The sequence below is a fragment of the Oceanobacillus aidingensis genome (genome assembly GCF_042654105.1).
Classification (GTDB): domain Bacteria; phylum Bacillota; class Bacilli; order Bacillales; family Amphibacillaceae; genus Oceanobacillus; species Oceanobacillus oncorhynchi.
Genome location: NZ_JBHSFT010000001.1, coordinates 173,015 through 516,107, shown reverse-complemented (window position 1 = coordinate 516,107; position 343,093 = coordinate 173,015). Strand labels below are relative to the sequence as shown.

General features: G+C 39.3%; 340 protein-coding genes, 12 tRNA genes, 1 rRNA gene, 1 other RNA gene, 7 pseudogenes, 1 riboswitch and 6 other annotated features. Of the genes and pseudogenes, 114 read left to right on the top strand and 247 right to left on the bottom strand.

Annotation, left to right across the window (positions count from 1 at the left end):
• The first annotated feature begins 706 nt into the window (after positions 1–706).
• Entirely contained in the window at positions 707–1,462 is a 756-nt protein-coding gene (gene pdaB / locus ACFO3P_RS02580) for a polysaccharide deacetylase family sporulation protein PdaB (protein WP_256705517.1), read from the top strand.
• 254 nt (positions 1,463–1,716) lie between these two features.
• On the opposite strand, the gene ACFO3P_RS02575 is transcribed toward pdaB, so the two are convergent.
• Positions 1,717–2,370, bottom strand: a complete 654-nt coding sequence (locus tag ACFO3P_RS02575) for a KinB-signaling pathway activation protein (protein ID WP_193064229.1) — start codon at positions 2,368–2,370, stop codon at positions 1,717–1,719.
• A gap of 272 nt (positions 2,371–2,642) precedes the next feature.
• On the opposite strand from ACFO3P_RS02575, the gene gerD reads away from it, so the two are divergent.
• The gene (gerD, locus tag ACFO3P_RS02570) at positions 2,643–3,275 is read left to right on the top strand and encodes a spore germination lipoprotein GerD (protein WP_042531002.1); all 633 of its coding nucleotides are present in this window, start codon (positions 2,643–2,645) and stop codon (positions 3,273–3,275) included.
• 75 nt (positions 3,276–3,350) lie between these two features.
• On the opposite strand, the gene ACFO3P_RS02565 is transcribed toward gerD, so the two are convergent.
• Both ACFO3P_RS02565 and cwlD read right to left on the bottom strand, forming a co-directional pair.
• Positions 3,351–4,409 (bottom strand): Mrp/NBP35 family ATP-binding protein, encoded by a 1,059-nt coding sequence (locus ACFO3P_RS02565; RefSeq protein ID WP_042531000.1) that lies wholly within the window; start codon positions 4,407–4,409, stop codon positions 3,351–3,353.
• A gap of 281 nt (positions 4,410–4,690) precedes the next feature.
• Positions 4,691–5,419 carry an N-acetylmuramoyl-L-alanine amidase CwlD gene (gene cwlD / locus ACFO3P_RS02560; RefSeq protein ID WP_042530998.1) on the bottom strand — a complete coding sequence of 243 codons (729 nt, stop codon included), beginning with the start codon at positions 5,417–5,419 and terminating at the stop codon, positions 4,691–4,693.
• 356 nt (positions 5,420–5,775) lie between these two features.
• On the opposite strand from cwlD, the gene ACFO3P_RS02555 reads away from it, so the two are divergent.
• On the top strand, positions 5,776–6,207 hold the full coding sequence (locus ACFO3P_RS02555; protein ID WP_042530996.1) for a DUF948 domain-containing protein: 432 nt from the start codon (positions 5,776–5,778) through the stop codon (positions 6,205–6,207).
• A 43-nt stretch (positions 6,208–6,250) separates the two neighbouring features.
• Here the strand turns inward: ACFO3P_RS02555 and ACFO3P_RS02550 are convergent, their stop codons facing one another.
• The 3 genes from ACFO3P_RS02550 to ACFO3P_RS02540 are packed head-to-tail and all read right to left on the bottom strand — an operon-like array spanning position 6,251 to position 7,369.
• Positions 6,251–6,484 carry a hypothetical protein gene (locus tag ACFO3P_RS02550; RefSeq protein WP_042530993.1) on the bottom strand — a complete coding sequence of 78 codons (234 nt, stop codon included), beginning with the start codon at positions 6,482–6,484 and terminating at the stop codon, positions 6,251–6,253.
• Complete coding sequence (locus tag ACFO3P_RS02545) at positions 6,474–6,926, bottom strand: DUF948 domain-containing protein (RefSeq protein WP_042530991.1); 453 nt, start codon at positions 6,924–6,926, stop codon at positions 6,474–6,476. Before ACFO3P_RS02545 ends, ACFO3P_RS02550 begins: the two co-directional genes overlap by 11 nt.
• A complete protein-coding gene (locus ACFO3P_RS02540; RefSeq protein WP_193064228.1) occupies positions 6,923–7,369 on the bottom strand; it encodes a DUF948 domain-containing protein in 447 nt (148 codons plus the stop codon). The genes ACFO3P_RS02545 and ACFO3P_RS02540 overlap by 4 nt, the downstream gene beginning before the upstream one ends.
• Before the next feature lie 571 nt (positions 7,370–7,940).
• Between ACFO3P_RS02540 and ACFO3P_RS02535 the strand changes: the two genes are divergently transcribed.
• Positions 7,941–8,801: a YihY/virulence factor BrkB family protein gene (locus ACFO3P_RS02535; RefSeq protein WP_193064227.1), complete on the top strand. Its 861-nt coding sequence runs from the start codon at positions 7,941–7,943 to the stop codon at positions 8,799–8,801.
• A gap of 60 nt (positions 8,802–8,861) precedes the next feature.
• On the opposite strand, the gene ACFO3P_RS02530 is transcribed toward ACFO3P_RS02535, so the two are convergent.
• The 5 genes and pseudogenes from ACFO3P_RS02530 to ACFO3P_RS02510 all read right to left on the bottom strand — a co-directional run bounded on the left by ACFO3P_RS02530 (position 8,862) and on the right by ACFO3P_RS02510 (position 13,634).
• Entirely contained in the window at positions 8,862–10,037 is a 1,176-nt protein-coding gene (locus tag ACFO3P_RS02530; RefSeq protein ID WP_193064226.1) for a GNAT family N-acetyltransferase, read from the bottom strand.
• Positions 10,038–10,115: 78 nt separating this feature from the next.
• Positions 10,116–10,766 carry a YdeI/OmpD-associated family protein gene (locus tag ACFO3P_RS02525; RefSeq protein WP_042530983.1) on the bottom strand — a complete coding sequence of 217 codons (651 nt, stop codon included), beginning with the start codon at positions 10,764–10,766 and terminating at the stop codon, positions 10,116–10,118.
• A gap of 95 nt (positions 10,767–10,861) precedes the next feature.
• Positions 10,862–11,474: pseudogene (locus tag ACFO3P_RS02520) on the bottom strand (hypothetical protein).
• A 134-nt stretch (positions 11,475–11,608) separates the two neighbouring features.
• Complete coding sequence (gene gndA, locus ACFO3P_RS02515; RefSeq protein ID WP_042530979.1) at positions 11,609–13,015, bottom strand: NADP-dependent phosphogluconate dehydrogenase; 1,407 nt, start codon at positions 13,013–13,015, stop codon at positions 11,609–11,611.
• A 202-nt stretch (positions 13,016–13,217) separates the two neighbouring features.
• Entirely contained in the window at positions 13,218–13,634 is a 417-nt protein-coding gene (locus ACFO3P_RS02510; protein WP_379542134.1) for a CotD family spore coat protein, read from the bottom strand.
• A gap of 268 nt (positions 13,635–13,902) precedes the next feature.
• Here ACFO3P_RS02510 and ACFO3P_RS02505 point away from each other — a divergent pair, with 268 nt between their 5' ends.
• Positions 13,903–14,169 carry a hypothetical protein gene (locus tag ACFO3P_RS02505; protein ID WP_042530976.1) on the top strand — a complete coding sequence of 89 codons (267 nt, stop codon included), beginning with the start codon at positions 13,903–13,905 and terminating at the stop codon, positions 14,167–14,169.
• A gap of 143 nt (positions 14,170–14,312) precedes the next feature.
• On the opposite strand, the gene lhgO is transcribed toward ACFO3P_RS02505, so the two are convergent.
• From lhgO to ACFO3P_RS02470, 7 genes are all read right to left on the bottom strand, one after another.
• Entirely contained in the window at positions 14,313–15,518 is a 1,206-nt protein-coding gene (lhgO, locus tag ACFO3P_RS02500) for an L-2-hydroxyglutarate oxidase (RefSeq protein WP_193064225.1), read from the bottom strand.
• A gap of 20 nt (positions 15,519–15,538) precedes the next feature.
• Positions 15,539–16,819, bottom strand: coding sequence for a (Fe-S)-binding protein (locus tag ACFO3P_RS02495; RefSeq protein WP_256705514.1), 1,281 nt, complete (start codon positions 16,817–16,819; stop codon positions 15,539–15,541).
• The gene (locus tag ACFO3P_RS02490) at positions 16,812–18,218 is read right to left on the bottom strand and encodes an FAD-binding oxidoreductase (protein ID WP_042530970.1); all 1,407 of its coding nucleotides are present in this window, start codon (positions 18,216–18,218) and stop codon (positions 16,812–16,814) included. The genes ACFO3P_RS02495 and ACFO3P_RS02490 overlap by 8 nt, the downstream gene beginning before the upstream one ends.
• A 12-nt stretch (positions 18,219–18,230) precedes the next feature.
• Positions 18,231–18,932 carry a FadR/GntR family transcriptional regulator gene (locus ACFO3P_RS02485; RefSeq protein WP_193064223.1) on the bottom strand — a complete coding sequence of 234 codons (702 nt, stop codon included), beginning with the start codon at positions 18,930–18,932 and terminating at the stop codon, positions 18,231–18,233.
• A 4-nt stretch (positions 18,933–18,936) separates the two neighbouring features.
• Positions 18,937–20,877, bottom strand: coding sequence for a TRAP transporter permease (locus tag ACFO3P_RS02480; protein ID WP_193064222.1), 1,941 nt, complete (start codon positions 20,875–20,877; stop codon positions 18,937–18,939).
• Positions 20,877–21,884: a TAXI family TRAP transporter solute-binding subunit gene (locus ACFO3P_RS02475; RefSeq protein WP_042530966.1), complete on the bottom strand. Its 1,008-nt coding sequence runs from the start codon at positions 21,882–21,884 to the stop codon at positions 20,877–20,879. Before ACFO3P_RS02475 ends, ACFO3P_RS02480 begins: the two co-directional genes overlap by 1 nt.
• A gap of 324 nt (positions 21,885–22,208) precedes the next feature.
• On the bottom strand, positions 22,209–23,021 hold the full coding sequence (locus ACFO3P_RS02470; protein WP_042530964.1) for a hypothetical protein: 813 nt from the start codon (positions 23,019–23,021) through the stop codon (positions 22,209–22,211).
• 371 nt (positions 23,022–23,392) lie between these two features.
• Here ACFO3P_RS02470 and ACFO3P_RS02465 point away from each other — a divergent pair, with 371 nt between their 5' ends.
• Entirely contained in the window at positions 23,393–23,647 is a 255-nt protein-coding gene (locus ACFO3P_RS02465; protein WP_042530962.1) for a DUF4282 domain-containing protein, read from the top strand.
• 82 nt (positions 23,648–23,729) lie between these two features.
• On the opposite strand, the gene ACFO3P_RS02460 is transcribed toward ACFO3P_RS02465, so the two are convergent.
• The 3 genes from ACFO3P_RS02460 to ACFO3P_RS02450 all read right to left on the bottom strand — a co-directional run bounded on the left by ACFO3P_RS02460 (position 23,730) and on the right by ACFO3P_RS02450 (position 27,032).
• On the bottom strand, positions 23,730–24,977 hold the full coding sequence (locus tag ACFO3P_RS02460; RefSeq protein ID WP_042530961.1) for a cytochrome P450: 1,248 nt from the start codon (positions 24,975–24,977) through the stop codon (positions 23,730–23,732).
• 131 nt (positions 24,978–25,108) lie between these two features.
• Complete coding sequence (locus ACFO3P_RS02455) at positions 25,109–26,329, bottom strand: Zn-dependent hydrolase (protein WP_193064221.1); 1,221 nt, start codon at positions 26,327–26,329, stop codon at positions 25,109–25,111.
• Between the two features lie 4 nt (positions 26,330–26,333).
• Complete coding sequence (locus tag ACFO3P_RS02450; RefSeq protein ID WP_042530957.1) at positions 26,334–27,032, bottom strand: L-2-amino-thiazoline-4-carboxylic acid hydrolase; 699 nt, start codon at positions 27,030–27,032, stop codon at positions 26,334–26,336.
• 142 nt (positions 27,033–27,174) lie between these two features.
• Between ACFO3P_RS02450 and ACFO3P_RS02445 the strand changes: the two genes are divergently transcribed.
• On the top strand, positions 27,175–28,062 hold the full coding sequence (locus ACFO3P_RS02445) for a LysR family transcriptional regulator (RefSeq protein WP_193064220.1): 888 nt from the start codon (positions 27,175–27,177) through the stop codon (positions 28,060–28,062).
• Between the two features lie 80 nt (positions 28,063–28,142).
• Positions 28,143–29,585 (top strand): sodium/proline symporter, encoded by a 1,443-nt coding sequence (locus ACFO3P_RS02440; RefSeq protein ID WP_379542130.1) that lies wholly within the window; start codon positions 28,143–28,145, stop codon positions 29,583–29,585.
• A gap of 114 nt (positions 29,586–29,699) precedes the next feature.
• Here the strand turns inward: ACFO3P_RS02440 and ACFO3P_RS02435 are convergent, their stop codons facing one another.
• The 5 genes from ACFO3P_RS02435 to ACFO3P_RS02415 form a co-directional block, all read right to left on the bottom strand.
• The gene (locus tag ACFO3P_RS02435) at positions 29,700–30,692 is read right to left on the bottom strand and encodes an aliphatic sulfonate ABC transporter substrate-binding protein (RefSeq protein ID WP_379542129.1); all 993 of its coding nucleotides are present in this window, start codon (positions 30,690–30,692) and stop codon (positions 29,700–29,702) included.
• Between the two features lie 3 nt (positions 30,693–30,695).
• A complete protein-coding gene (locus ACFO3P_RS02430; RefSeq protein WP_379542128.1) occupies positions 30,696–31,391 on the bottom strand; it encodes an ABC transporter ATP-binding protein in 696 nt (231 codons plus the stop codon).
• Positions 31,392–31,418: 27 nt separating this feature from the next.
• Positions 31,419–32,195: an ABC transporter permease subunit gene (locus tag ACFO3P_RS02425; protein ID WP_246529012.1), complete on the bottom strand. Its 777-nt coding sequence runs from the start codon at positions 32,193–32,195 to the stop codon at positions 31,419–31,421.
• A 540-nt stretch (positions 32,196–32,735) separates the two neighbouring features.
• The gene (locus tag ACFO3P_RS02420) at positions 32,736–33,542 is read right to left on the bottom strand and encodes a VOC family protein (RefSeq protein ID WP_212928885.1); all 807 of its coding nucleotides are present in this window, start codon (positions 33,540–33,542) and stop codon (positions 32,736–32,738) included.
• A gap of 113 nt (positions 33,543–33,655) precedes the next feature.
• Positions 33,656–34,096, bottom strand: a complete 441-nt coding sequence (locus ACFO3P_RS02415; RefSeq protein WP_379542140.1) for a carboxymuconolactone decarboxylase family protein — start codon at positions 34,094–34,096, stop codon at positions 33,656–33,658.
• Between the two features lie 235 nt (positions 34,097–34,331).
• Here ACFO3P_RS02415 and ACFO3P_RS02410 point away from each other — a divergent pair, with 235 nt between their 5' ends.
• Both ACFO3P_RS02410 and ACFO3P_RS02405 read left to right on the top strand, forming a co-directional pair.
• Positions 34,332–34,913: a TetR/AcrR family transcriptional regulator gene (locus ACFO3P_RS02410; protein WP_052484941.1), complete on the top strand. Its 582-nt coding sequence runs from the start codon at positions 34,332–34,334 to the stop codon at positions 34,911–34,913.
• Positions 34,914–34,994: 81 nt separating this feature from the next.
• On the top strand, positions 34,995–35,261 hold the full coding sequence (locus ACFO3P_RS02405) for a YjgN family protein (RefSeq protein WP_042530920.1): 267 nt from the start codon (positions 34,995–34,997) through the stop codon (positions 35,259–35,261).
• Between the two features lie 120 nt (positions 35,262–35,381).
• On the opposite strand, the gene ACFO3P_RS02400 is transcribed toward ACFO3P_RS02405, so the two are convergent.
• Together ACFO3P_RS02400 and ACFO3P_RS02395 are read right to left on the bottom strand one after the other, a co-directional pair.
• Positions 35,382–36,017, bottom strand: coding sequence for a PspA/IM30 family protein (locus tag ACFO3P_RS02400; protein WP_193064215.1), 636 nt, complete (start codon positions 36,015–36,017; stop codon positions 35,382–35,384).
• A gap of 24 nt (positions 36,018–36,041) precedes the next feature.
• Positions 36,042–36,395: a lmo0954 family membrane protein gene (locus ACFO3P_RS02395; RefSeq protein ID WP_368901874.1), complete on the bottom strand. Its 354-nt coding sequence runs from the start codon at positions 36,393–36,395 to the stop codon at positions 36,042–36,044.
• 447 nt (positions 36,396–36,842) lie between these two features.
• Between ACFO3P_RS02395 and ACFO3P_RS02390 the strand changes: the two genes are divergently transcribed.
• Together ACFO3P_RS02390 and ACFO3P_RS02385 are read left to right on the top strand one after the other, a co-directional pair.
• Positions 36,843–37,181 carry a PadR family transcriptional regulator gene (locus tag ACFO3P_RS02390; RefSeq protein WP_042530912.1) on the top strand — a complete coding sequence of 113 codons (339 nt, stop codon included), beginning with the start codon at positions 36,843–36,845 and terminating at the stop codon, positions 37,179–37,181.
• Positions 37,171–37,944, top strand: coding sequence for a hypothetical protein (locus tag ACFO3P_RS02385; protein ID WP_379542127.1), 774 nt, complete (start codon positions 37,171–37,173; stop codon positions 37,942–37,944). The genes ACFO3P_RS02390 and ACFO3P_RS02385 overlap by 11 nt, the downstream gene beginning before the upstream one ends.
• 63 nt (positions 37,945–38,007) lie before the next feature.
• On the opposite strand, the gene ACFO3P_RS02380 is transcribed toward ACFO3P_RS02385, so the two are convergent.
• The 5 genes and pseudogenes from ACFO3P_RS02380 to ACFO3P_RS02360 form a co-directional block, all read right to left on the bottom strand.
• A complete protein-coding gene (locus ACFO3P_RS02380) occupies positions 38,008–38,625 on the bottom strand; it encodes an FMN-binding negative transcriptional regulator (protein ID WP_193064213.1) in 618 nt (205 codons plus the stop codon).
• Positions 38,626–38,637: 12 nt separating this feature from the next.
• On the bottom strand, positions 38,638–39,165 hold the full coding sequence (paiA, locus tag ACFO3P_RS02375) for a spermidine/spermine N(1)-acetyltransferase (protein WP_193064212.1): 528 nt from the start codon (positions 39,163–39,165) through the stop codon (positions 38,638–38,640).
• Positions 39,166–39,189: 24 nt separating this feature from the next.
• Positions 39,190–39,642 carry a MarR family winged helix-turn-helix transcriptional regulator gene (locus ACFO3P_RS02370; RefSeq protein WP_193064211.1) on the bottom strand — a complete coding sequence of 151 codons (453 nt, stop codon included), beginning with the start codon at positions 39,640–39,642 and terminating at the stop codon, positions 39,190–39,192.
• Positions 39,643–39,916: 274 nt separating this feature from the next.
• Complete coding sequence (locus ACFO3P_RS02365) at positions 39,917–40,222, bottom strand: monooxygenase (RefSeq protein WP_193064210.1); 306 nt, start codon at positions 40,220–40,222, stop codon at positions 39,917–39,919.
• 15 nt (positions 40,223–40,237) lie between these two features.
• Positions 40,238–41,171: pseudogene (locus ACFO3P_RS02360) on the bottom strand (DsbA family protein).
• A 173-nt stretch (positions 41,172–41,344) separates the two neighbouring features.
• On the opposite strand from ACFO3P_RS02360, the gene ACFO3P_RS02355 reads away from it, so the two are divergent.
• Together ACFO3P_RS02355 and ACFO3P_RS02350 are read left to right on the top strand one after the other, a co-directional pair.
• Positions 41,345–41,893, top strand: a complete 549-nt coding sequence (locus tag ACFO3P_RS02355) for a TetR/AcrR family transcriptional regulator (RefSeq protein ID WP_193064209.1) — start codon at positions 41,345–41,347, stop codon at positions 41,891–41,893.
• Positions 41,894–41,946: 53 nt separating this feature from the next.
• Complete coding sequence (locus ACFO3P_RS02350; protein ID WP_193064208.1) at positions 41,947–42,372, top strand: hypothetical protein; 426 nt, start codon at positions 41,947–41,949, stop codon at positions 42,370–42,372.
• 201 nt (positions 42,373–42,573) lie between these two features.
• Here the strand turns inward: ACFO3P_RS02350 and ACFO3P_RS02345 are convergent, their stop codons facing one another.
• The 4 genes from ACFO3P_RS02345 to ACFO3P_RS02330 form a co-directional block, all read right to left on the bottom strand.
• On the bottom strand, positions 42,574–43,731 hold the full coding sequence (locus ACFO3P_RS02345) for a pyridoxal-phosphate-dependent aminotransferase family protein (RefSeq protein WP_193064207.1): 1,158 nt from the start codon (positions 43,729–43,731) through the stop codon (positions 42,574–42,576).
• Positions 43,732–44,061: 330 nt separating this feature from the next.
• Positions 44,062–44,625 (bottom strand): cysteine hydrolase family protein, encoded by a 564-nt coding sequence (locus ACFO3P_RS02340; protein WP_193064206.1) that lies wholly within the window; start codon positions 44,623–44,625, stop codon positions 44,062–44,064.
• Between the two features lie 75 nt (positions 44,626–44,700).
• Positions 44,701–45,207, bottom strand: coding sequence for an NUDIX domain-containing protein (locus tag ACFO3P_RS02335; RefSeq protein WP_193064205.1), 507 nt, complete (start codon positions 45,205–45,207; stop codon positions 44,701–44,703).
• Positions 45,208–45,226: 19 nt separating this feature from the next.
• A complete protein-coding gene (locus tag ACFO3P_RS02330; protein WP_193064204.1) occupies positions 45,227–45,835 on the bottom strand; it encodes a pyroglutamyl-peptidase I in 609 nt (202 codons plus the stop codon).
• 259 nt (positions 45,836–46,094) lie between these two features.
• Here ACFO3P_RS02330 and ACFO3P_RS02325 point away from each other — a divergent pair, with 259 nt between their 5' ends.
• A complete protein-coding gene (locus ACFO3P_RS02325) occupies positions 46,095–46,769 on the top strand; it encodes a PadR family transcriptional regulator (protein WP_193064203.1) in 675 nt (224 codons plus the stop codon).
• 143 nt (positions 46,770–46,912) lie between these two features.
• Here the strand turns inward: ACFO3P_RS02325 and ACFO3P_RS02320 are convergent, their stop codons facing one another.
• The 6 genes from ACFO3P_RS02320 to ACFO3P_RS02295 form a co-directional block, all read right to left on the bottom strand.
• Positions 46,913–47,599, bottom strand: coding sequence for a response regulator transcription factor (locus ACFO3P_RS02320; RefSeq protein ID WP_042530893.1), 687 nt, complete (start codon positions 47,597–47,599; stop codon positions 46,913–46,915).
• A complete protein-coding gene (locus tag ACFO3P_RS02315) occupies positions 47,600–48,694 on the bottom strand; it encodes a sensor histidine kinase (RefSeq protein ID WP_379542125.1) in 1,095 nt (364 codons plus the stop codon). It lies immediately after the preceding gene.
• A gap of 147 nt (positions 48,695–48,841) precedes the next feature.
• Positions 48,842–49,240, bottom strand: coding sequence for a hypothetical protein (locus ACFO3P_RS02310; RefSeq protein ID WP_042530887.1), 399 nt, complete (start codon positions 49,238–49,240; stop codon positions 48,842–48,844).
• Positions 49,241–49,493: 253 nt separating this feature from the next.
• Positions 49,494–49,814, bottom strand: a complete 321-nt coding sequence (locus tag ACFO3P_RS02305; RefSeq protein WP_193064233.1) for an antibiotic biosynthesis monooxygenase — start codon at positions 49,812–49,814, stop codon at positions 49,494–49,496.
• A gap of 40 nt (positions 49,815–49,854) precedes the next feature.
• The gene (locus ACFO3P_RS02300; protein WP_264299295.1) at positions 49,855–49,980 is read right to left on the bottom strand and encodes a hypothetical protein; all 126 of its coding nucleotides are present in this window, start codon (positions 49,978–49,980) and stop codon (positions 49,855–49,857) included.
• Between the two features lie 92 nt (positions 49,981–50,072).
• Positions 50,073–50,642, bottom strand: a complete 570-nt coding sequence (locus ACFO3P_RS02295) for a helix-turn-helix domain-containing protein (protein WP_042530882.1) — start codon at positions 50,640–50,642, stop codon at positions 50,073–50,075.
• Between the two features lie 512 nt (positions 50,643–51,154).
• Here ACFO3P_RS02295 and ACFO3P_RS02290 point away from each other — a divergent pair.
• The 5 genes from ACFO3P_RS02290 (at position 51,155) to ACFO3P_RS02270 (ending at position 55,813) form a co-directional block, all read left to right on the top strand.
• A complete protein-coding gene (locus ACFO3P_RS02290) occupies positions 51,155–51,382 on the top strand; it encodes a hypothetical protein (RefSeq protein ID WP_042530880.1) in 228 nt (75 codons plus the stop codon).
• A gap of 61 nt (positions 51,383–51,443) precedes the next feature.
• Positions 51,444–54,041, top strand: coding sequence for a bifunctional acetaldehyde-CoA/alcohol dehydrogenase (gene adhE / locus ACFO3P_RS02285; protein ID WP_193064202.1), 2,598 nt, complete (start codon positions 51,444–51,446; stop codon positions 54,039–54,041).
• Positions 54,042–54,186: 145 nt separating this feature from the next.
• Positions 54,187–54,741, top strand: coding sequence for a helix-turn-helix domain-containing protein (locus tag ACFO3P_RS02280; RefSeq protein WP_193064201.1), 555 nt, complete (start codon positions 54,187–54,189; stop codon positions 54,739–54,741).
• Positions 54,742–54,776: 35 nt separating this feature from the next.
• Complete coding sequence (locus ACFO3P_RS02275; RefSeq protein WP_193064200.1) at positions 54,777–55,487, top strand: AzlC family ABC transporter permease; 711 nt, start codon at positions 54,777–54,779, stop codon at positions 55,485–55,487.
• Positions 55,487–55,813 carry a branched-chain amino acid transporter permease gene (locus ACFO3P_RS02270; protein ID WP_193064232.1) on the top strand — a complete coding sequence of 109 codons (327 nt, stop codon included), beginning with the start codon at positions 55,487–55,489 and terminating at the stop codon, positions 55,811–55,813. Before ACFO3P_RS02275 ends, ACFO3P_RS02270 begins: the two co-directional genes overlap by 1 nt.
• Positions 55,814–55,949: 136 nt before the next feature.
• Here ACFO3P_RS02270 and hxlB read toward each other — a convergent pair whose 3' ends face one another.
• Complete coding sequence (hxlB, locus tag ACFO3P_RS02265) at positions 55,950–56,507, bottom strand: 6-phospho-3-hexuloisomerase (RefSeq protein ID WP_193064199.1); 558 nt, start codon at positions 56,505–56,507, stop codon at positions 55,950–55,952.
• A gap of 7 nt (positions 56,508–56,514) precedes the next feature.
• Complete coding sequence (gene hxlA / locus ACFO3P_RS02260) at positions 56,515–57,147, bottom strand: 3-hexulose-6-phosphate synthase (RefSeq protein ID WP_193064198.1); 633 nt, start codon at positions 57,145–57,147, stop codon at positions 56,515–56,517.
• Positions 57,148–57,350: 203 nt separating this feature from the next.
• On the opposite strand from hxlA, the gene ACFO3P_RS02255 reads away from it, so the two are divergent.
• The 4 genes from ACFO3P_RS02255 to ACFO3P_RS02240 all read left to right on the top strand — a co-directional run bounded on the left by ACFO3P_RS02255 (position 57,351) and on the right by ACFO3P_RS02240 (position 60,428).
• Positions 57,351–57,710, top strand: coding sequence for a winged helix-turn-helix transcriptional regulator (locus ACFO3P_RS02255; protein ID WP_193064197.1), 360 nt, complete (start codon positions 57,351–57,353; stop codon positions 57,708–57,710).
• 277 nt (positions 57,711–57,987) lie between these two features.
• On the top strand, positions 57,988–59,340 hold the full coding sequence (locus ACFO3P_RS02250) for an MFS transporter (RefSeq protein ID WP_193064196.1): 1,353 nt from the start codon (positions 57,988–57,990) through the stop codon (positions 59,338–59,340).
• A gap of 263 nt (positions 59,341–59,603) precedes the next feature.
• Positions 59,604–59,700, top strand: a riboswitch (guanidine-I (ykkC/yxkD leader).
• 72 nt (positions 59,701–59,772) lie between these two features.
• Positions 59,773–60,114, top strand: a complete 342-nt coding sequence (locus tag ACFO3P_RS02245) for a DMT family transporter (RefSeq protein WP_289585307.1) — start codon at positions 59,773–59,775, stop codon at positions 60,112–60,114.
• On the top strand, positions 60,114–60,428 hold the full coding sequence (locus tag ACFO3P_RS02240) for a DMT family transporter (RefSeq protein ID WP_193064195.1): 315 nt from the start codon (positions 60,114–60,116) through the stop codon (positions 60,426–60,428). The genes ACFO3P_RS02245 and ACFO3P_RS02240 overlap by 1 nt, the downstream gene beginning before the upstream one ends.
• A gap of 150 nt (positions 60,429–60,578) precedes the next feature.
• On the opposite strand, the gene ACFO3P_RS02235 is transcribed toward ACFO3P_RS02240, so the two are convergent.
• Positions 60,579–61,787: an MFS transporter gene (locus ACFO3P_RS02235; protein WP_289585308.1), complete on the bottom strand. Its 1,209-nt coding sequence runs from the start codon at positions 61,785–61,787 to the stop codon at positions 60,579–60,581.
• Between the two features lie 856 nt (positions 61,788–62,643).
• Here ACFO3P_RS02235 and ACFO3P_RS02230 point away from each other — a divergent pair.
• Positions 62,644–63,213, top strand: a complete 570-nt coding sequence (locus ACFO3P_RS02230) for a biotin transporter BioY (protein ID WP_374705740.1) — start codon at positions 62,644–62,646, stop codon at positions 63,211–63,213.
• Positions 63,214–63,472: 259 nt separating this feature from the next.
• On the opposite strand, the gene ACFO3P_RS02225 is transcribed toward ACFO3P_RS02230, so the two are convergent.
• The 5 genes and pseudogenes from ACFO3P_RS02225 to ACFO3P_RS02205 all read right to left on the bottom strand — a co-directional run.
• Complete coding sequence (locus ACFO3P_RS02225; RefSeq protein WP_193064193.1) at positions 63,473–63,739, bottom strand: alpha/beta fold hydrolase; 267 nt, start codon at positions 63,737–63,739, stop codon at positions 63,473–63,475.
• 40 nt (positions 63,740–63,779) lie between these two features.
• Positions 63,780–64,088: an alpha/beta hydrolase gene (locus tag ACFO3P_RS02220; RefSeq protein ID WP_193064236.1), complete on the bottom strand. Its 309-nt coding sequence runs from the start codon at positions 64,086–64,088 to the stop codon at positions 63,780–63,782.
• Positions 64,024–64,164 carry a hypothetical protein gene (locus ACFO3P_RS02215; RefSeq protein WP_354005234.1) on the bottom strand — a complete coding sequence of 47 codons (141 nt, stop codon included), beginning with the start codon at positions 64,162–64,164 and terminating at the stop codon, positions 64,024–64,026. The genes ACFO3P_RS02220 and ACFO3P_RS02215 overlap by 65 nt, the downstream gene beginning before the upstream one ends.
• Positions 64,165–64,397: 233 nt before the next feature.
• Complete coding sequence (locus ACFO3P_RS02210) at positions 64,398–64,934, bottom strand: ATP-binding protein (RefSeq protein ID WP_193064191.1); 537 nt, start codon at positions 64,932–64,934, stop codon at positions 64,398–64,400.
• Positions 64,935–65,096: 162 nt separating this feature from the next.
• A pseudogene (locus ACFO3P_RS02205) lies at positions 65,097–65,527 on the bottom strand (tyrosine-type recombinase/integrase); the annotation flags it as partial.
• A gap of 270 nt (positions 65,528–65,797) precedes the next feature.
• On the opposite strand from ACFO3P_RS02205, the gene ACFO3P_RS02200 reads away from it, so the two are divergent.
• Genes ACFO3P_RS02200 through ACFO3P_RS02180 form a run of 5 tightly spaced genes read left to right on the top strand, consistent with a single transcriptional unit; the run spans position 65,798 to position 68,156 of the window.
• The gene (locus tag ACFO3P_RS02200) at positions 65,798–66,064 is read left to right on the top strand and encodes a spore gernimation protein GerQ (RefSeq protein ID WP_193064190.1); all 267 of its coding nucleotides are present in this window, start codon (positions 65,798–65,800) and stop codon (positions 66,062–66,064) included.
• Complete coding sequence (locus ACFO3P_RS02195; RefSeq protein WP_193064189.1) at positions 66,061–66,429, top strand: spore coat protein; 369 nt, start codon at positions 66,061–66,063, stop codon at positions 66,427–66,429. Before ACFO3P_RS02200 ends, ACFO3P_RS02195 begins: the two co-directional genes overlap by 4 nt.
• Before the next feature lie 18 nt (positions 66,430–66,447).
• On the top strand, positions 66,448–67,584 hold the full coding sequence (locus ACFO3P_RS02190; RefSeq protein ID WP_042530848.1) for a zinc-dependent alcohol dehydrogenase: 1,137 nt from the start codon (positions 66,448–66,450) through the stop codon (positions 67,582–67,584).
• A gap of 60 nt (positions 67,585–67,644) precedes the next feature.
• Positions 67,645–67,839: a hypothetical protein gene (locus tag ACFO3P_RS02185; RefSeq protein WP_042530846.1), complete on the top strand. Its 195-nt coding sequence runs from the start codon at positions 67,645–67,647 to the stop codon at positions 67,837–67,839.
• A gap of 17 nt (positions 67,840–67,856) precedes the next feature.
• Positions 67,857–68,156: a spore coat protein gene (locus ACFO3P_RS02180; RefSeq protein ID WP_042530844.1), complete on the top strand. Its 300-nt coding sequence runs from the start codon at positions 67,857–67,859 to the stop codon at positions 68,154–68,156.
• A gap of 389 nt (positions 68,157–68,545) precedes the next feature.
• Here ACFO3P_RS02180 and ACFO3P_RS02175 read toward each other — a convergent pair whose 3' ends face one another.
• Together ACFO3P_RS02175 and ACFO3P_RS02170 are read right to left on the bottom strand one after the other, a co-directional pair.
• Positions 68,546–69,643, bottom strand: coding sequence for an L-dopachrome tautomerase-related protein (locus ACFO3P_RS02175; protein ID WP_289585309.1), 1,098 nt, complete (start codon positions 69,641–69,643; stop codon positions 68,546–68,548).
• A gap of 433 nt (positions 69,644–70,076) precedes the next feature.
• On the bottom strand, positions 70,077–71,192 hold the full coding sequence (locus tag ACFO3P_RS02170) for an IS4 family transposase (RefSeq protein WP_193064187.1): 1,116 nt from the start codon (positions 71,190–71,192) through the stop codon (positions 70,077–70,079).
• Between the two features lie 213 nt (positions 71,193–71,405).
• Here ACFO3P_RS02170 and ACFO3P_RS02165 point away from each other — a divergent pair.
• Both ACFO3P_RS02165 and ACFO3P_RS02160 read left to right on the top strand, forming a co-directional pair.
• A pseudogene (locus tag ACFO3P_RS02165) lies at positions 71,406–71,975 on the top strand (SDR family NAD(P)-dependent oxidoreductase); the annotation flags it as partial.
• A pseudogene (locus ACFO3P_RS02160) lies at positions 71,974–72,126 on the top strand (tyrosine-type recombinase/integrase); the annotation flags it as partial. The pseudogenes ACFO3P_RS02165 and ACFO3P_RS02160, both read left to right, overlap by 2 nt.
• Positions 72,127–72,294: 168 nt before the next feature.
• Here ACFO3P_RS02160 and ACFO3P_RS02155 read toward each other — a convergent pair.
• The 9 genes from ACFO3P_RS02155 to ACFO3P_RS02115 all read right to left on the bottom strand — a co-directional run bounded on the left by ACFO3P_RS02155 (position 72,295) and on the right by ACFO3P_RS02115 (position 81,139).
• Positions 72,295–73,146: an AraC family transcriptional regulator gene (locus tag ACFO3P_RS02155; protein WP_066189353.1), complete on the bottom strand. Its 852-nt coding sequence runs from the start codon at positions 73,144–73,146 to the stop codon at positions 72,295–72,297.
• Positions 73,147–73,606: 460 nt separating this feature from the next.
• Complete coding sequence (locus ACFO3P_RS02150; RefSeq protein ID WP_066189330.1) at positions 73,607–74,197, bottom strand: DUF1989 domain-containing protein; 591 nt, start codon at positions 74,195–74,197, stop codon at positions 73,607–73,609.
• Between the two features lie 481 nt (positions 74,198–74,678).
• Positions 74,679–75,386: a Crp/Fnr family transcriptional regulator gene (locus tag ACFO3P_RS02145; RefSeq protein ID WP_066189347.1), complete on the bottom strand. Its 708-nt coding sequence runs from the start codon at positions 75,384–75,386 to the stop codon at positions 74,679–74,681.
• Between the two features lie 64 nt (positions 75,387–75,450).
• Positions 75,451–75,684 carry a heavy-metal-associated domain-containing protein gene (locus tag ACFO3P_RS02140; RefSeq protein WP_066189344.1) on the bottom strand — a complete coding sequence of 78 codons (234 nt, stop codon included), beginning with the start codon at positions 75,682–75,684 and terminating at the stop codon, positions 75,451–75,453.
• A 66-nt stretch (positions 75,685–75,750) separates the two neighbouring features.
• Positions 75,751–76,050, bottom strand: coding sequence for an iron-sulfur cluster repair di-iron protein, ric (locus ACFO3P_RS02135; protein ID WP_066189342.1), 300 nt, complete (start codon positions 76,048–76,050; stop codon positions 75,751–75,753).
• A gap of 47 nt (positions 76,051–76,097) precedes the next feature.
• Positions 76,098–76,331, bottom strand: a complete 234-nt coding sequence (locus ACFO3P_RS02130) for a heavy-metal-associated domain-containing protein (protein ID WP_066189340.1) — start codon at positions 76,329–76,331, stop codon at positions 76,098–76,100.
• A gap of 193 nt (positions 76,332–76,524) precedes the next feature.
• The gene (locus tag ACFO3P_RS02125) at positions 76,525–78,378 is read right to left on the bottom strand and encodes a heavy metal translocating P-type ATPase (RefSeq protein ID WP_066189335.1); all 1,854 of its coding nucleotides are present in this window, start codon (positions 78,376–78,378) and stop codon (positions 76,525–76,527) included.
• A gap of 333 nt (positions 78,379–78,711) precedes the next feature.
• Positions 78,712–79,974, bottom strand: coding sequence for a group II intron reverse transcriptase/maturase (gene ltrA, locus ACFO3P_RS02120; protein ID WP_094887488.1), 1,263 nt, complete (start codon positions 79,972–79,974; stop codon positions 78,712–78,714).
• A 679-nt stretch (positions 79,975–80,653) separates the two neighbouring features.
• Positions 80,654–81,139, bottom strand: a complete 486-nt coding sequence (locus ACFO3P_RS02115; RefSeq protein ID WP_193064230.1) for a tetratricopeptide repeat protein — start codon at positions 81,137–81,139, stop codon at positions 80,654–80,656.
• Between the two features lie 278 nt (positions 81,140–81,417).
• Here ACFO3P_RS02115 and ACFO3P_RS02110 point away from each other — a divergent pair, with 278 nt between their 5' ends.
• Positions 81,418–81,621, top strand: a complete 204-nt coding sequence (locus ACFO3P_RS02110) for a hypothetical protein (protein WP_193064235.1) — start codon at positions 81,418–81,420, stop codon at positions 81,619–81,621.
• A 249-nt stretch (positions 81,622–81,870) separates the two neighbouring features.
• Here the strand turns inward: ACFO3P_RS02110 and ACFO3P_RS02105 are convergent, their stop codons facing one another.
• The 10 genes from ACFO3P_RS02105 to ACFO3P_RS02060 all read right to left on the bottom strand — a co-directional run bounded on the left by ACFO3P_RS02105 (position 81,871) and on the right by ACFO3P_RS02060 (position 85,738).
• Positions 81,871–82,098: a hypothetical protein gene (locus tag ACFO3P_RS02105; protein WP_066189322.1), complete on the bottom strand. Its 228-nt coding sequence runs from the start codon at positions 82,096–82,098 to the stop codon at positions 81,871–81,873.
• Positions 82,098–82,577: an ArpU family phage packaging/lysis transcriptional regulator gene (locus ACFO3P_RS02100; protein WP_066189319.1), complete on the bottom strand. Its 480-nt coding sequence runs from the start codon at positions 82,575–82,577 to the stop codon at positions 82,098–82,100. Before ACFO3P_RS02100 ends, ACFO3P_RS02105 begins: the two co-directional genes overlap by 1 nt.
• 30 nt (positions 82,578–82,607) lie before the next feature.
• Complete coding sequence (locus ACFO3P_RS02095; RefSeq protein WP_193064185.1) at positions 82,608–82,811, bottom strand: hypothetical protein; 204 nt, start codon at positions 82,809–82,811, stop codon at positions 82,608–82,610.
• A gap of 4 nt (positions 82,812–82,815) precedes the next feature.
• Entirely contained in the window at positions 82,816–83,067 is a 252-nt protein-coding gene (locus ACFO3P_RS02090) for a hypothetical protein (protein ID WP_066189316.1), read from the bottom strand.
• 39 nt (positions 83,068–83,106) lie between these two features.
• Positions 83,107–83,313: a hypothetical protein gene (locus tag ACFO3P_RS02085; protein WP_193064184.1), complete on the bottom strand. Its 207-nt coding sequence runs from the start codon at positions 83,311–83,313 to the stop codon at positions 83,107–83,109.
• Positions 83,314–83,413: 100 nt separating this feature from the next.
• Complete coding sequence (locus ACFO3P_RS02080) at positions 83,414–83,596, bottom strand: hypothetical protein (RefSeq protein WP_066189310.1); 183 nt, start codon at positions 83,594–83,596, stop codon at positions 83,414–83,416.
• The gene (locus ACFO3P_RS02075; protein ID WP_066189308.1) at positions 83,597–84,391 is read right to left on the bottom strand and encodes an ATP-binding protein; all 795 of its coding nucleotides are present in this window, start codon (positions 84,389–84,391) and stop codon (positions 83,597–83,599) included.
• A gap of 12 nt (positions 84,392–84,403) precedes the next feature.
• Entirely contained in the window at positions 84,404–85,213 is an 810-nt protein-coding gene (locus ACFO3P_RS02070; RefSeq protein ID WP_193064183.1) for a phage replisome organizer N-terminal domain-containing protein, read from the bottom strand.
• 44 nt (positions 85,214–85,257) lie between these two features.
• On the bottom strand, positions 85,258–85,467 hold the full coding sequence (locus tag ACFO3P_RS02065; protein WP_205601847.1) for a hypothetical protein: 210 nt from the start codon (positions 85,465–85,467) through the stop codon (positions 85,258–85,260).
• A 31-nt stretch (positions 85,468–85,498) separates the two neighbouring features.
• Positions 85,499–85,738, bottom strand: coding sequence for a helix-turn-helix transcriptional regulator (locus tag ACFO3P_RS02060; RefSeq protein ID WP_193064182.1), 240 nt, complete (start codon positions 85,736–85,738; stop codon positions 85,499–85,501).
• 166 nt (positions 85,739–85,904) lie between these two features.
• Between ACFO3P_RS02060 and ACFO3P_RS02055 the strand changes: the two genes are divergently transcribed.
• The 3 genes from ACFO3P_RS02055 to ACFO3P_RS02045 all read left to right on the top strand — a co-directional run bounded on the left by ACFO3P_RS02055 (position 85,905) and on the right by ACFO3P_RS02045 (position 87,944).
• Positions 85,905–86,372, top strand: coding sequence for a helix-turn-helix domain-containing protein (locus ACFO3P_RS02055; protein ID WP_193064181.1), 468 nt, complete (start codon positions 85,905–85,907; stop codon positions 86,370–86,372).
• Between the two features lie 8 nt (positions 86,373–86,380).
• Positions 86,381–86,830 (top strand): ImmA/IrrE family metallo-endopeptidase, encoded by a 450-nt coding sequence (locus tag ACFO3P_RS02050; RefSeq protein WP_193064180.1) that lies wholly within the window; start codon positions 86,381–86,383, stop codon positions 86,828–86,830.
• 91 nt (positions 86,831–86,921) lie between these two features.
• Positions 86,922–87,944 carry a tyrosine-type recombinase/integrase gene (locus ACFO3P_RS02045; RefSeq protein WP_193064179.1) on the top strand — a complete coding sequence of 341 codons (1,023 nt, stop codon included), beginning with the start codon at positions 86,922–86,924 and terminating at the stop codon, positions 87,942–87,944.
• Between the two features lie 106 nt (positions 87,945–88,050).
• Here ACFO3P_RS02045 and ACFO3P_RS02040 read toward each other — a convergent pair whose 3' ends face one another.
• The 44 genes and pseudogenes from ACFO3P_RS02040 to ACFO3P_RS01825 form a co-directional block, all read right to left on the bottom strand.
• A complete protein-coding gene (locus ACFO3P_RS02040; protein WP_193064178.1) occupies positions 88,051–88,683 on the bottom strand; it encodes a type 1 glutamine amidotransferase family protein in 633 nt (210 codons plus the stop codon).
• A gap of 75 nt (positions 88,684–88,758) precedes the next feature.
• Positions 88,759–89,720 (bottom strand): annotated as a pseudogene (locus ACFO3P_RS02035) (helix-turn-helix transcriptional regulator).
• 408 nt (positions 89,721–90,128) lie between these two features.
• The gene (gene rpsI, locus ACFO3P_RS02030) at positions 90,129–90,521 is read right to left on the bottom strand and encodes a 30S ribosomal protein S9 (RefSeq protein WP_042530842.1); all 393 of its coding nucleotides are present in this window, start codon (positions 90,519–90,521) and stop codon (positions 90,129–90,131) included.
• Between the two features lie 19 nt (positions 90,522–90,540).
• Complete coding sequence (rplM, locus tag ACFO3P_RS02025; RefSeq protein WP_042530840.1) at positions 90,541–90,978, bottom strand: 50S ribosomal protein L13; 438 nt, start codon at positions 90,976–90,978, stop codon at positions 90,541–90,543.
• Between the two features lie 194 nt (positions 90,979–91,172).
• On the bottom strand, positions 91,173–91,946 hold the full coding sequence (gene truA, locus ACFO3P_RS02020) for a tRNA pseudouridine(38-40) synthase TruA (protein ID WP_193064177.1): 774 nt from the start codon (positions 91,944–91,946) through the stop codon (positions 91,173–91,175).
• Positions 91,947–91,968: 22 nt separating this feature from the next.
• On the bottom strand, positions 91,969–92,766 hold the full coding sequence (locus ACFO3P_RS02015; RefSeq protein WP_193064176.1) for an energy-coupling factor transporter transmembrane component T family protein: 798 nt from the start codon (positions 92,764–92,766) through the stop codon (positions 91,969–91,971).
• On the bottom strand, positions 92,759–93,628 hold the full coding sequence (locus tag ACFO3P_RS02010) for an energy-coupling factor ABC transporter ATP-binding protein (RefSeq protein ID WP_042530834.1): 870 nt from the start codon (positions 93,626–93,628) through the stop codon (positions 92,759–92,761). Before ACFO3P_RS02010 ends, ACFO3P_RS02015 begins: the two co-directional genes overlap by 8 nt.
• On the bottom strand, positions 93,604–94,446 hold the full coding sequence (locus tag ACFO3P_RS02005; RefSeq protein ID WP_193064175.1) for an energy-coupling factor ABC transporter ATP-binding protein: 843 nt from the start codon (positions 94,444–94,446) through the stop codon (positions 93,604–93,606). Before ACFO3P_RS02005 ends, ACFO3P_RS02010 begins: the two co-directional genes overlap by 25 nt.
• Before the next feature lie 486 nt (positions 94,447–94,932).
• Entirely contained in the window at positions 94,933–95,286 is a 354-nt protein-coding gene (gene rplQ, locus ACFO3P_RS02000) for a 50S ribosomal protein L17 (RefSeq protein WP_042530831.1), read from the bottom strand.
• Positions 95,287–95,330: 44 nt separating this feature from the next.
• Positions 95,331–96,275, bottom strand: a complete 945-nt coding sequence (locus ACFO3P_RS01995; protein WP_042530829.1) for a DNA-directed RNA polymerase subunit alpha — start codon at positions 96,273–96,275, stop codon at positions 95,331–95,333.
• Between the two features lie 204 nt (positions 96,276–96,479).
• The gene (gene rpsK / locus ACFO3P_RS01990; protein ID WP_042530827.1) at positions 96,480–96,869 is read right to left on the bottom strand and encodes a 30S ribosomal protein S11; all 390 of its coding nucleotides are present in this window, start codon (positions 96,867–96,869) and stop codon (positions 96,480–96,482) included.
• Between the two features lie 21 nt (positions 96,870–96,890).
• Positions 96,891–97,256: a 30S ribosomal protein S13 gene (rpsM, locus tag ACFO3P_RS01985; protein ID WP_042530825.1), complete on the bottom strand. Its 366-nt coding sequence runs from the start codon at positions 97,254–97,256 to the stop codon at positions 96,891–96,893.
• Positions 97,257–97,279: 23 nt separating this feature from the next.
• Complete coding sequence (rpmJ, locus tag ACFO3P_RS01980) at positions 97,280–97,393, bottom strand: 50S ribosomal protein L36 (protein ID WP_010095733.1); 114 nt, start codon at positions 97,391–97,393, stop codon at positions 97,280–97,282.
• A 31-nt stretch (positions 97,394–97,424) separates the two neighbouring features.
• Positions 97,425–97,643, bottom strand: a complete 219-nt coding sequence (gene infA, locus ACFO3P_RS01975; RefSeq protein WP_040985051.1) for a translation initiation factor IF-1 — start codon at positions 97,641–97,643, stop codon at positions 97,425–97,427.
• Positions 97,644–98,108: 465 nt separating this feature from the next.
• A complete protein-coding gene (locus ACFO3P_RS01970) occupies positions 98,109–98,753 on the bottom strand; it encodes an adenylate kinase (protein ID WP_042530822.1) in 645 nt (214 codons plus the stop codon).
• Between the two features lie 30 nt (positions 98,754–98,783).
• Positions 98,784–100,079 (bottom strand): preprotein translocase subunit SecY, encoded by a 1,296-nt coding sequence (gene secY, locus ACFO3P_RS01965; protein ID WP_042530819.1) that lies wholly within the window; start codon positions 100,077–100,079, stop codon positions 98,784–98,786.
• A gap of 1 nt (position 100,080) precedes the next feature.
• Positions 100,081–100,521, bottom strand: coding sequence for a 50S ribosomal protein L15 (gene rplO, locus ACFO3P_RS01960; RefSeq protein ID WP_042530817.1), 441 nt, complete (start codon positions 100,519–100,521; stop codon positions 100,081–100,083).
• A gap of 29 nt (positions 100,522–100,550) precedes the next feature.
• On the bottom strand, positions 100,551–100,733 hold the full coding sequence (rpmD, locus tag ACFO3P_RS01955) for a 50S ribosomal protein L30 (protein ID WP_042530815.1): 183 nt from the start codon (positions 100,731–100,733) through the stop codon (positions 100,551–100,553).
• 13 nt (positions 100,734–100,746) lie between these two features.
• A complete protein-coding gene (rpsE, locus tag ACFO3P_RS01950) occupies positions 100,747–101,247 on the bottom strand; it encodes a 30S ribosomal protein S5 (protein WP_139089182.1) in 501 nt (166 codons plus the stop codon).
• A 28-nt stretch (positions 101,248–101,275) separates the two neighbouring features.
• Positions 101,276–101,635 (bottom strand): 50S ribosomal protein L18, encoded by a 360-nt coding sequence (rplR, locus tag ACFO3P_RS01945; protein ID WP_042530812.1) that lies wholly within the window; start codon positions 101,633–101,635, stop codon positions 101,276–101,278.
• A gap of 30 nt (positions 101,636–101,665) precedes the next feature.
• The gene (gene rplF / locus ACFO3P_RS01940; protein ID WP_193064174.1) at positions 101,666–102,202 is read right to left on the bottom strand and encodes a 50S ribosomal protein L6; all 537 of its coding nucleotides are present in this window, start codon (positions 102,200–102,202) and stop codon (positions 101,666–101,668) included.
• A gap of 31 nt (positions 102,203–102,233) precedes the next feature.
• Positions 102,234–102,632 (bottom strand): 30S ribosomal protein S8, encoded by a 399-nt coding sequence (rpsH, locus tag ACFO3P_RS01935; protein WP_042530808.1) that lies wholly within the window; start codon positions 102,630–102,632, stop codon positions 102,234–102,236.
• Positions 102,633–102,661: 29 nt separating this feature from the next.
• Positions 102,662–102,847 (bottom strand): type Z 30S ribosomal protein S14, encoded by a 186-nt coding sequence (locus tag ACFO3P_RS01930; protein ID WP_379542119.1) that lies wholly within the window; start codon positions 102,845–102,847, stop codon positions 102,662–102,664.
• Between the two features lie 28 nt (positions 102,848–102,875).
• A complete protein-coding gene (gene rplE / locus ACFO3P_RS01925) occupies positions 102,876–103,415 on the bottom strand; it encodes a 50S ribosomal protein L5 (RefSeq protein ID WP_042530805.1) in 540 nt (179 codons plus the stop codon).
• 27 nt (positions 103,416–103,442) lie between these two features.
• Positions 103,443–103,754 carry a 50S ribosomal protein L24 gene (gene rplX / locus ACFO3P_RS01920; protein ID WP_042530803.1) on the bottom strand — a complete coding sequence of 104 codons (312 nt, stop codon included), beginning with the start codon at positions 103,752–103,754 and terminating at the stop codon, positions 103,443–103,445.
• 34 nt (positions 103,755–103,788) lie between these two features.
• Positions 103,789–104,157: a 50S ribosomal protein L14 gene (gene rplN / locus ACFO3P_RS01915; RefSeq protein ID WP_040985075.1), complete on the bottom strand. Its 369-nt coding sequence runs from the start codon at positions 104,155–104,157 to the stop codon at positions 103,789–103,791.
• A gap of 42 nt (positions 104,158–104,199) precedes the next feature.
• Complete coding sequence (gene rpsQ, locus ACFO3P_RS01910) at positions 104,200–104,463, bottom strand: 30S ribosomal protein S17 (protein WP_042530801.1); 264 nt, start codon at positions 104,461–104,463, stop codon at positions 104,200–104,202.
• 26 nt (positions 104,464–104,489) lie between these two features.
• Positions 104,490–104,690 (bottom strand): 50S ribosomal protein L29, encoded by a 201-nt coding sequence (gene rpmC, locus ACFO3P_RS01905; RefSeq protein ID WP_042530799.1) that lies wholly within the window; start codon positions 104,688–104,690, stop codon positions 104,490–104,492.
• Entirely contained in the window at positions 104,680–105,114 is a 435-nt protein-coding gene (rplP, locus tag ACFO3P_RS01900) for a 50S ribosomal protein L16 (protein ID WP_042530797.1), read from the bottom strand. The genes rpmC and rplP overlap by 11 nt, the downstream gene beginning before the upstream one ends.
• Positions 105,115–105,132: 18 nt before the next feature.
• The gene (gene rpsC, locus ACFO3P_RS01895) at positions 105,133–105,774 is read right to left on the bottom strand and encodes a 30S ribosomal protein S3 (protein ID WP_042530795.1); all 642 of its coding nucleotides are present in this window, start codon (positions 105,772–105,774) and stop codon (positions 105,133–105,135) included.
• A gap of 3 nt (positions 105,775–105,777) precedes the next feature.
• Positions 105,778–106,119 carry a 50S ribosomal protein L22 gene (gene rplV / locus ACFO3P_RS01890; protein ID WP_042530793.1) on the bottom strand — a complete coding sequence of 114 codons (342 nt, stop codon included), beginning with the start codon at positions 106,117–106,119 and terminating at the stop codon, positions 105,778–105,780.
• A 19-nt stretch (positions 106,120–106,138) separates the two neighbouring features.
• Positions 106,139–106,417, bottom strand: coding sequence for a 30S ribosomal protein S19 (gene rpsS, locus ACFO3P_RS01885; RefSeq protein ID WP_042530791.1), 279 nt, complete (start codon positions 106,415–106,417; stop codon positions 106,139–106,141).
• Positions 106,418–106,474: 57 nt separating this feature from the next.
• Positions 106,475–107,305, bottom strand: a complete 831-nt coding sequence (rplB, locus tag ACFO3P_RS01880; protein ID WP_042530789.1) for a 50S ribosomal protein L2 — start codon at positions 107,303–107,305, stop codon at positions 106,475–106,477.
• A gap of 42 nt (positions 107,306–107,347) precedes the next feature.
• Positions 107,348–107,635 carry a 50S ribosomal protein L23 gene (gene rplW / locus ACFO3P_RS01875; RefSeq protein WP_042530787.1) on the bottom strand — a complete coding sequence of 96 codons (288 nt, stop codon included), beginning with the start codon at positions 107,633–107,635 and terminating at the stop codon, positions 107,348–107,350.
• Complete coding sequence (rplD, locus tag ACFO3P_RS01870; RefSeq protein WP_042530785.1) at positions 107,635–108,258, bottom strand: 50S ribosomal protein L4; 624 nt, start codon at positions 108,256–108,258, stop codon at positions 107,635–107,637. Before rplD ends, rplW begins: the two co-directional genes overlap by 1 nt.
• Before the next feature lie 26 nt (positions 108,259–108,284).
• Positions 108,285–108,914 carry a 50S ribosomal protein L3 gene (gene rplC, locus ACFO3P_RS01865; RefSeq protein WP_042530784.1) on the bottom strand — a complete coding sequence of 210 codons (630 nt, stop codon included), beginning with the start codon at positions 108,912–108,914 and terminating at the stop codon, positions 108,285–108,287.
• Between the two features lie 28 nt (positions 108,915–108,942).
• Positions 108,943–109,251, bottom strand: coding sequence for a 30S ribosomal protein S10 (gene rpsJ, locus ACFO3P_RS01860; RefSeq protein ID WP_042530782.1), 309 nt, complete (start codon positions 109,249–109,251; stop codon positions 108,943–108,945).
• A 369-nt stretch (positions 109,252–109,620) separates the two neighbouring features.
• Positions 109,621–110,946, bottom strand: a complete 1,326-nt coding sequence (locus ACFO3P_RS01855; RefSeq protein WP_193064173.1) for a short-chain fatty acid transporter — start codon at positions 110,944–110,946, stop codon at positions 109,621–109,623.
• A 223-nt stretch (positions 110,947–111,169) separates the two neighbouring features.
• Positions 111,170–112,453, bottom strand: coding sequence for a GntP family permease (locus ACFO3P_RS01850; protein ID WP_042530778.1), 1,284 nt, complete (start codon positions 112,451–112,453; stop codon positions 111,170–111,172).
• Positions 112,454–112,576: 123 nt separating this feature from the next.
• Positions 112,577–113,755: a thiolase family protein gene (locus ACFO3P_RS01845; protein WP_042530776.1), complete on the bottom strand. Its 1,179-nt coding sequence runs from the start codon at positions 113,753–113,755 to the stop codon at positions 112,577–112,579.
• Positions 113,756–113,779: 24 nt separating this feature from the next.
• Positions 113,780–114,556, bottom strand: a complete 777-nt coding sequence (locus ACFO3P_RS01840; protein ID WP_042530774.1) for a 3-hydroxybutyrate dehydrogenase — start codon at positions 114,554–114,556, stop codon at positions 113,780–113,782.
• 78 nt (positions 114,557–114,634) lie between these two features.
• Positions 114,635–115,309 carry a 3-oxoacid CoA-transferase subunit B gene (locus ACFO3P_RS01835; RefSeq protein WP_042530773.1) on the bottom strand — a complete coding sequence of 225 codons (675 nt, stop codon included), beginning with the start codon at positions 115,307–115,309 and terminating at the stop codon, positions 114,635–114,637.
• Positions 115,310–115,333: 24 nt separating this feature from the next.
• The gene (locus tag ACFO3P_RS01830; protein ID WP_193064172.1) at positions 115,334–116,029 is read right to left on the bottom strand and encodes a CoA transferase subunit A; all 696 of its coding nucleotides are present in this window, start codon (positions 116,027–116,029) and stop codon (positions 115,334–115,336) included.
• Positions 116,030–116,250: 221 nt separating this feature from the next.
• The gene (locus ACFO3P_RS01825; RefSeq protein WP_193064171.1) at positions 116,251–117,612 is read right to left on the bottom strand and encodes a sigma-54 interaction domain-containing protein; all 1,362 of its coding nucleotides are present in this window, start codon (positions 117,610–117,612) and stop codon (positions 116,251–116,253) included.
• Positions 117,613–117,983: 371 nt separating this feature from the next.
• Between ACFO3P_RS01825 and glpX the strand changes: the two genes are divergently transcribed.
• Complete coding sequence (gene glpX, locus ACFO3P_RS01820; protein ID WP_193064170.1) at positions 117,984–118,931, top strand: class II fructose-bisphosphatase; 948 nt, start codon at positions 117,984–117,986, stop codon at positions 118,929–118,931.
• Between the two features lie 108 nt (positions 118,932–119,039).
• Here the strand turns inward: glpX and tuf are convergent, their stop codons facing one another.
• The 51 genes from tuf to spoIIE all read right to left on the bottom strand — a co-directional run bounded on the left by tuf (position 119,040) and on the right by spoIIE (position 170,232).
• Positions 119,040–120,230: an elongation factor Tu gene (gene tuf / locus ACFO3P_RS01815; protein ID WP_042530767.1), complete on the bottom strand. Its 1,191-nt coding sequence runs from the start codon at positions 120,228–120,230 to the stop codon at positions 119,040–119,042.
• Positions 120,231–120,337: 107 nt separating this feature from the next.
• Entirely contained in the window at positions 120,338–122,416 is a 2,079-nt protein-coding gene (gene fusA / locus ACFO3P_RS01810; RefSeq protein WP_193064169.1) for an elongation factor G, read from the bottom strand.
• A gap of 42 nt (positions 122,417–122,458) precedes the next feature.
• Positions 122,459–122,929 (bottom strand): 30S ribosomal protein S7, encoded by a 471-nt coding sequence (rpsG, locus tag ACFO3P_RS01805; protein WP_040985105.1) that lies wholly within the window; start codon positions 122,927–122,929, stop codon positions 122,459–122,461.
• 36 nt (positions 122,930–122,965) lie between these two features.
• Positions 122,966–123,385 carry a 30S ribosomal protein S12 gene (rpsL, locus tag ACFO3P_RS01800; RefSeq protein WP_042530761.1) on the bottom strand — a complete coding sequence of 140 codons (420 nt, stop codon included), beginning with the start codon at positions 123,383–123,385 and terminating at the stop codon, positions 122,966–122,968.
• Between the two features lie 349 nt (positions 123,386–123,734).
• Positions 123,735–127,349 carry a DNA-directed RNA polymerase subunit beta' gene (rpoC, locus tag ACFO3P_RS01795; RefSeq protein WP_042530759.1) on the bottom strand — a complete coding sequence of 1,205 codons (3,615 nt, stop codon included), beginning with the start codon at positions 127,347–127,349 and terminating at the stop codon, positions 123,735–123,737.
• A 215-nt stretch (positions 127,350–127,564) separates the two neighbouring features.
• Complete coding sequence (gene rpoB / locus ACFO3P_RS01790) at positions 127,565–131,110, bottom strand: DNA-directed RNA polymerase subunit beta (protein ID WP_193064168.1); 3,546 nt, start codon at positions 131,108–131,110, stop codon at positions 127,565–127,567.
• A gap of 412 nt (positions 131,111–131,522) precedes the next feature.
• On the bottom strand, positions 131,523–132,128 hold the full coding sequence (locus ACFO3P_RS01785; RefSeq protein WP_193064167.1) for a class I SAM-dependent methyltransferase: 606 nt from the start codon (positions 132,126–132,128) through the stop codon (positions 131,523–131,525).
• Between the two features lie 277 nt (positions 132,129–132,405).
• Entirely contained in the window at positions 132,406–132,771 is a 366-nt protein-coding gene (rplL, locus tag ACFO3P_RS01780; protein WP_289585305.1) for a 50S ribosomal protein L7/L12, read from the bottom strand.
• Between the two features lie 54 nt (positions 132,772–132,825).
• Positions 132,826–133,323: a 50S ribosomal protein L10 gene (gene rplJ / locus ACFO3P_RS01775; RefSeq protein ID WP_193064166.1), complete on the bottom strand. Its 498-nt coding sequence runs from the start codon at positions 133,321–133,323 to the stop codon at positions 132,826–132,828.
• A gap of 49 nt (positions 133,324–133,372) precedes the next feature.
• Positions 133,373–133,517 (bottom strand) — a sequence feature (ribosomal protein L10 leader region).
• A gap of 49 nt (positions 133,518–133,566) precedes the next feature.
• Complete coding sequence (gene rplA, locus ACFO3P_RS01770; protein ID WP_193064165.1) at positions 133,567–134,259, bottom strand: 50S ribosomal protein L1; 693 nt, start codon at positions 134,257–134,259, stop codon at positions 133,567–133,569.
• Positions 134,260–134,434: 175 nt separating this feature from the next.
• Positions 134,435–134,860: a 50S ribosomal protein L11 gene (gene rplK / locus ACFO3P_RS01765; protein WP_042530747.1), complete on the bottom strand. Its 426-nt coding sequence runs from the start codon at positions 134,858–134,860 to the stop codon at positions 134,435–134,437.
• A gap of 213 nt (positions 134,861–135,073) precedes the next feature.
• Positions 135,074–135,610 (bottom strand): transcription termination/antitermination protein NusG, encoded by a 537-nt coding sequence (gene nusG, locus ACFO3P_RS01760; RefSeq protein WP_042530745.1) that lies wholly within the window; start codon positions 135,608–135,610, stop codon positions 135,074–135,076.
• Between the two features lie 329 nt (positions 135,611–135,939).
• Positions 135,940–136,113 (bottom strand): preprotein translocase subunit SecE, encoded by a 174-nt coding sequence (gene secE, locus ACFO3P_RS01755; RefSeq protein ID WP_042530743.1) that lies wholly within the window; start codon positions 136,111–136,113, stop codon positions 135,940–135,942.
• Between the two features lie 49 nt (positions 136,114–136,162).
• On the bottom strand, positions 136,163–136,327 hold the full coding sequence (rpmG, locus tag ACFO3P_RS01750) for a 50S ribosomal protein L33 (RefSeq protein WP_256705463.1): 165 nt from the start codon (positions 136,325–136,327) through the stop codon (positions 136,163–136,165).
• A gap of 266 nt (positions 136,328–136,593) precedes the next feature.
• Complete coding sequence (gene sigH, locus ACFO3P_RS01745) at positions 136,594–137,247, bottom strand: RNA polymerase sporulation sigma factor SigH (RefSeq protein WP_042530741.1); 654 nt, start codon at positions 137,245–137,247, stop codon at positions 136,594–136,596.
• A gap of 327 nt (positions 137,248–137,574) precedes the next feature.
• A complete protein-coding gene (locus ACFO3P_RS01740) occupies positions 137,575–138,081 on the bottom strand; it encodes an NYN domain-containing protein (protein WP_042530739.1) in 507 nt (168 codons plus the stop codon).
• Positions 138,082–138,834, bottom strand: a complete 753-nt coding sequence (rlmB, locus tag ACFO3P_RS01735; protein WP_193064164.1) for a 23S rRNA (guanosine(2251)-2'-O)-methyltransferase RlmB — start codon at positions 138,832–138,834, stop codon at positions 138,082–138,084.
• A gap of 1 nt (position 138,835) precedes the next feature.
• Positions 138,836–139,240 carry a Mini-ribonuclease 3 gene (locus ACFO3P_RS01730; RefSeq protein ID WP_042530735.1) on the bottom strand — a complete coding sequence of 135 codons (405 nt, stop codon included), beginning with the start codon at positions 139,238–139,240 and terminating at the stop codon, positions 138,836–138,838.
• Positions 139,240–140,646 (bottom strand): cysteine--tRNA ligase, encoded by a 1,407-nt coding sequence (gene cysS / locus ACFO3P_RS01725; protein WP_042530733.1) that lies wholly within the window; start codon positions 140,644–140,646, stop codon positions 139,240–139,242. The genes ACFO3P_RS01730 and cysS overlap by 1 nt, the downstream gene beginning before the upstream one ends.
• Positions 140,627–141,283, bottom strand: coding sequence for a serine O-acetyltransferase (cysE, locus tag ACFO3P_RS01720; protein ID WP_042535862.1), 657 nt, complete (start codon positions 141,281–141,283; stop codon positions 140,627–140,629). The genes cysS and cysE overlap by 20 nt, the downstream gene beginning before the upstream one ends.
• Before the next feature lie 134 nt (positions 141,284–141,417).
• Positions 141,418–141,635, bottom strand: a binding site (T-box leader).
• A gap of 81 nt (positions 141,636–141,716) precedes the next feature.
• The gene (gene gltX / locus ACFO3P_RS01715) at positions 141,717–143,186 is read right to left on the bottom strand and encodes a glutamate--tRNA ligase (protein WP_042530731.1); all 1,470 of its coding nucleotides are present in this window, start codon (positions 143,184–143,186) and stop codon (positions 141,717–141,719) included.
• Positions 143,187–143,379: 193 nt separating this feature from the next.
• Entirely contained in the window at positions 143,380–144,477 is a 1,098-nt protein-coding gene (locus ACFO3P_RS01710) for a PIN/TRAM domain-containing protein (protein WP_042530729.1), read from the bottom strand.
• Between the two features lie 100 nt (positions 144,478–144,577).
• A complete protein-coding gene (gene radA / locus ACFO3P_RS01705) occupies positions 144,578–145,951 on the bottom strand; it encodes a DNA repair protein RadA (protein ID WP_193064163.1) in 1,374 nt (457 codons plus the stop codon).
• 212 nt (positions 145,952–146,163) lie between these two features.
• On the bottom strand, positions 146,164–148,596 hold the full coding sequence (clpC, locus tag ACFO3P_RS01700; protein ID WP_042530725.1) for an ATP-dependent protease ATP-binding subunit ClpC: 2,433 nt from the start codon (positions 148,594–148,596) through the stop codon (positions 146,164–146,166).
• 13 nt (positions 148,597–148,609) lie between these two features.
• Entirely contained in the window at positions 148,610–149,674 is a 1,065-nt protein-coding gene (locus tag ACFO3P_RS01695; protein WP_193064162.1) for a protein arginine kinase, read from the bottom strand.
• The gene (locus tag ACFO3P_RS01690; protein WP_042530721.1) at positions 149,671–150,231 is read right to left on the bottom strand and encodes a UvrB/UvrC motif-containing protein; all 561 of its coding nucleotides are present in this window, start codon (positions 150,229–150,231) and stop codon (positions 149,671–149,673) included. The genes ACFO3P_RS01695 and ACFO3P_RS01690 overlap by 4 nt, the downstream gene beginning before the upstream one ends.
• Positions 150,232–150,255: 24 nt before the next feature.
• The gene (locus tag ACFO3P_RS01685) at positions 150,256–150,723 is read right to left on the bottom strand and encodes a CtsR family transcriptional regulator (RefSeq protein WP_193064161.1); all 468 of its coding nucleotides are present in this window, start codon (positions 150,721–150,723) and stop codon (positions 150,256–150,258) included.
• 182 nt (positions 150,724–150,905) lie between these two features.
• Positions 150,906–151,598 (bottom strand): MgtC/SapB family protein, encoded by a 693-nt coding sequence (locus ACFO3P_RS01680; RefSeq protein WP_042530717.1) that lies wholly within the window; start codon positions 151,596–151,598, stop codon positions 150,906–150,908.
• Between the two features lie 568 nt (positions 151,599–152,166).
• Positions 152,167–152,449, bottom strand: a sequence feature (16S ribosomal RNA rRNA prediction is too short).
• 68 nt (positions 152,450–152,517) lie between these two features.
• Positions 152,518–153,413, bottom strand: a sequence feature (16S ribosomal RNA rRNA prediction is too short).
• Positions 153,414–153,617: 204 nt separating this feature from the next.
• Positions 153,618–153,690 (bottom strand) — tRNA-Ala (locus tag ACFO3P_RS01675).
• A 27-nt stretch (positions 153,691–153,717) separates the two neighbouring features.
• Positions 153,718–153,794, bottom strand: a tRNA-Pro gene (locus ACFO3P_RS01670).
• A 1-nt stretch (position 153,795) separates the two neighbouring features.
• Positions 153,796–153,872: transfer RNA gene (locus ACFO3P_RS01665), tRNA-Arg, on the bottom strand.
• 3 nt (positions 153,873–153,875) lie between these two features.
• A tRNA-Leu gene (locus ACFO3P_RS01660) sits at positions 153,876–153,964 on the bottom strand.
• A gap of 7 nt (positions 153,965–153,971) precedes the next feature.
• A tRNA-Gly gene (locus tag ACFO3P_RS01655) sits at positions 153,972–154,046 on the bottom strand.
• 25 nt (positions 154,047–154,071) lie between these two features.
• Positions 154,072–154,156 (bottom strand) — tRNA-Leu (locus ACFO3P_RS01650).
• Between the two features lie 3 nt (positions 154,157–154,159).
• Positions 154,160–154,235, bottom strand: a tRNA-Lys gene (locus ACFO3P_RS01645).
• Positions 154,236–154,250: 15 nt separating this feature from the next.
• Positions 154,251–154,326 (bottom strand) — tRNA-Thr (locus tag ACFO3P_RS01640).
• Between the two features lie 4 nt (positions 154,327–154,330).
• A tRNA-Val gene (locus ACFO3P_RS01635) sits at positions 154,331–154,406 on the bottom strand.
• 11 nt (positions 154,407–154,417) lie between these two features.
• Positions 154,418–154,533, bottom strand: a 5S ribosomal RNA gene (gene rrf / locus ACFO3P_RS01630).
• A gap of 595 nt (positions 154,534–155,128) precedes the next feature.
• A complete protein-coding gene (gene lysS / locus ACFO3P_RS01625; protein ID WP_193065220.1) occupies positions 155,129–156,610 on the bottom strand; it encodes a lysine--tRNA ligase in 1,482 nt (493 codons plus the stop codon).
• Positions 156,611–156,727: 117 nt separating this feature from the next.
• Positions 156,728–157,228, bottom strand: a complete 501-nt coding sequence (folK, locus tag ACFO3P_RS01620; protein WP_193065219.1) for a 2-amino-4-hydroxy-6-hydroxymethyldihydropteridine diphosphokinase — start codon at positions 157,226–157,228, stop codon at positions 156,728–156,730.
• A complete protein-coding gene (folB, locus tag ACFO3P_RS01615) occupies positions 157,225–157,590 on the bottom strand; it encodes a dihydroneopterin aldolase (protein WP_193065218.1) in 366 nt (121 codons plus the stop codon). Before folB ends, folK begins: the two co-directional genes overlap by 4 nt.
• A gap of 48 nt (positions 157,591–157,638) precedes the next feature.
• Positions 157,639–158,451, bottom strand: a complete 813-nt coding sequence (gene folP, locus ACFO3P_RS01610; RefSeq protein WP_289585125.1) for a dihydropteroate synthase — start codon at positions 158,449–158,451, stop codon at positions 157,639–157,641.
• Positions 158,452–158,607: 156 nt separating this feature from the next.
• Entirely contained in the window at positions 158,608–159,537 is a 930-nt protein-coding gene (gene cysK, locus ACFO3P_RS01605; RefSeq protein ID WP_193065217.1) for a cysteine synthase A, read from the bottom strand.
• Between the two features lie 190 nt (positions 159,538–159,727).
• Entirely contained in the window at positions 159,728–160,600 is an 873-nt protein-coding gene (gene hslO, locus ACFO3P_RS01600; RefSeq protein ID WP_042535596.1) for an Hsp33 family molecular chaperone HslO, read from the bottom strand.
• A gap of 17 nt (positions 160,601–160,617) precedes the next feature.
• Complete coding sequence (locus ACFO3P_RS01595) at positions 160,618–161,388, bottom strand: type III pantothenate kinase (RefSeq protein WP_289585121.1); 771 nt, start codon at positions 161,386–161,388, stop codon at positions 160,618–160,620.
• A 147-nt stretch (positions 161,389–161,535) separates the two neighbouring features.
• A complete protein-coding gene (gene ftsH / locus ACFO3P_RS01590; protein ID WP_289585120.1) occupies positions 161,536–163,590 on the bottom strand; it encodes an ATP-dependent zinc metalloprotease FtsH in 2,055 nt (684 codons plus the stop codon).
• Positions 163,591–163,899: 309 nt separating this feature from the next.
• Complete coding sequence (gene hpt / locus ACFO3P_RS01585) at positions 163,900–164,454, bottom strand: hypoxanthine phosphoribosyltransferase (RefSeq protein WP_379542118.1); 555 nt, start codon at positions 164,452–164,454, stop codon at positions 163,900–163,902.
• 21 nt (positions 164,455–164,475) lie between these two features.
• Positions 164,476–165,858: a tRNA lysidine(34) synthetase TilS gene (tilS, locus tag ACFO3P_RS01580; protein WP_289585119.1), complete on the bottom strand. Its 1,383-nt coding sequence runs from the start codon at positions 165,856–165,858 to the stop codon at positions 164,476–164,478.
• A 159-nt stretch (positions 165,859–166,017) separates the two neighbouring features.
• On the bottom strand, positions 166,018–166,959 hold the full coding sequence (locus ACFO3P_RS01575; protein ID WP_289585118.1) for a serine/threonine protein kinase: 942 nt from the start codon (positions 166,957–166,959) through the stop codon (positions 166,018–166,020).
• Positions 166,922–167,659, bottom strand: a complete 738-nt coding sequence (locus tag ACFO3P_RS01570; protein ID WP_042528560.1) for a VWA domain-containing protein — start codon at positions 167,657–167,659, stop codon at positions 166,922–166,924. The genes ACFO3P_RS01575 and ACFO3P_RS01570 overlap by 38 nt, the downstream gene beginning before the upstream one ends.
• Positions 167,660–167,769: 110 nt before the next feature.
• Positions 167,770–170,232: a stage II sporulation protein E gene (spoIIE, locus tag ACFO3P_RS01565; protein WP_379542117.1), complete on the bottom strand. Its 2,463-nt coding sequence runs from the start codon at positions 170,230–170,232 to the stop codon at positions 167,770–167,772.
• Positions 170,233–170,686: 454 nt separating this feature from the next.
• On the opposite strand from spoIIE, the gene ACFO3P_RS01560 reads away from it, so the two are divergent.
• A tRNA-Met gene (locus tag ACFO3P_RS01560) sits at positions 170,687–170,760 on the top strand.
• A gap of 178 nt (positions 170,761–170,938) precedes the next feature.
• Here ACFO3P_RS01560 and ACFO3P_RS01555 read toward each other — a convergent pair.
• From ACFO3P_RS01555 to metG, 24 genes are all read right to left on the bottom strand, one after another.
• Entirely contained in the window at positions 170,939–171,337 is a 399-nt protein-coding gene (locus ACFO3P_RS01555) for a S1 domain-containing RNA-binding protein (RefSeq protein WP_042528562.1), read from the bottom strand.
• Between the two features lie 70 nt (positions 171,338–171,407).
• Positions 171,408–171,788 (bottom strand): FtsB family cell division protein, encoded by a 381-nt coding sequence (locus ACFO3P_RS01550; protein ID WP_042528563.1) that lies wholly within the window; start codon positions 171,786–171,788, stop codon positions 171,408–171,410.
• 55 nt (positions 171,789–171,843) lie between these two features.
• Positions 171,844–172,434 carry a spore cortex biosynthesis protein YabQ gene (yabQ, locus tag ACFO3P_RS01545; RefSeq protein ID WP_042528564.1) on the bottom strand — a complete coding sequence of 197 codons (591 nt, stop codon included), beginning with the start codon at positions 172,432–172,434 and terminating at the stop codon, positions 171,844–171,846.
• Positions 172,431–172,733 carry a sporulation protein YabP gene (yabP, locus tag ACFO3P_RS01540; RefSeq protein ID WP_042528565.1) on the bottom strand — a complete coding sequence of 101 codons (303 nt, stop codon included), beginning with the start codon at positions 172,731–172,733 and terminating at the stop codon, positions 172,431–172,433. Before yabP ends, yabQ begins: the two co-directional genes overlap by 4 nt.
• 61 nt (positions 172,734–172,794) lie before the next feature.
• Complete coding sequence (locus ACFO3P_RS01535; protein WP_042528566.1) at positions 172,795–173,055, bottom strand: RNA-binding S4 domain-containing protein; 261 nt, start codon at positions 173,053–173,055, stop codon at positions 172,795–172,797.
• Complete coding sequence (gene yabN / locus ACFO3P_RS01530; protein WP_289585116.1) at positions 173,052–174,524, bottom strand: bifunctional methyltransferase/pyrophosphohydrolase YabN; 1,473 nt, start codon at positions 174,522–174,524, stop codon at positions 173,052–173,054. Before yabN ends, ACFO3P_RS01535 begins: the two co-directional genes overlap by 4 nt.
• Positions 174,521–176,134, bottom strand: coding sequence for a putative polysaccharide biosynthesis protein (locus ACFO3P_RS01525; RefSeq protein WP_193065210.1), 1,614 nt, complete (start codon positions 176,132–176,134; stop codon positions 174,521–174,523). Before ACFO3P_RS01525 ends, yabN begins: the two co-directional genes overlap by 4 nt.
• 159 nt (positions 176,135–176,293) lie before the next feature.
• Positions 176,294–176,827 carry a stage V sporulation protein T gene (gene spoVT / locus ACFO3P_RS01520; RefSeq protein ID WP_042528568.1) on the bottom strand — a complete coding sequence of 178 codons (534 nt, stop codon included), beginning with the start codon at positions 176,825–176,827 and terminating at the stop codon, positions 176,294–176,296.
• Positions 176,828–177,067: 240 nt separating this feature from the next.
• On the bottom strand, positions 177,068–180,586 hold the full coding sequence (gene mfd, locus ACFO3P_RS01515; protein WP_193065209.1) for a transcription-repair coupling factor: 3,519 nt from the start codon (positions 180,584–180,586) through the stop codon (positions 177,068–177,070).
• A gap of 149 nt (positions 180,587–180,735) precedes the next feature.
• The gene (locus ACFO3P_RS01510) at positions 180,736–180,966 is read right to left on the bottom strand and encodes an anti-sigma-F factor Fin (RefSeq protein WP_042535602.1); all 231 of its coding nucleotides are present in this window, start codon (positions 180,964–180,966) and stop codon (positions 180,736–180,738) included.
• A 175-nt stretch (positions 180,967–181,141) separates the two neighbouring features.
• Positions 181,142–181,705 carry an aminoacyl-tRNA hydrolase gene (gene pth / locus ACFO3P_RS01505; protein ID WP_042528570.1) on the bottom strand — a complete coding sequence of 188 codons (564 nt, stop codon included), beginning with the start codon at positions 181,703–181,705 and terminating at the stop codon, positions 181,142–181,144.
• Between the two features lie 121 nt (positions 181,706–181,826).
• On the bottom strand, positions 181,827–182,465 hold the full coding sequence (locus ACFO3P_RS01500; protein ID WP_042528571.1) for a 50S ribosomal protein L25/general stress protein Ctc: 639 nt from the start codon (positions 182,463–182,465) through the stop codon (positions 181,827–181,829).
• A gap of 131 nt (positions 182,466–182,596) precedes the next feature.
• The gene (locus tag ACFO3P_RS01495) at positions 182,597–183,550 is read right to left on the bottom strand and encodes a ribose-phosphate diphosphokinase (protein WP_042528572.1); all 954 of its coding nucleotides are present in this window, start codon (positions 183,548–183,550) and stop codon (positions 182,597–182,599) included.
• Positions 183,551–183,580: 30 nt separating this feature from the next.
• Positions 183,581–184,948 carry a bifunctional UDP-N-acetylglucosamine diphosphorylase/glucosamine-1-phosphate N-acetyltransferase GlmU gene (gene glmU, locus ACFO3P_RS01490; RefSeq protein WP_042528573.1) on the bottom strand — a complete coding sequence of 456 codons (1,368 nt, stop codon included), beginning with the start codon at positions 184,946–184,948 and terminating at the stop codon, positions 183,581–183,583.
• Positions 184,949–185,390: 442 nt separating this feature from the next.
• Positions 185,391–185,690 (bottom strand): septation regulator SpoVG, encoded by a 300-nt coding sequence (spoVG, locus tag ACFO3P_RS01485; protein ID WP_042528574.1) that lies wholly within the window; start codon positions 185,688–185,690, stop codon positions 185,391–185,393.
• A 303-nt stretch (positions 185,691–185,993) separates the two neighbouring features.
• Positions 185,994–186,809 carry a pur operon repressor gene (gene purR, locus ACFO3P_RS01480; RefSeq protein ID WP_193065205.1) on the bottom strand — a complete coding sequence of 272 codons (816 nt, stop codon included), beginning with the start codon at positions 186,807–186,809 and terminating at the stop codon, positions 185,994–185,996.
• Positions 186,810–186,874: 65 nt separating this feature from the next.
• The gene (gene ispE / locus ACFO3P_RS01475; RefSeq protein ID WP_042528576.1) at positions 186,875–187,726 is read right to left on the bottom strand and encodes a 4-(cytidine 5'-diphospho)-2-C-methyl-D-erythritol kinase; all 852 of its coding nucleotides are present in this window, start codon (positions 187,724–187,726) and stop codon (positions 186,875–186,877) included.
• Between the two features lie 217 nt (positions 187,727–187,943).
• On the bottom strand, positions 187,944–188,120 hold the full coding sequence (locus ACFO3P_RS01470) for a small, acid-soluble spore protein, alpha/beta type (RefSeq protein ID WP_040977646.1): 177 nt from the start codon (positions 188,118–188,120) through the stop codon (positions 187,944–187,946).
• 153 nt (positions 188,121–188,273) lie between these two features.
• The gene (gene veg, locus ACFO3P_RS01465; RefSeq protein ID WP_212929459.1) at positions 188,274–188,537 is read right to left on the bottom strand and encodes a biofilm formation stimulator Veg; all 264 of its coding nucleotides are present in this window, start codon (positions 188,535–188,537) and stop codon (positions 188,274–188,276) included.
• 313 nt (positions 188,538–188,850) lie between these two features.
• A complete protein-coding gene (yabG, locus tag ACFO3P_RS01460; protein ID WP_193065203.1) occupies positions 188,851–189,723 on the bottom strand; it encodes a sporulation peptidase YabG in 873 nt (290 codons plus the stop codon).
• Positions 189,724–190,317: 594 nt separating this feature from the next.
• Positions 190,318–191,202, bottom strand: a complete 885-nt coding sequence (rsmA, locus tag ACFO3P_RS01455) for a 16S rRNA (adenine(1518)-N(6)/adenine(1519)-N(6))-dimethyltransferase RsmA (RefSeq protein WP_193063804.1) — start codon at positions 191,200–191,202, stop codon at positions 190,318–190,320.
• Complete coding sequence (gene rnmV / locus ACFO3P_RS01450) at positions 191,195–191,761, bottom strand: ribonuclease M5 (RefSeq protein WP_193063803.1); 567 nt, start codon at positions 191,759–191,761, stop codon at positions 191,195–191,197. Before rnmV ends, rsmA begins: the two co-directional genes overlap by 8 nt.
• 36 nt (positions 191,762–191,797) lie before the next feature.
• Entirely contained in the window at positions 191,798–192,565 is a 768-nt protein-coding gene (locus ACFO3P_RS01445; RefSeq protein ID WP_193063802.1) for a TatD family hydrolase, read from the bottom strand.
• Positions 192,566–192,648: 83 nt separating this feature from the next.
• On the bottom strand, positions 192,649–194,658 hold the full coding sequence (metG, locus tag ACFO3P_RS01440; RefSeq protein WP_193063801.1) for a methionine--tRNA ligase: 2,010 nt from the start codon (positions 194,656–194,658) through the stop codon (positions 192,649–192,651).
• A gap of 542 nt (positions 194,659–195,200) precedes the next feature.
• Between metG and ACFO3P_RS01435 the strand changes: the two genes are divergently transcribed.
• Positions 195,201–195,476 (top strand): AbrB/MazE/SpoVT family DNA-binding domain-containing protein, encoded by a 276-nt coding sequence (locus tag ACFO3P_RS01435; protein ID WP_040977653.1) that lies wholly within the window; start codon positions 195,201–195,203, stop codon positions 195,474–195,476.
• Positions 195,477–195,562: 86 nt separating this feature from the next.
• Here the strand turns inward: ACFO3P_RS01435 and rsmI are convergent, their stop codons facing one another.
• From rsmI to dnaX, 17 genes are all read right to left on the bottom strand, one after another.
• Positions 195,563–196,444 carry a 16S rRNA (cytidine(1402)-2'-O)-methyltransferase gene (rsmI, locus tag ACFO3P_RS01430; RefSeq protein ID WP_193063800.1) on the bottom strand — a complete coding sequence of 294 codons (882 nt, stop codon included), beginning with the start codon at positions 196,442–196,444 and terminating at the stop codon, positions 195,563–195,565.
• On the bottom strand, positions 196,441–196,716 hold the full coding sequence (locus tag ACFO3P_RS01425) for a GIY-YIG nuclease family protein (protein ID WP_042528584.1): 276 nt from the start codon (positions 196,714–196,716) through the stop codon (positions 196,441–196,443). The genes rsmI and ACFO3P_RS01425 overlap by 4 nt, the downstream gene beginning before the upstream one ends.
• Positions 196,709–197,449, bottom strand: coding sequence for a tRNA1(Val) (adenine(37)-N6)-methyltransferase (locus tag ACFO3P_RS01420; protein WP_193063799.1), 741 nt, complete (start codon positions 197,447–197,449; stop codon positions 196,709–196,711). The genes ACFO3P_RS01425 and ACFO3P_RS01420 overlap by 8 nt, the downstream gene beginning before the upstream one ends.
• 247 nt (positions 197,450–197,696) lie before the next feature.
• Positions 197,697–198,059: a DNA replication initiation control protein YabA gene (gene yabA, locus ACFO3P_RS01415; RefSeq protein ID WP_193063798.1), complete on the bottom strand. Its 363-nt coding sequence runs from the start codon at positions 198,057–198,059 to the stop codon at positions 197,697–197,699.
• Between the two features lie 16 nt (positions 198,060–198,075).
• Entirely contained in the window at positions 198,076–198,900 is an 825-nt protein-coding gene (locus tag ACFO3P_RS01410; RefSeq protein WP_042528587.1) for a PSP1 domain-containing protein, read from the bottom strand.
• Positions 198,901–198,904: 4 nt separating this feature from the next.
• The gene (gene holB, locus ACFO3P_RS01405; protein ID WP_193063808.1) at positions 198,905–199,894 is read right to left on the bottom strand and encodes a DNA polymerase III subunit delta'; all 990 of its coding nucleotides are present in this window, start codon (positions 199,892–199,894) and stop codon (positions 198,905–198,907) included.
• A gap of 80 nt (positions 199,895–199,974) precedes the next feature.
• Positions 199,975–200,406 (bottom strand): YaaR family protein, encoded by a 432-nt coding sequence (locus ACFO3P_RS01400; RefSeq protein WP_193063797.1) that lies wholly within the window; start codon positions 200,404–200,406, stop codon positions 199,975–199,977.
• Positions 200,407–200,460: 54 nt separating this feature from the next.
• A complete protein-coding gene (locus ACFO3P_RS01395; protein ID WP_040977662.1) occupies positions 200,461–200,790 on the bottom strand; it encodes a cyclic-di-AMP receptor in 330 nt (109 codons plus the stop codon).
• A gap of 25 nt (positions 200,791–200,815) precedes the next feature.
• Positions 200,816–201,448 carry a dTMP kinase gene (gene tmk / locus ACFO3P_RS01390; RefSeq protein ID WP_289585115.1) on the bottom strand — a complete coding sequence of 211 codons (633 nt, stop codon included), beginning with the start codon at positions 201,446–201,448 and terminating at the stop codon, positions 200,816–200,818.
• Positions 201,448–202,869 carry an aminotransferase class I/II-fold pyridoxal phosphate-dependent enzyme gene (locus ACFO3P_RS01385; RefSeq protein WP_289585114.1) on the bottom strand — a complete coding sequence of 474 codons (1,422 nt, stop codon included), beginning with the start codon at positions 202,867–202,869 and terminating at the stop codon, positions 201,448–201,450. The genes tmk and ACFO3P_RS01385 overlap by 1 nt, the downstream gene beginning before the upstream one ends.
• Before the next feature lie 1,167 nt (positions 202,870–204,036).
• Complete coding sequence (locus ACFO3P_RS01380; protein WP_042528592.1) at positions 204,037–204,234, bottom strand: sigma factor G inhibitor Gin; 198 nt, start codon at positions 204,232–204,234, stop codon at positions 204,037–204,039.
• Between the two features lie 102 nt (positions 204,235–204,336).
• A complete protein-coding gene (locus tag ACFO3P_RS01375) occupies positions 204,337–204,600 on the bottom strand; it encodes a pro-sigmaK processing inhibitor BofA family protein (RefSeq protein ID WP_193063794.1) in 264 nt (87 codons plus the stop codon).
• Positions 204,601–204,699: 99 nt separating this feature from the next.
• On the bottom strand, positions 204,700–205,218 hold the full coding sequence (locus ACFO3P_RS01370; RefSeq protein ID WP_289585113.1) for a DUF1648 domain-containing protein: 519 nt from the start codon (positions 205,216–205,218) through the stop codon (positions 204,700–204,702).
• A gap of 94 nt (positions 205,219–205,312) precedes the next feature.
• Positions 205,313–205,525: a YaaL family protein gene (locus ACFO3P_RS01365; RefSeq protein WP_042528597.1), complete on the bottom strand. Its 213-nt coding sequence runs from the start codon at positions 205,523–205,525 to the stop codon at positions 205,313–205,315.
• An 81-nt stretch (positions 205,526–205,606) separates the two neighbouring features.
• Positions 205,607–206,203, bottom strand: coding sequence for a recombination mediator RecR (gene recR, locus ACFO3P_RS01360; protein WP_289585112.1), 597 nt, complete (start codon positions 206,201–206,203; stop codon positions 205,607–205,609).
• Between the two features lie 107 nt (positions 206,204–206,310).
• Complete coding sequence (locus ACFO3P_RS01355; RefSeq protein ID WP_042528599.1) at positions 206,311–206,625, bottom strand: YbaB/EbfC family nucleoid-associated protein; 315 nt, start codon at positions 206,623–206,625, stop codon at positions 206,311–206,313.
• Between the two features lie 27 nt (positions 206,626–206,652).
• Positions 206,653–208,362, bottom strand: coding sequence for a DNA polymerase III subunit gamma/tau (dnaX, locus tag ACFO3P_RS01350; protein WP_042528600.1), 1,710 nt, complete (start codon positions 208,360–208,362; stop codon positions 206,653–206,655).
• Positions 208,363–208,619: 257 nt separating this feature from the next.
• On the opposite strand from dnaX, the gene ACFO3P_RS01345 reads away from it, so the two are divergent.
• Complete coding sequence (locus tag ACFO3P_RS01345; RefSeq protein ID WP_226894862.1) at positions 208,620–208,709, top strand: putative holin-like toxin; 90 nt, start codon at positions 208,620–208,622, stop codon at positions 208,707–208,709.
• Between the two features lie 243 nt (positions 208,710–208,952).
• Here the strand turns inward: ACFO3P_RS01345 and ACFO3P_RS01340 are convergent, their stop codons facing one another.
• From ACFO3P_RS01340 to tadA, 3 genes are all read right to left on the bottom strand, one after another.
• Positions 208,953–209,978 carry an NADH:flavin oxidoreductase/NADH oxidase gene (locus tag ACFO3P_RS01340; protein WP_289585111.1) on the bottom strand — a complete coding sequence of 342 codons (1,026 nt, stop codon included), beginning with the start codon at positions 209,976–209,978 and terminating at the stop codon, positions 208,953–208,955.
• Between the two features lie 136 nt (positions 209,979–210,114).
• Positions 210,115–210,380, bottom strand: an RNA gene (ffs, locus tag ACFO3P_RS01335) — signal recognition particle sRNA large type.
• 65 nt (positions 210,381–210,445) lie between these two features.
• The gene (gene tadA, locus ACFO3P_RS01330) at positions 210,446–210,949 is read right to left on the bottom strand and encodes a tRNA adenosine(34) deaminase TadA (RefSeq protein ID WP_193063790.1); all 504 of its coding nucleotides are present in this window, start codon (positions 210,947–210,949) and stop codon (positions 210,446–210,448) included.
• A 91-nt stretch (positions 210,950–211,040) separates the two neighbouring features.
• On the opposite strand from tadA, the gene ACFO3P_RS01325 reads away from it, so the two are divergent.
• Positions 211,041–211,568 carry a cysteine hydrolase family protein gene (locus tag ACFO3P_RS01325; protein WP_289585123.1) on the top strand — a complete coding sequence of 176 codons (528 nt, stop codon included), beginning with the start codon at positions 211,041–211,043 and terminating at the stop codon, positions 211,566–211,568.
• Between the two features lie 60 nt (positions 211,569–211,628).
• Entirely contained in the window at positions 211,629–212,921 is a 1,293-nt protein-coding gene (locus ACFO3P_RS01320) for a glycoside hydrolase family 18 protein (protein WP_193063788.1), read from the top strand.
• A gap of 80 nt (positions 212,922–213,001) precedes the next feature.
• On the opposite strand, the gene ACFO3P_RS01315 is transcribed toward ACFO3P_RS01320, so the two are convergent.
• From ACFO3P_RS01315 to ACFO3P_RS01300, 4 genes are all read right to left on the bottom strand, one after another.
• Positions 213,002–213,517, bottom strand: coding sequence for a type 1 glutamine amidotransferase domain-containing protein (locus tag ACFO3P_RS01315; protein ID WP_042528605.1), 516 nt, complete (start codon positions 213,515–213,517; stop codon positions 213,002–213,004).
• A gap of 257 nt (positions 213,518–213,774) precedes the next feature.
• Positions 213,775–215,490, bottom strand: coding sequence for an acetate--CoA ligase (gene acsA / locus ACFO3P_RS01310; protein WP_193063787.1), 1,716 nt, complete (start codon positions 215,488–215,490; stop codon positions 213,775–213,777).
• 357 nt (positions 215,491–215,847) lie between these two features.
• Positions 215,848–217,086: a dicarboxylate/amino acid:cation symporter gene (locus ACFO3P_RS01305; protein ID WP_042528609.1), complete on the bottom strand. Its 1,239-nt coding sequence runs from the start codon at positions 217,084–217,086 to the stop codon at positions 215,848–215,850.
• Between the two features lie 542 nt (positions 217,087–217,628).
• Positions 217,629–217,862, bottom strand: a complete 234-nt coding sequence (locus ACFO3P_RS01300) for a helix-turn-helix domain-containing protein (RefSeq protein WP_042528610.1) — start codon at positions 217,860–217,862, stop codon at positions 217,629–217,631.
• Between the two features lie 155 nt (positions 217,863–218,017).
• Here ACFO3P_RS01300 and ACFO3P_RS01295 point away from each other — a divergent pair, with 155 nt between their 5' ends.
• Both ACFO3P_RS01295 and ACFO3P_RS01290 read left to right on the top strand, forming a co-directional pair.
• Positions 218,018–218,392, top strand: a complete 375-nt coding sequence (locus ACFO3P_RS01295) for a helix-turn-helix domain-containing protein (protein WP_193063786.1) — start codon at positions 218,018–218,020, stop codon at positions 218,390–218,392.
• A 106-nt stretch (positions 218,393–218,498) separates the two neighbouring features.
• Positions 218,499–218,966, top strand: coding sequence for an ImmA/IrrE family metallo-endopeptidase (locus tag ACFO3P_RS01290; protein ID WP_193063785.1), 468 nt, complete (start codon positions 218,499–218,501; stop codon positions 218,964–218,966).
• A gap of 101 nt (positions 218,967–219,067) precedes the next feature.
• On the opposite strand, the gene ACFO3P_RS01285 is transcribed toward ACFO3P_RS01290, so the two are convergent.
• A complete protein-coding gene (locus ACFO3P_RS01285) occupies positions 219,068–219,985 on the bottom strand; it encodes a DMT family transporter (protein WP_193063784.1) in 918 nt (305 codons plus the stop codon).
• 647 nt (positions 219,986–220,632) lie between these two features.
• On the opposite strand from ACFO3P_RS01285, the gene pflB reads away from it, so the two are divergent.
• The gene (pflB, locus tag ACFO3P_RS01280) at positions 220,633–222,888 is read left to right on the top strand and encodes a formate C-acetyltransferase (protein ID WP_193063783.1); all 2,256 of its coding nucleotides are present in this window, start codon (positions 220,633–220,635) and stop codon (positions 222,886–222,888) included.
• A 98-nt stretch (positions 222,889–222,986) separates the two neighbouring features.
• On the top strand, positions 222,987–223,727 hold the full coding sequence (gene pflA / locus ACFO3P_RS01275; RefSeq protein WP_193063782.1) for a pyruvate formate-lyase-activating protein: 741 nt from the start codon (positions 222,987–222,989) through the stop codon (positions 223,725–223,727).
• A 312-nt stretch (positions 223,728–224,039) separates the two neighbouring features.
• On the opposite strand, the gene ACFO3P_RS01270 is transcribed toward pflA, so the two are convergent.
• From ACFO3P_RS01270 to proC, 3 genes are all read right to left on the bottom strand, one after another.
• Positions 224,040–224,112: transfer RNA gene (locus ACFO3P_RS01270), tRNA-Arg, on the bottom strand.
• Between the two features lie 121 nt (positions 224,113–224,233).
• Entirely contained in the window at positions 224,234–224,524 is a 291-nt protein-coding gene (locus ACFO3P_RS01265) for a TIGR04104 family putative zinc finger protein (protein ID WP_193063781.1), read from the bottom strand.
• 40 nt (positions 224,525–224,564) lie between these two features.
• A complete protein-coding gene (gene proC / locus ACFO3P_RS01260) occupies positions 224,565–225,383 on the bottom strand; it encodes a pyrroline-5-carboxylate reductase (RefSeq protein WP_193063780.1) in 819 nt (272 codons plus the stop codon).
• Between the two features lie 89 nt (positions 225,384–225,472).
• Positions 225,473–225,679, bottom strand: a binding site (T-box leader).
• Between the two features lie 148 nt (positions 225,680–225,827).
• On the opposite strand from proC, the gene ACFO3P_RS01255 reads away from it, so the two are divergent.
• On the top strand, positions 225,828–226,574 hold the full coding sequence (locus ACFO3P_RS01255; protein ID WP_193063779.1) for a GTP pyrophosphokinase: 747 nt from the start codon (positions 225,828–225,830) through the stop codon (positions 226,572–226,574).
• A 76-nt stretch (positions 226,575–226,650) separates the two neighbouring features.
• Here ACFO3P_RS01255 and ACFO3P_RS01250 read toward each other — a convergent pair.
• The 4 genes from ACFO3P_RS01250 to guaB all read right to left on the bottom strand — a co-directional run bounded on the left by ACFO3P_RS01250 (position 226,651) and on the right by guaB (position 231,515).
• Positions 226,651–226,743, bottom strand: a tRNA-Ser gene (locus ACFO3P_RS01250).
• 129 nt (positions 226,744–226,872) lie between these two features.
• A complete protein-coding gene (gene serS / locus ACFO3P_RS01245) occupies positions 226,873–228,150 on the bottom strand; it encodes a serine--tRNA ligase (RefSeq protein ID WP_193063778.1) in 1,278 nt (425 codons plus the stop codon).
• A 63-nt stretch (positions 228,151–228,213) separates the two neighbouring features.
• Positions 228,214–228,449, bottom strand: a binding site (T-box leader).
• Positions 228,450–228,517: 68 nt separating this feature from the next.
• Positions 228,518–229,858, bottom strand: coding sequence for a D-alanyl-D-alanine carboxypeptidase family protein (locus ACFO3P_RS01240; RefSeq protein ID WP_289585109.1), 1,341 nt, complete (start codon positions 229,856–229,858; stop codon positions 228,518–228,520).
• A gap of 184 nt (positions 229,859–230,042) precedes the next feature.
• On the bottom strand, positions 230,043–231,515 hold the full coding sequence (gene guaB / locus ACFO3P_RS01235; protein ID WP_042528636.1) for an IMP dehydrogenase: 1,473 nt from the start codon (positions 231,513–231,515) through the stop codon (positions 230,043–230,045).
• Between the two features lie 250 nt (positions 231,516–231,765).
• On the opposite strand from guaB, the gene ACFO3P_RS01230 reads away from it, so the two are divergent.
• Entirely contained in the window at positions 231,766–232,710 is a 945-nt protein-coding gene (locus ACFO3P_RS01230) for a YaaC family protein (RefSeq protein WP_289585108.1), read from the top strand.
• Between the two features lie 94 nt (positions 232,711–232,804).
• Here the strand turns inward: ACFO3P_RS01230 and gyrA are convergent, their stop codons facing one another.
• From gyrA to dnaA, 7 genes are all read right to left on the bottom strand, one after another.
• Positions 232,805–235,318: a DNA gyrase subunit A gene (gene gyrA / locus ACFO3P_RS01225; protein ID WP_256705450.1), complete on the bottom strand. Its 2,514-nt coding sequence runs from the start codon at positions 235,316–235,318 to the stop codon at positions 232,805–232,807.
• 372 nt (positions 235,319–235,690) lie between these two features.
• Positions 235,691–237,616 carry a DNA topoisomerase (ATP-hydrolyzing) subunit B gene (gene gyrB, locus ACFO3P_RS01220; RefSeq protein ID WP_193063774.1) on the bottom strand — a complete coding sequence of 642 codons (1,926 nt, stop codon included), beginning with the start codon at positions 237,614–237,616 and terminating at the stop codon, positions 235,691–235,693.
• A 110-nt stretch (positions 237,617–237,726) separates the two neighbouring features.
• The gene (gene remB, locus ACFO3P_RS01215; protein ID WP_212929179.1) at positions 237,727–237,999 is read right to left on the bottom strand and encodes an extracellular matrix regulator RemB; all 273 of its coding nucleotides are present in this window, start codon (positions 237,997–237,999) and stop codon (positions 237,727–237,729) included.
• Positions 238,000–238,141: 142 nt separating this feature from the next.
• A complete protein-coding gene (gene recF, locus ACFO3P_RS01210; RefSeq protein WP_379542116.1) occupies positions 238,142–239,266 on the bottom strand; it encodes a DNA replication/repair protein RecF in 1,125 nt (374 codons plus the stop codon).
• A gap of 3 nt (positions 239,267–239,269) precedes the next feature.
• Positions 239,270–239,491 carry a S4 domain-containing protein YaaA gene (gene yaaA, locus ACFO3P_RS01205; RefSeq protein ID WP_042535606.1) on the bottom strand — a complete coding sequence of 74 codons (222 nt, stop codon included), beginning with the start codon at positions 239,489–239,491 and terminating at the stop codon, positions 239,270–239,272.
• Between the two features lie 386 nt (positions 239,492–239,877).
• On the bottom strand, positions 239,878–241,014 hold the full coding sequence (dnaN, locus tag ACFO3P_RS01200) for a DNA polymerase III subunit beta (RefSeq protein ID WP_193063772.1): 1,137 nt from the start codon (positions 241,012–241,014) through the stop codon (positions 239,878–239,880).
• 371 nt (positions 241,015–241,385) lie between these two features.
• Positions 241,386–242,729, bottom strand: a complete 1,344-nt coding sequence (gene dnaA / locus ACFO3P_RS01195) for a chromosomal replication initiator protein DnaA (protein ID WP_042528650.1) — start codon at positions 242,727–242,729, stop codon at positions 241,386–241,388.
• Positions 242,730–243,771: 1,042 nt separating this feature from the next.
• On the opposite strand from dnaA, the gene rpmH reads away from it, so the two are divergent.
• The 15 genes from rpmH to ACFO3P_RS01120 all read left to right on the top strand — a co-directional run bounded on the left by rpmH (position 243,772) and on the right by ACFO3P_RS01120 (position 259,340).
• Positions 243,772–243,906, top strand: a complete 135-nt coding sequence (rpmH, locus tag ACFO3P_RS01190; protein WP_042528652.1) for a 50S ribosomal protein L34 — start codon at positions 243,772–243,774, stop codon at positions 243,904–243,906.
• A gap of 154 nt (positions 243,907–244,060) precedes the next feature.
• Complete coding sequence (gene rnpA / locus ACFO3P_RS01185) at positions 244,061–244,408, top strand: ribonuclease P protein component (protein WP_379542115.1); 348 nt, start codon at positions 244,061–244,063, stop codon at positions 244,406–244,408.
• Positions 244,409–244,490: 82 nt separating this feature from the next.
• Entirely contained in the window at positions 244,491–245,249 is a 759-nt protein-coding gene (yidC, locus tag ACFO3P_RS01180) for a membrane protein insertase YidC (RefSeq protein ID WP_042528655.1), read from the top strand.
• 217 nt (positions 245,250–245,466) lie between these two features.
• Complete coding sequence (gene jag, locus ACFO3P_RS01175) at positions 245,467–246,078, top strand: RNA-binding cell elongation regulator Jag/EloR (RefSeq protein WP_193063769.1); 612 nt, start codon at positions 245,467–245,469, stop codon at positions 246,076–246,078.
• A 285-nt stretch (positions 246,079–246,363) separates the two neighbouring features.
• The gene (mnmE, locus tag ACFO3P_RS01170; RefSeq protein ID WP_379542114.1) at positions 246,364–247,740 is read left to right on the top strand and encodes a tRNA uridine-5-carboxymethylaminomethyl(34) synthesis GTPase MnmE; all 1,377 of its coding nucleotides are present in this window, start codon (positions 246,364–246,366) and stop codon (positions 247,738–247,740) included.
• A 34-nt stretch (positions 247,741–247,774) separates the two neighbouring features.
• The gene (mnmG, locus tag ACFO3P_RS01165) at positions 247,775–249,661 is read left to right on the top strand and encodes a tRNA uridine-5-carboxymethylaminomethyl(34) synthesis enzyme MnmG (RefSeq protein ID WP_193063767.1); all 1,887 of its coding nucleotides are present in this window, start codon (positions 247,775–247,777) and stop codon (positions 249,659–249,661) included.
• Positions 249,662–249,929: 268 nt separating this feature from the next.
• Positions 249,930–250,646: a 16S rRNA (guanine(527)-N(7))-methyltransferase RsmG gene (rsmG, locus tag ACFO3P_RS01160; RefSeq protein WP_193063766.1), complete on the top strand. Its 717-nt coding sequence runs from the start codon at positions 249,930–249,932 to the stop codon at positions 250,644–250,646.
• A gap of 527 nt (positions 250,647–251,173) precedes the next feature.
• The gene (noc, locus tag ACFO3P_RS01155; RefSeq protein ID WP_193063765.1) at positions 251,174–252,031 is read left to right on the top strand and encodes a nucleoid occlusion protein; all 858 of its coding nucleotides are present in this window, start codon (positions 251,174–251,176) and stop codon (positions 252,029–252,031) included.
• Between the two features lie 274 nt (positions 252,032–252,305).
• A complete protein-coding gene (locus tag ACFO3P_RS01150; RefSeq protein ID WP_042528667.1) occupies positions 252,306–253,079 on the top strand; it encodes a ParA family protein in 774 nt (257 codons plus the stop codon).
• Positions 253,060–253,899: a ParB/RepB/Spo0J family partition protein gene (locus tag ACFO3P_RS01145; protein WP_042528669.1), complete on the top strand. Its 840-nt coding sequence runs from the start codon at positions 253,060–253,062 to the stop codon at positions 253,897–253,899. The genes ACFO3P_RS01150 and ACFO3P_RS01145 overlap by 20 nt, the downstream gene beginning before the upstream one ends.
• 729 nt (positions 253,900–254,628) lie before the next feature.
• Positions 254,629–255,591 carry a metal ABC transporter solute-binding protein, Zn/Mn family gene (locus ACFO3P_RS01140; RefSeq protein ID WP_379542113.1) on the top strand — a complete coding sequence of 321 codons (963 nt, stop codon included), beginning with the start codon at positions 254,629–254,631 and terminating at the stop codon, positions 255,589–255,591.
• 1 nt (position 255,592) lies between these two features.
• On the top strand, positions 255,593–256,357 hold the full coding sequence (locus ACFO3P_RS01135) for a metal ABC transporter ATP-binding protein (RefSeq protein ID WP_379542112.1): 765 nt from the start codon (positions 255,593–255,595) through the stop codon (positions 256,355–256,357).
• Positions 256,332–257,252 carry a metal ABC transporter permease gene (locus tag ACFO3P_RS01130; RefSeq protein ID WP_379542111.1) on the top strand — a complete coding sequence of 307 codons (921 nt, stop codon included), beginning with the start codon at positions 256,332–256,334 and terminating at the stop codon, positions 257,250–257,252. Before ACFO3P_RS01135 ends, ACFO3P_RS01130 begins: the two co-directional genes overlap by 26 nt.
• Positions 257,249–258,130, top strand: coding sequence for a metal ABC transporter permease (locus ACFO3P_RS01125; protein ID WP_379542110.1), 882 nt, complete (start codon positions 257,249–257,251; stop codon positions 258,128–258,130). Before ACFO3P_RS01130 ends, ACFO3P_RS01125 begins: the two co-directional genes overlap by 4 nt.
• A gap of 505 nt (positions 258,131–258,635) precedes the next feature.
• Entirely contained in the window at positions 258,636–259,340 is a 705-nt protein-coding gene (locus ACFO3P_RS01120) for a DUF554 domain-containing protein (protein WP_042528678.1), read from the top strand.
• Between the two features lie 40 nt (positions 259,341–259,380).
• On the opposite strand, the gene yyaC is transcribed toward ACFO3P_RS01120, so the two are convergent.
• A complete protein-coding gene (gene yyaC / locus ACFO3P_RS01115) occupies positions 259,381–259,980 on the bottom strand; it encodes a spore protease YyaC (RefSeq protein ID WP_042528680.1) in 600 nt (199 codons plus the stop codon).
• Positions 259,981–260,058: 78 nt separating this feature from the next.
• Here yyaC and ACFO3P_RS01110 point away from each other — a divergent pair, with 78 nt between their 5' ends.
• The 7 genes from ACFO3P_RS01110 (at position 260,059) to rpsR (ending at position 265,118) form a co-directional block, all read left to right on the top strand.
• Positions 260,059–261,078: a YkvI family membrane protein gene (locus ACFO3P_RS01110; RefSeq protein WP_379542109.1), complete on the top strand. Its 1,020-nt coding sequence runs from the start codon at positions 260,059–260,061 to the stop codon at positions 261,076–261,078.
• Positions 261,079–261,314: 236 nt separating this feature from the next.
• Positions 261,315–262,229, top strand: a complete 915-nt coding sequence (locus tag ACFO3P_RS01105; RefSeq protein WP_193063760.1) for a mechanosensitive ion channel family protein — start codon at positions 261,315–261,317, stop codon at positions 262,227–262,229.
• A gap of 104 nt (positions 262,230–262,333) precedes the next feature.
• Positions 262,334–262,528: a DUF951 domain-containing protein gene (locus ACFO3P_RS01100; RefSeq protein WP_193063759.1), complete on the top strand. Its 195-nt coding sequence runs from the start codon at positions 262,334–262,336 to the stop codon at positions 262,526–262,528.
• A gap of 193 nt (positions 262,529–262,721) precedes the next feature.
• The gene (gene ychF / locus ACFO3P_RS01095; protein ID WP_042528690.1) at positions 262,722–263,822 is read left to right on the top strand and encodes a redox-regulated ATPase YchF; all 1,101 of its coding nucleotides are present in this window, start codon (positions 262,722–262,724) and stop codon (positions 263,820–263,822) included.
• A gap of 204 nt (positions 263,823–264,026) precedes the next feature.
• Entirely contained in the window at positions 264,027–264,314 is a 288-nt protein-coding gene (rpsF, locus tag ACFO3P_RS01090) for a 30S ribosomal protein S6 (protein WP_042528692.1), read from the top strand.
• Between the two features lie 15 nt (positions 264,315–264,329).
• Positions 264,330–264,848: a single-stranded DNA-binding protein gene (gene ssb / locus ACFO3P_RS01085; RefSeq protein WP_042528694.1), complete on the top strand. Its 519-nt coding sequence runs from the start codon at positions 264,330–264,332 to the stop codon at positions 264,846–264,848.
• A gap of 39 nt (positions 264,849–264,887) precedes the next feature.
• Positions 264,888–265,118 carry a 30S ribosomal protein S18 gene (gene rpsR, locus ACFO3P_RS01080; protein ID WP_042528696.1) on the top strand — a complete coding sequence of 77 codons (231 nt, stop codon included), beginning with the start codon at positions 264,888–264,890 and terminating at the stop codon, positions 265,116–265,118.
• Positions 265,119–265,422: 304 nt separating this feature from the next.
• Here rpsR and ACFO3P_RS01075 read toward each other — a convergent pair whose 3' ends face one another.
• Together ACFO3P_RS01075 and ACFO3P_RS01070 are read right to left on the bottom strand one after the other, a co-directional pair.
• Positions 265,423–266,793 carry a CitMHS family transporter gene (locus ACFO3P_RS01075; protein ID WP_193063758.1) on the bottom strand — a complete coding sequence of 457 codons (1,371 nt, stop codon included), beginning with the start codon at positions 266,791–266,793 and terminating at the stop codon, positions 265,423–265,425.
• Between the two features lie 121 nt (positions 266,794–266,914).
• On the bottom strand, positions 266,915–267,400 hold the full coding sequence (locus ACFO3P_RS01070) for a DUF1189 family protein (RefSeq protein WP_193063757.1): 486 nt from the start codon (positions 267,398–267,400) through the stop codon (positions 266,915–266,917).
• 539 nt (positions 267,401–267,939) lie between these two features.
• Between ACFO3P_RS01070 and ACFO3P_RS01065 the strand changes: the two genes are divergently transcribed.
• The 5 genes from ACFO3P_RS01065 (at position 267,940) to ACFO3P_RS01045 (ending at position 274,980) form a co-directional block, all read left to right on the top strand.
• On the top strand, positions 267,940–268,872 hold the full coding sequence (locus tag ACFO3P_RS01065; protein WP_379542108.1) for a YybS family protein: 933 nt from the start codon (positions 267,940–267,942) through the stop codon (positions 268,870–268,872).
• A 126-nt stretch (positions 268,873–268,998) separates the two neighbouring features.
• The gene (locus tag ACFO3P_RS01060) at positions 268,999–270,984 is read left to right on the top strand and encodes a DHH family phosphoesterase (RefSeq protein ID WP_193063756.1); all 1,986 of its coding nucleotides are present in this window, start codon (positions 268,999–269,001) and stop codon (positions 270,982–270,984) included.
• Positions 270,981–271,427, top strand: a complete 447-nt coding sequence (rplI, locus tag ACFO3P_RS01055) for a 50S ribosomal protein L9 (protein WP_042528708.1) — start codon at positions 270,981–270,983, stop codon at positions 271,425–271,427. The genes ACFO3P_RS01060 and rplI overlap by 4 nt, the downstream gene beginning before the upstream one ends.
• Before the next feature lie 99 nt (positions 271,428–271,526).
• Entirely contained in the window at positions 271,527–272,891 is a 1,365-nt protein-coding gene (gene dnaB, locus ACFO3P_RS01050) for a replicative DNA helicase (RefSeq protein ID WP_042528710.1), read from the top strand.
• A gap of 472 nt (positions 272,892–273,363) precedes the next feature.
• Positions 273,364–274,980 carry a glutathione ABC transporter substrate-binding protein gene (locus ACFO3P_RS01045; protein ID WP_193063755.1) on the top strand — a complete coding sequence of 539 codons (1,617 nt, stop codon included), beginning with the start codon at positions 273,364–273,366 and terminating at the stop codon, positions 274,978–274,980.
• Between the two features lie 191 nt (positions 274,981–275,171).
• Here ACFO3P_RS01045 and ACFO3P_RS22860 read toward each other — a convergent pair whose 3' ends face one another.
• From ACFO3P_RS22860 to ACFO3P_RS01020, 5 genes are all read right to left on the bottom strand, one after another.
• Positions 275,172–275,414, bottom strand: a complete 243-nt coding sequence (locus ACFO3P_RS22860; RefSeq protein ID WP_465263089.1) for a transposase — start codon at positions 275,412–275,414, stop codon at positions 275,172–275,174.
• A 177-nt stretch (positions 275,415–275,591) separates the two neighbouring features.
• Complete coding sequence (locus tag ACFO3P_RS01035) at positions 275,592–276,614, bottom strand: ABC transporter ATP-binding protein (protein ID WP_042528714.1); 1,023 nt, start codon at positions 276,612–276,614, stop codon at positions 275,592–275,594.
• The gene (locus ACFO3P_RS01030; protein WP_379542107.1) at positions 276,589–277,635 is read right to left on the bottom strand and encodes an ABC transporter ATP-binding protein; all 1,047 of its coding nucleotides are present in this window, start codon (positions 277,633–277,635) and stop codon (positions 276,589–276,591) included. Before ACFO3P_RS01030 ends, ACFO3P_RS01035 begins: the two co-directional genes overlap by 26 nt.
• Positions 277,636–277,674: 39 nt before the next feature.
• On the bottom strand, positions 277,675–278,631 hold the full coding sequence (locus ACFO3P_RS01025; RefSeq protein ID WP_042528717.1) for an ABC transporter permease: 957 nt from the start codon (positions 278,629–278,631) through the stop codon (positions 277,675–277,677).
• Between the two features lie 16 nt (positions 278,632–278,647).
• Positions 278,648–279,553: an ABC transporter permease gene (locus ACFO3P_RS01020; RefSeq protein ID WP_042528720.1), complete on the bottom strand. Its 906-nt coding sequence runs from the start codon at positions 279,551–279,553 to the stop codon at positions 278,648–278,650.
• 358 nt (positions 279,554–279,911) lie between these two features.
• Between ACFO3P_RS01020 and ACFO3P_RS01015 the strand changes: the two genes are divergently transcribed.
• From ACFO3P_RS01015 to ACFO3P_RS00965, 11 genes are all read left to right on the top strand, one after another.
• On the top strand, positions 279,912–280,439 hold the full coding sequence (locus ACFO3P_RS01015) for a DUF2812 domain-containing protein (RefSeq protein WP_379542106.1): 528 nt from the start codon (positions 279,912–279,914) through the stop codon (positions 280,437–280,439).
• 372 nt (positions 280,440–280,811) lie between these two features.
• Positions 280,812–282,011 (top strand): quaternary amine ABC transporter ATP-binding protein, encoded by a 1,200-nt coding sequence (locus ACFO3P_RS01010; protein ID WP_256705433.1) that lies wholly within the window; start codon positions 280,812–280,814, stop codon positions 282,009–282,011.
• Complete coding sequence (locus ACFO3P_RS01005; protein ID WP_042528727.1) at positions 282,004–282,849, top strand: ABC transporter permease; 846 nt, start codon at positions 282,004–282,006, stop codon at positions 282,847–282,849. The genes ACFO3P_RS01010 and ACFO3P_RS01005 overlap by 8 nt, the downstream gene beginning before the upstream one ends.
• Positions 282,850–282,943: 94 nt before the next feature.
• Positions 282,944–283,840 carry a glycine betaine ABC transporter substrate-binding protein gene (locus ACFO3P_RS01000; protein ID WP_368901821.1) on the top strand — a complete coding sequence of 299 codons (897 nt, stop codon included), beginning with the start codon at positions 282,944–282,946 and terminating at the stop codon, positions 283,838–283,840.
• 333 nt (positions 283,841–284,173) lie between these two features.
• Positions 284,174–285,463 carry an adenylosuccinate synthase gene (locus tag ACFO3P_RS00995; RefSeq protein ID WP_256705432.1) on the top strand — a complete coding sequence of 430 codons (1,290 nt, stop codon included), beginning with the start codon at positions 284,174–284,176 and terminating at the stop codon, positions 285,461–285,463.
• Between the two features lie 430 nt (positions 285,464–285,893).
• A complete protein-coding gene (gene yycF, locus ACFO3P_RS00990; RefSeq protein ID WP_042528733.1) occupies positions 285,894–286,598 on the top strand; it encodes a response regulator YycF in 705 nt (234 codons plus the stop codon).
• 6 nt (positions 286,599–286,604) lie between these two features.
• A complete protein-coding gene (walK, locus tag ACFO3P_RS00985; protein ID WP_256705430.1) occupies positions 286,605–288,431 on the top strand; it encodes a cell wall metabolism sensor histidine kinase WalK in 1,827 nt (608 codons plus the stop codon).
• Positions 288,428–289,732 carry a YycH family regulatory protein gene (locus ACFO3P_RS00980; RefSeq protein WP_042528737.1) on the top strand — a complete coding sequence of 435 codons (1,305 nt, stop codon included), beginning with the start codon at positions 288,428–288,430 and terminating at the stop codon, positions 289,730–289,732. Before walK ends, ACFO3P_RS00980 begins: the two co-directional genes overlap by 4 nt.
• Positions 289,733–289,734: 2 nt before the next feature.
• Positions 289,735–290,682 carry a two-component system regulatory protein YycI gene (locus tag ACFO3P_RS00975; protein ID WP_379542105.1) on the top strand — a complete coding sequence of 316 codons (948 nt, stop codon included), beginning with the start codon at positions 289,735–289,737 and terminating at the stop codon, positions 290,680–290,682.
• Entirely contained in the window at positions 290,679–291,482 is an 804-nt protein-coding gene (locus ACFO3P_RS00970) for an MBL fold metallo-hydrolase (RefSeq protein WP_193063747.1), read from the top strand. The genes ACFO3P_RS00975 and ACFO3P_RS00970 overlap by 4 nt, the downstream gene beginning before the upstream one ends.
• A 295-nt stretch (positions 291,483–291,777) precedes the next feature.
• Positions 291,778–292,995 (top strand): S1C family serine protease, encoded by a 1,218-nt coding sequence (locus ACFO3P_RS00965; protein ID WP_212929185.1) that lies wholly within the window; start codon positions 291,778–291,780, stop codon positions 292,993–292,995.
• A 257-nt stretch (positions 292,996–293,252) separates the two neighbouring features.
• Here the strand turns inward: ACFO3P_RS00965 and ACFO3P_RS00960 are convergent, their stop codons facing one another.
• Positions 293,253–293,624, bottom strand: a complete 372-nt coding sequence (locus ACFO3P_RS00960) for a DoxX family protein (RefSeq protein WP_042528745.1) — start codon at positions 293,622–293,624, stop codon at positions 293,253–293,255.
• Between the two features lie 154 nt (positions 293,625–293,778).
• Between ACFO3P_RS00960 and ACFO3P_RS00955 the strand changes: the two genes are divergently transcribed.
• Positions 293,779–295,494, top strand: a complete 1,716-nt coding sequence (locus tag ACFO3P_RS00955) for an ABC transporter ATP-binding protein (RefSeq protein WP_379542104.1) — start codon at positions 293,779–293,781, stop codon at positions 295,492–295,494.
• 135 nt (positions 295,495–295,629) lie between these two features.
• Positions 295,630–295,950 (top strand): DUF3889 domain-containing protein, encoded by a 321-nt coding sequence (locus ACFO3P_RS00950; protein WP_042528749.1) that lies wholly within the window; start codon positions 295,630–295,632, stop codon positions 295,948–295,950.
• 22 nt (positions 295,951–295,972) lie between these two features.
• Here the strand turns inward: ACFO3P_RS00950 and ACFO3P_RS00945 are convergent, their stop codons facing one another.
• On the bottom strand, positions 295,973–296,515 hold the full coding sequence (locus ACFO3P_RS00945; protein WP_379542103.1) for a GNAT family N-acetyltransferase: 543 nt from the start codon (positions 296,513–296,515) through the stop codon (positions 295,973–295,975).
• 167 nt (positions 296,516–296,682) lie between these two features.
• Here ACFO3P_RS00945 and ACFO3P_RS00940 point away from each other — a divergent pair, with 167 nt between their 5' ends.
• The 4 genes from ACFO3P_RS00940 (at position 296,683) to ACFO3P_RS00925 (ending at position 301,436) form a co-directional block, all read left to right on the top strand.
• Positions 296,683–297,855 (top strand): TraB/GumN family protein, encoded by a 1,173-nt coding sequence (locus tag ACFO3P_RS00940; protein ID WP_042528753.1) that lies wholly within the window; start codon positions 296,683–296,685, stop codon positions 297,853–297,855.
• Between the two features lie 130 nt (positions 297,856–297,985).
• Positions 297,986–299,206 (top strand): hemolysin family protein, encoded by a 1,221-nt coding sequence (locus ACFO3P_RS00935; RefSeq protein WP_379542102.1) that lies wholly within the window; start codon positions 297,986–297,988, stop codon positions 299,204–299,206.
• Between the two features lie 173 nt (positions 299,207–299,379).
• Positions 299,380–300,300 (top strand): HPr(Ser) kinase/phosphatase, encoded by a 921-nt coding sequence (hprK, locus tag ACFO3P_RS00930; protein ID WP_379542101.1) that lies wholly within the window; start codon positions 299,380–299,382, stop codon positions 300,298–300,300.
• Positions 300,301–300,488: 188 nt separating this feature from the next.
• Complete coding sequence (locus tag ACFO3P_RS00925) at positions 300,489–301,436, top strand: ATP-grasp domain-containing protein (RefSeq protein ID WP_379542100.1); 948 nt, start codon at positions 300,489–300,491, stop codon at positions 301,434–301,436.
• A 100-nt stretch (positions 301,437–301,536) separates the two neighbouring features.
• Here ACFO3P_RS00925 and ACFO3P_RS00920 read toward each other — a convergent pair whose 3' ends face one another.
• Positions 301,537–303,258 carry a pyruvate oxidase gene (locus ACFO3P_RS00920; RefSeq protein ID WP_379542099.1) on the bottom strand — a complete coding sequence of 574 codons (1,722 nt, stop codon included), beginning with the start codon at positions 303,256–303,258 and terminating at the stop codon, positions 301,537–301,539.
• A 259-nt stretch (positions 303,259–303,517) separates the two neighbouring features.
• Between ACFO3P_RS00920 and ACFO3P_RS00915 the strand changes: the two genes are divergently transcribed.
• The 3 genes from ACFO3P_RS00915 to ACFO3P_RS00905 all read left to right on the top strand — a co-directional run bounded on the left by ACFO3P_RS00915 (position 303,518) and on the right by ACFO3P_RS00905 (position 307,258).
• Entirely contained in the window at positions 303,518–304,294 is a 777-nt protein-coding gene (locus ACFO3P_RS00915) for a Cof-type HAD-IIB family hydrolase (RefSeq protein ID WP_379542098.1), read from the top strand.
• A gap of 206 nt (positions 304,295–304,500) precedes the next feature.
• Positions 304,501–304,980 carry a 23S rRNA (pseudouridine(1915)-N(3))-methyltransferase RlmH gene (gene rlmH, locus ACFO3P_RS00910; RefSeq protein ID WP_379542097.1) on the top strand — a complete coding sequence of 160 codons (480 nt, stop codon included), beginning with the start codon at positions 304,501–304,503 and terminating at the stop codon, positions 304,978–304,980.
• A 241-nt stretch (positions 304,981–305,221) separates the two neighbouring features.
• Positions 305,222–307,258 carry a hypothetical protein gene (locus tag ACFO3P_RS00905; RefSeq protein ID WP_379542096.1) on the top strand — a complete coding sequence of 679 codons (2,037 nt, stop codon included), beginning with the start codon at positions 305,222–305,224 and terminating at the stop codon, positions 307,256–307,258.
• A gap of 264 nt (positions 307,259–307,522) precedes the next feature.
• Here the strand turns inward: ACFO3P_RS00905 and ACFO3P_RS00900 are convergent, their stop codons facing one another.
• Entirely contained in the window at positions 307,523–308,713 is a 1,191-nt protein-coding gene (locus tag ACFO3P_RS00900; protein WP_379542095.1) for a coenzyme F420-0:L-glutamate ligase, read from the bottom strand.
• Positions 308,714–308,882: 169 nt separating this feature from the next.
• On the opposite strand from ACFO3P_RS00900, the gene ACFO3P_RS00895 reads away from it, so the two are divergent.
• Both ACFO3P_RS00895 and ACFO3P_RS00890 read left to right on the top strand, forming a co-directional pair.
• Positions 308,883–309,776 (top strand): LysR family transcriptional regulator, encoded by an 894-nt coding sequence (locus ACFO3P_RS00895; protein WP_379542094.1) that lies wholly within the window; start codon positions 308,883–308,885, stop codon positions 309,774–309,776.
• A gap of 117 nt (positions 309,777–309,893) precedes the next feature.
• Complete coding sequence (locus ACFO3P_RS00890) at positions 309,894–310,421, top strand: STM3941 family protein (RefSeq protein WP_379542093.1); 528 nt, start codon at positions 309,894–309,896, stop codon at positions 310,419–310,421.
• 126 nt (positions 310,422–310,547) lie between these two features.
• Here ACFO3P_RS00890 and ACFO3P_RS00885 read toward each other — a convergent pair whose 3' ends face one another.
• Complete coding sequence (locus tag ACFO3P_RS00885; protein WP_379542092.1) at positions 310,548–311,780, bottom strand: dicarboxylate/amino acid:cation symporter; 1,233 nt, start codon at positions 311,778–311,780, stop codon at positions 310,548–310,550.
• Positions 311,758–312,270: pseudogene (locus ACFO3P_RS00880) on the bottom strand (prephenate dehydratase); the annotation flags it as partial. The gene ACFO3P_RS00885 and the pseudogene ACFO3P_RS00880, both read right to left, overlap by 23 nt.
• Before the next feature lie 591 nt (positions 312,271–312,861).
• Here ACFO3P_RS00880 and ACFO3P_RS00875 point away from each other — a divergent pair.
• The 11 genes from ACFO3P_RS00875 to ACFO3P_RS00825 all read left to right on the top strand — a co-directional run bounded on the left by ACFO3P_RS00875 (position 312,862) and on the right by ACFO3P_RS00825 (position 329,398).
• Entirely contained in the window at positions 312,862–313,224 is a 363-nt protein-coding gene (locus ACFO3P_RS00875; protein WP_379542091.1) for a hypothetical protein, read from the top strand.
• Positions 313,225–313,388: 164 nt separating this feature from the next.
• Entirely contained in the window at positions 313,389–314,408 is a 1,020-nt protein-coding gene (locus ACFO3P_RS00870) for a LacI family DNA-binding transcriptional regulator (RefSeq protein WP_379542090.1), read from the top strand.
• Between the two features lie 319 nt (positions 314,409–314,727).
• The gene (locus tag ACFO3P_RS00865) at positions 314,728–315,963 is read left to right on the top strand and encodes an MFS transporter (protein WP_379542089.1); all 1,236 of its coding nucleotides are present in this window, start codon (positions 314,728–314,730) and stop codon (positions 315,961–315,963) included.
• A 12-nt stretch (positions 315,964–315,975) separates the two neighbouring features.
• Complete coding sequence (locus ACFO3P_RS00860; protein WP_379542088.1) at positions 315,976–317,163, top strand: MFS transporter; 1,188 nt, start codon at positions 315,976–315,978, stop codon at positions 317,161–317,163.
• 36 nt (positions 317,164–317,199) lie between these two features.
• Positions 317,200–318,102, top strand: a complete 903-nt coding sequence (locus tag ACFO3P_RS00855) for a quinate/shikimate dehydrogenase (RefSeq protein WP_379542138.1) — start codon at positions 317,200–317,202, stop codon at positions 318,100–318,102.
• A 201-nt stretch (positions 318,103–318,303) separates the two neighbouring features.
• Entirely contained in the window at positions 318,304–319,371 is a 1,068-nt protein-coding gene (locus ACFO3P_RS00850) for an ArgE/DapE family deacylase (RefSeq protein WP_379542087.1), read from the top strand.
• 386 nt (positions 319,372–319,757) lie between these two features.
• Positions 319,758–320,198 (top strand): BREX-3 system P-loop-containing protein BrxF, encoded by a 441-nt coding sequence (gene brxF / locus ACFO3P_RS00845; protein ID WP_379542086.1) that lies wholly within the window; start codon positions 319,758–319,760, stop codon positions 320,196–320,198.
• Between the two features lie 19 nt (positions 320,199–320,217).
• Complete coding sequence (locus ACFO3P_RS00840) at positions 320,218–323,919, top strand: DUF6079 family protein (RefSeq protein WP_379542085.1); 3,702 nt, start codon at positions 320,218–320,220, stop codon at positions 323,917–323,919.
• Between the two features lie 12 nt (positions 323,920–323,931).
• Positions 323,932–326,718 (top strand): DNA methyltransferase, encoded by a 2,787-nt coding sequence (locus ACFO3P_RS00835; protein ID WP_379542084.1) that lies wholly within the window; start codon positions 323,932–323,934, stop codon positions 326,716–326,718.
• A gap of 12 nt (positions 326,719–326,730) precedes the next feature.
• Positions 326,731–328,689, top strand: coding sequence for a BREX-3 system phosphatase PglZ (pglZ, locus tag ACFO3P_RS00830; protein ID WP_379542083.1), 1,959 nt, complete (start codon positions 326,731–326,733; stop codon positions 328,687–328,689).
• Positions 328,682–329,398 carry a hypothetical protein gene (locus tag ACFO3P_RS00825; protein ID WP_379542082.1) on the top strand — a complete coding sequence of 239 codons (717 nt, stop codon included), beginning with the start codon at positions 328,682–328,684 and terminating at the stop codon, positions 329,396–329,398. Before pglZ ends, ACFO3P_RS00825 begins: the two co-directional genes overlap by 8 nt.
• A gap of 1,122 nt (positions 329,399–330,520) precedes the next feature.
• Here the strand turns inward: ACFO3P_RS00825 and ACFO3P_RS00820 are convergent.
• Together ACFO3P_RS00820 and ACFO3P_RS00815 are read right to left on the bottom strand one after the other, a co-directional pair.
• Positions 330,521–333,418 carry a DEAD/DEAH box helicase gene (locus ACFO3P_RS00820; RefSeq protein WP_379542081.1) on the bottom strand — a complete coding sequence of 966 codons (2,898 nt, stop codon included), beginning with the start codon at positions 333,416–333,418 and terminating at the stop codon, positions 330,521–330,523.
• Positions 333,419–333,446: 28 nt separating this feature from the next.
• Positions 333,447–333,839 carry a (deoxy)nucleoside triphosphate pyrophosphohydrolase gene (locus ACFO3P_RS00815; protein ID WP_379542080.1) on the bottom strand — a complete coding sequence of 131 codons (393 nt, stop codon included), beginning with the start codon at positions 333,837–333,839 and terminating at the stop codon, positions 333,447–333,449.
• A 534-nt stretch (positions 333,840–334,373) separates the two neighbouring features.
• Here ACFO3P_RS00815 and ACFO3P_RS00810 point away from each other — a divergent pair.
• Genes ACFO3P_RS00810 through ACFO3P_RS00790 form a run of 5 tightly spaced genes read left to right on the top strand, consistent with a single transcriptional unit; the run spans position 334,374 to position 340,829 of the window.
• On the top strand, positions 334,374–336,302 hold the full coding sequence (locus ACFO3P_RS00810) for a BglG family transcription antiterminator (RefSeq protein WP_379542079.1): 1,929 nt from the start codon (positions 334,374–334,376) through the stop codon (positions 336,300–336,302).
• The gene (locus ACFO3P_RS00805; RefSeq protein WP_379542078.1) at positions 336,302–336,748 is read left to right on the top strand and encodes a PTS sugar transporter subunit IIA; all 447 of its coding nucleotides are present in this window, start codon (positions 336,302–336,304) and stop codon (positions 336,746–336,748) included. Before ACFO3P_RS00810 ends, ACFO3P_RS00805 begins: the two co-directional genes overlap by 1 nt.
• Before the next feature lie 15 nt (positions 336,749–336,763).
• Entirely contained in the window at positions 336,764–337,084 is a 321-nt protein-coding gene (locus ACFO3P_RS00800) for a PTS fructose transporter subunit IIB (RefSeq protein ID WP_379542077.1), read from the top strand.
• A 17-nt stretch (positions 337,085–337,101) separates the two neighbouring features.
• The gene (locus ACFO3P_RS00795) at positions 337,102–338,217 is read left to right on the top strand and encodes a PTS fructose transporter subunit IIC (RefSeq protein WP_042528815.1); all 1,116 of its coding nucleotides are present in this window, start codon (positions 337,102–337,104) and stop codon (positions 338,215–338,217) included.
• Positions 338,217–340,829: a glycoside hydrolase family 38 N-terminal domain-containing protein gene (locus ACFO3P_RS00790; RefSeq protein ID WP_379542076.1), complete on the top strand. Its 2,613-nt coding sequence runs from the start codon at positions 338,217–338,219 to the stop codon at positions 340,827–340,829. Before ACFO3P_RS00795 ends, ACFO3P_RS00790 begins: the two co-directional genes overlap by 1 nt.
• A 139-nt stretch (positions 340,830–340,968) precedes the next feature.
• Here the strand turns inward: ACFO3P_RS00790 and ACFO3P_RS00785 are convergent, their stop codons facing one another.
• Positions 340,969–341,577, bottom strand: a complete 609-nt coding sequence (locus ACFO3P_RS00785; protein ID WP_379542075.1) for a helix-turn-helix domain-containing protein — start codon at positions 341,575–341,577, stop codon at positions 340,969–340,971.
• A 508-nt stretch (positions 341,578–342,085) separates the two neighbouring features.
• Here ACFO3P_RS00785 and ACFO3P_RS00780 point away from each other — a divergent pair.
• Positions 342,086–343,042, top strand: a complete 957-nt coding sequence (locus ACFO3P_RS00780) for a sugar-binding transcriptional regulator (RefSeq protein WP_379542074.1) — start codon at positions 342,086–342,088, stop codon at positions 343,040–343,042.
• Positions 343,043–343,093 lie beyond the last annotated feature (51 nt).

Sequence of the window (343,093 nt, the reverse complement as noted above, 5' to 3'; positions counted from 1 at the left end):
TTAGCTTTCAGAAGTCAACTTCTGACTTATTTTTTAAGAAAAACGAGGTTGTCTTTCTTCTTTCGTACTGGTTGTTTTGTTCAGTTTTCAAAGAGCAATTTGTTTCTGTCGTTTTTAGCGACAAGATATAATTTATCATGTTTCGTTTTTGTTGTCAACACTTTTTTTAAAGTATTTTGTCGAAATAATTTCGCTTTATTTCGTTTGCTTCCGACAACAAAAATTAATATACCATAGAAAATAGAGAAGGGCAATACCTTTTTATAAAAAAATGACTAAACAAATCACTTTTTCTATTTTCTATGTAAAAATGATTGTAAAACCGCAGACTGAGCATCGTCATTTTAATCAGGATGAACAGTTCCAGTCACAATCAGTAAATGTGATACATAATTACAACGCTTTTAGCCGGAATGTTTCATCAGTAATAGTTTTGGTGAAACAAGTAACCACAAAAAGCTCCTTCTGTCTCCTCTCAATTTTAACATTATCTCTGCAAAATATACCTATACCATATATAACTTGCCGTTTCTTTCCTTCGCCAACACATCCGCTGCTCCTCTGGATACCAATTGTCTTTAAAAGAATATTGCAAGCTTGTACATATCTCTATAAACAGAACATATACATAAACTAGAACGAATTATTTCGCACTACTACAAATGCTTGTCATGGGTTGTACTACATTAAAAAAGGAGGAACAAAAGTGAATCACTTCTACACAATTCGTTTGAACCGGAAGAAAATTATATTAAGCACCGTGATTGTTTTAGCAGCAGCCATTCTTATTTGGACGCAAACTCCTTCTATTATGGCTATGTTCACGAAGGATGAGCCTGCTGCTCTTTCAAAAGGGAATGAAGATTTAGAAGATGTTGCCGTCACCTTCAATATCAGTTGGGGAGAGGAAAAAGTAGAAAGCATTCTTGAAGTACTGGAGAAAGAAGAAGTACAAGCTACCTTTTTCGTCAGCGGAGAATGGGCGGAACGTCATCCGGATTTATTAGAAGCAATTTCTGAAGGCACACATGAAATTGGGCTGCTCGGCTATCGTTATAAAAGTTATTTAGATCAGGAACCAGAACAAATAAGACAAGATTTAATAAAAGCACAAGAGGTTATGGATAAATTGGGGTATGAAGATATTCGCCTTCTCCGCACACCTCATGGCCATCTGAATGAAGAAATCATCGAATTGGCAGAAAGTATGCAATTTCAGGTTATTCATTGGAATGTCAACCCGGATGATTGGGAGAATCCCGGAGTAGAATCAATTATTGATGAAGTCATGGAGCAAACAGAAAATGGTGATATCATCCTGCTACACGCTTCTGATAGCGCCAAACAGACTGCCGAAGCTTTAGAGACAGTTCTTCCCGGCTTGAAAAACAAAGGGTATGGTTTAATTACTATATCGGAAATGGTCAACCAGGCAAAAGCAGATACGGAACTTATTGATTAATCCTTGTTTCCATTTCTCAATTCTTCCTCTTTCATAAGGAATTTCATTCACAAATTTAGACTTAGGCGATGAGCCGGTCTTTTAAATATAAATTATCAACACAGACGTAAACGTGAAAGGCAGCTCCCCTCATTATCTGAAGAGGAGCTGTCTTTTTATCATATAGAAGAAACAGCTTCGGCATACTTTTACATAAATCAGATAAAGCAAGCTGACAGAGCTCTTCCATGGTAAGGAAGGAAGGGCTCTGAGACTTACGCTTTCTTCGTTTGCCCTTTTTTTGGATTTGATGCCGATTTTTGCTCCTTTTTCGGTTCTTTTTCCACAAAAGGCAAGCGATGCAGCGTTAACATCTGGTAGGTGTTGCATACTAATAGCGGAACAACCATTAACCAGGCATAATCTGTACCATCTACCATTAAGCCGGGAACCCATTCGACAGTTGTAAAAACAACCATGAAAAAAAGTGCTGGAATAAAAGCTGTCGAATTCGTCCCTTTTGCTTTTATCTTTGCTACAATCCAGCCAATCAAAAGCATCGCAGCAGCAATCAATATAAACCAATAAATTGCTACCTCTCCATCTGTGGCGCGATATGGAAAATAGACCAGATCAAATAAAATAAAAATAATCAAACCAACCTGCACAGTAGGCCAGTATCCTTTAAAAACATTCAGCCCCATCCGATTCACAAATAAATATGCAAAGAAACCTGTCATACTTACCGCCGCAAAAGTCAGGCCAAGCCCTAAAAAGAAAACAAATACCCCAAATAACTCCATTGCATCAAACGGAGACATATATGTAAGATATTCCTCCGGCCGTATAAAAAAGCTCGCAATTAATCCAGCAAGCCCGCCAAGCCAGAATGCTTTCCAAAAGAAATTAACCAATATTCTTGTGTTCAATTCTTCACCCCCTAAAGAAGTAACCACTGGTATTTTATCATGAAGTGACCTATTTTTCTTCATTGCTTGTGTATATTTTGTTAAATTATCAAACATATTAAGAGTGTAGATTATATTCTTATCACTGAAGAAGTATCAACGACTGAAACACATGATTATTGCGGAAAATGTTGATTTTTGGCACCTGAGGCCAAGCTAATGTAATCCCAACCTGAAAATAAATTCATGAAAAAGGTATACTTTCTGATTCCATGAAGAAAGGAGCGTAAATTATGAAACGTCACCTGTCCATTCTATTTCTACTCCTATTGTTTTGCTTTATCTCTGCTTGTGGAAATAATGATGAATCCCGTGAAGCAGAATACGAAACCACGAAACGAATGGTTGTCGATATCCTGCAGACTGAGGAAGGCAAAAAAGCGTTAAAGGATATACTAAACGATGACGAACTGCAGGAAAGCGTGGTTATTGAATCGGATGAAGTAAAAGAGGCAGTTACAAAAGCTTTATCATCTGAAGACAGCAAGGAAAACTGGAAAAAAATGTTCCAAGACCCTGAATTCATACAAACTTATGCGAAATCCATCTCCGCAGAACAAAAGAACCTGATGAAGGACCTGATGCATGATAGTCAGTTTCAAGAGCAAATGATTGAGATATTAAATAACCCTAAGGTGGATGAGCAAATGCTTTCTATCATGACGAGCCAAGCATTCCGTGCTCATTTGGAGAAAACAATTCAAGAAGCGTTTCAATCTCCATTATTTCAGGAAAAGATAGATCAGGCATTAAAAGAAGCTGCCAAGCAAAACGCTTCCGGCGGTGGTGGAGAAAATAGCGGAAATTCCGAAGAGAATAAAGAAGAAAAGAAAAACGAAAACGAAGGCGCAAATTCATCCGGTTAAGGAATTACTGCATGCATTTCTCTAAAACAAATAGGGTGCTGTTTATCTAAACAGACACCCCGTTTGTTTGCACCCCTATTCCTCTAATTTCGCAATGATTTTGGCAGCTACCTTATGATACTCTTTGCCATTTGGATGGTCCTCCTGGTAAACAGACGGCGCGAATTCATCCTCTTCTTCATACGGCTGTTGTAGTGACAATTGACCAAGAACCTTTGTTTTCAAAACATCGGCAAGCTTCTTACCTCCGCCTTTTCCGAAAACATATTCCTTCTCACCGGTTTTCTTGCTTTCAAAATATGCCATATTCTCCACAACACCAAGGATTTCATGATCTGTTTTCAGAGCCATTTGTCCCGCACGAGCCGCTACAAAAGCTGCGGTCGGATGAGGTGTTGTTACAATAACCTCTTTACAAGATGGTAAGAGTTCATGGACATCCATTGCGATATCGCCTGTTCCAGGTGGTAAATCAAGCAATAGATAATCTAATTCTCCCCACTCTACTTCTGTGAAAAAGCTGTTTAACATTTTCCCGAGCATCGGTCCGCGCCAGATAATTGGCGAATTATCTTCCACAAAGAATCCCATGGAGACGACTTTGACACCAAAGCGCTCAACAGGAATAATCTTTTCTCCGCGAACGACTGGTCTTTCCTCGATGCCCATCATATCCGGTACACTAAAGCCATAAATATCTGCATCAATTATTCCTACTTTTTTGCCTAGACGCATCAAGGAAACAGCTAAGTTAACGGTTACAGTTGATTTACCAACACCGCCTTTTCCACTTGCCACGGCGATAAATTGTGTATTAGTGGCGCCGCTGATCAGCGTTTCTTCTTTTTCTTTTTCTGCTTCAGACTGATATTTCTTCACTGTTTCATCAGGAAGCTGTTCAAATCGGAGACCAACTGTATTGGCACCATTCCGTTTTAAAACACCAACAATTTCTTGCTGCATCTGCATCTGCTCGCCAGTATTCATCTTGGAAATTCCAACCTTGACACTGACATGCTTCTTCTCTTCCTTAATGGTAACAGAAGTAATCGCGTTCAATTCCTTCAAGTTTCTATGTAAAAAAGGATCCTTTATAGAGCTGAGTAACTCAATAACCTCTTCTTGTGTTAACATATTTTCACCATCCCTTATGAATCTGTCCAAGTGCAAGTATAACATAAAACGAAACTTCATTCAGTTGGTTTGCTCTTTAACCAACTGAATGTTAGCTTGAGTTAATCAGGAAATGCAGCGTCCGTTTTTCTCCATCTATTATTTACATTTCTTTTCTGTCCCTCGTTGGAGAAATTACGGACGCTCATGCTGCGATAGTATTTATCCATAAAAAAGACCTGACATCTGCCAAAGCCTCTTCACGGGTCAAAGTTAAAAAGCCATCGTCATCCTGGCACTGTTTACTCACTTTCCTCTGCCTGCGGTTCTTCCGTAACGTAACGCAAGATTCCTTCATAAATACTAGCCGCCATTTGTCTCTGATACGTATCATCTTTTAATAGCTCCCGTTCTACCTCATTCGATAAAAAACCAATCTCTACTAACGCACCAGGAACCTCTGCATGCTTTAATAAATACATTTGGTCAATCGCAAGGGGCTGTCTATCCGTATTTTCTAAATTACGGATAATTTCCTCCTGAATCATTGTCGCCAGATGTTCTCCCTCCTCAAACCTTGGGTAATAAAAGGTCTGAGCCCCATGCCACTGGGAATCAGGTAATGCATTTAAATGGATGGAAATAAAAAACTCAGCTTCTTTCTCCTGAATAAACGCTAATCGATTTCGTATATCCTCTGATTTACGATTAGCCAGACCGCTTGTCCCCTCCGCTGCCAGATCCACATCCTCTTCACGCGTCAAATGAACAATCGCACCATGCTGCATCAAATAAGACTGCACAATTTTAGCTACAGACAGTGCAATATCTTTTTCAACGGTGCCGTCTGATCCTACCGCGCCGCCATCTGGTCCGCCGTGCCCCGGATCAATAACAATCACTTTTCCGTTTAACGGCATCGACCACGTAGAATTAGAAGAATTAATTGCTTGTTTGGTGGGATACTGTAATAAGAAAATAAGTAATAATAAACCAAGAAACCAGAAGGCCTGCTTTTTCTTTTTAGACATATTGTCTCGTTCCTTTCGTTCCCATCTTCAGGGATGTATTTTGGCACTATCCAGAAATAGTCGATATAAGGATGGCAATAATACATGTTAGTAACCTTTTACCGGGACGAGCAGCCGCTGTCTCAAGCTAATCTGAGAAAAACGGATTCTTCACACGTTCTGCTATTACAAAGCTGTTTCCTACAGCATGTACAAACGTTAAGGAATATAAACTGCCAAAGCCTTTATTAAAATTTATGGGCGCATCCTTAGGTTTATGACTTATCTTTTGTAGTATGCTAAAATAAAAATAAATGTTTGAAACTGTTCCTCATGTGATATTGTATATTTAGGAATAATGATTCGGAGGTATGATTATGGCTGATTGGATATTAATTGTATTAGGTATTGGAGCTGTTCTGATTGGACTTGGTTTATTGGCGGTAGCTGCTTTTCTTTTTCTAAAATTAGGAGGGGCGGGCAAACTCATCGCAAGTGCTCAAAAAACAACGGATCAACTGCCGGAGCAAGTAGAAGGCATCACCTCGCAAATAACAGATGTCCTTAAAACAGGAAATGAAACCTTGCAGCAAGTGAATCAACAAATCAAGGAATTATCTCCTTTATTCTACTTAGTTGGTGATGCAGGACGAGCTACACACAACCTGTCGTCGTCTGTACTTAAAACAGCAAATCAATTACAGGAAACTACAGAAGAAGCAAATATGACGATAGCCAATAAAAATTTGCAAGGCATTTATGGCTTAGCTACTATTGGATATTTTCTTGTAAAACAGAACAGAAAGTAGCTCCATTCAAAAACGCTTGGAACAAAGGTTCCAAGCGTTTTTTTTACTTTTCTTCTGCAATTCTATTTTCTACTTCCTGCCGTATCTCCTGAAGCTCTGTCGATTTTTGAAAACCATCATGATACAGACGCTGTTCAAAATCACGCAGACGAGTTAATAATGACGGATTTTCTTCTAAATTTCGTTTCTTATCTACATAAGAACTTGCTGCCCAGCCTAATACAGCACCAACAGCTGAACTGACAACGATACCCGTTTTAGATCCTTTATTGCTCATGGGTATATGCCCGTTTCTCGCGTTTTAAATCCCGCTTTTTCTTTAACCAATAATAACCAAGGGCAACTCCGCCATACACGCCGCCTAAGTTGTTTTTACCGGAAACTTCCTGACCAACTTCTGTTTTTGTTTTTACAGAATCCGTTACATCCACTAAGGAAGAAGATAGCTTCCGTGTTGCATTCCCAACATCACCAACGATATAAAACAGCGGGCTCAGCTGCTCCATCTTGTTATTAATATCAGCTAAAGCCTGGTTACTTTCATGCATAATACTTGTTGTCTCTTTTAAAATACCATCCATTTGCTCCGGTAATTGCTGTACTGTCTTATCGACGCCGCTTAATACACTTGCTAAGTTATTTAATAAATGAGCAATAAAAATAGCTAAAATAACACTTGCGACTCCAATAATAATGACGCCGACTCCGATTAATGTCATTTTACTTCCTCCCTCGTCTGGTTGACTTTATTTGTTTTACCTGCCTGGTAACTTTTATAAATCTGCATCGCAGCTTCACTCCACGTGATACCTTTCATTGCCAGATTTAATTTTTCTTCCAATTTCGCATCATCCAATGCTTGTCGTTTCACTTTATAAGCTTCATTTAAGCTCTGGACAGAGGTGCCTACATCTTCTAAAGACCCAAAGACACTGTCTGTTGCCTGCAGCTTCTCGTGCGTATCATCAATTAAATGGTTCACTTCTTGTAAGGATGTCGAAATTTCAGGTGTGATGTGATTCATTTCTTCTTCCATTTTTACGACTGATTTGCCGAGCGAACGAATATTATACGTAAGCCGATTTAACATAAAGGCTATATAACAACACACGACCGCAAACGCGATAGCAACAAGTAAAATCCCTACGGAAATAATAGGCATATGTAAAAAACCCCTCCTTCTTCAAAATATAAGCGCGTATAAGTTTGGGCTTGAATATTTCTTATCTAAGAACAGCTGCACCCGGCTCCTGCTTGTTCAAAAGGACCAAATGGCCTTGCCGATTCTCTTCGATTGCCGCCCATATTTCTCAATTTTTTCAATCAGACTTTTTGAATAGCCTCTTTAAACAATATTATACCACCTGCCAAAATAAATAAAACGTTTCTTCTTTATAATATCAGAAAACCCGGCATTCGTTAAAGGGAGTCATACAAGTACATGGTATTTTCTTCAAATTCTTTGCCCACTGACGCACAACTCTTCAGGCAAACAAACGCCTCCCCAGACAATCTTCCTGCGGTGATGAAAATCATCAAGGCTGGTGTTCGTCTTCTGTCATACGTACAGAAAGTTATCTTATTTCCCATTTACCAAGATTACATCTCTTCATTTTTGGGTATAGAATTTACATACCTTCATCTTTCCCTAATCGTTATGGATATATTTATTCCATTTTTCAGGGACTCCCTCTAAAATGGAAAGGTATGAAAAAATTTTATTGGAGGCGACTATGGATATTAAACAATTCGGCAAAGATTTTATGAAACGTTTCACCGAAAATAATACGACATTACTTGCAGCTGCGCTTGCTTATTATTTTCTATTAGCCGTCTTCCCGCTTCTTATCGTTGGCTTTGCAATTATCCCTTATTTTAACATAAGCCCGGAAGATGCTGTCGAGTTCCTCGGCTCCATCTTACCGCAAGAGCTTGCAGCAACCTTTGAAGAAAATATTATCAGCTTGGTAGAGACCCCCCGCGGCGGATTATTGACTGTCGGGATTTTAGGTACAATCTGGTCTGCATCCAACGGAATCAATGCTTTCATTAAGGTATCCAATCAAGCATTTGAAGTGGAAGAAACCAGATCATTTATTAAAGCCCGCGGAATAGCTATCCTGCTGACTATCGGCGTACTGTTAGCGGCCATTTCATCTATCATTTTGCTTGTATTCGGAGATGCTATTATCAATTTCTTGATTTCCTTTATCGGCATCAGCGAAGGCACCGGGTTTATTCTGCAAATCTCACGTTTAGTGATGGTCATTGTAATTGTTACCATTATTTTACTCGGCTTATATCGTTTTGCGCCCAATAAACGGCTTCCTTTCCGCCATATTTTACCTGGAACATTAACAGCAAGTATTTTATGGCTGGTGAGTTCTTTTGCTTTTTCCATTTATGTATCTAACTTCGGCAATTACTCTGCAACGTATGGAAGTCTTGGAGGAATTATCATTCTGATGATCTGGTTCTTCTTAACAGGTATTATTCTTCTGGTAGGCGCGTTATTAAATAGTATGTATCACCAGAAAAAAATAGATGATGCTACAGAAGCCAAAAAAGAAACGGCAAGCAGTAAGGAAGTCTAATGGAAAAAACCAAAGTCTGTCTTCTTGATATAGAGGATCGACTTTGGTTTTTATTGTAGTTTAGAAAAAATCTGCAAGATACGGATGTTTTTTCTTAGGGAGATACGTATCCAGCTTTATCATATTTTCTAATTCACCTGAGATAAACGCCTGCTGGTAAAGCTGCTCCAAGGTTTGTTTCCCTAACAAAATCATCGTTAATTGTTGAATTGTCACCGATGCTGTCACATTCTCTCCTGCCGTCTCCTCTGTTTTTTCTGCATAATGTGATCCGTTTTGAAAATAAATCTGATAAACGCCACTGTTTTCTTCCAAAACGCCATCTTCCACTTTCAATCTAAAGCTTTCTTCCTTTTCTGCCGGCGTCAAAAATGGATATACCTTTAGAAAGGCTTCTACATCAACAATTCTTGTCATAAAATATGGCTTTTGTTCTTGCTTTGCTCTCGGCTCTTCCAGAAAAAGCGGAAATAAATCATCATCCGGCAGTGTCATCTGTACTTCCTTTGCCATTGAATCATGATTAGCAATAAACTGAAGCAGCCGCTTTTTACTTTCCGGGGTAACCGCAGCCCATTCATCGATGTCCAGCTTACTATTCTTTACCTGATAACGGACATATCCGTCTGCCTTGCCCGCATCATCATAACTAATCGCTGTAATTAATTCTTCTTTACTGAAAATCTTGTGCTCCCACCAATGATTATCGCGTACCAGCATCCCTGTATACTGTTCGGTATAAGCATGATAAACCTCTTTTAAAATCGCTTCTTCACCCTTTTTCATCCGACGCACACAGCCTGTTATATCCTTGTATTTAGGCACATGTTCCATTGGAATTGTAAACTGCATTTCATTGATGGTCATTTCCCAGCCAAACTTCCGGTAAAACGGGACACTGAATGGCGCCAAATAAGAAACAAGATAACCTGCTTTTTTCATTTCACCTAGAGCGTGGATAAGCAGCTGCCGAACAGCTCCTTTCCTCCGATACTCCGGCCAAGTTGCCACAGAGGCAATGCCCCCTGTTTTGATAACCTTGCCATGGATACGTGTTTCCAATGGAATCAGATGGACCTTTGCAGCAAGATTTTCTCCTTCCACCCAGCCCCAAACTGTTTCATTCTTTTTTGCTTCTTTTTTCTTTTCTATTTCTCCTGGTGCGGGTGTAACTTGAAAGGCAAAAGCGGACAGATCATAAATTTCATCATTGGTTACTGGAATTTGTTTAATCATAACAGTCCTCCTCTTTGACGGATAAAATGAAACTTCATTCAGTGAAAATGATACGGGCGATTCCTCTTTTAAAGCCAATTATTTCTTCTGCTGGCGGTACAAATCAATCGATTTATACCCTTGAGACAAAATATCAAGCATTTGCTGTTTACGCTTGTCACGTGTTTTTTGCTGTTTCGCGGAAAAAAGATAGCGCGCCCAGTCTTTTTGATAGCCAGGTGTCAGACTCTGATAAAATGAAAGCACCTCAGGAAATGCTGCCAATAACGCTTCAATATCTTTCACATTCTCGGCATAATCTGCTACGCGCTGGCTCGACGAGGCGGATTTCTTCTCTTTTTGCTTCTCGCGTTTTAAGCCAATTACGGTAAACACGTCATCCATACTTACCATACGGGCAAATTTCAGATCACTTCCTGACACATACCCTTCTTCGTCCACCTTCATAGCGGGGAAAATCTCATCTCTATGGATAGAGGTTGTATACCGCTTATTTCCCTTTTTAGGGTAGGCAAAAAATAAATATCCTTTGGGAAGCAGTAATTGCTGCTCTAAAATTTGATTTGTATATGTAATCATCTCATCCAACGTTTCTACAAAAATAAATATCGCATCATGCTCTTGTTGCAATGCTTGATTTGATTCCGTGAATACACCATAGTCATTCGGCTGATTAATAACAGCCATACTGTTGTATTTATGAAGCTTTAATTTATCTATAATTGACATAATATTCACTCCCTGCCTTATGTAAATATATCATTTTTACCAAGAATCAAGAAAGCATATTGATGGGCAAATACGGTGTTCTCGTTCTTTTCTATTCAGTAAAGCACATTATCATTTTTCTCTAATTTCAAATGTTCAACCATAAAGGATACGAGTGTATCTAACGGGTTAATAATCGGCTTCGATGAATTACCCTCCACCTGCCGGGATGCCTCAACCATAGATAATTGCGCAACAGAAATAATTTTATTATTATCCTTTGTCATTTGATTTAAGAACTCGGAAATTTTTTGATTATATTCTTTTTTCATCCCCTGCATGATCAAGTCAAAAGTATCATAGATAATTTTAACTTCTATATCTAACGGTTGCTGATGACAATCTGCATGCTGCTTCAGACGTTCCATCGTCCCTTTAACAGTTGCAGGGTTTGAAAAAAGAATAACCTGAGGCTGATCTATCTGGCAAATGGAATCAAAAAAAGGTTCATCGATTTTTATAATCGGCACAGCTATAGAGAGCTGGTCTTTCTTTAAAAGGCCTATATAATTTGTACAAGTAATAAGGATGGCATCGACATCACATTGAGCCATCCACGCTATTTGTTCATTGACTTTCTTTCAATTCGATATTAAATTCGGAAAGTACATCATCCAAATATTTTATATTGGAGTAATGAGCGTGTAAACATCCCATTCTTTTTCTCATCGTTATCCCGCCCCATCTTATTTTTTCATGCTGCTTACTTTACACGGAGTGATATTAAAAAGTCCCGGAATCAACCAATTGACTCCGGGACATCATAGCATTATTAAAAATCAAACATCTTTCTCACAAATTCATTAAAACCATTGTGAATGGAATACACCATCTTTATCCTTACGCTCATACGTATGCGCACCGAAATAATCGCGCTGCGCCTGGATTAAGTTAGCTGGCAGGTCCTCTGAACGATAGCTGTCATAGTAAGCAATCGCACTCGCGAACGTCGGTACAGCAACACCATGCTGCACAGCTAAAGAAACAACCTTACGAAGAGACGCTTGATATCCTTCAACAATCTCTTTGAAGTATGGATCGAGCATCAGGTTTGGCAGATCTCCATCGCGATCATATGCTTCTTTGATTTTTTGCAGGAAGTTTGCACGGATAATACATCCGCCGCGCCAAATCATTGCGATATCGCCATATTTCAAGTCCCAATTGTTTTCTTCAGACGCTGCACGCATTTGCGCAAAGCCCTGTGCGTAAGAAACAATTTTACTCATGTAAAGCGCCTGACGAATTGCTTCCACAAGCTCTTCTTTGCTCTCAGATACTTCCGTTTTAGCAGGACCGGAGAACACTTTGCTTGCTTTTACGCGCTCGTCTTTTAAGGAAGAAATAAAACGTGCAAATACAGACTCTGTAATTAATGGAAGCGGCACACCTAAGTCCAGGGCATTTTTGCTTGTCCATTTTCCAGTACCTTTTTGGCCCGCTTTATCAAGGATCACTTCCACTAACGGTTTGCCCGTTTCCTCATCCACTTTTGTGAAAATATCTGCTGTAATTTCAATTAGAAAGCTGTCTAGCTCTCCTTTATTCCACTCTTTAAACACTTCATGCAATTCTTTTGCATCTAAGCCGACCACATTCTTCATTAAATCATATGCTTCAGCGATTAACTGCATATCTCCATATTCAATTCCATTATGAACCATTTTCACAAAATGTCCTGCACCATTTGGTCCGATATACGTTACACATGGTTCGCCATCTACTTTAGCAGAAATTGCTTCAAAGATTGGAGCAACTAAATCATATGCTTCTTTTTGTCCGCCAGGCATCATAGAAGGTCCTTTTAATGCGCCTTCTTCCCCGCCGGATACACCAGTTCCAATGAAATGGATACCGGTTTTATCTAATTCCTCATTACGGCGCATCGTATTTTCATAAAGTGTATTTCCTCCATCAATCAACACGTCGCCGTCTTCTAAGTATGGCTGCAGGGATGCGATAGTTGCATCTGTCGCTGGTCCAGCTTTCACCATAAGCATTATTCTGCGGGGCTTCTCTAAAGATTGAACAAAATCTTCAATCGTTTCGGCACCATAGAAGTTCTTCCCTTTTGCTTCGTTTGCCATAAATTCTTCTGTTTTCTGGTAGGTACGGTTGAAAACAGATACAGCGAAGCCACGGCTTTCTATATTTAACGCAATATTTTTACCCATAACAGCTAAGCCAATAACACCAATCTCTTGCTTCATATATACTCGATCCTCTCTGCCTAAAAATTTAAAATGAACCTTTTCCTATTATAACGGATTTCTTCTAAAGAAACCAAGTCCCACGCTATTTTTTCTCAATACTATGATAACTTGGCCGATTTTTTGACAGAGAAAAATCACCAATCCGCAGCATCACATCAAACTGCGAATCGATGATTTTTCTAGTTACACACAAAGCTCCTTAGCATCCGCAAGGGCCTTGCGGCGGACAAGGATGATGCGGCTTTCCGCACATAACATGCTGTTCTTTAATATCATTTACAACAGATTCTGTATGAGGGAAATAGTGTTTGTGTGTTGTCATATGCTTATTAACATTTGTAGTGTGACTAGGATGGACATGCTTTACCTCAGTATTAGAAACGTTTGTTTTAACGTATTGCTTTGTTGGAGATACTTGTGTTGGGCCTTGTTGTGTAGGTGATACTTGTGGTGCACAGTATTCTGGCTGCATTTGTTGCTGCGGCATTTGCTGCATTGGCATTTGCTGTGGCATTCCATTGCAATTCCCATTCATAGAAGCTCCTTGTACCTGTTGATTTTGGTTCCCCCAGCCTTGATTAAATTGTCCTTGATGATGTTTGTTACTACCTCTCACCGTAAAGGACCTCCTTTCCATTTCTTTAATCTTTCTCTATAGACTATGTGTCCCCCCCGTACTCGGTTTGATATAATAACCTATTTTTCAGGAATTTCTCTTGGATTCTTATTTAAGTGGCGATTCTAAAAAGGAACAGAGAGCTTTATTCTCCTGTTCTTTGTATGAGAGAGGGATTAGGATAAAAGTGTCAGATTAATTACATCCAAAATCGGGAAACTTTATACAATAGAAGCGTCATATTTAGTTCAGTTACTGGAGTGATATAATGGAATTTTTAACAGGATACTTACCAATCATGCTTGGCGTTGCCGCTATTCTCATATTAATAAGTATATTTGTGAAAGAGAAACGGATTGTTCCACCGATGGTTGTCAGTTCAATCAGCCTTATTTCTATCTTTATCAGTTATTTCTTTGAGGGGGAAGATGCCGCTCTTATCGGCAATATCAGTCTGGCTGCCTTTATCAGTTCCGTCATTGTTCTGATTATAATGACAGCTATTTCCTGGTCTCGTACACGTCCAAAAGCATAAGATTGGCTGCCTATTACAGCAAGTCCGGCTGTGAAAATATTGCTTAAACAAAAATCCCAGAATGTCTTCCGTTCAAATAATAGAAGACATCCTGGGGTTTGTTTGTTTCCAAATCAAAAGTGTAAACTATCGAAAGATACCTTTCAGGTTACCGCCGGCATTTTTTGGTTAAAACGCTTTGCAATTTCCTTTCCTATTTCAATCGAGCACGTTGCAGCAGGTGATGGCGCATTCAACACATGTAAACTTGACGCATTTTCTTCAAAATAGAAATCATCTAGCATGGTCCCATCCGGTTTCATCGCTTGCGCACGTACTCCCGCTTCCATCGGCTTGATATCCGCTGCTGTTAATGAAGGAATTAATTTTTGTGCTTCTTTGACAAATGCTTTTTTACTAAATGACCGATAATATTCACCGATAGCTTCCTTCATGTTTTTTATGCCCATTCGATACAGCCCCGGAAAGGTTATGATTTGCGTTGTTTCTTTCAGGTTAAAACCAATTTTTTGATATGCTTCTTTTTTAAATCCCAACACGGCATTAGGCCCTACATCGACTCCGCCGCCAATCATATTTGTAAAATGGACACCCAGGAATGGCAAATCCGGATTAGGGACTGGATAAATCAACGTTTTTACATAATGTTCAATACGCTCATCTAATTCAAAATACTCGCCGCGAAATGGAATAATTTGAACATCTGTCTCGATACGCGCCATACGAGCCAGTTTATCACTATATAACCCGGCACAATTAATCAAATAATCCGCTTCATATGTCGTTTCATTCGTTACTACGGTTATTTTTTCTGTTTCCATTTGGATATCTTTCACTTCATTATGTAACCGCAGCATGCCGCCATTTTCTATAAACAGCTCGGCGTATTTCTCTGTAACCTTTTTAAAATCCACAATGCCGGTATTTTTAACGTGGATCCCGCCGACTGTATTTACAAATGGTTCAATCTCTTTTACTTCATCACGGCTTAAACGTTCGACATCTAATCCATTTTCGATTCCCCGCTCATATAGTTTATTCATATTCGCAAGCTGGGACTCACTTGTTGCTACAATTACTTTGCCACATTGGTTATACTCAATTTGATGCTTTTCACAGAACTCCACCATAGATTTCGATCCATTACGGGCAAATCTCGCTTTGTAGGAGCCCGGTTTATAATAAATTCCTGAATGAATCACACCGCTATTATGTCCTGTCTGATGCTTCGCTACCTCTGCTTCTTTATCTACGACTGCAATGTCTTTATCTGGATGCTTTTTCGATAGCTGGTAAGCGGTGCTCAAGCCAATAATCCCTGCTCCAACAATCACTATGTCTACTTTCACTGTGCTTCCCCTGCCTCTGCTTAAGTTGTTTGAATACCGCAAGCTTCCGCGACTACTTCCACAATATGCTTCACTGAAATCACATCCGATAAGCCTTCTCTTTCTACTCCCAGCTGCATTTGGATATGACAGCCCGGATTGGAAGTGATGATTAATTCCGGTCTTGCTGTTTTAACGTTTTTCATCTTCATATCTAAAATTTGCATGGATTCCTCAAAATGCAGGATATTATAAATACCTGCTGAGCCACAGCAGAGCGCTTTATCTTTTAACTCCATGTAGTTCAGGCCGGGAATACGTTTAATGATTTTTAACGGGTCCTCAAACACCTGCTGTACATTCTCCAAATGACATGACGGCTGAAATACAGCATTCTTCGGAATTTCATATTGAAAATCCAAATCAGCCATTGCCATCAGTTCAGAAATATCCCTAACCTTTGCCGTAAACTTTAATGCCCGCTCATGCCATTCCGTTCCTTCCTGAAATAACTTAGGGTATTCTTTTAACGTCGCTCCACAGCCGCCGACGGTATTAACAATATAGTCAAAGTCATATCCCTCATAGGCTGCGATATTTTTCTTGGCTAGCTCTACCGTCTGATTGTGCTCTCCTGCATGATGCTGCAGGGCACCACAGCATGTTTGTGACGGAATATTCGTCACTTCCATTCCATGTCCGTTTAAAATGTTAACAGCTAGATCATTAATCCGGCTGAAAAATACGTCCATAATACAGCCTTGAAAGAAACCAACCTGAATTGCTGATTTTCTAAAAGGATTCGGCGGATTTTTCAGCCGCTTACTTAGTTGGACTTCCGGCATGGCTTTATTCAAGTCTCGGTATTTCTCCATCGGTTTTAGAAGATTACGCCGATTAACCACACGCTTCACTCCGGTCACCTGATAAGCATATAAACTCCTGTTCACCAGTCTCAGAATCTGTTTGTTTTTCAAAACCACTTTAAAAGCAGCTGTTCTGACTCCCTTCTCGAACAGTCCCATTTTTTTATTATCTTTCAGCACCTCGACGGCCGACATCAGAATATCGCCGTAACGGACATTGGTGGGGCATACTGTCTCACATGCCCGGCAACCCAGACATAAATCAATCCCTTCCCGCATGTCTTCTATATCTATCTTTCCTTCCGCTGCCATCTGCACTAAATTAATACGCCCTCTCGGTGAATGCTTTTCTTTTTTAAAAGCCAGATAGGTGGGGCAAGCAGGCAAGCAGTACCCGCATTGCACACAATCAAAGGTTGCCTGATAATCCAATTTTTCAATTAATTGCTCAGTCATTTTTTAACACTAACCTTTTCTCTCCCGCTTCCGGGAATATTTTTCCTGGATTCAAGATATTCTTCGGATCAAGCGCTTGTTTAATCGCTTTCTGGAATACCATGCCGGCTTCTCCTACTTCTTTTGGGAAAAACGGTTTTTTCATCGTTCCGATTCCATGTTCACCTGATAAGGTCCCGCCTAATTCAATGGCGTAATGAAAGATTTCTTCGACCGCATCCTCCACTCTGGTAACTTCATCCGCATCCCGCATATTGGTATTAATCGTTGGGTGCAGGTTGCCATCACCAGCGTGGCCAAATACAACAATATTCAGATTATACTTTTTCTTCATTTCATCTATCTTCCGAAACATGTCTGGAATCTTACTCAACGGGACGGTCGCATCTTCTGATATTTTGGTGTAGCCGCTTTGGACAATTGCAGGTGAAACTAATTTTCTCACCTGCCAGAGCCTTGCTTCTTCCTCTTTGGTTTTCGCAATTTGCACATTCTCTACACCAATTTCTAAAAGAGCCTGCTGAATAACATGCAGTTCCTTCATCAATACATCTGTATCCCCATCCACTTCAACAAGCAGAATAGCCGCGGCCGTTCTGGGTAAATCCAGTCCGGCATAATCCTCCACTTTGTTTATCGCATTCTGATCAAGAATCTCCATTTTAGAAGGTCTTACTCCCGATGTTAATATTTTGGAAATAGACTTTCCTGCAGTATACAAATCCTCGAATATAATCATTGCTGTCTTCGTATCCATCGGCTTTGGAATCAGCCTTAAAGTTGCCTCTGTAATAATTCCAAGGGTCCCCTCTGATCCGATTAAAAGCTTCGTTAAATCATAGCCGGTCACATTTTTAACGGTATTTCCACCCGTACGGATAACTTCTCCTTCCGCGGTAACCACCTCCAGCCCCAATACATAATCCTTTGTCACACCATACTTTACTCCTCGGGGACCGCCGGCGTTTTCTGCTAAATTCCCGCCAATAGTGCAGATCGAGGAAGAAGAAGGGTCGGGCGCATACATTAAGTTATACTTTTCTGCCAATTGATGAATATCTCCTGTTTTCACACCTGGACTTGCCTTGATTAACAAATCATCCGGAAAAATTTCCAGATACTGATTCCACTGGGAAAAATCCATTACAATACCTGCGTGTACAGGTAGAGGACCTCCAGAAAGGCTTGTGCTCGCTCCTCTTGGATAAATGGGAATTTCATAAGCATTCGCCAGCTGTACAATTTTCTGTACCTCTTCCGTTGACATCACTTGAACAACATAATCCGGCATATACTGCCCAAAGGACGCATCATAGCCGTATGAGACACGGTCATCCACATCTATTAACAAACGCTCTCCTACTATTTCAGTCAATTTTTCTATTATTTTTTCTTTCATTATTTAACCCACCTATATTCTGTCGTCCCCCAACTTTCTGCGCATGTTTGTCAGATGTAAGTACATCGCTTCCTTGGCTTCTGCTGCATTTTGGGATTTGATTGCCAAATAAATACGTTCGTGCTCGCTATAAACCTCTTCTCTTTTTCTAGGTTTTCCTACATTCAGTTTCAATGAATATTCCAAAGCATTTCTGTGTACACGCTCTAAATTTTGAAAGGTTTGAATCATATAATTATTCTCTGTGGATTGGATAATCGCTTGATGAAAATTATAATCCGCTTTTAAACCAATCGAATATTCATTGCTCGTGATTTCTTCAAAGTCCTTCAGCGCCTGCTCAATTTTCGAAAGTGCTTCTTGTGTATGCCTTACTGCACTGTAGCCTGCTGCTTCCACTTCCAATAGCGCTCGCATTTCTAACAGATCAAATAACTCTTTTTTTGTAAATTCGCCGTAAGTATATTCTTTAAATTCATCCCCAGCATCCAGGCGCTTGACATAACTTCCCTTCCCCTGCATCGACTCTACATAGCCTACTGAGACTAATTTACTGATTGCTTCCCGAATAGGAACTCTGCTGACATCAAAATATTTTGCGAGCTCATTCTCTGAAGGAAGCTTTTGTCCTTCAGCGTATTCGCCAGTTTTAATCATATTTTCTAACTGGGAAAAAATAATATCAGATAACTTTTCTTTTTTGAACGGTTTCATTTTATTATCCTGCCTCCAGGAGCCGCCTGCTTCTTATAAAATGGAAAGCAAGTACAATTACAAACAATGCCAGGCCGATGACGTCTAATAATTGACTCGTAGAAATCAAGAAGAAGGCCACTCCGATTAATATGATTCTTTCTACTATATTTAATTTTACTCGAATATAGTTTCCGAATCCAACAGAGAGGGCATAAACTCCTATAATCGCAGAAATAAATGCTTGTACTAATAGGAAATAATTAATTGGCCCTTCGTCCGTTTGCAGCAGCAAGATTGGATCATAAACAATAATGATCGGGATAATAAACCCTGGAAATGCTAACCGTAAAGCTGTCCAAGCTGTTTGCATCGGATTCGCTTTCGCAATTCCTGCCCCGGTATAGGCAGCTAACGCTACAGGCGGCGTTACGTTAGACATGGCACCATAATAAAATACAAAAAAGTGAGCTGCTAAAGGATTAACGCCTACTTGGACAAGCGCCGGCGCAGCTGTTACAGCTACCACAATATATAATGCTGTTGATGGAAGCCCCAGACTGAGCACAATACAAGTAATCATAATCAGTATTAATATAATAAACAGATTTCCGCCTGCAAGATCCGCGACATTATAGGCGAGCATCGATCCGACACCGCTCATAGAAACAACGGCAATAATAATCCCTACAGATGCACAGGCAATAGCAACCTGAACGGAGTTTCTGGCTCCATCAATAAGTGCCTCAAAGAGCTTAGAGAAGGTAATCCGATTCGTTTTATCTTTGGTTAAGTAGGAAGTGATAATCGTAGCAATGATTCCGGCAAAGCCGGCAAAAATTGCCGTTTTTCCTAATAGAAGCACCCCCATCACAACAATAATCGGCAAAAGCAAGGCGCCTCTTTCCAATAGTACCTTTTTGATATCTGGAATATTCTCCTTACTAATTCCTTTCAGTCCAAGCTTCTTTGCTTCTGTATCAATCGCAAATACCAAAGCAATAAAATATAACAAGGAAGGCAGAATGCTGGCTAAAACAATCGCCGTATAAGGAATTCCTAAAAAACCTGCCATAATAAATGCTGCAGCTCCCATAATCGGCGGCATCAGCATGCCTCCCGTAGAAGCTGCAGCCTCTACCCCGCCTGCAAACTTCGGCTTTAATCCGATACTTTTCATCAGTGGAATCGTAAAGGCACCCGTTGTCGCCACATTCGCTACAGCGCTTCCGTTCAATGACCCTGTCAGTGCACTTGTAATAACTGCAACCTGGGCAGGTCCTCCCCGGCGCTGTCCTGCAATCGCCAGAGCTAAATCATTAAACAAATTACTTGCACCGCTCACAGTAAGGAATGAACCAAATAAGATAAACAACACAATATAAGTAGAAGCAATGGATAGCGTGCTGCCGAAAACTCCATCAGACGTCATGTAAATACGATACAGCATTCTTTCAAATGTAAAGCCGGAGTGAGCAAAATCAATAGGGAAGTACGCACCATAAATACCATAAAGCAAAGCAATAACACTCAAAATAGGAATAAACCAGCCGATAGCCCGGCGTGTTATCTCAAACAATACTAAAATACATAAGACAGCAAATATATAATCGACTGTATTCGCCTGGGATAACCGATCCACATGCAAATTTGTATACGTTACCGTAATATAGCCAATGGAAATAATCGACAGGAACAGCATAACGATATCTATTGATGATATTTTCCCTGTCTTCTTTTTGTTTGACGGATGAAGCAAAAATCCCATTACAAAGATTAAGATTAAAAAAATCGTATTTCTATAAAACTCCTGAATGTTTAGATAACTGGAAGTGAGTAAAACAAAGACCGATAGGATAATACCGACAACAGCGATAATTTTATTACGCAACGATTTAGGATCTGCAACTGGATTATCATTTGGATTTTTCTCGATATCTACCTTTTTTGCCTGTGCATTCGCCATTAATTTTCCTCCTCTCTTAACTCTTCTGGTTTCAGATGCTCTTCAATCTCTATACCTTGCTCTTCAAAATAGCGGTAAGCTCCAGCATGAAGCGGTGTATTCAAGCCTTCTAAAGCTGTCTCCACCTGCATTTCCCGGGCGGAATTATGAATCCCAATCATATATTCACGATTTTCAAATAGTATCTTGGTTAAGTTATAAACCATTTCTTCATCCATATCCGAAGTGGTAACTAAAATATTCGGCTGGGCAATCGTATCAATATCTTTTTCCTGCCTCGGGTAAGAACCAGCCTCAATGGTGTAGCGATACCATGTATGAACAATATCGTTAATATCCTCCATTTGTTCATCGGTCACCTCTAAAATAGCGGCATTCAACCCGCTTGCATACATATCTGTAATAGCAGATACGGGTACCCCTGCAGGAAGAGATCCGCCATTTAGCCGGCCATCCCTCATTGCCGAAATCGTATCATCATATCCAAGGTATTCTGTTCTGATATCACTTTTCCCTAACTCAATCCCTTCCATCATTGTTACGGTAGATTGTTCTGTTCCACTTGCCTGAGGGCCTACAGAAAACGATCTGCCCGCAATATCAGAGATATCTCCAGACGCAACAAAATCTTCCATTAATACAAAATGCTCTACGTTTGGCCAAATCATCCCCACAGACCGAAGCTCTTCGTATTGGTCTCCTTCATAAATACCGCTTCCCTCTGCTGCCTGTGTCGAAATCAACCCTTGGAGTATGGCAAAATCAGCTTCTCCATTTTTGAGTAAATCAATGTTCTCAACAGAACCTGCGGAGGCCTGTCCATTAAATTTGATATTCTGATCCCGGTAATGCTCTGTCCAAAGCTGCCCCATTCCGACCCCGATCGGATAATATGTACCTCCGGTGGTTGCTGTTGCGATGTTGTAAATTTCTTTCTTCTCAAAATTACATCCAGATAAAACAAAGGTAAAAATAAGTACTGTAAATAAAAATAGCTTACCTTTCATTCAAACACCCCTTTGTATGCGCTTTCAGTTGAACTTGTAATACAATGTTACAACATTGAACATTTTGTGACAATACCTAAATATAAAATTCTGATAAATGATTTAAAATTTATTTTAAATTTCCCATTTTTTAAGGTTTATTCAATCCGCGTTCCGTATAGGCCCAAGCCTTGTTTTAGTAAGCATTAAAAAACAGGAAGAGATATCTACCCTTGTACAGAAATAGTTAAAAAGACATAACAGCAGGGAATCTGACACTTTTATTGGGCAAATCAAAAAACCAGAGTAATCCGAAGATCGCTCTGGTTTTTTGATTAAAATAAATTAAATTCCTCCAAAGTCCACGCCAACCAGGAAATACGATGCAACAATAAGCACCAGCTGATATACCGTTAATGTCCAAAAGACATCAAACCGGGATTTTTCCATAAGCGCTAAAAATAAATAAACATGTATAAAGCCGAAAAGTAATAATGAAAATACATATGTTACAATAAATAAATCAATGAATAATAAGCCAAAAAATAATGTCACGAGACAAAACACAAGGACAAACGGAATATTGACCACCACGTATTTTGTCAATAATTCCTTATGCTCCATTGTTTTATTCCCGAACTGTTTCAGCAGAATATAGAGCGAGAAGTAACCTATCGCAAAAGTAATAAGCCAAGAGACAAAGGTTTGTAAAACAAAAGTGAAATTAATGTCTCCCAAAAAGTAGAACAGCCCATCAAAACCATATCTATAAAATAAATAATGGCAAATACTTACAAGCACAGCTAATAAAGCGAAAATAATGAGACTGGTTTCCACTTTTATCGACCGGCCGGAATGAATAAGTGTATTTGGCCTTAATGTTGCGTCTAATGCAATTCCTTTGATTTCATTAAAGCTTTCTTGAAAATCAAATTGCGATCCCTTTGTTTTCTCCTTCTGCCCTGCTTCATTGGATTCGCCGGCAGCCTGCTCTAGATGTGTTTTTGCTTCGTTCGGCTCTTGCTCAAGCTGATTAGAAGGTTCCTGCTGCTGTGTCCCATGCTCCATACGCTGCTCTTCCGCTTTCTCTCCACCAGGTATCGATGCAGCATATCCCTCCTCTACACTTTCTTCTTGCTGTTTATCCTCTTTCTCCATCCTACCACTCCTTATTTTTTGAGTTATACTTCATCAAACGAATTACCCTAAGCGTTCATTACGCACAGAATGAAAATGTTTGATATTTTAGTATATACTTAACATTAGCACAAATTAATTATTTTCAAACTCAAAAGCTGCAGAATTAGGGTATTTAACAGAAAAACAGGAAGGAAGTTTCACGTTCTATATATAAAAGTCTATATTCCCGATTATTAAAACCTAATTTAAAACTAAATACCCATACCCAAATCATCATATTAGACATCTATGTTTTATCAATGAATATTACACGTAAGACACCTGAAATTGTTTGTAAAACCAGATGTCTTTAACGTATACTGTTAAAAAAGAACAAAGGAGGAAACTTTATGAACAAATTTTTCAGTTTTGAAGAGATGATTACACCTATTATCATCAAAGTATTATTTTGGGTTGGTCTTGCTGCATCCGTTATATTCGGCCTTATTACTATTTTTACAGGTATTATTGAAGAAGAATTTTTACTTATTTTCTCAGGTCTTCTCACGATTGTTATTGGAAGCCTCTTAGTGCGAGTTTATTGTGAGTTATTGATTATTATGTTCAAAATCTATGAAACATTAAAACAAATAAGGGATAAATAATTTATCAGAGTTAAAAAAAGAAAGGGAATGGTGTATCACATAAAGCGATACACCATTCCCTTTCAAGCTTCAAACAAAAATCTTATTTCGATTGTACTCCTTCAATAATTACCCCGCTCTCTGGAACAGGCGGAATTTCATTCATCTCATAATCCAAATCCTGTTCAATAAATGTAAACGAAAGATGGTTTACGAAAAAGTCGAGTGTCGTTTTTAAAACATCCATTGTCATCCATTCGCCGGCACAGCGGTGACCGATGTCAAATTCTCCGCCGCCCTGCGGAATAAAATTAAATGGAGATTCCTTCCATCCTTGAAATCTTTCCGGCTGAAACCGATCTGGTTCTTCCCAAATAGCCGGGTCATGGTTTGTACCATATAAATCCAATAGGGTTAACGTTCCTTCTTTAAAAGTATATTCACCCCAGGTAAAATCCGCTTTGACTCGTGCAGGAGCAACTGGGAAAAACGGATAGAATCGTCTTACTTCCTGAATAAACCGATGCAAATCTTCTTCTGTCTCCAATTTCACTGCTTCTTCTGGATAATCGTGTACAGCCAGCAGGACAAAGTCTATATAAACAGCAATTGCGACGATTGGACGCAACAAGTTCAGTAATTCAACGGCAACAACAGAAGCATCCAGTAATTCTTCGTTCACGTCCCGATGCATTGCAAAATGGTATACGGCACTATCCTTACGAACCTCTTCCGCCGTATTTTCGCGAACTCTCTCCACCAAGCCTGTTATTCGTTCTTCCGCTTTCGATCTGGATTGTCTGGCCTGCCAATGGCTCCATCCAACTGCACCGGCATCTTCAAACATGTCACTTAGCTGGTCTGCCCATTCGGGGATGTCTTCTTGTTCATAAGGAACCCCCGTCCATCGTAAGGCCGATTTCGTCAATACATATTTGGCTGTTTGATAAACCTGTATTTCTTCCTTAGAATTACGCTTCATTTCCTGCTCCCATTCTTCCCGGATGATAGCAGATATCTCGTTCAGCCTTTCTTCTGTCATCAGAGACATAAACATTGCTTTCCGATGATGGTGATCCGCTCCGTCTAATCCCTGAACGCCTCCCTCACCAAACAGCGTTTTCTGAATTCGCCCGGGAGAAGCATCCTTTCGAGAAAATTTGGCATTATCATAAAAAAGTTCTGCTTCCTTCTCACCTACCATACAAATGGTTTTCTCCCCTAACAGCCTTGTTTCAAATACACGAGATTCAAACTTATCCGAACGATTGGTTACAAATCGGTACCCTTCGTCCAAGAGCTTCAGCGTATGATCCAAACCTTTGTCTTTTGGCATGTGTGTCTCTGTCATTTCGTTTCACCCTCCATAAATAATGTACTTTATTATATCGTTCCTTTTTTATTTCCTATTTAAACAAAAAATAGTGATTCTCCACCCTTCGGTGAAAAACCACTACCTGTTATCCAGCGTATATTTCTGTCCTAATCTTTTTTCCCGCTTATCTCTAAAACCGTATCATAAAGTACATTGGCGGCAATCACAATGTCTTCATCTGAACTGTATTCTAATGGGTTATGACTAATCCCATCCTTCGACCTGACAAATAACATAGCAACCGGAGCGGCCGCAGCGATATTCATGGCATCATGACCAGCGCCGCTGACTAAAGCATAAGGACGGATGCCCTGCTTTTCAATACTAGCGGCAAATTGCTGCTGCAGGGATTCGTCAGCTTTTGCAGGCTTCGCACGCTGCAGCTCTACTATCGCTGCGGTGACATGACGGCGCGCTGCTATGTCATTAATTTGCTGCTTCACTTCTTGTTCTATTTCACGGATAGTATGCTCATCAATATCACGAATATCAATGGTAAAGGTTACTTTTCCCGGAATAACATTGACCCCGTTTGGCTCTACCTGCAATTTCCCAACAGTGCCCACAGAATCATCTTTTTTCTGGAAGCATTGCTCCACTGCCAAAATCATTTCACTGGCTGCGGTTAATGCATCGTGTCTGATATGCATTGGCGTTGCTCCAGCATGCTCACTGATTCCATTCACCGTTACCTCTAACCACAATGGAGCGGCAATTCCAGTGACTACCCCTACCGGCAAGTCTTCTTTTTCCAGTACTTTCCCCTGTTCAATATGCAGCTCCAAATAGGCTTTGATATCCTCCCGCTTTAATTTTTCTAAAGGAAAAGGGGATAATCCAAATTGCCGTGCTGCTTCTTCGATGGCGATATTCGCAGCATCGGTTTTCTGTAATTGTTCTGGCTTTAACAGTCCTGCCATCGCGCGGCTTCCAATCAGTCCGAAACCGAATCGCGTTCCTTCTTCATCTTTAAATGCAGTTACTTCCACCTTTTTATGAAGCGGAACCTGCTGTTCATGAAGGGTTTGCACGACTTCAATGGCCGCCAGCACCCCTAAAGCACCATCGAATTTCCCGCCGTCCGGAACGGTATCGATATGCGAGCCCAGCATAACTGTTTCTTGCGCATCTCCATAAGAGCCAACAATATTTCCAATTCCATCCACATTTACCTGCATACCCGCTTCTTTCATATATTCTGTTACAAGGTCAATTGCCTGTTGTTCTTCCTTTGTAAAAGAGAAGCGGTTTATGCCGCCTGTTTCGTGGTTCCGGCCAATCTGGCTTAACTCATCCAGCCGCTGCAACAATCTTTTGGCATTTATCATGGACTTACTCCTTCATCTGAAACTGGAAGTGACATTGACCTTCACGCAATACATACTGGTCATGCACCACTTCAAAATTTTTATTATATCCTTTCGCCACAGAAGGATCGATTACCTGGCAGTAAAGAATGCCGTATTTGCCCATATCATCATCTGCCCACTGCTGACCAAACGGACAATACGTAAAGGTTTGTTCTACTTCATTTTCTTTATGCACGGTATCTACTTCAAATAGTTCACTGCGGGCCATATCATAGTTTTTCAAGTAATTATCCGAGTTATTTTCTAACCCATTGGCACGCGCACGCTGGGCAATCCCTTCTCCGCGCTTTCTTCCGTACCTTTCTACAGCACGCCGAATAACATCCTCTCCTTCTTCTTCATATTTGTCTACGACCTGCTTTGAAATTTGAGCGAACATTTTGGAAAAACGTGCAAAGGTTGTTAATTCTGCATATTTTTCTTCTTCCTCCACAACCTGTGGTAAATATTCATAAAAGGCATGATTTTGTCCTTCTGCTGTTGCTTTTTGTGCCATGGTTTCTGCATCTTTTAACCCGAATGCTTCCAAACCTTGCTGTACAAGCTTTCGTCCTTCTTTTTCACCATATGCTTCTATAATCGAAAGATGAAGTTCCGTAAACATTTTCGCTGTAATAATATCCATGGACAAAGCTTTCATCATCAGCTTTTCTTCACTCATCTTATCTATCTCCTTAAATTCTTATTATTTTACTTGGGTTTAAATCTATTATAAAATAAAATCAACTATAAATCGAATGAATATTTTAATATAGAACTATGAAATAAATTCATAGAAATACATTGAAAAGGGAGTTTATAATATGCCTACATTAGCGCAATATATTGCTCTTCATACGTTGATTGAAACCGGCAACTTTACAGAAACCGGTCAGAAGCTCAATCTGACACAATCATCTATCACCCATGCAATGAATAATTTAGAAAAAGAGCTGAACCTATCCTTAATCATACGGAATAGGAATAATATTATTTTAACAAGCAATGGAAAAATGGTCTATGAACACGTTTCGAAAATTCTGCAAGAGCAGCAAAGGCTTGAAAATACCGTTGCCAACTTAAAAAAATTGATTGGCGGAACGATTACTGTCGGCGTCCTTCCCAGTATTTCGCTTGTATTGCTGCCAAAGGTTTTATCCTACTTCGAGGAGCATCATCCAGACGTCACTATTCAGCTGATGGAAGGGGATTATGATCAAATTGAAAATTGGCTGCAGCACGGTGTCGTGGATATTGGATTTCTTGCGAAGCCTGTATCTGAAAATCTAGTATTTGATTTTATCTTTGAGGATGAGCTTCTGTGCATTATGGCAAAAGATCACCCGCTTGCTGCTGAAGATTACCTGACACTGAATCAGTTAAAGGACGAGCGCTGGATTATGCCAAAACAAAACATTGACCGCGATGTATTACGCATTTTATCCAAGCATAACATCACCCCAAATATCGTATATGAATTATCGGTCGATCAAGCCATTTTAACAATGGTAACGGAAAATTTAGGTGTTTCCATTGTTCCTAAATCTATTTTACACCATGCGCCTGCGAGTCTTGTTCAAAAGAACTTTTCTGAACACCACGCACGCACCGTTGGCATTGCTCATAAACGAAACACGTACCCATCACCGGCAGCAATGAAATTTGTAGAAATATGTAAAATATTAGCGGAGGATTTTCCAAATAAGGATTGACAAATCTTTAAAAACAGCATAATATCTGATAAAACTAATAGGTATTATCTTATTTTAATTGTAGATGGAGGAAAAAGCCTGTGCAAACGGTAATTTACGTAGAAATTATTCTCTATTTGCTCGCCATGCTTGCAATAGGAATTTATTTTAGCAAAAAAGATTTAACACATAATGATTATTTTCTGGGAGGCAACAAAGTCCCGGGCTGGGTACTCGCTTTTTCAGAACGGGCTACCGGGGAATCTGCTTATATGTTTCTTGGAGCAATTGGATTTATTTATGTCGCCGGTTTATCCGGTATCTGGGTATTATCAGGAATGTTCTTTGGCGTGCTTGCTTCCTGGTTATTCCTGTCCAAACGATTTATGATGGAACAGCAAAAATACAAGGTAAATAGTTTAACAGATTATATTGCAGTTAAATTTCCGGAGCATGCGGATATCATCCGCTGGTTAGCATCAATTGTCATGGTATTTTTCTTTGTCTGTTATTTAGCAGCCCAGTTTTCTGGAATGGGAAAAACCATTTATTCTATTTCCGGATTCAGCATTACCTGGGGAACGATTATTATCGCAATGATTATTATCGCCTATTCCTGTTTGGGCGGCTTTATGTCCGTTGTCTGGACAGATGCTGTACAAAGCTTTTTAATGCTGTTTTCTTTTATTATCATACCTATTGTTGCCTTTATGGAGATTAAAAACCAAGGCTTGAGTGTCTCTGCAGAACTCTCCTTAAGAGGCGGAGGTGCTGACAGCTGGACTGGCGGGCTGAACGGTCTCGCCTTAGGAGCAATGCTCTTTACCAATTTCTCTTGGTTTTTTGGCTGGCTCGGCGGACAGCCGCAGCTAAGCTCCCGATTTATGGCAATTACAACCGAAAAGGAACGGGTTACCGGACGAAACATGGCTATTATCTGGACGATGATTGTCTATGTAGGAGCCTTTCTATCAGCTATTTTTGCCTCTGCTTTATATTCACAAGGCACACTGGCTGACCCGGAAATGATTCTGCCGCATATGATATTTGAAATTTTACCACCATGGGTTGCCGGAATTATCATAGCAGGGATTCTGGCTGCGATTATGTCGACAGCATCTTCGCAGTTATTGGTTATCACCACTTCCATCAGCGAGGATATCATCCATAAAACGCTCAGGTGGAATATTACCAGTAAAAAACTCGTACATTTATCCCGTTTCGTGGCATTGATCAGCGGGATTATCGGCATTATTATTTCACTGAAATCAGAATCGGTTATTTACAGCCTTGTTTCTTTTGCATGGGCAGGGATTGGTAACACGTTTTCCGTCGTTGTGCTGCTCATCTTCTTTTGGAAACGCGTCTCAGGAATCGGGGTCATCGCAACCATTATTGTCGGCGCAGTCAGTGCTGTCGCCTGGTCTCTTTCACCGCTCGAAGCAATTGTATCTGCCAAAGCTGCAACCTTCTTTATCTGTTTGTTTGTCGGGATTGCATTTTCTTTACTTTATCCGGATAAAGAACCAAAAGCTGCAGCTTAAAATAGGAAATAGATGTAAAAAGAGCTCATTCTTCAGGTTGAATGAGCTCTTTTTTGTCCTTATATTACTGTTTACCCGCATGTGCCGTTATTCGGGAACAGGCAATTTTTTATCTTATTCAATATTATCCGGAAAAACAGATTCATCTAAATCATACGCATCTATCGCTTCTTGCACACTGATTTCTGTATCTATCAGCTCTGCTTCATAGAAGGTATCAGCTAATTGCTGCTGGTTTGCAATCACTTCTTCTGTCATTCTTTGCACGCCAAACTGCCGTCGCTCATTTGCAACCTCCAGCGGTTCCGGACCTAATCCTAACTCATCTGCCAGTATTTCAGCAGCTTCTCTTTTCTCTTCATTTGCCCACTGATCCATATTTTCCAATTCCTCTAAAATAATGGTGAGCGCTTCTGGCTGTTCTTCTGCAAAGCCATCTCTCGCTAAATAAAACGTACGGTTTTCAATGAGATCTGTTCCGTCAAGAATCGTATGTGTTTCATTTTGGTCCTGAACAATCGCATAGAATGGATCCCATGTTCCAAACACGTCAAATTCATCGTTGGAAAAAGCCATCAAGCCTTCGGAGGCATCCTTATAAAACTTCATATCTACCTCACCCCAATCGATACCTGCTTCCTTTAGCGATTCTAATAGAAGATAGTGCTGGTTCCCGCCATTGGTCACACCGACTACTTTCCCTTTCAAATCTTCTAATGTTTCAATGCCTGAACCATCTCTTGCCAGTAACGCAACACCTTCTGGGTAAGGGGACTCCGACGCTACATAATTGACGTTATGCCCTCCCGACTGCATCAGAACACTATGTACATCTGAGGAATGACCAAAGTCAATATTATCCGTATTTAACGCTTCGATTAATGGAGCGCCCATAGAAAATTCTTTCCATTCTACGTTATAGCCTGCTTCATGTAACGCTTCATCTAACGTACCGTGTGCTTTTAATAGATTCATGGTATTCCCTTTTTGGTAGCCTAAGCGAATCGTTTCGCCATCCTCAGACGCATCAGAATCCGAATTCGCTCCACAAGCTGCCAGCACAGCTATGAAACTAAAAGTAATCAGTGCAAAGAGTAAATTCTTCATCATTTATCCTCCTACTATCTGGTCCAGTATTTTCTTTTCGTAACTTGTAAACTTGTCATCTCGTTCCCGAGGCCGCCCTAAATCAATCTCCTGATCCAATTTCACGCCTCCTTCATCCAGAACAATAACACGATCTGCTAAATAAACTGCTTCAGATACATCATGTGTTACTAAAATAGAAGTAAAATGCTGTTCTTGCCACAGCCCTTCCATTAAATGCTGCATGTCCATCCGGGTTAAAGCATCCAATGCTCCCAATGGCTCATCAAATAATAAAACATCCGGGCTGCTCGCCAAGGCTCTCGCTAGTGCTACACGCTGTTTTTGCCCGCCAGACAATTCATCTGGCCAATCCCCTTTTTTATCACGCAGCCCTACCTTTTCTAATGCTATTTCCGCGTCCACCTTGTTTACTCCACCAATAGCAATATTCTTTAAAATATTTTTCCATGGAAGCAGGCGATCATCCTGGAACATAATGCGTATATTCGATTTTTTTGCTTCTACACCTGTATAAGCTAAAGATCCGCTGGTCACCTCTTCCAGTCCAGCAATCACTCTTAACAGCGTACTTTTCCCACACCCGCTTTTTCCAACGATCGCTGTAAAGCTGCCTTTCGGTATGGATAAATCAATATCTCGTAGAACCTCATTTGTCCCAAAACGTTTCCCTGCATTCTTTAACTCAATACCAAACATGTAACCCCTCCTGACTGACCTTGGCAGTTAATTCTTCCGGTATGCCGGGTTCCATTTTAACAAGCGCTGTTCACAAACTTTTGCAATGAAGTCGGACAGCTTTCCTAAAATCGCATAAAGTACAATCGTTAACACCACAATATCCATTTGCATAAACTCACGGGCTGTGGTTGCCAAATAGCCAATCCCTGCATCAGCACCTATCGTCTCCGCAACAATTAACGAAATCCATGTCACCCCAAGCGCATAGCGGATTCCGACCAAAATATTTGGCATCGCACCAGGTAAAATAATATTCGTGAACAGCTGCCATTTCGACATGCCGTACACTTTGCCCATCTCAATTAATTTATAATCCACATTCTTAATACCGTTAAACGTATTGATATAAATTGGAAACATTACGCCAACCGCAACAAGAAATATTTTGGCACTCTCTCCAATTCCAAACCATAAAATAACGAGCGGAATAAGTGCTAAATGTGGAATCGTCCGTATCATTTGTATCGATGTATCAATTAATTTTTCTAAAAATAGAACGGTTCCATTAAAGAGCCCAAGCAGAAAACCAATGGTACCGCCAATAAAGAATCCAATAATAGCCCGCTCCGTACTTATATACACATGCTTCTGCAGCTCCCCCGTCTGGAATAAATTTTTCCCGGCCTCGACAACTTCAAGCGGAGTCGGCAGCATAGTAGACTTAATCAAACCACGGTCGCCAAGCACCTGCCATAAAAGCACCACAACAATTGGTAATAACCACGGAAATAGCTGGTTATTATACCACTTATTCTTTTTCACTCGTTCTGCCCCTTTCGTATGTATGAATTTTTTGATAATTTTTTGTATCTCATCCCCGCATTCTGTTTCAATCAGATTAACGAAAATATGTAAACAGATTGACTGCATTTGGTAAAAGCCAAAAAGAAGACTCGTAACTTCATGATGATATATATCTATTTCAAAGCTTTAAATACCCTTAATTCATTGAATAACGCTTTAATTATAACCTTTCTTCTAGGAATTGTAAACATTCAATTTTATGTCATTTCAGCTTGTATAACTGTATCATATTATAAATGAATTAACATGCTAAATTTATATAACAGGGTTTTTGCAATGAATAAAGGGAGTGTGTTCTGTTCATTTTGAAGCAAAATAAATGGTACGTTTTCTATATATTTAGCTAGTAAAAGTACACACTTCTAATTTATTGAGGAAGATTTCTCTAAAATTTACTTCATAAAAAATAACCTCTGACTACCAGAGGTTAAAGTATTTCGTTAAATAGAATAGTAGAAAGATTATTTATCCAGCAGCTTTCCTTCACTGATTAACGTGTTAAGCAAACCTGTAAATCGCATTCTTTACTTTAATTTGCTCCTGCCGATTTCCTCCCGAAATGGTAACGATAAAAGGTTTCTCACCTCTTTTTTTCAACGTATCAGAAACTATCCCTTCACCTTCAGGCTCATAAAACAAAATGTCTCCGCCTGGCAGCTTTAAACGATGTCCTGTTGCAGATAACCCTTCATCAAAGAACGATTCTCCCTGCTCCAATCCCAAATAAGTCTCCCACTTTTCGATAACAGTTTTTGCATCCTTTACAGCAAAGCCAACAGATTCTAAGGAAAGATTTCCTTTTTGATGAGCAGCAATCGTTCCTTGCTTTTTCAGGGTTTCCCTGCGCTCTTCATCGGTTTCTTCCCATTCAATAAAGAATGGCAAGGATAGCTTTTCTTCCGGATTTCCCGCAAATAACAACTTCCAATGTATCATGCTGCCGTCTGGTCTTTTTCTTCCTAAAGGAACTGGACCAATAACCTCCAGTCCAAGTGATTTAAAACGCTTTGCTTCCTCCTCCAGATTACGAGACCTTAATGCAATTCTGGATAAACCTGAAGCATAATCGTCTTTTTGAAAGGTATCTCTCAGACTATATTTTTCAGCAGGCTGGTCAGCTAACTGCTTATCAAACACGCCAATCAGTTCGATATAACTTAAATCAAAATGGCTAAGCGCATTATAAGTACCGCCATTATCATGCTTTCCTCCATCTACAGCATGGAGACCAAGCTTCTTTAACGCTTCTTTTGCTTCTTCCGGACTGTCAACAAAATGAACGAGATGGTCAAACTGAAAATGCATTTGTGTTCTCTCCTTTTTACATTTCATTTTATAGGAAATAACTAATGAATTAAATTATTATTCAGAAAAAAATTGAGGTTCTTCGTTCTTTACAATTTCACTTGCTTGATTTACTATACTTCAGCGTGATTCCCCATCGCAATAAACAATCTATTCCATGTATTAATTTGAATAATTACCATTACAAGCTCCACATATTCCTTTTCATCAAAATATTCCCTTACCTTCTCATACAACGCATCACTGACTCCATTTTCTGAAACTAGCGTCATATTCTCTGCCAGTTCAAATGCAGCCCGATCCATCTCCGTAAATAGTTCTTCCGTTTTCCAATGCTTCAGTGCATCTATCTGTTTGTCGGATACGTTTAGCTTTTTCGCTGCTTTGGTATGCATATTCAGACAATAAGAGCACCCATTAATCTGTGAAACTCTAATCTTAATAAGCTCTTTCAGCTTCCTGTCAATCGAAGTTTTCCGTACATATTTTTCAGATTCCATAATGGGTGTCATTGCATTTGGAGCAACTTTAAAATAGTTTATTCGATTATCCATTTTCATCATTCCTGCCGCTTTCACAATCCCTTTGTTGACCAGCTTTGCCATATCCATTCTCCTTTTTGTAAATGTTATAAAATCCACGTACCTTCTTATTTCCCATCAAATAAGTGCAACATTTGTTGCAATGTTAAGGGTATCGTATACTAGCAGTAATAAAGAATCAATACAATTTAAGTAAGTCCTACAAAACCCCATTATATGTAGGGTGTACAGAGAGGAGTGGAACAAGATGTCTGATACAAGCAATAATCCTTCTGCCATCAGGTCTCAAGAATGGCTTACAGACGCGCTTTTATCTCTTTTGGAAGAAAAATCCTTCTATAAAATCACCATTAAAGAGATTGCTGAACAAGCCGTTTTAGACCGAAGTACCTTCTACCGGCATTTTGATTCGAAAAATGCTGTTCTGGAACGATACCTCCATCAGCTGGCACAAGAATACCTGCGAAGGCTGGATGCAGGAGAAATTATGGACATGGGGAAAGTGGCAAGCATTTTCATTACTTTTTGGATGGAAAATATAGACTTTATTCGTATCATTCGAAAAAATGATTTAGATAGTTTACTATTAAAGACTTTTAATAAACACCTGCCTTCTATCCATAGGCTCACTGAAAACAAATTTAGCTATATCATCAGTGAAGAAAATATGGAATTTGCTTTAGCTTTCAACGCAGGCGGAATGTGGAATATCCTGATGAAGTGGGTTGATAGTGATTTTCAACATACGTATGACGATTTGATAAAAGCTTTTGAGGAAATAACCCGGTTTAACTATGCTAGGCAGGATATGGAAACAAAAGAAAAGTGAGCCGAACTTTTTAGGAGGGCTCACTTTTTTACTACAGTATAAGGAAGAACCAGCTTCTTTGATGGTGGATTACTTCAATTTATTGGCTGGGTTATTCTTGGGACATTAATGACTGTCTTCACACTAGGAATTTGTTATCTTTGGTCAATTACAATGATTTATGGGTGGAGAATAAATCATACAGTTGTTGATGGCAAACGAATGCATTTTTCAGGTTCAGCTGTCGGTCTTTTTGGCAACTGGATCAAATGGTGGGTTTTAACGATTATCACATTAGGTATCTATGGATTCTGGGTGTTTATTAAACTGGAAGATTGGAAAGCACGTCATACTCATTTTATTAATTGATTTTTATACTGCAAACATGTTGGTTTTTTTAAATAGAAACTCCTCTCATTACAAATTTGTAATGTAGAGGAGTTTTGTTGAAGCAGTAAAGAATACTTTTTTCGCTTTTACCTTCAAGCTCTAGTTTACTTCCTTTTCATCTAATTTCTTTTCAATGGCAGCAATTTTACTGTCAAAAGTACTTTTATAGTAAGCATTGTTTACTTTGTACTCCAGGTTTTCGATATATTGCTCCATCTCTCCAAACTTGGAGAAAGGTTTTTCTGATGATTCATCCACGACCCGATTGATTTGGCGGTTCGCTTTGGCTATATTTTCGCGGCCCATCAATTCCATACGGCGCAGGTGCATATCCTTCAGACGATGCTTCATTTCTTCGTATTTCTGCTCCAGGTTTTCCAGCTGCGTGATTGCCTCTTCTCTGGACGCTTTCATGCGATCAGCACGATTTTGATATTCTTCATGTTCTTTTAAAGCAAATTCATGCATTTCCTCTTCTTGCGCACGATCGGCAATTTGTGCTTGTTTTAAGCGCTTATCTGCAAGTTCTTGTGCTTTTATATACTCACGTGCAAACTCTTCTTTCAATTTATACTGACGGTCAATCAGCTTTCTTACTTTTTCTTTTTCCTGCTCACTTTGGCGTAAATAATGGTTTAGTGCTGCAATCGGATTTTTTTGTTCCTTTTTGTCCATCATCGTGTGTAAATCTGCTGAAATAGAATCCTTCATTCGCGTAAAAATATTTGTTGACATAGTCAATCTCTCCTTTAAATTTTTTTATTTATTTAACTCTGCCCACTGTTTTTCAAAATTCGTAAATGGATCATCATCTTCTTTTATTTCGTGGACAACAGAGCCTTCCGGTGTGTTCCAGTTTTTATAGATAAGGTAAAGTGCATAAGCCGCTGCAACGCCTAAAACAGCATAAATGTTAGAGAATGTGATGCTTAATACGATTAACCCTAAAATCACCCATCCTATTTTTGCGGCAACTGAATCTGTTTTAATAAATTTTTTAAAGCATACATAAAGTAAGCCTACACTTAACACCAGCAATACCATCGGTCCTAAATTTGCAAGAAGGACAAGCACTGCAATGAGTCCTCCGATAAACAACATGAATTTTTTCATTTTGTTTTTCCCCTTTCGTTATCTTATCTTTATCTTATCGGTTCTAACGAGTTTTCGTAATGAGCCTGAGAAATATCTTTATCTACGCCTTAAGGTCTATTTGCATCTAATCCATGGTTAAGGGAGTATTCAAAAGAGACAATAATGAAGGTGGTCAGCAGCTTACAGTATCCTCGAACTGGGAAGATTTATGTGTCGTAAAGATAAAATTGGACAGACAGTGACTTTAAATAAGCTTATAGCAGTGTTGTTAAAAACTTTTTTTGGAAGTGATGTTCAAATTAAAGTTTATGGAAACAACGTACTTTTTCTTTTATACGCGCTTTTACTTCTACACTCCCCTCATAAAAAAACAACTAACACATCAACTACCTTTTTATATAAGATAGTTGACAATTATCTTTCATTCAACTATAGTGTATTATAAGATAGTTAAGGAGGTACGACATGTCAGTATCTGATCAGATGATGAAGGGATTATTAGACGGTGCAATACTAGGACTGATTTCACAAGGAGAAACGTATGGATATGAAATCCTTGAGAAATTAAAAGAACGAGATTTTCCGGAAATCAGTGACGGAAGTATCTATCCTGTCCTTCTTCGCTTAAGCAAAAAAGGGTATGTTCAAACCGAACTTAAAAAATCCGATACGGGCGGACCGAAACGAAAATACTACACCATTACAGATAAAGGATTAGAAGAATTAGCTGTATTTCGTAATAAATGGTCTTATTTGAATAAGGGGATGAATAATTTGATGAGGAGTGTGGAGGATGCTAAGTAAAGAAGCGGAGAAATTCTTATTGAATTTGCGTCTGGAATTAATGAGCCGGGGAAAAAAGGATAAAGATATTCAAGAAATAGAAGAAGAATTGCGAGATCATTTAAAAGAAGCAGAAGCACATGGACAAAGTGTCGAAAGCATTACCGGAGGATCTGTCAAAGATTATATCCGTTCCATTTCCGAAGAACTGCCGCGGGATAAAGGCTTTATAAAATACAGTATTTTATTGCTTATCTATTTGCTGGGGGTATTTATCTTTCCCGATTTAATTAGCGGGGATTTCGAGTTAAATACCAGTGTCATCCTTTATAACCTTGCAGTGCTGGCTATCGGAACAGTTGGTACAATTATTATTGTAAAAAAAATCGTTCGAAAATACGGGGATAGTAAAAAAACCTATATTAGCTATGGAATTTTCTTTTCCCTTTTCACAGCATCTATGGTCGGCGCACAGTTTATTATCCGAAACTACCCGGGATTCGTTATCGCAGAAAGTAATCAAACTGTAAACCTTATTATCGGGGCTATTCTCTTAAGCATATTCATTATCGTTCCGCTTATTATGAAACAAGGCTTTTTGGCTCTGTTTATATTCTTAATCTGCTTGCCCGAGATCATTGCTAAAATAGCGACCGGCGGCAGCAGCCCAGAGAGCGAATCTTATGTATGGATCTCTGCCATTGTATTTTTTGTTATCGCTATTACTGCGATAGGAATTTTAATATACACATCGAAAAAAGAGGATAAAAAGACCTCTAATTAATAATTTTATAACGAAGCAGCCCGTATAATACAGAAAACGTGCTGCTTTTTACGTTTATTTTTTTCATTTCTCCAATCGTTTCTCCATCTGCTCCCCAATTTCCTCAGAATCAGAATCCCCTTCCTTCTTCAAATGATCAATAATACGCTGATAATCTGTTTCGTTCCGATTCTGACTTAATTTATACGCAGCCTGCACCTCTGTCACTTTTATCTCAAAACCCACAATGGCTTTCAACTGCGCATCCAATAGCTTCGGCGTGTAACCCTCCACTGAAAAAGAAGGATCCCGATGGTTTTCATATGTATCCGATAACGTTTTTAACGACTCTCGAAGTTCATCTTCTTCCATTATCCGCGGCGTTCCATACATATGGACAGCCTGATAATTCCATGTCGGAACATTCTCATGGGAATACCATGTCGATGAAACATAAGCGTGAGGCCCTTGAAATATTACTAATGCATTATCAACGCTTTCAAATGTTTTCCATTGCGGGTTGGCATATGCCAGGTGTCCAATAATTCGATAATCACCATTCGCCCTGCTTACAGTTACTGGCAGATGTGTTGCAACCGGTATATTATTTTCTGTTGTCACCAGTGTTGCAAAAGAATGCTGTTTGACAAATTCCCATATTTCTTTCGTATCTGTTACTTTAAAACGCTTCGGTACATACATTGTCTGCCTCCTTTAAGCGTATACTTTCAGTGTTTTCGTCATGATATAATCCGTCTGTTCATCGCTTCCCATAAAAAAGGAATGTGACCCCGTCTGTACAAAGCCATTCTTTTCATAAAAAAGAAGTGCCTGTTTATTATATTCCCAAACTCCCAGCCATACTTTTTTCTTCTTTTTGTCCTTCGCTATTTCAATTGCTTTATCCATCAAATAGTTGCCTAATCCCTTTCGCTGGAACCCGCTTCGAATATAAATCCGTTCTATCTCCAGGGTACCCTCTCCAACCTCTTCTGATTGCGCATCATCGGTATTCACTTTCATGTATCCAGCAAGCTGGTCATTATAAAAGATGAAAAAGAATGTTGAATTACTCTGTGACATTTCCTTTTGAAGCTTCTCCAATGTATATGCATTTTCTAAATACGCTTGCATATTCTCCGGTGTATTCTGTTCTTGAAAGGTTTCCGTAAATGTTTCGATACTGATTTCTTGGAGCGCCTGCAAATCATCCTGACTGCAAACTTTTATTTTGATAGTCATCTTTCTATCTTCCCTTCGTCCCATTTAATACGCACGCTTATTCCCCTTCTTCACAAATTCCCAGTCTACTTCCATGTTTTTTCGAACCTTTTCGAGTAAATAAACAAGGTTTGCTGCTTCTTCCTCTGTCAGCCCTTCTAAGGCAACTTGATTAGAGTAATCATTTTCTTTTTTGATCATTGGATAAATACTTTCTCCCTTTTCTGTAGGGAACAGTTTTTTTATCTTTCTGTTATTCGCATCCGGCTTCTTGTGAATAAAACCATTTGTCTCCAATTTTTTGATGGCGCGGGCTGCTGTTGTCCGGTCCACTTTAATCATTTCAGCGAGCTTTTCTTGAATAATACCCGGATTTTCACAAATACGGACCAGATATAAATATTGACCTTTGGTAAGATTATATTCTTTAAACTCAATGTTGCTGATAGAATCGAGCGCTCTCGCAATCATTCCAATTTCACGCAGGATTTCAGCCATGCTTTCACCCCCGGCGATTTCTGTTATACACAAATTTTAATTTATTTTTGTTGTATATACAACAAAAAACAGCGAGATTAAAGTTGTTCGCTGAGTCCGGATACTTATTACTCCATATTCCCTTCCCTGCCCACTCCTACAGTTAAAGCTACAGACTTTTTCTTTCAGAAAATCGATAATAGAATTGGCAAGTATTTCTAGAGGGGGAGGGTTTTGTTTAAAAAACAGGTGATGACTGTCAGCTTCTCACAGTCATCACCTGTTTTTTAAATTTCTATTTCACTGGACCATCTGTTACTTTAGTCAGTGTCTCATTGATTCCGAACACTTTTGCCCGTACATTCTCCAGCCCAAATTGTGCCAATCGTTTTGTATGCATATCTAAATATTTCTCAGCAGCTTCTTTTGTTTCAAAAACATAAACGCCGCCAGCTTCTTTTGCATCCGGATTTTCTGTCCATATTTTCCATTGGAAGCCTTCCTCTTCGCGAATGCTCATTGCTAAATCATGGAATGCAGTTGCCATCTCTTCACCAAAAGATCCTTCCATCGTAAAATCGATTTGTAAAATATATGACATTCTTACGCACCTCTCTTATTTTTTAAGGGTATAATAATTTTCTCCAAGAAGATTATGAACCTGATAATCTTCCGCTTCCAGTTCTTTCTCAGCAAAGCTGCGGACTTGGCTGTGCTCCAGGTCATATAGTACTTCCACTTCTTTAGAGAATAAAAGGTTCTCCTGTTTTAATAACTTTGCAAATGCAGGAGTCTGTTTCGGCTGCAGTCTGTCTTCTGGAAGCACCTGCTGCAGACCTCTGACATAGTCATCAAATGCACGGGCACCGACTATTTTAATTCCTTGTCCTTCCTGATTCACCATAATAATCGTCGGGAATCCTCTGACACCAAGATTGTCTTTCAGGTTGAAGTCTTCCTCCAGCAATTGATGGTCCCAGAGCGGAATTAGCCTGCTGAACAATTTTTTCTCCATCCAGACCCAATCCTTCTATCAGTTCAACAAGTATTTTAGAATCGGAGATGTTCTGGTTAAAAGCAAATAATGCTTCTCTTGCATGTCTCAAAAACGTATACGCCAGATTGTCATTGTATTCTTTTTGAATTACTTTAAAAACGCGGGACGGCGGATAAGATGAGGTAATATAGTCATCCGCCATTAATGACCCATCAATCGGCATTCTTGAATGCTGCCCAACCTCTTTCCAATGCGCTACGACGTCAGCTGGCCCTGATATGCCATTAGCCGGGTCAACTGGCGTATCACTCCATTTTTCCAAAAGTCCGCCCATCACAGTATGAAACTTAAAATACGATCCAAATTGCAGCTGAAAACGCCGTAATACCGGCTCGAGCGCCCAGCAATGAGAACAAATCGGATCTGTCACATAATAGATATCAATCTCTTTCTTGGGCTGGTTGAATTGAACTGCCTCCATTTCTTCCCCGTCAGCTTCTCCACACAGACCTGTTTCCACATCACATACCATATTTTTTGACTCATTCTTCAATCTCCTTATTCTAAATTACTTTAAATAGCAGCTATTCCATACTAATTTCTTTTGTTTAGATGATTCTTATTCTATTATAGGATACAAGCAATAACATAAAAACCAATAAACTTCTCGATTTATCGTATATACAACATATTTTGAAAACTGTTGAAAAACAGGAGGGGATACAAGTGGCTGAAGAAAAAACAGATTTAAGAATATTACGGACGCGAAGACTCATTATGGATGCATTTATTGCCCTTTCCGAGAAGAAAGAGTTCAATGATATCCGCATCACCGATATTACTGAAGCAGCGATGGTCAATCGCGCTACTTTCTACTATCACTATGAAGATAAATATGATTTATTAGAAAAAGTGTTATCTGAAGTCCTGCTTTTTAATGTAGACACGAAAGCAATCCATCAAATGACATGGGGGGACCATGCTGCTACCCAGTTATTTATTGCGGTGGCAAACTTTCAAACCACTTTATCATCTCGCTGTCACCAAGGGTATGAGGAAACAATTGCGCGTATTATTAGAGAACATTTGGCAGTTATCATCTATCCGCTGCTGCAAAAAGAGAATCCCGCTAAAAAAGAAGACATCCTTCGTAAAATGGCAGCCATCCTAAGCTGGACCATTTACGGAGCTTCTGTGGAATGGAAAAAAAGTACCTTGTCTCCTGAAGCATTCATTCAACCGCTGCTTCCTTTTATTCTGCATAAACTGGAATGAGGACACAGGTGAAATGAGGTAAAATGAAGAGAATTAGGAAGGAATGAACTAAAATGCATAAACAAAAAATGATTTCTGGTTTACTTATTTCATTAGGCGGCCTCATATCCGCTATCCAGTTCTTTTTTATCTATTCCAGTTTAGACAGTTATGCGTTTTCCGGTATAGATACGATTTTTCCATTCTTCCCAATCATTGAATTGACTTTCGGATTCCTTGATCTCGTAAGCGGTATCTTCCATACAGGGTATATGATATATACATTCATTATTATGTGTGCAGCTATTATTGTCTTTTTCCTCGGGATTATCATGTCAGTCAAACCGCATATATCCGTAGCTGTCATTGCCATGATTTTTTCTCTGTTTCTTGGAAGCATTATCCCTTTATTGCTTACTTTATCTGGGGGATGCTTAGGATTATATGCCATTTTAAATGAAACGCAACAAGTCTCGAAGGACGATGAATCTAGAGCATAAATAACACCTGTTAACCGTCATTGAACCTGCCCATATGAAGTGAAGAGAGTAGATATAAAAGAAGAACCAATTTATAAAGGTTCTTCTTTTATAAAGCGTCTGCAAACAAGAGATACATATAACACTATCCTTTGTTGTTATCTTTTTAATAAAACATACTTGGTTTATATAAAATTCACGCTGTCATTTGCAAACAATAAGTTATTTTTTTAAAGAAGACAAGAAAACATCTTGCGCCGCCTTCACCCCGGCGCCGCTCTCGAATGAATACGAGAAGTCCTGCAAGCCCGCTTCAATCAAGGACACTGCTTGTAATATATCGCTTGGGAAGCAATACCCCATATGTCCAAATCGAAAAACTTTACCCTGAAGATGGCCAAGACCGCCTGCAAAATCAAGATGATACTTTTTCTTTAAATGTACTAAAAAGTCGGAAAGTTCCACTCCTTTTGGAGCGCAGATCGTTGTTAATGTTGGGGATGCATGCTCATCACTTGTTAACAAGTCAATAGAGAGAGCTCTCATGGCTTCCCGAACCATATTCTTCATGAGTTCATGACGTTCTACAGTTTTTGAAAATCCGCCCTCTTCCTCTATTAAATCGCAAACAGCAGATAATCCCATAATCAATGAAATCGCAGGTGTATTTGGGGTCATTGATTTTTCTGCCCAATCACGATAGCTTAATAAATCTAAATAATAAACTGTCGTACCATTTGCCTCTATGACCTTCCATGCCCTTTCACTTACAGCCACAAAAGCAAGTCCCGGCGGAAGCATGATTGCTTTTTGCGAGCCTGTCACTAAAATGTCGATTCCCCATTGGTCCATTTCTGCCGGAGCGCCTCCAATACAGCTTACCCCATCCACAATAAATAGCGCATCTGAGTGCTCGTGTACTGCTTCTGCTAATTGCTTGACCGGGTTTAAAATCCCTGTAGACGTTTCATTATAAGTAACAATAACCGCCTTGATTCCGGATAAGGGTTTTAAAAAGTTTGCGAGCTCTTCTTTCGTACACGCTTCGCCCCAGTTTTTTTCAAGCTTATGAACATGCAGACCATGCTTCTCGCAAATTGAAACAAAATAATCCCCAAAAGCTCCTATCGTGACAACAACTACTTCATCACCAGCGGAAGCAGTATTGGCCACAGCCGCTTCTAAAGCTGCCGTACCGCCTGAAGGAAGCAGCATAATATCCTGTTTCGTTCCGAATAAGGTTTTCACACGTTCCGTTGTTTCCCGATATAGCCTGGTAAACTCCTCGGAACGATGGCTGATCATATTTTGTCCCATTGCCATTTCCACTTTTTTAGGTATTGGTGTAGGCCCGGGATGTCTAAGAATATTGGAATACATAACTTTTCTCCTCTCTACTCTTTCATTCTAATTTCGCATATTTAAGTAAATTATCAATTATCTGAATCTATATTAGAAATAGTATCATTGTTCCTTTATAAAGTATAGTTTACGCTTTCCATTTAATAATAAAAACTTTCCAGTTTAACTTTCATATCTTTTCCATTTTGAGAAGCAGCGGAAGGTTTACAATCATTTTGGTATAGAAAAGAATCATTATCTAAAATAATTATTTACTCCAAGAAAATGATGTATGTAGATAATTGTCCATATTAAAACGCAGAGAGACATTGACAACAAAAATACTCTCTGTGTTTTAATATGGACTTTTTATTTAACCTCTGTTTTCTTCACTACAGCTCCCAGCGAGCATTCAAAATGTCCCAGCGCCCAATCATGCCCTGCCTGGTTAAAGGAAGCAACCGCATCTTTATACACAATAATGCGAAAACCCTTATTATAAGCATCTACTGCGGTATGCAGCACACAAATATCGGTACATACACCAACCAGATGTACTTCTTCAATATTTCTTTCCCGTAATTTTATTTCTAAATCTGTGCCGGCAAAGGCAGAATATCTTGTTTTATCCAGATAATATACGTTTTCTTTATCCCGATTTGCTTCATATGTTTCCTGCAGCTGTCCATATAGGTCCCTTCCGCTTGTCCCACGGATATTATGGGGCGGAAACAGCTTCTGTTCTGGATGATAAGCATCGTCTTTATCATGCACATCTACTGCAAAAACGGTATAATCGCCTTCCTTGATAAATCGCTCCGTTATAGCAACCATCCTATTTTCCAAATCCTGACCGGGTTTCCCGCATGTTAATGCGCCGTCATCTGCCACAAAATCTACCGTATAATCAATATTTATCAATGCTTTTTTCATGAATTATTCCTCATTTCTTAAATGTTATGAAGCTGGTAATGATAATTAATGAATGCTATTTTATCTCTCCATCAGTTACTTTTCCCAATCCTCCAGTACACCCCAAGCAATATCCGGTTCTCCATTCAACGATTTCATCGTGCCTACATATACTTTATTTGTTGATTTGCCAATTTCCATATAGTGTTTCATCATTTCTTTCGTAGTGGCAGTGACTGCCTGATGAGCAATATCCTGCGCATTCACCCAAGATAACTCTCCTTCATCACTTTCAAGTAGATTAGAATGGACTGATACGCTTCCAAAATAGACATATTGGATTCTAATTTCACTGTTATTTCTCATTCTGTGTACAACATAGCGAAGTCTCAGATTGTTTAACTGCTTCTCTGTTAATCCTGTTTCTTCTTTAATCTCTCTTATACATGCATGATATGGTGTATTTATTTCCCCCGTTTCCATATGTCCGCCAATCGGAACTTTCCTCCCGGGGAGAAAGGGGCTATTTGATTTTTTCTGAATAAACAAAACTTCCTGCTTATCATTAAAAAGAAAAGCGACCGCCATTTGCCGAAGCTTCATTATATTTCCTCCCGCCATTTTAATTTGATAAAGCTTCTATACAAATAATAACCGCCCTTTTTAAATCATCATGGCTCCAGCTGGGGATTTTTCCATGCTCGATTGCAAGCTCATGGGAGGCAGGAAGATGAATAAAACCAGCAGCTAGATGGCGGTTATTTGTCTTCACATAATGCAAAGCTTGATACATTACATGATTACAAAGATAGGTTCCCGCTGTGTTCGAGATTTCAGCAGGAAGACCTTGAGCTTGTAATTGTTCAACCATCCTGCTTATCGGCAATGTAGAGAAAAGTCCGTCTGCTCCATCCTCTTGTATCACTTCATTTTCCGGCTTGTAACCTTGATTATCCCTGGGTCCGTCATTCACATTAATGGCAATGCGTTCTGGATTAACCTTGAACCTGCCGCCGGCAAGCCCAAGCAAAATAATAGCATCAGGTTTCGTCTCCTCTATTAATTGGAGGAGCTGCTTCCCAGCCTTACGAAAATCTACAGATAACACATGGGAGATAACCGTGTAATCACCCATCACTGCCCCGTTTAATTCTCCTGCAATTTTCTTCGTTGGATTCACAGAAAAATCGAGAAAGGGTTCAAACCCAGTTAACAACAGCTTTTTTGTCATCTACTGCACCTGCCTTGTTTAAAAATATATATTTGATTTCAGTATAGCATACGATATGTGATTTCTAATTGAATGTAATCACTAAACCCACCTCATCATAACCGTCCCGATATACAGACGCTGCCTCTTCCAACAATGCAGTAAACCATGATTTCAACTGCGATTCATCCACCTGTTGAAACCATAAAATGCTTTATCTTAACAGTTAACGATATATCGTTAACTTTAAAGTAAAAAATAATAACAGGAGGAATATATTATGTTTCAACGAGACGAACATCCCTTTTTCCAAAAGCAGGCTCATTTTAATCATCATCCTTTTGCTGGAGACAACACATTTCATAAGGATTTCTTAAAACGGAATAAATTGGGAATGGGGAATGAACACTTTGAAACACGAGGTGGGCCTCATTTCTTTGCAGGACATGACGCTAGAGGCGGAGGCCGTGGCGGCGAACGTTTTTTCAAACGCGGAGATATTAAAATTGTTTTGCTGAAGATATTACAAAAACAGCCAAGACATGGCTATGACATTATCAAGGTGCTGGAAGAAAAATTTAAGGGATTTTATTCACCCAGCCCCGGCTCGGTTTACCCGACCCTGCAAATGCTGGAGGATCAGGATTTTGTAGAAGCCGTTAAAGAGGGCAGGAAAAAGGTATATCATATTACCGAGGAAGGCAATGCCTATTTAGACCAACATCAGAAGGAGGACCCGTTTGTTTCACGGATGAATCAATTTGAAAATGTAGATATTGAGGAAATGCAGCACTTACGATCTGACATGCAACAGCTATTCCATGATTTCTTTAAGACAGGTCGCCAGGTTATGGACAATCCCGAAAAGAAAAAGCAGCTGCAGGAGCTGCTTGAAAAAACACGGGAAGAGCTTTTAGAGATTGCTGGTAATGAGAAAACAACGGATGATGAATAATCTAAAACTTCATTCCATGGGTGCAAAAAAACATGGAATGAAGTTTTACTTTATCATTTATTTAATCTATCTGCTGCAACAGCCAAGCTGAATACCTGTATAGATACAAAGATATTAGCTGCCATTGCTAGAATATACATACATCATTTCCGAAACCGATACCCCACGCCCCAAATCGTTTCAATAAACTGCGGCAAGGACGGATTCTCCTCTATCTTCTCCCGGATTTTCCGGATATGAACCGTCACGGTCGTATTATCTCCGACAGCATCATATCCCCAAATTTGTTCAAATAAATGCTCTTTCGTGAAAACGATATTCGGATGAGATGCTAGAAAATACAATAAGTCATACTCTTTTGCAGTAAATATTTTCTCTTCATTATCCAGAAAAACCCGTCGTGAATCAGAATCCATCATCAAGTTCCTAATATGAATTTCATTTAATTTCTTATCACGTTTGGTTAAGCGGTCGTATCTTGCCATATGTGCTTTCACTCTTGCGATCAGTTCATTCGGATTAAACGGTTTTACAATATAATCATCCGCTCCTCTGCCAAACCCGCGGATTTTATCAATATCTTCTTTTCTGGCCGTCACCATCAATATGGGCACATCCAATGTCGCCCGCAGCTTTTCACATAAATCAAAACCATCGATACCCGGCAGCATGAGATCTAATAAAATAAGGCTGTAGGAATTCGCCGCTGCAAGTTTCAATCCCTCTTCTCCCGTTGCAGCAATATCACTCTCAATTCCATTTATCTCCAAGTAGTCTCTTTCTAATTCTGCAATATCCTTCTCATCTTCAATAATCAATACACGTTGCATTTACATCATCCTTTTCAATGTAAAATAGATACTCGTTCCTTGCCCGCGCCGGCTCTCTGCCCAAATCTCTCCCCCATGCGCTTGAATGATTTTCGCAGCAATCGATAACCCCAGACCGCTTCCGCCGGTTGCAGAGTTCCTCGACGCATCTGTCCGGTAAAAGCTTTCGAAAATATAAGGAATATCCTCCTCCCTTATACCACTGCCATTATCTCTCATTTCTACAACGATTCTATCTGTATCAGATGTCAAATTCACTTGAATTTCCTTCTGCTTTTTATCGATATATTTTAAGCTGTTTTGAATAATATTCATCACAACTCTTCGTAATTTTTCCCGGTCTGCTTCTACCATATAGTCTTTCTTAGGATCAGCTGCTAAAATCGCTTTCCCTTGTTCCTTTTCTAAATTAAAGGCCAGTTCCTCCATAAAATCCGCATAGAAGGCATATAAATCTACTTTTTCAAATTGAAATGCTTCCTTCTTTAAATCAAGTTTGGAGTATAGAAATAATTCATCAATCAGTCCGTCCATATCATTGGCTGTTCTATAAATCGTATCCATATACCTGTCCAGCTTCTCCGGCGTGTTCGCTACCCCATCTTGAATCCCTTTCACATAGCCTTTGATGGAGGTCAGCGGTGTTTTAAAATCATGAGAGATACTGGCAATCAGCTCCTGCCGGTTCGCTTCATACCGCTTTTGCTCTCTATCCGCTTCTTTCAATTTAAGGCGCATGGTCTCAAATGTATTCGCAAGCTCGCCTAACTCATCTTTTTTATCCGACTGGACGCTGTATTCCAAATCGCCTTCACTGATTTTTTTAGCTGCAGTTGATAATTTAGAAATAGGGTTGATAATACTCCTGGACATAAAATAGGTCAATAAACCATTGGTCAGGATTAAAATAAGAGCAATCGCGATAAATCGAAATTGAACAAAAACCTTTAAATCATCCCCTTGCGGATTGCCGTTAAAAACAACAAATAGGAGATAGCCGAGAACAATTTCTGCTATCAACAATAAAGCACCCGGGATAAGAATCATCGCTATATTAGATAAAATCAGCCGTTTTCTGATAGACAATGGAAACACCTTCTTTCCCTTCTATTATAATAAAATCCAGGCTGCCATGCTGTAAAAAGAAGAGACAGCTGTCCCTTCTTTTATCCTTGACGAAATGTCTCGAATCTATAAAAGGGCGCTTTTCCTTCGTTCGGAAAAACGCGTTTTCCAAAACAACTATCCCTTTTTATATGGTATTGCTGCAGCAATGACACCCAGTACAAATCCCCAAACAATATTAGTAATAAAAACACTGACCAATGCAATTGGATTTGTCAATGGCCCCTGTAATCCGCCGTCAAGAACAGGCGACAGGATACCGCTTAGGATAATTGCAAAAGCTGCGTAGCTGACGCCTGCTAAAACAAGCACTGGAATTGGATTAGATACTCTTTTCTTGATAACAATCAGAATCCAGGCTATGGAGATTAGGATTATCATCGCAATACTTCCTATCGCTTCACTGCCAAAGATATGGATCAATCCGGTTATTTTCATCAATGGTCTGATAAGTGCTAACACACCTAATCCTAAAATAAGTGTTCTAGTTTGCTGCTTTGCTTGGTTAGTTGTCATTTACAGTCATTCCCTTTCCAAATATATTTTCGGCTTGCTTTCACGCTCCCCGTTTAGTTGTCTTCTGCATCATTCGATAGAATAGATATTACAGCCCGTCTATTATTAATTTCTAAAGCATTTATTAAATTTTTCTTAAACTGCAGGGAAACGTCTAGTTAATGAAAGAAAAGAAAGTCGATAACCGCAAAAATCCCGCTTTCCAATAAAGGAAAGCGGGATTTTCATGTATTATGAAGCAATGCTAATGAAATTATGCTGGGTGGTGCTGGACAAATATTTCAAATGTAGATATTTCCGAACCAAGAATTAGATTGTTCTCTTTTTCTTGTTTGTCCTGTGATTCATGGGCTTTTCTAGTTTCTCTGCTTTCTCTCCAAACTTCAAAAGAAGCGTGATCTTCCCATGTTGTGCAGACCTGCAGCTCATCATATTCCTCTGTGTTCTCTTTTATCAGTACCTCCATGAATACAAATCCATTAAAGGTATGCACCGATTTCGCCTTGCTGAATAACGCTGCGACCTCATTTACTTTTCCTTTTTTGACGCGTAATGTATTTACAACTTTAATCATCGTTCACAGCCTCCTTTGATTTGGATAATCATCCTTGTATCTATTCTAATACCGCCCCTGCTTGTTTTCCACCCATTTCCGCATGCTGAATGAGCGAGATGCCATGCGGAACTCTTGCATGAAGCGCACTTTGCTGACTTTCAACAATATCATGAACAAATGTCATTTGTATACCGTTCATTCTGGCTATACATTAAACTGATGAAAAAACTTAGCAGCTCTGAAACAGCTGCTACTTGATTTATCACGGAAATATTTTCATAAAAATAACTTAACAGATAGATAAAGCAGCAAGAAATAGGCAATGCAAAATATAGATATCGATATACTATGTTTAGGGCGATGATACTTATATTCCGCATCCATGTTTTCTCCGTCACTTTCAATATAATTTAGAATTTGCTCATATGTTTTTAAGTTATGGTTATGAATGATACTTTTTTTATACTTTTCTGTTCGATAACCTGCATAAAGGCCAGCTCCTGCAAAAGGAAGCAGCACAAGAAAACCATACATATCGAAATAACGGAAACTGGGGATGATCAACAAAGCCAGCGCACCAAAAGAAATGAGCATTATTGTACTCCATTGATTAAACCGCATTAAATGAATCTCATTTTTCATTTCTTTGACATCTCCTTTCACCAAATGATCAATTGTTACATCAAAAAGAATACTCATTCGCAACAGCATTTCAATATCCGGGTAATTATTCCCCCTTTCCCAATTTGACACCGAATTACGACTTACGTAGACTTTTTCAGCTAAATCTTCTTGAGTTAACCCATCTCGCTTCCTGTAGTATTGAATTTGTTTGCCTATTTCCATGAAACGGTACCTCCTGTATGTAAATTAACAAGTCTCCTTGGTTCTCACCGCCAAAACAATGGTGCATTCAACACAAATCGTGAAATTTCCCATGCCAAAATCGTTGTGCATGGGTTTTATTTATATCATTATGCAGTAAAAATCACATCTAAGAATATTTCCGGGGAAATAATGTCGAAAAAAGTCACATGTATTAGTTTAACGGATGGTAAGACTCCATATGCAAATGGATATACCGCATCATTCTACCATATTCAAAATAAAAAGAAATATATCATTTCCCAAAGCACAATAGAACAAAGTATGGCGATTTATGGAAGTAACAGCTGCGAGATGATATAAAACCCCCTCCTTTAAAACAGAAATCCTAACATAAAACACCTCTCATCACGCAACCTGACAAGGTTAAAGTGAGTTTGTGAAAAATTACACAAATATGTAACAGGTTTTTTTATCACAAATACGCCGAAAAATGCTATGCTTAAATCAGAAAAAACAAAGGGGTGATAAAAATGATTCTAAATGAATGGAAAGAGTTTAACACGGATGCTGAATCGTACTCACAAGAAATCTTTGAACAGCATATCGGCGACACTTTTGAAGCGATGTGTCTGGAAGAAGGTCATGACATACCAAATTATATTTGGACGAAGCATTATACCGTCGTTATCAAACCGAATACATGTCTCATTAAAGATATAGCTTTTGTCAAAGTCCCCCGTCACCCGTCAACAATGTAGTTTTATTTTTTTGGAATATCATGCTCAATGTTTCACAAACTAATATAAAGGAGCTTTTAACATGATTACAAAAGAGCAGATGAAACAGGAAGTAACCGTTGAGGAAAGTATTGATAAGCTGGTCCAGAACGCTCAGACAGCATTAACCGAAATGCGGCAGTTAAATCAGGAGCAAATCGATAACATTGTAAAGGAAATGGCGCTTGCAGGATTAGATCAGCACATGGAGCTCGCAAAATTAGCTGTCGAGGAAACCGGCCGCGGCGTCTATGAGGATAAGATCATCAAAAATATCTTCGCCACCGAATATGTCTATCATAATATCAAGTATGATAAAACGATTGGTGTCATCAGCAAAGATGAGCAGGAGGGCATGATTGAAATAGCTGAACCAATTGGTGTGATAGCCGGTGTAACGCCTGTAACGAACCCGACTTCTACCACCTTATTTAAATCTATTATATCTATTAAAACAGGAAACCCGATCATCTTTGCCTTTCATCCATCTGCCCAAAAATGCAGCTCGGAAGCGGCAAGAGTTGTCCATGAAGCAGCTGTTAAAGCCGGGGCGCCAAGAAATTGTATTCAGTGGATTGAAAAGCCGTCTATTAAAGCAACGCAGGCACTCATGAAGCATAACGGCGTCGCAACCATTCTGGCAACTGGAGGACCGGGAATGGTGAAATCGGCATACAGCTCCGGAAAACCGGCATTAGGCGTAGGAGCCGGCAATGTTCCCTGCTATATCGAAAAGTCAGTCAATGTGAAACGTGCAGTTAATGATGTCATTCTATCTAAATCCTTTGATAACGGCATGATTTGTGCCTCTGAACAAGCAATCATCGTCGATAAAGAAATCTATGAGCAGGTAAAACAGGAAATGATAGATAACAACGTATATTTCTTAAACAAAGAGGAAAAAGCAAAGGTAGAAAAGCTGGTCATTAATGCGGACACCTGTGCCGTGAACTCTGTTATTGTTGGTATGAAAGCATCGAAAATTGCTGAGATGGCTGGTATTCAAGTTCCTCAGGATACGAAAATACTTGTTGCTGAATTAACCGGTGTGGGAGCCGAGCATCCGCTTTCCCGCGAGAAGCTGAGCCCCGTCTTAGCTGCTTATAAAGTAAACGGCACCGAAGAAGGGCTGCAGCGCGCGGAGGAAATGCTGGAATTTGGAGGTTTGGGACATTCTGCCGTACTTCATTCAGATAATCAAGAGATACAGGATGCTTTCGGTAAAAGGATGAAAGCAGGACGAATCATCTTAAATGCCCCATCTTCTCACGGAGCGATTGGCGATATCTATAATGCTTATATGCCATCACTGACACTTGGCTGCGGCTCATACGGCGGCAACTCTGTTTCCTCCAATGTAGGGGCAATGCATTTAATGAACATTAAAAAAATGGCGAGAAGGAATGTAAATATGCAATGGTTCAAGGTACCTCCTAAAATCTATTTCGAAAAAAATGCGGTTCAATATCTGGCGAAAATGCCAAATATATCTAAAGCTTTTATCGTTACCGATCCGATGATGGTGGAATTAGGCTATGTTGACAAGGTGCTCTATTATCTGCGCAGACGCCCGGATTATGTTCACTGTGAAATCTTCTCTGATGTAGAAGCAGACCCATCAAAGGATACCGTCATGCGCGGCGCAGCAGCAATCGATGCCTTTCACCCAGATGTCATTATTGCACTTGGAGGCGGGTCAGCAATGGATGCAGCTAAAGGAATGTGGCTGTTCCATGAACATCCAGACACAGAATTTAATGGGTTAAAGCAAAAGTTTATGGATATTCGTAAACGCGTCTATCAATATCCGAAGCTGGGTCAGCAGGCACAGTTTGTCGCGATTCCGACTACATCCGGAACAGGCTCTGAGGTGACTTCCTTCTCAGTAATTACCGATAAAGAGACCAATACAAAATATCCATTAGCAGATTATGAATTAACACCGGATGTAGCGATTATTGACCCGCAATTTGTCATGACGGTGCCAAAAACGGTTACAGCAGATACCGGAATGGACGTATTGACCCATGCGATTGAAGCTTATGTTTCAAATATGGCTAATGACTATACGGACGGACTGGCAATCAAAGCGATTCAGCTGGTGTTTGAATACCTGCCTCAAGCGTACCATGATGGCAGTAACGCTTTAGCAAGAGAAAAAATGCATAATGCTTCTACGATAGCCGGTATGGCATTCGCCAATGCGTTCTTAGGAATCAACCACAGCCTGGCCCATAAATTAGGAGCCCAATTCCATATTGCACATGGCCGCGCCAATGCTATTCTCTTGCCGCACGTGATTCGATATAATGCCAAGAAACCGACAAAATTCGTTTCATTCCCTAAATATGAGCATTTTATCGCTGACAAACGCTATGCAGAGATTGCACGTGTATTAGGGCTGCCAGCAGCAACAACAAAACAGGGAGTAGAAAGTCTTGTGCAGGCCATCTACCAATTAGCAGAAGAATTAAATATTCCGATGAGCATCGCGGAAAATGGTGTCGATGCCAAAGAATTTGAAGCGCAGGCAGATGACCTTGCCGACCGTGCCTTCGAGGATCAATGTACCACAGCGAATCCTAAATTGCCGCTTGTAACGGAATTGGCTGAGGTTTACCGCCAGGCGTATAAGGGATAGTTCATAGCAATAGATAAAGCATAAGAACGGTATAGCGAATAGAGCTATGCCGTTTTTTTCGTGTGTTATAACATCTAAAAGTATGTTATATTATTAGATAATGATTTTCTAAATAAAACAGAAGAATTTATGAAGGAGGAAGGCGATGAAGGAAATCACAGCGTATATCAGTAAAAACCTGCAAACCATCCGCAAAGAACGGGGCTTAAGTTTAGATAAAACGGCGAAACTCACTGAAGTAAGTAAAGCCATGCTTGCACAAATCGAGCGCGGAGACTCTGTCCCAACAGTAACCACACTCTGGAAAATTGCCAATGGTCTGAAAGTATCCTTTTCATCTCTGATCAGTCAACAGACAAATCCGATTAGAGTGATTAAAAAACAAGACAGATATTTGGTTACCGAAGCAGAAAACCATTATAGAGTCCATGCAGCTGTACCATTTTCCCCGGAAAAGCAATTTGAAGTTTTTATGGTTGAGCTGGACCCTGAAAATGAACATAAATCATCTCCTCACAATCCAGGTGTGGAAGAGCACGTATTTGTACAAGAGGGTCAATTAGAAATGGATATTGACGGTACTGTCGAAAAAATTGAAGAAGGAGAAGCAATTATTTTTAACGGGAATCAAACCCATATCTACAGAAATATCGGTGACAAGATACTTCACCTTCTTGTTTTAATCTATTATGCAAAATAAATAGTTTCCATTGTTTGAAAGCGAGTGAATGAAATATGTCTTTAAATGAACATCTATCTACGTTGAAATATGCCTTCCCAAAAACGTTGCCGATACTGGCAGGGTTTACTTTTTTAGGCATTGCTTATGGCGTTTACATGCATTCTTTAGGGTTTCCGCCAATCTATGCCATCCTCATGAGTGTTCTTATTTTCGCCGGTTCCATGGAATTTGTAGCCGGAAGTCTGCTATTAGGGGCATTTAACCCATTCAGTGCATTTCTATTAACGCTAATGATTAATGCCAGACACCTTTTCTATGGTATCTCTATGTTAGATAAGTTCAAAGGAACCGGCAAGAAAAAAATGTATCTCATCTATGGGATGTGTGACGAATCCTTTGTTATTAACAATACCGCCCGCACACCTTCGGATATAAATAGCGGATGGTTTATGTTCTATGTCACCTTATTAAATCAAATCTATTGGGTCAGCGGCGCCACTGTCGGCAGTTTATTCAGTTCGCTGATTACCTTTAATACGGATGGTCTGGAATTCGTGATGACGGCCTTGTTCGTGGTTATCTTTTTAGACCAGTGGATGAAAGAGCGCAATCATATCAGCTCCCTCATCGGGATAGCCGCTTCCGTTTTATGTTTAATTCTATTTGGCACAGAAAACTTTATAATTCCTGCCATGCTTATCATCTTGATTTTTCTGAGCATCATTAAAAAGTTCATTACAAAAAATGAGGTGATTTCATCATGATGTCAATCACCCAGCAAATCATTATGATTGCTTGTGTAGTTGCAGGCACCTTGTTAACGAGATTCCTGCCGTTTATAATTTTTAAAGCAGATAAGCCTACGCCAAAATATATTAAATACTTAGGATACGTCTTACCGCCAGCTGTATTTGGATTATTGGTTGTTTATTCCTTAAAAGATGTGCAGGTTACATCATTAGAAGGCTTCCTGCCAGAGCTTCTGGCAATTGGGTTAATTATTGGCCTGCACTATTGGAAGCGGAGCATGCTGCTGTCTATTGCGGGCGGGACCATATTTTATATGGTTTTGGTACAGGTTGTTTTTTGATGTGAGAAAACGAGGGTTAAGTAAACATACCTTCTGCTTGATTATATTCGCATTTTAATTACTTATAGAGGATAGGCAGTAAGCACACATCACAAATAGCGTTTCACTGCATATCCTCTATTATTTTTGTTCTGCTTTATTCAAGGTTAGCATGCTTACCATACATCTTATGTGAATCCAACCCTTTTTTCTCCATACAGCGCAGAATCAAGGCATCATAAAATAATAAGGATGTTTGTTCAAAAAGAGAGCCCATCGGCTGAATCGTCTTATAATCGCCTTCAGACTGATCTTTCGTTACCCCTGGTAATTCAATCGTAATATCAGCTAACTCACCAATAGTGGATTGAGGAGAAATGGTTACAGCCGCAACAATTCCTCCAAGGCTTTTTGCTTTCTCAGCAATAGCTCCTAATGTTTTCGTTTCCCCTGAGCCTGATCCGATGATTAATAAATCATCCTTCTCTAAATTAGCCGTTACCGTCTCCCCTACTGCATATGCTTCCAGACCCATATGCATCATTCGCATGACAAGGGATTTCGCCATGAATCCGGATCTTCCTGCACCAGCCACAAAAACCTTCTCGGATGCTAATATCTGATTTACTAATTTCTCCGTTTCTAAATCAGAAATAAGTTCTGCTGTTTGACTAAGTTCTTGAACAATGTTGGTTAAATATTGGGTTGTTTTCATCTTTACATTACCCTTGCAACATTAATTCTTTCATTTCGCTTGCAGCAGCTTTTTTATCTTCTTTACTTGTGATTCCTCCGCCTACGATAACTAAATCTGGCTGATGCTTCACGACTTCAGCAAGTGTTTCTAATTTGATTCCGCCTGCAATCGCTGTTTTTGCATTCTTGACAACGCTCTTGATGGTGTGCAGATCTTCAAAGGAATTTTGCCCTACAGCTTGCAGATCATATCCTGTATGAACGCAAATATAATCCGCACCGAGTTCATCCAGCTCTTTTGCACGCGTTTCGATATCTTTTACAGCAATCATATCCACCAGGATTTGTTTGCCCTGCTTTTTCGCTTCTTCTACAGCGCCTTTAATGGACTCATCCTCTGCAGCACCAAGAATGGTGATAATATCCGCACCGGCAGCAGAAGCTTGGCTTACCTCGTATCCAGCCGCATCCATAATTTTTAAGTCTGCTAATACTGTTAAGTCAGGAAAAGCAGCCTTTACTTCCTTCACCGCTTTTAGTCCTTCATTAATCACGACAGGTGTTCCAATCTCTACCACATCGACATGCTCTTCTACCTCTTTTATTAAATCAATTGCTCCTGGAATATCGACAAGATCTAGCGCTAATTGTAATTTCATTATTTTCGCTCCCTCATTTTCTAAATTTATTGTGCTAAATGGTTTTTAGAAGGAAAGCTCACGTATTACCGCTTCAAACCCTATTTACGCATCAGCATGTCATCAAGTATACTGAGTATATCTAGAAATGAGAAGTACGCACTTTTACCGCATATAGTGCTAAAAAGTATACTATTGATTGAAATAAAGCGGAGGTGAAGGAAATGCCGAATTTAGGAGAGAGAACTTTTAATTGTGAAAAGGAATTAACACTTGCGGTCATTGGCGGGAAGTGGAAAATGCTGATTTTATGGCATCTGGGCAAGGAAGGGACAAAACGTTTTGGTGAATTAAAGGCGCTGATGCCCGGGATTACCCAAAGAATGCTTGTTAATCAATTACGCGAGCTGGAAGACCATTTAATCGTTCACCGTGAAGTATATCCCGTTGTTCCGCCCAAAGTAGAGTATTCTCTTACAGAGCACGGCGAAAAGCTGTTGCCGATTTTAGATGCGATGTATGAATGGGGCAAGGATTATATTGAGAATGTGTTAGAAAAAGAGGATCAGACTTCTATGAAATAGATACATTCTTGTTAACATGCTATGTGGTAATTATTTTTTATCACGCTTCATTTACAGCAAATGTATGCCCAAGCCTTGAACAGCGATAATCGTTCAAGGCTTTTTATGCGCTTCATTATTTTAGCCCTTTTGCAATAAACTCGAAAAAGGACTAAAATAATCAAATAGACACTTAACCAATCCATGACAATACACATTGGTTCGACAAATTTGTTTAACTGCCCTTTTTTCGGCAGAAAATACGACTGTAATTTACATACATAAGGTGATGCATACAATGACAGAAACGATTCGTAAACCATGGTTGTTCATTTTAACGATTGGGCTTGGAACACTGCTCAATCCATTAAACTCATCGATGATTTCAGTGGCATTAACACGATTACAGAATGAATTTACATTAACCTTCGCGGATGCTTCCTGGCTGATTTCTATCTTTTACCTCGCAAGCGCAGCGGGGCAGCCTGTCATGGGCAAATTGAGTGATATGTTTGGTCCGAAAAAGCTGTTTATGGCCGGGCTCATTATCGTAGCAGCCGCATCGATATTAGCTTCCTTTTCACCAAACTACCCGTTTCTATTGGGTTGCCGTGCCTTGCAGGCGATTGGGAGTTCGACTTTATTCCCCAGCGGCATGAGTATGGTTCGGACACATATTACAAAAGGACAAGGAAAAGCATTGGCTGTATTATCAATCTTTGCTTCCACATCTGCTGCTTTTGGTCCTTCTATTGGCGGTTTTTTAGTAGCTTCTTGGGATTGGCATTCCATTTTCCTGATTAATTTTCCGTTTATTATTTTATCCTTTTTACTGGCTCTTTTTATTTTGCCGAATACAGGACAAGGAGAATTTGAAGCAAAACGGATTGATTTCAGCGGCATCCTTCTATTTATTATCGCGATTGTAGGATTGATTCTGTTCTTGCTTTCGCTGGATCAGAACATTCGCTGGTGGGCGTTATTGCTCTTCCTGTCTGCTGCGGTCGGCTTTTACTTTTTCGAGCTTAAGCAGGAAGAACCCTTTATTGATGTCAAAGGGTTAACGAAAAATCGCTATGTTTCTTTTATTTACTTACAATTCATGAGTATTAACCTGATACATTATTGTTTCTTTTTTGGGTTTCCAACTTATCTGCAGCAGGTTCGTGAATACAGCGAGCAGCATACGGGCGTAATTATGTTGTCCCTGGCAGGGTTCGGTGTCATTGTTTCGCCCTTAGCCGGCCGTCTGATTGATAAATACGGTTCTAAACTGCCGATGGTCATCGGTGCTTTCTTGCTTTTAGGCGGTACCGGTCTGCTATTAACATATAATGATGGCTCTCCTTTGATCTGGCTGATTATTATTATGGCTGTCCTTGGCATGAGTAACGGATTTAATAATATCTCTGCACAAACAGCACTTTATGAACATGTGGACCCAGAGGATACAGGATCCGCTTCCGGTTTATTTCAAACCAGCCGCTATTTGGGGTCGATTTTATCCTCCAGCCTGCTTGGCTTAACATTTAATCGTCATTTAGATACAGAGCACCTGCATCTCGTTGCAATGGTTTGTTTTGTCTTTTGTATAGTTGTTGTGGCTCTGGCGTTTAAGCTTCCAGGGAAATTGCGGGGTAAAGACGCATAGGAAAAACAGCAGTCCTCTATTTTAAAATAATGGAGGATCGCTGTTTTTAACCTTATCTGCTTCATTCACAGCGAATGTCCAGGCTTCTTTCTTTAATCATTCTGCTTAGGAAGTAATTGATAAAAATAGTAATATGCCAATTTTAAATGCACTTCCTCTGATATCTTTTGATTTCTTTTCCTTGTTTTTTGGTGACACTACGAACGTTACGAGACTTGAATAAACCTGCACTTTGTGTATAATGGAAATTAACTTCATTATATGAGAATGTTTTCTAGGGTTCCGCAATGCAAATTGGTCTGGTCCGAGAGAAAACTCACAGCTTGAGCTGTGCCACGGAAGGATAAAAGCCTGGGAGAGACTGTTTATACAGTTGTCTCCCAGGTTTTTTTGTTTTTTATTGGAAAGAATAAACGCGGAGGTGTTATCTACATGAATATGGTGTGGTTACAAGTAATTATAGCAGCAGTTATTGAAGTTTTTTGGGTGATTGGATTAAAGCATGCCTATGATTTTTGGACTTGGACAGGGACAATTATCGCAATCATTCTCAGCTTCTATTTAATGATCATGGCTGGGAAAAAGCTTCCTGTTGGAACGGTTTATGCTGTTTTTGTCGGGCTGGGAACAGCAGGAACAACGTTTGCAGATATTGCTTTCTTCGGGGAGCCGTTTCAATTTATAAAGATTCTTTTGATCGCCATTTTATTAGCTGGTGTCATTGGTTTGAAGTTAGTAACGAAAGACAAAGAGACAGAAGGAGCTGAATCATAATGGCCTGGACTTCATTAATTATCGCTGGATTGTTCGAAGTCGTCGGGGTAACGATGATAAACAAACTGCATAAAGATCGTAATTGGCAGGCATTGGTCTTGCTGATTCTCGGTTTTGGAGCCAGCTTCTTTTTCCTTTCGTACGCTATGGAAACCCTGCCTATGGGTACTGCTTATGCGGTATGGACTGGTATCGGCGCCTCTGGCGGTGCAATAGCAGGAATGCTTTTTTATAATGAACCAAAGGATTGGAAGCGAATGGTATGTATCGCCATGGTATTAGGCGCGGCAGTTGGTTTAAAATTATTTTCGTAATGCATCTCTAAAAAATTATTATCACTGCTTATATCGATTTATTGGTTAATAAGTCTATATTCAAACTAAAATAATACAGCCTCACTGCTTGCTTAAATGTCAAAGAAGGAAGTAGTGAGGCTTTCGTTTTATCAACAAATTTAAAACCAATTAAATTTGTTGATACACCTCCCTTTTTTGATTAACTTCTTTCTCCCTTTTTTCCTGTCTTCTAAAGTGAATAAAAGAAATTGAACAAGCCAGAAAGCATGTCCCCGCTAAAAAAATAAATGCATGCTTCATGGATAAATGCTCATAAATACTCCCGCTAATTATTGGAAAAATTGTCATTCCCAGCGCATAGACAGCTTGAAAGAAGCCCATTGCAGTAGAACGCTTTTGGTCAGGAATCGACTGCATAGCACTGGAGGTCAGGAGCGAGAACAAAATTCCAGTACCTAATCCCGGTATCAGTTGTAAAAGGCAAACAAGCAAGATAGAATTTGTCTGGGGAACCAGTACACAGTAAATGCCGAGGAAGAGAAAGCTGAAACAAATCCATAACTTCATAGACATCATTGCCAGGAATTTAGTCGAAGCCAATCTGGCAAAAACGACTGCTGACAGCATATAAATAATAGACGACATACCAATAACTAGATTGGAGCCGCCCAGCTCCTGAACAATCTGGTTTGTAAAGGACATGGTGGTAGACATTTGCACACCCTGCTGCACTAATGCCAAGAAGGAAAAAAGAACTAAGCTTTTATTTGCAGTCACCTTTATTAATTCCCTGATGGAAACGTTATTTGTGTGATGAGATGGTTTGGTTGATTGAAGAAAGAAAGCGAGTGCAAAACCAATCAGTCCTGCAGCTAAACTGAAGGCACAAATCATCATCATGCCGACTTTATCATAGAGAAGCGTACTGGTTACAAAACCAAGCAGCATGCCGGCATTGTTAGCCATAATAATTCTGCTGGTGGCGCGTATCTGATCCTTTTGGTTAAAAAAGCTCATATAAAGAATCATAAAAGAAATCCAGGTGGCGCTTGCAGTTCCTGATAAAATATTCCCAAGGAAAAAGCCAATATCAGCCGGCAGTAAAATCCTGCTTAGCGAGGCGCCGCCCGCAAATAAAGATCCAAGTATGATAAACAGCTTGTGATTGCTGCTAAGATCAGCCAAAATACCTACTGGCAGCCGGAGCATAAGCTGTGAAATGCCATATGCACCAATAATCATACCTACCAGATTACTAGAAATATTTACCATAATTAAGTAGGTCGTTTGATAGGGAATGTAAACATATTGCGCGAACCAGAAACAGACAACAACCCATAAAATTAACGATGCCTGCTTTTTTTGTGCATTATTCATCTTTTCATTACTCCTTCTATTTTCCAGTGAAATGTTGGGGAATTAGGTTTACGCAGCATATAATCAGGCCTTTTTTCTCCTGTTTTTTAGCGGTTTCCCGATTCGTTTCCCCTGCTTTTCTAACTGCTTTAAAACAAAGATTTCTCAGTACAATCTCTATTTTCAAAGTTCTAATGCAGTATCATATCCTAAGATTAAAATTTGCACAAGCATCATTTATTTCTTCTTTTTTTCCAGAAAAAAAGATTTAAAAATCGCTTGCATCGAAAATGAAAGCGTGTTAGTATATTTGCAAAGCTTCATACTGGAATACATTTGACGTGTTACTGATAATGCAGGCAAGATCAAGTGTACACTTTAATAATCATGGGAAAGCTGTGTTTTCCCCTTGAGATTATTTGTGTGCGTTTGGTCTTTTTTTGTGTCAATATGTGTTCTTCATTTTATAGGGGAAATGATATTGTACATATACAATATGTACCACTCTTTTACTATTGGTTTATAAAATATTTGATTATTTTCTGCCTGTGTTGCTCAACAATCGCGCCCGATTGCTGCATAAATCAAATAAAGGTTCCTAAGCTGGCGCGACCATTAATTGAATTATAATAACATACCAAGAAAGAAACAGTTGAATAACTTTGATGAAGTATCATATCAAGGTGGTGGAACTTCAACTTCTGTATTTTTTTCATTATCACGAACAATGCATATTGAAACTTAAATTTGAAATAAGTGCTACTTCTTTTTAATGATCGATATGTAGAACGTAATATTGTAAACCGTTTAATTATATAGGTTGACAATAATCCCCCTTTCGATTAAAATAATTTTTAATCGAAAGGGGACGTTTACATTGAATCGACAAGGTAATAAACTGAGAATTATGCTTAAGATCGCTATATTTGCCGCTATAACTGCAATACTTGCACAGGTGGAAATTCCGCTTCCGCTTATTCCAATCAGTGGCCAGACACTGGCAGTAGGGATTGCAGCAACTATCCTTGGAAGCCGTCAGGGATCATTGGCAATGGTGCTCTATATGGCGATTGGAGCGGTCGGCCTTCCGGTATTCGCTGGATTCAGCGGGGGACCACAGGTGCTTGTAGGCCCTTCAGGTGGATATATTTTTGGGTTTATAGCCGCAGCGTACGTTACTGGTCTCATTTTGGAAAAAACAAGGTTTACAATCCCAATGGCTGTCATCGCAAATATTATGGGAATGTTTGTAACACTGGTTTTTGGTACTATTCAATTGAAACTTGTACTGGATCTTGGATGGAGTGCTTCCTTGGCTGCCGGAGTATACCCGTTTCTTGCTGTAGGATTCATTAAGGCATTTCTAGCCAGCTGGATTGGCATTGTTGTCAGAAGACGTCTGATACAAGCAAAACTGCTTGGAGATATGCCAAAAGAAGTTGCATAAGTTATAACACTAATTGAATAAAATAGAAGCACCATAAAAGTGTCACTTTGACCGATAATTTGCACTTATTTAAAGCGTTATTTGCATAATCCGGTTATAAAGCTCAGCTACCTTTACATAAAAAGTTTAGCTGGGCTTCTTCCATAAAAGGTTTCACTATACTGTCGTAAAAAAAGGTCATGTTCTTCAACAATCTAGCCCTATTGCGGCACATATTTACTCGGTTATAGCGCCGTTTAATTAAATAATTAAAACTATACTAACTAGCGTTAAACCTTATTGCATCATTAGGAATCTTTTCTTTTTTAATCCAATCTTCTATTAATTCATTGAAATATGTGGGATTATATAGGGGTACATGTCCTACACCAGATATTACAACTCCCAAGCAATTTTCATTTCTTTCTAATATATCTGCCATTGATTTCTTAATAATTGAATTTTCCTTTTTCCCTATTAGAACTAAAATTCTACTGCGAGCTGTTTCAAATCCTTCTGGTATTGAAAACGACATATTTTCAAACATTACCCTAAAAAAATGTTTCTTTTGTAATCGCCAATGTTTCTTAGTAATAATCGTTAAAGTACCGATCATTCAAGTACATATATTTTGCTTGCATTCGCGAAAACATTTTATTTCTAGCTAACGGAAGGCTCCATGTTGCTACTCTTGCAGTGATTCTAGGAAGCGCAAGTGGCTTTGTTGAAGCACTTATAATGATAGCTTTGTCAATAAGATTACTGTTTTCACTTAACATTAAAATTAAAACTTGAGCACCTAATGAAAAGCCTATTACAGTTACCTGTTGATCAGCCTTCAATAATTGTTGAAATTTTGCCAGCAATATCTTTAATAGAGAAATTGTAACCACCACTACTCTTTCCATGTCCCGGAAGATTGGGCACCAAGCATTTATAATCATTAAAATATTTTACTTGCTTAAGCCACATCCAGCCACTTACACCGCCACCATGTAAAAAAACAAGTAAAGGTTTATCCGCATCTCCATACAAATCAAAATGTATTGTCTCTCTTCTATCCCTCCTCTAACTAATTATTATATATTATCTTGATCTTCAGTTATATGGCACTATTATGGCACATATTTATTCGGTTACCGCGCCCGTTTGTTTAAGGACATCATTATTGTACTAAAAGATACTTCCCTTTAACTTTAAAAGTTTTAGTTAGAATTTAAATAATTCAAGACAATATTCACTTGTTCCTCAACTGAATAATCCCCTTCAATCCTTAATATTGGACAAGATAAGTCTGCCATCCAGTGTTCTTGTAATGTTTTACTTCTAACTTCCATACCCGCATTATCGTATAAGGAAGCCCACTCTAAAAAAACTTTTGATTGGTCGTATTTACTGCCACCAGCTAATATTTCATTTCCATACCTCTGAAATTCCCTTTGTTGTAATCTCTGAAGCCTTATATTTTGAGGGATCCACAAGAATATAACCAGGTCAAAATAGGGTTTAAATTCGTCACCCCAGCCACATACTGCTCCAGACAAAATCCATTTTTCATATAATGATAAATCTTTTTTAAGCACTTTTATTCTTTCAGTCACTTGTCTTTGTTCGGTAAATTTCGATATCCAAAAATAGTCATCTGTATCAAGATGTTTATGAGGTAAGACTTTTGATAATGAATCTCCAAGTGTCGAAGTTCCTGACCCAGCAGCTCCCAATATATGAATTTTTCCGCTCAATTTTTCCCCTCCATTTGATTTATAATCAATTAAAATCCAACTTTTTCATAAAATTATATTTCAGCAAAAACAATCCTTTCAATTATGGGTCTGATCTTCCACAAAATGGCCCGATACAAGAACAAAGAGCCTCACACCCAATTGGGATGAAACTCTTTACCATTAAAAATATTTGCAATAGAAGTCCTGGCGCAGCTTCCCACTAAGTTGAGCATATATCTTGGTTGGTTATCTCACTTTTCTCATGCCCAAAAGGATTTGGATCACTTCTTGAGGCGAGCCGTTATTAATTAGATGAGTAGCATAGCTATGTCTCAATTGATGAGGGTGAATGCTCTTCTTTATGCCGGCTGTTTAGAAACCCTCTTTAAATGTATCGCATCATATCAATACTCATTCGGTGTTTGGGTTTTCGTTCAGTTATGAATAGACAATATTCTTGATCGTTCCGTTCATCCAAGTACCGTTTCAACCAAAGCGAGCAGCGAGTATTAAAATACACTTCCCTCTCTTTGTCACCTTTTCCATGAGCAATAACAAGAGTTAGCTAAGAAGTTTATGTCTTCCCGGTTAAGCTTTACAATTTCCCGAACAAATATAATTCTAAACATGGGGTATCTTGTCCCGTTTTTCGTTACCGGGATAACCAACCGGTTCATCATCCCTCACCAGAATTCCTTATTTACACAAAATGTATACTATCCTTCTTAAGGAGAATATTAAAGGGTATCTTCAGGTATCTTAAACAAGTGGCCGCCTTCTGCAGGACACATTATTTTATAAAAAGATGCCTCTGAAGACCAGGTTTCCGAAAATCCCTAAGACAAACTCTCTAAAAACTAAGAAAAAGGAGGTCAGTTTCATTGGATAAGTACCAATTGGCACCACACGAGTCATTAGACCTGCATGAAGCGATTAATTTAAAGACATTATGCGTTGCAAAGTCGAAATTGATGCAGGGTCTTATTTTTGACCAGGACCTGAGAGAATTGATGGAAAAAGATGTACAGCAATCCATGTTGGATCTTGCTGAATTACAGCAGATCTATAAACACGCACCATTTGAAACCCCGGTCCCTCAGAGCCGCCCCACACCAATTATCGATGATAAGGAGGGTAACGTACATTGAACCAAGATTATTTAGATCCCATTAATGCACTGAATATGCCGGAACTCGCTGACATGACATTTGCATTGGATTTTCTCGTTCGTGCAAAAGAGGGTGTTAGAAATACGGCTGTTGCTTTAACAGAAACCACCACTCCCGAATTAAGAGAAGCTTTGAGGAAACAGCTTTTACAGGGCATCGCCATGCACCAGGAAATCACAGAGCTGATGGTCCAGAAAAAATGGTTCCATCCTCATGACCTGAGTGAACAGTATCAATTAGATCAGCTCTCTGCGAAGAATACAAACATGATTGCAAATATGAACCTGTTCCCTGTTGACTCTAACAGAAAAGGAATGTTTGACCGGACACCGGATGACCAATAACACTGGAGGTGAATCAGTATGAAAGCAGTAACCTATCAAGGCGTCAAGAATGTCGAAGTGAAAGAAGTTCCAGATCCAAAGATTGAAAAGCCGGATGACATGATAGTCAAAATCACAAGTACCGCCATCTGCGGATCTGACCTCCACTTGATCCATGGAATGATCCCGAACATGCAGGAAGACTATATCATTGGACATGAACCAATGGGTATTGTTGAAGAAGTAGGTCCTGAAGTGAGAAATCTCAAAAAAGGCGACCGCGTCATCATCCCGTTCAATATTGCATGCGGGGAATGTATTTATTGTAAAAATCAACTGGAAAGCCAATGCGATAATTCCAATGACAATGGTGATATGGGAGCCTATTTCGGTTATTCAGGTACTACCGGCGGTTTTGCTGGCGGGCAGGCTGAGTATCTAAGAGTTCCTTATGCCAATTTCACCCACTTTAAAATTCCTGAATCATGCGAGGAACCGGATGAGAAATTAAGCTGTATTGCTGATGCGATGTCCACCGGCTTTTGGAGCGTTGACAATGCAGGAGTTAAAAACGGAGATACGGTCATTGTCCTTGGCTGCGGCCCGGTTGGATTATTCGCCCAGAAATTTGCCTGGATGAAGGGTGCTAAACGGGTAATAGCAGTAGATTATGTCAAGTACCGTTTGGATCATGCCAAACGCACAAACAAAGTGGAAATCGTCAATTTTGAAGACCATGAAAACGTTGGCAGCTACCTTAAGGAAATTACCAAAGGAGGCGCTGATATTGTCATTGATGCGGTTGGGATGGATGGAAAAATGACGGATATGGAATTTTTGGCTAGCGGCCTTAAGCTACAAGGTGGAGCCATGAGTGCCCTGGTCATAGCATCCCAGGCTGTACGAAAAGCAGGAACGATTCAGATCACAGGTGTATACGGCGGCCGATATAACGGCTTCCCGCTAGGAGATATCATGCAGCGAAACGTCAATATCCGGTCGGGACAAGCCCCAATGATTCACCTTATGCCACATATGTATGATTTGGCTACATCCGGCAATATTGACCTTGGTGATGTCGTTACCCATGTTCTGCCACTGAGCGAAGCCAAGCGTGGTTATGAAATTTTTGATACTAAGACAGATAATTGCATTAAAGTCGTACTGAAACCATAATCAAAGCTTTCTGGCGGGAGTTTAGAATGAACTCCCGTCAAATCAAAGGAGGTTGAAGAAATGGATTATGTATTACATGAAGTTTTGGAAGTCCAGGAAATGGCTGCCTTTAAGTCAAACTGTTTGACTAAGTCCAAAACCATGAAAGCCCTTGTTGCAGATGAGAAACTCAAGAGAATCATGGAGAATGATGTGCAAATATCTACACGTCAACTCAAGGAATTCTCTGCTATTCTTTCCAAAGCAAAACAATAATGAGGAGTTGAAAAAGGATGAACTTTATTGCTGAAAATTTAACAGGCATGAAGGCACTTACAGATCAGGTAGTTGCAACAGACCTTCTGATTGCAGCCAAAAGCGGCGTTCGAAATTATGCGATGGCCATAACTGAAACAGGTTCCCCTGAAATCAAAGAAGTTCTGACAAAGCATCTTGAAGAAGCCCTTGACCTGCACGAACAAATCTCTAGTTTTATGGTGGAACGGGGCTGGTATCATGCCTTTGATACGAACGAACAGCTTGATCTCAACTTGCAGAATATCGACACTGCTTTAAAACTGCCGACACTTTAAAAAACCAAGGAGCAGATATGATCTACGATCAACTGTTCCTTGATTTTTTTAATCTTTACATTACCCAAAACTAGCTTGTCATAAAAAGTGAAACTATTGGCTGTTTGTAGAAAAATCGGGCTGGTTCCTAGTGGTTGTCCTTTACTACTCCATATTGAACTTGTTGTTTGGCTGAATATATAAATAAAAATTTTTACACCTGTAGACTTTAAATCTTAACGAAAGCAAGTGACCTCCCTCACTTTTTAAAGTGAGGGAGGTCACTTGCTTTTTCTTTTTATTTATTTGCTTTTGTTGAAAGGGGAGTACGAATGGGAGGTGTAAAAGCAAGGGGCGGGCTTCCTGCCACTAACGTATTAACGTATCAGGGGTCAGGCCCCGTATATTTATTACGAAAAGGTAGGAGCAGGGAATTCATCAATTTTCATACGAAGTAAACTATATGGTTTCTGTCGCAGGTCTTTTCCATAATGAAACCTTACCTGCCGATGCAATTGGTTCACAACTACATATAAGTATTGATCCGGCCCAATTGAAAAAGTATCCGGCCATAAAATTCTCGGATCATGAGCGATGGTTTCCATTATGCCATTCGGCAATATTTTTCGAATACTGTTGTTTTCATAGTCTCCGGCATAAATGGTACCCTTTGCACCAGTGATCATTCCATCAGACGCACCTTTTTCTCCCCAGTACTCCACCCGATATGGTAAATCGGTGCCCGGTATCGTTCGGTCTCTTAGAGCTTCTGTTGAGATTGAATACAAATGCCGGCTGGAAAGTGGACAATAAAATAAAACTTTTCCATCGGGAGAAATCGCTATACCATCAGACGCCAATCTAAATGGAGATGTTGAACCATCTTTGTTTCGGTTCATCAAAATTTCTCCTTCTACTTTCGGTAAAAAATAAGGGTCCGGTGAAGTTGAATTTGCTCCATTTAACCGTCTGAACGCATTTCCACTTCCTAAATCCAAAACGATAATAGCTCCTGGTCCTTTGGAAGATGAATCTGTTATATAAGCATAACCTGCTTTTCCGACGCGAAAATCAAATCGGACATCATTCAGGTAAGTTGTTGGCAGGACGACATCTTCTGTAAAGGTATATACTCTTCTTATTGTATTGGTTTTTAAATCAACAGCGACTAATTTTGCCCCTCCTATAATTGGTTCGGAAAAATTCGGTGCAGCTGTATCTAATACCCAAAGTGTTCCCCTTCCATCCGCAACTACACTTTGAACACTGATGAAAGACATTGTGATATTACCTTGATTACTCACATTGGCTTTAAAACTGGGATAAGGCTGCAAAGTATCCCCAACAATTTCCGCCACTGTAAATTTAACGTCGTCTCCCCATTTCGGAAAGCAAATGAAAATACGACCGGTTTCTGATACACTAACGCCTGTCGGCATAGCCCCATAAAATTCATGGACCAGTTCTAACTTACCGAAATACTTTTCCATAGGTAACATAGGTTTCATGATATCCTCCTCAAAAATTACGCACGAGATATCAACTATATATGATTTAAATTTATTTTAGTGCATTGTTCTTAATGGACTAAAAATACAACTAAATTACTTTATGGAAGTCCACATGAATTTAAAAACTCTCTTGTCAGTAAGGAAAACAAAAAAGAATTACCGATTGCATTTCTTGAAGAGGAATACACTTCTGTGTTGAAAGCAAACAACTTTTTAACACTTTTTATTACTTTTTATTACTTTATTTATAGTGAATAACATATATATTGTCTAGCACTAACGTTGTATAAATATAGTAAGAATATTCCGTAAGAAGGTTCTCAGTAATTTTCGCCAAAAAATCAACAACCTAATAAAGGTGCTTCTGTCCATTTGGTAAATATATACATTTGTGCCAATATTCCTGTGGTTTCCTATTCTCATTTCTTTATCAAGGGACCGTTTTCTTTTCAAAACGACGCAGCCAGAGATAAGCTGGTTTCCATAAAGCTGCCTTTAGCCAGCGAACAATACGGAGTAATTTCTTCTCGCTCTGTGTTTCTAATTGAATGAGTACATGTAAACAATAGGTGATAAGCGCCAGATAGATTTGATTGTGTATAGCTGTTTCACTCATCCCATAAAAATGCTTGATTTTGACGTGCTGTTTCAACCATTTGAAAAATAATTCTATCTGCCAGCGTGATCGATAAATGTTGCTTATTTCCTCCGGGTCTAAATCAAACCGATTGGTAATTAATCGTAATGGATTTCCTTTCGTATCCATTACTTCGAGGAGGCGAAACACATTTTCACAACGTTTTTGCGTGGACCCGATATAAACCATCTGGTCGGACAGCACGTTGGAGTCAGAAGGAACAGAAAAAGCGTATACTTTCCGGGTGACAGAATTTTTCTTGAGTCTGGATACGAAAAAGTAACCATCGTCTGTCATTCGGTCAAAGCGCTCGTAATCCATATAGCCACGATCAAAGACATACATGGCTTGCTTATCATCCACTAGTACTTCCAATTGATTGCGGTCATGTTCCTTCGCTGGTGTTATCGCAGCTTTTTCCGGATAAACCGTAACCTTGTTCATAAAAACCAATCGCAAATGTAACTTAACCCCTGCTTTGGTTTTTCGAAACTTAGCCCACTTATAACGGGTAAGGTTAAGGGGCAGCGTACTGGAATCAATAATCTTTAAAGGAAGTCCTTTCATGGCTTTGTTTTCATAGCTTTTGATCTGGTAAACCAAATCTAAAAATAGCGTCGCTAAGATAGAAGGATTGATTTCATTATTTTTACGGGAAAGCTGGGAAGCACTAATGCTTTCTATTCCACTCGCTTTCTGAAAATCAGCATCCAAAAGCGCATCGCTTAGAGCTTGTAGTCCTTCTGTTTCATGAACCTGCGCATAAAGCATGACCTTCAAATAGGCTTCTGTCGTCAGTTTTTTTGTATAGGTATCTTGTTGATGAATCGTTACTTGTTCGAAAAGTTTTTTGAAATTTATTGGTGCAATCCATTTACCAAATGCATTTTTTCGTGTATTCTTGTCCATAAGCGTTTCCTTTATATTGGATTTGGACAGAAATTCACCTGACCAATTCATTATAAAGGATTTTTTTATGGCTTAAAACAGTAAAAACCGAAAATTAGAATTATTTTGTATTATTCGACATAATTAATGCAATGCTAGTGATTGTCTAGAAGAAAATCATTTCTATAGGAGGTTTCTATGGATCAAAGTCGTCAATTAGACCAAATAAAGCAAATGCAAGAAATGTTTAAAGCGAACATGAAAACTCAACCTTATCCCATGTATCCTAACTATGGGAAAATCACACGTTACGAAGAAATACCGATGAATTTACCTGAACAGCGCCAGCTCCGCCAACCCGGAGTGGAAAAATTAATGGTACCCCTTCCAATTATCGAAAACCCAAACTATATAGGGAGTGGAAAATTAACAGGAAAAGTAGCACTTATTACAGGGGGTGACAGTGGTATTGGTGCAGCAACGGCAATTGCGTTTGCTAAAGAAGGCGCCGATGTTGCTATTTCATACTTAGATGAACATGAGGATGCAAATAGAACGAAAACGAGGAGTGAACAACTCGGAAAACGTTGTTTGCTAATGCCTGGTGACTTGCGGGACAAACAACAGTGCATCTCCATTGTAGAACAAACTGTAAATACGTTTGGACGTCTCGATATTCTTTGTAACCACGTTGGTATCCAATTCCAGCAACTAAGTCTGCAATTCGATGATACCTTCAAAGTGAATATCTACTCTCATTTTTACACAACAAGAGCAGCGCTTCCTTATTTAAAACCAGGCAGTAAGGCACAGTTACGCAACTCATCTATTGAACAATGGAGCCCCACTTGAAGTTATACAAAGTTTGCTGGGACACGAGAAAAGCGAAACAACACGAATCTATGCTCAATTAACTGGGAGGCTGCGACAAGAGTTTTATAGAAAATACTTTTAGAGGTTAAAGAGCAACAAGATATTGCGTTGCTCTTTTCAATTTTTGCACCAATATAGTTGAAAATGAAAAAGAGACTTTCATTTCAGAATCGCGCCCGATCGTATTGCGGATTAAAATAATTTCTTGAAGCAGTGGATTCATGATGAAATCCACTGCTTATATAGGTTCCTATTTTACAGGGATCCAGATTTCTGAATATAAATCAGGACTGGATGGATTTTCATCTGAATATACCTCTAGTTCTGGTGCACCTGCATGTTTGTAACCACTTGAAGGAAACCATTCTGAAAAAATTTGTTTCCACGCTTTTTGCATAGCATCCGGCATCGGCCCGTGAACCTCAAATACGGCCCATTTGGATTCGGGGATTTCCAAAGTTGATAATCCATTAGGAGCACTGCCCTCGTGTGCTGTACCTATCCAATAATCAATGGACCCGGAATCTATTTCAACACATACACCCACTACACCTTCAACTGGACCATTGTTCAATTTAAACAATCGCTCGTCTGTGCCCTCTCCGTTTATCTTATCCCACATTTTGGGGATACCCACTAGGTTCTCCTCATTAACCAGTGAAAATTCCTGTTTAAACCCCACAATCTGAAATCCCTCACGTTCAACAATTTTGACCTGCATTGGTTCTGCTCCCTTCAGACTCACCTGTACTACCAGGCGGTTATAAGATTTTAGCTTTCCCGTGTACTTTCGTGCTTCACTTGGTGTTACACCATGTTGCCGCCTGAAGGCCTTCGAGAAAGCTTCAGGAGTGTCGTAACCATATTCGTAGGCGATATCAATAATCTTTGTGTTTGATCTTGTTAACTCATAGGCAGCTAATGTTAGGCGACGACGTCTAAGATATTCACCAACAGATATATCAGTTAATATCGCAAATGTACGCTGAAAGTGAAAAACCGAAAAGTTAGCCTGTTGGGCAATGTTTTCTATCGGAAGGTCATCAAGTAAATGATCTTCCATATAGTCTATTGCTGCCTGTAATGATTCAACCCACGTCATGTCACTCACTCCTTATTTAAAATCCTAACAGAGCATCATCAATTAATCCTGTCTTTCCGTGCTTTGGTCGGACAGTATTTTTGAGTTAGTTAAGCTAACTGGCCCGTTTTTTGAAAAGATTATCAGACCACACTCTTAAACTAAACTACCAAATGGCACAATAAAAGGCGACTGCGCTTATTGTGTTATCGCACCAGTTCGTTTAAGTACATCATTTCACAAAGTTTATTTTCCGATAAACGAAACTGTAAAAATTAAACCTTTCATTACGAAGATTGCCAATGGAAATAACGAAGTAAATAAGGATATAATTATTTTCGCTTTTTCACGCAAAAAATTAGCTTTGAACAAAGGGAAAGCTGAAAGAAGCCCTAAAATAAATGTGGATAATGTACCCAACAATAAAAAATTATGGCTGTTTCATTATAAATCCATAAAAACAGAGGTGCGAGGTTATAAATTAATCTATAAATTGAACCAGTACAGGCTTACATCTCCCCGCATTACAAGCCCCTTCTGTAATACTGCAAGCAGAAATCCCTACGATTAAATTCATTTCTGCATTAAATGTGATTTTGCTTCCTGCTTTAGATACAGGTGGCTCAATAATAATTTTTTTGTCCTGTGTGATTGTAGTATTCATAAATATATTCAATGGTTGAATCGAATGAAAGTGAGAAATGCCATATGTCTTTAAACTATCATTAAGATTATCAAAACAATTGCTATGATGGTGGTTCACATTATAGAAATGCTGATAGGTTTCCAGTCGACATGATGGTATCATCATATCATGAACACCAACGTCATCTTCTATGATTGTGAGCATCGGTAAATATTTGTTACTGTATAAAATGTCCCCTGTTGAAAAAAATAACGATTCTTTACAATCTATGGTAACAGGTGCAGAAAAAAATTCATTGAATGCAGAAGCATTTACAGCAAAAAGATCTGCAACCTGCTGTCCTTCAATATCGATAACGGAGAATTTTTCTCCCCTATTTATTTTAAAGGCTTGTCCTGTTTGTTTATCTATCATTAACTCTCGCATTTTGTTTTCCCTTCTAGTTATAATTAGTGTCATACAATTATGTTGCTTAGATGTAAGGCCAAATCATTTTTCAATGGACATAAACACTCTTCAATTAGCCCCATTACTTAATATATTCGATAAAAAAGTGTTAACTCTTGTTAAATTAACGCACCATTTACTTTAAGTACACTAATTCACAATCCAAATTATAATTTTAACATAAATTTCCAATTCCTTAGCTATTTATCAGAGGAATTCGCTAAGTTATTAGGGAGTTGTTCTGCTAAATAATGAAGTTGACACAAAATTATGTCATCTTGGTAAAATAAGTGCCAAATAAGGAGCCATTTTTCTTTCTTTTTTGTAGATAGACATTGTTAAACCAACAAAAATTAGCAATCCATTTTATATGCTAATTGGATTGCTAAAAGGTTTGTTATTTTATGTTTTGTACTATTAAACTTAACCCGTTAGATGATGGCACGCTACTCTCTTATATTTATTCAGTATGAAGTAACAATTGATCTAAATCCATTATTTTAATTTTCTTTTTCGGTAACTGTTTAATCAATCCAAGTTCTTCTAGAGTAGTAAATTTACGGCTGATTGTTTCTGGTGTGGTACCAAGATACGAGGCTAAATCCTTTTTGGACATTGGTAAGATAATCGTTGGACTATTGCCACTTCCCTTTTCAACATTCTCAGCTAAAAAGGATATAATGCGGGTTTCTACATTTTCAATCGCTACTTGTGTGGTTTGTTTTTCAGAATCCTTCAAACGCATCGTTACTTCTGACAGTATTTTTAATGAGATCTGCGGATATTCCACCAAATACTCTTGTAAATCCTCTCGTTTAATTAAACAAATGGATGTATTTTGTAGTGCTTCCGCATAGTTCTCATGAATACTTCCAGGTTGGAAAATGGCGACTTCACCTGTAAAATCACCGGGATTTAAAATGCGAACAAGTTGTTCTTTTCCAGAATCCGATAAGCGGTAAATCCGAGCCTTACCTGAATTGATAATATATAAGGTATCATCTTTCTCACCTGCACGGAATAACATTTCCCCTTTTTGTAGATGAAGTGTCTTGGCAGATTCCGCAATCAAATCCATTTGTGAGTCTTCCAGATGGTTGAAAATGGGAACAATACGAATACATTCTGCATGTCCATGTTGGTGATGACAACATTGGTTTTGTTCCAAAATAACCTCTCCTTTTTATAAAAAGCCTAAGAGGGCATCTTAGGCTTCCTTTCTATTCACTCGATTAAGCAGGTTTTACCTTTGATTTGACAACAGGATATCCTAAGTCTTCAATTGCCTCTTCGATATCGTTAATAACGACTGCTTCTGAATCAAAATCTACTTTTACTTTACTAGCATTGAACATTACCTTCAAGCTATCTTGATTCACACCGTTTATTCCTTTCACCGCATTTTCAATCTTTTGGAGACAAGATGGGCAAGATAAGGTTTCTAATTGAATCGTTGCTTTTTGCATAAATCATTTCTCCCTTCATTTTTTAACGACCGTAAACCAATTTATTCTTTTGTTTTTGGGTTACTTTTAAGCCTGATATGCTTTGTCTACTTCTGATAACATTTCGTAGGTGCCTGCATATGTTTCACATACATCTCCAGGAATGGCGTAGTTGTCTGTGATTTTTCGTAACTGAGCAAATTCAACATCCAAGTCTGGTTTGTTTGCACCAGCATCTTTTACCTTTTTACTGAGTTTTTCAAATAGTTCACGTACTTCAAAGGCTTCTGGATGGTTCTTACCATGGGCCCGTGTAATCGCAGTAGTGTATAAATCCAGTTTTTCAAAATGGTTTGTTATTACTTCGTTAAATGTTTGTTCAGACATTATTATTTCCCTCTTTCTATATATAATTTTTGTTATGTGTGTTTGTCTTAGGCAGATTTTACTTTTGATTTAACAACGGGATATCCTAAGTCTTCAATTGCCTTTTTGATATCGTTAACGGTGATCGTTTCTGAATCAAAATCTACTTTTACTTTACTGGCATTGAATAATACTTTTAAGCTATCTTGATTAACCCCATTTAATCCTTTCACCGCATTTTCAATCTTTTGCATACAAGATGGACAAGATAATGTTTCTAATTGAATAACTGCTTTTTGCATGAATTATTTCTCCTTTCATCTTATCTTTGACTTTTTTGTTTTCCCTCTTCTTCTTTACAATTTAAGTATAGCTGAGGTTCAACGAAATGAAATTGACGCAAATCAAGTTTTAAGAAAAAAGTAGGGGAGTATTTTGTTCTTCCTACCTGAATACTTCCCCTTTATCATTCGTCAAGACCGCTTTCTATTAAATTTATCCTCTCAAACGGTATCGAAGCAATCTCATACCATTCAAGATGACTACTAAGATACTTGCTTCGTGAACCAACATCCCGATTGACATATTCATCCATTCACTAAATAGTAGGCTAGCAAGTAAGACTAATACCACACCAACTGCTATGGTGATGTTCTGTTTCATGTTTCTTGAAGTTAATTTTGTTAAGCCTAATGCGTGTGGTAAACGACTAAAGTCAGAATTCATTAAAACGACATCCGATGTTTCAATTGCAACATCTGTTCCACTTCCCATTGCGATTCCGATATCTGCTAAGGCTAATGAAGGACTATCATTCACTCCGTCACCGACAAAGGCAATGAGTTGGCCTTTTGCTTGCATTTTTTCAATATATGCGGATTTTCCTTCTGGAAGCATATGACCGTGTGCTTCTGTTAATCCAAGTTCTCGAGCAACTAAATCTACGGTTCCTTGGTTGTCCCCTGAAAGAACGACTAGGTTTTTGACTCCAAGTTTTTTTAGGTTTTGAAGATCTTTTTTAACACCTGGACGGATTTGATCCCGAATACCCATCAGAACTTTTAATTCTCCGTCAACCGCAGTTAACACAAGAGAATTCCCATTTTTCTCAAAGCGTTCGACGTCTTTTTTAGCTTTTTCGCTTAATTTCACATTTTCTTTTTCCATTAAAGCTACGTTACCAACGGCTATACGATGAACACCTATTTTTGCTACAATTCCGCCACCTTTAACGACTTCGGTTTCTTCAACAGTATAGAAAGTTGTCTCGCCAATATCCTGTAAGACAGCTTTTGCTAGTGGGTGGTCCGATTCGCGCTCCACACTTGCTAAGTATCCTAGAATTTCTTCAGTGTTGTTGCCGTAAAATTCTTTTTCGGCAACTTCAGGGTTTCCTACTGTCAATGTTCCCGTTTTATCAAAAACGATAGTATCTACTCTGCTAAAGTCATTGATAACTTCACTACCTTTTAGGAGGACACCATTACGTGCACCGTTTCCGATACCGGCAACGTTGGATACAGGAACCCCGATAACTAATGCACCTGGACATCCTAAAACAAGAATCGTGATAGCTAGTTCAATATCTTTTGAGAATAGCCAAACAATAAAACCAAGGACTAAAACAGCTGGTGTATAATATTTAGAGAATCGATCAATAAACCGCTCTGCTTCTGATTTGGAATCCTGTGCTTCTTCCACTAATTCGATAATTCTACCAAATGTTGTATCTTCCCCTACACGGTCAGATCGAATTTGAATCGTTCCATTTTCTAAGATTGTTCCCGCAAATACTTCAGAATCGACCCTTTTGCTTACTGGAACAGACTCTCCGGTAATACTTGCTTCATTGATGTGACCTTCACCTGTTAACACGGTTCCATCTACGGGGACTTTTGCACCCGTTTTGACTAATAAAATGTCACCTTCATCTACATCATCGACATCAACTTCTTCAAATTCTCCATTTTCCATTTGCTTTAAAGCACTTTCTGGTGCCAGCTCTGTTAATTCTTTAATGGCAGAACGTGTTTTGTTCAAGGTACGTTGCTCCAAGTAAGAACCAAATAAGAATAAGAAAGTAACGATGGCTGATTCCTCATAATTTTGAATCAATACTGCCCCAATTACTGCAATGGTAACTAAAACATCAATACTGACAACTTTTACTTTTAATGCCTGAAAGGCTTGAATCGCAATTGGTGCTACACCAAGAATAGATGCAATGATGAGCGACCAATTGAAAATGGCCATGTTGTCTAAGGAAAATCGTCCGAAGAATGCAAGTGCAATCAAAATTGCACTGATCAGTGTAATGGAATTCTTTTTACTTAATATATATCTTTGCATGTTGATTCCCTCCAATTTCATTTTCATTTGTATTCCTTGTTGATGACTCTAGTATAGGATGTTTCTATGAAATAAAAATTGATTAGGATCAAGTTCTATTGTAAAAGTGAAAAATTATAAAAGAACAGCAAAACAAATCCAACTGTTTTACTGAATAACTGAATAACTCTTATATATTATCGAACATACAATCAAAAAAAATCATTATATTGTACATTCTTTATTCAGCAGGCTTTAGAAAAGCATTATAAACTGCAAATCGAGTAGGAGGGGGTGACTAACCCCCGACCTCTCACACCACCGTACGTACGGTTCCGTATACGGCGGTTTCATTTAGGTCCAACGCATGGTCTGATATCGCTTGGATAGACTCTTCAACCCTTGCTCTAACCAATATTGGTTGCCAAGGGCTCTAGACAAGATGGGGCTCTTGGCTATACGCCAATATGCCTTCCTTGAATTTGCCCATTCCCACGCTTTTCCTTTCTTAATTCCAAGTTTCATGAGATTCTTGTATTTTGTTTTGACTTTCTTCCATTCCTTCCAGCGTATCATTCGAAGTCTTCTTCTTATCCAGCCATCTAGAGCTTCAAATATGGTAGGTGTTTCTGCTAGCTGATAATAACCAAGCCAGCCTACTAAATATCGATTTAGCTTTTCGATTCTATCCCTCATATTCATAGATCTCTTTCTGGAGGTTAGTTCTCTGACACGGTGTTTAAACCGTTTGATACTCTCTTTAGAGACCCGAATCTTTGGGTTCACCTTATGGAAAGTGAAAGAAAATCCAAGGAATTTACGTTTCCATGGGCGGTCTACTGCACTTTTCTGTTCATTTACTTTTAACTTTAGTTTTCCTTCGATAAATTCAGTAATACTTTTCATCACTCGTAAACCAGCTCTCCTGGAACGGACATAGATATTACAGTCATCCGCATAACGGACGAAGCGAAGTCCTCTTTTCTCTAATTCCTTGTCTAGTTCATCTAAAACAATATTAGAAAGTAGTGGACTTAATGGTCCACCTTGAGGTGCTCCTTCCATGTTCGGCTGTACAATCCCACCGTCCATAATACCAGCTTGGAGATATCTGCGAATCAGTTTAAGCACTCTCGCGTCTTTGACTCGTTGGCTCAACGTTCGCATTAATCTGTCGTGATGTACTTTATCAAAGAATTTCTCTAAATCCATATCGATAACCCACCGATAGCCATCTTTGATATAGCTTCTTGCTTCTCTTACTGCGTCGTGGCCTCGTCTATTTGGACGAAAACCATAACTGTGCTCTGAGAAGGTTGGGTCATAAATGGTTGTAAGAACCTGTGCGATTGCTTGTTGGATGAATCGGTCTAACACGGTAGGAATTCCTAGCTTCCTCATTCCGCCGTTTGGTTTCGGGATTTCGACACGACGAACGGGTTGAGGATAGTAGGTACCTTCTTCGAGTTGTCCTCGAATGGAAGTCCAGTGTTCCATGATATGCGCTCGTAGGTTTTGTACAGGCATCTCATCCACACCATGACTTCCTTTATTTCGCTCAACACGTTTAAGTGCGAGTATTAGGTTTTCCCGTGATAGAATTCTTTCCAACATGATATCTTACTCCTACGTGAATTGTTCCTTCTTCTTGTGTGGCAATAACTTTCAGCCCTTCTAATGTCCCCCGCGGGATTCACCGTTTCCTCCACTAGGAAGGTTTACATGTTTCTGCTTCATCAAGTTTTGCGTACGCAAAGCGACAATTCTTCTTAAATGATTCAGCCCTTCCTAGATATCCTAGAAATATCTAGTACTACGGCTTCGGCTGACTTCTGATAGTTCAGCGAACACTTACATGTTCGGTTACGGCGTGTGCACCGCATTTCTATCAGACCTCCCAGGGTAAGCACACATTCTTCCTCTCCATGTCCCCACTTCATTTACTTTGTATACCCTTTGGCAGTAAGGGTTTTAGTTTGTAATGCAACCTCACCCAAGTATACCTAGCCTGATGAAGTTCGTGTTCCTAAGGGCGGAGATTTGCCGCCGACTTCCTTCAGATTCTGGGTCGCCCCAGACACCCTTGTCTTAAGCTAACCACTACTACTGCCTTCGTGGCTCGGGACTTCAACCCTAAAGAATGTGTGCATGCCTGGCACACACTAAAACGCTCAGAAAATATTCTGAGCGTTTTTATCTTAATATTTAATTTTTCTTCTTCAACTAAACTGCCACTTACCTCAATGTCGCTTCTTTCGCTAATGCACCCGTTTGTTTAAGTACATCTTTTCACAAACTACTCCCAAATTTCATCTAATTTATTCGAGTAGAAATCAATCGCTTTTTTATAACCTAAAATTTCATCGTCTGTTGTTGTATCTGTTAAGCATTTTAATAATAACTCCATCGCTTTACTATGTTCGTTCAAATTATATAAGGTCATCGAATAGAATGTTTGAATAGCCCTGTTGTTTGGAAATGATTCAATCCCCTTTAGAAATATACTTTTTGACTTTTCATACTCGCCTAATGTTCTATACGTACTCCCTAATCCTAATAAAGCCCCTTCCAATTCCTTTGAAGACAACCCTAATTTGATTGCGTTTTCATAAAAGGGTACTGCTTTCGATTCTTCTCCTAATAAATCAAAACTCCAAGCACACTGATAGTTAATTGATGCATTATTAGGGAACTCCTGCACCAGTTTCGTGAGTAATTGATTTGATTCTTTATGATTTCCACTCTTCCGCAAATCAACAGCCTTTTCTAATTCTATTCCCATCATTTTCATCTCCAATGCTTTGTCTCTTGTACCACTAAACTGCCCCGTTAGCTAAATAACACCTATCTAAATACTAACATAATATTCCAATGATAAAACTCGAATTTTATAAAGCAAGGTGACCCCATAAGGATCACCTTGCTTAACTCTTGCACCCATTAGTTTAAGTACATTTGTTCACAAGTTTAAAGTTTTTAGAACCTGCCTGTTATTTTTTGAGTATAAGTTTAAATGCCGTTACAAATAATACCCCTATAACAAATGAGGGGGTTAATAAAATGGAAGAAGCACCTACAAGTAATAATGGAATGAACACAAGCAATAATGGAATGAGTACATCTAATAAGATAAACCTTACAGGTCTTGGTGTTGGAGCAATTGTACTAACCACTGTTTATACGGCGGTTTTGGCTTCACAGTTAATGGCTACCAAGCATAAAGTCGATTACCTTTATTACAAAGAATTAACACAAAATAAATAGCTAATTATAGACGGTGCGTTTTCACCGTCTTTTATTTATATAAAACAGAATTTGAACTAACCTGCCCCGTTAGTTTAAGTGAAACAATTCACAAACTCCACCTATTGTTACGTAAATATCTAATTATATCCGGAAATATCTTCCCAAACTGACAATGGTAAATAATAACAATTATTTCACCAAAAAAATTCCCTTTAGACAAATTATAACTAAAGGGGTATGACGATACAACGTTAAATTAAATTTACTTTAAGCAATTTTTGCACAAAACACAAGAAAGATAATAATAAACGGAATTCCTAACACCCATATCCAAAACTCAACAGAGCCAACCATGCTCAAATAAAATTCAGTATGCATAAACCACTGGAAAACAGCCAAAAATATTATCCCACAAATGGTAGAAAAAGTGATAAACAGTACTAGCAAAAACATAACTAATACTGTTTTCTTCACCGCCCGAATCATAGCAACCATTACGAAAAACCTCTTTCACTAAATAAACCATATAGTTTTCTTCCCAGCATTTCTAAAGCTTCCTTTTTCAGCTCATAGTATCTTGTCTTTCCGATAAACAACTGAGGATAAATAACTTCATCACAGTATCTGGAACCATCATTACGCTTCTTCATGTACTTTAATTCAATTAATTTTTGTTCAGCTGGAGCAAGAGATTCCACTGCATATAATAATGTGTCTAACCATTCACTCGCTTGAACAGATTTTAGAGCAAATTGTTCTGTTTTACTATTGTTAAGATTTGATCCACCTGGTGTATCCGATATGACGGAAGTAATACTAGGTACGTGTGTTTTTTGCGACATTGCCTTTATTTTAAAATAACGGTCTAACCAGTTTTCCTCTGCATATTCAATATAAAATTGCTGTTCATCTTTTAAAAATGATTCAATTTCTTCTTTCGTAAAAACTCCTTCAATTTCAGCAGCAAAATTCATTTATCATCATCCTTTCTTATAAATAGAAATTTATATATTGTTCATTTCAACTTCTTGTTCCTTTTCAATAGATGGATGATACTTTGATAAAGAATGAAGTACCCAAGCTATTCGTTTAAAGCATTCAGAAGCACATTGTAAATCACCCTTTTCAACTGACTCTAATGCTTGACCTAAATTAGTATCGTAAAGATCCCACTCTTTCTGCTCAAAGTTTTTCATACTTAGTGTCATTTCATCACCTCCTATGTGAAATGGCATTCAGTAAAGCGCTAATACGATCATATAGTGATTGTGGAGACGAATAACATTCATGCCGTTCATCAGATACTATCTCGTACATTCCATATCTATTTTTCGTTACTTTTAGTTTTGTTTCAGGAATTAATAAAGAATGATTTACCTTTACACGCAATATATCTTCATAAATAGGATCATTTTCTTTCCCAAGATATTCATAAACATGCGTTTGTTCAATCGCATCATTCATTTTGTTCCTCCTTCCACTTCTCATATCACTTTTTTAAAACTATCTTACATGCTTCTCTTTTCTGACTGCTGGATTTTGAATTGCATACAACAGTTCACCGATATATTTTGCTTCCTCGCTATTATTTCCGTAAAGTTGCTGCATAAATAGTTGATAGGATGAAAGTGCTTCACCAATAAAATGTGCCTCTGAATAACTTGCGTGTATATTAATTTCCTTTTTATTAGTGCTATTTACAGCTTGCAAAACGATACCTCCTCAAATTCATTTAACCGCATATCACGTTTAACTATCCTTCAATGAATGCTATAATATCTATGAGTAAGTCGGGAACGTTGCAAAGATACTAGGCATATCTTTTATTGTGACGTTCCTGTTCTATTAATCTTTTTTTAGTTTCTTCTGCCGTTGGTACATATTTGTCGCTAACAGCACTTTTATGCCTGTTCCACTCCATCCATTTACGTTCAGTTTCTTCTTGACTGTCCTTAGGGTCAAATACCATTACACTTTTCATTCCTTGCCACATTTAAAACCGCTCCTTTCGTCTATAACTTTCTCCTTCAAGTCGGATTGCTTTTGCTAAATCCATCATCCGATCAATAATACGATTGCCATGATTCCCATATTTTTCAGTAAGCATTTTCTCAGAATAATTCGTAGAACAAATGACTGATTTATTGAGTCGCATATCGAATATCTTATACAACACATCAGATGCCCAACTTTCATGTCCATATTCGTTTGCTTTCACATATTCAGAGCCAATATCATCAAGTACCAACAAATCCAATTCACCTATCATTTGGAAAATCTGCATTTCGCTTATGCTAGAATCCGGACTGTATGTGTTCTTGATAAAATCGAATAAATCAGTGACCTTGATATAGAGCGTTTTATAACCTTGTTGCCGCAGCGTTTTCGTGATTGCAAAAGATAAATGGCTTTTCCCCAGACCACAATCTCCACTAAATAGAAGTGAATGAACACCATCAAAGGTTTTCACATATTTTATTGCTGCTTTTTTTGCTTCGGATTGCGACGTTTCTTTCGGTATATAGGAATCAATCGTTGCTTGTTTCAAATCATGTGTAACTCGCTCAAAGGTTGCAATAAATCGTTTTTCTTTTAGTCTTTCTCTTTCTTCCTTTGTTGGTACGTTTAGCTCTTCTAATAACTGTTGTTCCATACAAGGTTTACATGCGCCAAGAACGCCTTTGGGAGTTTCATATAATTTGTATAGATTTCCGCATTGCTCACATTCCTTTTCACGACATTCTTTAAAAGGTAAAGATTTTTTAAGCAGCGTTCCTATAGTTTCCATCGATGACACCTCCTAAAATCTATCTCTATTCGGATCGTAATCTATTTGGCTTACAGCTTGCTTATTTCGGTTTTTGTGATTCTTATCGATTTCTTCAACGGTTAGTAAGGATTCGTTTTGCCAGTTTCTTAAGATGCCTTCCGTATATTTAAGTCGTCTAGCATCATTTTCACAAGCAATATTTAATGCCTTTAAAATGACTTCACTGGGATCCTTAAATGATGAATCATCCAACCACAACAACAACTGTTTTTTTGCATGAATGTTATTTACACCAAATCCGTTTTTATCCCAGAACTGAATAATCTGCGCTACGTCTTTATCTTGTTCTTGTTCTATTTCTATATCTTGTTCTTTATCTCTTTCTAGTTCTTCTTCTGTACCATCACGTGACGTCACGCTAACGTCATCTGTTTTATTTTCTAGTAATTGCTGCTTCTTTCTTTCGCGATACCTTTTGTTACGCTCTGCATTCAACTTCCTTACACGGTCCATTCCTTCAACATTTTGATGCTTTTCCCAGTTCGAAATTCGAATAAATGAATCATCATCAATAAAGATCATCCCGAACTCCCTTAGTGTTTTTAAAGCGAGCCTTACTGTATTGAGTGACCTATCAAATATCGTTGCAAGCATTTCCTCTGTATACGGGACATTTTCGTTCAAATAAATATAACCGTTGGCATTTGTTCTCCCGGCCTGTGAAAGTAGTTTAATCCAAATGATTAGAATGGTATCAGCCTCTGGAAGCTTCTCTATAAGTTTTATTTTTTCATCATCAAACATGGCAGTACTTAACTTAATCCATTTAATGTTGCCCATTTTTTACCTCCAGAATTAAACAGGTTTAAATAATTTCAGGCAATTTAGATGCTTAATTCCCCTCCTACATACTCTTTTAGTAACTTTGGTGAGATATGGTATGTCCATTTACTAGACATTTGAATTGCAATACCAATTGGTAAAATATCTCGTTGTAATCCAATTCGAACAAATTGTTCAGATTTACCTAAAATCTTTGCTGCCTCAGAAACTTTAATATTCATGATTTCTTTCTCATCAACACTTGTTTCCAAATTAATCCCTCCAAACGAATTGTTTTGCCTTTTATTCAGTTGATAATGCTGTGTCATAATAAAATACTTCATCGAAACTTAAATCGTTAAAGCTCCGCAGAACACCTGCAATAAACTTACCTCCCGGATTTCTCTTGCCATTCATAATTCGGTTAACAGTAGTTTGCGTAACTCCTACCTTATCCGCAAATTGACTTTGAGAAATATCCTTGTCTTTCAAATACACCTTCAAAAAGTCTAAATTAATTAAAATGACATTTACATCTTTCAAATGAACCCTCCTTTTACCTTTTGGTAATTACCTTATGGTAATACCTTAACATTAAAAATTACCATTTGGCAACACTTTTTTATATTTTTCTTAAATAAATTTCCTTTTGGTAATTTTTTTTAGTAATATAAGTGTAGAAGGGTATCAGTGTTTAGGAGAGAAAACTATGACCAATCAATTTGGAGAGTATCTAAAAGCAAAAAGGGATGAAAAAGGTTACACCATCAATCAACTTTCTTTGTATTCAGGTATTAGTGCTGCTCAATTGTCCAGAATCGAAAATGGAAAAAGAGGCATTCCCAAAGCCGAGAATATCCAAAAACTTGCGGAAGCACTATCCATTCCTTATGATGAAATTATGAGGGTGGCTGGTTATTACAAACAAAACAACCCCAAGCAAGAGGAAGATCTTCCTGAGCTGTCAGATAAGGAAGAACGTGATATAGCTAAGGATCTAGAAAAGATGATAAATAACTTATCTAATGATGATGCATACTCACAATTCGATGGAAGGGCGATAGATGAAATGGATAAGGAAGATAGAGAACTACTAATTGCTTCATTGGAAAATTCACTTCGCATGGCTAAACGAATGGCAAAGCAAAAGTTTACCCCCAACAAATATAAAAAATAAGGTATTCTATGGCGCATTTAATGCCTAGGAATACAGCAATAATACTTATTGATAAATATGGAACAAATTGCCCTTTTGAAATAGCAGAGCGTAAAGGTATCATAATTATTTTTGAATCTCTGGGGGGATCTTTGGGATACTACACGTGCTACAAAAGGATTCAATCTATCCATATTAATGATAATATAGATGAGACATTGCAAAGGTTTGTCTGCGCTCATGAATTAGGCCATTCGTTATTGCATAAAAGTGAAAATGCACCTTTTTTGAAAAATAACACCTTTTTCTCTACTAATAAAAATGAGGTAGAGGCTAATACATTTGCAGTTGAATTGCTTATTCCAGATAAATGTATTTATGAATTTAAAGATACAAGCGTTACCATAAATGAAGTAGCTCAAACGTATGGCGTTCCAGAAGAAATGTGCAATCTGAAAAAAATTAATCATATAAAGTAGGTATGCAAATATTGCATTCTTTTTTTTAACACATATATAGAACATATATTCCCATATGTCTATCCTGCTGATATGAAAGGTGGTAAGGAAATTGAAAAATCCAAATGGATACGGCTCCGTATGCAAATTATCCGGTAAACGAAGAAAACCATTCGCGGTCATAGTCACTACTGGATGGAATGACGAAGGAAAACAAAGACGGGAGTATCTAGGATATTATAAAAGTAGAAAAGAGGCAATGGTAGCATTAGCTGATTACAATAATAACCCATATGATTTATCAGCTGGCAAGCTCACATTTAAAGAAGTATATGAACGCTTAAAAAAAGAACGTTTCCCTAAAATTTCAAAGTCAAATCAACTTGGCTATGAAATGGCTTTTAAAAGATCAGAACCTTTACACGATATAAAATTTAATGAAGTCAGGAAAGCTCACCTGCAATCTGTGATTGATAACTGTGATAAATCATGGGGTACAAAGAAAAAAATAAAAGTATTATTTAATCAAATGTATAAACATGCTTTAGAAAACGATTTAACACATAAAGATTATGCTAGATTTATCGAGCTTCCAAAAAATGATACAAAGAATTCCAGAAAACCATTTACTTTGGATGAGATTAATATTCTTTGGGAAAACATCGACCGCTTCGATGACATTGATTCTGTTTTAATTATGATTTACACTGGTTTGCGCCCTGGGGAACTTGTGGAAGTAAAAAATAAAAGTATTCAATTAGATGAAAGGTATTTTCGGGGTGGCTTCAAAACGGAAGCTGGGACGAATAGGGTCATACCAATTCATAAAAAAATCCATAAATTAATTGAAAATCGTATGGATCCTAATAATGAATATCTGATTACAAACTTCGAGGGAAGTAAGTTGAGTTATTATGTTTATTATCACGAAAAGTTTAAGAAGATTATGCAGCAACTAGAATTAAATCATAGACCACACGATTGCAGACATACCTTCGCAACCCTTATGGATAATGCTGATGCAAATAAACTATCAATCAAACGGATCATGGGTCACGCAGCTAAAGATATCACTGATAAAGTTTATACGCATAAAGATATCAAGCAGCTTCTTATGGCAATTGACAGGCTATAAGAAAGTTGCTTACTTCTTTGCAAAACAAATTAGAAAAAATGAGCTTTTCGATTACTTTATTATTTTTATTTGAACTAATATAAAACTGCTAAGTTGATTTTTTAGATCAGCTATTTACTGAACTCATTAACTGGAAGAAGTATTCTGGTTTATGAGTCTTGTTTAGGTTATACCATGAATGTAATGTATCTGGTGCAAATACATCTATTTTTTTCAGTACCTTCATCGCAAATTCTAGAGGAGCTATTCCTGATGCAGTAACTAAATTCACATCAGATACCGCAGATTCCAACTCATAGAACCTTTCTCCTTTATAGTTAGGACATACCATTTTAGTATATTCTAAGTTATTGCTTGTGTGCTTTCTAGCATCCAAGTATCCCATATTCGCAAGGGCATCAGTTGCACCACAAATTGCAGCAACAATAGTGCCTAGCTTTAAAGCCTGACCAACTCTTTCCAAGATAGGTTGATGAATATCTTCACTCCAAGTAGTTCCACCCGGTAAAATTAAAAGATCTTTACTATCAAGAACACATTCATCAAGGGAAATATCTGGTTTTATACTCAGTCCACCCATAGTAGTAATCATTTCTTTATTAGCTCCTACTGTAATTACTTTTAAAGGTACTAAATCCTTTTTGAAATATCTTCCTGAGTTTAGTTCAGCAATTAAATATCCATATTCCCAGTCTGACATTGTATTAAATACATATAAAAAAACTTTTTTTGTTTGCATCCAATAACACTCCAATCACATTTGATATAACCAACTATAGCATCACTTCCCTGACACCTAACGTCAGTTAAGTTATCAAATTTGATGGAATTCTATTAATTCCGACAGAACCTCAATAAGTCTTTTCTTAAGACTTATTGGTTCAATAACCTGAATAGATTTATTGTACGGTAAAAGCAAATAAGGTACATACGTATGTATCACATCTTTTTCAAGAAAAAAACTGCCTGATTTGAAGTCCGCTCTTGTAAATAATGTCCTAAAAACCAATGTTGGCAAATATCGGCCAATACATTTTTATCCCCACTAAGAACCACAGAAATAATCCCTTCCTTATCTTCTATAGTTGGAAGAAGATTATTTATAAAAAAGTCACGTGCTGAAAAGTTTTCTGGCCGGCTAAACTTATTTTCGGTTAGCATTAGGCTTTCAATACGATCTACTCTAAAACTACGGATATCATTCCTAAGCTGGCAAAATCCAATCACATACCACTTATTATTCCAATAAATAATCCTGTACGGATCGACTAATCTATAGTTTAACTGCTTTTCACCATTTTTATGATAATTAATTTTGATTGAGCAACCGTTAGTTACTGCCTGTTCCAGCTCCTTCAATAAAGGTTCCATAGCGAGGGTACTGAATTGACTTATTACTTCAAGGCTAGATAAGTGTTGATTTATCTTTATTTCCTGCTCTTGATTTGAAAAATTTCTTAGCTTTGAAATAGCCCTATTTAGTGCTTTACCTCCATAATATCCCGCCTCTTCAGCAAAAATAGCAGCGTGAAATAATGAGGTTTGCTCCTCAGAATCAAAAAAAAGAGGGGCTTCAATAAAATTGTTCAATAAAGTGTATCCACCATTATGTCCTGCATCCGAAATGATAGGTACACCACTTATTGAAAGCGTATCAATATAACGATAAACAGTCCTTATATTCATCTCTAACCTTTCTGAAATTTGTTTCGCAGTAATTTTTTCACCAGAACTGAGCATCCATAGAATTGCTAGTAAATTATCAGTTTTAGCCATTGAAATCCGCCTCTATTTGAAATTAATTATCTACTATATATTTTTTAGTTATAAGTGGATTTTTTGTAGTTAACATTTTAATTTAACCCATTTCCTTGAATTAGACTATTATGTCTTGTTAAGTATATTTCTCTGCAGTGTGTTGGCAATATTTAGTGAAGTATAATCAACTGCATTGTCACAATTCAGCTAATCAATGCAATAGTATCAAACTTTATTATAAATGATCCATCTTTATTATAAATTCCAAAATTTATTTCAAATCTACACTTTTTCTTTAAATTATTTGTCTACTACTTGTATGTTACGTGTATGCTACGTGTGAATTTTCCCCTGTTTTTAGAGCCCCGCATATACAGTAAAATCCCCCAACCATAGGTGGTTGAGGGATTTGCAAGTGTTGATTTATTAACGTTTTGAGAACTGAGGAGCACGACGGGCTTTTTTAAGACCGTATTTCTTACGCTCTTTCGCTCTAGGATCACGTGTAAGAAATCCTTCTGTTTTTAATGAAGCACGGTATTCTGGATCTGCTTGCAGTAAAGCACGTGCGATTCCGTGACGGATTGCACCTGCTTGACCAGTAAATCCTCCGCCATGTACATTTACAAGAACATCATATGTTCCTTGAGTTTCTGTAGTAGCAAGCGGCTGGTTCAAGATTAAAAGTTGTGTTTCATATGGAAAATAGTCTCTAGCATCGCGACCATTGATTGTAACGTTTCCTGTACCTGGTACTAGACGTACGCGGGCAGTTGACTTTTTACGGCGACCTGTGCCATAGTATTGTACTTGTGCCAATTCATTTACCTCCCTTTAATTATCCGCGAAGTTCGTAAACTTCTGGTTTTTGAGCTTGATGGCTATGCTCAGCGCCTCTGTATACGTGCAATTTCTTCTTCATTTTACGTCCTAAAGGTCCTTTTGGAAGCATTCCTTTGATTGCAACTTCAAGCATTTCTTCAGGGTATTTTGTACGCATTTCGTATGCGTTACGTGCTCTTAATCCACCTGGATGATGGGAATGATTGTAGTACATTTTGTCATTCATTTTGTTTCCAGATAGTTCAATTTTGTCTGCATTGATGATAATTACATAATCACCAGTGTCTGCATGTGGTGTGTACGTAGGTTTATGTTTACCACGTAAGATAGCAGCTACTTCGCTTGCTAAACGTCCTAAACGTTGTCCTTCCGCATCCACAACCAACCATTTGCGTTCGATGTTCGCTTCATTTGCCATGAAAGTTGTGCGCATGATTTTTTCCCTCCATATATCGTTCATTCTTTATTCTTCGTAATCATATTTTTATTCTTAACATAATTAGATTCCGGGGCTAATCATGGTTTAGAAATAAAATGCCATATATCATCTTATACTTTTCCAAACCAAAAGTCAAGCCTCGTATGAAAGTAATTGAAAAAATTCTTCTCTTTTTTGTGTCTATTCTTTCAATCTCCGGAATGCTTCTCTTTTTCCTGCTCATGATAGCTTACTTCCCATAGATACAGTCCATTTGGAGAAATTGTTTTCCCCAGCTGACCTCTCTCTTTCGCAGCTAAGAGGGCTGGTATTTCCTCTGGACGCCGCTTGCCAATTCCCACGTCTAAAAGTGCACTGACCATTATCCGCACCATATTGTACAAAAAGCCGCTTCCACGGAAAACAAATTCAATATCGTCTTCTTTCTTCCTGCAGGATGCATGGAACAATGTACGTATTTTAGAGCCTTTTACAGACGACTTTGCGGAAGAAAAGGTGGTAAAGTCATGTGTCCCCTCTAAATGCTTACAGGCAGCTTGTATGGCTTCTATATCAAGACATTTAGGGAAGTGCAATACATAATCCCGGCGGAATACATCTGGATCCTCCCGGTTCAAGACGATATAATGATATTCTTTCTGCTTTACACTGTAGCGGGCATGAAAGTCAGCATCCACTTTCTCTACGTACACTACCCGGACATCATCCGGCAAAAGGGTGTTGACAGCTTGTTTCCAGTTTCGTTCAGGTATCGTTAAAGGGGTATCAAAATGAATAACCTGTCCGACTGCATGGACACCTGTATCCGTTCGCCCCGATGCCTGGATACGTATCGTTTCCCCTTTATGGATTTTAGCTAAGGCTTTTTCCAGTGAGTCCTGAACGGTACGGTGATCAGGCTGTACCTGAAAACCCGCAAAGCCTGAACCGTCATAAGTAATCGTGCATTTTATCCGTTCCATTTACACAGTCCCTTTCCTTTCCTTACTGTCTTAACACAAACAAGGCTGCCAACATTAGTACAAAAGCAATCAATACAAGAATATCTTTTGTACCTACGTGCAATTCACGGAGTTTGCTTCTCCCTTCCCCGCCTTGATAACCGCGCGCTTCCATCGCCATTGCTAGGTCCTCGGCACGTTTAAACGCACTCACAAACAAAGGAACCAGTAATGGAATAACTGCCATAATCCGATCCTTCACCGGGCCTGTACGAAAATCAACACCGCGTGCCGCCTGCGCCCGGGATATTTTATCTGTTTCCTGCATCAATGTCGGAATAAACCGCAGAGAAATAGACATCATCAACGCCAGCTCATGAACAGGGAACTTAATTTTTTTCAATGGGTGAAGCATTTCCTCCATGGCATCCGTTATTTCAATCGGTGTGGTCGTCAACGTTAATAAAGAAGTCGTCAGGATGAGCAGGAAAAAGCGTAAGGAAATCGCAAAACCTTGGATAATCCCGCCGCTGTAAATCTTAAAAAATCCCCAATCGACTACGACATTTCCTTCATTTGTGATAATCAGATGCAGAATAAATGTAAAAATAATTAAAAACCAGACGGGCAGCAATCCTTTTAATATAAACTGTAACGGTACTTTGGAATTCAGTACACAAAGCAAGGAGAAAGCAGTTAATAAGCTGTACGTCGGTACATTGTTTGCAAAAAAGACAACAATCACAAAGAAAAAGACAACTGTGATTTTGGTTCTTGGGTCTAACCGGTGGATAAAGGAGTTTCCAGGAACATATTGACCAATGATTAATGCATTATTCATCCGATTCCACCTCCAGCTGTCCCTTTATCTCATTTGCTAACTCCTGCAAGGTTTGGTGCTGATAGTTTAAAGAAGTACCGAATCGTTCATTATACTGATTCAGAAAATGAATAACTTCCGGCGTGTCCAATTGGACCTCCTGCAGCTTGTCTGTTTGTTTAAATACTTCCAGCGGCGGGCCTTCCATATATTTTTTACCGCCATTTAGAATAATCACTTTATCCGCATAAGCGAGCGCATCCTCCATGCTATGCGTTACCAATACCGTCGTCAGTTGACGCTCCTGATGCAGCTGATAAAACATATCCATGATTTCACGCTGTCCGCGCGGATCCAGCCCGGCAGTCGGCTCGTCCAATACAAGCACTTCTGGAGCCATCGCCAATACGCCTGCAATAGCTACACGACGCTTCTGTCCGCCGCTTAAATCAAACGGAGAACGCTCTAATATTTCTGCTGGCAGTCCAACGGCAGGGAGAAGTCGCTCTATTCTGCGGTCAATTTCCTCCTGCTCCACATCAAAATTTTTCGGACCAAAAGCAATATCCTTCGCAACGGTTTCTTCAAATAGCTGATGCTCCGGATATTGAAACACCACACCAACTTTTCTTCTTAAATCACGGATATTCTTAGGCTTTCCTTCTGAACTCAGCAGGAAATCACCAATCGTTATCTCTCCCCTGCTCGGCAGGCTTAAACCATTTAAATGCTGGATGAGTGTTGATTTCCCAGAGCCTGTATGACCAATCACAGCAACAAACGAACCAGCTTCCACCGTGAAAGAAATGTCTTCAAGGGCTTTGTGGGCAAAGGGGCTATTCTCTTGATAAATATAACTTACATCTTTGAATTGAATTTCCATAATTCCTCCAACAACTCTTCGTGGTTTAATGCTGCTTCTTTTAATTCGACGCCCTGCTTCATCAGCTCATCAGTTAATTGTGCAACAAAGGGCACGTCCAAGCCAATTTCACGCAAGTTTTCCCGCTGCAGGAATAACTCTCTTGGTGTGGTTTCTTCCCAAATTTCTCCCTTATTCATCACAATCACACGATCTGCTTGAACAATTTCCTGCAAGTCATGTGTGATGGTAATCAGAGAAAGTCCTTCTGATTCCTGGATATCATTTACGGTATGCATAATTTCTTTTCTGCCAGTCGGATCGAGCATTGCTGTTGCCTCATCTAAAATCAATACTTTTGGAGCAATCGCTAAGACGCTGGCAATCGCCACTCGCTGTTTTTGCCCGCCAGACAGCCGGTGGGGTTCAGTGATTAAATAATCCTGCATACGAACGGCAGATAAGGTGCGCTGGATTCTCTCTCTCATCTCTTCTCTGGGGATTCCTCTGTTTTCCATTCCAAATGCCACATCATCTTGAACGGTTGCCCCAACAAATTGATTATCTGGATTTTGAAAGACCATCCCTACGTCTTTACGTATATCCCAGACGGTATCATCATCTACTTTTTGACCATCGACAACGATTTCCCCATCTTTTGGCATTAATAATCCATTAAGCAGCTTGGCGATGGTTGATTTTCCAGAGCCATTGTGTCCAATAATCGCAACCCATTCGCCTTCATAAATCTCAAAGGAAACCTGATTTAACACAAGCGCTCCCTCTTCCTCATATTGAAAGGAAACATTCTTAAACTCTACTAGCTTTTTTCTGTCCATCCAGACACCCCCTTCTCCTGTTTTTTTATTATGTAATTTGTTTTTTCTATTATGGTTATTATTTTACCCATAGCGGCGGATGAACGAAAGTATTTACTTAAACAAAAGCTGATAATGTTTAATAGTAATTCTGGCCAACGCTACGGAAATACACTACGCTTTCCACGGGCTTGCGCTCAGCCTCCTCGAAAAAGAAGACCACTTTTTCCCTGCGGAGGCATACAGGATGTATGTCAGTTCGGTGTTGCGACAGGACGTCGCGAACTTAACCGAACTTCCTTTTACGCTTTCCCGTAGGAGTCTCCGTATATTTCCTCCGCTGGGTGTTGAGTATAAAATTCGTTTTTCTCTATAAACAAAAAGACTATGGTAATATTAATCAAGATTTTTATATCAAAACTGGTGAATAATCATTTTCCAATACAAAAAAAGGGCTTGGATAACCTCTGAGAGAGATTGAGTCCTGCCCCTTGCCGTTTGTAGTAATTAAACCAACTCAATGATTGCCATTTTAGCGCCATCGCCTTGGCGTTCACCAAGTTTAAGAACGCGTGTATATCCACCTTGTCTATCTTCATAGCGCGCAGCAACATCATCAAATAGTTTTTGAATTACATTATTTTCTTCATCCGCTTCTTTGTTGTATAAAAATGCTGCAGCTTGACGGCGTGCATGTAAATCCCCACGCTTACCAAGAGTAATCATTTTATCTACAATCGATCTTAACTCTTTCGCTTTTGCTTCTGTTGTTTCAATGCGTTCATGAATGATTACATCAGCTGCAAGGTTGCGAAGAAGAGCCATACGACTATCTGTTGAACGTCCTAATTTTCTAGCCACGGACTATCCCTCCCTTTTTTGAAACTAGTCAGGTGACTGTTATATCAGTCATCATCTCGAAGACCTAATCCTAGATCCTCTAATTTTACTTTTACTTCTTCTAATGATTTACGTCCTAAATTACGAACCTTCATCATATCTTCTTCAGATTTATTTGCAAGCTCTTGTACAGTGTTGATGCCAGCACGTTTCAAACAGTTGTAAGAACGAACAGAAAGATCAAGCTCTTCAATGGTCATTTCCATTACTTTTTCTTTTTGATCTTCTTCTTTTTCAACCATAATTTCTACGTTCTGTGCTTCATCTGTCAAGCCGACAAAAATATTCAAATGCTCCGTAATGATTTTTGCACCTAGAGAAACTGCTTCTTCTGGGCGAATACTACCGTCAGTCGAAACATCCAATGTCAGTTTATCATAATTAGCGATTTGACCTACACGTGTGTTCTCTACTTGATACGTAACACGTGATACTGGTGTAAAAATGGAATCAATTGGAATGACACCAATTGGCTGATCATCAAAATTGTTTTCATCTGCCGGGCGATATCCGCGGCCTCTTTCAGCAGTTAACTTCATATGAAGGTTAGCTTTACTGTTTAATGTCGCAATATGAAGATCTGGGTTCATCACTTCCACATCACTATCATATGTCAAGTCTGCAGCAGTTACTGCTCCTTCTCCCTGAACATCAATTTCTAATGTCTTCGGTTCATCAGAGTAGATTTTTAGTGCAAGCTTTTTCAAATTAAGAATGATAGTAGTAACGTCCTCCACAACCCCATCAATCGTTGAAAATTCATGCAGTGCTCCATCGATATGAACAGTTGTTACAGCAGCACCTGGTAGTGAGGATAGTAAGATACGACGCAAGGAGTTTCCAAGTGTGGCACCATATCCACGTTCTAGCGGTTCAACTACAAATTTACCAAACATAGCATCATCGCTAATTTCAATCGTTTCAATTTTTGGCTTTTCTATCTCGATCATTTAACAAACCCTCCTTTAAAACGTCGAAACCCCGGCTAGACAACAAAGTCTAACCGAAATTCCTCAAATAGGCAGTTGGCGTTTCTGCTCTACCTAATAATCTTTTGTACAAACTGTCTTTGGAATCTGTTTATCTACACATGTAGATAACCGTATGTTTTATCAACCAGTATGACCAAGTTGATAAAATTCTATACGGTTAAATTAAACACGACGACGTTTTGGCGGGCGGCAACCATTATGAGGAACTGGAGTTACGTCAACAATTGCAGTAACTTCTAATCCAGCAGCCTGTAAAGAACGGATTGCAGCTTCACGACCAGCGCCAGGTCCTTTAACAGTAACTTCTAATGTTTTCATGCCGTTTTCGGTTGCAGACTTCGCAGCTGTTTCAGCAGCCATTTGTGCAGCAAACGGAGTTGATTTTTTAGATCCTTTAAAACCTAGAGCACCAGCAGAGCTCCAGCCGATAGCATTACCTTGTGTATCCGTGATAGTAACAATTGTATTGTTAAAAGTAGAACGGATATGAGCAATACCAGATTCTATATTCTTTTTCACACGACGTTTACGCGTATTTGTTTTACGTGCCATTTGTAAGCTTACCTCCTTACATTACTTTTTCTTGTTAGCCATTGTCTTACGTGGGCCTTTACGTGTACGAGAGTTATTCTTTGTCTTTTGTCCGCGAACTGGTAATCCGCGACGATGACGAATACCTCTGTAAGCACCGATTTCGATCAAACGTTTGATGTTCAAGGATACTTCACGACGAAGATCCCCTTCTGTAGTGTAGCTATCAATCGCTTGACGGATTCTTGTTAATTCGTCTTCCGTTAAATCACGGACACGAGTATCTTCAGAAACGCCTGCTTCTTTAAGGACTTCCTGTGCAGTAGTTTTTCCAATACCATAAACATATGTTAAGGAAATTACTACTCTTTTATCACGTGGAATATCAATACCTGCAATACGTGCCATAGAATGCTAGCACCTCCTATTTATTAGCCTTGTTTTTGTTTGTGTTTTGGATTTTCACAAATTACCATTACTTTACCTTTGCGTTTGATGACTTTGCATTTCTCGCAAATTGGTTTTACAGATGCTCTTACCTTCATCATCATTACCTCCTTTTAGATCGGAGCTCGTTTATTTATAACGGTACGTAATTCGTCCTTTGGTTAAATCATACGGAGAAAGCTCAACCGTAACTTTATCGCCCGGTAAAATGCGGATAAAGTGCATACGGATTTTACCAGATACATGCGCCAATACGGTATGGCCGTTTTCAAGCTCCACTTTAAACATCGCATTCGGCAATGTATCTGTCACTGTACCTTCTACTTCAATAACATCGTCTTTCGCCATTGTGTGTGATCTCCCTTCTTCAAATCAGTTACAACCTTATCTAAATCTAGGATAAAGCTTTCGTTTCCTTTTGTGACAAGCCAGTCTTGATATGCTGCTCGCTTATCTTCCGGGAAACATTGAACGTACATCTGGCGCTCTATCATCAGAAGATGATTTATAAACGCACTGCTTGCTTCTTCCATTGGCCAGCGTAGGACAACCGGCCGTTCACAACCGAGATATCAATTGTACTGACCTGAATCACTATCCTGCATCATACGTACAAATTGACCCTTGCTTTTAGAAAATCAATTTGTTAACGTATATCAGCTCTCACCATCACCTAGGCAATTGTTTGTTTTATATCAAAAGGTTGATGAACCAATTTTTTATCGTGTTTGATAAAAGCATTACACATTATCTCACCTATTATAACTCGCAGACCTAAGTTTTGCACTTATTCTGTCTGCTAAAAGGGGTGACTTATTTATCCAAAATGGATTCAATATCGGAGAACACATCGTTAATATCACGATCACCGTCCACCTTCAAAAGATATCCTTTTTCTTGATAAAAATCAAGTAATGGCTGTGTTTGCTCTACGTTAACGGCTAACCGTTTTTTCACCGTTTCAGGTTGATCATCATCTCGCTGAATTAACTGGGAGCCATCTTTATCACAAATACCTTCTGTTTTAGGAGGGTTATAAACAACGTGATAAGTTGTTCCGCAAGTCGGACAAATTCTCCGTCCAGTTAAACGCTCTACCAATTTTTCTTCTGGTACATCCACATGTATACAATAGTCGATGGTTCTATTCAAATCAGCTGTCAATTCTTCAAGTGCTTCCGCTTGAGCAATTGTGCGCGGGAATCCATCTAATAGGAAACCTTCTTTACAATCGTCCTTTGCTAAGCGCTCTTTGACTATACCGATAGTTACTTCATCTGGAACAAGATTTCCTTGGTCCATATATTCCTTTGCTTTCTTGCCAAGATCCGTACCTTCTTTAATCGCCAGTCGGAACATATCCCCCGTTGAAATGTGAGGGATGTTATATTTTTCTTCGATTTTCTCGGCCTGGGTACCTTTCCCAGCACCAGGTAGCCCCATTAAGATTAAATTCATTCTTTCCCCTCGCTTTTGTAGGCAGGAAATTTACTTAATAAACCCTTTATAATGTCGCTTTACAAGCTGACCTTCTAATTGCTTCATGGTTGTTAATGCAACACCGACAACAATGATCAAGCTCGTGCCGCCGATTTGAACTGTCTGCGGAAGATTTGCAAGACCGCCCAAGATAATTGGGAACACAGAAACAGCTGCTAAGAATAATGCACCAACAAAGGTCAATCTGCGAATCACCCTTGTTAAATATTCTTCTGTATTGTGCCCCGGACGAATTCCAGGAATGTAGCCGCCCTGTCTTTGCAAGTTCTCGGACATTTGTTCTGGATTGACCTGAACAAATGTATAGAAATAGGAGAAAGCAATGATCAGTGCAACATAGATTATCATACCTACAGGTTGTGTGTAATCAAAAACGTACGTTACGATATTTGCTACTTGATTTCCTTCAAAAAATCCAGCAATGGTCGTAGGTGCAATCATAAAGGCAATCGCAAAAATAACTGGAATTACCCCTGCTGCATTTACCTTGATTGGCAGATGCGTTGACTGTCCGCCTACTGGTGTACGATTAACTAACTTTTTCGCATACTGCACTGGAATTTTACGCAATGCTTCGTTTACGAAAATAATTCCAACCGTCACAGCAATAACCACTAACACAATTAACGTTACAATAACGATATTGATAAACAATTCACTTCCCGGGTTCGAGAAATATTGATTGTATATTTGGCCAGCGCCGTTCGGAATAGCAGCAACGATACCGGCAAAGATAATGATAGAAATACCATTACCTACACCGTGAGCAGTAATCTGTTCACCTAACCACATTAGAAAAGCTGTTCCGCCTGTTAATACGATAGCAATCGTTAAGAATTTGATGACGCCAGGATCCTGAATCAGTAATCCCCCTGCCATGGCATTAAAACCGATGGACATAGCAATTGCCTGAACAAATGCTATACCGACAGCCGCATAACGTGTGACCTGAGCGATTTTCTTTCGACCCATTTCTCCTTGCTTCTTCCATTCAGCAAACTTCGGAACAACATCCATTTGCAACAACTGCATGATAATTGATGCGGTGATGTAAGGCATGATCCCCATCGCAAAAATAGAGAAGTTTTCTAACGCCCCACCGCCAAACGTATTTATGAAGCCAAACATATTTTGCTGGCTCATCATAAATTGAATTGCTGATTGATCTGTAAAGGGCACGGTAATAAACGTACCAATACGGAATATAATAAGCATTAGCAGTGTAAATATAATTTTATTTCTTATATCTTTCACACGTAAAAAATTGGAGAGTGTCTGAAACAAATTAGATCACCTCAGATTGACCGCCCGCTGCCTCAATTGCTTCTTTCGCAGATGCAGAGAACTTATGAGCTTTTACAGTCAGTTTCTTTTCTAATTGACCTTTTCCAAGAACCTTAATTCCAGCATTCAATTTGCTTACGACACCAGTTTCTAATAATAGCTCTGGAGTAACTTCAGTTCCTTCTTCAAAGCGATTAAGTGTATCCAGGTTCACAATTGCATATTCTTTACGGTTGATATTTGTAAAACCGCGCTTCGGCAAACGTTGGAATAAGGGCATTTGACCACCTTCAAAACCAAGTCTTACACCGCCGCCAGAACGTGCTTTTTGACCTTTATGTCCACGACCAGAAGTTTTTCCGTTACCTGAAGAAGTTCCGCGACCTACACGGTTTCTTTCTTTACGAGTTCCTTCTGCTGCTTTTAATTCATGAAGTTTCATGCGAGCACCTCCTCTTCACAATAAATTTATTAAACTTCTTTAACTGTCAATAAGTGGGACACTCTGTTAACCATACCGCGAACGGCTGGAGTATCTTCACGTACAACCGATTGACGAATTTTCTTTAACCCTAACGCTTCAACAGTTTTACGTTGAACGTCACTGCCTCCGATAACACTGCGAGTGAGGGTTATTTCTAATTTTTTAGACATAGTGATTCCCTCCTTATCCTAACAGTTCTTCAACAGACTTTCCACGTAATTTCGCTACGTCCTCAGCTGTTTTTAAATTAGTTAAACCGTTCAATGTAGCACGGATAACGTTAATTGGTGTGTTGGATCCTAATGATTTTGTCAGGATATCACCTACACCAGCAAGCTCTAAAATCGCACGTACTGGACCACCGGAGATAACTCCAGTACCTTCAGAAGCAGGCTTCATCAATACGTTACCAGAACCAAACTGACCATGGATTTGGTGTGGAATGGTTGTGCCTACGATTGGTACAGTAATTAAGTTTTTCTTCGCATCATCTACTGCTTTTTTAATAGCTTCAGGTACTTCTTGTGCTTTACCAGTACCGAAACCTACATGACCGTTCTTGTCACCTACAACTACTAATGCTGCAAAGCGGAAACGACGTCCACCTTTTACAACCTTTGCAACACGGTTGACCGTAACAACACGTTCTTCAAGATCTAATTTGCTCGGATCAATATTCGTAATCATTATAGATGGTTACCTCCTTTTACTTTTAAAATTCAAGGCCTTCCTCGCGAGCTGCCTCTGCTAAAGCTTTGATTCGTCCATGATATAAATAACCACCACGATCAAATACAATAGATTTATATCCTTTGTCAATTGCACGTTTTGCAACAGCTGCCCCAACTGCTTTCGCAGCGTCGACATTGCTTCCGTTGATTTCAAGCTCTTTATCAACTGTAGAAGCACTTGCCAGGGTTACACCATTGACATCATCAATCAATTGAGCATAAATGTTTTTGTTGGAACGATACACATTCAAACGTGGACGTTCTGCAGTTCCTGATAATGTTCTGCGTACACGGTTGTGACGCTTTTTACGGATAACATTTTTGTCAGGCTTTGTGATCATCTGGGTCACTCCTTTCTCGGGCTAAAAAACTTACTTAGCAGTTTTACCTTCTTTACGACGTACATATTCATCCGCATATTTGATTCCTTTACCTTTATAAGGCTCTGGCGGGCGGATTGCTCGGATATTAGCAGCAACTGCTCCTACTAACTCTTTATCGATACCTTTAACAACGATTTGTGTGTTTTTAGGTACTTCGATTTCAATACCGTCAATTGGGTCAAGTTCAACAGGATGTGAATAACCAGCGTTAACAACTGTTTTGTTTCCCTGCTTTTGAGCACGGTAACCAACACCGTTGATTTCCAATGATTTTTCAAAACCTTTACTTACTCCAACTACCATGTTATTGATTAAGCTGCGAGTAGTACCATGCAGTGCTCGGTGTTCTTTATGATCACTCGGGCGCTCCAAAGTTACGATATTACCCTCAACGTTAACTTTAATATCTGGATGAAAATCTCTTGTTAATTCACCCTTTGGTCCTTTAACTGTCAGTGTAGTTCCGTTGAATTTCAACTCTACACCTTCTGGAATTTCAATAGCCTTAAGTCCGACACGAGACATTCTCTGCACCTCCTCTGATAAATTATAGTTCTTACCAAACGTACGCTAGTACTTCTCCGCCAACTGCCTGAGAACGAGCTTCTTTGTCAGAAAGCATTCCGTTAGAAGTTGATACGATAGCAATGCCAAGTCCGTTCAATACACGTGGTACTTCATTTGCTTTAGCATATACGCGTAAACCTGGTTTACTGATACGTTTGATTCCTGTGATAACTCTATCTTCGTTTGCACTATATTTTAAGAAGATACGTAATATACCTTGTTTGTTATCTTCAACTAACTCATAATCCTTCACATAGCCTTCACGTTTCAGGATATCAGCGATCTCTTTTTTAATTTTAGAAGCAGGAAGCTCTAATTGTTCATGTTTAACCATGTTCGCATTACGAATGCGAGTAAGCATATCTGCAATTGGATCTGTCATAACCATTACTAATTACCTCCTTCCCGAATCGGGGATTACCAACTTGCTTTTTTGACACCAGGAATTTGACCTTTATAGGCAAGTTCACGGAAACAAATACGGCAAAGTTTAAATTTACGAATTATTGAATGCGGGCGACCACAGCGTTCGCAACGAGTGTACTCTTGTACTTTATATTTTTGCGGGCGCTTTTGTTTCGCTATCATAGATTTTTTAGCCAAAATTTTCCCTCCTTGTATTAGCTCACGACTACTTTTGGAAAGGCATGCCCAGCCCAGCTAAAAGTTCACGAGCTTCTTCGTCAGTGTTAGAAGTTGTTACAATAACAATATCCATACCACGAACTTTATTGACTTTATCGTAATTAATTTCTGGGAAAATCAACTGTTCTTTCACACCTAAAGTGTAGTTTCCACGACCATCAAATGCTTTTTTAGAAATACCGCGGAAGTCACGTACACGTGGAAGAGATACAGCAATCAGTTTTTGCAAGAAGTCATACATGCGTTCTCCACGCAAAGTAACTTTTGCACCAATTGGCATTCCTTCACGAAGACGGAAACCTGCGATGGATTTCTTAGCACGAGTAATCAATGGTTTTTGACCAGAAATTAAAGCTAATTCTTCAACAGCACTATCCAATGCCTTAGAGTTTTGTACTGCGTCACCAACACCCATGTTGATTACGATTTTCTCTATTTTAGGTACTTCCATTACGGAATCATAATTGAATTTATTCATTAAAGATGAAGTGATTTCATCGTTATACTTTTGTTTTAATTCGTTCATGTGTTAGCCCTCCTTTCACAGAAAAACTTATTTATCTAATGCTTCACCGGATTTTTTTGCAATACGGATTTTTTTACCATCTTTTATTTCATAGCCAACACGAGTTGGTTCTCCGGACTTCGGATCGATTGGCAATACATTAGAAACATGAATTGGAGCTTCGATATTCAAGATTCCGCCTTGCGGATTATCTTGAGATGGCTTCGCATGTTTTTGGATCATGTTCACACCTTCTACTAATACGCGCTCTTTTTTCGGAAATGCTTCTAATACAGTGCCTTCTTTACCGCGGTCTTTGCCGGATAACACTTTGACTTTATCACCTTTTTTTACATGCATGCTTTACGCACCTCCTTGATGAGGAAATTTCTTCTTATAAAACTTCTGGAGCTAGAGATACGATTTTCATGAATTGAGCCTCACGTAATTCACGTGCAACAGGTCCGAAGATACGAGTTCCTCTTGGACTTTTATCATCACGGATAATTACGGCAGCATTTTCATCAAAACGGATGTAAGAACCATCTTTACGACGAGCACCAGATTTAGAACGTACAATCACTGCCTTTACAACGTCGCCTTTCTTGACAACGCCCCCTGGTGTTGCTTGTTTGACCGTGCAAACAATTACATCACCAATGTTGGCAGTTTTGCGACCGGAACCGCCTAATACTTTAATGGTTAATACTTCACGAGCACCAGAGTTATCTGCAACCTTCAAACGAGTTTCTTGTTGAATCATAACACTGTGACCTCCCTTCGGATACCTTCCGAGCGAACTTTATTAAATAATTACCGCTTCTTCTACTACTTCTACTAAACGGAAACGTTTTGTAGCTGATAGCGGGCGAGTTTCCATGATTTTTACAACATCACCAGTTTTTGCAACATTGTTTTCATCATGTGTTTTAAATTTCTTAGAATACTTAACACGTTTTCCATAAAGCTTATGGAATTTGTAAGTTTCAACTAAAACTGTAATAGTTTTATCCATTTTGTCGGATACAACACGACCAGTATAAACTTTACGATCATTACGTTCAGACATTGAGGTTAACCTCCCCTCTGGAATCTTTAGTTATTTGCACTTAGTTCGCGCTCGCGAACAACGGTTTTAAGACGAGCAATTGATTTGCGCACTTCACGGATACGTGCAGTGTTTTCCAATTGACCAGTAGCTAATTGGAAACGTAAATTAAATAACTCTTCTTTCAACGTTTTAACATTTTTTTCAATTTCGGCAGTGGTTAAATCTCTGATTTCTTTAGCCTTCATTGCTTTCACCACCAATTTCTTCACGTTTTACGAATTTCGTTTTAATAGGTAATTTATGTGCTGCAAGTCGAAGTGCTTCACGAGCTACCTCTTCAGATACACCTGCAATTTCAAACATAATTTTACCAGGCTTTACTACTGCTACCCATCCTTCTGGAGCACCTTTACCGGAACCCATACGAACCTCTAAAGGCTTTGCAGTGTAAGGTTTGTCTGGAAAGATTTTGATCCAAACTTTACCGCCACGTTTCATGTAACGAGTCATTGCAATACGCGCTGCCTCGATTTGGCGGCTTGTAATCCAAGAAGCGTCAAGTGCTTGTAAACCATATTCTCCGAAAGAAACAGTTGTACCGCCTTTTGCTTGGCCTCTCATTTTACCACGATGTTGTCTACGATATTTAACACGTTTAGGCATTAACATAGTAATGAGCCCCCTCCCTTATTTATCGGTTTTTGTTGGAAGGACTTCTCCACGATAAATCCATACTTTAACACCTAATTTACCATACGTAGTATCAGCTTCTGCTGTACCATAGTCAATGTCAGCACGTAAAGTATGAAGTGGTACTGTTCCTTCACTGTAATGTTCTGCACGAGCGATGTCCGCACCGCCTAGACGTCCAGATACTTGTGTTTTGATTCCTTTAGCTCCAGCACGCATCGCACGTTGGATAGCTTGCTTTTGAGCACGACGGAATGAAATACGATTTTCTAATTGACGAGCAATATTATCAGCAACAAGTGCTGCATCAATATCTACTTTTTTGATTTCAACGATATTGATATGAACTCGTTTGCCAGTTAAGTTGTTTAAAGATTTACGTAAAGCTTCAACTTCGGATCCGCCTTTACCAATGACCATACCTGGTTTGCCAGTATGGATAGTAATGTTTACACGGTTTGCTGCACGTTCAATTTCAATAGAAGAAACAGCAGCCGTTTTAAGACGTCCTTCAAGATATTCTCTGATTTTAATATCTTCATGCAGTAAGTCTGCATAGTCTTTCCCAGCGTACCATTTAGACTCCCAGTCCTTAATGACACCTACGCGAAGACCTGTTGGATTAACTTTTTGACCCACTGACTATCCCTCCTTCTTTTCGTTTACCACAACTGTGATGTGGCTGGTACGTTTATTGATTCTGCTTGCACGTCCTTGTGCACGTGGACGGAAACGTTTCAAAGTAGCTCCTTCGTTCACATATGCTTCAGATACTACTAAATTGTCTGCATCCATTTCATAGTTGTGCTCTGCGTTCGCAACAGCAGAATTTAATACTTTTTCTACGACTGGAGAAGCTCCGCGCTGTGTATGTTTTAAAATAGCGATTGCTTCGCCAACCTCTTTTCCTCGAATTAGATCTACAACTAAACGAACCTTACGAGGAGCAATACGAACTGATTTCGCAACGGCTTTAGCTTGCATGCCTGGTACCTCCTCTCATTTAACGTCTTGTTTTTTTATCGTCACCAGCGTGTCCTCTGTACGTACGAGTTGGTGCGAATTCACCTAATTTATGACCGACCATATCTTCCGTGATATATACTGGCACATGCTTACGTCCATCATATACTGCAACGGTATGACCAACGAATTGCGGGAAAATTGTTGAGCGACGAGACCAAGTTTTTATTACTTGCTTCTTGTCTTCTGTGTTCAATACTTCAATTTTCTTCATTAGATGGTCATCTGCAAAAGGTCCTTTTTTCAAACTGCGACCCATGGATAAGCCTCCTTCCAGGGATTAGAGACGGGTGCTTTAGCCCGCCCGTTTTTCCGTTTATTTTTTACGTCTACGAACGATATACTTATCAGATGGTTTATTACGTTTACGTGTTTTGTAACCAAGTGTTGGTTTGCCCCAAGGTGACATTGGTGATTTACGTCCGATTGGCGCGCGTCCTTCACCACCACCATGCGGGTGATCATTAGGGTTCATAACAGAACCGCGAACAGTTGGACGGATACCTTTCCAACGGGAACGACCAGCTTTACCTACACGGATGAGTTCATGTTCAATGTTACCGACTTGACCAATTGTAGCACGGCAAGTTGTTAATACTAAACGAACTTCTCCAGAAGCAAGGCGTACAAGTGTATATTTTTCTTCGCGTCCCAAGATTTGAGCTTCTGCACCAGCAGAACGAGCAATTTGGCCTCCGCGTCCCGGTTTTAATTCGATATTATGGATAACAGTACCTACTGGAATGCTTCCAAGCGGTAATGCGTTACCTACTTTAATATCTGCATTTTCACCAGATTCAATTACTTGCCCTACTTTAACATTTTTCGGAGCAAGGATATAACGTTTCTCCCCATCAGCATAATGGATTAATGCAATGTTTGCTGAACGGTTAGGATCGTATTCGATTGTAGCAACGCGTCCTGGCACACCATCTTTATCGCGTTTGAAGTCGATAATACGATATTGGCGCTTATGACCGCCGCCGTGATGACGAACCGTTAATTTCCCTTGATTGTTACGTCCACCACGTTTAGATAATGGAGCTAAAAGGGATTTCTCAGGGGTATTCGTAGTAATCTCTGCAAAGTCTGATCCAGACATATTACGTCTACCATTTGAGGTTGGTTTATACTTTTTAATCGCCATCGTTGTCCCTCCTTTTAGTTTGGAATATATTCATTCGTATGATTAAGCCTCAAAGAAATCTAAATCTTCGCTATCTGCCGATAACTGAACGATAGCTTTTTTACGGTCTGGACGATATCCACCGTAGCGGCCCATTCGCTTAAATTTACCTTTAAGGTTCATTGTGTTTACTTTTTCTACTTTCACACCAAAGATGGTTTCTACAGCATCTTTGATTTCTGTTTTGTTCGCTTTTACAGCTACTTCAAACGTGTATTTTTTCTCTGCCATTAAGTCAGCAGAATTCTCTGTAATGACAGGGCGTTTAATTACATCGCGCAAATCTTTCATTATGCGAGCACCTCCCCTGCTTTTTCAGCTGCATCTTTTGTGATGATCAGCTTGTCATGCGTAAGCAAGTCAAGTACATTTAATTCTTCTACAGTTAATACCTTTACGTTTTGTAAGTTGTTCGCAGAGCGGGCAACTGTTTCGTCTTTCTCAGAAAGAACAACAAGTGCTTTCTCTTCAACTTTAAGTCCGTTTAAGATATTTACAATTTCTTTTGTTTTTGGAGCATCAATTGTGATTGCTTCTAAAACAAACAAGCTTTCTTCTTTTACTTTAGAAGATAATGCTGACTTTAACGCTAAGCGACGAACTTTCTTTGGTAATTTATAGCTATAGCTGCGTGGAGTAGGTCCGAAAACAGTTCCACCGCCAACCCATTGTGGTGAACGGATAGATCCTTGACGTGCACGGCCAGTTCCTTTTTGGCGCCATGGTTTGCGGCCTCCGCCACGAACTTCTGAACGATTTTTAACAGCATGTGTACCTTGACGTAAAGATGCACGTTGCATAACAACCGCTTCATGAAGTACATGTGTGTTTGGCTCGATACCAAAAACAGCGTCATTTAATTCGATTTCTCCAACATTACTTCCATCCTGTTTTAAAAGTGCTACTTTAGGCATGACATATCCTCCCTTCGTTTATGTGATTAGTTACCTTTTACTGCACTCGTAATTTTTACGTAAGATTTTTTTGCACCAGGGATATTTCCTTTAATCAGAAGTAAATTCTTTTCAGTATCTACACTGACAACTTCAAGGTTTTGAATTGTTTTTTGTTCAGAACCCATATGACCTGGTAATTTTTTACCTTTGAAAACACGCATTGCATCAATTGCAGCCATCGCACCTGGAGCTCTATGAAAATGAGAACCGTGTGTTTTTGGTCCGCGTTGTTGATTGTGACGTTTGATAGCACCTTGGAATCCTTTCCCTTTAGATGTTCCTGTCACATCGATTTTTTCACCGGCTTCAAAGATATCAACGTTGATTTCTTGACCAACTTCATAGTTGTCAACCTCTGCGCCACGGATTTCACGAACGTAGCGCTTAGGGGCAGTGCCTGCTTTCTCAGCATGACCTTTCTCCGCTTTGTTTGTACGTGATTCCTTTTTATCAGCAAAACCGATTTGCAACGCTTCGTAACCATCATTTTCTAATGTTTTCTTTTGCAACACAACATTTGCCTCAGCTTGAACAACTGTTACTGGTACAAGTTCTCCATTTTCAGAGAAAAGCTGAGTCATGCCGATTTTACGACCTAAGATTCCTTTCGTCATCCGTTACACCTCCTGTATTTAAAACGAATTATAATTTAATTTCAATATCTACACCAGATGGAAGATCTAAACGCATCAGCGCATCAACCGTTTTTGGTGTAGGCTCAAGAATATCGATCAGACGCTTGTGCGTACGCATTTCGAACTGTTCACGAGCATCTTTGTACTTATGAACCGCACGCAACACTGTATAAACAGCTCTTTCAGTCGGCAATGGAATCGGACCAGACACTTTTGCTCCGGAACGTTTTGCAGTTTCCACAATTTTCACAGCAGACTGATCTAAGATGCGGTGATCGTATGCTTTTAAACGAATTCTGATTTTCTCTTTTGCCATCATTTTCCCTCCTTCTCGCCTATATTATTATAGACATTCTCCGCGAAAATTCCTTAACACACCGCCATGGCAAAGGGGCCGGGTGTGCCAACAACCTTCCGCATCATCGCATTAATTGGTCAACTACATTAGTATAACAAATATCTTTGACCTTAGCAAGCTTATACATAGCTATCTACAAGTTTGCACATTTTTATATTATACATAGCATCCAGTATGATTGCAAGCTTATTTTAAAAGTTTTTTTATTTCCTTATATAATATCAGAAATTCTGCTTGTTCTTGCGCTAAATACTTTTAAATAAAACAATGAATAAGCGGAATCGGCTGTTTTACCGTTCCGCTTCACAATCTTATATAAACTTTCCGTTATAATAGTAGAAACCCGATCGCAATCGGAATAAAGGTAAACAGCAGAATCATGACACAAAAGCCCATAATATCCCGAATCTTCAACCCGGCAATGGCGAGTACAGGCAGGGCCCAAAATGGCTGTATCATATTTGTCCAGGCATCTCCCCAGGCAACTGCCATGGCTGTTTTTGCTGTATCGGCTCCAATTTCAAGCGCTGCTTGTATCATGATAGGGCCTTGGACAGCCCATTGTCCGCCGCCGGAAGGTACTAACGCATTAACCAAACCTGCGCTGAGAAAAGTGAAAATAGGCAGTGTATATTCGGTTGCGAAACTGACAAACCATAATGAAATCTTATCTGATAATCCAGATGCCACCATCATCCCCATTATTCCAGCGTAGAATGGAAACTGTATAATAATTCCGCCGGCGTTCTTCACACCTCTCCCTACCGTATCCAGAAACCGTCTTGGTGTTCTGTGAAGAAGGATTCCCAAGAAAAGAAAAATAAAATTGACGATATTGATATTTAGGTCAAATCCATTGGCAACGAAATGATACCCAATAAAAAGGAGTCCCATCATGCCAATCAGAAAAGACAAGGCCTGACTGTTCTCCAGCCTTTCTGCGGGTGTTACCGACTGAGGAACTTCCGCTTCCGTTTCCTCTCCGGATTCTTCCTTCCATAATGAAGGATCGATTTTACCTATAGGATCTGCTCCCTTTAATAAGTACCGATTAAAAAGCGGAAGTGTAATTAATAAGGTAATGACAATAAACAGATTAAATGAACTGAACAATGTCTCTGTTACAGGAATTATTCCAATAGCATCTTCTAAAAAATGCCCTGGTGTGGCAATGAGCAGCGGTACCGACCCGGAAAAACCGCCATGCCAGATGACCATACCGCTGTAGGCGCTGGCAATCAATATCCGGTAGTCCACTGCAGGAACCCGCTTTGCCACATGAACAGCAAATAATGCTCCGACAACAAGTCCAAAGCCATAGTTTATTAAACAAGCAAGCAAAGCAACGAATGTTACCAGCATCACCGCTTGCCCCGGTGTTTTTGCCGCTCTGCTGAGTTTCGCTAAAAAACCTTTCACAACAGGTGTACTTGCTAAAATATACCCTGTCACAACCACCAGTGACATTTGCATTCCAAATTCAAGCAGGTCCCAAAAACCCTCTCCCCAATACGTTATCATTTCCACCGGGCCGCTACTTGTTATAGTGACACCCAGTAAGTAAACCAAAATCGTTAAAATAACAGCAAATAAAAATGCATCTGGTAAATATCTCTGTACCACCCTGTCAAAGAATCTTGTTAAAACTTTCAATCGAGCTCCCCCCTTGTATGCTGCTATATTATCAATCGAAACGCTCTTCCAACAGCATCACCGTTTCGGTTCTTTCTATAATATATTATGACATACCGTTTCTTTAGCACGACTTCTTATGAATAAAACTTCCAGCAGCCAAGTTTTCATTCTGCTCCTTTCACAGAATTCAAAATGTATACGATCACAACCCGGCTGTTGGATTTGTGTTTTATCTATCCCTCTAGTAGATGCCCAAAGACGCTAAAATGATTGCGGCCGCTGTTGCTAAAACTGGAATAGCTACCGCTACTACAAAAATATCCTTATAGCTGTCTTTATGTGTCATCCCTGTAATGGTAAGCAACGTTAGCACTGCACCATTATGCGGCATCGCATCCAGTCCTCCCGAGGAAAGAGACGCAATTCGGTGGAATGCTTCCGGAGCAATACCTGTACTGAGTGCCAGCTCATAATATCTCTCCCCTAAAGCTTCCAAGGCGATACCCATCCCGCCTGAAGCAGAGCCTGTGGAGCCGGCTAAAACATTTACTGCAATGGCTTCAGAAATTAAGGGGTTTCCTTTCACCCCCATTAACAGCGCCGTCAACCGATCAAAGCCCGGCACCGCCTGAACAACCGTACCAAACCCAACAGCAGCGCTGGTATTTACAATGGCTGTAACAGAGCCTACTGCGCCACTATTAATTGCTTTCACAAACCCTCTGAATTTCGTAATATTTAATAGAAGCAGCAGAATAATTCCGGACAATAAAGCAATCACAATATCCCATTGAAAAATATTCAACGTTACCACAACGGTGACTAACGGTAAGATAGATAATATAAAATGAGGCGCGTTCCCTTCTACCTGTACGATTTTATTATCTTTTGGCTCGGTATAGCCCTCCCCTTTTGCAGTCAGCTGCTTTTCTCTCCATCGCATGTAACCATAACCGCCAACAGCCATAATAACAGCTGCTGTTATCCCCATAACCGGAGCTGCCATCGCATTCGTATTAAAATACGGAACCGGAATTAAGTTTTGAATTTGAGGAGTCCCGGGAATAGCTGTCATCGTAAATGTAAAAGCCCCTAATGCGACAGTACCCGGAATCAGACGTCTGCTGATATTCGCCTCCCGGAATAATGTCAACGCTAATGGATAAACAGCAAACACGACAACGAATAAACTGACCCCTCCATAGGTTAAAACCGCACAGGAAACAAGCACCCCCAGTATAGCCCGTTTCGTGCCAATTACCTTTGTTAATGCAATAGCAACGGACTTCGCCATCCCTGTGTCTTCCATCAACTTGCCAAAAACTGCCCCCAGCATAAACACAGGAAACCATTGCTTAGCAAAATTAACAAACCCGCTCATATATGTGTCTGTATATGCCTCTAAAAGATCCAGACCTCCAGCGAGTGCCACTACTCCTGCTGCAATGGGCGCTACCCAAATAATAGACCACCCTAAATAAGCAAGAACCATCAGCACAACTAAGCCTAATATAATTCCAAACATGCATACCCCTCCATTTCTCTCTTTTTTGTCGCTATGCTAATTAGAAAGAACAAATCATTTTACCGCAAATTAAATTGCCCTCTCACAGCAGAGAAGAATCTATTCTTGATGTATCATTTCAGGTTAAACAGCCTCCAAAATCATCGCAATCCCCTGCCCTCCACCAATACATAAGGAGGCAATGCCATATTTCTTCCTGCTTCGTTTCAGCTCCTTCGTTAATGTGTAGAGCACCCTTGTTCCGCTGGCTCCAATCGGATGTCCCAAAGCGATAGCGCCCCCATTGACATTGACCTTTTCCCGATCCAAGCCAAGCACTTTTTCAACAGCTAAATACTGGGCAGCAAATGCCTCATTTACTTCTATTACATCTATATCATCCAAGGTAAGATCGGCTTTTTTTAAGGCCTGTTTTATCGCAGGCACCGGCCCAATCCCCATATATTCCGGTTCCACGCCCGCAACTCCCCATGACACGATTCTTGCCAGAGGCTTTACCTGATGCCGCTCTACGTAGTGCTCATCGGCTACAATAACTGCTCCAGCACCATCATTAATCCCGCTGGCATTCCCTCCTGTCACCGTTCCATCCTTCTTAAAAGCACCCTTGAGCCCCGCAAGCTTCTCCACCGTCGTACTCTCACGGATATGCTCATCCGTATTTACAACTGTTGTTCCTTTTCTGGACATTATCTCCACTGGAATGATTTCCTCCTCCAGCTTTCCTGCTTTCTGTGCTTTTGCAGCCCGCTGGTGACTCAAACAAGCATATACATCCTGTTCTTCACGGGAAATATGATATTTCTCAGCTAAATTCTCTGCAGTAACTCCCATCCCCGAACCAATATATTCATCGGTTAAAGCTGCCCAAAGCATGTCATCCACATGAGGTGTTTTTAATTTTGTCCCGAACCTGCTTCCCCTTAATGCATAGGGAGACTGACTCATATTTTCGACTCCTCCAGCCAGTGCCACACTCGCCTCGCCGAGTAAAATGGATTGCGCGGCCGAGACGACAGACTGCAGGCCGGAGCCGCATAAACGGTTGACCGTCAAAGCAGGACTCGCTAACGGTATGCCCGCCTGCAGCGCGACATGTCTGGAAAGATAGGGCGCATTCTTTTCGGAATGAATAACATTGCCCAAAACGCTCAGATCAATAACTTCGGCCGGTATTCCGCTGCGGCGAATTGCTTCCTTACTAACTGCTATACCTAATTCAGCAGGTCCGACATCCTTCAAACTTCCGCCGAAGGTGCCAAATGGTGTTCTTGCTCCTTCAATCAAATATACATTTGTCATTTTTATTCTCACCTCTTCTTTTTATTATTGAGCTGTATAGCCGCCATCTAATGCAATTGCCTGCCCTGTAATTCCCTTTGCTTTATCACTGGCTAAGAACATGACATAATCCGCAACCTCCTGAACATCTAAAAGCCGTTTCTGAGGCACTAATGGGTATAATACTTCTTCCAGTACTTTTTCAATTGGCACACCACGATTTTTTGCCAAATCCTCAAACTGTCCGCGCACCAGCGGCGTGTCGACATACCCAGGGCAAATCGCATTCACCGTAATCCCATCTGCAGCTCCTTCTAAAGCAGACACCTTGGTCAAACCGATCACCCCGTGCTTAGCACTGTTATAGGCTGCCTTACCTGCAAAACCAATCAGCCCATTAATCGAAGCCATATTAATAATCCGTCCAAATCCTTGCTTTTTCATCAGCGGGAAAATAAGCTTGGTTGCCATAAATGGAGCAACCAGCATAACCTTAGTCATAAACTCAAATTTTTCAGTTGGAAAATCTTCAATAGCAGATACATGCTGTAACCCTGCATTGTTAATTAAAACGTCGATTCTTCCATACTTTTCTTCTGTGTAATCCAAAGCCTGTTTAAGCTCTTCTTCACTGGTAACATCGCATTTCAGTCCGATACAGTCATGGCCCTTCTTCTTTAAATTCTCCGAAGCCTCCACCACTTTCTCTTCATTCACATCTGACAAAGCTACCTTTGCACCGTTTTTTGCAAACGCACGGCCAATTTCATACCCGATACCGCTTGCTGCACCTGTTATAAAAACTACTTTATTTTCTATCATATATAATCCCCCTCGCAATACTAACCCTTAATAAAGTTTCATTTTATATCCAATCATACCAGCTTTCCGGCAAAGAGATTAATAAGCTCCCGGTTGCAAATGCTCACTAATTCGAAGCTCAGCTTCTGTTGACGCGATAATCTCTTCTGCCGTCCAGCCTTCTGCTACTTCGACAAGCATAAGACCATCTTCCTCCACATCAATCACCGCTCGATCGGTAATAATTCGATTGACGACCTGTTTGCCGGTTAAAGGCAAGCTGCATTTTTTTAAGATCTTTGGCTCATTATGCTTATTAACATGGTCCATAATAACAACGATTTTTTTTGCTCCATGGACAATATCCATTGCTCCCCCCATACCTTTGATCATTTTTCCCGGAATCATCCAGTTTGCCAAATCCCCGGTTTCAGAAACTTCCATCCCTCCCAGGATAGCAAGATTTAAATGTTCCCCCCGTATCATTGCAAATGACTCTGCATTACTAAAATAGGATGCACCGATTTGAGCTGTAACCGTCTCCTTCCCGGCATTAATCAAATCCGGATCAACCTCCGTTTTTAAAGGAGACTTTCCTATCCCGAGCAGCCCATTTTCTGATTGAAGGACAACCTGTTTCCCTTCCTGAATGTAGTTAGCAACCATGGTAGGCATTCCAATCCCTAAGTTAACGTAGTAACCGCTTTCAATTTCTTTTTCAGCCCTCCTGGCAATTCTTTCTCTGACAGAAGCTTTATCTAATTGTTTTACCATAACCTTCATCCTCCTTGATCTCGATTACATTTCCTGCCGTAATGTCAGACGTTCAATTCTTTTCTCCTGTTTCCCTTCAATCATTCCCTGAACATAGATTCCCGGCGTATGGACATGATCTGGATCGATAGAACCTGTTTCAACCAGCTGCTCTACCTCTGCAATGGTTACTTTTCCTGCAGCAGCCATCATCGGATTAAAATTTCTCGCTGTCTTGTTGTAAACTAAATTTCCGGCATCATCTCCGACAGCAGCTCTGATTAAGCTGAAATCTGCCTTTAATGCAGTCTGCAGCAAATACTCTTTTCGATCAAAAACACGCACTTCTCCATTTTCTGCAACAGGGGTTCCGACTCCAGCCGGTGTATAAAACGCAGGAATACCTGCCCCCCCTGCCCGAATCCGCTCTGCCAGCGTGCCCTGAGGTGTTAATTCTACCTCTAATTCTCCCGCCAGCACCTGCCGCTCAAACTCTTTATTTTCTCCAACATAGGAACCAATCATTTTATCTATTTGCTTATTTTTTAAAAGTAATCCCAGTCCCCAATCATCTACTCCGCAATTATTCGATATAACTGTAAGGTGTTTAACTCCTGAGTCCACCAATGCCAAAATAAGATTCTCGGGAATACCGACCAGCCCAAACCCTCCTACCATAATCGTGGAACCATCCTGAATATTTTTTACAGCGTCTTCAAAAGATGTATAAATTGTTTTCATTTGCATCTCCCCCCTCCACAGTACAGTAGCAAAAAACATGCCAAAAATGATTAAACTGAAGAATAAAGGATAGACAACAAAGTAAGCCGATAAACAGAAGGCCCGTATTCCAGATTTATGGAATACAGGCCTTCCGCTAACATTTATGTATTTGTAAGCACTTACACAGAAAGAGTTTTAAATTTTCCGGATTCACGGAATTTATTCCACGTTTCTGGAATCTATAAGTCATATTTTTTTATTTTCTCATAAAAACTCGACTTGCCGATTCCAAGTAAATCAGCAGCTTTTATCTTATCTCCATTTGATTTGTGGATAGCATGTAGCAAAGCTTGTTTTTCTGCTCTGCTCAAAATTTCTTTCAACCCCATCCCGTCTTCCGTTATATAGAGGCTTTGCTGCATATGATCAGGCAGGTCTTCCAATTCAATCATTTCTGTATTGGTCAGATGTACTGCAGATTCAATCACATTTTCCAGTTCGCGGACATTCCCCGGCCAATCATAGTGCATAAAGAAATGCATTACCGCATCACTGAAGCTGACCACTCGTTTGCCTGTACGCTGTGTGATTTTCCTCAGCAAAAACTTTGCCGTTACCCGAATATCTTCCGCTCTTTCCTTTAAAGGAGGAATTTTAATGGAAATTACATTAATCCGGTAATAAAGATCCTCCCGAAAACGATTCTCCTTTATCAGCTCTTCAATTGACTGATTTGTTGCAGAAATAATTCGGACATCAATTTTCTGTGTTTTTTCCGTTCCAACTGCTTCAATCTCTCCTTCTTGCAGCGCACGAAGAATTTTAACCTGTGCCGTTAATGGCATATCTCCAATCTCATCCAAAAACAGTGTCCCGCCATCAGCCAGTTGAAATTTACCCTTTTTTCCTTCTTTTTTAGCTCCGGTAAATGCGCCGCCTTCATAACCAAATAATTCGGACTCCAGTAAATCTACTGGAATGGCTGCACAGTTCACTTTTATAAATGGCTTAGCACTGCGTTCACTTAAATGATGAATACTATGGGCAAATAGCTCCTTTCCCGTGCCGCTGCCTCCCTCTAATAATATCGAGGCATCTCCTGATGAAACCTTTTTAATCTTTTCTTTAATGTCATTTATCTGGATAGAGCTGCCGACAATATCATTTAATGAATAGGTGGCCCCTTTTGGATTACGTAATTTTTTCTGATAGTTTTCAATTTCTAATAACAACGCTTTCACATGGGAGTTCATTTTCTTCCATTCTTCGGTGTCTTTGTATAGCACGGTTCCGACAGCTCCAACTAGCTCCCCTTCAGCAAACAGCGGGATGCGATTTGCAATCATATGGTTCCCTTTTATATATTGCAGATCTGCAATTTCTTCTGTTCCCGTCTCTGCGACAATATGCATCCTGGTATTTTCAATAACATCGGTGACATGCTTACCCAGCACATCGTCTAATGTCACCTCAATGAAATCACAGTAATTTTTATTTAAATAAGTAATCAATCCCTCTCGATTGACTACAACAAAACAAAAATTAGTTTTTTCAAATACAGCTTCAATAATCTCTTCTCTGTACTTATTATTAAAAAGCATCTTCTCTCTCCCATCACAAAAATCCTGATTGCATATCCAATTCACTAACACGTATTTTCATTTACTGCTCTTTTATCATAACAAATTCATATCTATTGGAGGAGTTGTTTTTTTCTAACTTTTTATACCATATGGCAGTTACACCACAGTCTTATTCCTTCATTACATATCGCTATCTTAACAAGTACCACGAAATAAAAACTAAAAATAATAATCAATAATAAATGAAATATATTGATATAAAATAAAAACTGTATTACTATTAATTTAATACTCATTTTGTTATATTACTTTAAAAGCACCTTCTGAATGATGTATTTCATAATCGTTATTTCGTTTTACAAATAAAAATTCTAAAGGAGTTGGCAGTTATGAATCAGTTCATTCAAGAATTTCTGCATGTTACCGAGTCCGCAGCACTTGCAACATATCCTTGGATTGGCACGGGAAATAAAATAGAAGCTGATCAGGCAGCTACAGATTCGATGCGTACCCAGCTAAATAAAATCCATATGGACGGGGAAATCGTTATCGGGGAAGGAGAAATCGATGAAGCGCCTATGCTGTTTATCGGTGAAAAGGTGGGCACCGGACACGGAAAAGGCATTGACTTGGCTGTTGATCCAATTGATGGGACTACTTCTACTTCTAAAGGAAAAAATAATGCGATTGCCGTCATTGCCATTGCAAAGAAAGGTACACTGCTTCATGCGCCTGATATGTATATGGAGAAGATTGTAACTGGTCCGGAAGCAGCCGGCAAAATTAATATTGATTTTCCTCTGGAGAAAAACTTGCGTATCATTGCAGAGGCCAAAGGAAAGAAGCTGGAAGAATTAAAAATAATTACACAGGATAGAGAAAGGCACAATCACTGGGTAGAAGAAGCACGTGCTTTAGGTGTTCGAACAGAATTGTTTGAAGAGGGCGATATTATCCCTGCCATTTCAACATGTATACATCGCCAAGGCAACGCTGACTTATTTATTGGTATCGGCGGTGCACCAGAAGGAGTTCTGGCAGCTGTCGGAGTAAAAAGCTTAGGCGGAGAGATGCAGGCAAGGTTGCTGCCTAATACAGATGAGCAATGGAATCGTTGCGTATCTATGGGACTTGCCCGCCCAAATGAAGCACTTTCTCACCATGAGCTGGTCAACACAGATGAATGCGCTTTTATAGCTACAAGTATAACCAGTAATATGCTCTCACAAGGAATTGAGAATAATCAAGATGTCTTTATAACACATTCTATCGTTTTAAATGGATTAGATAAATGCTTTCGCCATATTGCAACGGAACACCCTAAAGTTACTGTATAATATAAAAAAGAACCTTCGATAATCAGCTGATAATTTATCGAAGGTTCTTTTTTATTAGGAATAGAAAGACAACGTCGTCACGCTGCCTTCCTATATGAAAAGCATTTATTATTTTTCGATAGTAGATACAACGCCAGATCCAACTGTACGTCCACCTTCACGGATAGAGAAACGAGTTCCGTCTTCAATCGCGATTGGTGCAATAAGTTCTACTGACATTTCGATGTTATCTCCAGGCATTACCATTTCAGTTCCTTCTGGAAGCGTGATTACTCCAGTTACATCCGTTGTACGGAAGTAGAACTGTGGACGGTAGTTAGAGAAAAATGGCGTATGACGTCCACCTTCATCTTTTGATAATACATAAACTTCTGCTTTGAAGTTTGTATGTGGAGTGATTGAACCAGGCTTAGCTAGTACTTGTCCACGGTTGATATCTTCACGGGAAACACCACGAAGTAGTGCACCAATGTTATCACCAGCTTCAGCATAGTCAAGAAGCTTACGGAACATTTCTACTCCAGTTACAGTAGTTTTAGAAGATTCTTCGTTGATACCGATGATTTCTACTTCGTCTCCAACGCGAACTTCTCCACGCTCAACACGGCCTGTAGCAACAGTACCACGACCAGTGATAGAGAATACGTCCTCAACTGGCATCATGAATGGTTTATCTGTATCACGTTCTGGAGTTGGAACATATTCGTCCACTGCAGCCATTAATTCAACGATTTTTTCTTCATACTCTTCATCGCCTTCAAGTGCTTTAAGAGCAGAACCTGCGATAACTGGTACATCATCACCAGGGAAATCATATTCAGATAATAAATCACGAACTTCCATTTCTACTAATTCAAGTAGCTCTTCATCGTCTACCATATCTGTTTTGTTAAGGAATACTACGATAGAAGGTACCCCAACGTTACGAGATAATAGGATATGCTCACGAGTTTGTGGCATTGGGCCATCTGCAGCAGATACTACAAGGATAGCTCCGTCCATTTGTGCAGCACCAGTGATCATGTTTTTAACATAGTCAGCGTGACCTGGGCAGTCAACGTGTGCATAGTGACGAGTTTCTGTTTCATACTCTACGTGAGAAGTTGCGATTGTAATTCCGCGTTCTTTCTCTTCTGGAGCACCATCAATTTGGTCATAAGCCATTGCAGTGCCATCACCATTTCTTTTTGCCATTACTGTAGTGATTGCAGCAGTTAAAGTTGTTTTACCATGGTCAACGTGACCAATTGTTCCAATGTTTACGTGACTTTTCGAGCGGTCGAATTTTTCTTTAGCCATTTATAGTTCCTCCTTTAAATATATAGCAATTTTTTATATGCCAGGAAATCCATAAAAATTTCCCAGCCTTTATTAAATGTTATACGTCAGATTGAAGAAAAAATCAATTATTGACCTGCATTTTTCTTGATAATTTCTTCTGTAATACTTTTAGGTGTTTCTTCATAGTGGTCAAAGTGCATTGTGTACACTCCGCGTCCTTGCGTGTTTGAACGTAATGCAGTTGCATAACCAAACATTTCAGCAAGCGGTACGAAAGCTTTAATTACCTGAGCATTTCCGCGTGCTTCCATACCTTCTACACGTCCACGACGCGATGTTACATCACCCATGATGTCTCCCATGTATTCTTCTGGGACAACAATTTCTACTCTCTCTATTGGTTCAAGAAGTACTGGATTACATTTGTTTTTAGCAGCTTTTAATGCCATAGAAGCAGCTACTTTAAACGCCATTTCGTTGGAATCGACATCATGATAACTTCCATCAAATAATGTAGCTTTTACGTCGATTAATGGATATCCGGCAAGGACACCATTTTCCATGGATTCTTCGATACCTTGTTGAACAGCCGGGATGTATTCACGAGGAACAACACCACCAACGATATTGTTAACAAACTCGAATCCAGCGCCTTCTTCGTTTGGCTCAAATTTAACCCAAACGTGACCGAATTGTCCGCGTCCACCAGACTGACGTACGAATTTACCTTCTACTTCAGCAGCAACACGGAATGTTTCTCTGTAAGAAACTTGCGGAGCGCCAACTTGTGCACCAACTTTAAATTCACGTTTTAAACGATCAACGATGATATCTAAGTGAAGCTCACCCATACCAGAGATGATTGTTTGACCAGTTTCTACGTTTGTTTCTGTACGGAAAGTTGGATCCTCTTCTGCAAGTTTAGCAAGAGCAATGGCCATTTTATCCTGGTCTGCTTTTGTTTCTGGTTCAATCGCAACCGAGATAACCGGCTCAGGGAATTCCATGGACTCAAGAATAACAAGATCCTTTTCATCGCATAGAGTATCACCTGTTGAAGTATCCTTCAAGCCTACCGCAGCAGCGATTTCGCCAGCATATGCAATCGAAATTTCTTCACGGGAGTTTGCGTGCATTTGCAGGATACGTCCAATACGCTCACGCTTATCTTTTACAGAGTTCTTCACGTAAGAACCTGATTTAAGTGTACCAGAGTACACACGGAAGAATGTTAATCTACCAACATAAGGGTCAGTCATTACTTTAAATGCCAATGCAGAGAATGGACCTTCATCAGATGATGGACGAGTTACTTTTTCTTCTGTTCCAGGAACAATACCTTCGATTGGAGGTACATCTGTTGGAGCAGGAAGATAATCGATAACCGCATCCAGCATTAACTGAACACCTTTGTTTTTAAATGCAGAACCGCAAAGTACCGGATAGAAATCAACATTCAACGTAGCTTGACGAATTGCATTTCCAAGCTCCTCTTCAGAGATTTCTTCTCCTTCAAGATACTTCATCATAAGCTCTTCATCCGTTTCGGCTACGCCTTCAATCAAGTTAGCACGCAGCTCTTCCGCTTGGTCTTTTAATTCATCAGGAATTTCAGTTGTTTCCGATTTTTGCCCTAAATCATCTAAATAGATGTGAGCTTCCATCTTGATCAAGTCGATAATTCCGTTAAATTCATCTTCAGCACCAATTGGCATTTGAATTGGATGTGCGTTTGCACCAAGGCGTTCTTTTAATGTATTCGTTGAATACAAGAAGTCAGCACCTGTTTTATCCATTTTGTTAATAAACACAATACGAGGAACACCGTATGTTGTCGCTTGACGCCATACTGTCTCCGTTTGTGGCTCTACACCTGATTGTGCATCAAGTACAGTTACCGCACCATCAAGTACACGAAGGGAACGCTCAACTTCAACAGTGAAGTCCACGTGTCCAGGTGTATCGATAATGTTTATACGATGGTCATTCCAAGCAGCAGTTGTTGCAGCGGAAGTAATCGTGATTCCACGCTCCTGCTCTTGTTCCATCCAGTCCATTTGTGAAGCACCCTCGTGGGTTTCACCAATTTTATGAATACGTCCTGTATAGAAAAGAATACGCTCAGTAGTTGTTGTCTTTCCCGCATCAATGTGCGCCATAATACCGATATTACGTGTCTTTTCCAAGGAGAACTCTCTAGCCATGTATTCTTCTCCTTCCTATAAAAAGCTTTTGTTAGATTTATATTACCAACGGTAGTGAGCGAATGCTTTGTTCGCTTCTGCCATTTTATGCATATCTTCTCTTCTCTTAACAGCAGCTCCTGTGTTATTAGAAGCATCAAGAATTTCATTAGCAAGACGTTCTTCCATTGTTTTTTCTCCGCGCAGACGGGAGTAGTTAACAATATAACGTAATCCTAACGCTTGACGACGTTCTGGACGAACCTCCACTGGCACTTGATAGTTTGAACCACCAACACGGCGGGCACGTACTTCAAGTACTGGCATAACATTTTTCATTGCCTGCTCAAAAACTTCCATTGCGTTTTGGCCGCTTCTTTCAGCAACTAATTCAAACGCATTATAAAGGATTTTTTGTGCTTTACCACGCTTACCATCAATCATAATTTGATTAATGAGACGTGTAACTAATTTTGAGTTATAAAGCGGATCTGGTAATACATCACGCTTTGGTACTGGACCTTTACGAGGCATTGTACATCCTCCTTTCCTTCATATGAGTAATTTTATTTATTTTTTCTGTTTCGGTTTTTTCGTTCCGTATTTTGAACGACCTTGCATACGGCCTTCTACTCCAGCAGTATCAAGTGCACCACGTACGATGTGATAACGTACCCCAGGTAAGTCTTTTACACGACCGCCGCGGATAAGAACAACACTATGCTCCTGCAGATTGTGACCAATTCCAGGAATGTATGCAGTTACCTCCATGTTGTTAGACAAACGTACACGCGCATATTTACGAAGTGCAGAGTTTGGTTTCTTAGGAGTCAGTGTACCTACACGAGTACATACACCACGCTTTTGCGGAGCGTTCTCATCAGTCATTTTCTTTTTAAAGCTGTTATAACCTTTATTAAGTGCTGGTGAGTCAGATTTCTTTGACTTTGACACACGGCCTTTACGCACTAACTGATTAATTGTTGGCATTGCATTTTCCTCCTCTCAATTTCAATTTAGTAATCAAACAACAACCTTTTGTAATACCACACATCCAGGTGGTTCATTTTTAGTGATAAAAAAATCTCTCACAAATCAATGCGAAAAATGATTTACCTTATACTCAGATTGCTTTTTGTTATTATTATTTAGCATAAACCGAAGTTCCGATTAGGCTCTGCTCTGATAATTACTTTTGCAAGCATAATCAGAAGCACCTTGAATATAGTACCACCCTCAATATTGTTTGTCAATATATTCATGATATTTTTTTAGACTGCTTTCAAAAATAGCGCACTTATTTATTATCAGGAGGGAGAGGCTCCCTCCTGATTACATATTATACTCTTTGTGTGCTTTCTTCGTCTGCGACTTCTTCATCTGATTCCGGCGCATCAAGCTCTGCTTCTAACGTACGGTATTGAGGCATCCCTGTACCAGCTGGAACAAGTTTACCAATGATAACATTCTCTTTTAAGCCGAGAAGTTCATCGCGTTTTCCTTTAATCGCAGCATCTGTCAAGACACGAGTCGTTTCTTGGAAGGATGCAGCTGATAAGAAGGAATCTGTTTCAAGCGATGCTTTGGTAATACCAAGTAATACCGGGCGGCCTGTTGCAGGCTCTGTACCTTCTTTAAATACCTTATGATTTGCATCTCGGAATTGGTGCAGTTCAAGCAGGGAACCTGGCAATACTTCTGTATCTCCAGAAGATACAACACGGATTTTACGAAGCATCTGGCGAACCATTACCTCAACGTGTTTGTCTCCAATTTCTACCCCTTGCATACGATATACACGCTGTACTTCTTTCAGCAAGTAGTCTTGAACACCTTCTACACCTTTCACTCGAAGAAGTTCTTTTGGATCAACGGAACCTTCTGTAAGCTCTTGCCCGGCTTCCACTTGATCTCCTTCTTGAACTTTCATACGGGCGTTGTAAGGAACGGCATAGCTGCGCTGTTCTACATTCCCTTGGATAACAATTTCTTGTTTATCCTTCACTTCCTTCATTTCCAGAACGGTACCGGCAACTTCTGTAATGACTGCCTGCCCTTTTGGATTACGGGCTTCAAACAGCTCTTGGATACGCGGTAAACCTTGCGTAATATCGTCTCCGGCAACCCCGCCTGTATGGAAGGTACGCATTGTCAGCTGTGTACCTGGCTCACCGATAGATTGAGCTGCGATAATTCCAACCGCTTCGCCAACCTCTACATCGGAACCTGTAGCTAGGTTACGGCCATAACATTTCTGACATACGCCATGTTTTGTGTTACAAGTGAAGGCAGTACGGATAATGACTTCCTCGATACCGGCTTCCACAATAGCTTTTGCCTGGTCTTCGTGAATAAGTTCATTTTTCTCGACAATGACTTCTCCTGTTTCCGGATGTGCCACATTTTCGAATGCTGTTCTGCCAATCAAACGATCTAGAAGCGGTTCAATCACTTCTGAGCCGTCTACGAGTGCAGCAACTTTCAAGCCGCGATCCGTTCCACAATCTTCCTCACGAATAATAACATCCTGTGCCACATCTACAAGGCGGCGGGTCAAGTAACCTGAATCGGCCGTTTTCAGTGCTGTATCGGCAAGACCTTTACGAGCCCCGTGTGTGGAAATAAAGTATTCCATTACTGTTAGTCCTTCACGGAAACTTGATTTGATTGGGATCTCAATGATTTTACCAGATGGGTCGGCCATCAATCCACGCATACCAGCAAGCTGGGTGAAGTTTGATGCATTACCACGGGCACCGGAATCACTCATCATATAAATCGGATTTCGGTTGCTCAATGAGCCCATCAAGCGATCCTGAATAACATCTTTCGCTTCTGACCAGATGGCAATGACACGGTCATACCGCTCTTCTTCTGTAATCAGACCACGACGGAATTGTTTTAACACTTTATCTACTTTCGATTGTGCTTCATCTAAGATACCCTGTTTTTCAGCAAGTACAACGATATCTGAGATACCAACTGTCATACCGGCTTTGGTAGAGTAGCTGAAGCCTAAATCTTTCATACGGTCAAGCATTTTAGAGGTTTCTGTGATTTTGAATCGTTTGAATACCTCCGCAATAATATCACCTAAGAAGCCTTTCTTAAATGGCTTAACCTCTTCACGGTTTTTAATTTCCTCTTTAATGTCTGTACCAGGATCAATAAAATAATTTTCTGGTGTTTTTTCTTCTAAATTCCCTTTTGTAGGTTCGTTCATGTAAGGGAAAGAATCCGGAAGAATTTCATTAAAGATCAGCTTACCAACTGTAGTTAACAATAGCTGGCTATTTTGTTTCTCTGTAAATGTTTTATTATTTAAGCTGGATGCTTGCACTGCAATACGTGTATGCAGATGAGCATACCCAGTTTGATAAGCAATTAATGCTTCGTTCGTATCTTTGAAGTAAGAACCTTCTCCAACAGCACCTTCACGCTCTAAGGTAAGGTAGTAGTTTCCAAGTACCATATCCTGTGATGGTGTAACAACTGGTTTCCCGTCTTTCGGGTTAAGAATGTTTTGTGCTGCCAGCATTAAGATTCTTGCTTCTGCCTGTGCTTCTGCTCCAAGCGGAACGTGCACAGCCATTTGGTCTCCGTCAAAGTCAGCGTTATATGCGGTACATACAAGCGGATGCAAACGGATGGCACGGCCATCGACCAATGTAGGTTCGAATGCCTGAATACCTAATCTGTGAAGCGTTGGTGCACGGTTAAGCAGTACCGGGTGTTCTTTAATAACATCCTCCAGAACATCCCATACATCAGGGTGCACTCTTTCAATTTTTCGCTTCGCTGATTTAATGTTGTGAGCAAGGCCTCTGGATACGAGTTCTTTCATAATGAATGGTTTGAATAGCTCTAATGCCATCTCTCTTGGCAGACCACACTGGTACATTTTCAAATGCGGTCCAACAACGATAACGGAACGTCCGGAATAGTCAACACGTTTACCTAACAGGTTTTGACGGAAACGCCCCTGCTTCCCTTTCAGCATATGAGAAAGAGATTTTAACGGACGGTTACCTGGTCCTGTTACCGGACGGCCGCGACGGCCATTATCGATCAAGGCATCGACAGCTTCCTGAAGCATCCGTTTTTCGTTCTGAACGATAATGCTTGGAGCACCTAAATCGAGCAGACGTTTTAAACGGTTGTTACGGTTGATAACACGACGGTAAAGGTCATTTAAATCTGAAGTAGCGAAACGTCCGCCGTCTAATTGAACCATTGGACGAATTTCTGGAGGGATAACCGGAAGAACATCTAAAATCATCCAGCTTGCTTCGTTTCCAGAATTACGGAATGCTTCCATTACTTCCAAGCGTTTGATTGCACGAGTACGACGCTGACCATGAGCTGATTTCAACTCTTCACGCAGTGCATCCACTTCTTTTTCTAAATCAAGGTCTTGCAATAATTTGCGGATAGCTTCTGCTCCCATTTGAGCTTTGAAGTTATTGCCATATTTATCATAATAAGAGCGAAACTCTTTTTCAGAAAGCAATTGCTTTTTCTCAAGCGGCGTGCTTCCCGGGTCTGTTACGATATATGCAGCAAAATAGATAACTTCCTCTAATGCACGGGGAGACATATCCAATACTAATCCCATACGGCTTGGGATACCTTTGAAGTACCAAATGTGTGATACCGGTGCAGCAAGTTCAATATGTCCCATACGTTCACGGCGCACTTTCGCTTTGGTCACTTCTACGCCACAGCGGTCACAGACAACACCTTTGTAACGAACGCGTTTATATTTACCACAGTGACATTCCCAATCCTTCTGCGGGCCAAAGATACGCTCACAGAATAAACCGTCTTTTTCTGGTTTTAACGTACGATAGTTAATTGTTTCTGGTTTTTTCACTTCACCGTAAGACCAAGAACGAATCTTTTCTGGTGAAGCAAGCCCTATTTTCATGTACTCAAAATTATTTACATCCAACAAGGGGCAATCCTCCCTTTTACAAGTTAAGAAAGTTTGAGAAAACCTGGCTTATCGTCATGTCTCGGCGAAAGTCGGGGATTTTCTTAAATCAGGTTTCGTTTTTATAGAAAGCGCAGAATGGTTCTAAGGAAAAGGAAATTCTACGTAACCCGCGTCTGCGGGCAACGTAGAAGTCACCCTAACACATGAAAAGTGAACCATTACTGCACAAATTTTTATTGATTAAGCGGTTCTTCCACTTCAATGTTAAGCTTCGTGGATGTTTGACCTTCCTCATCTTCCAGTTCACGCATATCAATCTCATCTTCGTTACTAGAAAGCATCTTCACGTCCATACCAAGACTTTGAAGCTCTTTGATGAGTACTTTAAATGACTCAGGAACACCCGGTTCTGGCGCATTATCCCCTTTTACGATTGCTTCATATGTCTTCACGCGTCCAACGGTATCATCTGATTTAACCGTTAAGATTTCTTGAAGTGTGTATGCAGCACCGTAAGCTTCTAATGCCCAAACCTCCATCTCACCAAAACGCTGTCCGCCGAATTGTGCTTTACCGCCAAGCGGCTGCTGCGTTACGAGAGAGTAAGGACCAGTTGAACGAGCGTGCAGCTTATCATCAACCATGTGTGCAAGTTTAATCATATACATGACACCTACAGATATACGGTTGTCAAAAGCTTCTCCTGTACGTCCATCATAAAGAACGGTTTTTGCGTCCCTCGGCATACCGGCTTCTTCAAGTGTTTCCCAAACATCCTCTTCTGTCGCTCCGTCGAATACCGGACTTGCTACATGCAGTCCGAGCTGTCTTGCAGCCATTCCTAAATGAAGCTCAAACACCTGTCCGATATTCATACGTGATGGTACCCCTAATGGGTTCAACATAATGTCGATTGGTGTACCGTCCGGCAAGAATGGCATATCCTCTTCCGGTAAGATTTTGGAGATAACCCCTTTGTTACCGTGACGTCCTGCCATTTTATCGCCTTCATGAATTTTACGTTTTTGAACAATATATACACGAACCAGCTGATTCACACCTGGTGGTAACTCATCGCCATCTTCACGATTAAAGATTTTTACATCTAAGACGATGCCGTCACCGCCATGAGGAACACGCAGGGAAGTATCTCTTACTTCACGCGCCTTCTCACCGAAAATCGCATGTAATAAGCGTTCTTCTGCGGAAAGCTCTGTCATTCCTTTCGGTGTTACTTTCCCTACAAGAATATCACTGTCTGTTACTTCTGCACCGACACGGATAATTCCTTGTTCATCAAGGTTTTTAAGGGCATCTTCCCCAACGTTAGGAATATCTCTTGTGATTTCTTCAGGTCCCAGCTTCGTATCGCGGGATTCTGATTCAAATTCTTCAATGTGAATAGAAGTATATACATCATCTTTTACAAGACGTTCGCTCATAATGATAGCATCCTCGTAGTTATAACCTTCCCAAGTCATAAAACCTACAAGAACGTTTTGACCTAATGCTAATTCGCCGTCTTCCATAGAAGGACCATCTGCAAGAACTTCTCCTTTTGTCACACGTTCTCCTTCTGCAACAATCGGACGCTGGTTATAGCAAGTTCCCTGGTTAGAACGTTTGTATTTCTGTAAACCATAACGATCTAAGTCACCTTCTACTTCTTTGCCATCTACTTCTGAAATGCGGCGCACCATAACGGTTTTTGCTTCCACACGCTCGACAATTCCATCATGACGGCAGATAACAGCAGCACCAGAGTCTTTCCCGTTGACGTATTCCATACCAGTTCCAACAATCGGCGCCTTTGGATTCATCAAAGGAACAGCCTGACGTTGCATGTTTGCTCCCATTAGTGCACGGTTGGAGTCATCATTTTCCAAGAATGGAATACATGCAGTCGCTGCAGATACAACCTGTTTTGGTGATACGTCCATATAATCAATTCGATCGCGTGACACAATAATGTTATCTTCACGGAAACGAGCGATAACTTCATCATTCACAAAGAAGTTATCATCATCTAATTGGGAGTTAGCCTGTGCAACAATATAATTATCTTGTTCATCCGCTGTCAGATAATCAATCGTATCTGTTACTTTTCCAGTCTCCGGGTCAACACGGCGATATGGTGATTCAATAAAACCAAACTTATTCACTCGCGCATAGCTGGACAGCGAGTTAATAAGACCGATGTTCGGCCCCTCCGGCGTCTCAATCGGACACATACGGCCATAGTGAGAATAGTGAACGTCTCGTACTTCGAATCCGGCACGTTCACGTGTCAAACCACCTGGTCCAAGAGCTGACAGACGACGCTTATGCGTTAACTCGCCCAACGGATTGGTCTGGTCCATAAACTGTGATAGCTGTGAGCTTCCAAAGAATTCTTTAATGGATGCAATAACCGGACGAATATTGATCAATTGCTGTGGTGTTACGCTGGAAGTGTCCTGGATAGACATTCTTTCACGCACAACACGCTCCATACGGGATAATCCGATACGGAATTGATTTTGAAGTAATTCGCCGACCGAACGCAGACGGCGGTTCCCCAAGTGATCAATATCATCTGTGTTCCCTACTTGATGAAGCAGATTAAAGAAATAACTGATAGAAGCTAAAATATCAGCTGGTGTGATATTTTTAATTTCTTTTGTTACTTCCCCATTTCCGATAACAGTTAGTTCACGTTCTCCGTTCGGATCAGTTGGATCAAGAATTTTCACAGATTGTACTGTGATTTCTTCTTCCAGCACACCATCATGCGGAGTGATCGCTTTGTCTCCGAAACGATCTTCTTTTCGCTCAAGATATGGAAGAATCTTATCTAATAATTTTCTTTCCAAACGGTCGCCTTTATTCGCAATGACTTCTCCAGTTTCAGAATCAACAACAGGCTCTGCAAGCACTTGGTTGAACAAGCGATTCTTGATATGGAGTTTTTTATTCATTTTATAACGTCCCACATGCGCTAAATCATAGCGTTTCGGGTCAAAGAAGCGAGATACTAATAGACTCTTCGCATTATCTACTGTCGGCGGTTCGCCAGGACGAAGACGTTCGTAGATTTCTAAAAGAGCTTTCTCTGCATTCTCTGTGTTATCTTTTTCTAGCGTATTTCGTAAATATTCATTTTCGCCTAACAAATCAACAATCTCTTGATCTGTACCAAATCCTAAAGCTCTTAACAGAACGGTAATTGGTAATTTACGAGTACGATCGATACGGACATAAGCAACATCTTTTGCATCTGTTTCAAACTCTAACCATGCTCCACGGTTTGGAATGACCGTTGTTGCAATGCCGCGTTTCCCATTCTTGTCGATTTTTTCGTTGTAATAAACACTCGGCGAACGCACAAGCTGTGATACAATAACACGCTCTGCACCATTGATAATAAATGTTCCTGTGTCTGTCATTAATGGGAAATCACCCATAAATACTTCCTGTTCCTTTACTTCTCCGGTTTCATTATTGATTAAACGAACCTTCACGCGAAGGGGAGCATTGTATGTCACGTCTCTTTCTTTTGCTTCATCTACAGGATATTTCGGATCACCCAAACTATAATCCACAAACTCAAGTGATAGATTTCCTGTAAAGTCTTCAATCGGAGAGATATCCTGGAACATCTCCCTTAAACCTTCTTCTAAGAACCATTCATAAGAAGCGGTTTGAATTTCGATTAGGTTAGGTAATTCTAACACTTCATTAATACGTGCATAGCTCCTGCGTTGGCGGTGCCGTCCATACTGAACTAGTTGACCTGTCAACTGCTTCACCCCTTAAATCATCCATTTTAGTAGTTGTTTCTACAAAATGTAACTCATATTTAAAAGAACGTCTGAATAAATCATCTGTTCTTTAAAAAATAAAACTATAAACTCATTATCCTATCATTTGCATCCTTTATCACTTTCCCTCTCTACGGCTTATTTTTCTTAAAGATAAAACTTTCTTTTCGCTCATTGAAAAATATAGCCTTTCCAAGGATGTTGTGATTTTAGATTGTGCAGATGAAAGAATTTTGATAAACTATAGAAAAGCGATTTGTCGAACCTTTGTTTTTCCCGATTCTACAAGCCTTTCCCATTTATAAAGATTTTATACGTCCAGCCTGGAAAAATGCGCTAGGCAAACGTACCCTAATCTTAGCATCTTCCAATCTTAGCATATCCCCATTTATTAGTCAAACTTTTTCGCTCGTAATATAAAATAACCTTTTTTCTTTGCAACTACTTCTACATTGCCAAAAATCTCTTCCAGTTTATCTTTCGCAGATGGAGCTCCCTGCTTTTTCTGAATAACCGCCCATAAATCTCCATGATTGGATAAATGACCCCAGGCTTCTTCAAAAATAGCATGCACCACTTTTTTACCGGCGCGTATCGGCGGGTTTGTTACAATGGAAGCAAATGTTTTTTCATTTAATTGCTGATATAAATCACTTTGAAGAATGGTTGTATTGGAGATTTTATTGATTTCTGCATTTTTTTGGGCCAATTCCACAGCACGTTCATTCACATCAACCATAAAAATGTGTCTGTCTGAAAAGTCGGAGGCTAAAGATAATCCGATTGGACCGTACCCGCATCCCACATCTAATATTGGTCCATCAACCTCGGGCTCCTGAAAAGATTCAATAAGCACCCTTGATCCAAAATCCACTTCACTTTTTGAAAAGACACCAACATCACTCGTAAATTGAAACGTCTTCCCCCGCAGGTCAAAAGACCAGCTTTGCGGCAGCGATTTTGCTTGTGGCTGTTTAGAATAATAATGCTCTGTCATATGGATCCGCACCCACTTTATATGAATTAAGAAAAATACCTGGGCCGCAATCGTACACTTCCTTATGATAGGACGATGTTTGAGCCAGCAACACCAACTTACATCTAATAGAAACAACCCAAATATTTTCTTTTTTAAAAAAAGGTCACCTGTTCAACTAAAAAACATTCTCGTATATAAACTTGAACTTTTTCTAGTGACAAAAGTGACCTTTATGGTTTCGTGATAAAAGAGCCCGCCTAAAATACGACGAGCTCTTTTTCTTATATTTGCTAAATTATTTAACTTCTACAGAAGCACCAGCTTCTTCAAGTTTACCTTTAATTTCTTCAGCTTCTTCTTTAGATGCTCCTTCTTTAATTGCTTTAGGAGCGTTATCTACTAAGTCTTTCGCATCTTTCAAGCCAAGTCCAGTGATTTCACGAACTGCTTTAACAACTTTGATCTTAGATGCACCAGCATCGTTAAGAACAACGTCAAATTCTGTTTTTTCTTCTTCAGCAGCACCGCCGCCAGCAGCACCTGCTGCAGCAACTGGAGCAGCAGCTGTTACGCCGAACTCTTCTTCGATAGCTTTTACTAAATCGTTTAATTCAAGTACAGTCATTTCTTTAATTGTACTGATCATTTCTTCGTTTGTCATGATTAAAATCCTCCTAATAATAAGTTTGTTTTTATAATTAAACCGTTTGGTGTATTATGCACCTTGTTCTTCTTTTTGCTCTGCAACAGCTTTTGTAGCATAAGCAAAGTTGCGGATTGGAGCTTGAAGTACGCTAAGCAGCATAGATACCATACCTTCGTAGTTTGGCAGGTCTGCAAGCTCTTTGATTTGTTCAAGTGAAGCAACGCTTCCTTCAATAACACCGCCTTTAATTTCTAAGGCTTCGTGGTCTTTACTGAAGTTGTTTAAGATTCTAGCTGGAGCTACTACATCTTCACTGAATGCAATGGCGTTTGGTCCAGTTAAGACTTCACTAAGTTCACTCAGCTCTACAGCGTCTACAGCACGGCGAACCATTGAATTTTTATATACTTTAAATTCAACGCCTGCTTCGCGGAGCTCTTTACGCAATGCAGTAACCTCTGCAACGTCAAGTCCACGATAGTCTACTACTACTGCAGATTGGCTATTACGAAACTTTTCTGCGATTTCCTCTACTAATTGTTTCTTCTGTTCAATAATCCCTGACATCTTTCCACCTCCTAATAACAGTCCCTATTATTACACCGTTCGAACGTGCTTTTCTATTAAAAAAGCTCTCATGCAGACATGAGAGCTTACTCTAGATTGGCAAAGTCGGTTTGCCCTTCTATAAATAAACACCTCGGCTGGATGATTAAGCTCTGATGAGCCCCTGCTGTCTACGGTATAACATTCGATTTTATGAAACCGAAAATTAGTATATCGAACATTGGCTTAAAAGTCAACTACTAATTAACGGAAGCTTGAAACGTCAACTTTGATTCCTGGCCCCATTGTAGATGCAATAGAAGCATTTTTAAGGTAGGTTCCTTTAGAAGCCTGAGGTTTCACTTTTACAAGTTGATCAGCAAGAGCAGTAAAGTTTTCTACTAATTTCTCTTCATCGAAAGAAATTTTCCCGATTGGAACATGAATGTTAGCAGATTTATCAACACGATATTCTACTTTACCGGCTTTAATGTCTTGAACAGCCTTTTCTACTTCGAAAGTTACTGTTCCTGTTTTAGGGTTTGGCATTAAACCTTTTGGTCCTAAAACACGACCTAATTTACCTACTTGAGCCATCATATCCGGAGTAGCAACAATCACATCAAAATCGAACCAGCCTTGGTTGATTTTATTAATATAATCTTCTTCTCCAACATAATCTGCACCAGCAGCTTCTGCTTCTTTCGCTTTCTCACCTTTAGCAAATACAAGAACGCGTTGTGTTTTACCAGTACCATGCGGTAAAACCATTGCCCCGCGGATTTGTTGATCTGCTTTTTTAGGGTCTACACCAAGACGAAAAGCAGCTTCTACTGATTCATCAAAGTTTGCTTTTGCAGTCTTTTTTGCAAGCTCTACAGCTTCTTTTATTTCATATGCTTTTGTACGATCAATCTGCTTTAAAGCTTCTTGATGTTTTTTACCATATTTAGCCATATTAATTATATCCTCCTCTTTTGTGGTTATAACGGTTGTACCTCCCACGAGACAAGAGAATCACTCTTGTCCAGCATGTGAATCATCTATCGATTTATTCTTCTCCCGAATAAGGCTGCGGATGAAAACAGCCGCAACCTTTTAACTACAAAACGTTTGTCTACGGAATACCGAATTAGTCTTCGATGGTGATTCCCATACTGCGCGCAGTACCTTCAACCATGCGCATTGCCGCATCAACATCAGCTGCATTTAAATCCGGCATTTTTGTTTCAGCGATTTCTTTTACCTGGTCGCGTTTTACAGTAGCGACTTTTGTTTTGTTAGGTTCACCTGAACCAGACTCGATTCCAGCTGCTTTTTTAAGTAGCACTGCTGCCGGCGGAGTCTTTGTAACAAATGTAAATGAACGATCCTCGAATACAGTGATTTCTACAGGGATAATTAAACCTGCTTGTTCTTGTGTTCGAGCGTTAAATTCTTTACAGAATCCCATAATGTTAACACCTGCTTGACCTAGAGCCGGCCCAACTGGTGGTGCTGGATTTGCTTTTCCCGCAGGAATTTGCAATTTTACTAATTTGATTACTTTTTTAGCCACGAGACACACCTCCTTAAAGTCCGTGATGTGGTAATAGGGTCTCTTATTTTATTTACCCTCCCACTCATTTCCTGTTCCCCTTTTAATTGAGAACAAGAATAACAAAAGAATCTTAGCATGAATTTGTGAAAAAAGCAAGCCTTGATTCTTGAAAATACCTTACTCCGCAGAACTTGTCTATACTGCTGTCACATTCTTGCTGGTCTGAAAGACTTATGAAAGCTTGTCTACTTGGGAGAAATCCAGTTCAACTGGTGTCTCTCTTCCAAACATATTCACATGTACTTTCAGTTTTTGTTTATCTGTATCAATTTGTTCAATCGTTCCTGTGAAATCTGCAAATGGACCATCTGTGACACGAACGCTTTCTTTGATCTCAAAGTCAACTTGAACAGTTGGTTCGCTGACACCCATTCTTTTCAGCACAACGTCTACTTCATCCGGCAATATCGGTGTCGGCTTTGCGCCGTGTCCGCTGGAGCCTACAAATCCGGTAACGCCAGGAGTGTTTCGTACCACGTACCACGAGTCGTCTGTCATCACCATTTCTGTTAAAACATAGCCTGGGAAAGATTTTTTCTTCACCATTTTTTTCTTGCCGTCTTTAATCTCTGCTTCTTCATCTTCCGGAACAATTACACGGAATATTTTATCTTCCATGCCCATGGACTCTACTCTTTTTTCAAGGTTCATTTTCACTTTGTTCTCATAGCCGGAATACGTGTGAACCACATACCAATTCTTTTCCATTTATATCGGACAATAACTGTCCTGTCCCCTCCTCTTCATGAATAAACGATAGCTTTTTTATCTAGCTCCGAGCGCCAAACTTTAGAGATTTCACGTCGCGCTTATGCCCTGCGGGTGAAAGTCAACATCGGTTCGTTACCTCACCGTGTTTCCTTTATCTCTTTAAGCAAAGGAAGTTCGACTAAGGTCGAACCACCCCAAAGTTCGGGGCGCAATCTCTACGTTTTTAGCAGGCGCTCTCCGCTTTTCTTATCCAATTTAAAAAACCCGCATAAATCGGGTTTTCACTGACTTTTTCTTCTTTTCATTATACCTGCATTATAAAGGAATTATTCAAAAAATGCATCTAAAAATTCTGATATGCCTAAATCAACAACGAAAAAGAATATTGCCATAAAGATAACTGTAGAAATTACCACAAAGGTATAGTTTCTTAGTTCTTTCCCTTTTGGCCAGCTTACTTTCTTCATTTCATTGGAAACATTCTTTAAGAACTTAAACATTTTATCTCTTTCCCCCCGAACTTACGCGAATCTATCCATCAATCTATATCTACTTGGTCTCACGGTGCAGCGTATGTGTTTGGCAATGTTTACAGAACTTGTTCACTTCTAATCTCTGCGATTGATTGGCTGCGTTTTTGTTCGTTGAATAGTTCCTGCTAGAACATACTGCACATGATAAGACAATCTTTTTGCTCATAATTTCCACCCCCATACATAGGGACATAGACTATATTAACATAGCACTTCGCTATCATTATGTCAATGTTATCACTCTTTTCAAAAGCACGACATTCTCTCCCGTTTCTATACAGGATAAGATAAAATGTTTGTTTAAAAGCATTTATTCCGTTACTGGCGCTGCGCTTTATTAAAAAATAAATATTTTATTTTGTTAGATGTAAAAGGAGGAAGTCCGGTAATTCCACATATATACTTCTTTGATTTCCTCTCTAAAATCTACAGGCAGATAACAGCGTTTTAAATGGTAACCCCATTCTCTTCAAGCAGGATTTCTAATTTTCGTTTCACCCGTACTAAAGCGTTATCAATTGATTTTACATGGCGATTTAATTGTTCAGCAATTTCTTGATAGGTACAGCCGTCCAAATATAGCTGCAGCACCTGTTTTTCCAATCCGCTCAACAATTCTGATAATTTAAATTCCATTGCTCCGTACGCTTCCCGATTAATAAGCGTTTCCTCCGGGTCGCTGTCCTCTGGACTGGAGATGACATCCATCAATGTCCGGTCAGATTCTTCCTCATAGATTGGCTTATCTAAAGAGACATACGAATTTAAGGGGAGATGTTTTTGCCTCGTTGCTGTTTTAATCGCCGTAATAATTTGTCTGGTCACGCATAATTCTGCAAATGCTTTAAAAGAAGTTGGCTGCTCCAGATCAAAGTCACGGATAGCCTTATATAATCCAATCATTCCCTCTTGAATAATATCTTCTTTGTCTGCGCCGACCAAAAAGTAGGTTCTTGCTTTTAACCGTACAAAATTTAAATACCGATGTATCAGGAGGTCCAATGCATAACTGTCACCTTGATCGATTAATTCCAGCAAATTAATATCTTCTAGCTTGTCCAGTTTCTTGCTGCGTGTATTGATTTGCCCACCATTCACCAACAATCCCCTCCTAAATCGATATCTCCAAATATATCCACGATAGGCACTATTATACTAGACGAGCCGAAATATCGTCAACGACCCTTTTATGACAGAAGCAGTCGTAATTTGTCGTTTTCGTGAAAATCACTAAGACTTTTCACCTAATGAATGAGTGTCTAAAAAAACGTGAACTGCTTACCTGCCATGCTCTCAAGCTGTATTTTTATTTCCTATCTAAAAATATTTTTCGTCAAAGCCATGTTTGTTCGGAGCGACATGGACAGGAACACTTCTCATGAACTGGCTGAGAGGCATTCCAGTCTATTATACTTTCCATGTATTATTCTATTTCCCGCGGCGCATCTCTTCAAACCGTTTTCGTAACTCTTGGTTTATCGGAATTTTAACAGCAGGCTTTTCTTTTTGATGCACCTCAAGATTTATACGGATTTCCTGGTTCATATCATCCATCTCAATCTGCAGCTCTCTTGCAGACTTACGCAGCGCACCCTGTCCGAAAATAGTACGCTGCTCTGCATAATCGGACGTTGCAACATACACCTGCGTTTGGATATTTTTTACGGTCTTCACGAGCTTTTCGATACATTCATCTGCAGTTTCTTTTTCCTTTGTGTAGATTACTTCCACTTTATGTTTTTCTTCTTTCGATTCAATTCCACGAACATAGTAAGCATCAAAGACGACAATCACGCGGTCTCCGGTAAATGCCTGATACTCTGCAAGGAGTTCAATAAGCCGGTCTCTTGCCTGTCCAATATCTTTTTCCTTCAGCTGCTCAAGCTCCGGCCACGCACCGATGATATTATAGCCATCTACAATTAATACAACCATTTAAGCACTCCCCAGCGGCAGACGCTTTCTGAGCACTTCATAAAGAAGTAAACTGCATGCAACAGAGGCATTTAGGGAGGATACTTGTCCAACCATCGGCAGGCTCACCGTCCAGTCACATTTCTTTCGCACGAGGCGGCTCATTCCTTTTCCTTCATTTCCAATAACTAATCCGAGAGGCAGCGTTCCATCCAGCTGCCGGTAATCTTCATCTGCTTCCGCTTCCGTGCCAATAATCCATACATTTCTTTCCTTAAGTTCATCAATGGTATTCGCTATATTGGTCACTCTGGCAACAGGAATATGCTCTAACGCTCCCGCTGCTGTTTTCGCTACCGTTGCGGTTAAACCCACGGAACGATGCTTCGGGATAATTACTCCATGTGCCCCTGTTGCATCCGCCGTACGTAAAATAGATCCCAGATTATGCGGGTCCTCTAATTCATCCAGCAAAATAAAGAAAGGAGCCTCCTCTCTTTCCTCCGCTTTGGCAAAAAGGTCTTCCAGCGAGGCATAGGGATAAGAAGCAACGGAAGCAATCACTCCCTGATGATTCCCCTCCTGCATCTTATCCAGCTTCGACCTCGGAGCCTTCTGAACCACTGCTCCTGCTTCACGGGCAAGCTGCTGTATTTTATGCGCAGCCGCTCCCTGCAATTGTTCGGATATCCAAACCTTATTAACAGAACGGCCAGATTTCAATGCTTCGATTACGGGATTCTTGCCCATAATCCATTCCTTTTCCTGCGTCATTTTAAGCACTCCCTTCTTCTAGAAAATCCATTGCTTGCGTCATCAATTCCTGCAGTCTCTGTTCATTTTTTAATAAATAGTGATAGCCAATCAACGCTTCAAACGCTGTACTATAACGATACGTCTGTACATTAATATTTTTAGGAATACTGCCTGATTTTGCATTTCTCCCCCGGATGACCACTCTGCTCTCTTCTTCTGTTAAAAAGGCATCCTGTTCCAGCCAATGGAGGATAACCTTTGCCTGTGACTTACCGGATACATAACGAATCGCTGCCTGATGTAGTTGATTCGGTTTAATGGTTCCCCGCTCTAATAATTGTTCGCGCACATACACCTCATAAATCGCATCGCCGATATAGGCTAAAGCGAGACTTTTCATTTGCCTGACATCACTGGCTTTCATTATTTACCTCTTTTCCATCTTACTCCTTGTGGCGTATCCTCTAAGATAATCTGTTCCTGTTTCAATTGATCGCGTATTTCATCCGCACGGGCAAAATCACGATTTTTCCGGGCTTCATTCCGCTCTGCAATCAATGCTTCAATCGTTTCATCCAGTAATTCTTCCTGTTCATTTTCAATGTCAATTCCCAATACTCCAAGCATCGAAGCAAGGGCTTCACGGAAAGCATCAATGACTTCTTTAGCCGTTTGCTCCTCTTGGACATAGACATTCGCCTCTTTAGATAAATCAAACAGAATAGAAATTGCATTAGCTGTATTAAAGTCATCGTCCATCTCTGCTTCAAACCGTTTTGTACGCTCTTCAATACGGTCTATCCATTCCTTGTTATCTCCTCTTAAATCCATGCTTGTTTGGCGTCGATGCCCTAAATTATGATAAGCTGTTTCAATGCGTTCCAAACTTGTTTTTGCGCTTTGTAATAGCTCTTCTGTAAAGTTAATCGGATTGCGGTAGTGAACAGAAAGCATAAAGAAACGCAGCACTTTCGGGTCATGCATATTTATTAAATCACGTGCCAGCACAAAATTACCAAGTGACTTCGACATTTTTTCATTATCGATATTAATATAGCCGTTATGCATCCAGTAGTTCGCAAAGGTGGTATCATTATGTGCTTCCGATTGTGCAATCTCATTCTCATGATGCGGAAAAGTTAAGTCCTGTCCCCCGGCATGGATATCAATGGTATCTCCTAAATGTTTCTTAGCCATTGCTGAGCATTCAATATGCCAGCCTGGACGTCCTTTGCCCCATGGCGCTTCCCACGCAATTTCTCCCTCTTTTGCTTCTTTCCATAAAGCAAAATCCAGCGGATCCTCTTTTTTCTCCCCTACTTGGATTCGTGCACCAGAACGTAATTCGTCAATAGACTGATGAGAAAGCTTTCCATACCCTTTAAAGGAACGCGGTTTGAAATAAACATCTCCTTCTGCTTCATAAGCATAGCCCTTGTCTATCAATTCTTTGATAAACGCTATAATTTCCTGCATCGAATCCATGACACGCGGATTTTTCGTTGCTTTTTTGACGCCTAATGCGCCCACGTCTTCTAAATACGCATCGATAAACCGGTCAGCCAATGCACCGACTTCCTCTTCTGCTTCCTTGGCTGCTTTAATAATTTTATCGTCTACATCAGTAAAGTTGAGGACATAGTTGACCTCATATCCCCGATATTCAAAATACCTGCGAACCGTGTCGAATACAATTGCCGGACGTGCATTTCCGATATGGATATAGTTATATACCGTCGGACCGCATACGTACATAGACACTTTCTCAGGCTCAATGGGTTTGAAATCTTCCTTCTGTCTCGTTAGCGTATTATATATTTGAATCGTCATGGTTGTTCATTCTCCCTTTCTTTAAATGCTCCATTTCTGCTTTCAGTTCCTCGATTTGCTCTTGCAGGCTTTTGCATTTTTCTGCAACTGGATCTGGAATATTTTGATGATCCAGGTCTCTGTTCAGGCGTATTCCATCTTGAACAACAACCTGCCCAGGAACACCGACGACTGTAGCGTTAGCAGGAACATTCTTTAATACCACTGAGCCGCCCCCGATTTTCGAGTTTTCTCCAATCGTAATGGCTCCAAGCACCTTTGCCCCTGTTGAAACCATCGCATTGTCTTCAATGGTAGGATGCCGTTTCCCTTGTTCTTTTCCCGTTCCGCCGAGTGTTACTCCTTGGAAAATAGTGACGTTATCACCTATTTCACAGGTTTCCCCGATAACCACGCCCATGCCATGGTCAATAAACAATCTTCTTCCTATTTTGGCTCCAGGATGAATTTCAATACCAGTTATAAAACGAGAGAATTGCGAAATAAAACGAGCCAAGAATTTCAGATTTTTGTTATACAGCCAATGTGCGATACGATGCGCCCAAATCGCATGTACACCAGAGTAAGTTAACATAACTTCAAAATACGTGCGGGCGGCTGGATCCTGTTCAAAAACAACATCCATATCCTCCTTCATTTTCCGAAAGACCACTATATACAGCCCCTTCTGTTTAAATTAGTTAGCAAAATCGATTACTGCCTAATGAAGTAAAAATGAATTCATCTTTTCTTTGATTAGATATAAAAAAAGCGTCTCTGTGTTATTGAAAACACAGAGACGCTTTTTAGCGCGGTTCCACTCTGTTTAGAGAAAAAAATATCTTTCTCCCCTTTGCTCTGTTAACGGCAGAGAACCGCTACCATGTACTTTATGTTCCACAATAGACTCTGAGGCGCACTTCAAAAAGAAATCTTAAAGTCACTCGCAGCAACTGTGACTCTCTCTGTGTAAGAAATTCATTTTTACTTTACCTCTTCAACGATTTAAATTTATTTGATTTTCATAGCTATCATAACATAGGCGAAACTTATAAAGATAATATATTATATTACACAAGAAATGTGAACTATTAAGCTCCCATTTCCTTTAATAATTTATCAAGACGCTTCACGATAACATCTTTCCCCAGCAATTCGATAGCAAACGGAAGCTCTGGACCGTGCATTTGTCCTGTTGTTGCAACCCGTATCGGCATAAAGAGTTTTTTACCGCGATGTCCTGTTTCTTTTTGGGTTGCTTTAAACTGCGCTTTAATCGAATCTTTATCAAACGACTCTAAATGAATTAATTTATCTGTGAACACTTGCAATACTTCAGGCACCTGCTCTTCTCCTAAAACTTCCCGTTCTGCTTCACCATAGGTAATATCCTCCTGGAAGAACAGCTCTGTCAATTCAACGATTTCTGCCCCGTAGCGCAATTGTTCACGATATAGACTAATTACATTTTCCGCCCATACACGCGTCTTCTCATCCATATTCTCTGGAAGCTTGCCCGCGTTGATTAAATGCGGTAACGCTAGATCGATGACACGGCTTAAATCTGCTTTTTTAATATATTCATTGTTCATCCATTTCAATTTATGCTGGTCAAAAATAGCGGCAGACGTAGATAAACGCTCTGGATCAAATATAGTAATCAGTTCATCCTGTGTAAACATCTCTTCTTCGCCAACTGGAGACCATCCAAGCAAGCTGATGAAGTTAAACATCGCTTCCGGCAAATAGCCTAAATTACGATATTGCTCAATAAACTGCAGAATGTGCTCATCACGTTTACTCAGCTTTTTACGCTCTTCATTCAGAATTAACGTCATATGCCCGTAACGCGGTGCTGTCCATCCAAACGCATCATATATCATCATTTGCTTTGGTGTATTGGAAATATGCTCTTCCCCGCGCAATACATCGGTGATTTCCATCAAATGATCATCGATAGCCACAGCGAAATTATAGGTAGGAATTCCGTTTTTCTTTACAATGACCCAGTCGCCAAAATCACTGGACTCAAACGTGATTTCACCGCGGACAATGTCTTGGAACGTGTATGTTTTATTTTCAGGAACACGAATACGGATACTTGGCGTTCTGCCTTCTGCTTCAAAGCCCTGAATTTCTTCCTCTGTTAAGTTGCTATGTTTCCCGGCGTATTTAGGGACTTGTCCATTTGCACGCTGTGCTTCCCGTTCTGCCTCTAACTCGTCCTCTGTCATATAGCATTTATAAGCTAAATCACGCTCAAGCAGTTCATCTACAAACTTCTGATAGATATCTAAGCGCTCTGTCTGGCGATAAGGACCATAATTACCGCCGATATCGGCACCTTCATCCCATTCTAAGCCGAGCCATTTTAAATATTTTAATTGACTCTCTTCGCCGCCCTCTACGTTTCTTTTATCATCTGTGTCTTCTGTGCGGATAATGAATTTTCCATCAAAATGTTTTGCATATAAATAATTAAATAAAGCTGTACGAGCGTTACCAATGTGTAAATGACCCGTTGGACTAGGTGCATAACGTACGCGAACTTCCTTACTCATTTAAAATGCCTCCTTCATTGTTTATATATCATCGCTGCCTGCCTTGTACCTGTTCAAAAGATCTGATAGAAATCTTTTGAAACATCTTTTATAAAAGGAATTCCTCCCCTTATCTTCCTAAACAAGCTCTATACGAAAAGTGATAACATATATATGTTATCACTTTTTTTATCCTTTATCAGTTATACCCTTTTTACAACGCTTTTTCAAGTAATTTTGGTTTTGCAAAGATCATCCGTCCCGCAGAGGTTTGTAAAACACTCGTAATAACAACCTCAATATTTTTGCCGATATAATCTCTGCCTTCTTCCACTACAATCATCGTCCCGTCATCTAAATAGGCAACACCTTGATTATGCTCTTTCCCGTCTTTGATAACCTGCACATGCAGTTCTTCCCCTGGAAGAACGACCGGCTTCACTGCATTGGCCAGGTCATTAATATTTAAAACAGGCACTCCCTGGAAGTCACATACTTTATTTAAATTGAAATCGTTCGTAACTACAATGCCATCAATGACTTTTGCCAATTTGATCAATTTGCTGTCTACTTCTGGAATATCCTCAAAATCGCCTTCATAAATTTCTACTTTTACAGCGAGCTCTTTCTGAATTCTGTTCAAAATATCTAAACCGCGTCTGCCGCGGTTTCGCTTCAGCGCGTCCGATGAATCTGCAATATGCTGTAATTCACCAAGAACAAACTGCGGAATCACAATGGTTCCTTCTAAAAAGTTAGTCTGACAAATATCAGCAATTCGCCCATCAATAATCACACTTGTATCCAAAATTTTGGGGCTTAAGCTTTGCGTACCCGCATCTGTGTCCTCTTCCTCGCCGCTGCGGCGCTTGTCCTTTTTCGCCGGTTTGAGTATATTCATAAATTCCTCACGACGGCGAAAGCCAACCTGGAATCCTAAATAACCAAGTATAATCATAATGAACAGCGGCAAGACCTGTGAGAAAATACGAATACTCATATCTTGAAACGGCATATTAACAAAGTAAGCTATAACTAGACCGACAATTAACCCGATACTGCCAAAAAATAAATCCATGGCTGGTAATTTGACCAGTGCATCTTCCACCCAACGAAAGAAATTTACAATATAGTTTACTAGTAAATAAGACAAGATAAAAAATATAATAGCTCCAACAATCATTCCCAAGATAGATGAAGTTAGCCAGCTTGATTCTGCAACATTTAACAGCTGGACGATTTCTGGAATATAAAGATATCCCATGGTACCTCCTAAAATAATAAAAAATAAGTGTACTACTTTTTTCATCAATTCCTTTCACCTCCTGACTCGTATTAGTAGTATTACCAAATGACATATAATATATGCTTATCTGCTCGGAATTCTTCTAAATTTTCATCCTCAAAAAAATCTATTGATGTAATCCGATTTCTAAAGCTTCCTGTACATTGGAAACACCAATTACTTCGATACCAGCCGGATAATTCCAGCCGTCTAAATTATTTTTCGGGCAGATTACCCGTTTAAACCCCAGTTTCGCAGCCTCCTGCACCCGTTGTTCGATTCGGGATACTCTGCGAATTTCTCCTGTTAACCCAACCTCACCGATAAAAATATCCTCTGGTTTGGTTGGGTGATCGCGGAAACTCGATGCAATACTGACCGCCAGCGCTAAGTCAATCGCCGGTTCATCCAGCTTGACCCCGCCCGCTACTTTGATATAAGCATCCTGGTTTTGCAGCATCAGTCCAACGCGTTTTTCCAGCACAGCCATTAAAAGCGGCACGCGATTATGGTCTACTCCCGTGGCTGTTCTGCGCGGGTTCCCGAAGCTTGTTGGAGAAATCAGCGCTTGAATCTCTACTAAAACAGGGCGTGTACCTTCCATTGATGCTACAACGGTCGAGCCGGCAGCTCCTTGGGATCTCTCTTCTAAAAAGATTTCAGACGGATTCATTACTTCACGTAATCCTTCCTCCTTCATCTCAAAAATCCCCATTTCATTCGTACTTCCAAAGCGATTTTTTACACCTCTTAAAATACGATAGGTGTGATGACGTTCTCCTTCAAAATACAATACCGCATCCACCATATGCTCCAGTAAACGCGGACCCGCAATCGAACCTTCTTTGGTCACGTGCCCGACAATAAAAACAGGAATGCCTTTGGTCTTCGCAATTTTCATAAGCTCCATTGTACATTCTCTGACCTGTGACACGCTCCCCGGCGCGCTGGTTATCTCTTCTTTAAAAATGGTTTGAATGGAATCGACGACGACAAAGGAAGGATTGATTTCTTCTATCTGCCTGCTGATATCCATTAAATTCGTTTCTGATAATACATATAGTTCATCCGTTTTTATATCTAAACGATCTGCACGCAATTTGGTTTGCCTTGTGGATTCTTCACCAGATACGTAGAGAACCGGTAAAGCCTTCTCTGCCAGCTGTGCAGATATTTGCAACAGGAGTGTTGATTTTCCAATACCCGGATCTCCGCCAATTAAAACCAGTGACCCTAATACCACTCCCCCGCCTAATACACGGTTAAATTCCCGCATCTTCGTCGTAATGCGGGGTTCCTTCTTTGATTCGATGGAGGTAATCTTTTCGGGTTTTTGTGAGGAGGCTGTACCAGACGTGTATCCTGTCCTGCCTTTTACAGAAGCAGCTTCAATTTCTTCAACCATCGTATTCCATTGATGGCAAGCTGGACATTTCCCCATCCACTTAGCCGATTCATATCCACATTCCTGACAGACAAATTTTGTTTTCCTTTTTGCCAACGTTTCTAACCCCCTTCAAGTGAGATTCAAGCCTAGCGTCTTCTCTTGAACCACCCTTATTTATTATTATAGACTATTTCTGGTTTTCATAGGTTACAGAAAAGCATCAAATTCACAAAGAATCTTCCATACTTATGCCACAAGCATTTTTTGAGAAATGGAGAAAGCTAGAAGAACCGTGTTCTTCTAGCTTTCTGTACCTTACATCCTGTTTAAGAAAGGACAATAAATTCCCCTTTGCTGTTCAACCCTATTTTCACCTTTTGTTCCTTTTGAATGGTTCCCTTTAACAACTCTTCTGATAATAAATTCTCGATATTACTTTGAATAGAGCGTCTCAGCGGACGGGCACCATATTCTGGATCAAAGCCTTCATTAGCAATTTTTTCAATTGCCTTATCTGTAAGGGAAAGGGTCAGCTCTTGCTCTTCCAGGCGTTTTTGCAGCTGTTTAAGCATTAATGATGCAATATCTTTCATGTGTTTTCTCTCCAGGGAGTGGAACACAATGGTCTCATCAATACGATTTAGGAATTCAGGACGGAATGCTTTTTTCAATTCGTCCATCACCTTCGACTTCATATCTTCATGCTCTCTCTTCTCATCATTGTCTAGTGTAAAGCCGACATATTTATTACGTCTTAATTCACTTGCTCCGACATTAGAGGTCATGATAATAACCGTATTGCGGAAATCAACTACTCTTCCCTTTGAATCTGTTAACCGGCCATCTTCAAGGACCTGCAAGAGGATATTAAAGACTTCTGGATGTGCTTTTTCTACTTCATCCAACAGCACAACAGAATATGGTTTACGGCGAACACGTTCGGTTAATTGACCGCCCTCTTCATAGCCAACATAGCCTGGAGGCGAACCAACTAAACGGGACGTCGCATGCCTTTCCATATACTCTGACATATCGATTCGGATCATCGCATCCTCGTCCGCAAACATGACTTCAGCAAGGGCGCGGGCAAGCTCTGTTTTTCCGATACCTGTCGGCCCCAGGAATATAAAGGAACCAATTGGACGTTTAGGATCTTTTAACCCGGCACGGGCACGGCGGATTGCTTTAGCTACAGCATTCACTGCTTCCGATTGACCAATAACGCGATCATGAAGAATCTCTTCCATGTTCAGCAGGCGGTCACTTTCATCTTTCGTCAGTTTTGCAACAGGAACCCCTGTCCAGATAGATACCACTGCAGCGATATCTTCCATCGTTACTTCCGAATCGGTCTGTCCTTGTTTTTCCTTCCATTCATCCTTTGTTTTCTCAAGCTTTTCACGGTAACGCTGTTCAGAGTCCCGCAAGGATGCTGCTTTTTCAAATTCCTGACTTTGGACAGCAGCGTCTTTTTCTTTCCTTACTTCTTCCAGCTTTTGTTCTAATTCTTTTAAATTTGGCGGAACCGTGTAAGAATTTAAACGTACTTTAGAGCCAGCCTCATCGATTAAATCAATTGCCTTATCCGGCAGAAAACGATCTGTGATATATCGATCCGACAGAGATGCTGCTGCTTCAATCGCTTCATCTGTAATAGTCACACGGTGATGCGCTTCGTAGCGGTCTCTTAAACCTTTCAAGATTTGAATGGTTTCATCCAAGGTCGGCTCATCTACCTGAATTGGCTGGAAACGACGCTCTAACGCAGCATCCTTTTCAATATATTTCCGGTATTCATCTAATGTCGTTGCGCCGATACATTGCAGTTCACCGCGGGCAAGCGACGGTTTTAGAATGTTTGATGCATCGATTGCACCTTCTGCTCCCCCGGCTCCGATCAGCGTATGGAGTTCATCGATAAATAAAATAACATTGCCGGATTGACGGATTTCTTCCATTACTTTTTTCAAACGGTCCTCAAACTCACCGCGATATTTTGTACCTGCAACCACAGTACCCATATCTAACGTCATCACACGTTTGTCACGTAGTGTTTCCGGTACTTCATTATCAATGATTTGCTGTGCCAGTCCTTCTGCAACAGCTGTCTTTCCGACACCAGGCTCCCCAATCAACACAGGGTTGTTTTTGGTGCGGCGGCTCAATACTTGGATTACACGTTCAATTTCCTTAGAGCGTCCTATAACAGGATCAATTTTTCCTTCTTTCGCACTGACTGTTAAATCGCGGGCTAAAGAATCTAACGTAGGGGTGCTTGCGTTTGTTTGCTGTCCTGCACGTCCCTGACGGCCTGTCTGAGACTCATTGCTACCTAACAGTTGAAGAACTTGCTGACGGGCCTTATTTAAGCTCACACCAAGATTATTTAAAACACGGGCAGCAACACCTTCTCCTTCACGGATTAAACCTAAAAGAATATGCTCTGTTCCCACATAGGAGTGGCCCAGTTTTCTTGCTTCGTCCTGAGATAATTCAACAACCTTTTTTGCTCTGGGCGTATAATGAATCGATTGAGAAGGCTGCTTGCCGACACCAATGAGCTTTTCCACTTCTTCTTGAATTTTAGCTACTTCCAACCCAAGAGATTGCAATGCCTTGGCAGCTATGCCTTCTCCTTCACGTACTAAACCAAGAAGAATATGTTCTGTTCCAATATTATTATGGCCTAATCGTACGGCCTCATCTTGAGATAATGCCAATACCTTTTGTGCCCTCTCTGTAAAGCGACCAAACATCATATGTTTTTTCCTCCTATTTTTTCAAATTTAATCTTTCACGAATAATTGAAGCCCTGCGGATATCACGTTCATCTGAACGAAGTGCTTTATTCGCATAGTGCTGCAAGAATCCAGGCTGTGTTAAAACCATCAGTTCATTTAATATATTCTCGGAAATGTTTTCTATTATGCCTAAATCAATTCCCAAACGCAAATTAGAAATACAGGTAGCAGCCTCCTTCGAATCAATGATTCTGCTATTTTTTAACGTGCCATAGGAACGGAAGACACGATCCTCCAAGCTAATCTCAGATTGCTCGTAAATATACTGCCGCGCCATCCGTTCGTGCTCCACAAGCTGATTAACAATACTCTCCAGGTCTTCCACAATATCCTCTTCGGACTTGCCCAGTGTAATCTGATTCGATATTTGAAAAATATTCCCTCTTGCCTCACTGCCTTCACCATATATCCCTCTGACAACCAGTCCCAATTGATTAATTGCAGGAATAAGCCGGTTGATTTGCTTTGTCAGTACAAGCGCAGGCAAATGCATCATAATCGAAGCCCGCATGCCTGTTCCAATATTGGTAGGGCAGCTGGTCAGATAACCTTTTGTTTCATCAAATGCATAGTCGGCTTCTTCCTCCAGCCAATCATCTAAGTAGTACGCTTCCTCTAAAGCTTTTTTCAGCTGAAGTCCAGGATAATACACCTGAATACGCAAATGATCCTCTTCATTTACCATAATGGAGGTCTGCTCCTGTTCGGATAATAACACTGCAGCATAATCACTATGTTTGATTAAATGTGGACTTATTAAGTGTTTTTCCACCAGAACAAGTTTTTCAATCATATTTAATTGCTTCATTGGTATAAAAGTTAGTGAATCCTGCTCCGTATCCTCTTCCTTTATATAATTTTTCTTTATAAATTGCAGTACCTCTTCCAACGCTTCCTTATTACCGGATGTCGGGTACAATTTATCCGCAAAGTTGCGGGCCAGACGGACACGGCTGCTCATTACAATGTCTTTATCCGGACCGTCCTCCAGCATCCACGGGCTAATCGCTTCATTGATAAATGATTCTAATGTCACGTGTTATCACCCGCTTCCTTATCTTGATGATTCGCTTTTTCCAGCTCTCTGATTTTATCGCGCAGAACTGCTGCTTTTTCAAATTCTTCATCTTCAATCAGCTGTTTTAATTCCTCTTTGTGGGAGGATATTAATTGCTTTTGCTGAATATACTTCCCGGCACGCTTTGGAATCCTGCCAGTATGTTTGGTATTCCCAGCATGCACACGCCGTAAAATAGGCTCTACCTTGGAGTCAAAGGACGCATAACAATTTGCACATCCAAATTTCCCTGCTTTTTTAAATTCACTAAAAGTTCTCCCGCAAGAAGAACATTTCAGCTCCTGCGGCTGTTTAGGCTGATTGGAATTTGCTGTCCCTGCAGCGTTCAAAGGTATTCCATCTTTTTGAAAAAGCCCAGATAAAAGGTCATTTAATGAGAATCCTTCCTCCGGATAGGTCAAATAACCTTTTTTCTTTGCACATACTTCACAAAGGCTCACTTTCGTCTCCTGACCGTTTATAATGTGCTTAAAATGCAGGGTAGCCTTTCTTTCATGGCATTCTTGGCATTCCATACGATTCCTCCCCCCTTCAGGTAATTAATCGTTCAGATACTTGAGTGCAGTTAATGCAGATTTAAGAATACGTGCACGCAATTCATCTCTTAGCGGCAATTGAAAAGCTAACGTTGTTCGATCAATACTTGCCAATATCAGCTTTGCTTCACGTGCTGTAATCAGCTCCTCCTCTAAAAGCCGATCTAAAATATCTATAGCAGCACGCTGCGGAATCGAATCACCGATTAAATAAATAATCTCATCAATCAATTCCGATTTATCCTGATGCCGTATGCGCATAATACGAATATAGCCGCCACCGCCGCGTTTACTTTCTACGATATACCCTTTCTCAATGGTAAAACGCGTATTAATAACATAATTTATTTGAGAAGGTACACATTGAAACTGATCTGCAATTTCACTCCTTTTAATCTCAATCGCTTGTTGTTCTTCTGACTGTAATACTTTTTTCAAATATTGTTCAATGATATCTGAAATGTTACTCATCCTTCGCACCTCAAATCAAATAATTTATTTGATAAATTATTCCTTTTGACTTTGACTAACTTTGACTATGGTTTTATTATAATAAGAAATTGCCACAGTTGCAAATGGATGATATTTCTATTTTGGACAAACAGGCCAAAAAACAAAACATAATTATAAAAATCTATGAAAATATTTATGTTTTAATTTCGCTTTGTTATATTAACCACTCCCGGAAGCTTCGATATTTCATCAAATAAATAAATTAACTTATTATCCTTTTTCATATTTGTCCATATATGAATTCTGCGCCTGTTACCTTCTAACAGCTTTATCTCAACCTGCTTTATCGTAAAACCGTTCTTTTCCACTGATTTTACAGCTTCATGTATTTCAAATTCCTCTGAAGCAATCAATTCAATAAAATTACTGGTTGTAAACCGAGGGAAAAAATGCTCCATCCGGTTAAAAAATATTAAACTGATAAGGATAATAAGTGTCGTTACAATAGCAACACTATACATGCCGGCTCCAATCACTAATCCTATTCCTGCTACAGCCCATATAGAAGCAGCTGTTGTTAATCCTTTGATGGTTCCTCCATATACAATAATGGTACCAGCCCCAAGAAAACCGATACCGCTAATTACATAAGAAGGGATACGAGCAGGGTCAAATTGAATGTTATCGTATTGATTCATAAATGTAATAAAACCAAAAATCGATAAAATCATCATCAAACAAGAGCCTACTCCTACCAGTATATGCGTACGAAACCCGGCTGAATGATTATTAATTTCTCTCTCAAAACCAATTAAACCGGATAACAGCAAAGCAATAAACAAACGTAACACGATAACTCCGAAATCATCACCGATAAATTGTTCTAACTCCATTCCCTGCACCCCCTTATTGTTTTATATATTTTACAGTTTATTTATATGTATAGGCTATCATTTCATTTTATAAAATAAAACTTTATTCAGCGGGGGTCTTTCCATACCAACTATCATGAAAATTAATTTTAAACTATTTAAATAGAAGTATTCATTGCAATAAGTGTATTTTTACTTTAGCAGTAAATTGATTTATCTTCCAGAAATAAATACCAAAGAAAGGATATTTGAAGATAAACAAGCAAAAACCCATTAGACGAGCCGTATCAGCAATGAAACATTTTTTGACTCTATACTAAGTGTGGCACATCCTCTTGTTTTCAATCATAGATAGAGTGAAGACAAAAAAATACACTTCATTTGCCACGGTGTTATTTAGGAATAAAAGGTGTCTATGTGAAGCGAAAACGCAGGGAATCAGAGAAGAAAGTCATTTCGTTGCGGGGTTATTCACAAAACGGCGTATGTAGAAATATCTATTTTGTCGAGGAAAAACCAAACCCATGGATGGCTATCACTGGCAAAGCATTCATTCAAGGATCCGCCTTTACGACAATAAATCCTATTTTATGGTGGAAAAAACGTAACATTTGTATATTTTGTCATCGTACCTACTATGAACAGATTCAGATGACATAAAACGGCATTTCTCCTAAAAATATGCANGAATGCTGGCAACTAAGATTAAGGGTTGCGCTCGTTGCGGGACTTAACCCAACATCTCACGACACGAGCTGACGACAACCATGCACCACCTGTCACTTTGTCCCCGAAGGGAAAACTCTATCTCTAGAGCGGTCAAAGGATGTCAAGACCTGGTAAGGTTCTTCGCGTTGCTTCGAATTAAACCACATGCTCCACCGCTTGTGCGGGTCCCCGTCAATTCTTTTGAGTTTCAGCCTTGCGGCCGTACTCCCCAGGCGGAGTGCTTAATGCGTTAACTTCAGCACTAAGGGGCGGAAACCCCCTAACACCTAGCACTCATCGTTTACGGCGTGGACTACCAGGGTATCTAATCCTGTTCGCTCCCCACGCTTTCGCTCCTCAGCGTCAGTTACAGACCAGAGAGTCGCCTTCGCCACTGGTGTTCCTCCACATCTCTACGCATTTCACCGCTACACGTGGAATTCCACTCTCCTCTTCTGCACTCAAGTCCTCCAGTTTCCAATGCACGTTTGCGGTTGAGCCGCAAGATTTCACATCAGACTTAAAGAACCGCCTGCGAGCGCTTTACGCCCAATAATTCCGGACAACGCTTGCCACCTACGTATTACCGCGGCTGCTGGCACGTAGTTAGCCGTGGCTTTCTGGTCAGGTACCGTCAAGGTACGATCAGTTACTATCGTACTTGTTCTTCCCTGACAACAGAGTTTTACGATCCGAAAACCTTCATCACTCACGCGGCGTTGCTCCGTCAGACTTTCGTCCATTGCGGAAGATTCCCTACTGCTGCCTCCCGTAGGAGTCTGGGCCGTGTCTCAGTCCCAGTGTGGCCGATCACCCTCTCAGGTCGGCTACGCATCGTCGCCTTGGTGAGCCGTTACCTCACCAACTAGCTAATGCGCCGCAGGCCCATCTGTAAGTGACAGCAAAAGCCGCCTTTCAACTTTCCATCAGGTGATAGAAAGTGTTATCCGGTATTAGCTCGCGTTTCCGCGAGTTATCCCAGTCTTACAGGCAGGTTGCCTACGTGTTACTCACCCGTCCGCCGCTCGTTCCACGAACTTCCCTCCGAAGAGTTCCGTTCGCTTCCCGCGCTCGACTTGCATGTATTAGGCACGCCGCCAGCGTTCGTCCTGAGCCAAGATCAAACTCTCCATAAAAGTGTTTGAAACTATAGCTTTCAGAAGTCAACTTCTGACTTAATTCTTTAAGAAAAACGAGGTTGTCTTTCTTCTTTCGTACTGGTTGTTTTGTTCAGTTTTCAAAGAGCAATTTGTTTCTGTCGTTTTTAGCGACAAGATATAACTTATCATGTTTGTAAGACATTGTCAACAACTTTTTAAATAAATTGTTGAGTGGAGCCTAGCGGGATCGAACCGCTGACCTCCTGCGTGCAAGGCAGGCGCTCTCCCAGCTGAGCTAAGGCCCCGTAGATAAATCAGTTATATTTATTTAATGGTCGGGAAGACAGGATTCGAACCTGCGACCCCTTGGTCCCAAACCAAGTGCTCTACCAAGCTGAGCTACTTCCCGATGGCGCGCCTGAGAGGAGTCGAACCCCTAACCTCTTGATCCGTAGTCAAACGCTCTATCCAATTGAGCTACAGGCGCTTATGGTGCCGAGGACCGGAATCGAACCGGTACGGTAATCACTTACCGCAGGATTTTAAGTCCTGTGCGTCTGCCAGTTCCGCCACCCCGGCAATATTTTGGAGCGGAAGACGGGATTCGAACCCGCGACCCCCACCTTGGCAAGGTGGTGTTCTACCACTGAACTACTTCCGCATATTGCTTTTTAAATTAAAAATAGTGGTGCGGGTGGAGGGACTTGAACCCCCACGCCCGAAGGCACTAGATCCTAAGTCTAGCGCGTCTGCCAATTCCGCCACACCCGCAAATGGTGAGCCATGAAGGATTCGAACCTTCGACCCTCTGATTAAAAGTCAGATGCTCTACCGACTGAGCTAATGGCTCCTGCAAAAAGGAAAATGGTGCCGGCCAGAGGACTTGAACCCCCAACCTACTGATTACAAGTCAGTTGCTCTACCAGTTGAGCTAGGCCGGCGTAATGGTGGAGGATGCAGGGCTCGAACCTGCGACCCCCTGCTTGTAAGGCAGGTGCTCTCCCAGCTGAGCTAATCCTCCGGATTGATAATGCCTGGCAACGTCCTACTCTCGCAGGGGGAAGCCCCCAACTACCATTGGCGCTGAAGAACTTAACTTCTGTGTTCGGCATGGGAACAGGTGTGACCTCTTCGCTCTCGCCACCAGACAATAAAATATGTAACTTGAAGATGTTTCCTGAAAAACAAGGACAAGTTATATTATATGCATTTTAGAATAAAAATGCAACACTTTTTTTCAAGAATTTGCACCCTGAAAACTAAATAAGAGTAACCTGACATANATAGCTTTCAGAAGTCAACTTCTGACTTAATTCTTTAAGAAAAACGAGGTTGTCTTTCTTCTTTCGTACTGGTTGTTTTGTTCAGTTTTCAAAGAGCAATTTGTTTGTCGCTGTTTCAAATTGGCGACTTTATTAATTTATCACATCTGCAATTCGTTGTCAACAACTTTTTAAAATTTATTTTGTTGTTAATCTGTTGAATCGTTTGTGTGATGCGCATTGCGTTACGCAACGATAATTAATTTATCATGATTCCAAACCGAAAGCAAGTCTTTTTTAAAATAAAATAGTACAAGTTAAATATTTCTATAATTCATTTTATTGAAGCAGTTTTAAAACCCCTTAATAAATCACTATTCTCAAAGGTTTTCCTCTCTTTCACTCCCTTACGTATACATACAAAAGCACCGACAGAAGAGTAACCTTCCAGCGGTGCTTTCAACAATAATATAATGGTTAATTAACGATTTTTCATTTGCGGGAATAACAGTACGTCCCGAATAGAAGGCGAATTTGTTAACAGCATCACCAAACGATCTACTCCAATTCCTAAACCGCCAGTTGGTGGCATACCATATTCTAATGCTTCTAAAAAGTCTTCATCCATATAATGTGCTTCATCATTTCCTTGGTCTCTTTCTTTCACTTGCGCTTCAAAACGTTGGCGCTGGTCAATCGGGTCATTCAGCTCACTAAAGGCATTAGCATGCTCTCTTCCTACAATAAATAACTCGAAACGATCTGTAAAACGCTCATCCTCTTTGTTCTTTTTAGCGAGAGGAGAAATTTCTACAGGATGTCCAAAAATAAATGTAGGTTGAATGAGTGTTTCCTCTACCTTTTGCTCAAAGAATTCATTTACAATATGTCCGAAAGTCATCGCATCTGTAATTTCTACGTTATATTCCTTTGCTAAAGCACGTGCTTCATCATTCGATAAGTGCTGCCAGAAGTCTACACCTGTCTCTTTTTTTATCGCATCTACCATATGCAGTCTTGTCCATTTAGGCTCAAGGTTTACTTCCTCATCGCCATATTGAATCGTCGTTTTTCCATATACTTCTTTTGCAATATGTGCAATTAAGTTTTCCGTAAGATCCATAATATCATGATAATCCGCATATGCTTCATATAGTTCAATCATTGTAAATTCAGGGTTATGTCTTGTGGAAACCCCTTCGTTACGGAATACACGGCCTATCTCATATACTTTTTCTAACCCGCCGACAATAAGGCGTTTTAAATGTAGTTCGATTGCAATACGCATATATAATTCAGCATCCAGTGCATTATGATGCGTAATAAATGGACGCGCAGATGCTCCGCCCGGAATACTGTGCATCATCGGTGTTTCTACTTCTAAATAACCTTGAGCATTTAAATATTCACGCATGGATTGAATAATCTTACTGCGGGCTACGAACGTATCTCTGCTGTCCGGATTAGTGATTAAATCAAGATAACGCTGACGATAGCGCTGTTCAATATCTTTTAAGCCATGATATTTTTCTGGCAGCGGGCGCAGTGATTTGGTTAATAGATGAAATTCTTTCGCTTTAACAGATAATTCTCCAACATTTGTTTTAAACATAACCCCTGTCACACCGACAATATCACCTAAGTCCACTGATTTAAATACATCATATGCCTCTTCGCCAATTGCATCTTTTCGAACATATAATTGAATTTGTCCGCTTAAATCCTGAAGATGCGCGAATCCCGCTTTCCCTTTTCCGCGCTTTGTCATTAAACGTCCTGCAATCGTTACTTCATCTGGAATTTCCTCCAGCTCTTCTTTAGAATATTGATCATATTTTTCAACTAGATCGTTTGTTAAATGCGTACGTTCAAATTTTTCACCGAATGGATTCAATCCTTTTTCCATGTATTCTGTGAGTTTGTCACGTCTTACCTGCATATGTTCATTCAATTCTTCTGACACTTCTACCACTCCACTTCTTAATTAATTATGATATCTTCTAACCTTGTCATTAAAACAGTTATTGCTTTATCATCACGGAGAATCACCCGCGAAACTTCCACGGAATGAAGCTTCGTTTTATATTTCTGTCTTCCACAGTCTGACGTCCGCCTTATCCTTCTCTGGAAGTTCTTCTAAATAGGCTTCTACAGTCTTCTTTTGTACAGGTACAACAAAACCCGGAGCGATTTCTGCTAATGGGATTAATACAAAAGCCCGCTCATGCATGCGGGGATGCGGTATAATCAATCTTTCTACTGTACTATTTTCATAATTAAATGTCAAAATGTCAAGGTCAATCGTCCGCGGACCGAATCGGATATCACGTTTTCTGCCGAGTTCTTTTTCAATCTGCTGACAAGCCTCAAGCAGATCCATGGATGATAAATTTGTTTGAAGCGCTAATACCATATTTAAAAAATCTGCCTGGTCCTGGTATCCAACCGGCGCAGTTTCATATATAGAAGATTTTTTTTGGATAGAGATATATTCATTTGTCTCTAATAAGTCTAATGCTTGCGTCAGATGTTCTTCTCTCGGTTCAATATTTGTTCCGAGAGCAATAAATGCTTGATTCATTTCGTTCTCTCCCTATAAATTTCTACAGCTACCGATTCATAGTAGCCCGGAATCGGCGGATCCGGCTTTGTTAGACGGATGGAACATGCCTCCAATTGTTCAAAAGAAGTAAAGAGCTCATCTGCAATTGCTTCTGCCACCGCTTCAATCAAATGAAACCTTTCCCCCTCTACGACATGCTTTATTTTTTCATATGCTTCCCCATAGTGAACGGAGTCCTCCATTGCATCAGACTGTCCCGCCTTCTTTAAAGATAGGTACAGGTCAGCATCCACATAAAAACGCTGCCCCAACGTATTTTCTTCAGGTAACAGCCCGTGATATCCATAAAACTGCATTCGTTTTAGAATAATTTTGTCCATCCTTGTCCATCCTTTCTTTAAACATGCTCTCTCCTCTATTCCTATCCCTTATAGATTCGTATAATAAATCGCATCTGCTACTTTTGCCGCTTCCAGGTTCGCCTTTACATCATGTACACGAACAATACGGGCGCCTTTAGCAATTCCAATTACTGTCGTTGCTGCCGTCCCGATATCTCTTTGATTTGCAGGAACATCTAAAATATCACCAATAAATCTTTTACGGGATGCTGCCAAAAGCAGCGGATAACCAAATATATTCAGCTCTTGCAGTTCTTTAATCATATATTGATTCTGCTCCATTGTTTTTGCAAAGCCGATACCTGGGTCAAGAATAATCTGTTTATCCTCTACACCGGCTTGTTTAGCAATAGAAACACTTGCTTGTAAGTCTGCTTTCACATCCGAAATAAAGTCCCCATAGTCCATATCCGTTCGATTATGCATAAGAATAATGGGCACCTGATAACGGGCAGCAACCGCAGCAATTTCCGGTTCTTTTTTTGCTCCCCAAATATCATTTATCATAGAAGCGCCGGCTTTTACTGCTTGCTCTGCTACAGATGCTTTAAATGTATCCACGGATATAGGTATCTGCAAATCATTTTTTAACGCTTCAATAACCGGGATAATACGCTCTGCTTCTTCTTCCGCACTGACAGGAGTATGGCCCGGCCTGGTGGATTCTCCGCCGATATCAATGATATCCGCTCCTTCTTTCTCCATTTTCTTCGCCGCGGCTGCCGCCTTTTCAATATCTGTATATCGTCCCCCGTCCGAGAAGGAATCCGGCGTCACATTTAATATCCCCATAATATGCGTCCGTTTATTTAAATCTAATTGAAACTCTTTTGCCTGCATCACTTGTATTATCCGCCCCTTCTCTGTTAAAAATATATCTATTCTACATCCTACCCTAAGAAGGTAAAGAACAAAAGTGGAAAGCGCTGGTTAAGAAAGATTAACGTAAAAAAGGAACCAGCTTCAATACGGCTGATTCCTTTTACATTCCGATATTTATTTTTCGTCTTCAAATTGATACAGCGCTGTAGATAGGTAACGCTCTCCGTTATCAGGAAGGACGGCAAGAACCTTCTTCCCTTTCCCTAGGTCTTTCGCTACTTTTAATGCTGCAGCAACCGCTGCTCCAGAAGAAATTCCTCCCAGAATTCCATTTGTAGTAGCAACTTTACGTGCTGTTTCAAAGGATTCTTCATTTCCAATCGGAAGTACCTCATCATAAATCGATGTATCAAGCACTTCTGGTTTGAAGCCTGCGCCAATTCCCTGAATTTTATGAGGACCAGGATTTCCTCCAGAAAGCACCGGGGAATCCTTTGGCTCAACAGCATAAATTTTAATACCGTCAAAATGCTCTCTCAGCACTTTTCCAGCACCAGTAATTGTTCCGCCGGTACCAATACCGGAAATGAAAGCATCTAATCCATCTGACATCTGCTCTACAATTTCTTTACCAGTTGTTTTTGCATGAATTTCCGGATTAGCTGGATTATTAAATTGCTGTGGCATAAAATAGCCATTTTCTTCTTGTAATTCCTTCGCTTTGGCAATAGCGCCCTTCATTCCTTCGGCTCCTGGAGTTAAAACCAGCTTCGCTCCATACGCCTTCAATAAATTACGACGTTCCTGACTCATTGTATCCGGCATAACCAGAATTGCCTGATATCCTTTAGCAGTAGCAACCATTGCCAAACCAATCCCCGTATTTCCACTGGTTGGTTCAATGATGGTATCACCTGGTTTTAATTCACCTGCATTCTCTGCAGCTTCTACCATCGCAGCTGCAATGCGGTCTTTCACCGAGCTTCCCGGATTCATAAATTCTAATTTAACATATACATCTGCACTATTCTCATCCGCTACATTATGAAGCTTTACAATGGGTGTTCCTCCAATTAAACCTGCAATATTATTAACGACTGTCATATAACTCCTCCTAATACCAAGTATTTTTATATGATTTATATATAATGTATTGCTTTATTAAGAAAATGTCAATCCTAAATGCGAAAAAAACGCCTATTTTTCTAATCTAAAAGCAATATACGAATTTGTCGTCCGATTTTAGCTGCATCCAAAGCAGCTCGTCATGTTTCCATTTTTATCATTGTACCACCTATGATTGCTTAAGCTCTTCTAATTCTTCTTCTGTAAAATGGTAGTGTTCATTACAAAAATGGCAGGTTGCTTCTGCCCCATGATCTTCATCGATCATTAGCTGGATTTCTTCATTGCCTAACCCAATGATAGCATTAGCAAGTCTCTCTTTCGAACATTTGCATTGAAATTCGATTGGCATTTTCTCCAATATATTTACATTTTCTTCGTCAAACAAGGTATATAGAATTTCTTCAGGTGTTTTCCCTTCCCGGATCAGCGTAGAAATAGCAGGGAAAGATTGAATACGGTCTTCCAGCCGTTCAATCACCGCTTCATCTGCTCCTGGCATTACTTGTACGATAAAACCGCCTGCCGCTAAAATACTCAAGTCCGGGTTAACCAGAACCCCTGCGCCTACCGCGGATGGGACCTGCTCAGAGGTTGCAAAATAATACGTGAAATCTTCGCTTATTTCTCCAGAAACAATCGGTGTTTCTCCTGTGAAATAGTCTTTCATCCCTAAATCCTTGATAACGCTAAGATTCCCCTCTGTCCCGACTGCTCTAGCCACATCCAGTTTTCCTTTATCATTTAAATCAAAATCGACATGCGGATTTGTAACATAGCCACGGACATGACCTTTGCCATCTCCATCAGCAACAATAGCTCCAGTTGGTCCGTTTCCCATTACTTTTACGGTAACGGAGTCGTCCCCTTTTAACATTGCTCCCATCATTGCTGTTACCGTTATAGTACGGCCGAGTGCTGCAGAAGCTGTTGCCCATGTATCCTGTCTCCGGCGAGCTTCTTCCACTGTTTCTGTTGACGTAATAGCATATGCGCGGATCATGCCGTCATAGGTTGTCGCTTTAATTAAATAATCCTTCACCATCATCATTCCTCCGTTTATTGATAATACTTTTTATAAATAAGATACAGCCCATTCAACGTGAGATAGGGCTCGACAGCATCTATGGTTTCTGATTCATGTGCAATAAGTTTAGACAAACCACCTGTTGCGATAACCGTTGAGTTTGTCCCTTTTTCTTGTTGTATTCGTTTGACCAGCCCATCAATTTGACCAATGTACCCGTAAAATACACCAGATGTCATTGCCTCCACAGTAGAAGAACCAATCACACGCTGCGGTTTCTGAATCTCAATTTTCGGCAGCTTCGAAGCTCTTGTATTCAGCGCCTCCATCGAAATATTTACACCCGGGGTAATAATCCCGCCAGCATACCTTGCTTCTTCATCCACATAGCAGTAGGTTGTCGCTGTCCCAAAATCAATGATGATTAGCGGCGCTCCGTATTTTTCAATACCTGCTATAGCATTAACAATCCGGTCCGCCCCAACTTCAGACGGGTTTGGATAATTCATCTTAATTAGCTTATCATAAGAAGTTTTCCCGATAACCACAGGTTCTATATCAAAATAATCGCGGCTCATTTTTTCTAAAGCAAACATAATAGGCGGTACAACAGAAGAAATAATCACTCCAGTGATTTCCTTAAAATGAATCCCTTTATATTCAAATAAAGAATGGATAAGCATGCCAAATTCATCTTCTGTCTTATACCGATCGGTTTTTATCCGCCAGTGATGAATTAATTTATCGTTATCAAAAACACCGAGAACTGTATTGGTATTCCCTACATCAAGAACAAATAACATCTGTCACCATACCTTCCTTTGTTTCTCTAAAATTTAATATAACATACTTCTTTTCAGGAAAAACCAAAAAAGCATCCGTCCAAAGAACAAAAAGAAGCAGCCTTTCTATTCCTTTGGCTGCTTCCTTTCTATATCTTTTCCAATCCTTTAGTTTTTACGATCGGAATCGGAGTCATCTTCCTTATTATCATCCGTGTGATCTGTTTCTTTTTCTTCAGAATTACCGCCCATAATCGGGTCGTTAATATAAGAGTCGGATTTCTTTTCCGCTTTTTCTTTTGCTTCTTCAAAAGAAAGACCTTTTTTATCCTCATCCTCTTTTTCTTCCTTCGAATGGATGCTTACCTTCACATCATCTGAATCCTCTTCCGGTTCAGGAAGCGTTCCATTTTCAAAAAGAGACTTGATTTGTTTCGCATCGAGTGTTTCTACTTCCAATAATGTTTTTGCAAGCAGTTCTAATTGCTCTCTATGCTCTGTAAGAATACGTTTTGCACGGTCATAACAGTAATTAATGAAATTCTGCATTTCCTTATCGATATCCTGAGCAATGGCATCCGAATAAGTCTGTTCATTTTGAATGTCTCGGCCAAGGAATACATTCCCGCCGCCGCCGCTGCTAAATTGAAGCGGACCAATCTTATCACTCATACCAAATTCGGTAATCATCTTATGCGCAATACCTGTTGCACGCTGGAAGTCATTCGAAGCACCTGTACTCACTTCGCCAAAAATGATTTCTTCCGCAACACGTCCGCCCAGTAAACCGGTGATTTTATCAAACAGCTCAGGTTTTGTCATGAAGTAACGGTCTTCCCTTGGAAGCATTACTGCATAACCGCCGGCTTGACCACGAGGGACGATGGTCACTTTGTGAACGACATCCGCGTCATCCAGAACCATCCCGATCACGGTATGACCGCTCTCATGATAGGCAACGATATTTCTTTCTTTTTCGGAAATAACTCTGCTTTTCTTCGCAGGACCTGCAATGACACGGTCGATAGCCTCATCGATATCTAACTGACCGATTTTCTTACGGTCGGCTCTTGCTGCAATCAAGGCTGCTTCATTGAGCAAGTTCTCTAAATCCGCACCTGAGAATCCTGGCGTACGCATAGCGATTGTTTTTAAATCAACGGTATCTTCTAACGGTTTATTTCTAGCGTGAACACCTAGAACCGCTTCACGGCCTTTAACATCTGGGCGGTCTACCATGATTTGTCTGTCAAAACGTCCTGGACGTAACAGCGCCGGGTCAAGAATATCGGCACGGTTTGTTGCAGCAATCATAATAATACCTTCGTTTGCTCCAAATCCGTCCATCTCAACCAATAGCTGGTTCAATGTTTGCTCACGTTCATCATGTCCGCCTCCAAGACCAGCTCCACGCTGACGGCCGACGGCATCAATCTCATCAATAAAGATGATACATGGTGCATTTTTCTTCGCGTTTTCAAATAAGTCACGAACACGGGATGCACCGACACCAACGAACATCTCTACGAAGTCTGAACCACTGATAGAGAAGAATGGCGTTCCGGCTTCACCGGCAACTGCTTTCGCTAATAATGTTTTACCTGTACCTGGAGGCCCGACAAGAAGTACACCTTTTGGAATACGTGCACCTACTTGTGAGAATTTGCGCGGATCTTTTAAGAATTCCACAACCTCGACAAGCTCTTGTTTCTCTTCATCGGCACCAGCGACATCTTTAAAGCGGACTTTTTTCTTATCTTCAGAGTACATTTTTGCCTTACTCTTACCGAAGTTCATTACACGGCCGCCGCCACCGCCGCCTTGCGCCTGGCTAAGGATGAACAGTAAGAATAGACCAATCAATAAGAATGGAATGATTCCAGTTAAGAATGTGAGCCAAGGACTAGGCTGCTCTTCCTCTTCGACCGTTAATTCACTTTGTTCGCTTGCACTATTTGTAATTTGTGTAACAAGTTCTTCATTATCCGGTACTTGAGCAACAAATTCCGTCTCATCGTCCATTAATGTACCCGTCAAACGGATGATACCATGTGACGGTTGAAAGGTCAGTTCCTTAATCTCACCATTATTTAAAGCATTCATAAATTGCTGTACATCATACTGCTCCTGATCTTCACTTGGATTATTAAATACTCCGATTACACCAATAATGATTATAAATAAGAGCATCCATACGAAGACCTTACGAAATATCTGATTCATTGCTTACCTCCTCCCAAATGGGGAAAAACTATAGTAAATCGTATCATAGTAAAATCGCTTTATACAAATAATTTAACCATTTTTGACGAATTATTTTTTTGGAATGTTCAAGAAGTCCGATAAATGTAAGTATACCCTTTGAACATCCGCATGTATGAAAGAAATTATTGCAAAAACCCGGATGATATCGTCCAAGATGATTTTTCAAATACATGCATTGCCGGCAAAGAAAAAAATCTATTTTTATGGGGGCTTTCTTTTACAGCATGTCCCTTCCCAAGCGCGGCTTCTTCCTTTTCACTTTCTCCATCAGCCGCCATAAATTTCCGGCTTGAGGACACCGATATATGAAAGGTTTCGATATTTTTCTGCATAATCTAAACCGTAGCCAACAACAAATTCATCCGGAACTTCAAAACCAATTAAATCTGCTGTAATATCTGCTGTTCTTCCAGCCGGTTTATCAAGAAGTGTCACAATCTTGATGGAATTTGCTTTACGATATTTAAACAGGTCTACTAAGTAGTTCAATGTCAGTCCGCTGTCAATAATGTCCTCAACAATAATTAAATCGCGGCCCTCTACTTTTGTATTCAAGTCCTTCAGGATTTTTACTTCTCCTGTGGAGGATGTGCCGCCGTCATAGCTGGATACATCCATAAAATCCATTTCTAAATGGATTTCTGTATGCCGAAGAATATCTGACATAAACGGCAATGCACCTTTTAACACGCCAATAGCCAAGGGAAATTTGCCCTCGTATTCTTCTGTTAATATTGCACCGAGCTCCTTGCATTTTTTTTGAATTTCTTCCTCGCTTACTAAGATTTTTTCAATCTCATTATGAATTGTTTCTTGCGCCATTTTTTCTCCTCCTAATCAGCGTCATGAGCTAATCTTCAGTTTTATATTCATTCCTTTACCATTTTGTGCAGTCTCCGCTTTTTTTAGACCGACGACCCACAGGATCTTTCCCTTATCATCCACTATTATCGGCCAATTATCCCGCATATTTTGGGGTATCTTCGCATCTATAAAAATATCCTTCAGCTTTTTTGAACCATTGAGTCCTCTTACAGACATACGATCTCCCGCTTTTCTTACTCGGATATGTAGTGGTAATGAAATCGAATCTAGCGGAAAAACAAAAGTTGCTTCATCCTCTGCCGGGGCTTCTTTGATGATGGCAGCCTCGATCTTTGTGTCATCAGACAGCACCGTTTCACCTGGAACTGGCAATAAAGAGGGTTGAGCTGACTTTACGGATGGTTGTTGACCAAATTGCAGATAAATCTTCCCATATATATTTGTCACACGGAGCCTTAACGGAAAATCAATACTTGCGCTTCCATTTTGGCGTCTCAACAGGTCAAAAAAGTTTACTTCGTGGATATAAGATAGGTCTTTAGGCAAGGTTCCATATAGATAGTTTAATATTAGATGAAAGGCCCGTCTTTGTAAAGCCTGAGGAAGCTCTGAAAACGCTTCTGCCGCAAAACAAATTTCCCTTGTATCTTCCCGAAATTCCGCCACTTTTTCTACCATTTCCTTCGCCTGCTCCTGCAAGTATTGTTCGTCCTGGGCTAACGTTTCGCTGAGCGTCTGAATGGTGTCTGCGATACGCGGATTTTTCTCCTTCAGCAGCGGGACGACGTTTTTCCGGTAATAATTTCTCGTATACGTATCATCCGCGTTCGTTTTATCGACCTGATAGCTCAATTGATACTTTTCCAAATAAGCAAGGATGTTATTCTTTGTCACCCCTAATAAAGGACGGATAATTTCACCGCCGGCAAAATCACGCCGCACGGGAATCCCTTTTAAAGCGTTCGAGGTCGCCATTCTTACCATTCGCATAACCATCGTTTCAATTTGATCATCGGCGTGATGTCCAAGAGCAAGCAGATCAGCTTTTTTCTCATGCATCAGATCCAAGTAAACACCATAGCGTAATTCACGTGCAGCAACCTCTTCACTGACACCCTTTTCCTTTTGATATTGTCTGACGTCCACCATTCTTTCCACGCAGGGTATTCCCCATTCCTGACAAGTATCTTTCACAAATTGACAATCGTCGGCAGAATCTCCGTTACGCAGCTGATGATCTATGGTCACTGCTGTAAGGCTTAATTCCCATTTGGATGAAATGTTGTTCAAGAAATGTAATAGCGCAATCGAATCCGGTCCTCCTGAAACGCCGACAAGAACCGTTGCATGCTTTTGAATTAGGCGGTGCCTTCTGATAAATGCACACACTTCCTGCTCCATCTCATTCCTCCTCCATCCATCGGTTCTGGCTCCCTATACGGTTAGGATAAAATTAGAAAAAAACCGTATTTTAACTATACTTCTATCATACTCCTTTTTGAGGAACGGTTCAAAAGAGAGGATGCGAAAAAGTATATTTTCAGTCTATCTTTTTTCAGTTTAAGGCAATAACAAAGAAATAATCCAAAAAACAGAGGCTGCCAGAGAAATACTAAAGGATTCTTTCACAGGATATACTTTTTTTTGCTGCATTTTTTTTCGATATTGGCTGCGCTTGTGCTGTACCTGTTTTATCTTGCCCATTACATCTTTTTTCATTTCTGCTGCGGTAGAATACTTTCCTTTTAGTGCTTTCTTTAAAAATGGATGCAGGAGCTGCAGATCGCTGGCCCGATACAATTTTTTCTCAAGCAGCTTCTCAGAGGATTCCCCCGCTATCCGGTCAAAGCGTCTCGGATAATAGATATGGAGAAACACCATCGCAACCGCAAATAAATCATAGCTTGGCTCTGCCTTACGCGTTCCAAGCCCCCAATAACCGCGATCAAAAAACTCTGTATATTCTTTAATAGAACGCCCCATCCTTGTTGTGCCGCCCACATCAACCAGTCTAATTCTTGGCGGATTCGATTCCACAAGAATATTATCTGTTTTTAAATCGCCAAAGGTCCAGCCCGCCTGATGAAGCTGGTCTAAATCTTCTAACAGCTGAACCATCAATACGCCCAGCCACTTCTTGCCTCTCGCCTGAATAAACGCACCTAATGTCTGACCCTCCATGTACTCCATCACATAAAAGGAATACACCCTGCCGCCTGGTGCTCTCCAATCATCGACATCCAATAAAGAAGGTCCAAGGCGATATCCTTGAACCTTTTTCAATGCTTTGAGCACATTGACTTCTACCGTTACAGCTGTATCCTGTTCGCTTATTTTCAAAGCAACAGGCCGTCCATGATGCATGCAGAGATACACAGCTCCAATTGCGCCCTCGCCAATTTTTCTCACAACGGTATAGGATTTTTGATGCCACTTCCCTGTTATCTTTTGCTGAGAGTGTAACCTAATAGCCGGTTTCTTCCATGTCGAATGGTTCTTCATCCGAATTCCTCCGTAGCTGCTTCTTGCTAAATTGGTACATTGCTGCCCGTAATGCCGGCCCAGTCGGGGTGATTCCTCCGCTTGTTAACTTTGGAAAAACCTTGGAAATCCCATCCAGCCTCGGCGACCAATCAAGCACAAGCTCAATATCGTTCCGTCTGCCCGGAAACCGGTAAATACAAAAGCGGTTTTTTCCAACTCGTGCATTCAAGCTCATAGATAAGTCAAACAACGCCTCCTTGACTGTTTCTAATTTATCACGCATGCTCGCACTGCTGTCGACTAGCACCACCACCTCTAAATCACTGGTTTCTCCTAAGTCCTCTACCACTTCCATGATTTCACCGCGTTTTTCCGGATCCAGCTCTTCCATTGACTGATCTTTTCCTAAAATGCTGCGCAACTCTTTATTGACAAATCCCTGTAATGTTTGTGTCATTGCCTGCCTCGTTACCATTTGCACCGTTTGAGATAAACGTTCACTATAAACAATTTGACTGACGCCGCCGCCAGATACAGCGATATCCTCCACTTCCTGAAGGCCCTCTGGCTGTTCCGTCTGATCATCGTCTAATATACCAATGACATTCACAGTGATTCCCTGTTGGTTTGCTAAACCGGCTACTGTTGCAGGGCTTTCGCCTTTATTGGAGCAGCCATCGGTTAATAGCAAAATTTGTTTTAATGTTCCTGCGTTCATTTCATGTATACCTCCTCATCTTCCATTACCATCATCACCAAATAATGCATTCTGTATACGTATATTTGGCAGATTGGCTTACGAGAAAGAAGCATACAGCTGAGCGTGCTCTACATCGAGAGCAGCTTCTCATGCCGGACTGGAACATTGGCCCATTTCGGTGTATTTTTCTTTACTTTGGCAACCAATACGGTCATGTCATCATGAATATCCCCCGATCTGGTTCGAATCACCTCTTCTAATAATAAATCAGCAATTTCCTGCGGATCCTCCGTATCCATCTCTTTGATTTTCCGTTTAATCCAAATATCAATATTTTCCACGTCTTTCGGCCCGTCAAAAATGCCGTCACTCATCATGATTAATAAATCATTCGGCTTTAGCTGCTCACTGACAATATCTACATCAAATTCCTGAATAATCCCCATCGGCAAATTACTGGCCTCTATTTTTATCATGGAATTCCCTCTGCGGACAAAGCTTGGAGTCGAACCAATCTTTAAAAATTCGGCAGATGCATTATGCAAATCCACCACTGCTAAATCAAGCGTTGCAAACATCTCATCCGTGGTACGCAAAGCAAGAATCGAATTAATTGTTTTGATTGCTACCTTTTCTCGTATTCCAGTCTGCAAAATTTGCTGCAGTAAACGTAATGTCTCTGTACTTTCTTCCTTTGCACGCTTCCCGTTCCCCATCCCATCGCTGATAGCCATCGCAAACTTCCCTGCGCCCAGCTCAATGGTTGTAAAGCTGTCACCAGATACAAGCCCCCCTCCTTTTGCTGCATTGGCCGCCCCCGTCTCTACCTCAAAATCCCTTGCTGATCCAAAGACGAAGTGGCTGTAACCATAAGGGAAAGAAGAAATGTCTTCATTCCTTACCACAATCATCTCATCGAGCAGCTCCGAAAGAACCGGAGCAATTAATTTTTCCCCTTCCCCATGATATTCGTAGAAACTTGTCGTTAGCTCAATATCTACATTTCCCTTCTCTAAGTGATAAATATCTAAGCGGACTAATTCGATTCCCATCTGTTTCAAAGCTTGAATAATTTGCGATTCCTGCAGCTCATGATGCTGCCGTTCCTTTAATATTTCTTTAGCAAAATCATTCATCACATCAGAAACACCCTGGAGCTGGTCAGAAACTAAGCGCTTACTTTCTGTCACCTGCTGTCTCAGCTGTTGGTTTGCCTCATAGAAGCTCATTTCTGACTGCATTGCCTCCTTGACTTGGCGCGATCGCACACAATGATTCTCAAATTCCTTCACGACATTTCGGTGGGGCTCCTGCCCGGCGGTAATATTCTGCTTCATCGTCTCCATCAGCGAATAGGTTTTATCAAATTCCTTCTGCCAGCATTTATTCTTTAAAAAGCAGTCCTGACATGTTTTTTCCGTTACCTGGCTTAAAAAGTAATCGGTATCCCGCTTCTCGTCTCTTTTTTCATCACTTAATGTCCTGTCTGTCACGGCAAAGCTTTTGGATAACGCCTGAAAGACATCGGAAAATTGTTCTACGCGTTTGGCAGTAACATTTCGGACCTTTTGCGAATACTGCTCCTGTTCATTTGTATATGCTTCTGTTCCCGGAATATAACGGGCGATTTGCTCCAGCCAGGATGCCGGTGTCATCAAAAATAGCAGCACAGACATAAGTGATTCCGTTAACGACGGCAATAAAGCAACACTCTCCCCATAAACACCGATGAGTCCTGTCCCAATCAAAAGCCCCACCGCTGTTCCCGGTTTCTTTCCTTCCTTCAGCAATCCCCCGAGCACACCTGAAAATGCTAGCAGGCTCATTTGATAGAGGTTGACCACATTGGCTAATGACAAGATCATTCCTGCCACCACCCCGACCGTTGAACCAATAGCAGCACCTCCAATAAAGGCAAACACCAAAACAAAATACCTTGAAAAAACATGCTCTAATGATGCGCCGTACACCTCCCAGCCGATAAACCCTGTTAATACCGAGGCAATCAGAATAATCAAGCATACAATTTCTTCACTTTTTAAGGTGGGTTTATATCGTTTTGGTGATAATAACGGAATACTTTGCATAAATATAAGTACAAGGATTGCCCCAAGGACTCCCTCAACGGCCAGCATCATCCATTCAAAGGATGATATGGTGCCCTGGAGCGAATATAAAAACATCCGCGGCAGACTGGTTGCAAAAAAGACAGTAATGGGCAGCATCCACTGTTGATGCTTTAAAGATTTTGTTGCTGCCGAGATGAAGATAAATAAAATAAAAGCAATAAAAATATAAGCTACATGCTGCATCGAGTAAGTCAGCGCCCCTAATATAACAGCTATCATCGAACGGAAGGATTTTTCCCGATGGACAAGCCACATGCTCGCAATGAAAGCCACAGCAAACGGAGATACTGTCTGCAGGATGACAGCTCGTCCTAATAAAAAGCCTGTAATATAGAATAACCAGCCCTGTGCGATTAATATATGGTTGACCTTCGCAGTAATCTGTTCTCTCCATTTTCTCTTTTTACTTGCTTTCTCGATTGTAATGCTTCCCGATTCCACCCTTGGAATTGAACCTATCATTTTATCCACTCCCATCTTTCCAACTAGTAAAACATAGGTTGCTTTCTTTTTTTGTCAAAAAAACATGGCAGTTTCTAAAAATCGTTCGACGTAATCTTGGGAAGTTACCATCGTTTTACAAAAAGGGTGTACCTTAGGATATTCATCCAGTTTCATTAAAAAAGCAGAGGATACGTTGCTTTGCAAATCATATACGGGATTTTACTTCATTTTAAACCTCCGCATTTTTTTAAACATCGCTACATCATTTGTAGAAAAAGTGAGTGGAAATGCGGTTCTTTTTTATAACCTCGACAAGATAACCGAACTTTTCGAAATTAAGGAAGTAAACGCGGATTTTCTAGTTCGCGGGAATCATATCCGGAAGAATTTTAAAATAAGCTTCAAAAATTTATAGAGAAACTATTGACAGTTTATGCTGTCTGTTGTATGATTTTTCTTGTTGATTTCACTTGGCGGCGTAGCTCAGCTGGCGAGAGCGTACGGTTCATACCCGTGAGGTCGTGGGTTCGATCCCCTCCGCCGCTATCCTAAATAATTAAAAAACTCATCTCTTTAAAAAAGAGATGAGTTTTTTTGTGTAAACGAAATAAATTGATTTCATCATTCCAGGAGGAGAAATCCTCGCTACATGTTAAAAAAAAGCAGGAACCAGCGTCCCTGCTTTTTTATTTATCCATAGAGCATTATTAATAGACAGCAACTACTATCCTCTTCTCGCACCCCGTCCTCCGCGCTTGGATTCTGTGTGCTTCTTCAAAGAGGCTAAACGATCCTCGGAATCCTTCAGGAAACGATTCATTTTGGACTCGAAGTTCTCTGTGCGTTCTTTTTGACTCTTTTGACTTTTTGGACGTGCTTGTTGCGGGCGATCTTTCGCCTTTCTGATGGACAGGCCGATTTTGCCATCCTTTTCGACATTAATGACTTTAACTGTTACTTCGTCTCCAACTGTTAAATGCTCATTAATATCTTTAACATAGTTGTCAGCAACCTCACTAATATGAACGAGACCTGTTTTACCCTCTTCTAACTCCACAAAAGCTCCAAAATTAGTGATTCCGGTTACCTTTCCTTGCAGCTTGCTGCCTACTTCAATTGACATAAAAGAAATGCTCCTCCTTAAAAGATTAAATGTTCTTCAATATATAGTATATTAATCAAAATAAAAAGTGTCAATATGACGGGTCTTCATCCGGTAATTTAAATATAAGTTCTCCTTCATTTGAGAAGAAATAATTAGTTCTGGCAATCTCAAGAACATATTCTTCATCCTGCAGGAGTTCGATTTCATGATTTAAATCTGATTCTTGCTGCTCTAAATCTGCAAGCTGCTGTTCTAACTGTTCGTATTCTTCCATTTTGTCTGCCTTTGTTGCCCGCTGATTAAAATGATAGATGGACATACTTCCTACGATAACCGCTACAACTAATGCATACAGTACCAACCGTCTGGTAAGACGCTGTTTTTTTCTATTCTGCCGCTCTATGTACGCATCGTACTGGTGCACGGATTTAGATTGAAGCTTTGTTACTTTCTTCTTTCTTTCCTCCACAGCTTTACCTCCTTCGATAAGACTGAATCCATTTTGGGATGCTTAAAAAATCCACTTAATCATATTTTTTAAACACGTATTTATAAACTATATTCTTCATTTTACTATAAAATCCTGCTATTTGCAGAAAGAAATTTTGAATAGATTGTGGACAAAGGCGAAAAAGCCCTTTCCCTATCCACCGGAAAGGAGTAAATAAAAATAGACACAGCCATGTTATTATTTTGAAAACTCCCATCAGAATTGCCTTTATCATACGATAGAACGTCAAGAATATCCACTGCAAAGGAGAAATAAGCAAGAAATTTATTATTTTTTCTATACCCCGATAAATTGCTTTAAAAACACGAATCATATGCTCTAATAATTTTTTATACAGCTGCTTCGCCAAGGCCTGGTAAATAGAAAAACCAAAGAGACACGCTAACACAATATAAATCCTGAGCTCTCCTTGGTTGACACGATATAATATATAAAATAAAATGCCGGCCTGGGTCATCCAAAATAATATTTCTAAAAAATAAGTTAAAAATAATCGTCCCTTCCAATAAATCGTGAAGCGCCGGAAGGTTTCCTGGACAACACCTAGATAAAACCCACTTATAATCATCGTGATAAGTGTTAAAAATTGCGTAGATAACGTCATCGGAATATCTTGCTAAAGAACCCTTTAGCTTTCTCCTGCTGCTGATCATCTACATAGGAAAGCTCGTATATTTTTCCTTTAATGGTGACAATACCTTCTGTCACATCTAAATTCTTCAATTGCAGATTCTGTCCGCGGATAATCAAGTATCCCATCACCGTTTCTAAAAGGAATGCTTCATTATCAAAGCTGTCCACTTCTTTGACGCCCGTAATTTCAAGGTTTTTTCGTTTGTCTATTTTTACGGTATGCTCTAGTTCAACATGATTTCTTACATCTTTATTCTCATAATAATTCATATAAAAACCCTCCCTATCGTTAATAATTTATGATGGGAGGGACAAGTATAGAACTATATTTTTACTGCTCTATTTTTTCTTCTTTCACAATGGTGTAAAGGGTATCTGCTTCATCTTTACGGACATTTTCCCGCAGTGAATTTACTTTTACCGTAACCAATTTCTGGCCAAATCGAATAACAAGCTCATCCCCTTCAGAAAGGACGGAAGAAGCCTTCGCTGCGTTTCCATTTACAGTGATTCTTCCTTGGTCTGCTACTTCTTTAGCTAATGTACGGCGTTTAATGATTCGGGATATTTTTAAAAATTTATCTAATCTCATCTTTCTTCTCCTCTCACCGCTTGATTTTTCTTCGCTTCTTCCCAATAAGCATCCATTTCCTGCAGAGAAGCTGTTTCAGGACTCTGCCTCTTTTCTTCAAGCTTGTTTTCTATATATTGAAATCGGCTGATAAATTTCCGGTTGGCACGCTCCAGCGCAACCTCAGGATTGACTTTATAGTATCTGGAAATATTCGCTAAGACAAATAATACATCTCCCAGCTCCTCTTCCACATCCGTCAAATCTTTATCCTGAACAGCTTCGATAACTTCATCGATCTCTTCCTTCAATTTCTCCCATACTTCGTCTACATGACGCCATTCAAAGCCGACTTTCCCTGCTTTGGACACAAGCTTATATGCTTTAGCTAAAGCAGGAAGATGTACGGGAATACCGTCCAGCACGGATTCCCTCTCTTTTCCTTTTTCCTGTTTTTTGAGCTCTTCCCAGTTCTCTAACACTGTTTCCTCAGTATCTGCTGTTGCTCCCCCAAAAACATGCGGATGGCGGTAAATCATTTTATCCGAAATCGACTGAATTACATCATCTATCGTAAAATAACCATTGTCCTCGCCAATTTGACTATGCAATAAAATATGCATCAACAAATCACCAAGCTCCTCGACAATATGGTCATCATCTTCTTCATCAATCGCTTCAATCAGCTCATAGACCTCTTCAATCGTATGATGACGCAAGGATTCATGCGTCTGCTTCTTATCCCACGGGCAGCCATCAGGTCCGCGCAAAATCGCCATCACTTCACGTAAGAACGGGAAGGTATGGTGCAGATATCCTTTTGGAACCGGAGGGATATATAGCGTAGTCAAATTGCTGATTTCCATCCGGTGATCCAATTCCTCTAAACGAACTTTTTCAATTTTTTCCGCCCTGCTGCCAGCCGCTTCCACAATATAAACCTCATAAGCAGGCGGCAAATCCTCCAATAAAGTCAGCTTGACCTCGGAGGCAATGAACATGTCATATACCTGACAAACAAATAAATGATTACCGAAATGAAGCTGATCACGTCTGAAATCTGTTCCGTCTACAAATTGAAATCCTTCAATAGGATCAATTTGCATGGCAGTAAATAAGTCATCTAAATAGCTTTGCCCGCCTGCAATCAATACCTCGACCTCGTTCTGCTCCAATAGAAGCTGAACGGTTTTCTCTGCCAGCATAGGATGGCCGGGAACAGCGTAGATAACGGTGTCCTCACTTGTTTTAGCAGCTTCTACAAGCTGTGCTGTAATACGGGCATATACCGTATCAAACTGCTCTTCTTCTTCATAAAGCGTATCAAAAGAAGTAAAAGAGACTCTCTCTGCTTCCAGCACTTTGATAACGGGATGATCATTAGTTCTTGCATAAATCGTTTGCTGTGCTTGCGTTAATTTTCTATATATACCGAGCGGGAGCTGCTCTATATCTCCTGCGCCCAATCCAATAACCTCTATTTGCTTCAAGGTTTTTTCCTCCCTTTATGATAAATACGTAACAGGTACGCTGATTTTGGTAAAATACGAATTTGTGCTTCGGTTAATCCGCCTGTTTTTAGCAATACAAAGAGGAATAAACCTGCGCCTGATACCGAAATAAAAAGAACATATATCAGCAGCAGCAGCCTTATATCTATCACAAGTGCAGAAAACATTCTCTGCATCACCAAAAGGTATATAACCATCGATAAGCTCGCTGCAGCCAAGCTTTTCCATGACATTGAACGATATAATGACACGCTTGGCAATTTTCGATATAACTCGATTCCTACAAGCAATAATAACACACTGAGACTTAAAATCGTTGCTATACTCGCGCCATATACCTCAAAATGCGGAATAAGAATCAGGTTACTGCCTACCTTCACTACAAAGGAAATACCGATAAATACAGCTGTTCGCACAATCATCCCCAAGCTTTGCAAAATCGATGCGCCGATAATCGAAATGGTAGACATGCCGATAGCTATAATCAATAATCTTAATTCGCTCGTACCCTGCATATTTTTATAAAGCAGCTGGTTGACCTCCGGGAAAATAATAAATAGCCCTAAAACAGCACCTATGGCGATAAAAATACCAACATGCATGGCTGTTTGAATATAATTCATTACTTGCTCCCGTTGTTTTTTTAATTTCTGATAATTAATCGCCGGTATAATCGCTAAAGCAATGGACGAACCAATGATGGTCACCACCTGAATCAGCGGCTGCCCCCGGTCAAACACGCCTTTCATTTCTTTAGCAGCTATCTCTGCTGCTCCGCTTGCCACCAATCTCGGCACAAATGTAAAAGCATCTGCTAACTGCATGAATAAAAGTGTCATATGATTCATCGCCGCAGCTACCCCAAATAAAAGCAAGGTTTTCACATATTTTTTCCATGGGACAGCTTCCTCCAAAGAAAATGCTTTAACGCTTGCAGGGGAATGCTTTCGATTTTTATAATAAAAGCACACCAGCACAACAAGCGCACTGACTCCTCCCAGCAAGGATGCAAGCACGGCCGTCGTTCCAATGGCATCAATTTGAAAAATACCTTGGCTGACCAGCAGCGCTCCGGCAATAATGGTCCCTACACGAATAAATTGTTCTCCGATTTGCGAAAATGCAGTAGGAGCCATCTCATACTTTCCCTGCTGTATCCCCCGGAATAAAGCCAGGACAGGAACAATCAGGAACACGGCAGCTGTAACTTGATATAAACCGACAAAACGCTCATCCCCAGCTAATCGGGCTAATAATGGAGCTGTAAAATACACGATTGCAATAAGCAGGAGATGAAAGCTCCCAAGAATAAAAAGAATTGGCCGATAGAATCCTCTCCAGGACAGCGCTCTTCCTTTTTCCAGCTCCGTTGCTGTTAGCGAGGAAATAGCAGAAGGGAATCCGTACAATGCAAGCATCGTAGCAATTCCCAATAATGGATAGAGCTGCTGATACATATAAAAGCCGATATCCCCTGTTAAGTTTTGCAATACAATACGATAAACAGCACTAAGCACTTTACTTATCAAACCGGCGATACTCAGTACCACCGCACCTTTAACCAGCCGGCTTGTTTCATTATCTGACATGATAAATTTTTCCTTTTCCAAATGAATTTCTCTCAGTATATCATATCAGGGAGAGAAGCACGTTGCTAAGAAAAACCAAGAAAAAAAGAAGCCTGTCTTCTAGATTGGAGGTAACCTAGAGAAAGCTTCTTCTAGCAAAAATAATAGTAAAAGTATGGTCTATTCCATTTGTTTCGCCAGGAAAACAGATGCCGTCTCTGCTGCCTTCTGCTCTACCTTGCTCAGTTTATCTTCTTTCGAAAAAATCATTACACAGCCGATGGGGTCGCCATTGGCAATAATCGGATGAATCGAATAAGAGTGCAGCTCCTGTTCATTTCCATCTACAATTTCCATCTGGGACTTATCCCCTTCATAAACAGGCGATCGTCCTTCAATAATATCAGTAATCTTACCGCTCAGCGATTTATTCAAATACTCTTTTTTAGATTCTCCCGCTACAGCAATAATTTCGTCCCGGTCAGTAATAATAACCGGTGCTTGCAAGGATTGAAACAATGCCTCCGCATATTCTTTCGCAAAATGACCCAGTTCACTGATTGGGGAATATTTCTTTAAAATAACCTCTCCTTCCCGGTCAACGAAAATTTCGAGGGGATCTCCTTCACGAATACGCAAGGTTCTCCGAATTTCTTTTGGCACCACTACTCTTCCTAAATCATCGATACGTCGTACGATTCCTGTTGCTTTCATCTAAGTATCCTCCCTTTCTGAATGACGATTCTGACCTGGATGGAAGGACTTCCTTCCATGATTCATCACCGGTTGTTGTTATAGTATTAAACAACAAGAGATAACTATACATTCCAATTGAAATTTTTGTTATTTTATTTGGAATGTATAGGAAAATCCTCTGCTCCGGCCATGTTCTTCACATAAAAAAAGCTGCTCTCTTTTCGTAAGAAAGCAGCTTTTCACTGGTTTATCGTATCTTTAACGATTCACTTCGCTTAATTTTTTAATGAATTCAATAACGGTATCGTGCCGTTTATAAGCCTTGTCTTTGCTCCATTTGATACCTGCTTTTAAATTTTGATTTTCGGTGCCCAGACTGACTTGACGATCAAATTGATTCGCCGCTTCAAATAATTTAGAGCCGTCAATTTCCTGACTTCTTTCTTCATCGAGAAGCATCGTGATTTTTTGCGGCGCTTCTGTAATGGATTGTACACGCTGTTTCTTCGCATGCATTCTCATAATGCTTACCGTGAATAAATTCTCGACTTCTGCAGGATAATCTCCGAAGCGGTCAATTAATTCGTCTCTTAAATCCTGGACTGCTTCCGGGCTATCCACGTTTTGGAATTGCTTATACATTTCAATTTTCTGTTTCTCATCATTCAAGTATTCATCCGGAATATATGCATCGATTTTTAATGAAATCTCCGGTTCAAACGGCTTAATATCTTCTACTTCTTTTCCTTCTTTGCGGGCATCGATTGCATCCTTCAGCATTTGAGAGTACATATCAAACCCAACTGAATCAATAAATCCGTGCTGCTGTGCGCCGAGTAAATTTCCAGCACCGCGAATAGACAAATCGCGCATCGCAATCTTAAATCCAGATCCGAGCTCTGTAAATTCTTTAATGGCCTGCAATCGTTTTTCAGCTACCTCTGTTAATACCTTATCACGCTGATACGTGAAATAAGCATAAGCTACACGATTAGAACGTCCGACACGGCCTCTTAATTGGTAAAGCTGGCTCAGCCCCATACGATCGGCATGATTGACAATCAAGGTATTCACATTCGGGATGTCCACCCCTGTTTCAATAATGGTCGTACTGACTAAAATATCAAATTCCCCTTCTATGAAACCAAAAATAACATTCTCCAGTTCGGATTCATTCATTTGTCCATGCGCAATGGCTACCTTGGCATTTGGTACAAGCATGCCAATATCGCGGGCTGTTTTCTCAATATTTTCTACTCTGTTATGCAGGAAGAAAACCTGCCCCCCTCTGGACATTTCCCGATCAACAGCTTCCCGGATAAAGGATGGATTATATTCCATCACATAGGTTTGAATCGGAAATCTGTTTTCAGGCGGGGTTTCAATAACAGATAGATCCCTTACTCCCAGCATGGACATATGCAGTGTTCTTGGAATAGGTGTTGCTGTCAGCGTTAAAACATCGACATTGGTCTTCAGCTGTTTGATTTTTTCTTTGTGCTTCACACCAAACCGCTGTTCCTCATCGACAACAAGCAAGCCTAAATCCTTGTATTTTACATCCTTTGATAACAGACGATGTGTCCCTACCACAATATCCATATTTCCATCTTCCAGCCCTTTTACCGTTTCATTGGATTGCTTACGTGTGCGGAAACGGCTTAATAAACCAATGTTTACCGGGTAATCCTGGAATCTTTCGCGAATCGTCTCATAATGCTGCTGTGCCAGAATCGTTGTCGGCACCAGAATAGCAACCTGCTTTCCATCTGCCACGGCTTTGAAAGCGGCACGGATAGCAACCTCTGTTTTCCCGTAACCAACGTCCCCACAGAGCAAGCGGTCCATTGGTTTTACTTTTTCCATATCCTCTTTGATTTCTGTGATACACCGCAGTTGATCCTCTGTCTCCTGGTAGGCAAAAGACGCTTCGAATTCACGCTGTAATTCAGAATCTGGTGAGAAAGCGTAGCCTTGCCGGGATTCACGCTCCGAATATAACTTGATTAAATCATCAGCAATGTCTTCCACAGATCGCTGAACTTTGCGTTTTACCTTTGTCCATTCCGTACCGCCTAATTTATATAGCTTCGGTTCCTTTCCTTCAGAACCGACAAATTTCTGAACTAAATCAATTTGATCAATCGGCACGAACAGCTTATCGTCTCCAGAGTAACGGATCAGCATATAATCCTTATGCAGTTTGTTAACTTCTAACGTTTCAATCCCGAGATATTTCCCGACACCATGATTTGCATGAACTACATAATCGCCGACCTTGAGCTCTTGATAATTCTTAATGCGCTCTGCATTCGTAATCTTCGGTTGTTTTCTAGAGCGTTTCGTGCGCTGCTTGAACAATTCATTTTCGGTGATAATCGCCAGCTTATGCATCGGGAATTCAATCCCCGAATGCAGCTGCCCCACGATAACTGTCGGCTTTTGTATCGGCAGTTTTAATTCTTTTTCCACCTGTGTTTCAATATCATAATCTTCTAAAATAGAATGTACTTTTTCTGCGCGCTGTTCATTTGGTGTCAGAATAACAACCGAGTAATCTCCCTTTTCCCAGCGCTTCAATTCATTTTTAAATAAAGGCATCTGCCCATGAAATTCCTGCATCGTTCGTGTCGATAGATTAATAATATTTTGCGGGTTCGTATTTGGAATATGCCGCATAAACACGGACATATATACACGAGAATGGGAAATACCGTCTATCAGTGTATTCCAGCCAAAAGAAAATTGACTGCCCTGGACCATTTTATTTCCTTCCAGCAGCCCCGTATACCATTCCAGCTCTTCATGATCTAAATTGGTCGCTGTTTCCTGAATACGGCTCATTTCATCAAAAAAGACAACCCCATTCCTCGGCAAATAGTCTAACAAACTAGCTGGTTCATCATATAAATAGCCAATGTATTTATACATCCCCTGGAAACGGTTTAATTGTTTAAATTGTTCAATATCTTGTTCAATAACCTCCATAAGCTCTTCTTGATCAGAAGGTTTTTTGACTTTTTTCAATGTATCTGAAAGGGCATCCTCTAGCCGTTCTGCTACTTTCACCATTTCTTGTTTATCTATCAATAATTCTGTAGCAGGATGGATTGTTACCTCTTCTACTTTGTCTAAAGAACGCTGTGACTCCGCATCAAAATAGCGGATAGAATCTACCTCTTCATCAAATAGTTCAATCCGGATCGGATGCTCCTCCGTAATCGGATAAATATCAATAATTCCTCCCCGCTGGCTGAACTCACCAGGGGCGGTAACCATTGAGGCTCCTTCATAGCCCATTTCCACCAAGGAACGCAGATAGGCCTCTACCTCAATGTCTTTTCCTGTTTGAAATAGAAGCTGATATTTATTCCAATATACTTTTGGCGGCAGCATCCTTTTTAATGCTGCAACAGGAGCGATTAGTATCCCTTTATCTTTCTGTGTCCAAGCAGTTAATGCTTCAATCCGCTGAGCGCGCAATTCAGGGCTTGCTACAGCCATTTCGGAGGCTATTAACTCGTTGACAGGATAAAGATATACCCCCTCCTCATTTGTCAGCTCTGCTAAATCATCATACAGCTGCTGTGCCTGGGCAAGCTGGTGGGTAACAATTAATAAAGGACGATTCATGGATTGATGTATGGTGGATAAGAGCAGGCTTCTGGCAGAGCCGCTTAAGCCGGCAACCATCTGCTCCTTCATGCCTGCCAGCAATCCATCCATAATCGACTGAATATCTTCCTGTGATTTTAAATAATTATGAATTGCTTTCATTCGTATTTCCCCTCTAAATTGTTAAAGTATTTTAAAAACGCGCTTTGTGCGTGAAAATAGTCGATAAAATATATTTTATTTTTAAGAAAATGGTATATACGGTCATAGGTCTATCCAGAAAATAATCATCAGACCGGAATCCATTCAGGCTATTGTAAAAAATGGTCCAATTCATGATAATCAGGATGCATATCAAGAGCCTGCTGACAGTATTCACAAATGACTTCTAAGCGGAAATAGCCATCTTTTTCAGAGACTATCATTTCTGCTAAATCCTTTTCCTCCAGAAGTTCAAGGAATCGTAAGGTTATATCCATTTCTGTATGCTGCAGCACACCCAGCTCTTTTCCGCAATGTCGACAACCATAGTAGATAACCATCTCATTCACCTCGATTAAAATACAAAAATTTAGAGCGCAGCCTATTCCTTGCTCAGAAAGGATATCTGCACTTTTCATTTAGTTTTAACCGAGAGGAATAAGAATATACCCTGCTTCCATTTCCCACTCAAAAAGGTGGATGAATGGAACTTCCCCTTCAAACCAAAGGTATGCTTTATTGATTAAAATCATTCATCACTTCTACAAAAGGTTTGCCTTCTATCCACGCTTCAATAGCATCAGCTGCATCTTGAACACTTTGTTCAACCGCTTCTTTTTCATCTTTGGGAAACTTCCCTAATACATAATCTACGACAGGAGTTGCATTTACCGGTCTTCCTACCCCTAAACGTATTCGTTTAAATTCTTTTGTTCCTAAATGTTCAATTGTGGAACGAACTCCATTATGACCGCCATGGCCGCCCTTTTGCCGTAACCTGATTTTCCCTGTCGGCAAATCAAGATCATCATAAATAACGATCACGTCTTCTGTCTCTATATCATAATAATCCATCAGCGGCCGAATGGACTCGCCTGACAAATTCATATAGGTTTGCGGCTGTAATAATACAATCTTTTCTCCATTGAAATGTTCAATGGCATAATCCCCGTGAAATTTCGAGTTATTCAGCTTCCATCCATGACGATCTAACAGCGCATCAATCGTACGGAAGCCAATATTATGACGCGTCTTCTTATATTTCCTTCCAGGGTTTCCTAGCCCAACAATTAACTTCATCACCATACCCTCACTTTTCCCTGTCCACAATTTCTGTTAAACGCAATAACCCTTCTTTACGCATACCAGTATTGTATGCGTAAAGAAGGGAGGTATTACTTCTATATTGTTAACTTAAAAATTACTCTTCCTCTGAGTCAGATTTTTCTTTAATGACTTCCGGTTCTGCATTTTCATCTGCTTCTGTGTCTGTTTCTAAATCTTCTTCTGTAGTTGGAGGAACAACGGAAGCGATTGTCGTATCTGGATCATCTAAAAACTCATAGTTTCCAGTTACTTTCAAATCAGAAATAGATAAGCTTTCGTTCACATCCAGGTCAGAGACATCTACCACGATTTCCTCAGGAATATCTTTTGGTTTTGCACGGACTTGAATTTCATAAAACGGCTGCTGTAGTACGCCGCCTTCTTTTTCACCTTTTGATTCACCATCAAGGCGAACAGAAACATCAACGTCCATTTCTTCAGACATATTTACGATATAGAAATCGGCGTGAAGCAAATCATCTTTTATCGGATCTATTTGATAATCATGCAGCATCACATCTACCGTGTCGCCGCCTTCGACTTGAAGTGAAATGATTGCATTTCGTCCTTCATCCCGAACGGTTTTCACTAAATCAACGCTATCTACAGAAATTGTCTTCGCGTCTTTGTCCTTTCCATAGACGACCGCTGGAATTCTACCGCTTTTTCTAATTTCGCTTGTTACTGATTTTGCAAGATCTTCTCTTTTTTTTGCGTTTAATTTTACTGCCATTCGTATCACCCTCCAAGTTGATTAAAAAAATAATATGAAACATTGTTACTGCATATGTTGCATTATTTCTTTTTCTCAATAAAATAAACGGTCAATATAATACATACCCTAAAATGGAACAAGTTAAACCTTTAATCAAAAAGAATACTTACAGATTGCATTTCGTGAACACGGATAATCGCTTCGCCCAGCAGAGAAGCAACCGATAATTCGGTAATTTTATCAATACATTTTTCTTCCGGCAAAGGAATCGTATCTGTGACAACGAGCTCTTTGATTTTTGAATTGTCAATGCGCTCGATAGCTGGTCCAGAAAGTACCGGGTGGGTACAACAAGCATATACTTCTTTTGCGCCACTTTCAATTAATGCGTTCGCAGCTAAGGTAATTGTACCAGCTGTATCAATTAAATCATCAATTAAAATAGCTGTCTTCCCTTCAATGTTACCAATAATATTCATCACTTCAGCAACATTGGGCTTTGGACGTCGTTTATCAATAATACCAATTGGGGCTTTTAAGCGGTCTGCCATTTTTCTGGCACGCACTACACCGCCATGATCAGGAGAAACAACAATCACATCTTCCAGATTCTTCTGTTCGAAATAAGTAGCTAAAATAGGGACACCCTGTAAGTGGTCAATTGGAATATCAAAGAAGCCTTGAATTTGCGGTGCATGCAGATCAAGTGTAATCATTCGATTTGCTCCTGCTTTTTCAATTATATCTGCCATTAATTTTGCCGTAATCGGCTCACGGGCTCTGGCTTTACGGTCCTGCCGAGCATAACCGTAGTAAGGCATAACAATATTGATTGATTTGGCAGAAGCGCGCTTCAATGCGTCGATCATAATCAGCAGCTCCATAATATTCTGGTTTACCGGTGCTGATGTAGACTGGATAACATATACGTCAGAACCACGCACACTCTCATCTATATTAATTTGAATTTCACCGTCACTAAATTGCGTTACGGTACATTTTCCTAATTTCGTTCCGATTTGAGCTGCAATACTTTCTGCTAATGCTGGATTCGAATTTAACGAAAATACTTTCAACGAAGCGTCCTTATAGTTGGATGACATTCCTCTAACCTCCATGACTTTGTTTGTAGTCTATTTTTTAAACTTCTTTGCATATCCTTCTTTATTTGATTGCTTCGATCTTGCAATGGATAATGCCTCGTCCGGCACATCATTTGTAATTGTCGATCCGGCTGCCACATATGCACCTTTACCAACTGTAACCGGCGCTATTAAATTGGAGTTACATCCAATAAACGAATCATCTTCTATTGTTGTCAGGAATTTATTTTTTCCATCATAATTTACTGTTATTGTACCACAACCGACATTTACACGCTCTCCCACATTAGCATCCCCTACATAACTAAGATGAGAAACCTTGCTGTTGTTGCCCAGAGTCGTTTTCTTCAGCTCTACAAAATTGCCAATTTTTGTGTCGTTTCCAACATTTGAGGCTGGACGGATATGTGCGTAGGGACCAATATTCACTCGATTCCCAATGCGGCTGTCTGCAGCGACACTGAATCGGATCGTTGTAGCTTCCCCAACTTCACAATCTTTTATTTCTGTATGCGGACCAATCTCTGAACCAGCCGCAATGGAGGTATCCCCTTTTAAGACCGTTCCTGGATGAAGATACACATCTGCAGCAATTTTCACATCCGGACCGATATATGTATTATCAGGATCCACGATGGTCACACCATTACGCATGTGCGTCTCATTAATACGCCGTTTCATAATTTTTTCCGCTTCACTTAATGCAACACGATCATTAATCCCTATCGTTTCATTAAATTCAGCTGCTACATAAGCGCTGATACGCTCTCCCTGGTCACCTAAAATTTTAATGACATCAGGTAAATAATACTCTCCTTGTGCATTGTCATTAGACACCGATTTTAAAGCTTCAAATAATGCTTTATTGTCAAAACAATAGGTTCCTGTATTAATCTCATTTATCGTTAATTCCTCTTCCGAAGCATCTTTATGTTCGACAATTTTCTCAACTTCCCCTGCATCATTTCGAACCACCCGGCCATATCCGGCAGGGTTATCTGCAAGTGCCGTCAATATACTTGCTTTAGAACCCGTCTGCTCATGATGTTCAAACAATTTTTGGAATGTTTCTGCACGAATCAAAGGGGTATCCCCGCAAGCTACAATGGTTACACCTTCTTTATTCTGTAACAGTTGTTCCGCCTGCATCACAGCATGTCCTGTGCCGAGTTGTTCTTCCTGTACGACAAAGTCACTGGACGCTCCAAGCTGCTCTCTTACTTGCTCTGCTCCAAATCCGACAATGGTAACTAATTTATCTAACCCAGTTTGTTGTAATTGATCCGCAACATGCTGTACCATTGGTTTGCCAACTACAGGATGAAGCACTTTATATAACTTTGATTTCATCCTTGTTCCTTGCCCAGCTGCTAAAATAACAGCAAATCGATTCGTCATTAGGAAACCTCCATCATCTCTAAATATCCATTTAAAAATATATCGTAAAAAAACCTTTATTTCAATAAAATAAAAGGTTTTATTTCTATATCTTATGTTATCATATTTTTATTTTTTTCGTGACATCGCTTAACTAAAATACGAAAAAAACTTTCATTGCTGCATTCATTGGTTTATTACAGACAAAACGGCAGCCGGCAGCTCAAATTAATCCCATAAAATACCAGGTTTGTTATTATTAAAAAGCCTTTGAGGACGCAGCAAATATATTTTTTCTACAAACGATTGCTGCGGAAATATACTACATCAGCCAGTTGCCTTGATCACATTTAATTTGATTTTTCGGCCATATGGTGCTGCTCCAATAAAAAAGAACAAAAAAAAGAAGGCAAATCTTCATTCAGATTTCTACCTTCTCGCCCAATCGCCCTCCAGCGTATGTTCAGGAAACACCGGCTTCTTCTTTATAGCCTAGTCCCTCTTCATTCTCACGTTCACGTTGATACTCCCCTAAAACAGCTTCTTGAATTTTTGAGCGTGTTCCAGAATTAATCGGATGAGCAATATCCCTAAACTCTCCGTCTGGCGTCCGCTTTGACGGCATTGCAACAAATAATCCACTATTCCCGTCGATGACACGGATATCATGGACAACAAACTCGTTGTCTAATGTGATTGAGGCAATGGCCTGCATTCTTCCATCTGTTTTTACGCGGCGCAATCTTACGTCAGTTACTTCCATGATGTTTCACCACCTTTTTCCTAATTCAAAAATCATCCTTTATACTTATACTATTTCAACATAAATTACAAAAATCCTTCTTATAAATACCAATAAAATAAAATATTTTAAATTTATTCTCCCCTATACCTAAGAATTGATTTGTTTTCGACTTTCTTAGTCATTATTATCCACCTTTTTCTTCCAAGTAAAATGATTGTCTAAAAACAATGAAATTTCATCTTTTTAATCAATCAAATGTATAAAAAAAGACCTTAATCTGTAAATAGATTAAGATCTGTATCGTATGCTTTTGGATACGGTTTATTCCATTTGATAATTCCCCGGCAGTACAGACACATGATGATTCTGTATGTCGACAGGAGATATTTTCAAGAGGGACGTATAATCGGTAATCACTCTTTCATCTTCCTCATCATCTGCTTCTGCCAGTACTCCAACAGCCTGTACCGTTGCAGAGAATTCCTCCAAGAGGCTTTTTATCCCTGTAATCGTTCCCCCTGCTTTCATAAAATCATCGATGATACATACGTTTGAGCCATCAGGCAGACTGCGCTTTGGCAGCACCATCGTTTGAATTTTCCGGGACGATCCAGAAACATAATTGATACTTACAGAGGATCCTTCTGTTACTTTGGGGTCTCTGCGCGCAATAACAACCGGCACATTTAAAAAGGATGCTGTTGCATACGCCAAAGGAATCCCCTTTGTTGCAACAGTGACAATTGCATCAATCTCTAAATGGGCAAAGCAAGAAGCAAAGACACGGCCAATTTCCCGGACCATGGAAGGGTCACCAAGGATATCGCTCATATACAGATACCCTCCTGGAAGAATACGGGCAGGATCTTCTAACTTTTTCTGAAGCGTGGAAATAAACTCTCTGCTTGATTCTGCCGAGCTGGTAGCAATATATTTCACACCGCCGCCAGCTCCGGTCGTTCTCTCCAGATACCCCAATCCTTTTATTTGAAAAACTTCATGTATAATATCTAAATCCTCACTTATCGATGACTTCGTTGTATCACAAAGCTCGACAAAGTAAGGCAATTGAATATGTTTCCTCGGGTTTTCTAAAAAGTACTCTGTTAACACAACCAATCGATTACTTCTTTTCAAACTCACACCTCAAATCCGAATGTTCTTAATATAATATAGCATTTTCATATGCATTTTAGCAATGCCTATCCTAACATTCGGATTAATTGAACGTCCTTGCAAAAGCCCCGCATACTGTTATAAATCCGCAGTGCCTTCCGGTGATGCTTCATTAAGCCAAACACGGTCGGCCCGCTCCCGCTCATCATCACACCTTCTGCTCCTGCCAGCTGCATCGCTTCCTTCAGCCGTGCAACTTCCGGATGCATGGAAAAAGTAATTGGCTCCAATGCATTTCCCAGATGATTGCACAGCTTTGAAAAGTCTCTTTCCTCCAAAGCTGCCAGTACCTGCTTAGTATTTGGGTGCTGTAACTCCGGAATTTTAATTTGATCAAATACAGTATAGGAGGATACACCAATATCCGGTCTGGCAAGAACAACCCAGCAAGTAGGCGGTGCAGGCAACAGTTCAATGCACTCGCCGTAACCTTTTGCTATCGCTGTTTTACTGTGAACGCAAAAAGCAATATCCGCCCCTAATTGCGATCCTAAATCAGCTAATTCAGCTAACGGGATATTCAGTCCCCATAATCGGTTCAATCCCCGTAAAACTGCTGCAGCATCAGCACTTCCGCCCGCCAATCCAGCAGAAACAGGAATCGATTTATCAATTTGGATGTGAACACCTTTTTTGATATTGTATGTTTTTTTAAATAAAATTGCTGCTTGATATGCTAAATTCCGTTCATCGCTGGGAACATAACGGCTTTCCAAAGATAATTGAATTTTATCTGCAGGTAATTCCCGTAATTCTAAACGATCTGCTAAGTCTATTGTTGTCATGACCATTTCAACATCATGATAGCCATCCTCCCGCTTATTTAGCACATCTAATGATAAATTTATCTTAGCAGGCGCCTTCTCCATGACAAGCATCTTCAATCACATCCTCAAAGCGTTGGAAATTCGTTCACCTATTTGAAACTATAGCTACGTCCATAAAAATATGTTTTATTGTATCATAATCAAAACACGTAGGCTAATTTAGTTTAAGAAAGGGTTTCAAGGGCAGCCGAAAAAAGATCTTGATTAAGCTTTTCAGTCTCCTGAAGCCAGGAACAGAATTGCGTTAAAACAAAAAAAGCAAGCCCGGTCAGGACTCGCTCTTTTTCATACTTTCTTCTGCCATTTCTATCGCCCGTTTCACCATATTACCGGCATCGCGAGCTTTTATTCCTCCCCAGCCTTCCTGCTGTACCGTATCGTAAAATCCTAATTCTTTCGCTATTTCTTCTTTCATCTGTGTGGACATAATCCCTCGTCTACCCATATAAAAGCTCCCCTTTACGAATGAAGTTTTATTTTATCGACAGGCAATTATAGCTTATGTACTTTTCCTCCATTCAATCACAAAAGAATTAACCAAGAAAACCATTTTCTGTTCTTTTTACCCAATATAAAAAACAGCAGACAATATGCTTGTCTACTGTTTAAAAAATACCGCTGAACTTCCTTCCACAAAATTCAGCTCCACCGTTTCTGTCAATATGTCTGTATAGCTGTATGAAACCCGTTCGAATGCATTCTCGTCCTGGTCAAGCTCAACAATGAAAACAGAGGGATATGTCTCCGCTAGAACACCGCATCTTTCAACGGTTTTCCGTCTTCCGCCATTCGCTCTGAGCTTTAACCGTTTACCTACCTGACCATCTAGACCTTGCTTGATTTCGATCAACGTTTTGCCCACTACACTCCACCTCACATACATTTATTTTAGCATATATGCCGATGAAATGTCAAGCAAAACAAACAATTATATCAGCATATGTTTTAGGTTGTCAACTATTTATTTTGTCTATTTCTGATATTATTTGTCATGATGCTATTTTTATACATAAATTGTCACAAAAAAATGCATAATAGGCTGATTTTATAAAAATTACAAAAAAATAACTAATCTGAATGGTCTAATTACAGGTTCCAATTCATTGGAAAGAAGGAGGAACAAAAGCATACCTCATATTCCCATAACTGTCTTTTCTAAGCAGCTTTTGATATTATCATTCACCTTCGTCCTCATTCGCTAAGTAAGGCATGCCTGTTCGTAATAAACCCCTTGTCTGTATTCCTCCTAACCCTTTTTCTCCCGTTAACGTATTACGGAGTGCTTCCCACACCGATACACTTTCCATAAATGACGTGTACGCTACCTTCGCGACAATATAGACTGGATCCAGGGCATGAATATTGACTCTGGATGGCGAGCTGGCAAAATTGGATCCCGCACGAATCAATGACTCAAAATGCGATTGGCATGCTCCTGCAAAAATAACGAGCTGATCCAGATTCGGATAAACGCTCCTTGCTTCCCGCACAGCCTCTACAAAATATTTAGAATGTCGGTAGGCACTTAAATCATGCTTCATCCCCTTATTATGTGAATAAGCATCGTGACCCGTAATAACCATAATATCCGGCTGGATTTTCTCAAGCAGATCTTTTATTTGAAAAGGCATCTCTGTCTCCGTTAAGTGAACACCATGCACTTGCAGCCCAATACGCTGATATAATTGGATACACTTTCTTAAATAGGACGGATCTCCATCAATATGAAGGACTTTTGCCGGTAACTGAAAATAATTTGCAGCATCCGTATAGCCTTCTGTTGCCTCATAATTTCTTTTTTCTTTCATCATTTGATAGTCCTGACGAAATAACCGATAGGAGGATTCTTGTTTTTCTCTGTCTACTGCTTTTCTTTTTTTATGCTCCCTTTGGTTTACTAGTGTTAAATCAGATAAAGCTGCATCTGCCTTTAACCTCAATTCTTCCCCGTGAAGGATAGCAACTCCCTTTTTTATTTCTGCCACACGGAATAATAAATCATGATCATATGATTTCCTTGTAACTAACGCACCCTTCTGTATATCCATCGCTGCACCTCTCACCTTTTACTCTTTCTCATTGTATGAATAAAAGCACAGCTCTGTTCCAATCATAAGAAAAAACAAGAACACCGCTTGAGCTTTAAAACTTCGGTGTTCTTGCCAAAGAGATGTCCGCTACGGGAAGTCGCTTTCCGCGGGCAACGTTCAGCCGCACGGTAAGAAAACCGCTTCCTGCTCAGGTCTACCTGTTGCTTTTCCCGCAGGAGTCGACAACATCCGCTCCCATCTAAGTGGAATTATGTTTTATTTGCTTTTTCACAAGGAAATAACGCAAATTCTAGCGACGGTTTTGATGGGGCGAGTAATCGCAGTTCCAGGGGGAAGACCCCGCAGGAAAAAAGGGTTCTTCTTTTTTTCTACCCGCGGGGCATAAGTGCGACTATGCTTCTGTCTGCGCCTGACGGCTTGCCAATCAGCAAGTCTTCTTTAAAGGAGATGAGCTCGGGGCCCACGGAAAGCGGAGTGTATTTCTGGGGTTGCGGTTACTCACCCCATGAAACCCGTTGGAGCGGCTATATTCAGCATTTTTTATCCTTTCTTATTCTTAAAAAAAACTGATCAAAAGATTATATCTTCTGATCAGCTTTTTGGAAGCTCTTTATGGATTACATTTGCCAAGGATGCAAATTCCTCCATGGTTAAAGTTTCACCGCGTCTTCCTCCATCTATTGCTGCGTTTTCAAGGAAGGTTTCTATTTGCTGTTTTGCAAATTTATCCTGCAAAAACCGGTTTAAGTTATTACGGAGGGTTTTTCTTCTTTGAGCAAAGCTTGCTTGAATCAATTCAAAAAAGAAATCTACATTATCTACTTGAACAGGCGGTTCTTTGCGCATCACAAGCTTTAACACACTGGAATCGACATTAGGCTGCGGCATAAACACCTGCTTCGGCACATTTAAAACGACACTGGCTTCCGTATAGTATTGTACGGCAATGCTAAGCGAGCCATAGCTTTTGGTATTTGGGACAGCAGCCATTCTATCCGCTACTTCTTTTTGGATCATCACAGTCAGGCTGGTAACCGGAAGCTGATCACGTACAAGCTTCATCAAAATTGGTGTCGTAATATAGTAAGGAAGATTAGCAACGACATGAATATCCTGACCTTCCTCGAAATGTGTCTGAATCACTTCCTCTACATTCGCCTTTAAAATATCATGATGAATAATTTCTACATTATCGTAATCGGCTAACGTTTCTTCTAAAATCGGGAGCAGGCGCTGGTCAATCTCAAATGCAACAACCTTGTCTGCATGAATAGCTAATTGCTCCGTTAAAGCACCCATTCCAGGTCCAATTTCAATAGCTCCTGTTTCCTTTGTTATCCCCGCTTGATGGATAATATTTTCCAATACATTTACATCAATCAGGAAGTTTTGTCCTAAGCTTTTTTTAAATGCAAAACTATATTTGTTCAACAGTTCTTTTGTTCTCGATGGTGTTGCAATATATTTTTTAGACATCCTGCTCCTCCTGCTCTATAACTTCCATCGCTTCTTCCAATTGTTTCTTGGGAATTTGGAATTGGGTAAGGCGTTTTAACAGCTGCTTTCCATTGGTATGTCCAATATGCAAAAGCTCTCCCAGACGTTTTCTCCGTCCGGCCGCCTTCTTACCTCCAATTAATCCATAATCAATCAGGTCTGCTTTGTTAATATCGCTATCCGAAAAATCCGCTAGTTCATAAACATCCGCAAGTGCTTTTTGAATATCCTCCACAGAGGCATGTTCAATACCTAAGCTTTTATTCATGGAATGCTTTGCCTTTGCCTGATCTCTTCGTAAAAAAGCGTGCTTGCAGCCGGGGATTGCCTGATTAATTAAGTGCCTGATCCGCTCGCCCGGATAATCCGGATCTGTAAACACAATCACTCCGCGCTTTTCTTTTGCATGACGAATTTTATCGAGCGTTGCTTTGTTCACTGCAGAACCATTTGTTTCAATCGTATCTGCATCCACAGCAAGTCTGATTCGTGTTGTGTCGTCCCGTCCTTCTACTACAATCATTTCTTTTATCTTCAATCGATTTCCTCCACTTTATTCCATAATACGACAGATTTAATCAATTTTAAAAAATCGTTTCGCATTTTCAGTTGTAATATTTCCAATTTCCGCTGTATCCATGTCACGTAATGCCGCAATATCTTCCGCTACACGTACTACATATGCCGGCTCATTTCTTTTTCCACGGTATGGATGCGGTGCTAGAAATGGGGCATCTGTTTCAATCAGCAGACGGTCTAAAGGGACCTGCTTTGCTACTTCCTTCGGCAACGGAGCATTCTTGAAGGTTACCGGACCGCCTAAGGAAATATAAAAATTCATATCCAGACATGTCTGGACATATTGGACAGAATCATTGTAACAATGCATGATGCCGCCAACCTCTGCAGCGTTTTCTTCCTGCAGGATAGCAATAATATCTTCTGTCGCTTCCCGGTTATGAATAATAATTGGCATTTTTACTTTTTTGGCAAGTGCGATTTGCTGACGAAAGACCTTCTTCTGTACATCTTTCGGCGATTTATCCCAATGATAATCCAAGCCCATCTCGCCAATCGCGACCACTTTAGGATGTTCTGTTAATTCTTCAATCCATTCCAATTCTTTCTCTGTCATATCAATTGCATCAACAGGATGCCAGCCGACTGCCGCATATATATTCTCATGTGCTTCCGCGATTTCAATAGCCAGGGGAATTGTTTCATGATCAAAACCAACCACGACCATATATTCCACACCTGCATCCTTTGCGCGCTGAATTGTCTCTTCTCTATCTTCAGCAAACTGCCTTGCGTTTAAATGAACATGTGTGTCAAATAACATTCTAATCATCCTTTTTTGTTCTTCTATCGAAAAGGAAGGAGCTGACATGAACACGATGACAGCTCCCTTCCATCTATTATTAATTAAGAAATCGGCGATCCGTTTGGTGCGCTTTCCGGTGCTGGAACGATTTCTAATTTCCCGTCCTTCTCGGCAGAAAGAATCATTCCCTGACTGATTTCTCCACGCATTTTACGCGGTTTAAGGTTCGCTACGATAACAACTTTTTTTCCAATCAATTTTTCCGGTTCCGGGTAATATTCGGCGATTCCCGACAAAATTTGTCTGTCAGCTTCATCACCAGCGTCCAGGCGGAATTTCAATAGTTTATCTGCACCTTCGACCTTACTGCAGTCTTTCACTTCCGCAACTTTCAGCTCTACTTTATCAAATACATCATATTTGATTTGTTTTTCTTTGGTAGAAACAAGCTCTGTTTCATTCGGATCCCAAGTTTCTTCTTCTTCAACTGCAGCAGTTCCTCCCATTTGGGAACGGATATATTCTACTTCTTCTTCCACATCTAAACGAGGGAAGATAGGCTGCCCTTTTTTCACAACGGTAGTGCCTTCCGGGAAGTTTCCAAACGTAACATTCTCCCAGGCTAATCCGCTGGCTTCGTCTAAACCAAGCTGCTCGATGATTTTTTTCGGTGCATGCGTCAGACAAGGCTGAAGCAGCGTTGCAACAACACGTAATGTTTCTGCCAGATGTGCCATAACACTGGCCAATTCAGGACGCTTTTCCTCATCCTTCGCAAGAATCCACGGCTGTGTTTCATCAATATATTTATTCGCACGGGAAATTAACGTCCATACTTTTTTCAATGCATTACTGAATTCCATCTGCTCCATCGATTCTTGATAATCCTGGATAACAGATGCTGCCAGCTCCTGCAGATCAGCATCTTCTTTATTAATAACGCCGTTTACTGTAGGGACTTTTCCGTCAAAATATTTATTAATCATCGCTACAGTACGGTTCAATAAGTTCCCTAAATCATTTGCTAAATCATAGTTTACTCTGGAAACAAAATCTTCCGGTGCAAAGACGCCATCACTGCCAAAAGCAACTTCTCTCATTAAATAGTAACGTAAAGCATCGAGACCATAACGCTCTACAAGCATTTCCGGATAAACCACATTTCCTTTTGATTTCGACATTTTTCCGTCTTTCATCAACAACCAGCCGTGGCCAAATACTTTCTTCGGAAGCGGCAAGTCTAAAGCCATCAGCATAATCGGCCAATAAATGGTATGGAAACGAACAATTTCTTTCCCTACCATATGCACGTCTGCCGGCCAAAATTTTTGGAAGTTTTCATCATCATTTGTACCATAGCCTAATGCTGTGATATAGTTTGCCAATGCATCGATCCATACATAAATCACATGCTTTGGATTACTTGGTACCTTGACTCCCCAGCTGAAGGTAGTACGGGATACTGCTAAATCCTCTAAACCTGGTTTAATGAAGTTATTAATCATTTCATTTTTACGCGACTCCGGCTGAATAAAATCTGGATGCCCCTCGTAATATTTTAATAAGCGATCTGCATATTTACTCATCCGGAAGAAATAGGACTCCTCTTTAATCAGCTCAACAGGGTGACCACTGTCCGGTGACTTCCCGCTGATAACATTACCATCCTCGTCCCTTTCAACATCTTCCAGCTGTGTTTCCGTATAAAACGTTTCATCCGGCACAGAATACCAGCCCTCATATTCATCCAGGTAGATATCTCCTTGTTTTAAGAAACGCTCAAAAATATCAGCTACAACCTTCTGATGCTGTTCATCGGTTGTGCGAATAAATTTATCATTGCTGATTTCAAGTTTCTTCCATAAATCCTGCATTCCAGCAGCCATGCCATCTACATATTCTTGCGGAGAGATATTTTGTTCAGCAGCCTTCTGCTCAATTTTTTGTCCATGCTCATCACTGCCTGTTAAATAAAACACATCAAACCCTAATAAGCGCTTATATCGCGCCATCGTATCGCAAGCTATCGTTGTGTATGCACTGCCAATATGTAATTTTCCGCTCGGATAATATATTGGCGTTGTAATGTAAAAAGTATTTTTGCTTCCCATCCGTTTTATTCCTCCTAGATTTGTTCCTATTTAAAAAATCTTGTCCTGAGATGTACAAGCGGCAGAAAGATTTCCCATTTATCTATAAAAAGATACATGCTATGAAACAAGCATTGCCATCTCATCCGAAAAAGATTCAAAATCAACTTTTGGAATTTCAGCTTTCGCCCTATTTTTTTATGGTATCACATGACGCATATAAAATATCAACATCTATTGTAGCTATTATAACGTAATTTGCCAAATTGTGTACCTATTCACTCATTCTTTATCCAACTTCTTAGAAATTAATTTTACAAAAAAGAGATACTTTCTTCCTCTTAAATAAATAAAAACGGATAAAAACCTGAATATTTATGAAAAAGGAATAAAACTTTTCCTTTTACAGTAAAATTGTATTGACAATACCAAATATTGTTGCTATTCTAATGTTATCAGTACCGACTAGTAACGACATTTTTTGCAATTTATCTCATTATTTGAAATTGTAATACTTATTTATTCAGAAAATTTTATTAAATCTAACATTGGAGGAATGAAGAATGAAATCTACTGGTATCGTACGTAAGGTTGATGAGCTTGGTCGCGTAGTCATTCCTATTGAATTACGCCGCACCCTTGATATTAAAGAGAAAGATACAATGGAAATATATGTAGACAATGATCGTATTGTCTTGAAAAAATACCGCCCAAATATGACCTGTCAAATCACTGGAGAGCTGACAGATGATAATCAGACCCTGGCTGACGGCAACCTCATCCTTAGCCCAGAGGGTGCAAAAATTTTACTGGAAGAAATTCAAAACCGTTTTAAATAAATTTAAAAGGCAAAAAAAGGATGACCTACGTACATAGAGGAGGTCATCCTTTTTTTGCCTTTATTATCTAGCGAACTGGAACAAAGCTAATCAATATGGTAGCTCTGATAAACTTCCCTTTTCGGCACTTTCCGTTCGATGGCTGCCTGCTTAATGGCTTCTTTACTGGATAGATGCTCTTTATCCATCAACGCTTCTACATGTTCTTTCACAGATAACGCTTCCCACCAGCTTGATTCCTGCTCAAATGAAGCTGATTCTGCTTCCGTTGGACCTTCTACCACAATAACAAACTCGCCTCGCATGTCATTTTTCTTACTCCATGAAAAAAGTTCTTGTATGGTACCTCTAACAAATTCTTCAAATTTCTTAGAGATTTCTCTTCCTATGGCCGCTTTCCTGTCATTTAGGATACCTTCCATTTCCTGCAGGGTATCTTTGATGCGGTAAGGAGATTCATAAAAAATTAAAGTTGTATTAAAATTTTTTAATTTTTCCAGTGTTTCTTTTTTATCTTTTTTCTTTCTGGGAAGAAAACCGTAAAATGTAAAAGGCTGTGCTGTTAGGCCAGACCCGACCAGTGCTACGAGTGCCGCATTGGCTCCTGGTAACACGATGACATCCAGCCCTTCTTGAATAGCTGCTTGGACCAGCTCTGAACCAGGATCAGAAATCGCAGGCATCCCCGCGTCGCTTACAACAGCAACCGATTCTCCCTGACGAATCGTATCTAAAAGCTGTTTTTCTCTTTCCTGATGATTATGCTCATGATAGCTGATGAGAGGGGTGTGAATCTCAAAATAATGAAGCAGCTTTTTTGTATTCCTCGTATCCTCCGCAGCAATCAAATTGCATTCCTTTAATACCCGAATCGCCCGAAAAGTCATATCCTCCAAATTTCCAATAGGTGTCGGGACAACGTATAATGCAGCATGCTCCTCCGGCTGATAACTATTTTGGATATTCATTCATGGCACATTCCTTTCTCATAAGCTTGAATCATTTCCAGCTTTTCCTGGCGGGTTAATTTTTTTATTCGATATTCCTCGCGCAAGGCATCTGACTTATTTTCAAATGCGCATGTATAGATGATTTCAAAAGGCCCTCTTCCTCTAGTATATTTTGCCCCTTTTCCCTCTTCATGCATACGAATCCGATGCGCTAAATCATTTGTATATCCCGTATACAGCGTTCCGTCCTGACAATGTAACATATAAACCAAATGCTCTCCGTCAGCCATAGATAACTTCCTCTGCCTGCTTCGTATAGGAACCATCCTGTTCATAAATATAGAATGGCGGCAGGATTTTCACATCTGCTTTCCCGTCACGAATCCCTTCTATCAAGAGCATATTTGCTTCCTTTCCTTGTTTCGGATAAACAAATTGCACACGTTTGGGCTCGATACGGTACTTTCTAAATTGCTCTATAATATCTACCAGGCGTCCGGGACGATGCACCATGGCAACTTTTCCCCCGGGCCGGACATATCTTTTACAAGCTTTGACGACATCCTCTAATGTACAATACACTTCATGCCTGGCAATCGTAAGGTACGCATTATGATTATGCTCTGTTGCAGAGGGTGTTTTAAAATAGGGCGGATTACAGGTAACCATATCAAAAGCACTTTGATCCAGGGTCGACTGCATTTCCTTTAAATCCCCATGAATCATTCGTAATCGAGGTTGCAAATCATTTAAAGCGACATTTCTCTCCGCCATCTGAAAAATACGTTTTTGAATCTCCACCCCAATAATTTCCGCATTTGTCTTTTTAGACAGCAATAACGGAATGACCCCATTTCCTGTACACAAATCAAGAATTTTTCCTCGTTTTTTAGGGATAGAACTAAAATGAGCTAACAACACCGCATCCAACGAAAAAGCAAACGCTGTCGGGCTTTGGATAATTTTCATCGTTTCATCTGCTAATAAATAATCTAATCGTTCATCATCATATAGCTCCACCATTGGTTCACCACATCCTTATGTTCTCATTGGACAGCTTATCAGAAAAATAGCTGCCTTCACAGGAAGACAGCCATCCAATACGATACTTACCGTACTCTATTTCATTTTATCACAGCATGAGTGTCCGTCATTTTCCCCTTTAGGTTATAGAAGAAATATTTAAATCTCCCTGGGGAAAAAACGGTCACTTCATCTCCTGATTAACTCAAGCTAATAATCATGGAGAGAAGAACACCACTCCCCATGGTTAAAGTTTCGTTTTATCAAAGAAGTCCAAGCAAAAAATACAATCTTCGTTTCGTCTCGGACTGCCAAACTCTAAACTGCAAATATGGAAACCTTCTTCATAAAGACGTGCTAAATTATCATAGCCTTCCCCCGGAAATATTCCTTTTTGTTGTTTAGAATCGCTTTTTTCCTGCTGTTTTTCCACAGATTCTTCTGTAAAACTGTCTAGGTGATTACGCAAATGATGATTTTCATGGGCCAACCGGTGATTTTCTTCAAGCAACTCACTAAGTTTACCTTTTAAATCACCTAACTGCTCATATAATTCACCAATTTGCTTCTCCATATCGGAAACTTGATCGAATATCTCTCTGTTTCCCAAGATTGATCACCTGCCTCTATTCTGTGACTTGTGCTACAATTCCTTCTTCGATTAATTCATCTAATGTATACTCCACAACACGTTCTTTATCTAAAAGCTCAATTTGAACCATTTTTTCTAATATATTTAACCCGACAACCTTTCCTTTTCCGTGCGGTGTCGGCATCGTTTCACCAATATCCGGGAGCTCTCTTTTTGCTGTTTCATATTCATCATTCTCATATTTCAAACAGCACATTAGCCTTCCGCATAAACCGGATATTTTTGCCGGGTTTAAAGAAAGATTTTGATCCTTTGCCATTTTAATAGACACCGGCTCAAAGTCTCCTAAGAAAGTGGAACAGCAGAGCATACGGCCGCATGGACCAATTCCGCCCAGCATTTTCGCTTCATCTCTGACTCCAATTTGCCTTAATTCAATACGTGTCTTGAACATCGACGCAAGATCTTTTACAAGATTTCTGAAGTCCACTCTTCCGTCAGCTGTAAAATAGAATATGATTTTATTGCGGTCAAATGTATATTCTACATCAACCAGATTCATATCCAGCTTATGCTGCGTAATTTTATCTGTACATATGTCAAAGGCTTTTTTCGCCTGATCCTGATTCTCTATAACCGTTCGCTTATCCTTCTCGTTTGCGATTCGGATTACTTTCTTTAATGGTAAAACTACATCTTCTTCATCGACTTGCTTTTCCGTAATGACTACTTTTCCAAATTCTATCCCTCTCACTGTCTCCACGATGACATAGCTATCTGGAGTGACCGGGTAAGAATCTGGATCGAAATAGTAGATTTTACCGGCTTTCTTAAAACGTACGCCAATAACTTCTAACATTTTTTCACCTCTGTATTTGAAGCGCTAGTTGTTCAATCACCAATGTTGGCTGAACATTTGCCTTTAATTTTCTTTTCGCCATTAAAATCTGATTTAAAATAGTCAATAATTGAGCTTGGGAAAACGTGATGACTATTTTTTCTAACTTAGATGAATCATTGGATAGCAGTATCGTATTGGCGTCTGTATATATATGCTGATGTAAAATATCTTTAAATCCTAGTATTAATAAGTCCAGACCTCGTTCTTGACCTTCTCTATCTTTAAAATGAGGTATCCAATTTTGATGAATGTATGTGTAGATATCCTCAGGCTGTGCAGTATACATTTCTACCCATTGTATCACTATTTTTCGCGCCTCTGCAAACCAATCATCTTGGGCAAGTTCGAGGGCTTCTGTCAGACTGTTTGTCAATGCACTTAAAAGTTTAGCATCGGTCTCATTCACACCCTCTTGCTGTAATCTTTCCTGCAAAATCCCCGGCGGAAGCGACTGCAAATCAATAATCTGACAGCGTGATCGAATAGTTGACAGCATGGAGTGACCATTCTCTGTAAGCATCATAGCCGTTGTTTCCACACTTGGCTCTTCTAAAAATTTCAACAATCGATTGGCAGCATTTACGGTTAATGTATCTGCATCCTTAATGATATACACCTTCTGGTTGGACTCCATTCCCGAATACGTAAATTCCTTCTGCAGATTACGCACCTGTTCTATTTTAATAGAGGCGCCATCCGGCTCAATCCAGTGCATATCCGGATGGTTTCCAGAATCAATCCGCTGGCAATTGATACAGTGATTACATGGATTCTCTCCTTGGCGATTCATACAAAATAAATACTTTGCCAACAGAAGCGCCATTTCTTTTTTGCCAGTCCCTCGATCTCCTTGGAATAAATAAGCATGGGAAATACGATTCTTCTTGATACTATTCATTATCGTCCGGGTTGCTACAGGCTGTATTTGTTCTATCTCTTCCCATGTCTTCATCATTATTTCCACCTTTAAACAGGAGCTGACTCTATTTATTTTTATGAAAGGCTAAAGTCCTCTCGATATAAAAGCTTTGCTCAAGTATAAATATTAACTAATAACCCCTTGATTTCCCCAATTAATCCGAGAATATCAATGGTTTTCTTTTCTTCATCCATTAAATCTTCTGCTAACTGGGCAATCTTTTCATCAATTATCTTCACTGTAGACAATTGCCTGCTTCCTTGCATGCTGAAGCTTTGCTTTTTTTCTAAAAGATACCCTTCCGAGGTCGCTTTTTCAAGAAAGCCCTTTACCATTCGTTTAAACTTGACCAGCTCACGAAAGGAACGATATCGGCTCAGTTTATCTCCCTGCTCCGTAATCTGCTTCACCATTTGAGTAAATTCCTGGGTCTTCAGCTGTTCCGATTGGGATTGAACAAGGTTTTGGAAAGAGGCATTATTTGTCTGCGCCGGACGCTTCAAATTGCCATCTCTCGGTGTTACGATATCACTGGAAATTTTCATTGTTCTCCCCCTCCCGTTTGATTACATAGCATGTTTTTGAAGCAGAATTCCTGTTTAGAATTGGTAAAAGGACTCGATAGGCAAGATGAATACTGTAGCACCGCCAACTTCTACCTTCACTGGTTTTGGAATATACGAATCGGCATTTCCTCCCATTGGAGAAATGGGCGCCACCATCTGTTCCCGATGCGAGCAATTATCACGGATGATTTCGAGCGCATCATTCACATATTCATCCTCACAACCAATCATTAACGTGGTATTACCTTCCTTTAAAAATCCGCCTGTTGTAGCTAATTTAGTTGTCTGAAATTTATTTTCACCTAATGCGTTTACTAAACGATTGGAATCTTTATCTTGAATGACCGTTATAATTAATTTCATGATTGACCAGCCCCTTTTGGCATATTTATTTATTAAATAAAGCTGTAATTCTTTCTAACACATCTTGATAGACCGCTTCAAGCGAACGATCAGCATCCACAGTTTGAAAACGCTCTGGAAAACGAGACCGGATCAGCTGATAGCCTTCATAGACTTTCTCATGAAATTCGATGGTTTCTAAATCCAAGCGATTTTTCTCTCTGTCTGCATTTGCTGAAATACGCTCCAGTCCTTTTTTTGGAGAAATATCAAAGTAGAGCGTTGCATCCGGCATACAATCCTCAATCACAAATTGATTGATCGCATATACTTCATCTACACCAATGCCTCTTGCATAGCCTTGATAAACCAGACTGCTGTCTACAAAACGATCGCATAATACAATTTTCCCTTGTTCTAACGCAGGAAAAACCTTCTCTACAAGATGCTGTCTTCTTGCTGCTGCATATAATAACGCTTCTGTTCTTTCTTCCATTTCCAGATGGAGAGGGTCATGGATAATTTCTCGAATCTTCTCGGAGATACGGATACCTCCTGGCTCTCTTGTCTTGATAACCTCTATCCCCCGGGATGTAAGCTCTTCATAAACCTGATTTAGGATAGTGGTTTTGCCAGCTCCTTCGCCACCTTCAAATGTTATAAACAAACCAGTTGTCATCATCTTTCCCCTTTGTTCCTATATATGCGTATTCCTTCGTCCCTATGCTGTATTCGAACACCCTGCTCCACTAATTTTTCCAAATGTGCGATATGCATCTCTTGGATTCGTTCTCCTTTTAAGAGAAGCGGAATACCAGGCGGATAGGGAATCACTGCCTCAGCAGCTATCTCTCCTATGCTTTCCCTCATCGAGACCAGATACGTTGGATAATTATTCATTTCTTGATAAGACAAATCTAATTCTTGGACCTTTTCGGGAAAAAGATTTGTCCTCTCTATTGTAGCACGATTTGCTGATTTTTTTAATGGATGCCCTATGGTTTTCAACCTTTTTTCCAGTGTATCTATTTCTTCCATCGGAGCAAGCCCGTGGACAAATAAAATTTGCTCATCCGTCGCAAGCTCCGGAAAAATTCCTGCTTTTTCGAGTAAGTTTACAACGGACTTTGTCGAAAAAGAATGTTTCACGTGGAACGTTAGCTTTAATGAATCGTCGGAAGGCATGAATTCCCAAAATGAAAAAGCGGAAAACAACTGCTTTACCTGTTCCACACTTTTTATCGTTTTGATTCGATCTTCTTTTAAAAAGTGTGCTAAAAAATGCCTTGCTATATCTAAAGAAGCCATAAGTATATAAGATGGACTGCTCGATTGGACAATTTGTAAATAATGCGCAATTTGAGACGGATTGATACGGGAAGTCCCCAGATGTAAATACGAAGCCATCGTCATTGCGGGAGCCATTTTATGCGCAGAATGCACCACAGCATCTGCCCCCAGCTCTATCGCTGAAGCTGGAAAAGGGTCTCCTAAAGCAAAATGAACACCATGCGCTTCGTCTACTAGTACAGGGATATTGTATTGGTGCGCCTTATCAATCATTGCTTTCAATTGATAGGTTTGACCAAAATAATCCGGGTAGGTAAGAACGATTGCTTTGGCATCAGGATGCTGTTCTATGGCGGATGCTATGGTTTCATAGCTTGGACTCGTAAATCGGCTGACCTGCTCCTCCCATTCCGGAGCTAAAAAAACAGGCTGTGCTCCTGCTAACTCTACGCCATTCATCACCGACTTATGACAATTACGCTGAATAAGAATCTTATCTTCCTGCTTACACGCCGCAAGAATCATCGCCAGATTGCCAGCTGTCGACCCCCCAACCAGAAAAAATGTATGCTGGGTCTGAAAAAAAGCTGCTGCTAAGCTTTCCGCATCTGCAATAATTCCTGCAGGCGCATGCAAATCATCCATTCCGGTAATTTCGGTCACATCCCAGCGGAGCATCTGCTGAAAATTGTTATGATATGCAGGTGTAAAAACTTCTCCGTGCTTATGACCCGGTACATGGAAAGAGATTGGATTCCTTTTTGCAAATGCTTGTAAATGCTCTGCTAATGGCATACGCTGCTGCTCCATTTGTCTGCCTCATTTCTTTATATATGTAAATAAACAAACCAATTCATTAAAATTGATTTGTTTATTATGGTGTACTTCTTATTATACCAAGCAAGTGAAAGGGATGAAAAACATGGATACTAAAATGTACTATTATTCCGCTTTTTATAGAGCTGCATAAGTCGAAATTATTTAATCTATTTTTCCCGCTGTTTTCCCTTAACAGAAAAAAGCAATTTTCTATAATGAAACACTCAACTTTCGCACCTAAGAATAAGCATATATATCTTGCTATTTCAGGGTGAACATGTTCCCCCTTATCATGCTTGCATTTTGGTGGAATATCCGGCCTTGTTGGAATTGGTGATGGTGCATAGCTCCGCTCCGGCCAACCACTCCGCTTTCCATGGGGACGGCTTCAGCTAACTTGAAAAGAAAACCGCTTTTCAAGTGGATCTTCAGCTCGCCCTGTTCCCATAGGAGTCTGCGTGGTTGGCCTGCGCTCTGATAGGATTCTCCAGCGAATGAAAGAAATAACATTTTAATAAGCTGAAGGAAATAGCAGCTTTCGCCTGAATAACCAATCATGACAGCATGGATATGAAATACAGGGAATCGCTTCGATGCACAGAAAGGAATCTTAGCGGAACATGTTACCATGCAGCATGAAAAAGATGTTCTATCTGATTAAACATCTATTTGGCAAGTTTTTTTCACGTATAGAATATCCTACTAGCGGAGGCGGACCGTTTTGACTCCTGAGGGATCAGCACCATCTGAAGATCCACTTTTGCCAAGTGTTCTTCTTGGCAAAAGTTAGCTGAAGAGCGTGCCCCTAGGCAGACTAAGACCGCAACGTCCTGGGGTTGCGATTACTCGTCCCATCGAAAACATTTGTACGTCGGAAAGCAAAATGGTCCGCCGCAGCGGCGCTTTACACTTCACCTTTTATTCTTTGTCAAGGGTGTTATAGAAGGAACGATCAACTCCTGTTTCTATAGAAGCGAAATTACTTTTTAATGTGCGAAAGTTGAGTGAAACACTTTAACGAGCGTAGTGTATTTCCGTAGCCGGTCGCTAGGAGATAGAATCTTTCATTTAACTTATATAGTACGTACCTTTCTTCCATATCTATGCTAACAAAACAAAAAAGCCTTTGCATGCAAAGACTTGTAAAAGGGGATTATATTAAGAATGTAATGTTGATTGGTTGATATTTTTTAACTTTGAGAGATAGTATTGGTATTTTTCTTCCCGCGGCTCCGTATGAATCATATTATGCTCACATTCCGAACATAAAAACATGGAATACAAATGAATCCCGTTTTCCTTTGGTTCCTCACAAATTCCGCAATACTCATACTCTTGAACTTTTTGCTGCTTCATTTCTCCACCTCCGTTAAAACTAGTATCTCCTAATCTAACGGATGCTATACATAGATATTATTTTTTAGATTTTTATTCCACCTTGAAAGAATAAACAGCGTCTCAAAGAATAAATAAATGGATTGCTGCAAGGGAACCGACTCCGAATATACCAAGAAATCCAGATACTAATACCGTAAATAGATTAATTGGAATATGCAGACCTACCGCCCCTCCAAATACATTTAAGAAAAAAAGCAGCAATGCGCCTATCCCCAGCTTCATCGTTGCTTTCCCAATATGTTTCATTGGCTTTACCGGCGCACCTACAATAAATAAAAGAATAATTAATCCGACAATCGTTCCAATAAATAGTGTTGAATTCATTCCTCTCCCCACTTTCCTTCCATCACTTTAACTTATTTCTATGATTTACCGGAAGCGATTAGAACAGGTTTTAAAAGCAGCAGGATAATTGACAACTTTCTAAGATTCATTAGCAGCTTCCTTCTTTAGACGAGAAGAAAGGACAATAAAGAAAGCAATCGTCCCTGCAAATAGAAGAATAATGAATACCAAAGACCACGTATTTATATAAGATGGAAGCCCTCTCGCAACACGAATATCATTCCATATAATAAAAGGAAAGAGAATAGCTATCTCATTTTTTAAAACGTTCACCAGCATTCTGGAATTGATATATTGCCCTTTCACATTTGCTTCTGTTAGATTCCGATAATTATATACATGTGGAAATCGTTCCATAACAGTCATCCCAAACCATAAAAGTAACCCGATGCCTAAGAGGATGAACAGTTCTTCCCTTCCTCCCCATCTTGTTACTTCCCCTGCTTCATTATAGTGTCCGGGAATCTGATTTGGAATAGCATCCCATGTAAAAATAATATACACAATAACACCAGAGAAACTCAGTATTCCCAGAACATTCAACAGCTTTTCAATTGCAGTCATTTTTAAGTTTAGATTCGGCGGATTGGTTTCCATAATAAGTGTCCCCTCTTTTTTTCTTAGAAAAATAAAAAAGAATCAGGCAGCTTGAAACATACTTGATTCTTTTGGAAAAATATATTCTTTAATTTTAAAATCGTGTCGCTTTAACCTTGCGAATACGAGCTTCTTTCAACAGCATCAAATATTTGGATCTCGCTAATAGCTCCTCTTTCATCCCATTACGTGACGGGTCAATACTTTTTCGCACAAAATCCTGAAGCTGCCTCCACTCGCCCTCTACTTGATATAAAGCATTCAGAAGCTCCTGGTCCATATCTTTTTTCTTTAATTTCTTTGCCATATTTCCCACCAAACCTCGTTATAAAATGAAATTTCATCCCATGGAAGCTTTATTCTCCTCATGAATGATCAGCGATACAATTTAGACATCTCTTCGTCCCTCTAATGCTTTTGATAATGTAACCTCATCCGCATATTCCAAATCACCGCCGACAGGCAATCCATGTGCAATACGTGTGGTACGAATACCAGAAGGCTTTACCAACCGGGAAATATACATTGCCGTGGCTTCCCCTTCAATATTCGGATTGGTTGCTAAAATAAGCTCTTCTACTTCTTCGTCTTTCAATCGATTAATCAAATCCGGCACATTAATATCCTCTGGACCAATTCCGTCCATCGGTGAAATGGCTCCATGGAGAACATGGTATTTGCCGCGAAATTCTTTCATTTTTTCCATCGCAATCACGTCTTTCGGATCTTGGACAACACAAATAGTCGATCCATCCCGGCTGGTATCCTGACAAATAGCACACGGGTCTTGGTCTGTAATATGTCCGCAAACAGAACAATGGGTAAGCTCCCGTTTCGCATTCACTAATGCATTAGCAAAATTCATCACATCGTCATCCTTCATATTTAAAACAAAGAAGGCCAGACGTGCTGCTGTCTTTGGACCAATTCCCGGTAATTTGGAGAAGCTATCCATCAGCTTGGTTATCGGCTCTGGATAATACATACTTTCTTACCCCCTTATCAAAAAAAGTCAATTAAAAACTCTATCTTTTGCGAAAATAAGACGCCTTGGCAGTGAAGCCAGACGTCTTATCTTTAATTAGAAAGGAATTAGAACATTCCTGGCATATTCATTCCTTTTGTAAATTGTCCCATGGTATCATTTGTTTTGTCATCGATTTGTGTTAACACGTCATTAGTCGCTGCTAAAATAAGATCCTGCAGCATTTCAATATCATCCGGGTCAACAACCTCTTCTTTGATTTCTACATCTGTAATTTCTTTTTTGCCATTCGCCCGGACAGTTACCATGCCGCCGCCAGCTGAAGCTTCAAAGGACATTTCATGTAATTCATCCTGTGCCTTCATCATTTTCTTCTGCATTTTCTGCATTTGCTTCATCATGTTATTCATATTTCCCTTCATGGAAAATACCTCCTTTAAATGTATATGTTAATCATGAATTTCTAAAAGATCATCACCAAAAAGCTTTCGCGCTTCATCTACGAGCGGGTCTCCTTCTGGTTTCTTGGGTTCATCCGGCTTTTCCTGCTTTTGAATATACTCACTGCGCAGGTCATTCCACTCTTTCTCCGGAATAGGAATAATCGTGCGGTGTTTATCCAAATTCCCTAATATCGATTCTACCATTTCCCGATGATCCAGGAATAAAGAACAGTGAATTTCATATTTAAACGCAACAATCAGGGTATCAGCTGATGCCGCAGCAGGCTTGCTGTCCTGAATCGTCGCATGAGCCGGGGCATTTGTTGTTTTCAACTGATTTAAGAAGTTTGCCCAATGTGCATGAACATCTTTCAGTTCTTTTTTCTCTGCCTTTCCTAGTGTATCACGAATTCGATCAAATGGAATCTTATAAGTGTTTCGTGAATTTCTCGAGCTGGGACGGCGTCTTTCCTGTGCAGGGGCGGTACCGCCAGCATCTTGCTGCTGGGGCGGGGCTTCTTTTAATTTTGCAATATCACGCTCCATCGCCTGCAGTTTCTGCTGAAGCTGCCCGACAACAGCTGATTGCTCCACAGCTTCCGGCTGAAGCTGTCCGGATCCTTGCGTCTTTCCAAATTGATCTGTAATGGACAACAGTGCAACTTCAATAAAGATTTTCGGACTGTTGGACCATTTCATTTCCTGCTGGCATTGATTCAGTTCAATAATTGCATGCTGAATCCAGCTGTTCTCCACTTGCTCCGATAATGCTTCAAAAGCTTCATTGGCTACTGCCCGTTCTAATAAATCAGCTAAACCTGACGAGCTTTTATATAAAAGTAAATCACGCATAAAGTAGATTAAATCCTGTACAAACTTTCCCGGATCTTTTCCGGTCTGAATCATCTGGTCCAATCCTTGAAGCACCGTCTGCACATCCTGCTGAATCATTGCACGGACGATATTGGTGAGCACCTCCTGAGATACTCCGCCAGTTACAGCAAGCACATCTTCTAACTCTACCTGCTCCTCACTATAGGAAATTGCCTGGTCCAGGATACTCAGTGCATCACGCATTCCGCCTTCTGCTGCTAATGCCACAGACTCTAAGGCTTCCTCTGTAACAGAAATAGTTTCTGCCTGCATGATTTTTTGCATTCTTTCCACAATTGCCTGATTAGAGATCGGTTTGAAATCAAAGCGCTGGCAACGGGATATAATCGTTAATGGTATTTTATGCGGTTCGGTAGTTGCCAGAATAAATACAACATGTTTTGGCGGCTCTTCCAGCGTTTTCAAAAGCGCGTTAAATGCATTGACAGATATCATATGCACTTCATCAATAATATACACTTTATAAGGCACAGCACTCGGTGCATACTTTACTTTATCACGAATATCACGAATATCATCGACGCTAGTATTTGATGCCGCATCAATTTCAATGACATCCGAAATAGAGCCATCTTGAATCCCTTTACATGCCGCACATTCATTACATGGTTCTTTGACAGGCGCATGCTCACAATTAATCGTTTGTGCAAAAATCTTTGCAGCACTCGTTTTCCCTGTCCCTCTTGGGCCAGAGAATAAATAAGCATGTGAGAATTTATCCTGGGTAATAGCATTTTGTAATGTTCTCGTGATATGCTGCTGTCCTACGACATCTTCAAATGTTCTTGGTCGCCAGACGCGGTATAAAGCTTGATAACTCATGATTTCGATTCCCCTTATTTGTCTCCTTCTTATTATACCCGATTAAAGGCTTGGATGAAAACCTTAGAAATGATTATCTGGAAGTAATTTATGTTTGCAAAAATTAGCTTAGAATTTAATTTTTTTATGTTGAATAAAAAGGTTCGTCTAAATTTATAGAACTAATGTTCCTATTATGGTATAATACACTAAGATACTCACAGTAAGAAGTTAAACGGTGGAAGGTACCATCTCCTATATGAAAGGAGGTGATGCCTATGGCTACTTTTGATGCCTTATCTTTAATGATCAGCTTTGGCTTGCTTATTATAGCCATTCTTTCATTTCATGATAAAGACCAAAAGTAAAAAAACCACCCTTCGCTTGCCGGCAAACAGGGTGGCTTCATTGTCACTTAAAACAGCCTTCCCTCTCTGATGGAGAGAAATCACTGTGTGTATTTTCCGGGCAGCATGTGGTTGCATGCTGCCCTTTTTTATATCGTATGCTTTGCTATAGAAATTATATCATATCCCTGGTTTCTAGTACAATTTTACCTGTAAAAAGAAACTCGTACGGGGAATCATCCTTCTATTCGTCTGCATTCATCACTACTTCTTCGGATAAGCACGCTTATATTGTCTTGCCGGTTCCATCGTATCTCCCAACTGTTCGCTTGCCCGAATGGCCCAATAAGGATCTTTCAGCATACCGCGGCCAATCGCAACCAGGTCCGCATCGCCATTTCCGATAACAGACTCTGCCAGCTCCGGGTCTTCTAAAAGGCCGACAGCAATCACCGGCATATCCAGCTCTTCTTTAAATCTGCGTGCAAATGGAAGCTGATAGCCTGGATTGGTGGCTGGTTTTTGCTTTCCTGGAGGTGCTTCTCCGCCGCTGGAAATATGGAACATATCCACACCAGCCGCTTTATATTTTTTGGCAATTTCTAATGCATGGTCTATATCATAGCCGCCATCCATGTATTCTACAGCTGAAATTCGCATCAGAAGCGGCATATCTGCAGGAATCACATCTTTCACAGCACGGATAATTTGTACCCCAAAAAAGGACAGCTCCTGATACTCATCCTCTCTCTGATTAATTAACGGAGAATGAAACTGATGAATCAAATAACCGTGTGCTCCATGCAATTCAATTGTATCAAAACCAGCTTCGACTGCCCGTTTTGCTGCATCCTGAAATTGTTGAATCGTTTCCCGGACCTCATCTGTCGTTAAAGCACGAGGCATTTTATCATCCTCTGTAACAGGAATTGCCGATGGAGCAACGGGTGGGTTCGCATCCTCAGCCTTTCTTCCGGCATGCGCAATCTGAATACCGATTTTAGCACCCTGCTTATGAACGGCATCAACTATTTTTTTATAAGCCGGAATTTGTTCGTCTGACCAGAGACCAAGATCGTTATCTGTAATACGGCCATCCGGATCGACATCTGTCATTTCAACTAAGATTAATCCGGCACCGCCCACTGCACGGGAGGTATAATGAACAAAATGCCAATCGTTTGGAATCCCGTCCTTAGCATCTACTGAATACTGACACATTGGAGCCATGACAACTTTATTTTTCAAGGTTAAATTTTTTAATGTAAAAGGTTGTGTTAATTGAGCCATTTTTACACCTCGCTTGTAAATTTTAAGTAATTCATAGCATATGCTTTCTTATGATTCAGTGCAAATAATCTGTTTATCCCGCTATATTTTTGCATAAAAAAAGAACTGCATTCACAGTTCTTTTCTTTCATATGTAACGTGCACCTGCTTTCGATGGAGTGACCATATGCGCTACGTAAGTTCATGGCTCAGCCCAGGTTTCCCTGCGGCACACAAGAATGACCACTTACTGCTGCTTCCTTCCGGACCTGACAGGGTTCATGGGTTCCTGTTGCGCAGGACCCGGACGTCAACACCAATTCCTTACGTCTGACCATACAGTCATCCCACCTCGAGCAGGAATTCGGCCTCGCTATAGCGGATTGCGAGTACAGGGCACCGCTACCTCCCCGCTTAGCACGTATTTATTATTATAGCTTCCTCGTCCTAAAAATGCAATGAAAAAAGTATCTTTTCCAGTGTTGGCTCTATTCTCCGGACTCAGCACCCTTTTCATTCTTCTTTTGACGCAGCTCTTTAAAAAAATTCTTTAAAACCGTACTGCATTGTGGTTCAAGCACACCAGATTTCACCTCGACCTGATGGTTAAACCGCGGTTCCTCCAATAAATTCATTAAGGTTCCCGCACAGCCTGCTTTCGGGTCACTTGCTCCATAGACTACACGCTTTACTCGTGATTGAACAATTGCTCCGGCGCACATAGGACATGGCTCTAATGTAACGTATAAGGTGCAATCCTCTAATCTCCAGCTGCCGACTTTTTGATTGGCATCCTGAATAGCAAGAAGCTCTGCATGAGTTAGGGTAGTTTGCATGGATTCACGCAAATTAAAGCCTCTGCCGATAATTTCTCCATCCTTCACGACCACTGCGCCAATGGGGACTTCGTTTAACATCCAAGCTCTGCGTGCCTCCTGCAGAGCAGCTGCCATATACTTTTCGTCCTGGCTTACAGATATTTCTTCTGTCATTTTTATCACATCACTTTATTCTCGTTTTAATAATTGTTTAGCGGGAATACTATATTAACTGATTTCTTTAAAAAAGGAGAAGCTCATGAATATAACACCAGAGAACACAGCACTTGTTTTTGTCGACTTAATCAATGATTTTAAATTTGACGGCGGTGACAACCTTCTTGCAAATACAGAAGAGATTCTCCCAAATTTAATTAATTTGCGTCACTTCGCCAAAGAAAAGTCGATACCTATTATCTACGTTAACGATCATTATGGATTATGGCAAGCAGATTTCCGGGAGATTATCAAATATTGTAAAAATGAAAAGAGTGAGAACATCATTGAAAAAATCAAACCGGATGATGACGATTATTTCCTAATTAAACCACAACACTCCGCCTTTTTTCAAGCACCCTTACACGCTCTTTTAACTGATTTAAAACGAACACATCTTATTTTAGCAGGAATTGCCGGCGATATTTGTATTCTGTTTACGGCAAAGGATGCCTATATGTATAAATTCAGTCTTTCCATTCCTAAAAACTGCCTTGCTTCCGAGGGAGTGGATAATAATAACTATGCGCTTTATTTAATGGAATCGGTCATGGATGCAGATATTACAGCAATTTAGCATATTACTTTCTCCCCCTTCATATAGTGAGTAAGAAGCACTCTGAAGGGGGTTATTAGTTTGCAAATATACGTCGTTGAACAAGGAAATACGCTGGAGCAAATTGCAGATACATACGGTTCCTCCGTTCAAGATATTGTCAATGCGAATGAACTAAATGCACCTGACCAATTAGTTATCGGGCAAGCACTTGTCATTCCCATTGTCGGAGAGTTTTACTTTGTGCAGTCTGGTGATACACTTTCTTCCATTGCGGGTCAATTTAACATCCCTGTGGAGGAATTAGCAACAGTTAACGGGTTAAATGCAAATCAGATTATTTATCCCGGACTTCGCCTATACATCCCGCCTGCTCCAAAAGAACCGATTACTTCCAATGCCTATGTCGAACCAATGGGAGAGGAGGTTTCCCAGACATTAGAAACAGCAGCAAGCACGTATTCGCCTTTTTTAACGTATCTCACTTTATTTAGCTACCGCGCTAATCGGGATGGTACACTGACAGCTCCGCCAACAGGGAATCTTATCACCTCCGCACGAGCAAACGGCGCCTCCATTGCGATGGCCATTACCAATTTAGAAGAAGGAGCCTTCAGCTCGGAGGTCGGGCATATTATTTTAACGGTGCAGGCTGTCCAAAATCGGTTATTAGATGAGATTATTAATATCGCAACAGAACAAGGCTTTCGTGATGTACATTTTGATTTTGAATTTCTTCCATCAGATGATAGGGAGGCTTATAATACCTTTTTGCGTACCGCAAAGGACCGCCTTTCCCAAGCTGGGCTGCTGATTTCAACAGCGCTTGCTCCAAAAACGAGCGCAGAGCAGACAGGGCAATGGTATGAAGCACATGATTACCGCGCCCACGGAGAGATTGTTGATTTTGTTGTGTTGATGACTTATGAATGGGGCTACAGCTACGGTCCACCGATGGCTATTTCACCTCTCAACTCCGTCCGCGACGTGGTGGAATATGCTGTTTCTGAAATTCCATCAGAGAAAATTTTACTCGGTCAGAATTTATATGGATATGATTGGACACTTCCTTTTGTAGAAGGAGGGGAAGCGGCACGGGCTATCAGTCCGCAGCAGGCCGTTCAAATCGCCTGGGAGAATAATGTTGCGATTCAATATGATACCACAGCCCAAGCGCCCTATTTTATGTATGCAGATGCCTCCGGACAGGAGCACGAGGTTTGGTTTGAGGATGCCCGTTCAATCCAGGCTAAATTTGATTTAATCCGCGAATTTCAACTTTTAGGCATTTCTTATTGGAAATTAGGGCTGTCCTTCCCGCAGAACTGGCTGCTTTTAAATAATGAATTTGATATTCAAAAATTAGAGGAATAAGCAGAATATGTACATGAAAAAGAGTGCTTTGAAAATATGGTTTCAAAGCACTCTTCTTTATTTCTAATTATACTTTTTAATTAACCAAGCACTTTCACAGACTCACGATTAAACGCTGGAATATCATCTGGTGTACGGCTTGTTACTAATTGATTTTGACAAACGACAACTTCTTTATCCTGGAATTTCGCACCTGCATTTTCTAAATCAACCTGGATTGATTTAAAGCCTGTTGCTCCACGTCCATTCAGTGTTTTTGCAGTGATAAGAAGCTGCGGTCCATGACAAATGGCCATCACTGGTTTCTTCTCATCCATAAAATGTTTTGCAAATGCAACGAAGCGGTCATCTGCACGAAGCATGTCTGGAGAGAAACCGCCAGGAATAAATAATGCATCAAAGTCTTCTGGTTTTACGTCATCAATACCTTTATCGATAGTTACTTTTGTATCTTCTGATTTGCCTGTTACGGTATTGCCTTGTTCTTTTTCAATCGTAACCAGCTCATGACCAGCTTCTTCCAATGCTTTTTTAGGATCTGTATATTCTACGTCTTCAAATAAGTCTGTGATAACTGTTGCAATTTTTTTACCCATGAATTATTCACTCCTTTAATATTGGTTACATCCTATATCTTCCCAAATAGAATTTATTTAAAACATACGAATTGATATTTTTTGTAAAGGGCGTTATCGAAGGAACGATTAACTCCTGTTTCTGTGAAAAAAAAGTTATTTTTTAATGTACGAAAGTTTGAGTACGTAAAAATAGTGGCTTCTCATTTTTATCGTTAAATGAGAAGCCACTATGTTCATTTTATAAAGTATTTCCTGCTTTTTTTACAATAGACGGATTACTCCTCTAACGTCGAAGTATCTCCTGTCGGCAGCCCTAATTCCCATGATTTTAATAAACGGCGCATGATTTTACCGCTCCGTGTTTTAGGAATAGAGTCTTTTACTTCAATTTCTCTTGGTGCAGCGTGTGCACTTAATTCTTTTTTAATAAATTGACGGATTTCTTCCAGCAGCTCATCACTTTTTTCATGGCCCGGGTTCAAGGTAATAAATGCTTTAATAATTTCTCCGCGCTCTGGATCCGGCTTACCGATAACTCCCGCCTCTGCAACAGCCGGATGTTCAATCAGCTTGCTCTCGACCTCAAATGGTCCGACCCGTTCTCCAGATGTATTGATAACATCATCCAAACGCCCCTGGAACCAGAAATATCCATCTTCATCACGATATGCACTATCTCCGGAGACATACCATCCATTAATAAAATAACTCTCATATTTTCCTTTATTGTTCCAAACCTCGCGCATCATGGCCGGCCATCCCGCTTTGATTGCTAAATTACCCATTTGATTTGGAGGGATTTCATTTCCTTCATTATCGACAATGGACGCCTCTACTCCAGGGATTGGTTTCCCCATGGAACCAGGTCTGATTTCCAGTGACGGGATGTTTACAATCACCTGTGCACCTGTCTCTGTCATCCACCACGTATCATGAATACGTAAATCAAATGCTTTTAATCCCCATGTAATTACTTCCGGGTTTAATGGTTCTCCTACACTCAAAATATGACGCAGCGCAGACAGGTCATATTCTCTGACCTTCTCTTCGCCATGACTTACAAGCATCCGTAAAGCTGTTGGTGCAGTATACCATACGGTAACATGATTATCCTGCAACGTTTTATACCAATCATCTGGAGAAAAACGTCCGCCGCGAATCACATTTGTCACTCCATGCAGCCAAGGCGCAAAAATACCATAGCTTGTTCCTGTAACCCAGCCCGGGTCTGCTGTACACCAGTAGATATCATCCTCTTCTAAATCTAATACCCATTCTCCTGTAGCGTAATGCTGAATCATAGCATTATGCACATGCAGAATGCCTTTTGGTTTCCCAGTGGAACCAGATGTATAATGTAGCAGCATGCCATCTTCTCTATCCACCCAAACAATATCAAAATCTGTGGATGCCTCATTCATTTCGGAATCGAAGTCAATATACTGGTTTCCTTCTTCCTCATGCGCACCCACTAACACGATTTTTTCTAAATTTGGCAGTCTATCCTGCGGGATACGATAGAGTAAATCAGGAGTTGTTACTAATACACGTGCCTCACTATTCTCTAAGCGGTCACCGACCGCCTGCTCCATAAATGCCTCAAACAGCGGCCCTGCAATTGCTCCGATTTTTAAAATACCGAAAAATGCTTGATAGAACTCCGGACTTCTCGGCATAAAAAGAAAAACACGATCTCCCTTTTGCACATCGTATTTTTTCAATACATTTGCGAATTGGTTACTTTGGAGACGAAGTTGCTCAAAGCTGACTTTTTCTTCTCGATTGGGATCTGAATATAGTAATGCGATTTTATCCTTCTTATCCGGATTATCAGCATGTCTATCAATTGCTTCATAGGCCATATTCACTTTTCCTGTTTCATGCCAGGAAAAGTTCTTCTCCACACTTTCCCAAGAAAATGTTTTTCGAAAATCCTCGTAGTTTTTTAAATTATGATTGCCTTCACGTGCCGGAATTGCTTGCATATCCATCTAATCACCTCATTCATCTTAATTGGAAACGATTACAAATAGAATTAAAAAAAGGATTAAAATATTTTGTTAACTATTTCTATTTTAGAACATTTTGTGACATTTTTAAAGAGTTTGTTTCTAATTTTACAAAATAAAGGAGATATTACTGGGATGAATACCCGTTAACCCATGATTTACAGCAGTTTATCAGGAACAAATAAATTAAGCAGAAAGCGTGCTGCAGGTTATCTCTTAATCAACTTCCAGCTAAATAGAATAAAAACAACGTACGAAACAAAGAAATCCGGACCCATTTTGAACATTCTCTCGTTAGAATGCAAATGCGTTCGGATTTCATTGAATTAAATATTGATTTTATGCATTTTGTGTCTTTTTCTCATTCCGTTTTCCCCGTTCAGATATAATATATGCACAAGTAGCATCGCCGGCAATATTTAGAGATGTCCTTAACATATCGAGAAGACGGTCAATACCAATTATTAAAGCAATACCTTCTACCGGCAGCCCAACTTGGCCAAGTACCATTGCCAGCATCACCAGTCCGACGCCAGGGACGCCTGCTGTACCAACACTTGCCAACGTAGCGATAAGAACGACCATTAATAAATCCATAAAAGTCAGCGGGATATCATACACTTGGGAAATAAATACGGTTGCTACAGCCTGCATAATTGCTGTCCCGTCCATATTAATGGTTGCACCGAGCGGCTGAACAAAGCTGCTGACAGCTTTTTTTACACCCAGTTTTTCTTGAGCTGTCTTCATCGCCACAGGAAGTGCAGCATTAGAGCTGGAAGTACTAAAGCCAACCACCATTGCCGGGAAAAATACTTTAAAAAATGTAATTGGGTTCCCGCGTCCGATTAGCCAAATAGCAAGCGAATAGATAATGAGTGCGTGCAGCAGCAAACCTGCAATCACCGTTAACATATAGCTCAACATGGAACCGAGTGCATTCAGTCCAGCATCACCAATTGCTGAGGCAATCAAAGCAAATGCCCCATACGGAGCAAATCGCATAATCACTGTAATTAACCAATTCAAAATTTCGTTTGCCTGTTCAAATAGATTATATATTCCTTTTGTTTTATCACTTAAAAATGCCAATGCAACCCCAATAAAGATAGCAAATGCAATAATCTGAAGCATTTCTCCAGATGCCAATGCTTCTATAGGATTCTCAGGAACAATATTAATCAACGTCTCCATAATTGGCGGTGCTTCATCTGCGCTGTATTCTGCATTTGACGTATCAAAAATCCCTGTCGACCCCGGCTGGATCAAATAACCCAAACCTAGACCTAAACTGATTGCAATTGCCGTTGTTGTTAAGAAAAAGGCAACCGCGGAAACACCAATCTTTCCTAATTTTTTCGGGTCTCCCAGGCCTGCTGTTCCTAATACAATGGATACAAATACAAGCGGAACTACTAACATCATTATAAGATTAATAAATATTTGACCAATGGGGTCTAATACATATTTATCGAGAGGTTCAAAAAAACTTTCCGGGGCAAATGTCAGTGCTATACCAGCAGCTGCACCAGCAACCAGAGCAATTAATATTCTTCTCGTTAATTTTTTAGAATCCATATACCTTCTTCCTTTCACTATGTTTTCGGGTACAAAAATATCCAACTGAAACAAAGTTTTTTTATTTACTGCTAGTTACCTTCTCTTTAATCAGTCATTCTTCACTCTTGATAAACACTTTATTTTCATTGGATATAAAACATAGATTTATTGGATTTTTCATTGTAGTTGAGGCGACTACATTTTACAGGGTTTATTCTAATTGTAGAGTAAGATAAATTCTACCATAAATGTAAGGTACTTGAATAGTATGTTTTTAAATATTACATTATATTCCATATTACATAAATATGTTTAAAATCTTTACCCAGTTTTTTATTGAGTAAAACACAAGCTTCATTTATCCAATAAAAAACTACCTCCCTATGAACGAGGAGATAGAACCCGAATTACGTATTATAACAGGATAAAATATATTGTGGTTGAGAGATTTTTCTTTGAGGGGATAGCTATGTGGCGCTTAATGATAGTTATATCATTCCAGCTCTTCGAGGTATCGTTTTGATCTAGGGTGTATAAAATCTCTTCCTTTTTATTTTCGTTTATAAAAGCTCTTTGCATTTATTTAATGCATCATTCAACTCCTTATCAAATAACATTTTCACATCAATTTCTAATGCATCTGCTATTCTTTCCAGGGTATCTACATCTATCTTTGTTTTTCCCTTGGAAATATTGGTGTACCAGGCAGGAGTTTTAGAGCATTTTTTTGCAATTTGTGTCTTCGTTATCTGCTTTTGCTGTCTGATAAATTCGATTTTCTCATGTATTTCCACTAAATCACCCCATCCATCTTTTGGTTTTTATACTTTAAATTATAATTAAGCGCTTTGCGTAAGTCAATATACGAAAACAATAAAATTTGCATTTCGCTCAAAAATATTATTGTTTTTATTAAAAATGGTATTATCTCTATATTGAGGTGGATACTATGAAAATTCTTTCCCAAAGATTAAGAGAAGCACGAGAAAAAGCTGGATTAAAACAAATTGAAGCTTCGAAACTTTTAGGTATTTCAAATGGTACTTTATCTGGTTATGAAAGAGAATATCGTGATCCGGACACAGACACGTTACATAAAATGGCTAATTTATATGGTGTTTCCGTAGATTGGCTTTTAGGTAAATCTATGTCTCCCTCAACAAAGGATACTTCCCGGCCGGAGCCGATGTCGGAGCAAGATACATTGATGTTCCATAATTGGAAACGAATGACAGAAGATGAGAAAGAAGAAGCTTTAAATGTGATACAATATATTTTATACAGAAAGAAAACAAATAACGATAACGCCAATCAAAATGACTAATGCTAATTTATACTTCCATAAGCAATATAAAAACAGGTGTACTTGCTGCACCTTATTTTTAGCACTTCAAACCGAACATATATTCTTATTGAAGGTGGGAAATCAAATGTACTATTCAGATGTAGAAAAGTTTGTCGAAGCATTATACAAGCAGTTGAATATCCAGACTCCGGCAGAGCTCTCCATTTCTTCTATTGCACAAGCTTTAAATATTGAAATTATTTATGCAGCATCTGTCAGTATGCGGATAGATAACTATATCGTACTTCCAAATACTTCCCGGCAAAATATATGGCAATGCTTTGGGCATGAATTATGCCATTATTTTTTCCATGAAGGAGATCAGCGTTTTATGCATTCCCTTTTTGTCGACCTGCAAGAAAATCAAGCCAACCATTTTGCATATCATTTTTGTATCCCGACATTTATGCTGGACCAGATTCATATCGAAAATGTTTATGATATTCTGCAGCATTTTCCGGTGGAATTTTCCTTTGCGCTGCACAGGCTGGAGATGTACCATAATAACCATTTTTCTCTGTATGAAAAAACCGCTTCCTATCTCACAGGGTAAAAATTAGACCTTGTTTCCTTTCCAACAGGCAAGAAACAAGGTCTGCGAACTTAAAATACATGTACAAAAAGGACAGTGAAAAAGAATTTTTAAATATCCTCTTAAAAGATATTGAGTACGATTATCCCACTGATAATCATAATAACAGCGATAACCCTTCTTTGATCAATTAAATACTTCGGAAGGTTAAACAGCCCAAAATGATCAATTAACAGTCCCATGATAATCTGCCCTAAAATAGCAGCCATCATCGTTAATGTAACACCCAGATAAGGCATTAAACTGATATTTGATGCGATATATGCTGCGCCGAGTGCACCACCGGCAAAATGCCAGGGCTTTAATTTAAAATCTCCAGAAATACGTGTTAACTTTACTCCTTTATTCACTATCATCGACAGAATAAATAACACAGCGGTTCCTACAATAAATGAAATAAAAGCAGCATAAATAAAGGAGTCTACTTCATAACGCAAGGCACTATTGATTGCTGTCTGCAGCGGCGGCATCATTCCTGTACATATCCCGAACAATACCCACAGCCGGAAACGACTCTGCGAAACGCCGGGATTTTTTTTCGCATTCATATAGACAATTCCGGCAATTAAAAGAAGAACACCAACGATATGCATAAAATGCAACGGTTTTACCTCTGCACCAAACCAGCCAAAGGTATCAATCAAAATACCAATCACCATCTGTCCTGTTACGGTAACAATAACCGTTAATGCTGCACCAATTTTGGGCAGTAAAATAATATTCCCTGTAAGAAAAATTACTCCAAGCACACCACCAGTAAACCAGACATAGGAAAAGGATTGATCTGCAAAGAATGATACTGTAAATTTATCAGGATCTATCATAAGATTAATGAAAAATAAAATAATACTTCCAGATAAAAAGGAATAAAAGGATGTCGGCAACACCGCTTTCGTAAACACAGTTAGCCGATTATTTACTGCTGTCTGCAGCGGAATCATCATTCCTGCAATGATCCCCAGAACAATTATTACATACAATAAAGAAACCTTCCTTCTAAAAACCGTAATGTATTTATTTTAAGCAAATATATAGCAGAAAACAATACACTTGCTCCGTTCCCCTATCCAAAACCCGGTATTTATTAAGAGAAACCAAGAAAATCACTTGGTCTTTAAAATACTAATATTCTTGCCGAGCAGATGTCCGCTTCGGGAAGTCGCTTTCCGCGGGCAACGGTTTTGACGGGGCGAGTAACCGCAGCAGTCTTAGTGGGAAGACTCCGCAGGAAAAAAGTGTTCTTCTATTTTCTACCATAGGCATAAGCGCGACTATGCTTCTGTCTGCGCCTGTCGGCTTGCCAATCAGCAAGTCTTCTTTAAAGGAGATGAGCTCGGGGCCCATGGAAAGCGTAGTGTATTTCTGGGGCCTAAGATTACTCCCCCCCATGAAACCCGTTGGAGCGGCTATCCTCAACATTTTATACTTTCTTACTCTTTAAAAAAGGCTTGGAACGAATGTTACTATTTTATAAAATCCTCTTATTTCTCAAGCTTTAAATTTGAACATTTTAAGAACTTTCTTTATTTGTGAAGTATTTCACTTGTTTTATTTTCCGAAACCTTTATAATAAAAATAGAGGTTATTGTGAATTTATTCACAATTAATTAAGAGGAGGGTTTTTGTTATGAAAGTAACAGATGAAATGGTAAAAAGAGTCCCTTGGGATGGTTTCGTTGAAGGCAACTGGCAGCAAGAAATTGATGTTCGTGATTTTATTTTACAGAATTATCATTTATATGAAGGAAATGAATCCTTCTTAACTGATGCAACCCAAGCCACCAAAGACCTGTGGGAGCAAATCATGCAATTAACCAGAGAAGAACGGGAAAATGGCGGTGTATATGATTTAGATACAAAAATCGTATCTACTATTACCTCTCACGGTGCTGGTTATTTAAATAAGCCCTTGGAAAAAATCGTCGGCGTGCAAACAGATGCGCCTTTCAAACGTGCTCTAATGCCTTTTGGAGGTATCCGTATGGCTGTAGCTGCCGCAGAATCCTATGGCTACAAAGTTAATGATGACGTTGTCCATACCTTTACAGAACACCGGAAAACGCATAACCAAGGCGTCTTTGATGCCTATACACCCGAAATCTTAAAAGCAAGAAAAGCAGGAATCATCACCGGGCTTCCAGATGCATATGGCCGCGGACGTATTATCGGAGATTACCGCCGTGTTGCCCTGTATGGAGTAGACCGTTTAATTGAAGAAAAGAAAAAAGACCTGCAGCTGATTGGTAACGGAACAATGACGGACGATGTGATTCGCGACCGGGAAGAAACCTCGGAGCAGATTCGTTCCTTAATCGATTTGAAAAAGCTCGGAGAAAAATATGAATTTGACCTTTCCAAGCCTGCTACAACTGCACAGGAAGCATTCCAATGGCTCTATTTAGCCTATTTAGCTGCCATTAAAGAGCAAAACGGGGCTGCCATGAGTCTTGGCCGTGTTTCTACATTCTTAGATATTTATATAGAGAGAGATATTGAAAATGGGGTTATGACAGAGCAAGAAGCGCAAGAACTTGTCGATCATTTTGTGATGAAGCTGCGTCTCGTAAAATTCGCAAGAACACCAGATTATAACGAATTATTTAGCGGAGACCCGACTTGGGTAACAGAATCATTGGCAGGAATAGCAGAAGATGGACGCCCACTTGTAACAAAGAGCTCATATCGTTTTCTGCACACATTAGATAACTTAGGACCGGCGCCAGAGCCAAACTTAACCGTACTTTGGTCTGCTAAACTGCCGGAAAACTATAAAAAATATTGTGCAAAAATGTCTATTAAATCAAGCTCGATTCAATATGAAAACGATGATATCATGCGCCCGATCTATGGAGATGACTATGGAATTGCCTGCTGTGTATCTGCAATGCGCATCGGGAAACAAATGCAGTTCTTCGGTGCACGGGCAAACTTGGCAAAAGCACTTCTGTATGCGATCAATGGCGGTGTAGATGAAAATCTAAAAATGCAGGTAGCTCCAAACTATGCACCAATCACATCAGAGTATCTTGATTACGACGAAGTAACGGAGAAATATGATAACCTCCTAGATTGGTTATCTGGTTTATATGTCAACGCATTAAACATTATCCATTATATGCATGATAAATACAGCTATGAGCGTCTGGAAATGGCGCTGCATGACCGGGAAGTATTACGGACCATGGCTTGCGGTGTAGCAGGACTATCCGTGATTGTCGATTCCTTAAGCGCCATTAAATATGCGAAGGTAAAAACGATTCGTGATGAAGACGGACTTGTCGTTGATTATGAAATAGAAGGCGACTATCCGAAATACGGCAATAACGATGATCGCGCAGATGAAATCGCTGTGAATCTCGTAAAAGACTTTATGAATAAAATTAAGAAACATCATATGTATCGCAATGCTACACCAACACAGTCTATCCTGACGATTACTTCCAATGTGGTTTACGGGAAGAAAACAGGAAATACACCAGATGGACGAAAAGCTGGAGAACCTTTTGCACCAGGAGCAAACCCATTACACGGACGCGATAAAAATGGCTCATTAGCTTCTTTAAGCTCCGTTGCTAAATTGCCATATAAATACGCACTGGATGGTATCTCTAACACCTTCTCCATCGTACCAAAAGCGTTAGGAAAAGATGAAGAAACAAGAAAAACAAACTTAGCCGGTATCCTCGATGGCTACGCAGCAAAAAAAGGACATCACCTAAACATCAATGTCTTTGACCGGGAAACCTTATTAGATGCAATGGAGCATCCGGAAGAATACCCGCAGCTGACCATCCGCGTCTCTGGATACGCAGTAAACTTTATTAAGCTGACAAGAGAACAGCAAATCGATGTCATTAACCGGACCTTCCATGAAAGCTTGTAAGGCCATTCTGTAAGAAGTGAATATCAAGCGCTCATTAAATAACTTGAGCGCTTGATGCTGAATTATTTTCAGCATATGAAGTGAGGGGGAAAAGTATCATGAAAGAAGGAAGAATTCATTCAATTGAAACGTGTGGAACTGTAGACGGACCTGGATTACGCTATGTTATCTTTACCCAAGGCTGTTTATTACGCTGTCAATTTTGTCATAATCCGGATACGTGGAACATGGGGGCAGGAAAGAAAATGTCTGTACAAGAGCTGGTGAAGGATATTAAGGGCTATCTCCCATTCTTCCAATCTACCAATGGAGGAGTGACTGTCAGCGGCGGGGAGCCTTTACTTCAGGTTGAATTTTTACTGGAATTGTTCACCGAACTGAAAAAATTAGGAGTACACACAACCATTGATACTTCTGCCGGATGCTTTAACCGCTCTCCTCACTTTATAAAAAATTTAGATAAAGTACTGGAATTAACTGATTTGGTTTTACTTGATTTAAAGCATATCAACGCTGCAGCGCATAAAGAGCTCACCGGTCTGTCCAATGAACATATTCTCGACATGGCCCGCTATTTAGACGAGAAGAAAGTGCCTGTCTGGGTCCGTCATGTACTTGTTCCCGGCGGCAGCGATAACGATGCACATTTACAGCAGCTCTCCAATTTTATTGCAACGTTAAATAATGTCGAAAAAATAGAAGTGCTGCCGTATCATAAATTAGGTGTCTATAAATGGGAAAATCTTGGTTTGGACTATCCGCTGGAAGGTGTAGAACCACCGACAGAGGAACGGGTGAAAAACGCCGAAGATATTTTGAATCGGGTGAAAGTGATATAGCGATAAGGAATCCATTGCTGTATCCTGCCCTTTATATAGATGAGATGGATGGAGCCGCTTCTTTTTAGGAGCGGCTCCATCCATTATTATCGTCTAAAAAAAATCAATAGTATCTCTCATTTTTGTTTCTTTACAAAAAATAAGCAAAACAATAATTGTCTTCTTTATAAAAAAACGACACCCTTCGGAAATCTTGTCATAAAACAAACAAGAAATCGAAAAATGACGTCTGCCAGTTTATATAATTTTCAAAGAGAAACCATGCCCAGTAATGTAACTGGAAAACATCAACCTCTGTATAACAAAACATTACGCCCCCGGCAGGATTCGAACCTGCGGCACATGGTTTAGGAAACCAATGCTCTATCCCCTGAGCTACGGGGGCTTTAGACATAATCAAGCAATGAAAATCGCCGAATTATGCTTCATTATCCGCTCATCCAAAAATAAACGAACAATCGTATTATACTAAACCTTATCTATTTTGGGAAGCATCGTGTTTCACTTTATTTTTTCCCTGCCTTCTGCAATCTCGTCCGATAAGGAATCGACAGGACGTGAAGAATCATCAGCAAACAGCCCATGAGAATAATTTCTACAGAAGACAGCCTTAGCAGAAAGGCCAGCCCTAACAGAATAGGAATGGCTAATAAAGGGAGCCAGCCGCCTTTTTTACTTGCATTATAATAATTTTCTTTGCCGCAGTGCGGACAAATCATTTTAATCTTAAATACCTGCTTAAAGGTCTGTCCATAACTCCATCTTTTCCCGCAATAACTGCAGTCCGGTGTATGCATCTGCTTTCCCTCTTCTCTTTTTTAAAGTGCGTGTAAATAATTAGTTCTGAGCATTCGTAATCTCGATAGACCGGTTTCGTGCACCATCGACACATGCTTTGATTATCTTATCAAATTCATTCGCCATTAACTGGTTTAAACCAGCCTCTGTGGTTCCTGCCGGGCTGGTAATATTAACACGGAGCTGTTCCGGGTCTGCGCCGGATGTCTCCAGCATTTTTCCTGCGCCGATTACTGTCTGAGTTAATAACTCTAATGCCGTATCCCGGTCCAATCCTGCTTCGATTGCTGCTTTTTCCATTGCTTCCACCATATAATAGAAAAATGCCGGTCCGCTTCCTGCAATCGCCGTAATCGTATGCATCTGCTCCTCATCGACAATTTTTGTCGTACCCACTGTCTGGAATAGTTCCTCAGCAAAGTAAAGCTGACCGAGTTCGACATTGGTTCCCTTTGAAATAGCAGTAGCTGATTGGCCTATCAATGCAGATGTATTCGGCATGGTTCGAATAACAGGAATACCTTCTCCCAGCGTTTTTTCCATCTGTTCGATAGATAACCCTGCAATCACTGAAATAACCATGTGACGCGGCTGTATATAACTTTTTAGCCAATCCAAATAATCCTTCGCATCCTTAGGCTTCATCGCTAAAATAATAATATCTGCTTTCTCGATCATTTCTTCTTTATCCAGGTCGCATGTCACCCCATACTTTTCAGCAATCAGATCTAACCTTGCTTGATCACTGCGATTCGTCACCAGCACCTGTTCTTTTGTAACGACATTGGTCCTTGTAATACCTGCAATAATCGCCTCTGCTAAATTCCCTGCTCCAAAAAATGCAATTGTTTTTTCCATATATTTTCCTCCTGTGTGTTTCTTCTTTCCTTTGATATTTTATTTCACTGATACCTCAGAGCAATAAAAAAACTGATTATACATCCTTTGTAAAGGACGAAATCAGTATTATTCCGCGGTACCACCTTTGTTGATAAAAGTTATCCACTCACATTGATAATGCAGTTTACTGCAGTCAGCATACACTAACCTACTCCCGGATAGGTTCATCAAGGCATTTACAGAAATCTTACAGCCGCCGGATTTCCTCTCTTTGGTAAATACACATCGATTACTGGCCCGTTCACCGTATTTCTTTATTGAATTGTACTATAAGGCCTTGCCATACTTTTGTCAAGACTGCACCCATCAGAATGGATTGCAGCGTCTTTTTATCTGCTATTCAAAACAAATTTTGCTATACTTATATTGTACATGAATGTAAGCCAGAAAGGAATTTTATCAATGGATGAATCAAAACAGATACACCAGTTAACCGCTGTACGAAAAGAACTGACACGTTTCATGCTCAGCTATAAATTTGGACTGGATGAAATCAATACCAAGCTGAACATCCTTCAAGAAGAATTTGAGCATATTCATGATTATAATCCGATTGAACATTTAAAATCACGTATAAAAACACCTGAAAGTATTTTACGAAAATGCCAGCGAAAAAACATTTCGATTACGCAAAAATCTATCAAGGGTCATATCAAGGATATTGCAGGAATCCGGATTGTCTGCTCCTTTATATCCGATATTTATAAAATCAGCGAAATGATCCAAGGTCAGCAGGATATCAAAGTCATTGAAACGAAAGACTATATTAAGCATCCAAAACCAAACGGATATAAAAGTCTGCATTTGATTTTATCCATTCCTGTCTTTTTCTCTGACCGTCAGGAAGAGGTATTTATTGAAATTCAAATCCGTACCGTTGCGATGGATTTCTGGGCGAGCTTAGAGCATAAAATTTATTATAAATATGATGGGGAAGTACCGGCACATCTGGTAGAAGAATTAACAACCAGTGCAAATATCGCAAATCAACTGGATGAAAAGATGGAGTTTCTTCATACGGAAATCAATGAAGCAAAAGAGGATAAACATGCAGAGAGCAAGCTTAACTTTCTGCCGCTTGATAACAAACGCTTCCCGCTGCCAAAGCAGTTATTAGAATCGTTGTTGGAGCGAAGAGATAGAGAGTAAACATATATATGTATTAGAAAACCCGCAGCACGAAAGCTGCGGGTTTTTATCTCCAATTTTTTACGGTTGTTTTAAATGGAGGAGGTAGAGGGATTCGAACCCCCGCGCGGTTTGACCCGCCTCTCGGTTTTCAAGACCGACCCCTTCAGCCAGACTTGGGTATACCTCCATGAAATAACGCTAATTTGCTCACTTCCTAGCGAACAAAATATACTATATCATCCTCAAAGTTGACTTGTCAATATTTTTTATCAAAAAATAAGAGGCCCCCAAAGATGGAGAGCCTCTTACTTAATCATTACTTGCCAATCACTTCAATGCCGCCCATATACGGACGCAATACTTCAGGAATTACTACACTTCCATCCGCTTGCTGACAATTCTCTAAAATAGCTGCTACAGTACGTCCCAATGCCAGACCAGAGCCATTTAAGGTATGGACAAATTCTGGTTTTCCATTTGCTTCGCGGCGGAAACGAATACCGGCACGGCGCGCTTGGAAATCTTCAAAATTAGAACAAGAAGAAATTTCACGGTACGTATGCTGGCTTGGAATCCATACTTCAATATCGTATTTTTTCGCTGCTGTAAAGCCTAAATCACCTGTACACATACTCATCACACGATAAGGGAGTTCTAACAGCTGCAATACTTTTTCCGCTTCCCCTGTCAGTCTTTCTAATGTGTCATAAGAATCTTCCGGTTTCACGAAATTCACAAGCTCCACTTTGTTAAATTGATGCTGGCGAATCAAGCCGCGTGTATCTCTTCCGGCAGAACCTGCTTCAGAACGGAAGCTGGCGCTGAATGCAACATATTTTTTCGGCAACGCCTCTCCTGATAAAATCTCATCACGGTGATAATTGGTTACAGGGACTTCTGCAGTCGGCACCAGAAAATAATCCCAGTCTTCCAGTTTAAACGCATCCTCTTCAAATTTCGGAAGCTGTCCTGTTCCTGTCATACTCAGGCGATTCACAATGTATGGAGGAAGCATTTCCTGATAGCCATGCTTATCCGCATGCAGATCCATCATGAAGTTTAATAATGCACGTTCCAGTCTTGCTCCTAATCCTTTATAAAAAACAAAACGGCTTCCTGTTACCTTTGCTGCACGTTCAAAGTCCAAAATATCTAAATTTGTCGCAACATCCCAGTGCGGCTGTGCTTCAAATGAAAATTCCGGCACCTCTCCCCATTTACGTGCTTCTACATTATCATCCTCATCTTCACCAACAGGCACACTCCCATGCGGCAGATTAGGAATAGAAAGCATGATATGTTCCAGGGTTTCCTCAATGTCTTTTAATTCTTTATCATATTTAGAAATTTGATCTCCAACTTCACGCATAGAAGCTATGGCTTCCTCCGCATCCTTCTTCTCGCGCTTTAAAACAGAAATTTCCTTAGACACTTCATTACGTTTTGCCTTTAGTTTTTCTGTCTCTGCAATCAATTCCCGTCTTCTTACATCAAGCTCGCCAAATTTGTCTAAATCGCCAAGGTCTTCTCCGCGGTGTGCTAATCTTTGCTTCACTTCATCAAAGTTATTTCGTACATATTTCATATCTAACATACTGATTACCTCCTATATTTTTAATGTCTTTAAAACCATAAAAAAACTCCCATCCCTTATGTAGAAAGGGACGAGAGTATATTTCCCGCGTTGCCACCCTAGTTAAAGAATCTATACAGACAGATTCTTCCGGCTTTATATACGAATAACGTCGTATCTCCGTGCTTACTTACGTGACTGAACCACTTCAATAAGCATGCTCCAGGATGGATTCACTGCATTCTAACGCTAATTTGCACCAGATATTAGCTCTCTATAGATAGAATCAAACAGCTACTGCTTCCTATCAACGCTTTATTATTTCAATGAATGATTGTATATCATCATAATCTATTTCCAATCAGGTTGCAAGAACTTCCTGCAAAAATTAGCTGAAAAGTCCCTTCACCCAATTAAATGCACCTTGGAACATGTTTACAAAGAAATCACCAATGGATTGTAACGTAAGCATAAACCAATTTGCTTTTTCAACGGAGTCCATTGCAACTAAATCATAACTTTCCTGACTCGCTTCATCGGAAATATATCCAAAATCTTCTTCTTCTCCATCATAGACAACGGTAACTGTTCCGATAACTTCATCTGCTTCCACTGGAGCTTCTAACTCTCCATTATCATTCAATCTGTCTTCATCAATTTTATATTCTAAATGATACAGATCTTCCTCACCAGTTTTGATCGGAACATGAATCCCTTCATTGATGCCAATATTTACTTCTTTTTCTTTTCCTCTTGCAACCGGAGCTGTTTCATTGCCTTCTTCTTGATATCCTGCCGGGAATAATTCTTGTGTTTCAAATTGATCAAACCCATAATCAAACAGTTTTGCAGTCTCATTAAAACGGGCATCTTCACTGTCTGTTTTCATAACCACACTGATAAGACGTCGTCCATCCCGTTCTGCTGTTCCTGTAAAAGCATAACCGGCAACCGTTGTAAAACCAGTTTTTAAACCATCTACACCTTCATAGTAATGCTGCTGTAAATAATCTGCCTCATGATCCAGCATGTAATTCCAGTTACGGATCTCCTGATCATCAAATTCCGTACTCGGCACGCTGGAAATTTCTAATGCTTCCGGATAATCATTCACTAATGCAGACCCTAAAATTGCTGCTGAACGGGCTGACAATAAGTTTGTATCGTTAGGACTTGTTCCTTCTGGATAATTATCCCCCAGACTCTCATTATCTAATCCGCTGGAATTAACAAATTTATATTCCGGCATTCCCAGTTCTTCTGCCTTTGCATTCATCATTTCGACAAATTCACTTTCTGAACCTGCAATTAACTCTGCAAGTGCAATCGTTGTCGCATTATCTGAGTTGATTGCCATTGCTTTATATAAATCTTCTACTGTGTAATCTTGCTGCTGTCTTAATCCAACCCCTGAAAAATCATCATTGCTGGATATTTCATATGCATAATCACTAATTTGTGTTGTTGTATCCCAGGAAATATCTCCGTTTTCAACTGCTTCCCAAACGAGATATTCTGTCATTATTTTCGTCATGCTAGCAGGAGGCAATGCCACATCCGGGTCCTTTGCAAATAATACTTTCCCCGTTTCTGCATCCACTAAAATAGCCGATTCCGCTTCTATATCTAATCCATCTGCATACACAGACATGGATGGTGTAACAAAAGATGTTAAAACAAGCGCTGCTGCAACCACCAAAAGAAACAATTTTTTCATAGACTTTCTCACATTTCCGTACCTCCGTTTAATAATATAGCCATCAACATACGTTCTATGTATTCTGCTGAGCACGCTTCACATTTTACCATAAAAATTCATAAAAAAATAGATGGAGCAACATCCTCCATCTATTTTTTTTACGACCGTATGACACAAATTTGTCATCAACTAAATTACTTAATTATTCTCTTTTTTACTGCATAAAATAGTTCGGTGCTTCTTTCGTAATCTGAACATCATGCGGATGGCTTTCCTTCAACCCAGCCCCGGTAATCCGGATAAATCGGGAATCGTTTCTTAAGCTCTCCAGATTTTTCGTTCCACAATATCCCATGCCGGAGCGTAAACCGCCTGCCAGCTGATGGAAGGTATCTCCCAGCGAGCCTTTATACGCAATACGTCCTTCAATGCCTTCTGGAACAAGCTTTTTATTCTCTGATTCACTTTGGAAATAACGGTCTTTGGAGCCTGCTTGCATTGCTCCAACAGAGCCCATACCGCGATATACTTTATATTGACGTCCTTGGAAAATTTCTGTTTCTCCAGGGCTTTCCTTTGTTCCGGCAAAAATACTTCCCAGCATTACAGCATGTGCACCTGATGCCAAAGCCTTCACAATATCGCCGGAGTATTTGATTCCGCCGTCTGCAATAACGGGTACACCGTATTCTTTTGCTGCTCTTGCGCAGTCATAAACTGCTGTAATTTGTGGTACACCGACCCCTGCTACTACTCTTGTGGTACAGATAGACCCCGGTCCAATACCTACTTTGACAACGGAAGCTCCTGCTTCAATCAAAGCTTTTGTCCCATCCTCTGTAGCAACATTTCCTGCAATAATTGTCAAATCAGGATACGTTTCGCGAATGTGCTTTAATTGATCGAGAACACCTTTAGAATGACCATGTGCTGTATCGATTACAATGGCATCTACACCGACATCCACTAATTTTTCAATCCGCTTCATCGCGTCGCCTGTCACGCCGACTGCAGCTGCTGCAATCAACCGTCCTTGTGCATCCTTTGCTGCATTTGGAAATTCAATGACCTTTTCAATATCTTTAATCGTAATTAACCCTTTTAGAATTCCCTGATCATCAACAAGAGGCAGTTTTTCAATTTTATATTTCTGCAGAAGCTTCTCTGCTTCATCCAGTGTTGTTCCCACTGGCGCTGTCACTAATTCCTCTGTGGTCATCACTTCCGAAATCAGAATCGAATAATCTTCAATAAAACGTAAGTCACGATTGGTTAAAATACCTACGAGCTTTTGTTCCTCAATATTATTTACAATGGGAACTCCTGAAATGCGGTATTTTCCCATTAAATGTTCCGCATCATAAACCTGATGCTCCGGAGTTAAGAAGAACGGGTTCGTGATTACGCCGCTTTCTGAGCGTTTCACACGGTCTACTTCCTCTGCCTGCTGTTCAATAGACATATTCTTATGAATAACTCCAAACCCGCCTTGACGTGCCATCGCAATTGCCATTTCTGCTTCTGTTACTGTATCCATTCCAGCACTGATAAATGGGGATTTCAATTTTAAATTTGATGTTAAATCAACACTCAGATCCACCTGGTTTGGTAAAACATCTGATTCTGCCGGAACAAGCAATACATCATCAAATGTCAAACCTTCTTTTGCAAATTTGTCTTCTCTCATTGCTAGCTCATCCTCCAATCATTGAATTCGCAACCTCAATTCACTTCACTTACGGGTATTATACAGTTTTCAAGGTATATCCTTATCGAATATCGGAGAAACTGCTAAAAAAATACCAATCCTGTGAAAGCAGCAGCAAATATCTATTTTTACTTACATTACGCTTTTTTTCATGCTTTTTCAAGCACCCTACATATAGAAAAAATAGAGGATAGATTCAAAATATTTAAATAGTTATGGAGCTGTAGAAATGTTGCATGTTGAAGATTTATATCCATTTTTAACCACTCAGGAAAATGCACAAAATTACCTGAAGAAAAGTTACTCATTTCTTCGTGAATCTCAGGCAAAAAGCTATCAAAACAGCTCTGCTTTTATCCATTATATTCATAATGGAACATGCTTTATGGAATCAAGCAGGCAAAGCAGTGTGCTGGTTCAGCCTGTTCTGTCTTTTTATGGAATGACACATCTTTTAAAAGGCTGGTTGCTGTCAAAGCGCCCTGATTATCCGGAAACAACAGCTGTTCTTGCCCATGGTCTGACTGCCCGGAAAAGAAAACGCAAGGATTATCGATTTATCGAGGATGAGGTCAAATTACAGCAAAAGGGGTTATTTCCATATGTAAGCCGCCATTTATTTTCTCTCTATCCCTTTCCATTAGAACGTGTTTCAATGCGTCTGTTATTAGCTTCTATTCCAGAATTAAGCAATATTTGGCAGCTTTATCAGGAGGAGTCGATGATTATTATTGGGAATAAAAACAGTAAACTGCTTCGTTTTCCCAATCGGATTTTAGATGGATTTTATTTAAAAGAAGATACCTTTGTCGAGCGCATTCGAGCTTTTTTGCCTCCAATTGAGGATATACAACAAAAAAAGGAGGAATTACAGCTTTATCTGACCGGGCCCGTCAAAGATTGGGACGGCCCCTTTCGTTATGATTTGCATAATGAGGCAATTTATTTTCCAGCGAATCGGGCAAGCTATTTTCCTTATTCCGAAATCCTGGTACATTATCTGCTGCTATTTAATTTGAGTATGATTTGCCGTTATGAAACAGAATGGTGGGGTGAGCTGATGCAAATGAAAGCAGACCGGGAATATCCGCTTATCCAACGATTTTTAACCGTCACCCAGCAAAAAACACCAGCGCTTATCGGCCAGCATTTACTACAGAATTTTAAAGAATAAAGCTGTTCCAGCAGATACAAAAACAACGGACGGGCTATGAATCACTTCGCCTGTCCGCTGTTTTATACCATCTTTCAATATCTCATCGTTTTACCTATTCCTCGTTGTTATCGTCTGCACCTTCATTAACTTCTTTATTTTCCTCAGATGCTTCGATTTCCTCTGCCGCTTCCTCTTCTTCTTTCTCAATTCGTGCTACTGTTGCAACTTCTTCGTCATCCTGCAGACGTATCAAGTGTACCCCTTTGGTATTTCTTCCAGTTTGTGAAATATCGGATACTTGCATTCGGATCAGAACGCCGCCGGCAGTAATAACCATTAAGTCTTCATCACCCTGAATGGCTTTTACATCAACTACATGTCCTGTTTTTTCATCCAGCTTACACGTAAATACACCTTTACCGCCACGATTGATACGGCGATATTCATCTTCTGGTGTCTGCTTTCCAAATCCTTTGCTGGTTACATGGAGAATTTTAGAACCTTCATCCATAATTTCCATGGAAACAACTTCATCATCCTCACGCAGGGAAATACCTTTTACTCCTGCTGCGGTTCTACCCATTGGACGCATTTGTTCTTCTTCAAAACGAATCAGATAGCCATTTTTCGTAGCAATCATAATTTCTTTTTCGCCATCTGTCATGCGGACAGAAATCAGCTCATCCTCTTCCCGAAGATTTACAGCAATCAGGCCGCCTTTACGGATGTTTTTGAATTTTTCAAGGGATGTACGTTTTGCAACCCCAAGCTTCGTTGTAAAGAATAAGAAGTGATCCTCATCAAACTCAGTTACAGAGATAACGGCGTTCACCCATTCTCCTTTTTCTACTTGAAGCAGGTTAATAATTGGAATCCCTTTAGCTGTCCGGCTGAACTCCGGTACTTCATAACCCTTTGTTTTATATACCTTCCCTTTATTCGTAAAGAAAAGAACTGTATCATGTGTTGATGTGGATACAAGGTGTTCTACAAAGTCATCCTCATTGGTTCCCATGCCCTGGATACCTCGTCCGCCACGGCGCTGCGTACGGTAAGTAGAAGCAGGCAAGCGTTTAATATAGCCCTGGTGGGTCAATGTAATAACGATATTCTCTTCCGGAATTAAATCTTCATCTTCAAAGAAGCCCGCTCCACCGGCAACAATTTCTGTACGGCGTTCATCACGGAACTTCTCTTTGATTTCCGTCAGCTCTTCACGAATGATTTCCAATACTTTCTCTTCATCCGCTAAAATAGCTTTTAATTCAGCAATCAATGCCTGCAGCTCTTTGTATTCTTCTTCAATTTTTTCGCGTTCTAATCCTGTTAAACGCTGTAGACGCATATCAAGAATAGCTTGGGCTTGTTTCTCGGATAACTGGTAACGTTCCATTAACCCTTCTCTTGCAATATCTGCTGTTTTTGAATTACGGATTAAAGAAATAACCTCATCCAAATGATCGAGTGCAACACGCAAGCCTTCTAAAATATGAGCGCGTGCTTCGGCTTTATTTAATTCAAAGGCTGTACGACGCTTGATAATTACTTTCTGGTGATCTAAATAATGCATCAGGCATTGTTTGACAGTTAATACCTGCGGACGTCCGTCCACAAGCGCAAGCATATTGATACCAAATGTCGTTTGCAAGGAAGTATGCTTATATAAATTATTCAAAACCACATTCGCATTTGCATCTCTTCTAAGCTCCATAACAACCCGCATGCCATTACGGTCTGATTCGTCACGAAGATCGGTAATGCCGTCAATTTTCTTATCGCGGACAAGCTCCGCTATTTTTTCAATGAGCTTGGCTTTGTTCACTTGATAAGGAAGCTCTGTCACAATAATGGTTTCTTTGTCATTTTTGCCTTGCTCAATATTGATTTTAGCCCGGATGGTAATGGAGCCTTTTCCTGTTTCGTATGCTTTACGGATACCGCTTCTGCCTAAGATTTGTCCTGCAGTAGGGAAATCTGGACCAGGAAGATAATTTTCCATGATTTCATCCACAGTTAAATCCGGATTTTTACTGATTGCCAGAACAGCATCAATCGTCTCTCCCAGATGATGCGGCGGAATATTAGTCGCCATACCGACTGCGATTCCAGAAGTTCCATTGACAAGTAAATTCGGGAAACGTGCCGGAAATACAATTGGCTCGCGTTCCGCTCCGTCATAGTTATCCTGATAATCAATCGTGTCTTTATTAATATCACGAAGCAGTTCCATGGAAATCTTAGACATACGTGCTTCTGTATAACGCATCGCTGCTGCTGAATCGCCATCGACCGAACCAAAGTTACCATGTCCATCCACTAGCATATACCGGTAACTGAAATCCTGTGCCATTCTTACCATTGTCTCATAAACAGCTGAGTCACCGTGCGGATGGTACTTACCTATAACCTCTCCGACGATACGTGCTGATTTTTTAAATGCTTTGTCAGAGTGCATTCCTAAATCATTCATTGCGTAAAGAATACGGCGATGTACGGGCTTCATTCCATCTCGAACGTCTGGCAATGCTCTTGCCACAATGACGCTCATTGCATAATCCAAGAAGGATGTGCGCATCTCTTTACTTATATTTATTTCCTGGACACTCGGACGATTTTCCTCTGCCATAGTCTAATAACCTCCCAATCACCATTGTGTTAGTGATTCCTTGAATCTTTCATTATCAGTTGAATTGCATTTCAATATGCATAAAATATAAACAGCTCAAGTAGCAGCCGCTACAGAAATACACTACGCTTTCCTGTGGGCTTGCGCTCAGCCTCCTCGAAAAAGAAGACCGCTTTTTCTGCGGGGTCTTCCCACTGCGCTTTCCCACGGGAGTCTCCGTGTATTTCTTCCGCTAGTTATAGTGTATAATCACCATTCAATCTTGTTATAAAAAACGCAAGCATGTAATTTAATCGTTTTAATTATATCTGACAAGAAAGGGATAGAAGTACTTCTATCCGCTTTGTTGTCTTTATTAAAAGGATGTAATACTTAAATATCTAAGTTTTGTACGTATTGGGCGTTTTCTTCGATAAAGTTGCGTCGCGGTTCTACTTTATCGCCCATCAGCATATCAAAAACCTGGTCTGCGTCGATTGCGTCACTGAGTTCAACCTGCAGCAGTGTGCGGGATTCTGGGTTCATTGTGGTATCCCATAGCTGATCTGCATTCATTTCTCCCAACCCCTTATAACGCTGAATACCTGGTTTTGGTGCTTTTGGAATCTCTTCCAGAAGCGCATCCAATCCTTTATCCGAATAAACATAGTGAACAGATTTTCCTTGTTTGATTTGATAAAGCGGCGGCTGGGCAATATAAATATACCCGTGCTCAATCAACGGACGCATATATCGATAGAAAAAGGTCAATAATAACGTTCGAATATGAGCGCCATCTACATCGGCATCTGTCATAATGACTACTTTGTGATAGCGTGCCTTTGTAATATCAAATTCTTCGCCGATACCGGTTCCTAATGCCGTAATCATAGCTCGTACTTCATTATTTGATAAAATTCGATCTAAGCGCGCTTTTTCGACATTCAGAATTTTTCCACGCAATGGCAGGATAGCCTGATAATGACGGTCTCTTCCTGATTTTGCGGAACCGCCGGCAGAATCACCCTCTACGATATACAGTTCACTCAAAGAGGCATCTTTGGAAGAACAGTCAGCAAGCTTGCCAGGCAGACTTGTTACATCCAATGCACTTTTACGGCGGGTCAGCTCTCTTGCTTTTTTCGCTGCCAGACGTGCTCTGGATGCCATAAGTCCTTTATCAACAACGATTTTAGCAATTGTCGGGTTTTCATAGAGAAATTTAGAAAAGGACTCTGAAAATACACCATCTGTAATGGCCCGTACTTCGCTATTACCAAGTTTTGTTTTTGTCTGTCCTTCAAATTGCGGGTCTGGATGCTTTACAGAAACAATCGCTGTCAGTCCTTCGCGGACATCCTCTCCGGACAGGTTGGCGTCACTATCTTTCAATAGGCTGTTCTTTTTCGCATAATCGTTGATAGCACGTGTCAAACCGGAACGGAAACCAACTTCATGTGTACCGCCCTCGTACGTATGGATATTATTTGCAAAAGAATATAAGCTCGTTGCAAACCCATCGTTATACTGGATAGCAATTTCCACGGCTATTCCCTGATCTTCGCCTTCAGCATAGAAAGGCTCGTGCAAGACTTCTTTATTTTTATTAATAAATTCAACATAAGAACTGATTCCGCCCTCATAATAATACGTTGCCGGATCTTTATCAGTGCGCTTATCCTCGATGGAGATACGCAATCCTTTGTTTAAGAAGGCAAGCTCTCTCAGGCGCTGCTCTAATGTTTCATAGTTATATTCAGTAGTTTCTGTAAAAATTTCTTCATCCGGTATAAAATGGGTGACTGTCCCTGTAATATCTGTTTCGCCAATTACGGTAATTTCACCCTGAGGTACACCTTTTTTAAACGAGAGGTAATGAATTTTTCCATCCCGGTGGACAGATACCTCCAATTTACTAGAAAGAGCATTTACAACAGATGCACCTACACCATGAAGTCCGCCGGAAACCTTATATCCGCCGCCGCCGAATTTACCGCCGGCATGAAGAACCGTCATAATGACTTCCAAAGCTGGACGGCCTGTTTTCTTTTGAATATCAACAGGAATCCCCCGGCCATTATCTATTACAGTAATACTGTTATCTTCTTCAATAATGACTTCAATATGATCACAATAACCTGCCAGTGCTTCATCGATACTGTTATCCACTATCTCCCAGACAAGGTGATGTAATCCTTTTTCACTGGTGGAGCCAATATACATTCCCGGTCTTTTCCGAACTGCCTCAAGACCTTCAAGTACTTGTATCTGATCAGCATCATAGGCTTGGTTTTCTGTAATTTTGTCTTCCATCGACATCTTCTCACACTCATTTCTATATGAATTACAATCCATCCATTTGTATATATTAAAAAGAGAAGGCTCTGCATTTTCCTCAGCAGAAATCTCTTGATTTTGTTATCTCAGGCTTATTCTTCATAATAATCATCTAGATTACTGATTGTAGTTAAAATACCTGACCGTTTTCTTAAAGTAGTTACAGATAAAGAACTGAAAAAAATATGATCTGCAGTAACCACAATGGATTTGGCCTTTTTTTCAGGACCGGAAACTTTGTTTTGCTGCTTCCATTCCTGTATCATTTGATACATTCCTGATGCATTGGTATATAAATCGTAATCAATAATCGCAACGATTTCCCGAGACCGGATAACATTGTCATTGCCAATGTGAATGAACACGATCAATCGCTTCCTTTCTTCATTAAACCAGACTTTTTTCCATCCTCAGGGGGATATTTTGTATAAAGAATAAACGCTCTTAAGTGCCAAAAAATGCAATACCCTGGAAACTTTTTGTACATCCTCTTTTTACAGCTGGAAATTATGAATCTTCTTTATTGGTCGCAACTCCCTGATGAACATAAAATAACTCAGCATTTTTTAGCGTTTCATGGTGAATCCCGTCTACATTTGTGGTGGACACAAATGTCTGCACCTTTCCCTGAATGGTATTTAATAAATGCGACTGGCGATAATCATCCAGTTCACTTAACACGTCATCCAGTAAAAGAATCGGATATTCGCCTACTTCCTGATAAATCAATTCAATCTCAGCCAGTTTAATCGACAATGCGGTTGTCCGCTGCTGTCCCTGAGAACCATATGTTTGTACATCTTTGCCATTTACTAAGAAGATAAGGTCATCCCGGTGCGGACCAATCAGCGTGGTGCCGCGCTCTATTTCTTTTTCACGGACATCCTTGAAGGAATCTTGGTAGATAGTAGCTATTTTCTCCTTATCTGCCTCTTCTGATACCTTTATTGTCGCGTCATATTGAATTTCTAAGTTTTCTAGATTGCGGCTGATGCCTTCATGAATCGGTCCTGCCCACTTTCTTAACAAATCAAGATAGACAAATCTTCTCTCCAACAAAAAAGAAGCATGCTCAACCAGTTGGTCTGTTAATACATCCAACATCGTTTCATCAGCAGAGCTCCTGCGCTGCAGCTGCTTTAATAAATGGTTTCTTTGCTTTAGTATTTTTTGATATTGAGATAAATGGTATATATAAGTTGGCTGGATTTGGCCTAACTCCATATCCATAAAACGCCGGCGAATCTGCGGAGCACCTTTTACAATGGTTAAATCCTCCGGTGCAAACATAACCACATTAACCGCACCAATATAGTCACTTAACCGGTGCTGCTCCAAATGATTTACTTTTGCTTTTTTTCCTTTGGGTGAAATGGAGATTTGCAGGGGAATCGATTGATTTCTTTTTGTAATCCTGCCCTCTATTGTAGCATAATCTGAATCCCAGCGTATGAGCTCTTTTTCCCGCATGGTCCGGTGAGAACGGGTAAAAGAGAGTACATAAATAGCTTCCATCAGATTGGTTTTCCCTTGAGCATTCTCACCGATGATGACATTTATTTTATCATCAAATGTAATATCCAATGTTTCATAGTTGCGGTAATTGGTTAATTTTAACTGTTCAATATGCATGCTTTAATCCTCTTTAAGAATGATAAATGATCCTATCTCATCAATTTCAAGGACATCTTCGGGATATAATTTTCTTCCGCGGCGATGTTCACGTTCCCCATTTACCACAGCACCTATATCTTGAAGATATGCTTTGACCATTCCGCCAGAATCTAAAAAGTTAATCAGCTTGATGCATTGCCCAAGCGTAATGTATTCCGTATCTATTTTTATCTGTTCATGCATGGATATCACCAAATACTTTCTATTTGTTTTATCTGCCTTTATTTTGACCAAAGACAAATACGATTATTTTTTCCTCTATTGTCTATTTTACTAAAGATTGATTAAAAAAGGAAGAATAGGCCTCAAATAATTACAAAAAGATGCGTTACAGAGCTTTTAAGATATTTTTAATGGGGGAATTCTTATTTCCCTAATCTCTTCTTAGAGCGCGTTTTCTGTTGTTTTTTTAAAGGGGTTGTCAAAAAAATGCGGTTTTCTTTCTCATTATCGGTTCTAATCCAAAAGAAAAAGCTCTTTCTTCCACAAAAGAGCTTTTAAATGATCAGGTATAACTTTTACTTATCATCCAGCTGGAATACTTTTTTTTAACGCGTAATGCGTAAAAATCAATAGGTTCTTACCGGTAAAATAAGCTGCAGGATGGAATCATTTTCTACCGGGCAAATGATAAATGGACGCATTGCTCCAGTGAATTCTATCACTACTTCATCATATTCAATCGCTTTTAGCGCATCGATCATATATTTTGAACTGAAGGATATCTTTAAATTCTCTCCGTTAATCTCATCAGCTGTGACTTCTTCTTCAACATTTCCGATTTCTGGAGAGTTACTTGAAATCTGGATAACCCCATCATCATTGCTGGTAAATTTAACAACATTATTTCTTTCTTCTTTTGCTAATAAAGAAGCACGTTCGATTGATCTTAATAGCGGTGTTGTTTTTATTTGGATTGTTGTTTTACTATGATCCGGAATCAATCTCGATGTTTCTGGATAATTCCCGTCCAGTAATCGGGATAAGAAATTTAAATGCTTCGTACGGAAAAGAATTTGGTTATTCGTTACACTGATTTCTACTGTTTCCTCTGAATCATTTAAAATTTTATAGAGTTCATTGAGACTTTTTCCAGGAACAACAACCTGTTCTATCGATACATTCGTTCCTGTTACTGGAACCTCTCTTTTGGCCAGTCGATGGCTGTCAGTTGCTGTAAATACAAGCTTTTGATCTTCCAGCTTGATATTTACTCCGGTTAAAATTGGTCTGGTTTCCATCGTAGACACAGCAAAAACAGTTTGTTTAATCATACTTTTTAATAAGTCAATTGGCATTTCAAAGCTATTTTCTGTTTCTACTTGTGGAAGATGCGGATATTCATCGGCGCTCTGTCCATTTAAATTAAATTCTGATTTTCCGGAAGTAATTTTTACATTAAACTGCTCATCAACAACTATATCTACTTGTGCTTCCGGGAGCTTGCGGACAATTTCAGGAAAATATTTAGCCTGCAATACAATAGTTCCATCTTCTATATTTTCAACATATACTTTATCTTCATCTTCTGCAGGAATATAAGATTCAATAGAAATATCTGAATCACTCCCGGTTAATGTCACTCCGTGTTGTCTCACTTCTATCTTCATTCCAGTCAATATCGGAATAACTGTTCTGGAAGAGATTGCTTTCATAACATCCTGTACACTGGCAATCAGTTTATCTCTTTGTATTGTAAAACGCATGTTTATATCCTCCTCAGGTTTTAAGAAAAGTTTTACAGCAACTATTTCTTAAATTCTTTTCAAAATCAATAAAAAAGGGTTCTATATTTTTATTAATTATAATATAAAACCAGTAATAACAGTAATAAGTGTTGTGATTACTGTGGATAAGTAAGTTTAGCATGAAAACATCAAAGTTTTCCACATGTGTATAACCTGTTCATAAGTGATTCACTTTTTTCACAGCATACACAGCTGCTTCCTTCTGCATAATTAAAAAGCAGGAGGACAACAAAGGCAATCCTGTTTCTATTTAGGTTTGCCTTTGTTGTGTTTTCTCTATAGGTGGATGCTCAAAAACTCCAATAAAAACGCATTTTTTTGAACATGTATTATAAGGATTTAAGTTTTTCTTTTAATTCTTCAATATCCCGATCGAGCTCTGTATCTGTTTCAAGTAGCTTCGAAATTTTTTCATGGGCGTGAATGACGGTCGTATGATCTCTTCCGCCAAATTCCTGGCCAATTTTAGGCAGGGATGAGTCCGTAAGCTCCCGTGACAAATACATTGCAATCTGTCTTGGAAAGGCAATCGATTTGGTACGTTTTTTAGCAGGAAAATCTTCCAGACGGATATGATACCGGTCTGCGACAACCTCTTGAATCGCAGGAATGGTAATTTCTTTTGGTTTATTACTTGGAATGATATCCTTTAATGCATTTGCTGCCAACGATGCGTCAATGTCTTGATTGACTAAAGAAGAATAGGCAACAACACGTATCAGCGCGCCCTCCAGCTCCCGGATGTTTGTATTGATTTGATTAGCAATATAGAGCATAACCTCATTCGGAATATCTAAACCTTCTGCTTTTGCCTTTTTATTTAAAATGGCAATTCTTGTTTCTAAGTCAGGAGGTGTGATATCGGTAATCAGACCCCATTCAAAGCGTGAACGCAAACGATCCTCTAATGTAGGAATTTCTTTTGGCGGCCGGTCACTGGAAATAATAATTTGCTTGCTTTCTTCATGCAGCGCATTAAATGTATGGAAAAATTCTTCCTGTGTGGATTCTTTTCCAGCAATAAATTGAATATCATCAATAAGAAGGACATCAATATTGCGATATTTATTACGGAAATGATTCGATTTATTATCCATAATGGCATTGATAAATTCATTCGTAAATTTTTCAGAAGTCAGGTAAACCACTTTCGCATCTTTATTATGTTCTCTTACATAATGACCAATTGCATGCATTAAATGTGTTTTCCCTAAACCGACGCCGCCGTAGATAAATAAGGGATTGTACGCTTTAGCAGGAGCTTCCGCTACAGCTAGCGATGCTGCGTGTGCAAAGCGATTTCCGGCGCCGATAACAAATGTATCAAATGTATATTTATCATTAAGCATTGACTTGGGGGAATCCGTTGTTTTTGCATCGATATTCGGTTTTGGCATGGGTTTTTGATCGGATGGCTCTTCCACAGAATCAGGAATAATAAATTTTGCATTCAGACTTGTCCCAGTAGTTTTTTCCAATGTTTGCGTAATTAAATCTGTATACTGTGTCTCCAGCCAGTCCTTTGTAAATTCATTTGGAGCAGAGATAACCAATGTATTTTTTTCTAAGTGAAGGGCTTTTGTATTCTTCAGCCAGGTGTCAAAGCTCGGCTTACTTAATTTCTCTTTAATAATGTCCAACGTGGCATCCCAAAGTTCTTCAATATTTTCCAAAGTTACTTTCACTCCTTTCGACCTGAGTTAGGAAATAGGCTTAATAGCTGACAGCAATAAAAAAGAATCAACCAGCGCATTCCATTAATATTCATCATAGAAATTCATAACTTCTATTCAGAAGAAAAAAGCCTCTCTCAATCTATTTCATGTATTAGATGGAAAGGCAGACGTATTAAAATTAAAAAAAGCGCTGTGGATAAACAAAAAAAATCATATATACGGTTAAATACGAATATAAAAGGTAATTACATTATACTATTAAAGCTAATTCCAAATAAAATATGACATATATAAACGCTATCCACAACTTTGTAGAAAACTTTATCAAAAATCAGTGGAAAGAATATCCACATCTTATCCACAATCTGTGAATAAGATTTATTTGCGAAATGATTTCCACAAACTAAAACATAAATATAATACCAAATAAAACCGAATAAATCAATGGCTTTTAAATAGTTATCCACATATTCTATCTGTTGTGTGTTTTGCTTATAAACAACACTGTATTTTGTGATTATCCTGTTTATTTTTTGTGTGGATAGAAAAAAAGAAAGAAAATATATCCGATATAAGATGTGGATAATAAGAGTGATTTCTAAAATAGAAATTCCGTGCTGGCTGTATTAATTTCTGTACTATTTTTGGAGGACACTAAAATCAATGATTAAGCTGACTTGATGTTAAAGCAAGGTGATTAGTGGAAGAAGTAAAATTAGAAGGAAAAAAGAGGATTTTATATGGAAAGGAATATATCAGCATGGTAATAATGAAAATGTGTGGCAGAGGATATGATTAATCTTTACACGATTGCTTGTCGCAGCGAACGCGAAATGATAAAATTTTATTTCAACTTTATATAGCAGTTAAAATGTCCACCGAAAAATGTGTGAGGAATAAAGATCGTTAGAATTTTATTAAATACCCGGTTGACAAAATCAATCATTTTTTCGTATAATATCAAGGGCTGTCTAAAGGATAAGTTATAAGCTATTTTAGTTTAAATATGAACTTGGAGATTCCAAGGAGGTGCACACTCATGAAAAGAACGTTTCAACCAAATAACCGCAAACGGAAAAAAGTTCACGGCTTTCGCACGCGTATGAGCACAAAAAATGGTCGTCATATCTTGGCTCGTCGTCGTCGCAAAGGACGTAAAGTTTTATCTGCATAAGCCACTGACAACTATCAGTGGTTTTTTTTCTGTATTTTAGAGGATATGCTTATTCACATAAGGTTTACATATTTTATGCTGATAAAAATGGACAAGTTAGCTGAAACAAGATGATATAGAAGATGTATACGGGTTAAATTAAAAGGTGATGACGGTGAAAAAACAATTTCGGATAAAAAAAAATGAAGAATTTCAGGCAATATTTAAACATGGGAATTCTTTCGCAAATAGGCAGCTGGTTATTTATTATAAAAAGAAAGATAATCAGGATCATTTTCGGATAGGTCTGTCTGTCGGGAAAAAAATAGGAAATGCCGTTGTCAGGAATCGGATTAAAAGGTTGTTGCGAGCGTCTTTTCAAGAGTTAGAGCAAGATATAAAACCTTGTTATGATATTGTAATCATTGCCAGAAACCCAACGAAAACAATGAGTTACGAGATGATGAAAAAAAGTCTTTCGCATTTACTATATAAAGAAAAATTATTTAAGCATTTCAAGTAAGAACAAGTTTAGGATAGAATTCGCAATGTAAATAAGCTAAAATAGCAATTATAAGCGTTGGTAATATTAAGGAGGAAATGTTTTGCGTAGAAAATACGGGATATTAGTCACATTTCTCGTGTTAGCGGTTTTTTTAGCTGGGTGTACCCAAATCGATGAACCGATTACACCTGAAAGTGAAGGAATATGGAATACAATCTTTGTTTACCCATTATCATGGTTTATAACAATGATTGCAGAATTTTTAAATGAAAACTATGGACTGGCAATTATTTTGGTAACAGTAGTTATCCGTTTACTCTTAGTACCATTAAATGTAAAACAGATCAAAAGCACGAGGGCAATGCAGGAAGTGCAGCCGCAATTACAGGAACTTCAGAAAAAGTATGCGTCTAAGGATGCGAATACACAGCAGAAATTACAGCAGGAAACGATGCAATTATTCCAAAAGAATGGGGTTAATCCTTTAGCAGGTTGTTTACCGATTCTTGTACAGATGCCAATATTTATTGCAATGTATCATGCAATCAGGCGTACGACAGAAATTGCTACACATGATTTTCTCTGGTTCCAGCTTGGAACACCAGATTTTGTTTTACCGATTCTGACAGCGCTGTTTACGTTCTTACAGCAGAAATTAATGATGTCTACGAACTCCGCAGCAAACAGTAATCCGCAAATGCGTTTACAGCTGCAGATTATGCTTTATGTCATGCCGATCATGATTGGTGTTATGGCATTCTTCTTCCCGGCAGCATTAGCGTTGTACTGGGTAACAGGTAACATATTTATGGTATTCCAGACACTTCTTATTAATAAGCCGATGATGTCAAAAAAATAATTTTTAAAATGGGGGAAGAAATTCCCCCATTATTTATAAGAAAAATAGTTAAATATTTTGCATTTTTAAAAAATCTATAAGAATTCATCAAAAGTCCTGGCTACAGTACTTAATCAGAAGATATAGCAGCCGTTTTCCCTCACAAAAGCATATATCATTTTTTGCCAAGTAAGGGAAATTACGGATACTCATGCTGTGATTAATGGAGGGGAAGCGATTGAGAGAAGTAACTGCAAGTGGTCAAACCGTTGAAGAAGCGATTCAATCAGCTCTGGAGCAATTGGGAGTGGAAGAGAATCAAGTAGATGTTGAGGTCATTGATGAAGGCAAAAGAGGAATGTTTGGTATATTTGGGTCCAAGCGTGCTTATGTAAAAGTAACGGTCGCAAAGGATCCAGTTGAAGAAACAGCTCAATTTATCAAAGAAGTTACTAGCAACATGAATCTCTCAGTAAAAGTAGAAACCGAAATAAAGGGAAACCATGTAACGTATACGATGCATCATGAAAATATTGCGAAGCTTATCGGAAAACGGGGCCAGACTTTAAATGCGCTGCAATATTTAGTTCATTTAGTCATCAATAAACAGAATGATACGTACTATACGGTAACCTTAGATGCAGAGGGCTACCGCGCGAGAAGAAAAGAAACATTAGAATCACTCGCTTTAAAAATGGGAGATAAAGCACAGAAAACGAAGAAAAAAGTGGTACTGGAGCCGATGCCGGCATTTGAACGTAAAATTATTCATAGTGTCCTGCAGGATAAGCAGGTTTCTACTTATTCTGACGGCGTCGAGCCGCATCGTCATATTGTTATAAAACCATAGATAAAAGGAAAGCCAGGGAGATTAAAATCTTTCTGGCTTTTCTTTTATATTTTAATCAACTTTCGCACCTAATAATAAGTATATATATCTTGCTATCCTGGCAGAAAGAGAATGATTAAATAGTGTTATGCACATGTGGATAACAAGGGGTTGAAAAATAAACAAAACTATTTTTGTGGATAAGTTTCTTTTTTTCTAAAACTATGTTATTCTTGATTGTTAGTGATAATAAAAATTAACGAATTAATTATAGATATAGAATGAAGGGAAGGCAGGTGAATAAGTATGGATACAGATACAATAGCAGCGATATCCACTCCAGTAGGTGAGGGGGCGATTGCAATTGTGCGTCTAAGCGGACCGGAAGCAATTCCGTTAGCCTCGGATGTGTTTGAAGGAAAGAGCCTGAAAGAGGCAGATTCCCATACAATTCATTATGGGAAAGTGATTGACCCGGAAACAAAGGAATTAGCAGAAGAGGTTATGGTTTCCGTGATGCGTGCTCCGAAAACCTTCACCCGTGAAGATATTGTTGAAATCAACTGTCATGGCGGATTGGTTTCCGTGAATCGTGTGTTAGAGATTATGCTCGCAAAAGGAGCACGTCTGGCTGAGCCGGGCGAGTTCACTAAACGTGCCTTTTTAAATGGCCGCATTGATTTATCACAAGCGGAAGCAGTAATGGATTTGATCCGTGCAAAGACAGATAAAGCAATGAATGTGGCATTAAAACAAATGGATGGACGTCTGTCGAAGCTTATTCAGACGTTAAGGCAAGAATTACTGGAAACCGTTGCCCATGTAGAGGTAAATATCGATTATCCAGAGTATGATGATGTTGAGGAAATGTCGCACACCTTGATGGAGGAAAAGACCAAAGAGGTGGGAGAAGAAATAGAGAAGCTGCTGGAAGTTGCATCGCAAGGTAAAATTTTGCGTGAGGGCTTAGCAACGGCTATTATTGGACGTCCAAATGTCGGCAAGTCTTCCTTAATGAATACCTTGGTGCAGGAAAATAAAGCCATTGTTACAGAAGTTCCAGGGACAACGCGTGATATTATTGAAGAATACGTGAATGTCCGCGGAGTGCCTTTACGTTTAGTAGATACAGCTGGAATCCGGGAAACAGAGGATATAGTAGAGCGTATCGGTGTGGATCGTTCCAGACAGGTATTGAAGGAATCTGATTTAATTTTATTTGTATTAAATTATAACGAAGCTTTGAGCGAGGAAGATAAAAAATTATTTGAAGCTGTGCAAGGTTTAGAGTATATTGTCATCATCAATAAGACAGACTTAGAGCAGAAGTTAGATTTAGAAGAAGTACGGAAATTTGCAGAAGGGAAGCCTGTCGTGACAACTTCCTTAATTGAAGAGCAGGGTATTGATCAGCTGGAGCAGGCAATTGCCAATACCTTCTTTTCTGGTGAAGTAGATACAGGAGATTTAACGTATGTATCCAATGTGCGTCATATCCAGCTGTTAAAACAGGCAAAACAGGCATTGGATGATGCTCGCGAGGCGATTGAGCTTGGCATGCCAATGGATATTGTGCAAATTGATGTGACACGTTCATGGGAGTTTATGGGGGAAATTATTGGCGATACAGCAAGTGACAGCTTGATTGATCAGTTATTCTCTCAGTTCTGCTTAGGAAAATAATGGATATGTTTATATAAAGGAAAGGAAGAAAAAAATGACTTATAACGCAGGAAATTATGATGTCATTGTTGTTGGAGCCGGTCATGCTGGAATAGAAGCAGCACATGCTTCTGCCCGTATGGGGGCAAAAACATTAATGCTGACATTGAACTTAGATATGATTGCATTTATGCCCTGTAACCCATCTATTGGCGGTCCTGCCAAAGGTATTGTCGTACGGGAAATTGATGCACTTGGCGGAATTATGGGGAAAATCATTGATAAAAGCTATATCCAAATGCGGATGCTGAATACTGGAAAGGGGCCGGCTGTACAAGCATTACGTGCACAGGCTGATAAACCAGTATATATGCAGGAAGTGAAGAATCTGGTTGAAAATGAAGAGAACTTAACGGTCCGCCAAGGGATGGTAAACTCGCTTATCGTAGAGGACGGCATTTGTAAGGGAGTTATTACAGAAACAAAAGCAGCTTATTATGCTGAATCGGTTATTGTGACTACCGGAACATTTATGCGCGGGAAAGTGCTGATGGGCGATTTAGAATATGAAAGTGGCCCAAATAATCAGCGTGTATCCATTAAGTTATCAGAAAACCTGGAGGAATTAGGTTTTAACTTAACACGTTTTAAAACAGGCACACCTCCACGTGTAAACAGCCATACAATTGATTATTCACAAACAGAAATTCAGCCTGGAGACGAGAATCCGAAAAGCTTCTCTTATGAAACAACGGAAGTGATTGAAGATCAAATTCCTTGCTGGTTAACGTATACGAATGAATTCACACATGAAGTAATTAATGAAAATTTGACGTTATCAGCCATGTATTCTGGTATGAAGCGGGGAACCGGGCCAAGATATTGTCCGTCAATTGAGGATAAAATCGTTCGTTTTAATGATAAGCCCCGACATCAAATTTTCTTAGAACCAGAAGGAAGAAATACAGAAGAGGTTTATGTACAAGGGCTATCAACTTCTTTGCCGGAGTCTGTGCAGCATGAAATGGTAAAATCTGTTCCAGGTCTGGAAAATGCAGAAATTATGCGTGCCGGCTATGCGATTGAATATGATGCGGTAGTTCCGACACAGCTGTGGCCGACATTGGAAACCAAACGTTTGCCTGGATTATTCACTGCCGGTCAAATTAACGGAACTTCAGGTTATGAAGAAGCAGCTGGTCAAGGCTTAATGGCCGGTATGAACGCAGCAGCAAAAGTAACTGGTAAAGAACCGATTATCTTAGATCGTTCCCAAGCGTATATCGGCGTAATGATTGATGATCTCGTAACGAAAGGAACAAATGAACCTTATCGCTTACTGACATCACGTGCAGAATACCGCTTATTGCTTCGTCATGATAATGCAGATTTACGTCTTACCGATATTGGCTACGACTACGGGTTAATTTCTGAGGAAAGATATGCTGCTTTCACAGCGAAGAAAGAGCAGGTGGAAGCAGAAAAGAAACGTTTAAATAAAATCGTGGTCAAGCCAACGGAAGAAATACAAAACGTGATGAAATCCGCTGGTGCTGCACCGATGAAAGAAGCAGTTAAAGCATATGATTTATTAAAACGTCCCGAATTAACGTATGAATATGTCGAGCAAATGATTGAAATTGACGAGAATATCAGTGATGATGTAAAAGAACAGGTAGCGATTCAAATTAAATATGAAGGCTATATTAAAAAAGCAAAAGAGCAAGTAGCGAGAATGCTGAAAATGGAAGACAAGAAAATACCAGCAGATATCGATTATAATGCAATCAATGGTATTGCTACAGAAGCGATTGAAAAATTAAAAAAGGTACGACCGCTTTCTGTTGGTCAAGCATCCAGAATTTCCGGAGTAAACCCGGCAGATATCTCTATTTTGCTCGTTTATATTGAACAAGGAAATATTGCCCGAATTGCAAATTAAAATAAGAAAATAGCGGCGTTATCCATACGTCGCTATTTTTCTAAATAATATACAGCGCTTTCTATTTTGATGTATCGATAATATTGATGCAGCAGGGGAGGGGAGTCACCCCTGGATGAATAAAAAAAAGAATACATAAGACTCTCGAGTGATTGATATAAGTTGAAATCTTTATTTCAACTTATATATAAAGATAAATGATGCTTGATATCGAATTTATTTTTAACAATCAGATGACCAAATACGAATGAAAGAAAAGGAGACTATAATGAAGCCAGAACAATTTGTCCAAGCATTGGGAGAAAAAGGAATAACATTAAATGAATCACAGCAACAAGCATTTCATCTTTATTTTCAGGAGCTTGTCGAATGGAATGAAAAAATAAATTTAACAGCAATTACAGAGGAAGAAGAAGTATATGAAAAGCATTTTTATGACTGTATTACTGCCGCTTTTCATACAGATATGACGCAGGAGCTGTCTATTTGTGATATTGGCGCAGGTGCGGGCTTTCCAAGTATTCCACTGAAGATATGCTTTCCACACTTAAAGGTAACTATTATTGATTCATTGAAAAAACGAATTACATTTTTAAATCATTTAGCCAATACACTGGAATTGACTGACGTTGCTTTTTATCACGACCGTGCTGAAAATGCAGGGAAAAATGATACATTCCGCGAACAATATGATTTAGTAACGGCAAGAGCAGTAGCCAGAATGTCGGTGTTGAGTGAATTATGTCTTCCATTTGTGAAAAAAGGCGGCTATTTTGTTGCGATGAAAGGATCCCAAGCAAAAGAAGAGCTGGAAACAGGAAAAGCAGCGATTGAATTGCTTGGGGGAGAAGTAGAATCGATTGATACGTTCACACTTTCCCCTGATGCAGGAGAACGCTCTATTGTTAAAATCGCAAAGAAACGGAAGACACCAAAAAAATATCCTAGAAAAGCAGGAGTGCCAAATAAAGAACCAATTGAATAGCTACTTTTTAATCTAAAAAAAGATTCACAAACTCACAAAAAGATACGCTTTCGATTATTTAAATTCATTTTATATTTTTTCAGCAGTAGGTATGGTAAAATAGAAACTGTACATATGGACTGTTCGTTGTTGTATTTATAAAAGGATAGATGCTATTATATGAATGTTGTACAGGTGAATAAACCATCTATATAATAGTAGATGAATTCACGAAGTAATTTGGAAAGATTAATAATGTTTCACGTGAAACATTATCTTTTAATTAAGAAGTAAATTAGGAATGTTAACATATGAAAAAGGAACTTCTGCTAAAAAATTGTCCGTTTTGGCGTGACAAGAGATGCAAAAGTTACCTCAAATGTTTTCGGTGGGACGCGTAATCACGAAATCTCTTCGATGGGGCGGTTGATTACAGCCCCGAATTAAATCTAAGTCCCGTTCTGTGAAAGCTCGTACAGCTTCGGGCTTTTATTTTTAATAGATTTGATAATGAATAGTTTGTTAATTTTAGAAGGTGGTGTCAGCAAGTGGTGAGTCCTTTTAATCGGATATTTGGAAAAAGCGATAAGGATCCAATTGATACGGAGAAGGTTTCCTATTCTTCAGATGAAGTGATTCAAATCGATATCGATAAAATTCAGGCCAATCGCTACCAGCCACGAACGATTTTTCAGGAAGAAAAGATAAAAGAATTAGCACAAACCATACACACACATGGAATGATTCAGCCAATTGTCGTTCGTAAACTAGATGAAGATTCCTTTGAGTTAATTGCAGGGGAAAGAAGATGGAGAGCAGTTCAGCATTTAGGCTGGAAACAAGTATCCGCAATTATTCGTGAAATGAGTGATACGGAAACAGCTTCTGTTGCACTTATTGAAAATCTGCAACGGGAAGAACTGACAGTAATAGAAGAAGCTATAGCATACAATAAACTGCTTGAGCTGCATGATTTGACGCAGGAAGCATTAGCGCAGCGTCTTGGTAAAAACCAGTCTACAATCGCTAATAAACTGCGATTATTAAAGCTTCCGAAAGAAGTGCAGGATGCTTTATTGGAAAAATTAATTACAGAAAGACATGCACGTGCTTTAATTAAGTTAAAGGACGAAGAACAGCAGCTTTTCTTGTTAAAAGAAATTCTTGAGAAAGAATTGAATGTGAAGCAAACAGAAGAGCGAATCTCTAAAATCAATGAGCCAAAAGAGGAAAAAAAGAAGCCAAAACCAAAATTCAAAGGTATTAATAAAGATGTCCGGATTGCAATGAATACAATCCGACAGTCCCTTAATATGGTGTCAGATACGGGTGTTGATGTGGAATCAGATGAACAAGAACTCGATGATTATTATCAGATAACCATTAAAATACCTAAGCAAAAATAGCAGCAGAATGAATTAGCATACCGGCTTTTCTTTGCCCATCTTAAGATTAGATGGGTATTTTGTTTTGAACATACATGATACATTTGCTCGGGTAGTATTTTGGATTGTTCTATATTAAAATTAAATTAAAAAATGCTAGAAAGCATCGTAAATTTAAAATAAATGCTATGATAGTGAATAGAGAAGTGATTGCTCAATTTTTTTTGATGAAAAGAATGAAATTTCATTTTATCAGGAAAAATTTGAACAACCTCCAACTAAGGTAGGTGTCAACATGGGAAAAATTATATCCATCGCAAATCAAAAAGGAGGCGTTGGAAAGACAACCTCATCTGTGAATGTCAGTGCTTGCTTAGCTTCATTGGGGAATAAGGTATTACTCGTGGACACAGACCCCCAAGGAAATGCAACAAGCGGGGTAGGCGTGAATAAAGCAGATGTCAGTCAATGTATCTACAATGTATTAGTAGAAGATACACCAGCAGCAGATGTCATTGTTCCCTCGAATTTAGAGAACTTAGATATTATTCCTGCAACGATTCAACTGGCAGGATCAGAAATTGAACTTGTTCCCATTATTTCAAGAGAAATTCGACTGAAAACGGCATTAAGCGAGATAAAAGACCAGTATGATTATATTATTATTGATTGTCCGCCATCATTGGGATTACTGACAATTAATGCATTAACCGCATCCGATACTGTTATGATTCCAGTACAATGTGAGTATTATGCATTGGAAGGCTTGAGCCAGTTATTAAATACAATACGATTAGTGCAAAAGCATTTGAATACAGAATTAATGATAGAAGGGGTTCTTTTAACGATGCTGGATGCACGTACTAATCTCGGTCTTCAAGTGATTGAAGAAGTGAAGAAGTATTTCCAAGATAAAGTATTTGAAACCATTATTCCAAGAAATGTTCGTTTAGGGGAAGCACCGAGTCATGGCCAGCCAATTATTTCTTATGATTCCAAATCTCGTGGTGCAGAGGTATATCTTGATTTAGCGAAGGAAGTGATGACAAATGCAGAGAGGGTTAGGTAAAGGAATTAACGCGTTGTTTCCAGAAGCTGAAAAAGACAGTAAAGATAATGTGCAGGAAATTGAATTATCTCATTGTCGTCCCAATCCTTATCAGCCAAGGAAGAGCTTTCAGGCAGATTCTATTGAAGAGCTAAAAGACTCGATTAAAGAGTACGGTGTTATTCAGCCGATTATTGTACGGAAAAGTCTTAAAGGTTTTGAAATTGTTGTCGGGGAAAGAAGATGCCGGGCAGCAAAAGAAGCTGGACTAGAGACAATTCCTGCTATTGTCCGTGAATTGACAGATGAACGCATGATGGAAATTGCGTTACTAGAAAACTTGCAACGTGAGAACCTGACTCCAATTGAAGAAGCACAAGCCTACGCTAATTTAGTAGACAGGCTGAATATTACGCAGCACGTCCTGGCTGAAAGATTAGGGAAAAGCCGTTCCCATATTGCGAATATGATTCGTTTATTATCCTTGCCCGAGGAAGTAATTGCTCATATTAATAATGGTGAGTTGTCCATGGGACATGGACGGGCATTACTTGGGTTAAAAGAACAGGAAGCGATGCTTGCTGTAGCCAATAAAATACGCAATGAGAAGTTAAATGTGCGGCAGGCAGAAAAGCTTATTATCGCTATGAACGAAAAACAAGTGAAACAACAGAAGAAGAAGCCGAAAAAGGATGTATTTATCCAGGAAAGAGAAACGGTGCTTCGTGATACGCTTGGCACAGCTGTTCATATTCATAAAGGAAAGAAAAAAGGTAAAATTGAAATTGAATTTTACAATGACGATGATTTAAATCGCATTCTGGAATATCTGGAAAAATAGGAAACAGCCGATATACTGCAAATAGCAGTATATCGGCTGTTTTTTTTTGTTAAAAAGTAAGAAAGTATAAAATGTTGAGGATACCCGCTCCAACGGATTTCATGGGGTGAGTAATCTTAGACTCCAGAAATACACTCCGCTTTTTTTTCTGCGGGGTCTTCACACTGGGACTGCGATTACTCGTCCCATCGAAACCCGTCGCAGTGGACATCTCTTTGGCAAGAATACTCGTGTTTTAAAGATCAAGCGGTATTCTTGGTTTTTCTTAATCGTCGTAAACAAGCTAGGTGTAGATGGAATGAAAGAAGTCATTTTGACAAAAAATAAAACTGTTTTATTTTATATGCTGGGAATATATAGTAAATAAAATTTCTGATGCTTAGGAAAGTTAGCTTTAGCCTAATAAGCTAAGCCTCAATATTTACGTATTCTGCTCAAAATGTAATTGCAGAGACTGTAAATTCGATTTACTGTTTGCATATATGGATGAACGAATATAAGTTAAAAAATTTTTCACATGAAAAAATATGTATTTAGATAGCTTAATTATTCTGAAAATGTCTTTCAAATTAACTATATAAACGTTTAATGGAATTTAATGTATTAAATGTTTCCCGATGGAAAAATAGTAGACTAGATAAAATTTACTTGACAAAACGAAATACAATGCATAAAGTAGGGATTAGATAATAAAGTTTGCCTTATGCAAAAAACGAGGGAGGAAGAAAGATGAAGAAAGCTTGGAAGAAAATACTGGGCTTTGCTATACTAACGGGAGTATTCGTTTTAGCAGCTTGCGGCTTAGACAGTGAGGAAGAAAACGGAAGCGGAGGCGCATCAGGTGACAAGCCAATTGAAATTGTCACAACAATTGCGCAAATCGGGGAGCCGATATCCCAGATTGGCGGGGATCTAGTAAATGTAGAGACGTTAATGGGGCCTTCTGTAGATCCGCATTTATATGATCCAACACAAGGGGATATAGCTACGTTATCAGAAGCAGATGTCGTCTTTTATTCTGGATTACATTTAGAAGCGAATATGGAAGAACCATTAGAATCAATCAGCTCCGAAAAACCAGTGTTAGCAATTGGGGAAACATTGCCTGAGGATGTTCTTTTAGAAGATGAAGAAGAGCCGGGAGCTCCAGACCCACACATATGGTTTGATTATAATCTGTGGCAGGACGCATTAGATGCTGCGGTAGAAGAATTAAAAGAGTATGCTCCTGAGCATGCAGATGAACTGGAAGAGGGAAAACAGGAATATTTTGCACAGCTAGAAGAATTAGATGAAGAAGCAGCAAAATTACAAGATATCCCTGAAGCGCAGCGCGTGCTTGTAACGGCACATGATGCATTTAATTATTTTGGTCAGCTGCACGATATGGAAGTAGTTGGTCTGCAGGGGATCAGTACAGAAAGTGAAGCCGGTGTTTCTGATGTGAATAATACCATTTCTATTATTGAAGAACATGAAGTTCCAGCCATATTTGTAGAAAGCAGCGTGAATCAGGACACGATTAATGCAGTTATTGAAGGAGCTTCCAATAATGGGATGGAAGTAGAAATCGGCGGAGAACTATATTCTGATGCAATGGGCGAAGAAGGAACAGACGAAGGCACATACATTGGAATGTATAAGCATAATATAAATACAATCTATGAAGCATTATCTGGAGGAGATGAGTAAGGTGACATCATCTGTAATACGCGTAGATGATTTATCAGCTTCTTACCAAAAAAATAAAGTATTGAATGATGTAAGTTTTGAAGTGAAAGAAGGAACGATTACAGCGATTGTCGGTCCTAACGGTGCCGGTAAATCGACATTAATCAAGACCATGTTAGGACTTCACCCCAAGCTGACAGGAAATGTCAGATTTTGGGGCAGTCCTTTTAAAACTGCAAAGAAGAAAATTGGTTATGTCCCTCAACGCGGATCGGTTGACTGGGATTTTCCAACGGATGCATTGGATGTAGTAACCATGGGACTGTATGGAAAGATTGGCTGGTTTCGTCTTCCTTCTAAAAAAGATAAAGAAAAAGCAATGAATGCCTTGAAGAAAATGGGTATGGAAGCTTATGCACATCGTCAAATCAGTCAGTTATCAGGAGGGCAGCAGCAGCGTGTATTCTTAGCACGTGCACTCGCTCAGGATGCTGAGCTATACTTTATGGATGAACCTTTGGCAGGAGTAGATGCGTCTACGGAAAAAGCGATTATGACTATTTTGAAAGAATTAAAGAGCAATGGCAAGACCGTGTTGGTTGTCCATCATGATCTGCAAACCGTCCCAGAATATTTTGACCATGTCTTATTTTTAAATAAAACCGTATATGCTCATGGGAAAACTGAAGAAGTGTTCACAACGGATAATATAGCGACAACGTATGGTGGAGATATGCAATGGGTTGGAAAGGGAGATCAATATGTTATCCAATTTTCTTCACATTAATACGCTATGGGTGATGGCAAGTACCATGATTTTGGGTATCGCTGCAGGGGGAATCGGATGCTTAGCTTATTGGAAAAGACAAAATCTGATGAGTGACGCCTTGTCCCACGCAGCATTACCCGGTGTTGTAGTAGCTTTCTTGATCATCCAGGAAAAAAATTTATTATTACTTGTTATCGGTGCAGCACTCAGTGCGCTTTTAGGAGCCTTTTTTATTCAATGGTTTTCGAGCGCGACAAGAATTACGGAAGACACTGCTATGGGAATGACGTTATCCGTCTTTTACGGAGTGGGTATCATGCTTTTGGCGATTGCCAACCGTTCTCCCGGCGGGAATCAGAGCGGATTAAATAACTTTATCTACGGGCAGGCAGCGGCAATGGTTCGTTCCGATGTCATCACAATGATTGCACTGGCATCGATTGTTATTTTGATTATATTCCTTGCTTTCAAGGAATGGAAATTATTTTTATTCGATGCTAACTTTGCTAAAGGTGTCGGAATGTCCATACGCGGCATGAACGTGCTGTATACTATCGTGCTGGTAACAACCATTGTTATTGGCATCCAGGCGGTTGGTGTTATTTTAATGGCTGCGATGCTGATTATCCCGGCTGTGAGTGCGAGATATTGGACGCATTCCTTTAAAATGATGATTTTACTTTCTTCTGCAATAGGGGGCTTAGCTGGTGCGTTTGGTACATGGGTAAGCTCCACAGGAAGCGGATTGCCGACGGGACCCTTTATCGTCCTCACTTCCTCCGCTGTTTTTATCATTTCCTTATTGTTTGGAAAGGAAAAAGGGATTATTATCAATTTCATCCAATTTAAAATGCAGCAGCGGGCATCTCAAAAAAAGCATCCATTAGCAGCTGAAAAAGGAGGATCACAATGACTTATACGATGTGGATTATTTTAACAGCATCTCTTGTGGGTCTTTCCTGCGGCTTAATCGGTGTATATCTCATTCTGAAAAAACAGGCGATGATGGCAGATGCAATTAGCCATACGGTGCTGCTTGGGATTGTATTAGCTTATATGGTAACACAGCAGTTATCAGGAACCGCAATGCTTGTAGGCGGTATTTTTGCCGGCATTCTTACTGCATTCCTTGTGCAGTCCCTTAATAACTTGAAGGTACAGCACGACGCCTCCTTGGGAATTGTATTTACAACCTTGTTTGCCATTGGCGTTATTTTGATTTCCACCTCGGTGGGGAATGTGCATTTAGATGTGCAGCACGCATTGATGGGAGAAATTACGTTTGTTCCATTCACAACGATGGATATTCCGTTGATCGGATCAGTACCTAAAGCTACTGCAATCCTTGCGCTTGTGTTAATAGTTTTGATTTTCTTTATTATTGCCTTTTATAAGGAATGGAAAATTACTTCTTTTGACCCGGCGCTGGCAGCAAGCATAGGTATACCAGTGATTTTCTTTCACTACTTATTTATGACACTTGTGTCGGTAACCACCGTTGCTTCTTTTGATGCAGTCGGTGCCATCCTTGTGGTTGCGATGCTCATTACTCCAGCAGCAGCTGCTTACTTATGGACAGATAAATTAATCTTGATGCTGTTTTTAAGCGGTGGATTTGGCATCATATCTGCTGTTGCAGGATATTGGGTAGCTACGTGGCTGAATACATCTATTTCCGGATCCATGGCGCTTATGACAGGCTGTATCTTTTTTATAACCTTCCTGCTCTCGCCAAAGCATGGTCTGATCTCGAGATGGGTCCGGCCGGCAGAAGTCAGGGAAGAGGCGTAAAAGTTTTTTGTAAAGGAATTTCGTATCTGAAAGAGGATATGGAATTCCTTTTTCTATTTGCTGGATAACATGGGACGTCGATTTAGAAATCTGTAAAATGAGTCAGGTACCTGTAAGTACACTTAATCAATTCTCAAATGTATCTAAATATGGTACCTTATCAACTTATTAGCGGAAGAAAAGGGATTGCAAATGAAACAAAATTTGATTATAATGCTTTTTAACTCTTTGTTTGAAATGAATAGCTGAAAAGAGAACATTTAATCTAGCGGGAATGAAGAAAGAATACATCCCTTTTTATTATATATTTTAAAAGATAAAACATAGCTAGATTATGATGATACCCCTTTAAGTCAATACATATAGTGCTTTTAGGAAGAATGTTTCACGTGGAACATTATCTACATAAGAGGGGCCCTGTAAAACATTATCTATTGTGGTTTTACAGCCATATGAGAAGGTTTATTTGTCTCATTAAAAAACTCATAAAAATAGGAGGCAGGTAGTGGCTTTATTCGGAACAATTATTAATTTCGCATTTATTATTATTGGAAGCATCATCGGTTTATTTTTTACAAAAATTCCGGAACGGTTTAAAGAGACGGTGATGAACGGGATAGGACTGGCTATTGTTTTAATTGGTCTGCAGATGGCATTACAGACGGAACAGATTATTGTGGTCTTATTAAGTTTATTATCTGGAGCAATCATTGGAGAAGGGTTAAAGATTGAAGAAGGCTTAAATCGTTTTGGAAAGTGGATTGGCTATCGTTTTGCCGCGAATGAGAATGATACAAGCATCTCGCAAGGGTTTGTAACAGCTTCTCTTATCTTCTGTGTTGGAGCAATGGCGATTATCGGTGCTTTAGACAGCGGCATTCGCGGAGATCATGGTATTTTGATTACCAAAGGAATCATTGATGGATTTACAGCACTTGTGTTAACGACTACCTTAGGCATTGGTGTGATCTTATCAGCCATTCCCGTTGTGCTTTATCAGGGAACGATAACGCTTTTGGCAACCCAAATTGACAAGTGGGTGTCGGCCGCTTTTTTAGATGGATTAATTGTCGAGTTGACTGCAGTCGGCGGTCTGCTTATCCTGGCAATTGGCTTCAATTTATTAAATATCACCAAGATTCGCATCGGGAATTTACTGCCAAGTATTTTGACAGTAGTCCTTGTTTACTATCTTTTTACTTTATTCTAGAACGAAAAAAATCGGGCAGAGAGAGCCCGTTTTTTTATGCTTAAATCATATTTTTAACTGTATTTATATGCCGGGAATAAGTTAATTGTCTGTCCACCTGTTTGAGTATGCCTGCTACTTCTAAAGCCATATCCATGACGAGTGACAGGCGGGTATTTTGTAAAACGGTTTGTTCCATAAATCCGCTGACATTGACAACCCCTGTAATGTTCATATTGCCAACCTGAGGGAGCTGTTTGTTTAATGCAAGACCAGGCTTTAAAGGCTTGTTTTCAGCAATTATACTTCCAACAGAGCTGCTTTTGCCCAGGCATGCATCAATGGCAATCAGATAAGGTTTCTCGTGATTTTTATAAATGCTTAAGAGGGATTCTTTCAGGTTAACCGCATGAACCGGCTCATGAATCGTTCCATAAACATGTAAATTTCTGGGACGCATTTCCTCGAAATACATACCAGCGAGCGGGCCTAATGCGTCTCCTGTAGAACGATCAGTACCAATGAAGACAGCGATATAATCAACAGCTTTCAAAGGAAACCAGGGCATGATTTGATTAGATAATGTTTTGGCTATGTCGGGTTCTTGATAATTTGCTCTAAAATGGTTTGATTGTATGCGTAAGCTTGTTTTTAGATTCATAGCAGTTCCTCCAAAATCATATTGTTACAGTATACGGTAATTTACGAAGAACTATACGTATGAATTGGAGGAAATACCATGTGGAGAAGAGGCCTGCAATGGACGGCATTAATCCTTGGTGCAACGATTGGTGCCGGATATGTATCAGGAAGAGAACTGTGGCAATTTTTTGGGCATGAAAGCGGACTGGCTATTGTGTTATTTTCTTTTCTATTTTCATTCTGCTGTTATGTGATTATGGCAATCAGCTACCAAATGAAAAGTGAAAATTATTTACCTGTTTTAGAAATAATTGCTGGAAAAAAGCTGACGAAGGCATTTGACGGATTAATCCTTCTGTATCTGTTCACCACGACGATGATTATGATCGCGGGAAGCGGGGCAACGGGACAGGTATTTCATTTACCATACCCGGTCGGCATCGGAATTACTGGAATTGTACTTGTATTGTTATTTATTAAGGGAATAAACGGGTTATTGACTTTTAATGAACTTATATTGCCTATTTTGATTGGCGGGCTTTTGTATGTGTTAGCAATGTATGTTTCCAATCAAAATTTACAGCTGTTTGCATATTGGCACGAGCAGCGAAATTGGTTTTCCGCCTTTCCCTTTACAGCATTAAATATTCTTCCGCTGATTGCAATTTTAGGAGCGATTGGAAATAAGGTGAAGGGAAGAGGAGAAATTATTATTTGCTGTATTGGGACAGGGGTATGCTTAGGAATTGTTTCGTATATTTACAATAGTAGCTTGATTCAAATCGCGGATGAAATTATTCTTTATGAGATTCCCTTATTCGCTATTTTAAAAGAATTTCCATTAGGGATGATTCTATTTATGTCTATCCTTCTTTGGCTGGCAATCTTTACAACCGCCGCTGCAGGGATGCTGGGTATCGCAACCAGGGTGCAGTCATTTTTAAGAGAAGAAAAGCCAATGTACCTGATTGTACTTATTTCGGTATTGCTTATGCTTCCATTAACAGGATTTGGTTTTGCTAATTTGGTGAATTTCCTCTATCCGCTATACGGTATTCTAAATTTATATATTTTAGCCAGACTGTTAACCTATCCGTTATGGAAAAAAACAAAATAATACTTCATTGATGAATAACATGTATATAACTTCTAAATAAAGGACTGTTAAAAAAATGAAGGTGTCAGAGAATAGTATAATCCCGATGTCATCTCAATTTATAAATAAAAAACTTGCAAAATATAAGATATATATGTTTATATTTTTGCAGATGGGAAAAACATTATGGTAGTATTTTTTAACATCCAATAATAGAAGAACTGTTTTATTGAGAAAGTGAAAGGAGTTATATACGCATGAACTTGAATTTTATAAGTCATCAATTTGACAGGTTATGGGATTATTTCAGCAATCCTGAATTGTGGTTAACCATTTTAGGAGGGGCCATCCGGATTGCTTTAATTCTTCTTATTTCTTGGCTGGTTGTCCGTATCGTGCGGAAAATAGTAGATAAATTATTTGTACAAAGGCAGCATGGGCCAATAAAGATTCCGAAACGCCGGGAAGATACACTGAAGAAATTGATTAAGAGTGTCGTTGCATATGTTGTTTATTTTATGGCACTTGTTATGATATTGGAAGTCTTTAACTTTGAAATTGGACCATTGTTAGCCGGCGCTGGTGTTGCAGGTCTGGCAATCGGTTTTGGGGCACAGAACCTTGTGCGTGATATCATTACTGGCTTCTTTATTATTTTTGAAGATCAATTTTCAGTAGGTGATTATGTGTTAGCTGCTGGAATAGAAGGAACAGTGGAAGAAATTGGACTACGCACGACAAAAATTGTTTCCTGGACAGGAGAACTGAACATTGTCCCTAACGGAAATATTGATCAGGTAATCAATTATTCATCTCGAAATGGTCTTTCTGTTGTCGATGTAAATGTGCCGTATGAAAGTGATATCGCACATGTAGAACAAATTATTCATGAAGTAGCAGAAACACTGCCGGAAAAATATGATTTTATTTTAGGTGTCCCAGAGATTATCGGTGTTCAAAATCTGGATGTTTCTCATTTCGTTGTTCGTATTATTGCAGAAACAGAGCCGGTCTTCCAATGGGCGGGAGAACGGAATATCCGTAAAGAGGTTCAGGACAAGCTATATAAATCCGGGGTTAAAATTCCTTCTCCTCGTATTGTTGCTTATTCCGAGCAGGAAATGGATCAATTAACACAGGAACGTCAAGAACGTCGGCAAAATCGAGGATAATCCTCCTTTAAATTTGCTATAATGTAATGTAAGAAAAGCGCTGCGTTTCCGTTAAAAAGGTTCTTGGAGCCAGACAGCATTATTTCAAAAAAGGAGCAGGAGTTATGGATAAAAAATTTGATTTGCGTGACGTTGTCCAAATGAAAAAGCCGCATCCATGCGGAGAGAACCGATGGCAAATTATCCGGATGGGGATGGATATCCGGATTAAATGTCTTGGCTGCGGGCATAGTGTGCTTATCCCGAGAAGAGATTTTACGAAGAAGATGAAAAAAGTTCTAGAAAAACACGAAGAATAGTAAAAAATGATCTTACTGATGAAAAGACAAGACAAAAATAAAAAATTCCTTAGAAGAAAACTCAAAATGGGGTCAGACAATGGCCCTGTTTTGAGTTTTCTCATGCTTGTCTTTTTGCAGCGGACTATCTATAATTGGAGTTACGAAAATGTTCATGAACGAATTAAGTCCTTAAGGAGTTGGAAAAAGTAATATGGCATTAACAGCAGGAATTGTCGGCCTTCCAAATGTAGGAAAATCTACCTTATTTAATGCAATCACGCAGGCAGGAGCGGAAGCAGCAAACTACCCATTTGCTACAATTGATCCGAATGTAGGGATTGTGGAGGTTCCAGACGAACGTTTAAATAAATTAACAGAGCTTGTAAAACCAAAGAAAACAGTCCCGACTGCATTTGAATTCACGGATATTGCCGGAATTGTGAAGGGTGCAAGCAAGGGGGAAGGACTAGGAAACCAATTTTTATCTCATATCAGACAGGTAGATGCGATTTGTCAGGTTGTACGCTGCTTTGAAGATGAGAATATTACACATGTTTCCGGAAAGGTCGATCCAATTGATGATATTGAAATCATTAATCTGGAGTTGATTTTAGCAGACTTGGAATCGGTCAATAAACGATTTCAGCGTGTAGAAAAACTGGCGCGTCAAAAGGATAAAGAAGCATTGGCAGAGTATGAGATTTTAAACAAAGTAAAAGAAGGCTTAGAGAACGATCAGCCGGTACGTGCTTTAGAGTTTACAGAGGAGCAGGAGAAAATAGTTAAAGGACTGCATCTGTTAACGAGTAAACCTACCTTATATGTGGCCAATGTAAGCGAAGAAGAGGTAGCAGACTCTGATTCAAATGAAAATGTTCAAAGAGTAAAAGAATATGCAGCCAATGAGAATGCAGAAGTAATTGTGGTCTGCGCACGTATTGAGGAAGAAATAGCTGAATTAGAACCGGAAGAGAAAGAAGAATTCCTGGAGGATTTAGGTATTTCTGAATCTGGTTTGGATCAATTAATTAAAGCATCTTATAATTTACTTGGACTGGCTACATATTTTACAGCCGGTGAACAAGAAGTGCGAGCCTGGACTTTCCGTCAGGGTATCAAAGCACCTCAGGCTGCAGGGATTATCCATACTGATTTTGAACGAGGATTTATTCGTGCAGAGACCGTATCTTATGATGCTTTAGTAGATGCAGGCAATATGGCGACAGCAAGAGAAAGAGGTCAAGTGAGACTGGAAGGAAAAGAATATATTGTTCAAGACGGTGACGTTATTCATTTCCGATTTAATGTGTAAGTGTATTTTCTAATTATAAGCTGGATAACAGTAAATATTTAAAAATAAACGTAATCAGGTTCTCTCGAAGGCTTGTCATAACATAATTTATTTGGTATAATGTCCAAATGTGAGTAATTAAAAAATTATTCCTTGCTCTTATATCTGTGATTCATACGGAGTTGCAGAGAACAGAGCCGCTAAGACCAAAAGGAGGTGTAACGGATGAGAAAATACGAAATTATGTACATCATCCGCCCAGATATCGAGGAGGAAGCACAAACTGCTTTAATCGAGCGTTTTAACAAAATCCTTACTGATAACGGTGCGGAAATCGAAAAAGTTGATGAAAAAGGCAAGAAACGTCTTGCATATGAAATCAATGACTATCGTGATGGCTATTATGTTGTTATCAATTTCCAAGGTGATGAAAATGCAGTAAATGAATTTGACCGCCTAGCGAAATTCAACGATGATATTATTCGCCATATGGCAATTCGAGATGAAAAATAATAAGGAGTGGTTCTGATGTTAAATCGTGTCGTATTAGTTGGCAGATTAACGAGGGATCCTGATTTACGCTATACACCAAGCGGTGTGGCAGTAGCTAATTTTAATATTGCTGTGAACAGACCTTTTTCAAATCAACAGGGAGATCGCGAAGCAGATTTTATTAACTGTGTCGTTTGGCGCAGACCTGCGGAGAACCTGGCGAATTATATGAAAAAAGGAAGTTTGATTGGTGTAGATGGCCGTGTACAGACACGTAATTTTGAAGGCCAGGATGGCAAACGGGTTTATGTAACAGAGATTGTTGCAGATAGTGTTCAATTCTTAGAGACGAAAGGTTCCCAAGGGGGCGGACAGTTTCAATCGGATGGATACCAGAACAACCAAAATAATCAGAACCAATATCAGCAAAATCCATTTTCATCAAATCAAAATCAAGGATTTAATCAAAACCAAAATCAAAATACAAGTCAGGAAGATCCATTTAAAAACAATGGAGAACCAATTGACATATCAGATGATGATTTACCGTTTTAAATCATTTTCACTAAATTAATTTAAAAGGAGTGTATTCACATGGCAGCTCGTCGCGGACGCGCAAAACGTCGTAAGGTGTGTTATTTCACAGCAAATGGAATTACACACATTGACTATAAAGATGTAGATTTGCTAAGACGTTTCGTTTCTGAACGTGGAAAAATTCTTCCTCGTCGTGTAACTGGAACTTCTGCAAAATATCAACGTAAATTGACTATTGCAATTAAACGTGCTCGTCAAATGGCTTTATTGCCTTACGTAACAGACTGATTAAAAAATCCCTCAAGTTTTAATGGACTTGAGGGATTTTTTATGTCTTTAAAAGGGCATAGAAGCCCTTTTGGGGATACTCACGTCATGTAGGCAGACAGGGAGGGTCATTTCATCCAGTAGAAGTTTATTAAATAACAAAATAAATACGATTCAGGCAAGCATAGAAATAATAATAATAAAAAAGGGATCTACAGCCTGTCTTTTTTATTTCTCTTCTAGCCTCTCCTCATAAAAAACGCTTCAAGTACAGGCAAATACGTAGCTGTACTTGAAGCGTTTATATGAATTTATGAATCTAATATTATAGAGTAACCACACCAATTAATACAGCAATGACTAATAGAACGATACTGAATCCCCATAACCAGAAGAAAGAGTATTTGATATGTTTCCCCATGTTAGCTGACGCAAGTCCAATTCCTAACCATAATGCAGGAGAGAAAGGACTTACAAATGTTCCAATGATGTTACCAATCATCATAGCGTATGCGGTAGATACAGAATCAATCCCTTGGGAGCTCGCAATCTGATCCACAATCGGCATCAATGCAAAATAATATGCGTCAGTACTGGTCAGTAAATCTAAAGGAACACCGAAGATACCAACAATAATGTGTACAATAGGAACAACAAATGCTGGCATGATAGCAATTCCGGCAAGTGCAATTTGTTCAAGCATGCCTGATTCGTTCAAGACCCCAAGGAATACTCCGGCAGCTAAAATAACTGCTGCCATCATTAAGGCATTAGGAGCATGGGCTTTGACACGGTTCATTTGATTATCGACGCCCTTGTAATTCAATGGAAGGGCAATCGCTACACCAATCATAAATGCATATTGAGGAGCCAGTAAACTAGCCATCATGGCCCCTAATACCAGAACCGTAAGAACAAGGTTTGCCGCGTTTCTCCATGCTAAATTTCGCGGCTGTTCTTTCGCCTGTGCCATTTCTTCATTTTGTCTTTTCGTAAAATTGTCAGCAATCGCAAGAATATTTACGTTTTCACTTAAGGTGATTTCACCAGCCGCCACTTTTTTACTGATTTTCTTTTTCTCACGAATTCCGAGAAAAGCAGCCAGTACTAAAATTAATACAGCTCCAATTGCCTGTATCGGAATAAGCGGCAGGTAGAAGTCAATCAAATCCATATCAATAACGGTTGCTGAACGTGCAGCAGGCCCGCCCCATGGAATCATATTGATAACACTTGCACTTAAAGCAACTAATAATAATAATAAATAACGGCTCATATGTAGTTCTTTATATAAAGGAAGCAACGCTGGAATACAGAGAAGGAAGGTAGATGCTCCTGCCCCGTCAAGTTGTGCAATCATTCCGATAACCGCGGTTGCCATGGCTACGATGATTACGTTCCCCTTTGTCATTAAAATCATAAAGCGTATGAAAGGATTAAATAAACCACTATCCTGCATAATACCAAAATAGATAATGGCAAAAATAAACATGATTACAACGCCCATTACTTGATCAGAACCAGCTGCTAAAAATCCAGATAGTTCCTCAAAATTAAATCCGGCTATAAATGCTCCTATGATTGGAATGATCGTCATTCCGACAATAGGGCTGATTTTATTTGAGATAAGCAAACCTACAATTGAAAAGATAATAAGCAGTCCAACAATTGTAAGCCAAACAGAAATATCTTCCATAATAAACCCCTTTTCTTTGCAAACGCTTTACAAATTACTAAAAAAATGCATAATAAAACTATAAAACGTTTACAGATTAATTTCAACAATTTATTTGTTTAAATATGTAGAAAAATGTCATTTAACGGAACCTTTTCTGTGGGTATAAAAATACCATCCGCACCAGCAAAACTACTGGATAAATAAAAAAGATGAATAAAAACCAATCTGGAATGGACCAAATAAACGAGAATAAGGTAAAAATCAGCATCGGAATCGTCAGTGAACAAGCAGTCAACTTCCAAAGTGTGCCGTAATAGAGCTTCCGGTTGGCCAGCCGGACAATCCCTCTGCCGAGATAAGCGATAAATGAAATGACGCCCAGCAGCAGAATAGATAGAATTAAGTAATAAAACATAAAGAAATAAATAAGCTGAAAGATAATATTCATTTCTCCTCCTAAACCGCTCCAGCTTGTTAAACGGGAAATTAGTTCAGGCAGGGATGTCACCATAAATAAAATGAAAAGGTAAATCATAATTTGATCCATCCCGATTCGGTTAATCTGAAACATAGCTTTTTTTTGTGGAAGAAAAAGACTTTCTTTGAGTATTTTTGTGAATTTCATTATTATCATCCTTTATATTGAAGTAGAAAAAGTCTTCTCCTCTAAAAATTATGAGCAAATAAAGAGCTTCATATTGGATTAAGAGAAAATATATACCGTTCAGAAACCAATGGAAAAGATATGATTTAATCTACTTTTAGTTGGCAACACTATTATTATATAGGAGTTAGCTTTTAGTTGGCTAAGAATACAGCGTTATTCGACAAATTTCCCGGGAAATAATATGAAAATTCATTTTCAGTGTAACTTACCCTCATTTAATTGCATACATAGAGCGGTGATACTCCCTGAGCATAGTGAACACCACCGTTACGCCCTCTTTTGAACAAGGTACTATACAAGCCTTTCTGCTAAATTCATGTTATCATAATAGAATATGTGTTGAATTATCATATTGCCATTTAAACCCATAAAAATGGATGTGATTAAACAGGAAAGGATACAGCTAATTGGATTAATTTTGATGTATTTTTTATAGAGGAGAAGAATTTAAAACATCCTCTACTATTATTTAATTTTGTTAGAACGAGGTGCAGTATATGAACCAATCGAGAAAAGTTACCGAAGGAGCATTAATGATTGCCATTGTTATGGTTTTGTTGGTGGCTTCTTTCTTACCGATACTTAGTTTAATCAGCATGTTTGTACTGCCTGTTCCTTTTATATTCTATGTGAAACGGCATGGGGTGAAGGCAGGTCTTATAATGACAGTGGCTGTTGCGATTATATCTACATTGCTGATGTCTATGATGATACTGCCAGGTGTGCTTATTGCTGCAGCAGGCGGTATTTTTATCGGCTATGCCATGTATAAAAGGAATACAGCATATGAAACACTGGCCCAAGGAACATTCGGCTTTATTGTTGGGATGCTTTTGGCTTTTGTTTTTATTCAAATACTGTTGGATGTTAATATTGTATCTGAATACGAAAACATTGTGGAAGACTCTGTCAGTATGAGTGCATCCATGATAGAAAGTGTCAATCCTTCGCTGAACGAAGAAGATATCACCGCATTGCAAGAGACACAAATTAGCCTACTGAAGCAATTAATTCCTACCTTTATGGTTGTATTTGCTCTAGCTACGGCATTTATTACGCAATGGATCAGTTATAAGTTATTAAATCGGATAGAGAAAGAGAAATTTTCTTTTCCGCCATTCCGTGAATTACAATTTCCGGGTGCAATTATTTGGATTTATCTGTTAGCATTAATTTTATCTGTTATCGGTTTTGAAGAAGGAAGCACCATGGAATTTGGAGCGCAGAATTTATTGATGATTGTCGGGATTGCTTTGATGCTGCAAGGATTTTCATTTATTTTTTACTTTGCACATATCAAACGTATAGCCAAAGCAGTTCCTATTTTGATTGTTATTACAACGATTCTTTTTCCAGGAATTCTTCTTTATTTCATCCGAATCTTAGGTATAATTGATATAGGTTTCCGGTTAAGAGGGCGGTTAAAATAAAAAAGAAGCAGGCTTATAGAGCAACCCGAGATTCCCGCACCGAAAGCCATAAAATAATTGTTCGGTCTAAGAATAAGTACAGGAAAAAAACAGAAAGACTGTTGGACTTTGAAGGAGCTGAATGCCGTGCCAGATTTACAGAATAGACCAACATTAAGCAAGCATGTATGGATGATTTATATCTTTACATTTCTATTGCTTTTATATGTTTGGTACTATCAATGGATAGTTGGCTTAATAATGACAGTTGTCTACGCTGCTTCATTTTACTATAGTATTCGAACGGAAAGAGTGCTTCTGGATGAAGCGGAAGAATATATATCGACGATTTCTCATCGAGTGAAAAAAGTTGGTTCTGAAGCTTTATTAGAGATGCCGTTTGGAATTGTTCTATACAATGATAACTTTCAAATAGAGTGGTCGAACCCATTCATGAATCAGTTTAAAGCAAGCAAGGATACCATTATTGGTGAATCTCTTAATCAGTTATCGGAAGACTTAATCCCGATGATTATAGAGAACAGAGATGAAATATGGGTGGAAATTGGAGATTACACCTTTCTGTGTGTGATAAAAAAGGAAGAGAAACTGCTCTATTTCCTTGATCGTACAGAGCATCAAAAACTGAAGGACCGTTACTATAATGAACAAACCGTACTTGCTATTATCTTCTTAGACAATTATGAAGAAATCACTCAAAATATGGATGATACAGCTAAGAGTCAATTGAACTCACAGGTGACGGCTGTTTTGAATAACTGGTCCAGTCATTATGGACTCTACTTGAAACGAACATCACAGGAACGATTTTTAGCTGTTGGGAATCTGGAAATTCTCGAAGAGCTGGAAAAAGTTAAATTCTCTATTTTAGATGAAGTCCGGGAAATGAAAGGATCTGAAAGCAATCCAGTCACATTGAGCATCGGGGTCGGTGCTGGAAATATGACGCTGCCGGAGATTGGTGAAGTAGCCCAGTCCAGCTTAGATTTAGCCTTAGGCCGGGGCGGCGATCAGGTGGCTATTAAGGATGAGAATGGAAAAGTACGTTTTTACGGCGGAAAGACCAATCCGATGGAAAAACGTACCCGTGTACGGGCACGAGTGATATCCCATGCGTTAAAAGAGTTGGTTCGTGCCAGTGATAATGTTATTATTATGGGGCATAAATCACCTGATATGGATGCCATTGGTGCAGCTATCGGTGTATTAAATATTGCTAAAACAAATGATGTACCCGGTTATATTGTGTTTGATGAGAATGATGTGGAGACTGGTGTTTCCCGCTTGATAGACCGTATTCGTGAGGATGGAGAGCTTTGGGATCAATTCATCTCACCGGAAGAAGCAGAGGATCTCATGATTGATCAGCAGAGTTTATTGATCATTGTGGATACCCACAAACCGAGCATGGTTGCAGTAGAAAGTTTATTGAACTATACCGATTATAAAATTGTTATCGACCATCATCGCCGGGCAGAGGAATTTGTTGATAATCCTACGCTTGTCTACATGGAGCCTTATGCATCCTCCACAGCAGAGCTTGTGACGGAGCTCCTGGAGTATCAGCCCAAAGGAGTGAAGCTGAAAGTACTGGAAGCTACAGCACTTTTAGCTGGGATTATCGTTGATACGAAAAGTTTTACGCTGCGTACCGGATCAAGAACATTTGATGCGGCTTCGTATTTAAGGTCACAAGGCGCTGACACGGTATTAGTCCAGCATTTACTCAAAGATGACTTAGAGGTATTTATCGAACGCAGCAATATTATTGAAAGAACACAAATTTATAATGACTATATTGCGATTGCGACAGCGCCGAGCGGAAGAGCATATAACCCTGTGCTGATTGCGCAAGCAGCGGATACCTTACTGTCTATGGTAGGTATCACGGCTTCCTTTGTTATTTCGGAAAGAGCAGACGGCAGAATCGGAGTCAGTGCACGGTCGCTGGGGGATGTCAATGTACAGGTCATCATGGAACAAATGAATGGCGGCGGACATTTAACCAATGCAGCAACGCAAATAGAAGACAAAACCATTGAGGAAGTCAAAGAAATGCTTGTTGAGATTATTGATGAGCTGGAGTATAAAAAAGGGAGAGATTCAGAATGAAAGTTATTTTCTTAAAAGATGTTAAAGGGAAAGCAAAAAAAGGCGAAGTGAAAAATGTTCCTGACGGCTATGCCCGTAACTTCCTGTTCAAAAATAAACTGGCAGAAGAAGCTACTTCCGGGAATCTGAAAGCACTTGATGCGAAAAAGAAAAAACAAGATCAATTAGAAATAGAAGAAAAAGAAAATGCCATTCAATTAAAAGACAAACTTGCTGATTTAACGGTTGAGCTGGAAGCAAAATCTGGAGAAAATGGACGCTTATTCGGTTCCATAACCAGTAAACAGATTTCAGAAGGATTAAATAAACAGCATGGCTATAAAATCGATAAGCGCAAGCTAGAATTAGATGAGCCAATCCGTGCGTTGGGTTACACAAATGTTCCCGTTAAATTACATCCGGAAGTATCTGGCTCTGTAAAGGTTCATGTAAAAGAAAAATAAATAGGATGACATTCGGAAATAAACAGAGGAAAAAGAAATTGGCAGAAAAATTGTGTGCCGATTTCTTTTTTCACTTAACTAGAATACGGAGGAGAGGTAATGAGTGCGTCTTTGAATGATCGTACACCACCGCATAATTTAGAAGCAGAGCAATCTGTTTTAGGCGCTGTTTTTTTGGAGCCGACCGCCTTTGTACAGGCTTCGGAAATTTTGATTCCGGAAGATTTCTACCGTGCGAGTCATCAGCTTATTTTTACAGCGATGATGACCTTGTCTGAGCGCGGGGAACCGATTGATGTTGTAACAGTTACCACGTTTTTAAATGACCGGAAACAGCTGGAGGAAGCAGGCGGTGTCTCCTACTTAACAGAACTGGCAGAAAGTGTGCCGACTGCAGCTAACGTAGAGTATTACAGCAGAATTGTAGAAGAAAAATCAACCCTGCGCAGCTTGATTCGAAAAGCAACAGACATTGTGACGGCCTCTTTTGAAAAAGAAGATGAGGTTGAAGATGTTTTAAATGATGCAGAAAAAAGTATCCTGGAGGTTTCTGGACGAAAAAATTCAGGAGCTTTCAAAAATATAAAAGATGTCTTGATTGATGTATATGATAATATTGAACAGCTTCACCAGCAAAAAGGTGATGTAACAGGCGTTCCAACGGGTTTCTTGGACTTAGACCGCATTACATCAGGCTTTCAGCGGAACGATTTGATTATTATTGCGGCGCGTCCTTCCGTAGGGAAAACAGCCTTTGCATTAAACGTAGCGCAAAACGTTGCCGTAAAAACAGATGAAAATGTAGCTATTTTCAGTCTCGAGATGGGCGCGGATCAGCTCGTTCAGCGTATGCTTTGTGCGGAAGGAAATATTGACGCGCAGCGTTTAAGAAACGGACAGCTGCAAGCAGATGACTGGAGTAAGCTGACGATGTCGATGGGGTCCCTGTCGAATGCAGGAATTTATATTGATGATACGCCAGGCGTACGTGTCAATGAAATTCGTTCCAAGTGCCGGCGCCTGAAGCAGGAGCATGGGCTTGGGATGATTCTGATTGATTATTTGCAGCTCATCCAGGGAAGCGGCAGCTCGAAGGAAAACCGTCAGCAGGAGGTTTCCGAGATTTCCCGTGCGCTAAAAGCATTGGCCAGGGAGCTGGAAGTGCCATTGATTGCATTATCTCAGCTCTCCCGTGGTGTGGAGTCCAGGCAGGACAAGCGCCCAATGATGTCGGATATCCGTGAATCAGGAAGTATTGAGCAGGATGCGGATATTGTAGGTTTCTTATATCGTGATGATTATTATGATAAAGAGACAGAGAAAGAGAATATTATTGAGATTATTATTGCGAAGCAGCGTAATGGTCCAACAGGAACCGTAGAGCTAGCCTTTGTAAAAGAATATAATAAATTCGTGGACTTAGATCATCGTTATGGAGAGGGAGATATTCCGCCGGCGATGTAGATAATAGAGGTACTTTTGATTTTTCATATGAGAAAGTCTATTTCTGTGTCACTTAGATGAGACTGTTGAACGTATAATGGTCCAATAATGAATACTAGTGTGGGAAGAGGTGTCTTGTAAGATGGGCATCTCTTTTTTGTTTTATGAAAGGAAAATAGTAGTGCTTTCAGATGAATCGACAAAATAAGACAATGGAACTAGATTATTTTACAAGAAGTTAACAAATTAAAAAGAGTATAATGAGTGATTCTATGTTCTATGTAAAGCTATAAAAGACTGATATAGAGGGGAACAGACATGTATTTCTTTTCTGCTGGTAAATAGAGTGTAAGTGCTGGGATACAAATAGATTACAGTTATATTAAGATATTTCAAAATTTTAGTAAATTAATACTATTATTGAATTTATCTGGGAGATAGATTAGAATAGAGTAGTAAGACAAATATATTCTAATTTGAGGGGAGTACGAATATGAAATTGTCAAAAAAGTCTTTATTATTGCTAATTTTCGGTCTTTTACTTAGCGTTGTTTTGGTAGCGTGTGCAAGCGAGCCAGATGAAGGCGGTAACAGCGATTCGGATGGAGATGGAGAAGGCACTTCCGAAGAAGCTGCTGAGGGCGGCGAGCTTGTTATTGCCAACCAGTCAGATGTTGTTTCAATGGACCCGGCAGGTTCAAACGATACACCATCTAGTAACGTACAGGCAAATATCTTTGAAACACTTGTAACTTTAGATGAAAATATGGAATTACAGCCTGGTCTTGCTACAGAGTGGGAAGCAGTAGAAGATAATGTATGGGAGTTCAAATTACGTGATGATGTAACTTTCCATGATGGCTCGGAATTTAATGCGGAAGTAGTAAAAGCAAATATTGAACGTATTTTAGATGAAGATGTAGCTTCTCAGCGTTACTTCCTTTATGAAATGGTAGAGGATATAGAAGTAGTGGATGATTATACTGTACGTTTTACGACAGAATATCCATTTGCGCCATTCCCTGCACATATTGCACATAATGGCGGTGGAATGACATCGCTTGAAGTAATTGAGGCAGACTATGAAGCAATGGAAAATGGAGAAGAACCGGGAAGCTATATTAATGAGAACCCGATTGGTACAGGCTTCTTTAAATTTGATTCATGGAATTCAGGTTCCGAAGTTCGTTTAGTGAAAAACGAAGATTATTGGGGAGAGCCGGCTCACCTTGATTCCGTTGTATTTAAGGTTGTAAGTGAAGCGAATACGCGAGTAGCTGAGCTTGAAACTGGAGATTCACATATTATTGATCCTCTGGGACCAAGTAATATGGCTCAGGTTGAAAATTCAGAAGGAATCCATGTAGCACCGCAAGAAAGTGTCAGCGTATCTTATATTGGATTTAACGTAGAAAAAGAACCATTTGATGATCCGAATGTGCGTCAAGCAATCAATATGGCAATTGATAAAAGCCAGATTATTGATGGTATTTACGAAGGAGTTGGAATCCCGGCTGTTGGGCCATTAGCACCGGCAGTATATGGTTATGACGAGGATGCACCTGGTTTAGAATATGATTTAGAAGAAGCGAAGCAATTGTTAGCAGATGCGGGCTATGAAGATGGCTTCTCGACAACGCTTTGGACAAATGATACACAAGAGCGTATAGATGCTGCTACCAATGTTCAAGCTCAATTACAAGAATTGAATATTGATGTAGAGGTTGAAGTACTTGAATGGGGCACGTATTTAGAAAGAACAGCTCAAGGAGATCATGATATGTTTGTACTTGGCTGGTCTACTGTAACTGGGGACGCAGATTATGGATTATATCCATTATTCCATTCGGAAAATATCGGTGAGCCTGGTAACCGTTCTTTCTTACAAGATGAGGAATTAGATGAAATGCTTGAAGCTGCCCGCCGTGAAGGAGACGAAGAGACACGTCTGCAGCTTTACAGCGATATCCAGACAGAACTTACAGAGCTTGCGCCAATGCTTTATCTGCACCATCAAGAATTCTTGCTTGGTGTGAATGATAATGTACAAGGCTTAACGCAATCGCCAACTGGAATACTTCAATTACATGATGTATCTTTAAATCAATAATGAAATGAATAAACAGCTGTTTTTCTGATAGAGATAAGCAGCTGTTTTTTGTACATAAAAAAAGTCACATGATTCATATCATGTGACTCAGCTTGTAGAGAAAGTATGGTATTTTCTCTGCAAGCTTTTTTATATGGTTAAAATAATCAAGAGAAAAATAAGATATATCATGAAAATAAACTCCCATCTACCTATCCTTGCTTGGATAGGTAGATGGCAATCTTCTTCATATTCTGGCAGGCTGCGGTGAGTAATACTTGCTCTCCCGCATTCTGCAATCCCCTCAACCTGCAGTAGCGAAGTCCATGCAGCTCTTTAGAGTCTGCAAAACTTCGCTCTACTTTTTCAATAATAAAAGAGAAATCAATGTATTTATCTATTTTCCGTAGTAAATGGTCTTGGGGGACTAAATCTTCTAAACAAACAAATTCCATTTCATTTTGCATGTGTTTTCTCGTGTGAAACAAGCTCATCACCGCCTTTGTTTGGTACTTCTATTATACCAAATAATTACGGTCAATTGGGGCTGTTTCCCACATAAAAATAGACTGCCGAGGGTTTCTCGACAGCCTGAGTCACATGATTCATATCATGTGACTTTTACGATATAATTACGCATTAACCGTCGGCTGATGTTCACCAGAACGGATAGCTTCCATATGGTGACAAGCTGCACGATGTCCGTCTTTCATACCTTCTGTGTTACGCAGTTCAGGCACCTTTGTACGGCAGATGTCCGTGGCAAAAGGACAGCGTGTGTGGAAGCGGCAGCCTTCAGGAGGATCAATCGGAGAAGGCACATCTCCTTTTAGCGTAATACGTTCTTTTTTGGCTTCCAAATCCGTACTAGGGATAGCAGAAAGAAGTGCTTTCGTGTACGGATGCATGTTATTGGTAAATAATGATTTTTTATCAGCTATTTCAACAACTTTTCCTAAATACATTACTATAATACGGTCAGAAATGTGACGTACAACACCTAAATCATGTGAAATGAAAAGATAAGTCAGTTTAAATTCACGCTGCAGCTTTTTCAGCAGATTGATAACCTGTGCCTGAATAGACACATCAAGTGCTGACACAGCCTCATCAGCAATAATTAATTTCGGATCAACAGACAGTGCTCGGGCAATCCCGATACGCTGTCGCTGCCCGCCGCTGAACTCGTGTGGATGCCGGTCAATCTGGTGGGCGCCAAGGCCTACTGTCTCCATCAACTCCTTCACACGATCATTTCTTTCATGTTTAGGAACCGCATTTTGAATTTCCATTGCTTCGGTTAAAATTTGCCGGACAGTGTGGCGGGGATTAATCGATGCATATGGATCCTGAAAAATAATCTGCATATCTTTACGAAATTTATTCATTTCTTTTTTATTTAGCTCAAGAATATTTGTACCATCAAATTCTACTTTTCCATCAGTAGGTTCATCTAATCGGAGAACAGCTCGTCCGGTTGTCGATTTTCCACAGCCAGATTCTCCTACGATACTTAGTGTTTCTCCTTCATACACTTCAAAGGAGATATCGTCTACTGCCTTTACGTGATTGACGGTGCGGCCAAAAAACCCGCCTTTAATCGGAAAATATTGTTTTAAGTCATCTACTTTAAGAAGTACTTTTTGATTGTTCATGAACGTTCACCTCCGGATCTCCGTCCCATTCATCAGAATAAATCCAGCAACGAATTTGATTACCCTCTTCATCCGTTTCTAAGTCAGGTAATTTATTTCGGCATAAATCGGTAGCAAATGGACATCTTGGCGCAAAACGGCAGCCCTGCGGCATATCAGCTGGACTTGGAACAGATCCTCTAATCACTGCTAAATCGCCATCTACGTCTTGGTCGTGTTGTGGAACAGATTGCATCAAACCAACGGTATATGGGTGTTTTGGTTCTGTAAATAAGGTCTTTTTATCGGTGAATTCGACCACTTTCCCGCAATACATAACGGCAACATAATCACAAGTTTCTGCCACAACACCGAGGTCATGGGTAATTAATAAAATACCCATGTCCAATTTTTCTTGCAATTCTTTCATTAAATCTAAAATCTGTGCTTGAATTGTTACATCCAATGCGGTTGTTGGTTCATCAGCAATCAATAGTTCTGGGTTACAGGCAAGCGCGATTGCGATCATCACACGCTGGCGCATTCCTCCAGATAACTCAAATGGATACTGATTGATACGTTTTTCTGGGGAAGGAATTCCTACCAGCTTTAACATCTCAATGGATTTCTTTTTTGCTTCCTTTTTGCCAAGACCTTCGTGAATGCGGAATGATTCACTGATCTGCTGGCCGACTGTAAAGGTAGGGTTCAAGGAAGTCATTGGTTCCTGGAAAATCATTGATATTTCATTGCCTCGAATTTTGCGCATCTGTGCTTCGCTCTTATCTAAGAGGTTTTCTCCTTTGAAGAGAATTTCTCCACCTTTAATCTTACCTGGTTCTTCGATAAGACGGAGAACAGATAAGGAAGTAATACTTTTTCCGGAACCAGACTCTCCAACGACACCAAGTACTTTTCCTTTTGGAATATTAAAGGAAACACCATCTACAGCCTTTACTTCTAAATCTTTTGTGAAGAAAGAAGTCTGTAAATTTTTAATTTCTAGTATATTATCATATGAAGGGTTTGGTGCACCTGTCATAGTAAGCAGCTCCTTTCGAAATCTTGTAATGCAAGAATACTAATCTAAATCAATCCGTTTGTTCAAGAACCTGTAAGCAACATCGACAATTAAGTTTACAAGAATGAAGAGAAGAGATGCGACTAAAACGGTTCCTTGAACAACCGGGAAATCACGGGCTTGGATAGAATCGATAATCAATTTTCCCATTCCATTAACGGCGAATACAGACTCTGTTAATACGGCTCCGCCAAGAAGTCCGCCAAATTGTAATCCAACTACGGTAACAATAGGGATTAATGCATTCTTTAATGCATGTCTATAAATAACGATTTGCTCTTTTACCCCTTTGGCACGGGCGGTTCGAATATAATCTGAGCCGATAACATCGAGCATGCTGGAACGTGTCATACGTGCAATAATGGCAGCACTTCCTGTACCTAATGTGATTACAGGTAAGACAATTTGGCTGAAGCTTCCCCAGCCGGAAGGACTGAACCATGCTGTGTTATTAAAGAAAGGTACCCAGGATGGCAAATCAATTCCAATTGCAAACCACTGAATTAACATTAACCCAAGCCAAAAGTTAGGCATCGATAAACCAAATAAAGCGACAATCATAATAGTAGTATCGATGGCTGTATATTTACGTGTAGCAGAAATAATACCTGCAATTAATCCTAAAAAAACAGCTAAGATGGTACTATAGATGGCAAGCTCAACGGTTACCCAGAATCGGGCCCCAATTTCGGCTGAAACATCTCTACCGCTTCGCATAGAGGTTCCTAAGTCGCCTTGGACTGCACTGGTTACATAATTAAGATACTGCGTGGGTAAAGGGTCATTTAAACCTAATCGTTCTCTGATATTTTCAATTTGTTCCTGTGGTGCGCCTTCTCCAGCGATTACTTGTGCTGGATCACCCGGAACTAAATGCATCATGCTAAATACTAATATAGATACACCAATTAGGACGGGTATCGTTTGTAAAATACGTCGAATGATAAATTGAATCAAAATCGTTCACCTCTTTCTATTCTCTCGTTTTTGGATCAAATGCGTCACGTAATCCATCTCCAAGCATGTTAAATGCCAATACAGCTACGACAATAGCAAGCCCAGGAAATAACGCTACATGAGGTGCATTATATAAGTAATTTCGTCCATCACTTAACATGGCTCCCCATTCTGGTGTAGGAGGCTGTGCGCCCAATCCTAAGAAGGAAAGCCCCGCAGCTGACAGAATCGCTGTAGCAATACTTAACGTAGCCTGAACGATAATTGGAGAGGTGATATTAGGTAAAATATGTTTAAAAATAATTCTGGAATCACTGGCGCCCAGCGCTCTCATCGCATCAATATACTCCAGCTTTTTCACAGATAAAGTAGATCCACGAACAATTCTGGCAAATATCGGTACAGAGGAAACAGCAACCGCGATAACAACATTAACCATGCTTCCGCCTAAAACCGTAACGATCGTTAATGCTAATAGAATACTAGGGAATGCTAATAAAATATCCATGAAACGCATGATAATACTATCTATCCGTTTGCCGTAATAGCCTGCGATAATACCGAGAAATACGCCGGCAGTTGCTCCCAGTAAGATAGAGAAAAAACCTATCATCAGTGTTAATCCGGTGCCTTGGATTACCCTGCTGAATATATCTCTCCCAAAGTTATCTGTCCCAAACCAATGATCAGATGAAGGGGTAGCTAATTTATTGGTTACATCTTGATCGTATAGAGGGTCGTAGGGGGTTAAGTATGGGCCGATAAGAGCGATAATGATAAGTAAAATAATTAAAATTCCGCCGACAACAGCCGACTTATTTTTCTTCAGTTTATTAAAGACGCTTTTCCAGCTTTTAAGACGGGGATTAGGCTGCTTGACAGCTATCTCCGGCTTTTCAATATGTTCGTTTGAACGACTCATCGGTTTATTTCATCCTTTCTCTCGTGTTATAGGTCAGTCTCGATTATATCATGAAAAGACTTAGAGAAATATAAGTCATTTGAAAATCCTTAGAAAATGCATGGTTTTGGAAACTATCAAAAAACGGGAAGCGTTGGTATAAAAGGGTTTACACAATTGGATAAAAAAGGAAACTATTTAAATTCGTAAAAATAGATTTAATATGAAAATTGTCATTAGTTAAAAAATGAAAGCGTTATCTTTTTGTTAATAAAATCATTTTTCTGTCATATTTTATGATTACTAGGAAGAATCGCGGGAAATCTTGTATAATGATACTAATTTAAATTTAGATGTCATTATACAGAGGTGAAAAATCATGAAAAAGAAATTAATTTGGAACCCTGCTAGATTTTTCTTTCATTATATAGGAACAGAAAAATTAGAAGCTCTTGCAAAGGAAGGATGGGTAGTAGAAAGGTTACGATTAGGCGGTCTGCTTTTTCAATTAACAGAAGATAAACCGAAAGAAGTACAATATCATCTGGAGTTTCAGCCTATTCAAAAGGTGGAGGAAGATACGCCGCCATTAGAAGAAGGTTGGGAGCTTGTCGATACAGTAGATTATACTCAAGTTTATCAAGGCTCATCGGAAGCGCTGCCGAAAGAAACGTCGTATAAACTGCTGCTGGGACAGTTGCGCCAAGAAGGGTATTCCCTCGGAAAATATACAATTATCTCAATTTTGTTTTTAGTGTCTTTCTTTATTTTACATATGAGAGCGGACTGGGCTTTGATACAAATGATTCTGCTAGGCGGGATAATGATGCTGTCCATCACAGCTATTTTGATGCTGACTTTATATATTGTAAATAAGTTCCGACAGCATAATTTAAAAAATATGTAATATCGTAGTTTCAATTGTAACAAAATGGTAATTTTTCAGAAATAAATGTTACCAATTGTAAAATAAGTGAAGCATTTAAAAGTATACAGAAGGAAAAGGCAGGAAACGTCGATTTATATGGAATAGAAGGAATTTATTGCTTAAAACTATTAGAATACCGTAAAATAAGCGGTTTGAGGTTTAATAGGAACTTAACTATAATTAGTATTGTTGCCTTGAAACAGGTAAATACATCTATGTGGATGCCATAAAATAAATGAGTCAATCGTCGGTTCATTTATTTTTAATTTCAGCATAAATGGTTCGGGAGTACCAAAGATTATTTTAATTTTAGAAGTACTACAAATCAAAACAAAATAGAGAGGTGATTATATGGCAGTAGTAGAAGCAAAAAACCTGTCTAAAATCTTTGGTAAAAATATCGGCCAATCTATCAAAATGTTAGATCAAGGTATGTCCAAAGAAGAAATACTGAAAAAGACAGGTAATACTGTCGGGGTCAATCGTGCCAGCTTTTCAGTTGAAGAAGGCGAAATATTCGTAATAATGGGGCTTTCCGGAAGTGGTAAGTCAACCCTGGTTCGATTAATAAATCGATTAATAGAGCCGAGCGAAGGATCTATTCTAATTGATGGAAAAGAACTGGCGACATTAGATAAAAAAGCATTAAGACAAGTACGTCGTGAAAAATTAGGAATGGTATTCCAGCAATTCGCACTTTTCCCGCACCGCACGATTTTACAGAACGCAGCGTTTGGTTTAGAGGTACAAGGAGTTGATAAATCGGAACGGGATAAAAAAGCGGAGGAATCCTTAAAGCTTGTTGGACTAGGTGATTATATGCATCAGAAGCCTGGCCAGTTATCAGGCGGTATGCAGCAGCGTGTAGGGCTGGCTCGTGCGCTAGCGAATGACCCAAAAGTATTATTAATGGATGAAGCTTTTTCTGCGCTTGATCCGCTTATCCGTAAAGAAATGCAGGATGAGCTGATTGATTTGCAATCCTCCATGAAGAAAACCATTGTCTTTATTACACATGACCTGGATGAAGCGCTTCGTTTAGGGGATCGTATTGCGTTAATGAAGGATGGAGCTATCGTTCAAATTGGAACTCCAGAAGAAATTCTGATGAATCCTGCGAATGATTACGTTGAGAAATTCGTAGAGGATGTGGACCGCTCGAAGATACTTACAGCAAGCCATATTATGAAGCGGCCGGAAACAATCAATATAGCGAAGCACGGTCCGCGCGCAGCATTAGAAAGAATGCGCAGGGAAGGTATTTCCAGCATTCTCGTAGTGGATGAAAACCGCCGTTTACAGGGCTATGTGACAGCAGATGACGCTTCTGAGGCACGTAAAAAAGAAATAACAGATATTAAAGAAATTTTACAAACAGATATTTTAAGAGTAACCCCAGACACACCAATGCAAGATATTTTCTCCATGATCTATGATACGCCGGTTCCCATTGCAGTTGTAGAAGATAACGGGCGGTTAAATGGAATTATTGTTCGCGGTGCTGTATTAGCCGCGCTTGCAAATGATGGTGAGGTGAACTTAAATGCTTGATTTTATTGATCAAATACCTTTATCCGAATGGACAGAGACTGCGACAGATTGGATTCAAGATACCTTTGCCTTTCTTTTTGAACCAATCAAAGATCATCTTGGTAATTTTATGGATTTTGTATCTTCAGATGTTCTAGCAGGTATTCCGCCAATTATATTTATCTTGATTGTTGCTGTAATTGCGTTCTTTGTTTCTGGTAAAAAACTTGGATTAGCTGTATTTTCTATCGTGGGTCTATGGTTTGTTTATAACCAGGGGTTATGGGATGCGCTGATGTCTACAGTAACATTGGTTATTTTAGCAAGTTTACTATCTGTCATTGTTGGTGTTCCTGTAGGAATATTAATGGCAAAAAGCAAAATTGCTAATACGATTTTTACACCAATTCTGGACTTTATGCAAACCATGCCGGCATTCGTATATTTGATCCCGGCAGTAGCTTTCTTCGGAATCGGGATGGTTCCTGGTGTATTCGCATCCCTAATTTTCGCGACACCGCCGACGGTCCGTTTTACAAACTTAGGGATTCGTCAGGTTTCTAAGGATTTAATTGAAGCATCTGATGCATTCGGTACGACCGGATCACAGAAACTATTTAAGGTAGAACTGCCTATGGCAAAAGGAACCATCATGGCTGGTATTAACCAAACAGTTATGCTTGCGCTGTCTATGGTTGTTATCGCGTCAATGATTGGTGCGCCGGGGCTTGGAAGTCAAGTGCTTTCTTCTCTTCAACGTGCGTCTGTCGGTACCGGATTTGTGGCTGGTATCGGAATCGTTATTTTAGCGATTATTATTGACCGTATTACACAAAATATGAATAAAGGAAAAGAATAAATTTGTGTGGCAATCTTTTTATGAGGGAGGCTATCCCCTCTCATGAAAAGTGTCTATATAGAAAACAAAATTTAAGAAAAGGGGAGTTTTAATTATGTCTAAATGGAGTCTTAAGCGTGCTGGACTTATCGGTTCATTAGCACTTGGACTAGTTGTTGCCGGCTGCGGAAGTGATGACAGCAATGGCGGAGATGATGATTCTGCAGAAGGCGGAGTAGAGGGAGACATTGATTTAGCCTATGTAGAATGGGATACGGAAGTAGCTTCCACACATGTTGTAGCTAAAGTATTAGAAGATGTAGGCTATGATGTTACAACGACACCGCTTGATAATGCGGTTATGTGGGAAGCTGTTGCAACTGGTGAAGCAGATGGGATGGTAGCTGCATGGTTACCTGGAACACATGCGGAACAATTCGAAGCTTATGGCGATCAAGTAGAACAGCTTGGACCTAACTTAGAAGGAGCAGCAATTGGTCTTGTTGTACCTGAATACATGGATGTAGATTCGATTGAAGATCTTACAGATGAAGCTGGTCAAACGATTACAGGTATTGAACCAGGTGCAGGTGTTGTAAACGCTGCAGAAAATGCTGTAGAAGAATATGATAATCTGGAAGATTGGACTGTACAGACTTCCTCCAGCGGTGCAATGGCAACAGAATTAGGTAATGCAATTGATAATGAAGATGATATTGTTGTAACTGGCTGGTCTCCGCATTGGAAATTCCAAGCTTATGATTTAAAATATCTTGACGATCCAGATGGCGTATTCGGTGAAGCAGAAACGATTGAAACCATGGTTCGTGAAGGACTAGAAGAAGATGCTCCAGAAGCATACCAAGTACTAGATAATTTCCATTGGGATACAGCTGATATGGAAGAGGTTATGTTAGATATTAATGAAGGAGCTTCTCCAGAAGATGCAGCAGCTGACTGGGTAGAAGCTAATCAGGATAAAGTAGATGAGTGGACAGAAGGTATTGAATAATTCATGTTGTCTATTCAGAAAGGCGGCTCCAAATTATGTTGGGGCTGCTTTTTTCTATGTTTATAGGTGAAATCCGAACTTTTCTTTGCCTTTTACATTATTAAGTTCGTTTTTCTTTAACAAAAACGATAAAAAAGACGAATGAAGCGAATGATAAAGTCAAAATGAAAAAGTAATGTTCGTGTTTTACATTGACGTGTCTTTTTATTACTGATAAAATACTACGTGGTAAGTGAAAAGCAAATGTTGATAAGTAATTGTGCTGTTATGATGAATAAAAAATTCATGCAGGGCAAGAATCTTCATATATAAAACCAATTTTGGAGGTGCACGATGTCCTCAGTAGTAGTTGTAGGTACGCAATGGGGAGATGAAGGGAAAGGTAAAATTACTGATTTCTTATCTCAAAATGCAGAAGTAGTTGCTCGTTATCAAGGCGGAAATAACGCTGGTCATACGATAAAATTTGATGATGTAACATACAAGTTACATTTGATTCCATCTGGGATTTTCTTTAGCGAGAAGACATGTGTTCTAGGAAACGGAATGGTTATCGATCCTAAAGCATTCGTAGAAGAAGTTGCTTATTTACATGAGCGCAATGTTTCTACAGAAAATCTTCGTATCAGTAATCGTGCGCATGTGATTCTTCCCTATCACTTGAAGCTGGATATTCTTCAAGAGGAGGAAAAAGGCGAAAATAAAATCGGTACGACGAAAAAAGGAATCGGCCCTGCTTATATGGATAAAGCGGCACGTGTCGGTATCCGCATTGCTGATTTAATGGACAAAGAAGTATTCCACGGGAAATTAGTGCAGAACTTAAAAGAAAAGAATCGTTTATTCGAAAAAGTATATGAGTCTGACCCCATGCTGGTAGAAGATATTCTCGATGAATATTTTGAATATGGACAGCAAATGGCTCCTTATGTTGTAGATACATCGGTTGTGTTAAACGATGCAATTGATGAAGGAAAACGTGTCCTGTTCGAAGGCGCACAAGGGGTTATGCTTGATATTGACCAAGGTACGTATCCATTTGTAACATCTTCTAACCCGATTGCCGGCGGTGTAACTATCGGTTCTGGTGTAGGGCCTTCCAAAATCAATCATGTCGTAGGTGTGTCAAAAGCATATACAACACGCGTTGGTGATGGTCCTTTCCCAACAGAATTACATGATGAAATAGGAAACCAAATTCGTGAAATTGGCCGTGAGTATGGTACAACAACAGGCCGTCCGCGCCGTGTAGGCTGGTTTGATAGCGTCGTTGTCCGTCATGCCCGCCGTGTGAGCGGAATTACAGATTTATCTCTCAACTCAATTGATGTATTAACAGGTATTGAAACATTGAAAATCTGTGTTGCCTATCGCTACAAAGGGGAAGTCATCAAAGAATTCCCGGCAAGCTTAAAAGCATTAGCAGAATGTGAACCGGTATATGAAGAAATGCCAGGCTGGACAGAGGATATTACCGGAGTGAAGACATTGGATGAACTTCCAGCCAATGCGCGCCACTACCTAGAGCGGATTTCTCAGCTGACAGAAATTCCATTATCCATCTTCTCTGTAGGCCCAGATCGTTCGCAGACAAATGTCGTAAGAAGCGTGTACCGTCCATAATAAACTAAGAAATGTATCAAAAAAGAGCTGATGATGAAAATCAGCTCTTTTTTGCATGTGAAGAAACTGTAAAGAATTTAAGGAAAAATCATATCCAAATTCCCCCAATCTCTATCTTTCTGTTCTGCCTACAAGACATAAACGCGAATTTACGTTAAAATAGAAGGAAGCAATTTGTCTAGAAAATCAGGTTGTATAAAGAATTGCAATTATAGGTTAACTGATTTCATGTTATACTTTCGTTATTTACAATAAAGAGAAAATGAGATTTTAAAATATAAACTGGCGGGAGAAAAAGCCGGGGACATCTAAGAAAAAATATTTTTAGGGGCAGTAAGCCTACCCTATGAAATTATGGAAGCGCCTCTCACTTATCTGTCTCCCTATATGGATAATAAAGAATTATAACTAAAAAAAGGATGTGCAAGCAATGAGTCAAAAAATATTAGTTGTCGATGATGAACAGCCAATTGCTGATATATTACAATTTAATTTAGAAAAAGAAGGATACCAGGTAGTGGTAGCGAATGATGGCGATACTGCAATTGAACTTGCAGAAACAGAGCGTCCTAATCTTATTCTATTGGATATTATGCTTCCTGGAAAAGACGGAAATGAAGTATTGCGTGAGGTACGTAAAACACAAAGTGTCCCTGTGATTATGCTGACTGCAAAAGATGCTGAAATCGATAAGGTGCTCGGATTAGAGCTTGGTGCAGACGATTATGTGACCAAACCATTCAGTAATCGTGAATTAATTGCGCGCGTGAAAGCAAATCTGCGTCGTGAAAATGTACCTGCAGAGGAGCCGTCAAAAACAACCAAGGATATTGTGATTGGCGATTTAGTCGTCCATCCCGATGCATATGTTGTTTCCCGCAAAGGCGTAGAGATTGAATTAACTCACCGTGAATTTGAATTATTACATTATTTAGCACGCCATATTGGACAAGTTATGACACGTGAACACTTATTGGAAACCGTATGGGGCTATGATTATTTTGGTGATGTGCGTACGGTTGATGTAACGGTTCGCCGTCTGCGTGAAAAAATTGAAGAAAATCCTAGTAACCCATTATGGATTGTCACAAGAAGAGGTGTCGGCTATTATTTGCGCAGTCCTGAACAGGAGTAAGGCAATATGAATAAAGTTGGTTTTTTTAGATCAATCCAGTTAAAGTTTATTATTATTTATATCCTTCTGTTGATTTTAGCTGTACAGGTTATCGGCTCTTTTTTTACACAACGGCTGGAACAAGATTTAACGGATACGTTTAAGGCATCGATCACGGAGCGTGTGGAGATGTTGAGCTATAATCTGGAACAAGCTTTTGCGAGAGAGCGTTCGGAAGACGAGCCGAGTTTAGAACAGGAAATTCAATCCATCATTGATGATGTGAATACCGAGAATGTAGCGACAACCATTTATGTTTATGATCGTCAGGGCAGGATTCTCGGGACAAACCAGATTGATGAGCAGGGAGAGGTCGGCAAGAAATCTACAGATATCGATGTACAGAATACGATCTTTTTTGAACAATCCCAGCGGAGTACGTATTTTGACCGGCAAACCGACAGCAGAGTGCATGTCCATGTGGAGCCGCTGATTGGAAATGGAGAGGCAGTTGGAGCGGTGCAGTTCACTGCTTCTTTGGAAGAGGTCTATGACCAAATCGAAGGAATCAATAATATCTTCCTGCAGGGTTCTGTTTTGGCGATAAGTATCTCTGCCATCCTCGGGGTACTCGTGGCGCGTACAATTACCAAGCCAATCAAGGAAATGCGTGAGCAAGCACTGATTATGTCGAATGGAGACTTCACACAAAAACTGGACGTTTATGGACGGGATGAAATTGGACAACTTGCCGAAACCTTTAATGATTTAAACAGCAGGCTGAAGCATTCTTACGCTACGATTGAAGAAGAGCGAAGGAAGCTGAGCTCTGTTCTTTCGTATATGAGTGACGGGGTAATCGCAACCGATCAGACGGGAGCAGTCACATTGATGAATGATGCTGCGGCCAGAATGATTGGCTCCAATCCGGATGATATGATTGGAGATGATCTCATCGATGTGCTTAACCTGGAAGAGAAAATCGTCGATATTAGCAAGCTGTCCGACAGCGGTTCGATGATTATCGATTTCAGTGATGAAGAAACACCGTTTATCATACGTGCAAACTTTTCGACAGTTGTGGATGAGGAAGAAGAAGTGACAGGGTTTATTACTGTTATCAGCGATGTTACGGAGCAGGAGAAAATGGAACAAGAGCGAAGAGACTTTGTATCGAATGTATCTCATGAACTCCGCACGCCGCTGACGACCATGAAAAGCTACTTAGAAGCATTGTCTGACGGTGCTTGGGAAAATAAAGAAATTGCGCCGCGCTTTTTAGAGGTTACACAGAAGGAAACGGACCGGATGATCCGGATGGTAAATGATCTGCTGCAGCTGTCTAAAATGGATTCAGATGAATTGCCGATGCATAAGGAAAGAACAGAATTCATGGGTTATGTACATCAGGTCCTCGATCGTTATGAAATGAATTTGCCGGAAACGATTACGCTGGAGCGCCAGATACCAAAAGGAAAATCGTTTGTATGGATGGACCGGGATAAGGTAACACAGGTATTTGATAATATTATTACCAATGCTTTTAAATACTCGCCAGAAGGTGGAAAAGTGCGTGTGAATCTGGATGTAAGACGTCATATGGTCATTATCAGTATTCAGGATGAAGGAATGGGGATTCCATATGACAAGCTCGATAAAATATTTGATCGTTTCTACCGAGCCGACCGCGCTAGAACAAGAAAATTTGGCGGAACCGGTCTTGGTTTAGCAATTACAAAAGAACTTGTAGAGGCTCATCATGGAAAGATTTGGGCCCAAAGTAAAGAGGGACGCGGTACGACAATCCTATTTACCTTGCCACTCATGGGCTCGAAGCGGGGGAGAGGCAGATGAAATTAGAGACTGCAAAATCATTATTGCTGATTATTTTAATAGGAACGAGTCTGGTTCTCACGTTCGGGATGTGGAATTATCAGGCGGAATACAGGCCATTAAACGATGTCGAATCGATTGATGAAGTGGATCTGGGCGGTGAAGAACAGGAGATAAGTGATCTTGTAAAGCCGAATGATGTGGTTTTTAAAATGAACGGCGAATTCTCCAGCTATAAGGAACCAGAGGATAGTATGCAGTTTTTTGAAGATATCCGGCAATGGGAATTGACGGATATACAAAGGAATGATTTAGAAGAAGACACTGAATCTGGTGCAGAAGTAGAAATTATTTTCCCGACGGAGGTCCCGTTATCTTTGTTCGATACGATCTTAAATGTCGACAGTACATTGACGAATAACACGAATTTCTATGTGGATCGATTTTCTATCGAGCTGCAGGAAGAGGAAGAGGTTTTACACGTTCAATTTGTTTCAGCAGACAGGGAAGAAGTTGTGGAAGGTACGATCTACTCCAGAACAAGCTATGACGAGCTGCTGTCGATATTTGGGGAGCTGACGGAAGATGAGTATGAGGAAAAACAGTTATTGACCGATGCAGCCAGAGATATTTATATTCCAAAGGAAAAGAAAGCATTAACGTCTTATACGTATACCTTCGACTCCATTGAAGCGGTCGATATCAGAAATATTATGTTCAGCAACCCGAATGTAGTCAGTGTATCAGAGACAGCTCCTGGATCGATTATGTATCGGACAGATAATAGACAATTAAATATTGCCGGCTACGGGATGCGGTTTATTGATGTTGCGGAAAGAAATACGGAGCAGGTGGATAACAGCGTTTTACAGCAAAGCTTAAATAATATTAACGCACATCGAGGCTTTACAGGAGATTATCGCTTAGAAGGCTTTACAGAAGATAGTATTGCTTACCGGATGTACCAATTTGAATATCCTGTTGTGAATAATTCATATATGGATTTATCTACCATCTATCAGGAATGGCAAAATGATCAATTAAGCAAATATAATCGTTCTCTGGTATCGCTCAATACCGTGGTCAATACCTCGGAAAAAGAGTTGAGGAGCGGCGAAGAGATTATGAACAGCATTCAGCAAAATGAAAATACAGCAGATATCCAAGATGTTCAGATTGCCTACCGTTTAACGATTGAAACCGATGATAATGGAGATTATGTGCTTTTAGAGCCTAATTGGTATCAGAAAGTAAATAACAGCTGGTCAGTGGTACCAGAGCCAAATACAAACACACAGCAAAACTTAGAAGGAGGAAGTTGAGGATGCAATGGTCACATATTAAAACGCTGTTTATTCTCAGTTTCCTTGTCTTAAATATTTATTTGCTATTTCAATTTATTGATAAGCAGCAGGATATGGATATTCCAGAGCTGGAGGTTAATGATTTGAATCTGGACGAGCAGCTGGATCAAGAAAATATTACTGTTTCTGCAGACACTGATTTTGAAGTTCCTGAGCTGAGCTATATTTCATCCACTCAAAAGGAATTTACCCAAACGGAAATCAGGGAATTAAATGATATAGATGATATCGATGCGGCGAAGAGTGTGGATAATAAGTTGTTAACCGTGGAATTTTCTTCTCCATTGGAGATTCCGGAAAATTTGGAGCGGGGAGATTTGTCTGATTTGGTCAGCCCGTATGTGTTAAATGCTTCTGAATTCAGTTTTGGCACATGGAATCATGATTTAAATATTATCGTCTTTTATCAAAATAAAGAAGGATACCCGCTTTATTTAAATCAGCATGCAATGCTCACCTTCTATGTGAATGATGACAGAGAGATTACGCATTATACGCAAACGATGGTCGGTGACGCAAGTACACAGGGGAGCACCAGCTTAAATACACCTAAGATTGCCATTGGTACGCTTCTTCATAATCGCTTTTTAAATGCCGAAGAAGAAGTGACAGATGTCACGTACGGGTATTATTCCAGAATTGAAGAAGAAGGAGAAGGGACGCAGGTGTTTGCACCCACCTACAAAATCACGGTAGCTGAAGAAGACGAAGAAAATGATTATTTTGTCAATGCTGCAGAGTCGTTTACGTATCCGGGAAATTATACGGAATATTTTACAACAAAGATGTTTGAGGAAAAATATTTACAAAAGCTTTATTCCATGTCAGAGGATGATGAGGAAATAGCGGATGACCTAATTTCCATTATAGAGGATAAGATTGAGCTTTATAGGAGTGAGCCAGAATGAGTTTACGTTTTAGTGTGCTTGCCTCAGGCAGCACAGGAAACGCCTTTTATATTGAAACAGAACAACAGCGCCTATTAGTAGACGCAGGGTTAAGCGGAAAAAAGATGGACGGGCTTTTTCAGGGAATCGATGTGGATCCGTCACGCCTCGACGGAATCCTTGTAACACATGAGCATAGCGACCACATTAAAGGTCTGGGCATTTTTGCGCGAAAGTATCAGCTGCCCATCTATGCAAATGAAAAAACATGGCAGGCAATGGAGCCTTCTCTCGGAAAGCTGACCATCGACCAAAAATTTCAGTTTGATATGGGATCCGTTCGAAGCTTTGGAGATATCGAGGTCGAATCATTCGGAGTGTCTCATGATGCGGCAGAGCCAATGTTTTACACCTTCCGCAATAACGGACAGAAAGTAGCGCTTGTAACGGATTTAGGATACGTATCCGAACGTATTAAAAAAACGGTCGAGGACGCAGACGCTTATATATTTGAAGCAAATCATGATGTAGAGATGCTGCGGATGGGACGTTATCCATGGAACGTAAAACGCCGCATTTTAGGTGATTCCGGACATATTTCCAATGAAGATTCCGGACTTGCTTTAACCGATGTTATTTCTAACCGTACGAAGCGGATTTACCTGGCTCACCTGAGTCTGGATAATAATATGAAAGACCTGGCGCGTATGTCTGTCAATCAGGTTCTGACCGAGCGCGGAATCGATGTAGAGCTGCATGACACTGATTCGGAAGCGCCAACGCCATTATATGATGTCGGCGCTGTAACCGAGCGTGTATAAAGAAAATAAAGTAATGATCAAAGATACAGAGGTCTGTAATGGGATAAAAATTTCATTTGTGCATAAACTGAAATTAATTCCCTCTTGCAGACCTCTGTTTTGAATTCTGGAGGCTGATCTCGGAGCCCATGGAAAGCGTAGTGTATTTTTGTAGCGGTCGCTTACAGCAAATTAATATCTAGTATGTTACCCATAGATTTTGGTGAAGAGCAGAATTAATAAATAGCAATTTTGTGTTAGTAATAAATGTATTTAGGGAATATGTAGGTAGATGAATCGATAAGGAGAAGGATATATGGAATATAATGACCAACCGAATCAGCCGCAGCCAGGACCGGATAAAAAGAATAAAGGAAAATGGCTTATCCCCTTACTGCTAGGTATTATTATTGGAGGAATTCTCGTGTTGCTTATAAATCCTGATTTTCTTCGTAATGAGAATACAGCGCAAATCAGCCCTGCTGGTGAAGAAGAAAACAATGAGAACGCTGACAGTAATGGGGTTTTGGAAGACCAGCCTATGCAGGTAGATGTTTCTACTCAGCTGACAGAGATTATTGAACAAGTAACCCCCGCAGTAGTCGGTATAACTAATATTCAGCAGAATGTTTCTTGGGGAGCCGAAGCGGATGGGATTGAGGCCGGAACAGGATCAGGCGTCATTTATAAGGTAGAAGACGGAGAAACCTATATTGTGACGAACCACCATGTTATTGAAGATGCGGACAGCGTAGAAGTGATTTTGCATGATGAGACACATATGGAAGCAGAAATCATCGGCAGTGATTTATTTACAGATTTAGCAGTACTTAAAATGGATAATGAGAATGAAGATACGCCAATGGAAATCGGAACCTCCGAGAGTTTGAAGGTAGGCGAACCGGCCATTGCTATCGGAAACCCGCTGGGAGCATACTTATCAAGCACTGTTACGCAGGGCGTCATCAGCGGGATGGAGCGCACCATTCCAATGGATTTTAACTTTGACGGGCAGCCCGATTGGCAGGCTGAAGTTATCCAGACAGACGCAGCGATTAATCCGGGAAATAGCGGCGGAGCATTGATAAATTTATACGGGCAATTGATCGGTATTAATTCTATGAAAATTAATGAGGAAGCGGTAGAAGGAATTGGTTTTGCCATTCCAATCGACAGTGCCATTCCTGTGATTCAGGAATTAGAGGAAAATGGAGAAGTCGTCCGTCCATTCTTAGGTGTAGAAATTTATTCGATTGAGGAGCTGCCTCAATATGAATGGAGAAACACATTGCAGCTGCCGGTGGAAGTTGAGGGCGGTGTGTATGTATGGAGCGTAGAAAACTTATCGCCAGCTGATGAAGCAGGTATTCAACAATATGATGTCATCGTCGCATTGGATGGTGTGCCTGTGCATAACACGATTGACCTGCGGAAAATCCTTTACGAAGAGAAAGAGGTTGGAGAAGTCGTAACCATTGATTATTACAGGGACGGCGAGTTAATGCAGACAGAGTTGGAATTAGAAATTCAATAAAAGCTAGAAAAGAATGGATGAAAGGGTATCCATTCTTTTTTTAGTTTTTATCCACAGAAATATAGAATTATGCACAAACGGTGGATAAGAAAGGAATGAGATTCTATATTTGGTGTGGAAAATATGTTCCTATACTATATAAATGCGAACATTTGTGCATATGTGGATATAATTGTGGATAAATGCAGTTTGTCCATAAGCTATAAACAGGATTTTTGAATTACACAGATGTTGTCCACAATTTGGGTGTGGGAAAGTTACGTGAAGGCTTCTTTTTCATTTCGCTGAGACCAGAGAAAGATGAGCAGTATAAGTAACGTCAGATCTAATCGCGAAGCAAAAAGAAATGCGAATATCCCGTCCCCTGTCAGAATAGGAAGCTTGGTGAAAAAGAGTGCGCCAAGCATAATAAAAATCAGTGGAATAAGACTTATGTGGATAAATATTCTGCCGATTAATAACATCCCCGCCATCACTTCAAACAGAGCTACAAAGAAATAAACAAAATTGGATAAAGGCACGCCCATTTGTTCAAAACTGCTGACCATCGAAAGGTCCACAAATTTCATCAGCCCGGAAACTAGAAATACAAATCCCACTACATAGCAAATAAGCTTCATTGGTTTCATGTGAAACATCCTCCTTTTTTAAATGGTATGCAGGGGAAAGGACAAACTTTCCCAACAATCTGGAGAAAAGCATATTGTTTTCATAAGCGATTAAATATATAATTCATTCATATGCGCTTTAGCTTTTTATAAAAAGAAGAAGAGGAGGATATGTATGCTGCGTCAATTTTTTTCATACTATAAACCGCATAAGCGGTTATTTATTATAGATTTTTCAGCTGCAGTGATTGTGGCGCTGATGGAATTAGCCTTTCCGGTAGCGGTTCAGTGGTTTATCGATCAATTATTGCCTGGCCAAGACTGGAATGCCATTGTTGTTGTATCGATTTTACTGTTGATTGTGTATATTATCAGTACGTATTTGCAATATGTTGTTTCCTATTTAGGACATAAATTGGGAATCAATATCGAAACAGATATGCGCCGTGATTTATTTTATCAGGTCCAGAGACAATCCTTTCATTTCTTTGATAATACGAAAACAGGCCATATCATGAGCCGTATTACGAATGATTTATTTGATCTGGGAGAGCTTGCCCATCACGGCCCGGAGGATTTCTTTATTTCCATCATGACATTTTTAGGTGCTTTCTTTATTATGTTCACCATTAATCCAGTTTTAGCACTGATTGTTCTTATTACCGTACCTATCCTGATATTCCTTATTACATTTGGAAATATTCGTATGAATAAGGCGTGGAGAAAAATGTATGCAAATATTGCAGGAGTCAATGCGAGAATAGAGGATGCTGTTTCGGGTGTACGTGTCGTACAATCCTTTACAAATGAAGAATTCGAAAAGCAGCGTTTTCAGGAGAATAATGAAAAGTTTCGCCTTGTAAAGGTTGGAGCATATAAAGTAATGGGTATCGTCCATTCGAATATCTTTCTGCTGATGCGTTTAATGACACTGCTTGTACTTGTTGTAGGGGCCTGGTTCACTTATACAGATCGCCTCAGCTATGGAGAATTAGTCAGCTTTATCTTGTTCGTGAATGTATTAACGACACCAATCAATAAAATTACAGCACTCTTAGAGCTATATCCCAAAGGAATGGCCGGCTTTAAACGTTTCTCAGATATGATGGCAATCAACCCGGATGTCGAGGACAAGCCGGATGCCGAAGCAGTCAGTGAATTAAAAGGGGATATCCGTTTTGATCAAGTCAGCTTCAGCTACGATAAAACGAAAAAACCGGTATTGAACGATATCAGCTTTGATATTCATCATGGAGAGACGGTTGCTTTTGTCGGACCGTCTGGAGCTGGAAAAACAACGATTTCCGCATTGATTCCAAGATTTTATGATGTGACAGATGGAGCGATTACGATTGATGGAATGGATATTCGTGATATGACGAAGGAATCTCTCCGCAGTAAAATCGGTGTCGTACAGCAGGATGTATTCCTGTTTACAGGAACCCTGCGGGAAAATATTGCGTATGGAAACCTGGAAGCAACTGATGAAGAAATCGAGCTTGCTGCAAAACGTGCACATATGGAGGATTTTATTAAGGAGCTTCCAGATGGCTACGAGACACAGGTTGGAGAAAGAGGCTTAAAGCTGTCAGGAGGACAAAAGCAGCGGATTGCAATAGCGCGGATGTTCTTAAAAAATCCGCCAATCCTTATTTTGGACGAAGCAACCTCGGCGCTGGATACAGAGACAGAAATGATTATTCAAAAAGCATTGAACGAGCTGGCCGCCAACCGGACGACAATTGTGATTGCCCATCGCCTTGCTACGATTAAAGAAGCAGACCGTATTATGGTGGTAACGAAAAATGGAATTGAAGAGGAAGGAACGCACGAAGAACTCCTGCAGAAAAAAGGTATCTTTGCTCATCTGCACGGTGTTCAAATGAAATAGCAGAACAGGCTGTGCCAAGCGCAGCCTGTTTTTTAGCGTATTATCTTCATTTCCCGGGAAATAAAGACATCTGTCTTCTGATTAGCATAAAAACAAAAAAATAACACAAGCTAAGGCTAATTAGGAGGTGGCATGATGAATCGAATATATCGCGCCCTTATCTTCGCCGGCATTATTATCATTCCATTATTAATTGGAACATGGGTGAATGCAGAGGAACCGGAATATGCCGAATGGGGTCAGATTGCCATGAAAGAAGTGAAAGCCAAGTACCCTCAAGAAAAAATTGTAGATTATTTACATGTAGGCAGACAAACAGAATCTGAAAATACAGTCGAAACCTTTAAGCTATGGTTAGTGGGAAAAGAAAAGGAATTTGGCGTTATTATTGATATTTATTTTAAAACCGATACAAAAGAAATTGTCGAAATAAAAATGAGGGAAACAAAGAACTAGCACAATGAGCTGTGATTCTTCGTTAATGCGTCCATTCTCGTGATAACAGTCCGTATACAACTAAATCTTCATAATGATCATATAGCCATTCTCCCTGCCTGATCATACCTTCTTTTTGAAAACGGAGCCGTTCTGGAATGGCTCTGCTTTTTTTATTATGGGTTGCAGCACGAATTTCAACCCGGTTTAACCGCAGTGTATAAAAGGCATAATCAATCATCACCTGAACTGCTGTGGTCATGACGCCCTTCCCTTGATAAGCCGGATCTAACCAGTAGCCAATCGATGTGCTGCCGTTTTGCCAGTCAATAAAATTATAATTGACACAGCCAATCAGCCTATCCCGATCAAAGATACCGATATTCAGCGACTGTCTGTGCCGGGCTCCTTGCAGGCATAAATCAATAAAGGCTAAACAATCGGCCGGTTTTTGTGTCGTTTCAATCCAGGGAAGCCACTCACGCAGCTCTTCTCTGGAGCTTTCTACCGTCCTGAACAGCGCATTTGCATCATTCATCTGCAGCTGGCGCAAGGTTAGACGGTCATCTATTTGATAGTGAAACATAGGTTAACCCCCATATTCATACTTCCTTTATTATCATCTTCCTATATCATACGTTATTTGTGCGTAGATGTTTAATTAATTGGTGAAAATGTATTACAATAGGATATACAAGTTTAAAAAAAGGAATTCCGTGTTGAATAACATAATGGAAGGAAGAAGGATGGTACATGAGTGAGGAGAACATCACAAGGCTCCATTTGAATGGAAAAGAATATATACTAATCGGAACAGCCCATGTTTCTAAAAATAGTGCCGAACAGGTCAAGGAAGTCATTGAAAGGGAACAGCCTGATGCGGTATGTATTGAGCTGGATGCCCAGCGTTTTCAATCGGTGAAGGATAATAATAAATGGAAAAACACCGATATCTTTCAAGTCATCCGCGATAAAAAAGCAGTCATGCTATTAATGAACCTGGCAGTTTCTTCCTTTCAGAAGCGGATGGCTAAGCAGTTTGGTATTCGTCCGGGAGAAGAGATGATACAAGGAATTGAATCCGCGGAAGAAACAGGAGCCGAGCTTGTTTTAGCCGACCGGGATATTCAAATTACTTTTGCCCGAATTTGGGGGAATATGGGCTTTAAAGGAAAATCAATGCTGCTCATGCAAGTGTTTGGAAGTATCTTCAGCAGAGAGGAAATTTCCGAAGAAGAATTAGAAAAGATGAAGCAGCAGGATACGATTAATGCGATGCTTCAAGAGTTTACCGCTTATTTTCCAGACCTGAAGAAACCATTGATTGATGAACGGGATCAATATTTATCTCAAAAGATTAAAGATGCTCCCGGCGATAAGGTTGTCGCGATACTTGGGGCAGCACATGTGCCAGGCATAACCAAAGAAATTGAAAAAGAACAGGATTTGGAACAACTAAACACACGTCCGCCGAAATCAAAGTGGCCGAAAGTGGTTGGATGGGCGATACCTATTTTCATTATTGGCATCATTGCCTACACATTCATGACAAATCCAGCGGCAGGCTGGCAGCAAACGATAAGCTGGGCGCTCTGGAACGGCTCTCTCTCAGCTATTGGCGCCCTTGTTGCCTTCGCCCATCCATTAGCTGCCCTGACTGCATTCGTCGCAGCGCCATTTACTTCGCTGAATCCATTACTTGCAGCAGGCTGGTTTGCAGGGTTTGCTCAGGCTTATATTAAGCGGCCGAATGTAGGCGATTTTGATTCACTTGCAGATGATGTGCATTCTGTAAAAGGTTTTTGGAATAATAAAGTAACACGTATCTTGTTAGTAATCGTATTTGCCAATATAGGAAGTTCTTTAGGAACATTGATTGGCGGCGCGGATGTGATTCGTGTGTTTATCCAGAATTTATTAAATTAAAGGTTTTAAAATTATTTCAGCGTGTATATGTTCAACAAAGATAGTTTTCAAATGAAAGAGAGCTATCTTTTCTGCTCTACATAGTGATGCAGCATATCTAACGAAAATGTCATTTAGGAGGAATTTACTCGTGATCATTGCGATCATTTTTTTACTATTTGTTTCTCTATTCTTCTCAGGAAGTGAAACAGCTTTAACAGCAACAAATAAGGTGAGACTGCAGGCAAAAGCAAATGATGGTGATATAAAATCAGAAAAACTGCTTCAGCTTGTCTCTACCCCAAGTGAATTTATTACAGCAATTTTAATCGGAAATAACGTGGCGAATATTCTGTTGCCTACACTGGTTACCATGATGGCGATAGATTATGGTTTAAATGTAGGAATTGCGTCAGCTGTACTGACCATTACGATTATTGTATTTTCGGAAGTGATACCAAAATCCGTAGCAGCCAGCTTCCCGGACCGGATTGCGGCTTTGGTCTTCCCGGTTATTCGGGCTGTGGTATGGATTTTAAAACCAATTACCTTCTTATTAAACGGGTTAACAGGCACGGTTACCCGGGCACTTTCTAAAGGAGAAGTGCAGATGGAGTCTGTTTCCAAAGAAGAGCTGCGGGCAATAGTAGATATTGCTGATTCAGAAGGAGCTTTTCAAAAGGAAGAGTCTTCACGAATACGTGGTGTATTTGATTTTTATCATTTGAATGTAAAGGATGTTCTAAAAACACCGCGCGTTGAAATTGTCGGGTTAGATCATGAAGCAAGTTACCAAGAGGTCAAAGCATTGGCGCTGTCCAGTCCATTTACAAGGTATCCTATTTATGGAGAAGACGTGGATGATATTATCGGCATTTTTCACTCTAAGTATTTAATTGCGTGGAGCGATGAAAAAGAAAAAACACTTGCAGATTATAGTGATATGGATCCGCTGCGTGTGTATGAATTTAATAATATCGAATGGGTATTCCATAAAATGCTGGAGGAAAAGAAGCATATGGCTATCGTATTGGATGAATATGGCGGCACAGAAGGAATCGTCACGCAGGAAGATATTATCGAAGTGATGATTGGACAAGAGATAGAAGATGAGATGGATGTGGAAGAGGATGCGCTGATAGAAAAGCAGACAGAAACCGAAATTATCTGTGATGGAAAAATCACGCTTCACCAGCTGAATAACACCTTTGATACAGATATTCCAGAGGAAGATGATGTGCTTGCAGCTTATATTCTGAGAAACTTTACTACCTTCCCTTTAGAAGGAGATACGCTCGAAAAGGAAAATTTAACATTCCACATATTAGAAATAGACGGCCGATATATTAAAAGGGTTCAAATTATTAAATAGAAATAATGAAAAGGCGCTATATTTTGCACATTTCTCCAGTTCCTTTTTCAAATAGTTACAGGTTAATGTGACAAATTAGTGAAATAGCGATTTCTCATACATGATTCTGTCTCTTTGCGACATAATTCGTTATAATGTAGGGAAAAGAACAGGACGGAGAGGAGCGTGGTGCTTTGAAATCTATCAGTGTAAAGCAATTAGTGCAAGAATTTAAATTGGAAGTACTGGCTGGAGGCGATGAGTTAGATCGCACCATCAAGAAAGCCAGGACCCATCGCCCCGGCCTAGAATTCATTGGTTACTTTGACTTTTTCCCAATGGAACGTGTGCAGATTTTAGGAAAAAAAGAAATTAACTTTTTGAAGCAGCAGAATATTGAAGAACGTAAGGAACGGATAGACCATGTGGTAAGTTATCATCCGCCATGCTTTATTGTTACGTCGAATCAAGAGGGACTTACGTACTTAACGAAATTCTGTCAGGAAGAAAATATTCCGCTTCTGCGTACTGCGGATACGGCTGTTGATTTTATCGCCAAGGTGGATAATTATTTAACCCGCAAGCTTGCAACAGAAATTGCAGTTCATGGGGTCTGCTTGAATGTGTTCGGAATTGGTGTGTTAATTCGCGGAGAATCTGGCGTAGGGAAAAGTGAGCTGGCACATACCTTGATTGGACGTGGGCATCGGCTTGTTTCGGATGACATTGTTATCTTGAAAAAAGTGAGCCATAAAACGATTCTCGGTACACATAATGACATCAATCGCGAATTCCTCGCTCTCCGCAGTGTCGGACTTTTAAATGTTGTTCGGATGTATGGCAGAAAGGCATTCCAGGATGAATCACGTATTTCCTTGGATATTGAACTGACAAAGTGGGAGAAGGATGCACTCAATAATGATTTGGAGCCGAAAACCGATTATGAAGAGTATATGGGCGTCCAGGTTCCAAGAATTGAGATTCAGCTCCAGCCAGGACGGGATGTAGCTGGATTAGTAGAAGCGGCTGCGAATAATTGGTACCTGCAGCAGCAGGGGTATAAGGCTTCTACGGAATTTATGGAGCGTGTCCAGTGGGAAGAAGGAGACGATTGATAGTTTCCTTTTACATATAAAGAGGGGAGAATCTTGGGTTCTTCCTTCTTTTTTTGTTAAAATCAACAGTGTTTAGAATTTCTTTTTTATAAAGAATGGAAGTCATGTTATGGCTAGAAATAGTGCGTGAATGCTAAATAGAAACTAAGCCATATGAAATAAATTTTTTTAATGAAGGGGTGTTATCATTGTCGAAAATATATATTTTACATGAAAACGATGATTGGACAGTACACTTAACCAATCGTCTGGAAGAATTAAAATTGCCTTATGAAACCTGGCATTTAGATAAGGGGATGGTTGATTTAACCGCAGAACCGCCTGAAGGGGTATTTTATAATCGGATGAGTGCCTCCTCACACACACGAGATCACCGCTTTGCACCCGAATTAGCGGGAGGCGTTCTATCCTGGTTAGAAATGCATAATCGAACAGTCTTTAATGGTTCACAGGCGCTTCAGCTGGAAATCAGCAAGATTAACCAATATACCGCACTTGAAAAAAACGGCATAAAAACACCAAAGACAATTGGAGCAGTTGGACGTGACCAAATAATAGAAGCTGCAAAAAAAATAGGTGAATCTTCTTTCATTACAAAGCATAACAGAGCAGGGAAAGGGCTGGGAGTACAGCTTTTCCATTCCATCGATGCTCTAGAAACATATGTAAATAGTCCGGAATTTGAAGAACCCGTTGATGGTATTACATTGATTCAGCAATACATCCAGTCGCCTGAGCCTTTTATAACACGAGCAGAATTTGTCGGCGGGAAATTGATTTACGTAGTGAAGGTAGATACTTCAGAAGGCTTTGAGTTGTGCCCTGCAGATGCGTGCCGGATTGGCGATGCATTTTGTCCGGTTGGGGAGGAAGAAGAAAGTCCGCCGATGTTTGAGATTATGGAAGAAAGAATGGACACGGAGCAAATTGCACGTTATGAGAATTTCTTGAAAAATAGCGGGATTGATGTTGCTGGTATTGAATTTATCCGTGATATTGATGGGGAGATTTACACGTATGATGTAAATACGAATACAAACTACAATTCGGAAGCGGAAGAAAAAGCTGATACATATGGGATGTTGGAATTAGCTCGATTTTTAGGAAATGCTTTAGAAAAAGAACGTTTAACATAGGATAGTAGATTGATAAAATGAAGAACTCATCGAAAGTTTAAGGGAAATCCATAAAAAAGAAGGAGTGCTTCGAAAAGAAACACTCCTTCTAAACGTCTGCTTACATCCGCTTTAACCCCTTGCGAATCGGCGGAAGCTCCAGCTTTCCTTTTTCAAATAATTTTTTAATGGTCTGCTTGGTGTAGCTGGTCACTTGATCATAAGAAAGCTTGCCTGGAATTGGCGGCTCATCCTCAATACAGACATCGATAATCGCGGGCTGATTAAACGACGCTGCAGCCTGCAGAGAAGGTCCAAGATCTTCAAACTTTTCTACACGATATCCTTTACCGCCGCAGTTATCCGCAAATTGAGCAAAGTTAAAGCTTTCTAAGCCAGTTTTATAATCCAGGTGCCCGCCAGCCTCCTGCTCGTACTTAATCATGCCGATGCGTTCATTATTAAAGATAACAACAATCATTGGCAGGTTATATTTCACAGCAGTTAAAAAATCCTGCATGTTCATGGAAAAACCGCCATCGCCGGCAAGGCTGATTACCTGCCGCTCAGGGAAAGCTATTTTACTTGCAATCGCTCCAGGAAGACTGCATCCCATCGTGCCAAGCCAGCTGGAAATCAGGAAATCCTGCGTTGTTTTCATCCGGAAATGCCGCGTTGCCCATACGGTCACATTACCAACATCGACAGACAGGATAGCATCATCCTCTGCGATTTTCTGCACTTCATGAATGACCTGCTGCGGCTTAATCGGTGTAGAGGTTTGCTCTTCATCGGTCTTCATTTCCTCCCACCAGTTGGTCATTTTCTCCTGATATTTTTCTAAGAAATCACGTTTCTCCGAGCGAGCCAGCTGTTCATTGAACCACGTGAGCACCTTTTTCGCATCCCCGGCAACGCCAATATCCACGGGATACCTTTTGCCGATTTGCAAAGGATTCCTATCGATCTGGATGCAGGTAACATCCTCTGGCAGAAACTCGGTATAAGGGTAAGAGGTTCCAAGCAGGATTAAGAGGTCTGTCTCCTCCATTGCTTCATAAGCCGGCTTGGTGCCAATCATTCCAAGGTTGCCAAGGAAATTTGGATGCTCATCCTCCATCACTCCTTTAGCAGGTAAGGAAATAACAACGGGAGCAGCAATCGTATCTGAAAATGCCGCCAGCTCTTCCTTCGCTTTCTTCACACCAGTTCCTGCTAAAATAATAGGTTTTTTCGCTTTTTCTATTGCAGCTGCAGCCTCCTGCATCGCAGTTACATCTGGAGTAAGTGCTGGTGACTCATACATCACTGCATTTTTTTGCACCTTATTTTTAATTTTTTCAGTTGGAATATCATCCGGCAAGGTTAACACAGCAACCCCTTTTTCCGCATAAGCTGTGCGAATAGCCTGATTGACCATGGATGGGAGCTGTTCCTCTGAGCTAACTTCTTTGTTATAAACAGTAACATCGTCAAAAATGCGTTCCATGTTGACCTCTTGAAAGCTGTCTGTCCCAATCTGATCTGTCGGAACCTGCCCGGCAAGAACAAGGACAGGAGCGCTATCCTCCTTCGCATCATACAATCCATTTAATAAATGTATCGCGCCCGGCCCTGCAATGGATAAACAAACGCCAAGCTTTCCAGTTAATTTTGCGTAAGAAGCGGCAGCTAATGCGCCGGCCTCTTCATGACGAACTTGCACAAATTTTATTTTATCCTCTGCTTTTCGCAGTTCTTCCATTAAATTGTTGATGGAGTCCCCAGGCATTCCATAGATATGGTTTACACCCCAGTCCTCCAGTAAATCCACAAGTACTTTTCCTGCACGATCATCAAACATGTGGCATGTCTCCTTTTCGTGAGTAGTTTTAGCATTCCTATTTTATCTATCCATCAGACAGCTGATAAAACAGCTTCATGTTCCTCTTTTTATGCCTACTTTGTCTATTCCACAATACGGGAAACATGAAACCAGGAGGAATAGGAAAAAATGGAAATGAAAATAATTCGGAAAAAGGCAGAAAGCCTAGCTTTTCATCTCAATATCTTTTAGAATAGGGATACATTAACTCCAGCAGGATATGTGAGGGGGATAAAACATGACGAAAAGACCCGTTGTATTTTTTGATTTAGACGGAACATTATTGACAAGTGATAATAAAGTAGCAAAAAGCAGTATTGAGGCAATTGAAAAACTAATTGAAAATGATGGAATACCTGTGCTTGCAACAGGCAGGCCCCCATTTGAAACAAAGAAATTACGAGCAGAAACAGGAATCGGATCTGCTGTGTTGATGAATGGACAATTCATTGTGCATGAAGGAGAAGTCGTTTCCCGGAATCGAATCAACCCGGTCCAATTAAAAAAATTGGGAGACTATGCAACACAAAGAGGGGTCACCCTTTCATTCCACACTGCCGAGCAAATCTTCACAACGAACAATCAATGTGAGCTGTTAAAAAAGGACTGCCTGGAATGTGACAGAGAGATTCCGGAAGTGGATGATGATATTTATATGAACAAGCCGGTCTATCAGGTAGAAATATACCTGGAAGATGGGGAAGAAGAATATCAGGAAAAATTCCCAGAGCTTCACTTTGTCCGCAACTCTCCCTATAACTGTGATGTCTTCCCAAAAGACGTCTCCAAAGCAACAGGCATCAAGAAATTCTTAGAAGTCACCGGACTTTCTAAAGAGAATACATATGCTTTCGGCGATGGATTAAACGACCTGGAGATGTTTGGGTTTGTGAAAACATCGGTGGCGATGGAGAACTCTGTGGAGGAGATTAAGGAAGTGGCGACGTATATTACGAAGTCAGCGGATGATGATGGAATTGCTGATGGGTTGAAGATGTGCGGGTTGATTGATTAGGAAGAGAGCGAAGAAGCCTAATAAGGATGTATGGAAAAAACCGAGGTTTCTGTATGACATATACAGAGAATCTCGGTTTTTGTATATAGATATTAGAATATTTTTAAAGTGAGAAGTAACTTCAGGTAGAGAAACATGGTAAAATAAAGGAAGAATATGTACAGAATCGAAAAAATGAAATAATAAAATAATAAAGGAAGATTTTAATGAACATAACCCTTGTTACAGTCGGAAAATTAAAGGAAAAATACTTAAAGCAAGGCATTGATGAATATAAAAAACGCTTAGGTGCGTATGCCAAAGTGAATATTGTCGAAGTAGCGGATGAAAAAGCGCCGGAAACGATGAGTGAAGCGGAAATGGAAGAAGTGAAGCGTAAAGAAGGAGAGCGTATTCTTGCACAGGTTCATCCAGATGCGTTTGTGATTACGTTGGAGATTGATGGGAAGATGCTGAGTTCGGAGCAGCTGGCGAAAAAGCTGGATGAGCTGGCGACTTATGGGAAGAGCAAGGTTGTGTTTGTGATTGGCGGTTCGCTTGGGATTAGTGAGGATGTGCGGAAGCGGAGTGATTTAGGACTGTCGTTTTCTAAGATGACGTTTCCTCATCAGTTGATGCGGCTGGTGTTGTTGGAGCAGGTTTATCGGAGTTTTCGGATTATTAGGGGGGAGCCTTATCATAAGTGAGTAAAGTTTTTACTATATTTAAAAGCTCATTGTTATTAGGAATAAATTTAATTCCAAGATGCGAATACCAGGCAGCAAGAATGGATATACTTTAGAATACTTCATAATTTGATGATAGCTTAAAAGAATACTTTCCAAATTAACAAGCTTTCACATCTAATAATTAACTTAATTAATTCTAACTTTACATTTTGGGCAACTTTAAAAGGTAGAAAAATATCAATTTAATTAGGAGGATTTTATGTACCTTATTAAGAAATCGGATTACCCTTACATAAGGGACTGGGATACAAAAGTTTTTTCGATACCAAAGATTCCACGTAGTTCAAATGGATACCCGCAATCATTAAAACTTATATTAACTGCATTGAAAGAAAACAAACCTTATAGTAAGCCAATAGAATTGGAAGGAAGCAAAAGAAAAGATACATTAGAACGTCTATATGTTTTTTTGCGTCCAACTGGTATTGTGGAAAAAAGACAAAATAGCAAATGGGAAATGTCAGAAGAAATCTCTAAATGGTTAGATTCAGGAGATGATTTGTATTTAGCTGCTATTCTTAATGCTAATATTAGATTTTTTTCTGAGATTTTGCATATATTGTCTAAAAAACCTGCTCAAATTCAAGAAATAAGAGGAATAGCAAAAAATGATTACAAGCTGCCTTGGAAAGAAAAGTCTGAAATACTTAACAGGTTAGGCTGGCTAAGAGATTTGAAGCTTGTTGCGTATGAGGATTTCTCATATACCTACTCTGTCACTAAATTGGGTGAAGAATTTTTGAGCTTAGTAGGTTATTTTGATCATGAAAAAATAGAGGTTGAACTCGATAGTACAAATAACGAAACTGAAGTGCCTATATCACAATGGGCATTAGATTTATGTGTATTAACTGGCGAAGATAAATTACTTAGGAAAAATGGATTTGGATATCTTCCGGGAAGTGTACAAGTTATGCACGAAACTGTTTATGATTATTTATTGCTCATGGCTAATCCCACTGACATTACAACGATTAATAACTATTCATATGAAACTTACGGAATTAAAAACAGTTCGGTAAATTCACTAATAACGACCTTATCTAATCTAAAATTTATCGAAAGGAAAACTAAAACACAGTACCAAACAACAAGTCTGGGAAAAATGTTTCCTACTTCAAGTTTTGAGTTAGATTTCGCTTGTTGTGTTAATTATAATTGCAATTTTATGTTTGAAATTCTTGCTGAACTATTCCAAAGAAATTTAAGCCTTAAAGAACTTTCTGCTCGAGGAAAGATTTCTTATGATTTTTCATATAAAGATCAAGCAGAACTTCGTAAGAGGATACATATCCTTAAAAATGCTAATTTAGTACAGGAAATTGGTGCTGATATGTATGGGTTAACAAATCGAGGGTTTAATTTTTATAATTTAGTAAAAGAGCATATATCAGTAAATAGTATAGAAAAATCACAAGATACTAATTTTCAATTTGAACATGAAAACTTAAGTTATTTAGAAAATTGTTTAAAAGAATTAAGGGTAGCGTCTAAAGATTCTTCAAATCCAGAGAGGTTTGAAAAGTCTCTTGTGGCGGCATTTAAATTACTTGGCTTTAAAGTTGAGCACCTAGGTGGAGCAGGGAAGACAGATATTCTCTTGAATGCACCTACAGCCCCCAAATTTGCATACTCTGTCACTGTAGATGCAAAATCAACTTATCACAATGTAATTTCAGAAAACTCCATTGTTTTTGATAATATTATTGAACATAAAAAAAAGCATGAAGCAAATTATGCTGTAATTGTAGGTGTGAGTTTTCAAGGTAAAAGACTGATAGACCGAGCCATTGATAGAGATGTAGTTCTAATTGATGTTGATTCATTGAGTAACCTAATTAAACTTCATGTTGAAGTGCCGTTAAAATCCGATTCCTATAAGAAAATATTTGAACAAAGTGGGTTGGTAGATTTAAGTGTTCTTGAAGAAGACAGAAAAAAGATTACTAGGGAGGGGCTTTTACTTCAAGCGATAATTGAATGTTTATCGGAGCAAAGTAGTGACCCGTTTACTAAAGGAATTGTACAAGCGAGAGAGATCTATTTATTATTAAAAAATAATCAGCAATTTGATTATGCTCCTGATCTCAATGAGATAGAATTTATGCTACAATTTCTTTCTTCCCCTTTAATCTCAGTCGTTGGTACAGCAAAAGAAGGCTATTATGCATTAGGTTCTATAGATGACGCAGCGCAAAAGTTTGATTTTTATTTAAAAGCTTGTAATCGTTTTTAAAACAAGATAAAAGGTTAACTAAGAAATATGCTGATGAAGAACACGTTTTTATATCTTCGGCATAATTCAGATATAATTAAAAATAAGAAACATCCCTTACATCTATCACGGAGAACCGTACCATAAGTAAGTGAAGTTTTATAACCAGCCAAAAGAGAGCATACCATTTTATAAACACGTTCTCTCCCAAGCACCCACAGCAACCTATAAAAATAGGACAAAGGAGCCCCGCTCCCTTGTCCTATAAGTTTTTCCTAGTAATCCTTATTTCGTATAATTATCAAAATACCCCTGAATAAAAACAATCGGCGTCCCTTTATCCCCACTTCCTGAAGTTAAATCAGACAGCGACCCGATAAGGTCCGTCAGTCTCCGAGGAGTAGTTCCCTGAGCTTCCATTGCTCCAACCAAGTCATCCTGTTTCTCATTAATGTGTTTAGAGATAGCCTCTTTTAGCTCTTCCCCTTTTAAGTCAGCAAACTGGTTGTCAGCCAGGTATTTTAATTTAATTTCATTTGGTGTTCCTTCTAATCCAGTTGTGTAAGCAGGGGAAACAACGGGATCTGCCAGTTCCCATATCTTTCCGACAGGATCTTTGAATGCGCCATCCCCATAAATCATGACCTCAACCGTTTTACCTGTCTTTTCTTTCAGGATTTCTTGAATGGTATCAACGACAGGCTGGCAATTATTCGGGAATAACTTTACGCTATCCTCTGTTGCTTTATTAGAGCCCAGTAAGCCGTAAGCTTCGTTAAAGCCGCTTCCGTCAATGGATTCAGAAAGAATATTATCAAGACTATAAATTTTTTCGCCGCCATTTGCCTTTAAAATTCGCTTCGTTCTTTCCCGTGAATGAATATCGCAGCAAAGTACGCTTTTTGTGTGTTCCAAAATCGTCTTTGGATCATTTGAAAAGATGACTTCACATTCGATCCCATATTCTTCAACCAGGGATTTGTAATAATCGATATAATCTACGCCTGTGAAGGTATGTTTATTGTAGCCAAAATGCTCCCGAAACTGCTTTTCAGTTAGAACATCTGTCCAAGGGTTTATCCCTTTTTCATCCAGTGTATCTAAATCCACTAAATGGTTGCCTACTTCATCGGAAGGATAGCTCAGCATTAAGACGATTTTCTTCGCGCCTTTTGCGATTCCGCTGAGGCAAGTAGAAAAACGGTTACGGCTAAGGATTGGGAAAATCACACCGATGGTATCCTCTCCAAATTTAGTTTGAACATCGTTGGCAATATGGTCAATCGTAGCGTAATTGCCTTGTGCACGTGCCACAACGGACTCCGTAACGGTGACAACATCTTTATCCTGAATGGTAAAGCCTTCCACTTCTGCTGCTTTTAATACGCTATCCGCAACGATCTCCTCAATGTTATCTCCCGTATTGATGATGGGGCAACGCAGCCCTCTGGCGATAGTTCCTACAACTCTTTCCACAATCATTCGCTCCTTCTTGGTAATGTTGCTATATTCTATAAAATATTCACTTGTTAAAAAGTATTTTACTAATACACTAACAATCTAAACAGTCTCCTCTTGTAATATACGGCTTTTCATGATATAAGTAAAGTCAATATATCTAATATGGGGTATAAGGGTGGGTTATATGACGGGCAAATTGGATTTATATTATCTTTTTTATACGGTTGGTAAAAATAAAAGCTTTTCTAAAGCGGCTAAAGAGCTGTATATGTCCCAGCCGGCAATAAGCCAATCCATGGCACAATTAGAGAAGGAATTAGATACAAGGCTGTTTAATCGGCTGTCTAAAGGTGTAACGCTAACGGATGAAGGAAATTTATTGTTTGAATATGTCAGTTCAGCACTTCAATTTATACAAGCTGGGGAAGAAAAGCTTTTAGAATTTAAAAAATTAATCATTGGTGAACTTAAAATAGGGGTCAGCGATACCATTTCACGATTTTTTCTGCTTCCCTATTTAGAAACATTTCATAATCGGTATCCAAATCTCAAATTCAAAATAGTCAATGGGACCACATGGGAAATCATAGCTGCCTTAAAAGCAGGAGAAGTGAACATCGCTATCTGTAATCTCCCCGTTGACGACAAGTTCTTAGAAGTAAAGCCTTTATTAGAAATTCAGGATACCTTTGTATATGGAGAAAAATATCGTGAAGTCTTATCTAAGCCAATAAAACCAGAAGAATTGGTTCATTTTCCGCTTATTTTATTGGACAATTCCAATTCCCGGAGATATGTTGAAGAATTTTTTCTTACAAAAGGAATAAAAATCCAGCCGGAATTTGAGTTAGGTTCCCATGAACTGCTGTTAGAATTTACAAAGATTAATCTTGGTATTGCTTGCGTTACCAAAGAATTCTCTGAAGAGTTTTTGAGAAAAGGCCTGCTTCATGAAGTGACCTTAACAGAGCCTATACCTAAAAGAAGTATAGGCATATGTTATTTAAAAAATGTTCCTTTAAATCGAGCTGCGGAAAGGTTTGTGGACATTATGGAAGAAAATAAGAGGAATTTCTAACAGCAATAAGTGTACCATTCGTTTAGTTCATATGAGAAAATGTATGTAGCACAAAAATAAGGTGATTTTTAATATTTGATAGCCTATGAAACAACCGTAACCGTAGGAGGTAAGTAAATGAGTGATCATTTTATTGTAATGGCAAAAAGGGGCAGGATGGTCATGCTGACTATTTTTTCGCTCGTGTTTGTTGCGCTGGGCATAATCATTTTATTAGTCCCGTTTAATGAACCAGTGTTACCCACAGTGATAGGGATTCTTGCCATTTTAGTATTTGGGCTTTGTTTCCTGTATTATGTTAAAGCACTTGCCAAAAGGGAACCAGCCGTCATGATTACAAAAGAGGGAATCATCGATAATTCCAGTTACATTCGAGCAGGTCTCGTCAAATGGGAGGAAATTGAAGCAATTGATTTTTTGAACTTTTCAGGTCAGGTATTTCTTGGTATTTTTACATATGATTCTGAATTGATTATTAACCGGTCAAGCGGAATAAAGAGAGTATTTAACCGATTAAACAAAGGGCTGTTGCCATCTCAAGTGAACATTCCTTTTAAGAATTTGGATTGTTCTGCGGAGGAGCTGATGAATGCTATTGGCGAACGTTGGGATACAGCGCTGAAGGAAGAAAGTAAAAAAGAATGAAGTCAAAAAGCTGTCAGCAGAAATGAATGGAAAATACACGAAAAGAAGAGGAATGTCACATCAAAACTCGATGTGACATTCCTCTTCTTTCTTTTAGGCTGATTCAGCCCCAGCTTTCTACATATGTTACGATTTCCGAGCTTTTAATTTTACATTCCGTTTTTCCTCCGATTTATCAATCAGGACTGCTGCAGTGGCATCGCCGGTGATATTCATGGTCGTATAAGCCATATCGAGCAACCGATAGATGGCTGCGATAGGGCCCATCAATTCAATCGGCAGATTAAGAAGCGTCAAGAAGGATGCCCCGAGCACAATTCCACCGCCTGGGATACCGGGCGCCGCCATATTTAAAATTGTTGCAATCATAACGAGATAAATAATTTGGCCGACACCGAGCGGGATATCATAAAAGTCAGATACAAAGACAGCGAGCAGGCTAAATGATACTGCTCCGCCGGCCATATTAATGGTCGTCCCCAATGGTACAACAAAGTTCGTAATGGATTCGGAAACTTTAAAATCATTTCTGGTTACCCGCATGGTTGTCGGCATCGTTACAGCAGAGCTTGTGGTGGATAGCGATACCAGCCACACTTTATAAATGCCCTTAATAAAATCAATCGGATTGAATTTACTATATAACCAGACCGGAATTAACATCACCAGGATAAATACGACAATACATGCGAAATATGCTGTGAAAATATATAATCCAAGTGCAGAGAAAATGCCGGCACCATATTCAGCAATTGCGTAGGCCATCAGAAAAATAATTCCAATCGGTGTGAGCTCCATGATGAAATCAAGAATTTTAAAGATGACTTTGGACAAGCTGTTGATAAACTCTTTGACTGGATCCGCCTCTTTCCCAACGATAACAATGGCTACCGAGAAAATAACGGTAAATAAAATTGTTGCGAAAATATCGCCCTCAGAAATCGCCTGGAATAGATTGCTTGGTACGATATTCATAAAGAAATCTGCCACACTTGGTTCGGTAATTTCCCCATCATATCCGCCGCCAGCATCTATATTAATTCGCTGACCAGGACGAATCAGGTAGGAAATGACTAGGCTGATGGCTGCGGTGGTGATAAACATGCCAACAAAGACAACAATACTTTTAAAGCCAATTCGGCCGAGATCACTGGAGCTGCCAATATTAATAATTCCAGTGGAGACTGCCACAAAAATAATGGGAATAATCATCATCTGGATTAAATTTAAGTAAATATCGCCGACAAATTTTGCTTGAATAGAGAATTCGGGTAAAAGGATACCGAATAGGATTCCGAGCCCGAACCCAATCGCAATTCGGGTGAATAAGTGTTTTTTAGCTGTTAACAAGTTTTTCATGCTGTAAGGCTCCTTTGTGTGCTGGGATTTTACCTTTACGGTAATTGCCTAAAATATTTATATAGGTGCAGCTATCTTCTAACTCCTTTAATGCCATATGGAGTTCCTTATGACTGGCACCGTTATCGATATCGATAAAGAATCCATATGCGAACGGTTCCGATTGAACGGGACGGGGCATCAAGTAGAGTACATCAATCGCATGCTTTTTAAAAATGTTTAACATATCGCTTAGTGAGCCGGTGCTGTGATTGGCTTCGACATACATTGATGTTTTATCCTGTATTTGATTTACTACGGCTGTTTTCTTTTTAAAAAATAAGAAACGCGTCGTATTGAATGGATTGTCATTAATATTTTCTTGCATCACAGTCATGCCGTACAATGCTGCAGCATGGCTGCCTGCGATGCTGGCGAGGGTATTATCCGCTGCATGTTTAACCATTTCCACCGCACCAGCTGTATCCATATAGTCGAGGACCTCGATGTGCGGGTACTGGCTTTTCCTTCACTAAACTTTTGGCATGCAATCGTACTGTAACTGCCTTCCACGCCTTGATAACCAATTAACAATCTATTCACTCCTCTACTGATAAAAAAAAAAGACCATTTATGCTTCTGCCGCTGGAATAGGAGAAACGTAAATGGTCTACAAAAATATAAAAAACCAGTCACTTCGATTTCTCCTGTGACTGGTTAAACATGTTTACATGCTAATCAGCCATCTTAGATATAGGTCGTCTATATCCGTGATGGCATATAGACGCTATCTAAAATAGCTAAAAAAGAAACGATTTAATTGTCGGGATGGATGCTTTAACATAGGAATCACTCGAATCTTTTAATTGTTAAATAGATTCTAACGATTTGTTGGTGTGTTGTCAATACGAACAGTCAGGAATTTTGGCTGAAGGATAGGGAGTCATTGCACAGACGTTCTGCAAAGAGCAAAAAAACCAATGATATTTCTCTGTAGCTAGGGTTATAATCTAATTATAGTAACTTAATCTAAAGCATGCATGAGAATGTAAGTAAATTGTATATCGAAAACAACTAAGCCAAAACGAAGGTGACACAAACTATGAGCGAACCAATCCACATCTTAGTAGTAGAAGATGATAATGATATCAATCAATTACTATGTAATATTATTAGAATAAGCGGCTATTTTCCTCAGGCTGCTTTTTCCTTACCCATATTCAATTTTTGGAAGAGGATGACATTCCTTCTGAAGCAAGAAAAGAGTATATTCTCATTGAAAAATGCTGCATCCAGATTAAAAGTGTTAATGGAAGATTTTTTTGAGTTAACTATTATTGAGTCAGCCCTGATTGGCTATCAGTCTTTTTTTAGTCTGAACATTTCTAATCTCTGTACAAGAATGGAAAACCTGAGCCGGGTAACAGATCCGATATACATCGCAAAAATAGGTTATTTTAAATGACGAAACGTCATTTGAATAAAAAAATGTTATATTAGATATATAAACTTTCCAGAAAAAATAATAAATCGAACCTTACATATGTGTTTAAACTTGTTTATGAAAGAGGACCTTTTGAAAGTAAAGGTCGCGTTGATTGGTTGATTAGATGGAAGAGGTGATGAACGTTGAAAAAACCTAAAAAGAATGTGCGTGTTACGTTACAAGAGGTTGCAGATCATGCTGGCGTATCGACGACGACCGCTTCTTTAGTCGTTAGAAATAACCCGAGAATATCAGAAGCTACCCGAAATAAAGTATTAGCATCTATGGAAGAATTGGGATACGTTTATGACAGAGTAGCTGCCAATATGCGATCTCAGAATTCCAATATCATTGGGGTCATCGTTACGGATATTGCAAATAAATTTATTTCAGAATTTTTGATAGGTGTCCAAAATACGCTGGAGGGCTTCGGTTATACAGTATTGCTTGGTACAAGCTTTGATTCTGTGGAAAAACAACAAAAATTAATATCGACGATGGTAGAGCACAGAGTAGATGGGCTGATTCTCAACCCTGCCTCGAGAAGTGTTGGTAAAACAGCAAAACAGTTAAATAATTTGAAAATCCCTTTGGTGCTTGCTAATCGGGAATTAACCGATGTGCATGCAGATTATGTAGGGATTGATTATCCAGAAGGAACGTATAAAGCAATAAGTCATTTAATCAGCAAAGGACATGAGAAAATAGCCTTTTTAGGCGGGGTGAAAAATTCTTCCACATGGACGGAAAGAATGGAAGGTTACCGGACGGCGCATGAAAATGCTAATCTGACGCTTGATGAATCACTTGTCATTGACAGTGAACCAACCGATAAAGGTGGCGAAGAAGCAGCTTTAAAGATGCTGGATTTACCGGAGATTCCTACTGCTATTTTTTGTTTTAGTGATTTAATCGCTTTTGGCGTGATGAAGGTGTTAACTCAAAAAGGGATCGTGATTGGACGTGACATAGATATTGTAGGATTTGATAATATTCCTGAAGCAGAAATATATCATCCGCCATTAACGACAGTTTCTTCCTATCCTAAATCTATTGGCAATCAAGCGGCAAAGCTTCTACATAGTAAAGTAAAACGTGAGAGTGAGGAAATGCATCGCGTGATACTTAAGCCGCAGCTCGTTATCAGAGAAACATCTAAATAATTGATAAATAAAGAGAGGACTTTCCTGTTCGTATAGGAAGGTTCTCTCTCTTTTTGAGAAGGAAAATAGAGAGTATTTGAAGTGAAGCAAGTGAAAGACGTCACAATGTTGACACAAAAAAATTGCAGGAGTATAGTGGATTTCGTTGTTTAAGTATATCGTTATACCAAAAACACCTAAAGTTATTCTTGTATTAGGTTTATTTTATTTTACTTATTAGTATATCGATATACTAATAAATTTGGAAATTATCGTACCAACTATATAGGAGGGTGAGAGGAACTTTCTATAAGAGAGCACATTGCAAAGGAGAAACGTCATGAAGCATCCATACTTAAATATGGGAGTAGGGATTTATCTAAGTTATTTGCTTTTGGGAATGGTCAATATCGTATTGGCATCAAATATGAGCTTTTTATCGGAACGTTTGGATGTTTTCCGGACAGACATCAGCTTGCTGATCTCTGTTGTCGGGATTGGCCACTTGCTTAGTATCAATATTGCAGGTAAGCTGTCGGATCGCTACGGAAGAAAGCCATTACTCATATCGGCTGCCATACTTTATGCTGTATTCCTTATAGGGGTGCCGACAACCACTCATTTCGCATTGGCTATGTTTTTCGCTTTGTTTGCAGGCATAAGTAATTCATTACTAGATGCTGCTTCCTATCCAGCGCTTAATGAAGGGTTTAAAGAGGCAGCGGGCACAGCAACCGTTTTGATTAAAGCATTTATGTCCATAGGAGCTGCACTTCTTCCTGTATTCATCGCATTTTTGATATCCCAAGACATGTTTTTCGGATATGCATTCTTCCTGCCGGCGATCGTATTTATTGGCCTGGGATTTTACTTCATCCCCGTCCGGTTTCCGGCTGTTAATGGGGAGAAGCGTAAGGAAGAGATGGACAAGGAGAACGTCGAAAAGCAAGCTTCCAATCCGCATAGCTGGAAAGAAGGCACAGCTATCGTATTGATTGGATTTTTTTCCGTTTCGATGACCATTGTCATTCAGACCTGGCTGCCTACGTTTGGCCAAGAAATGATTCAGCTGAATGAAAATAATGCAGTAAGGTTGCTCAGCTTTTACAGTGTTGGCGGGCTTATTTCTGTTTTACTGCTTGCCTGGTTACTGAAAAGAATCATTAAACCGATCACCGCAATGATGTTCGCACCGAGTGTTGCTGCCATCTTTGTTTTTGCGCTGCTGTTTGCTCATGACTCCTCACTCGTACCGTTCATTGCGTTCTTTCTGGGGTTATCTACCTCTGGGATTTACCAGCTGGCCATGACGGTGATGATTCAAATGTTTCCAAATAACAAAGGAGTCAGTGTTTCCTATGTTAGTGCTGCTGCGAGTGTGGCCTTCATGGTTATCCCTTATATCACGGGATTGCTGACAAAGCATATCGGGATATCCTCGGTATTCTATCTAGAATTAGTCATAACCATTGTGAGTACAGCTTTAGCAGTCTATCTATCCAGAAAGATCAAGCTGTTCTCGAAAAGTTACCAAAGAGATATAAATAATAAATTTAAATATCTGCAAAAATTTTAGAGGTGAGAAAAAATGAAAAATCCATACATTAAAACGTCGTTTGGAATGTACTTGAATTACTTCATGTTAGGAATGATCAATATTATCATTGCTTCCAACATGGGTAACTTATCAGCAAACTACGATCAGCCAGTCGAACGTATCAGTTTGCTGGTATCTGCCATTGGTATTGGGAAGCTGGTTGCCTTATTCTTTGCCGGCCGGCTCTCCGATAAGTTAGGGCGAAAGCCGATTATTATTACCGGAAGCTTTTTATACCTGCTGTTCTTAATCGGCATACCATTGCTGTCAAGCTACCCAGTGGCTTTCGCCTTAGCAATAACCGCAGGGATTGCGAATTCCTTATTAGACTCAGGAACCTATCCGGCTCTAATCGAATCATTTCCAAAGCAATCAAGTTCAGCTACGGTCTTGGTTAAAGCAATGGTATCCATTGGCGCGACCTTATTACCAGTTATCCTGGCGTTTCTAGCATCTCATGATCTTTCATGGGGCTGGTCATTCTACTTATTAGCAGTCTTGTTCTTAATAAGTGGTATGTATTTAATCTTTATGCCATTCCCGGCAGTCAATACGAATGACAAAAATGAGAAAACAAGCGAAGCCCAAGATAATCGTTTTAAAGAGAAACCGAAGTTTTGGGGAGAAGGACTGGCAATCATCCTTATCGGGTTTACATCTACGGCTTTATTTGTCGTTTGGCAGACATGGCTTCCGGAGCTGGGTACAGGTTTCATGGACTTAAGTGAAAACGTTGCTGTACAGCTGTTAAGTTATTTCAGTATAGGTGCATTGGTATCTGTGCTTCTGTTAGCTGTCGTATTGGACAAATTTATGAAGCCGATAACGATCATGATCATCTATCCGGCAGTTGCTTTTGTATCCATGCTAATGCTTTTCTTTGTTCATTCTTATCCAGTTGTTATCATATTTACATTTATCCTTGGACTATCAACTTCTGGTATTTTCCAATTGGCAATCAGTGTGATGACAGACTTCTTTGTAGAGAACAAAGGAACAACCACATCTTACGTAAATATAGCAGGAAGCGTCGCTTTCATACTCGTTCCAATCATCACAAGCTCTTTGGTTGGAGGAATTGGTATTTCCATGACATTAGTATTTGACATGGTCATCGCGGTATTAAGTATTTTACTTGCTGTATTTGTACTTTATCGAGGTAAGAAAGTACTCAATTAATGGAATTAAATTAAATTTAAAGGAGATAGAAACATGATGAATAATGATAAAAACCTTGCAAAAATTAACGGTAAAACAAAACTTGTAGGATTGCTGGCCACCCCAATCGGGCACAGCATTTCGCCTGAAATGCACAATTTGGGATACACCATTGGCGGTTTGAATTATGCATATTTAGGTTTTGAAGTTGGTACAGAAAACCTTAAAACAGCGGTAGAAGGCATGAAAGCAATCGAAGCAGCAGGATTCAATGTATCCATGCCAAATAAAATGGAGGTCATCCAGTATCTAGATGAAGTGGATGACAGTGCGAAATATGCACATGCCAGCAATACCGTCGTGAACAGAGATGGCAAACTGATTGGGTATAATACAGATGGTTTAGGATATGTAAAAAACCTGGAAGAACATGGTGTAAAATTGGAAGGCCAAAAAATCACCCTGGTCGGTTCCGGTGGTGTTGCAACGCCAATAGCTATTCAATTAGTACAATCCGGTATCAAAGAAATTAGTATCTTTGCCAGAGACGACAAGTTCTTCCCGCAAGCAGAAGAAAATGTATCCTATATCAACAACGAGATGGCTCATTTCGGAGTCAAAGCAAACATTTTTCCTTTAGAGGATAAAGAAACTTTCCGTAAAGAAATAGCCGAAAGTGCTGTTCTGGCAAATGCTACAAGCTTAGGGATGAAACCACTGGATGAAATGAGTATTCTGGATGATCTTACAGATGTACTGCGCGAGGATTTAGTTGTAACAGATGTGGTATATAACCCGCAAAAAACAAAATTGTTAGCACAAGCGGAAGAGGCAGGAGCTACAGCAATTAATGGTCTTGGAATGGTTCTATGGCAAGGCGCTTTGGCTTATAAACTATTTACTGGGGAAGACATGGCGATTGAAGAAGTTAAAAAAGAATTGTTTGATGAAATCTTATAGTTGTAAGAGGGTTTACTGGAAATAAAGAAAAAGCTGTCGAGGGGATCGGCAGCTTTTTGTTTTGCTGTTTTGATTTTAACCTGTATTCGAATACTTTTCTTGTTAGGAGGGTATTGTATGTTATGGTCGACAATCTTATTAATTTACTGCTTTCCGTTTTTGATTTGAACCAGTATATTTCAACGAAAGGGGAATCATACATTGAATAAAGAGGAACGTATTAAAGTATTACAAGATATCATAAAAATAAAATCGGTAAATGATAATGAATCCGAAGTAGCAGATTACTTCGCAGAACTATTTCAAAAACATGGAATAGAATCTGAGAAAGTAAAATATAGTGAAGGTCGTGAAAGCCTGGTAGCCACTTACAAAAAAGGTGATGGTAAAGTATTGGGTATTAGCGGACATGAAGATGTGGTAGCGGCTGGTGATGAAAGTGAATGGAAATACCCGCCGTTTTCAGCTGAAATCGATGGGGATAAATTATACGGCCGAGGTTCAACGGATATGAAATCTGGTCTGGCAGCTTTAGCAATCGCTATGATTGAAATCAAAGAAGAAAACGCAGATATCAATGGTACATTGAAATTCATGGCAACGGTTGGGGAAGAAGTCGGTGAATTAGGAGCGGAACAATTAACGAAGGAAGGTTATGCAGATGACCTTGATGGGTTGATTATTGGCGAACCAACCGGTCCAGCATTGATTTACACACATAAAGGTTCCATAAACTATACCATTGTTTCACGTGGAAAATCTGCACATAGTTCCATGCCTAATGAAGGTATTAACTCGATTGCAAATATTAATGAATTTGTGACGCGTGCTAATGCAGAGATGCAAGAAGTTACGAACAAATATAAAAATGATGTATTAGGTGAGACTGCTCATGCTATTACAATTATTAATGGCGGGGATCAGGTTAACAGTATTCCTGCTGTGACAACGTTGCAAGGGAATATTCGTACGATTCCTGAATTTGATAACAGCAAAGTGAAAGCAGTGTTACAGAGTATTGTTGATGATTTGAACAAAAGGGAAGGGTTTAACTTAGAATTAATCGTGGATTATGATATTTATCCTGTAGAGTCTAAAGCGGATTCTGAGCTGATTAAAGCGATTCAGGATGCTTCTAAGGAAGAATTGCCTGTGACTGGTATTTCGCCTAAGACAGCTGCGGCTGCTTTTACTAAGGCTGATAATGAGTTTAATGCTGTTATTTATGGTCCTGGGGTTGAAGATTTGCCTCATCAGGTGGATGAGTAGAGTATAAACTATATCCTATTTTTATTCGAGCTGTTGAACGTATGATGTATTGTTCTTCTGATCCAAATTGTTCAGAAGGGCAATTTAAATTTCAGTCAACTGCAAACTGAGCGGCATGTCATTCCTGCTTTTATGTTTTAGAAACATCATGTGGATGGATAAATCAATTGTTGGATCGTCGTTTATTAATCAATATAAACCCAGGTGAAGATACTGGATTTTTTTAATCAGTTGTAACATTTCTATTAACAAGAAAGTAATTACTACCGGATTTACTTATTTGTTGTTAAAATATAGGTATATTACAATATAATTAGAGTAGATTGTTTATACGAGAAATAGATGATAAAAACCATTTTGAATATATGAGAAAAGAGATGTTTCTAATGAATATAAACAACTTTAAAACAGAAATACAGGAAATGGAACATTGGTGGCATAAATTAATATTTCTATGTGATAGGAATGGACAATTTAATACAACGATACCAATCACTGACCAATTTGAAAAAGTAAATACTAATTTTATCTTAAGCCAAGGGTTAATAAATATAGCTAAGAATAAATATCCATTATATGTTGAAGATATAATTTTAGACACAATTTCTAATAAAAACAAGGTATATCTCCTTCAACATATTGATATTCTTTTTGATCCCACTCTACAAATTCATCCAATACGTTTATTGGAAAATATTAGCAAGACATATAAGCTAGTTGTTGAATGGCCAGGGAGATACGAAGATAATCAGTTGTTCTATGCTGAGTATGGTCATCCTGAATATTTTTCTTGCCGTGAATTTGAGGGGAAAGTTATTTTGAAATAAAAGTATGGAGGGAAATATTATGCTTCGGTATGATGAATTAATTTCATTCGACCCAGTGGAATCTGTTGTCCAATTAAGAGAAGCAGATGATCAAAGTCGTGCTATCTCATTATTAAAAACATATGTGATTTCAGATAATATGGTTGAAAAATTAATCGACGATATATTTGAAAATATACAATTTGAACGTATGGTAGACAATAAAGGTATTCTTATTGTTGGTAACTATGGTTCTGGTAAATCTCATCTAATGAGTGTAGTTTCTACGATTGCAGAATTACCAGGTGCGAGTGAATATTTACAAAACAAACAGGTAGCGGAAAAAGCAAAAGAAATAGAAGGTAAATTTCAAACTATCCGTGCAGAATTTGGCGCTGTAACAATGCCTCTCCGTGAAATTATTTGTAGACAATTAGAAAAAGGGCTAGCAGATATGGGGATAGATTATTCTTTTCCTGCTGCTGATCAAGTGACAAATAACAAAGATATGATGTATGAAATGATGGAATTATTTCATGAAAAATATCCTGATAAAGGGTTACTACTTGTTATCGATGAACTTCTTGACTATTTACGCGGAAGAAAAGAACAAGATCTTACGCTAGATTTAGGCTTTTTACGTGAAATTGGTGAAGTTTGTAATAACACCCGTTTTCGTTTTATTTCTGGTATACAGGAAATGCTTTTTGATAATCCGAAATTTAGTTTCGTTGCAGATTCGCTACGCCGAGTAAAAGAGCGTTTTAAAGAAACACGTATTGTTCGTGAAGATATTGCATTTGTAGTGTCAGAGAGGCTCTTAAAGAAGAATGATGAGCAAAAAGCACTTATTCGTGAGCATCTGGGTAAGTTTAAAAAATTATATAACGGACTATCAGAAGAACTAGAGACATACGTTAACCTATTTCCAATTCATCCAGCATATCTTGAAATGTTTGAGAGAGTACATATTGGTGAAAAACGGGTTGCCCTACAAACAATTACAGGTGAAATTAGAAAATTACTAACAGAAGAAGTTCCTGAAGATGCAACAGGACTTATATCTTTTGACAGGTATTGGACGTACATCGAAGGAGATTCCGCTTTACGATCAGACGATCGTGTAAAGTTAATTGCAGATAAGGTTGAAACATTAAGAGGGACTATTCAATCAAGCGTAAAAAGACAGTATAAAGCTATTGCAATACAAATGGTAAATGCGTTAGCCGTATTTCGTTTAACTACAGAGGATTTAAAAACACCAATCGGATTAAACCCAGATACACTTAGAGATAGGTTATTCCTAAGTCAATCTTCTATATTAGACTTTGAAAATGAAGCAGCCGATTTTTTAAAAACAACAATTGAAGCAGCAATGAAAGATTTAAGAACTGCAGCCAGTTTCCAATATATTTCCCTGAATAACGATAATGGACAGTATTATATCAACATTGATGAGTCTATACCAGTAGATGAGCTTATACGTCAACGTGGTGAAGGACTAAAGAATAGTCAATTAGATAGCTATTATTTTGAAGTGCTAAAACAAGCTACTGAAGTTTCAGAATCTGCAGCCTATGTATTTGGATATAAAATCTGGTTGCATGAAATTCCTTGGATGGAACGGAGAGTAAAACGAGAAGGGTATCTATTCTTTGGAGCGCCAAATGAGCGATCAACAGCCCAACCAGAAAGAGACTTTTATATATACATGCTCCAGGCATTTGAAGAACCTAACTTTAAGGATGAACAAAAAGAAGATGAAGTATTTTTTCGTTTAAAGAAAAAAGATAATACATTTATTCAATTGTTGCGCTTGTATGGTGGAGCAACAGAAATGTATAATGATACAACTACGAATAAAAAATTGTATAAGCCTAAAATGGAAGATTATAAAAAGAAATTGGTAAAATGGATTAAAGAAAATTTTGTTGATGCTTATGAAATTGTATATCGAGGAAAGAGTGCTGGTGTACTTGAGCACGGAATGTTCTTGCCAAGTAATCCTGATACATTAGTTGAGCTTATCGATTCAGTTTCACAAGACCTACTTTCCCAATGGTTTGAAGTGAGATATGAAGAATATCCTTCATTTCGAAAGCTTGAACATTCTTTCTTGACCAAAAAGAATATACACACTTATGTTAAAGATGCATTAGATTATTTGAATGGGCGTAAAACAAATCAAGGTGAAGCAATTCTGGATGGCCTGCTCCTAATCGATCAGAAAGGGACTCCTACAACACAGAAATCAGGTTATGCAAAATGGGTGATCGATTCACTTGATAGTATGGGAAATGGGCAAGTATTAAATCAAAGTGAACTTATTGAAGTGATCAATACGACTCAAGGTTCTCCAGATCAGCGAATAACAAGTAGGTTCACGATGGAGCCTGAATTACTCGTTGTAATTCTTGGTTCACTGATTCAAGATGGGAAAATTGTTGTCACTATTAAGGGAAAGCAGTATGAAGCCATGAATTTTAGTGAGTTTGTTCGACTTCCTATTCAAGATATTACTTATTTTGATCATATTAAAAAACCGACTGGGTTGCCTATTCGTGAAGTACAAGCTTTATTAGATTTATTTGAGTCAATCAAGATAGATTTCTCTAATCAAGAAAAAGTAGACTTTGCTATAAAACAAATTATTTCCGGGGCAAAGAATGCTACTAATCGAACAGTAGAAATGCTTGCTAACTTGCGTAATAAATTTCAAGTTTGGGATGGGCCGTTATTTACACAGGCAGAAATAGATGAAAAAACAGATAAGCTTTCAAGTCTTAATGATTTTTTACAAGGGTTGCAAGTATATAATACACGAGCAAAAATGATGAATTTAAAATTCAATATGGAGAGAATTGAAAAAGAAAAGGAAAATTTGTTGCTTTTGGATACATTAGATGACCTGCAAAAGAAAATAAATGAAGTCACTAAAGTAGCTTATTACCTTGCTCAGGCTAAGTTTATTGCTTCTCCTAGTAAGGATTGGATTGATAGTGTTGATTTATCGTTAGAAAAGCTGAGTGTTGCATTAAAAAATAATGAAGATTGTGCAAATGAAATTGAGGAATTAGAACGTTTAAAAAAAGAGTATATAGATTTCTATCTTTCTATACATCAGAAAATGCGATTAAATGCAACGGAAAGTAAAAGGAAAACCGAATTATTACAAGATAAACAATGTGATGCGCTACAAATATTATCGTCAAAGATTGAGTTATTACCTAGTGGGGTTTTTAAGGGTTGGCAAGAAAAAATGGATTCGCTAAAAGTTTGTTATCATGTAACAGCTGATAAGTTGCAACAAACACCTGAATGTCAAAAGTGCCATTTTAATCCGCGTGAAGAATCACTAAATGAAAAGCCATCTCTTTCGGAACTTGAAGAAGAAATGGTTGAATTATTGACAGTTTGGACAGATACGTTATTAACAAATTTTAATGATGCATCTGTAAAAGAGAGTATTGAACTATTAGAAGTGGAAGAGAAACAATTAATAAATGATTTTATGCACGAGAAAACATTAACTTTACCGATTCCTATGAAGTTAATTAATGCGATTAACAAAGTTCTAAAAGGAATTCATCAGGAACAAGTTGATGTCGAACAATTAAAAGAAGTGTTTGGCAATGGTAATCCAATCACAGTCAAAGAGGCACGAAATAATTTAGAGATATTATTTCGTGAACTTGTAGGTAATAATGATCAAGAACGTGTACGTTTAACAGTTAGAAAATAGGAGGTTAATTCAATGACCGAAGAGAATGAGCAACTTTCATTTACAGAAGAACAATCTAAAGCAGACAATGATCCTGTTGTCTGCTTAGGCATGACTTTTAATAACGAGGACGAGCGAAGGGAATATTTTCGAAATGAATTAAGAAGGAAATTGCCTGAAATGAAGAATATAGAAGGATTTCCAATTGGAGAAGATGAGGATATAATTGCTTTGTCTGATCCTCCTTATTATACTGCTTGTCCGAATCCATGGCTTAGTGAATTTATAGATTTATGGGAGAAAACAAAGGAAACTAAAGAAAAAAATTACAAACGCGTTCCATTTGTAACAGATGTATCCGAAGGGAAAAATGATCCTCTATACAAGATACCTTCTTATTTTACAAAAGTACCTCCTAAGGCAATAATTAGATACATTATTCATTATACTAATCCAGGTGATATTATTTTAGATGCTTTTTCAGGATCTGGTATGACAGGTTTAGCTGCTAACCTTTGTGGTGATTTAAATTATTTAAATTCTATGGGGTATACAATTGATAATGAGAATAATGTAGTTCAAGATGGTGAGATTGTCTCAAAATTGGGAGAAAGAAAAGCAATACTAGCTGATTTGTCTCCAGCTGCTACCTTTACAAGTTCAATTGTTAGCCAAAAATTAAAAACAGAGGTTAATGATGTAAATAAATTACAGATTGCAGAATTTATTAATGAAAAAATAGCACCACTTTATGTAACAAAAATAAATGATGAGGAAGTTGAGTTTGATTATACGGTATGGAGTTATTGGGGCGAATGTAATAATTGCTCACATAGTTTTAGATTATTTGATTATATTATAGATTGGGATAAACAAGAAATGAAAAATGTTTATAAATGTCCTAATTGTGGAGCCATAATTGAATCAGATAAACAACAAAAAGCTTTTAATATAGAGTTTGATCCTGTACTTCAAAAAACAATAAATCAGGCAAAGTCATCTTTAGCATTAATTTCTTATAAAAAAGGTAATAAAACAATACGAATTGAACCTAAGCCATTTGACTTCGATAAATTAATTAATATTAATTATAAAGAAGTTACTTTAATTCCTGAAGAGCTTCCGTATATGCATCTATCACATGAGAGGAATAATCTTATAAAATATTGGGGATTCTCTCATGTTAATCATTTTTATTCGAATAGGAATTACTATGCTTTTGATCAACTAGTGAAGTATTGTTTTAAAAATAATGATAGGTTGGGTTTATTTGCTTTAATATCAATTTTAGAAAATAATGGAACTAAGCGAAATAGATTTTATGTTGATAAACGAAGATCAAAGGGATCTCCCGTTGGACCTTTGTCTAATACTTTATATGTACCTAATATGTTTGTTGAAACAAATGTTGCAAAAAAAACTATTCAAAGGTTGGACCAAGTAGTCAAACAAAAAAATTCTTGGGGAAAAGGTGTTTCTATTGTAACAAACCAGAGTGCTACTAATCTTGCACAGGTACCTCAAGATAGTGTGGATTTCATTTTCACTGATCCTCCTTTCGGTGGTAATATTAATTACTCAGAACAAAACTACCTTAGTGAATGGTGGCTGAAAGTTAAAACAAACAATAAAAATGAAGTTATTACTAATAAAGCACAATATAAAAACGTTAAAGAATATCAGACCTTAATGGCTGGTGTTTTTAAAGAATATTACAGAGTATTAAAACCTAATCATTGGATTGTTGTAGAATTTCATAATTCATCTAATCTAATTTGGAATGCTATCCAACAATCGCTAGAAACAGCAGGTTTTATAGTTGCCAACGTAAGTATTCTTGATAAAAAACATGATACAATGCACCAAGGTCATAAATCGGCTGCTGTAAATAAAGATTTAGTTATTGCAGCATATAAATCGAATGATAGACTACGTGATCGATTAAAGGAAAATAGAAGTGATACTGAAAATGTTTGGATATTTGTGGAAAACCACTTGAGTAATTTTCCAGTAATAAAAATAAAAAATAATCAAGTTGAACCTATATTAGAACGAAAGAATTTTATGCTTTTTGATAGAATGGTTGCATTTTATGTTCAAAAAGGATTACCTATACCAATGTCGGCTGCAGATTTTTACAGAGGACTGAGTGAAAGGTACTCTGAAAGGTTTGGTATGTATTTTCTTCAAGAACAAGCTTTAGAATTTGATAAAAGAAAAATTAATTTAGATAAAATGGGTCAAATAGAGTTTTTTATTAATGACGAGCGAAGTGCAATAGAATATTTAAAACAGTTATTAATTACAAAACCAAAAACATATAAACAGATACACCCAGATTTTATAAAAGAAATTCAACATATATCAAAACACGAATTCTTACCTGAGTTAAATTATTTGCTTCAGCAAAACTTTTTACAATATGAAGGAAAAGGACCTGTTCCTAAACAAATTATTACTTATTTAAGAAGAACATATAAAGATTTGCGCGGTCTAGATCCTAGTGATAAAAAGATCATTGAAAAGGCAATGCATCGCTGGTATGTTCCAGATCCTAATAAACAAGCAGATTTAGAAAAACTTCGTGAGAAAGCATTATTACGAGAATTTTATGGTTATTTAAATGAATTAGAAGGGAACAAGAAAAAGTTAAAAAACTTTCGTACAGAAGCTATTCGTGCTGGATTTAAGAAGGCATACAGCGAAAAAGATTTTGATAAAATTGTAAAAGTAGGAGAACGTTTACCGGAGAAAGTCATTCAAGAAGACGATAAATTACTAATGTATTATGACAATGCATGTATACGTTTAGGATTATAGAGGGTGAAAAAGATGCTCGGATGGCGTAAACAAATTATTGAAAAAATTCAATTCCAACAAGCGTACTTGATTTTAGTTTTTGACAAAGATAATTTATTAAATGATGAGTTTGTTTTAAAAGAACTGCAATCGAAGGATTTTGATACAATTAGATTTGATGATAGTATTACATTTCGTTATCTGTATGAGCAACAGTATCGCACAAATAAATCTGAACGTAAATTAGTGATCTATGTGAATAAAGATGTTGTATTTCCATACGAATTTCAAAGAAAAGCGTTAAGCGTAAAGGTTAGTTTACAAACGTTATTCCCAAAGTTCTCGGTAAATATTATTCGACAAATAGATAGGGGTGATTTTGATGCCTTGTATACTGTTCATCAACAGTATCAAGGCACTTCATCTGAGCGAGAAACATTGGAATATGTTATTAAATACGTATATAAAATACCTTATGAGATGATAGATGATGAAGCAGATTTATATAAGGTGTTATTGTCTATACACTATCAATCAAGGCAACTACCCAATATTTTGCAGAAATTTCTTTTTGAAAAGTGGAGGGGAATTCCTGATTTTAAAGATTTACCTTTGAAAAAAATGATTGAATCACAAACTTTCTTTTATCATTTTTTGGAACAAAAATGGGATAATTTTGTTAAACAATATCTTCAAGTGAGAGAAGAACAAATTAATGATCCATCTGATATATATGAAAGTGATCCGTTGGCAAATCATGATGTAAGAAGGTTAATGAATGATTTATTCCTTGAAGGGCAGCTATCCAAGATTAAAGATGTTTTAATACCAGATGCTATGCCTGATTGGATACGAATGGGAATTGAAGAAGATCATAATCAAGAGAAAGTTGATAAACAACTAAATTATTTACATGATAAAATTTTAGATTGTTTATCGAGTGTCACCCAATATAAAGATTGGTTCCATATCAATGAGTTAATAACGGAACTTAAGTTGGTTTCGATGCAAAGTGACAGTAATAGTAGTGTGGCTGAAGTAGAAGAAAAATTGAGAGTTGTTAATAATCACTTTGCTCGTTGGATGGTCAACCAATATCATACATTAACAAGTTTACCACCTTACCCAAAACCAAAACTTGTTCATCACATTCCTCATGTGATTAGTAACGAGAGAAAAGGTAATGAAAAAGTAGCGTTACTAGTACTTGATGGAATGAATTTTCATCAATGGAAAGTAGTTCAAAGGTTTTTGAAAGAAAAGGGTTTTTTGTTTGAAGAACAACAGGTGTACGCATGGGTTCCAACTCTAACATCTGTGTCGCGTCAAGCTATCTTCTCTGGGAATGTTCCTTTAACCTTTAACAAAACGATTCAAACAACTGCTGCGGAAGAAAGACTTTGGAGATCATTCTGGGAAAACCAGGGTATTTTAAAACAATATGTTACCTATCAGAAAGGCCTTGGGAACGAAAAATATAACAGAGAAACAATTAAGGCTTTGTCAAAAAAATCCACGAAAGTATATGGTGCTGTTATAGATGTAATAGATCAGTTTACTCATCATGCAGTATTAGGAGAAAAGAGTATTTATTCAAACCTTACATTATGGTTAGAAACAAACTATCTTGTGAATTTTTTGTCTGATTTAATAAATGCTGGTTATTCAGTATATTTAACGTCTGATCATGGAAATACTAATGCAACAGGAATTGGACGTGTATCTGAAGGTGTACTTGTAGAACAAAAAGGAGAGCGAGTACGGATTTATGATGATATAATGCTATACGAAGACGCAGCATCAAAACTATCCGTAAAAAAATGGCCTAACATTGGATTACCTGAAAACTATCATGTTTTACTTGCTGAATTTGGGCAAGCCTTTGTCCCTAGAGATATATCGATTGTAACACATGGTGGAATTAGTTTAGAAGAAGTCATAGTTCCTTTTGTAAAGGTGCAAAAAAATAAAGGAAGTGGATTGGGTGAGTAAACCAGTCGGATTTGATCAAAAAGTTTTACTACATCACTTGGATTATACAGCGAATCAGACAAAAAAGCTTTCACGTAAAGAGATGTACACAATTTTAGATGGCTATTTGCGTGATGATATTACAGGTGCAAAATCAAGAAAGAATGCTATAACAATGTTAATGAAAATATGGTATCTAGTTGATGAGGATTTAAAGCCAATTCGTGATGAAGTTCTGGATGAATTTAATCAATTAACAAATGAGGAAAGACTTTTTGTACATTGGGGATTAACAATTGCGGCTTATCCATTTTTTAAAGATGTTGCGAATGAATTTGGGCGTTTATTTCACTTACAAGATGAAGTTTCAAGTAAAGCAATTAGTAAGCGAATGAAAGAAGCATATGGAGACCGCAGAAGAGTCGAGGTTGCAACTAGTGCGGTGTTAATGAGTATGAAAGCTTGGAATATTATTCAACCAGTAGAAAAAAGTATCTACACAATAGATGAAAAAATTGTAATTACTAATCCATTAATACAATCATTTTTTGTACACGTTCTATTAAAAGTATTGAATAGTGACTCATTACATGTTGATCTCATAGAAAATCATCAATTGTTTTTTCCGTTTAACTGTGAAATAAATATTACAGAGTTAAGAGAACGAAAAATATTTTCTTTTTATCGCCAAGGAGTAAATGATTTAGTGATTGAAAAAAATACAATATAAAAACCTTATTCAACTTAGAATAAGGTTTTTTGGCAATCAGGAGGAGTACATGTTAAAAAAATGATATTTATAGTAAGGACATAATTTCTAGAGGCGGTAGAAATCAAAAATTGTCTGAGTGTTGATTATGTTTATTTTAGGGATGTTTATAGCACATGAAAATTGAACCAGATGACAACTTTAAATTGAGCCACTAAAAGTTTGTGAATTTCATTTTCCACAGAAACCAGTAGGATTTATATGAAGAAGTGGGCATGATACCCTGGTAATAGTGCAAAACCTTTCCCTACCGCACGCTTTTGCAAGATAGTCATGCCCGCATAGGCTCCATGTCAATCCTAGATCAAGATAAAAATGAGCCTAAGAAGTTTGTGAATTCCTCTAATTTTATATGGATCAAAATTAGTTGCGATATGGCTCAAATTTCAATTGCGAAATACATAGGGAAGCAATTGGTAATGATTCAAATCGATATTATGAATTAATGATTGAATAAGAAGACATATAAAATCTCTAATAATTGAATAATAAAAAATTGAACATATTCAAACATCAAATGTACAAAAGTATATTCAAAAAGAGATTAATTTTTTGAGTTAAAAGAACAGAGGCAGAATAATTCTCTGTAAAAAGGTTTCCCCCATATTCATTTTTTTACCACGGAATGCGGAGAGTTTTACCACCTTTTGCTGAAGGGTTAACCATTTCTAATTTTAGGCATCAATATTTCATCTATGACTATGGTGACCTGTGCAACTGGAGAATAAGCACTTATCAACCACAGTGTTAACTGGTTTCCCTTGACCGCCGTGCCACTTCTTAGTGATCGCTAGAAGAGGCGAGGGGGACGGGCCCCGCCAGCGGAACTTAAAAGTGATTGTCCGTGGTACGCTATTTGAGCGGATGAAGCCCTAAAGGCTGCTTTTTTCCATCCGCTATTCAAACCACTACCACGGACACAAACAAGGTCAAGGGTGGTGGAATTGTTGCTTTATCATGAATGAAACAGCTGATTACACTTCATTGGCTTATCTCTTAATGTGTGGTAAAGAAATCCGCAATAAGTGGTAAAAACGACCGCCGTACTCATTAATCATTTATCTTTCTAATCGAATAATCCTTTCACTCATCCCCTGAAGTAATATACCGATACAATTCATGATCCACAGAATCATTCAAAACCATATTCATATGGACCACAGGAATTTCTTTATTATTTTTATCTAGCATTTTATCCTGCTCTACAGTTTGTTGATTAGGAGTGGCCTGTCCAAGGTAATAAAAATCGCTTCCTTCATCATCATCCTTCTTGATAAAGAGGTGGATGTCTATCCCTTTCGTTTCAGCATGAATGATTTTTTGAACCTCTTCTGATTTCAAGGTTCTATTACTTCGAGTATACCATTTGAAAACATTTGGACTGATTAATTCATCTCCATAATCTACACTGGATTCTACTTCATTGTCTTTATGGTAGGTAACAAAAATCGGGCAAGTTTGATGCTTTGGTTTGTATCCATACATTGTAGAGCTTTCATCTTTATTCCAATTTAAAAGCTTACATGCGTCTTTTCTCGTGTATTTTTCTTTTAAAGTAAATAAGCTGTTTGATTTATATTTTTTACTTCGTTCCATTCCAGTTATGACCATATCGTATACTAGTTTTTTATAGTATTCATTTGAGTCTAAATTTTGATGTACTTCTTTATTAAAAGTATACTCGTTATCTACTGAAAGAGTGATAATTGGTTTTTCTCCATACTTTTTTAGGTCTGCTTGTGTAAAGAAGGATAGATTCATTACATTTTCTACAGATTCAAGGATGCTTTCATTGACCAGGCAATTGTTATCCTCTAATATGCTTATATATTCTTGCTTATTCACTTTTCCTTGCTGTAAAAGTAGCTGTAATAATAAAAGTTCATGTTGTCTCTTACCATCTAACAACTCTTTAGAAAGCATGGTTAATACACGTTGATCATAATCACTAAGAGCAGGAACTTTTTCTTTCATTTTTACAAGAAAAGCATAATAAGTATTATATTTTCCAATAATAACTGTTGGATCGATGGAATGATTATGAATAAAATCTTCTAGGTAAGGGATACGTCCTAATCGATTTTTCAGCTCAATATAAGCATCTCTTAATACTTTTTGAGTTGTTAAGTTGCTGGAACTAATTGATTTGAAGATTTGTTTTCTCGCAATTTCTTCAAAATTAATACTGGATACACCTTTGATATAGTTTGTTTCCGCAGTGCGACGACGAATATTATCCTTATTTTGTGATTTGTCACCAGATAGGGCAACTGGGATAAGATAATTATTTTTATAGTTTCCTATAAAATCAATAATTGTCACAAATTCTTTAGATGGATGTTTACGTAGTCCTCTGCCTAGCTGTTGTATGAAAATAATACTTGATTGTGTTTGTCTTAGCATTACAACCTGATTGATGCTAGGTATATCAATACCTTCGTTAAAAATATCAACTGTAATTATGTAATCAAGAGCTCCATTTTCTAAACGCTCTACTTGATGCAGCCGAAAATCTTGAGAATCTGCTCCTGTTAAAGGCACTGTACGAAATCCTCTGTTATTCAGAACCTCAGATAGCTCTTTTGCTTCCTCTTTTCTACTACAAAATATTAAACCCTTTACGCAATCACCGGAATAGCTATAGTAATCGATTTTTTCAAGAATATGATTAACACGCTCTTCTGTAATTAAATTAGATATAATGGTCGTACCGTCTACTAATTTTCCATCGTATTCTATGTCTGTTACGCCAAAATAATGAAAGGGACAAAGCATATCTTCTTCTAAGGCTTCTTGAAGACGGATCTCATAAGCGATATTGTAGTTGAACAGCTCATAGATATTGAAGTCATCGGTTCTTTCGGGAGTTGCTGTCATACCTAAAAGAAACTTTGGCTTAAAATAATCAATCACACGCTGATAAGAGCTAGCACCAGCTTTATGTACTTCATCGATAAGAATATAATCAAATAATTCTGGATCAAATGTACTTAATGTCTCCTGTTTCGATATAGTTTGGATTGTCGTAAAGAGATACTTTGCATCTGTTTCTTTACTTGATCCAGATAATATCCCAAAATCATTATCTAATCCTCCTAAGACACGTTGAAAGTCAGATTTAGCCTTACGCAAGATTTGTTCGCGATGAACAATAAATAACATTCGCTTTGGAGCAACGTTACGGACATCAAATGCGGAAAGATATGTTTTTCCTGTTCCTGTTGCCGAAATTACTAAACCTTTATCATGTCCATCTTGTCTTAGTGCTTCTATTTGTTCTAGAGCATTCTGCTGCATTTTATTGGGCGTAATCGTTAAAGCTTCTTCTAAGGGGTTTGTTTCATAAATTTCTGGTAGTTCGATAACCTTAGTTGCGGCTTGTAAATCAACTGGTTGATAGCTTTGTTCATAGGCCATAATCCATTCCTCAGTCAATATAACAGCATCCGCCCAGATATCTTCAAATTGTTCTTTGAAATGTCGAATGACTGATCCATTTTCATAAGAAGTTAAATGTACATTCCACTCATAATTTTCTTTTAAAGCTTGTGCAGTTAAATTAGAACTCCCTACTATTAATGAATAGTAGCTATTATGGTCAAATATATATCCTTTTGAATGAAAACCCTTTAAATTTGTTAATCTAACCTCTACATTTGTAATTTTTAATAACTCTTTAAAGGCTTTGGGATGGTTAAACTGTAAAAAGGTTGATGTTAATATTCGGCCTTTTACCCCTTTTCTTTTTAAGTCATATAAGTGGGATTTAAGAGTAGCTAACCCGCTTTCGGTAATAAAAGCTACAGAGAATATAAACGACTCACATTTATCTAATTCTTCGAGTAGTGGAGATAAGACAGTTTCATTACGCTGTAGGTTATTTACTAATAATTTTGGTTTATAGCTATCTCTTTTTTCGCTATTTTGATTAATGAAGCCTTTATATAAAGAATCCTTTAAGTCTTGGAGAAAATGATCCATATTTTCCTTCCTTCCTTTGAAATTTGCTTTACATGTTTTCTAGCTTTTCAATAGTTGGAATATCTGCTGGAGCCCAATCTAATGATGAAAGTTCATGCTTAAAAAGCCATTTAATACTATGATGTTCTGTTAAAATAGGTTTTCCCTTTTGTAAGGTACAATAAAAAGTTGTTAAATGAACGACTCCAAAGTCATACTCATATACGGTATGATCGATTTTTTCTCCAACTGCAATATCACATTCCATTTCTTCCTGAATTTCACGCTTTAGCGCTTGCTGAGGTGTTTCGCCAGATTCTATTTTCCCACCTGGAAACTCCCATTTATAGGATAGATTTTTTGATTCGCCACGTTGCGCACATAAAATTTTATCGTCTTTTATAATTACTGCGCCAACAACATGTATATTTTTTTTATTCACTTTATTCACTCCTAGTTGTCGTCTGTTATGTATTATTATACCAGATCGATTATTATGGATGAAACAAGCATTGCTAAGACTAGAATGGTGACTATTGATATCAATTCCTTTAGAAATCGTCTGACTTATCAATATTCAGAATCTCTATAACCGTTATTGCAATAGTAAATGCAACACTTTTTATTATTAATAATTTAAGGATACGTATGCCTTTCTATAAGGTATAAAGTGAAAAATATAAGTTATTTGAGATCGAACTCCTAATTTTCTTTTCATACTCAATTAAAGAAGAGTAAACTATTGTTATTCTGTACAATCTTTAGTTAAACGGTTCCTTTTTGAATAATTTTTATGAATAGGATAGCCAGTAGAAAACCACCTATCGATTCAATTCATAAAAGAGCACTATACATTAAATAAAAAACATTACATATACCCACAACCTATCTTTTACATGAATCATTCATGTAAAAGAAAGGGTTTTCATGAATTAGCTTTACTAATAGGATATAAGTATAGAGGGAGCGAATCAAAATGGATTTGAGTATAAGGGAGCAAGAAATAATAGAGTATTTGCTTGTAGAAGAAAAAACGACAGTGACTCAAATTGCAAGGTATATGGGATTATCTAATAAAACCATTACCCAATCTTTAAATAATATTGAAACTTTATTCAAAGGAAGTGACGTTGAACTTATTCGTAAGGCGAATGTTGGAGTGTTTTTAAGAGGGGATAGAGAGCAGATTTATTCAATGATTAATCAAAAAGCTAATGTAAATAGGCTTCAAACGCGTGAGGAGAGAATTCAATTTCTTTGTTTTAACCTTTTACAGAGAACGGATTACTTTACACTTCAAGACTTAATGGATATTACATTCGTTAGTAAATCGACCATGGAAAAAGATTTGCAAGAAGTAACGAACGTATTTCGGCTGTTTAATGTGACTATTGACCGCATCCCAGGCAGAGGTTCTTTTCTAAATTTAATGGAGCAGGAAAGAAGGAAGCTGGCCTTGGATTTAATTCTTTATTTTTGGGGTCTGAACTGGCATATCGTAAAGCGCGAGGAATATTTAATGCATTTGTTAGAGAGCATCCCTGATTTTGTAAACGATTTTTTTAATAAAGATAGTTTGATTCAGTTAAATAAGGTTTTGCAAGAATTTGTAGAGCGTACCAACTTTGTATTTAGTGATTTTGGATATCAATCGTTATTATTACATTTACTCATTGCGATTGAGCGGATAAAAGAAGGTAAGAAACTCAAAGAACCTGTACAGGGAGAATTATCAGAGGAATTTCAGGAAGAGTCAAGACTATTAATTCAGCTGATAGAAGCTAGCTTTCAAGTTACTTTATCACAGAATGAACTGTATTATATCCGAATGCACTTGGAGTCCAATAATAACCGATTAAAGAAGGAAGATGCTGTGTTCTATCAGCCGGAAGCAGGAATAGAGGATACAGTGCTTGCTGTCATTCGCGATTTCCTTCCATCCTATGATCAAAAGCTGCTGGATGGAATGGTAAGTCATCTAAAAATGGCAGTCAATCGATTATTGTTTCATTTGCCAATCAAACATCCGTTTTTAGATGATGTGAAGAAGCATTTTCCTATTTCCTTTGAAGAAGCAATTTATATTAAAGACAGACTCGAAAAAACCTTTCAGATTTCAGTTCCTGACGATGAAGTTGCTTTTTTAGCGGTGCATATTCAGGCATATAAAGAACGGATAGAAGAGTTATCTGAAGACAAGTTAAAGGTGTTGATTGTGTGTAACAGTGGAAAAGGAACGTCACAGCTATTGGCGGCAAGAATGAGGAAAAATTTCTCTCAATTAGAGGTTTCCAGGATTTTATCTGTACAACAGCTATTTCACACGGAAGTAATAGAAGACTTGATTTTAAGTACGGTGAACCTGGAAATTGAAAATAGAAAGGTATTAGTAATTTCACCATTGCTAGACATTCATGATCAAGCAAGGATTCAAGAGGAAATTCATGAAAAACAGAAATCAAATAATAAGCAAGAGGAAGCATTCGCAAAGTTAATATCGTCAAATACACTATTTTTAGATAAGGATTTACGCTCGGTGGATGATGTTCTCACCTATCTCGTTGATGAATTAGCTCAAAGGGGTATCGTACAACCGGAGATAAAAGAATCAGTGAAAAACAGAGAAAATTTATCTTTCACATCATTTGGAAAGTTTGCAACACCTCATGGGGATCCTAAATATGTGAACCAATCGAAAATAGCCTTTTTACGTTTAGCTAATCCAATCAATTGGGGCACAACACAAGTGAAATTTGTATTTTTTATTTGTATCAAGGATGAATCACCTCAGCAGCTGGAGCAAATATATGATGCTTTATTAGAAATTATTGATCATCCCGTTCAACAGAAATTGACTAAAGGCGATTATCACCAAGTATGGGCATATTTGAAAGGAAGAAAATGATGGATGTAGCGACAATTTTAAATGTACAGCAAGTAGAAATAGATATGGAAGCTCAGACACAGGAGGAAGTAATTAGAAAATTAAGTGAGAAAATTAATGAAAAACAGGTCTTAACAAATAAAGATGCATACATCAGTTCCGTTTTAGAAAGAGAATCACAATCGACTACAGGGGTTGGAGGAGGCATTGCTATTCCTCACGGTAAATCAAAGGGAGTGTTGGAAGCAGCTATTGCTGTGGGAAAATTAAAAACTCCGGTAGAATGGAAATCTTTAGATGATCAACCTGTTTCTGTTGTTATTATGTTTGCTATTCCCGAGAAAGACAAGAAGGATACACATTTAAAATTACTATCGCAGATCTCAATGAAATTAATGGACGATGATGTGGTAGAGGAATTAAAAAAGGAAACGGATAAACAAAAAATCGTAAATATATTAAGTTAATTGGAGGAATTCATTATGAAGAGAAAAATTATCGCAGTAACAGCGTGCGCTACAGGCGTTGCACATACATATATGGCAGCAAAAGCATTAAAAAAAGCAGCAAAATCTATGGGGCATTTACTAAAAGCAGAAACCCAAGGGGCAACAGGAATTGAAAACGAACTGACTGAAAAGGACGTCAATATAGGGGAAGTAGTCATTTTTGCAGTAGATACAAAAGTAAGGGATGAAGAACGTTTTGATCACAAGAAGATTTTACATGTACCTGTGGCGGCACCAATCAAAGATGCTGAGAAAGTCATTAGTGATGCTCTTGCACTAATAGACAACCAGTAAAGAAAGAGGGGATAGAGATGAGAAATGTTGCAAGAGACATAAAAAATCATGTATTGACCGGTATATCATATATGATACCTTTAGTTATTGCAGGAGCAGTTATTATGGCTATTTCACGTGTTGGAGGTTCTATGTTTGGAATCCAAGACATCTGGGATGAATCTTATGCTGAAAGCGGAAATGTTATCATCCGCCTTTTACATGATATTGATGGGTTTGGTGGTATTGCATTAGATTTAATGTTTCCAGTTATCGCTGCTTTTATAGCATATTCTATATCCGATAAATTAGGTATTGCAGCAGGGTTAGTTGGTGGAATGTTGGTAAAGGATATTGAGGCAGGTTTCCTGGGAGCTTTAGCAGCTGGTTTGATCGCTGGATATGTATGTTTATGGATTAAAAATAATGTGCGGCTGCCGAAATCTATGTCTTCGATTGTTCCTGTCTTTTTAGTTCCGGTTTTCGGCACCTTGATAACATTATTAGCTATTCAATATATTATCGGTGTTCCTTTTGCCTCCTTAAATACAGGGTTAGAGAACTGGCTAAATGGTTTGAGCGGCGGGAATCAAATTATTATGGCGGCAATTGTTGGAGCAATGGTAGGTTTTGACCTTGGCGGGCCGGTAAATAAAGCAGCTGTTACGACGGCAATGGCATTATTAACAAGTGGTATTTATGGTCCGAATACGGCAGCACAGGTAGCAATTATTATTCCGCCAATTGGATTGGGACTGGCAACCTTTATAGCAAAGCGAAAATATAATAGAGAGTTAAGAGAAGCCGGTAAATCTTCTGTTGTCATGGGGCTTGTCGGTGTGAGTGAAGGAGCTATTCCCTTTGCAGTGGAGAGTCCTATAAAGGTCATATCGTGCACGGTAATTGGCTCTGCTATCGGCTCATCCATGGCTATTGGTCTGGGAGCAGTTAACCAAGCTCCAATTAGCGGGTTCTATGGTTGGTTTACGGTAGATAAATGGCCAGTCTATATTTTATCAATTGCTGTAGGTTCTCTGTTTGTAGCGATTGCTACGGTACTATTGCGTAAAGAACCGGAATTAGCTGAAGCAAATCAATTAGAGGATGAGGATGATTTTGATGAAGAAGAATGGGAAAAAGAGTGGGAAAGCTAATGACAAATGTACACATTGTTAATCATACGCATTGGGATAGAGAATGGTATTTTACGTCGATGGATGCTTTAGTTTTGAGCGATCAATTATTTTCAGATGCTATCGATGAACTATTAAGTAATCCGCAGGCCAGCTTTGTTTTGGATGGTCAGCTTTCTATACTTGATGAATACGTTGAATTATATCCAGAAAGATTAACAGATATTAAACGATTGATTGAGCAAAAACAATTATTCATTGGTCCATGGTATACGCAGACAGATGCTTTTTTTACTTCTGGTGAATCAATATTACGCAATGCAATGATTGGTGTTTTTGAAAGTAAGAAGTATGGAGATTATATGCCAATTGGCTATTTACCGGATACTTTTGGGTTTAATGCACAAATTCCGGTCATCTTGAAGGAAGCTGGTTTAGATAATGTGGTTTTATGGAGAGGTGTTCATTTAGGCAAGCATGTTCAATCACCTTATTTTAAATGGCGTGGATTAGGTAATCATCAAGAAATTTACGCTTTGAATCTGCCTCAGGGTTATGGAACAGGAATGCTTCTTGAACCAACCACTGAGTACGTAGACGGACGTTTAGATCCTGCAGTTGATTTTATCAAAAAGTTTACTGACACAGAAGATATACTAATTCCTTCAGGTAATGACCAGCTTGCGATTATTACAAATTTTAATGGGAAGGTGAAAAGCATCAACCAATTAGGAAGGTATCATTATCAAGTCAGCAGTTATCAGGATTTTTTGGAAAAGATAAAACAAAAAGACTTAGAAACGTATGTTGGAGAATTCCGTTCTCCTGTGCTGGCACGAGTTCATAAAACAATTGGCAGTGTTCGAATGGATATCAAGCAATCAATCTATCAATTAGAACAGAAGCTAATAAAAAGAATAGAGCCAATATTGGTAATTGCCAATCAGTTAGGTATTCGTTTCAGTAATCGTTTATTATTAAAAGCATGGAAAAAGCTGCTCGAATCACAAGCGCATGATAGCTTGGCCGGCTGTGTTTCTGATTCTGTTGCTGAAGATATTCGGCACCGATTAAAGGAAGCCAATGAAATTAGCGATAGTATGGAAAACACAATTATGAAACAAATGGCAGAAGCTTTAAAACTAAAAAATGAAGACATTCTTCTATTGAATACGGAGCCTCATAAGTTCCGGGGTTATAAAACCATTAAAGTACTAACAAAAAGGAAAGATATTCATTTTTATGATAGAGATTTTACTATTGAGAAAGTAGATTATGTAGACAGCAGAGAGAATATACTTGAAGAGACACCAGCGGGTAATCGATATATTACTGAACCTGGATATTATATTCTGACTATACGCTTAGCGTGTGAATTACCAGGTTTAGGATACCGTGTGTTATCTTTTGGTTATTCTGAGTATTCGGCACAAGAATTGGTAAGAACAGAAATAAAAGAAATAGCTAATTCACATATGACGCTCTCCTTTGAAGAAAATGAGTTGGTGTTGGAGAGGAATGAAGCTATAATCACGGATTTTATCTCTATTTATGATGAAGGCAATGCCGGCGATACGTATGATTATTCTCCAATTTATGGAGATGAGTCTATTAGACTTGATTACAAAAATGCAGAGGTACACAAAGCAGATGGTATGCAGCAAATGAAGGTCTTTGGAGAAATACAGCTGCCTCATAATATGGAGGATAGATTAGCTGGAGCAAAAACCGTCAAATTTCCGTTTCTTATCACTTTCACTCTTGCTGAAGATGATTGTATCCGAGGAAACTTGAATTTTATAAATACGGTATTGAATCATAGAATGAGATTAAAGATAAATACAGGTAGCCGGATTCGTAAAGCAACTGCTGCGTTACCATTTGGCTATATACGTAGAACAAATCAATGCCAAAAAGGTTGGGAAAATACCTATTCTGAAAAACCTGTGAATGTAGAGCCATTTGATGGCATCGTTTCCGTTGAAACCGTAAATAATACCATTACGTTTCATACAAAGGATACAAAAGAATATGAATACAAAGAAAATGATTTATATATTACTTTATTTGCAACCACAGATAGCTTAGGTAAGCCAGATTTAGCTTATCGACCTGGCCGAGCTTCAGGGGATACTACAAAAAGAGGGCATATAATGATGGAAACCCCATCAGCCCAACTATTAAATAAGAATATGCAATATGATTTTGCAATTAATATAGGGAATGAAGCCTTCTCGGAAGAGGCTGTTACTGACTGGAGGCGTTATGAAGAATCTCCGTCGGTTTATTATCAATTACAGGACTTTAATTACTTTATTAATCGAATTGATAATAAAATTCAACCAAAGAGGCAGGAGCTTACATTGACGGAGACTAGATTTAGTCTGCTGGAAATAGATAATCAGTATTTTGTAAGCAGCTGTTATAATTCTTACTATTACCCTGAGAAGTTTATAATCCGATTGGAAAATCCGACTTATCAATCTGTGGCAATAAACGAATTGATGGATAAATTTAAAGATAGCAATATATCGAACGTAACGCCAATAAATGCAATGGAAGAGACTGTCGATGCTTCTGAGGAAATAAAACCGTATTCAGTCGTTTCATTTTTAGTAGAATTAAAAGAATAGAAAAAACGATAATTAGTGAACACTCATGTTTCCAGCCCAAACAGATTAGCTTGTTCTCCCTGTCTGGGCTGGAGATTTTTATATGAATATTATGCGATGAGTAATGCTTATGCTGAAAATAGCGTTTAGATTCCATATTTTAACTATCCTTACCGCGCCATACAGCAAACTGTGCTTTACAATCATCCTTTTGTTTACTTGATAGTTTTCGCCAAAGATCAAATTCAAAAATATGATGCATATAGATGCTGTGAACTCCTCCACTTGAAAGCAACGCGTCCATCATCCTTTTTTTAATATCTAATTGAGTTAAATAACAAAAAAACGCTAAGCAGTAACCAGCTTCCTCTAAATTGCGGATATTACAACGTCCTTTTGTATGTGGATCGAATAGTTTACTTTCCTTCGCGGCCCGACTGATGGCTTCGTGATTAATTTCATTTTCTTTTCCGTTGTATTCTATTGAGTAATAGTCAATTCGTTGATAACCTTCTAAATCCCCTCTATATACTAAAAGATTGTCATAATCCGTTCCTAATATTTTTGAAAGTATTATTAAATCAACTTTGTCAGGCAGAGACTTTCCACAATAATAATTAGAAATTGTTTTTTCATCTCTTTTTAATAATTTTGCTAATTCTGATTGTGATAAACCTGCTTTCCGAGCTAAGAATTTTATTCTGTGTCCAGTTGCATTTGCATCAATTTCATCTAAATATGTCGAGTCTTCGATTTCATAACTAGTCAAATTAATTTGCCTCCTTAAAAATAGTTATCAATAGTATAGCTATTTTTAATTAGTTTAGGAAGTGGAAAAATTCTTTCTAGTGCTCGTGAGATGCTGAAAAAACTAGCAAGGGTTGAAAACATTAAAATGTTCAATGATAATTTAAAGTATTTTAGTAGTGGAATAGTTACTATGCTAAGTATCGGATCGGGCTTGCTAACCTTAATTACACTAAACGATATATATGATAATATCTTGGTTTTCATTTTTCTTGCCTGTTTTGCAGTTTCGTTTATTAGTGTTAATATTACTTTTTACATAAAATAAAAAAAACTTTTCTTTGTAATTCAAAATTTTATAGAGTATAACATTAAAGAAAAGAAATGGATGACTAACCAGCTTGTATCTTTAATTTTGACTGATAAAAATAACTTTATGCTTTCCAATCATCCATTTTACAATCCTTACAATATTCTAGTATAATATCTACAAATACTCAAACTATGAACAATTGTGCAGGAGGTGGCATATGGATAACCTAGAAGAAGAACGAACGCTATTAAAACTAGCGCAAATGTATTATGAGAAAGACATGACACAGAGTGAAATTGCCAAAGAGTTAGACATTAACCGCTCAACAATCAGCCGTATGTTGAAAAAAGTAAGAGACAAGGGTATTGTAACTACTGTAATTAACTATGATATGTTTGATACGTTTACCGTAGAGGAGCAGCTAAAAGAACGTTTTCAGCTAAAGGATGCTATTGTGGTTCCTGTCGGAGAAGAGCATTCCAAGGAAACAAAGCTATTAGCAATGGGGCAAGCTTGTGCAAATTATCTTAATCAAGTTGTTCAAAATCAAGATGTTATTGGCTTTTCTTGGGGGACGGGTTTAAGCAAAGCGGTAGAGCAGTTGGATACCACATCAAAGAAGGATATCCTTTGTGTACCAATGATTGGAGGACCTTCTGGAAAACTGGAAAGTAAATATCATGTAAATACCATCTGTTACAAGGCTGCTGAGAAATTTAATGCACAATCACTGATGATTGATCTGCCAGCGATTTTGGACAATAAAGAAACAAGAAATCAGATTCTTAAATCGGGGTATTTTGAGGAGATATCAACGGTATGGAATCTGCTGACAGTGGCTGTTTTTGGTATTGGATCGATGGAGATTAGCGGAGAAAGAATATGGAAAGCCTTCTATGGTAATGCAGTGACGCAGGAATTTAAGCGAGATAATATTGTTGGAGATATTTGTTCGCATTTCTTTGATATAGATGGAAATATCGTGCAAACAAGTGTGACAGACAGAACAATCAATATTGGTTTAGATAAAATAAGAAATGCTCGCTATTCAATTGGTGTGGCGGAGTCTAGGGAAAAGATTAATGGAATTATTGGTGCGCTAAACAGCGGTTTGATGAAAGTACTAATAACTACAGAAGAGACGGCTAAATTAATATTGGAAAAGTCAATTTAATAACTAGAGTGACAGTGCTAGACGGTTTTCTTAGATAAGAAGAGAATCGTC

What these genes read in the sequence shown, in the direction of transcription:
- ACFO3P_RS01140 (WP_379542113.1), top strand. Translation starts at nt 254,629, where the DNA reads ATGAAGAAAGCTTGGAAGAAAATACTGGGCTTTGCTATACTAACGGGA.
- ACFO3P_RS00980 (WP_042528737.1), top strand. Translation starts at nt 288,428, where the DNA reads ATGAAATTAGAGACTGCAAAATCATTATTGCTGATTATTTTAATAGGA.
- pth (WP_042528570.1), bottom strand. Translation starts at nt 181,705, where the DNA reads ATGAAGTTAATTGTTGGGCTAGGAAACCCTGGAAGGAAATATAAGAAG.
- ACFO3P_RS02565 (WP_042531000.1), bottom strand. Translation starts at nt 4,409, where the DNA reads ATGTTAACACAAGAAGAGGTTATTGAGTTACTCAGCTCTATAAAGGAT.
- paiA (WP_193064212.1), bottom strand. Translation starts at nt 39,165, where the DNA reads ATGACTATCAAAATAAAAGTTTGCAGTCAGGATGATTTGCAGGCGCTC.
- folK (WP_193065219.1), bottom strand. Translation starts at nt 157,228, where the DNA reads ATGAATCAAGCATTTATTGCTCTCGGAACAAATATTGAACCGAGAGAA.
- serS (WP_193063778.1), bottom strand. Translation starts at nt 228,150, where the DNA reads ATGTTAGATATGAAATATGTACGAAATAACTTTGATGAAGTGAAGCAA.
- ACFO3P_RS01730 (WP_042530735.1), bottom strand. Translation starts at nt 139,240, where the DNA reads ATGAAAGCCAGTGATGTCAGGCAAATGAAAAGTCTCGCTTTAGCCTAT.
- ACFO3P_RS00810 (WP_379542079.1), top strand. Translation starts at nt 334,374, where the DNA reads ATGGATTTGAGTATAAGGGAGCAAGAAATAATAGAGTATTTGCTTGTA.
- ACFO3P_RS01315 (WP_042528605.1), bottom strand. Translation starts at nt 213,517, where the DNA reads ATGGGTAAAAAAATTGCAACAGTTATCACAGACTTATTTGAAGACGTA.
- ACFO3P_RS01020 (WP_042528720.1), bottom strand. Translation starts at nt 279,553, where the DNA reads ATGAGTCGTTCAAACGAACATATTGAAAAGCCGGAGATAGCTGTCAAG.
- ACFO3P_RS01355 (WP_042528599.1), bottom strand. Translation starts at nt 206,625, where the DNA reads ATGAAGGGAAATATGAATAACATGATGAAGCAAATGCAGAAAATGCAG.
- ACFO3P_RS02100 (WP_066189319.1), bottom strand. Translation starts at nt 82,577, where the DNA reads ATGAATTTTGCTGCTGAAATTGAAGGAGTTTTTACGAAAGAAGAAATT.
- ACFO3P_RS00820 (WP_379542081.1), bottom strand. Translation starts at nt 333,418, where the DNA reads ATGGATCATTTTCTCCAAGACTTAAAGGATTCTTTATATAAAGGCTTC.
- ACFO3P_RS01110 (WP_379542109.1), top strand. Translation starts at nt 260,059, where the DNA reads ATGTGGAGAAGAGGCCTGCAATGGACGGCATTAATCCTTGGTGCAACG.
- ACFO3P_RS02080 (WP_066189310.1), bottom strand. Translation starts at nt 83,596, where the DNA reads ATGTGGCAAGGAATGAAAAGTGTAATGGTATTTGACCCTAAGGACAGT.
- rplC (WP_042530784.1), bottom strand. Translation starts at nt 108,914, where the DNA reads ATGACGAAAGGAATCTTAGGTCGTAAAATCGGCATGACTCAGCTTTTC.
- rplB (WP_042530789.1), bottom strand. Translation starts at nt 107,305, where the DNA reads ATGGCGATTAAAAAGTATAAACCAACCTCAAATGGTAGACGTAATATG.
- ACFO3P_RS01400 (WP_193063797.1), bottom strand. Translation starts at nt 200,406, where the DNA reads ATGAAAATTTCCAGTGATATCGTAACACCGAGAGATGGCAATTTGAAG.
- gltX (WP_042530731.1), bottom strand. Translation starts at nt 143,186, where the DNA reads ATGAGTAAGGAAGTTCGCGTACGTTATGCACCTAGTCCAACGGGTCAT.
- ACFO3P_RS01230 (WP_289585108.1), top strand. Translation starts at nt 231,766, where the DNA reads ATGTTGCATGTTGAAGATTTATATCCATTTTTAACCACTCAGGAAAAT.
- ACFO3P_RS01470 (WP_040977646.1), bottom strand. Translation starts at nt 188,120, where the DNA reads ATGGGTAGACGAGGGATTATGTCCACACAGATGAAAGAAGAAATAGCG.
- ACFO3P_RS01740 (WP_042530739.1), bottom strand. Translation starts at nt 138,081, where the DNA reads ATGGTTGTATTAATTGTAGATGGCTATAATATCATCGGTGCGTGGCCG.
- ACFO3P_RS01005 (WP_042528727.1), top strand. Translation starts at nt 282,004, where the DNA reads ATGCTTGATTTTATTGATCAAATACCTTTATCCGAATGGACAGAGACT.
- ACFO3P_RS02415 (WP_379542140.1), bottom strand. Translation starts at nt 34,096, where the DNA reads ATGGATAATCGAATAAACTATTTTAAAGTTGCTCCAAATGCAATGACA.
- rpmD (WP_042530815.1), bottom strand. Translation starts at nt 100,733, where the DNA reads ATGTCTAAAAAATTAGAAATAACCCTCACTCGCAGTGTTATCGGAGGC.
- ACFO3P_RS01830 (WP_193064172.1), bottom strand. Translation starts at nt 116,029, where the DNA reads ATGAAAACAATTTATACATCTTTTGAAGACGCTGTAAAAAATATTCAG.
- ACFO3P_RS01425 (WP_042528584.1), bottom strand. Translation starts at nt 196,716, where the DNA reads ATGGCTGACGGAGAGCATTTGGTTTATATGTTACATTGTCAGGACGGA.
- rplE (WP_042530805.1), bottom strand. Translation starts at nt 103,415, where the DNA reads ATGAACGAATTAAAACAAAAGTATAACGATGAAATCACTTCATCTTTA.
- fusA (WP_193064169.1), bottom strand. Translation starts at nt 122,416, where the DNA reads ATGGCTAGAGAGTTCTCCTTGGAAAAGACACGTAATATCGGTATTATG.
- rpsH (WP_042530808.1), bottom strand. Translation starts at nt 102,632, where the DNA reads ATGGTTATGACAGATCCAATTGCAGATATGCTTACTCGCATTCGTAAT.
- rpsK (WP_042530827.1), bottom strand. Translation starts at nt 96,869, where the DNA reads ATGGCACGTAAAACAAATACGCGTAAACGTCGTGTGAAAAAGAATATA.
- ACFO3P_RS01570 (WP_042528560.1), bottom strand. Translation starts at nt 167,659, where the DNA reads ATGAACGCAGGAACATTAAAACAAATTTTGCTATTAACCGATGGCTGC.
- folP (WP_289585125.1), bottom strand. Translation starts at nt 158,451, where the DNA reads ATGCAGGCAAAAGAGTTTCAATTAGATTTAAATAAACGGACGCATATT.
- rplA (WP_193064165.1), bottom strand. Translation starts at nt 134,259, where the DNA reads ATGGCTAAATATGGTAAAAAACATCAAGAAGCTTTAAAGCAGATTGAT.
- rplX (WP_042530803.1), bottom strand. Translation starts at nt 103,754, where the DNA reads ATGCATGTAAAAAAAGGTGATAAAGTCAAAGTGTTATCCGGCAAAGAC.
- recF (WP_379542116.1), bottom strand. Translation starts at nt 239,266, where the DNA reads ATGCATATTGAACAGTTAAAATTAACCAATTACCGCAACTATGAAACA.
- ACFO3P_RS01010 (WP_256705433.1), top strand. Translation starts at nt 280,812, where the DNA reads ATGGCAGTAGTAGAAGCAAAAAACCTGTCTAAAATCTTTGGTAAAAAT.
- ACFO3P_RS02130 (WP_066189340.1), bottom strand. Translation starts at nt 76,331, where the DNA reads ATGCAAAAAGCAGTTATTCAATTAGAAACATTATCTTGTCCATCTTGT.
- recR (WP_289585112.1), bottom strand. Translation starts at nt 206,203, where the DNA reads ATGTATTATCCAGAGCCGATAACCAAGCTGATGGATAGCTTCTCCAAA.
- ACFO3P_RS00945 (WP_379542103.1), bottom strand. Translation starts at nt 296,515, where the DNA reads ATGTTTCACTATCAAATAGATGACCGTCTAACCTTGCGCCAGCTGCAG.
- rpsS (WP_042530791.1), bottom strand. Translation starts at nt 106,417, where the DNA reads ATGGGTCGCAGTTTGAAAAAAGGACCTTTTGCAGATGACCATCTAATG.
- ACFO3P_RS02070 (WP_193064183.1), bottom strand. Translation starts at nt 85,213, where the DNA reads ATGGGCAACATTAAATGGATTAAGTTAAGTACTGCCATGTTTGATGAT.
- ACFO3P_RS01995 (WP_042530829.1), bottom strand. Translation starts at nt 96,275, where the DNA reads ATGATCGAGATAGAAAAGCCAAAAATTGAAACGATTGAAATTAGCGAT.
- ACFO3P_RS00940 (WP_042528753.1), top strand. Translation starts at nt 296,683, where the DNA reads ATGAGTGAGGAGAACATCACAAGGCTCCATTTGAATGGAAAAGAATAT.
- ACFO3P_RS02475 (WP_042530966.1), bottom strand. Translation starts at nt 21,884, where the DNA reads ATGAAAGGTAAGCTATTTTTATTTACAGTACTTATTTTTACCTTTGTT.
- brxF (WP_379542086.1), top strand. Translation starts at nt 319,758, where the DNA reads ATGAATATAAACAACTTTAAAACAGAAATACAGGAAATGGAACATTGG.
- ACFO3P_RS02325 (WP_193064203.1), top strand. Translation starts at nt 46,095, where the DNA reads ATGTTTCAACGAGACGAACATCCCTTTTTCCAAAAGCAGGCTCATTTT.
- cysE (WP_042535862.1), bottom strand. Translation starts at nt 141,283, where the DNA reads ATGAAGGAGGATATGGATGTTGTTTTTGAACAGGATCCAGCCGCCCGC.
- ACFO3P_RS02255 (WP_193064197.1), top strand. Translation starts at nt 57,351, where the DNA reads ATGCCGAATTTAGGAGAGAGAACTTTTAATTGTGAAAAGGAATTAACA.
- ACFO3P_RS02545 (WP_042530991.1), bottom strand. Translation starts at nt 6,926, where the DNA reads ATGACATTAATCGGAGTCGGCGTCATTATTATTGGAGTCGCAAGTGTT.
- rpsG (WP_040985105.1), bottom strand. Translation starts at nt 122,929, where the DNA reads ATGCCTCGTAAAGGTCCAGTACCAAAGCGTGATGTATTACCAGATCCG.
- cwlD (WP_042530998.1), bottom strand. Translation starts at nt 5,419, where the DNA reads ATGTCTAAAAAGAAAAAGCAGGCCTTCTGGTTTCTTGGTTTATTATTA.
- ACFO3P_RS02485 (WP_193064223.1), bottom strand. Translation starts at nt 18,932, where the DNA reads ATGAAACCGTTCAAAAAAGAAAAGTTATCTGATATTATTTTTTCCCAG.
- rlmB (WP_193064164.1), bottom strand. Translation starts at nt 138,834, where the DNA reads ATGACGCAGGAAAAGGAATGGATTATGGGCAAGAATCCCGTAATCGAA.
- ACFO3P_RS02540 (WP_193064228.1), bottom strand. Translation starts at nt 7,369, where the DNA reads ATGCCTATTATTTCCGTAGGGATTTTACTTGTTGCTATCGCGTTTGCG.
- ACFO3P_RS01785 (WP_193064167.1), bottom strand. Translation starts at nt 132,128, where the DNA reads ATGACAGAGCATTATTATTCTAAACAGCCACAAGCAAAATCGCTGCCG.
- ACFO3P_RS02505 (WP_042530976.1), top strand. Translation starts at nt 13,903, where the DNA reads ATGGAATTTTTAACAGGATACTTACCAATCATGCTTGGCGTTGCCGCT.
- ACFO3P_RS02250 (WP_193064196.1), top strand. Translation starts at nt 57,988, where the DNA reads ATGACAGAAACGATTCGTAAACCATGGTTGTTCATTTTAACGATTGGG.
- ACFO3P_RS01365 (WP_042528597.1), bottom strand. Translation starts at nt 205,525, where the DNA reads ATGGCAAAGAAATTAAAGAAAAAAGATATGGACCAGGAGCTTCTGAAT.
- ACFO3P_RS02455 (WP_193064221.1), bottom strand. Translation starts at nt 26,329, where the DNA reads ATGATAAATGCCAAAAGATTGTTGCAGCGGCTGGATGAGTTAAGCCAG.
- ACFO3P_RS02015 (WP_193064176.1), bottom strand. Translation starts at nt 92,766, where the DNA reads ATGAATAATGCATTAATCATTGGTCAATATGTTCCTGGAAACTCCTTT.
- ACFO3P_RS01030 (WP_379542107.1), bottom strand. Translation starts at nt 277,635, where the DNA reads ATGACAGGTGCACCAAACCCTTCATATGATAATATACTAGAAATTAAA.
- ACFO3P_RS00860 (WP_379542088.1), top strand. Translation starts at nt 315,976, where the DNA reads ATGAAAAATCCATACATTAAAACGTCGTTTGGAATGTACTTGAATTAC.
- ACFO3P_RS02320 (WP_042530893.1), bottom strand. Translation starts at nt 47,599, where the DNA reads ATGCAACGTGTATTGATTATTGAAGATGAGAAGGATATTGCAGAATTA.
- rplM (WP_042530840.1), bottom strand. Translation starts at nt 90,978, where the DNA reads ATGCGCACAACTTTCATGGCAAATGAAGCGAACATCGAACGCAAATGG.
- ACFO3P_RS01130 (WP_379542111.1), top strand. Translation starts at nt 256,332, where the DNA reads ATGTTATCCAATTTTCTTCACATTAATACGCTATGGGTGATGGCAAGT.
- ACFO3P_RS02115 (WP_193064230.1), bottom strand. Translation starts at nt 81,139, where the DNA reads ATGGGAATAGAATTAGAAAAGGCTGTTGATTTGCGGAAGAGTGGAAAT.
- ACFO3P_RS01495 (WP_042528572.1), bottom strand. Translation starts at nt 183,550, where the DNA reads ATGTCATCCAACTATAAGGACGCTTCGTTGAAAGTATTTTCGTTAAAT.
- ACFO3P_RS02490 (WP_042530970.1), bottom strand. Translation starts at nt 18,218, where the DNA reads ATGAAAGAAAAAATAATAGAAAAATTGACTGAAATAGTAGGAGAGCGT.
- mfd (WP_193065209.1), bottom strand. Translation starts at nt 180,586, where the DNA reads ATGAAAGCAATTCATAATTATTTAAAATCACAGGAAGATATTCAGTCG.
- ACFO3P_RS01295 (WP_193063786.1), top strand. Translation starts at nt 218,018, where the DNA reads ATGAAAATTCTTTCCCAAAGATTAAGAGAAGCACGAGAAAAAGCTGGA.
- rpsM (WP_042530825.1), bottom strand. Translation starts at nt 97,256, where the DNA reads ATGGCACGTATTGCAGGTATTGATATTCCACGTGATAAAAGAGTAGTA.
- hxlA (WP_193064198.1), bottom strand. Translation starts at nt 57,147, where the DNA reads ATGAAATTACAATTAGCGCTAGATCTTGTCGATATTCCAGGAGCAATT.
- ACFO3P_RS02410 (WP_052484941.1), top strand. Translation starts at nt 34,332, where the DNA reads ATGTCTGATACAAGCAATAATCCTTCTGCCATCAGGTCTCAAGAATGG.
- ACFO3P_RS00915 (WP_379542098.1), top strand. Translation starts at nt 303,518, where the DNA reads ATGACGAAAAGACCCGTTGTATTTTTTGATTTAGACGGAACATTATTG.
- secE (WP_042530743.1), bottom strand. Translation starts at nt 136,113, where the DNA reads ATGTTTAAGTTCTTAAAGAATGTTTCCAATGAAATGAAGAAAGTAAGC.
- ACFO3P_RS00840 (WP_379542085.1), top strand. Translation starts at nt 320,218, where the DNA reads ATGCTTCGGTATGATGAATTAATTTCATTCGACCCAGTGGAATCTGTT.
- ACFO3P_RS02135 (WP_066189342.1), bottom strand. Translation starts at nt 76,050, where the DNA reads ATGTCTGAACAAACATTTAACGAAGTAATAACAAACCATTTTGAAAAA.
- ACFO3P_RS02380 (WP_193064213.1), bottom strand. Translation starts at nt 38,625, where the DNA reads ATGTATGTACCGAAGCGTTTTAAAGTAACAGATACGAAAGAAATATGG.
- pflA (WP_193063782.1), top strand. Translation starts at nt 222,987, where the DNA reads ATGAAAGAAGGAAGAATTCATTCAATTGAAACGTGTGGAACTGTAGAC.
- ACFO3P_RS02480 (WP_193064222.1), bottom strand. Translation starts at nt 20,877, where the DNA reads ATGGCGAATGCACAGGCAAAAAAGGTAGATATCGAGAAAAATCCAAAT.
- ACFO3P_RS01345 (WP_226894862.1), top strand. Translation starts at nt 208,620, where the DNA reads ATGGCTACTTTTGATGCCTTATCTTTAATGATCAGCTTTGGCTTGCTT.
- ACFO3P_RS00905 (WP_379542096.1), top strand. Translation starts at nt 305,222, where the DNA reads ATGTACCTTATTAAGAAATCGGATTACCCTTACATAAGGGACTGGGAT.
- ACFO3P_RS00875 (WP_379542091.1), top strand. Translation starts at nt 312,862, where the DNA reads ATGAGCGAACCAATCCACATCTTAGTAGTAGAAGATGATAATGATATC.
- ACFO3P_RS01685 (WP_193064161.1), bottom strand. Translation starts at nt 150,723, where the DNA reads ATGAGTAACATTTCAGATATCATTGAACAATATTTGAAAAAAGTATTA.
- ACFO3P_RS00795 (WP_042528815.1), top strand. Translation starts at nt 337,102, where the DNA reads ATGAGAAATGTTGCAAGAGACATAAAAAATCATGTATTGACCGGTATA.
- ACFO3P_RS01510 (WP_042535602.1), bottom strand. Translation starts at nt 180,966, where the DNA reads ATGGTTATCTACTATGGTTGTCGACATTGCGGAAAAGAGCTGGGTGTG.
- ACFO3P_RS02010 (WP_042530834.1), bottom strand. Translation starts at nt 93,628, where the DNA reads ATGGAAATTCAATTCAAAGATGTAAGTTATATTTATCAAGAGAATAGC.
- tadA (WP_193063790.1), bottom strand. Translation starts at nt 210,949, where the DNA reads ATGACAGAAGAAATATCTGTAAGCCAGGACGAAAAGTATATGGCAGCT.
- ACFO3P_RS01255 (WP_193063779.1), top strand. Translation starts at nt 225,828, where the DNA reads ATGGATGAATCAAAACAGATACACCAGTTAACCGCTGTACGAAAAGAA.
- acsA (WP_193063787.1), bottom strand. Translation starts at nt 215,490, where the DNA reads ATGGATATGCAAGCAATTCCGGCACGTGAAGGCAATCATAATTTAAAA.
- ACFO3P_RS02110 (WP_193064235.1), top strand. Translation starts at nt 81,418, where the DNA reads ATGGAAGAAGCACCTACAAGTAATAATGGAATGAACACAAGCAATAAT.
- ACFO3P_RS00885 (WP_379542092.1), bottom strand. Translation starts at nt 311,780, where the DNA reads ATGAAAAACTTGTTAACAGCTAAAAAACACTTATTCACCCGAATTGCG.
- ACFO3P_RS02555 (WP_042530996.1), top strand. Translation starts at nt 5,776, where the DNA reads ATGGCTGATTGGATATTAATTGTATTAGGTATTGGAGCTGTTCTGATT.
- ACFO3P_RS00835 (WP_379542084.1), top strand. Translation starts at nt 323,932, where the DNA reads ATGACCGAAGAGAATGAGCAACTTTCATTTACAGAAGAACAATCTAAA.
- ACFO3P_RS22860 (WP_465263089.1), bottom strand. Translation starts at nt 275,414, where the DNA reads ATGGAATTTGTTTGTTTAGAAGATTTAGTCCCCCAAGACCATTTACTA.
- ACFO3P_RS02005 (WP_193064175.1), bottom strand. Translation starts at nt 94,446, where the DNA reads ATGGACAGAAAAAAGCTAGTAGAGTTTAAGAATGTTTCCTTTCAATAT.
- ACFO3P_RS01380 (WP_042528592.1), bottom strand. Translation starts at nt 204,234, where the DNA reads ATGAAGCAGCAAAAAGTTCAAGAGTATGAGTATTGCGGAATTTGTGAG.
- ACFO3P_RS01045 (WP_193063755.1), top strand. Translation starts at nt 273,364, where the DNA reads ATGAAATTGTCAAAAAAGTCTTTATTATTGCTAATTTTCGGTCTTTTA.
- ACFO3P_RS02050 (WP_193064180.1), top strand. Translation starts at nt 86,381, where the DNA reads ATGGCGCATTTAATGCCTAGGAATACAGCAATAATACTTATTGATAAA.
- rpmC (WP_042530799.1), bottom strand. Translation starts at nt 104,690, where the DNA reads ATGAAGGCTAAAGAAATCAGAGATTTAACCACTGCCGAAATTGAAAAA.
- ACFO3P_RS00950 (WP_042528749.1), top strand. Translation starts at nt 295,630, where the DNA reads ATGAATCGAATATATCGCGCCCTTATCTTCGCCGGCATTATTATCATT.
- glpX (WP_193064170.1), top strand. Translation starts at nt 117,984, where the DNA reads ATGAATCAGTTCATTCAAGAATTTCTGCATGTTACCGAGTCCGCAGCA.
- ACFO3P_RS01015 (WP_379542106.1), top strand. Translation starts at nt 279,912, where the DNA reads ATGAAAAAGAAATTAATTTGGAACCCTGCTAGATTTTTCTTTCATTAT.
- ACFO3P_RS02155 (WP_066189353.1), bottom strand. Translation starts at nt 73,146, where the DNA reads ATGACGTGGGTTGAATCATTACAGGCAGCAATAGACTATATGGAAGAT.
- ACFO3P_RS02310 (WP_042530887.1), bottom strand. Translation starts at nt 49,240, where the DNA reads ATGACAACTAACCAAGCAAAGCAGCAAACTAGAACACTTATTTTAGGA.
- ACFO3P_RS01385 (WP_289585114.1), bottom strand. Translation starts at nt 202,869, where the DNA reads ATGGAGCAGCAGCGTATGCCATTAGCAGAGCATTTACAAGCATTTGCA.
- ACFO3P_RS02385 (WP_379542127.1), top strand. Translation starts at nt 37,171, where the DNA reads ATGCTAAGTAAAGAAGCGGAGAAATTCTTATTGAATTTGCGTCTGGAA.
- ACFO3P_RS02370 (WP_193064211.1), bottom strand. Translation starts at nt 39,642, where the DNA reads ATGGCTGAAATCCTGCGTGAAATTGGAATGATTGCGAGAGCGCTCGAT.
- rplI (WP_042528708.1), top strand. Translation starts at nt 270,981, where the DNA reads ATGAAAGTTATTTTCTTAAAAGATGTTAAAGGGAAAGCAAAAAAAGGC.
- ACFO3P_RS00975 (WP_379542105.1), top strand. Translation starts at nt 289,735, where the DNA reads ATGCAATGGTCACATATTAAAACGCTGTTTATTCTCAGTTTCCTTGTC.
- ACFO3P_RS02465 (WP_042530962.1), top strand. Translation starts at nt 23,393, where the DNA reads ATGAACAAATTTTTCAGTTTTGAAGAGATGATTACACCTATTATCATC.
- ACFO3P_RS00890 (WP_379542093.1), top strand. Translation starts at nt 309,894, where the DNA reads ATGAGTGATCATTTTATTGTAATGGCAAAAAGGGGCAGGATGGTCATG.
- ssb (WP_042528694.1), top strand. Translation starts at nt 264,330, where the DNA reads ATGTTAAATCGTGTCGTATTAGTTGGCAGATTAACGAGGGATCCTGAT.
- ACFO3P_RS02105 (WP_066189322.1), bottom strand. Translation starts at nt 82,098, where the DNA reads ATGGTTGCTATGATTCGGGCGGTGAAGAAAACAGTATTAGTTATGTTT.
- spoVG (WP_042528574.1), bottom strand. Translation starts at nt 185,690, where the DNA reads ATGGAAGTAACTGACGTAAGATTGCGCCGCGTAAAAACAGATGGAAGA.
- ACFO3P_RS01305 (WP_042528609.1), bottom strand. Translation starts at nt 217,086, where the DNA reads ATGGATTCTAAAAAATTAACGAGAAGAATATTAATTGCTCTGGTTGCT.
- rplP (WP_042530797.1), bottom strand. Translation starts at nt 105,114, where the DNA reads ATGTTAATGCCTAAACGTGTTAAATATCGTAGACAACATCGTGGTAAA.
- spoVT (WP_042528568.1), bottom strand. Translation starts at nt 176,827, where the DNA reads ATGAAAGCAACAGGAATCGTACGACGTATCGATGATTTAGGAAGAGTA.
- hxlB (WP_193064199.1), bottom strand. Translation starts at nt 56,507, where the DNA reads ATGAAAACAACCCAATATTTAACCAACATTGTTCAAGAACTTAGTCAA.
- infA (WP_040985051.1), bottom strand. Translation starts at nt 97,643, where the DNA reads ATGGCGAAAGACGATGTTATTGAAGTAGAAGGTACAGTGACAGATACA.
- gyrA (WP_256705450.1), bottom strand. Translation starts at nt 235,318, where the DNA reads ATGGCAGAGGAAAATCGTCCGAGTGTCCAGGAAATAAATATAAGTAAA.
- rpmH (WP_042528652.1), top strand. Translation starts at nt 243,772, where the DNA reads ATGAAAAGAACGTTTCAACCAAATAACCGCAAACGGAAAAAAGTTCAC.
- ACFO3P_RS02430 (WP_379542128.1), bottom strand. Translation starts at nt 31,391, where the DNA reads ATGTTTGGTATTGAGTTAAAGAATGCAGGGAAACGTTTTGGGACAAAT.
- ACFO3P_RS01525 (WP_193065210.1), bottom strand. Translation starts at nt 176,134, where the DNA reads ATGTCAGATAATGAAACAAGCCGGCTGGTTAAAGGTGCGGTGGTACTG.
- ACFO3P_RS01035 (WP_042528714.1), bottom strand. Translation starts at nt 276,614, where the DNA reads ATGAACAATCAAAAAGTACTTCTTAAAGTAGATGACTTAAAACAATAT.
- ACFO3P_RS01075 (WP_193063758.1), bottom strand. Translation starts at nt 266,793, where the DNA reads ATGGAAGATATTTCTGTTTGGCTTACAATTGTTGGACTGCTTATTATC.
- ACFO3P_RS00920 (WP_379542099.1), bottom strand. Translation starts at nt 303,258, where the DNA reads ATGTTTGATGATCGTGCAGGAAAAGTACTTGTGGATTTACTGGAGGAC.
- rplJ (WP_193064166.1), bottom strand. Translation starts at nt 133,323, where the DNA reads ATGTCAGGGATTATTGAACAGAAGAAACAATTAGTAGAGGAAATCGCA.
- ACFO3P_RS01410 (WP_042528587.1), bottom strand. Translation starts at nt 198,900, where the DNA reads ATGTTAGAAGTTATTGGCGTACGTTTTAAGAAAGCCGGTAAAATCTAC.
- ACFO3P_RS00865 (WP_379542089.1), top strand. Translation starts at nt 314,728, where the DNA reads ATGAAGCATCCATACTTAAATATGGGAGTAGGGATTTATCTAAGTTAT.
- ACFO3P_RS00780 (WP_379542074.1), top strand. Translation starts at nt 342,086, where the DNA reads ATGGATAACCTAGAAGAAGAACGAACGCTATTAAAACTAGCGCAAATG.
- walK (WP_256705430.1), top strand. Translation starts at nt 286,605, where the DNA reads ATGAATAAAGTTGGTTTTTTTAGATCAATCCAGTTAAAGTTTATTATT.
- ACFO3P_RS01690 (WP_042530721.1), bottom strand. Translation starts at nt 150,231, where the DNA reads ATGGAATGCCAAGAATGCCATGAAAGAAAGGCTACCCTGCATTTTAAG.
- ACFO3P_RS00970 (WP_193063747.1), top strand. Translation starts at nt 290,679, where the DNA reads ATGAGTTTACGTTTTAGTGTGCTTGCCTCAGGCAGCACAGGAAACGCC.
- yaaA (WP_042535606.1), bottom strand. Translation starts at nt 239,491, where the DNA reads ATGCATGAACAGATAAAAATAGATACGGAATACATTACGCTTGGGCAA.
- mnmG (WP_193063767.1), top strand. Translation starts at nt 247,775, where the DNA reads ATGACTTATAACGCAGGAAATTATGATGTCATTGTTGTTGGAGCCGGT.
- ACFO3P_RS02240 (WP_193064195.1), top strand. Translation starts at nt 60,114, where the DNA reads ATGGCCTGGACTTCATTAATTATCGCTGGATTGTTCGAAGTCGTCGGG.
- ACFO3P_RS00855 (WP_379542138.1), top strand. Translation starts at nt 317,200, where the DNA reads ATGAATAATGATAAAAACCTTGCAAAAATTAACGGTAAAACAAAACTT.
- yyaC (WP_042528680.1), bottom strand. Translation starts at nt 259,980, where the DNA reads ATGAATCTAAAAACAAGCTTACGCATACAATCAAACCATTTTAGAGCA.
- ACFO3P_RS02550 (WP_042530993.1), bottom strand. Translation starts at nt 6,484, where the DNA reads ATGAGCAATAAAGGATCTAAAACGGGTATCGTTGTCAGTTCAGCTGTT.
- dnaB (WP_042528710.1), top strand. Translation starts at nt 271,527, where the DNA reads ATGAGTGCGTCTTTGAATGATCGTACACCACCGCATAATTTAGAAGCA.
- tilS (WP_289585119.1), bottom strand. Translation starts at nt 165,858, where the DNA reads ATGGAGCAGGAAGTGTGTGCATTTATCAGAAGGCACCGCCTAATTCAA.
- ACFO3P_RS02215 (WP_354005234.1), bottom strand. Translation starts at nt 64,164, where the DNA reads ATGTGGCTTAAGCAAGTAAAATATTTTAATGATTATAAATGCTTGGTG.
- ACFO3P_RS01575 (WP_289585118.1), bottom strand. Translation starts at nt 166,959, where the DNA reads ATGAAGAACCATTCGACATGGAAGAAACCGGCTATTAGGTTACACTCT.
- ACFO3P_RS02270 (WP_193064232.1), top strand. Translation starts at nt 55,487, where the DNA reads ATGTCAATCACCCAGCAAATCATTATGATTGCTTGTGTAGTTGCAGGC.
- ACFO3P_RS02445 (WP_193064220.1), top strand. Translation starts at nt 27,175, where the DNA reads ATGCCTACATTAGCGCAATATATTGCTCTTCATACGTTGATTGAAACC.
- ACFO3P_RS01150 (WP_042528667.1), top strand. Translation starts at nt 252,306, where the DNA reads ATGGGAAAAATTATATCCATCGCAAATCAAAAAGGAGGCGTTGGAAAG.
- guaB (WP_042528636.1), bottom strand. Translation starts at nt 231,515, where the DNA reads ATGAGAGAAGACAAATTTGCAAAAGAAGGTTTGACATTTGATGATGTA.
- ACFO3P_RS02305 (WP_193064233.1), bottom strand. Translation starts at nt 49,814, where the DNA reads ATGATTAAAGTTGTAAATACATTACGCGTCAAAAAAGGAAAAGTAAAT.
- dnaX (WP_042528600.1), bottom strand. Translation starts at nt 208,362, where the DNA reads ATGAGTTATCAAGCTTTATACCGCGTCTGGCGACCAAGAACATTTGAA.
- ACFO3P_RS02090 (WP_066189316.1), bottom strand. Translation starts at nt 83,067, where the DNA reads ATGAATGATGCGATTGAACAAACGCATGTTTATGAATATCTTGGGAAA.
- ACFO3P_RS01065 (WP_379542108.1), top strand. Translation starts at nt 267,940, where the DNA reads ATGAACCAATCGAGAAAAGTTACCGAAGGAGCATTAATGATTGCCATT.
- rpmG (WP_256705463.1), bottom strand. Translation starts at nt 136,327, where the DNA reads ATGGGGGTGGAAATTATGAGCAAAAAGATTGTCTTATCATGTGCAGTA.
- ACFO3P_RS02435 (WP_379542129.1), bottom strand. Translation starts at nt 30,692, where the DNA reads ATGAAGAATTTACTCTTTGCACTGATTACTTTTAGTTTCATAGCTGTG.
- ACFO3P_RS02125 (WP_066189335.1), bottom strand. Translation starts at nt 78,378, where the DNA reads ATGCAAAGATATATATTAAGTAAAAAGAATTCCATTACACTGATCAGT.
- yabG (WP_193065203.1), bottom strand. Translation starts at nt 189,723, where the DNA reads ATGGATATACAGAAGGGTGCGTTAGTTACAAGGAAATCATATGATCAT.
- pglZ (WP_379542083.1), top strand. Translation starts at nt 326,731, where the DNA reads ATGCTCGGATGGCGTAAACAAATTATTGAAAAAATTCAATTCCAACAA.
- ACFO3P_RS00955 (WP_379542104.1), top strand. Translation starts at nt 293,779, where the DNA reads ATGCTGCGTCAATTTTTTTCATACTATAAACCGCATAAGCGGTTATTT.
- proC (WP_193063780.1), bottom strand. Translation starts at nt 225,383, where the DNA reads ATGGAAAAAACAATTGCATTTTTTGGAGCAGGGAATTTAGCAGAGGCG.
- tmk (WP_289585115.1), bottom strand. Translation starts at nt 201,448, where the DNA reads ATGACAACTGGTTTGTTTATAACATTTGAAGGTGGCGAAGGAGCTGGC.
- ACFO3P_RS02185 (WP_042530846.1), top strand. Translation starts at nt 67,645, where the DNA reads ATGGATTATGTATTACATGAAGTTTTGGAAGTCCAGGAAATGGCTGCC.
- ACFO3P_RS02150 (WP_066189330.1), bottom strand. Translation starts at nt 74,197, where the DNA reads ATGCGAGAGTTAATGATAGATAAACAAACAGGACAAGCCTTTAAAATA.
- ychF (WP_042528690.1), top strand. Translation starts at nt 262,722, where the DNA reads ATGGCATTAACAGCAGGAATTGTCGGCCTTCCAAATGTAGGAAAATCT.
- ACFO3P_RS01340 (WP_289585111.1), bottom strand. Translation starts at nt 209,978, where the DNA reads ATGGCTCAATTAACACAACCTTTTACATTAAAAAATTTAACCTTGAAA.
- ACFO3P_RS01835 (WP_042530773.1), bottom strand. Translation starts at nt 115,309, where the DNA reads ATGGTAAAACAATTAGATAAAGCTTCTGTCAGAGAAAGAATTGCCAGG.
- ACFO3P_RS01435 (WP_040977653.1), top strand. Translation starts at nt 195,201, where the DNA reads ATGAAATCTACTGGTATCGTACGTAAGGTTGATGAGCTTGGTCGCGTA.
- hpt (WP_379542118.1), bottom strand. Translation starts at nt 164,454, where the DNA reads ATGGCGCAAGAAACAATTCATAATGAGATTGAAAAAATCTTAGTAAGC.
- ACFO3P_RS02495 (WP_256705514.1), bottom strand. Translation starts at nt 16,819, where the DNA reads ATGACTGAGCAATTAATTGAAAAATTGGATTATCAGGCAACCTTTGAT.
- rpsQ (WP_042530801.1), bottom strand. Translation starts at nt 104,463, where the DNA reads ATGTCTGAACGTAATGATCGTAAAGTTTATACTGGTCGTGTTGTATCC.
- rsmI (WP_193063800.1), bottom strand. Translation starts at nt 196,444, where the DNA reads ATGAATATCCAAAATAGTTATCAGCCGGAGGAGCATGCTGCATTATAC.
- ACFO3P_RS01445 (WP_193063802.1), bottom strand. Translation starts at nt 192,565, where the DNA reads ATGTTATTTGACACACATGTTCATTTAAACGCAAGGCAGTTTGCTGAA.
- ACFO3P_RS02345 (WP_193064207.1), bottom strand. Translation starts at nt 43,731, where the DNA reads ATGTATTCCAATATTCTTAGACATCCCGGGCCTACACCAATACCTAAA.
- ACFO3P_RS02040 (WP_193064178.1), bottom strand. Translation starts at nt 88,683, where the DNA reads ATGCAAACAAAAAAAGTTTTTTTATATGTATTTAATACAATGTCAGAC.
- ACFO3P_RS02535 (WP_193064227.1), top strand. Translation starts at nt 7,941, where the DNA reads ATGGATATTAAACAATTCGGCAAAGATTTTATGAAACGTTTCACCGAA.
- ACFO3P_RS00790 (WP_379542076.1), top strand. Translation starts at nt 338,217, where the DNA reads ATGACAAATGTACACATTGTTAATCATACGCATTGGGATAGAGAATGG.
- ACFO3P_RS02095 (WP_193064185.1), bottom strand. Translation starts at nt 82,811, where the DNA reads ATGACACTAAGTATGAAAAACTTTGAGCAGAAAGAGTGGGATCTTTAC.
- ACFO3P_RS01825 (WP_193064171.1), bottom strand. Translation starts at nt 117,612, where the DNA reads ATGCTTTTTAATAATAAGTACAGAGAAGAGATTATTGAAGCTGTATTT.
- ispE (WP_042528576.1), bottom strand. Translation starts at nt 187,726, where the DNA reads ATGCTTGTCATGGAGAAGGCGCCTGCTAAGATAAATTTATCATTAGAT.
- rpsJ (WP_042530782.1), bottom strand. Translation starts at nt 109,251, where the DNA reads ATGGCAAAAGAGAAAATCAGAATTCGTTTAAAAGCATACGATCACCGC.
- yabQ (WP_042528564.1), bottom strand. Translation starts at nt 172,434, where the DNA reads ATGACGTTATCTACGCAATTTTTAACACTTATCACGATGATTATAAGT.
- ACFO3P_RS01000 (WP_368901821.1), top strand. Translation starts at nt 282,944, where the DNA reads ATGTCTAAATGGAGTCTTAAGCGTGCTGGACTTATCGGTTCATTAGCA.
- rsmG (WP_193063766.1), top strand. Translation starts at nt 249,930, where the DNA reads ATGAAGCCAGAACAATTTGTCCAAGCATTGGGAGAAAAAGGAATAACA.
- metG (WP_193063801.1), bottom strand. Translation starts at nt 194,658, where the DNA reads ATGGGAAGCAAAAATACTTTTTACATTACAACGCCAATATATTATCCG.
- ACFO3P_RS02420 (WP_212928885.1), bottom strand. Translation starts at nt 33,542, where the DNA reads ATGCATTTTCAGTTTGACCATCTCGTTCATTTTGTTGACAGTCCGGAA.
- yabP (WP_042528565.1), bottom strand. Translation starts at nt 172,733, where the DNA reads ATGAATTATTATGAGAATAAAGATGTAAGAAATCATGTTGAACTAGAG.
- ACFO3P_RS02140 (WP_066189344.1), bottom strand. Translation starts at nt 75,684, where the DNA reads ATGCAAAAAGCAACGATTCAATTAGAAACCTTATCTTGCCCATCTTGT.
- ACFO3P_RS01395 (WP_040977662.1), bottom strand. Translation starts at nt 200,790, where the DNA reads ATGAAATTAATTATAACGGTCATTCAAGATAAAGATTCCAATCGTTTA.
- ACFO3P_RS02530 (WP_193064226.1), bottom strand. Translation starts at nt 10,037, where the DNA reads ATGATTAAACAAATTCCAGTAACCAATGATGAAATTTATGATCTGTCC.
- dnaN (WP_193063772.1), bottom strand. Translation starts at nt 241,014, where the DNA reads ATGCGTTTTACAATACAAAGAGATAAACTGATTGCCAGTGTACAGGAT.
- yycF (WP_042528733.1), top strand. Translation starts at nt 285,894, where the DNA reads ATGAGTCAAAAAATATTAGTTGTCGATGATGAACAGCCAATTGCTGAT.
- ACFO3P_RS02225 (WP_193064193.1), bottom strand. Translation starts at nt 63,739, where the DNA reads ATGTTTGAAAATATGTCGTTTTCAATACCAGAAGGATTTGAAACAGCT.
- adhE (WP_193064202.1), top strand. Translation starts at nt 51,444, where the DNA reads ATGATTACAAAAGAGCAGATGAAACAGGAAGTAACCGTTGAGGAAAGT.
- spoIIE (WP_379542117.1), bottom strand. Translation starts at nt 170,232, where the DNA reads ATGATAGGTTCAATTCCAAGGGTGGAATCGGGAAGCATTACAATCGAG.
- rplF (WP_193064174.1), bottom strand. Translation starts at nt 102,202, where the DNA reads ATGTCTCGTGTCGGACTTAAGGCTATTGAAATTCCAGAAGGTGTAGAG.
- ACFO3P_RS02295 (WP_042530882.1), bottom strand. Translation starts at nt 50,642, where the DNA reads ATGGAAATAGGCAAACAAATTCAATACTACAGGAAGCGAGATGGGTTA.
- ACFO3P_RS02395 (WP_368901874.1), bottom strand. Translation starts at nt 36,395, where the DNA reads ATGAAAAAATTCATGTTGTTTATCGGAGGACTCATTGCAGTGCTTGTC.
- ACFO3P_RS01970 (WP_042530822.1), bottom strand. Translation starts at nt 98,753, where the DNA reads ATGAATTTAATCTTAATGGGGCTACCTGGTGCTGGGAAAGGTACCCAG.
- ACFO3P_RS01105 (WP_193063760.1), top strand. Translation starts at nt 261,315, where the DNA reads ATGAACTTGAATTTTATAAGTCATCAATTTGACAGGTTATGGGATTAT.
- ACFO3P_RS01535 (WP_042528566.1), bottom strand. Translation starts at nt 173,055, where the DNA reads ATGAGATTAGATAAATTTTTAAAAATATCCCGAATCATTAAACGCCGT.
- ACFO3P_RS01145 (WP_042528669.1), top strand. Translation starts at nt 253,060, where the DNA reads ATGCAGAGAGGGTTAGGTAAAGGAATTAACGCGTTGTTTCCAGAAGCT.
- ACFO3P_RS02190 (WP_042530848.1), top strand. Translation starts at nt 66,448, where the DNA reads ATGAAAGCAGTAACCTATCAAGGCGTCAAGAATGTCGAAGTGAAAGAA.
- rplO (WP_042530817.1), bottom strand. Translation starts at nt 100,521, where the DNA reads ATGAAACTTCATGAATTAAAAGCAGCAGAAGGAACTCGTAAAGAAAGA.
- ACFO3P_RS00960 (WP_042528745.1), bottom strand. Translation starts at nt 293,624, where the DNA reads ATGAAACCAATGAAGCTTATTTGCTATGTAGTGGGATTTGTATTTCTA.
- ACFO3P_RS02180 (WP_042530844.1), top strand. Translation starts at nt 67,857, where the DNA reads ATGAACTTTATTGCTGAAAATTTAACAGGCATGAAGGCACTTACAGAT.
- rlmH (WP_379542097.1), top strand. Translation starts at nt 304,501, where the DNA reads ATGAACATAACCCTTGTTACAGTCGGAAAATTAAAGGAAAAATACTTA.
- ACFO3P_RS01680 (WP_042530717.1), bottom strand. Translation starts at nt 151,598, where the DNA reads ATGGAGTTAGAACAATTTATCGGTGATGATTTCGGAGTTATCGTGTTA.
- ACFO3P_RS01125 (WP_379542110.1), top strand. Translation starts at nt 257,249, where the DNA reads ATGACTTATACGATGTGGATTATTTTAACAGCATCTCTTGTGGGTCTT.
- rpsL (WP_042530761.1), bottom strand. Translation starts at nt 123,385, where the DNA reads ATGCCAACAATTAATCAGTTAGTGCGTAAAGGCCGTGTGTCAAAGTCA.
- ACFO3P_RS02460 (WP_042530961.1), bottom strand. Translation starts at nt 24,977, where the DNA reads ATGACAGAGACACACATGCCAAAAGACAAAGGTTTGGATCATACGCTG.
- ACFO3P_RS01100 (WP_193063759.1), top strand. Translation starts at nt 262,334, where the DNA reads ATGGATAAAAAATTTGATTTGCGTGACGTTGTCCAAATGAAAAAGCCG.
- ACFO3P_RS01555 (WP_042528562.1), bottom strand. Translation starts at nt 171,337, where the DNA reads ATGTCAATTGAAGTAGGCAGCAAGCTGCAAGGAAAGGTAACCGGAATC.
- gndA (WP_042530979.1), bottom strand. Translation starts at nt 13,015, where the DNA reads ATGAAGCAAGAGATTGGTGTTATTGGCTTAGCTGTTATGGGTAAAAAT.
- clpC (WP_042530725.1), bottom strand. Translation starts at nt 148,596, where the DNA reads ATGATGTTTGGTCGCTTTACAGAGAGGGCACAAAAGGTATTGGCATTA.
- ACFO3P_RS02335 (WP_193064205.1), bottom strand. Translation starts at nt 45,207, where the DNA reads ATGAAGCTTCGGCAAATGGCGGTCGCTTTTCTTTTTAATGATAAGCAG.
- holB (WP_193063808.1), bottom strand. Translation starts at nt 199,894, where the DNA reads ATGAAGACATGGGAAGAGATAGAACAAATACAGCCTGTAGCAACCCGG.
- gerD (WP_042531002.1), top strand. Translation starts at nt 2,643, where the DNA reads ATGAAACGTCACCTGTCCATTCTATTTCTACTCCTATTGTTTTGCTTT.
- ACFO3P_RS02470 (WP_042530964.1), bottom strand. Translation starts at nt 23,021, where the DNA reads ATGGAGAAAGAGGATAAACAGCAAGAAGAAAGTGTAGAGGAGGGATAT.
- rplV (WP_042530793.1), bottom strand. Translation starts at nt 106,119, where the DNA reads ATGCAAGCTAAAGCCGTTGCGAAATCAGTTCGTATTGCTCCTCGTAAG.
- ACFO3P_RS01840 (WP_042530774.1), bottom strand. Translation starts at nt 114,556, where the DNA reads ATGATAGAAAATAAAGTAGTTTTTATAACAGGTGCAGCAAGCGGTATC.
- ACFO3P_RS02350 (WP_193064208.1), top strand. Translation starts at nt 41,947, where the DNA reads ATGCATAAACAAAAAATGATTTCTGGTTTACTTATTTCATTAGGCGGC.
- ACFO3P_RS02280 (WP_193064201.1), top strand. Translation starts at nt 54,187, where the DNA reads ATGAAGGAAATCACAGCGTATATCAGTAAAAACCTGCAAACCATCCGC.
- ACFO3P_RS02175 (WP_289585309.1), bottom strand. Translation starts at nt 69,643, where the DNA reads ATGAAACCTATGTTACCTATGGAAAAGTATTTCGGTAAGTTAGAACTG.
- ACFO3P_RS01370 (WP_289585113.1), bottom strand. Translation starts at nt 205,218, where the DNA reads ATGGAAACCAATCCGCCGAATCTAAACTTAAAAATGACTGCAATTGAA.
- rplR (WP_042530812.1), bottom strand. Translation starts at nt 101,635, where the DNA reads ATGATCACAAAGCCTGACAAAAATGTTATCCGTAAAAAGCGTCACAAC.
- rpmJ (WP_010095733.1), bottom strand. Translation starts at nt 97,393, where the DNA reads ATGAAGGTAAGAGCATCTGTAAAACCAATTTGCGAGAAATGCAAAGTC.
- glmU (WP_042528573.1), bottom strand. Translation starts at nt 184,948, where the DNA reads ATGACGAATCGATTTGCTGTTATTTTAGCAGCTGGGCAAGGAACAAGG.
- ACFO3P_RS00995 (WP_256705432.1), top strand. Translation starts at nt 284,174, where the DNA reads ATGTCCTCAGTAGTAGTTGTAGGTACGCAATGGGGAGATGAAGGGAAA.
- ACFO3P_RS02525 (WP_042530983.1), bottom strand. Translation starts at nt 10,766, where the DNA reads ATGTCAATTATAGATAAATTAAAGCTTCATAAATACAACAGTATGGCT.
- rsmA (WP_193063804.1), bottom strand. Translation starts at nt 191,202, where the DNA reads ATGTCTAAAAAATATATTGCAACACCATCGAGAACAAAAGAACTGTTG.
- ACFO3P_RS02365 (WP_193064210.1), bottom strand. Translation starts at nt 40,222, where the DNA reads ATGTCATATATTTTACAAATCGATTTTACGATGGAAGGATCTTTTGGT.
- cysS (WP_042530733.1), bottom strand. Translation starts at nt 140,646, where the DNA reads ATGACGATTCAAATATATAATACGCTAACGAGACAGAAGGAAGATTTC.
- ACFO3P_RS02245 (WP_289585307.1), top strand. Translation starts at nt 59,773, where the DNA reads ATGAATATGGTGTGGTTACAAGTAATTATAGCAGCAGTTATTGAAGTT.
- rpsR (WP_042528696.1), top strand. Translation starts at nt 264,888, where the DNA reads ATGGCAGCTCGTCGCGGACGCGCAAAACGTCGTAAGGTGTGTTATTTC.
- rplD (WP_042530785.1), bottom strand. Translation starts at nt 108,258, where the DNA reads ATGCCTAAAGTAGCACTTTTAAAACAGGATGGAAGTAATGTTGGAGAA.
- ACFO3P_RS02170 (WP_193064187.1), bottom strand. Translation starts at nt 71,192, where the DNA reads ATGGACAAGAATACACGAAAAAATGCATTTGGTAAATGGATTGCACCA.
- ACFO3P_RS00800 (WP_379542077.1), top strand. Translation starts at nt 336,764, where the DNA reads ATGAAGAGAAAAATTATCGCAGTAACAGCGTGCGCTACAGGCGTTGCA.
- mnmE (WP_379542114.1), top strand. Translation starts at nt 246,364, where the DNA reads ATGGATACAGATACAATAGCAGCGATATCCACTCCAGTAGGTGAGGGG.
- ACFO3P_RS01070 (WP_193063757.1), bottom strand. Translation starts at nt 267,400, where the DNA reads ATGAAATTCACAAAAATACTCAAAGAAAGTCTTTTTCTTCCACAAAAA.
- ftsH (WP_289585120.1), bottom strand. Translation starts at nt 163,590, where the DNA reads ATGAATCAGATATTTCGTAAGGTCTTCGTATGGATGCTCTTATTTATA.
- ACFO3P_RS00805 (WP_379542078.1), top strand. Translation starts at nt 336,302, where the DNA reads ATGGATGTAGCGACAATTTTAAATGTACAGCAAGTAGAAATAGATATG.
- ACFO3P_RS01265 (WP_193063781.1), bottom strand. Translation starts at nt 224,524, where the DNA reads ATGCATACACCGGACTGCAGTTATTGCGGGAAAAGATGGAGTTATGGA.
- ACFO3P_RS01850 (WP_042530778.1), bottom strand. Translation starts at nt 112,453, where the DNA reads ATGTTTGGAATTATATTAGGCTTAGTTGTGCTGATGGTTCTTGCTTAT.
- ACFO3P_RS01290 (WP_193063785.1), top strand. Translation starts at nt 218,499, where the DNA reads ATGTACTATTCAGATGTAGAAAAGTTTGTCGAAGCATTATACAAGCAG.
- ACFO3P_RS01420 (WP_193063799.1), bottom strand. Translation starts at nt 197,449, where the DNA reads ATGGTGGAGCTATATGATGATGAACGATTAGATTATTTATTAGCAGAT.
- ACFO3P_RS02235 (WP_289585308.1), bottom strand. Translation starts at nt 61,787, where the DNA reads ATGAATAATGCACAAAAAAAGCAGGCATCGTTAATTTTATGGGTTGTT.
- tuf (WP_042530767.1), bottom strand. Translation starts at nt 120,230, where the DNA reads ATGGCTAAAGAAAAATTCGACCGCTCGAAAAGTCACGTAAACATTGGA.
- gyrB (WP_193063774.1), bottom strand. Translation starts at nt 237,616, where the DNA reads ATGTCGATGGAAGACAAAATTACAGAAAACCAAGCCTATGATGCTGAT.
- ACFO3P_RS02290 (WP_042530880.1), top strand. Translation starts at nt 51,155, where the DNA reads ATGATTCTAAATGAATGGAAAGAGTTTAACACGGATGCTGAATCGTAC.
- ACFO3P_RS00965 (WP_212929185.1), top strand. Translation starts at nt 291,778, where the DNA reads ATGGAATATAATGACCAACCGAATCAGCCGCAGCCAGGACCGGATAAA.
- ACFO3P_RS01845 (WP_042530776.1), bottom strand. Translation starts at nt 113,755, where the DNA reads ATGACAAATGTATATTTGATTGAAGGAGCAAGAACACCATTTGGCACC.
- ACFO3P_RS01375 (WP_193063794.1), bottom strand. Translation starts at nt 204,600, where the DNA reads ATGAATTCAACACTATTTATTGGAACGATTGTCGGATTAATTATTCTT.
- truA (WP_193064177.1), bottom strand. Translation starts at nt 91,946, where the DNA reads ATGGAACGGATAAAATGCACGATTACTTATGACGGTTCAGGCTTTGCG.
- ACFO3P_RS02450 (WP_042530957.1), bottom strand. Translation starts at nt 27,032, where the DNA reads ATGAGTGAAGAAAAGCTGATGATGAAAGCTTTGTCCATGGATATTATT.
- ACFO3P_RS02390 (WP_042530912.1), top strand. Translation starts at nt 36,843, where the DNA reads ATGTCAGTATCTGATCAGATGATGAAGGGATTATTAGACGGTGCAATA.
- rplW (WP_042530787.1), bottom strand. Translation starts at nt 107,635, where the DNA reads ATGAAAGATTTGCGCGATGTAATTAAACGCCCTGTCATTACAGAGAAT.
- ACFO3P_RS01500 (WP_042528571.1), bottom strand. Translation starts at nt 182,465, where the DNA reads ATGGCAGTAAAATTAAACGCAAAAAAAAGAGAAGATCTTGCAAAATCA.
- ACFO3P_RS02055 (WP_193064181.1), top strand. Translation starts at nt 85,905, where the DNA reads ATGACCAATCAATTTGGAGAGTATCTAAAAGCAAAAAGGGATGAAAAA.
- rplN (WP_040985075.1), bottom strand. Translation starts at nt 104,157, where the DNA reads ATGATTCAACAAGAAACTCGTTTGAAGGTTGCAGATAACTCTGGTGCT.
- rplL (WP_289585305.1), bottom strand. Translation starts at nt 132,771, where the DNA reads ATGACAAACGAAGAAATGATCAGTACAATTAAAGAAATGACTGTACTT.
- cysK (WP_193065217.1), bottom strand. Translation starts at nt 159,537, where the DNA reads ATGACAGTCGTTAATAATATTGCAGGTTTAATTGGAGGAACACCCATT.
- ACFO3P_RS02330 (WP_193064204.1), bottom strand. Translation starts at nt 45,835, where the DNA reads ATGACAAAAAAGCTGTTGTTAACTGGGTTTGAACCCTTTCTCGATTTT.
- ACFO3P_RS02275 (WP_193064200.1), top strand. Translation starts at nt 54,777, where the DNA reads ATGTCTTTAAATGAACATCTATCTACGTTGAAATATGCCTTCCCAAAA.
- nusG (WP_042530745.1), bottom strand. Translation starts at nt 135,610, where the DNA reads ATGGAAAAGAATTGGTATGTGGTTCACACGTATTCCGGCTATGAGAAC.
- ACFO3P_RS00895 (WP_379542094.1), top strand. Translation starts at nt 308,883, where the DNA reads ATGACGGGCAAATTGGATTTATATTATCTTTTTTATACGGTTGGTAAA.
- ACFO3P_RS02340 (WP_193064206.1), bottom strand. Translation starts at nt 44,625, where the DNA reads ATGAAAAAAGCATTGATAAATATTGATTATACGGTAGATTTTGTGGCA.
- folB (WP_193065218.1), bottom strand. Translation starts at nt 157,590, where the DNA reads ATGGACAAAATTATTCTAAAACGAATGCAGTTTTATGGATATCACGGG.
- pflB (WP_193063783.1), top strand. Translation starts at nt 220,633, where the DNA reads ATGAAAGTAACAGATGAAATGGTAAAAAGAGTCCCTTGGGATGGTTTC.
- ACFO3P_RS02075 (WP_066189308.1), bottom strand. Translation starts at nt 84,391, where the DNA reads ATGGAAACTATAGGAACGCTGCTTAAAAAATCTTTACCTTTTAAAGAA.
- ACFO3P_RS02400 (WP_193064215.1), bottom strand. Translation starts at nt 36,017, where the DNA reads ATGTCAACAAATATTTTTACGCGAATGAAGGATTCTATTTCAGCAGAT.
- rpsF (WP_042528692.1), top strand. Translation starts at nt 264,027, where the DNA reads ATGAGAAAATACGAAATTATGTACATCATCCGCCCAGATATCGAGGAG.
- ACFO3P_RS02300 (WP_264299295.1), bottom strand. Translation starts at nt 49,980, where the DNA reads ATGACATTTGTTCATGATATTGTTGAAAGTCAGCAAAGTGCGCTTCAT.
- ACFO3P_RS01595 (WP_289585121.1), bottom strand. Translation starts at nt 161,388, where the DNA reads ATGTTATTTGTTCTTGATGTAGGGAATACCAATACAGTTCTCGGTGTT.